A 461373-nucleotide genomic window follows, 5' to 3' on the forward strand; every position below is an offset into this window, starting at 1 on the left:
TAGCTAAGGAAATACTTGAACATCGTTTTGAAATGATAGGATTGAAATATGAAGAAATACGATATGATATGATAGGAATGAATGCATTGTATCATGATGATATATCAACTCAAATGAATCAATATACACCAGTAGAAGTGAGGCTCAGAGTTGCAGCCAGAGTCAAAAACATAGCACAGGCACAAATGATTGGTAATGAAGTAGAAGCGTTATATACAAATGGTCCATCTGGTGGTGGCGGTGCAGTAAAGAATATTAAAGATATTATTAGCATTGCATCTATACTTGTACCAGTTAATCACTTTCATATAACAGTTCATGTTTTGGAGGTATAACAATGAAATTAAAAGAGATTGCACATTCAAGAACAGGGGATAAAGGAAATATTTCTATTATTTCACTTATAGCTTATAAACAAGAAGATTATGCTTTATTAAAAGAAAAGGTCACTCCTGAAAAATTAAAGGATTATTTTCATGATATTGTTCATGGAAAAATCACAAGATATGAAATTGAAAGTATTGGGGCATTGAATTTTGTGATGGAAGATGCTTTAGGTGGAGGCGTGACACGTTCTTTAGCTATTGATATGCATGGAAAGACACTAGGTAGTGCATTGTTGGAAATGGAGATATAATATGGAAATCAAGAAAATTGTCATTGCAGGAGCAGGAACAATGGGATATTCCATGGCAGAAATCTTTGCTCAATTTGAATATCAAGTTACCATTTATGATTTAAAAGAAGAAGCATTAATGTTAGCACAAAAACATATCAAGGATAATATACAGACACTTGTAGATGAACATGAAATCACAGTACAAAAAGCACAAAGCATCATAAACAGTTTATCCTATACAACGCAAAAGGATTGTTTTCAAGATTGTGATCTTGTTGTGGAAAGTATTATTGAAAATGTAGACATTAAAAAATCTTTTTATCAGGACATATCACAAATTGTAAAAGAGGATACTATTCTAGCAACGAACACTTCAGGAATTTCTATTAATGATTTAGCTTCATCAGTTTATAAGCCAGAAAGATTTATTGGTATGCATTGGTTTAATCCTTCCCATCTTATATTATTAATAGAAATTATAAAAGGAGATTATACAAGTGATGAGGTTGCTCAAGCTATTTATCAATTAAGCATAGATATTCGTAAAAAACCAGTTATTGTTCAAAAAGATGTTTTGGGATTTGCCGCAAATCGTATCCAGTTTGCAGTATTAAGAGAAGCCTTATCTTTAGTAGAACAAGGTGTTGTTTCAAAAGAAGGCATTGATGATGTAATGAAATATGGTTTAGGCTTTCGTTATGCTTGCTTAGGACCATTAGAAGTGGCAGATTTTGGTGGTTTAGATACTTTCTATCATATTAGTGAATATTTAATGGAGGATCTGTGTGATAGTCATGATATTCCAACATTGCTAAAAGAGCATTATCAAGCTGGTGAATATGGAGTGAAAACTCAAAAAGGATTTTATGATTATACAGAGGATAAAGATCAAAAAGCGACGCAACAAAGAGATGATAAGTTGTTAAAGATATTTAATGCTTTATATAAGAATCAAGGAGAACTTTAAGGTTCTCTTTTTTTGTATGGAAGTTTAATATTTATGAACTTTATTTTAAAAATATGAAATTTATTGTTGCATTAGGGGTAGAAATATGTATAATAAAGTTGTTTGATTTTTTGAATTTAAAGTTTAGTATAGTGACATGGAGGTTTATATGGACATTGGAAAGAAATTGAAGGATTTGCGTATTAAAAATGATTTGACCTTGGAAGAGTTGGCTTCAAGAAGTGAACTCACAAAAGGGTTCTTGTCACAGGTTGAAAGAAATCTAACCAGTCCAAGTATCTCTACACTTGAAGATTTGTTAGAGGCACTAGGCACCAATCTTTCTGAGTTCTTTCAATCTGATCAGGAAGAAAAGATTGTCTTTCATACACAGGATTTTTTTGTGGATGAAAAAGACGAATATACGATTGAATGGGTTATTCCTAATGCTCAGAAAAATGAAATGGAACCAATTCTTTTAACTATTCATGGACATGAAAGAAGTAAAGAAATGGAATGTCATAATGGAGAAGAATTCGGTTATATTTTAAAAGGAAATGTCACTTTAGTTCGTGGGAATAAAAAATATAGATTAAAAGCAAAAGAAACATTCTATATGGATGGTAAAGAAAGTCATTATTTTATCAATAATGGTTCAAGTGATGCCAAAATATTGTGGGTCACAACACCACCAATGTTTTAAAAGAAGGGAGTATGATTATGGATAAGAAGAAGTTAATACAATTTCGTAATATAGTGAAAGAATTTGATGGACAAATTGTTTTAAAAGGTGTCAACCTTGATATATATGAAAATGAGTTTGTGACTTTACTGGGACCTAGTGGGTGTGGAAAGACAACATTACTAAGAATTTTAGGTGGCTTTCTAGATGCAACTGAGGGAGAAGTTATTTTTGATGGAGAAGACATTAGTCAAGTTCCTCCACATAAAAGAGAGTTAAATACTGTCTTTCAAAAATATGCTCTTTTCCCACATATGAGTGTTTATCAAAATATTGCTTTTGGATTAAAAATTAAGAAAATGAGTAAAGACGTTATTGAACAAAAAGTTATGAAAATGTTAAAGCTCATTGGTTTAGAAGGTTTTGAAAATAAAAACGTTACACTTCTTTCTGGGGGACAACAGCAACGTGTAGCGATTGCCAGAGCACTTGTTAATGAACCTAAGGTTTTGTTATTAGATGAACCGCTTGGAGCATTGGATTTAAAATTAAGAAAAGAAATGCAATATGAATTAAAAAGAATTCAACAGGAAGTTGGAATTACCTTTATCTTTGTTACACATGACCAGGAAGAAGCCTTAACTATGTCAGATAAGATTGTTGTTATGAAGGATGGGGAAATTCAACAAGTTGGAACACCTCAGGAAATCTACAATGAACCAGAAAATAGATATGTAGCAAACTTCATTGGGGAAAGTAATATTATTCCAGCTGTCATGTTAGAAGATTATAAAGTGAAATTTGATGATATTGTTTTTGACTGTGTGGATTTTGGATTTAAAGATAAACAACCTGTTGATGTTGTGATTCGTCCAGAGGATATTGATATTGTCGATGTCAAAGATGGAAAAATGACAGGAGAAGTCTTAAGTGTTCTTTTTAAAGGTGTACATTATGAAGTTATGGTTGAAACTGTTCCAGTAACAAGTGTAACTGTGAACATGCATGTCATCAGAAATCGTGATGTGACATCTGAAAACGGAAAAGAAAAAATCAGTGCCAATGATTTCTATGTCGATATTGAAGATGTCAAATCATTAGATGATGCTGAAATTATTGCGCGTGCTGATGCACAGGCATGGAATCCTGAAACAGATGATTATATTTCTATCAGTAAGATTGATTATGATTTAAAAGAAGAAATTGGTGAATATGCAGTGACATTCTCGACTTCAAGTGGAACATCAGTAGAACGTAAGATCATTGTTGTGAATCAACCTGTTGTGAAGAATGAAAGAGCGAATGAAGGGGTTATGGCATTCAATTTCTTTAAGACAGTTGATGAACTTGATGAATCCGTAGCCTTAGATACAGATTTAAAAACATGGGCAAATGCTCAAGGATGGAAATTGAATGATGAAGATGAATCTGTAGATATTTATGTAGATTATGATTTTGATCCTGAACATATTGAAGAAGGAACATATAAAGTCACTTTCTCAACAGAAGGTAGAGAATTAAAGATTCATACAACAGATTATGTGGAAGAAGGTAAAGAGGTCGGTTTAACATTCTTCCCTGAAGATATTCATGTCATGGAAAAGATGGGGTTCTAGAATGAAACGTTTTTCACAATTAGCATGGCCCTATATGATATGGGTGATCTTAATGATTTTATTACCAATGTTATTAATTCTTTTCTATTCATTAACAACAAGTGGAAATGATATCATTAACTTTACATTTACTTTGGATCATTTTAAAAAGTTTTTTACCGACCCAGACTTTTTACTTGTCTTATGGCGTTCATTGACGATTGCTGTGAAGACAACAATTATCTGTGTTGTCTTAGGTTATCCAGTTGCTTATTTTATTGCAAGAAGCAGTGATCGTGTTCGTAATATTCTTGTTTTAGCTATTACTTTACCAATGTGGATTAATATGTTAGTCAGAACATATGCCTGGATAGGAATTCTTTCTAATGGGGGTATAGCTCAAACAATTTTAGGTTTCTTTGGATTTAAAGATGTAGAGTTGTTATATACAGAAGGTTCTGTATTGCTTGGAATGGTTTATAACTTTATTCCATTTATGATTCTACAAATCAATACATCTTTATGTAAGATGGATAAATCATTATTAGAAGCCAGTGCTGATTTAGGGGCGAACAGAGTCCAGACATTCTTACGTGTCACTTTGCCATTATCTTTATCAGGAGTTGTCAGTGGAATAACACTTGTCTTTTTACCAGCAGTGAGTTCATTCTTTATTCCTAAACTTCTTGGTGGAGGACAGTTCTTCTTAATTGGTAACGTGATTGAAAATCAATTTATTACAGTTGGAGAATGGAACTTTGGTAGTGCAATCTCTATGATTATGGCAGTCATTATGATGATTTGTATGTATGCAATTAGAAAAATTGATGAACGTAATAGTGGAGGAGGGAATCAGGAATCATGAAAAAAGATAAGAGAATTATTGGTAAAATTTTAATGGTTCTGATGATTTTATTCTTCTATTTACCAATTGTATTTATGGTTATCTTCTCTTTTAATGAAAGTAAATCATTAACACATTTTACTGGTTTTAGTTTAAACTGGTATGAAAAACTCTTCCAAAATAGAGATATGATGGAATCATTATATGTCACAATTACAGTTGCTGTGATTGCTACAATTGTATCGACAATAGTAGGAACAATTAGTGCTATTGGTTTATCAAAATCAAGCAAGATTGTTAAAAAAGTCATGATGCAGTTAAATGATTTTCCAATTATGAATCCAGAAATTGTGACAGCTATTGGATTGATGTTACTATTTATTACATTTCATATAGAACGTGGTTTTATGACAATGTTACTTGCTCATATTACATTCTGTATACCTTATGTTATTTTAAGTGTGATGCCTAAGATACGTTCACTAGATCCAAATCTATCTGATGCGGCAATGGATTTAGGAGCAACACCATGGCAAGCTTTAACAAAAGTTTTAGTGCCACAAATTATGCCTGGTATCGTATCAGGAGCCTTAATTGCCTTTACAATGTCATTTGATGATTTTATCATTTCATACTTTGTAACAGGAGGAGGGGTTAAAAACTTAAGTATCATGGTTTATACAATGAGTAAAAGAGTTAACCCAACAATCAATGCAATATCTACGCTTGTCGTAGTATTGATAACGGTAGTCTTAGTGATTATCAATGTAGTACCACTAATTAAAGCAAGAAGGGAGAAAAAAGATGAAAAAGTTATTAACTAGTTTATTAGCGGTTGCAACAATGTTTACTTTAACAGCGTGTGGAGGGGATTCAAATGCAGATAAGCCATATGCTGGACAAGAATTACACCTTTATAACTGGGGAGAATACATGGGTGAAAATTTTATCTCTGGTTTTGAAGATTTAACAGGCGCAACAGTCGTTGTGGATTACTTTGATTCAAATGAAGCTATGTATATTAAAGTCGCAAATGGAGAACCATATGATATTTTAGTTCCAAGTGATTACATGATTGAAAGATTAATTCAAGAAGATCTTATTCAAAAATTAGATAAAGATAAGATTACATGTATGGATGAGCTTGTTGATGCTGTCAAAGGATTACCTTATGATCCAAACAATGAATATTCTATTCCATATTTCTGGGGAACAGTAGGAATTGTTTATGACAAAACAAAAGTCAGTGAAGCTGATTTAGAAAAAGAAGGATACAATATTTTCTTAGATACTAAATACAAAGGAGATATTTATCTATATGATTCTGAACGTGATTCATTCATGATGGCATTAAAAGCTTTAGGATATTCAATGAATACAAAAGATGAAAAAGAATTAGAAGAAGCTTATAACTGGTTAGTGAAATGTGTTGAAACAATGGAACCAGAAATTGTCACTGATGAAATTATTGATAACATGGCTCAAGGTAGAAAAGCTTTAGGATTGATTTATTCTGGAGATGCTGCTTATGTTATGAGTGAAAATGAAAACATGGGATTCTATATGCCTGAAACAGGAACAAACTTATGGAGTGATGCTATGGTGATTCCAAAGAATGCTGAAAATGTAGAATTAGCACATGAATTTATTAACTATGCTTGTAGCTATGAAGCTGCTATGGATAATTCAAGCTTTGTAGGATATACTTCTGCTAATCAGGAAGTTATGGATGAATTAGCAAGTGGAGATTATGAAGGAATTAATGCTTACGTACCTAGAACTGGTAATGATAAAGATGAAGTTTTTGAATATGATGAAGCAACTCGTAAAATCATTTCAGATTACTTCAGTAAAGTAAAAATCGCAGCTTCAAATGCTCAATAAAGATGGGGAAGATTGGCCTATGGCTAATCTTCTTTTTTTGATGGATGAATCATAGACGGGTAACATAGAGCGTGTTATAATTTGAGATGTTGAGGTGAGTTATGCGAAAAGTTATTTTATTTATTGCGATGAGTTTAGATGGATATATTGCAGATCAGTATGGAAAAGTTGATTGGTTAGCTGGTCTAGATAGACAAAAAGATGCTATAGATACTTTTGAAGAATTTGTAAAAAATATAGATACTGTTATTATGGGGTGGAAAACCTATCATCAAATTATAACGGAATTATCACCAGAACATTGGGTTTATCCTAATCTAAAAAGTTATGTTGTCACACATCAACAGGTAACCTCTACTCACAATATAATTTTTACAAGTGAAAAACCACAAGATATTGTTTCTAAGTTAAAACAAAAACAAGGGAAGGATATATGGATTTGTGGTGGTTCACAAATGATTCAACCACTTTTAAAAAGCCAACTGATTGATGAATATTATATAACAGTGATTCCAATTTTGTTAGGGTCAGGGATAAGATTATTTCAAAGTGAATATTATTCTGTACCTTTAAAGTTAATTCATTATAGAGAAAACAATGGAATGATGGAATTGGTTTATGTACATAGAGAGGAATGAATGATATGGAAGATATGATTCAATATGATTTTTGTAAGCCTTATTTGATGTTGGATGAGTATATTTTATGGAAAGGAAAACCAGAAAAAGGGCATTTGATTACAGGTAATGATGTTATTGTGAGTTTATTTGGAATTGTATGGTTGTTTTTTTGTTTAAATTTTATAAGAGCTATATTCATGCAGCCTACATTATTTTTGATTATATGGATGATACCTTTTGTTTGTGTTGGTTTCTATATGGCTTTTGGAAAAATAATTCAAAAGATATATTTAAGAAATAAAACATTTTATGTCATTACCAATAAAAAATTAATGATTAAAAAAGGTCGTAAAATACAAATATATAATGGGAATGATTTGCCTCCGATGGAAATCAAAATTCATAATAATGGACTGGGAACCATTATTTTCAGAGAATTTGTTTATACAGGAAGAAGGCGTTATCATAGATATATTATGTTAGAAAATCTTATAGATGTTGTACAGGTACAAAATGCTATTGAGGTCATGAAAGGAAGTAAATCATGAAAGGAATTATTGTTTATGGGAGTCAGTATGGAACAACAAAACAATATGCCAAAGAATTATCTAAACAAACAGGATTACCAATAGAAAATGAACAAAATTTGGTCACAATAGATCATTATGATTTTGTTGTTTATTTAGGTGGTTTGTATGCGGGTGGATTAAAAGGTTTTAAAAACTTTCAAAAGAAAATTCATTCTAAGATAAAATTAATAGTTGTAACAGTTGGCTTAGCTGATGTAACAGATGAAGAAAACATTAAAAATATTAGACAATCTTTGAAGCGTCAAATACCAAAATCTTTGATGGCTACAACAATAATATATCATTTACGTGGTGGTATTGATTATTCAAAATTAAACTTTAAACATAAGACAATGATGAGTCTTTTGTATACAATGATTAAAAAGAAAGCACGAGAAAAGATGTCAGCTGAAGACTTAGCTATGATGGAAACATATCATAAGCAAGTCAATTTTGTTGATTTTGATATGTTAAAACCTATAATTAAAGATATTAATAATATGATAAAAGAGGATTTATGATGAAAAGAAAATATAAAAAGAAATTTGTAAAACTATTTGTTGCTTTGATTATTGCTGCTGGGGGTTATGTTGGAGTTGAATATCATCAATCAACAGTTTCTTATGCAAGTGATCTTGAAGATATTCCTGAATATGATGGGAAACCTTATGTGATTATTAATGATAATGAACCCTATTTTGATCAGGGTGATTTCACCACAAAATCTTTTGAAGAATATAGTCCATTAGATGATTTGGGGCGTTGTGGTGTTGCTTTTGCGAATATTGGAGAAGATATTATGCCAACCAAAGAAAGAGGAAGTATTGGGATGATTAAACCATCTGGTTGGCAAACAAAGAAATATGATTTTGTAGATGGAAAATATTTATATAACAGATGTCATTTAATTGGTTATCAGTTAAGTGGAGAAAATGCAAATGAAAAGAATTTAATCACTGGCACAAGATATATGAATACGGAAGGCATGTTACCTTTTGAAAATGAAGTGGCTGATTATGTGAAAGATACAGGAAATCATGTTTTATATCGTGTGACACCTGTTTTTGAAGAAGATAATCTGGTGGCTGATGGTGTATTGATGGAAGCTATGTCTGTAGAGGATCGAGGTTTAGATATAGAATTTAATGTTTTTGTGTATAATGTTCAGCCTCATGTGAAAATTGATTATCAGACTGGAAAAAGTTCACTTGAATAGGATGTATGATATAATAAAGAAAAGGAGGGATGTTATAATGTTTACAATTTCTAATTTTACAAATAATAACGATGTGAAAATCATTAATGAAAAAGGACCTTTTCAAATTATTGAATATCAACGTGATTTAAGTGTGATGCCTCATCATGCACAAACTGCTTATTTTTGTAGTGAAATGAATATTCGTAAAAGACAGGTTATTTGTGATATTAGTCAAGCTAATGTTGTGGTACAGGCAGGGGCAATGCAATGGATGGTTGGCAATGTCTATGCAACAACAGGATTAAAGGGTGTAGGTGATTTGTTATCTAAAGCGGTAAGAGGAAAAGTGACTGGTGAATCAGCAATTAAACCAGAATATACAGGAGATGGAGTTCTAGTATTAGAACCTACATATAAACATATTTTATTACTTGATCTTGATGAATGGAATCAATCTGTTGTATTAGATGATGGTTTATTTTTAGCTTGTGATGCAAAATTAAAGCATAAAGCTGTGATGCGTTCTAATTTATCATCAGCGACAATGGGAAATGAAGGATTATTTAATCTTGGAATAGAAGGTTCTGGTATTGTATGCTTAGAATCAGAATGTCCACAAGAAGAACTTATTGAAGTGACTTTAAAAGATGATGTTTTAAAAATTGATGGAAATATGGCTATTGCATGGAGTGGAACTCTTGAGTTCAAAGTAGAACGTTCTGGAAAAACATTAGCAGGATCAGCAGCATCTGGTGAAGGACTTGTGAATGTTTATCGTGGAACAGGAAAAGTTTTGATTGCACCAGTTGAATCAAGAAAATAGATATAAAAAAGGATTGAAAACGAAACTTTCAATCCTTTGTTTTTTATTTTAAGATTTTGAAGTGATGTCCTGGTTTAATGAAATCTAACAACATTAATTCTTCAGGTTTTACAGTAGCTACTAAGTTACGTTCACCATCATTAGGAATTTCAGTTAAAACAATTTCAAGTTCACCACGATAGTGTGCTAAATTATCATTAACAATCAATACATCTCCACGAGTGAAAACTTTTTTACCAGGATCTCTATATGGAATAGATTGTGATTCTACATTCATTTGAGAATCTTTTCCCATATCTCCATCTTGAACACTTTTCTTTTCTTTAAACCATACACGTGGTGATGAAGATCTTAACATAAATGATGAATGATCATAACGATCCCAATGAGGGGCAAAATCATACATGATTTCTTTTTCGTTTTGACTAATACCTTCAGCTTCATCCACTCTAATTTCAATAGCTTGTAAATTGACTTTAGCTAGAGCTTCTAATTCTTCATCAGTTGCTGGATAGTTTCCAATTAAAATATCATCAACATCTCCAGTCGCTAACATATAACGTGCTTGTAAATCAATTGGTAAACCACGCATAATTTCAACAGTTGGTAAACCACAGAAAACTTGCCATGGCCCGATTGTATGTTCATTGTTACTAGAAACAAAGGCAGCAGTGTGCAAATTTAATTCTTTCCAATAACGATTATATTCCATAAATAAGTCAAAATCTAAACCAGTATAACGTTCTGGGAAGAAGTTATGACACATAGTGATTTGATCTTTATTACCACCATTGTTGATTAATAACTCTACACCCATATCCATACTGGCATTAAATTCAATTTTAATATTGTATGGATTACGTGTTAATTGAATATCACCTTGTGTCCCAAAGTTACCATCCATTCTGATAATATCTAATCCTAAATCAGCAAATGGTTTTAAATTACCAGGTGTTGCTCCAATTAAGTCAAAAACTTGTGGATTTGTATCAGCAGCAACTTCAAATCCTAATTCATGAGCTTTTTTCATGAATTCTTTAAATTCAACCAAATAACTTTCTCTTTCTTCATCTGGAATTGATAAAAAACATGTAAAAATTCTACTGTAACCTAATTTTGCAGCTTTTTCCATGTATGCGTATACCTCATTCTTTGGTGTTTTATCAGGGTATACAGAAATACCTAATTTGTGCATATTCATTTTCCTCCTTATAAAATCATTATAACATCTTTAGCAATAGACTTTAAGAAAAAGATAGAAAGACATTTAAAATTCAAGCCTCTTATGAAAAATATATGGAGTAGGACTTCGCAAAATCATGGATTTATGATATAACAAAAGATAGAGAATGTAAGAAAGGAGCGAAAAATCATGAGTTTGGAAATATGTTTATCATTTGTGGTAACTTTCATATTTAGTTTAATTCTTGTTCCTATAGTAGGAAAAGTTTCAAAAAAACTTGGGATTATTGCTCATACGAATAAAAGAACCATTCATAAAGGAATCATTGCCAGAACTGGTGGTTACGCGATTTATGCTAGTTTTTTAATTGGGACAATGATTTTTTTGAAAACAGATATTCAAATTAATGCGATATTGATTGGTGGCTTTATCATTTTTTTAACAGGTTTCTATGATGATATTCATGACTTATCACCTAAATTAAAAATGTTGGGTCAGGTTATTGCGGCATTGGTTGTAATTATTTATGGAGATATTGTTTTAAAAGGTTTTACATTACCTTTTTTGCCAGACTCTATTTCCTATGTCTTGGCTATTTTAGTCACTATTTTATGGATTGTAGGAATCAGTAATGCGATTAATCTGATAGATGGATTAGATGGATTATGTGCAGGTATTTCTATTATTGTTTTAGTGACAATTTCATTAACCTCTTTAACATATGGACGTACGGATATATCATCGCTATCTTTGCTTTTGGCAGGTGCTATTGGAGGTTTTCTTGTTTATAATTTTCATCCTGCTTCTATTTTCTTAGGAGATTGTGGAGCTTTATTTATTGGTTTTATGATTGCAGTTATTTCATTACTTGGATTTGGTTATAAAAGTTCTTCATTCTTTACTTTAGGTGCGCCTATTGTTGTCTTAATGGTACCAATCATGGATACTTTTATTGCGATTATTCGTCGTAAAGTTCATCATAAAAGTTTTAGTGAAGCAGATCGTAACCATCTTCATCATAAATTAATGTTCTCTTTGGAATTAGGTCAAACTAAGAGTGTTTTGATTTTATACACTGTGACAGTTTTGTTTTCGTTATGTTCGTATCTTTATTTATTTGATAAAGTAGGTGCAACTATTTTATTTGTAGCTTTAATGTTATTGTTTGAATTATTTGTAGAAGCAACCAATATGATTGATCGTAAGTATAAACCATTTTTAACAATTTTAAATATTTTTATTAAAAGTGAGTATTTACCATCTATTAAAGATACAAAACCATATCAAAAGATTATTCGAAAAGCTAAAAAAAGATATGCTGTTATATTAATTATTGTGATAGGTATTGTCTTTTCAATGGTTTTTGTTTTAAATCATGAAGAAAAAGCTATTCCACAAAAAACGATAACTATAGAATATGTAGAATCACAAAATGAAACAAGCCTTATGAGTGATATTTATAATCAGCTGGTAACAGCCATTAATCGTGGTGATAAAAAAACAGAAAGACAATTAGTCGCAGCCTATTTTGTAAGTGATTATTATACACTATCTAATAAAGAAGAAGGAAAGATAGGTGGAATTGATTACTTCTATGCTGATAAAAAAGACGATTTTACAGCTTATGCTAAACAGGAATATTATAGAGATAATCAACAATATATCAATCCTCCAGAAGTTATCCGTTATGATATTTTGTCTAATGTCCCTTCTTATAAAGCTTTATCTGGTTTAGAAGATTATAGTTATTATGATGTGAAAGTTCAAATCACTTTTAATGAAGTGAATCCAATACTCAATGCTTTACAATATACGACGACTGTAACTTTGATTGAAAAAGATCAAAAGTTTAGTGTTGTCGCAATAGAGAGTGACAATGGATAAGTTCTTGTGGGTAGGACTAGGTGGAGCCATAGGATCCATCTTTAGATATACTTTAAGTTTATTGCCTATCAAAAGTTCTTTTCCAATTTTAACATTAATCACAAACTTGTTAGGAGCTTTTATTATTGGAGTGGTTGTTGGCTTATTTGAAAAACAATATTTGTCTTCACAAATCCATCTCTTTTTAAAAACAGGGTTATGTGGAGGATTTACAACTTTTTCAACATTTTCATTAGAAACTTTGACATTATTAGAAAATGGCATGATTTTTATGGCAATCGTTTATGTTTTCATCAGTATTGCAGGATGTATTGTTGGAGTATATTTAGGAAAAATGATTGTAGGAATAAGGGCTTTTTAAAAGGCTCTTTTTTCTTTATTATTTGGAAATAATGGTATATAATGTGGATGTAAAAGTTTATGAATTTGTTGGTTGGAAATAGAAGTATTTCATGAAAATGGAAGCAGGTGAAAATCCTGAGCTGTCCCGCAGCCGTGAAAGGGAGTTAAAGCGTAATACCACTGGGAAACTGGGAAGGTGCTAAGACGTTGAACTTGAGCCGGAATACATGCCAACATCTTGGAATACACTTTACGGAGTATAAAGTCGTTCTAGTATCAATTTTAGGGTTAAAGACCTTATTTTTGTCTAGGAGAAATGGAGGACAAAATGAAGAAAATTTTTACAAGTTTATTAATGATGTTGATGTTAATTGTTAGTCAAGTTTTACCAACAGCAGCATTATCATATGACGAAAGTTATACATCAGCAAAAGGTTATTATTCACAAAAAACAAGTTTCAATAGTTTTAGTGAATTATATGCTTATGAAGCCATTGGATTGGATTCTAGTGATTATTCTATTGATCATTTAATTTCTACTGACTATGCGTCTGAAATAGCACAATCTATAATTGCTTTATCATTACATGGAGATAATCCAAAAAATTATAATGGTGTTAATTATGTAGAAATGCTAGAAAATTGTGTTCAATCAAACGGAGCTTTTGATAAAAAGAATAATTCAACATATGCAAATTTTCAAGTTTATGGAGTTTTTGCATTATATGTTGTTGATTCACCTAAATTGTCACTGGCTGCAGATTATCTAACATCTCTCATTGATGATAATGGGGCTTTTGGGTCAAGCTATGGTCCTAGTTTAGATATTACTTCATGGGTTATTGAAAGTTTGTCTTTGGTTGATAAAGACAAATATCAACCCACTATTCAACGTGCTATTGTGTATTTGCAATCTATGCGAGATGGACAAGCAGGATATAAAGATAGTTTTAGTGGTGTTAATGTGAACACACAAGCAAGTGTTATGATAGGTTTATTAACATATGATGCCAAAGGAGTTAAAGCAGGTACATATAATCAAAATGGGTATAATCCATATGACGTATTATTAAAATATCAAAATACTGATGGAAGTTTTTGGTATTCAACACCGGGAGAAGTGAATGATTATGCAACCGTTCAAGGGATTCAAACAATAGGGTATTATTATAATGAATCTGTTTATCAAAAAGCAAAACAGGATTATTTGGCTTTAGATGAAGTTATAGATACAGAAAAACAACCAGAAATAGAAGTTAAACCGGAAGTAGAAGTTGAACAAGAAGTAGAAAAGACAGAAACATCATCTTCTCAATCTCAAAAACAACCTCAAAAAGAAGTTGTAACAGAAACAACAAAACAAAAAGATGTTGTACAAACAGATGATCAGTCATGGTTATTTGAATATGGTCTATTATTTATGGGAAGTGGAATACTTTTATTGAAAGGAAGAAAGTATTTTGAATAAAACAAAGAAATATACACTTATTTTTATTGTATTATGTTTTATATTTATTGGGGGAGCAGGTATTTATCATACCTGCTTTGTCCCAAATCAAGAAGCAAAAGCAGTTGTTGAAAATAAAGAAACAGAAAGTGAAGTTAGTCAGCAAGTAGATGTATCTAAAGAAACATCTCAGCAAGATGAATCATCACAAGAAAAAGAAAAAAAGCAAACTTCTCAAAAGAAGGAAAAGAAAACAGAGCAAAAAACAGAATCTCAAACAACAAAAAAAATAGATGAAGATGCATCAAATCAAAAAACATCAGAACCTAAACAACAACCACAAGAAACTTTGGAAGAAGTTGAAGAAGAATCACAAATTGAAGAAGTGGCATCAATCAATGTGATAATTACAGGTGTTGATGGTGTGATGGCACAAGATTATGTTGAATTTGAAGAAGGAATGAGTGCTTATGATGCGTTAAAAATATTAGCCGATAATTATGAGATGACTGTTAAGATTTCAGGAATAGGACAAGCTGTTTATGTCAAAGGAATTAATGGTCTAATGGAGTTTGATTATGGTGGACAATCAGGCTGGAAGTATAAAGTCAATGGAGCTTATCCAAGTTTAGGTGCAGGTGCTTATATTTTAAAAGATGGTGATCAAGTTGAGTGAATCTATTCAACAAATGGGTAAGATTCAAGAAATCAGTTTAATTGGCATTTTAGCGGCAGTTAATATTGCTTCTCGCATTGCTTTACAGGCTTTACCTAATATTAAACCAGTGACTTCAATTATTATTATTTCAGTTTTACTTTTTGGATTAGCTTTTGGAATTAAACTGACATTGGTGACAACACTTGTATCTAATATGTATTTAGGTATGGGAATTTGGACTTTTTTTCAAATTTTAGCATGGATTGTGATTTGTCTTTTGACACAATGTATGGGTGATTTTTATAGAAGAAAAAATAAAAATCCATCACTTCTGGTAATGGCTGTTTTTTCTTTAGTGATGGGTTATGTTTTTGGTTTGATTGTATCATTGGAGCAATTTGTTATTGGGGGATTGCCATTATTTATTGTTTATTATAGTGCTGGATTATTATTTGATACGTTTCATGCTGTGGGGAATTTCTTTTTTTATTTAATAGGAGCCCCCTTGTTGTGGAAAGTATTTAAAAAATATAGGAAGTGTTAAGATATTTCTTAGAGAAAATTTTAACATTTCCTATTTTTATAATAAGGGTTGAATTAAAAAATATTGGAGTACATTCAAAAGACCGGCTAATACCATGACAAAGATAGGATTCATTTTCCATTTCATTAACAGGAATAGACAAATAACAAAAATAACAACCATTTGGATTTTGAGGGTTTCTACTGCGATACCTAATTCTCCAAAAAAAGCAGTCATAATAATTGTTAAACCAGCACTAGCAATTAATGCAATAACTGCAGGTCTTAAAACATTTAAAATGGATTGTAAAGATTCCATTTGACGAAATTTAAGATAAAGCCATGCGATAATAGTGACAATAAGACAAGAAGGAAGAATACATCCTAAAGTCGCTATAATAGCTCCGGGTAGTCCAGCAATTTTTATTCCTACAAAGGTAGCAGAGTTAATTGCAATAGGACCAGGTGTCATTTGGGAAATAGTGATGAGGTCAGTGAATTCTGGAATAGTGAGCCAATGGTGTAATTCCACCACTTGATTTTGAATGAGTGGCATTGCAGCATAGCCACCACCAAAGCTAAATGCACCAATTTGTAGAAAGCTTAAAAATAATTGTAGGAGTATCATGATTTTACACGTCCTTTCCATAGAAAAGTTTTGATAAGCCCAATCATAATACAAATAAAGATAATATAGATAACGTTGATATTCAAAAAATAAGTGAGAATAAATGAAGAAATCATGATGAATAGAGAAAAAATATTTTTTTCGTGGAAAATTCCTGCTGCCATTTCAAAGACAACTGCCACAATAACGGCACCTACACCAGCTTGCATTCCTTCAAGCATTAAAGCTATGATGATATTTGTACGGAATATTTCATAACAAAAAGATATGAATGAAATGACAACAAATGGAGGAATGATTGTTGCGATCACTGAAACGATGATTCCTGCAATACCAGCTAATTTATAGCCTACAACAATGGCTCCATTCACTGCAATAGCACCCGGTGATGATTGTGCAATAGCAATTAAATCCAACATCTCATCTTCATCAATCCAATGATATTCACTAACAAATTTTTTTCGCATGAGTGTAACAATGACATAACCACCACCAAAAGTAAAAGCACTGAGATATAAAGTTGAAAAAAATAAAGTGATGAGTTTTTTCTTTGACATGAAATCACCTCCGTTATTATCATACAAAAAGTTGAAAAATATGTAAAATAATATTATTTTTATTTCAAAAGTTATACAATATAAGTAGATAGAAAAGTAAAATATTTAAAGAAATATATTTTCTTGTGTTGAAGAAAAAGTGTTGTATTTTTATAGTGAATATGATAGTATTGTTTTGCTAATGTATAAAGAAAAGGAGGTACGACAATGGTTTTAAATATTTTACTAGTTTTAGTTTCAATTGCTCTTATTGTTGTATGCCTATTACAAAGTGGAAAATCTGATGGTGTTGTGAATGCTTTGACTGGTCAAAGTTCTAACCTGTTTGCTCATCAAAAAGAAAGAGGAGCTGATTTGGTTTTAACACGTATTACTGTTGGACTTGCAATTGCATTTTTTGTTCTTGCAATCTTAATTAGAATGGGTTAATCATTAGGGCACTTTGATGTGTCCTCTTTTTATTAATTGGATAAACTAAAAGTGAGGTGATTAAGATGAAGGAAGAAATATTGAATTTATTGGCTGATCGTAGTTATACAAGAAGAAAGATTCAAGAATTAGCAGAATACTTTCATATGACCGATACTCAAGATTATGTTTCGTTTATTAAATTAATAAATGAGATGGAAAATGAAGGACTGATTATCAGAAGTCGTATTAATGATTATTATTTGATTAATCAACTTCAATATTATAAAGGTGTTTTAGAATTAAATAAACGTGGTTTTGGGTTTGTAAAAGTAGATGAAGAACGTGAATTTTATATTCATGATACGAATATGAAAGATGCTTTAAATCATGATGTTGTTTTGATTGAAAAAGTCAAATCACATGGAAATCGTGAAGAAGGGCGTGTTGTTCGTGTTCTTCGACGTGGACAAATAAGATATGTTGGGGAAGTCAAAAGAGGGCGTAAAGAATATATTATCAAAACAGATGATCCTAAATTTGATAAACCAATTATTGTGGATATGGCTCATGCACATGGAGCTATGCCAGGGCATAAGGTTGTTGTAGAGATAAAAGCTTTTAAACCTCAGATTAAAGGGGATATTGTTAAAATTATAGGGCATCGTAATGATCCGGGTGTTGATATTTTATCTATCGTTCATGCTCATGATGTAGATATTGAATTTCCTAAGGAAGTTTACGAACAAATTGAAAATATATCAGATGAAATTGATCCAAGTGATATAGAAAATCGTGTAGATTTAAGAAATGAATTGATTGTGACTATTGATGGTGACGACGCTAAAGATTTGGATGATGCGATTTCGTTAAAAAAATTGGATAATGGTCATTATCAATTAGGTGTCCATATTGCTGATGTGTCTTATTATGTGACAGAGGGTTCGCCTTTAGATAAGGAAGCTATTAAAAGAGGAACATCTATTTATTTAGTTGACCGTGTTATTCCTATGTTACCACATAAACTATCTAATGGTATTTGTTCACTGAATCCAAATACTGACCGTTATACAATCAGTTGTATTATGGAAATAGATAAGCATGGAGAAGTTGTTAATCATGAAATTGTTCCATCTGTTATTCATTCTTCTTATCGTATGACATATAATAATGTGAATAAGATATTAGATGGTAATCAGGATTTACAAAAAGAATATGCACCAGCAATTCCTTTATTCTTTTTAATGCAGGAGCTGGCAACTTTGCTAAGAAAAGTGCGTGATGAACGTGGAGCTATCGATTTTGATGTTGATGAAGCAAAAGTTATAGTGGATAAAACAGGGGAGCCTACTGATGTTGTTTTGAGAAAACGTGGTGCTTCTGATAAGATTATTGAAGAATTTATGCTGAAAGCTAATGAAACAGTAGCACAACATTTTAAATGGATGGATTTACCTTTTATTTATCGTGTGCATGAACAGCCAAAAGTTAAGAAACTGCAACAGTTTGTATCTATTGTCAAACCTTTGGGCTATACTATTAAAGGTTCTCTGGAACATGTTTTTCCTAAAGAATTGAATATGATTATTAATGCTTCTAAGGGAACGGATGAACATGTTATTGTTTCGACATTGTTATTAAGATGTATGCAAAAAGCAAGATATGATGCACAGTGTTTAGGACATTTTGGTTTGGCAGATGAATATTATACACATTTTACTTCACCTATTAGACGTTATCCAGATTTGTTAGGACATCGTTTGATGCGTACTTTCTTGTTTCAACATAATTATCAAAAGACTGCTCATTTTGAAGAAGTGATTCCTGAATTGGCAGAACAGTCTTCTTTTAGAGAAAAAGAAGCTGTTGACATTGAACGTGAAGTGAATGATATGAAAATGGCAGAGTATATGTCTAAGCATATTGGGGAAGAATTTGAGGGAATGATTTCTTCTATTACTTCATTTGGATTCTTTGTTGAATTACCTAACACAATAGATGGTTTAGTACATATTACTGATTTAACAGATGATTATTATCATTATAATGAGGAACAGATGACTTTGATAGGAGAAAGAACGGGTAAAACTTTTAAAATTTCTGATAAGGTCAAAGTTAAAGTTGTTGCCTGTGATAAAAAAGAGCGTACAATTGATTTTGAAGTTGTGGGAATGGAATCAAGAAAGAAAAAAACAAAAATAGTTAAAATTAATGATAGAAAAGTAAAGACAAAACGTACAAAAAAGGGTAAAATAAATAAGTCTAATCATAGAAGAACAAGAAGACGAAGATAAAAGGAGGCGATATGCATGAAGATTGTGACTCAAAATAAAAAAGCTTTTCATGATTACTTTATTTTAGAAACTTATGAAGCGGGAATAGAGTTAAAAGGGACAGAAATTAAATCTGTGCGTAAAGGTCATGTGAATTTAAAAGATGCTTTTATTCGTTTTAAAAATGATGAAGCATTTATTGAAAATATGCATATCGCTCCTTATGAACAAGGGAATATCTTTAACCATGAACCACTTCGTAATAGAAAATTGTTACTTCATAAAAAGCAGATTAAGAAATTACAAAAAGAAGTGAAAGAAAATGGGTTAACAGTTGTTCCGACAAAATTATATTTTAACACCTCTAAGCTTAAGGCAGAAATTGCTTTAGCTCGAGGAAAGAAGTTGTATGATAAACGTCAAGATTTAAAAGCTAAAGATGCAAAAAGAGATATGGAAAGAGCATTGAAAAATGCTTATTAATGGGGGCGTCTTGGATTCGACAGGGGTCAGTTTGAATGAAATTGCAGCCGTGGGCATACGTTAATTGCAAACAAAAAATATCTGGAAACAGACAACAATTATCTTTCGCTTGCTAGTCGACGTTAGACTTTAGCGAATATCAGCCTATAGCATACCTATGGCTATAGAACTGGTAACATATCTTATAGGTTAAGGGTATAAAGCGTCTGGATTTATATCACGAAAATGTACAGAATCGCTAAGTGAAAGACTGCTTGTGGATTGTAGCTTAGTTAAATTCATTCGACAAGATAAGCTGTAGAAGTTTCATATGGGACGGCTTTTGGACGCGGGTTCGATTCCCGCCGCCTCCACCAAATAGTAAATGACACTGATTTTATCAGTGTTTTTTTTATTTTTTTTGTATTGTGCTAACGATTTGCTAACGAGTTATAAAAAAGGAAATAGCAAAAATTTATTTAATAGAGAAATTAGTATTCAAAAATTAGAGAATAATAGTTTAGAGATTATAGGATTATTTTTGAAAAGTAATATGTTAGCTTTCAAGATCAATTTTTTAGATATTTTAAATTTTTATCGCAATAGTTAAAATGTGGAGAATATAATAATAAATTTTTATAGGTCATTTTATTATTGAGTTTTAAGCAAATGAACTTTAGAAAGATGTTTCTATGAATATTTTTGATTTTATAAATATAAGTTAAAAAACTTGACAAAAATACATGGGGGGGGGTATACTCATAATAAGAGAGGGGAGAACTATTATGGATAAGCAAAAAATAGATTTATATCTTACAACTAACGCTAAATATTTTGAGCCAAGTGCAATTCCAATCATTAGACAAAAATTGGAAAAAACTGATGACACAACATTTTTATCGTTACAAGCTACTGATTTAAAAGATCCTACAACTATGCTATTATTCTCATTATTTTTAGGTGCTTTTGGGGTTGATAGATTCATGTTGGGCGATACAGGTATGGGTATTTTAAAATTATTGACTTTAGGATGTTGTGGAATTATGACAATAATCGATTGGTTTACAATTATTAAAAAGACTAGACAACATAATCTTGCAAAAATTTCTATGATTATTTAACTAGATGAAAAAAAATTTTTTTACTGAAATTTTTTCGTTATTGGGCTTAGCTTTATTTTTTCATTTTTTGGAAATAAGGATATGTCCCTTTTTTTCTATTTTTGGGATACCATGTCCTGGTTGTGGGTTAACTAGAGCAACTATTTTATTTTTGCAAGGAAAAATTATGATGTCTTTACATTACAATTTGTTAGCTATACCTATAATTATATCATGTGGAATATATTCAATATTACTTTTTTTTGAAAAAGAGAAATACGTTGAAATGATAATAACAAAATATAAAAATGTTTTAATAATTTTTGCGATATTAATATTTATTATAGTTGAAATAATTAATATTAATAATTATTTATTATATTAGGAGGAAAAATGGAAATATATGTATGTGTAGTTATAATATTATTGATTTATGGGTATATATCATATAAACTTCTTTGTGATATAGTAAATTTGAAGAAAAGTATTATTCAAGTAAAAAAAAGATATCGTTCTTTGAAGTTTTCATATCAAAGATTAAAGAAAAAATAAATGTTTTAAAAGAAAATCCTAGATTATATCCAGTTATTCATAACAATGATATTGTAAGGTCGTTTTATATACGTTCACTAGCTTTTTCGTATATTATAGATGATAATAATAAACTAATAACAATTACTGAAGCTGTATTTATTAAATCATCATTAAAATTGAAAGTAAAATAATATGTTAGGGGTTGTTTTTCAACTCCTTTTATTTTTTCTTTTTTATATTTAAAAATCAGTAAATATAAAAATATATCATTATTAACATCAAGATAATAGTATGTGAATATATCTGTATATATTGATATATGTACGGACAAAAATGCATACTAGAGATAAGATGTGAAGGAGATGTAATATGATGAAAAAAGAAAGAATTGAATTAAGAGTCAGTAAAGAAGAGAAACAGAAAATAATGAGTGATGCATTAGAAAATAATATGAGCATGACTGATTATATATTGAGATGTGTTATTGCTCAAAGATGCTGTATAAAAAATAATGGTATAAAATTAGATAACACAAAAGATATTATCGAATGCATAATGGACCTTGATGATATTGCTAGTGAAAAAAATGATGAACGATCAAGACGATTTTTGAAAAGATTGGGGGATTTAGAATGTCTATTATAATTGTGATGAATAAGCCCTATCGTGATAAAATGGCTGTCAATGATGTTATTAATTACATGATAGAAGGAACACCTAGTAGTGTAAAGGATTATATGCTAAATAAGGATTTTATGTGTAATGGAGTAAATTCTTTATCGTTACAAACGATAGTCAATTCATTTGAAATGGATAAAAGACGATATGGCAAGGTTGAAGGGAAACAGCTACATCATTTTGTTTTATCAATATATAAGAAGAATTATTATCATATTAAAGACAAGACAAAATGGGTGTATTTATTAAGTGAGGAAGTAGGATATTACTTAAGACAAATGGGATTTAGAAATGTATCAAGTATTCATGTGAAAGAGGATGGAAATGTCCATATTCATTTTGCAGTTAATTCAGTTAATGGGTTTACAGGAAAAAAACTATCTAATGAAAAAACATTCTATAATAATCTTTTACACTTTTTAAGAGAGAACTTTAATATACTTAAATGGGAAGGAGTACGATTCTCATGATAAATGAGCAATTATTAACAGTTGATGAAATAGCTTTTATATTAAATGTATCTACACAAACAGTTAGAAAGCTTATAAAGAAGAAACAATTGATTGCTATTAAAGTTGGAAAGAATTATAGAATTTCATGGGATAATTTAAATGATTATATATCAAGAACGATATAAAAAACGCTGTATAATTACAAATGTAATTATAATATTCTTCAATTATATATTATATCTATGAATATAAAATTGAAGGAGGTAATAAGCAATGAGTGAACTTTATATTCAAAACGTTATTCGCAGTCTTAAACAATTAGAGATTGCAAAGGAAAAAATTGATAAAGAAATTAAGGAACATGAAAGTGAAATCAAGAAGTACATGCAGATGTATAATTTAGAAGAACTTCATGGAATGAATGGAGAGAAGGCAATTTATAAGGAGATTCTTGGTCGAAGATTTGATACCAAGAGTTTCAAACAAAACTTTGCAGAATTGTATTATTCTTATATGAAAGATACAAAAAGCATTAGATTTAAGTTCAGTTATTAGGAGGATAATGCAATGGGTAAAATGGTTTTTGCTATACTGACAGCTATTGCTGTCTATATTTTTGAAAGAGATAATGGTTAGGGATTAGCATGAAGCTAATCCCATTAATTTTTATGATGAAAGGAAAATAGAAAAATGAATATAAGAGATTTAGTATTATATTTTGCATTGAAGTATGAAGGTGATTTCAATAGAATATATAATGCACTTTCAAATAAGGAAAAGTTTGATGGAGAAGCATTATGTAAAATGAAGGAACAGTTAGATTGTCAGTATATCAGTATATTTGATGAGGAATATCCTTCAGGATTAAGGAAAATCAATTGTCCACCATTTGTGCTTTTCTATAAGGGAAATATTGATTTTTTAGATGAAAAGACACTGTGTTTAATAACACCAGAAAGCAATCATTCGACTCAGGAACTATTGAATCAATTTGTTGATGATATGATAGAAGATGATGAATTTGTACTGGTTAAGCCACATAGAAGCTCTTTGGATGATTATGCAGTTAAGACTATAAAAATTATGGATAGAGGTATTTCATTCTATGGTGATGTTGATAATATAAATACTCTTGTTTTTAGTGAGTATCCTTATTATGTCGAGCCACCAAAGAAGTATCTTCCTTTTTCGTATAGAATTGTCAGTGGTCTAGCAGATAAAATTGTGATGGCTCAATGCTATGATACAAATGAAGATATCATGGCACTTGCTTATGCAATTGAGCAGAATAAGGATGTCTATATGATTGGAAATGAGTATGAGCTGTATGATATATTGAATCAACAGAAAATCAAGCATATTGAAAACTATGGGGAGCTAGAGTCAGCAGTATGAAACTATTGACAAAAGAAATTGAAGAAGAATTATTGAAGTATGGCATTGATGGTCAAAGAGAACTTGTTTTTCATTCTAAGGTCATTGCTAGGTATTTCAATCCATATGGTGTAGGAACATGGCTCATTACTGGTGGAAAAAGGCTTGTGGATGGGGATTGGTTATTATTTGGGTATGTTAGTCTTATATATAATGAATGGGGCTATATATTATTATCTGAACTAGAATCATTGAAATTAGGTAATGAAATTCCCATCATAGAAAGAGATAGATATCTAAGAGAAAATACAACTGTTCATGATGAGTGTGTAAGATTAGGTATTAGGGAATTTGAATATGAATGAACAAGAGTTGGATCAGATATACTATGAACTTGAAGAAATAGAAGCAATATTAGGTATATTAGCTTCGATAGAACATGACTTGTCCCCACAGTACATAGGTATTGTAGCCAGTCATTATCATTGCAAGATTATCAATATACGTAAGATGATAAAAAAGAAATTAGATAAACTGATACCCTTAGCAGAGTAATGAGCTAAGGGTATTATTCTTCAAGTATTGTTTTTGCAATCTTTATAATGAGATTAAGCTGTTTATTTGTAGCCTTTGAACATATTTCATCAAGTTGCTTGAGATAATAGTTCTTTTCTAGTGTAGAAGTTCCAGTAATAAGAAATGCGAGGTCTAATTCAAGATAGTTAGCAATGATAGATAATGTATCTAATGTAGGACATGATTTACCATTTTCGATTTTTGATATATAGAATGTAGAAAGGTTAAGATCGTTAGACATCTTTTCTTGAGTAATTTTTGATTCTGTTCTTTTATTTTTAATTCTTTTGCCAATCATGGCATAGTCAATAGTCGAATTAAGCATAAATAATCACCTCGTATATTGTTTATCATACAAATTATTCTCAAAATTAAACACAAACCAATAGAACAAGTTGTATTAATAATGCAATATATGATAAAATAAAATTATAATTAATGAATTATAATGAGGAGTGTAAAATTATGGGAGTGAAAATAAACTTAATAGGTGCTTATGTAAAGCATACTGTAGAGGAAAAATTGGGATTAGAAGAAAGAAGAGAAAGAGAAAGGTTAAAAAAAACAACGGCTTATTGTAAAAACAAAGATGAATTTAAACAAGCTATAAAAGAAGAAAGAAATAAAATAATAGTTTTAGATGAATTATATTATGAGTTGATTGATACTGTGAAAAAATCTAATAATTCTACTATTGAAAAAAATATAGGAAAAATTGCAATGATATTAGGATTAATAGCACCAGGATTTGGAATATCAATTGCATCAATTGGAAGTGGTTTTATTGCATTCTGTCATGGAAAAAATAATGAAATAAAAATAAATTATAAAGTAGAAGTAGATAGCTTAAATGAACAAATAATATTTAATAAAAAATAAATTATTTAGGTGTCGGAAAATATAAATTGAAAAGAGGATTCAGAATGAAAATAATATTAAAGTTATTGATAGTATTGATATTAGTTTGTACTTCAGTTGGCTGTTCTACTACTGATAAAGAAGAGATTAATACTGCAAAAAATACTGAAAATGAAGAAAGTGTTGAGGAAGACATAAATATTAATATAAATGATTTATTCAATAATATTGATGCTTATCTTGGTAAGAAAATCACTGTAACAGGATTTGCACCATATGAGGTTATAACAGATGAAAATGGGAGATTTACAAACTGTATATATGATAAAGAATGGATTAATGAATTATATGTTAACAATATTGAGGAGCCTATAAATGGAGGATTTGAAGTTACAATTACTGGTAAAGTATATAAAAAAGATAATAAAGTAATGATTGATTCTGAAAATTATAAAATTAATGAAGAAATGACAAGGGATGGAGCTATAATGGATAATGAAACAAATAATCAGAGTCTATTTGAGCAATTTCAGACAGCGGGGATCAATTATGCAAATATGAATTGGAATCAATTTTTTAACAATCCTACTTCACTATCGGGAACTTTTGTTTATATTCCGGGTAAAGTCGTAGATGTGTCATATTTAAATGGATTTACAAGTGGATTGATTGATACTGTTGGTAACGGAAATTTACATGATATGGTATCATTCAGTATAAATGGAGAAGTTTATGATTTTAACATAGGAGATATAATTGCACCTATGGGAACTATATCACCTATGACAGGATCAGCAACTAATAGTTATACATATGAAACTGTGAATACTCCATTAATAGAGGTATCAGATTCGAGTTTATGGAAAACAGAATATACTATTGATTTAAAAGATGATGCAGTAGCTAAATTCATGTATGGAACTTATGAAGCGATTGATTCAAATGATGTTGATGAAAATTTTGGTACAACAATTGAATTTACAGACTCTACTATAGATGGTTACAAATATCAGTATCAGGAAAAAGTATATGAAAATCCTAGTATTAGAATAACCTCTGGAACTATTATGCGTGGATATGATGATATACGTATTGGAATGGATTTATATGTTACTGAAGTAGATGATGCATATAGTAATTTGGGTGCAGAAACAACATCAGTAAGTATTGAATTAAAAGACAATACAATGCTATGTAATGGTAAGTCATATAGAAAGAATAAATAATCGTTTTTTTAGAGTATACCCTAGTGGTATACTTTTTCTTTGTACCATTAAAGTTGAATAACGTATTTTGGAACGTTCCACTTAAAATTGTGACTTAGTGGAACGCTTTTTGTTTATTAAAGATTATGAAATGTGGTGATAAGTTTGAAAATTGGTTATATTAGAGTATCGACTGTTGAACAGAATATTGCAAGACAGGAAGTCATCATGAAGAAGCTAGATGTTGAAAAAATATTCATTGATAAAATTAGTGGTAAAAATATGGAAAGACCTATGCTTAAGGAAATGATGGGTTTCGTTAGAAGTGGTGATATTGTTGTTGTGGAATCAATCAGTCGTTTTGCACGTAATACACGTGATTTGTTGGAACTGGTCGATCAATTGGTTGCTAAAGGAGTGCAATTTGTCAGCATGAAAGAAAAGATTGACACATCTACACCATCAGGTAAGTTTATGCTTACTGTTTTTGGGGCTGTTGCTCAGCTAGAACGTGATTACATTCTTCAAAGACAAAAAGAGGGAATTGCCATTGCTAGGGCTAATGGCAAATATCAGGGCAGAAAGAAAATTCAAAACGATAGATTTGATGAAATATATGAAAAATGGAAGAATAACGAAATAACTGCTACACAGGCAATGAAGTTATTGAACTACAGCAAGACTACCTTTTATAGAAGAGTGAAGGAGATGAAAGAAAATGAAGAAAAAAGTTGATTTTATATCATTGAAGATATATAGAGAAAAGACAGTTGAGTATGAAAGCAAAGGTATTACAAGTCCAGATAGAGCATTTGAAGCCATCAGCAATATTGTTGATAAGACAGATCGTGAATGTTTTGGAGTTATCATGATGAATAATGCCAATGAAATCAATTCGTTTGAGATATGCTCGATAGGTACAGTCAATATGACATTAGCTCACCCTAGAGAGGTATTTAAGGGAGCTATACTTTCCAATGCTTCAAAAATAATGCTCTTTCATACGCATCCAAGCAATACGATTGAACCATCTCAGACAGACATTGACACAACCAAAGAGCTTATTGAAGCATCCAAGATTTTACAGATTCCAATTATAGACCATATCATTACCTGTGAAAGAGGATATTTCAGTTTTGCTGAACATGGAATCCTATTTGGAGAGTAGTATATGGAAGCATACAAGTTTAGAAGATATAAGGTTCTTTACAAAAAGAAATATTACTATATATACATTCCCTTTGAACATGATCGTCTTTGGATTATTGACTGGGCAGACTGGTGGTATGGTGGTGCATGGATTGATGGAAATATTCAATGTCTAAAATACTTGATTGCTAGTTTCTGTATATTGGCATTCAATCCATATGCAATAATCTATCTGCCTATAAGGAAGAATAAAAGACCAAATACCTTTGCGTTTGATGATAATTGTGAATATGACATTATTTTTAGAACAACAAAAGTATGGATTGATGATAAGGATTTAAAGAAGATTGTCAAGAATCTCAAATATACTAGGTGGTCAACTTATAAATGCAGAATCAATCTTGAAAGAATGAAAAGATATTTTCATGACAACATCAAAAAAATAGAAGATATTCCTGATTACAAGATTCTAGTCAATGCAGATGGTCATATCAACGGAAGCATTATCTATTATTCATTTCCTCAGGTCTGGTATCAAAAAGAATCTATTGATCTGGTGGACTACTTCTTCAATGAAATCTTTACAAAGGATGATTTTTCAGACTGCTATGATGAAAAACATGATTGGTTTTCCAAACCATTTACAAGCTTTGTATGGGGTGGGAAAAGAAAGTCAAAATATACATATAAACGACCTTCACTGACATTCTATATTGAGTTTTATGATATTGAAATCATAAATAGATATGTAAAAGAGAAGATTTATCTTGTAGATAAGAATAAAATATGATATGCTTTAAGCAATAAGAAAGGGTGTGATAGCTATGCTAAGATATACAAACAAATACAATATAATAGATGAAAGAAAAGTAGCTAATCACAAGTGTACGAAAGAACGAGCATAGTGGATTATCTGCTATGCTTTTTATATGCTCTTGTGATGCTTGAACACAGGAGGATTTATGAAAGTCAAAATAATGAAAAATAATAAGCTATGGATGGAGGACAATGCAATAAGAAAGATTGAATCCATAACGGATTTTAAAGGCGTAGAATCCATTATAGGATTGCCTGATCTTCACATGGGAAAACAGCCTGTAGGGTGTACTGTCTGTACAAAGCAATTTATATATCCGTTTCTAATAGGAAATGACATTGGATGTGGAATAACCTTATATGAAACTCAAGAAAAGATAAGAAAGATAAAAGTAGAAAGACTTGTGAAAAAACTTGAGAATACAGGGATCTATGGAAAATATAGCATTGGTGGAGGAAATCATTTTATTGAATTGACTGCCATTGATAAGGTCTATAATCAAGATTTAGCTAATCAACTAGGTATTGATACAAAGAAAGCCTATTTGTTGATTCATTCAGGCTCAAGAGCTATAGGAGAATCAATCTATAGAGAATATGCTTCATTAGAAGGATTGGAAGAAGGTAGTGAAAGATTCAATTCCTATATTGAAGAACATGACAAAGCTGTTGCATATGCAAGAGATAATCGCAATCATCTTGCTGATATATTTACACAAATGGCAAATATCAAATCAGATAATAGAATTGTCATTGATTGCATACATAATTATTTGGAAATAGCTGATGGGAAATACTATCATAGAAAAGGAAGCATATCATCATTGGGTCATACCTATGCGATCATAGCAGGAACAAGAGGAAGTCACTCTTACATAGTTAAAACCATACCTCATGATGATGAATTATTTTCAGTCAGTCATGGATGTGGTCGAAAGATCATGAGAAGTGAATGCAAGGGAAAACTTCAATCAAAATATAAAAAAGATGAACTGAGAAGAACTTCATTAGGAAGCTATGCCATATCAAAGGACAAGGCATTACTGTATGAAGAAGCAACAGAAGCATATAAAAGAATAGATGATGTCATTGATACGCTTTTACAATACAAATGTATAGATATTATAGCAACATTAAAACCAATGGTGACTTATAAATGCTGATACAGATTAGTGCTGGACAAGGCTCACCAAAAGAATGTGAATTAGCATGTTATCTATTCTATAAGGAACTTTTAACAGAGTTTCCTAAGCTTGAAGTTGTTTCAACAAATTTCAGTGATAAGCAATGTCTAAAGAGTGCTGTTTTTTACAGTGAGAAAGACCTATCTTTTTTGGAAGGAAGTGTTCAATGGATATGTCAAAGTCCATTTAGACCAAATCATAAAAGAAAAAACTGGTTTATTGATGTGTCTATACTGCAAGATAAATTCAGATTTGATAAGGATGATGATATTAGATATGAAGCTTTACGTTCGTCAGGTAAGGGAGGACAAAATGTCAATAAGGTATCTACAGCCATTAGGGCTATACATATACCAACTGGAATAAGCGTAGTATCAATGGATCGGCGTAGCCAGATTCAAAATAAGAAGATTGCTTATTTAAGATTAATGAAAAAGATAGATGAGAAAAACTCATCTATCAATAGGGTTATACAATATGAAAATTGGAATAAGCATAATCAGCTTACTAGAGGAAATCCAGTAAGAGTATATAAGGGATTAAAATTTAGAAGAATATAATAAATAAGGTTTACAATATTTGAAGATAGAAAATTTGTATAACAATGTATAAACAGTAGATAAGAAATGTTTTATTTAGAAGCCTTTGAAGAATGATTCTTTTTATTCTTATTATCATTTTTAGATTTGCTGAAATAAAGGAATTAATATCTTATGATATATCAACGCTGATTTTATATTTCTTTATGAGAATGATTATGTGAAAATATGTGTTTGTGTTTAATGAAGTATACTTGATTTTAATTAGAACATATTATATAATGTCTATAGGCAAAAATCGTAAAGATGCCATAGAAACGGAAAAAGGAACGCTGCAACGTTCCTTTTTTTTATGCTCTGCTATTGCTTACCCTTTCTATCGAGCCATTTGCAGATAAGATGGCAAATCACACCTGCTATGATAGAAGTTAAAATCGTAAAGATTGCTCCCATAGAAACTCACCTCCTTTAGCTATTAAAGGGAGGTGCAATAGCAAATGCATTATAGCATAATTATGACTGTTTTTAAATGCTAACTTATTTTTATATTTTAGTAAAAGATTTGATTAAAATTAGTACCCATGAGTATATCCTGTAAAGGATATACTTGTTTTAATTATAGATTAATAAAAATATTTGAAGGTAATAGGGATAACCTCTTACTTTGTTATATAAGTTGCGAGTAATAGAAGATATATGTAATCCTTATCATTGTTTCTTATATTTGCAAATTCTGAATGTATAGAATCTTTTGAAACCATAATATCATTTATTTCATCAACTGTCCCATAAAGTAGTTTTGATAAAATAGGATTATTAACAGTTTCTTGCTCTTTATATTTCATAGATAAGTTATCTATATTTCTACAAGTTTCTTTAATAAAATAGTTTGTTATATCTAAATCTGGGATATTGTTACTTATACCTAGAATGAGTTCAAATAAGTTATCTTGTTCGTCGTCAAAGAAATTGTCCAAACTATCAAGATAGTTCATACATTCAGCAGTTAAATTAATGCATTTTGGGTATTTATTTTTGATAAAATTATTAATAATATCTATTATTTCAAGATAATTTTTTGAGTTTGTAGTATTAGATGTATCATCAATAAGTTTTTGCACATACCTCATATTAATATTAAATTTTGATAAATTGAGAATACTCTCTAAAATATTCATTTTTTTCTCATCATAACAATCACCATTTGTTATATAAAAATTCTTTATTTCTTTGCGAGAAAATGTATTGTCAATTAACTCTTTTACAATATCGGTGTTTAGAGAATAATAAAATTGTAAAGGATATCTATCTTCAAATGCAACTCTATTACAAGTTGTTAACATATCTATTTCTTCTAAATCTGACTCACGATTAGAATTGATCTCTAAATCTTCATAGAAGTCTTTAAAATTATAACGTATAAAACAATATATTTTTTCGTTATGTTCAAAATCAAATAGTATTTCATTTAATGATGGGGTTGTGGGTCTTCTGGTATTTGTAATTAAGTATTTCAAATGCTTTAATACCCCATTAGTATAGTTCCTTTTTTTTCTAAGATTGTCTTTTTTATTAGTGCTATTCATTGTAGGTGTAGAGATTGTATTGAAACAATAATAAGTGTATAAGGGAAAATACCTTGATATAGTATTTTCAAAATATGGATTAATTGAAAGCCATAAATAGTTATCTCTTTCTAAACCATCATTTTTATCATAATAGTTTAATAAGTACATTAATTTATTATTAATAGATATGAAATCATCACGACTGTTATAAAAATCACTAAATTTTTCTAAATAATTATCTGATTTAAAAGACTCTTTGATTTTTCTAACAAGACGAGAGTATTTATCAGCACGTACAGAATAACCATTTAAGCTTAAATTATCCCAATAACCTAGATTTGCATCTACATTGAATGTGGTGGATTCTTTTGTGTCTAATAAGTTTTTCGCATGAAGATACATACAAATGCTTTTGGCCATATTTTCGGATAAATCTGATTTAACATTTTTTTCTTTTTTAGCTCTTTGGTTAAGCTCAGCTATTAGTAGCAATAAAATTTCATGAAAAGTCTTTTCAATTAATTTACTTCTTATATAGTCGTAAAGGTCTGGATTAATCTGATATAATTTGTCGTTTTTATTATTGAATATTGTATTTAATCCAAGCATTATATAGATATGCCATTTTCTATATTTGGTTTGATTTGGAATGACGTTGTTTTTTTTGTTTTCCTCTAATAGAAATGGAATTAAAGTTCCACTATTATACATTTCATTTACAGTTTCATACCTATTTTTTGAATATTCTAATAACTCTTCTAGCTTATTATGTGGTAGAGTCATTTGATATTCAAGTGGTAAATTTAACAATTCATCAGCAGGTAAGAGTTCTATTTCTTTAATTTTATATTTTCCCTTCATATGTATCACCATAATTATTATATCATTAAAAAATAAAAAAATATAATTTGTACAGTTATGGCGGGATAAAAACAAAATGTTTTATTGTAGTATATAGTTGTAATCTCGAGATACAAAAAATAAAAAGAAGGAGAAAGAATATGATGAAAGCAATAATTACTGGAATTGATATAAGTAACAGTAATTTAGAAAAAACTACTATTATACAAAAAGATGATTTAGTTGAGCTTTATGACGATATAGGCTTACTACCAAATTGTCATGAGGATTTAAAAAAACATTTTATTGAGATGATACGTGAAAAGTATAGCGAACTTATCTGTAGAATTGTAGAGCAAAAAGATTTTACACCAACAACAAAAAAAATTTATTTACAACTTTTGCCATATATATTTGATGCAAACTTGATGCCATTGGTAAGTGAAGAATTTGACAATAATATTTTGCCAAATGGTTGGATAAAGGGGCAACTTTATACGATAAGTGGCTCTTCGGGTGGAGGTAAAACAGCATTAGGAATTATGTTTTCCTCAGTGCTTATGTTGGGGGTAAATCCCCAACATAAAGATCATATAGAGCAAAAGCAAGTTCATGTATTATATATTAATCTTGAGCAGGCTCAAGAAGAGGTGGAAAAAAGATTTGTTTCTTGCTTTTCAGCTCTTAATGATTTAGATAGAGCGATTGCGTATTCTGATATTATGAACCCAAGTGAAATAAAAAAATTGGCAGATTATAATTTTGCATCACACTTGTATTCATTTTACAGTTCAAATTTGACTATATTAAATCCAAATGACTTTTGTTCTCTTGATATTATTGACATAGAGGGAAAAGTTAAAGATATATGTCAAAAAGAACATATTGATTTTGTAGTTATCGACCAATATCAAAATATAAGTGGATCTGAAGAAATAAGTGAACATATTGCTACTGAATTACGCAATATGGCAAGAAGTTTAGATTTACCTGTTTTAGTGCTTGGTCAAATGAATAAATTATCACAACAAGATAGCATGAATGAAAATGGTCAAATGGATATAAATAAAATCTCAGCAATATCTTTAAAAGGAGCTAGTGCTCTTGCACAACAAAGTACAAATGTAACCTTTATCATACCTACTGGAAAAACAAAAATAGTCAATGGTCATCAAGGGGAGATTGTTTTAATAGCAAATAAAAAAGGACGTTATGGTTGTGGAGAAGGAGTTAAAATGCTGTTTTTAAAACAATTCAATTTATTATTGGATCTTGAAGCTGATAAAGAAACTAGTAATAAGAAAAATGGAGGATTTGTAGATGACAACATATAGAATGTCAATGTTAGAAAAAATATGGATAGTAAATTTTCGTGGCATGATTGGGTTGCTTACACAAGAATATAAGAAAGATCAAGAAATAAAACAGAGCTTTTCTAATGGAACTACTTTAACAATTAGATGTTCTCAAGATACACAACTTTCAATTTTTGATATTGCAGTATTACATGCGATTCATAGTATTTTCATAGAAAAAGATGGGATTTCACGTTTTGAACCTCTTCACATTTTGAAAATTTTAACTGGAAATAACAAAGCACACTTTTGTAAGAATAAAGTTAAAAATAAGACAATTGATGAAAAGGAAATTGTTAAATCAATAAAAAAACTAAGCATGGTCAATATTCTTGAAATAAATAAACAAAAACTAATATCATGGAAATTAGTGGATCTAGAAGTAATAAATGGGTGTTTTGAGCTTAAAAACGAACCTGTATTGTTGTATATTGTTGAAAATCAGTTATTAGATGGAATAAGTTTAAATGTTTATCCCATAAGTGTAATGCATATAAAAAGTGAAAATGCTAAACATAATATACATCAAACTAAGAATATTATGGAATTTAAATTTTACACCATACACAATATTTTGTGTTCAAAAGAAACAACAATAATAAAAAATAAACAGATAAAAGAATATTTAGGGATAAATACTCAGATTATGACAAATAGACAAAAGTATAAAGATAAATTGATATCATACGATCTCTACAGAAAGACAAATAATTTCATTAATCGTCAATTTAGATTGAATGTGACAGTTTTCTTAAATGTATTGATGTCTTCAGATGTAATCAAAGATTTTGAAGTATCTAGTGATGTCACTAAAATATATCAATAAGAAACATTTTGTGGTCTATTTATGAAATAATGCAAATTTTAAGATAAAAAAACAGTGCTTTAAAAGACTATTCTAAGTGATATCTCTACGAGATATCACTTAGAACAAATAATAAGAACAAAGTTGCAAAGAAAGGAAGTTATTTATAATTATGAAGCAAAATAAACAATTAAATATTAGCCGTTTGGAGCTGATACAAAAAGGTTATGTCAATCAAAAAGAATTAGCAGTTTTTCTAGATGTAGGAAAAAAGAAAGCGAAAGTTGTATATGATAATATTTGCGCTGATATCCATCATAATGGTAAAAGTGTTGATGTTTTAGGAATCCCTACATCTAGAGCGTTGGATTATATAGGGTTAACCGAAGATGACATTAGACGATTTGCTAATGATGAGAAAAAGGAGGTGATCAACTATGACAGTTAGAAAAGATAATGAAAGAGGGACATGGATAGCTGTAGTATATTATAATGGAAAACATTATTGGCGAAGAGGTTTTAGAACCAAACGTGAAGCAATAAAAGCTGAATTAGAGATTAAGGCTGGACTGCAGACTCCAAAAAAACGTATGAAATTAGATGAGTTAGAAAATGAGTTTCTAGCTCATCAAAAATTACGCTATAGTATGACTACTGTGAAAACCAATGAATCACGATATAATACACATATAAAACCCTATTTAGGTAATAAATATATAGATAATATTAGTGTGAAAGATATACAATCGTTAATCAATACTCTTAAAATGTCTAAAAAGGAATATAAAAACTCATATATTAATCATATTATTGAGTGTATATCAAAGCTGTATAATTATGCTATGGACATGGAATATATTGATTACAATCCAACAAAGAAAGTGAGAAAGTTAAAAGAGTCACAGTCAGGAATAAAATATATAACCTTAAGTCAATTTCAAAGGTTATATCAATCTGTTGATGATTTCTACTATAAAACTTTCTTAATGATTTTGTTTTATACAGGAATTAGAGTAGGTGAAGCAAGGGCGATTCGTTGGGAGCAAATAGACTTTAAATCTAACGAGATGAAGATAAATGCACATATAGTAGATAAAGGTGGAACAAGACGTGTTGACGGACGTAAGAATAATAAAGATTATACTATCATTATGCCTTTTAATGTAAAAGAAGCTTTGTTAAATATCTATAATATTGAAAAAAATAAGGATGGCTTTAATGATGATAAATATGTGTTTGGTTACTATAAGTCATGGTCTTATAATAAAATAAGAACACGATTTAAAAAGGCTTTAAAAGATGCGGGTTTAGAAGATATCAAGTTACATACTTTAAGACACTCTTATGCATCGTTACTTGCTAACTCTGGAGCTTCTATACAGGAATTAGCTGGGGCATTGGGTGATACATTAGAAGTAACTATCAACACATACTCTCATATGTATGATGATGTAAATGAAAAAATTAGCAATAGAATAAATGCAATTATTTCGGAGGGAGATTCCTCCTTTTTTATTGATGAAAGAGAAAATAAAAGTAATCAAAAAGAATAAGATATAGTATTATTCTAGAAATTTATGGTATAATTTATTAAAGAGAAAATCAAAACGTAGTATATAATAGATTATTTATTGTGCTAACGAGTGTGCTAACGAAGATAGGATATTAAATTCAATTTTATGGTTTTTAAGCGTTCCAAAATGAGGAAAAGTAACCCTATTGGAACGTTTTGGAAGTGATTGGAGATAATGATTTATATTAATATCTCTCCCCTCGCCTCCACCAAATTTAATGTGCAATGTGGATGTCATTATCATTTTGATTTTCATTTACTTAAAAAGTCTATTTATATTGTATGTTATCCTATTAAAATAGAGATATCTGTTCTATAAATAGACTATTTTTATTTTAAATTATGTAATATAAAGTTTATTTGTATATTCCACATTGATTATATTGATATAATAAAGGAGAATAATGGTCTTGTGATAATATATTTGTTGTTGTACCTGATATAGTGTGATTGTTTATTCCGTTAACACATTGAATAAGATTAATAATTTCATTAGAAAAAATAGGATATGTATTATGTGCTGGATAAATAGTGATGTCTTTGTTCTTAAAAAGATTATCAAGCATTAAAAGGGATTGAAGATATTGATTTAGGTTTCTGTTGTGGCCAAACATATAGATGGGGCCATATGATATCGTATCTCCAGAAAATAGAATATGATTTTCTTGATCATATAAACATATTGAACCGGGAGTATGTCCAGGGGTATGAATAACATGAAATTGTTGATTTCCTAAATTAAAGATATATTGATCATCAATGGGTATTATATCTGAATCGTGATTGGGTAAATAAGTTATTTCATCAGGATAAATATGGATTTCTTTAAATGGTGTTATATTTTTAGTATGATCTCGATCAGCGTGTGTAAGGCATAAGGAAATTGGAAGTGATGTGATTTCTCTGATAGCGGATATAATGTCAAAAGAGAATGCTCCAGTATCAACAAGTAAAGCTTTGTTTTGACCAATGACGAGATAGGATCTGACCATACCCTGATCGAATGTGTATAAAGTGTCATTGATTTGTATTATTTTTGTATTCATAATTGTTCACCTCTACAAAATTATAACATAAATAGTTATGTAAAAATAAAAATAAAAGAAAACATGCAAGAAAAAACATTGATAGAAAGGGAAAAAAAGAGAAAAGATGAAAAAATATGAAAAAAATGCTTGCAAAGGGGAGGAATAGATGATATTATAGATGAGCACTCGAGAGAGAGGGCGACAGGAACATTGAAAACTGAACAGTAAACACGTCAATAAAGATAGAAAAAAAGAAAGAGTCAAGAAGACATGAAATTGTCTGAAGATAGAAAAGGACAATGGAGAGTTTGATCCTGGCTCAGGATGAACGCTGGCGGCGTGCCTAATACATGCAAGTCGGACGCAATGCTTCGGCATTGAGTGGCGAACGGGTGAGTAAGACATAAGCAACCTGCCCCTGTGAGGGGGATAACTGCTGGAAACGGCAGCTAAGACCGCATAGGCATAGAGGACGCATGTCGACTATGTTAAATATCCCACGGGATAGCACAGGGATGGGCTTATGACGCATTAGCCAGCTGGTGAGGTAACGGCTCACCAGGGCGACGATGCGTAGCCGGCCTGAGAGGGTGGACGGCCACACTGGGACTGAGACACGGCCCAGACTCCTACGGGAGGCAGCAGTAGGGAATTTTCGGCAATGGGCGAAAGCCTGACCGAGCAACGCCGCGTGAAGGAAGAAGTCATTCGTGATGTAAACTTCTGTTATGAAGGAAGAACGGCAGATGGAGGGAATGCCATGTGCGTGACGGTACTTCATGAGGAAGCCACGGCTAACTACGTGCCAGCAGCCGCGGTAATACGTAGGTGGCGAGCGTTATCCGGAATCATTGGGCGTAAAGAGGGAGCAGGCGGCAGTGCAGGTCTGCGGTGAAAGACCGGAGCTAAACTTCGGTAAGCCGTGGAAACCGCACAGCTAGAGAGCATCAGAGGATCGCGGAATTCCATGTGTAGCGGTGAAATGCGTAGATATATGGAGGAACACCAGTGGCGAAGGCGGCGGTCTGGGGTGCAGCTGACGCCAGTCCCGAAAGCGTGGGGAGCAAATAGGATTAGATACCCTAGTAGTCCACGCCGTAAACGATGAGTGCTAAGTGTTGGGGGTCAGACCTCAGTGCTGGAGTTAACGCAATAAGCACTCCGCCTGAGTAGTACGTTCGCAAGAATGAAACTCAAAGGAATTGACGGGGGCCCGCACAAGCGGTGGAGCATGTGGTTTAATTCGAAGCAACGCGAAGAACCTTACCAGGTCTTGACATGGAGATAAAGGCCCTGGAGACAGGGAGATAGATATATCTCACACAGGTGGTGCATGGTTGTCGTCAGCTCGTGTCGTGAGATGTTGGGTTAAGTCCCGCAACGAGCGCAACCCCTGTTGCCAGTTGCCAGCATTAGGTTGGGGACTCTGGCGAGACTGCCTCTGCAAGGAGGAGGAAGGCGGGGATGACGTCAAATCATCATGCCCCTTATGACCTGGGCTACACACGTGCTACAATGGACGGATCAGAGGGAGGCGAAGCCGCGAGGTGGAGCGAAACCCAGAAACCCGTTCACAGTTCGGACTGCAGTCTGCAACTCGACTGCACGAAGCTGGAATCGCTAGTAATCGCGAATCAGCATGTCGCGGTGAATACGTTCTCGGGCCTTGTACACACCGCCCGTCACACCATGAGAGTTGGTAACACCCGAAGCCGGTGGCCCAACCGCAAGGAGGGAGCTGTCTAAGGTGGGACTGATGATTGGGGTGAAGTCGTAACAAGGTATCCCTACGGGAACGTGGGGATGGATCACCTCCTTTCTAGGGAGAAGAGAAGATGTGGATACTGTTTGGTTTTGAGTGTATCTGGAAAGATGCATTCAAGGCAGGAACATTGAAAACTGAACAGCAAACTTTCTACAAGAAAGCGAAGAAACGAAAGATGAAAGAGATCAGGAAGAAGGTCGAAATCATCTAGTTGCAAACTAAGAAAGCACGAAAAGAGAACACTTTAGGTTAAGCGAAGAAGAGCGTATGGCGGATGCCTGGCCACCAGGAGGCGAAGAAGGGCGCAGCAAACGGCGAAACGCGACGGCGAGCAGTAAGCATGCAAAGACCCGTCGATGTCCGAATGGGGAACCCGTCATCCATGAGGATGACATCGATGAAGAATCGAGGCGATACGCAGGGAACTGAAACATCTCAGTACCTGCAGGAAAGGAAAGTAAGAACGATTCCGTAAGTAGTGGCGAGCGAAAGCGGAGGAGCCCAAACCATCGTATGATGGGGTTATAGGGGTGCCGATAAAGCCTATTTGACATGACAGGAGAAGCGCAGGGGAAGGCGCAGCGAAGAGGGTGAAACTCCCGTATCCGAAGTCGTGGAGGAAGGCGAGGCAGGCCCTGAGTACGTCGGGACACGAGGAATCCTGACGGAAGGATCGAGGACCATCTCGAAAGGCTAAATACTCCCTGGTGAGCGATAGTGGACCAGTACCGTGAGGGAAAGGTGAAAAGAACCCCGGGAGGGGAGTGAAAGAGAACCTGAAACCATATGCTTACAAGAAGTCAGAGCCCGTTAATGGGTGATGGCGTGCCTTTTGTAGAATGAGCCGGCGAGTTATGATGTGGAGCGAGGTTAAGCAGGGGATGCGGAGCCGAAGCGAAAGCGAGTCTGAAGAGGGCGAAAGTTGCATGTCATAGACCCGAAACCGGGTGATCTAGCCATGATCAGGTTGAAGTCGGGGTAAGACCCGATGGAGGACCGAACCGACCCCCGTTGAAACGTTGGCGGATGAATTGTGGCTAGGGGTGAAATTCCAAACGAACCCGGAGATAGCTGGTTCTCCCCGAAATAGCTTTAGGGCTAGCGTCGTCAGGAAGTCGCATGAAGGTAGAGCACTGAATATGTGATGGCCTCATCTCGAGGTACTGAGCATAATCAAACTCCGAATGTCATGAAGACATGGACGGCAGTCAGACCATGGGTGATAAGGTCCATGGTCAAGAGGGAAACAGCCCAGACCATCAGCTAAGGTCCCCAAATACATGCTAAGTGGAAAAGGATGTGGAGATGTACAGACAACCAGGAGGTTGGCTCAGAAGCAGCCATCCTTGAAAGAGTGCGTAACAGCTCACTGGTCGAATGACTCTGCGCCGAAAATTTACCGGGGCTAAGCATGATACCGAAGCTATGGATTTACGATGTAAATGGTAGGGGAGCGTTCCAGACAGCGAAGAAGCGATACCGTAAGGAGTCGTGGAGCGTGTGGAAGAGAGAATGCCGGTGTGAGTAGCGGCACGTGGGTGAGAATCCCACGCACCGGAGACCCAAGGATTCCAGAGGAAGGTTCGTCCGCTCTGGGTAAGTCGGGACCTAAGGCGAGGCCGAAAGGCGTAGTCGATGGACAACGGGTGGAGAATCCCGTACCGGAGTGCAGGCGAGGGAGTGACGGAGAAGGCTAGGACAACCAGCTGACGGAAAAGCTGGAGCAAGCGAGGTAGGGGTCATCCAGGCAAATCCGGATGGCATAACCCGAAGGCGTGAAGCGGATGGAACATTGCGATAAGTACAGAAGAGTCTGAAGCCAGCTTCCAAGAAAAGCTTCTAGCATAACTGCATTCTGCCCGTACCGAAAATGGACACACATGGGTAAGGAGAGAATCCTAAGGTGAGCGAGAGAACTATAGCTAAGGAACTCTGCAAAATGACTCCGTAACTTAGGGAGAAGGAGTGCTCAGTGGAAGCTGAGCCGCAGTGAAACGGCCCAAGCGACTGTTTACCAAAAACACAGCTCTCTGCGAAGACGCAAGTCGAAGTATAGGGGGTGACGCCTGCCCGGTGCTGGAAGGTTAAGGGGAGTGGTCAGCGCAAGCGAAGCCATGAACCGAAGCCCCAGTAAACGGCGGCCGTAACTATAACGGTCCTAAGGTAGCGAAATTCCTTGTCAGGTAAGTTCTGACCCGCACGAAAGGCGTAACGATTTGGGCGCTGTCTCGGCTGTAGACTCGGTGAAGTCTTAGTACCTGTGAAGATGCAGGTTACCCGCGACTAGACGGGAAGACCCCATGGAGCTTTACTGTAGCCTGATATTGGACTCTGATGCATGATGTACAGGATAGGTAGGAGGCTGAGATACGGATACGCCAGTATTCGAGGAGCCGACGTTGGGATACTACCCTTGATGCATTGGAGTTCTAACCGGGCCTCATGGAACTGAGGACGGGACAGTGTCAGGTGGGCAGTTTGACTGGGGCGGTCGCCTCCCAAAGAGTAACGGAGGCGCCCAAAGATACCCTCAGCATGGATGGAAACCATGCGCAGAGTGCAAAGGCAGAAGGGTGTTTGACTGCGAGACAGACGAGTCGAGCAGGGACGAAAGTCGGGCTTAGTGATCCGGCGGCACCGCATGGAAGGGCCGTCGCTCAACGGATAAAAGCTACCCTGGGGATAACAGGCTGATCTCCCCCAAGAGTTCACATCGACGGGGAGGTTTGGCACCTCGATGTCGGCTCATCGCATCCTGGAGCTGAAGTCGGTTCCAAGGGTTGGGCTGTTCGCCCATTAAAGCGGTACGCGAGCTGGGTTCAGAACGTCGTGAGACAGTTCGGTCCCTATCTGTCGTGGGCGCAGGAAGTTTGAGGAGAGCTGCCCTCAGTACGAGAGGACCGGGGTGGACGGACCGATGGTGCACCAGTTGTCACGCCAGTGGCACAGCTGGGTAGCCAAGTCCGGAAGGGATAAACGCTGAAGGCATCTAAGCGTGAAGCCCCCTCCAAGATGAGACTTCCCATTCTTCGGAAGGAAGGTCCCTCCAAGACGAGGAGGTAGATAGGTCATGGGTGCAAGCATGGCGACATGCTGAGCTGAATGATACTAATAGACCGAGAGCTTAGCCATAAGAAGTGGGAGGAAGGAAGCTGTTCAGTTTTGAGCGTTCGTGCTCAGATGATCTGGTGGCGAAGGCATGATGGACACACCTGTAACCATGCCGAACACAGAAGTTAAGCATCATAGCGGCGAAGATAGTGGGCAACTGCGACAATAGCACGCTGCCAGTTCATGTGAGGGAATAGTCATTCTATTCCCTTTCTTTTTTATTATAGGAATTTGATTTCTTTTGATTGATAAATGCTTAAAGCAAATATTGACAATGAGCAAAATAAAAAGTAATGCACCAGCATTACTCTATTTTTCTGCATGCAAAAACGTAACCAGATATATCATTTCTTGACCTGGTGCATTGTTCCTTTTCCACATTTCATGCAGATGCATGACAGTTCATCATCTCCATCAGCCTCCGCTATTTCACTTAATATGTATCCGTCAAGTTTCATTTCACATCCGCATCCGTCACATTTCATAAGTACCTTATCTGATTCATATGTGTCATCATGGAGAAGCATTTCATCAACTTCTTCTGGCGTTAATGGTTTGACTTCTGAGATATTTTGATGTGTAGATGCATCTTTCTTTGTACGGGATGTCATTCTTCCGTCCTCCTTCAAAGGGATTATATGTTTCAGCATAATTCATGATCATTCCACATCTGCATTTGATGGGATCCCTCTGAAATGATTGTATCATAAAATAACGGAAATGTGTCTTCTGGATTTGAATTTTTGCGATGGTCTGTCTTTCCTTCTTGTACTGTGTTTCTTTTTTCTGCTTATGAGCCAGAAGCTCAGCCATTCTATTGTAATGTCTGGTCGACCTGTTGGAATAGAATCCATAGTATCGAGTCATTGTTGAATACCAAATTAAATAAAAAGTAAAATAAAGAAAATAGTCAAAATAAAAGAAAAAGTCTTATCATAGTGAATGAATAAGAAATAATCACTTTAAATGATAAGACTATTTTGTCGTCCTCATGACGATTATAGAACCAATGAATCATTTTGGTCGTGTCATTATATTCTACAATTCTGCTTTCTGCCATGACAGGTCTGTTGGTATAGCGTGTTATATATGCGACGGTATCATCAACATCATCTTCGCTCTGGTCTTTTTTTGGTTCTTTGGCATAGACATAGAAACCATCGGGATAGTTTTTATAAAGGTAATTTTTAAGTGCATGGAATTGTCTTGTGTTGATTTTCCTGTCAAGAAGGTCAAGGATTTGATACATCCAGGTTTTTCTGAGCTTATTGAAATCCATATAGGCAAGGCTTTTAATGCAGTCCTTCCTGAGATTGAGTATAAATGTCAATATAATTTTGTACAAAAATGATCATTTATGATGTACAATTATGTTCCTGTTCAATATAACTAGGAATACTTCTTAATATTAGGATTCCTCTTCGTTTGGCTTCATATGATCTTTTAACCGATAGGATTTACCCGTTATAGTTACCACATGCGCGTGATGAAGGACTCTATCTAAAATGGCATTTGCCATTACCGCATCACAGAAAACTTCATCCCACTCACTAAAATTGATATTTGTAGTTAATATCGTGCTTCTTTTTTCATAACGTCTATCTATCAGTTGAAAGAATAATTTCGCATCATCTTTATTAATTGGAAGATAGCCAAGTTCATCTATGATCAATACTTTATATTTGGTAAAATGGCGAAGTCGATCTTCCAATCTGTTCTCATTATTTGCTTTCTTCAATTGTTGAATAAGGTCATGACATTTGATGAAATATGTACTATTTCTACGCTTTGCTGCGGCGATGCCTATACTTACAGCCAAGTGTGTTTTACCTACACCACTATTACCTAGAAATACGATATTTTCACAATTCTCAATGAATCTGAGTGTCTCAAAATCCAATATCTGTTGTTTATTAATTGATGATTGAAAATCAAAATCAAAATCCCTTAATTCTTTATGGTGAGGAAAAGCTCCTACTTTAACCATTGATTTGATCGTATTCTTTTCTCTATGATCGATTTCTATTTGGGTCAATTTAATCAATCCTTCAGTAAGGGATAGATTGTTCTTAGTTATGTAATCCAATATCTCATCTAAATTTTCATTCATTTGACTTAGTTTCAAATAATTCAGGTTATTTCTTAATTGCATATATGTACTACTCATTGTATATTTCTCCTATCAAATTTAAATTTTCCTTAGCTAGTTGTTTAATTTCATCCGAACTATCTTTAAAACTTACTTCGTATATTTTTTGATAATGCTCTTCATGATAATTGTATTTTGACTGAGATATTTGATGAATTGTTATGAGTTTTGTGTTAAAATGCACATGTATATAATCATCAAATATTTGTAGTTTCACTGTTTTACCAATATATTCTGGTGGTGCGGAATATTTATTTCCTTTATAGGAAAATAAGCTTTGTGAATCTACTTTTACTGGTTTAATGGTGATTTTATATTGATTTCTTATCTTTTCTTGTGGTAAGGGGGATAAGAAATCTTTTTCTTTTTGAATATGAAGCTTCGGAATTTTTCCTATTTCACTGTGCACCTGGCAATTATGCCTTTCATTAATTTCCGTTACTTTTTCATTCAGTTGTGCATAGTTTAATTTTCCATTATAGGCATATAGTTCATCCCATAATTTCATTGGTGCTTCAACTTTTCCTTTACTCCATGGTTTTCCGGCAATACATGGTTTCACTACAAAGCCATAATCATTTGCAAATTGTTGAAACTTCGCATTGACCTTTCCACTCGAATATTCTGTTCTTGCCTCATCCATAACCGTTTTCATATTATCGGTTTTTAAAATGTCAGGCACACCACCTGCTGCTTCAAATGCCTGATCAAGATAATGGAATAGAGCACCTTGCTTTTTGTAAGCGAAATAAAATTAACTTTATATCTTGAATAGGAATAAACAAGTGCAAAGATATTTAATTCAATAACTTCACCTGTATTTAAGGTATAATGCATATTTTCCTTCCAGTCTAATTGTGCTTCAACTCCCATACCCGTCTCTCTTTTGATTGACTGATGATTTGTAGTACTGTTTCTAACTTTACCATTCACTGTCCTGTTTGTTCTGCCATTAAAGTATTTATCGAATTCCTCATGTTGACTGATCCACTTTCTAAAATGTGAAGCTGAGCATTCTAATCCATGATTATCTTTTAGATACTGCCATAAAACTCTTTTATAAAAGAAAACTTGAGTATTTTGATTGATCAGTAAGTCATATATTATTTGATAAAATTTATCTAACTTACTTTTTCTTTCTCTTTTCTTTGGCTTAGTATAACCATTCATATATTTATCTATCAATCTTCTATCGACACCAAGCTCTCTGGCAATCTGTGATTTATTTATTTTCAATTTTAACTCCTCTACTAATACTTTCAATTTTGGTAAATCAAGCAAGCAATTAATCTCAATACTTGAATTGACTGTTAAATTCATAATCATAATATAACCTCCAATAAAAACTGAATTATTATATTATGTTGAATTGATTTTGTACATTTTTATATGATCATTTTTGTACATATTAATAGTAGCATTTATAATTGAGGGCATCCTGACAGACAAGCATGTGGATATGAGGATTGAATTCAAGGAGTCTGCCAAAAGTATGAAGGGTAGAGATGGCACCAAAAACAACATTATCCTTTGTATCCTTATAGAGATAGGGGGAAGAGGATTTTCGGAGCTTTCTGTGTTTTTCGAGTCTTTTGTTTTTTCTGAATTTAGCATCGTTGGCAAGAGCGCTGATGGTATTTCTGGAAACGATGAATAAAAGGTCGAGGAGAGAACGATCTCTGATGAAATAATCACGGAGCTCTTGGGCAACAGTAAAAACGATATGGCGATGCTTGCAGGAGAAAGTCATGGCAGAGATGGAAATGGAACGTTGTTTAGCAGATTTAGCGGCACACTTAGAGCAGAATCTGGATTTGCAGGTATGAGGGATGGTCGTTTCAAAACCGCAGTCAGGACATTCACACGTATCAAAACCAAGATAGACGGAACCACAGAGGATAGTATCGAGAATATTCTTATAAGTCACATCACGCATTCTATTGTCATTGTAAAGCTTAGTAATATAATCGATATTATCAAAAAAAATATAACCAAAAGATTCTTTAGTATTCTTTCTTATATAAGAAGATAAGACAGCAGAATCGTATAAAAGAGTATCAGGAGTAGAGAGATCAATCATAAGAACACCACCCGAGATAATTATACAGCATTAAAAAAGCGATAATCATCAAAGATGATTAATCGCCATGGACAAAATTTATTTTGTCCTTTTTTTATTTTGTATACTGAAAGAGAACTACCTTGTCTCATCTGGTGGTTCTTTTTTATGATATATTTGATGATAATCATCAAACATTAAAATGATGATCAACTTAAATAATATTTATTTATATTAGTTTAAATGATAAATTGAAATACTCAAATTATACTTATATAAAAAAAATATGTGATTTTTATAACTTTTTATATAAAGCAAAAGTATCTAAAAACTTAATAAATGTTAATATAAAATTTAAATTCCTTTTTAAAATATTTACAAAACACTTGTTATAGTGTTTTTATTTTTACAATTCTTTACAAAATGAAGATATTTAACTGAATTTTATAAATGCTATACTTTACTCGCTAAGGAGGAAGTATGAAAATGAAAAATAAATTTTTTAAATTGGGGATGAGTGCTCTTGTTGCAGCAACATTTTTAACAGGATGCGCTGAAGAAAGCACACAAGCAAAGGTTGATTTAAATTCAATGACAATTGAAGAAATTACAGAAAAAGCAAAAGAAGATGGAGAAGTCAATTCTGTTGGAATGCCTGATACATGGGCTAACTGGGTTGAAACATGGACAGAACTTGAAGATGAATATGGAATTAAACATACGGATACAGATATGTCTAGTGCAGAGGAACTTGCTATTTTTGCAAATGAAGCAAGTGATGCAACAAAAGACATCGGTGATGTTGGACAATCATTTGGGCCAGTTGCAGAAGAACAAGGTGTAACTTTACCTTATAAAACATCATATTGGGATTCAATTCCTGATTGGGCTAAAGATGATAATGGTGATTGGATTATAGGATACTATGGTACAATTACATTTATTACAAATACTGATCTTGTTGATCAAGCACCAAAAAGTTGGCAAGATGTTTTAAATGGAGATTATACATTAACAATTGGAGACGTTTCAGTAGCAACTCAGGCACAAAGTGCATTATTAAGTGCTGCTATCGCTTTTGGTGGTAGTGAAAGCAATATACAGCCAGGTCTAGACTTTTTCAAGACTTTAGCTGAAGAAGATCGATTAGATATGGGAGACACAAGTGTTGCACGTTTAGAAAAAGGTGAAATAGAAGTTGCAGTTTTATGGGATTACAATTCATTAGGATATCGTTCACAAATCTTAGAAAATAATGCCAATGCTCATTTTGAAGTATCAGTACCAACAGATGGAGCAATTCAAAGTGGATATTGTACAATTATTAATGCCTATACAAAACGTCCTTATGCTGCTGCATTAGCAAGGGAATATATTTTATCTGATGAGGGACAGATTAATTTAGCTAAAGGTTATGCGCGTCCAATTCGTGATGATGTAGAATTACCAGAAGATGTAAAGGCAATGCTTTTACCAGATGAACAATATAAAAATGCACGCTTTATTGAAGATCAGGAAGCTTGGGATCAAGCTGTGTCAGATTTATCAACATCTTGGCAGGAGGAAGTTGTTGCTTATGCACAATAATAAAGTTGTATTTGTTTTATTAGATGGATTACAGAGTGAATATGCTAGAGAGCATTTAGGTTATTTAGAACATTTATGTGAACATAAAAAGGCGGCTAAATATGAAGTGCTAGGTGAATTACCTAGCGCTTCACGCCCTATGTACGAAACAATTTTTACTGGATTACCAGTATATGAACATGGAATTACAAATAATAATATATGTCGATTATCTAATCAAATCCATATATTTGAATTACTTAAACAGAATCATAAAAAAAGTCTAGCATTAGCATATTATTGGATTAGTGAGCTCTATTTATCAGCACCATTTAATAACTTTCAAGATGTCTATCATCATGATCCAAAGTCTTATATAGACCAAGGTTTTTTCTATTATGAAGACACTTATCCAGATAATCATTTATATGCATTATCATCAAGTTTAATGTCACATGATCAATATGATTTTGTGTTTATACATCCAATGGGTATCGACGATGCAGGCCATAAATATGGTGCAGGTTCACAAGAATACGCGCAAGCAGTTATTCAAAATGATAAACTCCTTTCAACATATATTCCACAATGGATTAAAGATGGGTATAGTGTTGTGGTAGGTGCAGATCATGGAATGAGTGAAAATGGTTATCATGGTGGTAATAGTCATCAGCAACGCACCACAGCATTATATATTATTGATCAACGCATTGTGAATGGGTATCATTCACAAGTTCTCACAACATTAGAGTTTGCGCCGTTGCTTTGTTATTTATTGGATATTCAAGCAACTGAAAAAATGAAACCTTTGGAGGTGAAACGTATTCATGAAAGCAAAAAAGAACTATAAATTTTATCTGTTCGCTTTATTACCCTTTTTTATCATTGTCTTATTATTTGAAATATTACCATTAATTAATATTGTGATAGAAAGTTTTTCAAAGACAGGTGGTGGAGGTTTTACTCTAGACCATTTTGTTAAAATTTTTAGTACACGTCTATATCAACAGTCTATTTATAACAGTTTATGGATATCTATTTTTTCAGCTGTTGTTGGTATATTTATTGCATTTATTGGTGCAAAAGCAGCACATAATGCCAGTCCTAAAATAAGAAATGCTTTCACTTCAGTATTAAATATTACAAGTAATTTTGCTGGAGTTCCATTAGCTTTTGCTTTTATGATTTTATTAGGAAATGTTGGTATATTAACATTAATTGGAAAAAATTATGGAATAGAATTTTTGGCTAATTATGATTTATATACAATTAATGGTTTGTTATTAACTTACATTTATTTCCAAATTCCATTAGGAACTTTATTGATGCTTCCTATTTTTTCAGGATTAAGAAAAGAATGGAAAGAAGCTGTAGGACTATTAGGTGGAAACAGTTTTCACTATTGGTTTAAAGTTGCAATACCATCATTATTACCAAGTATATTAGGAACATTTTCAGTTTTATTTGCCAACTCATTAGCGGCTTATGGAACAGCATATGCATTGTTGAGTAATAATATTTCTCTATTACCAATTCGTATTTCTCAACAATTTGTTGGTGAAGTTGTTCAAAATCAAGAATTTGGTTGTGCTCTTTCATTGGTCATGATGGCTTTAATGGTTATTTCAGTTTTAATTACAAATAAATTACAAAAGAAATCAGGTGGTGTCCAATGAAATTAAAAACACAATTATGGGATGGATGTATTTTATTTATTATCGCAGCATTTTTAATTATACCATTAGCTTTAACTTTCTTATATTCTGTTTTTACAGCATGGATGGATATTTTACCAACTGGTTTTACTCTTAGCTTCTATTCAGAAATATTAACAGATGGAGCTTTTATTAATTCATTATTAAGATCTTTAGTTATTTCTTTTGTGCCAGTGTGTATTTGTAGTTTGGCTATATTATTAGTTCTTTATGTGACAACATTATATATGCCAAAATTAGAAAAGTATATTGAAATTTTATGTAATATCCCATATGCCATTCAAGGTGTTATTTTAGCAGTAGGTATAATTTCACTATATTCAGGTAAACCCGGCTTTTTATCAAATCGTCTTTTTCTTTTAGTAGGAGCTTACTGTATCATTATATTACCATATACATTTAGAGGTTTAAAAAATACTATTGGCGCATTAAATGTGAAATGTGTTGTAGAAGCTGCACAGGTGTTAGGTTGTTCTCAACTACATGCCTTCTTTGCAATTATTATTCCACAAATGAAAAATGGAATTATTTCAACAATGATGTTAGCTTTTACAATGTTATTTGCAGATTTCGTCGTTGTTAATATGATTGCCGGAAGTGCATTTAGAACAGCAGGTATTTATTTATATCAAACAATGTCAAAATCAGGACAATTATCAAGTGCAATTATCGTTATTCTTTTTATTACAACATTTATCATTTCAACATTAACATTAATGATTCAAAATAAAGCAGTCACAAAGAGGGGGAAAAATTAATGGCATACATTGAATTTAGAGATATATGCAAAAGCTACGATGGTGAAAATCAAGTTTTAAAAAATATTCATTTAGATGTAGAAAAAGGTGAATTAGTTACATTACTTGGACCAAGTGGTTGTGGAAAATCTACATTATTACGATCTTTAGCAGGATTAGAGCAGATTAATTCAGGCAGAATTATATTAGATGGTAAAGATATTACAGATGTACCAGTTCAAAAACGTGGTATAGGGATGGTTTTTCAACAATACTCATTATTTCAAAATATGAATGTAGAAGAAAATATTGCCTTTGGTTTAAAAATCGCAAAAGTAGATAAAAATCAGATAGCTCAAAAAGTACAGCGTGCTATTGAAATGGTAGATTTGGTAGGAAAAGAAAAAAGTTATCCGAGTCAATTATCTGGTGGACAACAACAACGTGTAGCTATCGCAAGGGCAATCGTTATGGAACCAAAAGTTCTATTATTAGATGAACCATTAAGTGCAATTGATGCAAAATTAAGACGTGAGTTACAGGAAAAAATCAAACGTGTACAAAAAGAGTTAAAAATTACAACTATATTTGTAACACATGATCAAGATGAAGCCATGATTATGTCTGATAAAATTCATTTAATGAATGGTGGAATCATTGAACAAAGTGGAAATCCTGTAGAATTATATACACACCCTGTTTCTAAATTTGCGGCTGAATTTATAGGACATTATAATATATTAGATAATCATCAATTAAAAACATTGCTACCAAAACAAGACTTTGATAATCATTATTATGCAATTAGACCAGAAACCATTTCTATTCAAAATGAACCAATTCAAGATCAAAATGTCTATAGTTTTGAAGCAAAAGTTAGTCACTATATTTCAAGAGGAAATGTTTTACGATATACATTAAATTGTCATGATGTTATTTTAAAATCAGAAACATTGTTTAGAAGTTTTACACTGTTTGATGAAGGACAAAAAGTGTATGTTGGAATTGAGCCACATAATATTCTAGCCATTAGAGAATAAATGAAGACTGTTTAAAGACAGTCTTTTTAGACTATTAATGGAAATGAAAAAGAATTATAATAGGAGAGGGATGATAAAATATGATAAAACAAAATTTACACACACATTCACTTTATTGTGATGGCAAAAATACAATCGAGGACATGACTTTAGAAGCTATTCAAAAAGGTTTTACGATTTTAGGTTTTTCAGGACATGGGAATTGTCGAGAAATAGATGATTACTCTATGACTGATGATAACACTAAAAAATATATTCAAGATGTCCTTGAAGTCAAAGAAAAATATAAAGATCAGATACATATTTTTTTAGGTATTGAAGAAGATATTTTAGGACAAAGCTTTGAAAAAAATAATCCATATGATTATATTATTGGAAGTGTTCATTTTGTAAAAGCTGGTGAAGAATATTTAGCTGTTGATCAAAGTCAGGAAGTGACGCATAAGATTGTAGATTATTATGGGGATTTTTTAAGCTATGCTCAAAGTTATTATGAAGAAGTGAAAAAAATAGCTTATAGAAGTGATGTAGATATAGTAGGGCATATTGATTTACTTACAAAGTTTAATGAGAATGAAGAATTTATTGATTTTGATGATCAGGAATATTTAAAATTAGCATATGAATGTATTGATATTCTTGTTGGTCAAAAGAAAATTTTTGAAGTCAATACAGGTGCTATTGCCAGAGGACAAAGAAAAACACCTTATCCACATCATATACTATTAAAATATATTCATGATCATGGTGGGAAAATCTGTCTTAATAGTGACTGTCATCAAAAAGAAATGTTAGATTGTTATTATAAAGAATCTTTAGAATTGATTCAAGATTGTGGTTTTACATCTATGATGGTGTTAACAGATCAAGGATTTATAGAAAAAGATATTCAAGAATTTTTATAAAAATGGAGATAAATAATGGAACAGAATTTTAATTTACATACGCATACAACACGCTGTCATCATGCTGTTGGAAAAGATGAACAATATATTCTGGCAGCGATAGAAGCTGGAATGAAAACAATAGGATTTAGTGAGCATATGGCCTATCCTCATGTAGAAATAGCTGCTGAACGTATGTATAATCGAGATGTTCAAGAATATTTACATACGATGTATCAATTAAAAGATAAGTATAAAGATCAAATTGAAGTATTAGTAGGCTTTGAAATAGAATATTATGATGATCAAAAAGATTATTTACTTAAAATGAAAGAATGTTGTGATTACATGATTATTGGACAGCATTTCCGCTATTTTGATGGATATAATTATGATTATTTTAATAATGATGAAGATGTCTTGATGTATGCAAATCAAATTCAAAGTGCTTTGGAACTAGGATTAACAAGATATATAGCACATCCAGACTTCTTTATGTTAGGAAGAAGACAATGGACACCAGCATGTGACAAGGCATCACAAATCATTGTTGAAGCGGCTAAAAAATATCATGCTGTTTTAGAAATTAACTTAAATGGTTTAAGATATGGGAAACTCTACTATCAAGATGGTTTGGCATATCCTTATCCACATCCAGAATTCTTTAAACATGTTACAAAAGAAAATAAAGTTTGTTTTGGTTATGATGCCCATCATCCTACAACTTTATTAGAACATCAACGTATAGATATATGCTTGGATCTTTTAAAAGATTATGATTTTAACTTTTTAGAAGATATTCATGAAATATTATGATGATGACTCTGTCATTGTATTATGTGTTATGGGAACTATGTTGTATTCAATAATAAGAAATGTATAAAAGTATTTACATTGTTACAATAAAAATCCTATAATAAATATAAGAACAATGTATGGAGGAATTTAATCATGAAAACATATTTAGCTTTAGATGTTGGTGGAAGTTCAATTAAATATGCTTTAATTCAGGAAGATTCAACAATTTTAGAAAAATCTAGTGTCCCAACACCAATGGATACAATGGATCATTTTGTAGAAACAATAGGAGAAATATATGATCAATATAAAGATAATATTGCAGGAATGGCAATATCTATGCCAGGAATTATTGATCCTCAAAAGGGATATGCTTTTACAGGTGGAGCGTTAAAGTATATTTCAAAAATGAATATTGTTGATATTTTAAAAGAGAGATGTCCTATTAATATTACCATTGGAAATGATGCAAAGTGTGCAGCAAATGCAGAAATTGGCTATGGTAATTTGCAAGATATCCAAGATGGGGCTGTTGTTATTTTAGGAACTGGGATTGGTGGTTGTTTGATTAAGGATCATCAAGTGCATACTGGTAAACATTTTAGTGCTGGTGAATTTTCTTTTGTGAAGACAAATTGTTTAGATGGTATTGGCTGGAATTATGCATGGTCAACGAGAAATGGAATTACAGGATTATTAGAACGTGTACAGGAACAATTAGAAACAGATGAAAAATACACAGGGGTTGAAATCTTTGATATGGCTAATCAAGGAAATGAAAAAGTAATTGAAGGGATTAGTCAATTTTGTAAAGAAGTTGCTACTCAAATCTTTAATGTGCATATTATTTTTGATTGTGAAAAAGTCGCAATAGGTGGAGGAATTAGTGCACAACCTCTTTTAATAGAACTTATTAAAAAGCATTTTGATGATATTTTTAATCATTTAGGTTTTGATGTCTATAAACCAGAAATTGTTCCTTGTTATTATCGTAATGATGCTAATCTTATCGGAGCTTTATATCAACATATACAAACATTCCAATAATGAAATAGGCAATGACGAGTTCATTGCTTTTTTTGTAAAACTTCAAACGAAAATGAAATTATAAAAAATATGTAAAAATATGTTAAAAATAACTCAAAATCATGGTATTCGCCCTTATATTTGTTATACTTATACTATAAGGAGGAAGGATATCATGAAAAAGATATTGAAATTAGCTATGTGTTTATTAACAGTAGTAGGTCTTTCTGCCTGTGGAGGAGCATCTACTGAAAAACAGGAAGCTGTCGTAAAAAGTTTTTTTGATTATTTAAAAGCGGGAGATATTGAAAAATTATCCACTGTTTGTACAGAAGATAACGGTGATGTTGATGATTTGGTATCAATGATGGCATCGTTTGAAGAATTTCAAGATGTAGCGACATATGGACAAAAATTTGTGGATGAAGCCAATAAATTTATCGATAGTGCTTTTCAAAATTATGTCACTTCATATGAAATAAACAGTGTTGAGGAAGATGGAGATAACTATCTGGTTATTGTTGATGTCAAAATGAAAGATTATGACAATATTGATTTGAGCAGTGAAACAAATGATATTGTAGAAAAATATCAAACAGAACATTTATCTGAATTACAGGAAATTTATCTTTCACAAGGGGAACAGGCTATGATGGAAAAAATCTTTGGAGATATGGCAACGGAAATTTTTGGTGCTATGACAAAGGAAATGGAAGGTGCAAAAGATATAGATACACAGCTTAGATTTACACTTGTACCTAATGAAGATAATTGGCTTATTTCAAAAATTGAACAAAAATCAGAATAAAATATAAAAATAATGAACTATGGAAGACAAGGTCTTCCTTTTTTTAACTTTCTTTTCTATGCAAGAAAAATGTTTTTCTTTAAAAGGAGAACTGATATAATAGCACAGTGAGGAGGAACTCAATATGATAAAATGTATTGTATGTGATCTAGATGGAACATTAATAAAAAAAGATGACACTATTGAGGAACGAACTTGTCAGATATTAAAAAAATGTATTGAAAATGGGATAGAGTTTATTATAGCAACTGGTAGAGATATTAATATGGTCATTGACTTTTTAGAGCGTTATCAGTTAGATTGTGATTTGATCTTAAATAATGGAACACAATACTGTAATAAACAACAGACATTCAATGAAATTTATCCAATGGATAATCAAGCATTTCAAAAGATATCTACAATTTTATCATCATATGGTTATTTATTAGCTATACATACAAATCAAGGGAAATATTCTTTTGTAGATGCAGATGATTTTTGGGATTATCATTATAAATTATTGTTAGCTTCAAAGGATTATAAGGATTCATTACCAAAAAAGACTTTTACAACAAGAAGTGGTTATTTAAGAGATTTTCATTATGCAAAAGATGCTCAAGAAATGATAGAAAAAGGAATTAAAGTATTAAAAATTGATGCCAGACATTTAGACGCATATTCTATTCAAGGCGTAAAACAACAATTAAATATTGATGGTTTAGATATTTCTTCTTCTTTTGAAGATAATATTGAGATTACAAGTTCAATAACAAATAAAGGAAAATTATTAGAAAAAGTGATAAAAGAAAAAGGATATGCTTATGATGAAGTTGCTGTTTTTGGAGATGGACAAAATGACGTACCAATGCTTCAGTTATTTCCTTATTCTTTTGCACCTAAAAATGCTTCTCAAAGTGCTAAAGATGCTGCTCGTTATGTTCTTTCTACAACTAATGAAGAAGGAGCAGTATTTGCAGGATTGGAGCAGTTATATAAAGCAGGAATTTTAAAAATATAAATAAAATAGAGCAAGAAGATTGACGAAAAATGGAAAATTGATTATCATTAATATGGATATAAAATCCAAAATGAATAGGAGGAAAAAAGAATGGCAAAATTTGTTTGTACAGTATGTGGTTATGTTTATGAAGGAGATGCAGCTCCAGAAAAATGCCCTGTTTGTGGTGTTGGTGCGGATAAATTCGTAGAACAAAGTGGAGAAATGACATGGGCAGCTGAACATGTTGTTGGTGTTGCACAAGGTGTAAGCGAAGATATTATCAAAGATTTACGTGCTAATTTTGAAGGTGAATGTTCAGAAGTTGGTATGTATTTAGCAATGGCACGTGTAGCTCATCGTGAAGGATATCCTGAAGTTGGATTATATTATGAAAAAGCTGCTTGGGAAGAAGCAGAACATGCAGCTAAATTTGCTGAATTATTAGGAGAAGTTGTTACTGATTCTACAAAGAAAAATCTTCAAATGCGTGTAGAAGCTGAAAATGGAGCAACTGCAGGAAAAGTTGATTTAGCAAAACGTGCTAAAGAAGCTAACTTAGATGCAATTCATGATACAGTTCATGAAATGGCTAGAGATGAAGCTAGACATGGTAAAGCATTTGCTGGATTATTAAAAAGATATTTTGGTGAATAATATAAAAAAAGCCCGTTCTAGGGCTTTTTTTGTTTAATCATTTAAATTGATACATTTTTGATACATTTGATCTTTGGGTTTATGTCATAAAAGCACGAAGGAGTCAAGAGTTATATAGATATTCATTGAATCCGATGAAGCAAAGTGTCTAACTATTCAAACAATCAATATATGATGACATATGAAAATGAATACCTTACCTTAGATCTATTCTAATATATTATTTTTTCAAGATTTGTTGTTTAACTTGTACTCTATATTCATTCTCTTATATAATATATTATAGGTCAAAAATAATTAAGGGAGGAAGTTAAGTGAATGGGACAAGAATATTAGATGTTAAGTATGCTTTAACACAGATTCTTTATTTTGCATCTTTTAGTGCATTAATGGGGTATGCTTCAGTCTATTTATTAGGGCAGGGTGTTTCTAATTCATTAATAGGAACAACTTTAGCATTAGTCAGTATTATTGCTGTATTTACTCAACCAATGGCAGCTTCAGCCGTAGATAAAAAAGTCATTAAGCTACAGTCATTGGTTAATATTATTTTAATTGGAACAGTGATTTTATCATTATGTCTGTATTTCTTTGAATTACCTACAATGATGTTATTATGTGTTTTTGTAGGAATTGTCACATTTATGATGACTGTACAACCATTATTTAATTCTATGGCTTTTCTTTTTGAAAAATATGGTATACAAATTAATTATGGTTTAGCAAGAGGACTTGGAAGTGCTGCATATGCTTTAGCTTCAGCTGTATTAGGTTATCTTGTTGAAGATCTTGGAACAGGCGTCATTCCATTATTTTATATTATAGGAAATATCTTATTAATTATTGTTGTCTATACATATGTTGTTCCTAAAAATCAGCAACATCTTGTTCGACATGAACAACAAAATAAAGAAGAAACAGAACAGAAACAACTATCATTCTTTCAATTTTGTGCTCTTTATAAAAAATTTATGATTTTTGTTGTGGGGGTTGTTTTGGTTTTCTTTACACATACAATTATTAACAATTTCTTTATTCAAGTTATCACACCAATTGGTGGAACTGAAAGTCAAATGGGTATAGCTGTATTTATTGCAGCCATTGTAGAGTTACCGGCTATGGCTATGTTTAATATTATGCGTAAAAAAATCAATTGTGCAACATTATTAAAACTATCAGTTGTGATGTTTGCATTGAAACATTTATTAACTTTTTTAGCAACAAACATCTTCATGATTTATGTTGCACAGGTTTTACAAATTGGTGCTTATGCTATCTTTATACCTGCCAGTGTATATTATGTAAATGAAGTGATTTCTAAACAAGATCTTGTCAAAGGACAATCTATGGTTACTGTTGGGATTACAGCAAGTGGTATTATAGCCAACTTTGCAGGAGGAATTTTATTGGATGCTGTTGGTGTTTATCATTTATTGATGATTGGTGTTGTCGTATCAGTTGTCGGTGGTTTGATTGTGTTTGGGTCTATTGAAAAGAAAAAGGCGAATGTTATGGAATAAACAATCATATATCAAGAAGTTAAGCAGTTGAATTCAGTGAACGTGCTGATTGAAACTGCTTTTTATATTGAAGTAAAAAAGAAAGAAATTATTTATTTGATGTTTTTTGTAAAAAATGCTAATAGTTATTGTGAAATGATGTGATTATGGTATAATAGTGAACATCTTTTTATGATTGGAGGGATTTATTGAGGTAGGACTATATATGGTGTATTGAAGATAAAATCGACCCTTTGAAATACGCTGACGGTCAGCAGGTCATCGCCGATTTTATGACTGAATAAGTCTTATTGTGGGTTAGAAGCCCAGTTTTATGAGCGTACACTTGTAGAATCAATAAGAGTATTAAAAGCAATATGCTATATAAAGCTCAATGAATCTGATAAAAATTGAATAGTCAAAATAATCAGTAGTTACAAGTGCTCTCAAAAGGAAGGAGTATTTTAATGAAAAAATTATTTTTAATGTTATTATCTGTAGGAATGCTGGTAGGATGTCGTTCAAATAGTGTGAATATGAGTGATGAAATGAAAATTGATAATCCTATTGATTTATCAAAAGAAGATGGAGCAGACAGTGTCGAAAGACAAGGTGATCACGAAGATTCTATGTATTATGCTCATCCAGATTTTTATAATATGGAATCTACAGAATCATTGACAATTTTAAGTCACTTTCAAACATTACAACAATCTTCTGAATGGAGTTGTGGAGTAGATAGTGCTTTAATGGTATTAAATTATTATGATAAATTAGGTAATCATACAGAGGAATCTTTGGCACAATTGAGAACAAATGGTTTATCACCAGAAGCAACGAGCTTAGAATCAATGATTAAAATCTTTGAAGGTGTTGGTGGTATGGACATTCATTCTACATATGATTATACACAAGAAGAAGCAAGTGAAAAAATCAATCTGGATATGATTCGTCAATATTTAGAAAAAGGTGTGCCTGTCATGGTTGCATGGAACGATTGGGGTGGACATTGGCAGACAATTATTGGTTATGATGATATGAATACAGAAATAACACAGGATGATGTGATTATTGTTGCTGATTCTTATGATACGACTGATTATAATCAAGATGGTTATGGAATTATTCCAGCTGAACGCTTTTATTATAATTGGACAATGTATGATTTCTTTGAAAAGAATTATCAAATTGATGAAAGAGATCATTTGTTTATTGCAGTAGAACCAAAATAAAAATTTTTTGATACACGAAGTAGTCTTATATAGAGGCTACTTTTTATATAAAGTAAAAAAGGAGTGAATTATTAAGGAATGACAATCATACTTTAAAAGCATAATAGATAATAGATTATAAGTATTAGACATGATATATGGATATCAATATAATAGTGATGAGGAGTGGGAGAGATGTTTTCAAATCAAGAATTAAAAAATATGATTGTTCCTTTATTTTTTGAACAACTATTAGTGATGTTGGTTGGGATTGCTGATACATTTGTTGTCAGTTTTGTCGGTGAACAAGCAGTTTCAGGTGTATCATTAGTGAATATGTTTAATACAATTTTTATTTATCTATTTACAGCACTGGCATCAGGGGGTGCTGTTGTTATGAGTCAATATATTGGTAGTCATGATCACAAAAGAACAGTTCGTTCATCAAGCCAATTATTGATGTTTTCAACAGTTTTTTCAATTATTATTGCCATTATTGTTTTGATTTTTAATCGTACATTATTATCACTTTTATTTGGAAAAGTAGAAAATTCTGTCATGGAAGCTTGTGTCACTTATTTAAGAATATCGGCTTATTCTTATCCAGCATTAGCTATTTATAATGCAGGTGCTGCTTTGTATCGCAGTATTGGCAAAACAAGTACAACAATGTATATTTCATTGATTTCCAATATTATTAATGTTGTTGGTAATCTGATTGGTGTTTTTGTGTTCCATGCAGGTGTTGCAGGCGTTGCCTATCCTTCTTTGATAGCCAGAGCTTTTTCAGCTATTGCGATTACAGTTTTATGTTTTTCAAAGAAACAAATAGCTCATTATGAACAAAAAGATATCTTATGCTGTGATTTTCCAATGTTAAAAAGAATTTTAAATATTGCTGTACCTAATGGAATAGAAAATGGTATTTTTCAATTGGTTAAAGTGGCATTAAGTAGTGTTGTTGCATTATTTGGAACTTATCAGATTGCAGCTAATGGTATTGCCCAAAGTATTTGGTCATTAGCGGCATTAATTGGTTCTGCAATGAGTCCTGTTTTTATTACCGTTATTGGACAATGTATGGGTGCTCATAAAATTGATGAAGCTCAATATTATTTTAGAAAACTCATGAAATTAACACTTATTTTATCGATAATATGGAATGTTCTTATCTTTATACTGACACCTGTCTTTATGCAGTTTTATAATGTTTCCACACAAACCAAACAACTTGTTGTTATTCTTGTGTTAATTCATAATATTTTTAATACAGTTGCTTTCCCATTTTCAGGACCATTGTCTAATGGATTAAGAGCAGCTGGTGATGTGAAATATACTATGATTGTATCCATTGCTTCAACAGTATTTGGTCGTTTGATTTTTTCATTGATTTTTGCTTTAGGATTGAATATGGGTGTTATTGGAATAGCACTAGCAATGTGTTTAGATTGGACAATAAGAGGTATTATTTTCTATATTCGTTTTCGTATGCAAAGATGGACAAAATTCAAAGTTATTTAAATCTTCTTGTGATGAGAAGATTTTTTATATACAATAAAAGAAGAAAAGAGGGATATGATGATTAGAAATATTATGAAAGATCAATTCTTTTTAAAACAAAAATCAAAAGATGCAACACCAGAAGATATGAATATTGTTCAAGATTTATTAGATACAATGAATGCATATGAAACCTGTGTAGGTATAGCTGCAAATATGATTGGTGAATTAAAAAATATTATAGTGGTTAAGGATAAAAAAGACGATTTGGTTCTCATCAATCCAAAGATTATAAAAACAAGTTTAAAAACATATAACTGCCAAGAAGGATGTTTGTGTCATGAGGGTTTAAAAGAAACAAAGCGTTATGAAAAAATTAAAGTAGAATATTTTGATCAACATTTTCATCGCAAAATAAAAACATTTGATCAACAGACTGGGCAAATCATTCAACATGAAATCGATCATTGTCATGGTGTATTAATTTGATGAATGATTTTTATTTAATTTTGTAATTTAAAACCTTATAAAAGATTAAGAAGTTTAGATAAAAACATGTTATAAATTTTATAACATGTCAGGCTGTTGACAAAGTAAAAAGTCAACAGCTTTTAGTTTTCAAATAGAAAAATATATGGTATTATATCTATTGTCGTGGATGACTTCGTTCCAAATATGCAAATTTTGAGGCTCCACGACTTTTTATTTTACCACTATATCATGAAAATATGGTATAATGTAAATGCATATTTGGAGGTAAAATATTATGGCAATGACATGTTTAAACAATCGAAAAAATGACAGCTTGATTTTGAGTACTATAGATGAATTAGTACCATTGGATCACAAGGTAAGAGAGCTTGAAGAAGCTATTGACTGGAATTTCATATATCCTCTCGTTAGACCTTTATATAGTTCTTTTGGCAGACCAAGTATTGACCCGGTGGTACTTTTTAAAATGCTTTTTATCAACTTTGCATTTGGTATTCATTCCATGAGAAGAACATGTGAAGAAACAAAGGTGAACCTTGCCTACAGATGGTTTTTAGGGTTGTCCATTGATGATGAGGTTCCAAACTACTCAACATGGTCACAGAACTACATCAGAAGATATGGAGATTCTGAAGTTTTCGATGAGATTTTCAAAAAAATTATTGAAGAAGCCATCGCATATGATTTTGTGGATCTTGATACGGTATTTGGAGATGGAACACATCGAAAGGCCAATGCCAATAATAGAAAACATGAAAATAAGGCTGTAGAAATAGTAAAGAAATACTATGACGATGAACTTCTGGAGGAAATCAACAAGGATAGAAAAGCCCATGAGAAAAAGCCAATAAAGGAAACAAAGGATATAGAACTTGCATATGACGAAGAAACAGGTGAACTCATTGAAGGAAAAGGAACAAAATCAATAAAGGTAAGCAAGACAGATCCGGAAAGCGGATGCTTTCATAAGGGAGAAAAACAGAAATGCTTTGCATATACAAATCTAACATTCTGTGATAGACACGGATTTGTACTGCATAATACAGTGGCACCAGGCAATCAGCACGATAGTGTTGTTTTTCATGATGCATATAGAAAGCTGTTGAACACCTATGGAGATTTAATACATAACATCAGTTTAGATGCAGGATTCATGACACCAGCAATATGTCGAGAAATCATAGAAGATGGAATCAGAGCATATATGCCATATAAAAGACCCATGACAAAAAAAGGATACTTCAAGAAATATGAATATGTCTATGATGAAAAGTTGGATATTTATATATGCCCCAATAACAAGGATTTGAAATATACTACAACAAACAGATCAGGATACAGGGAATACAAATCAAATCCAAAGGACTGTGAAGGATGTCCATTTTTAGAGAAATGTACACAGAGCAAAAATCATCAGAAGGTCATCACAAGACATGTATGGGAGGAATATAGAGAAATAGCAGATGAGAACAGATATACACCAGAATGGAAAGATATCTATCCACTAAGAAAAGAGACGATAGAAAGAGTCTATGCAGATTGCAAAGAAAAGCATGGACTAAGATTCACAAGATTAAAAGGACTAAAGAAAAATCAACAGGAATCGTTGATTATTTTTGGCTGCCATAATTTAGGCAAATTAGCGAGAATGAAGAAAAGGAAAGGACTCATAAATATTCCTTCACCCAATAAAAAAGAAGGAAATATAAGGAAAACAATACAAATTTATCAATTTTCATAAAAAAATAAAAGAAGTGGTAGATTTAATAAAAAATTCTACCACTTTGTCAACAGTCTGACATGTTATAAATTTTATAACATGTTTTTATAATGGATAAATCAATATAATTTCATTGTCGATATTTGTATAATAGGGATGGCTTTAAAATAATAATGTTTCAAAAGCAATAATAGCTTCACCAAAGAAGGTGTTGGGACGATTCAAATCATGGGAGAATGAATCATATTGACCAATTGTAATAGGTAATGAAGATAGTTGAATAATAGGGGAGTGAGCATTACCTATAAAGCTGATGATAGGAACATGATTATGATGAGCCGTTTTAATAATTTCGTTTAAGCGTGGTGTTTTTCCAGAATAAGAAACAACAATAAAAACAGTGTTATCAAAAAAATGTGGACTAAACATTTCCATATGTACAACACACATAGCTTGATAACCTAAAAGGGTTAAACGTTGTTGCATGTATTCTGCAATAGGAGCAGAGAATCCTAGTCCAAAAACAATAATACGTTTGGAATGATCTTGAAGTAATGATTGGAATTGTTCATAGAAAGAACGATATTGTTCGTGAAAGTCGATAGTATGATTATCCTTGGTAGATGTCAGATGATAAATCATATCACTATAACCATCAAAACCAAATTTATTACACAATTTATAAATGGTTGATGTACTTGTATAATTATCTTTTGCCATTTGACGTATACCAATTGACTTTAAGTCGGTTAAATGTTCTTGAATATAACGAACAATCTGTTTTTCTAAATCATTTAATTCAAATTTTTCGGATAAATGCTCTAGATTCATATCAACACCTCCAAAACAATTATGTCATATTTAAAAGAAAGGAGCAAGAATTCATGGCTAAAAAAATGTATGATCCATGGTCAAAAATTACAACAAGAAATGGTTATGCAGGAGATGAAGTGATCTCTGCATTACAAAAATCTATTCGTAGAGGTTTAGAAGAACAGGCATGTATGTTCGCTTATGAATTGTATATTTCTTCACCACAGTTAGAAGAAAAATTATGGCGAAGATTATTAACAATTTCAGTAGAAGATATTGGTATGGGAAATCCAATGGCATCTGTTGTTGTGAATAATTTATATCAGATGAGTAGAGAATTTGATTATGCTGATGGAGATAGACCTATCTATTTTATTCATGCCATTAGATATATGTGCCAATCTGAAAAAGATCGTTCAAGTGATTTATTGAAAAATATTTGTATCAAATCTTTTGCAATGGGGAAATTACCAGAAATTCCTGATTATGCATTAGATAAACATACACAACGTGGACAGGCAATGGGAAGAGATTCATTCCATTTCTTAAATGAAGCGAGCCGTGTTTATCCACAAAAAGAAATTGATAATGATTATAAAGAAAGATATGCCAAAATCTTAGAAGAATATGATCCAGAAAATGTTGTGGATACAGCATTTCAGTTTAATGGATGGCAATTTTAAAAGGGAGAGTAAAAAATGATTAGTCGATTAGAACAGTTATTATCACCGCTTGGAAATAAGTTAGGAAATCAAAGACATTTACAATCTATTTCTAATGGAATGATGATGTCACTTGCATTGATTGTTGTAGGATCAATATTTTTAATTATCGCCAATCCACCAATTAATTTAGATATCGTGGATATGAATACAGGTAATATTTTCCTAAAAGCGATGATTGCCTGGAAACAATGGGCAGTAACAAATTATAATACCATTACTATTCCATATACAATGACAATGGGATTAATTGGTTTAGTCACAGCATTTGGCGTTGCTTATTGTTTAGCTGAAAGCTATCAAATGAAACCAGCAATCAATGGTATTATTTCTATGTGTGTATTCTTGATGATTTCAGCACCTGTAACTGATGGACAGTTATCAATGACATACTTAGGAGCAGATGGATTATTTGTGGCTTTAATTGTAGGACTCATTTCAGTTGAAATATGTCGCTTGGTAGGAACAAAAGTTATCTTTACTTTTCCAGATAGTGTACCAACGGCCGTTACAAACTTTGTCAATTCATTATTGCCATTAGCAGCTAATATTATCATTATTTATGGTTTAAATTTAATTTTAATGGGAGTAAGTGGACAATCACTACCACAATTTATTATGAGTATTTTAACACCTGCTATTTCTGGTGTTGATAACGTATGGGCATATATGGGAATCTTTGCCTTTTCAAATATTTTATGGTTATTTGGAATTAATGGTTCTTCTATTATTTTCCCAATTGTTTTCACTTTAGGCATTACAAATTCAGGATTAAATGCAGAATTGATTAATGCTGGACAAAGTGCAGAACATATCATGAACTTACAGATGTATAGATATGCAGTTCTTGGTGGTGGAGGTAACACATTAGGTCTTGTCTTATTGATGTGCTTTTCTCAAGTGAAACATTTAAAAACGATTGGACGTTTAAGCGTTATTCCAGGAATTTGTGGTATTAATGAACCCGTTATTTTTGGAGCACCAATTGTCTTAAATCCTATTTTAGCAATACCTTTTGTTTTCATGCCATGTATTTCTATTGGACTTGGTTATTTGGCACAAAGTATAGGTTTAGTAAGTATGGGGTATATCGTTGACCCATCATTTACACCATTCTTTGCACAAGGATTCTTATCAGCATTAGATTTAAGAAATGTTATCTTTATGTGTGTATTGATTGTTATAAGTATGGTTGTGTATTATCCATTCTTTAAGGTTTATGAAAAATCAATAGCTCAAAAAGAAGGTATTGAAGAAAAATAATAAGAAAAGAGATTTCATTCATGATGTCATGATTGAAATCTCTTTTTCTATCATAATAGTTTATGACTGTTTTTGTAATTGTTTAATCATTTGAAATAATTCTTGAGGTGTTTCTTTTTTATCTGATAATATCCAATAATAACAGATTTGAAAATAAGGGATTGTATGATAAATCATAAAGTATTCTTTATATTGATGAATGAAAGGATTATTGGATTGTTCTAAACTGTTTAAGATACAATGCGTATTATATTTTGCGATATAGGGAAGTAAGTTCCACTTTTGTAATGCCAGTAAAAGGGCAGTATTTTTATCAAAGAATTGTATAAAATCTAAGATAGCCTCATCACTTGTAAAATAGGAAATATCAATATATTTATTTTGAAATGCTTTTTGATGAGCTTGTCGATAGGCTTCTTTTAAAACATCTTCAACAGATTGGTAATTATTATAAAAAGCATTTCTTGAAACATGAGCTTTTGTGACTAAAGATGTAATTGTGATATCTTCAATAGATGTTTTTTGTAATAAATCAATAAGTGCCTCAGTAATCTGTTGTTTAGAATAATTTGCTTTGTTCATGACAATCACCCATTTCATTATATCAAATAACAACAAAAATGCGAAGAATGTCCTTTTTGACTTATACTTATTGATAAAATATAAAGAAAGATTTATAGTGCATTTAGGAGGATAGAAAAATGAAAGATTATTTTGGATATCAAGGACAAATCGCAGTTGTGACAGGTGCAGCTTCTGGGATGGGAAAAGCAACAACAGAAATGTTAGTGGACTTAGGAGCAAAAGTTTATGCATTAGATTGGCAGAAAGTAGAGGTAGATGGAATTGAAAAATATATACATGTTGATTTAAGTCAAAAAGAGTCTATAGATCAGGCATTTCAAGAGATTCCTGACCATATTCATGCTTTCTTTGGTATAGCAGGAGTTTCAGGAGCAAAAAATGATTTTATAACAACTTGTAAAATTGATTTATTATCTAATCAATATATTTGTGAAGAATATTTAATTCATAGAATGCAAAAAGGTGACGCTATTGCATTTATGACATCTACAGGTGGTAATGGATGGGAAAGAGAAGATAATAAAGATATTTATTTACCAGTTATTCAGGCATCTGGATGGGATGGAAAAGTTGCGGCTATAGAAAAAACAGGTATGAGTCGAATGCCTGGAACAATGGCATACCCATTTAGTAAATTAGCTATGAATTATTTAACAGTCTATTTACAATCTACATTTGCATCTCAAGGTATAAGAGTAAATGCTGTATTACCAGGGTCAACAGATACAGGTATGAAAGATGAATTTACACAAATGGCTGGTGGTGAAGAAGCTTTATTATCTCATTGTGGTTATGCAAAACGTCTGGCTACCAGTGAAGAAATGGCTATGCCTATCGTCTTTTTAAATAGTGTAATGGCTTCATATATTTCTGGTGAACATTTAATTGTTGATTTTAGTCAAACCAGTGAAGAAATTGCAGGAATTAAGCCAGTAGGACAAGTGATTTCTTTAAAAGGAATATTAGAATATATGAAAAATATGTAATCTTCATTTATAAATGTTATAATTGTAATGACAGTTATAGCATTTTATTTTGGTAATCTAAAATAACACGGGGTTGTGGGGTTTTGGATTATAAGAAATTGTGGGAAGGCTGTTCTTCCCACAATTTTAAAACTGTATAGGAGAATCATGATCTGATGATGGGTCATGGTTCTTTTTTTCTGCTTTTTCTATCAGTTTATCTAACTTCAGATTGATTTCCTGAGTCAAGTCATCCAGTTCATCTGCATATTCGTATATCATATTGAGTCTGTATAGTATGTCTTCCAGCAGACGTTGTCTGCTGATAATGCTTACATCATGATTGTCCACAATCAGTGTATAAATCTTTTTTCTTGTCATCATTCTGTAAAATCCCCCTTGTTTTTGATTGGATACAGGTGATATGTTGAGTCTTTATTGAGACTGTACATGATTCTTGTCTTGAAACGATGCCAGTTGAGGTATCCGTTTGAACTGTGTTTCAGCAGCTTGATGGATTTGTTTCTGTTTTCAATCAGGCCGTTTGATATGCGTCTTCCATTTGCCGGCACAAATGAATTCACAATCTCATATTTCCATTTGACCAGTGTATTCCCAAAATCCATCATTTCCTTGATCTGGGAATTCCTGAAGGATATGATCAGCTCTTCTATGTTCTTCAATGCGTTTTTTTCATTGGATCTGCTGTAAAATTCATCCAGCTCATATTTAAGATCATAGGCTAGATCCAGTACAGGGTCATGTCTGACCATGAACTCAAGGATATCATAATAGTTGTAATACCCCTCAAGGGTATGATTGTATATCTTCTTTTCGTTAGGGTCGAATATTCTATTGTCATTGGAGAAGAGCATCCAGTTGAATTTCTTTAATGCATAATAATGCTTGGATGCTTCCTTTAACTCAAGCTTTTCAGTCTTGGTTTTTTCTTTTTTCTTCTCAAGATATTTTTTTCTGGAATAATACTTATTCATGACATCGATTCTCACTCTGTCAATTTTTCTTCCAAATTCCTGCTTCACATGAAAATGGTCGGTTGCACATATTGCATTTGGAAACATGATTTTCGATACGATTCTGTATGTTTCCCACATGTCAAAGGAAACAATTTTGACATTCTTCCTTTCCTCAAGAGGAATGGAGAAGAAATAATCCATGAGTGTCTGCTTTCTTCTTGACGGAAGGACATCGACTATATTTTGTGTTTCGAAGTCGACAAGAACGCATACGTACTTACTGTGAGCAGACTTGAATGCATAGACCTCATCTATCAGCAGATACTCAGGCAGAGGTCTTCTTGATATGGAGACAAATGAGTCAAATACATGTGCAGCTGTTGTCTGGGATATGTGGTATCGTTCGGCCACATCCCTGAATGTCATGTTTGGCTTTCTCAAATCCTCCAGGATATTATATACAGTCGCCAGAGAGATTCTTGAGCCAGCAACGGTAAAGGGATTGGACTCCATAAATGTCTTATGGCATTTTGGACATCTATATCTGCGAGCTCTGTAATTGATGATGCATTTCTTGTTTGTCAGTATGGAATGGTTGATATGCTTGACACTATAGTCCTTGACTCTGTCTGTCATGTTGAGGCAGACAGGACACTGGTGGGGCTTCTTCTTCAGTGTCACATCAATATAGATACCATCCTTTTGATGATGGATATCGAATGTTTCGATATCCTTGTCCTCGATATTGAAGAAAACAAGGAAATCATTCTGGGAAATGATGCAGCTGGACATGGTCGTGGTATTATCACACATCGTCATCACCATCCAAAGCCAATAGAATCTGTAATTTCATAAAACATCCCGTCCTTTCTTTTTCTACATCTTCATGATAGAGGAAATGGAAGCAGAAAGACATAAAGGTCATGTGGTTTGAAAAGAGAAATACAGTTTTCTGGAAAATTTCTTATAGATGAGCAGTTCATCTATTGGGCAGTTGCCAAGCTTAACGATGAAATAGTATATGTGAGACAGTTCGATAATAAGATGATCTGTTGAATCAGAAAGAATGGAAACAATATCATCGAAGGAGACGGCAGATAGGAAAGGAATCATGGGAAAAAGAAGCAGCGCATGAGTTTTGCCGCAATGAGGGCATATGACTCTCTGGATGTTGATGGAGCTGTCCTTGAAGTTTCTTTTATAGTAGCCATGAACAGACAAGCCTCTATGAGAGCATTTTGGACATGACAGAAGAGACAAATCCAGTGAAAAGATAACATTGGAATAATTTTTTTGATTAATGGTATTGATTTTTCTGCTGGTTTTTAATATTATCATATTGTCGTTAGGACAAGATGAGACTCAACTTTGGTCGGGAGGGTTTCATCTTTTTTTCTTTCTATAGATTTCAGAAGATATATCCTGATAATACCATTATAGAATTTCCCGTGATTTTAAACCAGCATAAGAGAAAACAAAAAAAGAGATTTCCCGTAAAACTTATTCGTTTTGGGAAACCCCGTGACTTCTTAGACTATCTTTATTTTTCGTTATATAAGTGAATGGTGATAATGATGATTATAGATAAGGTTAATGATATTATTAATGGACATACAAGTAAAAATTCATTATATGTTTTTTGTGTTTTTATTAAGGAAAATATTGCAAAGATTCCTAGAATGACTATTGAAGATATAGCAAAAGCATGTTATATATCAAAAGGACAAGTTTCAAAGTGTATTCGAAATCTAGATTATCAAAATTATGAGGAATTTATATATGAATGTTATTCATATTTAGATTCCTTAGAAAGAAGGCAGCTTTTCATTGATAAAAAATTATCTTTAAAGGAAAACATAAGCATTTTTTCTGATAATTTTCTTAAAAATATACAGTACACTCAAAAATATTTAGATTATACTCAAATAGAAGAACTTATTAAAAATATAAAAACTTCCCGTAAAATTTACTTATATGCTCAAGGGGATGCACGATCACTTATTTATAATATTCAAAGGGAATTGAATATATATCATATCAATACAATTATTTGTGACGTGGATTTAAAAAAAGAATATTCTTTTACAAATCAAGATTTATTTATTGTTATAAGCATAAATGGAGATACTTTTCACTATGATAAAAGAATTATTCAAAGACTAAGAAAAACAAAAGTTAATAAATGGTTGATTACATGTCAGAATGATATCAATTTCTGTGAAAATCAAATTTTTATACACTGTTTGCATTTTTCTTATCATGTATATATGATGAGATATATTATTGATATTATTCTTCTTGGTTTACAAATGTGAGTTTCCTTTTTGGAAACTTTTTTTGATTGTGCTTATTTTTTTTATATGATGATTACAGGAGGATGTTATATGTATAAAATTTCAAGTGAATTACTCTATGTTTTCGCTATTTTGTTATTGGGGTTTGGTGTTAACTTAATGTCAATAGCTGATTGTGGCATGTCAATGATTGTTTGTCCAGCATATATTATTAGTCAAAAATATAATCATTTAACATATGGACAAGCAGAATATTTAGTTGCGGGATTTCTATTTGTTATTTTTTGTATCGTACTACGAAAGTTTCGTTTAGCTTATTTAAGTTCGTTTATAACAGGTTTTTTATATGCAACTACGGCTGATATTTTAAAATTCATATTACCAATATTTCAGGTAACTATATCTTCTTTGGTAATACGTATGATTTGTTTCTTTTTGGGTATGATGATATCTGCTTTAGCAGTAGCTATGTTTTATGAAACATATTTTTATCCACAAATTTATGATTTCTTTTGTAAAGTATTATCTAAGAAATATAAAATATCATTGAAGTTATTCAAAACATGTTTTGATTGTACATTTTTAATGATTTCACTATTCATGTCTTTGATATTATTTAATGATTTTGTAGGTATAGGGTTAGGAACAATCATTATGGCAATATGCAATGGAGCATTGATACAATTTTTTCGTACAAAAGTTTTAAGTCATTTTATTTATATACCAAGATTTAAAAAATTATCATATTATTTAAACAATGCATAAAGGAGGAAAAGTTATGGGATTTAAAGAAGGATTTTTATGGGGTGGTGCAACAGCTGCCAATCAAGTTGAAGGTGGTATTTTCGAAGGTGGACGTGGTTTAGCTAATGTCGATTTGATGCCGTATGGTCAAGATCGATATGCTATTGGAACAGGAGAAAAATGGATTAATCATATTGACAATCACTATTTTCCAAGTCATCAAGCTGTTGATTTTTATCATCATTATAAAGAAGATATTGCATTAATGGCAGAAATGGGATTTAAAGTTTTTAGAATATCCATTGCATGGACACGCATTTTTCCACATGGTGATGAAGAATCACCTAATGAAGAAGGATTAAAATTTTATGAAGATGTATTTAAAGAGTGTCATAAATATCATATTGAACCATTAGTGACAATAAATCATTTTGATTGTCCTATGTATTTGATCAACAAATATGGAGGATGGAGAGATAGAAGAATGATTGATTGTTATGTTAAATTAGCAAAGGTTCTATTGATAAGATATAAACATTTTGTAAAATATTGGCTAACTTTTAATGAAATCAATATGATACTTCATTTTCCGTTTGTTGCAGCAGGACTAAGATTTAAGGATGATGAAAATAAAATACAGGCTATGATTACCTGTGCGCATCATGAATTAGTTGCTAGTGCACTCGTCACAAAACTGGCTCATGAGATTAATCCACAAAATCAAATTGGATGCATGTTAGCAGCAGGGTCTTATTATCCAGCAACATGTAAACCTGAAGATTATTGGAAAGCTATATGTGATAATCGAGAAAGCTATATGTTTATTGATGTTCAATCAAGAGGCTATTATCCTCCATATGCTTTAAAATGGATAGAAAAGAATCAAGCTATCATTCCATTTATGAATGATGATAAGAATTTATTGATGGAAAATACTGTTGATTTTATAAGTTTTTCATATTATTCATCAAGAGTTTCTAGTTCGACTCCTGATAGTAGCTGTCAAACTGAAAGTAATATATTTGCATCTGTTATAAATCCATATTTGAAATCGAGTGAATGGGGATGGCAAATTGATCCTTTAGGTTTAAGAATTACTATGAATGAACTTTATGATCGTTATCAAAAACCATTATTTATTGTTGAAAATGGTTTGGGAGCTAAAGATATTGTAGAAGAAGATGGAACAATTCAAGATGATTATCGCATTCATTATTTAAGAGAACACATTAAAGCGATGAAAGATGCTGTTGACAAAGATGGTGTTGATTTAATGGGATACACAACATGGGGATGTATAGATTTGATTTCCAATGGGACTGGTGAAATGGAAAAAAGATATGGATTTATATATGTAGATAGAGATAACAGGGGAAAGGGAACGTTCAAAAGGTTAAAGAAAAAATCGTTTGAATGGTATAAAAAAGTCATTGCTACAAATGGGGAATTATTATAAAAAAACATGTCACTAGTACATGTTTTTTAATTATATAAAATACTTTGATAATATTCTTTTGTCTTTTGTTCAAAAGATTGATTCATATCCATTTGTTTTTCAATGATTTGTGATTCCATCTGTTGAATTTGATCTTCTTGAGGAGCATGGTCACTGGCAATGACGCTCACTGTAGATATTGTTGCTTGAGGAAATTGTTCTTGGAGATGACGAATCATTTCATTGATTTGATTTTGAATTGTACTTTTAACATCATTGAGTAAATTATCAATAATCAGTAAAATCATATGTATAAAAGGATAATCCTTATCCACCACAACATAAGCACCTAATGCTTGTTGGTGATTCATAGAATTTAATGGGAATTGTTGTGTCATGTCCATTTTTTCAACAAAGTATAATGGGCTATAAAAAACGTGGTCTTCTTTTCGTGTTAAAAATGGTTGATCTTGATCTGGCTGAAGAAATAACATGTCTTTATATAATGAAAAAATAACATTATCATTATAGATAGGTGTTAACTGTTTAAAATCCTCTATTCCTTTGGATAGAGTTGTATACATATCATTGTTGTATTTCATTTTTTCAACATAATCATGTATATCTTCTTGAGAAATCATATCAAGATATTCATAAAGTCTTTTCATAACCTCACCTCAATCATGGAGTATAGCATAAATATATCATATAGAAAAGAAAAAAGTCTTATGGAAATTGAAAAAAGGGTTGACTTTAAACCTTACTTTAGCGTTATGATATAGTACGAGGAGGTTTTACAATGAAAACAAAAAAATTAACATTTGGAGCTATGTGTTTAGCTATATCTTTATTATTACCGCAAGTCTTTCATATCATTGGTATGCAACAGGCTGGTTCTGTTTTTCTTCCAATGCATTTACCTGTTTTTATTGGTGGAATGTTACTTGGACCTATCTATGGCTTATTTTTAGGAATCTTTGCTCCTTTGACAAGCTTTGTTGTGACAGGAATGCCTTCTGCTGATCGTGTCTTGTTTATGATGAGTGAACTGGCAACTTATGGGACAGTCAGTGGTCTGTTGTTTCATCAGTTCCATTTCTCTAAACAGAAATTTGGTTCTTTGTCTGCCTTAGTTCTTTCCATGATTGCTGGAAGGGTTATCTATGGTATTGTGATTTCTATTGCAACATATCTGTTTGGTATTCCTTTGGGAGGTATTCCAGCAGTGATTGCAGCTACAACAACAGGGATTCCGGGAATCATTATTCAGTTAATCTTTGTACCAGCAATTGTAATGGCAATTGTCAAGGGAGGCTATTTTGATGAAGTTGCAGCAGCTACAAAAAAAGCTTAATGAAGAAGAATTATCTCTTATAGCCAATCGACAAGGAGAGATCTATACATCCAAGTTACATGGAATTGGACCAATTATCAATCCTATGAAGGAACATCTTTATTATTTTGAAGATGCTATAGTTGTGGATAAGGTGATTGGAAAAGCGACAGCCATGCTGTTGATTTTATCAAAGGTTAAATATATTTATGCATATGTATTAAGTGAAAAAGCAAAAGAGATACTTGATCAATATCAAGTGGATTATGATTATGAAAAACTTGTTCCCTATATCATCAATAGAACACATGATGGTATGTGTCCAATGGAACAGACAGTCTATCACTTAACAGATTTAAATGAAGCTTATGAAGCTTTAATACAAAAACAAAAAGAATTGATGAATCAATAAAAACATCCTGAGGGATGTTTTTATTAAAGCTCTTTTTTCATATAAATGACATCATCCATAGGATTATTGTAATAAGCTGAGATTTCATAAAATCCAAACTGATGATAAAGCTGGATAGCACTTTGCAAAGGTTGAATTGTATCTAAAACCATTTCCTTATAGCCATCCTCTACAGCAACATCTAATATTCTTTGAATCAGTCCATGAGCAATATTATTATGACGATACTCCTTTTTGACAAACAATCGTTTCATCTCACATCTTATATCACTATGTTTATGTAATGCGACACATCCAATGACTTGATGATCCTTTACAGCAATCATAAGATGACCATATGGTGGGAGATATTGAGAAGATAAATCATTGAGTTCTTGTTGTAGGTTTTGAAATGTTAAATCACGATGAAGCTCTGTTATATATTCTTGAATTAAATTAACAATTTCAGCTAAATAGCTTTTATCATCTTGTTTATAAATCATGTGTATCCCCTCTTTCAATATCAAAATTATACGACAAAAAATATTCCTATCAACAATGAACTATTATATAATAAATATAAGGAGTTGTGCCATATGGAAAAGAAATATCATTACCCCCGACCACAATTATATAGAGAAAGTTTTCAATCATTAGATGGAACATGGATTTTAAATCAAAAACCTATTCAAGTTCCTTACCCACCTCAAGCTTTATTATCTTGTTATGATGGAGAAATTAAAGATTTTTTACATTATCAAAAAACTTTTGTTTTAGAACCTCAAATGTCAGGAAAGGATAAGAGTGTTCATTTGCATTTTGGTGCAGTTGATCAAAAAGCAAAGGTTTATATTAATCATCAATGTGTAGGAGAACATCAAGGAGGTTATTTACCATTCTGGTTTGATATCACAACTTTTTTACAAGAGGGAGAAAATCTTTTAGAAGTAGAGGTTACAGATCAGTTATCTTATCTTTATCCTTATGGTAAACAAAGAAAAAAACACAAAGGAATGTGGTATACGCCAGTATCGGGAATATGGCAAAGTGTCTGGCTTGAATCTGTACATTCTCATTACATTCAGGATTTAAAAATAACACCTACGTTAGAATCTATTCAATTACATGTTGAAACATTGGCAGATACATATCAGGTCAGTATCATAGGTGAAACCTTGTTTTTTCAAGAAACATTTATACAAAAAGACATAGAAATTGAAATTCCTTTAGCGTATCGCCATCTATGGGATGTAGATGATCCTTATTTATATCAATTGATAATAGATACAGATGATGACCATGTGGAAAGTTATTTTGCTTTAAGAACTGTTGATATTCAAGGTCAACACATTTTATTAAATCATAAGCCTATATTTATACATGGTGTTTTAGATCAGGGTTATTTTCATGATGGACTTTTTTTACCATCCCATATGAAAGAATATGAAAAAGATATTTTAAGAATGAAGGCATTAGGGGTGAATTGTCTAAGAAAGCATATGAAAATAGAACCAGAAGCTTTTTATTATGCTTGTGATTGTTTAGGAATGCTGGTTATTCAAGATCATGTGAATAATGGAAAATATCATTATATGAGAGATACTGTTTTACCTAATATAGGTTTGAAATTTCATTTTGATTATCCAAAAGGGAAACAACTTCAAAAATATATATTTCAAAAACATATGTTAGAAACATTAAAACATTTATATAATCATCCATGTATTATAGGATATACAATTTTCAATGAAGGATGGGGACAAATGTATGCCGATGAAATGTATCAAAAATGTAAGCAGTATGACGCTACACGTTTTTATGATGCAACATCTGGCTGGTTTCATCAAAAATTAAGTGATGTTCAAAGTGAACACATTTATTTTAAAAATAAAGTCATCAAAAAGACAAGTGATAAACCTATTTTATTAAGTGAGTGTGGTGGATATACACGACTGATTAAAAAACATACATATGCTCAAAAACACTATGGTTATGGGACAACACATAGTGAAAAGGAATTGACAGATAAAATCATAAAGATGTATGAAGAAATGATTTTGCCTTCTATTGAATATGGTTTGTGTGGTTATATTTATACTCAGTTATCAGATATAGAAGAAGAAATCAATGGATTTTATACATATGATCGACAAATCTGTAAAGTAGATACGAAACGTTTATTAAAATATCAAAAAAAGATTAATGAAAAAGCCAAAGAATTTTTTTCATTCTGAGGCTTTTTTTGAATATAGTCGTGTGTATCTTGAATAACATTCTCTAAAGTATCCTGTACTTTTTAAAATAAGACGGATATAGGCATTGCTGAGTAAGATGTAGCCACAATGGTTACCATAATAAAAAAATTGTATTTCACAATCTTTATAACTTCTGTTCCATCATAATTTTTAATGGTGTCATTCCACAGCTTTCATAAAATTTCATAGCAGATTCATTTAAACACCAGACATTTAATGTGACGTGGTAGAAATCATGCTTTTTTGCATAAGTAAGAACATATTCATAAAGCTGTTTACCAATATGCTGACCACGACAGTTTTCATCAACACATAAATCATCAATATAGAGTGTTTTTTTATTTTCATAAAGGTGTTGGACAATACAAAAAACATATCCTAAAATATGATGATTTTCATCTTCAAATACAAAAATAGGTCTAGAAGCATCATTTATAATCTTTAATAGTTCTTCATCATTATATTTTTTACTCCCATGTTGAAATAAATCTGGTCTACCATCAGCATGAACATTATTCACTTGATATAATAAATGATTTATTCCCTCTAAATCATTTGCTCTTGCTTCTCTAATCATTTGCAACGCCTCCTTTTATACATTATAGCGAAAAAGCTATTTTTTTGAAAGAGAAATAATGATACAATATACAAAATTTAAACGGAGGACAAATATGGAACATATAGGAACACAAAATATAGAAACATCACGTTTATTATTAAGACAATTTAAAATCGATGATGTTGATGATATGTTGAAAAATTGGGTACAGGATGAAGAAGTGACACGTTTTCTTACGTGGCAACCTCATGAAAATAAAGCCACAACAATCAATATTCTTAATGAATGGATTCATCAATATGAAAAGATAGATTATTATAATTGGGCTATTGTATTGAAGGATTGTCAAGAAGTCATAGGAAATATTGCAGTTGTTTCACACAATGAAAAAGCAAGGTTAGCTCAAATCGGTTACTGTTTATCAAGGAAATACTGGCATCAAGGAATTATGACAGAAGCATTAAATAAGGTTATAGACTTTTTATTTGAGCAGGTTCAATATGAATGTATACAATCTCATCATAATATTCAAAATCCTCATTCGGGAGCAGTTATGAAAAAATGTGGAATGAAATATGAAGGAACATTAAGACATTCAGATTGGGACAATCAAGGTGTTTATGATGCCTGTTATTATTCTATTTTGAGAAGTGATAAATAGAATCATGATATTCTAATTGAATATGTGCCTGTAACGAATGGGTAAGAACTCTTTTTACATTGACTCCATCAGAATTTTGATAGAATTGTTTTGCTTGATGATAAGGAATTCCACCTAACATCTTTCTTTGAATTAAACGTTTTTCAAGTTCAGCTCTTTGAGCTTTGATAAAAATGGTATCATCAAACAAAAAACGAATATCTTTCCATAAAGGTTCATTCAATAAAAGATAATTACCTTCAATCAAGACAATATCATGATTAACAAAAACTTTATTTTCTTCTGGATTATGTAAAACACGATTATATAAAGGAAAATATGTATCTTGTGATTGAACCTCTTTGATTTTTTCAATGAGTTTTTCAACATCAAATGTTTCTGGACAACCTTTCACATCTTTCATACATATTCTTTTTTCATCTCTTACAATATAGTGTGTATCCAGATAATCTTGATAACGATGAAATCCATCCATACCTATAGCTTGTATAGGTGTTAATGTTTTGTCTTGATTTGAAAGATATTCTAAAAATAAAGAAAGTGTTGTTTTACCGGCACCAGGTGGTGCAGCTAATAAGACAAGTAAACGTTTTTGCTTTTCTTTTTGTAAATGTGTCCATCTTTGTAAAAGAGGAATAAATATTTCTTGAATATTATGTTCATCATATTGGGCATGAATGATATGCCCATTAACTAATAGTTGATATGTTTTCATATAGACTCCTTAAGGTATAATGATTTTTCTTCGTTTTTTGGAACATGTTTTTTCATAGATTAAAGCTTCTAAATTCATTTTAATGAGATCTTGACGGTGAAATGAAAATGGAATGATTTGGTTTGATAGAATATCAAAACAATAGATTTTGGTTACAGAATTAATAAAAATATATTGATAAAAATCATGAGGAATGTGTTTTTGAGATAGAAAATTTTGTAAAGATTCTTGTAATAAATTATGACAATGGGAAAAAATATAAAGTCCATTATATAAATAGTGTTCATAATTTTTGGCTTTTTTTAACTTTCTATCAATAGCGTCATCTATTTTTTCATAAACAAAGGCTAAATCTTGATGACTATGATCAAAAGGTGTTAAGTCTAAGGACATATAGAGTGGTTTCTTCATGTCTTCAACAGCTTCTTGAGGTGTTAATGCTTGTGTGACTTCAATACCAAATTGGATAGAGGGTATACGCAAATCAGGGCGATCTGATTGTATAATAGCTTCTTTATCAATATTAAAGAACAAAGTCAAAGTTAAAGCTGCATATTTTTCAAAATAATTTTTACTATAGGTTTCTCTCATAAGATACGCTCACTTTCATGATTTTCTATATTTATTATCTCATAATCAATAAAAGAAGAAAATAAGAAAAAAGATATGTTATAATGAATATCAACAGGAGGAAAACATTCATGTGTGGAAGATATTATATCATGAAACAGATTTATCAAGTATTAAAAGATATGGGAGTGGATGTTCAATGGAATCAAATTCTTTTGGGGGATTGTTTTCCTAAACAAAAGATTCCAGTGATTGTTGAAAATCATGGAAAACTTGAAATCAAAAAGATGCAGTGGGGTTATAGGATTCCTTATACTTCACAACTTATCATTAATGCAAGATGTGAAACATTATTGGAAAAGAAGTTATTTCAAAAAGATGTGAAAGAAAGACGTTGTCTTATCTTTGCGAAAGGATTTTATGAGTGGGATGGACATAAACATCAAGTGTCTTTTGAAAGTATTCATGACCCGATTCTTTTGATGGCAGGTATATATAATGATAAAGAAGAAGTCGTGATTATCACTAAAATTGCTAATGATGTCATGAAACCTGTGCATTCACGTATGCCATTAATCATTGATCAACATGATATAATGCAATGGTTTGATACAACTATCTCTCCTTATCACTTTTATGATAATGATTATCCTATTCAAATAGTATCTGGAGCTTATCAGCCATCATTATTTTAGGAAAAGCATATTGATATGAAAAGAAAAGTAAATTTGTTATAATGGAAAAAAGGAGTGAGAACAAATGTTAGAAACAGGAATCAAGGCACCAGATTTTACATTATTGAATCAAGATGGAGAATCGGTGACTTTAAGTCAATATTTAGGGAAGAAAGTGATTTTATATTTTTATCCTAAAGATAATACACCAGGATGTACAAAACAGGCTTGTGGATTTGCTCAATTATATCCTGATTTTAATGAAAAAGGAGCTGTCATTTTAGGGGTCAGTAAAGATAGTGTGAAATCTCATAAAAAATTCCAAGAAAAATATCAATTACCTTTTACCTTATTGTCTGATCCAGAATTACAAGTTATACAGGCTTATGATGTCTGGAAAGAAAAAAATATGTATGGTAAAAAAGTCATGGGAGTTGTCAGAACAACATACTTGATTAATGAAGAAGGGATTATTGAAAAAGCATATACAAAAGTGAAAGCTGCTCAAAATCCAGAAGATATGCTGGAAGTTTTAAACGCATCTCAATAGATGTGTTTTTCATTTTAAACTAGAAACAGAATTTAGATTTCTTTATAATAAGACATATAGGGAGGAAAGAAAATGATTCGATTAATTGCGACAGATATGGATGGAACATTTTTAGATTCAAATAAGAAGTTTGATAAGTCTTTTATTGAACTCTTTTATAAAATGCAAGAAAAAAATATAAAGTTTGTTATAGCAAGTGGTAATCAATATTATCGTTTATACCAGAAATTCTTACCATTAAGCGATCAGATGTATTTTATTGCTGAAAATGGAAGTTATATAGCCAAAGGAACAACAGAATTACATTGTGATGTCATTTTAAATCAAAAAGTCCAGGAAATGATACATATCTTATCACAGTATCAACGTATTTTTATGATTTTGTGTGGGAAAAAAGGAGCTTATATTTTAAAAGATGAGTTTGCATATAGGAATGAGGTTAAAAAGTATTATTGTGCCTATTCATTTGTGAATTCCTTTGATGATGTTCATGATGAGATTATGAAGATTGCGATATATGATAAACAACACCATATTCAAGATTTGTTAGATGAAATTAGTCAGCAGTTACCGATAGGTGTGAAGATTGTTACATCAGGAAATGAATGGATGGATATTCAAAATCAAAATATGAATAAAGGCGTAGGTATACAATTTTTACAGGATATGTATCAAATTCAATCTGATGAATGTGCTGCCTTTGGTGATCAAATGAATGATTATGAAATGTTGCAGGAAGTCAAGTATGCTTATGCGATGTCTAATGCAGTCCAGCCAATTAAAGACATTGCATATAAAGTGATTGGTTCTAATGATGAACAGGCTGTTTTAAAGAAGATAGAGGATATTTTAAATGATTGATATATTTATACTTTTACAAAATATATGATAAAAATATACTAGAACGCTAAAAAGTGATGTTATATTTTCATAATTAGAAAATGAAAAACAATTGTTTTGATAGAAAACATAAAGTAAAAGGATTATAATATATATAATAGAAAAGGAGGTTGGTTATATGTTTAGTCTTTTTGATATTAATCATCATTTACAGAAGTTGACACTTAAAAGAATTAAACAGATGTGTACTCGTAATAAAACAAATATTGATGATCAAAACTTAAAAGTTATTTTAAGAATTATAAAAGATAATCCACATGCTGTAATTGATGAAGATTATCATCCATTGTTATTGGTAGAGATTAGTAAAGAAACCAACCTAGAGGTTTCCAAACAATTTAAGCCAATATTAGAAAACTATATAATGAGAGAAATTAAATAATAAAAAAACTGTAATCCATAGAATATTGAAATTCTAAAGATTACAGTTTTTTCTTTCTTGCTTTTTTGTTTTATCATTGTAAAATAAAAAGAAAAAGCGAGGTTATTTGTAAATGAAAATGATAGTTATGGATATGGATGGTACGTTATTAACACAAAATCAACAAATCTTACCCTATACAAAAGAAGTCTTAATGAACTTACAAAAACAAGGTATCTCTCTTGTTTTAGCAAGTGGGAGAGATATCAGTAGCTTAGAGTATTATGGGAAGCAGTTAGATATGGATCAATATCCTCAAAGTGGTTATATTGTTTTAAATGGATTAGAGATTTATAATTCAACAAGAGAATGTCTGCATAGAGAACAAAGACTAACAAAAAATGATATAATGCTCTTGAATGAAATAGCACAAACATCTTCCTTTGATATGATTATTTTCTTTGAAACGTGTTTATATATTTTTGATTATGGACATACAGGAATCATGGAAGAACATTTTATTGATAGAGAAAGGCATATAGTTGATGATATTCATGAAATACCAGAACATCTTTTTTCTACAATAAAGAAAGTTGCATTTGTGCAAAGTGAAACAATGATGAGTGAAAAAATACCAATTCTTCAAAAACAGATGTCTTCACGTTTTAGTATATGTAGAGTCGAAAAAGATTGGGTAGAAATTAATCCTGCACATGCCTCAAAAGGACAGGCTCTTTTGAAGTTAGCAGAAATTAAAAATATATCGTTAGAAAATATTATTGCATTTGGTAATGGTGAAAACGATATTGATATGTTATTGGCAGCAGGAGTAGGAGTAGCTATGGATAATGCTTTTGAAACAGTTAAAAGGATAGCTGATGATATATGTGGTGATAATGAACATGATGGAATAGGTCATTATTTACATCAATATATGACTCATAATGAAAAGGATTGAATTGTTTTCAATCCTCTTTTATTGAATGATAATGGTTTCAAGATCATCAGGCACAAAGATATTTCCCTGGAAATATTTCTGTCCTTCTTGTAAATATAAAGAACGACGTTGCTGGATGTTTTTATCTTCAGTGTGATATAAAATAAGATTTTGGATATTTAATGACTGAGCGATTTGACAGGCATCCTTAACAGTTGAATGATGCTTTTCATAAGGATGGAAAATATCTGCCTGACTATGTAGACAAAAGGCTTCATGAAGTAGCCAGTCACTATTTTGGACATACATTTGATTCATAGGATGATAAGGCTCATCCCCACAACACGTTATTTTTTGATGAGGTAATTTCATTGTAAAACCAAATTGTCGATCTTTGGTAGAGTGAATATCAAAGAAAGTGACATCATGTCCTATAATGGAAACAGTTTGACCATCTTCAATATTAATCATATGAATACGTTTATGAATCATAGATAACTGTTTCTTATTTAAAACAAGATGAATAATTTCAAGAATGGTTTCTATTAATTCTTGGTGCGCATAAATACGGACATCACCTTCATATTCTCCTTTATTCATATATTGACCAATCATACGAATCATCCATATCACACCCAATAAATGATCAATGTGTTTATGTGTAACGAAGATATCTTTAATATCCATCCAATGAATATGTGCTTTTTCTAATTGCTGGAGAATTGTATTACCACCTCCACCATCAACTAAAAAGTATTGATTATTCTCACTGATCACAAAACATGTATTATAACATTGTGTCACTAAAGCATTACCTGTTCCTAACATTGTTAATTTCATTTTTCATACCTCCACCTGAGATTGTACATAGAATAAAGGATAGAAGCAATAGAATTTTATGGATTTCAAAAGAGAAGTAATGATATAATACAGTCAAGGAGTGGTAAATATGAAAATTGCTTTCTTTGACATTGATGGGACATTAATCAATGCACAAAATGGAATGATGCAACCAGATGAACAGACAAAACAAGTTTTAAATGCTTTTCAACAACAGGGAAACAAAATCATTATTGCTTCTGCAAGAGGCGTTGTCCCAGAAGGATTAAATGACATAGACTTTGATGGATATGTCTTAAGTGATGGGCATTATATTATTTATAATCATGAAGTTTTGATAGATGAAATTATGAGCGAACAGGAAGTTCAAAAGCAAATAGACATTTATCAAAAGTATCAAGGAAGACCCATGTTTTATGGACATAAAGGGCAATGGTGTGATTGCTTAGATGATGAACTTGTCGTGAAACATCGTTTGATGTTTCAAGGAAATAATCTTAGACCTAAAGATGCTATAGAGGATTATAAAGCAAGTGATGTCAAAGCGATAAGCTGTTGTGTGCTGTTTGAAACAGTAGAACAAATGTGGAAAGCCTATCATGAGTTAGAAAATGATATGACAATTGTTGCTTATGATCATGGGTTAATTCGTATGGATGTTTATCATAAAGGCTTTAAAAAAGGAACAGCCTGTGAATACTTGTATCAAAAAATAGGTGTTGATAAAATAGATACCTATGCTTTTGGGGATGGCATTAATGACTGTGAAATGTTTGAACTGGTTGGACATGGCATTGCGATGGGAAATGCTGTAGATGCTTTAAAGTCTATGGCTGAATATATTACAGATGATGTAGATCATCAAGGAATTGTCAAAGCATTCCAGAAGTATTTTCATATTCAATGATAGGAGGATGATTTATGGCATTAGTGCAAGTTGATTTTATTTCTGAAAAATTAAAACGTACAGTGACAATCAATGCTATTATTCCTGTTGATAAAAATACAGGACAAACAAAAGAAAAGTTAAAAACACTATATCTTTTACATGGTATTTTTGGAAACTATACGGATTGGGTTTGTGGAACACGTATTCAAAGATGGGCACAAGATCATGATTTAGCTGTTATTATGCCTTCTGGAGAGAATAAGTTTTATGTTGATAATGAATTATCACATGAATATTTTTCACAGTTTATTGGGGAAGAACTCGTTCAAATCACAAGAGCCATGTTTCCTTTATCACATCTTAGAGAAGATACGTTTATTGCTGGATTATCTATGGGTGGATATGGAGCGTTAATGAATGGTTTAAAATATCATCAGACATTTGGTTATATTGGTGCTTTATCAGCGGCTTTATTGTTAGATGACTTTATTCAGGCAAAAGATGGTGAAGATGTTCCATATATGATGAAAAGAAGTTATTTAACATCAGTTTTTGGTGATTTAACAAAACTGAAAGGCAGTGATAAGGATTATAAAGCATTAATTGAAAAAATGGATATTCAAGATGTACCTGCCATCTATATGGCTTGTGGAACAGAGGATTCTTTATTGCCACAAAATCGAGATTATCGTGATTTTTTAAAAGCTCATCATATTCCAGTCACTTATGAAGAAGGGCCAGGTGGTCATGAATGGGACTTTTGGGATTGTTATATTAAGCATGTTTTAGAATGGTTACCAATTAATGAAAAGAATGAAGGACTCAGTAGTGGGCATGTTGAAATGGATTAAAGAAAGAGTGATCTTTCTTTTTTTCTTGACCTCAAGTGAGCTTGAAGGTATATAATAAAAGTTGAATAGGAGGAAAGAATATGACGAAGAAATTAGGTTTTGGATTAATGAGATTACCATCACTTGATGAAAACGATCCTTCAAAGATTGATATTGAACAAGTGAAACAAATGGTTGATACATTTATTAAAAATGGGTTTACTTATTTTGATACAGCGTGGATGTATTGTGGCTTTAATAGCGAAAATGCTGCCAGAGAAGCACTGGTAGAACGTTATCCAAGAAATGCTTATACCTTAGCAACAAAGCTACATTCAGGATTTATTCAAACAAAAGATGATCGTGATAAAATCTTTAATGAACAATTAAAGAAAACAGGAGTAGAGTATTTTGATTACTACCTATTACATGATATCAATACTCATAGCATTGAAACATATAATCGTTTAGATTGTTTTGAATGGTTAAAAGATAAAAAAGCCAAAGGCTTAGTAAAAACAATTGGTTTTTCATTCCATGATGGACCAGAGTTATTAGATCAAGTTTTAACAGAACACCCAGAATTTGAATTTGTACAATTACAGATTAATTATTTAGATTGGGACAGTGTTGGTGTACAGTCACGCAAATGTTATGAAGTGGCAACCAAACATCATAAACCAGTGATTGTTATGGAACCTGTCAAAGGTGGAACACTCGCCAAAGTACCTGAAGAAGTAGAAAAGATGTATAAAGCATATCATTCAGATATGTCTGTTCCTTCTTGGGCTATTCGTTTTGCAGCTAGTCTTGATAATGTCATGATGGTATTAAGTGGTATGTCTAATATGGCACAATTAGAAGATAATATTGGCTATATGAAAGATATGACACCTCTCAATGAAAAAGAGTATGAATTGATCAAAAAGGCTGTAGATATCATCAATTCAACAATCGCTATTCCTTGTACTGGTTGTTCTTATTGTACTGAAGGATGTCCAATGCATATTGCGATTCCAAAATATTTCTCATTATATAATGCTGATTTACAAGAAGTGGAAGAAAAAGGATGGACACCTCAAGGGGAATATTATCAAAATCTTACAAAAACTTTTGGTAAAGCCAGTGAATGTATTGGCTGTGGACAATGTGAAAGTGTTTGCCCTCAACATTTACCAATCATTGAAGATTTACAAAAAGTTGCACAACATTTTGAAAAATAAGGTATTCTTTGAATGCCTTTTTATATTATAGAAGTATGGTTTTGTTTAGTTAATAAATGCTTAAGGTAAATATTTATAATAAGCAGATCTAGTGTATTGTTTCTTTTTCACATTTCATGCGAATGTATGATAGTTCATCCTCTTTAGCAGTTCTCACTATTTCATTTAATATGTATCTGTAATACTACATCTCTATTAGAAAGATTATACAGCTGTAATTTGTAGGCTTTTTTTAATGATATTGACGACATTTTGTTTGGAAATATGATTTAAGTTTTTAATTATTTAAAACAGTTGAAAGATGTATTTGATAATTAAGATGAAAAAATAATATTTTATTAGCTATTAAGTAAATGATATAATAATGCTATATCGTTAAAGGATATAAAGCTATGAGGAAGAAGCAAGAGATAATCCATTCAGATGAAATAAAGAAAATACGTCACAAATATTTTTTATCACACATTTGACAAAGAATTGGCTGTTTCTTTTTCAATAATTAATAAATGGGAGAATAGTAAAGTTAGTTCAAAACTATTAGCAATGAAAAAATGGACTACATAACCGAGATATGCATATAAGTGAGTCTTTAAATACTAAAAAAGTGGATATTGAAATCGGAAAAGTGGACATTCAAAATAAAAAGTGGATATTGAAAGTATACTTTTAGAAAAAGGAAAAGATTTATCTGTTAAAATAGCAATTCATGTTCGTAGATTATTTGAAAGATTTGGATATGATGAGGTGTTTGGTAGAAGTGCAGTCATGAACGTCGTTGATTTGAAACAATCTGGTGCTTCTAAACTTCTTTCTAATTTAGTACAGAAAGATATTATAGAGCCTGTATCTGGTTATGGAAAAGGTAAATATAAATTTAAAAAGTAAGCATTGATATGAATATCCTATGATGGGTATAATTGAAATAAAAGATAGAATAAGTCATACTTCATAAGTAGCACAGAAATAGAGCTGGTGGCTTTATGTCATCAGCTCTTTATGAACATATGTTTAAACATGAAAATTTTTGAAATGAGGTCACTGTAATCTTATAAGCTTTAGACGATGAGATTAGGTAACAAAAAAAGGAAGTTTATAGTATCTTTTGATATGATAATACTGAAATTAAAGAACAGACATAACTATCTGTGATAGTATCACATTTTTTGTATGTAAATATTAGATGATATAAAACAGTTTTATTATTCAAAAAGTGCTCAATCACTAGAGAATAATATTTATTTTGTCTTCTTTTCATAAAAGAACAAATTTGTATTTTTTTATTCAATATGTGTCATAATGTAGCATATCATATTTATATTGATTCATTTTTTGGTAATATATTCAATATAAAGTATGCGAAAAGGAGATGAAAGTATTGAAAAAAAGAATTGGAATCACATGTAGTGAAGAACTAAAAGATGGGAAATATATTCATTTTATTAATCAAGATTATATAGATGCGATTAAACGAGGAGGAGGTGTTCCTGTTTTATTACCGATTGTTTCATCTAAGGATATAGATACTCAACTTAGTATGTTGGATGGTTTAGTTGTAATAGGAGGATGTGATGTGAATCCACACATTTATCATCAAAATCCATTACCATTGCTTGGAGAAACAGATTATCCAAGAGATTGTTATGAAATAGCGTTGATTCAAAAGGCAGCTCAAAAGAAAATTCCTATGCTTGGTATTTGTCGAGGCTTACAGGTAATTAATGTTGCCTTTGGAGGAAACTTGTTTCAAGATTTGTCTTACGCTCCACAAAAAGTGTTTTTACATGCTCAAAAAGAAAGAAGGGAGTATGGAAGTCATTCGATTCATATAAAAGATGATAGCTTTTTATATGATATCTTTCAAGATGAAGCCATTGTGAATAGTTTTCATCATCAAGCAATCGATCAGTTAGGTGAAGGATTACAGATTGTAGCTTACAGTGATGATCAAATTATTGAAGCAATTGAACATGAATTTTTACCTGTTTGGGCTGTACAATTTCATCCAGAAAGTATGAGTGCAACCAATCATCAAATGCAAGATATTTTTAATCAGTTTATAAAGAAATGTTAATGCTTAAAAAGCATGATTTACAATGAAAAATAGGTATTAGATATTTTGAAAAGCTGGATATATAATAAAGACAGTAAGGAGAGTGAAAAAATGAAAACATTGTTTCCTATTGGAAAAGAAAATACAGCTTATGAAAAATATTTTATTGGAAAGAGTTATTTACAGCCTTTAGCTCAAAGTTTACCTATTAGTAATGTCACATTTGAACCGAAATGTCGTAATAACTGGCATATTCATCACAAAGGTGGACAGATTTTGCTTGTTACAGATGGTAGAGGATGGTATCAAGAATGGGGGAAACCTGCTAGAGAATTAAAACCGGGTGATGTAGTAGATATTCCAGCAGAAGTCAAACATTGGCATGGAGCTGCTAAAGATAGCTGGTTTGCTCATATTGCGATTGCTGTTCCTGCAAAAGATGCTTCTAATGAATGGCTAGAACCAGTCAGTGATGAAGAATATAATCAATTGAAATAGTATAAAGATCCTAAGGAATTTCTTTAGGATTTTTATTTAAAAATCTTGACTTCAAGTGAACTTTAAATTTTATAATGTGAATAGGAAGGTGAGTAAGGATGAAGAAAATACTGACATTACTTTTAGTAGGTATTTTTGTATTGGGTATACTGACTGGTTGTCAATCAAACAATGAAACAACGCAAACAAATGAACAACCACAAAATACAGAAACTTCCAATCAATCGGAGAAAACACTTGTTGTTTATTATTCAGCAACAGGAAATACAAAAGCGGTTGCTGAAATGATTGCTGAGGAAACAAATGGTGATTTATTTGAAATTGAACCTAAAGATTCTTACAGTGAGGATGATTTAGATTGGACAGATTCAAATAGTCGTGTCGCAAGAGAATATGAAAATGAAGATGAAAGACATGTAGAGCTTGTTTCATCAACAGTTAATCACTGGGAAGATTATGATACTATTTTTGTAGGTTATCCCATCTGGTGGGGAATCGCTGCATGGCCAGTGAATACTTTTATTGAAAATAATGATTTTACAGATAAAACTGTTGTTCCATTTTGTACTTCAGCTTCTTCAGGGTTAGGTCAAAGTGGAGAACTTTTAGCCAAAGAAGCAGGTGATGGTGATTGGCAGGAAGGACAAAGATTTTCATCAAGTACTTCTAATTCAGAAGTTCAGGAATGGTTAAATGAACTAGGAATCATTGAATAGTACAAAAAGATATTTGAACACAGAATATGGATAAAATATTCTGTTGAAAATAAATGATTGAGGAGGAGGCATATGTCATATTCAATTAGTCAAGTTGCTAAAATGATGGGAGTGACACCATCAACTTTAAGATATTATGATCAGGAAGGCTTACTTCCACATATTAAAAGAGTCAATGGAATGAGAGTCTTTGAGGATGAAGATTTCCGATGGTTAAGAGTTTTAAATTGCCTAAAAAATACAAAAATGCCAATTAAAAAAATTAGAAAATATGTTGAACTGGCACAAAAAGGTGATGAAACTTTACAAGAAAGATATCAGCTTATTCAAGAACAAAAAGAATATATTCTTAGTCAAATTCAAGAATATCAATATTATCTACAAGAAATTGAATATAAAGAATGGTATTATCAACAAGCTATTCAAGCTGGTAGTGAAGAATCTGTAAAAAAGCATGGATCAAATCATGCTACATTAGAAGTTGATCGTATCCCAGAAGAACATGATTTTATCCAACAAGATAAAGTGAAAACAAAGAAATGATAAGGAGAAATTATGATGAATAAAAAATTAGTTGCTTATTTTTCAGCCAGTGGAGTTACAAAGCGAGTTGCCAAACAAATCGCTGAAATTGTACATGGAGATGTATTAGAAATTGAACCTGTAGAAAAATATACAGATGATGACTTAAACTGGAATGATCAACAAAGCCGTTCTTCTAAAGAAATGGCAGATCATAGCTATCGTCCTGCTATTGTTTTAAAAGATTTATCATTGGATCAATATGATACAGTTTTGATTGGTTTTCCTGTCTGGTGGTATACAGCACCAACAATTATCAATACATTTATAGAGAGTTATGATTTTTCAAAACAGACGTTGATACCATTTTGTACATCTGGTGGAACAGGAATCAGTGGATGTGAAAGTGACTTAAGACATAGTTATCCACAGTACCAATGGAAACAAGGAAAACGTTTGACAGGACATGAAAATACATTAGAAATTCAACATTGGATTAATGAATAAAATCATAAGGTCATAAGACTTTATGGTTTTATAAGTTATATAATAAAGATTTTAATTTTATTTCATTTTCTTTTAAATACCAGCAATAAAATGTTGCTTGAGCATCTTTATCAACAATAGGAATAATACAACGATTTTGTGGCATGATTTCTGTTTTCATGACATAATCTGATGTAAAAGAAGGCAATGAAGATAATTCTACTAAATCATAAAAGATAGAACGGTCATTTTGAATAATGAATTTGGTATGTGGCATTGTTCTTTGATGCATTTCATTCCAGAATCCAATATTGGACATCAATAGCATTCTTTCTCCATCCATCTCTTTTAAACTCAAAGATTTCCTGTGAGCAAAAGGATGCGATAGAGGTAAAGAAAAATATAACTGTTCTTCCATAAAAGGGATACTTTCGATGAGAGAATCTTCTATATCATAAGGCATAATAATCGTCATATAATCTTTATTTTTTAATCCTTTGATTAAAACATTCATGTCCTTAATTTCAGTCAGTAATGTTTTTTGAGGATAATACTGGGCTATTTTTTGACTCATATATTGGAGTGGAGCAGGAGCACAGGAACCAATCGCAAAAGTATGCAATTTTCTATCAAAATCTATAAGCTGCTTGTGCATATCTTTTGTATCTTCTAAAATACGTTTAGCTAAGGAAAGGGCAAATAGCCCTGTTTCGTTAAGTGTGATTTTGTTTTTTGTTCTTGTAAAGAGAGAAACGTCTAGTTCTTCTTCTAATTTTTGCATGGAACGTGTTAAAACGGGTTGAGAAATATTGAGTTGTTTCGCTGCTTTCGATAATGTTCCACATTCATGAAAAGTTATAAAGTGTTGTAGTTGTTCTAATTCAATCATATTGTAACCTCACTATTCTATTTTATTATAACAGATTTCTATATTCATATTGTACAAAAAGGAAAATAATGTTTAAAATAATAATGAAAGAAGGTGAGAGATATGCTTTTTTATTATACAGCCACAGGAAATTGTTTGTATGTAGCTAGACAATTAGACAAAGAACTCTATAGTATACCACAAGTCTTAAAAAAGAAAGATTTGTATTATCGAAGCAACAGCATTGGCATTGTCGCACCTATCTATGCAGGTCAACTGCCTCAAACAGTCAAAAAATTTTTGAGTGAAGTCCATTTTGATACACCTTATTTCTTTATGATTTTGACATACGGAAGTCGTGATACCGTTGCAGGAGTCTGGTGTGAAAAGTTTTGTCAAGAACAGGGATTACATGTTGATTTTATACAAACAATCAAAATGGTTGATAATTATTTACCTTCGTTTGATATGGATGAACAAATGGCTATTGATAAGCATGTGGATAAACAAATCCAAAAAGTAAAAGAACAATTACAAATAAGAAGTAAAGGGATTCCCCAGCCAACACAAGAAGATCAAGATATTTATAAAATGGTTAAAAAACGTTTTCATAAACATCCAGAATTGAATAATGGAGAAACTATTCAAATCACGAAGCAATGTGTCGGATGTCAAATATGTTTACAAGTTTGTCCTATTGGAAATATTCAAATCATAGAACAACAGGCACAAAGGATATCTCAAACATGTGATTTTTGTTTAGCGTGTGTTCATCATTGTCCATTACATGCGATCAGGTTGAAAATTGAAAAGAATCCCAAAGCAAGATATCGTCATCCTAAAGTATCATTAAAAGATATAGTGAAATCAAATTATCAAGGAGGAATCATCAAATGAAAAAAATACTTTATTTAATGCGTCATGGACAAACATTATTTAATGTCCAACATAAAATCCAAGGGTGGTGTGATGCCCCATTAACAGATTTAGGTATGAAACAGGCTAAAATAGCAGGTGAATATTTTAAAGATCATCATATAACTTTTGATCATGCCTATTCTTCAACATCAGAAAGAGCCTGTGATACATTAGAAATTGTGACTGATTATCAAATGCCTTATACCAGAGTCAAGGGTCTAAAAGAATGGAACTTTGGTGTTTTTGAGGGAAAAGATGAATGTTTAAATCCACCACTTCCTTATGGAGATTTCTTTAAAGGTTTTGGTGGAGAGAGTGAAATGGAATTAAGAGAGAGAATGAATCAGACATTAACAGCAATCATGAATAAAGAAGATCATCATATCGTTTTAGCTGTTTCACATGGAGCAGCTTGTGCTCAATTTTATCGTGCGTGGGAAGAATATGCAAAAGTAAAGAAAACAGAAAGATTTTATAATTGTTGTATTTTAAAATATGAATATGAAAATGGTATTTTTACATTGGTTGATATTATCAACCGTAATGTAACAGAATAGAGAAATATGGAAAATATCAAGAAAAAACATTTCTTTCAATCAGATGTTGATCTGATTCACGGACCTATCTTCCAATCGTTAATGATTTTTGCTTTACCATTACTCGTTTCAAATATTTTTCAACAATTATATAATACTGTCGATACAATGGTGGTTGGTAATTATTTAGGAGATGTTTCACTGGCAGCCATTGGAGCATGTACTTCTATTTATGATTTGTTAGTTGGTTTTGCCTTAGGAATAGGCAATGGACTTGCTATTGTGACTGCGAGAAGTTTTGGCTCACAAGACAAGGAGTTGTTAAAGAAGTCGGTTGCCAGTTCTTTGGTGATAGGCGTTATTGTTTCTATCGTCTTAACTATCATAGGAATGATCTTTCTTTACCCTTTATTAGAAATATTAAATACTCCTTTAGATATTATTCAAGAAGCATATAGTTATATTTCAGTGATTGTTCTCTTTATTTTTGTTATGTTTGCTTATAATTTATGTGCGGGTTTAATGAGAGCTATTGGTAATAGTGTCATGCCTCTTGTTTTTCTTATTGTTTCGTCCTTGTTAAATGTTATTTTAGATATTTTGTTTATTACCCAATTTCATATGGGTATTCAAGGAGCAGCTGTTGCGACAGTGATTTCTCAAGGGGTATCAGTGGTATTATGTATCATTTATATCTTCAAAAAAACACAAATTCTATTACCATCTAAGAAACATTTTCAGATAGATAAAGAGTTGTATAAAGAATTATTAGGGCAAGGATTTTCAATGGGATTTATGAGCAGTATTGTTTCTGCAGGATCTGTCATTTTACAGTATGGTATTAACAATTTAGGATATCTCATTATTGCTGGACATACAGCTGCTAGAAAGCTTTATATGTTTTTCAATATGCCTTTTACAGCAATGGCTTTAGGAATTTCTACATTTGTATCACAAAATAGAGGTGCTAATCAAAGAGAAAGAATTCAAAAGGCTATGAAATATGCGTATATTTATGATGTTATTATGGCAACTATTGTAACAATCATTATCCTTATTTTTGGGTCATCACTTGTAAAACTCATTTCTGGTTCAAGTGAAAGTATTGTATTAGATAATGGAACGTTATATTTAACGATTGTTGGACCGTTTTATGCAATCTTAGGGATATTGATGCAGACACGTTATGCCTTGCAGGGACTAGGGCAAAAGTTATTACCACTTGTATCAAGTGTTATTGAATTTATTGGAAAAATTATCTTTGTTTTTGTTTTTATTCCTCAATTTGAATATATGGCAGTGATCTTTTGTGAACCAGTTATCTGGTGTGTCATGTGTTTACAATTAGTGTATTCATTATATACAAATCCTTATATGAAAGGACAACAAGAATAAAAAATATCGAATTTACATCATGTAGATTCGATATTTTTTATAAAAGTTTAATGATTTCATCTTCAATTTCATAAGGTGTGACCAAAGGTTCAAATCTTTCAACAACATGTCCATTTTGATCAAGCAGAAACTTTGTAAAGTTCCATTCAATGCGTTTGGATAATTCAGGTTTTTGATGTTCTTTTAAATATGTGTATACAGGAGATTCTTGAGGACCATTCACATCAATTTTCGCAAATTGTGGAAAACTCACACCATAAGTATCGGCACAAAAAGACATAATTTCTTCCATTGTGCCCGGAGCCTGTTCACCAAATTGGTTACATGGGAAATCAAGAATAGTAAATCCCTGCTCATGATATTTTTCATATAAATCTTCTAAATGATCATATTGTTCTGTAAACTCACATTCCGTAGCCGTATTGACAATGAGTAAAACATGTCCCTGATATTTTGATAATTTTATTTTTTGATTATGACTATCTAAGACTTCAATATCATATAAATTCATTTTCATCACCATTCATACTATAACAACTCATGAAAGAAAAGTCAAAAAAAGTGATTAGAGAAATCGTATGGAATATATAAAGAAAAAAATATTTCATTTTATATTTTAATGAAATATTAACTTTCATTTTACGTGTTATTGATTTAGCTACATTAAAATTATGCTAAGATGTTCATGTCATTAAGATAAGGGAGGAAAAAGAGTATGAAAAAATCAATGACACAATCACAGAAATTAATGACTTTTGTTTTAAGTATGTCTTTATATGGATTATCAACTTTATTTACAGAGTTAATACCATCTTTTCAAATTGGTATCGTGGAATTATCAGTAGAATATTTTATTTTTATTCCACTCATCTTAGCTATGTTATTTGATCCATTGTCAGCAGCATTAGGTGCAGCGACAGGAGAATTGGTTTTTAGTGAAATCATGTTAGGACAATTTGGTGGTTTAGGAGAACTTGAAAAGTTTTTAACTTTAACAATTGGTATTTATGTTGCTGGACGTCTTGTTAAAAATCCAAAAAGTATCAAGAGCGTTGCCATCGCTTCTATTTTAGCTGTTATTATTCAACAGTCACTAGGATGCATTGTTGATATTTTAAAAGTTCAGTTTGCTGTAGAAGATTTTGAAGCAGTTGCAGGTTTACCAGAATCAGTATTCTTTACAGAAGGTTTTGCTTGTTTAAATGATATTCTATTTTCAGGAATCTTATTTTCTTTATTACCATGTATGTATTTAGTTCCAAAACTTTATGGGAAAATTGAACCATTATTAGGTGTCGCACCTCGTGATGAAAATACTGTTGTGGGTGATGGAGAAAAAATGGGAATCAAAACATTTGTATTATGTGCTATTGCTTTTGTCGTTGCAATTGGTGGAGAATTTATGGCAGAAAACGGACTTGCCATTATTGATTGGGAAGCCGCATGGGCAGGAAATAGCACAGCTATGATTCTCAGTGGAGTGATTGCAGTGCTTGTTATTGTTCTTGCATTTTTGAAAATTAAAAATAGAAAAGAGGCAGCCATGTGATTGAGATCAATGATTTATCATTCACATATCCAGGAGCAAAGCAGCCAACATTAAAAAATATTCATTTAACAATTGAAAAAGGAGATTTTGTCGCAATTATTGGAAACAATGGTTGTGGCAAATCGACTTTATGTAAAACTCTAAATGGTTTGATTCCACGTTTTATTATGGGTGAACTGCAAGGGAAATTGTATTTTGATGGAAAAGATGCTTTAACTTTGGATATTAGTGAAATTGCTAAAAAAGTGGGTTATGTGTATCAAGATTTTGAAAATCAGATCGTATGTCCCACAGTCTATGAAGATGCTTCTTTTGCATGTATGAATTATGGATTGGAAAATTATGAAGACAATGTTATGAATATTCTTAAGGTTTGTGACCTATATTCAAAACGAAATGATTATATCTGGCAATTATCTGGGGGACAATTGCATTTATTAGCTTTAGCAGGTTCTACTGCGTTATCACCAGAAATTCTTATTTTAGATGAACCCATTGCTCAATTAGATCCTAAACATGCAAGAGAAATTTATGAAATATTAAAGGAATTAAATGAAAAATATCATAAAACAATTATTGTTATTGAACATCATACAGAATATATTGCCCAATACTGCCATCATGTGATTTTAATGAAGGATGGTTCTATTATGTGGCAAAAACCAGTCAAAGAAGCTTTGACAAGAGTTGAAGAACTTGAATCTTGTCATATTTTTCCACCACAAATTACACGTGCTGCTAAAATCATGCTGGAAAAGAATTTACTAGATTCAAATACTTTATTGCCCATTACTATAGAAGAAGGACAGAATATTTTTACAAAAAAGAAACATATGACAGATTGTACTCATGAAAGAAAAGTACAAGAAAAGGATGAACGTGTTGTAGAATTTGTAAATGTTGGGTTACAGTTTAGAAGTGTAAAAGGTGAACCTTATCAGCTCATGAAAGACTTTTATCTTAATATTTATAAAGGGGATAAAATTGCTTTAATAGGTTCTAATGGTGCTGGAAAGTCTTCATTGATGAAGATGATGATAGGATTATTAAAACCACAAGTTGGCTATGTGAATGTATGTGGAGAAAAGACAAAACATTATTCAGCTGAAGAATTATCAAAACATATTTCACTTGTATATCAAAATCCTGAAGATATGTTTATTAAAGATTGTATTCGAGGGGATATTGAATTTGCCATGAAAGAACGACATATTAAGGATTATAAAGATAGAGCCAAAAAATTAATTGAATTGTTCGATTTGCAGGATATTCAAGAAAGAGATGGACGATTATTATCAGGGGGACAAATGCGTCGAGCCTCACTTGCAATAGGAGTAGCATTGCAACCATCTATTTTGCTTTTAGATGAACCTACTGCCAATTTGGATATTGCAACTAGAAAAGAGATCATGAGAACATTAGATATCTTAAAAGATGTTGTTGAAACTGTTGTTATAGCAACACATGATATGCAGCTTGTCTGTGATTGGGCAGAGAGAATCATTGTATTATCATCAGGTTATATAGTCAAGGATGGTCAAAGACATGAAGTCTTTAGCGATAAGTATGTAAGAGAAATGGTAGGAATAGAACCACCAGAAATCTTTAAAATGGGGGAAGCACTCAATATTCGCTGTTATGAAATTGATGAATTTGTGAGTGCTTATCAACAGGAGGAATCATAATGCATAAAATCACACAGACTTTGTTAGATAAATTCACAATTGATTATTTACGTAATCAAGTTCTAAAAAATGCTTATGGAAATGATGATACAATCATTGCTGGATTAGATCCAAGAACATTATTATGCTGGTATTTATTTTTTGGTTTGATTCCATGGTTTTTAAATGATTTCATTGTTTTATTAGGGATGTTTGTTTTTGTTGCGATAACAACTAAATTAGCAAAAATTGCACCACTTGTATTATTTTTATTTTGTCTAGGTGTATTTTGTCAAACAGGATATTTGTTTATTGCTGCACTATTCTTTGGTGGAAATTTATCAACATTATATTCATTATTAGTTATGACATTAAAAGTATCTGTCTGTTCTCTTGCTTCCATTACTGTTTTTTCAGGATTAAACCCTGACCGTCTAGCAACAGGATTGCTATATTTTGGTTGTCCTGATCAATTGTCTTTTAGTATTTCATATGCATTTCGTATATTACCTATCCTTATGGAAGAATTCCAAAACATATTGTTATCTTATCGTTTAAGAGGACATTCTCCATCAAAAAAAACATGGCTTGGGAAAGTGAAATATTTTATATACCAGATAAAAATTATTATATTATCTTTCTATCCGTTAATGTTAAATACTGCAAAACGATCAAGAACAACAGTTGAAGCATTGGAATTAAAAGGATATCGCTATGCAAATGAAAATAAGATTGTTAGAAAAAAGAAAATGGCATCACTAATGTTTAAGAAAGATGATTTGATTTTCGTTTTGATTTCTATTGTATGGATGATTTTATGTGTTATCATTTCTATTTTGTTTTAGGAGGTTTTTATGAATATAGATTTTCATACTCATGGTAAATTAGCCAAAAAATTACCATTTTCTACACAATATACTGACCAGATGTTTCACAAAGCATATCTTAGAGGACTTGATGCTATTTGTCTGACTGAACATTTTAATACGTTATCATTTTTAGAAATGTATGATTATATATATACTCACTATACGCATGTAGGTGATTGTTGTCAGAGTAAAGATGGGTTATTGATTTTCTTTGGAATGGAAATAGATATTAAAGAGGGAGGACATACTCTTGTTATTGGAAGATATCATGATATTGTTGAGTTAAATAAAAAGTTGGAAAAACATAAAGCGAAAGAAAGTTTTTTAACTTTTGATGAGCTAGTAACGCTTGTTCGTCAATATGATGTTATTTTTGGGGGAGCACATGTTTATCGTCAGGGAGGACATATTCCAGAATTATCACAGAAGCAGTTGTTATGTTTTGATTTCTTTGATCTAAATGGAAAAGATTTAGCATGTTATGGATTAAAAATGCAGGATATGATTTATCAGTTTGCGCATCGATATCATAAACCAGTTGTTTCTGGCAGTGATACACATCAAGCAACACAGTATGGTTGTGTTCAGACATGTTTTCAAAGTTGTTTTCATAGTATTAAACAATTAAGAGAAGAAATCGACAAAGGACAATATACTATCCAAATATCTGAAAGTTTAAATATTCAGGTTGAAGATGCGGCATTACAAAAAAGACTTCTTAAAGAAGTCTATCGATTGGGTGGCGATTATGTTGCTTTATTATGATACAGAGATATTTTATCTTTGTATTTTTATTTTATAGTTTTCTTTTAACTGATAGATATCTTCTACACTCTGTGTATATGAATGACCACCTTTTTTAGCAATTTCTATTACTAAAGCATCAATACATGCCATAGGAACAGCCATAGAATGATATTCATGATCTTCACCACGATATACATAAATATTATAGTCAGCCATTTTTTTAGCGTCATCAATTAAGCGACTAGACATCAGCATTGTCTGACATTTGATTTGATGGCAATATTCAAGAACTATCTGTGCTTCTACAGGTGTTTTTAAAAATCCAAAGAGAATAACAAAATCGTCTGATTTGATCATTGGAAGACATTCAAAAATTTCTGAACCACTTGAAGGCATGATAACGACTTTCTTTTGAAATCTGCGTAATCGAAATGAGAGTAAATCAGCAAGACAAATCGTTGCCCCTTTAGCAAATACATAAATTGTATTGGCTTCAATGATATGATCAACAATTGTATCAATTTCATCTATATCTAGATGTTCAATTGTTTTTTCAATATATTGATTTTGTAAAATTAAATAATGAGGAAAAGAGTGTTCTTGTGTTACTGTTGAATGCATTTTGTTGGCAGGGGATACCTTTTGTGTCATACTCATTTTCATATCTTTAAAATTGAGATAGCCTAGATGTTTAGGTAAGCGAGAAATAGTAGCTTGAGATATATGTGTTTTTTGAGAAAGTTCTTGGATTGACATAGAAGAAAACTGATGAATATTTTGAAAAATAAAATCTATTAGTTTTTTTTCGTTTTTTGTTAGTTTTTCAGTTGTTTCTGAATTCCATTTCATCGTGATCATCTCCTTAATAATGTATTATATCAGACATTCTATTTAAAATATATCAGTTTTATGTAAAATAAAAATGTTGACATTTCTTGATAATACGTTTATTATATAACTGTTCAAAATAAAACAGTTAAGGAGAGAACTATGAAGATGCAAACAAAGAATGGGGAAAAGAAGTTTTTTTCACTAGCAATGTACCCCTATATCATCAAAAAATATAATTCTTTATTTGAAGATTTATTGAAAGAGTATCAGATGACACAAGTGGAAATAGATGTTCTGGCTTTCTTAGCTAATAATCCTGAATATAATCACGCTCAGGATATTGTCAATGTTCGTGGTATTTCCAAAGGACATGTGTCTTTAGCTATTGAAAAACTGGTGAAACGTGGTTATCTTACTAGAAATCCTGATCCACAAAACAGACGTTGCAATATTTTGTGTGTAGAACATCAGGCAGATTCTCTTATTAAACGTATTCAAGATATTCAACATCAGTTTGATGACATGTCATTTCAAAATATTTCATCAAGTGATTTGATTTTTTATCATCAAATTTTACAAAAGATTTATCAGAATTTAGGAGGGGGACATAATGAATGAAAGATTAGAGAATGAAAAAATATCAAAGTTGTTATTTGCGATGGCATTACCAGCTATTTTGGCTCAATTAGCAACGCTCATTTATAATATGGTTGATAGAATTTATATTGCCCGATTAGCAGATGGTTCATTAGGAATTGCTGGGATTGGACTATGTACTTCTGTCATTACGATTATTACAGCTTTTACGAATTTATTTGGACGTGGTGGAGCACCATTGGCTTCTATTCGTCTAGGTGAAAAAAGACCAGAATTAGCTGAAAAGATATTGGGCAACTGTTTTTCAAGCCTGATTATTTCTTCTATCATTATCACAATTGTTTTACAATTTTTTGGTGCACAGATTTTAACTTTATTTGGTGCCAGTGAAAATACACTCCCTTATGCAATGGACTATATGCGTATTTATAGTTTAGGAACCATTTTTGTTCAACTGAGTGTGGGGTTAAATTATTTCATTAATGCTCAAGGTTATACAAAATATGGGATGCTTACATTGTTGATAGGGGGTATTTTAAATATTATTTTAGACCCTATCTTTATCTTTGTATTTCATATGGATGTTGCTGGTGCAGCGATTGCAACAGTCATTTCTCAATTTGTTTCATGTGTCTGGGTTATGAAATTTTTATGGGGAAAACAGACAACGATTAAAATCAAAAAAGAACATATGAAATTAGATTTAGGTATTATGAAAAAAGTTGTTGGCTTAGGATTTTCACCTTTCTTTATGAATGCGACAGAAGGTATTTTACAAGTTTCTTTTAATCGCCAGTTATTATTCTTTGGTGGAGATTTAGCGGTTAGTGCCATGACAATTATGTTATCAATGAATCAAGTTTTACAATTACCAATGGAAGGTATTGCACAAGGAACACAGCCAATTATCAGTTATAACTATGGGGCTAAAAATTATGATCGTGTAAGAAAAACGATTTCTTTAGCTATTAAAGTTTCTTTGATATATTCAGTTATTGGTGTTTTATTGATGGAATTATTACCGGGTGTCTTTGTTCGCTTATTTGCTAATGAACCTCAATTAATTGAACTTTCAAATCAAATGTTAAGAGTTTATATCTTTGGTTTCATTATCATGGGAGCAAACTCTACATATCAACAGACATATACATCTTTGGGATTTGGAAAGCGTTCTTTCTTCTTTGCTTTCTATCGAAAGATTATTTTATTGATTCCTTTAATTTATATTTTACCAAACTTTATTTCAAACGGTGTATTTGCAGTTATGTTAGCTGAACCACTATCAGATTTAATCACAACAATCACAAATACCTTTGCTTTTAAACAATTTATGCATAAATATTTAAACAAAAAACTATCATGATGGTAGTTTTTTATTTTCTTTAGAAATGTTATGAAATATGTTAAAATAAGAAAAAAGAATGTGAGGGTTAGTATGAAAAAAGCAGTGATATTTGATATGGATGGTTTAATGATTGATAGTGAGAGAGTCACTTATAATGAGTATGTTAAAAAATTGGAACAGTTAGGTCATTATGATTTTACCGAAGAACTCTATAGAAATTGTTTAGGAAAAAACAAACAGGGAATCTGTCAAGTTTTTATCGATCATTATGGTGAAGATTTTCCAATGAAAGAAGTATGGGATGATGTTCATATATGGATAGATGAGAGCTTAAGACAACATGTTCCAAAGAAAAAAGGTTTAGATGAATTATTACAATATTTAAAGAGTCATAATTATAAAACAATTGTTGCGACATCAAGTGGACGTGAACGTGTTGATGAAATATTAAAAAATGCACAGTTGACACAATATTTTGATGATTCTATTTGTGGTGATGAGGTGACACATGGTAAGCCTAATCCAGAGATTTTTTTAACAGCTTGTCATAAATTAGGGGTTCAACCAGAGGAAGCAGTTGTTTTAGAAGATAGTGAGGCTGGAATTCAGGCAGCTTATGATGGACATATTGATGTGATTTGTGTTCCAGATATGAAATATCCAGAAGAAAAATATGTTCAGATGATTACAAAGATTGTAAAATCACTAGATGATGTTATTGATTATTTAGAGGTACAATAAAAGAACTGTTAAAGCAGTTCTTTTATTGCTTGAGCAACACTTTCAACATGTAGTTGTGAAATATCTTTTAAAGGTTGAGGTGAAGTGTTCAATGTGATGGGGATATCCACACATTTTAACATTGGTAAATCATTATAGGAATCGCCTATTCCAGCAAAAGTCTTTATATGAAAGTGCTCTCTTACTCTTTTTATAGCTACTCCCTTTGAACATCCTTTAGAAACTATATCTATAGAATCTAAATTTTGAAAAGCGAACACATCTTTATACATATGATTTATATTTTGAGTTTCTTGATATGCTTGTGTTTCATTATGGAATACTAATGATATACCATAGATGATTTCTTTGATTTGCTCAATGGAATGAAAGAGAATACATGAATCTGCTGAAAATTCTTTTTGAGTTTTATAAATATCTTTTTTGGTATGAATAATAATGAGTGCTTGATTTTGATATTGATAAAAGATGTTTTGTATAGTGTGATAGGTCACATGTTTTTCATAGAGTGGCTGTAGATTTTTATCTAAAATGATAGCTCCACTTGAGATGATATAAAAATCTGGGTGAATAGTATCAAATAGATTGATGACACCACTATAAGGTCTACCACTACATAAACCAAATAAATATCCCGCTTTTTGATAATGAGCAATGGCTTGTTGATCCTCTAAGGAAATAGAAGGATTTTTATTAGGAAAGTATAATGTGTAATCAATATCACTAGCAAGTGCATTTGGCATATGAACAACTCCTTTTTTAAATTTTAATATGAATATGAAATTTTGTCAAAAATCATATTTTTCTAATCAAAAAAATGATATGATACAAATAAGGAGGAAAAAATATGAAGCCTAAAATACATTTTACTGCACCTTATCATTGGATTAATGATCCTAATGGTTTGATTTATTATCAAGGAAATTATCACATCTTTTATCAACATTTTCCATATGAAAATTTTTGGGGAACAATGCATTGGGGTCACGCTACAACAAAAGATTTATTACATTTTCAACATCATCCTATCGCAATATATCCATCATGTTATGATGATCGTAATGGATGCTTTTCAGGATCGGCTATTGAAAAAGATGGAAAGATGTATCTTTATTATACAGCGATTCGTTATGCTAAAGAGAATCCAGATTATGTCCATATTCAATATAGTGATGATGATTTAATAGCGTCACAATTTTTATTGATAAGTGATGATGGTTTTCATTTTCCTAATAAAGATGGAAAGAAAAAAGTTATTGATGTTATCACTGATTCTCGTTTAGGGGATATAAGACATACAAGAGATCCAAAAGTTTGGCAAATGAAAAATGGAAAATATGGATTGATTGTTGGAAGTAAAATCCCAAGTGATACAGGATATTGTGGTGAGGTTTTACTGTATGAAAGTGATGATGCAATTCATTTTTCATATAAAAACTGTTTTAAAGATGATTCTGTAGGTGATATGTGGGAATGTCCAGATTTAATTGAAATCAATGATCAATATTTTATGATTTTTTCACCAGAACATATTCATGAACCACAACCAGATAGTCTTGCAGTCATTATGCCTGTTCATTTTGATGAGGAAACAATGACGATTACAAAACAGGGTGACTACATGTACTTGGATTATGGACTTGATTTTTATGCCCCACAAACTTTTTTGGATGAAAATCATCAACGTACAATGTTAGCATGGATGCGTATGCGTGAACCGGTTTCTAATGAATCATGGACTGGTTTATATATCTTACCTAGACAATTTGAATATAAAAATAAACATGTTTATCAATCTGTTCATAACTCTGTTAAGGAGTATTTTAATCATAGTGTAGATCATGCTGATTTATCAAAACCATTTTATATGCATGTTATAATGAATAAAGAAAGTCAAATTGATTTTGGAGGCATGAAATTATATATTCAAGATGATTGTTTGTATTGTGATCGTAGCCAAGTATCTATTGAACACGAAAAAGTATGTAATCTTAACAAAACACCTGTATTGAATGGGCAATATGATTTGGAAATTTATTATGATTATCATATATTTGAAATCTTTATTAATGGAGGATATTATGTGCTGAGTCAACTAGTATATGACTTAGGTAAATTGATACAATATCATCAAGTACAGATTATAGATATCAAAGAAAATAAAGAATAAAATTTGCTTATAGTTTCTATAAGCATTTTTTTATAAAATTGAAAATAAAAAAAGAAAAATGAAATATTTTTGCGTATATATGCGTATATAAATAATAGAGGGGTTAGAAATATTATATGGTGTTTACTATAAGCAATGATTTGTGTATAATATGTTTAGCCTCTCCTCTATAGGAGGGATTCGTTGATGAAAAAAGATCATGTGTTGAAGGATTTCTTCTCTTATCCTATCCATTTTGCTGACTTCATGAATGCTCTTTTCCTTGATGGTCATGTTATTATCCATCCCTGTGACCTTCACCCTCTTGATTCCAGAGAGATATTTATTGGTGACTTTCTTTCTAAAGAACGCACTCATGATGTCATTATGATGTGGGAAAGAAAGGATTTTCAAGCTATCTTGATTCTTGAAGCTCAAAGCAGTGTTGTGGCAACATTGACAGGGAGAGAAGACATACTGGAAAAAATGAAAGGAGAAGAAGGAACAGTGGAGATGTATTCATTCTGGAAAGATGCAGAGAAATCAGGTATGGAAAAAGGAAAACAACAAGGAAAGTTAAGTGTTGTATTAATTCAATTAAAAAAACTATTAGGCAAACTTACACCAGATTTAGAGATGAAGATAGTTAATAGTAAAGAAGAAACGCTTGATAGTATTATCATCCATATATTTGAAATACATAATGAAGAAGATGTATTGAAGTGGTTATAAGCAAAAGGCATCATACATGAGTGTATGATGCTTTTTGCTTATATTTCATTGTAGAGAATATTTATGAAAAAATAATATTAATGTCTTAGAATTTCTTCTGGAGTAAGACGGCTTATATAAAATTGATGAATACTATAACAAATTATCCATAATAAGATCATAATTCCATAAATAGTAAAAAGCATATACAAAGATATTGATAGCTTAAAGAGGTATAAACATATAATAATCATTATACTAGGAATGAAATAGCCATAAAAAAGAAAATATTTTAGCTCATAATGGATTAAATAATATATATTTTTTTGACTCAATCCATTGATTTTTAATAAAGCAAATTCTTTTTTTCGGATCATAATATAATGATGAAATAAAATACAGAGAGAAAATACGGAAAGAACCATAATGATAATAACAATAGTTAATCTTAAAAAGTTAAGGTCTTTTTGAATTTGATACAATTCATCACCCTTTTGAAATTGATTGTTTATACCATATCCTTGTTTAATGAGTGTTTGTTTAACTTGATTAAGCGTTGTAAGATTTTTACAAAAAACTGTATAACCTACAACAGGTAATTGTTTCTCTTTCGCAAGAGTTTCTAGAGTATGATGAGAAATATAAAGATAATGTGAATCCTTATATAAAAATGGTGGAATAAAGTTTTCTTTAAAAAGTCCATATAGATGAAAAATTTCACTGTTATTACCTAACGATAATTGAAATTGTTGATCATCATAGAAGAAAGGTATGAGATTCTGATAATTTGAGGGTGAAGTTATGATCTCATTATAATGTGTTTGTGATGGATTCATTTGAGAAAGCTCGTTATCAAATTGGTTTTCTTCATAGATGGGTAATAAATAATGATCTATATGATTTAATGTTGCTCTATATTGATAAACAGGATATATGGATTGAATGTTTTGCAAGGATGGTTTTGATGTTATTTCTTTTATATCACTATCTAAATAGATGTTATTAGGATTTTGAGTTATAAATAGTTGGTTATAACTCATACGATCAAGTAGCTGAGCGTTCATAAGAATATTGTTTTCAATGATTTGATAACTTATGCAAAGAGAAGATACAGCAATTATAAAAACAAGTAAAATAAGAACATGCATAAAACGATATGCTTTTTGAAAATGTTTAATATAATTATGATAAAAATGTTGAGAGATGGATTTTCTTCTCGTTATGGAAGCTTGTTTTTCTGTTTTTTCTTGTTTATTAGCAATTAGCTTTTGTTCTTTGATTTGATAAATACTATCTGCATAGTCTGCTGCAATATAGCTATGACTGGCAATAATAATATAAATATTCTGTTGATGAGCAATATCTTGCAAAATTTGAAAAATAAGTCTTTCATTTTTTACGTCTAATGCACTTGTTGGTTCATCTAAAATGAGGATAGTTGGATTTTTTAAAAGTGCACATGCAATAGCTAAACGTTGTTTTTCACCACCTGATAATTCACTTATTCTTTGATGAAGCGATATATGCAATTTGACCGTCTGAAGCAATTTTTGTAATTCTTCTTCTGTTTTAGAGATATCATTTAACATACAGGCATGTTTTAAATTTCCAAGTACATCATAATGATCAAATAAGAGATAATCTTGAAGAACATATCCAATATCATTTTTTCTAATCAAAGCAAGTTGTTCTTCATTTAATTGATGTAAATGTAGGTTTTGATAATTATATTCACAAGATATTTTCTTTGAAATACAACCAATTTGATAAAGTAAAGATGTTTTCCCAGTGCCACTTCTTCCTTGAATAAGTGTAACTTGTGAAGGATAGATAGTCATAGATGCATTATTTAGTAGAATTTTATCATACTCAATATGAATGTGAATTAATTGAATCATGTGCTCCCTCTTTTCTTATTATGAAATAGAAAATAAAGTATGGAATAATAAAGATAGTGAAAAAGGTTATGGTAGGGATAATGAAGAAAATAATTGAATGAAGATGAATTGGATATTGAAACAATGGACCAATGACGTATAAATAAATAAGAGTTAATAACGATGTTAACAATGATGAAAAAAGACTATTATAAAAATATAAATTACGTATTGTTGTTCTGATTTCTAAAAATGAATAACCATAAGATTGAAGAAAATAATAAATTTGTAAGTTTGTTTCTTTTTTTAAATAGAGAGTCATATTATAAATGATAATAAGGATAATAAAAACAAGTGTAGATAGAATAAATAAAGTTTCATTTGTATTTTGAGAGTATTGTTGTATTTGAGAGAGATTAATATTAGCATTAATGGTTGTAAGTCCTAATTGGTGAATATCTTCTAAAATATGGGGAAGATTTTCAATGCTGTCAATTTGAGCTTTATAAATAGTTGGTTGATATGGCTTACATATCATCATCTGTTGAGATGAATCTTCCTTTTCTAAAGATGTCATATATTGATTATAATGATCTGACCAATAATAAGTTATGTTTTTTTGAGTTGTATTCTCTTTTATGAGTTGTTGAATATAAGTTTGGGGAATAAAAATTTTATTATAATTAAATTCAGTGTTAGGACTTATTCCCATATTTACTTTTTTCAAAATACCATTGATGGGTAATGTTACTTTTTGATATTTTCCAAATAGTCTTAAAACAGGATATCCTTCTGATTGATATGAACCATCTTCATTTTGAAAAGGAATATAAGCATCGCCATATCCTTGATATGTAGGGATCATTATATAAAACGTTAAATAATATTGATTGTTGGCTGGTATAATTTGTAATTCATTAGCAAGTGCTTGAGAAATATAGATACCATTAGGATCATATGAAAACTGTGTTTCAATATCTTGACTATAGTCAATAGATTCATTATATGAACAAAGTAATGCTTGAGAAAACGAGCTATGTACAGGAGTTGTGTTTTCTTTAGCGTCAAGAGAAACTGTCATTGTATTTGCTTCTTGGAAAGAATTATCTAATGGGATAGGATCACTGATTTTTTCTAAAGCACCCATATTAAGGCTATAGTCGGGATAAATTGATTGAATATGTGGGATATTTTGGATTCTTGATACTTCATCATTTGTAAGAGGATATTCAATACCTTCTGAGGAATATGAAAGATTTTTAGATTGTGTTATAGGTTTATAAATGAGAATTTCATTTTCATAAATACTTGTTAGTGGAGAGGACTTAGCAACAGAAGATGAAAGAAGTAGAGATAGCCCAGAAGATGTTATAAATAAAGATAGACTAATAAAAATATATGTAAAAAATGTATAAATGCCATGTTTTTTTAAAAGTCTAGTACTTAAAAAGAATGCAGATAGGTAATGTGCTTTATGAGTTGGAATAGGTATATCTTTATTGAAATGTTGTTTTTTACAATGAATTGTTTGATTTTCAATTGTATAAATGTTATCACCGTGGTGTATTAATTCCTGATCGTGTGAAGCTACAATCACAATATGATGACGAGAATAGTCTTTTAATATTTGAATAACTCTTTTTGTCATACTTAAGTCTAATGATGATGTTGGCTCATCTAAAATCAATATTTCAGGTTGTTTTAATAATAAGAGTAATAACCCTAATCTGGTTTTTTCACCACCACTTAGTTGAGATGGATATTTCTTTAGTAAACCAGTTAATTCTAACTTTTGGACATAGTTATCCACATTTTGATAACGATAGACTTTATTCATTAATTGAATATGATCGTTTATTGTTAAAGCATCAATAAAGATAGGGTGTTGGTTAAGAAAACCTATATGTTCTTTTTTGAAATTGTGGATATTTTGAACAGTTTTTTGATTCCAGATATACTTTTGACAAGTTTTTTCACATAAAGCTAAACATCTTAATAAAGAACTTTTACCACTACCACTTTCACCTTCTATAATGTGTAACCCGATTGAAAATTGAAGTTCTTCGATATTCAAAACTGGTTGATAATATTGAATAGATATATTTTTAACTTTTAACATAATGAACAATATTCCCTCCCTGTATGGAAAAGTTTCACTTCGTTATGGAAGTGAAACTTTCAACTTACTAGCTGATTTTACCTGTACTAGGATTATATGTAAATGTAAATGTTGTCATTTGACCTCCAGCTGATTGACCAGAACTATCTCTAGTAATGCTAACGACAACTGAATGTTTAGCAGTATTTCCGTTGTTTGTAAGAACTGGATTTGTTCCTAATTTAGAGGCATATGCATGTGCACTAAATCCAGATGGTACAGATAGTCCAATGCAACCAACAGAAAATGACCACGAACCAGTTGTATTGTTTTTCTTTCCAGTGTCATTAACTTTAACGACACTTACATTAGTTTTTGTGACATTTTTGTTTTGGTAACTGTAGCTACATGGACATTGGCTAAACTAAACATTAAACATAAACGACAGGAAAAAACAGAAACGAGTTTAATATTATCTTTTTCCATAAACTTATTTTATTTATTTTTGAAAAGGTTTATCTAATTTTATTTTATCATGTAGTCATCTATTGTCAATAAAATAATACATATTTTTAAAGGTATATATATTTAATAATATGTCTGATATAATTGAAGCGGTGATATAAGGTGCCTAAAAGAAATATATATTTTAAATTTGAAATGCTGATTTTATCAATATTGCAATATAAAGATTGTTATGGATATGAGTTGACTCAAATTATTAAACGTTTATCTGATGATGTTATTGATATAAAAGAAGGTGTGCTATACCCTAATTTATATAAATTGTTACAAACAGGATATATTTCAAGTTATGATCAACTTGTTAATAGAAAAGTAAGAGTCTATTATCATCTTGAGGAATCTGGTAAAGAATATTTAAAAGTGATATTACGGGAATATTTATTATGGGAAGAAAAGATTGATAAGATTATTCATTGCAAGAAGGAGGATATTGATGAATAAGGAAATGAAAAGATATTTAAAGGATATAAAATTGTTATTGCCTATTTTTGGAAAGGAAGAAAAGAAGTATTATCAACAATTGAAAAAGCATATTATAAAAACATTTAACAATCAAACATCTTATAGTGAGATTGTAGAAGAAGTAGGAGAACCTTATGAGGTTGTTCAAGCTTATTATGAGGAAGTTGGAATTAAACAGTTTATGTTTAGGTTAAGATTGCAAAAATATATACATTATATTTCTATTGTTATAATTGCTACTACAATCGTTTTAGGTTTATTTAGAATTTATTACTTGAGTAGTTTATATGAAGAAGTTAAAAATGCACAACCAATAACAGTTGAAGAAATTATACAAGAGGAATAGATAATTTATATTTTATTGAATACTTTAATACATAAAGGGGAATAAACTAATGAAAAAAGTCATCGCTATTATAATTTGTATTTTAATTTGTTTAATACAAAATGTTGCTGCATATAGTCATATGAAAACGCATATTGATTTTGAAGACGGAATGATTGTGGAAACAATTATTGAAGAATCAAATATTGTAATGTATTCTACGAAAACAAAAACAGGTACTAAAACAAAAAATTATAAAGATTCAAGGGGTAACACATTGTATTCAGTGAAGTTAACTGGAAATTTTAGTTATACTGGAACAACAGCAAAATGTATTTCATCTTCTCTTGAAGCTACCTCATATCATAAAACATGGAAAGTGTTTTCTAAATCATCATCTAAAAATAAAAACACTGCAGCTGGAAAGGTTGTCATGAAACAGTATTATGATGGTCAGGCTATACAAACTAAAAATGTATCAATAACTTTAACATGCAGCAATACAGGAGTTTTATCTTAATAAAATTTATAGAAGTTTGCTTAAAAGGCAAACTTTTTTAATTATATTAAAAAAGTTTGAAATAAAAAAAGAAAAATGAAATATTTTTGCGTATATAAATAATAGAGAGGTTAGAAATATTATATGATGTTTACTATAAGCAAAGATTTGTGTATAATATGTTTAGCCTCTCCTCTATAGGAGGGATTCGTTGATGAAAAAGGATCATGTGTTAAAGGATTTCTTCTCATACCCTATCCGTTTTGCTGACTTCATGAATGCTCTTTTCTTTGATGGTCATGCTATTATTCATCCAAGTGACCTTCACCCTCTTGATTCCAGAGAGATATTTATTGGTGACTTTCTTTCTAAGGAACGCACTCATGATGTCATCATGATGTGGGAAAGAAAGGATTTTCAAGCTATCTTGATTCTTGAAGCTCAAAGCTGTGTTGACTTTACAATGGCATCAAGAACACTGCTTTATGATGCACTGGTCTACAACATGCAGGACAGACGATTCAAGAATCATATGCTGATGCCAGTGATGAGCGTCGTATTGTTTCATGGCGAAGGGAAATGGAATGCCGTGACATCATTGCTGGAAAGAGTCAAAGGACCAGAGGAAATCAAGAGAAAACAGAATGACTGGAAGATGAGGGTTGTAGACATGAAGGAGATGGATGAAAACCTACTGAAAAATGAAGACAATAAAAAGGTCATCAGTGGATTAAAGATAATATGGAGAAAAGATGAAGAAGGATTAAAGAAGATGATCATTACAAAAGCGGTAGCCAGAGTACTGGCAACATTGACAGGGAGAGAAGACATACTGAAAAAAATGAAAGGAGATGGAGGAACAGTGGAAATGTATTCATTCTGGAAAGATGCAGAGAAATCAGGTATGGAAAAAGGAAAACAACAAGGAAAGTTAAGTGTTGTATTGATTCAATTAAAAAAACTATTAGGCAAACTCACACCAGATTTAGAGATGAAGATAGTTAATAGTAAAGAAGAAACGCTTGATAGTATTATTATCCATATATTTGAAATACATAACGAAGAAGATGTATTAAAGTATATTTATAAATAGGAGAAGTATAAAATGAAATAGAGAAAAAAGAACTCTTAATCTATATGATTTTGAGCTCTTTTTTCTCTTTCTTGCATTTCTTCATAACTGAACATACAACCACAGTAGTTTTGGCGATACATTCCATATTCTTTTGTCATTTGTGTAGATTTTAAATAGCCATTATTCTTTTTGAAATCTGCATATAAAAAACGTGGAGAATCACACTGCCATTGATGACCAATTTCATTAATCCATTGACTATTTTTATGTGGAGAAACACTTAAAACTGTTGTCCAATAATCAAAATGATGTATTTTAGCATAGTCAAAGGTTCTACGCATTCTCAAACTATAACAAAGCTTACATCTCACACTTCCTTCAGGATATTCTTTTAAAGGATAGAGATGAGAAATCCATTCTGCATTGTTATAAGGGTCTTCAATGACTTTAATATCTTGTTGATAGTCTTGGTTAAATTTTTCTATAAAAGATAAAAGTTCATGAAAACGTCTTTGATATTCTTCTGGTGGATATATATTAGAATTAGAATAATAGATCGTAATCTGAAAATGTTCACTTAATTCTTTAATAACATTACTTGAACATGGACCACAACAGACATGTAATAATAATGAAGGATGACAATTGCCTAATTTTTGAATTTCTTCCTGTAATTTTAAATCATAGTTTATTTTCATTATTGAATAAACATGCAATCACCAAATGAGAAGAAGCGATACTTTTCTTCCACAGCGTGATGATAAGCTTTCATAATAAACTCCTTATCAGCAAATGCACTGACAAGCATAACTAAAGTAGATTTAGGAAGATGGAAATTCGTAATTAAGGCATCAATCGCTTCAAACTGATATCCAGGATAGATAAAAATATCTGTACTTTCCTGTGTTGCTTTAAACTGTCCATATTTTTTATAATTCGCTTCTAAAGTTCTTGTTGAAGTTGTACCTACACTAATAATACGTTGACCATTTGCTTTAGCTGTATTTAATTTTTGTGCAGTTTCTTCATCAATCATATAAAATTCGCTATGCATGTGATGTTCTAAAACATCATCTACTTTGACAGGTCTAAATGTACCTAGTCCTACATGTAGTGTGACATCTAAGATTTCAACACCCTTTTCTTGAACCTTTTCAAGAATCTCATCAGTAAAATGTAAACCTGCTGTAGGGGCAGCAGCACTACCTTCAATTTTTGCATAAACTGTTTGATAACGACTAGAATCTTCTAATTTTTCTTTAATATATGGCGGTAAAGGCATTGTACCTAAATGATCTAAGATTTCATAAAAGATACCATCATAAATCATCTCAAAATGACGAATCCCTTCTTCACCAATATAAATACATTTTGCTTTTAAAGAACCATCACCAAAAGTAATGATTGTACCCATTTTCACAATTCTGGCATTTCCTACTAAACATTCCCATACATTATTTCCTAAATCTTTCAATAATAGAACTTCAACATGACCATTTGTTTCCTCTTTTGTTCCATAAAGTCTGGCAGGAATGACTTTTGTATTGTTTCTAACCAAAATGTCACCAGCATGTAGATAATCTAAAATATCATAAAAATGTTTATCTTCAATGGTTCTTTCTTTTCTATTTAAAACCATTAAACGAGAAGTATCTCTTTTTTGTAGAGGAGTTTGTGCAATCAATTCTTCTGGTAAGTTATAATCAAATTCACTTAATTTCATTTAAAACGCCCTTTCATATACATCTCTACCATAACTATTTAAAAATTCTTCTTTAAAATCTAATAAACGATCTTCTTGAATGGCTTTTCTGATATCTTCACTTAATTGTAATAAAAATGCTACATTATGAATAGAAAGTAAACTCTTTCCAAATAATTCATCACATTTATGTAAATGTCTTAAATAAGCACGAGTATAATTTTGACATGTATAACAATGACACTTGTCATCAATAGGTGTAAAATCATATTTATATTTTTCATTATTAATATTCATACGTCCATGATGTGTCATTAAAGCACCATGTCTGGCAACTCTTGTAGGTAAAACACAATCAAACATATCAATACCACGAATCGCACCTTCAATTAAATCAATAGGATTACCAACACCCATTAAGTAACGCGGTTTATCATCTGGTAACCATTTTACGGCATCATCGATCATCTTATACATGACATCTTTAGGTTCACCAACACTTGTTCCCCCAATAGAATAACCAGGAAAATCCATTTTTACTAATTCTTTAGCACTTAACTCTCGTAAATCTTCAAATTCTCCACCTTGAACAATACCAAATAAAGCTTGGTCTTTACGCTTATGAGCATCTTTACCACGTTTGGCCCAACGTAGAGTTCTTTCCACACTTTTTTTCATATAATCATGTGTTGAAGGATAAGGGGCACATTCATCAAAACTCATAATAATATCTGCACCTAGATCATTTTGAATTTGTATAGATTTTTCAGGAGATAAAAATAACTTTTTCCCATCAACAATACTTTTAAAAGTGACTCCTTCTTCTTCAATTTTTCTTGTCTTTCCTAATGAAAAAACTTGAAAACCGCCACTATCAGTTAAAATAGGACCATCATAATTCATAAACTTATGTAATCCTCCAGCCATTTTCACCACATCTTCACCAGGTCTTAACCATAAATGATAAGTGTTTGCTAAAATGACTTGAGAATGCATCTCTTTTAATTGTTCTGGAGAAATACCTTTCACTGTCGCAAGTGTACCAACAGGCATAAACATAGGTGTTTCAACATCACCATGAGGTGTATGTAAAATACCATATCTTGCACCTGATTGTTTACACACATGTTTTAATTCATACCAAAAACCTTCCATTTTTTCACCTCTTTTTAGCATAAACATTATACATGAAAGGGAGCATAAGTTCAAATTTTATTGATTGAAATTCTATGCAAAAGAAAAGAGTATGTTAAAATAAAGATAAAGGATGTGGTTACGATGAAATATATTTGGATTGTGTTATTGTTGTTATTGGGAATTGCTATGGTAGGAAGACCTGATTTGTTATGGAAAATAGAACATTTCTGGGATATGAAGAATGGAGAACCTTCAGAGTTGTATATCGCTTTGATGCGTGTTATGGGAACATTTTGTATTATAGGCTCTATCATATTTTTCATTGCTCTTTTTATTTAAAGTCCTTCAATCAGAGTTTATGATTATAGTAGTACTCAATCGTTTATATATCAATATAATATGACTAAATCTAGATTTAGTATAAAGAACTCAAGAGATATTCATATAGAAGATAGTGTTTATCAATACTTTGTAGAACCAAATTCGTAATGTTTTCGTAGGAATGATAATAAGTCTTTTGATATAAATTTTATGGTTAAAGTTATATTAAAAATAATAGTCATGATAAGGTTGATTGTCATGGTCAAAGATATAAATAAAAAAGAGGATTTGGAATCCTCTAATCAAAAGTGACATATTCGTTTTTGAGTGGTGGAATGACTTTTAAGTCATCCACTTTTAATAAACAGAAATTTCCGTTAATATCTGAATCATATTGAACATCAATTGTTCCAGTGACTTCAACCCATTCATTAGGAATCAGTTGTTTAGCAGCAGGATGTTCACAGACCATACCAATTAAAGACGTATCTTCTTCACAACAAACCATAGCTAAACGTCCTAATACAAATCCATCTTCAAGCTGTTTATCTCTGCCAATAAATTTACCTCTTAATGTGACTTTCTTTTGATTGTATTTGTCTGGATGATCTAAAGCATCCATACAAAATATACCAAAATCATGATCTAATACATGGATTTCATCTTGAGATATATCAAATGGTAATTCATCATCTTCTAAAGTATTCACAGTTCCATCTTCTTTTTCATAAATAATCTGGCATGTAGAATTGATGGCTTTAATGTTATTTCTTAAAAAAGATTTTTTCATAGATGCATCAATACGATTGAAGATAAGTAAATCACTGTATTTAACATGTTGATAAAGTAAAGAACGCATATTTTGAATATATAAAGCAAAAGTTTTCGCATTGATGGTTGTTAAAACTTGGACAACTTCCCAATCATCAGGTTTTTCACATTCAACAATATGATCAACATTATACATTCCATTGACTTCCATTAAAACTTGGGTTGGATGATATTTGTTTTCAAGTTCCTGTAAAAATTCTTTATTAAATTCATCTTCTTTATGAATATAAACAATATCACAATTGAACGATTCAATTTCTTCTTGTGAGTATTCTTTTTCACCTTGTTCACTGACAATTAAAACAGTTTTCTCATTTTGACAAAAATCAGTTGTTGTAATGGTATCATTAATAAAAGATGATTTTCCGCTATCTAAAAATCCTGTAAATAAATAGATTCTTGTATTCATTATTCTACTCCAAATAATTCATAAATTTTGTCTTCTAATAAATCTTTACCGATAACACAGATACGGCCAGTGTAATCAGCGCTACCAAAACGAATTTCATATTCTCCAGGCACTAAATCAAAGTGTAGCCATTTCTTATCTGGTGTAGGTAAAATACCTTTTGCACGCAAGATATCTCCATATTCATGAGATGAAGATAAAATCTGAAGAATTTTATCTAACTGTTCCTGTGTATAAGTATGAACAGTTTCTTTTCCTAAACTTGTAAAGACTTCATCTGCGTGATGGTGGTGATGATGACCACATTCACATTCATGGTCATGATGATGTCCATGATGACATTCTTCGTTTTCGTGATGATGGTGACAACATTCATGATGTTCATCATGATGATGACAATGTTCGCCATGTCCATGATGATGTTCGTGATGGTGGCAGTGTTCACCGTGTTCATGATGGTGGCCACATTCTGGACAAATATCTGCTTCTTTCATTAATATATCCTGTAAAGAATTTTGATTTTCCATTGTCTGTAAAATAACTTGTCCATCTAACTCATCCCAAGCTGTAGTGATAATCGAAGCAGTTGTATTCATTGATTTAATAATATCAATAGCTTCTTGAACTTTATCCATAGAAACATCTTGAGTACGACTTAAAATGATTGTAGAAGCATATTCGATTTGATTATTAAAGAATTCTCCAAAATTCAATGAATATGTTTTACATTTTTTAACATCAATAACTGTCACAAAACTATTTAACTGAAGTTCATCACTATGAACATTTTCAACAGCTTTAATCACATCAGAAAGTTTTCCTACACCGGAAGGTTCAATAATAATACGATCAGGATGATACTTAGCTACGACTTGTTTTAAAGCTTCGCTAAAATCACCCACTAATGAACAACAAATGCATCCAGAGTTCATTTCTGTAATCTCAATTCCAGCTTCTTTTAAGAAGCTTCCATCTATACCAATCTCACCAAATTCATTTTCAATTAAAACAACTTTTTCATGACCTAAACAATCCTGAATAAGTTTTTTGATTAATGTTGTCTTTCCAGCTCCGAGAAAGCCAGAAATAATATCTACTTTACTCATTTATTCGACCTTCTTTCTTTTTGTATTATAGCACTCGTATTTTTAACAAGCAAATGAAATAACATACAATTCTCTTGATAAAAAGATGGAATAAGACTATAATTGTTAGTGTACTAATAATTAGCATACTAATGAAAGGAGGAAATCATGAAAACACCTTTTTATATGTTGGTTTTTAAAGCTTTTCATGCCCAAAGGCAAAAGAATCGAATGAATATGAATGCTTTTCGTTTATCACCCGGTCAACCAAAAGTACTACGATATATTCAAAATCATAAAGATTGTAAATTAAAAGATATCGCAAAAGAATGTGATGTTGAAAGTGCTACAGTGAGTAAGATTCTTGATAACCTGGAAGAAAAAGGCATGATTACAAAAGCCATTAATCCTCAAAATAAACGTGCTTATCAACTGAATTTAACAGTTGAAGGACAAAAGGCTTTAGAAAAGTGGGATGAACATTGTTTAGAAATAGAACAGATTTCTTTAAAGGGATTTAGTGAAGAAGAAAAACAGCAGTTTCAAGACTATTTATCTCGTATGTATACGAATTTAACAGGAAAAGAAATTTTATAGGAGGGGAAAATATGATTAAGCGTTTATGGCCATATGCGAAAAAATATCAACGTTATTTTTTACTGGCATGTGCCTGTATTATTGGAGAAACAGTTTTTGAACTTGTGATACCTGTATTGATGGCTAATATTATTGATGTAGGTGTAGCCAATAAAGATACAAATTATATTGTGATACAAGGGATACTGATGGTTGTTTGTGCCTGTATTGCTTATGTTTTAGGAGTCCTATATGCTCGTTTTGCAGCTACGGCAGGACAAGGATTTGGAGCCGAATTGAGAAAAGATGAATTTGAAAAAGTTCAGAATTTTTCTTTTGCGAATACTGATCATTTTTCAACGTCGTCTTTAATTACCCGTTTAACAAGTGATGTTATTATTATTCAAAATGCGATATGTAATGGAATTAGACCATTAGTCAGAGCACCCTTTATGCTTTTGTTGGCATTATTTTTTACTTTTACTATTAATGCAAAATTAGCTCTTATATTTTTGGTTTCTACACCTATATTGGGGATTGGATTATTTGTCATCGTAAGAAAAGTTGGACCACTGTTTAAGTTTATGCAATCAAGTATGGATAATATTAATACAGTTGTCCAGGAAAATTTAAATGCTATTCGTGTTGTTAAATCTTATGTCAGAGAAGGGTATGAATCTGAAAAATTTGAAGGCATGAATGAAAATTTAAGAGAAAATAGTGAAAAAGCCTTTCGTACTTCAGTATGGAATATGCCATTATTCCAATATGTGATGTATTTAACGATTGTTTCTATTTTATTTTTTGGTGGACAGATGATTTTAGCTGGAACGATGAAAGTTGGAGAATTGACTGGTTTTTTAAGCTATGTCATGCAGATATTAAATGCATTGATGATGATTTCTAATGTCTTTTTAATGTTAACAAGATCTATTGCCAGTTGTGAGCGTATTATTGAAGTGCTTGATGAAGTACCAGATATACACGATCCACAAAATACATCAGAAATTGTTGAAAATGGTACGATTGATTTTCACCATGTTTATTTTAAATATAAATCAACAGCTAAAGAATATGTCTTAACAGATATTGATTTACACATACCGGCAGGATCAACGATTGGTATTTTGGGAGGAACGGGTTCAGCGAAAACGAGCTTAGTACAGTTGATACCTAGACTTTATGATGTTAGTGAAGGAGAAGTCTTGGTTGACGGGCGTAATGTGAAAAATTATTCTGTAGAACATTTAAGAGATAGTGTAGGAATGGTTTTACAAAAGAATACTTTATTTAGTGGAACGATTAAAGAAAACTTGCTTTGGGGTAATAAAAATGCAAGTGATGAAGACATTGAATGGGCTTGTCATATTGCTTGTGTGGATGAATTTATAAAAAATTTCCCAGAAGGTTATCAAACTGATATGGGACAAGGTGGAGTCAATGTTTCTGGTGGACAGAAACAAAGATTATGTATTGCCAGAGCATTATTAAAAAAACCAAAAGTTTTGATTTTAGATGATTCTACAAGTGCAGTAGATACGGCCACAGAAGCCAGTATTCGAGAAGGGTTGGCATCTTTAAAAGATACAACAAAAATCATTATTGCTCAACGTGTTTCGAGTGTTCAACATGCTGATCAGATTGTGATTTTAGAAGATGGACATATTCATGCAGTGGGAACGCATGATGAGTTGTTGGCACATGATCACATTTATCAGGATATTTATTATTCTCAATTGGAAGGAGCTGGTTTATAATGGCAAGACAAATTACAAATGCAAAACCTCAAGATATGATGAAAACATTAAGCTCCTTTAAAAAGTATATTGGATATCATAAATATGCTTTAAGTTGTGTAGCTGTTTTAGTTATTATTAGTACAGGAATTAATCTTTGGGGAACATTTCAAATTCGTACGGTCATTAATCAATATTTAATGCCGGGGGATTATCAGGGATTGGTCCGTTTTATTATTTTTATGATTGTTGTATATATGATTGGAGCGACTTCAACAGCCATTTATAAACAATTGATGGTGCATACATCTCAAAAGATTGTTAAAGAAATGCGACAAGACTTATTTGATAAAACACAAAAATTACCTATTCAATATTTTGATAGTCATACACATGGAGAAGTAATGAGTCATTTTACAAATGATTTGGATACAGTTCAAGATGCTTTAAATAACTGTTTTGATAATTTAATTCAAAGTTTTATTATGATTGTAGGAACATTGATTTTAATTTTTGTATTAAGTTGGCAATTATCTTTAATTGTTTTTGCCTGTATGTTGATTATGTATTTTATGATTCAATATTTAACAAAAAGAAGTAAACATTATTTCTCTAAACAACAGGCGGCATTAGGTGATTTGAATGGTTTTATTGAAGAAATGGTTGATGGTGTTAAGGTTGTAAAAGTGTTTAACCATGAACAGGCTAATATTGAAGAATTTAATCGTCGTAATCGTATTTTACAGGAGGCTGCGACTAATGCGTTGACTTATTCAGGAAGAACAATTCCTACAGTTGTTAGTATTTCCTATTTTAATTACGCTATTGTTGCTTGTATTGGTGGATTTTTAACAATCTCTGGTTTTATGGATTTAGGAAGTTTATCTTCTTATCTGGTTTTTGTCAGACAAACAGCACAACCTGTTAATCAGTTTACACAACAGTTGAATTTTATTTTAGCAGCTATGGCAGGGGCTGAAAGAATATTTGATATGATGTCAGAAAAACCAGAAATTGATGATGGAAAAGTCACATTAACAAGAGTGCGTAAACATAAAGATGGCCATTTAAGTGAATGTCAGGAACATACAGGATATTGGGCATGGCGTCATCCTAGACCAGATGGAAGTATTGAGCTTGTCGAATTAAAGGGTGATGTGCGTTTCCATGATGTGGTGTTTGGCTATGAAGAAAATGTTCCAATCTTGAAAAATATTAATTTGTTTGCGAAACCGGGACAAAAAATTGCATTTGTTGGAAGTACAGGTGCAGGAAAAACAACGATTACAAATCTGATTAATCGTTTCTATGATATTTCTAGTGGAAGTATTACTTATGATGGTATTGATGTGAAGCTCATTAAAAAAGATGATTTAAGACATTCTATTTCTATTGTTTTACAAGATACACATTTATTTACTGGAACGATTGCTGATAATATTCGTTATGGAAAACTGGATGCGACAATGGATGAGGTGATTGAAGCAGCTAAATTAGCGAATGCTCATAGCTTTATTAAACGTTTGCCTAATGGCTATGATACAATGTTGAGTGGGGATGGAGCAAATCTATCACAGGGTCAACGTCAGTTATTGGCCATTGCCAGAGCAGCAATTGCTGATCCACCTGTTTTGATATTAGATGAAGCGACAAGTTCGATTGATACTCGTACCGAAAAATTAATTGAAAAAGGTATGGATCGTTTAATGGAAAATCGTACAGTTTTTGTGATTGCTCATAGATTATCAACAGTTAGAAATTCTAACGCTATTATGGTATTAGATCATGGTGAAATTATTGAACGTGGTAGTCATGATGAATTGATTGCACAAAAAGGACGTTATTATCAGTTATATACAGGACAATTTGAATTGGATTAAAAAATAGCACTTGATTGTGCTATTTTTCTTTTCCTAAAAGTGTTGCGATACTTCTGACCATTGCTCCAGTTGCGCCAATATTAGGCTTTTTCGCAGTAGAAGCGATATCCAAATGAATCCATTGTATGTCTTTTTCAACAAATGCTTCTAAAAAGTTAGCCGCAACACTGGCATCACCACCAAGTGTCATTGAACAATTTGTCATATCAGCACTATTTGATTTTAATTTATCAAAATATTCTTGATCTAATGGTAATCGCCATCCTTTTTCATCTGCTACTTTCATAGCTTCTTCAAATTTATGATAATAGTCATCGTCATTACTGAAAACAGCTGTGTAGACATCGCCTAAAGCTGGACCAGTCAATGTTCCTAAATCAATGATGGCTTGAACACCAAGTTGTTTAGCATAAGTCATCGCATCGCAAAGAACTAATCTTCCTTCGGCATCGGTAGTCGTGATTTCTACTGTTTTTCCAGATAATGTTGTGATGACATCCTGTGGTTTATATGCCTTTCCACTAACAAGATTCTCAGTGACTGGTACAATTCCATATACATTTGTCTTCGCTTGACTTCTTGCCAGTATCTGCATGATTCCTAGCACATCTGCTCCTCCACACATGTCATATTTCATTCCATAGCTATTTCCTTTAAGATTGTATCCTCCTGAGTCAAATGTCAGCCCTTTTCCTATCACTGCCTTATATGCATTGTCACCATCTCCATTATGCTTAAGAACAATCATATATGCAGGAATATCACTTCCCTGATTGACTGATAGGATTCCTCCTGCTTTCATATCTTCTAGCTGTGCCTTATCAAGAATGGTACATTCCATACCATAATCTTTAGCCAATTGAATGGATTCCTTGACCATATCATCTGGTGTCATTAGATTAGATGGTGTATCAGCCAGTCTTCTGGCATAGTTGATACCTTCGCCATAGATGGTAGCTTCATTGATTTCATCTTGAACATCTACTGATGCAAGAACATCCATATTCATGATAGGTTTCGCATCATGTCCGATTTTTCTTTCTTCATATTGAGCTAAGATATGTGATTCTAACCAGACTCTTACCATTGTTGACTGATTGTCTAGATGATTTACAACAAGCTGTACAGGTTGCTTGATATCTTTGGATACAGTAGTAGCTATCTTTCTTAGCTTGTCTGTTGTGATTTCATTTTGTTTTCCCAAACCTACAAAAAGAATATAAGAGAAAGGATATTTTCCAAAAGTATGAATCTGAGTGATTTTAGAAAAGTCCTTATCAATATCTTGAGTGATATCATATCCTAGTGTATCAATGATATCTTGGCATACAGATTGTTCTTGATATATAGGATAAATCATAACGTTATTGTTGAATTGTTTAATTTGTTGCATGTTGTAACTCTCTCATAAAAGTATAATCATAGATTGATATGGAGAAAGTTGAATTTGATGATCATAAATATGAATGTCATCATTGGATAAAAGAACCTTTGAGTAGTGTTCTAGAGGGAATGATGTTGTTTTATTTTGTAGATTTTGAATACATAAGATTTGATTTTGTTTATCTTGTCTTATATAAGCAATGACATATTCTTCACTATCTAATGGAGTAAAATCACCATAAACAAAAGTCTGATGATATAAAGGATTTTGTCTTAACGCAATCATCTGTTTATAATAAGATAAGACAGAATCAGAATCATTGATTTCTCCAGCAACATTGATTTCCTTATAATATTCATTATTAGCCAACCAAGGTTTTGTATCACTGAATCCAGCATAACGTTGATTGTTCCAGCTCATAGGTGAACGTGTATTATCACGGCTACGACGATTGACAAAGTCTAAAGCTTCTTCTTCGCTATAACCTTCCTGTAAAGCTCTACGATATTGAGCATGTGAATTAAGATCATCAAAATCATTGATAGAAAGTTTATGATTGTTGATGGTTCCTATTTCTTCGCCTTGATAGATAAAAGGTGTTCCCTTTAAAAACATAAATAATTGACCTAATGCTTTTGCAACTTTAGGAGTACGTTCTTGAGGATTACGAATGAGTCTATTTAAACTTCTTTGCATATCATGATTTTCTAAAAAGACACCACACCATCCTGTTTTAAAGATTTCTTTTTGACTTAAAAATAACTTATCTTTATATTCCTGCATTGTCCAATTTTGAAGTGGGAACCATTCTTCATGTTCAGTAATATCAATATGCGAATAATTAAAATCAAACATCATTGAAAAACAACCTTTTTCACCAATAAAAATATCTAATTGATGATAAGGAACACCAACAGCTTCAGCAACAGTCATACATTGATGAACATCAAATGTTTTTTCTCTTAATTCTTTAAAGAAGACTTCAATTCCGGGTTGATTTCTTGCAAATTCAAAACATGAAGATAAACCATCAGCACCATCTACTGGACCATCTTGCCAACTTTGATCCTTTTTTATAAAGTTAATAGCGTCAACTCTAAAACCAGCAATCCCTTTATCTAACCACCAGTTAATCATACGATAAATATCTTCACGCATTTGAGGATTTTCCCAATTCAAATCAGGTTGTTTTTTAGAAAAAGAATGAAAATAATACATATTGTCTTCATGAGGCACTTTTTCCCAAACAGAGCCACTAAAAACAGAACGCCAGTTTGTTGGGGGTTGATCATTTTTCCCTTCTTTAAAAATATAATAGTTTCGATAAGGACTATCAGGATTTTTCAATGCTTCTTGAAACCATGCATGTTCATCAGAAGTATGATTAATCACTAAATCCATAATAATTTTGATATGTCTTTCTTTCGCTTTTTGGATGAGTTCATCAATATCCTCCATTGTTCCAAAATCTGGATGAATCTGATAATAATCAGAAATATCATAACCATTATCATCCATTGGAGATTGATAAACAGGACAAATCCAAAGCATTGTCACACCTAAATCTTCTAAATAATCTAATTTTTCAATAATTCCTTGAATATCACCTATCCCATCATGATTACTATCTTTAAAACTCTTTGGATAGATTTGATAAACAATTTCTTCTTTCCACCATTCTTGCATTATAATCACCTCTACTCAAATTATAACATGAACATCTCTATCATTTTACATTTTTTCATGTTTTTCATATAATAAGAAAAAGGAGTTGAGAATATGTTATATAGAGATGGACATATGCACTTAGAAAATGGACCACTAACAAAAGAATATGTTTTACAGTTTGTAGAAGCTGCTCATCAAAAAGGATTGGATGAAATCCAGATATTAGATCATACTCATCGCTTTATTGAATTTGAGCCTATTTATGAAGATTTAAAAGTATATGATGTTCAAAAAACATGGTTAGAAAATAAAGCAATGAAATTTAAAGACCAATTAAGTGATTATATTGATTTAATGAAAGATATTCAAAAAATGGATTTACCTGTCAAAGTTAAATATGGATTAGAAGTCTGTTATGTTCCTCAATATGAACAAAAGATTAAAGAAATCATCGATTCATATTCATTTGATTTTCTTGTTGGAGCAATTCATTCTATTGATGGTATTTTATATGATATGAGTTTTTCAAAAGAATTATTATGGAATCGTTATGATGTTGATGATATTTATCATAGATATTATGAGTTAGTCTTTCAGTTAATAGAATCTGATTTATTTACACAATTAGCCCATCCCGATACAATTAAACTGTTTCAGATTTATCCAACATATGATTTAAAACCAACCTATCGAAAAATGGCAACTCTTTTAAAACAACATCATATGAAAGCAGAAAATAATGTTGGTTGTTATTATCGTTATGGACATCCTGATTTAGGGTTGTCTGATGAACTTCTTCGTATTTTGAAAGAATATCAAGTAGAGCTGATTTATGCTTCAGATGCTCATCAACCAGAAGATGTAGGTCATTCTATTAAAGAAGCAATGCTAAGACTGAATGAAGATTAAGGAACTATGATTCTTAATCTTTTTTATTCTTTTTTGAAAATAGGTGAATATATTATAAAGGTGATGAAAGATGGTTGATATTGTATACAATATATTATTGTTTTATTACAAATTATGAAAAATTATAAAATTAATTGATAAATTTGTATAAATCATATATAATATCATCATATTTTGTAAAAGGAGGATGTCGTTATGACAAAAAGAGTTTATAACTTTTCAGCAGGTCCATCAACATTACCTGTATCAGTATTAGAGAATATTGCTTCACAAATGTTAAACTATCACGATAGTGGTATGAGCGTTATGGAAATGAGTCATCGATCATCATCCTATCTTGAAATCTTTAATGAAACAAAAGCTATGTTAAAGAAGGTTATGAATATACCGGATAACTATCAGATATTATTTATTCAAGGTGGGGCAACACAACAGTTTTCAACCATTCCTTTGAATTTGATGAAAAATGGAAAAGCAGATTATATTGTGACAGGTTCTTTTTCAAAGAAAGCGGCTCAAGAAGCACAGAAGTTTGGAGATGTGCATATTGCTTATGATGGTAGTGACCAAGATTTTAAACATATTCCAACACAGGATGAATTAAATATAAGAGAAGATGCATCATATGTTCATTTGTGTTCTAATAATACAATTTATGGAACTGAGTGGAAATATGTTCCCGATACACATGGGATTCCTATTGTGGCTGATATGTCTTCAAATATTTTATCAAAGCCTATCAATGTGAGTGATTATGGTATGATTTATGCTGGAGCACAAAAGAATATGGGAATTGCTGGTTTAGGTGTAGTGATTGTTAGAGAAGATTTGATACAAGAACATCAAGAAAAAATACCAGTATTAATGGAATATGATACATTATCTAAAAATGATTCTATGTATAATACGCCACCAACATTTTCTATTTATGTACTAGGAGAAGTTTTAAAATGGATTGATTCTTTAGGTGGTTTAGAAGTTATGCAAAAGAGAAATGAAGAAAAAGCAAAACTTCTTTATGACTATTTAGACCAAAGTGATTTCTATAAGGCACATAGTTATCCAGAGAACCGTTCTATGATGAATGTCACATTTACTTGTCCAAGTCAAGAATTAGATGCCAAGTTTGTCAAGGAATCTGTTGAAGCGGGAATGACAAATTTAAAAGGTCATCGTTCTGTAGGTGGTATTCGTGCTTCTATATATAATGCTATGGAAAAAGAAGGCGTAGAAACATTGGTTGCTTTTATGAAAAAATTTGAAGAAGAAAATAGGTGAGATGAATGTATAAAATCAAGTTAATGAATAAAATTTCTAAAGTAGGGACAGATTTGTTTGGACAACAATATCAAATAGGAGAAGATATAGAGAACGAAGATGGTATTTTGGTGCGTTCTGCATCTCTACATGATTATCAATTTCCATCAACACTTTTAGCGATTGCCAGAGCAGGGGCAGGTGTGAATAATATTCCTATTGATCAGTGCAGTGAACAGGGGATTGTTGTTTTCAATACACCCGGAGCGAATGCGAATGCTGTTAAGGAGCTTGTTTTATGTGCATTGTTTCTTTCTTCAAGACAAATTGTAGAAGGTATTGATTGGGTTAAAACGTTAAAAGGACAAGAGGGAGTTGGAAAACTTGTTGAAAAAGGGAAAAGTCAATTTGTAGGACCGGAAATTGATGGGAAAAAGTTAGGTATTATAGGTTTAGGGGCTATAGGAGTTCATGTTGCTAATGCGGCAATTAAATTGGGGATGGAAGTTTATGGCTATGATCCATATATTTCTGTAGATGCTGCATGGGGTATGAGCAAATGGGTGAAAAATGCTCAAAATATGGATACGATTTTTAGTGAATGTGACTATATTACACTTCATGCTCCAAGCACTCCTGAAACAAAAGCAATGATTAATCAAGAAAGCATTGCAAAGATGAAAGATGGAGTACGTATTATAAATTTTGCCAGAGCAGATTTGGTAGATTCTCAAGCTGTTTTAGAGGGGATTCAAAAGGGGAAAATCAAAAAGTATATAACAGATTTTGCAACAGAAGATATTATTGATCAAAAGGATGTTATCGTGATGCCGCATTTAGGAGCATCTACACCAGAATCAGAAGATAATTGTGCCATTATGGCGGTTAAAGAAATGCAAGACTATTTAGAGAATGGAAATATCACTCATTCTGTTAATTTACCATCTGTTCATGAACCACGTACGACAAAGTATCGTATTTGTTTGATTCATAAAAATGTTCCTAATATGTTAGCACAGTTTGCAACATTATTTGCTAATAAGCATATTAATATTGAAAATATGGTGAATAAAGCCAAAGGAGAATATGCTTATACAATGATTGATACGCAAGATGTTGTTGATTGTGAAGAATTAAAGAATTTAGATCATGTGATTCAAGTAAGAGTTATTGAATAAAGGCAAAATCAATTTTTGCCTTTTTGTCATATATGAATTCTATTTAAGAGAATGTTTTTTTTCATGAATGTAGAAATCTATGATAAAATAATGTCAAAGGGGATTGATATTTATGAAAAAAATAATAGTTTTTGTCATGGCGATATTATTGTTATGTGGTTGTACATCATCTGAAACAACAAAGACAAATGCAACCACAACAAAACAACCAACAGTAGAAACACTTGATACAGCACAAACATATACAATAGATGATCAACTTGAATTTGAAATCATAAAAACATCACTGACAAAAGAAATTGCACCAACAAATAAAAATAAAACATATCAGTATCTTCAACCGATAGATAAGCAACATATTTTTATTGATATGATATTGAAAACAAAAAACTTATCAGACAAAGAATATGAACTTCATAATATATATCAAGGTACAATGCATTTTACTCAAGAAGAACATGATATAGAATTGGCTATTGAATCATCATATTTTACACAATTAAGTACAACGGATACTTTAAAACCACATGAAGAAAGATATGTTCATCTTTATTGTGAGGTGAAAAATGAAAACGAAAAAGATGTTCAAATGGATTTAAAAGTCATGAATCAAAAAGAATATCAATATACATTTTCTTTAGAAGAAGTTCATAAAGATTCTCAAGTCAAATCAATAGGTGATGTGATTAATTGTACAAGCTCACAAATTGTTTTATTAGATTATCAACAAAGTGAACGCATTGAACCATCCCAAAAAGGATTTTTCTATAGTTATCATCCTACAGAAAATGATAATCAAATCTTTGTTGTATTATCATTAGAGATTCAAAATCAATCATCTTTAGATATTGATCCTTCCCAGTATCTTTATTGTGAATATCAAATAGATGAAGACATTATTCATTCACAAATCATCTTAGAAAGTGAAGATCATGAATCTATTTCAAAAAAAGGAAGTATCCTTGCAGGTCAAAAAAGAACATTATATTTGGCTATGCCTATTTTAAAAACACAAGCGAATAAAGAAGGAACATTAGAGCTATTTGTTGAAGGAAATACTTATGAGATTGATTGGCAAAGTTATCAAAATATGTGAGAAACTTGAAAATTTTATTATTTTCAAGTTTTTTTTGTGAATAGAACAATAGATTTATAAAATATTTGTTTTTTATATTGACATAGAGATAAAGAGGGGTGTATTATAACAGTGTTATATAACGCTGTTATAAGGAGTAGAAGAATGCAGGATACATCAAATTTAACATTGGATAAAATTCAACAAGCAGCTCTTGACGAGTTTCTAGAGAAAGGATTTAGAGGAGCCTCTCTACGTCAAATTGTTAAACATGCTGGAGTAACAACAGGAGCTTTTTATGGGTATTTTTCAAGTAAGGAAGCTTTATTTGCTTCAATTGTTGAACCACATGCTCAAGCAATAATGGCCCATTTTATACAAGCACAGCTTCAATTTGCGGCTCTACCAAAAGATGAACAACCTTCACATATGGGAATTGAATCGAGTGTTTGTGTTGATTGGATGGTTGATTATATTTGTGATCATCGTGAGCCTGTGAAACTTTTGTTATTGAAGGCTGAAGGTACAAGCTATGAAAATTTTGTTCATAACATTGTTGAAGTAGAAGTGGAATATACTTTAAAATATGTAGAAGTTCTTAGAGAACTTGGACATCAAGTGCCAAAGCTTGATAAAACCCTATGCCATATTATTGCAAGTGGTATGTTTGGTGGGATTTTTGAGGTTGTTATCCATGATATTCCAAAAGATCAGGCAATGCGAGATGTAGGACAATTAAGAGCTTTTTATACTGCCGGTTGGTTAGCATTGATGGAAGAAAAATAAAAGGGTATACCAACCTGCAATTTTTTACTCCAACAGTTAGCTTATGCTAACAATGGTGGAAGGAGGAATACAATGGAAAATAAGAAAAAAGGATCCATTATGACTTTATTGGATTATGCAGGAAATTACAAAGTATTAACTTTTATTGGTCTTGTTTTATCAGCAATTTCTATGCTTTGTAGTATTGTGCCATATGTTTGTATTTGGTTAGTTGCAAGAGATTTGATTGGAGCAATGCCAGATTATTTATATGTTCAAAATCTAGAAATGTATGGATGGGTTGCTTTTGGGTTTGCAATCATTGGAATTATATTTTATTTTATTGGATTATTATGTACGCATTTATCTGCATTTAGAACTGCTGAAAACATAAGAAAGATAGGTATGAATCATATTATGAAGGCACCTTTAGGATACTTTGATAATAACGCTTCAGGACTTATTAGAGGAAGGCTTGATAGTGGAGCAAATGATACAGAAACACTCTTAGCACATAATTTAGCTGATATAGTAGGAACGATTGTTCTTTTTATAGGGATGGTTATTTTGATGTTTGTTTTTGATTGGCGTATGGGATTGGCTTGTCTGCTATCTGCAGTGATTTCCATTTTGATGATGTTTTCAATGATGGGTGGTAAAAACGCAAAGATTATGGCTGAATATCAGGCTGCCCAAGATAAAATGACAAAAGCTGGAACGGAATATGTAAGAGGAATACCCGTTGTGAAAATATTTCAACAGACAGTTTATTCGTTTAAGTCATTTCAACAAGCTATTGAGGAATATAGTGATAAAGCCGAGTATTATCAAGGAAAAGTTTGTCGTGTTCCTCAATCCATTAATTTAACATTCACTGAAGGAGCATTTATTTTTTTAATTCCAGTGGTTATTCTTTTGATACCTGAAGCATTAAATGGTGGGCAATTTCATGAACTTGTAACAAATTTTATATTTTATGCGGTTTTTTCAGCTATTATTTCAACAGCCCTTGCAAAAATTATGTTCGCTTCATCAGGAATCATGTTGGCAAATACAGCAATTAGCCGTATCGACATGGTTATGAAAGCACCAATACTTGAAAAGTGCATCAATCCTCAAATGCCAAAGGACAATAGTGTTGCTTTTAAGGATGTAAGTTTTACTTATCAGGGATCAAATATTCCTGCTTTATCACATGTATCTTTCCAAGTTGAGTCAGGTCAGACAATTGCATTGGTTGGACCATCGGGAGGAGGTAAAACCACAGCAGCAAGTTTAATTCCAAGATTTTGGGATGTGGATGAAGGTATTGTAGAAGTAGGTCATGTGAATGTCAAAAATATCGATCAGCATGTTTTAATGAATCAAGTAGCTTTTGTTTTTCAAAATACTCAACTTTTTAAAACATCTATTTTAAATAATGTGAAAATTGCTAATCCTCAGGCATCAGATGAGGATGTGATAAAAGCATTACAAGCTGCAAGATGTCAAGATATTATTGAAAAACTTCCTGATGGTGTACATACACAAATTGGAAAAGAAGGAACATATTTATCTGGCGGTGAGCAACAACGAATTGCCCTAGCAAGAGCTATATTGAAAAATGCACCCATTGTTGTATTGGATGAAGCGACTGCTTTTGCTGATCCTGAAAATGAAGTTTTGATCCAAAAAGCTCTTAGCGTTTTGTGTCAGGATAAGACAGTTATTATGATTGCTCATCGTTTATCAACAGTTGTTAATGCGGATAAAATCATTGTCTTAAAAGATGGAAAAATTATTGAGGAAGGACGTCATAAGGAGCTCTTAAATAAAGAAGGTCTATATCATAAAATGTGGAATAATTATAATCAATCAGTGAAATGGAAAATTACAAGTGGGAAGGAGGGTATATAAATGTTTGGAGAAAATTTTAAACGTAAATATGCTTTAACTCATCAAGGTGTTCAAAATGTTAAAAAGGGAACGTTTTGGACGGTTATAGTTAATATTGTTGTTATGGGTGGTATAAGTATATTATATTTGCTCATGAATCACCTTGTTTCTCTTTTAATAAAAAATCAAGCTGAAATGAATGTTCTTGTTATTATTGGTTTATTGATTGCATTTGTATGTCTATCATTTATAACTCATCTTCAACAGTATACTTCAACATATGGATTGGTTTATGGAGAAGTCAAAGCAACGAGAATTTCATTGGCAGAAAAATTGCGTCAATTACCGCTAGGATATTTTCATAAAAAAGATATTGCAGATTTAACGGAAACACTAATGGGAGATGTAAACCGAATGGAACATGTCTGGTCACATGTTCTTGGTTATTTGTATGGTTCTTATATTTCAACAGGGATTATTGCTGTGTTCTTATTTATCTATGATTGGCGATTGGCGATTTCCTGTCTTTGGGGTGTACCAGTGGCATTTGGCTTACTATTTGGTTCTCGTCAATGGACTTCAAAAGCATCTCAAAAACTTAAACAGGCAGCAATACAAGTCTCTGATGGTATCCAAGAATCATTGGAAAATGTGAGAGAGATACGAGCAACTAATCAAGAAGAAACTTATCTTCAAGGACTTTATCAAAAAATAGATACACATGAAAAAGTGATGATTAAAGGTGAACTGGTAGCTGGATTGTTTGTCAATGGAGCAAGCGTAATTATGCGTTTAGGTGTAGCAACAACAATTTTGGTTGGAGTACATTTGATTGTGCAAGGACAAGTTGATTTTATGATTTTGTTTATGTTTTTATTAGTGATTACAAGAATTTATGCACCTTTTGATCAAAGTCTAGCATTAATTGCAGAAATGTTTATATCTCAAGTATCAGCAAATCGTATAACAGAAATATATGATACACCTGTTGCATCAGGTGAAAAAACATTTAAGCCAAAAGGACATGACATTGAGTTTCATCATGTTTCCTTTGCTTATGATTTACAAGATGTTTTAAAAGATGTTAGCTTTATCGCAAAGGAAGGTGAAGTGACAGCTTTGGTTGGACCATCAGGGTCAGGTAAAAGTACTTGTGCTAAATTAGCGGCACGTCTATTTGATGTTCAAAAGGGAAAAATAACAGTGGGTGGTGTTGATATCAATGAAGTTGATCCAGAAGTTTTATTGAGTGACTATTCAATGGTATTTCAAGATGTTGTTTTATTTGATGACAGCATTAAAGAAAATATTCGTTTGGGGAAAAGAAATGCAACGGATGAAGAAGTATATAAAGCTGCAAAAGCAGCGAATTGTGATGAATTTGTTCAAAAACTTCCTGATGGCTATGATACTCTTATTGGTGAAAATGGTACTAAGCTATCTGGAGGAGAAAGACAAAGAATTTCAATCGCAAGAGCACTTTTAAAAGATGCACCAATCATCTTATTAGATGAAGCAACAGCTAGTCTTGATGTTGAAAATGAAACAAAAATACAAGAAGCTTTGTCAAGACTGTTAGTAAACAAAACTGTGTTGGTCATTGCACATCGAATGCGAACTGTTCAATCAGCTGATAAGATTATTGTTTTAGAAGATGGAAAAGTGAAAGAAGAAGGAAGTCCAGAACAATTATATAAACAAGATGGACTCTATCGACATATGCTCGATTTACAAAATGAGAGTGCTAAGTGGCAAATTGATGCATAAATAAGTCCTCATATAGTTAGTTTGACTATATGAGGACTTTTAACTAGTGCTTGTTTTTCAAATATTTTATTCTATTCAATATTATATCATCTCTCATCAATGCAAAATTTTGTTTGTGATAATCAAATAATATATCACCGCATAAATCCTGATCTGATATATTTGGAAACTGTTTTTTGTATGATAAAATCATATCATCAAAATAATTGATTTGTACTGAAACAATTTCATTATTTATTTTTAATCTTAATGGTGCATTTTCTTGAATCAATTTCTCAGCAAATTTGATATATTGACTTGGGTCTATGATTTCAGCTTTTTTTATCAAGTCTATAAAATCATCAGGGACAGTTAAAAACATAGTTGCATATTTGTTGTTATGAAGTTTGGCAGATTGACATAAATATATCTGTTTATCATAAAATTTGAATTGATATAAGATATAGCATGTAATGTAAAATCCTATTTTTTCATGGGCATAAGATGAAGTCCATATTCTGATTTGATGATGATTTTTTATTTGTGATAACATGTCTTTATAATTTTTAATCATCTTATGAAAATCATAATTGACTTTTAACGTTTGTAATGAAGTTATACGTTCTTCAAGATTTTTAACATTCAAAGAACCTATAGATAAATCATCATATAAATATATAATGTGATGAAAAGAATCAATAACATTTTCAGCTTGAAGAATTTTTAAAATATGATATGTATTGATATCAAAACATAATTCTAACATACAGACCTCCTTATGATTTTATCTATAGTAATCATATCATATGAGTTAGTTTAAAACAACTCGAGACATGCTGACCATTATAAAGTGTAATTTCATATAATGATTCTAATTTATATATTATTCATTTTTGATTTGGAAATGATTTAACATATTATATTTGGTATTATGTTAAATCATATAATGAAATTTTTTAGCAAAATTTCATTATACATGAATATATGAAAATAGCTACTTTTTTGCTTTTATATATTGACAATTATAGGAAATGAGAGTATTCTAATGATGTGGTTAGTAAAGACTAACTTATATTTTTGACAAAGAGTTAGCATGTGCTAATATAAAGAAGGGATGATTATGATGCCATTAACATTAGCCAGTATTGGTGAAGTAAATACAATTCGTAAAGTTGGAGGAAATGAGGAAACAAGACGTTTTTTAGAAAATCTTGGTTTTATAGCTGGTAGTGAAATCACAGTCTTATCTACGATAAGTGGAAACGTTATTGTGAATATTAAAGACTCACGTGTTGCGATTAATAAAGAAATGGCACGTCATATTATGGTGTGATTGAAAGGAGAGGTTAAAAATGAATCTAAGTGAAGCAAAAGTTGGTAGTACAGTCACTGTTACAAAGATTGATGGTGATAGTGCTTATAAACGTCGTATTATGGATATGGGAATCACAAAAGGAACAAGCTTGTATATTAGAAAAGTAGCACCTTTGGGGGATCCAGTTGAAATTACAGTTCGAGGGTATGAGTTATCTGTAAGAAAAATGGATGCACAGTGTGTACAAGTAAAATAGGGGGGTTGAAAATATGAATATTAAAATCGCTTTAGCAGGAAATCCTAACTGTGGGAAAACAACTATGTTTAATGCTCTCACTGGAGCAAACCAATATGTAGGAAACTGGCCAGGTGTAACAGTAGAGAAAAAAGAGGGTAAATTAAAGGGAAAGAGAAAAGATGAAAATATCATCATTACAGATTTACCGGGTATTTATTCGCTTTCTCCTTATACATTGGAAGAAGTTGTCAGTCGTGATTATATTCTTAATGAGAATCCAGATGTGATTATTAATTTGGTTGATGCTACTAATATTGAAAGAAATCTTTATTTGACAACACAATTAATTGAAACGGGTGTGCCTGTTGTCATTGCCTTAAATATGGCTGATTTATTAAAAAAGAGAAACATCAAAATTGATATAAAACGTTTATCAATGTTGTTGAATTGTCCTATTATTGAAACATCTGCTTTAAAACAGACGGGACTGGATGCTTTGATAGATGAAGCTGTAAAAGTAGCACATCAAAAAGAAGTGTCTTTACCAAAAGATATTTTTTCATCTGAATTAGAAAAAGCTATTGTGGAAGTGGAAAATCAATTACCTGCTTCTATTGGTTTGGATAAAAAGAGATGGTATGCAATTAAATTATTAGAAAATGATAGTAAGGTTGTAGAGCATTTACAAGGAAAGATTATAAATCAAGCCATTATTGATCATCAACGTATCACACTAGAAAAGAAGCACGATGATGATATGGAAAGTATTGTGACTGATGAAAGATATCAGTTTATTCAAAAAATAATTTCTACAACAGTTAAAAAAGGTGGAGAAAAATTAACGATTTCAGATAAGATTGATAAAATTGTAACAAATCGTATTTTAGGTATTCCTATCTTTATAGCCGTGATGTTTATTGTCTATTATGTATCTGTCACAACAGTAGGAACTTGGGTAACAGATTGGACTAATGATGTTTTTGTTGTAGCAATTCAAGATGCTGTTGGAAGTTTCCTTACAAGCATTGGAACAGGTGATATTGTTCAAGGGCTTGTTGTAGATGGTATTATTGGTGGTTTAGGAGCAGTACTTGGCTTTGTACCACAGATGGCTATTTTGTTCTTGTTTTTATCTATCTTAGAAGATTGTGGATATATGGTACGTATTGCATTCGTCATGGACCGTGTATTTAGACATTTTGGGTTATCTGGAAAAAGTTTTATTCCACTACTTATTTCTTCAGGGTGTGGAATTCCAGGTATTATGGCTTCTAAAACAATTGAACAGGATAATGATCGTCGTTTAACAATTATGACAGCTACTTTCATCCCTTGTGGAGCAAAGTTACCAGTTATTGCTTTAATGGGTGGTGTCATTGCAGGAGAAGTGGCAGGATATACTGAAAGTTCATTTATTGCCCCAATGATGTATTTTATGGGAATTCTTGCTGTACTTGTTTCAGCAATTATCTTGAAAAAAACAAAACCATTCTCGGGGAAACCAGCACCATTTGTCATGGAATTACCACAATATCATATTCCATCAGTGAAAACAGTTTTATTACATGTTTGGGAAAGATTAAAAGGATTTATTATTAAAGCTGGAACCATTTTATTCTTGGCATGTGTTGTGATGTGGTTCTTAGGTGCTTATGGATTTGTAGATGGACACTTTGGATTGGTTGAAAGTGAAAATAGCTTATTAGCTATGATTGGTGGATTGATTGCTCCAATCTTTGCACCACTTGGATTTGGAAACTGGCAGGCAGTGGCTGCTTCGCTTTCAGGATTTACAGCGAAAGAAGCGATTGTTTCAACAATGGGATTATTGGCGAATGTTGCTGGAGATGTCGAAGATGCAGTCAATGTTGCTCAAGGTGTCCAAGCATGGTTCCCTACAACTTTATCTGCTTTATCATTCTTGATTTTCAACTTATTAGATTCACCATGTCTTGCGGCTATTGCGACTATGGCTCAACAGATGCAATCTCGTAAATGGTTCTGGTTTGCGATTATTTTCCAAAATGTCTTTGCTTATGTTGTATGTTTATGTATTTACCAGATTGGAACATTCTTTGTGACAGGAGTCTTTGGTATTTGGACAGCTATTGCATTTGTCTTGGCAGCTGTGATATTATTCTTGTTGTTTAGACCAGATCCATACAAAAATCAAAAAGTGTATTCAAGAAGATCAGTTCAAGTCAATTCATAGTCAAGTCACTGGATACGAGAGTGTCCAGTTTTGACATATTAAAGGAGTGAAATGTTATGGCAGATATGATTGTTTTAATACTTATTGCCAGTTATTGTCTTTATGTTATCATACAATATTATCGTAAAAAGAAAAATGGAACGCAAAATGGTTGCAATGGTATCTGTACAGGATGTAGTGGCTGTGGAGATTTAAAACATTTGAAAGAAATGTATGATGCTGATCAAAAGAAATCAAAGAGGTAGGTCTATATGGGAAATTCAACCGGATCAATGTTTTATATGTTTTTGATTATTATTGTTGTTTATATTGTTGGGATGTGTATTTATTTAGGATTTCAAAAATTTAAAAAATGGTTAAATAAACGCAATGATTTAAAATTTCAGGAAAGAAGGGATCATCATGGTTGATGCAATTATTATTGGGATAGTTGTTGTTTTGTTGTGGTTTGCATTAAAAGGCAGTATGAAACATTTTAAAGGTGATGGTTCTTGTTGTGGTGGAAGCCACAAAAATCTTGATGTTGAAGAAAAGAAATTAAAATATCCAATCATTGGAAAGAAAGTTTTAAAAATTGAAGGAATGCATTGTGATCATTGTGTAAAACATGTTCAAAATGCGATTAATTCTATAGATGGTGCAAGTGCAAAAGTAGATTTAAAAACACAAACTGCCGAAGTCAGTTATGATCGAGAAATCAATGATGATGATTTATATCGTGTTATAGAAAAAGCTGGATATCATATTCAGTCTATGACTCATGAATTATAATAAATGAAAGAGCTGTTGAAAAGACAGCTTTTTGTGTTAGTTTAAAAATTATTATTGATATGTTAAAATGTGGTTTAAAAAGATAGGAGAGTGATATCAATGATAAAGTACGAAGAAAATATACTAAAGATTGAAGATATTCAAGCAATAAGAAAAGCAGTACATTGGTCTATGTTTACAGATCACCAATTACAACAAGCATTAAATATGACTGTTTATAGTATTGTTGTGAAGGATGATGAAAATGTTATCGCAATGGGGAGATTAATAGGTGATGGAATTTATTATTTGATATGTGATGTAGCTGTTATTCCTGAATATCAAAAACAAGGAATTGGAACGAGAATTATTGAAAAAATCATTGAATATGTTCAAAATCACTTACAAAACAATGAACGTTGTTCTATTCAATTAATTGCTGCAAAGGGAAAAGAAGCATTTTATGAAAGCTTAGGCTTTGCAAGAATACCTAATGATTTATCAGGTCATGGAATGCAGATGTTTATAAAGAAAAAATAATACATCATTAGAAATAGAAATCAATGACTATTTTTTATAAAATAGATATAAGGAGTGCTTGATATGAATATAAAAGAAGTTTTACAAAAAGCTGATGAAGTGATTGAAGATCAAAAATTAAGAGAAATGTTTAAAAAGTGTTTTATGTCTACATTGGAAACAAGTGTAAAAGTAGATGGGGAGAAAACTTATATTATTACTGGTGATATTAATGCCATGTGGTTACGTGATTCCAGTTGTCAAGTGCATCATTATTTATCATTGATGAAAGATGATAGTGATTTACAAAATAAGGTTAAAGGATTGATAAAATCACAAGTTGATTATATATTATTGGATCCTTATGCTAATGCATTTTTAAATACAGAAGATGTTGAAAGAGAATATCACGATACAACAATTATGAAACCTTATGTATGGGAAAGAAAATTTGAATTGGATTCATTGTGCTATCCTGTTCAGTTGGCTTATCTATATTTGAAAGAAACAAATGATGATACGATTTTTGATAAACAATATCTTCATTTTATTCAAACAATTTTGGATGTTTTTGAAACTGAGCAATACCATAGTCAAAAATCAAGTTATACTTTTGAAAGAGATATGGCAAAAGTATGGAATTTAAGAAAAACGGAAACTTTACAAAATCATGGACATGGTTTTGATACAAGATATACAGGGATGATTTGGAGTGCATTTCGTCCAAGTGATGATGCCTGTGCCTTGAATTATAATATTCCCGGTAATATGTTTTGCAGTGTGATTTTATCTTACTTACAAGAAATTGTTAAAGATATTTATCATGATGAATATTTGGAAGAACGTATTCAAGATTTGAAATTTGAGATTGATTATGGAATTGAATTGTTTGGAACATATCTTCATCCAAAATATGGGAAAATCTATGCTTATGAAACAGATGGATATGGAAATCATGTTTTAATGGATGATGCAAATGTCCCAAGCTTATTATCTTTACCATATTTAGGATACTGTAATGAAGATAATGAGATTTATCAAAATACAAGACGTTTTATTTTAAGTCATGATAATCCTTATTATTATGAAGGGACAAAAGCCAAAGGCATTGGTTCACCACATACATGGAAAGAATATGTATGGCCAATCGCTTTAACAATGCAGGCATTGACATCAACTGATGAACAAGGAATTCAAACACTTATTGATATGATTGTGAATAATACAGGTGATACAGGATATTGTCATGAAAGTTTTGATGTCAATGATGATAGCCAATATACAAGACCATGGTTTTGTTGGGCAAACTCTTTATTTGCAGAACTGATTATGAAAGTGTATTTTCGTTAATATCGAAGGACTCATATAGCTATTATATGAGTTTTTTTATCGAAAGAGTAAAATTTTTACTCTTTCTGTAATGGTCAAGAAGTTCTTGACTATTTATAATAAAAAAGTCAATAGGAGGAGGAAAATTATGAACAAATTTATGGATGTGTTAGAAAAATATTTAACACCATTTTCACAAATGGTTGCAAACAACCATTTATTACAATCTATTAAAGATGCATTTATTTTAGGAATTCCATTTACAGTAGTGGGTTCAATTTGTGGATTGATTAAATCACAATTAGAATACTGGTTAACTCAAGCAGGAGTTTCTTTAGATGGATTTTTGGGAAGTTTAATTCATGTTTTAGGAAATGTTGGAACAGTAGCAATGGGTCTTATGGGAATTGTTATTGTATTATCTTCATCATATTTCTATGCTCAAAGATTAAAAGAGAATAACAATAAAGTTGTTCCATTAATGACTTCATTATTAGCATTAGTTTCTTATTTTGCAACAATTCCTTGGGAAGTTGCTGGAGAAAGTGAAACTTTATCAGGGTTTGCATTAAATTACTTTAATTATGAAGGTATGTTTACAGGTTTACTTATTGGTTTATCAACAGCATGGCTTTATTCAAAACTTGTAAAATCTAAATTTACTATTAAATTACCTGATTCAGTACCAACAGGTGTATTAAATTCATTCTTAGCTTTAATTCCAATTTCAATTATTCTTATTCTTTTTTCAATTGTTAAAGAAGTTGTTGTATTATGTGGATTCACATCTTTACAGGCAGTTATTGCACAATTTATTGTGACTCCATTATCTAATGTTGGAACAGGATTACCAGCAATTATTATTGTTATTTTATTAATGCAGTTATTATGGTTCTTTGGATTACATGGTTTTTCAATTATTTGGGGTGTTGTTTCATCTATCTGGTTACCATTATTTATGGAACAAATTGATACTTTTGCAAAAACACAAAGCTTTGATTCTATTACACAGGTTGCACCAAATACAATCAGTAATATCTATGCTATGTTAGGTGGTTCAGGATCAACACTGGCATTAATCGTTGTTTTATTAATTTTAGCACCTAAAAAATCAGCAGAAAAAGAAATTGCAAAGATGTCATTAGTACCAGGTATTTTCAATATTAATGAACCAATTATTTTTGGATTACCAATTGTCTTAAATCCAATGATGTTTATTCCATTTGTATTTATTCCAGTTGTGAATGCAATTATTGCTTATTTTGCAGTGAGTATGCATTTTGTCAATCCAATGGTTGTTTTAAACTCAGGACAAGAACCTATTTTCTTTAATGCTTGGGTATTAGGAGCATTTACTTTAAGTCCGGTTATTTTGATGATGATTTTATTTGTTATCGACATGGTATTATATGCACCATTTGCAAAGATGGTTATTAAGCAGAATCAAAAAGGGTAGGGGATTTGATTGAAAAAAGTACATTTTATTTCTCATACTCATTGGGATAGAGAATGGTTAAGATCATCCGATGCTTCAAGAATCAAATTAACTTATTTATTTGAAGAACTTATTTCTATTATGGAAAATAATCCAGATTATAAGTATTTTACTTTTGATGGACAAACAGCAGCTTTGGAAGATTTTCTAGAGCTGCGTCCTCATAGAAAACCTTTTATTCAAAAATATGTATCACAAGGTCGTTTATTTATTGGACCATGGTATACTCAACCAGATATGTTTTTGGCTGGGGGAGAATCTTTAGTTAGAAATCTTTTAATTGGAAGTCATATTGCTGAAAGTATGGGGCATTGTATGAATGTTGGCTGGATTCCCGATGCTTTTGGTCAAATAGAAAAAACACCTCAATTATTTAAAAAGTTTGGTTTTGATGGTATTTTTGCATGGCGTGGCTTTGATTATGAAAATATTAATGATAGTATTTTTAAATGGAAAGCACCAAATGGAGATACACTTTTAACGGTTCATTTTCCATTAGGATATGGTTATTATCGATATTTACCATTAGATGCCAAAAAGGCATATGAAGATATTTGTGATACTATTGATAAAACAAAAGATAGATTTAAAGATGGTCAGGTTCTTTTTATGGGAGGTAGCGATTATGCAGTTCCTAAGAATCATATACCACAAGCTATTGAATCTATTCATCAAAAACTTCATGATGAAGGATATGATATTGAAATGTCAAATCCAGAGAAATATATGCATGAAGTGAAAAAATCTTTACAAGAAAATCAAAGAGAGGTTCAAATATATCAGGGAGAAGCAAGATCGGCTGCATTAGGACGTATTCATGCAGGTATATCTTCAACAAGAGTAGATATTAAAAATGCAATGAAGTATTATGAAAATATGTTAGCGACGATTGTTGAACCATGGAGTGTTTGTACATCTTATTTGGGTGGTCAAGATTATCAAGAATTAATGACATATTTCTGGAAAATTATTTTTAAAAATCAATTTCATGATTCTGCGTATTCATCATCACCAGATACAATTAATCAGACTGTTGAAAATCGTTTATTGAATTTAAGACATGGATTAAATGAACTGTTATGGATGAATATAAGATATTTAAGAGATCATGTTGATTTTTCTCATTTAAATAAAGATGAGGAAGCATTGATTTTATACAACCCATTGCCATATAAACGAAATGACTGTTTCTTTGTAAGTATGATTTTAAAATCTAAAGATTTTATATTATCTGATGAACAAGGAAATACTATACCATATGTTATTAATAAGACACAAATTGCTATGAATCAAGAAATAGAAACATATAATGGTATAGCTAATTTCCATGATGGTGGTGAAGTTCTAGAAGGAACAAAATATATTGTACAAATAAGATTAGATGCAAATATATTACCATCAATGGGATATAAGGTGTTAAAATTGACTTATCAAAATCCAGAAAAATATATTATTCAAACAGATTTACAAAAACAAGATAGTACTTTTGAAAATGACTATCTTCAAGTTTCATTTAATGAACATGGGCAGATAGATGTTTATGATAAGGTTAATCATCAAGAATATCAAGATGTTCTCTATTTTATAGAAGATGGAGATGATGGTGATGAATATAATTATTCGCCACCATATCAAGATAAACTTGTGGATACAAGACAGTTAAAACCAGTTATAGAGTGTGTTGAAGATAATGAAATGGAGATTGCTTATCAGTTTTCATATATATTAGAAACACCAAAAGAATGTATTAATCATTATCGTAGTCAAGAAACTGTGAAATCATCTTTTGATGTGATTATTTCCCTAAAAAAACAATCTCGTCAAATAGATGTGAAAACTGTTGTTAATAATCATGCAAAAGATCATCGTATCAGAGCAATGATTAAAGATATACATAAGCATCATTATAATCAATCACAAGATCATTTTGGTTACACAATTAGACATAATCAAATATTAAATCAAGTAGGTCTAGAAAATGGAGCAACTGAGGAAGTATTACCTTTGTATACAATGCAGAAATTTGTTAGACTTGTTGATTCTCCGTTAGCTCTTATAACAAAAGGAGCATGTGAATATGAGATTATTGATGATTGTCAGATAGCTTTAACATTACTAAGATGTGTAGGAAAATTTGGTAAAGCTGATTTAAAAATTAGACCGGGAAGATCGTCAGGATATCGATTAGATGCACCAAGTTCACAATTGTTGAAAACAATAACAAATGAATTTGCACTAGCTTTCCAAGTAGAAAATGAAGGCGATTTATATCGAAGAACACAGATATATAATTCATCAATACAGTTTAGACATGTAAATAATCTGGATTCGCATGAAGGTCATTTAAAATGGGAGAATAGTTTTTTTGAGATTGACCAGTATGTTGAGATAATGGCTATGAAGAAAAGCGAAGATGGTCAGTATAACGTGATCAGATTACTTAATGGAGCTTCTCAATCACTTGATGATGTTAAGTTAAGAGTTCCTGATCAAGTTAAAAAATGTTATTTATCTAATGTTAAGGAAGAAAAAATTGAAGAATTAAATATCAATCATCAATTTATAACAATTCCTCACATTACATCACAAGATTTTATAACATTATTATATAAGTAAACAGGGATAATTCTTCCCTGTTTTTCTATTATCTGTTACAATATAACAAAATGTGAGGTGGAATTATGGCTTTATTAGATCAATTTATGAAAAATGTAGATGTTTTAAGTGAAATAGAAAATCAATGTTTTCAAGAAATATTAAAAATGAATTTAGATAAGAAAACAATTACGATTCAATATTTGGCTGATATGTTAAATGTATCTACAACAACGATTTATCGAATGGTCAAAAAATTAGGATATCCTTCTTTTAAAGAATTTAGCTATGATTTGGTTTATCATAAAAGAAAATCATTTCTTCAATATCATCAAGTAGATGATATTGAAGAACAGATGAAAGAACAATTTTTAGAAACTCTTAATTATTTAAAAAATATGGATTTAAACCCACTGTTACAATGTATAGATCAAAGTCATTCACTTTTAATAGCGTCCAGTGGTTTGAATAATAATATTGCTAAAATTTTGGCAACAAAACTTAGTTTAATGGGGAAAAAGGTTAGTTTTCCAGAAGATCCATGGATTGCCTTTTTAGAAGCAAGTCAATTAAGCTCAAATGATCTTCTTATAGCTTTTTCAAGAGATGGTCATACACAACAAGTTTTAAACATTATAAAAAATGCGAAAGTTAGTCATGGTAAAGTCTTACTTATAACACAAGGGCAAAAAAGCCAAATGAAGAATCTGGCAGATTATGTATTGATGTGTGCTTCTGAGGAAGAAGAAGGTTATAATTTGGATACAAGATTGCAAATGCATATCTGTATTAATTATTTAATGAAAAAAATGTTGGATTATAAAAATAATCATAAAGGAGTGCAAGATAATGTATAGTGTTATTATTTTGTGTGCAGGACAAGGGAAAAGAACAGGTTTAAGTTATAATAAAATGTTTTATACTTTTCAAGGTCAAACTGTTTATGAAATGACATTGGAAGTTTTTATTCAAGATGCACGTTGTCAACAAATTATCGTTGTGACTAGACCAGAAGAAAGGGAGGACTTTATAAAGTTATCTCATGATTCACGTATTGAATTTGTGGACGGTGGAAAAGAACGACAGGATAGTGTTTATGCAGGTTTACAACGTGTTCAAAGTAAATATGTTTTCATTCATGATGGTGCCAGACCTTATGTGAAAAAACAACAGATTGATGATTTATTAGAGTGCTTAAAAACACATAAGGCTTGTCTAGTTATGGTGCCTTGTAAAGATACAATTAAAAGAGTTGTTGATGATGTTGTGATAGAAACTTTAAATAGAAAGGAACTTATGCAAGCTCAAACACCACAGGCATTTGATACAAAACTTATTCTAGATGCTTATACCAGAGCTATTCAACAAAACTTTCAGGCAACTGATGATGCACAAATGGTTGAAAACTTTACAGATGAAAAAGTTTATATGGTTTTAGGTGATTATAAAAATAAAAAAATTACAACAAAAGAGGATTTAATATAAAATTCTTGAATATAATCAATGAGGTGATGTTCTTTTGAAAAAGAAAAAACACAGTCTTTTTGTGATTATCATATTATTATGTATATGTGTATTGATTTATATTTTTATTCCCCATCCACCATGTTCTTTATTATCTTTTGATAAAAGAGCTGTCTGGTTTTCTTATGGAGATTTAGAACAGTTTTCTTATAAGTCACAAAAAGACTTTGAAAAAGATTTTTCACAAGCCATTGAAAATATAAAAAAATATCATATGAATACAGTCATTGTTCAAGTGAGAGCTTTTAGTGATGCTTTATATGATTCAAAGCTCTTTCCGGTTTCAAAAGTTATGACACATCAAGAGAGTTTATCATTTGATCCTTTACAATCAATGATAGATATTGCTCATCAAAATGATATGAGCATTGAAGCATGGGTTAATCCTTATCGTATCTCATTGAATCGAGAAAGTTTTGAACAATTTCTTAATGAATCACCCCATCATCAATGGCTGGAAGATGCCAGTCAAACCATTGGATATGCAACATATCAATATATTTTCAATCCTGCCAGTCAATCAGTAAGAGATTATATTGTTGATGGTGTTCGTGAAATTGTTGAAAATTATGATGTTGATGGAATTCATTTTGATGATTATTTTTATGTCGCTGGAACACATGATGGAACAACTCAAAATCAACGTATGGATTATGTCAATATGCTTATACAAGATGTTTATCAAACAATTAAATCTATTGATAATCATGTTGTGTTTGGCATTAGTCCACAAGGAAATTATGAAAACTGTATTAGTGATGGTGCAGATATTGATACATGGCTAAGTGAAGAAGGATATATCGATTATTTGATGCCTCAGATTTATTGGAGTGATCAATATGGAGAAGGTAATGAAGCAATGTTTACTAAACGATGTCAACAATTTGCTGATATACCAAGACATCAAAGTGTCATATTGTATGCCGGTTTAGCATTGTATCGTGCAGGAAATGGAGAAGATGAAGATTATGGCTGGCAAAATCGTACAGATAATATTTCTTCACAAGTTCAAATATTATATGAACATGGATATAAAGGTTTTAGTTTATTTAGATATGGTTCTTTTTTACAAGATTCAGCTATATTGGAATTAGAGAGTTTAATTCATCAACATATGTAAAAATAAGAGGTTTCAGTAGGAAAACCTCATTTTTTATTGATGTAATTTTTGATAAAGTTGTGATGTTATTTTTCTTGCATTTTTGATTGTTTTGATACCATAATCTTTGAGTTGATGGAAAGGAAATTCATCTGGTTTATAAGTATGTCTATGTTTTATTTTCATGAGATGATTGTGATGATTGTCGGATATATCTGTTTCTATGACCTGACATTGGTAAAGAAGATAATTATAAGGCTTATTGATATAGACATAAACCCAATCATCTTTTTGTATATGTGGTAATAGTTGCCATAGGATTGTATCAGTATGATCAAAACAATGGAAAATATCATCACCTTGAGGATTGACAGGTATAATCCATTCATGAATAGATTGAGTCAATTGATAACTTTCATCAATATGTTGAATAATTTCATAATCGGATAATGTATCATCCAAGATAATAGAAATCTATTTTTGTTTATTCATATGGTATGCTCTGTAAAATCCTTTTTGGTGAAGAAGTTGTTGAATATGATCTTCTTTTAATTTTAAATTCACAATTTCTATGTCTTGATTATCAGAATCTAATTTATTTTTATTGATGTTCATAATCAAAGCATACCATTTTTGATTGCTTTGATGCCTAAATACACCATATTGTGGATCACTATCCCAAAGAAATTCAGGATATTCATGATATTTTTCAATAATATATTGAGCAATACGATTAGATTGGGGATATAGAAAATATTGGGGAGAAGTACATTGTTCCTTAATATCATTTAAAATATTGATAAACTCTTGACGTACTTTAGAAACGAATTCGCCATGTGTTTTTATGCGATAGTTTGTATATTCTTCTTGAAAAGCTAAATCAATGATATGTCCTTGTACACTATCATTGTCTTGAATAATAATGATAACTTGAAATGTATGATCAAATATATCTTGTACATAAATGTATTGATGTGATTGTTTATGAAATCCATAAGATATTAATTTGTCATAGTTTATTTTTGTTTTTTGAAAGATATCTTCTTCTAATGTCATTTCAATCACCATCCTTTAGAGTGTATTTAAAAATTCTTTCCATTGATCTTCATGCTCAACAAAATATTTTGGACATATTTTACCAGTCACATCATAATGTCTTATTACATCTTGACTTTGTAAGTGATAAGTTTTCATTAATGCACGGACAAGTTTAACAAGAGAGTTATATGTTTCTTCATTGAATTTTCCACTTTCATCAGGGTGACAGCATTCAATAGAAATCGTATCTCGATTACGATTATTGGAAGCATAGGCAATCTCATTAAGAGGAATACATTGAATGATTTCACCATCTAAGCCAATAATGAAATGACTGGAAACAGATGTTGTTTTTGTATATCTTAGATTTTCAAAGTAGTTTCTATTGTTTTTAGCGGTTGAACCGGGATTTGCAGTATAATGAATAACAATCCCATTGACACGATGTAAAGACTTTCCACTTCTAGAATAAGGATTGATTGTGAGAAATTGATGTTGAATGGGTAGACCTTCAACCTGGTAGGCTTCAACATCATTTTGATGTGTAGAAGCAATATAGAAAGAACCTAGACTTATTAACATCAAAATCACCACCATAACAAGAACAGGTTTTTTATTCATTCTTTTTTCCTTAACCATCAAAATCACCTCGCTTTTACATTATGTCATACACTAATTGAAAATGTTTAAATAAATTCTTAATATTTTATAAATGATAAGATGAAGAAGCATATATTTTCTTTTGATAAACTCTTGAATATTCTTTACGTGCTTCTTCTTCAAAATAGGTATAATAACTACCGGGTGAAATCATGCCATTAATACCAATAATATCTATTCCTGATGTTCCAATGATGGAATCAGCTAAAAGAACACAATTGGTTGTTAAAACAAAATATTTTTGAAAACGTCCTTTTTTAAATTTATAAAATTGAGCATGAGTATATTCTTGAAGTCTTTTGGCATATGTATGCTGATGGTGTGTGAGTTCAAAAGGAAGCAGTAGTTGTTTTAATGATTGAATATTATGTTCAATTAATTGTGTCTGTTGATGATTTAATTGGAGAGTATATGCAAAGATAACACTTTGAGGATCGTCTTTTAAACAGAAATCAATATAAGATGATTCATCAACTTCAAATAATACACCATCACCTATAGCTCCTAATAAGTGATTAGATAAATCATCATAGGCACCATATGCATAAACAATATTTTGATAAGATATATCAACATGCCCAACGGCCCCAAATCCATTTTTACTGACGTGGATAAAAACTGTTAAATCTATATTGTGACCATCTGTATGTATGAAAGAAGGTGTTTCTAGTTTTTCGTTGATATAATCAATCATGATTCTAGGAATAAGAGCATTTAAAATAACAGGAAGTGATACATGGATTCTTCGTTTTATTTGATTTTGTCTGTTTTCACCTATGATTTCTCTGATTCCTTTTAAAATAAAAGAAAGTGCGAGATAAATGAGATAAATGCAAATGATTATATTTGTCTGATAAAGATGAATATAGGGTGAGAGAAGATAAGTAAAACCAAAGTTCATCAAAAATAAACTTGATAATAAAATAATAAAACGATAGGAAATATGGTTTTGTTTATATAAGTAGTAAGTGATAAATTGGGATAAACCCTTGATACATATATAAAATGCAAAAAGAAAGACAAATAGGGTAAAAGGTAAAGCAGGAAAGAGAGAAAGAATGATGCCTACAAAAAGGGATAATATAATTCCAGTTTTGTTATTTCTTTGTTTCCATACCATATATAATCCATTGAATAATATAGTGATTCCAAGAATTCTCATAGAAAAAATCATCATTGAAGGGTGAAAAAGGATAAATAAACTTATCAATAGGAGAATAAAACCGATTATAAACTCTATAAAAAAATAAAACTTATTTTTATACATAACATCATCTCATTTCTTATCCTATTATAACATTTTCAAATGAAAAAACCTCTTTAATTATAGAAATGATTATTATAAGATGATATATAGATATAAAAAGATTTGACTTGAAATATAAACTTATTCATGAGTATGATGTATAGGGGTGATTGTGATGGGATTCATTGATTTGCATATACATTCTTGTTGTTCTGATGGAGTGCTAACACCTTTTGAAATTGTTGATCAAGCGAAGGAAAATCATGTTGATATGATATCTATTACTGATCATGATTGTATTGATGCTTATACACCTTCTTTTTTGGATTATGCCAGAAAAAAAGATATTTCAGTTGTTTATGGAGTGGAAATATCGACACATTATCAAGGAACAGGATTTCATGTGTTAGGGTATCAATTTGATATTCATAATCCAAAACTTAATGAAAAACTTTATACATTAAAAAATGCAAGACATATTTATTTAAAGGAAGTTTCAAAAAAGTTAGAGGAGTTAGGGTATATTGTTTATGTTGATGAATTAAGTCAATTTAAGATAGTGACGAAGGCACATATTGCAAGTCATATTGTACAAAATAAAGAGAATGAAAAATTATTGCTTCATGATTTTGGATATATTCCTCAACGTGGTGAATTTATTGAAACTTTAATGAATGAGGGATGTCCAGCTTATGTGAAAAAGGAATCTATAACGCCTATGGAAGCAAGTCAGTTGATTAAAGAAGCGGGTGGAATAGTTGTATTAGCACATCCTGTCTGTTATGAACATGAAGATCATATCAATGTAGAATCTATAACCCATCTTGTTAAAGAGATGAATGCTGATGGAATAGAGGCTATTTATATGTATATAGATCAAAAAAATAATAAGATTAATGATATCGAAAAATGGAAGAATTTTGCTTTGAAGAATCATTTGTTTTATACAATGGGATCAGATTTTCATATGGATGATGGCATTCATCCTCAAATCGGATTAATAAATGAACAAGTATATATTCAAAATAATTATATACAATGGTTAAAAAAGAAAATGATAGGGGTATAATTTTATTGAAATCTATTGACAAAAGTGTAAAAAAGAGTATACTGAATATAGAGTTAGTTATAGCTAACTGATATATCTAAGCGTGTAAAAGATATATAAAGAATTGAAAGGAATAAGAAGAATCAAAATAGTTTCCCCTCATACTCCTATTCATCAAAAGCCAGATTGAAATCTAGACATACTTAACTATGATGATTTTCTATTCTTTCAAAAGCACTTTATGTGTATAAAGTAATCTTCGGATTACTTTTTTTCTTTTGTGATAAAGTTGCGTTTGAAATTTAGATGTGATAATCTAGGTATAAAGGTGATAGAAATGAAAAAAATGGAAATCAGACAGACAAAAATATTAGAATTATTAACAGAAAGAAAAAAAGTTGATGTGAATGAATTTTCACAGTTATTAAAAGTTTCGCAAGTGACAATTCGTAAAGATTTGGATTTATTAGAAAAAAAAGGGCTTATCATAAGGGCTCATGGATTTGCGACATTGAATGGTCAAGATGATATGAATAACAGATTGGCTTATCATTATGATATTAAACAAAAACTGGCAAAACTAGCCTGTGAACTGATTGAAGATGGAGAAACAATTATGATTGAATCGGGCTCTTGTTGTGCTTTATTGGCACAAGAGATAGCTGCCAGTAAAAAAGATGTAACGATTATATCCAATTCTTCATTTATTGCTGATTATATTCGTCAATATCCACAGGTGCGTATCATTTTGCTTGGTGGAGAATATCAAAAAGAAGCACAGGTTTGTGTTGGACCGATGACACGTAAATGTGTTGAAGCCTTTTTTGTGGATAAGTTCTTTATTGGAGCTGATGGTTTTTCAAAAACATCTGGTTTTACAGGGAATGATTATATGCGTAGTGAAACAGTAAGAGATATGGCAAAACAGGCACAGCATGTGATTGTAATTACAGAATCATCAAAGTTTCAACAGGTTGGATTGGTTAATCTTTTACCAACGGATCAAGTATCATATGTTGTGACAGATCAACAAATTCCATTGGATAGTGAAGACTATCTACAAAGTCAAAATATTATTGTAAAAAAGGTATAAAAAAGGAGCTATGCTCCTAAATAAAACAATCTATGTTATGATTAATAAAAATTTGTTGATAATCTTTTAAGTCCTCAGGATGGAGGGCTTTTTTATTTTGATAAAGATATTCTTGATTCAACATTTCATATTTCTTTTCTCCAAATTGATGAAAAGGTAATAACTGTACACGTTTAATTCCTGTTTTTTGAAATAATTTCACGAAACCTTCAGCATCTTCTAATGTACAATTAAAATTTGGTATGACAGGAATACGTGGTAATACATCAATGCCTTGTTGAATAGCCCATGTTAAATTTTGAATAATGAGTTCATTAGGAACACCTGTTTTGAAAAGGTGCTGGTGACTATCATAATGTTTGACATCAAAGAGTAATAAATCAAATTGTGGAGCTAATTGATGAAAAATGTCTTCTTGGATATAACCAGTTGTTTCAATCGCAACATGTATCTTTTCTGCTTTTAAAGCTTGAAGTAAAGCTTCTACAAACTGTGGCTGTCCCATACCTTCACCACCAGAAATCGTAACGCCACCATTGGATTCTTCATAAAAAGGAAGATCCTGTTTACAGATACGAACAATTTCTTGCACTTCCTGATATTCACCTTCACATGTTAATGAATGTGAAGGGCATTGTTGTGTACATTGTAAACATCCTATACATTTTTGAAAATCAATATGGATATGTTCATTGTTATAGGAAATAGCGTGTTGTGGGCAGACACTGATACAATGCAAACAATGTAGGCATGTCTGATGATTATATAGGATTTGAATATCTGGATTTTGTGATTCAGGGTTAGAACACCACTGACATCTTAAAGGACATCCTTTTAAAAAGACAGTTGTACGAATGCCCGGTCCATCATGAATACTAAATTTTTGAATGTTAAAAATGATACCTTTTGTCATAATTTCTCTCCTTTGAATATATGTTAACATATATATTGATGATAGTAAATGAAAAGTTTCATATGAAAGATGTTGCTGTTTTGTTTAAATAAATATTGACTTTAAATAAATGTATGATAATATATAATTGAAAATGAAATATAAAAACTTTCAAATGAAATAAAAAGGAGAAGAAAGATGAAGAATGTAGAACGTTTTGGTGATTTAACACCACGTATGAGTCATTTTAGAGAAGCAGTGCTTGATAAGAAACCTTATATTGATGCCCAACGTGCATTGCTTGTCACAGAAGCTTATGAAAAGTATAAAAATCAGACACCGGTTATGAAACGTGCCTATATGTTAAAGAATATATTGGAAAAGATGTCTATTTATATTGAGGATGAAACTTTGATTGTTGGTAATCAGGCATCTTCTAATAAAGATGCGCCTATTTTTCCTGAATATACAATGAAATTTGTTATTAAGGAATTGGACACTTTTGAAAAAAGAGACGGTGATGTTTTCTATATTACAGAAGAAACAAAAGAAGCATTAAGAAGGATTGCACCATTTTGGGAAAATAATAATTTAAGAGCAAAAGGAGAAGCTTTACTTCCTGAAGAAGTCAGTGTTTTTATGGAAACGGGATTTTTTGGGATGGAAGGAAAATTAAACTCTGGAGATGCACATTTAGCTGTTGATTATCAAAAAGTTCTGGAAATAGGATTAAAAGGTTATGAAGAAAGAGTTTTAGATATTCTAAGAGATTTGGACTTATGTGTTCCTGAAAATCTTAATAAGTATCAATTCTATAAAGCTGTATTGATTGTAATTGAAGCTGTGAGAACTTTTGCCAATCGTTTTAGTCTTTTAGCGAAAGAAAAAGCTCAAAAAGAAACAGGAAAAAGAAAAGAAGAATTATTAGAAATCAGTCGTATTTGTGCAAAAGTTCCATATCAACCTGCTCAAACATTTCATGAAGCGATTCAATCTGTATGGTTTATTCAATTAATTTTACAGATTGAATCTAATGGACATTCTTTATCTTATGGACGTTTTGACCAATATATGTATCCTTATTTAAAACATGATTTAGATAATCACATGATTAATGAAGATGAAGCTGTTGAATTACTGACAAATTTATGGATCAAAACATTAACGATTAATAAAGTCCGTAGTCAAGCTCATACATTTTCAAGTGCTGGAAGTCCAATGTATCAAAATGTGACTATTGGAGGACAGACCCCAGATCAAAAAGATGCTGTAAATAAACTTTCATTTTTAGTTTTAAAATCAGTAGCTCAAACAAGATTACCACAACCTAATCTGACTGTCAGATATCATGCGCATATCAATCAGGATTTCTTTGATGAAGCGATTGAAGTTATGAAACTAGGAACAGGGATGCCAGCATTTAATAATGATGAAGTCATTATTCCATCATTTATTGAAAAAGGTGTCAAAGAAGAAGATGCTTATAATTATTCTGCGATTGGATGCGTAGAAACAGCAGTGCCAGGAAAATGGGGTTATCGCTGTACAGGAATGAGTTATATGAATTTCCCAAGAATTTTATTGATTGCGATGAATAATGGTGTAGATATGACTTCTGGTAAACGTTTTGTGAAGGAATGTGGATATTTTACTGAAATGGAAACATATGAAGATTTGATGAAAGCATGGGATCAAGTTGTCAGAGAATTAACACGTATGAGTGTTATTGTTGAAAATGCTATTGATTTGGCTTCTGAAAGAGATGTTCCAGATGTTTTATGTTCTACCTTAACAGAAGATTGTATTGGTAGAGGAAAGACAATCAAAGAAGGTGGAGCTGTTTATGATTTTATTTCTGGATTACAGGTAGGCATTGCCAATATGGCAGATAGTTTAGCGGCTATTAAAAAACTTGTTTATGAAGAAAAGAAAATCACAAGACAGGAATTATGGGATGCAATTGTGCATGATTTTGCAGGTGAACAAGGACAAAAAATTCAACATATGTTGATCAATGATGCTCCTAAATATGGTAATGATAATGATGATGTTGATCAACTTGTTGTAGATGCTTATGCTTCTTATATTGATGAAATGAAGAAATATCCTAATACTAGATATGGTAGAGGACCAATTGGTGGTATTCGTTATGCTGGAACATCTTCTATTTCAGCAAATGTTGGACAAGGTTTTGGGACAATGGCAACACCAGATGGAAGACATGCCAAAACACCATTAGCTGAAGGATGTTCACCTGCTCATAGTTGTGATAAGAGTGGTCCAACAGCTGTCTTTAAATCAGTATCAAAACTACCAACACATGAAATTACAGGTGGTGTTCTATTGAATCAGAAAGTGACACCACAAATGTTATCAACTGAAGAAAATAAACAAAAACTAGAAATGATGATGAAAACATTCTTTAATCGTTTAGAAGGTTATCATGTTCAATATAATGTTGTGTCTAGAGATACATTGATTGATGCTCAAAAACATCCTGAAAAACATAAAGACCTCATTGTTCGTGTGGCAGGTTATTCAGCATTCTTTAATGTTTTATCAAAAGCAACACAAGATGATATTATTGAAAGAACAGAACAAACATTGTAGGAGGAAAAGAAAATGGAATTGATTATTGATACAGTTGATTTAAGTGAAATCAAAGAAGCAGTAGAATATATGCCTATTGTTGGTGTAACGAGTAATCCTTCAATAGTAAAAAAGACAAATCCAAAGGATTTCTTTGAACATATGCGAACAATTAGAGAAATTATTGGGAAGGATAGAAGTCTGCATATTCAAGTCATCTCTAAAGATTGTGACAGTATGGTGAAGGAAGCTCATAGAATCCTAGAAGAAATTGATAGACAGGTTTATATCAAGGTACCTGTATCTTATGAAGGTATCAAAGCGATTAAAATGCTGAAGGAAGAAAACATTCATGTCACAGCGACAGCAGTCTATGATTTAATGCAGGGATATATGGCATTGGCAGCAGGAGCAGACTATATTGCACCCTATGTTAATAGAATAGGAAACTTGGGAGCTGATCCAATGGAACTGATTTATGAGTTATCAAATCGTATCATCATGGATAACTATGATACAATGATTGTCGCAGCATCATTTAAAGGTGTTGAACAGATCAAGAATGCATTGAATAATGGAGCACAGGCGATAACAGCACCAGTAGGAATTTTAAAGCAGATATTCAAGAATCCAAACATAGAAAAAGCAGTGGATGATTTCAATGCTGACTGGTATAGTATGTATGGTGAAGGAAAAGGTATTTGCGATTTATAAGACGAGGGAACTCGTCTTTTTGTATAGTATGGTATTCTAAGATTTATCAAAAATACTTTTTATAATATCAGGCATTGCTAAATCAAAAAGATAGAGCATTTCCGGAATAGAGTGTTCATCATCTTTTAAAAACCAATGAATAGAAGTTATCATTGTTCCATTTAAATAGATAGATAAGACATCATACTGTGTTTTTGTTAATTTAGGTAATTTTGTACTCATTAATTGTATATATTTATTGATAAGTAAATGTATTAATGTGTTTTGAGAATCAATAAGAGCATTCTTAAAAAAATTTTTTTCTTTCCGTGAATAAAGTATAGTTTGCTTAGCTAGTGTATAGTAAGAATCTTGTGTCTTGGATGGAAAAAATTGAGGAACAATATCATTATGAAAAAAATAAGTTAAAACATCTTGTTTATTATGAAAGTGACGATAAAATGTTGTTCGACTTATGTGAGAATGATTTATAATTTGGTTTACTGTGATATTATCAAAAGGATATTCTTGTAAAAGTAGATAGAGAGATTTTGATAATTGATCTTTTGTTTTTCTTGTCATAATTTATACCTCTTTTTCTATATTATAACATGATAAGCGTTACACAATTGAAAAAGTGTTCCGTTTTTATTAGTAATATGATTTTATTATGGTAATTTCAATTCTTTTTTTTATAAATTCATTTAAAATAAAAAAAGGAGGATGAAAAAATGGAAGGTAAAATGAAATGTGCAATTTATTATGGAATTAAAAATGTTAAAATGGAAGAAAGAGATATACCAAAAATTGGTTCAAAAGATGTTCTTGTAAAAGTTTTGAGAGCTGGTATTTGTGGTTCTGATACAGGAGCTTATCTTCATGGAGGAGAACCTTATGGTATTTTTAAAGGACAAGAATTTGGACATGAAATGGTTGGAAGAATTGTTGAAAAAGGTGCTGATGTCCCAGATTGTTTTCAATTAGATGATATTGTTTTTATTGATCCAATGAAAGCGAGTCGTTTAGGAAGTTTTAAAGCAGACATGACAGGTGGATTTAGTGAATATGTTCGTGTTGAAGATGCTGCTTTGAATGTTAATTTATATATTCTAGATAAAAACGTTGACTTAGATACTGCTGCATTGATAGAACCGGTTAGTGTTGGGACACAAGGTGCAACTTGGATGAATCCATCTGTTGATCAAAATGTTGTTGTTTTAGGTGCGGGTACAATAGGTTTAGGTGCAACAGCAGGTCTATTATCTAGAGGTATAAAAAATGTTATAGTCGTTGATAAAGTCCAATGGCGTTTAGATAAAGCTAAGGAATTAGGAGCTAAAATCATTAATACAAGTGAGGATAATTTAGAGGAAAAATTATTAGAATATTGTGGTGAAGTTAGTAATGGGGCAGCTTTTCGCCCAGAAGATCTTAATCCAGATTTACTTCAACAAGTTATGGAATTTGCTAAAAAATCACATTTATCATTAGGTAAAAAAATTCCTAATGTTGATTATTATATTGATGCTGCAGGAGCTGTACCTTTATTACAACAAGTTTTTTCATTAGGAAAATTTGGTACAAAATATTCTATTGTTGCTGTATATGGAAAAGAGATTCCATTATCAGGAAATATGTTTATTGCTAATGAAGCAATGATTAGAGGATCAAAAGGATATAATACAAATACAATTCAAGAAGTTATTCAAATGATTGAAAAAAATGATATACCAGTAAAAACAATGATTACAAAAAAATATTCACATAAAGATTTTCCACAAGCAATTGAAGCAGCCAGTGATGTAACAAAAAATATTAAAGTTATTATAGATTATGAAATGTAAGAACTGATTTTCAGTTCTTTTTTATCTTAAGACGAGGGAACTCGTCTTTTTATGTTATAATATGATAAACCAAAGGAGAGAAAGAATTATGATTTATGTTTTGGGTATTGTTGTTGTGAGTCTTATTATTGTGTATCTTATTGTGAAAAAAAATCATTATTTTCAATGTCGGTATTGCTATCATATATGGAAACCAAACTTTTTCCAGATCATAGGGAATGTCAATTGTCAAGTCAATGATTATCATGTGAGATGTCCATACTGTCATCATGAACAAAATATTAAACGTTCTAGAGAAAATAAATTGTGATAAAATAGAGAAAAGAAAAGAGGGAGAGTTATGAAAGAAGTTGTTTTAGGAAGTACAGGTATTCAAGTTGTACAAAATGGGTTTGGAGCTTTACCTATTCAAAGAGTATCAATGGAAGTAGCCGTTAATATTTTAAGAAAGGCATATGAGGGTAGAATGCGTTTTTTTGATACCGCTCGTGCTTATAGTGACAGTGAAGAAAAGCTGGGAGAAGCATTACAGGTTTATTCTAGAGAAAGTTATTTTATCGCAACCAAAACAATGGCAACAACACCGGATGAATTTTGGAAGCAGCTACAACAGTCACTCACATTATTGAAAACAGATTATATTGATATTTATCAATTCCATTGTGCTTCACAAGTTTATAAGCCTCATGATGGAACAGGGATGTATGAATGTATGTTAGAAGCTAAAAAACAAGGAAAGATTAAACATATTGGGATTACTGCTCATCAATTGCAAGTCGCACTGGATGCAGTAGATTCAAAATTATATGAAACCATTCAATTTCCTTTTAGTTATTTATCATCAGATAAAGAATTAGAATTGGTTCAAAAAAGTCAAAAAGCTAATATGGGATTTATTGCGATGAAAGGGTTAGCTGGTGGTTTAATTAATCAATCCAAACCAGCTATGGCGTATATGAGTCAATTTGATAATGTTTTGCCTATTTGGGGTATTCAAAAAGAAAGTGAATTAGATGAATGGCTTTCTTATATGCAAGAAACACCTGTATTCAATGATGAAATGAAAGAATTTATTGAAAAGGAAAAAGAAGAATTATCTGGTGATTTCTGTAGAGGATGTGGTTATTGTATGCCTTGTCCAGTAGGGATCATGATTAATCAATGTGCACGTATGTCATTGATGTTAAGAAGGGCACCATCAAAGAGCTGGTTAACACCTGAAATGCAGGAAGAAATGAAAAAAATTGAAAATTGTTTACATTGTGGTCAATGTTCAAGAAAATGTCCATATGAATTAGATACACCAGCTTTACTACAAAAGAATTACGAAGATTATCAAAAAGTTTTATCAGGTGAAGTGAAAGTTCAATAACAGTATGAAATCATGCTGTTATTTTTTTAAAACATGTTATAATAAAAATAATAAAGATGAAGGAGAGAATTTATGAGCAAGATTATATTTTTAGATGTTGATGGAACATTGATTGACTATGAAGCAAAGTTACCTGCTTCAGCTGCGAAAGCTGTAGATATGGCACGTGCCAATGGACATAAAGTCTATATTTGTACAGGATGTTCAAAAGCTGAAATTGAACAAAGAAATCTTTGTGAATTAGATGGAATGATTGGTGGTAACGGGGCTTATGTAGAAGATCATGGACATGTCGTGATGCATCAAGGATTATCTAAAGAAGATGTCAAACATATTGTTGACTGGTGTAATGAAAGACATCTAGGCTTTTATTTAGAAGCTAACAGTGGTATGTATTGTAATGATTATATGTTAGAGCAGGGACCTGAAACAATGATTAAATATGCTCAGGGAAAGGGAGCAGATTTAAGCAAAGCCAAAGAATCTTCAAAGAAGTTTATGGATGGATTTATTCATTTACAAGGTGAAGATTTATATCGAGATGATGTCAATAAAATTAGCTTTATTTTAAGTAGTTATCAAGATCATTTAGATTCACAAAAGGAATTTCCTCATTTAATAGCAAATACTTGGGGTGGCAAAGGTGAAGTGGCTTTATATGGTGATTTAGGACCAACAGGGATTACCAAAAGACATGCGATTGAAGTGTTATTAGATTATCTAGGAGCAGATCAAAAAGATACGATTTCATTTGGTGATGCGAAAATTGATTTATCTATGTTTGAATGTTGTGATTATAATGTTGCTATGGGAAATGGTGGTAAAGAAATTAAAGAAGCTGCTGATTATATTACAACAGATGTAAATGATGATGGTTTATATAATGCTTTTCGTTATTTAAATTTAATAGATTAAAAGAATTATTTTGACAATTAAAAATGAGTTCATATAAAACTTGTTGATAATTGTCTTTTTTATATCATTGATTTCTTTTGTTTTTTCAATAAAGATGTTATAATAATGAGCGAATTGTAAGGAGAGGATTTTGTGAAAGAACCAAAATATAAATTTATAGATATTCATAAAATTGAAGCCAATGGTCATCAGCCAAGAACTCATTTTGAAAATGAGAAGATTCAAGAATTAGCTGTATCTATCCAACAAAATGGATTATTACAACCTATTGTTGTTAGACCTTATCAAGGAAAGTATCAGATTGTTGTTGGGGAAAGACGTTATCGTGCCTGTCTTTTAGCAGGTATCGAAGAAGTTCCATGTTTAGTTCAAAATTATGATGAACAACAAACAGCAACAGCAGCGATTGTTGAAAATATTCAAAGAGAAAATTTATCGGCTATTGAAGAAGCATTGGCATATCAACAAATCTTGGATACGCAAAATATAACACAGGAAGAATTAGCTCAAAAGGTTGGTAAAAAGCAATCGACGATTGCGAATAAATTAAGATTATTACAACTTCCGATGACTGTACAAGAGGCAGTACGAAGAAAAGATATTACAGAAAGACATGCCAGAGCTTTATTGAAATTAGATACAACTGCTAAACAAAATAATATGTTAAGAGAAATTATGGATAAAGGTTTAAATGTTGAACAGACAGAAGAAAAGATTAAAAAGAAAATTGAACCAAAGAAACCTAAACCTAAAACAAAGAGTATTTCACAAAATTTAAAGATAGCGATGAATACATTAGATCAGGCTGCCATGATGGTACAACAGGCTGGGGTAGACATAAGTGTAGATATATCAGAAACAGAAGATGAAGTGATTTATGTGATTAAGATGAAAAAATAGCTTCATCTTTTTTTGACGTGTTTAAAGAGAAGTGCTATGATAATAAAAAAGGGAGCTTATAAATAGGCTGAGAGGAAGTTGTGAACTTCGACCATACCTGATTTGGATAATGCCAACGTAGGGATATAAAATGAGTATTAAGAGTATATCCCTTGATATATTCTTTTTTTTGTAAGGAGGATGAAAAGATGATAGAACAAGTCAAAAATGCTAAACCATTAATTCATTGTATCACTAATAAAGTGACAATGAATGATTGTGCCAATGCTTTACTCGCAATTGGCGGGAGTCCTATTATGGCTGATGATGAGGCAGAAGTAGAAGACATTACATCTATTTGTCAAGGATTGCTGATTAATGTTGGAACATTGAATCAGGCAACCATTCCATCTATGATGAAAGCTGGAAAAAAAGCCAATGCCTTACAACACCCTGTTTTATTAGATCCCGTTGGAATAGGCGCAAGTCAATTACGTTATCAGACAACTCAACAATTATTAAAAGAAGTTCATTTTGATGTCATTAGAGGAAATATTTCAGAAATGAAAGCTTTAATGAATATCCAGTCACAATCAAGAGGTGTTGATGCGAATGCATCAGACAGTATAACGGATGAAAACTTAGATGAAAATATAATATGGTTACAACAACTCAGTTCAAAGACAGGAGCAATTATAGCGGTTAGTGGAGCTATTGATGTGATTGTGGATAGTCAAAATGCTTATATTGTTAGAAATGGATGTCAAGAAATGTCTATGATTACAGGAACAGGTTGTATGTTAAGTGCAATTATGTCTGCATTTATGGTTGTTCATCGTCAAAGACTGTTAGAAGCATGTACTTATGTCAGTGCATTGATGGGATATTGTGGAGAGTTGGCAAAAAATAAAATGCTTGTTGAGAAATTAGGTGTGGGAAGTTTAAGAGTTTATTTGATGGATTATTTATCACTTATGAATGATGGTATATTGAAAGAAGGAATGAAGATTGAAAAAAGATGTTAAGAAAGCCATGCCATTATATCTGGTTACAGATCGTCGCTGGTTAAAGGAACCACTGATTCAAACAGTTGAAAAGGCAATTCAAGGTGGTGTGACTTGTGTTCAGTTAAGAGAAAAGCATTTGGATCAAAAATATTTTGTTGAATCAGCTAGACAACTTTTATCTCTTTGTCACCAACATCATATTCCTTTGATTATTAATGATGATGTTGATGTGATGATAACAGTTCAAGCGGATGGTGTGCATGTTGGGCAAAATGATATGGATGCAAAAAAGGTAAGAGAGATGATTGGACCGGATAAAATATTGGGTGTATCAGTAAGAACTGTGGAACAGGCTTTAAAAGCACAACAAGATGGAGCCGATTATTTAGGAGTGGGTTCTATTTTTGTGACACACACAAAAGATGATGCCAAAAAAGTGGAAATACAGACGTTAAAAGATATTTGTCAAGCTGTTGATATTCCAGTGATTGCTATTGGAGGTATTGGACAGAATAATCTTTTACAATTAAAGGGGACAGGCATTGATGGAGTAGCTGTAGTTAGTGCTATTATGGCTCAAGATGATGTGTTCAAGGCTGCCCAGAATTTAAAAGGAAAAGTTAAGGAGGATATTTTATGAAAACAGTTTTAACAATTGCAGGAACGGACCCAACAGGAGGGGCTGGGGCACAGGCCGATTTAAAAACATTCATGGCTCATAAAGTCTATGGAATGAGTATTATGACATCATTGGTTGCTCAAAATACATTAGGTGTTAAAGATATTATGGATGTGACTCCTTATTTTTTAGAAGAACAATTTCAATGTGTTTTTGAAGATATTTATCCAGATGCAGTCAAGATCGGAATGGTTTCACAACCAGAATTAATTCATAAAATTGTTGAACAATTGAAAAAATATCATGCTAAAAATATTGTTGTAGACCCTGTGATGGTTTCTACAAGTGGTTCACGTTTATTAGCTGATAGTGCTTTAGAAGCTTTAAAAAGTGAGTTGATTCCATTATCTTGTATCATCACACCGAATATTCCTGAAACAGAAGTTTTAGTGAATCATACGATTCAAAGTAAAGAGGATATGATTCAAGCGGCTAAAGAAATACAACAATGGTATCAAGGAGCTATTTTGATTAAAGGAGGACATTTTGAAAAACGTGCTGATGATTTACTTGTCATAAATAATGAGGTTTATTGGCTAGAATGTGAGCATATTGACAATCCAAATACACATGGAACAGGTTGTACTTTATCTAGTGCCATAGCTTCCAATCTGGCTTTGGGTTATGATTTAAAAACAAGTGTGGAAAAAGCCAAGAAGTATATTACAGGAGCATTAAAAGCTAATCTAAATTTAGGACATGGCAGTGGACCATTGAATCATTGCTGGAATTTATAATAGAATAATGAAATATAAAAAATAATGATTAGATTAGGAATTAAGCATTGAATATGTATCTGATAATAGATATATATTCAATGTTTTTTATATTATTTAGGATATTATCAATGATTTTTCTATTCATAAATGTCTTATGGGATGTGTTTAATATTTTCATACTTCTTATTTTTAGTGTTTAAATAAATCAAAATTCGTCGAAAATTCATACACTTTTTCTTTTGACATACGAATTAAAGTACACTTTATTAAGGGAGGTGTACGAATAATGCAATATTCATTAGTGAAAGGGAAAATATGGAAGCAAATTCTGAAATTCTTTTTTCCTATATTAATAGGAACTTTTTTTCAACAGTTATATAATACCGTTGATACAATTATTGTTGGACAGTATGTAGGGACTCAGGCATTAGCCGCTGTTGGATCAACAGGAAATCTTATTAGTTTGCTGGTGGATTTTTTTGTTGGATTATCTTCAGGAACAACTGTTTTGATTGCTCAGTTTTTTGGAGCAAATCAAGAACATCGTGTTTCTAAAACTGTTCATACATCTTTTGCTTTAGCTATTGTCTGTGGCTTGATAATGACTTTATTTGGCTTGTTTTTTTCTGGAAAGTGTTTAAATATGATGGGAGTTCCATCAGATATATTAGAGGCAGCAACTTTGTATATGCGATTGTATTTTTTAGGTGGTATACCTCTAGTTGTCTATAATATTGGAACAGGAGTATTACGTGCTATTGGAGATAGTCACACGCCTTTAATATATCTTATGATTTGTACTTTTATTAATATTGTTTTAGATTATATTTTTATTGTTTATTTTTACATGGGAATTGCTGGGGCAGGTATTGCGACAGCTATTGCACAGTTTGTTTCTGCACTTCTTGTCTGTTACAAACTAATTAAAGCAAAAGGCTGTTATCAATTATGTTTGAAAAAGATAGAGTTTGATATAGAAATTTTAAAAAATGTTTTAAAAATTGGTATTCCAGCGGGGTTACAAGCAGTTATGTATGCAGTTTCCAATATTATTTTACAAGTTAAAATTAATTCTTTTGGAACATCTATGATTGCCGCATGGACTGTTTATTGTAAAATAGATGCCCTGTTTTTTATGATAGCCGCTGCATACAGTTCAGCATTAACAACTTTTGTAGGTCAAAATTATGGAGCTGGGCTTTATACAAGAGTGCGACAGGGAATGAAAATTTGTATTGGCATGTTAAGTATCTCAGCCATTTTTCTAAGTATTTGTTTGATGACTTTTGGTAGACAGATTGCATCATTGTTTTCAAATGATTCGCAAGTTATTTTAGAAACTGTTCAAATTATCTATTATATTGTTCCATATTATGTTACATATAGCGGAGCTGAAATTATTTCGGCTACAATGCGAGGATGTGGAGATGCATTCAAACCAATGATTATTGTTTGTTGTGGAGTTTGTTTATTAAGAATTCTTTGGGTTATTGGGATTCCTGATATGTTTGCTTCATTTCATATGGTTGTTGTATGTTATCCTATTTCATGGGCAGCAACATCTATATTATTTGTTGGATATTATCAAAATTTTAAGAACCGCTTTTTAAAAAGTGTCTAAAATATATAAAAAGTGACAATTATTTAAACACTGAATTCTTATTAAATAGATTTTTATATGATAAAAAAAGAAAGGGAGATGAGGTGATAATGTTAGATAAAATCAAACGATATATTGGTCCACGAAAGTTTTATCAATATGTTTTTTCTATGGCAATCCCTTTAGGTTTTCAACAATTGATTTCTAGTTGTATGGGGATTGTAGATTCGTTAATGGTATCATGGATTGGTCAAGTGACAGCAGTAGGAACGGCTGTACAGATTGAAACATTATGTACATCGGTTTCTTGGGGAAGTGCTGCAGGAGTTGGAATTTTTTCTGTGCAATTTTTTGGTGCTAAGGATTTTACAAGCTTCAAAAAGTCATTTGGTTTAAGTGTCTTGTTAGCTTTGATTTCAGGTTTATTTTGGTTTTCTGTAGCAAGTTTTTTTGGGAAAGTGATTTTACAATTTTATATAAGTGATGCAAGTGTTATTCAAAACGGACTAGCCTATCTAAATATTGCAAAATTCTCATATTTTCCATTAGCGTTAAGTTTTGTTTTCAATATGACTTATCGCAATATTAATCGTCCAAAAGTACCTTTGATTATAGGAATTATTGCAATGATCATGAATATAGTCGTGAATTATATACTTATTTTTGGATTGTATGGTTTTCCACGAATGGGGATACAAGGTGCAGCTATGGGAACATGTATAGCTCAAATGTCATCATTATGTATTCATGTTTTGTATGCTTATCAAACAAAACAACCTTTTATAGGTAGTTTTCAAGAAATGTTTACATTTGACCGTTATTTTATTCAACCCATTTTACAAAAAACACAATCTATTGTATTTAATGAACTATTATTTGGGTTTGGCTCAACATTATTTATTAAAGCATTTGGAGCTTTAGGAACACGATCTATGGATGCTTATTATGTTGGAGAAAAAATATCAAATGTATTTTATGCTTTTGCAAATGGATTTTCTAATGCAGTAGCTGCAATTGTTGGTTATTCATTAGGTTATGGTGATGGTCATAAAGCAAAAGAAGAAGGTGATTATTTAATGACTTTAGCAACTGCTATGTCAGTTGTCTGTCTGATATTCATTTATTTTGGTTCGCCTCTTTTTGTCCAAATCTTTGACTTGACTCATCCACAAGTCATTCAAGAAGCTATACTTATTGTGAAAGTTTTTGCTTTGCGTATAGCGTTACGATTCTTTATCGTTATTGTTTTTTCTTCACTCAGAGCTGGAGGGGATTCTAAGGTATTAACTTTACTTGATAGTGGATTGATGTGGAGTGTAGGAATTCCATTAGCATTTATAAGTGTTCATATCTTTCAGATTCAAAGTATAGCTATTGTTTTTTTGATTTGCCAATTAGAACAAATTGTGAGAGTGATTTTAGGAATTAAACGTTATCAAACAGGAAAATGGATTGTGAATTTAACAACATATGTTCATGATTCAATAAAATAAGGAGGAAGAAAATGTTACCAAAATTAATTATTTTTGATGTTGATGGTCTTATGCTTGATACAGAAGCAAGATGGCAAGAAGCTTGGGATAGTGTTGGAAAGCGTTATGGTGTACAGGATTTGGGAAATACAACTTTTTTAAAATGTGTAGGGAGAAATGGTAAAGAAGTTGAAGATATTGTGAAGAACGATCTTCGACAATTTGCTCATCCAGAAAAGATTTTACAAGAAGTGAGAGAATATGGTGATGAACTTCTAAAAGAAAGAATTGATATAAAGAAAGGTCTTATGGAATTATTACGTTTTATTCAATCATTATCTATTCCTGTAGCAGTTGCAACAGCGACAGATAAAGACACAACTTATCAAAGATTATCTCGATTACAGTTATGGGATCAATTTGATTATATATTGTGTGGCAATGAAGTTCATTTAAGGAAACCACATCCAGAAATTTATGAAACAGTATTGAATTATTTTGGTGTCGATTCACAAGAGGCATGGGTATTAGAAGATTCATATGTGGGTGTCGAAGCTGCATATCGTGCACATATTCCTTGTATCATGATTCCAGATTTAGCACCAGCACAAGAAAAACAGAAAAGAGAAACTTTTGCTATAGTAGATTCTTTGATAGATGTTATTGATATATTAAAGAAGAATATTCAGGTAACTATGATGACATATATTCAAGAAACACCACAACAGATGAAAGACAATATCATAAATATAGAAGAAATAACAAAGCCTCTGGTACAGCTTTATTTACAAAAAGAATATCAGTCCCTATGGATTATTGCTTGTGGCTCTAGTTTTAATGGGGCACAATGTGCAAAACCATTTTTAATGAAATATTTAAATTGTGATGTTAAAGTCATTTCACCTATGAGTTTTGTATATTTTGAAAATCAAATAACAGAAGATGATTTTGTTTTTGTGGTTTCACAAAGTGGTCATTCTACAAATTGTATTCAAGCACTTCAAAAATTAAAATCACTTCATCGAGAAGCTGTCCTTATAACAGGACAAAAAAATGATGATTTGAAATCATATGCAGATATTGTTGTAGATTATCATATGGGAATAGAAACTGTAGGATATGTCACAAAAGGTATTGTGATGCTGATTGAATATTTGATTTTATTTGCATTGGTATCTGGTTTGAAAAAACATTGTATTCATCAAGAAGTTTATGATGAAATCATTAAGGAACTATTAGAGGTACCTGAACGTCATCAAATAATTCAAGAAGAAACAAAACAATTTTATCAAAAGCATCTATATGAAATGACTTCTTTGAATCCTACATTTTTTATAGGATTCATTCAAAGTTATGGCATTGCTTTAGAAGGGGCATTGAAAATGGCAGAAACAACAAAGCATCCATGTATGGCTTATGAAGCAGAAGAATTTATTCATGGATTTAATCTCCAATTGACACCAGCATATACAGTGTGGTGTATTGATGATTGTTCACAGGGAAGTTCACGTATCATCTCAATTTATCAAGCCATTCAAAGTGTTACACCACGAACTTATGCAATCACGAATAGCCCTTTGGTTGATGATGAACATGCGATAAGAATTCCTTTTCATATTCATGAACCATTATTAATGCCTTTGTACATTTTACCGGTATTTCAAGTTTTATCTTATCAGATCAGTGAAGAATTACAAACATGGAATACGCATCCAAGATTTTCTAAGTTTAATGATTATGTTCAAACCAAAACTAATGAATAGATTTATAAAAAATGGAATGATTTCCATTTTTTATTTTTCAACACTTTTGTAGATTATAAAAAAACAAAGGGATATGACTGTTAGAGTAGTGTTGAAAAATGTCAAAAAATCAGAAAAAGTTATAAAAAACAGAACATTAAGACAAATATGTCAACACTACTTATAACAAAAAATGAGTTTGGTATAGTAGAGGTATCAAAAGAGAACATCAAAAAAGGAGGAAATAGAAAATGTTTGATGTCAAAAAAATAATTGAAGAAATTACTTCAGAAAAACAAATTAAAAATTTAAGTTTTGCAGGTGTTGGAGGATCTTTAGCATGTTTCTATGCAGCATATTACTATGTTCAAAGAGAAGCTAAAAATATAACAACAAGTTATACTTCAGCAAATGAATTTGTTCATGATACACCAGCTTGTATTGGTGAAAACTCAATCGTGGTCATTGCATCTAGAGGTGGAAATACTGCAGAAACAGTAGAAGCAGGACGTGTTGCAAAATCTAAAGGAGCAACAGTTATTGGATTGACACATGAAGCACAAGATACAGGTATTCATGAAGTTTCTGATTATACAATTGTTTTTGAAGATGGAGAAAGTATTCCATTTGAAGTAGGAAAATCTGCTTATATCTTAAAAATTGCTTATGAAACTTTATATCAAGTGGAAGGAACTGGTCAATATGAAGCAATGGTAGAAGCAATGAATAAAATGAATGAATTAGTACCAGCTGCACAAAAAGCTATTGTTCCTGAAGCTATTCAATTTTCTATTCAATATAAAGATAATCCAGTTATTTATACAATGGGAAGTGGTACAGCATGGTCTGCTGCACAACAAGAAACAATTTGTATTTTAATGGAAATGCAATGGATCAATTCAGCAGTTATTCATACAGGAGAATATTTCCATGGTCCATTTGAAATCACTGATCCAGATACAGCATTCTTATTATTAAAATCAACTGGAAAAACGAAAGCATTGGACGAAAGAGCTATTCGATTCTTAGATCAGTACAATCATCATCATACAGTGATTGATTTGGAAAAATATGGTTCACATGAATTAGGTGAAGTTAGTGAATATTATGATTATGATTTCCATACAGCGCTTTTAGATGTATTTAATCATTTATTAGCTGATATGAGAGATCATCCATTAAGTAAAAGAAAATATATGTGGAAATATAAATATTAAAATGAATTGTCATTAGAAAGTGAGTGTTTCTAAAACTCTCACTTTCTATCAAAGGTAGGCAAAAAAGATAGTGTTTAATTTTTCAACACTAAATCATCTAAAAAGTGAGTTAGTGTATATTTAAGTATATGAAATGTAAAAAGTGCATTTTATGAAAGGATGATGAATGTGACAGGGAGTACAAAAAGTATGATTTTAAATTATATGAATGATTTAACACAAAACTTTGATTTTACTCAAGTGAGTCATTTTACAGCATCATCTATTGCAAAAGAAATGCATATTAGTCGCAGTTTAGCAAGTCAATATCTTAATGAACTTGTAAAAGAAAAATTGGTGATGAAGATTAATTCTCGACCTGTATATTTTTTGCATCGTCAGAAAATGGAAGAATTATTTCATTTGGTATTTCAAAATGATGATTTTTATGACTTAGAGGAAGTAAAACAATATATTAATGAACATTCCGTAGGAGATGGTGATTATTCTCAGATTATTGGTTATGATAAATCTTTAGCGGAGCCTATTAAACAATTAAGAGAAGCTTTTGAATATCCACCAAGCGGATTACCAATTATTTTGTATGGGGCAAAAGGTACAGGTAAGAGAACACTTAGTCAAGTCATTTATGAAAATGCAGCAAGGCGTGGAAAGATTAATGAAAATGCAAAAGTGTTTAAGATAGAATTTACACCTACCAATAGTGAACAAGTATCATTAAAAATTTTTGGAGATGGACATAAAAGTGGATTGATTGACCAGTATGATTATATTGTTTTCATTTTAGCTGGTGCACAATATATGTCCGAATCATTTCAAGAAAAATTATGTCATTTGATTGAAATAGGCAAGAGCGCAAATACCAAAAAAATGAAATATCTCCATAAAACAATCAGATATATTCTTTTATCTGATATTCATCCGCATCATTTTATGGTTGATTGCCTGCTTAAAAATATTCCTGTCTTAATTTCTTTGCCTTTATTAAAAGAAAAGAGCAAAGAAGAAATTGAAGAGCTCATTATTCATTTCATGATCAATGAAGGCAAGAAAATGAATAAAATTATTAAAGTCAGTAGTAGTGTTTTAAGAGCATTGGTTAATGGTGATTATTCACAGAACTTAATCGGATTACAATCTGCTATACAGATTATGTGTGCTTCTGCCTTAAAAGAAAATACAGGTAATAAAGAAGTTATTATTCATACATATCATTTACCAGAATATTTATTAAGAACACTTCCGATTGTTACTGATGAAGATATTGTTTATATTGATACAACAGCTTATAAGAAAAGTGATCAGATTGATTATATTTTGGATTATTTTAGTATGATTGTAAAATCATTTTTTAAAGATCAAGATTTTCAGGAATCCCTAAAAGATGCACAACATCATTTTGACTTATTAAGTGATTTTCTTTCATATAAACAAAGGGTTGCTCCTGAACGTATTAAAGGTATAGAAATCTCCCTCTCTAATATTTTTGATACTATATTAAAAAAACGTTATATGAACCTGCCTAGTGGCTTTAGCTATACCTTTGCAAAGTTAATGTATATGAATGAATTGTATCACTCATCTATATATAAATGGCAACAGAAGAATCATTTTGATATAGATAATATATTAACGCAGTTGAAGGAGCATTGTATTAATGAAACATTAATTGTTGAAGAGATGATACGATTAGTCAATTCTAATTTAGAAACAGATATTGATAGTTTTTTTAAATTAATCATGATAGTCAATCTTAATCATTATAATACAGTCAGAAAAACACAAAAAATATTTGGAATTATTATCTGTCATGGGTATTCTACAGCAACATCAATAGCTGAGGCTGTTAATAGTTTGCTGGAAAATTATATATTTGATGCTGTAGATATGCCATTAGATGTAACAATTGATGAAATTAAAGAAATACTAGTTGAGAGAATTAATCGTATGCATAGTAATGCAGATGTTATTGTTATGGTGGATATGGGGTCTTTAGAATTATTAGGAAAAAGCTTAAGTACAGCGATTAATTGTAATGTAGGTGTCATTAATAATGTTTCAACGAGATTAGCATTAAATGTTGGTAATGCTATTTTGAATGAAAATAATATGAAAATGATTTTAGAAAAAGTCAGTGCTCATTCAATGGCAAAATATACAATTGTAAAAAGACAAAAAAAGGATGCTATTATCTTTACAAGCGAAAGTGGAATTCAAACAGCCCAACGAATGAGAGAATTATTTGAAAATAGTTTATCAACAAAGTCTATTCCTGTAGATTTTGTGGTTTGTGATTACAATCAATTAATTTCTAGTGGTCAAGATCATGAAATTTTTAATAACAATAATGTATTGTTTATTACAGGGACGGCTAATCCTCATGTGAATGGACAAAAATTTGTTGCTTTAGAGGACATTATTTCTGGTCATCATATAGATATTATTATGAAAAGATTATCACCATATTTAAATGTTGAAGAATTAGATCATATGATTTCTGATTTACGAAAAAACTTTACTTTACTCAATGTTGTCGGATATTTAACCATTTTAAACCCCCAAGTTTTGTTAGACAATGTGAGTGTAGCTATGGATGTTTTGCAAGATTGTTTGCAAGAAAAGTTTGATGGAAAAACACTTATAGGACTTTATATACATGTTTGTTGCCTTATTGAAAGACTTGTTACAAAAACAGCTATTACAGAATTTGACGATTTAGAGAATTTTGAAAAAACACATATGCATTTTATTAAGTGTGTTCATGAAGCATTTCATATTATATCGAAACGCTATAATATTGTGATTCCAACAAGTGAAATTGCCTATCTTTATGAATTTATTGATGCTGATCATAATGCAAAATAAAATCTATTTTGCATTATGACAGGTATGTTAAATGAGAAGAACTCCTTTCATAAAGAAGGAGAGAAAACATGATGAAACTGGAGAGTTGTCGTCATATGCAATAACAAAGATATTGTGTAACGAACCTTCTTTGGCACAATGCTAAAAATAATCAGCATGTTTTGGCTAGAAAGGAATGAATATAAAGAATGGAAAAAGGAAAAAAGATTATTATTGCAACACATGGATATCTCGCAGATGGTTTTGTAAGCGCTTTGAATATTATTGTCGGCGATATGAAAGATTTAAAAGCAATGTGTTGCTATACATCACCAGATTTTAATTTAGATAATCAAATAACACAAATGATGGAAAATCATGATTTTGAAAAAGAAGATTTGGTGATTTGTACTGATATATTAGGTGGGAGTGTTAATAATGGATTTGTGAAGTTTTTAGGAACTTATCCATTTCATCTGATTACAAATATCAATTTAGCTTTTTTGATTGATTTGTTATTAACGACTCCGACAGTGAGTGACAATACATTAGAGATGAAAACACAGGAAGAACTTTTTGGTGTGAAATATATTAATAAATCAATTGCTTTTATACCTGATGAAGATGATTTGTAGAGAGGTGAGAAATATGATAAAAGCTGTAAGAGTTGATCATAGACTTGTTCATGGACAAGTGGCATTTACATGGACACACTATTTAGCTGTATCGAGAATTATTGTTATTGATGATAAAGCAGCAAATGATGAATTTCAAAAAATGGCATTGAATATGTCAAAACCAGCAGGAGTAAAATTAAATATTTTTACTGTAGAAAAAGCTTTATCTAAAATGCCAAAAGTCGAAGAATTAAAAGATACAATTTTTATAATATTTGGTTGTACAAAAGATGCTGCTAGATTTATTCAACAGTATCCTAAAATTAAAGAAATTAATTATGGAGGAATTGCAAAAAAAGAAGGATCAAAATTGTATTCTGACGTTGTTTATTTAAATGATGAAGAAGTTGAAGATTCAAAAAAGATTATGGATTGTGGAACACATATATTTATGCAACAACTTCCATCATCAAAGAGAGAGGAATTGAAGTTTGAAAAATAAGGAGGGAAAAATAAATGTTATTAAATGCATTTGTTATAGGTCTAATTGCGGTGTTTGGTAGATTAGATTCACGTATGTTAGGACGTTTAAATTTTGAAAGACCATTAATTACCTGTACACTTGTAGGGTTGTTCTTAGGAGATTTAAAAACTGGACTAGCAGTTGGTGCTTCTATGGAAATGGTAAGTTTAGGGTTCATGAGTATTGGTGCCTCTGGTTTTGATATGAATATGGGGTCAATCGTTGGATGTGCTATTGTTATTATGACTGGTTCAGACATTTCAACAGCATTAGCTATTGCGACACCAATGACTTTATTAAGTACATTGATTGAAACGGGAGCAGATATTCTTCGTATTAGTATGACACATATGATTGATAGTAGTGTAGAAGCTGGTAATTTTAAAAGAGCCAAAACAATTAATATTGTTTGGGGTCCAATGTTATATTCTATTTGTTACTTTATCCCAGTGTTTATAGCTGTTTATTTTGGTGCTGATCTTATCAATTTGATTAATGATTTTATTCCAGAATTTGTATTAAATGGTGTTACATTAGGAGCTAATTTAGTTGCATTCTTTGGATTTGCTATGTTACTTTCTGTTATTATCAACAAGAAAAATGCTATTTTCTTCTTCTTTGGATTTGCTTTAGCAGCTTATTCTGGTTTAAGTTTAACAGGAATTGCTATTATTGCGATTATCTTTGCTGTTATTTTATATCAATTGAAATATGATAATAATTCAAAAGTTCAAACAGCTGATGGATCCATTGATGAGTTAGATGAATTAGATGATTAAAGTAAGGAGGATGAAATAATGTCAAAAAAAGGATTGGAAACACAAAGAAATTATCCGTTAAGAAAAAAATGTAAAGAATTTTTCTGGGGTGGTTGGTGTATGCAAACTCTTTGGAACTATGAAAGACAAATGAATACTGCATTTATGTGGGGTATTTCTAAAACTTTAGATCGTTTGTATCCTGACCCAGAGGATTTGGAAAAAAAGAAAGAAAGATATAATGCGGCTTTGGAATTCTTTAATATTACACCACAATGTGGAGCCTTTGTATTAGGATTAACTGCCGCAATGGAAGAAGAATATGCTGAACATCCAGATACATTTAATCCAGAGATGATTACAAATGTCAAAACTGCTTTAATGGGGCCATTATCTGGAATTGGAGATTCATTATTTCAAGGAACTGTAAGAATTATAGCCATGAGTATTGGGATTTCATTAGCTCAAAAAGGTTCAATTTTAGGACCAATTATTGCTATGTTAATTTCATTTGCTGTTAGTTTCCCTATCACATGGTTTGGTGGTAAATTAGGGTATGTTAAAGGTCAGGAAGTTATCCGTCAAATTTCAGAAAGCAATTTGATGGATAAAGTGATGTATGGCTGCTCAATTGCTGGTTTAATTGTTGTTGGTGGAATGTGTGCAACACTAGTTAATATTACAACACCAATTGTTTATAATGAAACATTAGTCTTACAAGACGTTTTGAATGGTATTATGCCATGTCTTATTCCTTTATGTTTAACAGGAATTATGTATTACTTTGTAAAAAAAGGTGTTCATCCAATTGTTATTGTTATATCATGTTTTGTTGTAGGTATTGTATTAAATTATTTTGGAATATTAGCTGTTTAAACAAACTCTAATCTATTGATATACAAAATAAACTGTGCTAAAATATCTGACAGATATATCAATAATGTTTGCCGCCGGGTAGACTTTAAAACATTGGTTTCGTATCGTTAGGCCATAGAAGATACGAAAATCAATGTTTTTATTTTGTACAAAAGGAGAAACAAAAGATGAAAAAAATGCGTCGTAGTAAACAAGCTTTATCAAATGAAAAATGTATAGAAATATTAAACAAAAATACATCAGGTGTTTTAGCACTTTGTGGAAATCAAATGGAACCCTATGCTTTACCTATAAGTTATGTCTATGAAAATCATAAAATCTATTTTCATTGTGCAAAAAGTGGTTATAAATTAGATTTAATTCAAGAAAATAATCAGGTTTCATTTTGTGTGATTGATCAGGATGTTATTGTTCCAGAAAAATATACAACTTATTTTAAAAGTGTGATTGTTTTTGGCAACATCCATATGCTTGAAGATGATGATGAAAAACAACATGCTATTGAAACACTAGCTATCAAATATTCACCAGATGAAAGTATCCAAAATCGACAAGAAGAAATAAAAAAATTTTGGAAAGCCTTATGTCTATTAGAACTGGATATAAAAGATATAACTGGCAAACAAGCAATAGAACTTGTAGATAAGAGAAATGAGGGATAGAATTTTGAAAAAAGGATTGAATGAATTTTTGAAATATACGTCTTTAAATATTTTGGGAATGTTGGGTTTATCATGTTATATTTTAGCAGACACCTTTTTTGTATCTAAAGGATTAGGTACTGATGGATTAACAGCTTTAAATTTAGCTATTCCTATTTATAGTTTTATTCATGGCAGTGGTTTAATGATAGGTATGGGAGCTGGAACAAAGTATTCCATCTTAAAGAGTCAAGAACATCATCTTGAGGCGAATAAAACTTTTACATATGCCTTGTTTTTGGCAGGATGTTTTGCAGTGCTGTTTGTTTTGATTGGTATCTTTTTTTCTGGTTTTATTATTTCTTTATTTATTGAGCAAGGATATGTTTTTGATATGTCTAAGACATATCTACAAGTGGTATTATTGTTTGCTCCAGCATTTTTATTAAATAATGTTTTATTATGCTTTGTACGTAATGATAGAGCACCTCAATTATCAATGGCTGCTATGATTGGTGGGAGTTTATCTAATATTATTTTAGATTATATTTTTATTTTTCCTTGTCAAATGGGTATCTTTGGTGCTGTTTTTGCGACAGGTTTAGCTCCCATTATCAGTATGATGATTCTTTCACCACACTTTATCAGAAAGAAAAATCAGTTTCATATTCAAAAGTGTTATCTACAATTCAAAAGGATTATTGGTATTTTATCGAGTGGAGTGCCTTCACTTGTGACTGAAGTTTCTTCAGGTGTTGTCATGATTGTGTTTAATACAATTATTTTAGGACTGACTGGTAATGTAGGTGTTGCGGCCTATGGCGTTATAGCCAATCTTTCATTAGTTGTTATTGCTATTTATACAGGTATTGCTCAAGGAATCCAGCCATTGATGAGTCGTTACTATGGGTTGAATCAAATAAAATCCATCCATCAAATATTAAAATATGCATTGGTGATGATGCTTGTTATTTCTATATTGATTTATGGTCTTGTGTTCTTTCGGGCAACAAGTATTACTCAAATTTTCAATAGTGAAAATAATCAGACTTTACGCATCATTGCCTCGCAGGGATTAAAATTATACTTCTTGGCTTGTCCATTTGCAGGATTTAATATCATTATTTCTATGTATTTTACATCAGTTGAACATCCACTTCCTGCCCATATGATTTCTTTATTAAGAGGATTTTTTGTTATGATTCCAACAGCGTTCTTATTATCATGGATAGGTGCTATGACTGGTGTCTGGTGTGCATTCCCTATAACAGAATTTATGGTATCTATCATTGGTGTTATATTTTATTTGAAATTGAGAAGAAAGAAAAAAACTGTGTGAATTACACAGTTTTTTTAATTATTCAAATGCAATACATACAGGAGCAGGAATTTCTACTGTAGAATCAGTCAATACAAGTTCTTCTGTATCCTCATTCAATGTCATGATTTGTAAAAGATTGCTGCCTTGACAAGCGACAATTAAGTATTGATCATCAAGAATTTGGAAATCTCTTGGTTCTTTACCAGTGTGAACCATATATAATAGTGAAATTTTCCCACTTTCTTTGTTAACACGATACATCGCAATACTGTCATGTCCTCGATTAGATACAAAAAGATGATTTCCACTTTGTGTTAAACGAATCGCTGCAGCACTTGAAAAGCCTTTAAAATGTCGAGGAATACAATGAATCGCTTGAATCAACTGGAAATGTCCTTGCAGATATTTAAAGACCATAATATTATTGGCAATTTCATTGACTAAATAAGCAAAACGACCATCTTTTGAAAAAATCATATGACGTGGACCAGAACCCGGTACAATGTTAAGTGTATAATCAGGATCTTCTAATAAGACACCTTGAGAGTAGCGATACATGACAACTTTATCAGCTCCTAAGTCAACAGCGTAAACAAATTGCTGATCTGGTGTAATGCCAACATAATGCACATGAGGGCTTGTCTGACGTTTGAGTAAATCAGGACCTAAGCCAGTATGATGAACTGCACATATTTTTTGAGTAATGATACCATTTTCTAATTGATAGGAAGCTGTTGCTCCGACATGATAATTTGCTGCAAACAAGTAGCGATGACTTTGATCAACACAAAGATGTGTATAAGAACGACCACTGGAATGATAATTGTTATTGAGAATTAATTCATCTTTATATATTGAAAAACTTCCTAAACCACCACCGTGACTATGAGAATTAGCATTTTTATAGGCAACATATAATGTATGATCATCACATATCATATAAGAGGGATAATCTTGTGTTTCGATTTGTTGAATACGTTTCATTTCAAGTGTTTCTTTATCAAATTTCATGATATAAATGCCTTTATCATGATGTTTTCCATAACTGGATACATAAAAAACTTTCATAGATCATGCTCCTTTCAGTTTATAAAATTATTTTAACATAATTATTTGTGAAATAAATAAAAATCAACATATAAATATAGAAATAATAAAAAAATCATAAAATTCTTTCATAATACACAAAAGTGTAATACAATAGATACTATATTGAAGGAGGAAGCGAATATGGATGAAAAATTAATGCTAAGTTTGTTACAAAAAAATGCGAGGATGAAGATTACTGATTTAGCGGCCGCCTTAGATGAATCAAAAGATGATGTGATAGAGAAATTAACAGAATTAGAAAAGAAAAAAGTTATTTGTGGTTATCATACAATTGTCAACTGGGATTTAACAAATACAGAGATTGTGACGGCTTTAATACAAGTCAATGCCAGTCCAGAAAGAGAATATGGTTATGACCGTATTGCCAGTCATATTTATAAATTTGATGAAGTGGATACAATGTATTTGTTGAGTGGAAGTTTTGAATTTGTATGTATTGTGAAAGGAAAAACAATGCAGGAAGTGGCTCATTTTGTGGCTAGTAAATTAGCATGTGTAGATGGTGTCACTGGAACATCAACTTATTTTGTTTTGAAACAATATAAAAACAATGGTGTTGTTTTAATTGAAGATGAAGATGGAAAAAATGATAGATTGGTGGTGACTCCATAATGGATTATAATGATATTTTAAGTGATAGGGTCAAAACAATTAAACCTAGTGGTATTAGAAAGTTCTTTGATTTAGCTTCACAGATGGAAGATGTTATATCATTAGGGGTAGGAGAACCTGATTTTACAACACCTTGGGCTATTCGTGAAGCAGCTATTTATTCGATTGAAAAAGGAAGAACTTTTTACACGGCTAATCAAGGTTTACAGGAATTAAGAGAAGAAATCTGTCGCTATTATCAAAGACGTTTTCATGTAGAATATAACCCTAAGGATAACTGCATTGTAACAGTTGGAGGTTCAGAAGGAATTGATATTGCGATTCGTGCAATATTGAATCCGGGTGAAGAAATGATTGTATTAGATCCTGGATATGTGGCTTATACGCCGGGAGTAGAATTGGCAGGAGGAATTCCAGTAACGATTAATCTTCGTCAAGAAGATGAATTTAAATTAACGCCAGAATTATTAAAAGCTGCCATTACACCTCATACCAAAGCATTATTAATCAATTATCCATCTAATCCAACAGGTGGATTTATGACAAAGAGTGATTATGAAAAAATAGTTCCAATTATCAAAGAATCAGGAATTATTGTCATTTCTGATGAAATTTATGCAGAACTCAGTTATGAAGAAGAATTTTGTTCCATTGCTTCATTTGATGAAATTAAAGATCAAGTCATTGTTGTAAGTGGTTTTTCTAAAGCCTTTGCGATGACAGGATGGCGCTTAGGGTATGTTTTGGCTCATCCAGTTTTAACGAAAGCGATGAATAAAATTCATCAATATATTATTATGTCAGCACCTTCATCTGCCCAATATGGTGCTATTGAAGGATTAAGACACTGTTATGATGAAGTTTTAAAAATGCGTGATTCTTATAAAGCCAGACGTAATTTCTTAGTCAAAACATTTAATGATATGGGCTTAGAAACATTTAAGCCACAAGGGGCTTTTTATGTTTTCCCATGTATTCGTTCAACAGGTTTGACTTCTGATGAGTTCTGTGAAAAACTATTGGAAGATCAAAAAGTTGCCTGTGTACCGGGAACAGCTTTTGGTCCAGCTGGAGAAGGATTTATTCGAGTTTCATATGCTTATAGTTTAGAGGAATTGAAGGTTGCTACTGAGAAAATAAAAATATTTGTTGATAAATGTAGAGGCAATCATGATTAAAATTCTATTATGTTGCGGAGGAGGCTTTTCTTCTAGCTATGTTGCTGAAAGAATGAAAAAAGAAATTGTAGAGAAACATTTAGATCAGAAGTTAATGATTGAATTTTCACCATTTTCTATTGCTTATGAAAAGATGAATGATTTTGATATCATTGTTTGTTGTCCTCATTTGAATATGTATATCAAATCATTTATTGAAAATCATCATGTTCAAATTCCTATATATGTATTACCACCAAGAATGTATGGGAATATGGAAATTGAAGAAATTTATCAAGATGTTAAGGATTTGTTAGTGATTTATCAACAAACACATATGAATCCAGTTCATTTTCCCGATGAAGAACATGTATTAAAAATCAAAAGACAAAAGGCATATCATCATGTTTAAGGAGCATTAATAGAGATGTTCCTTTTTTCGTGACATTTTTCTAATGAGCAGGTATAATCAAATTATATAACTTGCCCCTTGCAAAAAATGAGAGAGGGGGTATATAATAAAAAACGAGGAGGGATGTTATGATAGAAATACATCATTTAACGAAACGTTATGGTTCGTTCAAAGCAGTGGATGATATTGAACTGGTTGCTCAAAGTGGTAAGATTACAATCTTATTAGGTCCTAATGGAGCAGGAAAATCAACGACGATTAAAAGTATTGCAAATCTTTTGAAGTTTGAAGGAAATATTCAAATATGTGGATATGATAATGGTTCTATTGAAGCGAAACGTTGTTTTGGTTATGTACCAGAAACGCCTGTTTTATATGATTTGCTTACGGTAGATGAGCATATTGATTTTATAGGACATGCCTATCAAGTCGAAAATTATAAGGAAAAAGCACAAAAGTATCTGGAATTGTTTCACCTTACTGAAAAAAGAAAGAAAATGGCAAAAGAGTTAAGTAAAGGGATGACACAGAAGTTAAGTATGTTGTTAGCTTTTATGATTGAGCCAAAGGCTTTACTTGTGGATGAACCGATGGTTGGTTTAGACCCAGCAAGTATTGAAGAAACTTTAAAAATATTGAGAAATATTGCTGATGAAGGTTGTGCAGTATTGATTAGTACACATATTATTGATATTGTCAGTGATATTTTTGATGAAGCTTATATTATGAAAGAAGGGCATATTATCAAAAGGATTCAAAAAGATGAGCTTCAAGAAGAAAGTTTAAAAGATTACTTCTTTGAATTAACAGAAGGAAAATAGTATGAAAGCATTGTGTTTGTTATGGTTTATGAAAACCAAAGCATCTTTGAGAAATCTTTTTAAAAAGCCTTCTAGTGCTATCTTTACAATTTTTGTTGTTCTTTTATATGGTTTTATTTTCTATGCTTTCTTCTTTTTACCAAAAGATAATACATTGATGTTAGTGAATTTTGAATTACATTCATCTATTCTTATCTTTATAGGTTTTTTAGCTTTAATGTTATTTTCTACAATGCTTTCTTCAAAAAAAGCTTTGTTTTCTGGAGAAGATGCCTATTTTTTATTTAGTGGACCTTTCCATAAAAAACAGATTATGACATTTTTATCTTTTCAAACCTTTTTACAATCCATATTACTCGCTTTCTTTGCTTTGATTTTCTTTATAGGCATGAATATGCAAATCAAAGTTGATTTAGGATTTATTTTGTTAGCTTTAGTAGGTAGTGTTATAACAATCATGACTTTTCTTGTGTTTATTGATTATAGTTATGTTTTATCTATTGGAGATCAAAAATATAAAAAGATGAATTATGTGATTGCAGGAATCTTTGTTTTGATTCTGGCAGTGATATTAATATTAACCTATTTACAGACTGGGCGTATACAAACGATTATGATAGATTTTATTGAATCACCACTCTTTTATTATGTTCCAGTATTTGGATGGTTGAAGTTGACTTTGATTTCTTATGTAGAATCAAAGATGATTTTAACGGTTTTAGGGTTATTATTGTTGTTGAGTTGTTTGATTGTGATTTATTTGTTGTTTATTAGTTATAAGGGTGATTTTTATGAACAGGCATTAGAAGATTCATTAGAATTATCAAAACGTTTAAAGGAATTTAAAGCAGGAAATCAGGATGCTTTAAGAAATGTGAAAGTGAAAAAGATCAATGTTAAAAGATTCTATGATGGTGCTTTTGCTGTATTATCTAAAAATCTTCTTATTATGAAGAAAAAAGGGAGTCTTGTTTCATGGAATGATTTGCTTTCTATTGGGATTTATCTGATTATCACTATTTTTAGTAATATGGGATTTGGATTCTTTATTTATATGATGGTTATCTGGTTATTTATGATGATGCAGACAAGTGATTTAACAGCTGAATTGAAAAATTATCAGATTTATCTTATACCAGATCAACCTTATAAAAAATTAATTGCTGTGATGATTCCTACTTTTATGAAAGTATCAGTTATAGGTGTTTTATCTTTCATTATTGTTGGGGTTTATTACCATGAATCCATTCTTAATATTTTGATGTATTTACTCAACATGTTTGGTTACATCTTTGTATTTATGAGTGCCAGTGTATTGACGATTCGTATATTAAAAAGTCGTTCAACACGTGTTTTTGAAAATATGATGCGTATGTTGATTATGTTAGTCAGTGCATTGCCAAGTGTTCTATTGACAGTGATTCTTGTGATGACAAATAGTTTAACCCCAACGACTCTCACAATAATCTCAATAGCTTCTTTAGCTATGAATTTTATATTATCCTTCATTATATTGTGGGCTTGTCAAGGTATGATGAATGGTAGAGAATTAAAGAGTGATTAAAAGGATGAGATTTAGTTCTCATCCTTTAGTAGTTTATGATGTAGATATTGTATCATGTGTTCAATTTCCTCTTTGTTTAAGGAATAGTAAATACGATTATTTTCTTTTCTAATATGAATAAGATCACCACTGATAAGAGCATCCATATGATAAGATATCGTAGGTGTTTTTAAATGCATAGCTTTAGCAAGTTCATTACCATACATGGACTTTTTCTTTAACAGAGTTAAAATCTCAAACTTAGATTTATCACTGAGAACCTTTAAGAAGTATTCTAGCTTTTGTTGTTCATTACGTGATTCATGATAGGAAGTTAATGATTGACTCTCTAAACCAGCTCCCATAAGTAAAACATAATGATCTTCTTCTATTAGTAACACTAATAAATGATAATTTGCAAAAGAAGGATAAATATAAAGAGGTGTTTCATCAATATTTAAACCAATATGTTTAAAAAATAAACGTAAATCATTTTCTTTGATATTTTGAGTGCTATGGAAAAGATTATGATCTAAATTTAAAGATTGATAAATATCTTCAAATTGTCTAAAAATATCAAATAAACCATGAATCATAGCAGCAGGATGATAGAGCGTTTCAATAATATCCAGTTTGGCTTCGTTATCAATATTTAATTGTCTGATGCCCGCTATAACATCATTTTGAAAATCAATGAATTTTAAAGTATCTTCTCTTAATTCATCAATACGAAAATCAGTAAACTTTTGAATTAAGGTTTCTTCCATATGCTCCTTAGAAAACTCATTGACATGGTAGAAAGCATTTAAGATAAAATCAGCTAAACATAATATTTCATTGTTATCTAATTGATAAGATAAAAAATATTTTTGAAGATTTTTTATCTTTTTTGCTTTTCTTATCAATATGTCATGACTTTTTTTGAAAGTAGAAAAGTTTTCATTTTTTTGTGAGATATTTAAAGATAATGTTTTAGGACCATTCACACATTCAAATCCTAAATCTCGCCATTCTTTATACCATAAAGGTTCATTATATATCGTCATTTTCATCTTGATCAATCACCTCATCTATAGAATTATATAACAATATTTCTCCTACTATCATAACAAATATTCCAGTAAAAATAAAAATATTTTGAATAGAAAATAAAGAACTTAAAAAACTCATCAAAAAGGACACAAGAGGAATAGTAGAAACACCAAAGGAATTCATAATCGCACTAAAACGTGCTAAATAAGTTGGATGTACTTTTTGCAGAACCATTATTTGTCCATACATATTCGCAAACACAACAACTGTTCCAAACATAATTGCCAGTATAAAAAGGCCGAAAGATTTGACAAGTTGTAATGGAAAATAAGAGAATACAATCGAAAAAATATAGAAAATACTAGCACCACCAAATAAAGTCTGAATCATTCTTTTCGCATTCATATAAGAGGCAATATAAGGATAAATAACAGAACCAATAACACTACCTGCACTAAACCCAATAGATAAATAAGAAACCATTTGAGGACCACCATGATAAACTTCAACACTTAAAGCACTAGAAAAAGCATTGATAGGTACCAAAAAAGCATTAATACAACAAGCTAAAATGCAAAGTTGAATCAAAGAGGGTTTGGTTTTGGTATATTTGAATCCTTCTTTTAATAGTAATAATGTTGATTGTTTATGAGAAGAGTTTCTTTGAGTGAAATGTAACCAACTGACTAATAAACCACTGATTATAAATGCGCTGACATCAACAATGAAAGTGAAAACAATACCACTTGTGCTTAATAGAAAACCAGCTAAACCCATCCCGATAATTTCAGCACCTTTAGATAAAGATGTATGCAAAGATTGAGCGATATCATATTTGTCTTTACTGACAAGCGATGCGACTAAAGGTGTTGAAGCAGGAACACGTAATGTTTCTAAAGTTGAAATCATGAATGTTATGAACATGATGATATAAACATTGAGATGTTCAGTCATATATAAAGTCATCATCAAGATGACAAGTGAGGCACGAATAATATCACTTAACGCCATGATTCTTTTTTTATTTCTTTTTTCAATAAAAGCACCCATGATTGGTGTAAGGATAATTGTAGGTAAATAGTTTATTCCAAAGTTCACAGCACTATACATAGCATTACCACTCAATGCATAAACAAGCCATGTTAAAGCGAGAGCATCAATAGAATCACCAAAACGATTAAATGCTGATGCAATAGCTAATTTGAAAAATTCTTTTTCATTTTTTAATTGTGTATATTTCATGATATGACCTCCTTGTTAGATTAATATCTAACTATATATTCAATATATATAAAATTATAATGTTAATTAGATAAAAGTCAATAATAATATTAGATAATTATCTAATATAATGGTAGTTGATTTTTATATAAAGATAGTATTTAATAAAGGTAAAGGGGAGTGAGAAGATGTCAAAAGAGGAAACAACACTATTTGTATTTTTAATTGTTGGAGGTCTTGGTGCTGTTTTTACAGTTATTGGATTTTTGATTATATTTCTACAAAAAAGAAAAATACATCTTTGCCAAGACATGACTGAAGGAAAAGTTGTTGATTATGGTTATAGAGGAAATGGTGTGATTGTGCCAGTTGTTGAATATCGTGTTTTTGGAGAAACTTATCGAAGGAAAAGAAGCTTTCGTGGTTATGTGATGAAAAGTTGGAAATCACAAGAAGAACCTTTTGTAAAAGTAACAAAAAATGACTATTTGTCTATAGCTGGTGGGAGAATGGGTAAACGTGATGCTATGCAAATGTGGCCTTTGGAATCACGTATGCCTGTTTATTATAATCCGTCAAAACCACAGATGTCATTTGTAGAAAAGATACCAGAGAAACTATCTATAGTTGGACTTGTTTTTTTGTTGATAGGTGTTTTTTTGATCATCGTTTCTTTGTGTATTGTTTATTTTATGATGAGATAGGAAAATGGAAGAAATAGTGAGTTTTTGCTTTATCTTCAACGAATTTTCGTTATTTCTCTTTGATAAAAATAAGATATATAAGTTTGTATTTTCATAAAAAAAATTGTTATATTTTGAAAAAATGAAAATTTATATTGACAAAATAAAAATGTCCATGTATGATTAACGCATATTAAAAATCGTTGAGCAGGAAAAGTAATATCTTGAACGCTTCAAGCGAGGTAGCACAGAGTGGAAGGCTACTAAGTGGAAAGATGTGAAACGCACCTGTGAGAGTCCATTGGAAAGAGAAGTATAATGGAACGTAACCTGCGTTAAAGGAAAGAGTGGTTAGATATTATATTATCTGACAACTAGAGTGGTACCGTGTTTATGCACCTCTGGATTTATCCAGAGGTTTTTTGTTTTAGAGAGGGTGATGAAATTGCGGCGAGTTCAATGTATAAATAATCAATTGAATAATATAGAAATAATGGAGGAAAATGAAAGATGGAAAAGAAACAATATAAAAAAATCGTATTAGCGTATTCAGGAGGATTGGATACATCAATTATTATTGCATGGTTAAAAGAAAATTATGGTTGTGAAGTTATTGCCGTAGCTGGGGATGTTGGTCAAGGAGATGAACTTGATGGATTAGAAGAAAAAGCTTTAGCAACCGGAGCTTCTAAATATTATTGTGCTGATTGCAAGGAAGAGTTTGTGAATGATTTTATTTTCCCAGCTATTAAAGCGAATGCTGTTTATGAAGGAAAATATCTTTTAGGAACTTCTCTAGCAAGACCAATTATTGCGAAAAAATTAGTTGAGATTGCTAAAAAAGAAGGGGCAGATGCCATTTGTCATGGTTGTACAGGTAAAGGAAATGATCAGGTCAGATTTGAACTGACAATTAAAGCTTTTGCACCTGAATTAGATATTATTGCACCATGGAGAGTATGGGAATTAAAGAGTAGAGAAGATGAAATTGAGTATGCCCAAGCGAGAAATATTCCTTTAAAAATCAATAAAGAAACAAATTATTCTAAGGATAAAAACTTATGGCATTTATCACATGAAGGATTGGATTTAGAAAATCCTGCAAATGAACCAATGTATGATAAGATTCTTGAATTAGGTGTCACACCAGAAAAAGCACCAGATAAGCCAACATATATTACTTTAACTTTTGAAAAAGGAGTACCTGTTGCTTTAAATGGTGAAAAAATGAATGGTATTGATTTAATTACTGCTTTAAATAAAATTGGTGGGGAAAATGGTATTGGTATCATTGATATGGTTGAAAATAGATTGGTTGGTATGAAGTCAAGAGGTGTCTATGAAACACCGGGAGGAACAATTCTTTATAAAGCTCATGCTGATTTGGAAGAAATCACAATTGATAAAGAAACGCAACATTTTAAATATCAAGTATCTCAAAAACTAGCTGATATTTTATATAATGGTCAATGGTATACACCACTTACAAAAGCATTATTGGCTTTTATTGATGAAACACAAAAGACTGTCAATGGAGAAGTGAAATTAAAATTATATAAAGGAAATATTATTGGAGCAGGAATGACTTCACCAGATACTTTATATAGTGAACAGACAGCTTCATTTGGAGAGGATGAAGATTATAATCAAATGGATTCTCAAGGATTCATTAATTTATATGGTTTACCTATTAAGGTAAAAGCTTTATTAGATCAACAAAGAAAGAAATAGGGGTTGAAAATATGGCATTATGGGCTGGTAGATTTAAAAAAGAGATTAATGCAGATGTGAATGCTTTTAATTCATCTATATCATTTGATGCAAGAATGTATAAACATGATATTATGGGAAGTCAGGCCCATGCAAAAATGCTGGCAAAACAGGGGATTATTTCAAGACAGGATTTAGATGAAATCTTACAGGGATTGAATGATATTCTTCAAGAAATTGAAGAAGGAAAACTATTGTTTGATCCTGAAGCTGAAGATATTCATATGTTTATAGAAGCAGAGCTGACAAAGCGTTATCCAGTCAGTGGGAAAAAGTTGCATACAGCCAGATCACGTAATGATCAGGTAGCTTTAGATTTAAGATTATATACGCGTGATGAGATGAACGACATTAAAAATATGTTGATAGAGCTGATGAAAGTGATGATCGAAAAGGCTAAGGCTCACACCCATACAATTATGTGTGGTTATACGCATTTACAAAGAGCACAACCCATCACTTTTGCACATCACTTGATGGCTTATGTTGAAATGTTTTATCGTGATTATACAAGATTAGAAGATTGTTTGAAACGTATGAATGTATCACCACTAGGAAGTGGGGCATTAGCCACAACAACATATCCTATTGATAGAATGTTTGTCGCTCAAGAATTAGGTATGGACGATATTATGTATAATTCACTCGATGGTGTCAGCGATAGAGATTATGCGATAGAATTAGCTAATGATTTAGCTATGATTATGATGCATCTTTCACGTTTGAGTGAAGAAATCATCCTATGGTGTTCATGGGAATTTAAATATATTGAATTAGATGATGCTTATGCGACGGGGTCAAGCATCATGCCACAAAAGAAAAATCCAGATATTGCTGAACTTGTCAGAGGAAAAAGTGCCAGAGTCATCAATCATGTTTCAACACTTTTAACGATGATGAAAGGATTACCTTTGGCTTATAATAAGGATATGCAGGAAGATAAAGAAACATTATTTGATAGTATTGATCAAGTGAAAATGTGTTTACCTGTATTTACAGATATGATCAAGACAATGAAAGTGAATGTTGAACGTATGAAAGAATGTGCTGCCAAAGGATTTATCAATGCGACAGATTGTGCTGATTATCTTGTGAAAAAGGGTAGAGCTTTTAGAGATGCTTATAAAACAACAGGACAACTCGTTGCTTATTGTATTGATCATGATGAAGTGCTTGAAACACTTCCGTTAAATGTTTATCAGTCTTTTGATGAAGTTTTTGATGAAGATATTTATCAGGCTATATCACTTTTGACTTGTATTGAAAATAGAAAAGTGGAAGGTGGTCCAGCACCAGTAACTTGTCAAAAAGCAATTGAAAGAATGGTCAAGAAATTGGAGGCATTGAAATGATAAAAGTAGGAATTATAGGTGCCAGTGGGTATGCTGGAGCTGAACTGTATCGATTACTATTAGGTCATAAAGATGTAGATATTATTGCGATAAGTTCACAAAGTTATGAAGGAAAGATGATTTCTGATTTATATCCATCTTTTTATGGAAGATTTGATATGATGTTGACAAATGATCAGGAAGTATTGGAAAAGGCAGAGATGATTTTTGCTTCCCTTCCTCATGGGCTAAGTGAAAAATATGCGAAAGTTTGTGATGAAAAAGGAAAAAAATTTATTGATTTAGGTGCAGATTTTCGCTTGGATCATGAAAAAGATTATCAACAATGGTATCTTCATGATTATCAATATCCAGATCTTCATGAAAAACAGGTTTATGGTTTAAGTGAAGTCAATCGAGAACAAATTAAGAAAGCAACAATTATTGGAAATCCGGGATGTTATCCAACTTCTATTACTTTAGGACTTTATCCACTTTTAAAACATCATATGCAAAAAGATGAAAAGATTATTATTGATTCGAAGTCTGGAACAACAGGAGCTGGGAAATCGTTAACGGAAGACACGCATTTTCCAAAATGTAATGAATCTTTTCATCCTTACAAAATCGCAAGTCATCGTCATACTCCTGAAATTGAACAAGAACTTTCAAAGATGGCTCATCAGAATATAGAAGTTGTATTTACACCACATTTATTGCCAGTCAATCGTGGAATTATTTCTACCATATATGTATCTTTAAAGGACTCTGTATCATGGGATGATGTTTATGATATTTATCAAAAAACTTATCAAGATGAATATTTTGTAAGAGTCTTACCAAAAGGAAAAGTGGCTGATTTAAAATTTGTACAATATTCTAATTTCTGTGATATATCTTTACACTATGATGCAAGATATCATCAACTTATTATTGTATCAACTATTGATAATATGGTAAAAGGTGCAGCTGGACAGGCTATTCAAAATATGAATTTGATGTATGATTTAGATGAAAAAGAAGGTTTGATGATGATACCAGCATCATTTTAAGGGGGAAAATATATGTTTAAAGATATTGATGGAGGGGTGTGTGCCCCTCTAGGATTTCAAGCCTCTGGAATCCATTGTGGTATTAGAAAAAATAAAAGTAAAAAAGATTTGTCTTTAATTGTCAGTGATGTTATGTGCCATTGTGCGAGTACATATACTCAAAACAAGGTGAAAGGGGCACCCATCTATGTCACACAACAGCATTTAAAGAATCTTGAAGCCAAAGCTATTATTTGTAATAGTGGTAATGCCAATACATGTAATCCTAATGGTAAGGAGATTGCTGATAAAATTTGTCAATTATGTGGACAGGCATTAGGCATTGATAGCGATGATATTGTGGTTGCTTCCACAGGTGTGATTGGACAACCTTTAAGTATTGAACCATTTGAAAATCATATGGAACAATTGGTTCAATCTCTATCTACACAAGGAAGCAGTGATGCCTGTGAAGGAATCATGACAACAGATACTGTTAAAAAAGAGTATGCGGTTGAGTTGAAAATTGGTGATAAAATTTGTCACATTGGAGCAATCGCTAAGGGAAGTGGGATGATTCATCCCAATATGGCAACAATGTTAGCTTTTGTGACAAGCGATGTTGCGATTAATAAAGAGATGTTAAATGAAGTCATTCATGAAGTTGTTGATGATACATTTAATATGGTCAGTGTGGATGGTGATACATCAACAAATGATATGTTAACATTGATGTGTAATGGATTGGCTCAAAATCAAGAGATTACACAAAAAGATGAAAATTATTATGTTTTTAAAGAAGCATTGATGTATATTTGTACGAAATTATCTAAAGCGATTGCGAAAGATGGCGAAGGAGCAACAAAGCTATTAACATGTACAGTTTTGCATGGACAGACATTAAAAGATGCAAAAGTTGTAGCAAAATCTGTTATTACAAGTTCATTATTCAAGGCGGCTATGTTTGGTCAAGATGCGAATTGGGGTCGTATCTTATGTGCTATTGGTTATAGTCCAGCACAATATGATATTCAGAAAATTGATGTCGATTTAAAAAGTATTAAGGGGAAAATTCGTGTTTGTGAAAATGGTGGTGGCTATCCTTTTAGTGAGGAAAAAGCTGCTCAGATCTTAAGTGAAGATGAAATAGAAGTGATTGTTGATTTGCATGATGGTGAGTTTGAAGCTGTTGCATGGGGATGTGACTTGACTTATGATTATGTCAAAATCAATGGGGATTATCGCACATAAAGGGGAATGATTATGAATCAAAACGCAATTGTCAAAGCAGAAATTTTATCTCAGGCTTTACCATATATTCAAAAATATCATGATAAGATTGTTGTGATTAAATATGGTGGAAATGCTATGATTAATGAAGAATTGAAAATGAATGTTATTCAAGATGTTGTTTTATTGTCTGAAATTGGGATTAAAGTTATTTTAGTACATGGTGGTGGACCAGAGATTAATCAAACTTTAAAGAAAATGAATAAGGAATCTCAGTTTATTCATGGTTTACGATATACTGATGAAGAAACGATGGATGTTGTTCAAATGGTTTTAGCTGGAAAAACAAATAAGGATCTTGTGAAGTTGATTATGCAAAAAGGTGGAAATGCAGTTGGAATCAGTGGCATTGATAACCAGTTAATCGTTGCGAAAAAACATGAATGTGAAGATGATTTAGGTTATGTAGGAGATATTGTAAAAATCAATGCCCATATTATCATGGACTTATTGGATAAAGGGTATATTCCTGTTGTTTCAAGTGTAGGTTTAGATGAAGAAGGTCATACTTATAATATTAATGCTGATACAGCTGCTGCTGAGATTGCTGCTCAAGTTCAAGCTGAAAATATGATTCTAGTAAGTGATATACCGGGATTATTGATGGATAAAGAAGATGAATCAACACTAATTCCTTTAGTTCATGTCTATGAAGTGAAAGGATTAACAGATAAAGGGATTATTAGTGGTGGTATGATTCCTAAAGTAGAATGTTGTGTGAGGGCCATTCGCGAAAACGTTAAAAAAGCAGTGATTATTGATGGTCGTATTCCTCATTCTATTTTGATTGAAATGTTATCAAAAGATGGAATTGGAACAATGTTTACAAGATAGGAGGATTATATGGTTAATTTAAAGAATAGAAGTTTTTTAACTTTGAAAGATTATTCTCAAGAAGAAATTCGTTATTTATTGGATTTAGCACATCAATTAAAAAAAGAAAAAAAAGAGGGGAAAATTGGTGAATCTTTAAAAGGAAAGAACATTGTTTTGCTGTTTGAAAAAACATCTACACGTACACGTTGTGCATTTGAAGTGGCTGCTTTAGATGAAGGAGGCCATGTGACATTCTTGAGTAACTCACAAATGGGGAAAAAAGAATCTTTAGAGGATACAGCGAAAGTTTTAGGAAGAATGTATGATGGTATTGAATTTAGAGGCTTTGCCCAAAAAACTGTTGAAGATTTAGCAAAATATTCAGGGGTTCCAGTATGGAATGGCTTAACAGATGTTGATCATCCAACTCAGACACTTGCTGATTTTATGACAATAGAAGAACATCTTCATATACCTTTAAACAAAGTGAAATTTGTTTTTACAGGGGATATTCGTAATAATGTCTGTTATGGTTTAATGTATGGTGCAGCTAAGATGGGAATGCATTTTGTATGCTTAGGACCAAAAGATTTACAGGTTGATCCAGAGGTTTTTGCTTATTGCCAACAGGAAGCAAAAAAATCAGGTGGAAAAATAGAAATTTTAGATAATATTGATGATGCGGTTAAAGATGCAGATGTGATTTATACAGATATTTGGGTAAGTATGGGTGAAGATGAAGCTTTGTATAAACCAAGAGTTGAAATGTTATCACCTTATAAAGTCACAACCCAAATGATGAAAAAAACTGGAAAAGAAACAACGCTTTTTATGCATTGTTTACCTTCTTTTCATGATTTTGAAACGGAAGTAGCAAAGATAAAATATAAAGAAGGTATTGATATTAGAGAAGTAGAGGATGAAGTTTTCAGATCTTCACAATCTGTTGTTTTTGATGAAGCAGAAAACAGAATGCATACTATAAAGGCTGTTATGGTTGCAACAATAGGGAATAGATAAAGCTGTTTTTTAACGGCTTTTTTTATTTATAGAAGATTTTTGTATAAAATTGAAAAATAAAAAAAGAAAAATGAAATATTTTTGCGTATATAAATAATAGAGAGGTTAGAAATATTATATGATGTTTACTATAAGCAAAGATTTGTGTATAATATGTTTAGCCTCTCCTCTATAGGAGGGATTCGTTGATGAAAAAAGATCATGTGTTAAAGGATTTCTTCTCTTATCCTATCCGTTTTGCTGACTTCATGAATGCTCTTTTCTTTGATGGTTATGCTATCATCCATCCCTGTGACCTTCACCCTCTTGATTCCAGAGAGATATTTATTGGTGACTTTCTTTCTAAGGAACGTACTCATGATGTCATCATGATGTGGGAAAGAAAGGATTTTCAAGCTATCTTGATTCTTGAAGCTCAAAGCTGTGTTGACTTTACAATGGCATCAAGAACACTGCTTTATGATGCACTGGTCTACAATATGCAGGACAAGCGATTCAAGAATCATATGCTGATGCCAGTGATGAGCGTCGTATTGTTTCATGGCGAAGGGAAATGGAATGCCGTGACATCATTGCTGGAAAGAGTCAAAGGACCAGAGGAAATCAAGAGAAAACAGAATGACTGGAAGATGAGAGTTGTGGATATGAAGGAGATGGATGAGAATCTACTGAAAAATGAAGACAATAAAAAGGTCATCAGTGGATTAAAGACAATATGGAGAAAAGATGAAGAAGGATTGAAGAAGATGATCATTACAAAAGCGGTAGCCAGAGTACTGGCAACATTGACAGGGAGAGAAGATATACTGGAAAAAATGAAAGGAGATGGAGGAACAGTGGAAATGTATTCATTCTGGAAAGATGCAGAGAAATCAGGTATGGAAAAAGGAAAACAACAAGGGAAGTTAGGTTTAATCCTGCTACAATTAAAGAAAATCTTAGGGAAGCTTACACCAGAGCTGGAAATCAAGTTAGAAAAAAGTAGTGAAGAAAGTCTTGATACAATAGGAATACATATTTTAGAAATACATAATGAAGAAGATGTATTAAAATGGTTATAAGCAAAATTTGCTTTCTTAAATAGGTCAATTTTAAGCATAATGTTACAGTTTTGTAATATTATGCTTTTTTCTTTTTATAGTGATAAGAAAACGATATAATAGTTTTAAGATGAGAGGTGATTTGATGAATCCAATACATATAATGATTGTTGAAGATGATGATATACTTGCACGTGAAATCAAAGATTTTTTGATAAGATGGGGTTATCAAGCAGTTACAGCAACACATTTTGAGAATATTATGCAAGATTTTATGAATTATAAGCCACACTTAATCTTAATGGATATTAATTTGCCTTATTATGATGGATTTTATTGGTGTACACAAATCAGAAATATATCAGAAGTTCCCATTATTTTTATCAGCAGTCGAAATGATGATCATGATAAAATCAGAGCCATCTTACAAGGTGGAGATGATTATGTTGATAAACCATTTCATTTAGAACTTTTAAAAGCAAAAATAGAAGCCATTCTTAGACGAACGTATCAATATAAAGTGAAAGATCAGATGCGTATTAATGAAAATATATATTTTGATAAAATGAAAGGCAGCTTCTTTTATTATGAAAAAGAAATACCTCTAACAAAATCTGAAAGTCAAATTGTATGTTTGTTATTAGAATCAAAAGGAAATGTTGTTTCAAGACAAGAACTTATGGAAACATTGTGGAATACGGATGAATTTATATCAGATAATTCCCTTACTGTGCTTATATCACGTTTAAGAACAAAACTCAAAGAAACATGCCATCAAGATATTATTTATACAAAAAAAGGAAAGGGCTATTACATTCCATGAAATATATTCAAAAATATTATGTCTATCTACTGATCATTATTTTCATTATATTATCATATAACCTTTATTTTATATACTTAATACCACATGCTAATATACAATACCTTATTTATTTAGATGTAGTCATTATTATTTTACTTACAATGTTTTTACTTATAGATTTTTTCAAAGAAATACATCTTCAAGATAAAAAGAAAGAATATCTTAACTCAAAAGAAATCATTGCTTCACAGTTTGATCGCTATGAAAATATTGATATTGCTTATCATGATATCACAATACTTCAAGAACAACTCAATACACAATATCAGGCAAATTATGATCTTCAAGATTATATTGCAAAATGGTGTCATGAAATGAAGATTCCGCTATCTGCCAGTTTATTAATGAATCAAAAAAATTCTCATTTTCAACAAAAAGAAGATATGCAGGAACAATTAGAAAAAATGAATCAATATCTCAATCAAGTTTTAATCATTACAAGAATTCAAAGTCAATTATATGATATCAATATGAAGCCTGTTTCTTTAAGAGATTGTGTCTACCAATCATTAAAAAACAATCGCTTTTTCTTTATCAAAAAGCATTTTGAGATCAATGTACAAGTGGAAGATGTTCAAGTTTATAGTGATCAAACATGGTTAGTTTATATATTAGATCAGATTATGAGTAATGCTATTAAATATGCCAAAGAAAGTCCTTGTTTAAAAGTATGGATACAACAACAGGAAAAAGATATTGATTTATGGATTGAGGATAATGGTGAAGGTATTCAAACACAGGATTTACCAAGAATTTTTGATAAAGGCTATACAGGTATGAATCATCATAATGGGCAATATAAATCGACAGGAATGGGATTATATATGGTGAAAAAAATGATATCTCAGTTAGGACATCAAATCGAGGTAGAAAGTGAGTATCAAAGATACACAAAAGTAAAAATATCTTTTCAAGATCAAAGAGATTATTTTTATCGCTAACCTTTCAATCAATGTAAGATAAGCTAGGTTATTGTGAGGGAAATGTAAGGATTTCAAAGAGGTTCTATTTTACAATGAAGGTGTTAGGAGGAATAATTTATGGATAGAAAAAAGATTGTAGAAATCAAAGGTCTTGTGAAAAATTATGGGACAAGAGGATTTCAGACAAGAGTATTAAAAGGAATTGATTTAACGATTTATCAAAATGATTTTATTGCAATTATGGGACCTAGTGGAAGTGGAAAAACGACTTTACTGAATATTTTATCAACGATTGATAAACCTACACAGGGAATGGTTTTATTAGATGGTAAAGATATAACAAAAATGAAAAATAAAGAATTATCAAAACTAAGAAGGGATAAGATAGGATTTATTTTTCAAGACTATAATTTATTAGATACAATGACTTTACAAGATAACATTGCTTTACCATTATCCCTCAATGGTGTTTCATCTCAAGTTTGTATAGCGAAAAGTGAAAACTTAGCTTCTATCTTTGGTTTAAAAGAGCATTTAAAAAAATATCCTTATCAACTGTCAGGTGGACAAAAACAAAGAGGAGCAACTTGTCGAGCTTTAATTAGTGAACCAGAAATACTATTTGCAGATGAACCTACGGGAGCTTTAGATTCACGTTCTAGTCGTGATTTATTAGAACGTTTAAAAATGATTAATGATGAAGGAAAAGCAACGATCCTCATGGTTACACATGACCCTTTCAGTGCTTCTTATGCAAAAGATGTGTATATTTTAAGTGATGGCATGATGAAATGTCGTTTAACAAGAGGAGATAGTCGAAAAGAATTGTATGATCGTATTATTGATACACAGATTGCTATGGGAAGTGATTTTGCATGAGTCTTGTCAAATTGTCTTTTATTAATTTTAAAGCAAGTCTTAAAAATTATATTTCTTTAATTGCTTCACTAGCATTCACTGTTTTGATTATATTTAATTTTTTTAATCTTATGGCTTCACCCATTATGGAGTCATTAGGTCAAATGAATAGTCGTAATTTAAAGATTGTTATTCAGTGTGTTCTTATTGTTTTATCTTGTTTTATGTTTTTCTTTGTTTGGTATGCAACAAATGTTTTTTTGACAAAGCGTAAAAAGGAAATAGGAATCTATATTTTTATGGGACTCACTAATCAAAGAATTGGGAAATTATATATGTTAGAAACATTAATGATTGGTTTGGTTTCTTTGGTTATGGGAATAGGATTTGGAATTTTAGTTTCACAATTGTTTACAATGATTTTAATAACAATTTCAGATATAGAAGTCCAATTAACATTTCAGGTATCCTTATCAGCTGTTTTATGGAGTTGTATTCTTTATTTCATTGTTTATTTCATTTTTGTATTCAAAGGATACGTGAATTTAATACGAAGCAGTGTCTTAGATATGGTCAGTGCTAATCGTCAAAATGAATACATTAAACAAAATAAAATCATTCTCTTTTTAAAAGCACTATTAGGAATAATCATTCTTGTTTTAGGATATTATTTTGCTATTAAAAAGGGTGGTATGGAAACCATGTCTAATTCATTATTAGCTGTGGTTCTTGTGATTGTTGGTGTTTATTTGTTGTTTGGGGGCTTTGTTCCTTTAACTTATCAAAGTTTAGCTTCACATAAAACTTTTCTTTATAGATATCAAAGAACATTATGGATGAATCAAATGATTTATCGTATGAAGAAAAATTATCGAACTTATGCTATTGTCACAGTTTTGATGATTTGTTCTGTCACTGCTCTAGCAACTGGAGTCGCTATGTATGATCGTTATCAGACAATTCATGATTTTGAAAATATATACACTTATCAGATATTTAGCCAAAAAGATCATTTGCAAAATGAATTTGCTGGAGAAATAGAAAAACATAATGATATAGAGTATCAATCTCATATTGAAATTGTACAAATAGATCCTTCATTGGTAAATGAAAAATATGAAGATAACAGTTATGTTGTGATTCCTTATTCACAATTAAAACAATTAGCTAAGGATTCTAAACAGGAATTTGATTTACCTCAACTTCAAGATAATCAAGTTATAGATTTACAACATCAATATTTAATGACATTACTAACAGATGGTCGATTAGAAGATGTTGTTTTGAATCATAAAACTTATCAAACTATCGCCAGTACACAAGTTCCTTATTTAGGTTATCTTCAAGAACAAGTATCGTTTTATTGTGTGAGTGATGAGGAATTTGAAGATTTAAAATCTATAGGAACATCATTATATGTCTATAATTATAAAATTGATAATCCTAAAATGGTTAATGCATCTTTACAGGACATACAAAATCAGCCGGATTATGTGGGAATGATTAAGATGGATACTGAGAATGATTCTATTCAATGGATAAAAATGTTATATCCTGTTTGTATCTTTATGTTTATGGTGTTTATTTTTGCAAGTGGCAGTATCATTTTTATGAAGCTTTATAATGATGCATTTGAAGAAAAAGAACGTTATCGTGTTTTAAAGAAGATTGGAATTAGTCAAAAGACGTTAAAGAAAGGTATTCAAAAAGAATTATTATTTATTTATATAGATCCATTTTTGATTATGAGTGTATCATCGTATTTTTCAGTTCATGCTCTTGCTAATATGATGCAGACAGATTTATTAATGACAAATATTTTAAGTGTTGGAGTTATTAGTATCTTTTTCATATTATGTTATGGATTGTCCATTGTCATATATTGTCAAAATGCTGGAATTTATGAAAAACTATAGAAACTTAAAAGCCTACTTAGAAAAAAGTGGGTTTTTTATATAAAATTGAAAATAAAAAAAGAAAAATGAAATATTTTTGTGTATATAAATAATAGAGAGGTTAGAAATATTATATAGTGTTTACTATAAGCAATGATTTGTGTATAATATGTTTAGCCTCTCCTCTATAGGAGGGATTCGTTGATGAAAAAAGATCATGTGTTAAAGGATTTCTTCTCTTATCCTATGCGTTTTGCTGACTTCATGAATGCTCTTTTCTTTGATGGTCATGCTATCATCCATCCCTGTGACCTTCACCCTCTTGATTCCAGAGAGATATTTATTGGTGACTTTCTTTCTAAGGAACGCACCCATGATGTCATCATGATGTGGGAAAGAAAGGATTTTCAAGCTATCTTGATTCTTGAAGCTCAAAGCTGTGTTGACTTTACAATGGCATCAAGAACACTGCTTTATGATGCACTGGTCTACAACATGCAGGACAAGCGATTCAAGAATCATATGCTGATGCCAGTGATGAGTGTCGTATTGTTTCATGGCGAAGGGAAATGGAATGCCGTGACATCATTGCTGGAAAGAGTCAAAGGACCAGAGGAAATCAAGAGAAAACAGAATGACTGGAAGATGAGGGTAGTAGACATGAAGGAGATGGATGAAAACCTGCTGAAAAATGAAGACAATAAAAAGGTCATCAGTGGATTAAAGACAATATGGAGAAAAGATGAAGAAGGATTAAAGAAGATGATCATTACAAAAGCCGTAGCCAGAGTATTGGCAACATTGACAGGGAGAGAAGACATACTGAAAAAAATGAAAGGAGAAGAAGGAACGGTGGAAATGTATTCATTCTGGAAAGATGCAGAGAAAAAAGGAAAATTAAGTGTTGTTTTGAAATTGTTAGAAAAACTATTAGGCAAACTCACACCAGATTTAGAGATGAAGATTGTTAATAGTAAAGAAGAAACGCTTGATAGTATTATTATCCATATATTTGAAATACATAACGAAGAAGATGTATTAAAATGGTTATAAGCAAAAGGCATCATACATAAGCGTATGATGCCTTTTAGAATTTAAAGGTATTTTGAGCACATCTGATAAAAAGAATTATTTAATTTCAATAAGTTCATATTCTCGTGTTCCAAGTCCAATTTTTTCAGCATGTTCAAGGCATGATTTCCAGTTTGTTTCAGGTGAAACATCAGTGAAATGATCATGATGAGTATGTCCATGCTTGTCTAATAAGCTATTTTTAATAGCTGGTTGTTTATTAACAGCATCAGCACATGCCTGATCTAAAGCGACTGGATCAAATGATGCAAACATACCAACATCAGGAACAATCGCAATATCATTTTCAGCATGACAATCACAATATGGAGATACATCAATGACAAGAGAAATGTGGAAACATGGTCTACCATCAACAACAGCTTTTGTATATTCAGCAATCTTATAATTTAAAATATCATTAGCTTCATCCATACTTGCTTTAATCGCATCTTTAGGACATACACCAATACATCTTCCACAACCGACACATTGATTATGATCAATTTTTGCTTTTCCGTCTGTAATCTTAGGAGCATCATGAGCACAAATTTTAATACACTGTCCACATCCAATACATAATTCCTGATGAACAGTTGGTTTACCAGCACTATGCATTTCCATTTTACCAGCACGAGAACCACATCCCATACCAATGTTTTTTAAAGCACCACCAAAACCAGTTAATTCATGACCTTTAAAATGATTTAAAGAAATAATAATATCAGCATCCATAATAGCTTGACCAATTTTTGCTTCTTTTACATATTCTCCATTAACAGGAACTAAAGCTTCATCAGTTCCTTTTAATCCATCAGCAATAATCGTATGCACACCTGTTTGAAAAGGATTATATCCATTAGTATATGCACTATCTAAATGGTCTAAAGCATTTTTTCTACCACCAACATATAAAGTATTACAGTCTGTTAAAAAAGCTTTTCCATCTAATTCTTTCACATAATCACAAACAACTTTAGCCCAGTTAGGTCTTAAATAAGCCAAATTACCGGGTTCACCAAAGTGAATTTTGACTGCAGTATATTTATCCTCAAAATCAATATTTTCAAAACCAGCTTTTTTCATTAAATATTTTAACTTTTCAGGCAAATTCATTCTTCCTGTATGCATATCACAATAATAAACTTTTGATTTTTCCATCTATTTATCCTCCTCAATACTCTTTTTTATTTTACTCTTTTTTCAAAAAAATGGAAGATAGTCATCAAATTATGAAAAACATGTTATAATTCTACTCATAGGAGAGTCAATCTCTCGTTGACTGGTTGTTATTTTGTTAAGAAATAGGATAATGAAAGATGGGAGGAATAAAAATGGATAGTCAAAAAATTGGACAATATATAGCTTATAAACGTAAAGCAAAAGGAATGACACAAAAACAATTGGCTGATGCTTTACTTATTACAAATAAAGCTGTTTCAAAATGGGAAACCGGAACAAGTATGCCTGATATTTCATTATTAAAAGAGTTGGCTAGAATTTTAGATGTGACAGTAGATGAATTATTGAATGGTGAGGATAGTTTGGAAAAAACAAAGATGCCTACATATCACTATCAAACAATGACAATAAAACGATCTATGTATAAAACATATCTTCAACAGATGATTTATAATCAACAACCTTTATTCATTATGACAATTTTAGTTGGATGTTTACTCATTTGTGGAGGTTATGCAATCTATCTTTTAAATCGTTATTTACAACACCATTTTGATATTATAGGACTTGTTATGATGATATTTGGTTTATTGTGTTTAATAAGTCTAAAAGTCAAACTGGTATTACAAACACATTTTTATAAGCCTAAAGATATTCAATATCAACTACATCAACAATCATTTGATTATATTCAAGATGGAAATAAAATATCATATTTCTATCAAGATATTCAAGATATATGGAATTTTAATGATTATATAGTTTTAAAAATTCAAAATAAAAATCTCTTTATTTTACATGAAGATTTGTCCTACATACAACAACAATCTACAACAAGCATACATGCTCCTATCTCTTATCAAGAGAAAATACAATTATGGATAAAAATGATATCTTTGATTATTTTTGTATTACTAACATGTTTAGAAGTAGGATATGTTGTTATTTTAAAAAGAATCGGTTTTGAATATTTTTTTGATGCTTTAGAATGGATTGTTGTTGCAGGAATGATTATATCTCTATATATCTTCATCTTTATTGATAAGAAACAAAGGTCACATCAGACTTACATCATTGGAAGTTTATCAATAGGAATCATCTTTGTTATTCTATGGGGTGTGGGAAGTCGTTTATCGCCCTATCATACTTATTATTCTTTATCACCAGATTTATCAAGTCAACTGATTCTTAAACAAAATAAAACAACAGGACAATTTAAAGATTTACATTATACTTTTTTATGTTTTGGAAAAGCCAATGGCATCTATGATGCTCAAGGAGAAAATATTTCAACGCTATGGTTGAATGGTGATAATAATCTTGTCAGTTATGATGATCATAATCATCAACAACAAGCTTTTATAGCGACCTATGGCGATAGAGGAAATGGTATATCATATTATTATGTTTTATCAACATTATCTGGAAATTGGATAACGCAAGATAATCAAGATCAAAATTATGAAGTCAGTGTTAATAATGGAAAAGTAGAAATTCATAGTCATAATCAAATAATGGCATTTGAATCTTCACAAATTGAACAGTTTGGAACAACAGCTATTGTATGTAAAAATGAGTATGGTATACCATGTTATGTTATTGCACTAAATAAAAATTGTGATTTAAATGATGAGGGACTTATTGCTTCAGGAGGAACGATAACGATTGTTAATGTAGAAGATCAAATACCTGTAGAGTTGTTTTGTACAACATATAAAGAAGATCCTGATGTTCAACAACAAATCAATCATGATATGGAAGAAAAGGCTGTGAAACAAATCAATGAAATGAAAACATTATTAAAACAAGATGCTTCCTTAAAAAAATTTCAAAACACCAATTATTTATTAAAGGTAGAAACCCAGTCACAAGATTTTTTTGAGATTACACGATTAGCTTATCAAGTAGATATTGGGAAAACTTCTGATAGTATTTATCAATTGACAGACCAAATCAATATGATAGTTGTGAAAGCAGGGACAATAGATGACTTTTATGTAGAAGTAGAAGCTGATACATGGATGGAAAATGAATCAACTGGTGAAATCATTGAAGGTGGGTATATTCCTCAATATCGAATTATGAAAGGTGATGGATGTTATCTGGTAAGAAAAATGGAATATCGTGTACCGGGTGATATTCAACTTATCGCATTGTCCTCTCCTTTAAAAAAAGATGTTTCAAAAAATACGCTTTATCGTTTTGAAAGACAGTGAGTTGTTATTGAATAACTTATAGTTTGTGATTTATAATGATAAAAAGTGAGGAGGTCAAGTATGGAAAGAAGACAATTTGAAAAGTTAGGAATAGAATCATCATTACTTGGTTTTGGTTGTATGCGTTTCCCTTTAGATGAAAATGGAAATATTGAAGAAAAAGAAGCAGAAGAAATGCTGGATATGGCTATTTCACATGGAGTCACATATATTGATACAGCTTATCCATATCATAATGGAGATAGTGAACCTTTTGTAGGACGTGTTTTAAAGAAATATGATCGTAACCAATATACTCTGGCTACAAAATTACCTATTTGGAATGTCCATAGTCAAGAAGAAGCCAAAGATATCTTTGAATCACAATTGCAAAGATTAGGTGTAGATTATGTTGATTTTTATTTATTACATGCTTTGGATGCTAAAAAATGGGAAAAGGTGAAGGAATATCATATTATTGAATTATGTGAGCAATTAAGACAAGAAGGAAAAATTAAGTATTTAGGATTTAGTTTTCATGATGAATATCCAGTCTTTGAAACAATCTTAAAAGCACATCACTGGGATTTTTGTCAATTACAATTAAATTATATGGATATGAATATTCAAGCAGGACAAAAAGGCGTTGATTTAGCTAATCAATTAGGTGTTCCTTTGGTTGTTATGGAACCAATCAAAGGTGGGAGTTTAGCAACCCTTCCAGCAGATGTAACAAAGATGTTTCAAGATTATGATTCTAAAAGAACATTAGCTTCTTGGGCTTTACGTTATGTAGGCACATTACCGGGAGTTAAAGTGATTTTGAGTGGTATGTCAACATTAGCACAAGTGAAAGATAATCTGAAAACTTTTGAAAATTATCAAAACTTAAATGATGAAGAAATGGCGATTGTAAAAAAGGTGGCAGATACATTACATGCTCGTACAAAGAATGGATGTACAGGTTGTGGTTATTGTATGCCTTGTCCTTTTGGTGTGAATATCCCTTCTAACTTTAAGTATTGGAATAATTGCTTTATTTATGATGATGAAAAATTATTTAAAGGAAAATATGAAAAGATGAGTGATCAAGAAAAAGCTAGTCACTGTCAACAATGTGGAGCGTGTGAAAGAATGTGTCCACAACAATTGTCAATTAGAGAAGATTTAAAAAGAGTTGTTAAGGATTTTGAAGGTTAATTTTATGATGAGAGTTGTTATATTTATGATAACGACTCTTTTTTTCATGCGATGAAGATGATAGAATAGAGATAATGAAGGGAGAGGGTTGAATGGCAAAAAAGAAATGGATTATTGTTGCTTTAGCTATAATCATTATCGTTGCAGGAGCTATGGGTGGTTATATATGGTATCAAAATGATCAAAGACAGAAAATATTAGATTCTATTCAATTAACGTTTACAGATCAGACAGTGGTGGAATATGGAAGTGATATCAAAGCAGAGGATTTTGTTGATCAACAAAGTGGAAGATTGATGGCTCCAACTTTAGATACTATGTCATTAGGTCAACAAACTTTAGAGTATAAAGTGACAAAAGGAGATTTAAGTAAAACCTTTGAACATGTTATTGAAGTAAAAGATACAAAGTTACCAGAAATTCAATTATCTAAGGATTCAGTCAATATAGAATATGGAGATGCATTTGATGTGAAATCGTATATTCAATCTGTTAAAGATTCTGTTGATGGCCCTTTAACATATGTATCTAAAGATAAAGTGAAAGATAAACAGACAGGTTATTATACATATGAAAATAATGTCAACACGAAAAAAGCAGGAACATATAAGGTTGTTGTGAAAGCTGTAGATAAAAATAATAATCAAAGTGAAAAAACATTGAAAGTCACAGTAAAAGAGGAAGTTAAAAAAGATGCTACAAAATCTCAGAGTTCATCATCTTCTTCATCTTCAACTTCTACACAACAATATGTCCCTTCAGCTAATAATAAAGTGATTGTGATTGATCCGGGACATCAGGGACAGGGGAACAGCTCTTTAGAACCTATTGGACCAGGAGCATCTACAAAAAAGGCAAAAGTTGCTGGTGGAGCTACAGGGACAACAACGAAAATTCCAGAATCTCAAACAACTTTAGAAATTGGATTAAAATTAAGAAGTGAATTGCAGTCACGAGGCTATACAGTCATTATGACAAGGACAAGTCAGAATGTTGATATTTCGAATAAAGAACGTGCGATGATAGGTAACAACAATAATGCTGCAGCAGTTATTCATTTGCATTGTGATGGTGCAGGTTCAAGTGCAAGAGGAGCACATACGATTGCTCCAGCAAGTGATAATCCTTATTGTTCTTCCATTTATAGTGCATCATCTAAACTGGCTCAAAAAGTCATTCAATCTTATTGTGCTGCTACTGGCTTAAAAAGTAGAGGTGTTTCTTATCGTAATGATTTATCGGGGATTAACTGGAGTGAAGTTCCATCTATCTATATAGAAATGGGATTTATCACAAATCCAACTGAAGATCGTTTATTAAATGATGATGCTTTTCAAACAAAATGTGCAAAAGGCATTGCTGATGGAATAGATGCTTATTTTTAAGGAGGGCATATGAAACGTTATCGTTCAAAGATAGGTATAATGTGGATTATAGCTATCGGTATTATTATCTGGTGTAACTATGTCATGCTAAAATTAGTTACATGGCAATTCAATGATTTAGGTATGTGGTTAACATTATTTATTTTAATACCAGTTGATGTTTTATTTGTTATATGCACTTTTTGGACTTATTATGAATTTCATGAGGATTATCTGAAAATCAGAAATGGTTATTTCTTCCATGAAGATATACCTTATTTAGATATTCGCTCTTTTAAAGAAACACATAATCCCGTAGGTTCTTGTGGTTTATCATTGGATCGTATAGATATGATATATAAAGCTCAAAAAGGAAGAAATGGAAATAGTGAGGTATTGATTTCACCTGTTAAAAAACAGGAGTTTATTCAAGAGTTAGAAAGACGTTCAAGAATTTTTATGACAAAGTAGCCTCGAAAAGGCTACTTTGTCTTTGGAGATAACGATAAAAAAGTCGTGAAATAATAAAAAGTTTGTAGACTTTTATGGCGAAATTGATTAGAATAGGTGTGTAAATTGATAAACAAAGGAGATAGGAACAGTATGAGTGGTTTTTTTGGGGTAGCATCACAAAATGATTGTGTTATGGATTTGTTTTTTGGAGTAGATTATCATTCGCATCTAGGAACAAGAAGGGGTGGAATGGCTGTTTATGGAAAGGATGGATTTCAACGTTCTATTCATAATATTGAAAATTCACCTTTTCGTACAAAGTTTGAAAAAGATGTAGAAGAATTTGCTGGAAATATTGGGATTGGTTGTATTTCTGATAGTGAAGCACAGCCTTTACTGGTAAATTCACATTTAGGTTCTTTTGCGATTACAACTGTAGGAAGAATTAATAATTTAGATGAATTAAGAACTTTATGTTTTGAACAAGGAAAAACACATTTCTTAGAAATGAGTGGGGGAGAAATTAATCCTACAGAAATGGTAGCAGCATTGATTAATCAAAAGGAATCTATTGTAGAAGGTATTCAACATGCTCAAAAACTTGTCAAAGGATCTATGAGTATTTTGATTATGACAAGTGAGGGTATTTATTGTGCTAGAGATAAATTAGGAAGAACACCTGTGATTATTGGAAGAAAAGATGATGCTTATTGTGTCACTTTTGAAAGTTCAGCATTTTTAAATTTAGGATATCATCATTATAAGGATTTAGGTTCTGGAGAGATTGGATTTATTTATCCTCATGGGTTTACACAAAAAGTCAAACCTAATGATCAAATGAAAATTTGTTCATTTTTATGGGTTTATTATGGATATCCAACTTCAACATATGAAGGAGTCAATGTTGAAAAGATGCGCTATGATTGTGGAAGTATGTTAGCGAAACGTGATCAAGGAACAGTTGAGCCTGATAGTGTCGCTGGAGTTCCTGATTCAGGATTGGCACATGCGATTGGTTACGCTAATGAATCTGGTATCCCATTTGCAAGACCATTCATTAAATATACACCAACTTGGCCTCGTTCATTTATGCCACAAAGTCAAGGTCAAAGAAACTTAATTGCGAAAATGAAATTAATTCCTGTTAAAGAATTAATTAAAAATAAGAGTTTATTGTTAATTGATGATTCTATTGTCAGAGGGACACAATTAAGAGAAACAACAGAATTCTTATATCAATCTGGTGCTAAAGAAGTCCATGTTAGACCAGCTTGTCCACCGATACTGTTTGGATGTAAATATTTGAATTTTTCACGTTCTAATTCAGAATTAGACCTTATTACAAGACGTGTCATTAAAGATTTAGAACAAGGCGATGTCACTGATGAGGTATTGGCAGAATATGCTAATCCAGATAGTGAAAAATATCAACAAATGTTAGATGAAATTTGTAAGAGATTGAAATTTACATCTTTAAGATATCATCGTTTAGATGATCTTATTGAATCTATAGGTATTGAACCATGTAAGTTATGTACTTACTGTTGGGATGGAAAAGAATAGCAGAGCGTTATGAACGTTCTGTTTTTCTTTAAGAAGTGATTGTATTGTTTTTTTATATGTATTCATGTAAAATAAAACAGCGAGGAGATGGGTATGGATAGAGTTAAACAAATAGAACAAAGTATTATTAAAAAATATCGTAAACCTATATGGAGAAAGTTTGTAAAAGCTATTCAGACATATGATTTAATTCAACCGGGAGATAATATTGCAGTGTGTATTTCTGGAGGAAAAGATTCTATGTTGATGGCTAAATTATTACAGGAAATTAAAAGACATGGTCAATTTGATTTTGGTTTAGTCTTTTTATCAATGGATCCAGGATATAATCAAAAGAATCGTCAGAAGATTGAAGAAAATGCAAAAATTATGGGGATACCTGTACAGTTTTTTGAATCAGATATTTTTCAAGTTGTCACAAATATTGAAAAGTCACCATGTTATTTATGTGCTAGAATGCGTAGAGGTTTTTTGTATGCCAAAGCAAAGGAATTAGGATGTAATAAGATTGCTTTAGGACATCATTTTGATGATGTTATTGAAACAATTTTAATGGGGATGTTCTATGGTTCACAAATACAAACAATGATGCCTAAATTACATAGTACAAATTTTGAAGGAATGGAACTGATTAGACCGATGTATTTGATTGAAGAAAAAGATATTATTCATTGGTGTCGTTATAATGATTTATCATTTATTCAATGTGCCTGTCGTTTTACAGAAGAAATGGAAGAACTAGGGGAAGTGCATCATACTTCAAAAAGAGAAGAAATGAAGAATTTATTAAAGTATTTAGAAACAATGAATCCTAATGTGAAAAAGAATGTTTTTAAGAGTGTAGAAAATGTGAATCTGGCAACCATTATTTCATATAGTGATGAACAGGGAAAACATCATTTTTTAGATACTTATGATAAAGGAGAATAATATGTTTTCTAGATTTGAATTGTTAGTTGGAAAAGATTGTATTTGTCAATTAAATCAAAAACATGTGATTGTTTTTGGTGTCGGTGGTGTCGGTGGTTATGTTGTAGAAGCACTAGTCAGAAGTGGAATCGGGCATATCACAATAGTAGACAATGATACAGTATCGCTTTCTAATTTAAATCGTCAAATCATTGCTACACAAGATACGATTGGTAAAAAGAAAGTAGAAGTCATGAAAGAAAGAATTTTATCTATTCATCCAGATTGTGATGTCCATACTTTAGAAATGTTTTATTTGCCAGAAAATGCAGATGATATTAATTTGACACAATATGATTATGTCGTAGATGCAATTGATACGATTACTTCCAAAATAGAATTAGCAATGCGTTGTGATCAGAAAACTCCTTTAATAAGTTCTATGGGAACAGGGAATAAAATGAATCCAGCCATGCTAGAAGTGAGTGATATTTATAAAACATCCGTATGTCCTCTAGCTAAAGTGATGCGTAGAGAATTAAAGAAAAGAGGCATTCAACATTTAAAAGTTGTTTATTCCAAAGAAGAACCTTTAAAACCACAAGTATCCAATGAACAAACAAATAAAAGAGTTATACCGGGTAGTACATCCTTTGTTCCATCTAGTGCCGGTTTATTAATAGCGAGTGAAGTGATTAAAGATTTGTTGAAATAGACAAATCTTTTTTCACATTTTTTGCTTATAGGCATATGTTAAATTGAGGTGTCAAAGATGCGAGATCAACTTCAATCTTATATTTATACAGAAAAATTTTTGGCTCAACTTTATCGTCGTGCAGCAGCTTTAGCTTCATCACAGGAAGAAAAAGAGGCATTATTAAGATTTGCGAAAAATGCTGAACAAAATGCTATTTATTTGAATTATTTTTATAAGTTAGAATATGGCATTAATTATGATCCAATGATTCCTGATGTGAATTTACAAGGTGGTTATAGAGCTGTTCTTAATGAAATTTTGAGATTAGAAATCAATTCTTTTTTACAGTATCGTACCCATACTTATAATCAAGGTAATAATGAATTTAGAGAAACAATGAGAGCTATTTCAGATACGAAATTAGGTCATATCCTTACTATTTTAGCAATCATTACAAATCTTAATGCTCCACAAAACAATGGCTAACTCTTAGTTAGTCGTTTTTGTTCTCTTAAAAAGCGACAAAGTCTACTATGTTCATATTTCTTTTGTTTTTTAAAAGTGTTATACTAAAATAGCAAAGGAGGAAATAACATGGGTGTTGTTTATACAAATAATAATTCCAAGAAATATTTCATTATTGGAGGTATTGTTGGAATTATAGTGATTGTAAGTGTTGTTTTATTTTTCTTGTTATCGGGGAACAATAATGAAGGCACATTAAAAGATTTTTATACTTTGATTTCAGAAAAGAAGTATGATGAAATGTATGATTGTATTAGTGAAGAATCACAGAAAAAATATGATAAAGAAACATTTGTGACAAGAAATCAAAATATTTATGAAGGAATTGAAGCTAATCAATTAAGTATTGAAGTTTTAGATGAAGAAGATAACCAATTAACTTATCAAGTTAAAATGAATACAGTTGCTGGTGAAGTTTCTTTTGAAAATAAGACAACAATAGAAGATGATAAGATTGTATGGGATGATTCTTTTATTTTTCCAGACTTAACACAAAATGATAAAGTGAGAGTATCGGAAGATGAAGCAAATCGAGGAAAAATCTTAGATCGCAATGGAAAAATGTTAGCAGGGCAGGGAGAGGCTTACTCTGTTGGGCTTGTTAGAGGAAAATTAAATGGGGAAAATGATTATGATCAATTAGCAAAATTACTATCATTAACAAAAGAAAGTATTCAAAAAACAATGAGTGCTGCTTGGATTCAAGATGATTCTTTTGTCCCATTAACAACAATTCCATCTGATGATACACAACTAGAAAATCAGTTATTACAAATACCAGGAGTACAATTAAATACTGTAGAAGTGCGTAGCTATCCTTATGGAGAAATCACTTCTCATTTAACAGGATATATGCAACAAGTAACGGCAGAAGATTTAGAAAAACATCAAGGAGAAGGCTACACAGAAACGTCAATGATTGGTAGAAGTGGTATAGAAGCTGCTTATGAAAAACAATTAAAAGGAACAAATGGAGCAACTATTTCTATTGTTGATGAAAATGGAAGCACAAAGAGTACAGTAGCCACTCAAGAAAAACAAGATGGACAAGATATTACATTAACAATTGATATCGATTTACAAAAAGATTTATATCAATCATTTGAAAATGATCAAAGTGCTTCAGTTGCCATGAATCCAACAAATGGAGAAGTGTTAGCGTTGGTCAGTACACCATCATTTGATAGTAATGATTTTATTTATGGATTTTCAACGGAAGAATGGGATGCTTTAAATAATGATGAAGCACAACCACTGACAAATCGTTTCCGTTCAACTTGGGTGCCTGGCTCAACGATGAAATCTATCACAGCAGCAATTGGTTTAGAAACAGGTTCATTAGATGCTTCTAAAGATTTTGGTGCTGAAATGAAGTGGCAAAAAGATTCAAGCTGGGGAGATTATTATGTCACAACATTACATGCTCCTAATCCTAATAATTTAAAAAATGCTTTAATTTATTCAGATAATGTTTATTTTGCGAAAGCAGCATTAGAGATTGGAAAAGATAATCTTGAAAAAGGATATCAATCATTAAAAATTGGAGAAGATATTCCTTTTGAATTAGCATTAACAAAATCACAATATACAAGTGATTCATTTGATAAGGATATACAGATTGCTGATAGTGGATATGGTCAAGGACAAATTTTAATGAATCCTGTACAAATGGCATCTATTTATAGTTCATTTATGAATGATGGAAAAATGATGACACCTCATGTTGTGAAATCTACTGAAACATCTGTATGGGCTGAACCATTCTCAAAGAAAACAACGGATGAAATTAAATCAGATTTAATTCAAGTTGTAGAAGATAGTCACGGAACAGCTCATAGCTTAAAGAATAGTCAATTCCAATTAGCTGCAAAAACAGGAACAGGAGAAATTAAAGAATCACAAGATGATACAACAGGAACAGAAATAGGTTGGTTATCTGTTGCTTCTACAGATTCATCAAATCCTATTGTTATTACAACAATGGTAGAAGATGTTAAAGGTCGTGGTGGAAGTGGTTATGTTGTTGATCATGTGAAACAACCATTAATGTCATATTTACAAAGATAGAAAACGGAGAAATCCGTTTTTTTCTTTATAAAATGACTTTACATTTAAATGAAAGATGATATACTAAAAGTAGAGTAAATATTATTTTTCATATTTAAATTATTTTAATGATTTATGATGTGGGAAAGGGTGAAGAATATGAAAAAGATTTTCATAACATTTCTAGGTTTGTTTCTTGTATTAGGAATAAGTGGTTGTCAAAAAAGTCATGTAGATGTTGAAGATGTTGCGAAAAAAATTGTATATTTTTCACAGGATCTACTTCAAGCAGAAGGTAATGAAATAGAGGAAATTCTTCAAAATGTCAATGATGAGTTTAAAAATCAAATGAAAGATAATATCATTAAAGATGTACAAATAAAGGTTTTGGGTAATGTGGAAAATGATTTAAAATCATATGATTTACCTATAACGATACAATCAGTAGCTATAGAAGAAGGAGATAGTCAGATTGTGACAGTTAAGTTTGTGGATCAAAAACAAAAAGAAGGACAAACAGTTTTACAAATGCAGGATGATGGAAAACAAGTCACATATGTGGGGTATAGAAAATGAAGAAAATAGATTGGATATTGATAAAAATACAATGGCTTATTATTTTGATTGCTGGAATCTTTTTATTGTTTCATGGACATAATCATGATTTTGTGATTGTGTTATGGGTACTTTCTGTTGTGTGCAATGCATTTTGGTCAAGAGGATATCGTGTTGCGAATGTAGAATATGCATATAGTCAAATTATTCAACGTTATCCCATCGTTTGGATGGTTTTGAGAATGTTGATTATCGTTATTATATCTATTTTTGTTATAGGATATGTTATATAAAAACATCTCGATTAAGAGATGTTTTTATATAGCGATTTCTTTTAATTTTTGAATTAACATATCGGGTAAAGTTTCAATATTTTCAATAAATAAACCATGTGGATATGTTTTGGTAATCAATGGAGCAGTTTGTATACCAATCCCTATAACATCAATATCTTGATCTTTTTTATATAAGCGGGTTAATTCATGAATATGTGCTACACCATGTGTATCGCCATCAGATAAGACAAAGACAAAGCCTTTGCGATGTCTTTTGTAGGTAGCTAATTTCTTCAAAACATATTCTAAAGCAATATCTTCATGTGTTCCACCAGATGTATGCATAGCATAAATACGATTCAGTAAATATCTTTTTTGGCAATCTTGAAAAGAAATAATTTCAGTGAGTTGAACCTGTGTTTTTCCAAGTGCTTTATGTGCAGAAATACAGAATGGTATTTTTAATGTCTGTAAAACTCTTGCAAGTTCAAAGCAACCTTTCATTGTATTGATAATTTTATCGCCACTCATTGATTCACTTGTATCAACAAGAATATACACACATAAATCTTTCTTTTTTCCTTGTTTATGTGTTTTAAATACACGTCCATCTAAAGAAGCACGATAAAGATTTTGTTGATCTAATTGTCTTCCATATTCTAGTTTATGCTTTGTTTGACTTTTTGAAGCATACATTCTTTCACGCTTAAATAATCTCGCCAGTTTGTTACTTCTGATAATACTTTCATTTTGATTTCTTAAAGCAATAGTACCGTATTGAGTAGGTGTTGTTCTTTCTAAAGGTGATAAAACAATAGATTGTTCAATGGAAGAATGATAAGTTTGAGATTGAAAGCTTTTCTCCTGGTGTTTTCTTTGCTTTTCTTCACGTCTATGAATATCTTGTAGAATTTGATGTTTTTGTGTTTTTTCGGCTTCATTTTCAAGTGATTCAATACGTTGAAATTCTTCATCAGAAAGATCAAGCTGATATTTAGTTGGTGTTTGTTGAGGTGAATTTTGTGATTCACCTTTTTGAAATTGAATTGCAATTTCACTAGACATTTGGGAGAAAAGACTTTGAGAAACACCAGATATTTTAGAACCATTTTGAATTGTATCGAATATTTCTTTGACAGTTTCATCCATAATGGGTTGACATAGATTGAGAATTTCTTTAGCTATTTCTAAACGTTCTTTTGTATGATTTGTCTGTAAACGCCCTTGAATTGCTAATTTTCTTATTTGGATAAAATTTTGTGGAAGATAGTAAGGTAAATAGATGATATTGTCATTTAATTGAAATCTATATCCATAGGTACAGATGACCATGATTTCTTTAATGATTTTATCCATTAAAAAAGTTGTATCGGTCTGTTGGTGTTTTTCTTTAAGAAAAGATGAAGTGATAGCTTGTCGGGCATACATGAGAGGATTCCAAGTTTCTGGAAATTCAATGCCTAAAGCATTTTCAATTGCACCTTCTTCAATAGCTTTTAAAACAAGTGGCAGATTGGTTTGAAAGACGTAATTTGTGATAATAGATTTGAGTTTTCGATAAGACATCTGTTTGTTAAGAAAGTCTTTTGCGGCAGAATTAACTTGGGTTAAAGCTTGAGAAGCTTGAATGTAAGTTTGTGATAAGATTTGAAAATCACAATAGCGTAAACTTGCGAGTTCATGGAACAAAAGTCCTTCCATAAACATCTCATAACCTTGAGGGTGAAAGTGTTCAAGATAATGATAAGGAGCTTTTTCACCAAGAGTGATAGATGCTTGATGATTTTTGATTTGTGAATAACATTGATTGCTTTCATCAATAGTGAGATGAATAGGCATCTGGGCATAAAGAACTGTATCTTTTTTGAGTTTTTGTTTGATTTGTGATGATAACATAGAGATTATTCAACAAATTCATGAACAATGAGTGACATGACAGAAGCAGCAGGCCCATTTGTCGCAAGAATTTGACGAGCATCTTCTAAGTTTAAGATTTCATCATCTTCTTCAGCTAATTCTGAAATAATTGTGACCAGACTTGCACGAATCACATCACCATCTAAATCAACAGTTTTATTAGCCCAGTTCAGCAATGTTCTTAAGTCAATTCTTTGTGTTGTTTCATTACCTTCATTAATAATAACATTATGGAAAGCGTCAAGTAATGATGCCATTTTTGTTGCAGTTGTATCATCAATTCCTGTTTCTTTGACAATAATATGTGCCATTTTGTCGATAGGTAATTGACTGATTTTTATTTTATTTTGAATACGTGATTTATGAGAAAGATTCATTTCGTTTGTTCCAGCATAACCAATATTCATACTTTCACCAAATCTAAAGAGTGGGTGGGCATGAATGATTTCTCCATTGTCTAAAATCTTTTGCTTTGTACCATCTAAAACATCATTTAATGATGAAATGATGTCACTATCAACCATATTGATTTCATCGAAAATAAACATACCACCATATTTCATCATTAAACTTAGAGGTCCATATTCAAAAACAGTTTCACCATTTCTTAAGACATATTTACCAAATAAAGTTGATTCATCAATAGAACGACTTCCGACCATTTTTAAACTTGGTAATCCTAATGCGCCAGCAACACAGAGTAATTTTGTTGTTTTACCAGTTCCAGAAGGACCATAATATAAACATGACCATGTTTTTCCTCTTTGAAAAGATTTAATTAAATCAAAGTCATTTTGATCTAAAAAATGACGATTTTGCATATACAAACGTTCATTATCTTTAATTGATTCTTGAAGAAATAATGGTAATTTCATTCTTTCTTGTGTTGAATAGAGAGGGGTTACATCTAATATAGTATAGGATGAAGAAGATAATGACTGATAGATTTGTTGTTTTGATTGTAAATCTAATAATAAGTGTTGAGGGTCTTCTTGAAATAAAAAGATAGGGGTTAAAGATTGGGTATTAAATGTCATATGAAGATGGTTTAATAATTCTTCAACAGAATCATAATGTAAAGATAAAAAACAATCTTGAAGTTGAAGAATATCTTTTAATATTTGAATCAATCTTTTAGCAATGTTTAAAACGTATTTATAGTGATTTGCATCCCATTCATTAGCATGATGATGTTGGCCCATATCAATGTGACGCCAGTTTTCATAAATATCTTGAAATGTTTCTATCTGATATTGATTATATATGTAATTGATTGCAACGAGTAATAAACGATATAAACTATCGCTTTTTTCATAGGCACTTGCTATAATGAAACGTTGATCTTGTAAAGAATATTCTAAATATGCTTCTTTTTGGTTATTGTGAATAATTTGAAATAATAATGAATGTTCATGAGTAAAAAGATAGACCTGATCATTGTTGTATTGACTATGTACAAGACCCATGATGGCTTTAGCAGTTTCGTATTCATAAGTATAGGTAGTTCCATCAATATAGTCCAGTGTCAGTTTTTCTCCATAAAGAATATGCTCACTATGATAACCAGGGGAAATGGAATAAGGTTTATATTGTTTGAGTTCGTCAAGTATCATATTTTATCGGCTCCTTTTCTTGATACATATTATAACATGAATAGACTATATCACAAATCATCTGCTTATATAAATAAAAAAACGATCTGACGATCGCTTTGTTTTCATATGGTGACCTGTACGGGATTCGAACCCGTGAATGCATGCGTGAAAGGCATGTGAGTTAACCGTTTCTCCAACAGGCCATAAAAATGGCGCTTGAAGTAGGACTCGAACCTACGACCGATCGGTTAACAGCCGATTGCTCTACCAACTGAGCTATTCAAGCGTATGGAGCGGGTGATGGGAATCGAACCCACGTAGTCAGCTTGGAAGGCTGAAGTTCTACCATTGAACTACACCCGCAAAAGAATGGTGCCCAGGGCCGGAGTCGAACCGGCACGGATTTTAAGGTCCGCAGGATTTTAAGTCCTGTGCGTCTACCAATTTCGCCACCTGGGCATATATGTTTATGAATGGTGACCCGCAGGCGACTCGAACGCCTGACCCTCTGATTAAAAGTCAGATGCTCTACCTACTGAGCTAGCGGGTCAAAAGAATGGTGGGGAGGGGCGGATTCGAACCACCGAACCGAAAGGAACTGAGTTACAGTCAGCCGCGTTTAGCCACTTCGCTACCTCCCCGTATATGGTGCCGGCTAAAGGACTTGAACCCTCAACCTACTGATTACAAGTCAGTTGCTCTACCAATTGAGCTAAGCCGGCAAATAAATGGTGGAGGTTAACGGGCTCGAACCGCTGACCCTCTGCTTGTAAGGCAGATGCTCTCCCAACTGAGCTAAACCTCCAACATGGCTGGGATAGCTGGATTCGAACCAGCGCAATGACAGAGTCAAAGTCTGTTGCCTTACCGCTTGGCTATATCCCAACAGTGCTTATTTAATATATCAATTTTTTGGAGTATAGTCAATATTTTTTAAGCGAAAATTTAATTTTTTTCATATTTCACTTATAAAAGGAAAAAAGATGAACCATTGGATTCATCTTAGTTTTCTAATAATTTTTCAATACTTACAAGTTTTACACATAAGACAAAGAGTTCTGTTGCCTGTTTTAATTCATCTAAAGGTGGATATGAAGGAGCAATTCTGATAATGGAATCATGGGGATCATGACCATAAGGGAAAGTTGCTCCAGCATTTGTTAAAATCACACCTGCTTCTTTACATTTTTGTACAATATTTTTAGCACAATCTTCTAGAGCTTCAAAAGTGATAAAATAACCACCTAATGGTTTTGTCCATTTTCCTATTTTTAAATCAGCTAACTCTCTATTAAAAATATCAATAACCATTTCAAACTTAGGTCTTAAAACATCTGCCTGTTTTTCCATATGTTGTGTTAAACTTTCAACATTATGAAAATATTGAGCATGTCTTAACTGATTCAATTTATCATGTCCAATTGACTGAATACTCATATGTTTTAAACTATCTTTTTTGTTGTTGAGTGAAGTAGCCATAGCTGCTACACCAGCACCCGGAAAAGTTACTTTAGATGTTGAGCAGAATTCAAAGACCATATCTGGATTTCCCGCATCTTCACAAGCCTTTAAAATATCTTTAACATGACTTTGTTTATCTGCATATAAATGATGAACAACATAAGCATTATCCCAAAAAATACGAAAATCTTTCGCAGCTGGTTTTAAATGAGCGAATCGATCAACGACTTTATCTGAATATGTAATACCAGAAGGATTGGAATATTGAGGAACACACCAGATTCCTTTCACTGTTTCATCTTCTTGAACATATTTTTCTACTAAGTCCATATCTGGTCCATTTTCATCCATTGGAATGGGAATCATTTCAAAACCAAAATGTTCTGTAATCGCAAAATGACGATCATAGCCAGGAACAGGACATAAAAATTTAATCTTGTCTAAACGACACCAAGGGGTATTTCCTAAATAACCATGAGTATAACCACGACTGATCTGATCAAACATAATTGTTAAACTGGAATTTCCATAGACAATAATATGTTCAGATGTCGTCTTTAACATATTTGCAAAAAACTGTTTTGCTTCATTGATACCATCCAAAATACCATAATTACAATAATCTTTTTGATTTGAAAAATCATAATGACTATTAATAGTATCTAACATGGGCATAGAAAGTTGAATTTGTGAAAAGTCAGGTTTTCCACGTGCCATGTTTAATTGTAAATGTAAATCTTTCATGTCTTGGTATTGTTTGCTTAATTGTTGATGTAAAGTTTTTAATTCTTCTTGATTCATGTCTTGATATGCTTTCATTTTCTCTCCCTCACTTTGAAGTCATTGTATCTTTTCATTATATAAAATGCAATCTTTATTTGATGAAAATCTTTTATTCACTCATATGTAAACGATGTAAGATTACAACAAAGGTTGTTTGGTCTTTATGACTTGTCGCAAAGATTTCTCCATTATGAATTTGGATGATGTTTTTAGCAATCGCTAAACCTAGACCTGTTCCACCCGTTGATGAAGAACGTGAGGCATCACTACGATAAAATTTATCAAAAATATATGGTAAATCAGCACTATCAATAGGATTGCCATAATTCATAATCTTAATAGTTACTGTTTCATCATCATTCAAAACTTCAATTTTAATCTTTTTACCATCCTTACCATATTTTACAGCATTAGATAATAAATTATCAAAGACTCTTGCGATTAATTGTCCATCACCTTTAATAAAAAGGTTATTTTGACTTGTCTTGACTTCTGGAATGATATGATATTCTTGAAAAGTAGGATAAAATTCATCAACAATCTGTAAAACCAGCTCACTAATATTGATTGTTGTCATATGAACTTTCACATTCGCTTGATCTAGGCTAGTAAATTCAAATAAATCATCCATCATACTTTGTAATCTTTTGGATTTTTCATAAGCCACACTAGAATATTTTTGAATTTCTTCTTTTGTCAGTTGCTGATTATTTTTAATCAGTTCCAGATAACCGACAATGGTTGTCAGTGGTGTTCTTAAATCATGAGCAACATTTGTAATTAAATCATTTTTTTGTTTTTCAGCATTTCTTTCAGCATCATAAGCCATACGTTCATTTTCTTTAAGAATCTCACTTTCTTTTTCTTTATCACTTAAAGTCTTAGCTAAGGCATTGATATTAGCCGCTAGTAAACCAAGTTCATCATCGTATTTAATTGGTGCTTCAACTTCATAATCACCAGCTGTGACTCTTTGAATTGTTCCACTTAAAACATCAATGTATTTAAGTGTGATATTCATTAAATCTGAAAAGGTCACTAAAAAGATAAGTAATGAAATAAAGAAAGCCAGAATGTATAACCATTCATAAGATAAATGAAATATATTGGTATGTTGTAGGATAATCATTAATGCCAGATCACATAGAAAAGCAATAAAATAAGCAACAATAATATTGATAAATAAACGCCATCGAAAACTACTGATAAGTAATCGTTGAATCTTTTGAATCATAGTTCGAATTTATAACCTACGCCCCAAACTGTTTTAATATGTTGAGGATTTCTTGGTTGCCTTTCTATTTTTTCTCTTAGTTTTCTAATATGGACCATAATTGTATTATTAGAATTATTTGATTTCATATGCCAGATTTTTTCAAAAATATCTTCAATAGAAAAGACTGTTCCCGGTTGACTAGCCAACAAGACAAGAATTTCATATTCAATTCTTGTAAGAGCTAAAGGTTTTCCATCCAGTGTTACTAATTTCTTTTGTGTATCAATAATTAAATCTGTTGCTTCAATCAAATGTGAAGAATGATTGATAGGCTTATTAAAAACTTGATAGCGACGAAGCTGTGATTTGACTCTGGCAACCAGTTCCATAGCATTAAATGGTTTACTGACATAATCATCGGCACCTGTCAATAGTCCTTCAATTTTATCAGTATCAGCAGTTTTGGCTGAAACAATAATAACAGGCACATTATATTTTTCACGAATCATTTTTAAAGCCTGTATTCCGTCAATTTCAGGCATCATAATATCCAAAATAACAAGATCAATATGATACTCTAAAATATCATTCATCAAAGTGAAAGCATTATATCTTTTTTCCACTTGATATCCTTCTTGTGTTAAATAAATTTCAATTAAATCAGTAATTTCTTTTTCATCATCTACAACGAGTATATGAGGTGTATTCATGTCTTATCGCCTCCTAAACATATTATATAGAAATTTATAGAAACAACAATCTTTTTTCTAAAGAAAAAAATGTTTTAATGATACTGAACATTTCATTTTGTTTTTCATAAAATGAAATAAAAAAGTCAGAAAGTTTTAAAGAAATCGTTAAAAAGAAGAAAAGATTGAAAGAAAGTTCCAATGAACTTCCATAATATTGAAAGCGGTATCAAAAATCAATACAATAGGCTCAAAAGGAAGAGGAGGAAAATAATATGACAGACAAATTAATGGAAGCTATTTTAAAAGTAGCGGAAAAATTACAGACAAATCGTTACATGTCAGCGATTAGAAATGCTTTTACAGCATTGTTGCCAATTACGATTTGTGGAGCATTTAGTGTTTTATTTACAAGTGTTATTTGTACACCTAATGAACAAGGGATTAGTTTAGCTAACTTTGAGATATTTAGCTGGTTAGAAAACTTAAATCCAATGTTTGATGCTGCATATTATGCAACATTAAACTTCTTAACAATTGGTTTAGTTGTCTTGATTGCGATTGAACTAGGAAAACAATATGGAATGCAACAAGATATGACTTTACCATTGGTAGCATTATCTTGTTATATTACATTATGTGCCACAACAATGGTTGTGACAAATGATCAAGGAATTTCTTTTGATGTTGCTGATGTATTGGCAGTACAGTATACAAATGCACAAGGATTATTTATGGCAATGATTTCAAGTATCCTTTCTGGAGAAATATATATTAGACTAGTTAAAGGTGGAAAGATGAAGATTTCTTTACCAGAAACGGTACCAAGTAATGTGGCTAATGCATTTAATGTATTGATTCCGGGTGTTGTGACTATCTTTATTATTTCAGGTATTGGATTATTATTTAATGAAGTATTTGGATATTCATTCTATGATGCTATTGCAAAATGGATTCAAGCACCACTCACAGGTGTTTTAACTGGTTTGCCAGGTTATTTGTTATTGTTCTGGGTATCTACATTACTATGGGTTGTTGGTATTCATGGTACACAGACTTTAGGGGCTATCTATTCAGCACCAATGTTATTAGCTTTAACTGAAAATACCGATGCAGTTTTAAAAGGAATTGAACCTACAAATATTTTAAATACTGGATTTATTAGTTGTTTTACAATTATTACAGGTGCCGGGATTACTGGTGGTTTATTGATTGCTATCTTGTTATTCTCTAAACGAGATGATTATCGTACAATTGCAAAATTATCAATTGCTCCAGCAATCTTCAATATCAATGAAACAATGACATTTGGTTTACCAATTGTCTTAGACCCAATTTTAGCTATTCCATTTATGTTTGCTCCAGTGATTTCAGCAACATTTGCTTATTGGATGACAGTGATTGGATTTGCACAAGTGATTTCATTCCAAGTCCCTTGGACAACACCAGTAGGTATTATGGGATTTTTAGCAACCGGTGGACATATTGGTACAGCAATTACACAAATTATTTGTGTGGCTTTATCAGTTGTTATTTATACTCCATTTGTTTTGATTTCTAATAAACAGGCACAAATGGAAGAAAATCAAGCTTAAAAATAAAAATGAAAGGAAAAGGAAAAGACATGAGTAAAGTAGAATTAACAGAAACACAGAAAAATATTATTCAAATTCGTAAAAGAATGAATCGACGTTCTATTGAAGAAGAAAAATTCAATGGTTTTACAAAAAAGAAAATGTGGACATATTTATGGATTTTCCTTTTCACACCTTATGGGCTATATCGATTATTTGATGAAAATAATGAATTTTTATATCAACAAAAAATAGTATGGTTAATAGTTGGTATTGTTTATATTATTTGTATGATTAATCAATTCATTCATATATTTTAAATAGAAAGGGTAAAGAATATGAAATTAATTATTGAAGAAAATGAAGAAAAAATGAGCGAAAGCTGTATGCATATTGTCTTAGGTGCTATGATGCAAGATAAACGTGTCAATATTTCATTGACTTCTGGACGTTCACCAAGAAAAATGTATGAAATGATGATTCCTTATGTTAAAGATCAGGAAAAATTCAAAGATATTCAATATTATATTTTTGATGATGGCCCTTATATAGGACAAGAACATGGTCCCATCTGGGAAGAAATGCATGAATTATTTTATACACCTGCCAATATTCCTGATTCTCAAATTCATTGTGTAACAGAAGATAACTGGGATACATATGATGAAGAAATTAGAAATGGTGGAGGTTTAGATGTGATGGTCATTGGTTTAGGATGGGATGGGCATTTCTGTAGTAATTGTCCTCGCTGTACACCAATGGATAGTTATACCTATAAGATTTTACGTGACGATCAAGTTGCAGTCAATGAAACATATCGACCTCGTGACAATATCCCTTATGTTTATACAATGGGACCAAAGAGTTTAATGCGTGTTAAACATCTTGTGATGATTGTTAATGGTAAAGAAAAGGCCGAAATCTTAAAACAAGTTTTAGATTCACCAATTACTGATGAATTACCATCAACAATTTTAAAATTACATCCAAACTTTACGATTATTGCTGATAAGGATGCTGCATCATTATTAAATCCAGAAGATTATAAAAGATATTAATAAAGGAGAAAAACATGGAAAAGAAACCTGTAAAAATTGTTACAATTGGTGGAGGAAGTAGCTATACACCAGAATTAATGGAGGGATTCATTAAAAGATATGATGAACTTCCTATTAGAGAAATTTGGTTAGTTGATATTGAAGATGGAAAAGAAAAACTTGAAATTGTTGGAGCAATGGCTCAACGTATGTGGGATGCTTCACCTTATGATGTCAAAGTGCATTTAACTTTAAACCGTAGAGAAGCATTAAAAGATGCTGATTTTGTGACAACTCAATTTAGAGTTGGATTATTAAATGCCCGTATTAAAGATGAAAGAATTCCTTTATCATATGGAATGTTAGGACAAGAAACCAATGGGGCTGGTGGTATGTTTAAAGCTTTAAGAACAATTCCAGTGATTTTAGATATTGTAGAAGATATGAAAGAATTATGTCCAGATGCATGGTTAATTAACTTTACAAATCCAAGTGGAATGGTTACTGAAGCTGTCATGAGATATGGAAAATGGGATAAAGTGATTGGTTTATGTAATGTTCCTGTAGGAGCAATGATGAAAGAACCACAAATGATTCATAAAACATTGGATGAATTAACATATAAGTTTGCTGGATTGAATCATTTCCATTGGCATAAAGTCTTTGATAATGCAACAGGAAATGATATTACACAAAAAATTATTGATGCCATCTATGATCCAGATGTTGATGATGGAACACCAAAGAATATCTTTAATGTGAAGTTCTTTAAAGAACAATTAGATCAAATGCAAATGATTCCATGTGGATATCATAGATATTATTATCGTCAAGAAGAAATGTTGAAACATTCTTTAGAAGAATATCATGATGTCAATGTTGGAACAAGAGGTCAACAAGTTAAGAAAACAGAAGCAGAGTTATTTGAATTATATAAAGATCCAAATTTAAATTATAAACCAGAACAATTAACAAAACGTGGTGGAACACATTATAGTGATGCTGCCTGTGAAACAATTGCTTCTATCTATGCGAATAAAAACACACATATTGTTGTATCTACAAGAAATAATGGAGCAGTGCCAGATTTACCAGCTGATTGTACAGTAGAAGTGTCTTCATTTATTGGAGCCACAGGAGCAAGAGCGATTGCCTTTGGACCATTACATCCTGCTCAAAGAGGATGGTTGCAATGTATGAAAAATATGGAACTTTGTGTAGAAGAAGCTGCCGTGACTGGTGATTATAATTTATTGCTTCAAGCTTTCACTTTAAATCCACAAGTGATGTCTGGAACAACAGGGAAACGTATTATGGATGAATTATTGATTGCCCATAAAAAATATTTACCACAATTTGCTGATAAGATTGCCGAGCTTGAAGCAGAAGGTATCACGATTAAAGATGATGTCGCAAGAGAATTAACTGAACAAGGATTATAAGATGACACACCTTATTGGAATCATTCCATAAGGTGTGGGCTCTGTGTCAAGAGTGGAGGGGAAGTAACTGAATCAGTTACTTCCTTTTTTAAATAATGTCATACTTAAAACCAAGATGCAGAAGTATTCTTTTTCTTAGGTTTTGAAAATATCTATAGCCATAGGCATTACGCTTGACTAGTTTCACCTTATTATTCATGCTTTCAATGAATCCATTATTGAAGCATGTTTTTATTTTTTTGTTTTTTCTCGTGTAGTATGTTGTGTATGTCAATGATCTTAGTATTGGCATGAACCAGTTTTTCCTGAAGTTTTTAGCAGTAGTCATATAATAATGATTTTCTGTCTTGAAAATATGATCAAGCCAATCATTTAATGCTTTCTTATAATCATTGTGTGGCTCATTAAGTATTTTCAGGAAATCCTGATAAATGTCATAGTTGATTTTTAGCTCTTCACACGATTCAAGTTCAAGAATTGCTTCAACTAGCTGCTTGTTTGTCATGTGTTTTTTAAAGTATGGATAATACCACGCTTTCTTTTCATTAAGTCTATTTTTATATTGGTCAAAAAGATGAAGATTTCTTTTGATAAGTTTTGATAGAGAATCATCTTTAAGATTTTTACAACAATTGATTCTTGCTTGAACCATGTTTTCTCTTACAATTCTTGTATAATGAAATCTATCAGCAATGATCTGAGCCTGAGGAAAAAGAGAATGCATGATTGAGTGGAAAGCACCTGAGAGATCCATGACGATGATTTTGACTTTCTTTCGTTCATCGTAAGGAAATCTCATGAAATAGTTTTTTAGATAAGAAGCACGTCTATCTGCAATGATATCAATAGTTTTTCCAGTAATGGGATTAGTTATATGAAAAGCAAAAGTGCCTTCATCAACTGTTGCCCTAAATTCATCAATGGAGATCGTAGAAGGAAGATGATAGAATCTTAGAGGAATGTCTATATGATGATAAAATAATCTATAGACAGTGCTTTTGGAAAGACCATGAGATCTAGCAAGTACAGCCATTGCAGTATTTTCTCTAAAGCCAAAAAGACAGGTTTGGGCAGCGATGGTAGTCAGCTTAGAATGAGGGAATCTAAAAGGGATGTTATCCTTGAAATATTTATGGCAATGCTTGCATTTGTACCTTCTATAAGTGACCTCGAGTATGGTCTTTAAATGCCCATTTGAAGTATGGGTAAGAAAAATTTTTCTGATGCCTTTAGAATCATGACGATCAATGCAACCACAATGAGGACAAGGTTTGCTCATTGAAGAAGATACGATATTAACATATTTAATAATGGAACCATTAGGTTTACGTTCGTATCTGAAACAGGAATCAGAATCAGGATAAGGCATAGGAAAAAACATACCATTCATTGAATTTAATTCTAGCGATTTTAAGATATCATTGGTATAATTGGGATTGGACATAGAAAATAACTCCTTTCATTTTGTTTGTGGTGAACTAATTGTAAAACGAGTTATCGACTATGTCTATTATTATATAAAAAAACTGGAAGATGAAGTTTTGAATATTACTTCCCCTCCAGTTTTAGTATAGAGCCAAGGTGTGTTTTTAAGTGTATTGTATAATAATGTGATAACCGTTATAATACTTATATTAGCAAATACAGAAAGGAAGAATGAAAGATATGACAGAATTAGAAAAGATGAAACAGGGATTATGGTATGATGCCAATTATGATGAAGAACTCGTTAAAAAAAGGTATCAGTGCTTTGATTTATGTCATGAATATAATTTAACAAAACCAAGTTGTTTTGAACAAAAGAATAAGATTATGGAACAGATTTTAGGTTATTTACCAAAGAGCTTAGAGATTGTTGCGCCTTTTCAGTGTGATTATGGAAAGCATATACAATTTGGTGAGTATGTTTTTGTTAATTATAATTGTTATTTTATGGATGGAGCTAAGATAACTATAGGCAATCACGTTTTTATTGGACCTTCATGTGGTTTCTATACTGCAAAACATCCACTTGATTATCAAAGACGTAATGATGGCCTTGAACAGGCATTACCGATTGTCGTTGGGGATAACTGCTGGTTTGGTGCGAATGTCAGTGTCATGCCGGGTGTTACGATTGGAAGTGGTTGCGTGATAGGAGCTGGAAGTATCGTTGTTAATGATATACCAGATAATTCAGTTGCTGCTGGAGTTCCAGCGAGAGTAATCAAAACAATAAATCAATGATAGGTTAAGTAAGGAGAAAACTATGGAATTTAATATAAGTCAGTTAAAGTGGACAAGAAAACCTCAAAGCTATGATATAAAAGAGGATAAAATTGAAATGATTACAAAACCATATACAGATTTATGGCAAAGGACTTATTATCATTTTAGAAATGATAATGCTCCTGTTTTACAGATGAAAACAAAAGAAAAATACTTTTCATTTGTAGTTAAAACTGAATTTGAGAGTCATCAGCGTTTTGATCAATGTGACATTGTGATGTATTTGGATAGTGAAAATTGGTTAAAGGCTTCTATTGAATATGAAAATGAAGCATTTCAAAGATTAGGTAGTGTTGTAACAAATAATGGATATTCTGATTGGGCAACGACATCTATTCCAGCTTCTATAAAGTCTATGTGGTATCGTTTGAGTAGACGAGAAGATGATTTTTGTATAGAGTGTTCAAATGACGGTCAAGTTTTTCAACAAATGCGTATTTGTCATATGAATCAAGCTATAGATGAAATTCAATTTGGTATATATGCAGCAAGTCCAGAAAATTCATCATTCAAAGCGACATTTACTCATATGATGATGGGAGAATGTCAATGGCTGGCACATGATGGACAACAACCAGATGAAAAATAAAAAGATCATTTGTGATGATCTTTTTGATGGTTATATTCATATTGACGTCTATTTTGTCGATCTTTGATAACAGAGTTTTCAAAGTGATAAATATAATGAATATTGTTTTCATAATCTTTCATAAAGATGAGCATATAGATATTATCTAATAAAAATGTCATAGATATTTTAGACGCAAAAGCCCCTTGTTTGATAATGTTATTTTCACCATGATTTAAAATCACAGCATACTTACAAAGCTTGATTAAAGGTGAATTTTCATTAGAAGTCACTAAAATAACAGGAATATTCAAATGAATATTTTCAAATACCCAATTTTTAACTCTTGTACTCGTAGCGTTATTACTGATAATAAAAGCAATAGGATTTTTAGATGTTTTAAAACGATGGACATTTTCAAAACCTATTTGAGTATTGCAGTAGATTGGTAGCCTAAGTTTTTGACATTTCATAACAAAATCCTGAGCAATTAATAATGAAGAACCTACACCATATACTGTAATAGCATCAGAATGATACAATAAATGAGCAATATTTTTTAATTGTTGAATATCTAATGAATGATAAACATCATCAATAACTTGATGATACATTTGATAAAATCTTTTAGGAATATCATCTTCTTTGATATTTTGTTCAAAAGGCATATTGATTTCAATGCGTTTTTCATTGAGAATTGAAGAATTGAGTTCTGAAGCGAATTTGATTTTAAAATCAGAATAGCCTTTCACACCCAACTTTTTAGTTAATCTGACAATACACGAAGGAGATGTATAAGTGACTTTAGCTAATTCATCAACACTTAAATTAATAACTTCTTGAGGATTATTGAGTATAAAATCAATGACAGCTTGTTCGTTGTGAGTAAATTTTTGACTTTCCTTTAATTTTTGAAATAATGACATGATAGACCTCTTAAAGAATGTTTATTTTGATTCCTTTTCATCTAGTTTTTTTAATTTCCATTGAATAAGACGTTGAGAAAGTTTTTGAGAACGTTTCTTTTGTTTTAAGTCAAAATCCTTTTTATAAGAAGCAAACAATTCATGAATTTTACCAGTAGGATCTTCAATAATATGAAAACCACTCACAATGCCTTCTTTTTGACCAATATCATTTGCATCAAAGGGAATATAGTAATAATAATCTTGTGTATCATCAATAATTTTTAATAATTGTTGATGAAATCCAATCACATAATAATTCTTTCCATCTGTTAAATCAGCATTTTTATCATGTCCAATAAATTGAACAATACCTATACAATCCACTTTTTCTTTTTCATTTGTTTCTAAATTAAGTCTTTCTACCTGCATCATATGCCTCCTGTTTATATTTATAAGAATATTTTATTCAAAAAGCATAATAAATACAATATAAAATTATAGAAAAGGTAATGTTTTTCTTTTGGAAAAGTTTGAATTTTGATATGATAAAAAAGGTGATAAGAATGTTTACAAAGGAACAGATTCAACAGTTTAATCCATTAGAAATGAAGATTTATGAGTATATCATTACCCATGAATTAGAATTCCCATATATGAGTATTCGTGAGTTAGCAGATGGTGTTTCAACATCTACAGCATCTATTTTACGTTTTTGTAAAAAGCTTGGATATGATGGCTTTAAAGAATTGAAATATGTTTTTAAAAATGAATTAAGAGAAAAAACACTTTTAAAAAAATATGATTTTGCTGAAATCATTCATTGTATCGAAAAGTTGGATAGTCCTTTTTATCGAGAAAAATTTAGTGAAGCCACGACAATGATTGGTAATGCAGATATATTGTTGTTTATTGGTATTGGTGATTCGGGAATTATGGCTGATTATGGAGCAAGATGTTTTACAAACTATGGGAAATTATCTGTTGCGATACATGATCCTTATACGAATATGACATTTTCTGGTGAAAAATGTGTGGTGATTGTTTTGTCAGTATCAGGAGAAACGGTGGAAACAATCAGCATGTTACATGGCTGTAAAGAAAGTGGATGTCATATTATAGGCATTAGTGCTACGGAAAATAATACATTATCAAGACTAAGTCATCTTATGATTCCTTATTATATCAATCGACATCGTATTAATGATAGAGAATTAACATCTCAAATACCGGCAATGTGTATTATTGAAAAGTTGGTAGGAATGACAATGGATGTGTAACATTTTGTTACAAAAATGTTATTTTTTGTTAAAAATGAATGATAATGATGAATGGGGAAAACCCCTTTTTTTGCTTAGAGGGGTTTGTTATAATGCTGACGTAGATAAGAAACCGGTTTCAAATTATCTGTCAAAATTGAGATAAGGGAGGAAAAATTATGGACAAGTTACAGGCAACAATGGAAAAGTTCTTTGTTCCATTTGCTGCTAAAATCAATGGTCAAAGACATGTCGCTGCAGTGCGTGATGCATTTACATTATCATTCCCACTGACAATGGCAGGTTCAATGGTTTTATTGATTAACAATGTTTTATTAGATCCAAATGGATTCATTGCAAGTTTGCTTCATTTAGGAGATTTGATTCCTAATTTAGCTGAATATCAAGCAGTCCTCAATTCAGTTATTAACGGGACAACAAATATCTTAGCTGTTTTAATTGCTTTTTTAACAGCCTATCAATTAGCTGAAGAAATGGAAGGAGATAAAGTTTTATGTGGTGTAACATCTCTTTCTGCATATTTCATTTTGTATCCTGCTTCAAGAGCTTTTGCTGATGAATCTGGTGCAGGTTTAACAACAACTTATTTAGGAGCACAAGGTCTATTCGTTGCTTTATTTGTTGGTTTATTTGTTGCTGAAATTTTGACACGTTTAGGACGTAATTCTAAATTAAGAATTTCTATGCCAGCAATGGTTCCACCAGCTGTTTCTAAATCATTTAACTTATTAATTCCTATTATGATTGTACTTGGATTAACTGGTGTGATTAACTTTATTTTTGGTAAAATTACAGCTGATGGTATTCAAGTGCTTATTTATAATGCAATTCAGGCACCATTAACATCTTTAGGAAGTTCAATGGGAACAATATTAACATTTGTTGTGGTACAACAATTCTTATGGGTATTAGGTATTCATGGACCAAATACATTAAATGCATTGCGTTCTGTTATTTTCACAGAACAAGCCAATGCCAACTTAGCTTATGTTGCAGCTAATGGAACGGCATGGGGTGCCCCTTATCCAGTCAACTGGGGATCAATCAATGATGCATTTGGTAATACAGGTGGTTCAGGAGCAACTCTAGGTTTGATTATTGCGATGTTTATTGCTGGACGTAAAAATAAAGCACAATATCAAATTGCAAAGATGTCTTTAGCACCGGGATTATTTAACATCAATGAGCCAATTATTTTTGGTTTCCCACTTGTTATGAATCCTATGTATATGGTTCCATTTATTTTAGCACCAGTTGTATGTAATATTTTTGGATGGTTCTGTGTTGAAGTGATTCAAATCATACCACCGGTTGCTTATAGTGTAGCTTGGACAACACCGGGATTCTTGATTCCATTTTTAGGTTCGGGAGCAACAAGTATTATGGCACTCGTCATTGGATTTGTCTGTGTAGCTATTAGTACAGTCATTTATTTACCATTTGTTATGGCAAGTACAAGAGCAGCTGTTAAGGCAGAACAAGCTGGTGAAGGTGAATAAAGATGAAAGCTAGTTTTTTATGGGGCGGTGCAGTTGCCGCCCATCAAGTTGAAGGTGGATGGCGTGATGGTGGCAAAGGTATCAATGTATCAGATATTATGACTGTAGGTAGCCATGCCAGTCCAAGAAAGATTACACCTGTCATTGATGAAAATGAATTTTATCCAAATCATGAAGCCATTGATTTTTATCATCGTTATAAAGAAGACATTGCATTGTTTAAAGAAATGGGATTTAAATGTTTTAGAACTTCTATTTCGTGGGCAAGAATTTTTCCTCAAGGTGATGAAGAACAGCCTAATGAAGCAGGATTGAAATTCTATGATGATTTGTTTGATGAATTACTTAAAAATGATATTCAACCTGTAATTACATTATCACATTTTGAAATGCCTTATGGTTTAGTTACAAAATATGGCGGATGGAGAAATCGACAGTTAATCACTTTCTTTGAAAGATTTGCAAGAGTTTGTTTTGAAAGATATAAAGATAAAGTGAAATATTGGATGACATTTAATGAAATTAATAATCAAGCCAATTATCAATCTGATATTTCTGTATTAACAAATTCTGGAATTCTCTTTCAAGAAGGCGAAGATAAAGAAGAAATTGTTTATCAGGCCAGTCTATATGAATTGATTGCCAGTGCGAAGGCAGTGAAAATTGCTCATGATATTAATCCGGATTTTATGGTTGGTTGTATGATGGCAATGACACCTATTTATCCTTATTCTTGTAGTCCGGATGATATGTTAAAGGCTGTTGGAGCGAATCATAAACGTTTCTGGTATCTTGATGTTCATGCACGTGGAAAGATTCCAGCTTATATGCAATCATTCTTTAAACGTAAAGGTTATCATCTTGATATCACAGAAGAAGACATAGCTACTTTAAAAGATGGTTGTGTAGATTATATTGGTTTTAGTTATTACATGTCTTTTACTACAAAAGGTGATGGTAATGAATATTTAGATTATAATGAAGCAACTGATTTATGTGATAATCCATATATTTCAAAGACAAAATGGGGATGGCCAATTGATGCCAAAGGACTACGATATACTTTAAACTGGCTTTATGATCGTTATCAACTTCCTATCTTCATTGTTGAAAATGGTTTTGGAGCTATTGATGTTTTAGAAGATAGTAATCAAGTTCATGATCAATATCGTATTAATTATTTAAAAGAACATATTGAACAAATGAAAAAAGCTATTGAAATAGATGGTGTTGATGTTTTAGGTTATACTGTTTGGGGTTGTATAGATTGTGTAAGCTTTTCTACAGGTGAGATGAAAAAGCGTTATGGTTTTATTTATGTAGATAAAAACAATGATGGTTCTGGAACTTTAAAACGTTATAAAAAAGATTCTTTTGAATGGTATAAACAAGTCATTGCCAGTCAAGGAGATAAGCTATAGTGAAATATCTTGTTTTAGATGTGGGTGGAAGTTCTATTAAATATGCTTTAATGGATGAACAAGCTCAAATATATGAACGAGGATCAACACCTACACCTCAGGACACATTGGAACATTTTATTGAAACGATAGGACAGCTTTATGATGATTATAAAGGTGGTATTGAAGGGATTGCTCTTTCTATGCCGGGAATTATTGATCCTCAAAAGGGCTATTGTTTTACTGGAGGGGCATTATCTTATATTCGAGATATTCCTATGAAAGAAAAATTACAGCAACGTTGTCCATGCCCTATAACTATTGGTAATGATGCTAAATGTGCTGGAGCAGCTGAACTTGGATTTGGGAATCTTCAAGATGTTGAAGATGGTGTTGTCATTGTTTTAGGAACAGCCGTTGGTGGGTGTGTTATTCATCAAGGTGAAGTACAATATGGAAAACACTTCTTTGGTGGTGAGTTTTCAATGATTTTTTCTCATGGTATAGATGGGGAAGATTTCTGGTGGGCAACAAATGGTATTTTAGGATTATTAAAATGTGTGCAAAAGCGTCTAAGTACCCAACAGGAATATACTGGTATTGAAATCTTTGAAATGGCAAATCAAGGTCATCTTGAAGTACAAAAAGCAATCAAGGATTTTGTGACAATCCTTGTCAAAAGAATTTATAGTTTACAATGTGTTTTAGATCCAGAAAAATTTGTCATAGGTGGAGGTATTAGTGCCCAACCACTTCTCTTTGAATATATTCAACAGGTTAATGATGAAATATTTGAGAATAATGATTATTATGTAAAACCGGTTATTGAACCATGTTATTATCGTAATGATGCGAATCTTGTAGGAGCTTTATATCAATTTTTAAATCAAAAATAAAAGGAAAGGAATAGATGTGAGATGAAAAACTATTTTAATGAATTGAAAAATGAATCCAAGAATCAGACAAGTTATATCAAAAGATTTATAGCTTACGCTATTGACTGGTATGTTGGAGGATTGCTGGCATCTATTCCCCTTATTTTACTTTATATGTCATTACATGAGGATGCTTCATATATACCACAAGTGATTACCATCTTTGAACAACCTTATCAACTGATTGCAGGAGGCTTGTCATTTTCTGTAAGCTTGTTATATTATATTGGGATTCCATTATATACAAAGGGGCAAACATTAGGTAAAAAAATATTAGGATTAAAAATAGTTGGCGATCATTATGATGATGTCACAATGAAACAAATTCTGCTTAGACAAGGTGTCATGATTTTACTTGTTGAAGGAAGTATTTATACTGCAAGCAATATGTTGCATCAGATGATTAATGTTATGACAGGATTTAATTTTGCTTCATTATATGCTTATATTGGTGTTGTTATTAGTTTGATTTCAGTGATTTGTGTTTTTGTATTCAAATCTAAGAAATCTTTGCATGATATTGTCGCAAAAACTTTAGTTGTTGATATTAAATCACCTCAATATACTTATGAAGTAAAGAAGAATAAAAAAATTCGTAAAAAGAAATTGAAACTTTCATAAAATTTATTTAAACTGAACTTAAGTGTTCAGTTTTTTTCTTGAGGAGGTGTTTTGATGGTAACAATAGAAAAATTAAATACTTTAAATGATTTAGAAATGTCTATTTATCATTATGTAGAAGCACATCGTGATGAAGTTGTTAAGCTGAAATTAAAAGATATAGCTGAAGTCATTCATGTTTCTCCTTCGATGATTACACGTACTGCTCAAAAGATAGGTTATGATGGTTTTGTGGAATGGAAAACAGCTATTAAAATGGAAAATAAAAATCACTTACATCATAAAGAGAACAAATTAAATTATATTTTGGATTATTTTCAAAAAGTTGATAATGATGAATTTAATCAAAGTATTCATCAAGCAACACAAATAATAGCTCAATCCAAAGAGGTAATGTTTTGGGGTGTAGGTATTTCAGGAGCTATAGCTAAAGCAGGAGCGTATTTGTTTAATCGTAAAGGGAAAAGAAGTGTTGTGTGTGATGATTTTAGTATGCGTGTACATGGGATGTATAATCATCATGACTGTGCAATCGTTTTAAGTGTATCTGGTGAAACGGATGAAATGATCCAAAGAATCATGTTGTTAAAAAGATGTGGAGTACAAGTGATTATTATAACCAACAGTGCTTCGTCTTCAGGAGCAAAAATGGCAGATTTAGCTATCTGTTATTATGTACCAAGTTCAAGAAATGAGGATTTTTATAGTTCAGCAACACAGGTTCCAGTAATTTATATTTTAGAAAGTTTAGCTGATACATTAGAAGAATATGGGATTATTTAAAAAAGGAGTATATGATGGATATTGAATTTGAAAATGCCAAAAGAAAAGATGTACCTGTTATTTTGCAGTTTATTAAAGAGTTGGCGCGTTATGAGAAGTTAGAACATGAAGTGATTGCAAATGAAGCATTATTGGAACAATGGTTATTTGATTATAAGAAAGCTGAAGTGATTTTTGTTGTGAAGGATCATCATAGAATTGGGTTTGCTTTGTTTTTTCATAATTTTTCAACTTTCTTAGGCAGAGCGGGTTTATATTTGGAAGATTTGTATATTAAACCAGAATATAGAGGTCATGGATATGGAAAAGCAACGATTAAGGAACTTGTAAGGATTGCTAAAGAAAGAGGCTGTGGAAGAATGGAATGGTGGTGTCTGGATTGGAATCAATCAAGTATTGATTTCTATCTATCTTTAGGAGCAAAGCCAATGGATGAGTGGACAGTATATCGATTGACTGATGATGATTTTGAAAGATTATTACAATAATAAGAAAAAATAATTGCTTTGATAAATAATTTTTGCTAGAATAAGAAAGGGCACTCGGGCTTTCCGCTGGAGTGCATTTTTATTTGAGAAAGGAGATAGTGAAAATGGCTAAATTTATATTTGTGACAGGTGGAGTTGTTTCGGGATTAGGAAAAGGATTGACAGCTGCATCTTTAGGGAGATTGCTTAAACAAAGAGGATTAAAAGTCTTTATGCAAAAGCTTGATCCTTATATTAATGTGGATCCGGGAACAATGTCGCCATTTCAACACGGTGAAGTTTTTGTGACGACAGATGGTGCCGAAACAGACTTGGATTTAGGACATTATGAACGTTTTATTGATGAAGAATTGAATCGTAGTTCATCTATTACAACAGGAAGAATTTATAGCGATGTCATTTCTAAAGAACGTCGTGGAGATTATTTAGGAGCAACTGTACAGGTTGTACCCCATATTACCAATGAGATTAAGGCTAAAATCTATGCAGCGGCTAAAAGTAGTCAGGCTGATATTGTGATTACTGAAATTGGCGGGACAGTTGGAGATATTGAAAGTTTACCTTTTATTGAAGCCATTAGACAAGTCCGTTTAGATATCGGATATAAAAATACTCTTTATATACATACAACATTGCTTCCATATATTGGTGCTAGTCATGAAGTGAAAACAAAACCAACACAACATAGTGTTAAAGAATTAAGAGGCTATGGAATACAACCAGATATTATTGTTTGTCGTAGTGAAAAACATATTGATCAGGAATTAAAAGAAAAAATTTCTTTATTCTGTAATGTTCCTGTAGAAGCAGTTATTTCTAATTATGATGTAGATGTTTTATATGAATTACCAATGATGTTATTAGAACAGCATATGGATGATTTGGTATTAGATCATTTAAGAATGACAGCTCCAAAAGCTGATATGACAGAATGGCAACAGCTTATTGAACGTGTCAAAGGATTAAACAAGGAATTGACTATTAAGATGGTTGGAAAATATGTACAATTACCTGATGCTTATTTATCGGTTAATGAAGCCTTGCGTCATGCAGGATATTATGAAAATAGTATTGTTCATATTGATTGGATTAATGCTGAAGAAATTAATGATGATAATGTAGCAGATATATTAGCAGGAGCGGATGGCATTTTAGTGCCGGGTGGTTTTGGACAACGTGGCATTGAAGGTATGATTAAGGCTATTCGTTATGCTAGAGAAGAAAAAATTCCGTTTTTAGGTATCTGTTTAGGAATGCAGTTGGCATCTATTGAATTTGCAAGAAATGTATGTCATTTACCAGATGTTAATTCTATCGAATTTGATGATATGTGTGAAACACCGTTAATTCATTTGATGAGTGATCAAACATTAGATGATATGGGTGGTACACAAAGATTAGGAAATTATGATTGTGAATTATTAAAGGGTAGTCGTGCTTATGATTTATATGGGAAAGAATTGATTCAACAAAGACATAGACATCGTTATGAATTTAATAATAAATATAAAGATATTCTTGAACAACATGGATTAGTTGTTTCAGGAAAGAATCCAGAAAGAAATCTTGTAGAAATTATTGAATTAAAAGATCATCCTTATTTTGTAGCATGTCAATTCCATCCGGAATTTTCTTCAAGACCAAATCGTAGTGAACCTTTATTTCAAGGCTTGATTACAGCAGCTTACCATCAAAAATATGATAAAAAGAACATTCAAAAATAGAATGTTCTTTTTATCTACGTTTATGAACTTCATTGTAAATAATGTAGAATATCTTTTTCGCTGTCAATATCAAATATATGTACTGTTAGTGAATCAAGTTGTTCTTGAGTGCATGACTGAATTGTTGCAAGGGTGTCTTTTGAAAGATGTCCTAACTTTGATTTGAGTTGTCTAATTAAAGTTTGAATGATACCCTCACTTCTTCCAATAGCTTTTCCAATAGATTTCCCTTTGTTTAGGTTCTCTTTTCCATAATCTCTGATAGCTTGACACATATCAATTTTCTCCTTGATATTTAAATTAACTTCATTGTAAATAATGTAGAATATCTTCTTCATTATGAATATCAAATATATGTACTGTTAGTGAATCAAGTTGTTCTTGAGTGCATGACTGAATTGTTGCAAGGGTGTCTTTTGAAAGATGTCCTAACTTTGATTTGAGTAGTTTGATTAAAGTTTGGATGATGCCTTCATTTCTCCCAATGTTAATACCTTCAGTTCTTCCAATAGATTTCCCTTTGTTTAGGTTCTCTTTTCCATAATCTCTGATAGCTTGACACATATCAATTTTTTCCTCCTTTACCTTTTCATAAATCTGTGTGTTCTTTGTCAGTGCTGCGATTGTGACTGCAATGTCGTGGCTGATTGTGATATCATGATCTTCATCATATTGATGATTGTATAAATACCTTAATCCTATGATTAGCTCCTTAAGCTCCTGGCTATGAAATCTCTCTGGATCGAGGTATCTCATTTCAATGAGCGGATAGGATGCAGCATTCATATAATCCTTTAAGGCAGGAGGCATGGGGTTCATCATGTCCTCGTATGTTCTGGGAGCTTTCCACTTCTTCTGTCCATAGTAGACAACAAATGTCATGACACCCTTAATCATCTGAAGAGTGGAGCGATAGAGATTGAACTGCTAAAGGTAGTTCATCTCATCATATTCTCTTGTTCTTTGGAACATGCCATGATCAATCTGGGATTGATGCTCTATGCCAATCAGACATTCTGTGCCATCAATGTTGACAAGATAGATGTTGTCACGTTCACGCTCTCTGGTGATGTTTTGATTAGGAAGGTGGGAATCGAGATTGGAATCGGACAGGGAGATGTCGTCATAATGGATCACAGCGTTTTCATAGAAAAGGATACCATTGATAAAATCAGCAGCGACATGACAGTTTTTGAATAGGGATCTGATGCGAATATCAAAAATCTTTCTGAGCATATAATTTTTCTTAGACATAAATAATACCTCCTATTATTCATATATACAGAAAAAACGGATTTTTCTTTTTTTTCAGAGAAATTTTTAAAATATTTTCATCATACAGACATATTATAACACAAAGATTGCTAAAAGCATATATATAAAGATGAATAATGATTTTTTGAATATTGGGGATTTGTTAATGGAAAGTCTTAAAAAATATGATAAAATAGTCATATGTATGGAGGGATGCGTCATGGCTATTCAATTAATCTATTTCAGTGGAACAGGAAGCACGCAAAAGGTTGTTCGTTTTATAGGAAAACAGTGGCAAGAAAAAGTGTATGAATATGATTTATCAAATCCTCATATTGCAAGACATGTTTTTTCTCATCAAGATTTATGCATTGTAGGTGTACCCTCTTATGGCGGGCGAGTTCCTACTATAGCAATTGAGCGTTTAAAACAATTTAAAGCCAATCAGACACCTGTTATTCTTGTTGTGACTTATGGGAATAGACATTATGATGATACATTCATAGAACTCAAAGATACTTTGCAGCCATTAGGGTTTATATGTGTAGGAGCAATGGCAATTATTTGTGAACATTCAATTGTTCATGAGTTTGCACATGGTAGACCGAATACGAAAGATTTTGAATATATACAATCATTGGTTGAAACTTTAAAAAGAGATTTACATCCCATTGAAGTTCCGGGACATAGACCTTATAAAATCTTTCGGGGCGGTTTGAAGCCTTTGGTGACATCGCAGTGTACAAAGTGTGGATTATGTGCTAAACTTTGTCCTGTAGAAGCCATTGATTTACAACATTTGGAAACAACAAATGAAAGTTTATGCATTTCTTGTATGCGTTGTATTTCTATCTGTCCATTCAAAGCAAGAATATGTGATGACAAGCAGGTTGAAGCGACACGTATGAAAATTCAAAAAGTTTGTACAATTGATAAACAAAGTGAATTGATAGGAGGATCATTATGTTAAAGGCAATATTTATTGACCATATGGGAACATTGGTCTATGAACAAAGTGAATGGTTAACAAAATTATTAGATTTGTGTGCTGAAAAGTCAAATGAAAAAGATACTCAAAGAATTGGAAAATTATGGAATCAAAAACATGATGAATTAATTCAACAATATAATGGTGAAAACTATAAAGATGAGTATTCTATTATCTTGGAAGCTTTTGAAAGCATGAAAGAACAGATAGGGTTACAAGGAGATAGTCATCAATACTGTGATTTATTGATTCAACATCTGATTCATACACCCGCATATGATGATACTTATGATTTTTTTGCACAATGTCCTTTACCTATATATATTATTACAAATAATGATTCTCAATATGTAGAAGAAAATATGAAAAATTTGGAACTAAGCCCCAAAGGAATTATTTCAAGTGAAACAACACATTATTATAAACCAGCAAAAGAAATGTTTGAAAAAGCATTAGAAATTACTAAACTAAAACCTTCAGAAGCTGTGTATATTGGTGATAGTTATAATAAAGATATGCAATCAGCGAAAAGTGTTGGAATGAGAGCATTCTTGATTGGACATAAGGACATTCAAGATCCTGAAGTAACATGTATTGATACATTATTAGATGTTTTCGAATATTTATAGTCCTTTTTAAGGGCTTTTTTCTTTATTCTCAGTTTGTGTCGTGTCCATTTTTATGTAAAAATGATACGATATAACAAAGGAGATGAAGCGTATGAATCAAAAAAAGATTGGAAGCTTTATTAAAGAATTGCGTCAAAGTCATTCTTTAACTCAAGAAGAATTAGCTCAAATATTAGGTGTCAATCATAGAACTGTATCACGCTGGGAAACTGGCAAGAATATGCCTGATTATGATGTCATTATTGATATGGCAAAATATTTTCAAGTGAATGTTGATGAAATTTTAAATGGTGAAAGGCAAGTCACTCAACAAAAATCCAGATTTTTGAAAAATAAATATGCAATCATGAATAACATGAATTATCATGTTGTGAATTTTGTTTTTAATATTGTCAGTATTTTGATGATTATCATTGCTTATAATCAGGGGTGGTATGGTCAAGTTACTGAAGATTTCTTGCATATCCTTTTAGAATTTGGAAAATCATTTTTCTTTGATCCTATTATAATAATTTTTGTGATTGTGATGCTCTTATTGCTGCTAAAACATCTTAAGACGCATTTTCAATATATGCAAGAAACAATAGCTATTAATCTTATAATATATAATATGATTTTTATACCTATTATCATTGCTTTATCAGGGTTTATCTATTTTCTTGTTTTCTATGTCTATGAAAGTGCCTGGTTGGTTGCTTTTGTGAATATATTTTTGAATATGTTTTTATTTCATTGGTTATATGTCATGAGGTTTCATAATGAAGTTGATAGAATATGGACTTATCAAAAAAAGTCATGAGAGCATTGAAGGTCAATTCTTTGATAGACTTTTCGCATCAATCAAAATAATTTGATTATTTTTTGACATTTTTTTCATCTTTTGTTCGTTTTGTTGAGAGGGATATGAGAAGAATGATAAAATGAACCCGTAATGAAGGAGGAAGAATTTATGTCAATAAAAGTAATCATAATGGATGTTGATGGGACACTCACAAATAGTCAGAAAATAGTGACACCAAAAACAAAAGAAGCTTTGTTAAAGGTACAAGAAAAGGGAGTCATTTTAATTTTAGCTTCAGGTAGACCAACATCTGGATTAAGAGATTTAGCAAAAGAGTTAGAAATGGATAAACATAATGGTTTATTGGTTTGTTATAATGGATCAAAGGTCGTAGATTGTCAAACAGAAGAAGTTTTATTTAATCAGGCTTTAACTGTTGAAGAAGCAAAGGCCGTTTTAGAACATATGAAAAAATTTGATCGTGTACGTCCAATGATTGATAAAGATGATTATATGTATGTAACAAATGTCTATGATAATTATATTCAGTATAATGGCAAACCTTTCAATGTGATGGAATATGAATCACGTGGTGGAAAGTTTAAATTATGTGAAGTTGATGATTTAGCAGAGTTTGTAGATTTTCCATTAAATAAAATTTTAACAACTTCAGATCCAGAATATTTACAGGCACACTATCAAGAAATGGAAGCACCATTTAAAGATACATTAAGTTGTATGTTTACTGGACCATTTTATTTTGAATTTACAGCACAAGGCATTGATAAAGCCAAAGCATTAGATACTGTTTTAAAACCAATGGGATACAAACAAGAAGAAATGATGGCTTTTGGAGATGGACATAACGATGCTTCTATGATTCAATATGCAGGAATTGGAATAGCTATGGCAAATGCTGTAGATGATTTGAAAGCTATTGCTGATGATGTGACTTTATCTCATGATGAAGATGGTATTGCAGCAGCTATTTATAAATATATGCCAGAAATAAAATAAATTGTGCATTCATAAAATATTGATTATAATGTTCATGAGGTGAAACCTATGAACATTTTTAATAATGAGTGTTCTATAGTGTTGTATGTAAGTGTTTTAAAAGACAGTAGGTGATGTAAAATGATTATTAAAAAACTAATGGATACGCATAATTTGACAGAATCAGAAAAACAAATCAAAAAATTTATTCTTGATCAAAATAATGATATATCAGCAATGACAAGTATTGAATTAGGAAAAAGAAGTTATACTTCACAAGCTTCAGTTATGAGATTTTATAAAAACTTGGGTTTAGGACATATCGTGAATTTATATCTACTTTAAATATTGAAAGAAATGAGCTTTTTAAAATACAAGATATCTCTACACAAAATTTTAGTCAATATTTTACAAGCTTTGAAAATGTACAAACAACACTTTATCAGATTTATGATTTATCTATGACAAAAACAAATGTTTTATTAGATAAAAATGTCATTACAAGAATTTGTAATCGTTTATTAAATGCAACATATATAGATGTATATGCTATTGGAATAGATGATATTATTGGAAAGCAATTGGTTTATAGACTTCAATCTTTAGGATTACTCACAACTTTACATGATACATTTAATCAAAAATATGTTAAAAATACTTCTAAAAATAATGTTTCTATTGTTATTTGTTTAAATGCTTCTCAATTACAGATATATGAAATTACAGAATATTTATTACAAAACCATATTTATACAGTTTCACTTATGGGAAGTCATCATCAACAGTTATTAAATATGAATCAAGATTCTCTATTGTTTTATACACCAGAAAATCAAGATATGGATGGATTAATAGAGGTTTTTTCAGCAGAATATGTTATTAATCTGATTTATGCTATATTAAAAGGAAGAAAAGAAAATAATATGAATAAATAGTTTATTTTATTCAAATGATATTCTAGGGAACATTTTTATGCTCTCTTTTTTATTTGTAGGTCAATAGACTTATGTTATGATAAGACTAAAGGATGGTGAACATATAATGAAACTAGGTATCATTGGAAGTGGGAAGATTGTCGATGAATTACTTTCTTTTATTCATGAGTTGGATGATATACAATGTATCCATATTTCAGGAACGTTAAGAAGTCAAGACAAATTAAAAAGACTAGTTCAAGAACATAAATTTAAACATTATTCTACAAATTATGATGATTTATTAAATGATCATGAAATAGAAGTAATTTATATTGCTGTTCCTAATCATTTACATTATGAATTTGCTAAAAAAGCATTAGAACATCATAAACATGTGATTATTGAAAAACCAATGACATCAAACTATCAAGAAGCTAAAGAATTAAAAGATTTGGCTGTTAAAAATCAATTATTTATTTTTGAGGCGATTACAAATCAGTATTTATCTCAGTATACTTATATTAAAAATCATCTTCATGATTTAGGAGATATAAAATTAGTATCCCTCCAATTTTGTCAATATTCCTCTCGCTATGATGAATTTATGAAAGGGCATATTTTACCTGTTTTTGATTATAAAAAATCTGGTGGAGCTTTGATGGATCTACAGGTTTATCATATCCATTTTATTGTGGGATTATTTGGAGAACCTATAGATATACAATATTATCCTCATATTGAACAACATATTGATACATCAGGTGTTTTCATCTTACATTATCCGCATTTTCAATGTATTTGTATGGCAGCAAAGGATAAACAGACTCCTTCTTTTAATATCATACAAGGGACAAAAGGAAGTCTATGCATTGAAAGTCCTGTGAGTCTTATTCAAGAAGTCAAGCTTATCAAAAATGATGGCACATCTGATATTATCTATGCTGGTCATCAGCATGTGATGTATGAAGAATGGCAAAGTTTTATAAAAATATGTCAAAATCATGATTTAAAACAATGTTATAAAATGTTAGAACAAAGTTTAATAGTAAATCGTATCCTCACTAGCGCAAGACAAAAAGCAGGAATCATCTTTCCTGCTGATCATATATTATAAAAATAGCTACCATCATAAGGTAGTTATTTTTATAATATGATATAATAGAAATGGCTCTAAACTTGAGCTAAAGCTTCTTCAAGTACCTTTTTGGCATTGAATTGAACAAAGTCGTCATCACTGATTAAAATCACAGGTGTTCCAGCTTTCGCAAGGTCTTCAAACTTTGATACAGAACTCTTAAGTTGTGGCGTCACTAAAATCACATCGGCTTGTTCAATAGAATATTCAATCATTGTTTCTGCAGTTGCCCAAATAATGACTTCCATATCTTTTTTAGAAGCTTCATCTTTTAAGGCAGAGGCAAACATATTAGAAGTGACACCAGCTTTACAACATAATAAAATTTTCATAAGATTTCTCCTTTCTATGTTTATTTATATTACTATTTTATCATATTGCGATAAAAAGTGAAAAAACTTCAATCAAATGAAAAAAATTATTGACTGTAGAGTTACTCCATAGTGTTAAATAAAGATAGAAAGAAGGCGAAAGTAATGAAAACAAGCGATTTAGAAAGAGAATTAGGATTAAGCAAGTATACACTTCGTTATTATGAAAAAGAGGGATTGATTACACCTCAAAGAGATGATAATGGTTATCGCCATTATAGTGATGAAGATTTACAGACATTAAAATTAGTAAAGTTTTTAAGAAGTTTAAATATCTCTATAGACGATGTTAAAGCGATTATTCATGGCAAACTGGATTTTCATGAATGTTTAAAAATGAATCAAATACATTTAGATCATCAAATAGAAAGTTTAAAGGAAGTGAAAAAAACAATTGATAATTATCATGATAAAGACTTACCTTTAATTCCAGCTTTACAGGATATTCAAGAAACAACACATCATTGGACACTGGGTATTCAAAAAACAACGAATGCTGTATCATTAGGTAGAAAGCTAACGAAAGCATGGGCGAAAAGACAAATGATTTATAATATGGTTATAGGAGCTTTGATGGCATTTCTTATTTCTATGGTCTTTATCGCAATGATTGATTCAGTAGGATTAAGATTTCTTATTTACATGATGATTTATGTATTAGTAGAACTGATAATCATAGCTTTTTCTTATAAGATGACAAGTAGTGCTATGATTGATTTGACTTTAAATCAATCTGTAGAGTTTATTGAGAGTGGGATACGTTACTATCAGTTTAAAAATCCAATCAAAAACATTCAATATTTCTTTGCTGTACTACGAGGAAAAGATAAACAATATATGAAATATTATCGTTATGAAGATATTCGTAAAGTATCAATGTATGTGAAAAAACGTTACATGAAAATAGCATCACCTATAGCTTATGAAAATGATGTGATTGATTTTGAATTTGAATTTTGTGATGGTCAAAAATTTTATTTCTACTATCCAATGATTTTGGACGATGATGCCAGATATATTGGGGCTATTTTAGAAGCAAAAGTTTCTTGTATAGAAGATAAAGATAACGTTTTATATGCCATGAAAAATGGTTTAAATATAACTGATTATATGATGAGTAAAAATAATAGTGAGGATAAGGGATATGAAAACAAGTGATTTAGAGAAGGAATTAAAACTTTCAAAACATACTATTCGTTATTATGAAAAAGAAGGGTTGGTTACACCTCAAAGAGATAGCAATGGTTATCGTAATTATAGTGATGAAGATATTCAAACATTAAAATTAGTGAAGTTTTTAAGGGGATTAGAAATTTCTATAGATGATGTTAAAGCAATTATAAATGGTGAATTAGATTTTCATGAGTGTTTAAAAATCAATCAAATACATCTAGAACATCAATTAGAAAGTCTAAAAGAAGTGAAAAAGACAATTAATAACTACCATGATAAAGATTTACCACTTATTCCAGCTTTAGAAAATATTGAAGTTGATGTGAAAAACTGGAAACTTGGTTATCAAAAAACAACAAGTGCTGTATCGTTAGGGAGAAAGCTAACCAAAGCATGGGCAAAAAGACAGTTGGTTGTTGCTGCATTTTCTTCTGCTATTTTATCGGTTGTGTTTACATTATGGATGTCTAAGGTTATTCCTTTGATATGGGTACGTATTCTTCTTTTATTAGTTTTGTTTATTGTTTTATTGATTTTAATGATTGCGACAGCATTTCGTCAAAGTTTTGCAGCAATGACAGATAACTGTTTAGATCAGTCTGTAGAGTTTTTGAGTGAGGGTATTCGTTATTATCAATTTAATGGGTTAGTAGCGAATCTTAAATATTTCTTTGCGGTATTAGTAGACAAAGATAAGGATATTATGAAGTTTTATCGTTATGAGGATATAACTAAAGTTTGCATTTATACAAATCTTAAATATATGAATATAGGTGCACCAATCGCTTATGAAGTTTATGAATCAGATTTTGAATTTCATTTTCGTGATGGTAAAAAGTTCTATTTCTTTTGGCCTATGACATTAGATGATGATTCAAGATATATTGCTGCAATCTTAGAAGCAAAAGTTCCTTATATTGAAGATAAAGATAATATTTTATATGCCATGAAAAATGGAATCAACATTACAGATTATATGTTGCACAAAGATTAGCACAATATTTCCCATTTTTACATGATGATTTCTATATAAGTATCATTTATGATAAATTTGGTGATGATAAATGAAGATATTTCAAGATTATAAAAGCTACTATGATTACATGCAGCCTTATCGTAGTGCTGCAAATCTCATTCAAACAAAGTTAGAAGTTATTGACGATGAATTAAAATGCTTTCATGGTTATAGTCCTATTCATCAAATTCAATCAAGAATTAAATCTCTTGAAAGTATTGAAGAAAAAATGAATCGTAAACATTATCCAGTGACTATTGAATCATTAAAATATCTTCATGACATAGCAGGATTAAGAGTGATTTGTCATTATATTAATGATATTCAATATATCTCTCAGTTATTGATTATGCATGAAGATATTCATTTATTAAAGAAAGTGAATTATATTGATTATCCTAAAGAAAGTGGTTATCAATCTTTACATCTTGTTGTAGAGGTGCGTGTTTATTGTCAAAAAGGTTTATTAAAAATACCAGTTGAAATTCAGCTTCGTACTATTGCGATGGATTGTTGGGCAAGTTTAGAACATGATATTCTTTATAAAAATAAAGAACCGGTTTCTAAAGACATTCAAGATGAGTTAAAAGAGTGTGCAAAGCGTATAGCTTTAACAGATTTACAAATGCAAAAAATATATCAGAAGGTTTATCAAAAAAAGCATACTTTCTAAAGTTATGGTATAATGAAACAAATAGGATAGGAGGGATTGTATGAGCCTCTTTGATAAATGGAAGAAAAAAGATACATCATCCAAGATGACAGAGGGATGGGATGCCATTGTAGAAGCATGTGAAAAAGTCTACCCCAATCAAAAAGAACCTTTGCATTATGGCACATTAGTCAGTTGGAAATTAGGTGGCAATGATCCATTGGATGGGATAAGTATTTATGATGGAGGAGATTATTGGCATTTTGTGACTTTTGGATTATCAGAACTTTATGAAAAAGAATCTTCTGATCCAAAGATCAGTGGTTATGGAATGGAATTCACTTTAAAATTAAAGAAAGGTTATGGCGATGATGATGCACAAATAAGTGGTATTTGTGGAATTCTCCAGACACTTGCAAGAATCACTTTTCAAAATGGTGAAGTATTTAGAGAATATGAATATATTTATACTGGGCAAAAAGAAGGTATGGATATTCAACAAACATCATTGTTGACGGGATTTATAACAGCATTGGATTCAGATATTCAAACCATTGTCACACCTTTTGGCAAAGTGGATTTTATTGAACTCATTGGAGCAACTAACCAAGAACTTCAAGCGTTGCAAAATCATCAATGTACAGTCAAAGAACTATATCAAAAAATAGGAGATATCACAGATTATCAAAGACAATCTGTAATCTAAAGTCAAATGGTTTATATTTTAATACATGGTTTAGGACAGGATGAAACAAGCTGGAATCAAGTAGAAAGTTTATTGCTGCAAAAGAAAATGAAAGTCAAAAAAGTGTCTTTATACCAATTATTACAAAATCAAGACTTTACTTATGAAAATCTTTTTGAATCTTTTGTACAATATTGTCTACAATTTCAAGAAAAGGTTTCTCTTTGTGGTTTATCATTAGGTGGTATTTTAGCTATGGATTTTGCGAAAGCATATCCTCAACATATTCAATCACTTATTATCATTGGTACTCCTTACAAGATTCCTCGTTTACTGTTTGGTATACAAAATCTTATGTTTCATTTGATGCCTCAATCAACCTTTGAAAAAATGGGAAGCAAAAAGAAAGATTTTATTTCATTAGTACAATCTATGACGCATATGAATATATCAAAGGATTTGGAACTTATTCAATGCCCGACACTTCTTTTATGTGGTGAAAAAGATACACATAATAAAAAAGGATGTCAATTACTAAATGAACATATTCATGGAAGTTGTTTTGAAATCATTGAACATGCATCACATGAAGTCAATATTGATAATCCCCAGCTTTTAGCACAAAAGATTTCTTCATTTTATACAAAACAAAAAGCATGAACGTACTCATGCTTTTTAAAAACTATTTTTTTGGTAATTTAAATGAACTTTTTAATGATACGATTCTGTTAAAAACAAGATGATCTTCAGCAGAATCTTTTGTATCGACACAGAAATATCCATTTCTTACAAATTGGAATGAATCTCCAGGTTTTGCATCTTCAATAGATGGCTCAATATAACAGTTTTCAACAACTGTTAATGAATTTGGATTTAAATTCATGCTTCCATCTTCATTGTAAACACCTTTTTCTTCATCCACAAGATTTTCATATAATCTGGCAGTAACCTTCTTTGCGAAAGGCACAGGCACCCAATGAATTGTTCCTTTCACTTTACGACCAGTAAATCCTGTTCCATTTTTAGTAATTGGATCATATGTACAATGGACAACTGTTACGTTTCCATTTGCATCTTTTTCATAACTTACACATTTGACAAAATAGGCATTCATTAAACGCACTTCATTTCCCGGGAATAAACGGAAATATTTTTTAGGTGGTTCTTCCATAAAGTCATCTCTATCAATCCAAAGTTCTCTACAGAAAGGTACTTGTTTTGTTCCTAACTCAGGATTTTCCATATTCACTTGAGCATCTAAATATTCAACCTGTCCTTCAGGATAATTATCAATCACAAGTTTAATAGGGTCTAAAACAGCCATGACACGAGGTGCTTTTGGTTTTAAATCATCACGAATACAATATTCAAGCATTGCATAATCAACAGATGAGTTACTTTTTGCTACACCAACTAAATCCATGAAGTTCTTTAATGATTCTGGTGTAAATCCACGTCTTCTTAAAGCAGCAATAGTGACTAAACGTGGGTCATCCCATCCATCGACGATACCTTGATCAACCAAGCGTTTAATATAACGTTTTCCAGTGACGACATTTGTCAGATATAATTTTGCAAATTCAATCTGTTTTGGTGGTTCGGGATATTCTAATTCTTGAACAACCCAATCATATAAAGGTCTATGATCTTCAAATTCCAATGTACAGATAGAATGTGTAATATGTTCAATCGCATCTTCAATAGGGTGAGCAAAGTCATACATTGGATAAATACACCATTGATCACCTGTGTTATGATGTGTCATTCTGGCAATTCTATAAATAATAGGATCACGCATATTGATATTTGGTGAAGCCATATCAATTTTTGCACGAAGAACTTTGCTTCCATCTTCAAATTCACCATTTTTCATTCTTTCAAACAAATCAAGGTTTTCTTCAACACTACGATCACGATAAGGTGAATTTTTTCCTGGCTCTGTTAATGTTCCACGGTATTCTTTGATTTGGTCAGCTGTTAAATCACAAACATAAGCCTTTCCTTTTTTGATTAATTTAATAGCTGCCTCATACATTTGAGGAAAATAATCAGAAGCAAATTTCACTTCTCCATCATAATGAGCACCTAACCATTCTACATCTTTAATAATGGAATCTACAAATTCTGTTTTTTCTTTTGTTGGATTTGTATCATCAAAACGTAGATTAAATGTTCCATTGTATTTTTTCGCAAGTCCATAATTTAATAAGATAGACTTGGCATGACCAATGTGTAAATAACCATTAGGTTCAGGTGGAAAACGTGTTGCTACTTTTGTATATGTTCCTTCCTCTAAATCTTTATCTATAATTCTTTCAATAAAATTTTTACTGATAACTTCTTTATTATCCATGTGTCCAACCAACCTTCCTTCAATATATGCTTTAGTTTACCATATTTTTTGAAAATATAAAACAGTTTCATGAGATATAGTTTTGTATATTGTCCTTATTTGTGCTAGAATAGGGCAGAAAGGGTGATGTTTATGATGAGAATTGGACAATCTATTGATATTCATCAATTAGTTGAAGGCAGACCACTAATTTTAGGTGGAGTAGAAATACCTTATGAAAAAGGTTTAAAAGGACATAGTGATGCAGATGTTTTGTTACATGCGATCATTGAAAGTATTATTGGAGCGATGGGACTTGGAGATATTGGAAAGCATTTTCCTGATACTGACCCACAATATAAAGGGATTTCTTCAATGATTTTATTACAACATACTTATGATATGATGAAACAAAATGGTTATACAATTGGAAATATTGATAGCCTGATTTTATGTGAAGAACCAAAGATGGCACCACATATTCCACTGATGAAAGAAAATGTTGCCAGAGTTTTACATTGTGACATCACACAAGTGAATATTAAAGCGACAAGAGGAGAAAAAATGGGCTTTGTTGGTAGAAAAGAAGGTATAGTTGCCCAAAGCGTTGTATTATTAAATAAGGAAGGATAGAAAAGATGAGTAAAGTAAGAACAAGATTTGCCCCAAGTCCAACAGGATATATGCATATTGGGAATTTAAGAACCGCTTTATATGAATATTTAATCGCCAAACATGATGGTGGGGATTTTATTTTAAGAATTGAAGATACTGACCAGGAAAGAGAAGTCGCTGGAGCAGTTGATATGATTTATGATGTGCTTGATAAAACAGGACTTCACTATGATGAAGGTCCTGATAAACCAGGAGATGTAGGTCCTTATATTCAATCACAAAGATTAGCAATTTATAAGGAATATGCAGATAAGCTGGTTGAATTAGGTGGTGCACATTATTGTTTTTGTGATGAAGAAACAATTGAAGCAGCAAAAAAAGAAAATGCTGATCATGAAGAATTAGGATATATTGATCCATGTAAATCATTAACTTTAGAAGAAGCAAAACAAAGAATTGCCAATGGGGAAAAATATGTTGTTAGACAAACAATTCCAAGTAGTGGAATCACTTCTTTTGAAGATGAAGTCTATGGACATATTGAAGTTGAAAATGCTGGATTATCAGAAGGCGTATTGTTAAAGAGTGATGGTTATCCAACATATAATTTTGCAAATATTGTGGATGATCATTTGATGAATATTACTCATGTTGTCAGAGGAAACGAATATTTATCATCTACACCTAAGTATAATTTAATATATCAGGCTTTTGGATGGGAACCACCAGTTTATATTCATTGCCCACCTGTAATGAAAGATGAAACACATAAATTAAGTAAGCGTAATGGAGATGCTTCTTATCAGGATTTAATTTCTAAGGGATTTTTAAGTGAAGCGATTTTAAATTATATTGCTTTATTAGGGTGGTCACCTAAAGAAGAAAAAGAATTGTTTACATTGGATGAATTGATTCAAGAATTTAGTGTTGATCGTATTTCTAAATCAGGAGCTATTTTTGACATGGATAAATTAAAATGGATGAATGGTCAATATTTAAAAGAAAAATCTTTAGATGAACTTGTTGATTTATGTTTACCGTTCTTACAGAAAGCTTATGATTTATCTGATAAAAGTGAAGAATGGATTCAAAAGTTAATTGATGTTCATCGTGATCATATCAGCTATGGTGAAGAAATTGTTGAACAAGTAGCGCTATTCTTTGAAGATAAAATGCAAGTCAGTGTTGAGGCAAAAGAATTCATGCAAGATGAAAGTATTCCTCATACTTTAGAAGTCTTTAAAAATCATTTGTCAAATTTAAGTGATGAAGAATTTGATGAAGAACATGTTTTTGCTTGTATTAAAGCAACACAAAAAGAAGCCAAAGCAAGAGGTAAGATGTTGTATATGCCTATTCGTATTGCCACAACAGGAATTATGCATGGACCAGATCTTGCGAAATCTATTGTTTTACTTGGAAAGGAAAAAGTCTTATCAAGATTAGAAGGTTAATACCTTCTTTTTCCATGTGAAAAAATAGTCATTAGACACAAGAATTTCATATTTTTGTGATATACTATTTATTAGGGGGTGTATAGAATGCAAAATAAGATTATTGTTTCAATTTTAAGTTTTTTTATTCTTGTTGATGTACTTTTAATCTATTTAGCATTAACAATTTCCCCAATTAAACTAAAAAGAAATGTGTTTACATTTCAATATGGACAGGATATACCTACAGATGTGAGTGAATATGTCAATGCGAATCATTCTGTTTTAGAAAATGTTAAATTAGATTTATCCCATGTTTCTAAAGAAGTAGGAAAATATCAGGCATCTATTACTTATTTTAATGAAACACAATATTTTGAAATTGTTGTAGAAGACACAATTAAACCCAAGTTTCAATTAAAGAAAGTTGAATGGCATATTCAAATAGGAGAAACATTAGAAGCTAAAGATTTAATACAAAATGTAGAAGATCATTCACAAACAGAAGTATATTTTTATAATGAAAAAACACAGGAAAAGAGTAAAACAAAATCTTTTCAAATGGAAGGAACACAGATTGAAAGAATTATTGTAGAAGATAAACATGGAAATCAATCTAGTGCTTTAAGAGTGAAGGTTGTGGTTGAAAAGAATAAACGTCCACCTGTTATTGAAGGTATTGAGGATGTGGAAATACATGTTGGTGAATCTATTGATTTAAAAGAAGGTGTAAAGGCAACTGATGATATTGAAGGAGATATTACATCACGTATCATTATCAATGGCCAAGTTGATAATCAAACACCGGGTGTTTATGAAATTATGTATACTGTTAGTGATAAAGATGGAAATACAACACAGCAAATGAGAACAATTACAGTAATCGAGGTAGAAAATGATAACTAATATTTATGTATTAATATGTGCACTTATATTTATATATATTCAATTTATACAACATGGTGATAAGTGGGGTTGTGCTTTAAGACTTGGGGGATTTTATCCCCCATATATTCAAGAACGTCATCAATATTGGCGTTTTATCACATGTCATTTTATACATGCGGAATTCTTTCATTTCTTGATGAATGCCTATGCCCTGTATCAAATAGGGCATTTCTTAGAAGCTTGTTTAGGAACGGTGCCTTACTTATATTTAATTGTTATTTCTATGATCTTAAGTTCAATGCTGAGTTATAGTGCATCACAAATATCATCACGTTATTATCAAACGTTGACTATTGGTGCCAGTGGTGTTGTTTTTGGCTTTTTTGGAGCTATTATTGTTTTAGGATATGTATTGGGTGGACCTTTTATGTCCGTTTTAGAAAATTTTGCACTTGTGATTGTCATTAATTTGGTATACACATTTATGGATCGACATATTTCTAAAACAGGACATATTGGTGGACTTATTGGTGGTATTGTCGCAATGGTTATGATTTTAGCTTTACATATTGTATGAGAATACTCGTTGATGGGGATGCAACACCCTATAAAGATGAAATCTATTCTTTAACAAAGACATATCATATAGAAATGCATGTTTATGTAGACTATGCTCATATATTAAAAGATGTTCCTTATCAAGTCATTGAATGTGATATTGGTCATGATAGTGTTGATTTGTTGCTTCTATCGCATTTACAAAAGCAGGATATATTGATTACACAAGATTACGGATTAGCTGCTTTAGCACTGGGAAAAGGTGCTTATATCTTACATATATCAGGAATGGAGATAACATCACAGAATATTGATGAATTATTGTTAAGACGTTATATTGGCGCTCATCAAAGAAAAAGTGGAAAACATATCAAAGGGCCTTCAAAACAAACACAAGAAGATAAACAATATTTTTTAGCACAATTAGAGAATTTGTTGAAAAAACTTAACCGATAGGGTTAAGTTTTTTTGTCAAATTAAAAATAATATAAACATGGGTTAACTAGTAATTAGAAGATTCATATGAAGAAATATTGATAAGTAAGTTAGCTATTATTTGAAAAGATAAATGTGGCATTAATTATATGTTGTTTTAATGTTCATTTTTGAGTATGAAATTGAAGTATGCTCTATATTGTTTGTATAAAATGTGTTAACATGATATGAAGATAGTATATAGAAAATTGAAATCAAAATTATTCATTCAAAAAAGATGGAGATTGGTATGAAAGTATATAAAGGTAAAAATAGCTTTTGGCTTATAGTGATATTTGTTATTTATGATATATGTCCCATATTCATTTATTTGTGTGATGCCAGTATTGTTTCTCATATATGGTGGATATTACTGTGGGTTGCGTATTATTCAATGAATTTGGTGTGGATACCAGTTATGGTTAGAAACTATATTGAATTATATGATGATTATTTTGTTTTTTATTATGGATTTTCTAAAGAAAGATTTGAAATAAAAGATATTTTAAAATTAGAAAAGAGTAAAAATCCTATGGCTTCCTCAGCAAATTCATTAGATAGGATTCATATGACAACAAAAGATAAAGATTTTTATATATCATTAAAAGATAATGATGATTTTATCAAAAATATTCTTTTAAAGAAAAATGTATATCAATAAGAGTATTGATGTGTAATTATAACTATCTCAAATGAAAAACATAATGCTTATATAGACAAAACGAAAGAAATGAATTAAGATAATAAAAAAACAGGAGGTCATGATGGAATATAAGTTAATTGCATTAGATTTGGATGGAACTTTAAAAGATTCAAATAATCAGATTACACCTAAAACTAGAGAAGCTTTGATTCAAGTACAAAAACAAGGTGTGAAAATTGTTTTAGCTTCTGGTAGACCAACAGCTGGACTTAGACATGAAGCTAAAGAATTGATGTTAGATCAATTTGGTGGTTATCTACTATCGTTTAATGGGGCAAGAGTTGCCAGTGCAAAAACGAATGAAACAATTTATGAACAGACTTTGACAGTAGAAGACGCTCAAAAGACTTATCAAAGGGCAAAACAATTTGATTTAGCATGTATGACATATAAAAATGATATGATTTATACTGAAGATATAGATGATGAATATGTTTGTTTAGAAGCTAAAATTAATGATATTCATAAAAATAAAGTTTCATCTTTTATAGATATACTCGAAAATCCTATACATAAAGTTTTATTAACTGGAAAACCGGATTATGTTGCTTCTATTGAAGCAGAATTTAAAAAGCCTTTTGGTGATAGTTTGAGTATTTATCGAAGTGCTCCATTCTTTTTAGAAGTCATGTCAAAAGGAATTGATAAAGCGACATCGCTTGATCGTCTAGCAAAGAGCTTAAATATAAAACAAGAAGAAGTGATGGCATTTGGAGATGGCTACAATGATCTAAGTATGATTGAATATGCTGGGCTTGGTGTCGCAATGGAAAATGCAGTTGATGGCGTCAAACAACGTGCCAATATGATCACAAAATCAAATAACGAAGATGGTATAGCCTATGTATTATCTCAGATATATAAAGGAGTTGAATATTAATGTTACCAAAAGATCCTGCCATGCTTTTAAGTTTTATTAATATGAAATTAAGAGATCAATATGATTCATTAGAAAGTTTATGTGATGATTTGGATGTTTCTAAACAGGATATTATAGAAACATTGAAAAAGATTGATTATATTTATGATGAAATGAATAATCAGTTTAAATAAGGAGAACATTTATGGAATATAAAAGATTTGATCAGACTATTTTAGTGAGAATTGATAAAGATGAAGAAATATTGGAACAAGTTCAAAAAGTTGCTTTAAAAGAAAATGTAACACTTGCAAGTATTCAAGCATTAGGTGCTGTTAAAGATATCACAATTGGTGTCTTTCAAACGGATACAAAACACTATTTATCAAATTCATTTCAAGGAAGTTTTGAAATTGTTTCATTAACAGGAACAATTGATACGATGAATGATCAGTTTTATTGTCATTTACATATGAGTGTGGGAAATGAAAAAGGTGAAGTCTTTGGTGGACATTTAAATAAAGCTATTGTGAGTGCAACATGTGAAATGGTTATAACAATCATTGATGGCAAAATAGATCGAGAGTTGAATAAGGATATTGGTTTGAATTTATGGAAGTTTGCTTAGAAGGCAAACTTTTTTTAGTTTTATTAAAAAAAGTTTGAAATAAAAAAAGAAAAATGAAATATTTTTGCGTATATAAATAATAGAGGGGTTAGAAATATTATATGGTGTTTACTATAAGCAATGATTTGTGTATAATATGTTTAGCCTCTCCTCTATAGGAGGGATTCGTTGATGAAAAAAGATCATGTGTTAAAGGATTTCTTCTCTTATCCTATGCGTTTTGCTGACTTCATGAATGCTCTTTTCTTTGATGGTCATGCTATTATTCATCCAAGTGACCTTCACCCTCTTGATTCCAGAGAGATATTTATTGGTGACTTTCTATCTAAGGAACGCACTCATGATGTCATCATGATGTGGGAAAGAAAGGATTTTCAAGCTATCTTGATTCTTGAAGCTCAAAGCAGTGTTGACTTTACAATGGCATCAAGAACATTGCTTTATGATGCACTGGTCTACAACATGCAGGACAAGCGATTCAAGAATCATATGCTGATGCCAGTGATGAGTGTCGTATTGTTTCATGGCGAAGGGAAATGGAATGCCGTGACATCGTTGCTGGAAAGAGTCAAAGGACCAGAGGAAATCAAGAGAAAACAGAATGACTGGAAGATGAGGGTTGTAGACATGAAGGAGATGGATGAAAACCTGCTGAAAAATGAAGACAATAAAAAGGTCATCAGTGGATTAAAGACAATATGGAGAAAAGATGAAGAAGGATTAAAGAAGATGATCATTACAAAAGCTGTAGCCAGAGTATTGGCAACATTGACAGGGAGAGAAGATATACTGGAAAAAATGAAAGGAAAAGAAGGAACGGTGGAAATGTATTCATTCTGGAAAGATGCAGAAAAGTCAGGTATAGAAAAAGGAAAACAACAAGGAAAGTTAAGTGTTGTTTTGAAATTGTTAGAAAAACTATTAGGAAAATTGAAACCAGATTTAGAGATGAAGATCGTTAATAGTAAGGAAGAAACACTTGATAGTATTATCATCCATATATTTGAAATACATAATGAAGAAGATGTATTGAAGTGGTTATAAAAAGAAAAGTCATAAGAATGACATAAAGATATAATTAAAAATGGCAATGATTATTATTTATGATATTCATTGTCATTTTTGATATCAAAATGCTTTACGCTTATATTGTAGTCCCTTTCCAAATGTTGATGATATGAATGGAACATTGATTCAATATTGGAATCAACTTATGAAAAAAGACTTTATTTATATTTTAGAAAATCTCACCATGAAATGATATTTGGATAAAACTAATCAAACGATTTTTTAGTTATGTGGAATAAAATATGATGAATATTTATTTGAGGAAATATGTGATTATAAAGAATTGAAATATCTTTTTGAATGTCATCATTATTTGAAAAGATCTATTCATTGACATGGACATCAACATAATGAAAGAAATTATAATTTTAAAATGATTGAAGAAGGTATTGATAGATATGATGTTGGCGTGGATGTGCATGAATATAGACTGGAGAACTTTGATGAAATGAGTGGCTTTTTCATATGCGAATTTGTATTTAACCAAAACATATCTTTTGTATTTATGAATAGGAAAAAAATGAGTTCAAATAAATAATGGGTTGTGTTATAATGATGAAAATGTAAAAAGAAGGGAGATTCGATATGTTAGATTTAAAGCATTTTCAAGAAGCAAAAAAGAGAGTTGATGAAGTGATTATTCCTACTCCCTTGATATATAGTGAAGCTTTTTCAAAAGAATGTAAGAATCAGGTTTATATTAAGCCAGAAAATTTGCAGAGAACAGGTGCTTTTAAAATTAGAGGGGCATACAATAAGATTGTTAAAATGGATGATGAAGCGAAAGCTAAAGGTTTAATTGCTTCTTCGGCTGGGAATCATGCGCAAGGGGTGGCATACGCAGCTTCTAAATTAGGTGTCAAGGCGACAATTGTAATGCCTAAACATACACCATTAATTAAAGTAGAAGCAACAGAAGCACATGGGGCTGAGGTTGTTTTGGCTGGTGAAGTTTATGATGAAGCCTATCAGAAAGCTTGTGATTTACAAAAGGAACATGGATATACATTTGTGCATCCGTTTAATGATGAAGATGTCATTGAAGGGCAAGGAACAATTGCATTAGAAATTCTTGATGAATTGCCTGAAGCAGATATTATCTTAGTGCCAATTGGTGGTGGGGGATTGATTTCAGGGATTGCCTGTGCAGCCAAACAAATCAAACCAACGATCAAGATTATTGGAGTAGAACCAGAAGGTGCTGCCAGTGCTTTAGCGGCTATTAATGAAGATCAGGTTGTGGCTTTAAAAGAAGCCAATACAATTGCGGATGGGACAGCCGTTAAAGAAATTGGTGATATGACTTTTGATTATATTAAAGAATATGTAGATGGGATTATTACGGTTTCTGATTATGAATTGATGGATGCGTTCTTGTTGCTTGTGGAAAAACATAAACTGGTCGCTGAAAATTCAGGTATTTTATCTCTTGCAGCATTAAAGAAATTAAATGAAAAGAATAAAAAAGTTGTATCATTGATTAGTGGTGGAAATATTGATGTTTTAACAATTTCGTCTATGATTAATAAAGGGTTAATCGCAAGAGGACGTATTTTTACATTTACTGTTCAATTATTAGATAAACCTGGTGAATTGGAATATGTTTCTCATGTATTGTCACAGTGTAATGCAAATGTTATAGGAGTGGAACATAATCAGTTTAAAAACTTTGCTCGTTTCTCTGAAGTAGAATTGCGTGTGACTTGTGAAACGAATGGAGAAAAGCATATACAAAGAATTATAGATACATTTGCCAAAGAGGGATATGAAATTACAAGAATAAATTGATAATATATTATCTTTTTGATTATTATTTATCATTTTCTTGAATGTATAAATACAAAAATATATACTTATTAAGGATAAGGAAAGGAATGAGAAAAATGATGGATTTTGGTTTAAAAACAACGAATCAAATAGCTGTTTCTCCAAAGTCTTGTTTTTCTTATTTTTTATATTTGTTATAGGACATATCATTTGATTTGATATGTCTTTTTTATGGATAAGGAGGAAAAGATATGCCAAAAAGAGAAGATGTAAACACAGTATTAGTTATTGGTTCAGGACCTATTATTATTGGTCAGGCTTGTGAATTTGACTATTCAGGAACACAGGCATGTAAAGCATTGAGAAGTTTAGGATACAAGATTGTCTTAGTCAATTCTAATCCAGCAACAATCATGACAGATCCAGAAACTGCTGATGTGACTTATATTGAACCATTGAATTTAAAAAGATTAACACAAATTATTGAAAAAGAAAGACCAGATGCCTTATTGCCTAACTTAGGTGGACAATCAGCATTAAACTTATGTGCTGAATTACATAATGCTGGAGTCTTAGATAAATACAATGTCAAAGTTCTAGGTGTGCAGGTTGATGCGATTGAACGTGGGGAAGACCGTTTAGAATTCAAAAAAGCCATGAATGAACTTGGTATTGATATGGCAAGAAGTGAAATTGCGAATACAGTTGATGAAGCTCTCGCAATTGCAGACAAATTAGGTTATCCTGTTGTTGTGAGACCTGCTTATACAATGGGTGGTGCCGGAGGAGGACTTGTTTATAATGTTGAAGAATTAAAAACAGTTGTTTCTCGTGGTTTACAGGCAAGTCTTGTTCATGAATGTTTGATTGAAGAATCTATTCTTGGATGGGAAGAATTAGAAGTAGAAGTTGTCAGAGATGCTAAAAACAATATGATTACTGTATGTTTTATTGAAAACATTGATCCATTAGGTGTTCATACTGGAGATTCTTTCTGTAGTGCGCCAATGTTGACAATTTCTCAAGATGTTCAAGATCGTTTAAAAGATCAGGCTTTTAGAATTGTAGAATCAATTGGTGTTATTGGTGGAACAAACGTTCAGTTTGCTCACGATCCTGAAACTGATAGAATTGTTGTTATTGAAATCAATCCAAGAACATCACGTTCTAGTGCATTAGCTTCAAAAGCAACAGGTTTCCCTATTGCCCTTGTTTCAGCTATGTTAGCTGCTGGTTTAACTTTAGATGAAATTCCATGTGGAAAATATGGAACTTTAGATAAATATGTACCAGATGGTGACTATGTTGTTATTAAATTTGCAAGATGGGCTTTTGAAAAATTCAAAGGTGCACAAGATAAACTAGGAACACAGATGAAAGCTGTTGGGGAAGTTATGAGTATTGGTAAGACTTATAAAGAAGCTTTCCAAAAAGCGATTCGTTCTCTTGAAATTGGTCAATATGGTTTAGGATATGCAAAGAATTTCAATGAATTAACAAAAGAACAGTTATTAGAAAAATTAACAGTTCCTACAAGTCAAAGACAATTCATCATGTATGAAGCTTTAAGAAAAGGAGCAACTGTTGAAGAATTATATGAATTAACAAGTATTAAACATTATTTCATTGAACAAATGAAAGAATTGGTTGATGAAGAAGAAATGTTAAAATCATATGCTGGAAAACAGTTGCCAGTAGATGTTTTAAGACAAGCTAAACAAGATGGTTCCTCAGATAAATATTTAAGCCAGATTTTAAATGTTTCTGAAGATAGTATCAGAAATGAAAGAATTGATAATGGCATCACTCAAGCTTGGGAACCAGTTCATGTTAGTGGAACAAAAGATAGTGCATATTACTATTCTACATATAATGCGAAAGATCATAGTGATATTCATCATGATAAGAAAAAAATTATGATTTTAGGTGGAGGACCAAACAGAATTGGTCAAGGTATTGAATTTGACTATTGCTGTGTTCATGCTTCACTTGCTTTAAAGAAATTAGGATTTGAAACAATTATTGTCAACTGTAATCCAGAAACAGTTTCTACGGATTATGATACTTCTGATAAATTATATTTTGAACCATTAACATTAGAAGATGTTTTAAGTATTCATGATAAGGAAAAACCAGTTGGTGTGATAGCTCAATTTGGTGGACAGACACCATTAAACTTAGCTTCTCAATTAAAAGCCAATGGTGTGCATATCTTAGGAACAACACCTGAAACAATTGATATGGCAGAAGATAGAGATTTATTCAATGAAATGATGGAAAAATTAGAAATTCCTATGCCAGAATCAGGAATGGCTGTCAATGTTGAAGAAGCTTTAGAAATCGCTAAAAGAATTGGTTATCCATTAATGGTAAGACCTTCTTATGTCTTAGGTGGACGTGGAATGGAAGTTGTTTATGATGATGACAGCTTAAAACAATATATGGCTGCGGCTGTTGGTGTGACACCAGATCGTCCAATCTTAATTGACAGATTCTTAAATAATGCAATGGAATGTGAAGCAGATGCTATTAGTGATGGAACAAATGTTTTCGTTCCAGCTGTTATGGAACATATCGAATTAGCTGGTATTCACTCTGGAGATTCAGCATGTATCTTACCTTCTAAACATATTCCAATGAGACATTTAGAAACAATCAAAGAATATACAAAGAAAATCGCGAAAGAAATGAATGTTCGTGGACTTATGAACATGCAATATGCGATTGCTGATGATAAAGTTTATGTTCTTGAAGCCAATCCAAGAGCTTCACGTACAGTACCTTTAGTATCTAAAGTATGTAATGTTAATATGGTGAAGATTGCAACTGATATTGTGACAATGGAATTAACTGGTAGAGAATCACCAGTACCAAAATTAACAGAAAAGAAAATCCCACATGTAGGTGTTAAACAAGCTGTATTCCCATTCAATATGTTCCCGGAAGTTGACCCAATCTTAGGACCAGAAATGAGATCAACAGGTGAAGTATTAGGATTAGGAAGTTCATTTGGAGCAGCTATCTATAAAGCTGAAGAAGCGACACAAACAATCTTACCAACTGAAGGAAAAATATTGATCAGTGTTAACGATATGGACAAACCACAAGTTGTATCTCTTGCTAAAGGATACTATGATGCAGGATTTACAATTGTAGCAACTGGAAATACATATGCTTTAATCCATGAAGCAGGAGTGCCTGTTGAAAAGATTAAAAAATTAAATGAAGGTCGTCCAAATATCACAGATGCGCTGACAAATGGTGAACTTGCTATGGTCATCAATACACCTCATGGTAAACAAAGTGCTCATGATGATAGCTATATCAGAAAAACAGCTATTAAGATGAGAATTCCATATATGACAAACATTGCTGCTGCAAAAGCTGCGTTAGAAGGAATTATGGAAATGAAGATTCATGGTAGCCATGCAGTCAAATCATTACAAGAATATCATAGTGAAATTCAATAAAATCAATGAGAGAATGGAGTTATCTATTCTCTTTTTTTTGGTTAAAAATAGTTGAATAGAAGGATATCGTTGTTGTGGATAATAGTTACTGGTATAATAAATATACAAGAAGTAAGAAAATTGGAATTTGGAAGGAGCGTTGAATATGGATTTTCCTTTTTATGATGCACCTAATACAGCCACGATAATCTGTTGCCATATTATAGATGATGGCAAACCTATTTTATATGTATCTCATGATGAAGATGACGGACTGTGGCAATTTTTGTGTGGTTCAACACATGATACAGACGAAGCAAGACTGGTATCTCTAAAAGAAGCGTTCGATTTAGACAATTCTGTTGGTGTTCTTAAAGATATGCCATGTGGTTACTACGCGGAAAGAAAAACGCAAAATGATAATTGGCTTGTGAAGAAACGATAAATCCTAGTTTGATAATTTAGGAGGGAAAGCATGAAAAAAGCATTATGATAATAGGAATCTCAACACTCGTGGTATATAACGCAATTCCAATTATAAATTTGATTTTTCCGGAAAGTATAACATATACATTTTTAACAGATTTATGGATAGTTAATAATTTATGGGCTCTTATTGTTCCGATTTTCTTTTGTATGAAATATGGATTTAAAATATATATTCCTTTCTTTGTAGCAGGATTATTTTTTCTTACAATGTATATGTTTTATAATGACTCAGCCATGATATACATCATTAGTTATTTTATATTATCGTTCTTTGGTAGTCTTATAGGTGGTCATATAAACAAAAGAAAGAATATAAATCCTAGTTTATAATATTGAAATTTGGAGGTATAGGCATGAGAAAGTGTATAAGATGTAATATAGAAATGATTGAAGACTTGGATGTTAAGGTTGAAGGAGGAGCATATGGAGTTAAGGTTACACAACAAGGAATTTTCAAAGAAAACTTAGGTAAACTTAAATGTGCAGTTTGTCCAGAGTGTGGTTATACTGAAACTTATGTCCAAGACACTTCTAAAATAAAAAAATTAGTTTTGAATAATAAATAAAAGTAATTTAAATTAGAATTTGAAAGCGAGTTGATTTTAATGTTAATTCTAATGTTACTAATGGAAGGTATAGTATTATGTTTTATACTTTTAATGTTTTGTGTTATTGGTATAGCAAATGGTCCTGAAAAATTTACTGTATTTTACGAAAAGAATGTTCAAGAAAAAGCGATAAAATTAGGATATACTACTCAAAAAGAAATAAAGAAACAAACCATTATATCAATTATAGTTTTATACTTACCTTGTTTTATTCTAGTGCCATTAATGGTTTGCTATATAAATGATGCAAAAGAGTTTGGAAATATTTTTATTCAAAGTTTATTTATAATGTATATAATGGGGCTATTTGATAGATTTTTTGTTGACTGGTATTGGGTAGAACATACAAAAGCGTGGGATATACCCAATACAGAAGAATTAAAACCTTATATTCCTACAAAAATGAAAATAGTCAAATGGCTGGGAACCATAGTTGGATTTGCAATAATTGCTTTAATTATTGCTTTAATAATGAGTAAGATGGTTTGAAAATTGGAATTTGTTGAAGGGATGGGAAATTATGCATATTAAAAAATATAGTACGATCTCAAAAACAGATATAGAAGTTGTTATAACGAGTTATAATCAAGGTTCTATGATTTTGGAAGCAGTCCAATCTGTATGTAGCCAAACATTATTACCTAAAAGAATTATTATTGTTGATGATGGTTCAACTGATAAATATTCTTTAGAAGTATTAACAAGTATAAAAAATAATAATGAATTATTAGTTCCAGTAACTATACATTTTCAAAAAAATAGTGGAGTATCAGCAGCTAGAAATACCGGCATCAATAAAACACAATCATCAATGGTTTTAATTCTTGATGGGGACGACAATCTTGAAACTGGATATATTGAAGAAGTTAGTAAATTGCTTTACGATGATCCTTCAATGGTTATAGCTTCATCATGGATGCATACTTTTGGAGTTTTAGATGCAGTAGTTTGCCCTACTGGTGGAAATATAGTGTCGTTTTTATCTCATAATTGTTGTCCTGCAACACATATTCTCCGTAAAGAGTTTTATGAACAATGTAAAGGTTATGATGAAGCAATGCGTTCTGGCTTTGAGGATTGGGATTTCTTTTTAAGTATGTTAGAAACTTCGCCAGATGCTTATGTTGGAATTGTTGAAAAACCATTGATTAACTATCGAACTGCCCCTACTTCTGCAAATATAAAAAGTATGAATAAACGATTTGAGCTCATGCGTTATATCATAGAAAAACACAAGAGTAGTTATAGTAATAATCTCACGGATGTAATACTTGATGTTGAAGCTATTTCTGATGCGAGGTTATTTGGATGGGAAAATGAAATTATTCATTCAATTAAAAATAATCAGAAGTTAAGCAAATCAGCAGATAGATTTATTAAGAATCCAACATATGGCGATGGTGGGATGGCCTCAGCAGTTAGGATTGCATCCGTTAAAAAGTAGCTATAAACGAAGCATTAAGTTGCTGACAAATCCTAATTTATGGAGGTGTTTCATTATGGATAAACGTAAAAAAATAAAAGTAATTACAACAATAATTTGCCTGTTATTAAGTATATTTGCTTTATATACTTTTATTTTTATTGCAGAAGTTTCTAAAGGATGGAGAATTGTCTTAATTATAATAGCGATATTTTGGATAATTTCAGGAATATCTAACTTATTAGAATATTTTGGAAAACAAAAATGATAAAAAACCTAATTTAGAAAAGAAAGGGTGATTCTTTATTCATGATATATTTAAGAAGTTTTCAATTGAGTGATTCACAAATATCTAATCATCATATCTATCCTTATAATGTTTTTAGAAATAAAGATATAGAGCCTTTCGTATTTACTCCAATAACAGTTTTTTATGGAAATAATGGTTCTGGTAAATCGACATTACTTAATATCATCGCTAATAAATTGAGGTTAAAAGGTAAAGAAAATGCTACGAGTAATTCATATGGTATAAAAGATTACTACAATGAATTTTGCTTTAAATGTTCTTATTGTCTGGGTGAAGATGAACTTGGTCATAAGATTAAATGTTTGCCAGAGAATAGTTGCTATATCAAAAGTGAAGATATTTTATATGAGGTGAAGAAAATTCAACAAAAACAAGTATTATCAGATGGAATGTTATATGACTATGTAAAAAAGGGGATGACGAAAGAAGAAGCAAGAAAATATTTGGAGTCAAAAGAAGGTGCTAGACAGATGGAATATATCATGTTTGCCCAAGAAAAATATTCTAATGGGGAAACATCTATGCAGTATTTTGATGATTTTTTGCAACCTGATGCGTTATATTTATTAGATGAACCAGAAGTATCTCTTTCTCCTGCTAATCAAGTCGCATTAGCAAAAGAAATTAATAATATGGCAAGATGGTTTCAGTGTCAATTTATTATCGCAACACATTCACCTTTTATGTTAGGAACTCTGGATGCGAAAATATATAATCTTGATTCAAAAGAATATGCCATTATGAAATGGAGTGATTTAGAAAATATGAGATATTTTTACAATTTTTTTAAAGAACATGAAAAAGAATTTGAATAAATCTTTTTCTATACGAAATATTGATTTCTAAGTTGATAAATAGTAATTTAAGGAGAAGTGATATTGTGATTAGAATTGAAAAAATAAATGCGAAAAATATATGGGATATACTAAAGCTACATGTGAGTAAGGAACAAGAATCGTTTGTTGCACCTAATGATTTGAGTATCATAGAAGCATATATATCGATAACAGGAAATGGACACGCTTTTCCATTTGGTATTTTTGAAGATGAAATTCCTGTTGGTTTCTTGATGATAGGTTATGATGTAGATGAATCTTTTGATAACCCACCACAGATAGCTTATGGTAACTATAGTATCTGGCGATTGATGATTGATGAAAAATATCAAGGCAATGGATATGGAAAAGAAGCCATTCGTTTAGCTTTAGAGTTTATTAGGACATTTCCGTGTGGTAAGGCAGAATATTGCTATTTATCTTATGAACCTGAAAATATAAATGCAAAAAGACTTTATTCAAAATTTGACTTTATAGAGAATGGTGAAATGGATGGCGAAGAAATAGTTGCAGTTTTAAAATTATGATAATAAGTAAGACTTGAGAATGAGGTACATGATTGATTTCAATTCTGGTTTTAAATGGTTTATTAGCATTTCAAATCCTAAGTTTTTCATGAAATAGTATTTCGCATTAATATTTTCATAAGATTTGTTTATTTTGAATGTTATTATCAACATTGGTATAATGATAATAGATAAAGAAAGGATGAGTTTTATGAAAAAAGTTCTATTATTTATTGTATGTGTTTTTGTGTTGATTGGGTGTACAAGTTCAAAGAAATCAAACAATAATAATGCTGAAAATGAATCTACAACATCAGGTGTAATCAATTATATTTCTGAAACAGCTTTAACTCAAAGTGTTGTTGGTGATATAGAAGATGATTATCCTGTCTATGAATATGAATTAAGTCAGCCTTTGAAATCTGCAAGTGTTTGTGTATATGAAAAAGAAAATGAATGGGAAAAACAGATAATATCTTACGAAGATGATATATATTCTCATGGACAAATAGCTATTGTTTTAGGTGATGAAACATACGATATTTATTTGATCCATTCAGAAACTGAAAATAATATAATCAAATATAATTTTTCTCAACATTATTTAGAATCATTAAATAGCAATAAAGTCATGTTTGCAAATACATTAGATAATAAAAAAATCGAAGCAAATGAAGAAATTGTCCTTTTTACAGTACTTGGAAAAAAAGATAATCCAATTGATCCACCTAACCCTGAAAATTTTACTAAAGAAAATTGTGATTATGGTATTGAAGTAACTATTACTTTTCATGACACAAAACAAGCACCAAGAAGTGAATAATAATCAATAAAAAGTATATATAATTTTTAAAGGTTATTTCAGATAACACTTTAAGAGAAAAACTTATTGAAGAACTTATAGGAGTTCTTCTTTGTTATAATATAACTACAGATTCTGTTGTTATTATTTCATTTTTATTAGCCTTACCTAATGAAAAGATAAACATAAGCATGAAAATATAAATTTAATCTTTATATAAGTAACATGTATTAATGGTTCTATCTCAATAAAGAGATAGTATTGTTTTGAAAGATATTATTGATGGCGTAGAAAAAAGGATTTAAGGAAAAGAATTATTGAAAGAGTTTAATAATGAATATTGTGGTCATACTTTTTGAATAGTTACTTTTTCGTTTCATATGATTTGAAACGATTTTTTTCTTTCGTTGCAATAAAAATGCAACGATAATATTTTTCGTTGCAAAACGAATGGAACGATAATATATTCAGGGAGGAGACTGTTATGAAAGAATCTAGAAATTTAGAGTTTAAAGAAATGATACAATCCAACACATTTCTCAAGACAGTCAGTGCTTTCGCAAACTATGGAACAGGAAGAATTGTTTTTGGAATTGATGATGATGGTCAAGTCAAAGGAATAAAAAATACAATAGATGATTGTTTAAGTATTGAAAACAAGATGAATGATAATATGAATCCTGTGCCAGTATATGATTTGAATATTAATGATGATTCAACAATTACTCTTACTGTTTATGAAAGTGACTTCAAACCTTATTTATATAAAGGAAAAGCATATAAAAGACACGATACATCAACTATTGAAGTAGATAGACTAGAATTGAACAGACTGATATTAGAAGGAAATCATCAATCATATGATGAACTTGTTTCTCAAAAACAGGATTTAACATTTAATTGTTTAGAAAAAGCTTTGAAAGATAAATTGGCTATACAAAAAGTCAATGATGATATTTTGAAAACATTAGATTTATATACAAAAAATCATCAATATAATAATGCTGCAGCATTACTTGCTGATCAAAATGATTATAAAGGTGTCGATATGATAAGGTTTGGTCAAGATATTGATGAAATTATGGATAGAGTCACTTTAGAAAATAAGTCTATCTTGTTGTTATTGGAAGAAAGCGTTGAAATGTATAAAAAATATTATCAATATGAAAAAATTGACGGAACTTCTAGAAAGATTGTCACACGTATTCCAGAAAATGCCTTTCGTGAAGCTATAGCCAACGCTATTATTCATCGCTTCTGGGATATTGATGCATTTATAATGGTTAGTATGTTTGATGATAGAATTGAGATAAGATCTCCAGGAGGACTCCCTTCAGGAAGAAGGGAATCAGAATATCTTGATGGACAGATTTCAATGCTTAGAAATCCAATTATAGGTAATGTTTTCTATAGACTGAGATATATAGAAATGTTTGGTACAGGAATCAAAAGAATCAATAAATCCTATAACAATTCTTTAACGAAACCACAATTCAAAGTCTATGAGAACTCTATAACAATCATATTACCAACTGTATTAGATGTTACTAATTTAACAAGTGAAGAACAACAGATTATACAGATTTTTCATGGGAATTTAAAACTATCAAGAGCAGAAATAGAAAAACAAAGTCATTATAATAAGGCAAAGCTTATTAGAATACTGAATTCATTATCTGATAAAAATATTATTTATAAGTCGGGGAAAGGGAGAGCTGTTAAATATCATTTACGTTAGAACAATGGATACACAGGAATTTCATAACTTTATGTTACATTTACAATAAGAAAGATGTGTTTATCTTTCTTATTGATAGGAGGAATAACGATGTTTGTTTTGACATCAACAGATACATGGTTTTTAACAGTGTGTTCATTTCTTATGCTTAAAAGAGTTTTTTCACAAAGTTATCAAAGATATAGTCATTGGCATATGTTAAAATATTCTAAATGCTTATACATTATGCTAACTCTATTCATTCCAGCAGTTTTATTTTATTCATATTATTCATTTTCAAAATCAGAAATTAATGATTGGAAATTAATTCTTATATATCTATTGTTTGTAGGAATAGATGTCTATGAATTCTATCATCAGCAATTCATAACGGAACGTTTTTCATGGTTATCAATCAAACAAGAAAATGTTAAATTAAAAATCTTAGGTGTTTTACTTGTAATAAGTATTTTGGCGTTTTTTATAGCGATACAAATTGTCTTATAAAATAGATTATTATATAAGGGGATGATAATAATGACAAAAATAGTGAAAATGATAGGTATTTTGCTGATTATAGGTTTAGGTATCTATGTTATTGTTTATTTGATCATTCAATCACTCTTTATTGATGTCAACAAGATACATAATTTCCAAAATATAAAAGATTTTGAGAAATATTCTCATTTGTCATTTTATGACCTTTATGATTTTGATGCTTTTATCAATACAGGTGAATATAAGCTTTTAAGTGTACATGAAAATTATTTTATTCATTTTGAAGATTATGAACCTTATGAGTATATTTTTACATTAGATTCCAAAACTACAGAATATACTATTCATCAACAAACGAGTTATCCACAGTCTATTATTGGAAAAGAAGAAATGATTGTTGTTGATGATGATCAAGTGATTATAAATATGAATACTGATACAAATGAATGTTATTTTACAGTTTATTTGGATGATTGTTATTATCGTATAAGATATACAATGCTCAATCATATCTCACAGGATGAAATCATATCGAAAATAAAAGATTATGTTCATTTTAATAATGAATTGCATAAAGAGAAGCTTGGTGAAGCTTCTCTTTTCAAACATTATAAAATAATATGACTTTAAATAGTTATTAAAAAGATGTCTTAATCATCTTGAAAATCATTATCATAAAGAGGTGTGACATATTTTCTATTGAAACATGCCATACATAAATCACAGATATGTTCTTTTTTAAAATGAATAGATTTTTTCAGTCCTTCTTCACTGATAAATGCTAGTGAATCTGCACCGATGTATTCGCAAAGCTCCTGAGTTGTCATCTTATGAGAAATCAATTCATCAAGAGTAGACGTGTCTACACCATAGAAGCAAGGATATTTGATTGCAGGAGAAGCAATTCTAACATGAACTTCAGTTGCTCCTGCCTCTTTAAGTAATTTGATAATACGTTTAGAAGTTGTACCTCGTACAATAGAGTCGTCAATCATGATGACTCTTTTTTGATTGACAATAGAAGAAACAGCAGAAAGTTTCATACGTACACCCTGATCTCTTAATTCTTGTGTAGGTTGAATAAAAGTTCTTCCTACATATTTATTTTTAATCAGTCCCATTTCATAAGGGATGTGCGAAGCTTCTGCATATCCAATGGCAGCGGAAATAGAAGAATCAGGCACCCCAATCACGATATCAGCATCTACTGGACTTTCTAAATAAAGTTGTTTTCCAGCATTTTTTCTTGTTGTATGAACATTGATGCCATCAATTGTACTATCAGGACGAGAAAAATATACATATTCCATAGCACAGATCTTATCATGTATAGGCTGTTTTGTATAAAGACGAGATAACAATTGATTGCCTTTGACTCTGACTATTTCTCCAGGCTCGACATCTCTTAGAAATTTAGCGCCCACAATATCTAATGCACATGTTTCTGAAGCAAAGACATATGCTCCATTAGGGAGCTGTCCAATCGCAAGAGGTCTTAATCCATAGCGATCTCTCGCTGCATAAAGACGATCTTCTAGAAGAATGAGAAAAGCAAAAGCTCCATCCAACTGTTCTAATGCCATACAAATACGGTCAATCATATGACCTTTGGCACGTTTAATAAGATGTCCTAAGATTTCTGTATCTGATGAAGATGAGAAAATACTTCCTTGTTCTTCCAGCTTTTCTTTGAGTACATTCGCATTGACAATATTACCATTATGACAGATTCCCATATCACCATGCATAGTTCTAAATAAAAGAGGCTGCACATTCATAATGCCACCACCACCGGCAGTAGAATAACGCACATGCCCAATAGCGTGAATACCTTTCATTTGATTGAGTTTAGTGTTATGAAAAACTTCGGTTACAAGTCCTTCACCCTTATGAATAGAAAGCTGATGGTTATTCGCTACTAATATACCAGCACCTTCCTGTCCACGATGTTGCAGAGCATGTAAACCATAATAACAAAGTTTGGCAGCACTTGGGTGTTGAAAAACACCAAATACACCACATTCTTCATGTAATTCTTTTAAATCATCCATTTATATTCTCCTTATTTATAAAAGAATAGGAGATATATATTGAGATTTGTTGTATAAGATGTTACACAAAAACATGTACTTTGGGATTCAATATCTCCTATTCGTGAATATTATAGCGAAAGAATTGTGTTTTTTCAATAGAATATAATAATAATTTATTAAAATGATAAAAAATCATTGACAAAAATGATTCACTGTATCATAATGCAAGATAAGTAAACGAGAAATAAGCGTTTATAAGAAGGAGTGATAGATATGGAGAAAAAGATAACTGATATTTTTGGAATATTAGTATTTGATGAAGATGTTATGGAAGAAAGACTTGCGAAAGATACTTTCAGAGAGCTTCAAAAAACAATCAAAGAGGGGAAATCTTTAAATATCAAGATTGCAAATGCTGTGGCGAATGCGATGAAAGATTGGGCTGTGGAACATGGAGCTACACATTATACGCACTGGTTTCAGCCAATGACAGGTGTAACAGCTGAAAAGCATGATGGTTTCATTGGAACAAATAAAAATGGGAAAGTCATTTTAGAGTTTTCTGGTAAGGAATTAATTAAAGGAGAACCAGATGCATCATCTTTTCCTAATGGAGGATTACGTGCTACATTTGAAGCACGTGGTTATACAGCTTGGGATCCAACATCTTATGCATTTATCAAAAATGGTGTATTGTGTATTCCAACAGCTTTTTGTTCTTATTCTGGACATGCTTTAGACAAAAAGACACCATTATTAAGAAGTATGCAGGCTATTAATAAACAGGCATTACGTATCTTAAAGTTATTTGGTAACGAAAATGTTAAGAATGTTAAAACAACAGTGGGACCTGAACAGGAATATTTCTTAGTCGATAAAAAATATTATGAACAAAGAAAAGACTTGATTTATACAGGACGTACTTTATTTGGTGCACCATCTCCAAAAGGACAGGAAATGGAAGATCATTATTTTGGAACGATCAAGAGTAGAGTTCAAGAATTTATGAATGATTTAAATGAAGAATTATGGAAATTAGGTGTCTTAGTGAAAACCGAACACAATGAAGTTGCACCAGCTCAACATGAGTTAGCACCTATTTTCTCTACTACCAATATTGCGACTGATCATAACCAATTGACAATGGAATTGATTCAAAGAATTGCGAAAAAACATGGTTTGGTAGCTTTATTACATGAAAAGCCATTTGATGGTATTAATGGAAGTGGGAAGCATAATAACTGGTCATTATCAACAGATACAGGTGTGAATTTATTAGAACCTGGAGATACACCACATGAAAATGCTCAATTCTTATTATTCTTATGCGCTGTGATTAAAGCGGCTGATGAACATCAGGATTTGTTGAGATTATCTGTTGCGACTGCAGGTAACGATCATCGTTTGGGAGCTAACGAAGCACCGCCAGCTATTATTTCTGTTTTCTTAGGTGATGAATTAGCTGAAATCTTAAAAGCTATTGAAGAAGATCGACCATATGATTCTAAGGAAAAAGAAGTCATGAAGATTGGGGCTCATGTCTTACCTAAATTTCCTAAAGATACAACAGATCGTAACCGTACTTCACCATTTGCTTTTACAGGTAATAAATTTGAATTCCGTATGCCAGGATCAAGTTCATCTATTGCAGGATGTAATATTGTTTTAAATACAGTGATTGCAGATGAATTAAAAGAATTTGCGGATATTCTAGAAAAAGCACCGGATTTTTCTTCAGCATTACATGCATTGATTCAAGGAACAATCAAAGAACATAAACGTATTATTTTCAATGGTAATGGTTATGATGATTCATGGGTCGAAGAAGCCAAGAAACGTGGACTATTAAACTTACGTACAACGCCTGATGCTTTACCATATTTTATTAAGGAAGACAATATTGAATTGTTTAAAAGACATAAAGTTTTTGATGAAGAAGAGGTTCATTCTCGTTATGAAATTATGATGGAAGAATATGTCAAGATTTTGCATATTGAAGCTTTAACAATGGTCAATATGTCTCAAAAAGAAATCTTACCAGCTGTTAGTCAATATTCATATGAGTTAGCACAAACTTGTGCAATGAAAACAGAAGTTGCCAAGTTAGAAAATGTTTATGAAAAAGAAACTTTAAAAGATGTTTCAGCATTATTAGATAAAGCTTTCAAAGCAACAAAACATTTAGACAAAGTCTTAAAAGAAGCTGAAGCGATTGAAGACTTTGAAAAGGCAGCTTTCTATTATCGAGATGAAGTCATTCCAGCTATGAGTGCTTTACGTACACCATGTGATGAATTGGAAACATTAACTGCTGAAAATGTATGGCCATTCCCAACATATGGCAAACTGTTATTTGGTATTTTATAAAATTATATAAGAGAGGGGTTATGACAATGTGTTCGATTATGGGATATTGTGCACAACATGCATCAAAAGAAGTATTTTTAAAAGGATTTGAAAGAACACATACAAGAGGGCCTGATGCTATGCGTATTATTGATACAGGTCAGGGATTATTAGGATTTCAACGTTTATCTATCATGGGATTAAATGAATATGGTATGCAGCCATTTCAAAGAGGGAATCATTATGTTGTGTGTAACGGTGAAATTTATGGTTTTAGACCAGTGAAAGAAGAATTGATGAAGCAGGGCTTTGACTTTCAAGGGGAGAGTGATTGTGAAATCCTGCTTCCTCTTTATCAAAAAAAGGGTATCAATATGTTTAAAGAATTAGATGGTGAATTTGCTTTGATTCTTTATGATGGAGATACAAAAGAATTTATCGCAGCCAGAGATCCTATTGGCATTCGTCCATTATTTTATGGTTATGACCAAAATCAGCACATTGTCTTTGCTTCTGAAGCTAAAAATTTAGTTGGCATCTGTGATGAGATTATCCCTTTTCCACCTGGACACTATTATCAAAATGGGGAGTTTGTTTGTTATAGAGATATGAGTCTGGTGGAAAACTATCATCATGATCATCTTGAAACAATTTATACAAAAATTCATGATTTATTAGTCAAAGGTATTGAAAAAAGACTGGATGCTGATGCTCCATTAGGTTTCCTGCTAAGTGGAGGTTTAGATTCTTCACTTGTATGTGCTGTATCATCACGCTTATTAAAGAAGCCGATTCGTACTTTTGCGATTGGCATGGAAAGTGATGCGATTGATTTAAAATACGCTAAAGAAGTGGCTGATTTTATTGGCAGTGAACATACTGAAGTGATTATCACCAAAGATGATGTGCTTCATGCGATAGAACCCGTTATTGCAGCATTAGGAACGTATGATATTACAACGATTCGTGCATCGATTGGAATGTATCTTGTCTGTCAGTATATTCATCAACATACAGATATTAGAGTTTTATTAACAGGTGAGATTTCAGATGAATTATTTGGTTACAAATATACTGATTTTGCACCGAATGCTAAAGAATTTCAAAAGGAAGCTGAAAAACGTATTCGAGAAATTTATATGTATGATGTCTTACGTGCTGATCGCTGTATCAGTGTCCATTCATTAGAGGCACGTGTGCCTTTTGGTGATTTGGCTTTTGTGGATTATGTCATGCATATTGATCCAAAATTAAAAATGAATACATATGGAAAAGGAAAGTATTTATTGCGTAAAGCATTTGATAAAGGATATTTGCCTCAAGATATTTTGATGCGTGAAAAAGCTGCTTTTTCAGATGCTGTAGGACATTCATTAAGTGATGAAATCAAAGCCTATGCTAATGATTATTATAGTGATCAGGAATTTGAAGAAAAAAGAAAGCATTATGATTTTGCGACACCTTTTACAAAAGAATCATTATTATATCGTGAAATCTTTGAAAAATATTATCCACATCAGGCACATATGATTAAAGGATTCTGGATGCCTAATCCTCATTGGGAAGGCTGTCAGGTTGATGATCCATCGGCCAGATTCTTAAAAAATTATGGGGATAGTGGAAAGTAGAGAGGATGATTGGATGAAAGAATATAATCAGGGATTACATAATGTCAAAGAACATGATGCCTGTGGTATTGGAGCTGTTGTGCATATTGATGGAAGACAGGATTACCAGGTTGTCGATCAGGCATTAACTATTGTAGAAAAACTGGAACATCGTGCTGGAAAAGATGCCAGTGGAAAGGTAGGAGATGGTGTGGGAATCTTATTACAGATTTCACATCGTTTCTTTAGTAAAATTGCCAGACAGCTTCACATAGCTTTACCTCAACCTTATGATTATGCGGTGGGAATGTTTTTTTTACCCCAAGATACACTGACAAGACAAAAAGCTATGAAAACGTTAGAGCGTATTGTCTTGAAACATCAGGCGACATTTTTGGGATGGCGTCAAGTTCCATGTCATGAAGATATTTTAGGACAAAAAGCCAAAGATTGTATGCCTTATATCATGCAATGCTTTATTGAAAAGCCTAAAACTTGTCAACAAAGAATGGACTTTGAAAGAGTTTTATATGTGATACGACGTGAATTTGAAAAATCTTCACCACAGACATATGTTGTTTCTTTATCTTCATCAACCATTGTTTACAAAGGTATGTTTCTTGTTCATCAGTTAAGACAGTTCTATGATGACTTGCAGGATCATGATTATCATAGTGCTATTGCTTTAGTACATTCACGTTTCTCTACGAATACCAATCCAAGTTGGCAAAGGGCTCATCCTAATCGTATGATTGCCCATAATGGAGAAATTAATACGATTCGTGGCAATGCGAATCGTATGTTGGCTAGAGAAGAAACGCTCCATTCTCCTTATTTTCAAAAAGATATGGCCAAAATCTATCCGATTGTAGATGTTCGAGGTTCAGATTCAGCGATGTTAGATAATACTTTAGAATTCTTATATATGAATGGTATGCCATTGGCTAAAGCTATGATGTTGTTGATTCCAGAACCATGGAAACATACAGCTATGTCACAAGAGAAAAAGGATTTTTATCATTATTATGCGACAATGATGGAGCCATGGGATGGACCAGCAGCGATTTTATTTTCTGATGGTATTTTCATGGGTGCAACCTTAGATAGAAATGGGTTAAGGCCATCACGTTATTATATTTTAGATGATCAGACATTGATTTTATCATCAGAAGTTGGTGTTTTGGATATTGATGAAAGTCATATTGTCAAAAAATCACGTCTTCAGCCAGGAAAGATGTTATTGGTTGATACACAAAAACAACAATTAATTGAAGATGATATCTGTAAAATGAGTTATGCGAAAGAACATCCTTATGGAGAATGGCTGGATTATTATTTATTACATTTAAAAGACTTACCAGCACCAGATAAGAAATCACATATTCATAGTCAAAGTGATCGCGATATCTTATATAAGATTTTTAGTTATACATATGAAGATGTCAAAGATATGATTTTACCTATGGCTAAAAATGGAATTGAACCAACTGCATCAATGGGAACTGATATTCCTCTTGCAATGTTGAGTCAAAAACATCCCACATTATTCCATTATTTTAAACAACAGTTTGCTCAAGTGACCAATCCACCGATTGATTCTTTAAGAGAAGAAGTGGTTGTAGATACAACAGTCTATTTAGGTTCAGATGGAAATTTATTGCAGGACCAGTCTGATAACTGTCAGGTACTGGAAATCAATAATCCAATCTTAGATAGTCGTGATATGGATAAACTGAAACAGTTAAATCGTAATGGTTTCCATAGTCAGGTTATTTCTTTATTGTATTATAAAGGTATTTCCTTAATAGAGGCTTTGAATCAATTATTCCTTGATTGTGATAAGGCTTATCGTCAAGGAGTCAATATCTTAATTCTTTCTGATAAAGGTGTAGATGATAACCATCTGGTTATTCCTTCATTGTTAGCTGTATCAGCTGTCGAAAGTCATCTGGTTAAAACAAAAAAGAAAACAGCCATGTCCATTGTTTTAGAAAGTGGGGAACCACGAGATGTTCATCAGTTTGCCTGTCTGTTAGGTTTTGGAGCGACAGCTATTTATCCTTATTTAGCTCATGAATGCATTATCGAAATGATACAGCTGAATATGTTAGATAAGGAAGAAAATAAAGCCATTGAAGATTATAATCATGCGGTTTTAAAAGGAATTGTGAAGATTGCTGCGAAAATGGGTATTTCTACATTGCAATCTTATCAGTCTGCACAAATCTTTGAAGTCGTTGGTTTAAAAGAAGATGTTATGGACAATTATTTCCCAAACACTGTTTATCGTGTGGGTGAAAAAGGTTTAACTGATATTGAAGATGATATCCATTATTATCATGATCATGCTTTTGATCCATTAGGATTAAAGACAGATACATCATTAAAAAGCTTAGGTTTTCATAAATTCAGACGTGGACCACAAAGTGAAGTGCATATGTACAGTCCTGAAACCATTGTTTTACTTCAAAGAGCCACACAAACAAATGATTATCAGTTGTTTAAAGAATATTCTCGTCAGTTAGAAAGTCAGCCATTTGCTGTACGTCATTTATTAGAATTTGATATGACACAACGACAAGCTATACCTCTTGAAGAAGTTGAAAGTGTTGATAATATTGTCAAACGTTTTAAAACGGGAGCGATGTCTTATGGTTCTATTTCTAAGGAAGCACATGAATGCTTAGCGATTGCGATGAATCGTTTAGGAGGAAAATCAAATTCTGGAGAAGGTGGAGAAAATCCAGAAAGATTATACACAGAAGCCAATAGTGCCATTAAACAGGTAGCGAGTGGTCGTTTTGGTGTCACAAGTGAATATCTGGTGAGTGCTAAAGAAATTCAAATTAAAATGGCTCAAGGTGCCAAGCCAGGTGAAGGAGGACATTTACCAGGACAGAAAGTTTATCCTTGGATTGCTAAAACACGTTATTCAACACCAGGAGTCACTTTGATTTCACCACCACCACATCATGATATTTACTCTATTGAAGATTTAGCACAATTAATTTATGACTTAAAAAATGCGAATCGTGATGCCCGTATTTCTGTGAAACTTGTTTCAGAATCAGGTGTTGGAACGATTGCTTCAGGTGTTGCGAAAGCGGGAGCGCAAGTTATTCTGATTTCAGGTTATGATGGAGGAACAGGGGCAGCTCCACAAAGTTCCATTCATTATGCCGGATTACCTTGGGAATTAGGACTCGCAGAAGCTCATCAGAGTTTAATTGAAAATGATTTAAGAACTCGTGTTGTTTTAGAAACAGATGGAAAATTAATGACAGGTAGAGATGTCGCTGTGGCTGCATTATTAGGTGCAGAGGAATTTGGCTTTGCGACAGCACCATTAGTGACAATGGGCTGTGTGATGATGCGTGTCTGCAATCTTGATACTTGTCCAGCAGGTATTGCAACCCAAAATAAGGAGCTAAGAAAACGTTTTGCAGGAAAACCAGAATATGTTATGAATTTTATGAAATTTATTGCTCAAGAATTGCGTGAAATTATGGCACAGCTAGGCTTCCATAGTGTTGATGAAATGGTAGGACATATGGAAGTATTGAAAGTGAAACCAGAATATCAGAAATTAAAATCATTCTTTGACAAAAAGAATCTTCATGTTCATTTTCAAAAAGAAGATACTTTCGATTTCCATTTGGAAGACAGTCAGGATTTGAAAGTCTTGTTGCCAAAATTTTTATCTGATCTAGATAGTCATCAACCTCATCAGGAAACAATACATATATCTAGTTTAGATCGTAGTTTAGGAACATTGCTGGGAAGTGAAATCACCAAACGTTTTCAAAATCATCTGCAAGATGATACTTATCAAATCCATTGTCTTGGTGGGGCAGGACAATCCTTTGGTGCTTTTATCCCCAAAGGTTTAACAATGCGTGTTGAAGGTGATGCCAATGATTATTTTGGAAAAGGTTTATCAGGTGGAAAACTGATTATTCATCCTTCTTCAAATGCTCAGTTTGTGGCTCAAGATAATGTGATTATCGGTAATGTAGCTCTCTATGGCGCAACATCAGGAGAAGCTTATATTGCTGGACGTGCAGGTGAACGTTTCGCTGTGCGTAATTCAGGAGCAATTGCTGTAGTTGAAGGCTGTGGGGATCATGGACTAGAATATATGACAGGTGGAAAAGTTGTTGTCTTAGGCAAAACAGGAAAGAACTTTGCGGCAGGAATGAGCGGAGGGATCGCTTATGTCTTAGATAAAGATCATGATTTATATTTACGCTTAAATAAAGAATTAGTGACAATGCAGGAAGTGAAACAACATAAAGATATTGAAGAATTAAAAACATTACTACAAAAACATGTGGATTATACAGGTTCACTACTGGCTAAAGATATATTAGAAAACTATGAAGCATGGCTACCTCATTTTAAAAAGATTGTGCCTGTCAATTATGCACATATGTTAGAAAATATAGAAAAATTTGAAAAACAAGGCTATGCACATGATGAAGCTACACTCATGGCTTTTAAGGAAGTTCATCAATAGGAGGGTTATATATGGGAAAAGCAACAGGATTTTTAGAGTTTGATAGAGAAGATAATTTCACTCAATCACCAGAAACAAGAATTGCTGGTTTTCAGGAATTTCATATTCCTCTTGTGAATGAAAAACGTCGTCAGCAGGGAGCGCGTTGTATGAATTGTGGTGTCCCATTTTGTCAATCTGCGATTGAAATCAATCATATGGTCACAGGTTGTCCTTTACATAATCTGATTCCAGAATGGAACGATGAAATCTATCATCATAATGATGAACGTGCCCTTTCACGTCTGTTAAAAACCAATCCTTTTCCAGAATTTACCGGACGTGTCTGTCCTGCATTATGTGAAAAAGCTTGTGTATGTGGTATTCATGATGATCCAGTCACAATCAAAGATAATGAATTGTTTATTATTGAAAAAGCTTATCAGAATCAATCGATGAAAGCTGAAAAATCATCTGTATGTTCATTTAAAAAAGTTGCTATTGTAGGAAGTGGTCCAGCAGGATTGACAGTGGCTTATAAGTTGAATCAACGTGGACATCAAGTGAGTGTTTTTGAAAAAGATGATCGTTTAGGAGGATTACTGATGTATGGGATTCCTCAAATGAAATTGGAAAAACAAATTATTGAACGTCGTATTCAATTGATGAAAGAAGAAGGTATTCAGTTCTATACAAATGTTCATGTTGGAAAAGATTTGACAAAAGAAGAATTGCTGCAGGATTATGATGCGATTGTATTATGTTGTGGAGCTAAAAAAGCTCGTGATTTAAATGTATCAGGTAGAGAAGCCAAAGGTATATATTTTGCAGTGGATTTTTTAAAAAGCACAACACAGGATATATTGAATCAAACTTCTTTTCGTATTGATGCCAAAGAAAAGCATGTCGTTGTTGTAGGAGGTGGAGATACGGGTAATGACTGTGTTGGAACATGTATTAGACAAGGATGTGCATCAGTTACACAGCTGGAAATGATGCCCTCTCCGCCTCATCAAAATACACGTCCATGGCCAATGTGGCCAGATGGATTGAAGACAGACTATGGACAGGAGGAAAGTCAGGTTGTTTTTAAGAAAGATCCACGTGTTTATGCAACAACAATTAAAGAATGTATTGAAGAAGATGGACAACTCAAAGCTGTCAAAACGATTCAGGGGAGAATGGTTGATGGTCAATGGGTTGAAAAAGAAGATAGCGAAAAAATGCTGAAGGCAGATTTGTTGCTGATTGCAGCAGGATTTGTAGGTATTGAAGATGATATTAAAGAGCAGTTTGATTTATCTGTGAATCAACGTCAGCTTGTCATGACAATGCCAAAGAGCTATGCGACAAAGGAAGAGAAGATTTTCGTTGCAGGGGATATGCATCGCGGTCAATCTCTTGTTGTCTGGGCTATTGCGGAAGGAAATGAATGCGCCAAAGAAGTGGATCGATATTTAATGGGATATAGTTATATGAATGAATAATGAATAGAGTTAGGGGGTCTATGATATGAATTCAGGGGATATTGGTTTTATGTTGATATGCAGTGCTCTGGTGTTGCTGATGACACCAGGACTTGCTTTCTTTTATGGGGGACTTGTTCGCCGTAAAAATGTTGTTAATACAATGATGACATCTGTTTTTGTCATTGGTATTGCAGCTATTATGTGGGCATTATTTGGATACTCACTGGCTTTTGGAAATGATCATTTTGGAATTATTGGAGATTTCAGCTGGTTAGGTTTACAGGGCATTGAAGGAAGTACAACAGATTATGTTTCTACAATTCCTCATTTAGAATTTTCAATTTTTCAAATGATGTTTGCAATCATTACACCTGCTTTAATAACGGGGGCAGTTGCTGGTCGTATGAAATTTAAAGCTTTGTTTTTGTTTATTATTCTTTGGTCAGTCATTGTTTATTATCCAATGGCTCATATGGTCTGGGGACTTGGTGGCTTTCTGGCTAAAATTGGTTCGGTAGACTTTGCTGGTGGAAATGTTGTCCATATCAGTTCTGGTGTCAGTGCATTAGTTTTATGTATTGTCCTAGGAAAACGCAAAGACTATTTACGCGTACAATATCATGTTCATAACATTCCATTTGTTGTCTTGGGAGCCAGTTTACTGTTGTTTGGATGGTTTGGTTTTAATGCTGGCAGTGCCTTACAGGCCAATGAATTAGCTGTACATGCCTTTATAACAACAGGTTTATCTGCAGCAGCTGGGATGCTATCATGGATGGGTATGGATGTATGGATGAGTGGAAAACCAACACTGGTAGGAAGTGTAACAGGTATGGTTGTGGGTCTTGTTGCCATTACCCCGGGAGCAGGATATGTTCCTATTTGGGCATCAATCATTATTGGGCTTGTTGGAAGTCCTATTTGTTATCTGATGATTTCTAAAGTGAAACAGAAATTGGGCTATGATGATGCTTTGGATGCTTTTGGATGTCATGGTATTGGCGGTATCTGGGGTGGTATTGCGACTGGTTTGTTTGCACAAACGTCTATTAATGATGTTGCCAGATGGAATGGTTTGTTCTTTGGAGATACACAATTATTCATAGCACAAATCATCAGTATCGTTGTTACGATTGCTGTGGCTATTATTGGAACGCTTATTTGTATAGCCATTGTTAGATGCTTCACAACACTTCGTGTTTCTAAACAGGAAGAACAAAAAGGATTAGATATTTCTGAACATCAGGAAAATGCATATCCATCTTTTAATGGATTGGATTAGGAGGATAATGAATATGATCAAAATTGAAGCGATTGTGAGAGAAGAAAAATATGAAGAAGTGAAAGAAGCACTTGCTCGTATTCATGTGAATGGTATGACAGTTTCTCAGGTAATGGGATGTGGCACACAGCATGGCTATACAGAGTATATTCGTGGGCAGGAAGTTGAAGTCAATATGTTGCCAAAGATTAAATTTGAAATTGTTGTCAGCAGTGAAGAATGGGCTGAAAAAACAATTGAAGCCATTTGCCAGGCGGCTTATACTGGAGAAGTTGGAGATGGTAAGATTTTTACTTATAAGCTTGATAATGCTATGAAAATTCGTACACGTGAAACGGGCGAAAAAGCAATTAATGAGTAATGATTAATAATTTAAAATTATGATAATAAAAAATTATGAAAAAATATCTTGATAATTATGTTAAATTTGACTATACTATACAAGAATAAATAGAAAGGAATGAGAATTATGGTGGGAAAACAAGTTATGGATACAACGATTGTTAGAACATCTTTTTCTCATTTTTTATATTTCTAAAAACATATCTTTTATGGATATGTTTTTTTATGATATAAGGAGGTAACAATGAAAGCATATTTGATATTAGAAGATGGACATGTCTTTGAAGGTGAACATTTTGGTGGTCATAAGGAAGTCATTAGTGAGTTTGTCTTTAATACATCTATGACAGGATATCTGGAAGTCTTGACAGATCCTTCATATGCTGGACAAAGTGTTGTAATGACATATCCATTGATTGGAAATTACGGTGTTTGTTTGGAAGATCAGGAATCAAGACAACCATACGTAGAAGGTTTTGTTGTGAATGAACTGGCAAGATTAGGCAGTCATTTTAGAAAGAATATGGATTTAGAAGAATATTTAAAACAGCATGATATTGTAGGTATTCAAGGTGTTGATACACGTTATATTACAAAGTTAATCAGAAATAAAGGTTGTATGAATGGTTTGATTACAACACATCACTATGATGATTTAAGTGATGTTTTAAAACGAATTCATGAGTATAAAGTTTCTGGTGTTGTGAAACAAACAACATGCTGTGAACCTTATGTTTTAGGAAAGGGTGCATATAAAGTCGCTTTATATGATTTTGGGGCAAAGCAAAATATTGCCAGAGAACTAGTCAAAAGAAATTGTGAAGTGACAGTTTTCCCAGCTGATACACCAGCAAAGACGATTTTAGAAGGACACTTTGATGGAATTATGCTTTCAAATGGTCCTGGAGATCCTGAAGAATGCGTAGATATTATTGAAAATATGAAGATTTTAAGTCAAAGTGGTTTGCCTATTTTTGCTATCTGCTTAGGACATCAGTTAATGGCTTTAGCACATGGTTTTCAAACAGAAAAGATGGTTTACGGTCATCATGGTGCCAACCACCCTGTTAAGGATTTGAAAACAAATCGTGTTTATATTTCAACACAAAATCATAATTATGTTGTCAAAGAAGAATCATTGGATAGCCAAGTGGCAAAAATATGGTTCCAGAACGTCAATGATGGAACATTGGAAGGCATTGAATATTTACAGGAACCTATTAAAACAGTGCAGTTCCATCCAGAAGCATGTGCTGGACCATTAGATACATCATATTTATTTGACGAATTTATCAAAATGATGGGAGGAAATCAAAATGCCTAGAAATCATGATATTCAAAAAGTATTAGTGATTGGGTCTGGACCAATTATCATTGGGCAGGCAGCAGAGTTTGACTATGCTGGAACACAGGCTTGTAGAGCCTTGAAAGAAGAAGGAATAGAAGTTGTCCTTATTAATTCTAACCCAGCCACAATCATGACAGATAAAGATATTGCTGATAAGGTTTATATAGAACCATTAACTGTACCAGTTGTGAAACATTTAATTGAAGTTGAAAAACCAGATAGCATTTTACCGACACTTGGGGGACAAAATGCTTTAAATATTGCGATGGCTTTAGCTGATGAAGGATTTTTAGACAAACATCATGTGCGTACTATTGGAACTTCAACAGATACAATCAAACTGGCTGAAGATCGCTTAGAGTTTAAAACATTAATGGAAAAGATTGGAGAACCATGTGCAGCATCAATTGTTGTAAATCATGTAGATGAAGCCATTGAGTTTGCAAATAAAATTGGTTATCCAGTTGTTGTTAGACCAGCATATACATTAGGAGGAACAGGTGGTGGAATTGCCAATAATGAAGAAGAACTTCATCATATCTGTTCTAATGGATTACGTTTATCACGTGTGAGTCAGTGCCTCATTGAAAAAAGTATTGCTGGATGGAAAGAAATTGAATATGAAGTGATGCGTGATGGACATGGTAACTGTATTACAGTATGTAATATGGAAAACCTTGATCCAGTTGGTGTACATACGGGAGATAGTATTGTTGTGGCACCAAGTCAAACTTTATCTGATAAAGAATATCAGATGTTAAGAAGTTCGGCTTTAAATATTATTACAGCCTTAAATATTCAAGGTGGATGTAATGTGCAGTATGCTTTAAATCCAGATAGTTTTGAATATTGTGTCATTGAAGTTAATCCACGTGTTTCGCGTTCTTCAGCTTTAGCTTCAAAAGCAACAGGTTATCCAATCGCCAAACTGGCAGCGAAAATTGCTTTAGGTTATACATTGGATGAAATTAAAAATGCAGTTACTGGAAAAACATATGCATCTTATGAGCCGACGTTAGATTATATTGTTTGTAAGATTCCAAAATGGCCATTCGATAAATTTGTTGGGGCATCTAGAAAACTAGGAACACAGATGAAAGCCACAGGAGAAGTCATGAGTATTGCTCATAATTTTGAAGGGGCTTTTATGAAAGCTTTACGTTCTTTGGAACAAAATGTTTATGATTTACATATTCCTGAAGTTGATGGGTTATCATTAGATGAATTAAGAGTGAAATTAAAAGATGTTGATGATCATCGTATCTTTGTAGTGGCAGAAGCTTTAAGACAAGGAATGAGTGAACAGGAAATTCATGATATAACACGTATTGATTGCTGGTTTATTGATAAAATCAAACATTTAACAGAAGTCGAACAACAATTAAAAACAGAACCACTGACTGTTGAATTATTAAAACTTGCGAAAAGATTAGAATTTCCAGATCAAATTATTGCTAAGTATACAAATCATACAACCCAAGACATTCATCAAATGAGATTAGATCATCATATTGAAGCTGTTTATAAAACAGTAGATACATGTGCAGCTGAATTTGATGCAACAACACCTTATTATTATTCTGTATATGGAGAACATAATGAAGTTGATCCTCGTGATGATAAAAAGAAAATCATGGTTTTAGGTTCAGGACCAATCCGTATTGGACAAGGGATAGAGTTTGATTACTGTTCTGTTCATTGTGTCTGGGCTTTAAAAGAAGCAGGATATGATACAATCATCGTCAACAACAACCCAGAAACAGTGTCTACAGACTTTGATATTGCTGATCGTTTATACTTTGAACCATTAACACCTGAAGATGTCGAAAGTATTGTACGTTTAGAAAAACCAGACGGAGCCATTGTACAATTTGGTGGACAAACAGCCATCAAGCTTACAAAAGCCTTAATGGAAATGGGAGTTCCTATTTTAGGAACATCTGCTGATAACGTCGATGCAGCAGAAGACCGTGAAAGATTTGATGAAATCTTACAACGTTGTGATATAGATCGTCCAAGAGGTTCAACAGTTTTTACAACAGAAGAAGCTTTAGAGGTTGCTAATCGTTTAGGATATCCAGTGCTTGTCAGACCTTCTTATGTATTAGGAGGAGCAGGTATGGAAATCGCCTTAAATGATGGTGACATCAAGAAATTTATGGAAATCATCAATCGTCAATATCAGGAACATCCTATCCTGATTGATAAATATTTATCTGGTAAAGAAGTTGAAGTCGATGCTATCTGTGATGAACATGGTGTATTGATTCCAGGTATTATGGAACACGTCGAACGTGCAGGAGTACATAGTGGAGATAGTATCTCAGTATATCCACCACAAAAGATTAAACAAGAAATTAAAGATGTGATTGTGGATTATACACAAAGACTAGCAAAAGCGCTACATGTCATTGGTTTAATTAATATTCAATTTATTGTTTATGAAGATCAGGTATATGTCATTGAAGTGAATCCACGTTCTTCACGTACTATTCCTTATATTTCAAAAGTGACTGATATTCCAGTAGTAGATGTGGCTACACATGTCATTATGGGAAAAACAATCAAGGAACAAGGTTATGAATATGGATTGGCTAAGGAAAAAGAAACAGTGGCAATTAAGATGCCAGTCTTCTCGTTTGAAAAGATTACTGGTGCTGAAATTAGCTTAGGACCAGAAATGAAATCTACAGGTGAAGTTTTAGGTGTGTCTAAAGACTTTGATGAAGCGATATATAAAGCATTCATTGCGACAGGTATTGATTTACCTAAGAAAAAGAATATTATCTGTACTATTAAAGATAGTGCTAAAGATGAATTCTTACCAATTGCAAAACAATATCATAAGTTTGGTTATGATATCTATGCAACAATTGGAACATTCACATATTTAATCGAACATGGTGTTCCAGCACATTTGGTGAATTACATTGCAGATAAGAAAAATACAATCTTTGATTTAATGTTGACAGATACAGTTGATTTAATTATTGATATACCAACAAGAAACAATAATTTAAAAGATGGATTTATGATTCGTCGTTTTGCAGTAGAAGCTGGTATTCCTATTTATACATCATTAGATACAGCACAGGCATTAATCAATTGTCTTGAAAAAAGACATCAAGGAAATACATCACTTATTGATATTACAAAAATTTAATAAAAGAAAAGAAGGATGTCATGGTTATGGCATCCTGTTTAATTATCTTGATAATATGAAATAAAAAATATACTATATAAGTAGGAAAAGTTTAAAATTGGAGTGATATGTTAAGGAGGAATTTTAAATGAAATCACGTTTTTTAAAAGTCCTTATTTCATTATTGGTTATAATTGTATGTGTTATGGTGATTGAGCATCAATCTTATAATCGTACTCATCAAGAGGTGTCTTCTCAAACAGGAAAATTAGTATTTATTTCTTATCAAAAATTAGATTTTGATGATATTTATTCTGTTAATCAAAAATATAAAAATTTTGAAATAAAGATACTAAATCCCTCTGATTTAAATTCATATCATTTTGATAATCAAGATATCGTTGCTGTTGATAACAAGTTGATTTCCAATATGGAAGTTAAAAAGTTCATTCAAGATTATATTAAGGAACATTTTATTCTTTTTGTTGGACCAAGTTCTATAGAAAAAATTTCTAATGAATTAGATGTATCTTTTCAAAATGACATGCCTATATACGCAATGGATGATGGAAGTATAATATCAAAGAACCTTGTTGACATGCATGGTGAATTTTCTGTCTTGAAATATACAGAAAATAAGAGTTTAAAAGAAAATATTCAAATAGTTCATATTCAAGGGAAGGCATTACCAATAGAAAACTATCTTATCCCATGTTTAGATTTCATAAGTGAAACAGCACCAATACAGACAAATTATGTATATCGGCCTCGTTTGTATAAATATTATTTTCTTGATTCATCAAATCATTTAACAGGTACATATATTTATACGGGTTATGGATTATATAAAGATACAAATGAAACAGACTTATATAAAGATTATTATACTTTGAAGACAAGCGTATGTTTTTCTAATGATGGACATTATTTGACATTACAACATGATGGATTTTCTCAATATCAAGCAACAGTCTTAGATAAAGAAACATTGAATGATGGAGAATCGTTATCTCAATCTAAAGCAGAAATTTCCTTGAAAAGTATAAATGATTTATCAAGTGTATGGACTGTACGAAAGAAAATAGATTTAAATCATAATTATTTTCATATGGATGATGTATTTGAATTTGCATCGGAATATTCTGTCGAGGAAGGGAGTAACCCAGAGTTTGCATATAGTTTATATGCTTTAGATAAATATGCAAATCGTATAAATAGGGCAACAGTTCATATTGATACAAAGTCATAATTATAAACATTTGATTTATTGAGGATTATATCCTCTTTTTAATATGAGTTGGTTTATTTTAATGATCATTGTATAAAAAAATATAAAAGTCAAGATAATTTGACCAATTTGTTGCAATTAAGTGTTCTCAGTTTTTTTAGGATTTAATTTATCTTTGATTCGATAAGATGGACCTGTGATATTAAATAAATATGAATAATGAAGAATCCTGTCTAATATGGCTTTAGTTATCATTTCATCATTTCCTAATATCTGTGACCATTTATCAAATGAAATATTGCTTGTAAAAATAGTAGATCGTTTAGTATATCTTAAATCAATCAATTGAAAAAATAATTTAGCTTCCAGTGGTGTTATTTCATTAAATCCAACTTCATCAATGACTAGCAGCTTATACTTATAAAAGAGTCTTAGTTTTCTTTCTAATGTCCCCTCATTATATGCCTGTCTTAGTATATTGATTAATTTATTAAATTTAATAAAATATACACTATTTCTTCTTATAGCTACTGTATATGCAATTGCTATTGCCAAATGTGTTTTTCAGTACCAGGGTTACCTACAAATACGATATTTGTAGCATTTTCATAAAAATCCGATTCAATAATAGATCTTATTTTTTCTTCTTTTATACCTGGCTGAAAATTAAAATCATAATCATCAACTTTTCTTAGAAAAGGAAATGCTGCTACTTTTACATTATAAAGTCTGTTATTCTCCTCTTTAGCTATCACTTCCTTATTCAGTATCTTATGCATTACATGCAGTTCTTCTTCAGCTATTTCATTATTCATTACTAATGAATTTAAATATGAATATGCTGATTTCAGTTTTAAATAATTCAATTGTTCCAGTACATCATTAGTCATTGTCATAAATTATATTCTCCAGTTCTTTTAATATTATTTGATTGCTTTCTTTAACTGCCTGCTTATCTGTTTTCTTATAATAAAGTTCATGTTCTTCTTTTATATTAAATTTATTATTAGTAATAGGATGTTTTTCAATAATTTTTCCGTTATAATATATAAGAAGTTCTTTGTTTTGGACCACTAGTCCGACACGTTTTCCAATATATTCTTGTGGTAGGGAATATTTATTGTATTTATACTGGAATAGTGATTCATTTGTAACATAGACTTCATTTAATTTAAGGTGATACCTGCTTCTGATTTCTTTGCTGGGTAACGGAAGCAGATCACCTTTTTCTTTCTAAAAGAAAATTTCTAGGAAGCCTTGTTGCCTGTGAGGAACGTTCATTATCCTCGTTATTGATTATTTCCAGTTTGTCATGTATATCAGATAATCCGCTATAATAACCGTTATAATTTTTAAGCTGATCCACTATTTTATTTTGTGTCTCAGTTTTTCCTTTGGTTTGAGGTCTATATGGCATACATGGCATAGGTGTTATTCCATAATCTTTACAGAATTCTTCAAATTTACTGTTTAATAAAGCTTTATCATCAGCTGATTTACGAGGCTTTTCTACAAATGCTTTAAGATTGTCAATGACCAGTTCTTTAGGAACACCACCGATTTCTTCAAATGCCTGGGCTAAAAATATTAACAGGTTATCAGTTGTAGGTTTTAATATTACCTGCCTGTAATTATATCTTGACCATGATAAAGTCAGAGTAGGAATATATACTACTGTCTGCGTGCCATTTTTATCTGTAAGTTTAACTTTTTCTTTCATATCGAACTGAGCCTGTTGACCAGGATTGGTTTCAAAACGTTCGATAAAAGAATCGGTTCTGTTATTTTTAAATTTACTATTGAGCTCTTCGTTATCCTTAATGTATCTGAAAAATGTCGAACGTGTACAGGTGATACCATGTTCACGTTTCATAAAATAATAAATATGATCGATATAATCAAAATTTCTCTGTTCATCACACAAATATTTGTATATAAGATCTTTATAATCATCTAAATATCTTTTTCTGTTTCTTGTTTTTTTAGGTGCGATACCGTTTAGCCTTCTGCTTAGTGTTTTTCGGCTACAGTTTAATTCTCTTGCAAGTTTAGAAACATTCAATTTAATTTCTCCTTCCTTATAGGCTCTGCTTAACATTAAAGCCTGATCCAAATTATTTATTTTAATGACTGCTGTATTCAATATAATTCACTCCTTTACAGGAAAGAATTATATCAAAAAAGATTACCCTGATTAATGCAAAGTGTAACCACTTATCTGCAACAATTTGGGTAATCTTATTTTAACTTTTATAAAAAAATATATAATCCACTAATGGCTAAAAAGCATCCCATTAATTTTTATTGCTAAAAGAAGTTGAAAAAAAGACAGTCCAAAATGAAACCTAAGATATTTTGTGAAATGAAAATGAATAAAGTAATCTTTGTTAGAGAAAGGTATTTACTAACAGTATTTGTAAGATATATATTGAAAATGTCAATGGTACTTCCAAGTAATAAGCAAAGCATTTGCTATTATAAAAAATGATAAATGAAAATATGATAGATGTGGCTGAAATGATAGGAAGTAGTTATTGTCAATTACAAAGAGTATTAAGATATTTTATAAAACAGGAATATATGAAAAAAATAGATAAGGGAAAATATATGATTTTAGATTTTAAATCTTTGCAAGAATTAGGGAAAGATTTATATCATATATAAAAAAGACTCCTATAAAGAGTCTAAAAATTAAAGATGAAGTTTTTCTGTTTTTTTGAAGAATACAAAACCAATGAAAAACATAATCGCTAATGAACCAACACCAATATTCATCATACCTGTGACTTGAGAAATAAAGGAAACGAGAGTTGTTCCCATAAAAGATGCACCTTTACCACAAATATCATACAAGCCAAAATATTCACCAGAACGATTGGCAGGAATAATTTTTGCATAGTAAGAACGTGATAATGATTGGATGGCTCCTTGAAAAATTCCTACACCAACAGCTAAAATCCAGAACTGATATTGTTGTTGGAGAGTGATTCCATATAATGCGATAAGGAAATAAGCAAAGATACATATTTTGATAAGTTTTGTATTTTCAATAGAAGAACTTAATTTCCCAAAGATTAAAGCAGCTGGAAAAGCAACAATTTGTGTTAACAACAAAGCAAGTAATAAGCCTGTTGTGTCTAAACCTAAAGCTGTTCCATAAGCTGTTGCCATATCAATGATTGTATAAACACCATCTATGTAGAAAAAGAAAGCAATCAAAAAGAACAAGACTTTTGGGTTCTTTTTTAAATCTACAAAGATATTTTTTAAACGTAGAAAACTAGCTTTAACATAATGGTTTTCTTTTTCTAAATAATATGTTTGATGATATCCAAGAATTAAAGGAACTGACAATAATAACCACCATAAGGCAATCAAAAGAAAACAAAGACTCATAGCTGTTTCCATTGTGAGATGGAATTGTTCATAAAATAACACAAGAATTAAACTGCCTACAAAAGGAATACAACTTCCAATATATCCCCACGCATATCCTTTGGCAGATATATTATCCATGCGTTCAGGTGTTGTAATATCAGTCAACATAGAATCATAAAAAACAAGACTCAATGAATAAGCTGATTTTGCAATAACAAATAAACATAAAAACCATAACCATGAAGATGTAAAACCAAGTAAAATACAACCTAAAGCCCCAATCAATAAGGCTATCATAAAGAGTTTCTTTTTCCATCCTTTAAAATCAGAAGCTGTTCCTAAAATAGGACCGAGAATCGCTGTAATAATTGTAGCCAGTGATGTCGCATAACCCCAGAAAGCTAAATAATTTGTTTCAGAGATATGAGCATTGTCAGCTAAAAAATTAAAATAAATCGGCATAATTGTAGACACGAGTAATGTAAAAGCAGAGTTTCCAATATCATACATAATCCATTTCTTTTCTAATGATGTTGTTTTAGATGTCATAATCTTGCTCCTTTTCATATGGTAAAATGAGAATATCCTGCCATCCTTCATGTGCACTATAATTGTGCAGGAAGTCACGATGTAAAGCTTCGTTCTTTGTTAAAAAAGCATAATAGTTTTCACTGAGCATAGCACAATGAGGAATAGCTTTTTTCATGAGTTTTTCTAAACGTAAGTTACTATCATGACAAACAGGATGATCTTTTTGATCCATTAATAATCCACGATAACCTTTATATTTTCCAGAAATAAATAGGAAAGTTTTAACCAAAGCTCTTATCAATGGCTGATGACTTGCTAGAAAACGATTATATGTTTTCATAGACTGAAGTGTAGATAAGATTTGTTGATTTGTAAATTGTGGAAAAAATGATTGAATGACTTTAGCATTTTCCATTGTAGGATTTAAATGTTTTGTTAAATCTGTGTAGAGTGGTTTTTGATGGTTCTTGATTAATAAGTATTTATCCATTTCACATTCAATGAGTGAATGTGAAACATGAGATACGTCTATCTTTTTTTCGATATAACTATGACATGCATCATCTAAAGCAAAATGAGCAATAAATCCTAGCATATAAGCTATTTTTGCTTCCTTATGACTTTTTTCTAAAATCACATGACGTGAACTTTCAAAGAAATCGTAAGCTTTCATTTGATGCATGGTACTTCCCCAACGGTTCATCTCGTTATGATGATAAATCTGATAATAGAAAAAAATATCCGGACCATGCAAACCTATTTCATAAAGATCAAGATGTTCTTGAATAATTTTTTGTAGATGGGGAGGATAGACTTTTTTCATTTCTTCCCCAAAACAGTAATGTGTATATATGGCTGGCATATATTTCCCCCTCCTAACGTGTATATCTTACCACAAAAATAGCAAAAGAATGTAAAAAATACATAAAATATTTGTTATGAAAAACATCATAGAGGACTATGATGTTTTATGAAATCATATCTAATTGTTGAATGAGTGATTGTAAATCTTGTTCATTGGGGTGTGATAAAGCTTTATCAAAATTGTCAATCATAGGTAAAAATCTGTCTGGTTGTTTTTGAGCCATTTGCTCATAACGTTGTCTGACACCCATAGGCATTTTTCCTTGACACATAAATTGCCCAACAATTTGATTATCATCAGCAATGTTTGTTTGTACACGTTTCAAAATACTATCAAAATATTCTTGACTACCACCAAAACCAGCAGTTCCAAATAAAAAGATTTTTTGATGATGAAGTTGTTTCAAATAATCTTGAATCGATTCATCACATGTTCCTTTATCCGTCCAGAATCCAACAAAGATATAATCTGCAGTTAAAGGAGCTTGAGCAGCTTTCCCATAATAACAACATTCACCATCTAAATGATTTTGAATAGCTTGAGCTAACATTTCTGTATTTCCCGTAGGACTTGAAAAAACAATACTATATTGCATAAGTTCATCTCCTCGTCTTTATCATAAAGATATTATAGGAATTTGTGTAAATAATGTCAAATTGAATTATTTTATAAAATATTAAGGACATTTTTGTAAGATTGGTTTATAATGATAGCCAAATGAGGGTATAGTGACATTATGAGAGATATTTCATGGAGGTTGTTATGAGAAAAATAATTGGATTTATCACTGTTTTTTTGATTTTGACTGGTTGTCAAGAAAAAGATCAGGAAGCACCAGTATTATTACTTAATAAATCTAGAGTACAGATTGCTTTGAATACATCTTTTGATTATTTGCAGTATGTTGAAAAGGCTTATGATCGTCAAGATGGGGATGTGACAGACCACATCAGTTATAACGAAATTGATACATCTAGCGTTGGAAAGAAGACTGTTCATTATAAAGTCACTGATCAGGCTGGAAATCAAAGTCAGAAAGATTTGATTGTCGATGTTGTAGAATATGTGGGAGATTTGATTAATCCTATTACTGCTCAGGCAGATATCGTAGAAAATCCAGATGATGTAACTGTTCTTGTCAACAAATTACATGAAATACCAAAAGGCTGGAAACCAGATGACTTAGAAGATGTCATTGATTGTCATCAACAGCTACGTCATGAAGCTAACGAGGCTTATACCAAATTTTATCAGGCAGCCAAAGCCAAAGGGATAGCCATTTATACGATTTCTGGTTATCGTGAACCTGAAACACAACAGCTTTACTGGGATAACTCAGTGGAAGTTTTTGGCCAAGAGCATGCGATTCAGTATAATGCCTATCCACGTCGCAGCGAACATGAATTAGGACTTAGTGTAGATATATCTTATACAACCAAAGGTGATCGTTTAAGTGAAAAGGTTGCTGATAGTGCATTAGGAAAGTTTATCGAAAGCGATGCCTATAAATATGGTTTTATATTACGTTATCCTCAAGATAAAGTGCGTATCACGGGTTATAGTTATGAACCGTGGCATATTCGTTATGTCGGCGTTGATTTAGCAACCAAATTACATAACGAAAATATAACACTAGAAGAATATTATGAAGGTTAAGGAGAGTACATATGACAACAGCAAAATTTTATAAAGTATCTTATCAACAATTTGAGGAAGCTTATTTGGATTATGATCCAAATGCTTCTAGGGAACAGATTCAAAACATCTATGAATCTATTCAGCTACCAAAACGTGCGACAAAAGGCTCAGCTGGATATGATTTTTATACACCAGTAGATATTTGTTTGAAACCTCAAGAAACAATCAAGATTCCTACGGGAATTCGTTGTGAAATGAATGAAAGATGGGTTTTAATGATTTATCCAAGAAGTGGACTAGGATTTAAGTATCGTTTACAATTAAATAATACAGTGGGTGTCATTGATAGTGATTATTTTTATTCTGATAATGAAGGACATATCTTTATTAAGATGACAAATGATACAAATGAAAACAAAACAGTGGAAGTTTTAGCTGGACAGGGTGTTGCTCAAGGAATCTTTGTGCAGTATGGGATTGTGGAAGATGATGATGCCAGTGAAATACGTAATGGTGGATTTGGGAGTACGACAAAATAAATGAAAAAGATTCTTGTTTTTGTTGTAATGGCTATGATTATATATGGCTGTCAAAAGTCTGTACCAGAAAAGAAAACGAAAACTGAAGTGAAAGATGATATTGTTTCATTTGTTGCAGTTGGTGATAATTTAATGCATCAAAGATTGTTGGATGAAGCGAAAACAGAAGATGGATATGATTTTTCACCTTACTATACAAATATCAAACCCTATATTGAACAGGCTGATTTGGCTTTTGTCAATCAGGAAACAATCTTAGGTGGTGGAACACCTTCGGGTTATCCTTATTTTAATACACCTGATGAAATGGCAAAGAATTTACATGATGTGGGTTTTGATGTTGTGAATGGTTCTACAAATCATGCTTTAGATATGGGATATAAAGGAGTTCAACATTCTATTCAAGTTTTTCAGCAATATCAGGACATGACTTATATTGGTTTATATCAATCAAAAGATGAACGTATTCAAGTTGTGAAAAAGAATGGATTGCGTATTGCTTTTTTAACTTATAATCAGATGTTAAATACAACAGAAGATTATCCAGATTATTGTATTCATGATTTTAATGAAGAACAAATGAAAAAAGATGTAGAAAACGCCAGAGAAATCAGTGACATCATTATTGTTTCTTGTCATTGGGGTATAGAAAATGATACAGAACCTCAACCTTTTCAAAAGAAAAATGCAAAATTATTAGCTGATTTAGGTGTGGATATTGTGTTAGGAACACATACACATACTTTAGAACCGGTAGAGTGGATTGAAGGAAAAGATGGACATCAAACACTTGTTGCTTACAGTTTAGGTAATTTTATTAGTGGTATGTTAGAAGAAGAAACACAATTAGGTGGCATGTTATCTTGTGATTTTCGTAAAGATGGAAGTGCATGGAAGATTGAAAATGTCTGTTTGACACCTTTAATGAATCATTATGAAGCTTCTGATCCTCAAAATGTGGAAGATACCAGAGAAAGATTTACTGTTTATAGATTAAAAGATTACACAAATGATTTAGCTAAAAAACATGCTTTACAAGGATATAATGGTATAACAATTTCAAAAGAACGTATGCAAGAAAAGGTAAAAGAAAGAGTAGGAAGTCATATTCAAATTGATATGTAGGGAACAGAAATGTTCCCTTTTTTGATATGGTACTCATGTTTCAATTCCATTGAATAGCTGATCTTCTGTTGATATAATATGAGATATAGGAGTAAAAATATGGCTAGAAAGAAAATACCTTCAATTGATGAATTAAGAGATTATCAAGAAAAGCAAAAGGCTTATCTTCAAGATTGTATTAAAAATCATAAAACATTTGTTATAACTGGTCCAAAGTTTCAAGGAGAAAATATTTGGGTAGCTAAAAGTACTTTGCCTTTAATGGAAGCAGCCAAAGAAGTTGGAGCATCTCCAGAAGAAGTATGGCAGTTATGTCGTAAATTAGCAACCCTGACACATGCTCCCATAACAAAAAAAGAATATGAAAGAATGATTCCTTTTTCTAAAAAACCACATACAGTCGATACAGTTTTGCAATTTATAGAAACAAATATTCCTCAATATAACCAGAAAAGACACTGTTTAGATTTTGATATTGTCGCCTATTTTTATTGTTATGCATTGATTTCACTTTCAGATTATAGACAAGAAGATTGTCAAAAACAATTATGGTGTGCTGTGAATGACTTTATTGAAAAAGATCGAAATATGGCTATGGTTTTATTAAGAAACATGAAAGTTTTAGAACATACACGTCCTTTTTTGACACCAATGAAAGAAAAGTTAGAAAAAGCAATAGAATGAAAAGAGATCAATTATGAAAAATAAAGATGAATTAAAAACATATATGTTAGAGGGAATGTCAATAGGAATGTGTATTGATGTATCGTGAGGAGCAAATATAGGGATATTTATCAACAATATTCCGTTTTGGAATAAGTATAGGATCAGGGCTTGGCTTACTTATAGGAGTTTTAATCAAAAAAGATAAATCTTAGTTGTGATGGATTAATAAAAATGATTTAGAATTTATTTGAGAGCAGTTATCTAAGTGAAATGAGATTATATATCAAACTAGGAGTTACTGCTCAAAAAAGAAATAAACAATGTCTAAGATATTGAAGTGAAAAGCAATGAATAACCTGCAAGTTTGTTTTATATACTTGTATCTTTGTTTTGGATAATGGATTAGGTAGAAAATTGCCTTCATTATTATTGGTCTAGGTTGGCTTGTATCTGGATTCATAGAAAATTTTAAAAAGTAGAATAATGTTCATTTGAGGAGATAGAGTAGATTATGATATTAGAAACAGAGCGTCTATATTTAAGAGAGATGAATCAAAGTGATTTTGAAGATTTAGCTGAAATTTTACAAAACCCTAGAGTGATGTATGCTTATGAGCATGATTTTTCAGATAATGATGTACAGGAATGGCTTGATAGACAAATAACAAGATATAAAAAATATGGTTTTGGATTATGGGCAGTTATATTAAAGAATACAGATGAAATGATAGGACAGGCTGGTTTAACTATGCAGTCTTATAAAGGTACTGAAGTGTTAGAAATCGGTTATTTATTAAAAGAAAGATTTTGGCATCATGGATATGCAAGTGAAGCAGCCAATGTGTGCAAAAAGTATGCTTTTGAACAATTAAACAGGGATAAAGTTTATTCTATTATAAAATCAGATAATTATGCTTCTATGAAAGTCGCCAAAAGTATGGGAATGAAAAAAGAAGATGAATTTGTCACACAATACTATAATGGGGATATGCTTCATTTTCTATATTCTATTTACAAATAAATTAGAATGAAATAGGAATATTGATTACGTAAATAATCAAGAAAAGGTGGAATGAGTGATGTCAGTACAAATAGATTTTGAAAAAGGATTTGAAACAGAAGAATATGAAATGCTTATTTTAGTTCAATCATCATGCAAAGGAGCAGCAAATATAGAAGATATGCTGAAACCATCTGTTGATTTTTTTGCATCCATAGATTTGCGTACAGGTCAGTTCTTTCATGAGAAAGGTCGTCTTGAATGGCTTATCAAAAATGATAATAAACGTATAGGATGGGGATATGAATTTGAACAATTGGGCATTTATCGTGTTACTGTTAGAAAATGTATACCGCAAGATCAGACACCATATATGAACAATAGATATATGCTTATCAATGTGCTTGAAGAAAATGCTTCAAATGAAAAATTAGAAGCTTTGAAAGCATATTATGCAAAACCAATTACTATAGAAAATGAATTAGGTTCTTTTGCCTTAGATAGAGAATTTTCATGGTTTGAAGGAAGTATCAATTGGAATGGAGTAGATGCCAATGTTTATTTAGAAACTGATGAGGAAGATGGAGATACAGCTAAACAAGCAATGAAGGTATTAAAAAGAGTAGTAGATAATAATGATATAAAGTACCGTGAATTTGCTGCAGAAGAACTCACAGAACTTGCCAATGGATGGATGGATGCATCAGATGAAATTGATTCAGAAGAAATCACAAAAGAAATATTTATGAAGCGTATGGAAATGAGTGAAATAATGGTGAATTCAGATGGAAGTTTGTCTTTGCTTTACAATGATGATGATATGTTCTGGGGACATGTTATTGAAATAGATGTTGATTCAAGTGGAAAGATTATAAGTGCTTATATAGCTGGGTAAGAGTAAAAAAGAATTTAAGGAGAGGAGAATCATATGACTGGATATATGAAAGAAATGCGAAAATTTGTTGGACATAGGACAATCATTCAATGTGCAGCCAGTATAATATGTGTAGATGATAATGGAAAAATATTACTTGGAAGAAGAAATGACAATCATATGCTTGGTTATTCCGGCGGTTCGGTTGAAATTGATGAATATGTTGAGGATTGTGCAAAAAGAGAACTATTTGAAGAAATGGGTATCATAGCCAAAGAATTGGAATTTTTTTGTGTAAACTCTGGACCTGAAGCTCATTATATTTATCCTAATGGTGACGAAGTATCTAATTTTGAAATAGTATATCTGTGTAGAAAGTGGACGGGAAATCCAAATTCAAATGATGGAGAGATGGATGAATTACGTTTTTATGATCCAAAAGAAATTGATATCAATCAAATATCTCCACCAATTAAAAAAGTTGTAGCAGATTATATCAATAAGTTTGGTAAATAATTTAAGGAGAAGAAAGAATGGAAGATAAAAAGATATTACTTGATAATATTGATAAAATTCATATAACTGAAATGGGAGTTTATAGAATCAAAAGAAATCTAAAGATAGATACAGATGATGTTGTTGAGTATTGTAAAGATAAGGTGTTGGATAAAAAGTGTAACATATACAAACAAGGTAAAAATTGGTATTGTGAAGTTGGAAATATCAAAATCACTATCAATTCATATAGTTATACAATTATTACAGCACATATTGTTAAGTAAATTTGAATTTATTGAGGAGAGCTAAAAAATGAACTTGAAAGATTTGAAAAAAGATTGTGCCCAAAAGCAAAAGAAAGGTATTCATTTTATCATTGCATCAGTAGTAATATGGATTATGGTTTTAATCGTACAATTAACAGATTTACCTATATTAACAAAAAATCTATTGACATTTTGTTGCACTGCACCATTATTACCTATAGCTTTTTTAATTTCTAAAATATTAAAAATACAATTTCAAGATAAAAGTAATCCATTAAACTACTTAGGAATACTATTTTCTGCAAATCAAATGATATACCTTTTAATAGCAATGTGGATTTATCCTACATTGCCGGATAAAATGCTAATGGTTATTGCTATGATATTCGGAGCACATTTATTGCCATACAGTTGGTTATATAATTCAAAAACATATATGGTATTGTCAATAATTATTCCAATATTATCTTTGATAGTTGGTTTAAATTTTGCTAATTATACTCTTGCAATAATGATGATACTGATAGAAATAATATTTAGTATCCTGTTATCATTTGAAAATAAGAGAATAGTAAATGATTATGTCCAATAAATTAGAATTTGGAGTGAAACAGAATGATTATAATAATCGAAACCGTAATTTTATGTATCGCGTTTTTTCTAATATGTTTTTGGGGAACAGGTACAGATAACAAAAATTTAAAAAGCTATTCATCTTATCCAGATGAAGTGCAAAATCGAATAAAGAGTATTGCAGAATATCAAGGAAAATTTAAGGAAAGCAATAAAGTGGTTACATTTATATCCAATTTTCTGTTATTTCTGTTCGTACTATTTATATTAGGGTTGTTTATCAAAGAAAATGGCTTCACACATAATTTTCTTTGTTTATGTATTATAGGACAGGGATTGAATATCTTTGACTTATTTATTGTAGACCTTTTATGGTGGCGGAATACAAAGCGTGTTCGTTTAAGAAAAATACCAGAAAAGGAATTGTATCAAAATCCGAAAAAGCATATAGAAGCGTTTATCAGAGCCTTTATTATGTATCTGCTAATTGCTCTGATAGACGGATATATATTGACACTTTTATAGGAATAAATATAAGTAAATCCTAATTTGAAAGTGAGATAATCTATGAATAAATTTTTAAAAATTAGTATAATTATAATTGAAGTTATTATTTTCCTTATAGTATTGTTGATGATAATAAGTTTCGTTAATCATAAAATAAAATTAAAAAAAGAAGATAAATTTTTTAAAACAACTGGTAAAATTGTTGAAGTTAATAATCATAATATAAATGTTTATGTAAGTGGAAATTCCAATAGTGATACAACATTAGTATTTATGTCTGGAGGAGGAACTTGTTCACCTACACTTGATTTTAAAACACTATATTCATTATTTGAAAATGATTATCAAATAGCAGTAGTAGAAAAAGCAGGTTATGGTTTTAGTGATATAAGTGATATTGATAGAGATATAGATACAATTTTATTTGAAACAAGAGAATCATTGAATAAAGCAGGTATAAAAAACAATAGATATATTTTATTTCCTCATTCTATGTCTGGAATTGAAGCATTATATTGGGCAAATAAATATCCAGATGAAATAAAAGGAATAGTGGGATTAGATCCATCAGTTCCTAAAGCATACGAGAATATGAAAATAAATAATATGCTCCTTTCTTTAGCTAAATTTGGAGCAGATATAGGACTTACTAGATTTATACCATCTATTGTTAATTCTTCTTCTGCAATTAAAGATGGAAATTTAACAGATGAAGAAAAAAAGTTGTATAGAATTGTTTTTTATAGAAGAACAGCAACAACTTCGATGCTAAATGAAACAAAACAGATAAAAGAAAATGCTAAAAAATTAGAAAGTATTGATATTACTAATGTACCTATGTTATTTTTTATATCTAATGGAGATGGGACAGGATATGCAAAAGAACAATGGAGAAACTTTATTATTGATTATATAAATAGTAAGCAAAATGGAGAATATAAAATTTTGGAATGTTCTCATTATGTTCATAATATTGAATATCAAAAAATATATGATGAAAGTACAAAATTTATAAACAATTTACAATAACAAATTGAAAGTTGTCGAATTGGAAGTTGGAAGGAGTGTTGCATATGGATTTCCCTTTTTATGATGCACCTAATACAGCCACGATAATCTGTTGCCGTATTATAGATGATGGCAAACCTATTTTATATGTATCTCATGATGAAGATGATGGAATGTGGCAATTTTTGTGTGGTTCAACACATGATACAGATGAAGCAAGACTGGTATCTCTAAAAGAAGCGTTCGATTTAGACAATTCTGTTGGTGTTCTTAAAGATATGCCATGTGGTTACTATGCGGAAAGAAAAACGCAAGATGATAATTGGCTTGTGAAGAAACGATAAATCCTAATTTGGTGGGATGATTAAAATGTGTTTAATTTGTGACAGAATTAAAATGATAAAGGATGATACAAATCCATATTTTGTAAAAGAACTTGAAACTGGTTATGTGGTTATTGGAGATCATCAGCATTTTAAGGGATATACTTTATTTCTATATAAAGATCATAAAACAGAATTATTTCATTTGGAACCAACGCAAAAAATGAAGTTTTTAGAAGAAATGTCTATTGTAGCTGAAGCAGTTTCTAAAGCTTTTAATGCAGAAAAAATGAACTATGAATTATTAGGAAATGGAGATACACATCTTCACTGGCATTTATTTCCAAGAGTCAATGGTGATTTAGGAAAATATGGTAATAATGGTAAGGGACCTGTCTGGTGGTATCCAATGCAAAAAATGTATGATGATTCTAACTGTCCTACAAATGAAGAATTAAGGATAATGAAATCAAGATTATTAATGGAATTAGATAAACTCTTGTAAATACAGATTTTTAATAAATTCATATGATTATATGTTGACATAATGTGTGAAAAAATGTTTTTAGCACTCAATGCTTGACTCTGCTAAAATAGAGGGCTATAATATAAATAGAAATAAGGAAAGAGAATAAAAAAGGCAATCCTTACTTCTCATATCAAACATTGTTCATTCTCTAACAATGCTTAGAATTGTTATTCAAGAGGTGATATTTATGTTAATGCCTAGTATTTTTGGAGAAAGTTTATTTGATGACTGGTTTGATGATTTAGATAAGGAATTCTTTGGAAAGAAGAATCCATTATATGGAAAACATTCAAGAAATATGATGAAAACAGATGTAAGAGAAACAGAAGGAACATATGAATTGGATGTAGATCTTCCGGGCTTTAAGAAAGAGGATGTGGAATTGACATTTGAACAAGGATATTTGACAATCTCAGCTAAGAAGAACTTGAATAAAGATGAAAAGAATAAAGATGGACAATATATCCGACAGGAAAGATATGCAGGAAGCATGAGTCGAAGCTTCTATGTAGGAGAAAGTGTTCCACAGAGTGATATTAAAGCAAAATTTGAAGATGGTGTTTTAAGAATTTCAATTCCAAAACAGGATATGAAAGCTATTGAAAACAACAACACAATCATGATTGATTAATGTCATAAGAGTTCGAAAAATCGGACTCTTTTTTTGTAGACAATTCACGAAATTTCTTCTATTATAGAAAAGTCCTATAAAAACATGGAGAAGTATGCTATAATACAACCGTTAAAATAAAAAGTGTGGGAGAAAGATATGATTGGTTTTTATAATTATACTGTCATATTAACTTATTTAAGTTTAATCAGTGCTTTATTTGGAACGCATTTAGCATTTAAAGGAAATTTTGATGGAGCACTTATTTGCTTATTATTAAGTGGTGCATTTGATTCCTTTGATGGAATGGTGGCACGTACAAAGAAAGACAGAACAGAAGAAGAAAGAAAATTTGGAATACAAATTGATTCATTAGCTGATATGTTTAGTTTTGGTATATTTCCAGCTATTATTGGTTATACCATGATGGATTCTATTGTGTGTGGTGTAACTTGGCTATGGTTTTTTATCTTTGCGTTTTATGCACTTTGTGCAATTAGCAGATTAGGGTATTTTAATGTGGTTGAAGAAATGCGACAAAAAGAAACCACAGAAAAAAGAAAATACTATCAAGGTTTACCTGTCACAAGTGCAGCATTAATCTTTCCAGCTGTCTATTTATTAAGACATTTTTTGACAGTGGAAATGACATATAGTATATATGCATGGGTTATGTTTATCACAGCATGGGCATTTGTTATTAATTTTAAAGTGAGAAAACCTGGTTTAAAAGGAATTTTGGTCATGTTAGTTGTTGGTATATTGATTTGTGCAGGATTGATAATGCTATGAGAGTTGTCAATCGTCAAGGACAGGAATTAAAAGTCAATCAAAGTCAAAATCGTTTATTAAAATTATTATATAGTCATTTTTTAGGAAGATGTGCACTGAAAGTGTTAACCCTTCCTTTTATTACCCATATAGGTGGGATGTATATGAATAGTCGTTTATCAAAACGTCAAATTCAATCATTTATTCAAAATCATCATATTGATATGAATCAATATGAAAAACAGGATTATCGCTGTTATAATGATTTTTTTACAAGACAAATCAAAAAAGAAGCAAGACCTATATGTCAAGATCATCATGTTTTGATTGCTCCAGCTGATTCTAAATTAACGTATTATCGCATTGGAGAAGATACAAAATTGTGGATTAAAGATACGATGTATTATTTATCAGATTTATTAGGGAACCATGAACTGGCTCAACAATATGATGGGGGAACATGTCTGGTGTTTCGTTTATCGGTTGATGATTATCATCGTTATTGTTTTATTGATGATGGTTCTAAAGAAGAAGATGTTTATATAAAAGGTGTTTTTCATACAGTGAATCCTATCGCTAATGATTATTATCCTATTTATAAACAAAATTCTCGTAGTTATTCTTTATTACATACATTGCATTTTGATGATGTAATTTATATGGAAGTTGGGGCTATGATGGTTGGTAAGATTGTTAATCATTCTCTTGATTCTTTTTGTCGTGGTGATGAAAAAGGTTATTTTGAGTTTGGCGGTTCAACGATTGTTGTTTTATTGAAAAAAGATATAGTTGAAATAGATGAAGATATTGTGAGTCACTCATTACATCATGATGAAACACGTGTGTTGATGGGTGAAAAGATTGGAATGAAAAAATAAGGAGGAAAGAAAATGTCAAAGGTTATAGCTGTTACAAATCAAAAGGGTGGTGTTGGAAAAACAACAACAAGTGTCAATTTAAGTGCAGCTCTTGCTTATATGGGGAAGAAAGTCTTGTTGATTGATATTGACCCTCAAGCTAATGCAACACAAGGGTTGGGTGTTGACCGCTCATCTTTGGAATATACAATTTATGACGCTATTACACAACAAATGCCAATTAAAGAGATTCGTATTGCTTCTGGTGTTGATAACCTTGACATTGTTCCAGCAAATATTGATTTGGCTGGTGTGGAAATTGAATTGTCACAAGTCAAATCAGGTAGAGAACAAAGACTAAAATCAGCATTGGGTGATTATAAAAATCAGTATGATTATGTGATTATTGATTGCCCTCCAGCATTAGGTTTATTAAACACCAATGCTTTAACTGCAGCTGATTCTGTGTTGATTCCTGTTCAATGTGAATATTATGCTTTGGAAGGTTTAACACAATTATTAAATACAATTTTATTAACGCAAAAAGTATTTAATGAAAACTTGACAATTGAAGGTGTTTTATTAACGATGTTAGATGCCCGTACGAATTTAGGGGTAGAAGTTTCACAGGAAGTTCGTAAGTATTTTAGAGAAAAAGTATATGATGTCGTGATTCCTAGAAATATTAAATTATCGGAAGCACCATCAGAAGGATTGAATATTTTTGATTATGATGCTCATTCAGAAGGAGCTAAGGCTTATGCAAAACTGGCAAAGGAAGTGGTGAAACGTAATGGCCGCAAGTAAAAAGAAAAAAAGTGGTTTGGGAAAAGGATTAAATGAATTATTTCAAGGAGAAGATATTCAAACAATGATTGATGCGATTGAGAAGAAGCCTTCTCAATTTGCTCAAATACAAGTGCCTATCGATCAGATTCGACCTAATCCTTATCAACCTAGAAAGCATTTTGATGAAGAAAAATTAAATGAATTGGCACAATCTATTAAGGAACATGGCATTTTTCAACCTATTATTTTAAAACAGGCAATACAGGGTTATGAGATTGTTGCAGGGGAAAGACGTTATCGTGCAGCTTCAATTGTTGGATTGGCAGAAGTTCCTGCGATTATTGTAGAATTTACAGATCAGCAGATGATGGAAATTGCCTTATTGGAAAATATTCAAAGAGAAGATTTGAATGCGATCGAAGAAGCACAGGCATACCAGACAATGATGAAAAAACTGGATTTGACACAGGAAGAATTGGCGAAACGTATTGGAAAGTCAAGAGCCCATGTCGCTAATACTGTCAGACTTTTAAAGATGCCACAAAAATTACAGGATTATGTTCTAGATGGGACATTAACAATGGGACATATTAAGCCTTTAATTACCATTGATGAAAAGAAAGCTTTAGAAGTTGCAAAAAAAGCCATTGATCAACAATTATCTGTAAGAGAAGTCGAAGATATTGTCAAAGGGATTAAACTTCAAGAGGCAAGAAAAGCCAAACCAAAAGAAGTGAAACCTAAAGAATATGTTTATGTAGAAGGATTGTTACGTAAAAAATATCGTACGAAGATAAAAGTGGATGAACATACCATTACATTAAAATATACTGATACTCAAGATTTAAATCGTCTTTTAGAATTAATGGGTGTCATTGAAGAAGAATAGAAGATATGTTGTTAAGCATATCTTTTTAATTGAAAAGCATCACTTTGAAGTGATGCTTTTGACTATATTGTTTTACGATTTATAAGAAATAAGATCTTTATGTGTTCTTTGATAATATTTTTGACGACTGTAATCATCGGGATATTTTTGATAAGTTTCTTCGATATGACGAGGATCATCTATAGGAATGTGAAGTTGATGGAAATAATGGATAAAGTAGATAAAATCATCTCTGTTTTTCAGTTTCAATTGATAGACACCTTTTGAACTGACACAATCTAAAAGGATATGAAATACATATTGACTAAGAAGTCCAAAATTAACAAAGTGAGCAGAAAGGTCCATACGTATTTTCTGAATATCTTGTAAATCAAATTGAATCAAATCATTTCTTTTGTTTTTATATGATATTTGTGTACTATCAATGAATAAAGGTGTACTGTTTTTAAGAATGTTTTCATCGCTTTTAATACCTTCCATGACCATATAGACGGTTTGTCTAGAAACAAAAGCAATGTCCTGATCTTGAACTTCTATTTGGTGAGAAGATGATTGTAATTGAGGTTGTGTCTGATCAAATTCAAACAAAAGAGTATCACGATGAATAATCTCATTAATCTGTTCTAAAAATTGTTTTTGAGTTGCTTGATTTCTATGAATCACTGTTTTGATTCCACCATCATAAAGATACATCATTGTTTTTCCATAACTGGCAATCATGGAATCATGTGTGACTAAGACAATCGTTGTTTCTTGTTGATTGAGTTGAGATAAAAAGGTCATGAGTTTATGAGAATTTTTAGAATCTAAATTACCTGTAGGTTCATCACAAAACAAGATTTCTGGTTGATTGACAAGGGCACGAGCAATGGCTGTTCTTTGACATTCACCACCAGAACATTCATGAGGAAACTTATCTAGTATTTTTTCAATTTCTAACATTTTTGCGAGTTCATGAATTCTTTTTTCAATTTCTTGATTTTGTTGATGTCCTAAAATAAGAGGAGCCGCAATATTATCAAATATAGATAAATAAGGAATTAAGTTATGATTTTGAAAAACAAATCCCAATTTTTGAAATCTAAATTCACATAGATCATTTTGATGAAGTTTTGATAAATGCTTTCCAAAGATTTGAATATGTCCAGATGTAGGTTGATCTAAGGTAGATAAGCAATTTAATAACGTACTTTTTCCTGAACCAGAAGGTCCCATAATACTTATAAAATCACCTTTTTGTAATTCAAAATTGACATTATTTAATGCATATATATTTTTCCCTCTTTTTAAAAGAATATCAGGATCATAAACCTTAGAAATGTTATTCGCTTCGATTAAGATATTTGACATAACTTGTTGCCTCCTTCATGAATTGTTTTTCTTTATAAATCATAGAAACCATAAAAATTAAATAAGAAATGAAATAAAATATTTCTAAACCATACATCATTTGACTCTCTAAAATCTGATTTTGAATAATATATTGTCCTAAATAATGAATATAGAGATAAGGAATCAAAACAATGAAAAGGAAAAAGAATAAGTTTTTAAAAAGTGATATTTGAAAAAGTTGACGTATACTATATCCTAAAGCTCCTTGTGTTGCGTATATTTTTTTAAGAGATTGTAGATAGAACATATATTTCATCACAATACACATCAACAATAATATCAATAACATTATAAAACATGGCACAACCAGTAGTGTGATATGATTATTTGGATCGCATAACATCAATAACATAAAAAGTGAAGGTAAAACGATGGAATGGATGTTTGTGATGGATAAGAGCTGATGGGTAAGATACATATAACTTGTAAGAGAGTGAAAGAGGAGAGAATGATGAGTGATTTGTTTATGGAATAAATCAAATATAAGGGGAATAAACTGATTAGAAAGATATATGATGGATGAAAAACATAAGAGAAAATAGATGAGTTTATTTTGGAGTATTGTATTATGAACAAGGGCATCAATGGAATAGAAAAGAATGATGATTTCAATAATGGATATGAAAATACGAGAAAATGGAATTTTACGTTTATAGTAATGACGACTCATGAAGATTTGATAAGGAGCGATTTCTTGTGTGGTTTTTTGATGAAGTGTTTCCATCATATGACAGTCAATATAAGTTAATTGTTTGGCACTTAATGCAAAAACAATAATAAGAGTAAAGATCAGAACAAATACATCAATAAAAATGGTATAAGGTATACTATAGAAAAAAGTGAAATGATTGGCTAAGAATATATTGATCATTTCAATAAGTAAAATACCTAAACCTATTCCTATGATAAATGCTGTAAGTAGTATCGTACCAAATTGAATCAACAGATAAATGAAAAGGTCTTTAGGTTTTCTTCCAAACATCAATAACATAGAAAATTCATGTTGTTTACTTTGAATAAAGTATTGAGATAAAAAAGCACTTAAAACAACAGAAATAAATAATGACATAAAGGGGATAAAACTGATAGCCATGAAGATTATGGGATCAAGTAAGAGTTGATTTAAATAATCAAACATAGCAATAAAACAAAATTCAAATGCAAACAACAACGTCATCATAACAAAATAGAGTAGATAACTTTTCTTTTGTGATTTGATAGTTTTGATTGTAAATACGAACATATCTATTCCTTCTTTCTACTTATATAATACTACTGTAATAAAATAATTTAAATAATTTTCGATATTTTTAATAAAATTATCAATAGATTTACTTCTCTATTAAATATGGTTTTAAAAACTACATTTATATTGACATTCAAATGTATATTTGTTAATTTATAAATAGAGATAATACATATGAGGAGAATGAGTATGAGAATTATTACGGATACTGGGGCATTATATTCACCTGAAGAAGGGAAGAAATTAGGTTTTGATGTTTTACCATTAAATGTTATTGCTGATAAAAAGAGTTATAAAGAATATGTGGATATATCAAGTCAGGAGTTTTTAGAAATTGTTAAGGAAGGACATATTCCAAGTTCATCACAACCTTCCATTGGGGAAACTATGGAAATGTTTGAAAAATATCCAGATGAAGATATTCTTGTGATTAATATGGCAGATGGTCTATCTGGAACATATCAAAGTACAGTGAGTGCGAAAGAAAGTGTAGATCATAGTGAAAATATTCATGTGATTAATTCTATGACTTTATGTGGACCACAAAGATATTTAGTGGAAAAAGCTGTTACTTTAAAAGAAAAGGGCATGGATATTCATCATATGATGAAAGAACTGCATAAAAGTATTGCTTGTGAAAAATCGTTTTTAATTCCACAGGATTTTGGATTTTTAAAACGTGGTGGGCGTTTAACACCACTAGCAGCAACACTGGGAGGCATGTTGAAGATTACACCTATTATGACAACAACAAAAGATGCGAAAAGATTAGAAAAATATGCGATGAAAAAAACTTTAAAAAGTGCTATTAAAGAAATTATCAAGGCTTTTCAAGAATTGGGTGTTAATGAAGACTTTAAGATTTATGTGACGCATGCAGGAGTTTTACAACAGGCACAGGATGTTGTCAAACAGTTACAAAAAACATTTGAAAATACAGTGATTGAGATTTATGAACTTTCACCTGTTTTTATTGCTCAAGGTGGACCAGGATGTATTGCTGTACAAACGATTAGAAAATAAAATGAATAGACTGTTAATGATGTCATTAATGGTCTTTTATTATATAATAAAAAAGAAGGTGATCAAAATGAATTGTCAAGATATTTTGGAGTTTCAGGGAGTCTGGAGAGATTATCAACAAAGAATATTAGATCAATTAGATATTTTGAAGAAGGATCAGAAAATACATATTGTTGCAGCTCCAGGTTCTGGGAAAACAACATTGGGAATAGAAATCATAAGATTAGTCAATCAGCCTACATTAATTCTGGTACCTACGATTACAATACGTCAACAATGGGTATCAAGAATAAATGAAGCTTTTTTAAAAAAGGGGTTAAAAAGTGAAGATTATATATCACAAGATTTAAAACATCTAAAATTAATCAATGTAGCGACATATCAATCTATTCATAGTGCCATGAAAAAAGTGAGTCAACAAGATGATGAAGAAAATATGGATTATCAAGATTATTCATTGATTGATGCAGTTCGTGAAGCAGGGATTCAAACTTTATGCTTAGATGAATGCCATCATTTAAAAACAGAATGGTGGAAGGCTTTAGAAGATTTTAAAAAAGAAATATCGTCTTCGCTTTTTACTATTTCTCTAACAGCGACACCACCTTATGATTCAACACCGGCAATGTGGACAAGGTATCTGGATATGTGTGGAGATATTGATGTAGAAATTACTGTACCAGAACTTGTAAAAGAGGGGAGTTTATGTCCTCATCAAGATTATGTTTACTTTAATTATCCAACAGCTAAAGAAGAAGCCAAGATGAAAAAGTTTCAAGATGATGCACAAACAGTTTTTCATTATTTTATGTCAAATTCTTTATTTCAACAGGCAGTATTATCACATCCCTACGTACAATCTGTTCAAGATTTAGATCGTGCTTTAGAAAATCCAGCTTATTTATCATCTTTATTCATTTACTTAGAAAGTCAACACTTGTCTTATCCCAAAGAATATTTGAAAATATTAGGAACAAAGACATTGGAACCTATGTCTATACAATGGATGGAAATATTATTACAAGGTTTTTTCTTTGATGATTGCGATTCCTATACTATTTTAGAAGAAGACTTTCAAGAATTATATCAATATATCAAATCTTATGGAATGATTGATAAAAAGAAAGTCGTTATGCAAGTCGATATAGCTTTTGAAAAGATGATGATTTCTTCAGTGGGGAAATGTGAAAGTATCAAAGTGATTGTCAATCATGAATATCAAAATATGCAAAAGAATTTAAAACTTCTGATTTTAACAGATTATATTAAAGCAGAGTATGAAAAAGACATTGGTGATGAAAGTATGAATGTTCATGCTTTAGGCGTCTTGCCATTCTTTGAAATGTTAAGAAGGGAAAGTATTCAGCAGGTTCAACCTTTTCATTTGGCAGTATTATGTGGTTCAATGATTATCATCCCTGCATGTTTTCAAGAACAATTAAAACAACTTGTAGAACAAAAGGATCGTATAGTTTTTCAACCATTAAAGAAGATCGATGATTATGTGAAAGTGGAAATGAAAGGAAATCATCAAGATATCATTAAAGCAGTGAGTACATTGTTTGAACAGGAAGATATTCAAATACTCATTGGAACCAAATCATTACTTGGTGAAGGATGGGATTCTCCTTGTGTCAACACTTTAATTCTTGCGAGTTTTGTAGGTTCTTTTATGTTAAGCAATCAAATGCGTGGGAGAGCTATTCGTACATATGCTAAAGATCCAGATAAAGTCAGTCATATCTGGCATCTGGTTTGTATTCCACCTCATAAGGGAATTATTAATCGTCGTCAATTTATTGAAGACAATGAAAGTGATTTTGAAAATTTAAAAAGAAGAATGGAACATTTTTTAGGTTTGCATTATGAAAAAGATTTTATTGAAAATGGAATTGAGAGATTAACAGCTATTCAATATCCATTAACACGTGCACATATCAAAACAACAAATCAAAAAAAGTTAGCATTATCATCTAAACGAAATCAATTAAAAGAAAGATGGCAACGTTCTTTAGCTATCTATGATAAGATTGAAGTTGTTGATGAGATTGAAACAGAAGACCAGAATATAACAAGCGTTTTATTGTATGATGCTTTAAGACACATGATGATTATAATTGTCAGTTTTATTTTAGCATTTATTGTAGTTATTGCATTGATGGTATTTTTTGAAATAACGAGTACGTATATCATGTATTTGTTAGTGACTTATGTGATGGTTGGGTTAATGACTGTATTTTTGAAATTGAAGAAAGTTTTGACTTGGAGAAATCCTTTAAATCGTTTACAGGCTTTTGGTGATGGCATTTATCAGGCTATGCTCAATATGCATATGTTTGAGTTGTTGAACTGTCGTGTACAAACAGAATCCCAAGCAGTTTTCTATTCTATTTATTTGAGTGGTGGAACAGCTCATGATAAGGTGTTGTTTGCGAAATGTGTGAATGAGTTTTTTGATGAAATGGATAATCAACGTTATATTCTCTACAATAAGCATCAAAGACCAAAAACAAATCGTTATTTTGTTGTGCCGGATGTTTTTTCTAAACGTAAAGAAGATGCGATGATTTTTGCAAAGTGTATGCAACCTTATATTGGAAGATATGAGCTGATTTATACACGAAATGAACAGGGAAGAAAGATTTTACTGCAAGGAAGAAGGGATGCTTTGGCTAATCGGCAAAACAGACTTCTTACAAGAAAGAAAGTTAAAGGAGCTTTGGAATAATATATTTCTTTCATTGTTTGAAAATATAGCGAAATAAAATGAGTTTTTGATTATAATAAGTACAAAAAGGAGGAGTAAAAAATATGAGTTTCCCTAAAGGATTTTATTGGGGTGGAGCAACTGCTGCCAATCAATTAGAAGGAGGATGGCAAGAAGGAGGAAAAGGTGTTTCTTGTCCAGATATTTGTACTGGTGGAACAGCAACCGTTAGTAAAAGAATTACACCTGTTTTAGAAGAAGGAACATTTTATCCAAGTCATGATGCAATTGATCATTATCATAGATATAAAGAAGATATTGCATTGTTTGCCCAGATGGGATTTAAAATGTATCGTTTTTCTATCGCATGGACAAGAATCTTTCCAAATGGTGATGAAGAACAACCTAATGAAGAAGGATTAAAATTCTATGAAAGTTTAATTGATGAATGTTTAAAATATGGTATTGAACCGATGGTTACTATTTCTCATTATGAAGTACCATTCCATTTAACAAAGAAATGGAATGGTTGGGCTGATCGCAGAATGATTGACTGTTATTTAAATTTCTGTAAAGCTATCTTTAGACGTTATAAAGGAAAAGTCAAATACTGGTTAACATTCAATGAAATCAATAGTGCGACAACACCAATGGGTGGATTTTTATCTCAAGGGATTTTAAACGAAATCAAAACAATGGATTTTATGGATCAGGTTGATAATCCAAATAATCGTTTTCAAGGATTACATCATCAATTTGTCGCCAGTGCTTTAGCTGTAAAAATGGCTCATGAAATTGATCCAAATTATCAAGTAGGATGTATGCAAATTATGGCAACAAGTTATGCTTTAACTTGTAATCCAGAAGATGAAATTGTTAATCAACAAAAAGGACACTTAATGAACTGGTTCTGTAGTGATGTTCAATGTCGTGGAAAATATCCAAACTATATCAAGAGATATTTTAAAGATAACAACATTACAGTACATATGGAACCGGGTGATGATGATATTTTAGCGGCAGGACCTGTTGATTTCTATACATGTTCATATTATATGTCAAATTGTCAAACGGCTGACAAATCTAAAGAATCTGGTAAAGGAAATATCTTAGGTGGGGTTCCAAACCCATACTTAAAAGCAAGTGACTGGGGATGGCAAATTGATCCTATTGGACTTCGCTATTCATTAAATGAAATCTGGGATCGTTATCAAAAACCAATCTTTGTCGTAGAAAATGGATTAGGCGCTTATGATAAGATAGATGAAGATGGTAAAGTTCGCGATGATTATCGTATAGATTATTTAAGAAGTCATATCCAACAAATGCATGAAGCTGTTTTAGATGGTGTTGATTTAAGAGGTTATACACCTTGGGGATGCATTGATTTGGTTTCTGCTTCAACAGGAGAAATGGCTAAACGTTATGGATTTATCTTTGTTGAAAGATATGATGATGGAACAGGAGATTTCTCTCGTCGTAAGAAAGAATCTTTCTATTGGTATAAAAAAGTTATTGAAACAAATGGTGAAGATTTAGATTAAAAAATAACCGCACTTTGAGTGCGGTTATCATTTTATAAAGCTATTTATTGAAGTTGATGATTTGATAGCTTTTCAGGTATAAGTTTTTGATAAGTTTCTTCAATCCATTTTTTTGTCAAACCATTTTGATAATGATAATGTGTTGTTTCATATTGAGATGTATATTGATCATAAGGAATAAGTTTAAAGTTTTGTAAATGTTCATCATAGTAATTGATAACAGGGATATAGTCAATGTTTTGAATAGAAATTTGATTATTTTCTTCTACAATGTCAAGTGAAACCATCATTGAAACATTATATGCATTTTTAAATTCCTGGTGAGTACGATCGACAATAGGGTCTGCACTTACAAAATTTCCTAGAGAATACATACATAAAGTGCGATTATTATTGATCCATTCCATAGGCTGTGAACAATGAGAATGATTACCAATAATAATATCAACACCTAAATCACTAAGCAATTGAGATACTTCTTCTTGTTGAGTTGAAATATCATATGTAAATTCATTTCCCCAATGCATCATTGCAATCAAGACATCACAGTTTTCTCTAGTTTGAGTCACTTCTTTCGTTAATAAATCTTTATATGCCTGTGTCATTTTTCGGTCACTAGGACGATTAAATAAAGCAACTTTGGCTTGATTTTCATCACTGACAATTTGATTTGTTGCATATGTATAAGATACAAAACCAAACTTTATTCCATGAATAGTCATATATTTTCCTTGATCTCTATCATCTTGATTATAGTAAGTGCCCACAGCTAAAATATCTTTTTCTTTTAAGAAATCAAGGGTATTATCAATGCCCTGATTTCCTCAATCATTAGCGTGGTTATTAGCAGTTGAAACGACTTCTAAATCAAGCGATGCTACCTGTTTACCAATTTCACGAGAAGCATTAAAAGAATAGCCTGTCCCAGAAATGTTCAGTTCTTTACCACCAATAGGTGTTTCCAGATTAGCAATGGATAAATCATCATTTTGTAGATAAGGTCTTACCAAATCATAATAGCCTTTATCTTGGCTATCATCTTCGATCCAGTCATAATAAGGCTTCTCATATAATAAATCACCAATAAAATGACAGCTTACTGTGTTTTTTGTTTCTTCTTTTTGAGGTTGTGTTTGTGGTTGCGGTTGACATCCAACAAGCAAAAGGACCAAACAAACAAATAATTTTATTTTTTTCATGAAATCACCATAATGATTGTATAATATTGTCGAAAGCTGTTCAATACCTATGATATAATAAAATATAGAGAAAAGAGGGTTTATATGATTGAAAAAGCAAGATTAGAAGATTGTGATGAGATTTATGACTTAATGTGTATATTAGAAAATCAGAAATTGGATTATGATCATTTTAAACAAACTTATCACCAGGGAATCAATAGTAATGATGTGATATATCTGGTTTATCGACAAGATAAAATATTAGGGTTTTTAAGCTTTCAGATTCATCATTATTTACATCATAATCAAGATACAGGAGAAATTGTGGAACTGGTTGTTTTACCAGAATGTAGAGGCAAACGTATTGGACAACAGTTATTACAGGCTATAGAGAAAAAAGCGATTGATCTTCATTTAGAACAAATTGAATTATCAACATCTACATATAGAAAACAGGCTCATCATTTTTATGAACAAAATGGTTATGAAATGTCGCATTATAATTATACAAAGAATTTATAGGACTATGAAAATAGTTCTTTTTTAATATAACAGCATATAACAGTTGACAACAGTTTCATACTGTTATATACTGTTTATGAACAGGAGGGAGAAAATGAAAATTATTATTAATCATTCTTTAATGACACCTATATATGAACAAGTTGTTGATCAAATCAAAACAATGATAAGAAAAGGAAAACTTAAAGAAAATGATCAGTTACCATCTGTTCGTACTCTCTCAAAAGAGTTGAAAATAAGTGCCCTGACTGTCAAGAAAGCGTACGATAACTTGGAAGAAGAAGGGTTTGTAGTGACAGTTCATGGAAAAGGAACATATGTGAGTGCGAATAATCGTGAATTGTTATTAGAAGAACAAAAAAAGGAAATCGAAGCCGATTTGGAAATGGCCATTCAAAAAGGTAGAAGATGTGGAATCAGTGATGAAGAATTAAAGAGTTTATTTGAGATGATTCTGGAGGGTTAATTATGTTAAAGGTAAAACATTTAAAAAAGAATTATGCTTCATTTTCATTAGACTGTTCTTTAGAAGTCAAACCAGGTTATGTCACTGGCTTGATAGGACAAAATGGAGCTGGAAAGAGTACAACATTTAAAGCTATCTTAGGGTTAATTCAATGTGATGGAGGATCAATTGAAATATTTGGTCAATCTGCTTTGAATGAAGAGGATAAACAGTTATTAGGTGTTGTTTTATCGGATTCAGGTTTTAGTGGATATTTAACAATATCAGATATTATTCCTATATTAGAGAATTTATATAAACGATTTGATAAATCATTCTTCTTACGTATGGTGAATCAGTTTGAATTGCCTAAAAATAAGAAAATCAAAGAATTTTCTACAGGGATGAAAGCAAAATTGAAAATTATCGTTGCGATGAGTCATCAGGCTCAACTGTTGATTTTGGATGAACCAACAGCGGGGCTAGATGTGATTGCGAGAGATGAATTGCTTGATATGATGAGGGATTATATGGCAGAAGATGATCAAAGAGCTATTTTAATCAGTTCTCATATTTCCAGTGATTTAGAAACACTTTGTGATGATGTCTATATGATTCATAATGGTCAAGTGATTATGCATGAAGAGACGGATGTTTTATTAAGTGAATATGCTTTATTAAAAGTAGATGATCAGCAATTTGAACAGTTGGATAAGGCGTATATCTTAAAATACAAAAAAGAAAGTTATGGTTATAGCTGTTTGACTCATCAAAAACAATATTATAGAGAAAATTATCCTAATATTGTATTAGAAAATAGTCATATTGATGATGTGATGACAATGATGATTAGAGGTGAAAAATCATGAAAGGTTTATTGATTAAAGATTTTAAATTGATGTTAATGCAAAAGAATTTCTTTATCATTATTATTGTTGTGGCATGTTTGATATCAATCAGTTCGCAAGATCCAACTTTTATGATTGGTTTTATAACATTGATTTTATCATTATTTACCGTCAGTACGATTTCTTATGATGAATTTGATAATGGTTATCCATTCTTATTAACACTTCCTTTTTCTAGAAAAACTTATGTTTTAGAAAAGTATGTTTATGGATTGATTTTAGGAACAGGAGCCTGGATAGTATCAGTGATGATATGTAGCTTGATGCTTATTGTTCAGGGGAAGCCTGTGACTTCAGATATGTTGATTGGAGCTTTCGTGATTTTACCGATGTTTCTTGTCATAGAATCATTGATGATACCTGTTCATCTTCGTTTTGGTGGAGAAAAAGGAAGATATGCTCTCATTGCTTGTGTAGGTGTCCTTGTTGTGATTGGATTTGTGGTTATGAAAATAGTGGAAATCTTTCATATTAATGTTCTTCCATTGATTTTAGCTATTGATGCTTTAGGTCCAGTAATGTTTATGGTGATTCTTTTGATGATTGGATTTTTAATTATGTTGGTCTCTTTAAAAGTCAGTCTATCTATTATGAATAAAAAAGAATTTTAGGAGAATCATCAATGGATTTCACAATACTTATGGTTGTGTTGCTTTTAGGGGTTGGGATACCGACGAGAAATAAGGCTATTCGAGCTTATCGTCAAAGAAAGAATCGAAAGAATAGAAAAAATGATCAATGAAAAAAGATTATCAGTTTTTGAGGCTGATAATCTTTTATGTTTATAAATTGTCAATATAATCAATAACTTGATGAAGTGAATCAAGAATACAAGTTGTTTTGTTAGCATAATCTTCATCAGGGTATTTCATATCTGGAATACAAATCACAGATATATGAGCGTTATGGGCTGCTTGTATACCTGCTTCACTATCTTCTAAGACAAGGGCTTCACTTGGCTGAACATTTAACTTTTGACAAGCGTTCAAGAAAACATCGGGAGCAGGTTTTCCATGTTCGACCTCATCACCACAGATCACATCATCAAAATAATTGAGAATGCCATTATCAGTTAATAAAGCATTGACTCTTTCACGACGACTTGAAGTAGCAATCATTGTTTTATAATGATGTTCCTTTAAATAAGTCAACAATTCAACAAGACCATCTTTTAATGGAACACCATCTCTTGCAAATTGTTCATCCATTAACTGATGTACCTTTTTCGCAACTTCTTCAATAGGAAAATCTTCGCCATATTGATCAAACATTGCGCGTCTTGTTGCTTCCATAGTACGCCCTAATAAAGTTGTATAAAACTCTTTTGTCATTTCTAAGTTCATTGTTTTTAAAACATCTTTATAACATTGATAAGTGACATTTTCTGTATCAATCATTAATCCATCCATATCAAAAATAACCGCTTTTAACATTTTTTATTCCTCCACTTTATATTGAGTATAAAAAAATGATCTATCTGTGTCAATGAAAAAACAAAGATTATGACAAGATTATTTTGCTTATTTTGAATGTTTATATTATAATGGTAACGGTTTGGAGGTTAGAGTATGAATAATATGATGGAAAGATTGGAAACAATCGCAAGAAGATATGAAGAATTAAATGAAATATTAATGGATCCAAGCATTGCAAATGATGTTCAAAAGATGACAGAAGCCTCTAAGGAACAGGCAAGTCTGGAAAATGCTTATCAGTTATATCAAGAATATAAAAAGGTTTTAGATGGAATTGAAGAAGCCAAAGAATTACTTAAAGAAAGTGATCCAGAAATTAAGGAAATGGCTGAACTGGAATTAAGTGAATTAGAAGAAAAGAAACCTCAATTAGAAGAAAAACTTCATTTAGAATTAATTCCTAAAGATCCAAATGATAATAAAAATGTTATTGTTGAAATTCGTGGTGCTGCTGGTGGAGATGAAGGAAATATCTTTGCTGGTGACTTGTATAGAATGTATGTGAAATATGCGGAATCACAGGGATGGAAAATTGAAGTTTTAGAAGCACAGGATAGTGAAGCAGGAGGATATTCTTTAATTTCCTTTATGATTAAAGGTGAAGGCGTTTATTCTAAGTTGAAGTTTGAATCAGGTTCACATCGTGTTCAGCGTGTACCAAAGACAGAAACACAGGGACGTGTGCATACTTCTACAGCGACTGTTCTTGTGATGCCTGAAGCTGAAGAAGTGGATTTTGAATTAAATCCTAATGATTTGCGTATTGATACTTATCGTGCTTCTGGTGCTGGAGGACAGCATATTAATAAAACAGATTCAGCAGTACGTATTACACATATTCCTACAGGTGTGGTAACGACTTCACAGGATGGGCGTAGTCAACATGACAATAGGGATAAAGCCATGAGAGCGATGCGTACAAAGTTATATGAAATGAAACTTCGTGAACAGGAAGAAGCCATTGGCAGCGAACGTCGTAGTAAGATTGGAACTGGAGATCGTAGCGAAAAAATCAGAACCTATAACTATCCACAAAATCGTGTGACTGATCATCGTATCGGTTTAACAATTCAACAGTTAGATCGTATCATGGAAGGAAAACTGGATGATATTATTGAAGCATTGATTAATGAGGATCAAAGATTAAAATTATTAGGAGAACAACAATGATTTTAAGAGATTTGATTCGTCAAAGTGAAGCGATGTTAGATGAAAAAGATAAGGATTGTAATGTCGCAAAAGTGTTGTTTTACCATTTAGCAAACATGGAACCCCATCAATTGTATTTAATGATGGATGAAGAAGTTGATGAAGAATTATTAAAACAGTTTCAGGATGGTATGCAAAGATATATGAATGGGGAACCTATTCAATATATTAATGGAAAAGAAAACTTTTTCTCTAGAGATTTTATTGTTAATGAAAATGTATTGATACCACGTTATGAAACAGAAGAACTGGTAGAAAATATTCTTTATAAAATTGATGATTATTTTGATGATTATTCTTCTATTGATTTATGTGATGTTGGAACAGGTTCAGGGGCTATTGCGATTACTTTAGCGTTAGAAGAACCAAAGCTTAAGGTTGTCGCAACGGATATTAGTGAAAAGGCACTAGAAGTAGCGAAAGAAAATGCGAAAGAATTAAATGCTGATGTGACTTTTTATCAGGGCGATATGTTACAGCCATTGATTGAACACCAACAAAAGTTTGATATATTTGTATCCAATCCACCCTATATTCCACAAGATCAGGATATTGAAAGTGTGGTCAAGGATAATGAACCACATGTGGCATTATTTGGAGGAAATGATGGTTTATATTTTTATCGAAAAATCTTTCAAGATGTTAAACAAGTTTTAAAAGATCGTGCTTTATTAGCTTTTGAAATGGGTTTTGATCAAAGAGAAATCATGTGTGAAGCAGTAGAACACTATTTTCCAGACATTCCTTATGAAATTATAAAAGATATCAATGGAAAAGATCGTATGTTGTTTATTTATTATCATTTGGGTTAAGTTTATGGAAAAGATATTAGAAACTCCTAGATTATATTTAAGATGTCTGCAATTGACGGATGCTATGCGTATGAGTGAATATCGTTCAAAAAAAGAAGTTGCTCATTATCAGTCATGGAAAAAGTATTCTATAAAAGATGCAACAAAACGTATTCAACAATGTTTAAAGTTCACTTCTTTTTATCTACCGAAAACAAATTATCATTTGGCTGTTATTTTAAAAGACAATGATATCATGATTGGTGATTTGTTTGTAGATGTTGTTAATGAAAAGGTTTTTGTTTTAGGTTATACATTGGATAGTGTTTATTGGTCTAAGGGTTATGGAAGTGAGATTGTAGAAGCTTTTTGTCAATATATGAAAGAAGCATATCATTTTCAAAAAGTCATTTGTTATGTTTATAAGGATAATCAACGATCTATTCACTTATTAAAGAAATTACAATTTCATCAGTTTGAAGAATCTTATTTCTATCATGATGTAGGTTATATGAAATATTTATAAAGCTTTCATAAAAAAATGAAGGCTTTTTCATATTTTTTCCATATGATTATTGTATAATGATTATAAGTGGGGTGAATAGACATGAAAGTATTATTGATAGAAGATGAAAAACTGATTCGTCAGTTTATTGTGGAATATTTTCAAAAACAGGGTGAAGAAGTTATAGAAGCCAGTGATGGATATGAAGGTTTATCATTATTGGATGAAAGTTTTGATTTGATTTTATTAGATATTATGATGCCTGGTATTGATGGTTATGAAGTTTGTAAACAAGTCAGACAAAAAAATGATATACCGATTTTATTTATTAGTGCATTGAGTGATGATGATAATAAATTAAAAGGATATGATTTAGGAGCCGATGATTTTATTTCTAAACCTTTTACACCTTCATTATTATATGCCAAATGTAATGCGTTATTAAAACGTTTTAAAAAAGATGAGCAACATGAAACCATGATTGAAGAAGGCATTTTGCGTATTAATGATGATACGCATGAAGTATTTGTAGATGGACAACAAACAGCTCTGTCACATAAAGAATATCAGATGCTTATTTATTTTATAGATAATAAACGTAAGATTTTATCACGAGATCAGCTGTTAGATCACATCTGGGGTTATGATTATTATGGTGATCAGAGAATTGTGGATACATATGTCAAAAAGTTAAGAAAGAAATTAAAAGAGGCAGCCCCTTATATTCAAACAGTGGTCAAGATTGGCTACATGTTTGATGTGAAGGAGTCAGTATGAAAAAATTAAACTTTAGTTTAATTATTAAAATTGCCTGTATTATTTTATTGGCTTTTATGGCTGTATTAGGAAATGAAATTCGTTTAGGAATAGAACGTTATATTAAAAATACAGTAGAAACAGATGCTGAGATTACGATTCGTAATTTAGATAAATTTGCGAAAAATTATCTGGAAAAAATAGCTGTTAATAAGGTGGATTTGTCATCTGAACAGTTTTCAAGATTATATCGTCATGCTCTTTCAGGAGATTTAACAAAAATTAAATGTCTGGTTGATAAAAATGGGCAAATACTAGATATGTCAAGAGATGGGGTTGATGGTCCAACATTATCTTTGATTACAAATGAAAATGGAACCAATTATGCAACAAGTGTTGATTTTTCATCATTGAGTCAAAATGATTTGGATAAAGTAGAAAAACTGATTTTACAAAATCAAAATACAGAACTTGAAATATCTATTGATGTACATGTTGGACGCTATAATCAGTATAATGATGAGATGCGCGATTTAGATTTTAAGACAATCACAATCAACGATCAAATGATTGTTGAACGACAGGTGAGTGGGGAAATCACTCATTTAGAAGGTGTTGCCAGTTCTTATATGAGTGCCAAGATGGAACTTGTGTTTCCTTATTCTGCTGATACATTATCTATGTCATCACAATTAAATCAAAAAGCATTATTAACAGATTATCACGATGCCTTTAAAGGACTTCAACAAAAAATCAAAAGAGAATTTCAGAAGTTTAAAGATTCTGGAAAAGAGTTTAATACATCCGTCTATGATTATACACAATATTATTTAATGAGTCCGTATGAATATAATGGGAAATATTATTCAACGATTATGATGCGTTTAGAAGATTGGAACACTGCATCAGAAATGGAAGATGAAGAAATAACTGTTGATGATGCGACAATTGGTTATATTTTTGTAACACAGGAATATAATAATTTACCTATGGATTCTTTTAAACAGTTTATGTATGATAATTCTTCTACATATATATTGGCTTTTATTTTAATCATTGTGATGTGTTTTGTAGTTGCGTATATGATTGTTAGACCGATTAAGCAATTAGAACTGGCAGCATGGCGTATTTCACGTAAACAATTTGATTATCCTATTGATATATCTCGTCATGATGAATTAGGGGATCTGGCAAGAGGTGTTGATAGAATGAGTAAAGAACTTGAAAAAACAATTAATGATTTACATCAAGAGATTGATAGAGTTCAACAATTAGAAGTTGTCAGAAAAGAGTTCGTTTCTAACTTTACACATGAGATTAAAACACCTTTAGGTATTATTAATGGTTTTAGTGAGATGGTAGAATTAGAAAAAGATGAGAAAAAACGTAATGAGTATATTGAAATTATTCAAAATGAAACCAAACGTATCAATGAACTCGTTTTAGCGATGCTGGATTTATCAAAGCTAGAATCACAAAATATGACATTAGATATGGAAGAAGTGGATTTATTAGATATTGTTGATGAAACATTAGAATCAATGGCTTGTTTATTTGAAAATCGTCATGTTCAGTTAATTACAGATTTGGATTCTAGTATTGTTGAAGCAGATCCATTTAAGATTGGAATGGTCATCACAAACTTTATTGGAAATGCTTTGCATCATAGTGAATCAGGAGAAAAAGTCATTATTCATTTAGATGAACATTGTTTTTCTGTAGAAAATACAGGCGCTTATATTCCAGAAGAAGATATAGAAAAAATATGGTTATCTTTCCACAAAGTAGATAAAGCAAGAAATGAAGGTGGAACAGGTCTGGGACTGGCAATATGTAAAGCTATTTTAGAGTTGCATCATTTTGAATATGGAGTGCAAAATACAAAACAGGGTGTTTTATTTTATTTTCGTTTTTAATGAAAACCAATGGTTGAAAAACTGTTGGTTTTTTTATGTCAAGACCTTGAAAATATGACAAATAATTTAAATGAAAACCTCTATAATGAGTCTAGAGGTGGAAAAAATGGAACTGATTATCAATCCAAGTCGTATTAAAAAAATCAAATATCAATTCGTCTTTTATATAACACTCATATCTTTTTTAATGTCTATTGTTGATGTTTATTCAACATCATTATTATTTACACTCCCTTTTTTTTATGTGTGTTTTATGTGTGGGTATACTGCTTTATTGAGTTATTTTATAGGGATATTGATAGGTGTCATTGTTTTACAGGTTCCTTATGAATTGCTTTTCATTAGTGGTATAGCGTTTCTTATTTTAGAATTCTGTTTATTATTTCAATCTATGAAATCACGCTATGTGCCTTATCTTTTAACACTTATTGGGGGTATTTATTATGCTTATGTTCAAATAGATTTGCTTTCTACTTTATTGTTGACAATCCTTACTTATATCAATACCCTTATTTTTACATCATTGACTCCTTTATTAATGCATGGTGAATCAGATTTGTTGACACATGAACGAATGAAATCCTTAACTGTCATTATTTTGATATGTACAATGGGGTTATTACCTTATTCACATATATCAACAATGATTTTGATTCGTATCTTTATATTAATTATGATCTATCATGAATGTTTAGATGATTTATTACCGGGATTATTTTATGGCTCTATGTTGATGTTGTTGATGGATTTAAGTTACAAAGATGATATCTTATCTTTTTTATTACCACTGTTCTTTTTCTATATGATTCCCTGTCATAAAAAAGCAACCATTGTTTCTTTATATTTTGTATCACATCTTATCTTACCTTTCTTTCTTGAATTTCAATATACTTATCATGGTTTCATTGTTGTGGTGAGTGGACTTATATTTTTGATTTTACCTATTCGCCATGATCAGACAGTGCTTTCTTCAAGCTATCAGGAAATGACTTTTAAACAACAGCTATCTAAACAGGTTGATTCTTTTTGTCGTTTATTTGAACAAATGACTGCTTTATTTACAAGAGCACCAGCACCTAATCGTTCTTTAGAATATATTGGTTATATCTATGAGGATATGTGCCAGAATTGTTCTAGTCAGACAACTTGTTTTCATAAAAAATATGGGCCACATCGTTTGGTTAAACTCATGAACAAAGGTTTAAAAGAACATTATAATGAAACAGATGAAGATTTTATCCATCAGTATTGTTTGAATCCAGAAAAATATTTGGATTTAGTGAATCAATATCGTAAAGACTATCGTAAGATACAAAGAGTTCAAGAGGAATATAAAACCATGAAAAGTGATTTGTATCATCAGTTTTCTTTATTAAATCATGTTTTCCATCAATTCTCTCATCAGTTGGAAATAGGGCATATTGAAGAAAAACATATTTATGAACATATGGAGGGTTATCATTTTCAGTTAGCTCATTTAAAAAAATATTATGAATCACAATCTGTTTATTATTTGGAAATAGGGATTTATGATATTACAAAAGAAGAAATTGAAAATGAATTTATTCCTATTTTAGAATCATATTTAAATGAAACATTGGATGTAGAAATTATGAAAACCCCGATGCATCAGTTAGGTTATACATATTTAGTATTAAAACATCATACACGTTATTTTGTACAATATGGAGTCTGTCAATGTGCCAAAGAAAGTATTGCCTGTGGGGATAGTTATATGATATTTTCAATGAATGAAAATGATTATTTTGCCTTGAGTGATGGTATGGGTCAAGGACAAAAAGCCAGTGATGATTCAAAGTTGACATTAGATGTCATGAAACAGTTGATTAAAAATGGTATATCATTAGATGATACAATTCAATCGGTTAATGCTTTATTGAAAATAAAGAATCGTAATGATATGTTTACAACCATGGATATGATGGAAATTAATCTGGTGAGTGGAATGACAACTTTTATTAAATATGGGGCTTGTCCAACGTATATTTTAAGAGATCATGAGATTATAGAAGTTGAATCAAAGACCTTACCAATGGGAATTGTTTCTCCTTTAGAAACAGTGATTCAAAAACAGACTTTAAAAGAGAATGATATAATTTTTATGGTGAGTGATGGTTTTTCTGGACATTTTTATGAGTTCTTGAAAGAAAATGAATATTTGATTGGTGATGATCATCCTAAGGATATTGCTCATTTATTGATGTCTTTAGCGAATGATGAACAACGAAATGATGACATGACAATTATGGTTTTAAAATTATGTAAGCAATAATCCCAAAATATTGGGATTTTTGTTTTGGAATTGGAATTTCTTTGATATAATGTCTTCATGGAGTGATAACATGAATTTAGAATTATTGGATCGTTCAAAATATTATATTATTGGTGTATCTGGAGGTTGTGATTCGATGTATCTTTTAGATACATTAAGAAAACTGGGCTATCATTTATTAGTGGCACATGTGAATTATAATTTCCGTCATGACAGTTATCTCGATTATGAACTGGTCAGTGATTATTGTGCCACTTATGGCATTCCTTTTTACTATAAAGAATATCATTCACAGGATTATCATCAGGGCAATTTTCAAAATCAGGCAAGAACATTAAGATATAATTTCTATAAAGAAATTTATGATTTGTATCAAGTGGATGGTGTGATTTTAGGACATCATTTAGATGATCATATAGAAACGATTTATATGCAGTTATCGCATCATAATACAGTTCACTACTTAGGGATTAAACAGGAAACACATGTTCAAAATATGCGTATTATCAGGCCTTTAATGTGTTTATATAAACAAGATATTTTAAAAAGATGTCAAGAAAGAAATATCCCTTATCATGATGATTATACCAATTTTGAAACTGATTTTGAAAGAGATCGTGTGCGTAATACTATCTTAAATCAGTATACTTTAAAACAAAAAGAAGAACTGATTCAAAAAGCCAAACAACATAATCAAAGAATCAAAGAATTAGAGTTTAAAGTTGAACCTTATTACCAACAATATAAAACAGATGGTATCATATATTATTATTATATTCCTAAAGCGTTAAGAGAAATCTTTCTTTATTTAATTCTACGTGATGTGATGCCAACACAATTGATTTCTTATGCTTTGATTCAAGAAATCAGACATCAGATAGATAGTGTCAAACCAAATATTCAAATGAATCTACCAGTTAATTATCTGTTCATAAAAGAATACGATAATATCTACATCATTGATAAAGATAAAACAAAAGGTTATAGTTATGAATTTCGAGAATATATGCCTTTTGGCTGCGAATATTTCCATTTATTAGATAGTGGACATATCAATGAAGGGGTTTTTCTATCTCCAGAAGATTACCCTATTACCATTCGTACGATGAAAGAAGGCGACAGCATTATGACTTCTTCAGGGACTAAAAAAGTTTCACGTCTATTTATCAATGCGAAAATTCCTGCTTTAAAAAGAAAAACATGGCCGATTGTGGTCAATCGGGAAGGAACGATTGTATTGGTTCCACATATTGCAAAAAACATTGATTATTTGACTACAAAACCAAATGTATTTGTGATAAAATAGAGAGGCTTATTATAAGGAGTGGAGAAGTATGCATAAAGATGTTAAAGAAATTTTATATACACAACAACAAATTGCTGAAAAATGTCAGGAATTAGCGACAATGATTAATCATGATTATCATGATAAAGAAGTGATTTTAGTGGGTTTATTAAAAGGATCAGTTCCTTTTTTGGCAGAGTTATCTAAATATATAGAAATAGATGTAACTTTTGATTATATGGATATCAGCAGTTATGAAGGTGTTGAATCTCGTACGATTACAATCAAAAAAGATTTGGATCAGGATGTCAAAGGAAAAGATATTTTACTTGTTGAAGATATTTTAGATACAGGAAAAACTTTAACGACTGTCAAAGCGATGCTTGAAGAACGTGGAGCAACATCAGTAGAAATTGTAACAATGCTTGATAAAAAAGAAGGTCGTACTTATCCAATTGAGGCTAAATATGTTGGATTTGAAATTCCAAATGCTTTTGTGATTGGATATGGATTGGATTTTAATGAAAAATATCGTCAATTGCCTTATGTAGGTATTTTAAAAGAAGAATGTTATCAGTAGTGAAAAGGAGATTGTATGAATAATAAGAATAAAAGTTTAATGAAGGCTATATTGCCTTGGATTCTTGTCATTATTTTATTAAGTTCACTTGTTCCTTTGCTTAATATGGGAAGAACAAATGAAGTCAATTATACACAATTTACACAGATTCTTGAAGAAGAAAAAGTGACTGAAATGTCAGTGATGCCGGGAATCTATGTGACAAGTGTTGAAGGACAATATACAAAAACAGAAGAAGGTAAAGAGGTTAATTACACATTTAAAACAAATGTTCCTCAAACAGATCAGGAGTTAGATTCTTTAATTCAATTAATGGAAGATAAAGGAATCACAGTGCAAATTAGAGATGCCAAGAGTGAAAATATGCTGGTAGATACATTGCTTAGCTTACTACCATATATTTTATTGATTGGTGTGATGTTCTTTGTCATGAGAAGTATTGGAGGTGGCGGTGGAGCCAATGCTAAAGCCTTCGATTTTGGAAATTCTCGTGCAAAATTAGAAAAAGACAGCAAGACAAGATTTACAGATGTTGCTGGAGCAGATGAAGAAAAAGAAGAATTAAAAGAATTAGTAGATTTCTTAAAGAATCCTAAGAAATTTGCAAATATGGGTGCAAAAATTCCTCGAGGTGTCTTACTTGTAGGGCCACCGGGTACAGGAAAAACATTACTGGCAAGAGCAGTGGCTGGCGAAGCCAACGTGCCTTTCTACTCTATTTCTGGTTCAGAATTCGTAGAAATGTTTGTTGGTGTTGGTGCTGGACGTGTGCGTGATATGTTCAAGAAAGCAAAACAGAATGCACCATGTATTATCTTTATTGATGAAATTGATGCAGTTGGACGTCAAAGAGGAACAGGTGTCGGTGGTGGACACGATGAACGTGAACAGACATTGAACCAGTTGCTTGTTGAAATGGATGGATTTAGTGGTAATGAAGGAATTATCATTTTAGCGGCTACAAACCGTGCTGATGTCTTAGACCCTGCATTGCTTCGTCCGGGACGTTTCGATAGACAAATTCAAGTGGCTAATCCAGATAAAAAAGCCAGAGCTGAAATCTTACGTGTTCATGCACGTAATAAGAAATTTACAGATGATGTGAATTTTGAAAACATTGCACAACGTACACCGGGATTCTCTGGTGCTGAACTTGCGAATGTTTTAAATGAAGCAGCATTGTTAGCTGTTCGTTTAGGACATAAACGTATTACTTTAGATGATGTGGATGAAGCGATTGACCGTGTCATCGGTGGACCAGCTAAGAAATCACGTAAATATACTGAAAAAGAAAGAAAATTGGTAGCTTATCATGAAGCTGGTCATGCGATTATTGGATTGACTTTGGAAGATGCCAATAAAGTTCAAAAAGTCACAATTATTCCAAGAGGTCAAGCTGGTGGTTATAATTTAATGACACCTAAAGAAGAAACATACTTCCAGACAAAATCACAGTTAATGGCAAGTATTACTGGATTTATGGGTGGGCGTGTTGCTGAAGAAATTTTCTTTGGTGATGTTTCTTCAGGAGCTCATAACGATATTGAACAGGCTACACGTATCGCAAGAATGATGGTTACTGAATTAGGAATGTCTGAACTGGGACCTATTAAATATGATTCTGGACATGATGCTGTGTTCTTAGGTAGAGATTATTCTTCTACAAGCAATACACATTCTGGACAGATTGCCTATGAAATTGATCAGCAGGTACGTAAGATTATTGATGAATGTTATAACCAATGTCGTCAAATTATCAATGAACAAAAAGATAAATTGATTACGATTGCTGATGCATTATTAGAACATGAAACATTAAATAATGAACAAATTGAATCATTATATAATACAGGACATATGTTAGTTTTAGATAACGGTGAAGATAATCATGATGATCATCAACAGATGCCTCCAGTTGAGGAGAAGAAAGATCCTGTTAATTTAGATGATGATTTATTAGATGAAATGAAATAAGCACTTATGTGCTTATTTTTGTAAGAGGAGAAAGTCATGAAAAGAAGTACAATGAGTAAATTACTGGTTATCATTATTATTGCTTGTATGGTGATACCTTTAATCAGTTATTTTGCATTTGGAGGTTAAAATGAAAGATTATTTAGTCAGAGGAATAGTAGAATCAAAGAACTGTCGTGTCTTTGCATGTACAACAAAACAATTATTGGAAGTGGCAAGACAAAAACATGATTTGTGGCCAACGGCTTCAGCTACGTTAGGACGTTTTATGTCAGCAACTTTTATGTTAGCAGCCATGAATAAAAATCATGAAAAAATGACTGTGACAATGAATGGTGGAGGAAGTATTGGAACAATTATGGCTTGTACTAACAGTGATGGGAAAATCAAGGCATTTGTTGGTAATCCACATGTTCATTATACTTATGAAGATACTGGAAAATTAGGTGTGGGACTTGCAGTAGGAAATCAAGGAACTTTGCAGGTTATTAAAGATATGGGATTAAAAGAGCCATTTGTTGGAACTGTTCCTATTCAAACAGGTGAAATTGGTGAAGATTTTTCTTATTATTTTATGGTTTCTGAACAGATTCCTTCAGTTGTATCATTAGGTGTTCTTGTGGATACGACAAATGAGATTTTATCTAGTGGTGGTTTTATTATTCAGCTTTTACCAGAAGCTAGTGATGAAGATATTTCTTATATTGAAGAAAAAATGAGAAATTTCCCTGCAGTATCTGCATTATTAAATGAAGGACATACACCAGAAGAAATACTACAGATGATTTTTGAAGATGTGAAGATTTTAGATAGTCAAGATTTATTTTTTGAATGTGACTGTTCTAAGGAAAAAATGAAAAATGCACTGATGACAGTTGGAAAAGATGAAATTCAAGCTATGATTGATGAAGATCATGGTTGTGAAATGACATGTCAGTTCTGTAATTCAAAATATAGTTTTAGTGAAGATGAACTTAAAGAGTTGTTAGATGAATTTAATTAATAAGAAACAAAAAGAAGGTACAAGGGGAAGTACCTTCTTTTTTTGGGGTTTACCAATATTAGGAATATAACTTCGATAACTTACATCTATTTTATATGGGGAGGAAAAATAGAGGGGAAAGTGTAAGTTATCTGTATATATGTTTGACTCATTTTTGAGTATTATTCATTTTTTTATAATTTTTTTTATTCTGTTCACACATATAAAAGAAAGAGCAATTTTGATAAGATCAGGAATTATAAATGGAATGACACACCATACTAAAACAACTGATAATGCAACTGGTCCTGTTGTTTGTGTATAAACCATCATAAACCAGAATGTCCCAAAGCTATAACAAATCAATAAACCAATAAGCATTGAAATGATAAAAATGAAATGACGGTTTCCAAATACACTTTCGATAAACCACATAAATAATGCAGAGAATAGAAAACCAATAATATAGCCACCACTTGTCCCCAAAATAGCACCTAGTCCACTAGAAAAACCAGCAAAGACAGGGATGCCTATGATTCCTAATAAAATATAAACGAATATAGCTATTGTACCTCTTTTACCCCCAAGTAAACCAACAGTTATAAAAATACCCATTGTCTGTAAAGTAAAGGGAACTGTTGCAGGAATAGCTATCCATGAACAAATAGCAATAAAAGCTGCAAACAGACCTATATAGACAATATCTTGCACTTTATGAATTTGTGAAACTGATTTTATATTTTCCATTATACACCATCCTTTAACAAGGCATAAGGATAACAGAGTTTATGTTTATTATCAACTTAAAATTCAATTTTACTTTACAATAAAACAAAAATGAAGATTCCTATAAGAATCTTCATTAAAAATGGGAGAGGGAAAAATATTATTTTATAAATGAGAATGCTGTTTTTATATCGCCTCCTTGTTTTATAATATATCAAGCTTTTATCTTTGTATTTTCAAAAAAGTATGTTATATTGTGTTATGGTGAAAATTATGAAAATTGGAAATGTAGATATTAAAAATAGAATTATTATGGCTCCAATGGCAGGAATTACTAATGTGGCTTTTAGAAAAATTATTAAGGAGTTTGGAGCAGGGCTTGTTGTAAGTGAAATGGTGAGCGATAAAGCTTTATGTTATGGTAATCAAAAAACAATTGAGATGTTGACAATTGATGAAGATGAACATCCTGTCAGTATACAGATCTTTGGTGGAGATGTTGATTCAATGGTACAAGCTGCCAAGTTTGTAGATGAACATTCTAACTGTGATATTATTGATATTAATATGGGATGTCCAGTTCAGAAAGTGTTAAAAGCACATGCAGGAAGTTATCTATTGCAGTATCCAGATTTAGTTTATGATATTGTAAAAAATGTTGTAAAAGCAGTCAGTAAACCTGTGACAGTAAAAATTCGTATTGGATATGATTTTGATTCTATCAATTGTGTTGAAATTGCTAAGTTGATTGAAAAAGCTGGAGCAAGTGCGATTGCGGTTCATGGGAGAACCCGTTCACAAATGTATGAAGGACGTGCTAACTGGGATTATATAAGACAGGTCAAAGAAGCAGTATCTATCCCAGTTATTGGTAATGGAGATGTCAAAACAGCACAAGATGCAAAACGTATGTTAGATGAAACTGGGTGTGACGCTGTAATGGTTGGTAGAGCAGCACTTGGGAATCCTTGGGTTATCCAGCAGATGGTTCAATATGTTGAACATGGTATATTATTAGATGAACCAACTATTGATGAAAAACTTGATCAATGTCTTGCACATGCGAAAAGGTTACTCAAAGTTGAAGGAGAAAAGAATGCTATCAGACAAATGCGTGGTCATGCACCTTGGTATATGAAAGGATTGAAATCTGCAAGTGCTATTAAAAATCATTTATCCAAAATTAATACTTATCAAGAACTAGAGGATATTATTGAAAATTATCGTTATTATTTACATACAGGGGATAAAACTATTTTTGATAAGGTAGTATAGGTATAATTTTATTTTCTTAATAAAAATGAAAGAAAATTGTTAATCAAACATTTCTCTTTCATTTTTTAATTGTGCTTTATACTTGTTACCAATTGGCAAACATGTATGAGAGTTCATATAAACATGTGTAGAAGTGATTTTGTAAATAGCGGATGAATTTATAATGTATGATTTATGAATTTGTATAAAGCCTAGTGGCTTTAGTGTTTTTAATATATTTGATATTCTTTCTCTGATTTTAAATGTAGCTCCTTCACTATGAATGAATACATAATGTCCATATGATTCCACATATTCAATTCTTTGACAATGAATTCTTATATTTTGATGACCAGATTTAAAGTTTAATATATTTCCTAACCCCTTTTCTTTATATTGTAAAATCTCTATGAAATGATATATATCTTTTTCAATATGCGTCACTCTTATAAATGTTAGGGGATTATATTCTAGGAGTTCAAACATGTATTCTCCATTTTCAATTAAAAAGACAAAGTCTAACTGATAAGAAGATAGTGTTTTCAAATGTTCAAGGTCTTTGATAGAGCAGATTTGCTTTATATAGATTGTTTGTTTTGGAAAGTTATGTTCTTGTATATAATTGATTTTTGAAAAATGTAAATTGAGGTATCTTTTAAGTATTTGATGATATTGGTTATCACATTGTAAAACAATATTCATGGCTTTGTTTTCTCCTTTTCAAGAGATTCAATATAACTTTGAAATACGTAGCTATTTGTATTTAATACAGGTCTTAAATTGTGTTTATCAATAATTTCAATATTTTGATTTTCCAATAATTGCAATGCTTTTTCATAATCTCCTTTTTCCATCTGGTTAATGCTTGTAGGAAAAATGGTAAAAGTTGAACCATCTTTCATTAAGAAAGTCATTTTCAAAATATAACCTTTTTGTGCCCAACCGGCTAATTGACAAATATAAGAAAGATTGACTTTTAAAATATAATCTGTTTTTATACTAGTATTAGGAATAGTAGGCAATGGAGTCAACTTAGTAAGTTGGCTCTTTTTTATTTTTTTGGAAATAAAAGAGTGTCTTTTTTTACTTGTAGTTAAGTATAATTATCTATTTATTATCTTATTTCCTTTACTTTTGTTGTATAATGTAGTTAAGAAAGAAGGTGCTTCTATGTTCGTTAGAGTTATCAAAAATAATAAGGGTAAGAAAAATACCTGTTTTTGCGCACTCGTTGAATCCTATCGTGATTCTTCTGGCGTTCCTAAACATCGTGTCCTTATCAACTTTGGGCAGGTTGATGAGGAATCCGTTCCTTTTCTGAAGGCTGCTTTCGCCAAGAAAAAGCCTCGTCTTGTCTATGATGATGAATAATGTAGTTAAGTCTTCTCAGCTGGCTGCTATCTTCAGTGAGTTTAATGCTATCATTCATTCTGATATCACAAACAGACTCTGTCGCAAGAGAACACAGGACTTTACCAGAAATAGAAATATGAATTTCTATTCGCTCATCTATTACTTCATCTTCAGAAACAGAACCACAACCAATGCTGAACTCTCTCATTTTTATTCTTCCATAGATCGATTTGAGAAGAGAATAAGCAAGCAGGCTCTCAACAAGGCCATTAGAAAGCTGAATCCAAATGTTTTTCATATCTCATCAATCGATTTTCAGCCATCTATTATACATCGTCGCTCCCTAAAAAATATAGAGGATATTTCCTGATTGCAGAAGATGGGACCTATATGGAAATCCCATACAATGTCTATAATATCTATGATTTTCATTTTGTGGAGAATCAACATATCATTGACATGTTCGATGTCAAAAAAGTCCAGTCCAAGGCCGGAGGACTCTATGATGTCCTTAATGGTCTGTTTATAGATTTTTCCCTTAGGCCTGCACCATATTCAGAATTGCCTCTTGCGTTTTCTCATCTCTATCGAAGTCAAAGTATATTCAAGGGAAAGGATGTCATTTATCTTGCTGACAGATATTATGGATCAGCCGAAATCATATCCCACCTTGAGTGTATTGATTATCATTATATCATCAGAGGAAAAAGCAATTTCTATAAGAAGCAGGTTGCGCTCATGAAATCTGATGATGAATGGATTGAGGTGGAAATTGATGAAAAATGGAGAAGGAGATTCCGATTTTCACCTGAAGCCATGGAATTGAGAGAAAATAATCCAGTCATGAAAATCAGGGTCATTAAAAGAAGAATTGAATATATCAACAATCATGGAGAGGCGTGTCAGAAAGAGCTTATTTTCTTTACCAACCTAGGAGAGGAATTCTCTGCTCAGGAAATCATTGAGCTATATACATATAGATGGGATATCGAAGTTTCATACAAGACACTCAAAACAGGCCAGGAGATAGAAAGGCATATAAGCAGTGATGGTGATGTTGCACGAAATGATATATATGCAAAGGTACTGTTTCATAATATTGCAGGAATCATGAGAAAAGAGTTGAACCGTTCACTTGAAATGAAAGAGTCAAATAGACAGTATGTTGTCAACATAGCACAGCTACATGAAATCATACATGATGTCAACATTCTGCTTTCAATGATCAATGGTAAAAAAAGACAGCTAAAAAAGAAGATAGAACAGATAGAGAAGATGCTAGACAAAATAAAAGTGCCTGTTCGCCCAAACAGGCACTATCAACGATGGGGACGAGTCATGATTTCACCACCAAGCTATCGCTTCAGACTTGATGGAAGAAACAATCCAAAAGTCAGACGATACAAATCAGTGCTTATGACAATATCCCCGTAGTTAAGAATACAATTATATTGTATCATAAATTTAATGGGATAAAATTTTAAAAAACGAAAAAAAATCAACAGGGGCTTTATGCGCTTTTTTTGCATAATAATAAAGAGTGCATATAGTCATACCACAAGAATTACAGAAATAAAAAAAGAGTCACCTAGTCTAATATACTAAGTTGACTCCATTGACTAGTATTAGGAATAGTAGGTTTATTTTTAAGAATACGTATAACTTCAAAAAATTGCTGAAAAGCTCCTTTGACATGATAGTAATTCACACTTTTCTCTGTAAATTCTAAAATCTCACTAGAACCAAGAATAGGAGTTAAAAATAACATCGTCAACATATATATAAGAAAAGAAAGAATAAAACAGTTTGTTAATGATAAATCTGAATATAAATGAAAAATATTAAAAAAACCAGCACCTGCGAACAACCCCAAAAAGGATAAACCAATCGAATAATTAAAAATCTTCTTTTTTGTCATTGTTTCTCCAATGATAATTTTATTCATAAACATCTCCTCCTCATGCTTCTATTATATTTTCTTGCCTTGATTTATAAAGTGTGGAGGCATGAAAAGCGTACATCATGGCATAAAATGATTTATAATCAAAAGAAAAGATAAGATTCACTTACCTTTTTTTAAACAGTATATACATTTTTATTGACTGAATATGATTTTTCCTTCATCATCTTCCTTTTCATTGTTTGTTTGAATATATTGTTCAATAATAGAATCAGAGTAACTTAACAGATGACCAAAAGCATAAGCAATTTCTATTCTTGATTGATGATATTGATGATTCAAAATAGATTGTTTTTTACGTTCTTTTAAAGCAATATATTCTTCTATATATTTCTTTTCTTTATAAAAGATAATATTATAAGTATTACGATTAAGTGAATAAGGAAATAAATCAGTAATTAAAGGATCATCATCTAAGTAATAATGTGTCTGATATTTATTTGTTATAGCATTGACAAAAGGAATATAACTATCTCTATTCTCTTTTGTTGTACAGGGATGAGCTAAAGCTATATGTTTCATACCAGCTTTTACCATTTCGTTAAAACAATCAATCACTCCACATTGATAGGAATATGTATCTATTTGTTTCATTTCAACCATACCTTTTTTGTTTACATCATGTCTTGCTTGTTTAAATCAAAATCTTTATAGTATTTAGAAAATAAATTCTTTTCTTTGAGTTCATAAACTTGGTTGTCCATATAATAATAAGATTCACCATTTTGAAAATAAATATCCAATACAGTCTGTGAATTTCTAATATTATCTCTCATAATAAAAGATTGATTTGTTTGTGTTGTTCCAAAGAGGATCATCGGAATACGTGTGTATAAATGAAACATTTCAACAGGTCTTCTTACACTTGTATGAAAAGTAGGGTTCATAATTTTTGAGTCACCTGTATGTGATTCAAGAATATGAATGACATCTTCAAAGTTATTTTGTAATGGAAATGATAAGCAACTTCCTTTTGGTTGAAGGTCCTCTTTAGATATTTTCAGTTTCTTATGATACTGATAATTAGTCATTTCTATCACTTTTTGTTTGGCTAATGTTTTAAAAACTAGATAACCTTCTACTTGATTATCTAAATAAAGATCATATAAAGTCATTGTCATTCCTCGCTTTCACTATTTATTTTACTATATATAAGATGATGAATCTACAATTATTTCTTAAAGCAAAAAAACACTAGACTTAGGATCTAGTGCTTATATTCTTCAGCAAAGAATACTTGATGCCATAATGAGAAACAATAAACAGTCCATATTTTTTTATAATAGTCATGTTTATGATTTTTATGATCTTCTAACATAGAAAGTAATTTTTGATCATCAAAAAGCTGTTTAATAATAGGTGTCTGTAAACCATCATAGACTTTTTGATAAAGATCATCTTCACGCATCCATTCACGTAATGGAACAGGGAAACCTAATTTCTTTTTCTTATAGGCTTCATTAGGGATGGCTTTTTTAGCGGCTTGTCTTAATAAGACTTTTGTATTTTCCTTTGTGACTTTTTGATTATCTTTTAATTGACTGGCAACTTGGAAGACTTCTTTATCAGTGAAAGGAACACGACTTTCGATAGAGTGTGCCATTGTCATTTTGTCACCTTTTTGTAAAATATCTTTAATAAACCATGTCTGTAAATCAAAAGCTTGTCTTTTTTGAATATTTGTGGCTTTTTTAACATTTTCAAAAACATTTCCAACAATATCCTGATGACTATGTAAATGACTTATATCTCTTAATAAATGTTTACAATCATTATCAGAGAAAACAGGATTGACACCGACATAATAATCTTCAATACGTTCACCATTTCTAATTAAAAATGGAACTCCCTTAAAAGTAGGCAAATGCTTACAAAGAGATGCGATTGCATGTCTGATAAAGAATGGCAATTTACCATAGATACCACTATCAATATCGCCTCTATAAGTATTGTAACCACCAAAGAATTCATCAGCCCCTTCACCAGATAATACAACTTTGACATCTTGACTGGCAAGTTGGCTGACAAAGTATAAAGCAACAGCTGCAGGATCGGCTGTAGGTTCATCTAAATGATACATAATCTTTGGTAAGACTTCTAAATATTCTTCTTTTGTAATAATCTTACTTTTGTTTTCAATACCTAACTGTTGTGTTAAATCTTTCGCATAATTGATTTCATTATATCTTTCATCGTTATATCCGACTGTATAAGTATGTTGAGGTCTAGCTAATGAAACAAGATATGATGAATCAATTCCACTACTTAAAAAAGAACCAACTTCAACATCAGCGATTAAATGATGTTTGATAGAATCTTTCATAATCTGATCAATAGCTTGAATCATTTCCTGATCTGTTTTATATTGATCTTTAAAAGCTATAGAATAATAGCGTTTGATTTCAATTGATTGATTTTTATAGATAAGATAATGACCAGGTAATAATTGTTTTACATTTTTAAAGAAAGTTTGTTCGCCAGCCACATAATTCATTTTTAAATAAATATCTAAAACATCTGTATTTAATTCTTTATGAAAATCTGGATGATCTAAAAATCCCTTAATTTCACTGGCAAATAAGAAATGTTGAGGATCATCATAATAATAGAAAGGCTTGATTCCAAAATGATCTCTGGCACAAAATAATTCATGTGTATCTGTATCATACAATGCAAAAGCAAACATTCCTCTTAAATAATTCACAACATCATATCGATATTCTTGAAATCCATGTAAAATAACTTCCGTATCACTATGTGTTAAAAAGACATGTCCTTTATTTTCTAAATCTTTTTTTAATTCTAAATAATTATATATTTCCCCATTAAAAACAATTACTAAGTTATTTGATTTCATGGGTTGCTGTCCACCAGCTAAATCAATAATAGATAAACGACGATGACCTAAAGCAACATAATCATCAATAAACTGTCCTTCACCATCAGGACCTCTATGAGCAATACGATTCATCATCTTTTTTAATATTTGACTGGCATTTTCATTGGTTGGCGCAAATCCAACAATTCCACACATTCTCATCACATCCTTCGTGAAAGCATTATATCACGCTTTTTTGTATAAACAAATAAAAAAGTAAAGAAAAAGAGGAGTTAATCCTCTTTCACATCAACATATAATTCAACATACCCACATTTTTTACATAAAGCAGCCTTAAGAGAATATTCTTTTTTCTTAAGATTTTCATTTTTTTCAATCAATGTAAAATCACTGATTGGTTGAGCCGTATCTTTAATATAACAGTTTTCTTTCATTTCATCATGACATCTTGGACATTTTCTCATGTATACCACCTCTTTAATATTATTATACAAAAAATGAAAAAGAAAACAAAGAAAAACAAAAAAACGAATAATAATGATTTTACAAGAAAACCATTATTTCCCATTTTATTCATCAAAATATATGTTATAATATGTCGAGGAGTGTGATAGAATGATTAAACTTGAAAATGTAACAAAAGTTTATAAAACCGGCGTAAGAGCTGTTAATAATATGAATGTCGATATTGGTGAAGGAGAATTTGTTTATGTTATAGGGCCTACGGGAGCTGGAAAATCAACATTTATTAAGTTGTTATATCGTGAAGAAAAAGCCAGTTCAGGAAAGGTCATTGTTGCAGGGCAGGATGTTTCTAAGATTAAGGATAGAAAAGTTCCTTATTTTAGAAGAAATATTGGTGTTGTTTTTCAAAACTTTAGATTATTACCTAAGAAAACTGTTTTTGAAAACGTTGCTTTTACATTGGAAGTCACAGATACACCTAAAATCCAAATTAGAAAAAAAGTACGTAGAACATTAGAATTAGTTGGTTTGGAAGATAAAGCCAATGCTTTTCCTCATGAATTATCTGGTGGTCAACAACAACGTGTCGCTATTGCTAGAGCGATAGTCAATAGTCCTAAAGTTTTGATTGCTGATGAACCAACAGGAAACCTTGATCCTGATACTTCAAATGAAATTATTGAATTATTAGAGAGAATTAATGAAGTGAATCATACAACTATTTTAGTTGTGACACATGATAAAGAAATTGTTCAAAAGCATAAAAAGAGAACCATTTTGATTGAAGATGGATGTATTAAAACAGATACAAGTGCAGGAGGTTATGTTGATGGAGTTCATTAGTTGTATAAAAAACTTTCCAAAACATTGTAAAACAGCATTTCAGAATATTTGGCGTAATGGTGTGATGTCTGCATCTTCTATTTTTGCTGTAACGATTACTTTATTGTTGATTGCAGTCATTGGTGTGATTGCGATTAATGTACAAGATATGACTTATAGCATTGAAGATAGTTTAACGATTTATGTCAAGATGGATCGTGAAATTAGTGATAAAGAAGCCCAAGAGATTTTACCAGAGATTGAAAAGATTGATGGTGTCAAGAAAGCAACTTTTTCTTCTAAGGAAAATGAATTGGATAAAATGATAGAAATGCAGGATGAAGATGGAAAGAAATTATTTGAAACTTATCGTGAAAATAATCCATTAGGAGCAGCTTATGTTGTAGAAGTCAAAGATGCTAAGGAAATTGATACTGTGGCTGATAAGATTAGTGCCTTAGACCATGTCAATGATGCGACTTCTGGAGGGGCATCTACAAATTCTTTAGTGAATAGTCTGGAAACTATTCGTAATGGGGGAGCTGTATTTGTTGTTGGTTTAACAGTAGTCGCTTTATTTATGATTGCCAATACAATTAAAATTACAATTACATCAAGACAGACAGAAATCAGTATTATGCGTATGGTAGGAGCTAGTAACTGGTACATTCGTTTGCCATATATGCTAGAAGGTGTCTTTATTGGTTTATTAGGTGCCATTATTCCTATTCTGGTTGTTTATTTTGGGTATAATTGGATTTATAGTGGAGCAGCTGATTTTTTACCAGCAATGGTATCTATGCGTGAACCATTTCCATTTATTTGGCAATGTGCTGGTATCATGATTGCATTAGGTTGTGGTGTTGGTTTAATTGGAAGTTTTGTTTCGGTAAGAAAGTTCTTGAAATTCTAGGCTTTAGGTGAAATCCTAAGGCCTTTTTTGGAGGTTATGATGAAAAAATTAATCATGATTGGTGGAACAATGGGTGTTGGAAAAACAACAGTGAGTCATTTATTGAAAAAAGAATTGCACCATAGTGTGATGTTAGATGGGGACTGGTGCTGGGATATGCATCCATTCATTGTTAATGATGAAACAAAAAAGATGGTTATGGATAATATTGTTTATCAATTACAGTCTTTTATTCATTGTTCAGTTATTGAAAATATTATTTTTTGTTGGGTATTACATGATCAAAGTATTATTGATGAGATTTGTCAAAGGCTGGATACTTCTCAGTGTCAGGTTTATTCTATCTCACTTCTTTGTAATGAAGACACATTAAGACAACATCTTCAAAAAGATATTGATTTAAAAATAAGAGATGAGAGTGTTATTGAAAGAAGTTTAGAACGTATGGGACATTATCATGATCTTTTGACATATAAGATTGATATTTCTTTTTTAAGTCCAAAAGAGATTGTTGAATATATTCTTGATTATATTCAATAACAACATACGTTTGACTTCATTATCTATTTTCCTTATAATAGGGAATATATAAAGGCAGGGACATATGATGTTTACAAAGAAAGAAATTTTTAGTATTCCAAATATATTATGTTATTTTCGTATATTACTCGTACCCGTATTTTTATGGGCATATTTTGATTTACAATCGGATGAGGGGCATTTTGTAGCGGCAATTATCTTGGTACTATCAAGTTTAAGTGATTTTTTTGATGGATTCATTGCCAGAAAATGTCATATGATTACAGAACTCGGTAAGCTGATTGACCCTGTGGCTGATAAATTGACACAGTTTGTAGTGGCATGTACATTGATGTATACTTATCCAGCCTATGCATGGCTGGTTGCGATTATTGTCTTGAAAGATGGTATGTTGTTGTTTGTGGGATATTATATTTATCGTAAAAAAGATAAACATCTTTCTCAAGCTCAAATGCCGGGTAAGGTTGCAACAGCTGTATTCTTTATTGTGTCTATTATTCTGGTTGCTTTTTATATTCCTGGAACCATGATTTCATCAATTTTGATTTATTCAACGCTTATTTTAATGATTATTGCGATGATTTATTATGGACATGGTTTATATCGTTTATATCGTGAAAATTAAAGGCTTTTATAGCCTTTTTTCTATGTTTTCTTTTATGAATTCGGTATAATAAAAACAGGTGATATATTATGGGAAATAAAAGAGAATTAAAACGTTTATGTTATATGGAAGCTTTGGAAGATAATGTAGTTGGAGTAGAGATGATTTTAAATAGGTTTAATCAGATTGATAATAAAAAAGGGATTTTTGATTCTTATATTTTGACACATGATCGTACCAAAGCTATTTTGGATTTAGAATTGTCACTGGCTACACTTTGTATTTTACTTAGGAAAATGTCTGAAAACTTGATGGTTGCTATACCATCAGAATTACGACGTGATATTAATAGTATTATTCACTCTAATCGTTTTGAATACAATCGTTTAGAAGTTATTGTTTATTCACAAAAAGGGAGAGAACCAGTAGATTTAAGAGGGTTGCTTCGCTTTTGTCATTCAGTGCTTGATAGTGACAAAGTTCGTAAATAAGGGATGTTAAAATATCATTGGTGATGACAATGAATTTAAGAAAGAATATAGGTATCATTATGATGATGTTAGGTGTGATTTTAACGATTAATCATGAACAACAAAATGAGTTTATTCAACAGCTGGAAACAAGTATCAAGGCTTATTGGCCTCTTGTTATTAGTTTTATAGGTATCTATATGATTTCTACACCTAGAAAAAGAAAATAAAATGTATATATAACTTTATTTTTTAAGTCAAATTTTGTATAATGAACGCGTATGGAGGTATAGAGAATATGAAAAAAAGACCTGTAGTTTTATGTATTTTAGATGGGTATGGATTAACTGATCGTGTCGATGGAAATGCGGTAAAATTAGCAAATACACCTAATTTAGATGATTTAATGGCTATGTATCCAACAACAACTTTAAAAGCTTGTGGAAATGCGGTTGGATTACCTGAAGGACAAATGGGGAATAGTGAAGTTGGACATTTAAATATTGGGGCTGGAAGAATTGTTTATCAATCATTAACACTTATTAATAAAGCTGTAGAAGATGGAACATTCTTTACAAATGAAGCTTTCTTAAAAGCAATTCAACACGCTAAAGATAATAACTCAAAATTACATATTTGGGGATTATTATCAAATGGTGGTGTTCATTCTTCAAATGAACATATCTATGCTTTATTAAAACTTGCAAAAGATCAAGGATTAGAAAAAGTTTATGTTCATGCATTCTTAGATGGTAGAGATGTAGCTCCAGATAGTGGTGCTGATTTCGTACAAGAATTACAAGATAAGATGAATGAAATTGGTGTTGGTCAAATTGCTTCTATTTCTGGTAGATATTATGCTATGGACAGAGATAAAAGAATGGATCGTATTGAATTAGCTTATAATGCATTAATTGGAAAATCTGGTGAAACTTATAGTGATCCAGTTCAATATGTCAAAGATTCATATGCGAAAGAAGTTTATGATGAATTCGTTATTCCTGGATATAATCCAGATACAAATGGTGCTATTGAAGATAATGATGCAATTATCTTTGCAAACTTTAGACCAGATAGAGCTATTCAAATGTCTAATGTGTTCACTGCTGATGTTTATGATAACTTTAAACCAGCTGATAAACCAAAAAATATTCACTTTGTATGTATGATGAGATATGCTGATACTGTTAATGGAGATATTGCTTTCCATTCATTAGATTTATCTAATACTTTAGGTGATTATTTATCAGCTCAAGGATTAAAACAATTAAGAATTGCTGAAACTGAAAAATATGCTCACGTGACATTCTTTATGGATGGTGGCGTTGATAAAGAAATTGAAGGAGCAACTCGTGTTTTAATTAATTCACCAAAAGTGGCGACTTATGATTTACAACCAGAAATGAGTGCATATGAAGTCAAAGATGCATTAATTGCTGAATTAGATAAAGATATCTATGATGTTGTGATTGTCAACTTTGCTAACTGTGATATGGTTGGACATACTGGAATTATTCCAGCAGCTATTAAAGCAGTCAGTGTAGTTGATGAATGTGTTGGAGAAGTTTATGAAAAAGTGCTTGAACTTGGTGGAACAATGTTAATTACTGCTGATCATGGTAATAGTGAAAGATTATTAGATGAAGAAGGAAATCCATTTACAGCACATACAACAAATCCAGTACCTTTAATTCTTACAAATACACACTTAGAATTAAAAGAAGGTGGAAAGTTAGGAGATTTGGCTCCAACAATCTTACAGTTATTAGGATTACCAATTCCTAAAGAAATGACTGGAGAAAGCTTATTAAAATAATAGAAATGAAGGCTAAGACGAATCAAAACGTCTGGCCTTTTTTTTGTAGACAACATGAAAATAAGTCTATCTATGTCAAAATATGATATAATAAGTAAAAGGGAGGGGTTTATTATGAAACCAAAATTAAAATATGCTCCATTTGCTATTGCTTCTGCAATAGTGAGCATAATCGCTTTGATTGGAACATATATAGTGTATTCATCACTTAATCAATTAATGAATGGAGAGGGGGATTATTTTTCAACGTTATCAGAATTCTCAATGAGTTCTTTATCCAATGGTGCAAAACTCTTTGGGTTTGGATGTCTTGCTGTTGCCGTTGTTTCGCTTATACTTATTGTTTACTTTATTTTTGAAGAAAGAAAGTTATCAATTATAGTAACAGGTATTGTTGGAATCATTGAATTTATATTGTTTGTTCATTTCTTTGATACAATTGGTTCAGCATTATCCAATATTGGTTCTTATTTATTTGGATCTGATTTTTCTTATAATGATATTATAGGTTCAATGCATAGCAGTCTTTTATTAGTTTTGCTGGCATCTTTGATTGGTACAGTGATCAATATTATCATTCTTTTACAAATGTATCATGTGATTCATATTTCTTTTTTACAACCTTATATGCCTTCTTTACAAAAACAGATTCAAACAGTTGTTGAAGAGGCAAAGCAGGATGAAGGAGGCGAATCACAATGAAAAAAACATATACTTTTAAACCATTATGTTTATTGGTTATTATTTTTGATGCAATTCTATCCATCAGTTTATGGAGAATGTTGTCAATTGTAGGAAATTTTTTAACTGCACTCACATCTTTATCAAGTATTCTAAGAGTCTTGCTCTTTTATTTGTTAGGTGTTTTAGGTGTGATTGTTATGACTGTGTTTCTCTATCTTTATTATGTAAAGATAGAAAAAGCAAAGGGTATTCTTTTTGATGCGATTGCCCATACATTACTTGCTGTTTATTTTGGATTACAGCTTTTGGGTTTTGGAAATGGTCAGACATTATCAGCAAATGATAGTTTGTTTAACATTATTGCTTTATTTGTTCTTGTTTTGGTTGTAATACATGTTTTTGTGATGTTAAGACTTGATGATATGATTCATGTCACACTTTTAGATGCTTATTTACCAGCAGGAAAAAATCAGATGATGCAATCTCAAACAGTTGAAGAACCAATACAGGATATATCATCTGTGCAAGAAGATTTGCAGGAACAAAAGGAACCACTTATGACCAAAGAAAAAGCAGTTGCATTTTTCAAAACGAAAAATGGTAAAATAGTCATTGGTGTGATTGGAGCGATTGTGATTGCTTTTGGTGGATATAAAATTTGGGATACTTTCTTTCATAAGACAGTTATTGATGCATTTATGAATGTGACGGTATCTTTTGATGGTTATAATACTGAGGGAGAGGCACATGTTGAAAATGCAGGTATTGATTATGATATGACTAATGAAGATTTGGCACAATTTGTAGGAGATATTTCATTTGAAGTTGAAAATAATGGAACACTTTCTAATGGTGATCAAGTCACTGTAAAAGCTGTTTATTCCAAGGAAACAGCCAAACAGTTGAAAGTCGTTTTAAAAGAAGAAACAAAACAATTTGATGTCAGTGGTTTGACTGTGAAATATCAAAGTGTTTCAGAAATTGATCAGAAACTTTATCAACAAGCCTACAATAAAGCGATTGAAGAATCAAAGGATGTATCAGCATTCAATGAAGATACACAGGAAACATTTTATAAAGCCTATTATGTCAAATCACAAGAAGAACAATTAGATTATCAAAGAAACTATTTGATTTTTGTATTTAATGAAACATATCAAAGTTATGATTATACAAAAAATCAAGATGTTGAAAAAAAGAGATATGCTTGTTATTATACGGAATTTGATTCAAGTTATAATCCAGATGAAGTCTATATGACACATTCTTATTTATATAATGATTTATATACGTATGTAGAAAACGAAAGTGATATTATTCCAGCTTTACAAAGAAAATCTATTACTGATTATGGTTTGTCACAAATTGAAGAAGTTAATATCTCTATTTAAAAAGAATAAATCATGAAAAGTTAATACAAAGTTTAAATATTCATGTTAGATTGAAAAAGAAATGATTTGACATGAATATTTTTTGTGTTATATTAAACAAAAGTGGTGATGAAATTGAAAAAGTGGATTTGCTTGTTTATAACGTGTTTTTTGTTGATGGGTTGTCAAACAGTGAAGACGGAAAAAATAAGTGTTGAAGGAATCCAGACTATTCCTTATGAAGAATTAAATGAATTACTTAATGATGATGTCACTTTTTTGTTATATATTGGTAGACCGGATTGTGGTGATTGTCAGGAGTTTTATCCTGTTTTGGAAGAATATGTTAAACAACATGATGGAACAGGTTTGTATTATTTAAATATTAAAGAATATCGTGATCGTGCCCGTGATAAAGATGCTTCGCAGGAAGAAAAGGATTTTTATGAAAATCTTTATGAGAGGCTTGATTTTGACTGGACACCAACCATTCAAAAAATAACGAATGGAAAGATTGTGGAAAGTTATCAATATTTGGATGAAGATTATTTTGATATCAAAGATCGTCAAAAACAATTAGAGGAAAAACAGGCGTTTTTAGATGAATTTGAGATATTTATGAATACATATTTTGAGGAGGAATAAGGTATGAAGAAATGCCCGAGATGTGGACATGACTTAAAGGATGATGAGAATTTTTGTTCTCATTGTGGTTTGGATTTAAGAAATCATTATCACCATCGTAAATCCAATAATAAAGCTATGACTTATTTGTTGTATGTGATTATTTTCTTTTCGTTTATTACAATACCTTTGTTGTATAGTCGTATTTTAAGTGGAATGACAGGTTATGAAACAATTCAACAAAATGAGAAAATAGCTTTACCAGCTATAGAGGGAGAAGCAACGGCTTTGATTGCCAGTTATGATACATTGGCTGATTTTCAAAATCAGTTTACGAATGTTGATGGTATTGTAGAAAAGATTCAACAATATGAAGATTCATTAGCTCAAAAACAAGAAGGTTCATGGACAAAATCTTATGTCATTCAGATTACTAATAATTATAACATTTATTATGATTTGACTTATCAGGTTGCAGTGGATGAGCATACAACACTTCAAATAGAACGTTCTTTTGATCGAGCTCATAGTTACAATGATGAAAAAATCACAATGATAAAAAACGATATAACAACATTTGAATCTTTATTCTTATCAGATTCACAACAACAACTTTTTCAAAAGTTTTCTGGTTCACAGGATACAACAACACAATTAATGAATGATTTTCAAAAACGTCAAGATGAATTTGAAAAGAAAAAAGAAACACTAGGACATTATGGTATGGGTAATTATGATGGACAATCTTCTTTTGTTGTGTATCCACAACAAAAAAGTTTTCAGTCAAAATTAACTTATGTACATACGCCTCAAGAATATATTGATGAATAAAGAGGGCTCAGCCTCTTTTTTCTTTGCAAAGATAAAGATATTGGATATAATAGGAAACAATAGGTGATGTATGATGAAAATGTTAATAAGTGATATTGATGGAACATTAATCAAAGAAGATCAAAATATCAGTCAATCTAATGTAGATTATATGCATGAATTACAAAGACAGGGACATAAAATAGCTTTATGTACAGGGAGAAATCGTTTTGAAATGCAGTGGGTTTTAGACACTGTTACTTTTCCTTATGATTATCTTATATTAAATAATGGAGCACTCATTTTAGATAGGAATCATCAGATAATCTATGAAAAGATGATTGATGGAGATGTTGGCAAAGCTGTTTTGGACTATATATCCAATTTTAAAGAGCTGGATTATTTTTATAGTGATGGAAATAGCAGTTATGGATATGAAAATGGTTATTATATAGAACGGATGATAAAACAGTTTCAACATATTGATGATATATTTTATCAAGATTCATCGTGTTTTGAAATTATTTCTTTTTGTCAAAGAAATCATCAGATGGATATCAGTCAACAATGTTTTGAATATATTCAAAATCATTGGCATCAACAGTTAAGCATTTATTATAATTTACATTGTGTAGATATTGTCGCAAAAGGTTGTTCTAAAGGAAATGCAGTGATATGGTTATGTCAGCATTTAAAAATAGATCACCAGCATATCTATGCGATAGGTGATTCCTATAATGATTTATCAATGTTAGAAAAAGTAGAGAATAGTTATACATTTCATTATGCTCATGATGATATCAAAACAGTGATACCACGACATGTTCATTATGTTTATGAAGTCATTCAAAAAATGTTAGAGGAGGAAAAAATATGAGTTGGCAAGATAAATTAAGAAAAGTTGATCCCTATATTGCAGGAGAGCAACCACGTATTCAAAATCTCATTAAATTAAATACAAATGAAAATCCCTATGATCCAGGTGAAAAAGTAAAAGATGCTATCAAACAGTTTGATTCATCACAATTATCTTTATATCCTAGACCGGATGCTGATGAATTAAGAAAGGCTTTGGCTCAATATCATCATTTAAATGAAAATCAAGTTTTTATTGGTAATGGTTCTGATGAAGTTTTAGCACTCATCTTTTTAACGTGCTTTAATGGAAAAGAACCCGTGTTATTCCCTGACATTAGCTATTCTTTTTATCCAGTATACTGCAAGTTATATCAGATTCCTTATCATCAGATACCATTAAATAATCACTTTGAGATTGTCTGCAGTGATTATTATCAACCAAATTCTGGTATTATTTTTCCAAATCCTAATGCTCCAACAGGTATGTGTGTATCATTAGAGATGATTGAAGATATTTTAAAACATAATTTAGAGAGCATTGTGGTTATTGATGAAGCTTATATTGATTTTGGGGGACAAACTGCTGTTCCATTGATTCAAAAATATCCGAATTTATTAATCACACAAACATTTTCTAAATATCGTTCATTAGCAGGAATTCGATTGGGTGTTGCTTTAGGAAGTCAAGAAGTCATCGCAAGATTATATGATGTGAAAAATTCATTTAATTCTTATCCTATTGATCGTTTAGCACAAGTGATTGGGTTAGCTAGTATGGAAGATAGTGGCTATATTCAAGAAAATGCACAAAAGATTATGCAAACAAGAATGTATACACAAAAAGCATTGAAAGACTTAGGATTTGAAATGACTGATTCAAAAGCTAATTTTATTTTTGTGAAACATCCTCATTATGATGCTCAAAAGCTTTTTCAGCAGTTAAGAGAAAGGGGGATATTGGTTCGTTATTTTCCACAACCAAGAATTGATCAATATTTAAGAATTACGATTGGAACACAAACACAGATGGAAACACTCGTACAACAAATCAAAGATATTTTACAAGCATAACAGTAGGGTGATGAGAAGAATTGTGTTATAATGCAAACAAAGGAGAAAGTATGAAAAAAGATTTTGCGGTTATTTTTGATTTGGATGGGACGTTGTTAAATACAGATTTATTGATTCAAAAATCTTTTGAACATGTTTTTAAGCGTTATAAACCTGATTATCAGATTAGTGATGAAGAACATTTATCATTTTTAGGACCAACATTAAAAGAAACTTTTTCAAGATATTTTCCTGATGATATGATTGATGAGTTGATTGAATATTATCGTGAATATAATCATAAGCACCATCAAGACTATGTGACGATTTATCCACATATTAGAGAAACCTTGAAAACTTTAAAACAAAAAGGGTATCCTTTAGCTGTTGTGACAACGAAATATCGTCAAGCTGCTTATATTGGTTTAGATTTATTTGATTTGACTAATTATTTTGATATGGTTTTAGGAATGAATGATGTCCAACATGTTAAACCTCATCCAGAAGGTATTGTGAAAGTTATGCAGACTTTAGCGTGCAATCGAGGGTTATATATTGGCGATAATATCACAGATATTATGGCAGGAAAGAATGCAGGAATTTATACTGCAGGTGTCAAGTGGACACCGAAAGGATATGAAATATTAGAAAAGTTAGAGCCTGATTTGATGATTGATGATATGCAGGACATTATAACATTTGTAGAAAGGGTGAGTGAAGAATGATTGATTTAATTGTTGTAGGAGCTGGACCAGCCGGTTTAACAGCGGCTTTATATGCATCTCGTGCTGGAGCGAGTGTGCTTGTTTTAGATGGTGGGGCACCTGGTGGAAAGATGAATTTAACAGCTGAAATAGAAAACTATCCGGGTTTAATTACAAAAGGACCACAACTAGCTTATGCAATGTATGAACAATGTCTTTCTTTTGGTGCAAAGTATGAATATGGTGAAGTGACACAGATTGAACACTATGAAGATCATCAAGTTGTTTATGTCGGAGAAAAAACATATGAAGCACGTTATGTTTTCATTGCGACAGGAACGAAAGAACGCCATATGGGAATCCCTCATGAAGAAGAAATGAGTGGGAGAGGTGTTTCATATTGTGCTGTCTGTGATGGACCATTCTTTAAGAATAAGGATGTATGTGTTGTGGGTGGAGGTAATAGTGCTATTGAAGAAGCTATTTATCTCAGTGATATTGTCAGTCGTGTTCATATTATTGTTCGTCGTGATGTTTTACGTGCTGATCAATACTTGGTTAATAAATTACAAACAAAAGAAAATATTGAAATGCATTATTTAAAGAAACCTCATGAGATTGTTGTGGACAATCAAAAGGTCGCTGGATTGGTTGTTGAAGATTCACATACAGGAGAATTGTCTACGATTGAAGCACAAGGTATTTTCCCATTTATTGGTTTGGATCCTATTACAGAATTTGTGAAGGATTTAGGTATTGTCAATGAAAAAGGTTATATTGAAGTTGATGAAAATCAAGAAACAAAAGTTACTGGTATTTTTGCGGGTGGCGATGTGACTGACAAATCATTGCGTCAAGTTGTCACTGCTGCAAATGATGGAGCTGTTGCCGGACAATACATTGCTTCATTATTAAAATAATTGTCAAAGGGAAAGGAGATTTCTTTTCTCTTTTTTTATGAAAAGAGTACACTTATAATGTGATTTTTGATATATTATAAAAGGAGAGGGTGAGTGAGTATGAATAAAATTGAAGTTGTTGTGGTTACAGGAATGTCAGGTGCTGGAAAGACACAGGCGATGGCTATTTTTGAGAATATGGAATATCGTTGTATTGATAATTATCCGATTCCTTTATTAAAGGAGTTTGGAGATTTGATGCGTACTTCAACGAAATATTCTAAAGTGGCTATGGCAGTATCTTTAGGTGATGCAATTTTAGCTGTGCGTATTTTGTCTAATATGGATTGGGTGGATTTAACGGTTATTTTTCTGGATTGTGATGATAAAGTCTTGCTTTCACGTTATAAACAAACAAGACGTTCTCACCCATTAATGATTAGTAATGTGGCTTCTTCGTTAGTTGAAGCGATTGAATTTGAAAGAGAAATGGCTGATCCTATTAGTCAATTAGCAAATATTGTGATTGATACAACATTATTGAAACCAACAAAATTACAAGATAAACTGGAAAGTTATTTTCATAAAGGAAATCGAGATGTTTTTAGAGTTTCTTTTATTTCCTTTGGTTATAAACATGGTATTCCAAGAGATGCAGATTTATTGTTAGATGTTCGTTTTTTGCCAAATCCTTTCTATATTGAAAGTTTAAGAAAATTAACAGGTAATGATAAAGAAGTTTATGATTATGTGATGTCACAAAGTGAAACACAGGAATTTGTTCGTAGAACGATTGAATACTATGATTATTTACTTGAAAAATATGAAGAAGAAGGTAAAATGCAGATGATTATTGGGATTGGATGTACTGGGGGACAACATCGTTCAGTGACGCTTACAAATTATTTTGCTGAACATTATTCTCAATATTATCAAGTTTATAAATGGCATCGTGATGCTGATCATTAAGGAGGTTTTAAGATGATTTCTTTTTCAAGAATCGTCAAAGAGGAGATTGTTTTCAATGATTTTGATCAAGAATGTGAAAAAGCTATTTTATGTGCGATGATTAAAATCATTGGCACATTGTCTTTAAATCAGTCGGGATTATCATTAACTTTAAGAACAGAGAATGCGAAAATTGCTTCTAAATTACATAAGTTCTTAAAAGATTTATATCAGCCCCATATTGAATTTAGAGTTTCCAGAAAGATGAAATTAAAGAAAAATAATATCTATATACTCAAAGTATCCAAAGCCAGAGAGATATTAGAAGATCTACATCTTATGGAAGGAATTGGGATTCAAAGTTTTCCAGATATTCGTTTTTTAGAAACAGATACGAAAAAAAGAGCCTATCTGGCAGGGGTTTTCTTATCTTGTGGAAGTGTTAATAATCCTGATACATCAAATTATCATCTGGAAATGAGTGTCAATGAACCTGAATATGCTTCATTTATTATGGAATTAATGAATCATTATGATTTGAATGCAAAAATGATTAAAAGACGTAATAAATATGTTGTGTATTTAAAATCTGCTGAAAAGATTGGTGATTTTTTAAGAGCAATTGGGGCTTCTCAATCGGTTATGAATTTTGAAATGACACGTATTGATCGTTCGATGGCTAATACAGTGAATCGATGGAATAATTGTGATATAGCTAATGAAGTGAAAGCAATGAGTGCGTCAACTTCGCAGATTGAAGATATTGCCTATATTATTGATAAGGTAGGAATAGAAATTTTAGATGATAAGACACGTACAGTGGCATTGTTGCGTTTAGATAATCCAGAATTAACATTAAATGAACTGGCAGACGCCTATGTTCAAAAAACCGGACAGACCATTAGTAAATCTGGTTTGCATCATCGTTTTAAAAAGATCAAAGAAGAAGCACAAAAAATACGTCAAATGGAGAACGGATAGTTATGGAAAATATTAATGTACGATTTGGCAGAAGAATTAAAGAATTACGTTTGATGCAAAACGTTTCGCAGGAAGAATTAGGGTTTCGTTGTCAATTATCTAAAAACTATGTATCCGATGTCGAAAGAGGACGTCGTAATGTGTCGTTGAAGGTTGTTGAAAAGTTTGCCTTAGGATTAAAAGTGCCAGTTTATTATTTATTTGTCTGGCACGAAGATGAAGAAACAGTTCATTTATAGTTTATATTTATCATATAGACTATATCGCAAAAGGAGAAATGTTATGGGATATAATTTTATCTATTTGTTATGTGTTTTGGTATTATTGATGTTAGCATTAAGATTATTTTTACCAATACTCATGGCTGTTATTGGTGTGATTGTTGTCATCTGGTTGATTAGAAAATTGTTTTCTTCACATCGTCGTCATCAGACATATGAAGATGATGATCGCAGTTATTATGAATCGATTTATGAGGAAGATTCTAAACAAAATGAAGATGTTATTGATGTGGATTATAAAGTTGTTGATGAACAGGAAAATCCACATCAATAGGATGAGGGAGATGAAGATATGTTTTGTCCAAGATGTCAAAATGAAGTCAATGAAGATATGAACTATTGTCCACATTGTGGATATCCAATGAAGCACTGTCCTTATTGTCATCATCTGATTCAAGATGATGATCTTTATTGTCCAACATGTGGAAAAATGCTTCATAAAGCATCTCAAGATGATATTGGAGGTTATTATGAACCTTTATTTCATGATGGAAATGATAATCATCATGAACATCAAAAGACATTTAAAGATATACCGGTCAATCAAAAGGTGAATAAAGTTGTTGTTTTGGTAAGTGTCATTGTCCTTGTAATTTTATCAGTATTGTCTTATGAATATATTGAACATGGACCTTCTTTAACACCAGAAACATCAAAAACAACATTACCACGTCAAGAAATGACGCTTTCTGGTCAAACAGATCCATCTAGTTTGACAGGGAATCAAAATCAAAATGGTCAGGCCTACTTTGATGGAAAAAATCTTTATTTATGTGATTTACAGGGAAATCTTATATTAATGGATCAAAATTTGAATCAACAAAAAACATTGTTGTCTAAAAAATGTGAGAATCTGATTGTGCATAATGATACCATTTATTATACAGATACAAATAATCATTTTTGTGAAATGTCAACAGATGGTCAAAATCAAAAAACTATTCTTTCTAAAGCTGTTTATTATCCTTATTTGGATAATCAGCAATTATATTATCAGTTAGATGAAGATCAGGAATCTCTTTATGTTTATAATTTAGAAAGCAAAAAAGAAACAAAACTAAATGATCGACCAACCTATTGTATTAATGTTGTAGATGATATGATTTATTATTTATCTAAAGATGGTATATATCGTATACGTAAAGATGGAAAGAATGATGAAAAATTATTAAGTGGAACATTTGATAATGTCATTTATTCACAAGGAAAACTTTATTATCTATCGACTGAAGGTATCTGTGCTTTTGATATCGAGAGTCAAAAAGTATCAGTGATTAAAGAACTTGTTGCATCTTTTATTAATATGAATGATCAATATCTATTCTATCAGTCAATGGATGGTAGTGTGGAAAGATATGACTTGAAAACGCAAGAAGAAAAAACAATTTATAATGGGCTGGTAGAAATAGGATATATTGTTGGAGATAAGCTGATTGTTGAAACGAGTGTGTCCTTATATACACAGGATAGCTATGCTGTTGTGATGGATTTTGATGGAACACAGCAACAAAGATTATTTTTTGATGGACAAGGAGATTATATTTAATGATTGTCGTTCTTGTTTCAGCAAGATATCAGCGCATTTTAGAATGGCTATCTCATGAACCGATTGAAGCCATTAAGACGATTGAAGTTGTCAAAAGGGTTGGACCTAAAATCTTCTTGTATGTGGATACATCGCTTTCTTATGAAAAGATTATACAGTCTTTTCGACAACGTATTATAAGTTGTGGAGGTATTATGTATGTTTATCAGTTTTATCGTATTTTTAATGGGATGATTGATTATAATGAATATTTATCTGATGAAACAAAAATGTCCATGCCTTATTATCAATCTCATCATAAAGATATTTTAGAATCAGAGTATTTAAAAAAATAGTTACAAGCGTAGCTATTTTTTTATTTAAAGACACTCAAATCATAGCATTCCTTGTAAACAGGTGCTATAATAGTGCATATATTAAAAATGAGGTAAAATTATGTTGATAAAAGAGATTGTTGAAGCAACAGGTGGAACATTATTATGTGGAAATATGAATGATGATGTGAGAGGATTTACACAAGATACAAGACAGATTCATCAAGGAGATATGTATATACCACTTGTTGGTGAAAAAAATGATGGACATCAGTTTATTAAACAGGCTTTTGAAGCAGGGGCGAGTGCTGTGATGACAGCTCATCCTATTGAGGACGATACACATAATGTGATTCTGGTTAAAGATACTTTACAGGCTTTAACAGATATGGCAGCTTATTTAAGAGAACATCGAGATGTGAAAGTTGTAGGAATTACAGGAAGTGTAGGAAAAACAAGTACAAAAGATATGATCTATGCAGTTGTATCTACACAATATAAAACATTAAAAACTTTAGGAAACTATAACAATCATATTGGGTTACCATTAACGATTTTAAGACATCAAAATGAAGATGTGATGGTACTAGAAATGGGAATGAATCACTTAGGTGAGATTCATCATTTAACGCATATTGCCAAACCTGATATTGCTTGTATTACCAATGTGGGAACAGCTCATATTGGAGAGTTAGGTTCACGTGAAAATATTTTAAAAGCAAAGATGGAAATTGTTGATGGGTTATCAAAAGATGGGACTTTGATTATTAATGATAACAATGATTTATTGCATACTGTAGCATGTGATTCTTGTGATGTTGTTCGTGTGGGATACAATGATGATTGTCAGCTTAAAGCTCATCATCTTCAATTATTGCTGGAGGAATCTTATTTTGATTTAGATTATCAAGGTAAAACTTATCATGTGCATGTGCCTGTTTCAGGGGAACATTTTGTTGTGAATGCACTTATAGCTATCGCTGTGGGATTATCTTTAGATATTCCTATTGAAAGGTGTATCGCAGGTATTGATCGTTTTGAATTGACAAAGAACCGTATGGATATTATTGAACTCAATCAAGGAATGAAAGTCATTGATGGAACGTATAATGCCAATCTTGATTCTATGAAATCAAGTCTTGATGTATTGGCTCAATATCCTGAAAGAAAAATAGCTGTTCTGGCAGATATGCTGGAATTAGGAGAATATGAACAGGCATTTCATGAAGAAGTAGGAGATTATGTTGCACAAAAACATATTGATGTCTTATTGACGGTAGGTCAGGCAAGTAGGCATATTATGTTAAAGGCAAAGGAAAAAGGCATGGAAGCCTATCATTTTGAAAATAATCAACAATTAAAGCAAAAGCTTGAACAGATGATTCAAAAAAATGATGTGATTTTAGTGAAAGGATCTCATGGAATGCATCTTCATGAAATTGTGGAATATTTAAAGGAGATATATAAAAAATGAAAAAATTAATGATTATTTGTGGGGGACAATCTACGGAACATTCCATTTCTAGAATGTCTTGTACCTCAGTTTTAAAAAATCTTCATAGAGAACGCTATGTATTAACATTAGTAGGTATTGATCGTGATGGACAATGGTATTTACTAGATGATACACAAGAAGATTTGTCTTTAGATTCATGGTTAGATAACGCTCAAGAAATAACAGATATATATAACTTATTAAAGAAGCAGGATGTGATTTTCCCTGTGCTTCATGGTCAATATGGTGAAGATGGAACAATTCAAGGATTATTTGAACTCGTTAATGTTCCTTATGTGGGATGTAGAACTTTCGCTTCTAGTGTAGCGATGGATAAAATTTATACAAAGAAAATTTTGGAAACAGTGGGTATTCCACAAGTGAAATCTTTATATATTAAAAAAAGATATGATGGACAATATGTCGTTGTGGATCATCAATTTCAAGAACATAAAGATATTTTAAATTGGGTTGAAGATAAATTAGGATTCCCTTGTTTTGTGAAAGCAAGTCGTTCTGGTTCCAGTGTAGGATGTTATCGTGTGGACCAAAAAGAACAATTCTTAGATATCTTACATCAGGCAGGACAGTATGATAGCCATATTGTTGTTGAAGAATGTATTGATTGTATTGAATTGGAAACAGCAGTATTAGGTAATGATGATCCTATTGTTTCTCGTGTTGGTCAAATTATGCCTCATGGAGAGTTTTATACTTTTGAATCAAAGTATGAAGATGAAGAAAGCAAAACATGTATTCCTGCATTAGTTGATGCCAACATTCAAGAAAAAATTCGAGAATATGCATTAAAAGTTTTCAAAGCTGTTGATGGACATGGGCTTTCTCGTGTGGATTTTTTCTTGGATAAGAAAACAAATCAGATTTATCTTAATGAAATTAATACGATGCCCGGATTCACAAAGATTTCGATGTATCCTCAGTTAATAGCTGATTTAGGCATCCCTTATAGTGATTTAATTGATCGTCTTATTGATTTAGCTTTTGATCGATAGAATAACCTTTGGGGTTATTCTTTTTGTATTCAATTAAAATCCACAAACTATCGCGTAGTAACGAGATTTAAAAATGAGATGTGATTCCTAAAGCTAAAAAGTAAGATAATCAAAAAGTGTATAAAACAATATAAAAGTGGTATTGATGATTGTTGTACAGTAAAAGGATAAGAAAAGCATACAAGAATATTTCAAAAATTCATTGAAAGAAGATAAAGAGGCAGAACAATTAATGAAATGATCCATTCAACAAGAAATAATGCAAGATGCTAGGATAGGTCGCATAAAATGAAGGAGATTCAGCCTTTGTTCTAGAAACAGGCTTGTTCTCATAAAAAACACGAGATGAGTTGATAGGTATTTATTAAAAGTAAAAATATAAATTCAATTTGTTTATATTTGTGAAAAGATAGATGAATTGTTAAATAACTGATTTTTCATTTTCAACATATATTTTTTATAAAGGATTGTTAAAATTTATTGAAGTGAATATTAAGTTTAAATGAATGGTATTTATATTTTTCTTGATTTATGATTAAATAATGTTGTAGTGCACTATATATAAATATTTGAATAAGAAGGGAAAATTGTAGATTAAAAATCTTCAATATAGTAGAAAATGAATATAAACTTGAAAAAAATATCAGTATCATTATTAGCGTCTGCTTTTCTGTTCTCGGTGATAGAAATGCAGAATGTTTCACCTTTTCTAATGATGAAAAAGAAATTGTATTAGATAGTAATGGAGATGAAACAAACACAACAATTGATGAAATCAATGCAATTATTGATTTGCAAAATGAAGCATTTGTTGAGGAAAATTTCAGTTCTGTAAAAGAATATGAAAATCAATTGAATAGTTTAGGTGTCCAAACTGTTACGAGATCTGAATTGGCAAAAATCATTGGTGAAGATCAAGTTGGAGGTATTGCTAAAGTTAAAGGTGCAACAATGAAAACAGTATATAGTAAATATACTACTGGAGGAAAAACATATGATGTAATGAGAGTGCTTGCAACTCCCACGACAAGTAGTAATTTATACAAAACTGGTGTTACTGCTTTGAAATCTAATACCTCAGCTCAAGCAAAAACGTTTAGTGTTTTAAAAACAATTGGAAAAACAGTAGCTGGTGAAAGTAAAGCTGGAAAAGCTATTTCAGCATATGATTTTATTAAATCAGTTGCATCTGATATATCAAGTACAACAACTGTTACAAGTATAAGTAGTTCATATACTTGGAATACTGCTGAAACATGCTCTTTTGTCTATTTTAAATCACCAAGTGGATTATGGGTTCATTCGGCTTCTTATACAAAAGCATCATGCACGGTGACAGTTGTTGTTCCTACACTTAAATATGGAGCTAATGGTGCAAAAACAGCTCATAGAACTGCTACTTATACTAGCACGTTTACTCCAGCATATTATGACAGTACATCTAAGGCTTATGCAGGATATAAAGGTTCAACATATATATCACAGAGAATTAAATCAGTAAATATTACTGGAGTATCAGGAAAAACAGTAAAAAATGTTGTCTTGACATGTCCATATAATATGACTATGGTAAATTGAGTTAATGAAACGAAGATATAAAAAATTTGTCATTTATATGCTAGTATATGACTTTTTGGCGATTCTTGTGGTATCAGCTACCACAGTAGTTCCCGTTAATATTAATCTGGATATATTCTATTATGTATTATGTTTCATTGGTTTTATTGGAACGGTAGCTATTTATGTCTTATATCCTTTTATATGGAGATGTCATTTTTGTGGTAGTTTACTGGATATGAGTAGCATATTTTCTGGTAAGAAGTGTTCACACTGTGGCACAGATATATTTGATGACTAGAATTATGAAAAATGATAAAATTGGATGCCATGATAAGGCTTCAAATAAAGCTATATATCTATTTTGATATGAACCGCCCCTGTCAAGTAGACAGGTGAAATAATTAAAAATGTTTTTGATGAAGTTGCCGAGGAGACAACTTCATTTTTCTTTATGCAGCTAATGTTGTATTACTTGTATAATGTTCTTGTTTATATTTTATGATTCTTTTATTTTCTAATATTGGATATTGATTTGGTGTTTGTAATGATAGTGCTTCTCTTCTCACTTCATATGGTGTCTTTACTCCAAATCTTCTTTGATATCTTTCATACATGTAATAATGAATCCAATCATTAATAGCCTTAATAAGTTCGTCCTTTGTGTTGTAATGTTTTCCATAATAATACATCTCACATTTCATGATTCCCCAAAAGCCTTCCATTGGTCCATTATCTATGCAGCAGTGAACTCTTGACATGCTTTGTGTCATTCCCTGCTCTTTAAGGATATTTACAAAGGCTGGACTTGTGTATTGATATCCTCCATCCGAATGACATAAAGGATGTGCATCTTTATTAGCTTGAATTGCTTTATCAAATGTATTAAAAACAAGAATATTATTATTGTGATTACCAACTTCATAACTGACGACTGTTCTATCATAGAGATCAAGAAATGCACTCAAATAAAGCTTATATTCATTATGTGGGCCATATTTGAATTCTGTGACATCAGTTACCCATTTTTCATTTGGTCTTGATGCATTGAAATCTCTATTAAGATTATTCTTAGCTGTGTTGTTATTTTTTCTAACTGTACAACTTCTTCGTTTAGGTCGAATGATGCTTTGAATACCTAATGTCCTCATGATCTTATAGATACGTTTGTCACTATAATGTCTATGATGATCTCTATTTATTCTATCAGCCATCATTCTATAACCTAATAATCCGTTATATTTTTATGATATTCTTTGATCAGCTCAGCTATCTCTTCATTTTCCTTGTCTACAATACTCTTTTCATGATGAAGCCATTTATAATAGTTTGCACGTTTGACATCAAGTATTCTACACATAAGTGATATATTTGGTGTGTTTCCTTTATCTACTTCTTCTTCGCTAATTTCTTTGATTGCTTCATATTCTTCTTCATATTTGCTTTCTCTGTATATCGCCTTCTTTCTATCTCGTCCAATTTTTTTAACATTCTTACCTCCAATAGTGCCATTTCAAGTTCATATTCCTTTTGTTTGAGCTGTCGTTTTAATAAAGTCATTTCATCAACTTCTTCATCAGCTTTATGATGTCCACGTCTATCACCTAAACCATCTTCGCCTTTTTCCTTATACTTCTTGACCCAATTAAAGACATTAGCGTAAGTTGTTTCAAATACCTTAGCTGTTGTCTTATAGTCCAAATCATGTTCAAGACAATACTTTACAATTTCAATACGTTCTTCTTTATTTACTTTTCTGCTTTTCGTCATATAGATATCTTCTCCTCCAGGAATGTAATCCTTCAATTCCATATGACTATTATAATCTTTTATCCACTTTATGATAGTGCTATTAGAAGAAATATTATATTTTATTGCCAGATCATCTAATGAACCTTCGCCGTTTAAATAAGCATCTACAACCATCTGTTTAAATGTTTTAGTATATGCATTATTTGATTTTAAATCATCAAAAGCTGATTCACCAAAAGCATTGTATTTTTTAACCCATCTATAAACAACCATATTATTTGTGCCAATTTCATCAGCTAATGAATAAGTAGATCCTTCACCATTCAAATAACGTTTACATATTTCTATTTTTAGTTCTTTAGAATATTTGCTTTTTCTTCCCAATATAAAAACCTCCCGTATCAGTGTTTAATTATTTACACTGTCTACTAGGAGGTTATCATATCATTTTGATATATAGTTTTTTATCTTTTATATAGGAATTGATTGCTTATGATGGGGTAAAAGATATTTTTTTGTTGTGTTTTATTTTTTGAAAAAGGCGAAAAATAGAATATAATATTTCATAAAACCAAAAAAAGAAATGCTTAAAAATATAAAATATGGTTGACTATATTTATAAAAAGGTATATGATATATCCAACAACTCTATAATAAATACAGAGATAGGAAATAGTAAATAATAAGGGAAGCATAGAGAAGTTCTGGATGGTGGAAAGAACTGTGATGTTATTATTGAACTCGTCCTTGAGTGGAGCACTGAAAGAAAAGTAAGCTGCTACGGAATGCGACCGTTATCACGCTAGAGTATGAACTTATGAATAAGCGTACTTGATAAGGTTATTGTTGTGAGGCAATAATGAATATGAGGTGGAACCACGAAGTCATGTACTCTCGTCCTCTATTATGATTTTTTCATAATGAGAACGAGTTTTTTTATTATAGGAAAGGAGAGGAATAGGATGAACTACAAAAAGTATAAGAAGTTTGAAACAGTAAAATTAAAAGACCGTACTTGGCCAGATCATGAAATTGAAAAAGCACCAATCTGGTGTTCAGTTGATTTACGTGATGGTAATCAAGCTTTAATTACACCAATGGATATTGACGAAAAGGTTGAGATGTTTCAATTGCTTGTTCAGTTAGGTTTTAAAGAAATTGAAGTTGGTTTTCCATCATCATCACAGATTGAGTATGATTTTTTAAGATTATTAATAGAAAAGAATTTGATTCCTGATGATGTGACAGTTCAAGTTTTAACACAGGCAAGAGAACATTTGATTAAAAGAACTTTTGAATCATTAAAGGGATTAAAAAAAGCGATTGTGCATATTTATAATTCAACATCTATTTTACAAAGAGATGTTGTATTCCATAAGAGTAAAGAAGAAATCAAAAAGATTGCTGTAGATGGAACACAATTGGTTAAAGAGTTATCAAAAGATTTTGATGGAGAAGTGATTTTAGAGTATTCACCTGAAAGTTTTACAGGAACAGAAGTAGATTATGCAATGGAAGTGTGCGAAGCTGTTTTGGATACATGGGAAGCTTCACCAGAAAGAAAGGTTATTATTAATCTGCCTTCCACTGTAGAAATGGATACACCAAATGTTTATGCTGATCAGATTGAATGGATGTGTCGTCACTTTAAAGATAGAAACAGAGTTATTGTGAGTGTTCATCCACATAATGATAGAGGTTGTGGTGTTGCTGCAACAGAGCTGGCATTGTTAGCTGGGGCTGATCGTGTTGAAGGAACATTGTTTGGTAATGGGGAAAGAACAGGAAACGTAGATATTGTGACATTGGCTTTAAATATGTTTACACATGGCATTGATCCAAAATTGGAATTAGGTCAAATGAATCAAATTAAAGATGTTTACGAAAAATGTACAAAGATGGATGTACCACCAAGACAACCTTATGCTGGGGAACTTGTTTTTACAGCTTTTTCTGGTAGTCATCAAGATGCGATTAATAAAGGTATGTATGCTTATCATCAACGTGGTGAAGGTATCTGGGAAGTGCCTTATTTACCAATTGATCCAGCTGATTTGAATCGTCAATATGAACCAATTGTGCGTATTAATTCACAATCAGGTAAAGGTGGCGTTGCTTATGTGATGGATACTGTCTTTGGTTATCATCTCCCAAAAGCATTACAAGGTGATTTTGCGAAAGCTATTCAAAATATTAGTGAAATTGAAGGGGAAGTTTCACCAGAACGTATCTATGATACGTTTAAGAAAGAATATATTGATTTAGAATATCCATATAAATTTATTAAACAGCGATTAATTGATATTAGTGATGAAAGTGATGAATATGAAAGACGTGCTGAAGTGACTATTGAAGATCATGGTGAAGTTAAGACTTTGATTGGTTATGGAAATGGACCAATTGACGCTGTAAAGAATGCCTTTAATTCAACTGATGATTTTCTTTATACTGATTTAATGGATTATAGTGAACATGCTTTAACGGCTGGTTCTAATTCAAAGGCAGCTGCCTATGTTCAACTTCGACCTCAAGGTGAAGAACTTTGTGAGTATGGGGTTGGGGTTCATTTGAATATTACAACAGCGACGATTAAAGCCATGATTTCAGCGATGAATCGTATTTATAAAAATATAAAAAAGGAAGGATAATTTATGGAAGAACTCATTTTATCGATTCTTGTGCATAATAGTGCAGGAGTTTTGACGCGTGTGAGTGGTTTGTTTTCAAGACGAGGTTACAACATTGATAGTTTAACAGTGGGTCCTACAAATACAGAAGGGATTTCAAGAATGACAGTTGTTGCTCATGGAAATCAACAGATTTTGGAACAGATTGAAAAACAACTCAGAAAATTGGAAGATGTCTTAGAAATTTTTGCTTTATCGGCTGAAACATCTGTTTATCGTGAACTGGTGATGATTAAAGTAGAAGCAAATCAAGACACACGTGCAGATATTGTTTCAATTGTAGATATTTTTAGAGCAAAAATTGTGGATGTGTCACCTGATTCAATGGTCATTGAAGTGACAGGAACACATAGTAAGATTAATGGCTTATTGGCTATGTTAGATGGGTTCAATATTGTTGAGATTGTTCGTACTGGGGTTGCTGGTATTGCAAGAGGTCTTAATGATTTTGAAATAAATAAAAAAGAAAACAGGGGGTAAAAAAATGTCAAAAATTTATTATGAATCAGATTGTAATTTAGCTTTATTAGATGGAAAGACAGTCGCTATTATTGGTTATGGGTCACAAGGTCATGCACATGCATTGAACTTAAAAGAGTCTGGAGTTCATGTCATTGTTGGTTTATATGAAGGGTCTAAATCATGGGCTAAGGCTGAAGCTCAGGGATTTGAAGTTTATACTTCAGCTGAAGCTGCTAAAAAAGCAGATATTATCATGATTTTAATTAATGATGAATTACAGGCAAAATTATATAAAGAATCTATTGAACCAAACTTGGAAGAAGGAAACATGTTGATGTTTGCACATGGATTTAATATCCATTTTGGACAAATCGTACCACCAAAAAATGTGGATGTCACAATGATTGCACCAAAAGCACCGGGACATACAGTGCGTAGTGAATATCAGGCTGGTAAAGGAACACCATGTTTGGTAGCTGTAGAACAAGATGCGACAGGTCGTGCTTTGGATATCGCTTTAGCTTATGGTTTAGCTATCGGTGGAGCAAGAGCAGGTATTTTGGAAACAACATTTAGAACAGAAACAGAAACAGATTTATTTGGTGAACAAGCTGTTTTATGTGGTGGTGTCTGTGCCTTAATGCAGGCAGGTTTCGATACTTTAGTAGAAGCAGGATATGATCCAAAGAATGCATATTTTGAATGTGTTCATGAAATGAAATTAATTGTAGATTTGATTTATCAATCTGGATTTGAAGGAATGAGATATTCTATTTCAAATACTGCTGAATATGGTGATTATATCACTGGACCAAAGATTGTTACTGATGAAACAAGAAAGGCTATGAAAAACATCTTAAAAGATATTCAAGATGGTACATTTGCGAAAGATTTCTTATTAGATATGTCAGCAGCTGGAGGACAGGCTCACTTTAAAGCAATGCGTAAATTAGCAAAAGAACATCAAAGTGAAAAAGTAGGTAAAGAAATTAGAAGTTTATATAGCTGGTCTGATGAAGATAAATTAATTAATAACTAAAATCACACACACTTTGTGTGTGTTCAGTAAAGAGTCTATTGACTCTTTAGTGAGGACATACAAAGGAAAAGGGGGAATAAGAGATGTCAATGACAATGACACAGAAAATATTGGCTGATCATGCGGGGTTAAAAGAAGTGAGTGCTGGTCAATTGATTGAAGCAAAATTAGATGTGGTCATGGCAAATGATATTACAGGACCAATGGCTTTGCCTATTTTTAAACAAATGGCAGAACATGTCTTTGATAAAGATAAGGTTGTTTTGGTACCTGATCATTTTACACCAAATAAAGATATGAAATCGGCAGAAAATTCTAAGGCTATCAGAGAATTTTCTAGAGAACAATGTTTAACACACTATATGGAACAAGGAAAATGTGGTGTTGAACATGCCATTTTACCAGAACAGGGAATTGTTGTGGCGGGTGAATGTATTATCGGTGCTGATTCTCATACATGTACTTATGGGGCTTTAGGTGCTTTTTCAACAGGAGTAGGAACAACAGATATAGCAACAGGTATGGCAACAGGTGAACTTTGGTTTAAAGTACCAAGTGCCATCAAGTTTGTATTAAAAGGTGAATTACAGCCTTATGTCAGTGGTAAAGATGTTATCTTACATATTATTGGACGGATTGGTGTTGATGGTGCTTTATACAAATCTATGGAATTTACTGGGGATGGTGTAGCTTCACTGACAATGGATGATCGTTTTACAATTTGTAATATGGCTATTGAAGCAGGGGCTAAAAACGGAATCTTCCCAGTTGATGAAATAACACGTGAATATATGCAAAAACATTCTAAGAAAGTCTATAAAGAATATCAGGCTGATGAAGATGCCGAGTATGATGAAGTCATTGAAATTGACTTATCAAAGATTACACCAACAGTGGCTTTCCCTCATTTACCGGGTAATGCACATACAATGGAAGAAATCAATGAAAGTGAAAAAATATATATTGATCAAGTTGTGATTGGTTCATGTACGAATGGACGTTTAAGTGACTTGCGTAAAGCTGCACAAATTTTAAAAGGGAAAAAGGTGGCAGATACTGTAAGAGTCATGGTGATTCCAGCCACACAAAAGATTTTTGTGGAATGTATTAGAGAAGGTTTAGCAGAAATTTTTGTTGAAGCGGGATGTGCATTCAATACACCAAGCTGTGGTCCATGTATGGGTGGACATATGGGCGTCATGGCTAAAGGTGAAAAATGTGTTTCCACAACAAATCGTAATTTCGTTGGAAGAATGGGTGATACAGAAGCTTTAATTTATTTGGCTTCACCGGAAGTAGCAGCGGCAAGTGCCATTGCAGGTTATATTGCTGATCCAAGAAAGGCAGGGAATTAGTATGAAGGCAAAAGGAACAGTATTGAAATATGGAGATAATGTGGATACAGATGTGATTATTCCAGCACGTTATTTAAATTCATTTGATGCGAAGGAATTAGCCAGTCATGCGATGGTAGATATTGATCCAACATTTACAAAACGTTTAAAACCGGGTGATATTATGGTAGCTGGAAAAAACTTTGGTTGTGGATCATCTCGTGAACATGCCCCACTTGCTTTAAAGACAGCAGGGGTCAGCTGTGTGATTGCTCAGTCTTTTGCACGTATTTTTTATCGTAATTCTTTGAATATTGGATTTGCAATTCTGGAATGCCCAGAAGCAGCCAAAGATATTGATGAAGGAGATCAAGTGGAAGTTGATTTTGATGCTGGAGTTATTAAGAATCTTACCAAAGATAAAAAATATCAGGCACAGCCATTTCCAGAATTTTTACAGAAAATGATTCAAGCCAATGGTTTGGTTAATTATGTCAATCAAAAAAGAGAGGGGAAACTATGAAAAAAACAATAGCAGTCATTCATGGAGATGGTATTGGTCCAGAAATCGTTAATGAAGCATTGAAAGTGTTGGATGCGGTTGCTTTGAAATATCATCATACATTTGATTATCAATATATTGATATGGGTGGAATTTCTATTGATAAACACGGAGTTCCATTAACTGATGAAGCTATTGAAATAGCTAAAAACAGTGATGCTGTTTTATTGGGATCTATTGGTGGAGATACCAATACTTCTCCATGGTATCAGTTAGAACCATCTTTAAGACCAGAGGCAGGATTATTGAAAATGCGTAAAGCATTAGGATTATTTGCCAATTTAAGACCTGCTTATTTATATAAAGAGTTAAAAGGTGCTTGTCCTTTAAAAGAAGAATTAAGTCAAGATGGTTTTGATATGATCATCGTTCGTGAATTAACAGGAGGACTTTATTTTGGTGAAAGAGAAACCAAAGAAATTGATGGACAGATGGTCGCTCATGATAATTTAATTTACAGTGAATCAGAAATACGTCGCATTGCCAAACGTGCTTTTGAAATTGCGATGAAACGTCGTCGTCATGTTATTAGTGTGGATAAAGCCAATGTTTTAGATACATCACGTTTATGGCGAAAAGTCGTCAATGAGGTAGCTGAAGATTATCCAGATGTGAAGCTGGAACATATGCTGGTTGACAACTGTGCCATGCAGCTCGTCAAAAATCCACAACAGTTTGATGTGATTTTGACAGAAAATATGTTTGGTGATATTTTAAGTGATGAAGCAAGTATGCTGACAGGATCGATTGGTATGTTATCAAGTGCATCATTAAGAGAAGATCAATTAGGTATGTATGAACCAAGTCATGGAAGTGCACCTGATATTGCTGGAAAAGATATTGCCAATCCTATCGCAACAATTCTTTCAGCAGCGATGATGTTACGTTATTCTTTTGATATGGATGAAGAAGCCAATGCGATTGAAAAGGCTGTGGAGAAAGTGATAGAAAAAGGATATCGAACAGTGGATATTATGTCAGAAGGAAAACAACAAGTGACATGTTCTAGAATGGGACAGTTGATAGTAGAAAATTTATAGTGAGGTAATGATATGAAAAGTGATCAAGTCAAAAAAGGAGTAGAAAGAGCACCACATCGTTCTTTATTTAATGCTTTAGGTATGACGGAAGAAGAATTGGATAGACCACTTATTGGGGTTGTGAATTCTTATAATGAGATTGTACCAGGACATATGAATTTAGATAAAATTGCTGAGGCAGTTAAAAAAGGAATTTATTTGGCAGGAGGAACACCTGTTGAAATTCCTGCCATTGCTGTATGTGATGGAATAGCAATGAATCATACAGGAATGAAATATTCATTAGTCACAAGAGAATTGATTTGTGATAGTACTGAATGTTTAGCCAATGCACATCAATTTGATGGTCTGGTTATGATTCCTAACTGTGATAAAAATGTTCCCGGTTTATTAATGGCAGCTGCCAGAATTAATATTCCAACAATTTTTGTCAGTGGTGGACCAATGTTGGCTGGAAGAAGATTGGATGGCAAACAGACATGTCTATCATCTTTATTTGAAGCTGTAGGACAATTTAATGCTGGTAAAATAACAGCAGAAAAATTAAAAGAATTTGAAGAAAAAGCTTGTCCAACTTGTGGTTCTTGTTCAGGTATGTATACTGCCAATTCCATGAACTGTTTAACAGAAGTTTTAGGAATGGGATTAAAAGGCAATGGAACAATTCCAGCTGTCTATAGTGAAAGAATTAGACTGGCTAAACATGCGGGTATGCAAATTATGGAATTAGTCAAAAAAGATATCAAACCAAGAGATATCATGACAAAGGATGCGTTTTTAAATGCATTAACAGTTGATATGGCCTTAGGTTGTTCAACAAACTCTATGTTACATTTACCTGCTATCGCTTATGAAGCGGGTGTTGAATTAAACTTAGAGATTGCTAATGAAATTAGTAAGCATACACCAAACTTATGTCATTTAGCTCCTGCGGGAGATACATTTATGGAAGATTTAAATGAAGCTGGTGGTGTCTATGCTGTAATGAATGAATTAGATCAGTTAGGCATTTTACATACTGATGTATTAACTTGTACGACAAAAACATTAAAAGAAAATATTGCTGGATGTGTGAATTTAAATCCAGAAATTATTCGTCCGGTAGATAATCCATATATGAAAACAGGTGGAATTGCTGTGTTGAAAGGAAATTTAGCTCCTGACAGCTGTGTTGTTAAACAAAGTGCAGTGGCTAAAGAAATGTTACAACATACAGGTCCTGCCAGAGTTTTTGATAGCGAAGAAGAAGCTATTCAAGCTATTCGTGCTGGAAAAATTGTTGCTGGTGATGTTGTTGTGATTCGTTATGAAGGACCTAAGGGTGGTCCGGGAATGCGTGAAATGTTATCACCAACTTCAGAAATTGCAGGTATGGGATTAGATAAAGATGTTGCTTTGATTACAGATGGACGTTTCTCTGGCGCAACACGTGGAGCATCTATTGGACATGTGTCACCAGAAGCAGCAGTTGGAGGACCAATTGGACTTGTTGAAGAAGGTGATATGATTGAAATAGATATTATCAATCATCGTATTGAATTGTTAGTGAGTGATGATGTCTTAGAAGAAAGAAGAAAGGCTTTTAAACCAAAATTACCAGTTGTGAATGGATATTTGAAAAAATATGCGTCAATGGTGACTTCTGCAAACACTGGTGCTGTTTTAAAAGTCAAGGAATAGGGGGAAGTATATGTTATTAACTGGAGCCGATATAGTCATAGAATGTTTATTGGAACAAGGCGTTGATACTGTTTTTGGGTATCCCGGAGGAACAATCCTGAATGTTTATGACAGTTTATATAACTATCGTGATAAAATTAATCATGTTTTAACTTCTCATGAACAAGGAGCTGCCCATGCGGCAGATGGTTATGCCAGAGCAACTGGAAAAGTAGGCGTTTGCATGGCAACAAGCGGACCGGGTGCGACAAATCTTGTGACAGGCATAGCAACAGCTTATATGGATTCTGTCCCTTTAGTAGCGATTACTGCTAACGTAGGTGTGCCATTGTTAGGAAAAGATAGTTTTCAGGAAGTCGATATTACGGGTGTGACAATGCCTATTACAAAACACAATTATATTGTTAAAGATGTGGAAAGTTTAGCACCTATTATTCGTAAAGCTTTCCAGATTGCAAAAGAAGGAAGACCAGGTCCAGTTCTTGTGGATATTACAAAAGATGTCACAGCTGCCAAATGTGAATATCAATCACAAAAACCAGAAAAAATTGAAAGACGCAGTTATACTTATCCAACATCTACTTTAAAACAAGCGATTGAAATGATTGAAAAAAGTCATAAACCATTTGTGTTTGTTGGTGGAGGAGTTGTACGTTCTCATGCTTCTGAAGAATTGCGTGAATTTGTTGAAAAGATTGATGCGCCTGTAACTGATTCATTAATGGGGAAAGGGGCATTTGATGGAACAAATCCACGTTATACAGGAATGCTTGGAATGCATGGAACAAAAACAAGTAATCTAGGTGTTTCTCAATGTGACCTTTTAATTGCGATTGGTGCCAGATTTAGTGATCGTGTCATTGGAAATGCACAAAGATTTGCTAAACGTGCAAAGATTATTCACATTGATGTCGATGAGGCAGAAATCAATAAAAATGTAAATGTGGATTTAGGAATTGTAGGCGATGCAAAAAGTGTTTTGAATGCATTGAATTTATTATTAAAACAACAGAATCATTCACAATGGTTAAAAGAAATTCGTGCTTTAAAAGAACAATATCCTTTAACTTATGATACAGATAAATTAACTGGACCTTATGTGATTGAACAAATTGAAGCACTCACAGATAATAATGCAATTATCTGCACAGAAGTTGGTCAAAATCAGATGTGGGCTGCTCAATATTATCATTTTAAAAGACCATGTCAGTTGATTACAAGTGGTGGACTTGGAACAATGGGTTATGGTTTAGGAGCATCTATTGGTGTCAAATATGGAAAACCAGATCAATATGTCTTTAATATTGCTGGAGATGGCTGCTTTAGAATGAATATGAATGAATTGGCAACAGCTTCACGTTACAATGTACCTATTATTGAAGTGATTTTAAATAATCATGTCTTGGGAATGGTACGTCAATGGCAGACATTATTCTATGGAAAGCGTTATTCTGCAACAGTTTTAGATGATAAAGTTGATTTTTGTAAAACAGCAGAAGGTTTAGGTTGTAAAGCCATTAAAGTCACAAAGAAAGAAGAAGTGGCTCCAGCAATACTGGAAGCAATGGATAGTCAAGGACCGGTTGTAATTGAATGTATGATAGAAGAAGATGATAAAGTCTTTCCTATGGTTGCACCGGGTGCTCCAATTGATGATGTCTTTGATCAAAATGATATTCAGGAATAGTCAAAAGCTATTCCTTTTTGTATACAATAAATATCCACCAGAAGTTGGTGGATATTTAAGATCATATTATTTTTAATGAAGACGTTGTTAATAATGTTATGCTTCATCTATGCTGATTCATATATTCTTTTAATATAGCTAAAGTTATATTTTTTGCAATTATAGAAGATTTGATACTGTTTTTTTCAAAATTTTCAACACCTTTGTGCTCAGCAGTATCAGTAATACAGCGAATTGAAAGAAATGGTATTTTGTTTACATAGCATACATGAGCAATACTGGCTGTTTCCATATCAACTGCTAAAGGGGCGAATTCATCATTGATCTTTTTACGTCCCATATCTGTTATAAAAGCTTCTCCTGTCACAATTCGTCCCCAAAAGACATTATTTTTTGATTCTATGTTTTTTACAGCACTTTTTGATATTTTTATCAATTCTTGATCTGCTTTAAAAAATACAGTTTTTAGCCATGGATGAAATTCTGTTAAAGTATCTTGTGCAACATCGTGATAACAAACTTCAGTAGATATAACAGTGTCAAATATTTTCAATTTTGGATTCATTCCACCAGCGGTTCCTGAATTTATAACCATATTGACATTGAAGTGGTCAATCAATATTTGTGTTGCGATGGCAGCATTGACTTTACATACCCCAGAAAATAGAGTAACAACTTGCATACCATCAATTTCCCCTTCGTAAAATTTAAGCATTGCTTTTTTGATGATATTACAATTATCTATCATAGATAGAAAAGGAGCAAGTTCATCATCAGTGGCACATATAATTCCAATTTTCAAATTTATCCCTTCTTTCGTTTATATAAATAAAATTTTCTATTAAATAGACAATATCAATTTTTTACATAAGATTTTGTAAAGAGAATATTTTTGTTTATTGACCATAAATATTGAACAAAAATCAGTTTTTTCATGTAAAAAAAAGGTTATTTACCTTTAATTGCATTATATCATGTGATTATAGGTCTTTCCATTTCTTTTTTTACTTTTGAAAAGATACTTCATAACTTGCTTTTGACAAAAGAATTTCTATAACTTTTTAATGATTGTTATATATGACTCTTGTGTTCGTTATTATTTTTTATTTCATTTTTAAACACTCTTATTAATAATATTTTATTTATTCTTGTATATCATCCTATTAAAATATAAAGTGAAGAATGACTATATATTCTAATTACCTCATATAATCAAGGAGATTTATTTAGAAAAACTTAAGAAAAAATTCATGGCTTTTCCATATAAATATGATAAGATTAAAAACAGTGATATACAGAATGGGTGATGAAATGGATAAAGTCAAGGGATTAACAAATCAAGAAGTACAAGAACAAATGCAATTAGGTCATGTTAATATTTCACCAAAGCCATTGGTTAAAACACATAGACAGATTTTTTGTGAACATATTTTTACACTCTTTAATGCATATAATTTTGTAATTGCTTGTGCTTTAATTTATGTCCAAGCATGGTCAAGCTTATTTTTTGTATTGATAGTGACTATGAATACAATCATTCATATTTATCAAGATATACGTTCACGACAGATGGTAGCACGTTTGAATTTAATTATTTCACCTAAAACAAAAGTTTTACGTGAAGGACAAATATATGAAATAGATAATGAAGACATTGTTCTTCATGACGTCGTGCTTTTTGAAACGGGACAACAAATATCAGCAGATAGTGTCGTGTTAGATACACCCATTGAAGTTGATGAATCATTGTTGACTGGAGAAGCCGATCCTGTTTTTAAAGATGTGGGAGATCATTTGTTGTCAGGAAGTTTTGTCGTATCTGGAGCATGTCATGCACGTGTTGAGCATGTAGGAATAGATAATTATGCAACCAAAATAGCAAATGAAGCAAGAAAGCGTAAACCTGTGATTTCTGATTTAGTTGTGACTTTTAAAAAAGTCACACGTTTAACAAGTATGCTTGTTTTGCCTATTAGTATTTGTTTGATATATCAGGCTTTGGGAATTCGTAATGAAACATTAACATCAACTATTGTGAATACTTCAACAGCCTTACTTGGAATGCTTCCAATTGGTTTAGTTTTACTTACAAGTGTTTCATTAGCGACAAGTGTTGTCAGATTAGGAAAACGCAAAGTGCTTGTACAAGAGATGTTTAGTATTGAAACATTATCACATGTCGATGTGTTATGTCTGGATAAAACAGGAACATTGACACAGGGGAAAATGAAAGTACAAGATGTTTATACTTTTGAAAATCAATGGCATGATCAATTTATGAATATCATGAATTCATTTGTGAAAGGAAGTCTTGATAATAATGCGACCTTTTTAACGATGAAAGATTATTTTCAAGGAGAAGCACCTTATTCACCTTTGCGTAGAATATCTTTTTCTTCGGCTAGAAAATGGAGCGCTTTGGAACTGGAAAAAGTGGGTACTATTATTGTTGGAGCACCAGAAATTATTTTACCAGACTTGATATTACCGCTATCTATTGAATCAGCGAAACAACAAGGTGCAAGAATTTTGCTTGTAGCCAGACACTTTGATTTCGATAGTTTTCAAGACAATATGGAGCAAAGTACAGCTTTAGGCTTAATAGTTATATCTGATCCGTTAAGAGAAGATGCGAAAGAAACAATACAGTTTTTTAAAGAAAATGATGTTGATGTGAAAATTATTTCAGGCGATCACCCTGTCACTGTCAGTGCTTTAGCTAAACAGGCAGGAATTGAAAATGCTCATAAATATATTGATGCTTCTACACTTACAACACCAAAAGAATTAGAAGATGCGATTATGAATTATCATGTGATTGGACGTGCCTCACCTTCACAAAAACATAAGATGATTCTATGTTTACAAAAACATAAACAAAAAGTCGCTATGACAGGCGATGGTGTTAATGATGTTTTGGCTTTAAAAGATGCTGATGTATCGATTGCGATGGGCTCTGGTTCAGATGCAGCTAAACAGATTTCACAGTTTGTCGTGATTAATGGGGAATTATCAACAATGGTAGATGTTGTCAAAGAAGGTAGACTAGACATTAATAATGTTACACGTTCAGCATCTATGTACTATTTAAAAACAATCTATACAATACTTATTTCTATGACTTGTATTGTTTTAAACATGCCTTATCCATTTATACCTTTTCAAATGACATTATTAGATAACTTTGTTGAAGGATTTCCTTCATTTATGATTTTATTTGAAAAAAATATATCTAAACAAAAAGAATCTATTGGTAGATATACATTACGTTATTCATTTCCTAATGCTATTGCGATTGTGTTATGTGTCATTGCATTAAAGTTATTAGCCCCAGTTCTTTCGTTATCATTGAATCAAGTTTTTACTATTCTGTATTACACAACAGCTATATTATCTATTCATATGATTTATCGTATATATAGCCCTATTAATCTTTATCGAACAGTTGTCTTAATTATAGATATTATAGCATTTGTTCTTGTTTCATATATCACATATGATTTATTACAACTTGCACCTGTGAGTATGCAATTATTCCAGTATATTTTGATTGTGCTGATATTTGGCTTAATGATATCAACATGCATATCTCAAATTGTCATTCGTTATTTGAATGCGCATCCTCAAGACTAGGCTTAGCCTAGTTTTTTGATTATAACTTATGTTAAAATAGGAATATAAGGATAGGTGATATTGATATGAAGGCAATGATTATTGATGATGATGCAGAATTTATAAATCAATTAAAAACATATTTAAATCAGACATTTAAGAATGTACAGATAGATACTTATATATCTTTTTGTAATGAGATTTATAATCAAGAATATGATTGTGTATTTTTAGATGTGATGTTAAAGGAGGGAGAAAGTTTTGAATATGGTATGAATATTTCAAAGCTCTATCCTCGTACTATTATTATTTATATTTCAAGTATAGATCATTTTGTTTATGACAGTTATCAACAAAATACATTTTTCTTTATTAGGAAATCACATTTTGATGAAGATTATTACAACTTTGTCAAGAAGTATCAAAAAATGCATTTGCAAGTTCAAGCAACGTTTTCTATTATTGTTCAAGGTATTCATATCAATATTAAGCAACAAGACATTATTTATGTAGAGTCATTGCGTAATCAAATTATCATTCATACATCTATGCAAACATATACTTCATATCAGACACTTAAACAAACATATCAAGAATTAAATCATCATTATTTTTATAAATTAAATAACCATATCATTATCAATTTAGATTATGTTATAAGTATACAAAAACAGCATATTGAACTGGTCAAGCAAATTTGCATTCCTTTTACTCGAGGGAGTAAAAAACCATTTATACAAAGATATTTGCAATATAGGAGTCAACATATATGGAATGGATAGGTTTAAATGTAATAGGTTCTTTATTACAAACATGGTTTGTAACAGAACTGTTAGATATAAAGAAAAATATGAGCTGGTTTTATAGAATAGTGATGGTTATTATAAATGTGAGTATTGTAACAATTTATGGATTAACAGATATTTCTGATATCCCACTAGTATTTATTCTTTTTATTTTAAATTTTATTTTAGCATATATATTTACTTATAATAAAGTTAGTGAAATATTGTTTGTTGTGATGTTGGAAAATATGTATAGTTTGACAATGAATATAATATTATTATTTATTAATGAATTATGTTTATTAGAATTGGATATTTATTATACTAAGATTTTTTATTTTGTATTAGGGTTTTTCTTTTTGAAAAGATTAAAAGTTATGCGTGTTACTTTGCACCAAACGAATGACTATATTTTGATTGTTATTTTATTTGGCTTATATTGTGTATCTTCATTTTTTACACAAGAATATCTTGTTTTAAAATCTAATACGCCTGAATTAATAAAAATGTTTGGAATCTTATTGTTATGTTTATTAAGTGTTTTTATACTCTTACTCTATCTGTTTGATTTAAACAATAAAAAAGAAAAATATGAAAAATTAAAACAAGAATTTAAAAATGAACAAGCATTACTTCATATCTATGATCAATTAAAGATGACAAAACATGATTTAAAACATGATTATCAATTAATCGATCATTATTTAAATCAAAAAGCTTATGCAAAGATTAAAGAGTTAATAAATAATCGAAAATACATTATTACATCAATACCTATATTTGTGAAAACGAAAAATGAACTTATAAATGCAATCATCAATAATAAAATTATGAATGCAGACATGAAAGATATTAAAGTAGAATGTTTGATAAATGTCCCCCAAAGTTTGCCTATCCAAGATTATGTTTTAAATGATTTGTTGTCCAATGTTTTAGATAATGCGATAGAAAACTGTCCTAAAAAGGGTTTGATAAGACTAAATATTATTTATGAGCAACCTATTTTACATATACAAGTGATTAATGATATAGATTTTTCTTTTGATCAGACACTGAAAACAAAGAAAGATAAGCAAAATCATGGATATGGATTAAAAAGTATACGTAGAATTGTTCATCAATATCATGGTGAAATGAGCATTCAATATGATGATAAATTATTTATTATACAACTTTCTTTATTACTACAATAATACGATTTATCCTTAAAAATAACGGTTTATCATTGTTTTATTTCAATTTAAAATGATTTTCAATATAGTAAATATGAGAAGAAAGGTATATTGGATAAAAGGAAAGATCGGTGGTATTATGCTAGAGATGAAACATATATGTATAAAATATAATAATCATGTTGTTTATAATCATGCTTATTTTTGTGCTAAAGATAATGAATTGACTGTTGTTGTTGGAAAAAGTGGAAGTGGGAAATCTACTCTGCATGAGTTATTGACTTTTCAAAGAACTGGAACTTATGAATATTATTATAATGATGAAAATATTGCTTATCTGAATGAGAATCAACAACAGAAATTTGTTCAAACGCATATGGGGATTGTGAATCAGATACCTGCATTTATTAATGATTTAAAAATGAAAGATCATATTGCATTATGTCAGTCATTATTTCATGGATATGATGTTGATGAACTAGCAGAGCAGTTGGAAATCAAGCATACATATTCTCTTTATCCTCAACAACTATCTGGGGGAGAAAAAATAAGAATGAGTATTTTATTGGCTTTGATTCATCAACCAGAAATACTTGTTTTTGATGAACCGACTGCATCTTTAGATAAACATCATACGCAATTGATTGTAAAACTGCTTAAAGATTATGCTCATCAAGGACATACAGTTATTATTTTTACTCATGATGCATTATTGAAAAAAGAAGCTGATGTTGTTTATCAGATAGAAAATTGCCAATTAACACAAAGTATAGTCAGTGGTCCTCAAACGATTGAGATGAAACCGCCTATTTTAACAAATTCTAAACATTATACACAATATTTATATAAAATGTTTGAACATCGCAAGTTATTAAAAATAACTATGATTATTTTTGTTTCTTTGTCGATTGGATTATGTAGTTTTTCTATTTTATATGGTCAATCAGTTATTCAAAAGTATGCAGATCAGTTGGATCCTTTGAATAAAGGGGGTATATTTTATCATGAGTATTCTCTAATGGATACTGATCCACCTTCTATTGGTGAGGAACTGGACGCAGTCAAAGAACTGTCACATATAAAGATATGGCCATTTGTTATTGATCAAAATTGGGAAAGTAACTTAAATGAAAATGATGAATACATGATCCTAAGAATATATCAAAACGGGCATTTAGAAAACCAATCAAAAATAGAAACAAGTATCGGTGCTTTTTCTGTTGCATCATATAATGAGAATTATGATTATAAAATAAATGATGTGAAAGAAATTAATAATGATGAAGGTGTTTATATCTCGTCTGATTTTTTATATTTTTTAAAGACAGGTCAATTTATAGAAGATTTTGTTGCTCATAAAGATGAATTAGAAAGAATGTGTCAAGAAGTTAATGAAAAGACAGAAGTAGAAATTCCTATCAACGTCCCTGTTTACCGTATGATAGATAATGATATGGATGATATTTATTATAAGACAGTAAATGTTAAGATGAAAATCAAAGGGATTATAGAAACACCTTATTCATTTTCTATGTCTTCTATTAATGGTATTTTAGATGTTGATGTTTTTTATCCTTTTAGTGTTATAGAACAATATCAAAAAGAATTATCAAAGACAATACCAGAAGATGCCGTACCATTTTATTATAATTATTATCAGTTTGTAGTAGAAGATGGTTATGATTTTCATGAGGCTAAGGAAGATATAGAGGCTTTAGGTTTTAAAGTTTCATCTACATATGACGAAATTTATACGAAAGTTCAAATTGTTAAACAATTAAATGAAAGTATTTTTATGATTTCAGGGTTAATTATGCTCGTTGTTTTAATGTTATTCTTTGGAGTCAAATATAATCAAAAACAAGATTATGTTGATTTTATTCACTTCTTTACAAGACGTGGATTAACAGTTTCACGTTCAAGAAAAATGTTGGGAATTTATTTTTTGTATGAGAGTTTGATTTGTATGATTTTATCTATTGTTTTTATGTTTATAATTGCATATGTATTTTTTGCTTTATTGTATAATGAAGTCTTTATTGTTCGTCCATCATTCTTTGCATTCTGTATTATTTTAAGTTTATGTATAGAAATAGGGATACCTATGCTTATATTAAGGGGGATTAGAAAATGATTAAATTAACACATCTATCTTCTCGTTATAAATCAAAGAAAGTGAAAGAACAAAGTATATGGATTCCTGAACATCATTTAACGTTTATTCAAGGATTGAGTGGGAGTGGAAAATCAACTTTATTATATAAATTAGGTTTGATTTCAAAGGATCAAAAGTATCATTATATGTATCATGAACAAGATTTAACAGCTCTTAATCAACGTCAACAAGCAGGTATGAGAAGATATTCTATTGGATATGTTTTTCAAGATTATGGATTACTTGAAAATATGAGTGTTGGGGAATGTTTAAAATATTACAGTTATTTAAGTTCTGTAAAATTTGATGAAATGAAGATGCAAGAATTATTACATAAGGTCCATCTTTATTGTCATTGGAAACAAAAGATTATGACTTTATCAGGTGGTGAAAAGCAAAGATTGGCTATTGCTTGTGCTTTGTTGAAAAAACCAGAAATTCTCATTTTAGATGAACCGACAAGTGCTTTAGATGAAAAGAATGAAAGAGAAATATTTCAATTATTAAAAGATTTATTGCATACAGAAGAATGTACAATTATTGTTGCTAGTCATAGTTATGTGGCTGAAGAATATGCTGATTGTATTTATGAGATGAATCAACAAGGCATTGTTTTAAAGAAAGAGTGCCTAGATAATCCCATTCAACTGATACACAAGTCAAAACATCATAGATGGCCATTTCTTTTATATTATTTAAAAATTCATTTTCAAAATGAAAAACTTATGAATATGATGATGGTGGTTGTTTTGATATTTGGTAGTTTAGGAACATTAGTGATTCAAAAATCAATGAATCAGGCACAAGCTGGTGTTGACCAAAAGATGCAACGTATAGCTGATTTTCAAATCATGATTGAAACGAGTGATGTTTCACAAAAATTAGGTGCATATGATGAGGCTTCTCCATTATCTGTAGATTTGCTGGAGAATATTCAAAATTATGATGGAGTTAAAAAAGTTTATCCATTTTATAATTTATCAGTTCAAGTTGATGGTCAACAAATTCCTGTTTATCCTTTATATCCCGAAAATCAGCTTACAGGGAAAGTATTTCAGACAATTCAAGAAGATAGACATCTTTATCCTTCTTATCATAGTGTTTATACAATGATTCATGATCAAAATGAGTATCATTTTTCAGATTTTACTTTTAATAATAAAATAAAGGTTGATAAAGAAATACCTGTGAGTGGTATTATGGCAATAGGTTTGAATGTAGCTTATGATAGTTCATTGGATTATATGTTGATGAATTATGAAGATATGGAATCATTAGCTTTACAGGCAGGGGTTCAACCAGTAAAAAGTGCTTCTGTTATATTTTGTGAAAATATTAATTCTTTGTATCAAGTAGAGGATTATATCGTAAATCATAGTGAAAATGTGAATATCAATGATCAATTTCAAGATACTGTATTATTAATCAATACAAAAAATGAAACATTGAGTATGTATACAATGGAAAAATATATTACAATTGTTTTGTTTACTTTGATTTTTATGTATATGTGTTACTGGTCACTGAAAAGACGTGAAAAAGAATTAACTATATTAAAGGCTAATGGTGTGATGTTTGATGAGTTTATTGTTCTTTTGAATCTGGATCAAATTTTTAAAATGTTTATATCATTGGTGGGTGTATTGATATTATCTTGGATTATTCAAATTCATTATTTAGAGATGATAGTTATTTTGGGTATTATTTATGGTTTGTCACTTTTGTGTTCTGTCATATTGTCTTGTGTTATGGTGAAAAATGTAAATCCTGAAAAAATCTTTAGAAATTAATCTATTGAAAGCGTTATAATAAAGCGATATAATGTTGCTTAGGAGGATACGGGAAATGAAAAGATTATTAAATTGTACAACAAGTGAAATGTTATCAATGAACAAAGATGAATTGAAACAATCTATTTTAGCAAGTGAAGGAAGAACAATTATGACAGAAACAGTTGTGGCTTGTCCACCTTTACTTGGTGATTTAACAAATGCTGAATTAGCTGTTTCTTTTGGTAGTGATATGGTATTATTAAATGTTTTTGATTGTGATCATCCTCATATCAATGGATTACCTGAAACAGATGAACCAGTGAAATTATTGAAGAAATTAGTAGGTAGACCAGTGGGATGTAATTTGGAACCTATTGATGAAAATGCAAAGATGATGGAAAACAGATTAGAGATTTCTCATGGTCGTCATGCGACAAAAGAAACATTTATGAAAGCAAAAGAATTGGGATTTGATTTTATCTGCTTAACAGGAAATCCTGGAACAGGTGTAAGTAATGCTTCTATTGAAAATGCGATTAAACTTGCAAAAGAATATTTTGGTGGAATGATTATTGCTGGTAAAATGCATTCTTCAGGAATTGATGAAGCCTTAGTTGATTTAGATAGCATTGAAAGATTTATTGATGCGGGTGCTGATATTATCTTAATGCCTGCTGTTTATACAGTGCCTGGTTTATCAGAAGAAGAAGTCAGAGATGCTTGTAAATTAATTAAATCTAAAGGGGCTTTATCATTAAGTTCTATTGGAACTTCACAAGAAGGTAGTGATGAAGGAACAATTAGAGAAATCGCATTAGTGAATAAACGTTGTGGTATTGATATTCAACATATTGGTGATGCTGGATGGTGTGGTATTGCTTTACCTGAAAATATTATGGCATTATCTATCGCCATTAGAGGTAAACGCTGGACATATCATAAAATTGCATCTTCAGTGAATAGATAAGGATTCTCAGGAATCCTTTTTTTCTTAGATGAACGACTTTTCTTGAGATGAAGGGTTCTTTTTTATAAAATAAAAGAAAGAAGACTTTTTTAAAGGAGAGTGTGAAATATGGATCATTATAATATTCAAAAATATGGAATTCATACAACGGGAAGTGTTTATCGAAATATTCCTGCGGGTTCATTAATTGAAAAAGCATTAATAAAAAAAGAAGGGCGTTTAAGTCGTGCTGGATGTTTATGTGTACATACAGGTGAAAGAACAGGACGTTCCCCTAAAGACAAATATGTTGTGGATACACCTGCAGTCCATGATAGAATTGCTTGGGGAAAAGTGAATCAGCCTGTTTCTAGAGAGCAGTTTGATCAAGTTTATCAAGCCATTGTTCAACATTTTAAGGATAAAGATTTGTATATCTTTGATGGTTATGCAGGAGCTAATCCCAAATATTCTTATGGTTTTAGGATTATTAATGAAAAAGCAAGTCAAAATCTTTTTATTTCAAATTTATTGATTAAACCAACACCACGTGAATTGCAACATTTTCAAGAAGATTATCTGGTATTAGTTGCTCCTGACTGTCATATTGATGCATCGGTTGGTTTAAATAGTGATGTGGCTGTTATCATTGATTATGAAAAACAAATTGTATTAATTGCTGGAACGGGTTATTCTGGAGAAATTAAAAAGAGTATTTTCTGCGTTATGAATTATATGTTACCTCAGCGTAATGTTTTTACAATGCATTGTTCAGCAAATATTGGCGAAGATGGAAATACAGCATTGTTTTTTGGTTTATCTGGTACAGGAAAGACAACTTTATCAACAGATCCTCATCGTAAACTTATTGGTGATGATGAACATGGTTGGTCACGTACATCGGTTTTTAACTTTGAAGGGGGATGTTATGCAAAATGTATTAATCTTTCAAAGAAAAATGAACCAGATATATGGGAAGCTGTGAGATTTGGTGCTCTAGCAGAAAATGTAAGTTTATTTGAAGATACGAGAATCATTGATTTTGATGATGATTCGATTACTGAAAATACACGTGTGGGATATCCTTTGAATTTTATTAAAAATATTGAGCCTAGTGGTATGGGACCTATCCCTAAGACAATATTCTTTTTGGCTGCTGATGCTTTTGGGGTTTTACCGCCTATTTCTAAGTTGGATATGAATTCTGCGGTCTATCACTTTGTATCTGGATATACAAGTAAACTGGCAGGAACAGAAAATGGTGTTAGTGAACCACAGGCAACTTTTTCAACGTGTTTTGGTGAACCATTTTTGCCAATGGACCCATTGCTTTATGCAAAACAATTCCAGAAACGTATGACAAAAGCGGGTTCTAATGTTTTCTTAGTCAATACTGGATGGGTTGGTGGATCATATGGGGTAGGACGACGTATCCCATTAAAATATACAAGAGCTATGATTGAAGCAGCTATTAACGGTGAGTTGGATTATGTCAGTTACGAAGTTGATCCATTCTTTAATTTGAATATACCTTTATTCTGTCCAGGAGTACCAACGGAATTATTAAATCCACGTACAACATGGGTAAGTAAAGATGCTTATGATTTAACTGCTCAAAAGCTGGTTGAAATGTTCCAAGAAAATTTTAAACAATATCATCATTTCCCAGAAGCAATTATTCATGCAGGACCAGGTGGAAAAGTGAATAATACATTTTAGTGGCAACTTCGTTTGCCACTTTTTAGTATAGAAAATAAAAGAAAAAGGCATACTATGTATGAAAATAATTATGTATAAAAGTTGCTTTATGGTAAGAAACATGATATTTTATATATAGTTAGACAAAGCTAACTATATATAAAATATCAATTTGATAAAACAGGAGGATATGAAAATGAGTAAAATTATAAGTGTTTATGCTAGAGAAGTTTTAGATTCACGTGGAAATCCAACAGTTGAAGTAGAAGTACAAAGTGAAAATGGTTCTTTAGGTAGAGCTATTGTTCCTAGTGGGGCATCAACAGGTGTTCATGAAGCTGTTGAATTAAGAGATAAGGATGCAAACAGATATTTAGGATTAGGTGTATTAAATGCTGTTCAAAATGTCAATGATGAAATTGCGAAAGCAGTTGTCGGTGAAGAAGTGACAGCACAAAGAAAAATTGATCAGATGATGATTGATTTAGATGGAACGCCAAATAAAGGACGCTTAGGTGCCAATGCGATTTTAGGAGTCTCTTTAGCAGTCGCAAAATGTGCTGCTGATGAATTACATGTCCCATTATATCGTTATATTGGTGGAGCGAATGCGCATGTATTACCTACTCCAATGATGAATATTATTAATGGTGGAGCACATGCTGATAATAATGTGGATTTCCAGGAATTTATGATTATGCCAGTGAATGCACCATCATTTAAAGAAGCTATTCGTATGGGAGCAGAAGTTTTCCATGCTTTAAAGAAAGTTTTAAAAGGAAAAGGTTTAAATACTGCTGTTGGTGATGAAGGTGGTTTTGCGCCTAACTTAGCATCTAATGAAGAAGCAATTCAAACAATCTTAGAAGCTATTGAAACAGCTGGATATAAACCTGGTGTTGATGTGAAATTAGCTATGGATGTCGCAAGTAGTGAATTCTATAAAGATGGAAAATATACATTACCAGGAGAAAACAATAAATCATTTACTTCTCAAGAACTTGTTGATTTCTATGTTGAACTTTGTGATAAATATCCAATCATTTCTATTGAAGATGGATTAGATCAGGATGATTGGGAAGGATGGGATTACTTAACTGAAAAATTAGGTGATCGTGTTCAATTAGTTGGTGATGACTTCTTTGTTACAAATACAAAACGTTTACAACAAGGTATTGAAAGAGGTGTTGCTAACTCTATCCTTATTAAAGTCAACCAAATTGGAACTTTAACAGAAACATTAGAAGCTATTGAAATGGCTCAAAAAGCAAACTATACAGCTGTTGTTTCACATCGTTCTGGAGAAACAGAAGATACAACAATTGCTGATATTGCAGTAGCGACAAATGCAGGTCAAATTAAAACAGGTTCTGCTTCTCGTACTGATCGTATTGCTAAATACAATCAATTAATGAGAATTGAAGATGAATTAAAGAATCAATCTTGCTATGCATCTACAGAAGCATTTTATCAATTAAATCATAAATAATAACAAAAGAAGTGGAAAGGCTGATATATAAGTCTTTCCTTTTTTTTGAAAGTTTTATAGACATTTCTTTGTATATTCTTTACAATATCAAAAGAGATTAGTGAAGAAAGGATGGGAAAATATGAAAAAAGGCATTTTTAGTCTATTGCAAAGAATTGGTCGTTGTTTGATGTTGCCTATTGCCGTATTGCCCATTGCAGGTCTGTTTTTAGGGGTAGGAAGTTCACTGACAAATCCTACGACAATTGCTTCGTTGCATTTGGAATGGGTCATGGGTGAAGGAACTTTTCTTCATGCTTTCTTATTATTGTTAAAGGGTGTAGGGAATGTTTTATTTGAAAATATTCCATTACTGTTTGCAGCATCCGTTGCTTTGGGAATGGCGAAAAAGGCCAAAGAAGTTGCAGCCTTATCTTCTATTATCGCTTTCTTTGTGATGCATGCCAGTATTAATGGGATGTTAACTTTAACGGGTGTTATTGAAAATAATCAGATTGTACAAAATGTTCTAACTGGAAGTATTGCTAATGTTTGTGGAATTCTTTCTTTACAGATGGGAGTCTTTGGGGGCATTATTGTTGGATTGGGTGTTAGTTATTTACATAATCGTTTTTATGATATTCAATTACCTGATATCTTCTCATTTTTTGAAGGTGAAAGATTTGTACCTATCATAGCAGCTATTGTCTATTTGTTTGTTGGTGTTATGATGTTTTATATCTGGCCTGTTATTCAGTCAGGTATATTTGGTTTAGGAAAATTCATTGCAGATTCAGGTTATTTTGGTACTTTTATTTATGGTATTTTAAAAAGAGCATTAGTACCATTTGGATTACATCATGTCTTTTACATGCCATTTTATCAGACGGCGATTGGCGGTTCCATGATGATTAATGGTACTTTGGTTGAAGGTGCACAAAATATCTTTTTTGCGCAGTTATCTGATCCAACATTAACGCATTTTAGTAGTGAAGCGACAAGGTATTTTTCCGGTGAGTTTATTTTGATGATGTTTGGTCTACCTGGAGCGGCTTTAGCTATGTATCATTGTGCTAAGCCTGAGTCTAAAAAGGTAGTAGGTAGTCTTTTGCTTTCAGGAGCATTAACAAGTTTTTTGACAGGAATTACAGAACCGATTGAATTCACATTTGTCTTTGCGGCACCACTCTTATTTGGATTACATGTTTTTTTAGCAGCCACAACCTTTGTTGTTGCGCATGTTTTTAAGATTGCAATTGGATTTACTTTTTCTGCCAGCAGCATTGATTTTCTTGTTTTTGGTGTTTTACAGGGCAATGATAAAACGCATTGGATATTGGTTATTATCTTTGGTTTGATTTATTTTCTATTGTATTATTTGAGTTTTCGTTTTTGTATTTTGAAGTTTGATTTAAAAACTCCAGGACGTGAAGAAAATCAAAAACTGACTATCTTTAAAAAACCTCAATATGATTATTCTTTTGATAAATCATACCTTGATCCACAATGCCAGCGCATCATCAAAGGATTAGGTGGTAGACATAATTTTGAGGATTTGGATTGTTGTATTACCCGTTTAAGAGCAACTATTTATGATCGTGATAAGGTCAATGAGGCTTTGTTGAAACAGGCGGGAGCGGCAGCTGTGATGTTACAGGGAGATAGTATTCAGATTATTTATGGACCTAAGGCTTCTTCCATCAAGACCAAACTTGATGAATATCTGGCACATGTCCCTGAAAAATATGATTATGAAGAAAAGAGTATTTCTTATTCTCAAAATAAGATAGAATTGAAGAATGTTGTTGATGGCGAAGTCTTGCCAATAGAAGAGGCGGCTGATGATATTTTTTCACATAAACTTTTAGGTGATGGCATTATGATTCAACCAGATAATGGGACAATTGTGGCACCTTGTGATGGTGAAATATCAATGATTTATCCAACAAAGCATGCTATCGGTATAAAAAGAGATGATGATATTGAAATTTTATTGCATTTTGGTACGAATACCGTTAACTTAAAAGGTGAAGGATATCAAGTGATGGTCGAACTGCATCAAAAAATCAAAACAGGAGATGTTTTGTGGCAGGCAGATTTAGCATATATTCAAGCTCATGCGACTGATGCCAATATTATGCTGGTTGTGACTCAATCACCTGAAGAAACGACTTTGAAAAAGTCTTATGGATATATGCAACAAGGAACAAAAGTTCTAGAGATTTACGATTAGGGGAAGAGAAGGATGTATACAATTATAAAAGTGCTGAATAATAATACTGTTTTAGCCAAACATGATCATGAAGAAATCATTGTCATGTTTAAGGGGATTGGTTTTGGCAAAAAGGCTGGTGAATGTCTAGAAATACCGCCACAGGCTAAAAAATATCTGATGCAAAAAACTTATCAGTCAAAAGATCGTTTTCAAAATATTATTGAATATATTGATCCGATATATTTAGAAATAGCAGATGAAATTTTAAAGAGAGCTGAAGCCAGATTTGCAAAAATAGATTACAATATTTTATTACCACTAGCAGACCATATCTTTTTTACAATGAAACGTATGAAAGAGAATATTTTACCATCCAATCCATTTCATTACGATATTCAGTTGTTATTCCCTGATGAATATGAAGTTGCTCAAGAAGCAAGAGACATTATTTTTCAATATACATCTCAAATGATTAATGATGATGAAGTAGGATTTATTACATTACATGTGCATTCTGCGGTATCAACAAATAAAGTTGTTGAATCCATGGAAGCAACACGTATTATTCACGAACAAATCTTACAATTACAAAAAGATTTAAATATTGTCATAGATGTTCATTCTATTTCTTATGCCAGATTGATGAATCATATCAAGTTCTTGATTGTGCGTATTAATTCAGGTGAGAAACTACAAATGGATATTAGTGAATTTACGAAAGACAAGTTTCCTTTTGCCTATCAGCAGGCACAACATATGTGTCATTCATTATCAAAAATACTCAAAAAAGAGATGCCAGAAACAGAAGTTGGATATTTAGCATTGCATTTAGAAAGAATTTTATCAAGTACAGTTCAGTAGTGTTTTGATAAAAATATTCAAATTCTTGACAAGGGTTTGAGAATATGGTAGCCTATAACTAGAAAAAAGAATATTTAATAGTGTGTTACTGTTAGGCAGGCATGAACTATTTTGATTGAGAATATAACAGGATGATTGTATTCTCAATGAAGATAGACATGTCTGCCTTTTTTGCATCTATTAAGTAGAAAGAAAGGGAGGAAAAACAAAAATGGTAGGAATTATTCTTGCTAGCCATGGTGAATTCGCTAATGGTATTTTGCAATCAGGATCTATGATTTTTGGTGAACAGCCAGATGTGAAAGCTGTGACATTACAACCTAGCGAAGGTCCTGATGACTTAAAGGCTAAAATTCAAGAAGCTATTGCTACATTTGAAAATCCTGATGAAGTATTATTCATGGTTGATTTATGGGGCGGAACACCATTCAATCAATCTAATGGACTTCTTGATGGTCATGAAGACAAATGGGCAATTGTGACTGGCTTGAATTTGCCAATGCTGATTGAAGCTTATGCTTCACGTATGTCTATGCAAACTGCACATGAAATTGCTAAACACATTGTAGAGGTTGCAAGAGAAGGGGTTAAGGTTCGTCCAGAAACATTAGAACCAGAAAAGAAAGAAGCAACTGTTCAGCAGCCAACACAACCTCAAGGAGCTATTCCTGAAGGAACAGTGTTAGGAGATGGACACATTAAATATGTTTTAGCACGTGTGGATACACGTTTATTACATGGTCAAGTCGCTACAACTTGGACAAAAACAACACAACCAAATCGTATTATTGTTGTTTCTGATTCAGTAGCTCATGATGATTTACGTAAGAAAATGATTGAACAGGCTGCACCACCAGGTGTCAAAGCCAATGTCGTTCCAATTGATAAAATGATTCAGGTTGCAAAAGATCCACGTTTTGGAGCAACAAAAGCTATGTTATTATTTGAAACACCTCAAGATGCCCTTCGTGCAATTGAAGGTGGAGTCGATATTAAAGAATTAAATATTGGATCTATGGCACATTCACTTGGAAAAGTTGTTGTCAATAAGGCAATTGCTATGGGAGAAGATGATGTCAAAACAATTGAAAAATTAAAATCAATGGGAATTACTTTTGATGTTCGTAAAGTTCCATCTGATTCTAATGAAAATATAGATAATCTTCTTAAAAAAGCAAAAGCAGAATTAGCAAAATCTTAAAATAGGGAGGAAAACATAATGTCTTTTATTACAATAGTATTGATTATTATCGTTGCCCTACTTGCTGGTATGGAAGGGATTCTTGATGAATTTCAGTTCCATCAACCATTAGTAGCGTGTACGTTAATTGGATTAGTCAGTGGACACCTTACAGAAGGAATTGTTTTAGGTGGTTCATTACAGATGATTGCTCTTGGATGGGCAAATGTTGGGGCGGCTGTTGCACCAGATGCAGCTTTGGCTTCAGTTGCTTCAGCGATTATTATGGTTTTAGGTTTAGAAGGTGGAACAACTGATGTTCAAACAGCTATTTCAACTTCAATTGCTGTAGCTGTACCACTTTCAGTAGCTGGTTTATTCTTAACAATGATTTGTCGTACAATTGCTATTCCTATGGTTCACTTTATGGATGGTGCTGCTGAAAAAGGAAATATTCGTGCAATTGAAACATGGCATATTTTAGCTATTCTTTTACAAGGTGTGAGAATTGCGATTCCTGCTGCAGCATTATGCTTCGTACCTGCACAAGTGGTAACAGATGCCTTAAATCAAATGCCTACATGGTTATCAGGTGGTATGACTGTTGGTGGAGGAATGGTTGCTGCTGTTGGTTATGCAATGGTTATCAACATGATGTCAACAAAAGAAACTTGGCCATTCTTTGCTTTAGGATTCGTTCTTGCAGCTATTGGTGAATTAACATTAATTGCTTTAGGAGCTATTGGTGTTGCATTAGCATTAATTTACTTAGGATTAAAAGAAAATGGAGGTTCTTCTAATGGAGGAACTGGAGGTTCTGGAGATCCATTAGGTGATATATTAAATGATTATTAATCTTGAAGGAGGACAAGAAAATGGCAGAAAAAATTAAATTAACTAAAAAAGATAGAATTTCCGTTGCTATGCGTCATCAGTTCCTTCAAGGATCATGGAACTATGAACGTATGCAAAATGGTGGTTGGTGTTTCTCGATTATTCCAGCTATTAAAAGATTATATCCTCAAAAGGAAGATCGTATTGCAGCATTAAAAAGACATATGGAGTTCTATAACACACATCCATATGTTTCAGCACCAGTTATGGGGGTTACATTAGCTTTAGAAGAAGAGCGTGCTAATGGAGCAGATATCAATGATCAGGCTATTCAAGGGGTTAAAGTTGGTATGATGGGACCTCTTGCTGGGGTTGGAGATCCAGTGTTCTGGTTTACTTTAAGACCAATCTTAGGAGCATTAGGTGCCTCTTTAGCGTTAAGTGGTAACATTGTTGGACCTTTATTATTCTTCTTTGCATGGAATATTATTCGTATTGCTTTTATTTGGTATACTCAAGAATTTGGTTATAAAGTCGGAACTTCAATTGCACAAGACTTATCTGGTGGATTGATTGGAAAAATCACTCAAGGTGCTTCTATTTTAGGTATGTTTATTATTGGAGCATTAGTTCAACGTTGGGTGACAATTTCATTTACACCTGTTGTCTCTAAAGTTACACAATCAGCAGGAGCTTATATTGACTGGTCAAAAATTACAGGAAGTGCTGAAGGTATTAAATCAGCATTAGAACAATATTCAACTTTAGGAGCAGCTGGATTAAATGTTGAAAAAGTAACAACTTTACAACAGAACTTAGACCAATTAATTCCAGGTTTAGCAGCTTTATTATTAACATTATTATGCTGCTGGTTATTGAAAAAGAAAGTTTCACCTATCGTTATTATCATCGCATTATTTGCTGTTGGTATTCTTGCACGTTTAGCTAGAATTATGTAAAATAATGAAGAATGATGAAAAGCTCAGCTTTCATGCTGAGCTTTTCATAAATAGTAGGAGGGAAACAATGGTACAGTCTTTAAATGCCAAAGTTGATTTAACAATTAAGGCAACATCTTATTTAGGAATGGCTAATTATGGTCAGGTGATGATTGGAGATCATGCTTTTGAATTTTATAATGAAAGAAATGTAAGAGATTATATCCAGATTCCATGGGAAGAAGTTGATTATGTGATGGCTTCTGTCATATTGAAAGGGAAATGGATTCCACGTTTTGCCATCTATACAAAACAAAACGGTTATTTTACTTTTTCAACACGTGATAATAAAGCGACTTTAAGAGCCATTAATCAATATATACCAGGGGAAAGAATGGTGCGTTCTTTAAGCTTTTTTCAGGTTCTTAAGCGTGGATTAAGCAATCTTTTTCATAGAAAGTCAAAATAGATGATTTGGAAAGGTCAATCATCTTTTTTTATTTTTTAAAAGAATTGTTGTTTTTCTAAAATCAGTAAGGATTGAAAGCTATGTGGAAAATATTGACATTGAAAACCTAATTGTTGGCATTGTTTGGCTATTTGTTTAGCAGTTTTTCCAGTATCACAGATAAAATATAGAAGTTTATCATGAGGTAAATAAGGAATTTGACTTTTTAAATCATCCCCAGGAATATTGATAGCATTTTTTAAATGAAGTTGACGAAAAGAAAATTCATCACGTAAATCAATAATGAGAGTTTGTGGATTATAGATATGTTGAAGGATATCATCATACATAAAATCACCACTATTAATATATGTCAATATAATGTGTTGGTGAAACTGTTTTTATAGAATGAGTCAATAAATGACGATTATATGAAGATTATTTTGAGTTCACGTAAAATATAAAAACAGCTTTTTCTATTTTTACAAAAAATGACAATTCTTATTGCTTTAACAATTATAAAAGCAATTGAAAATCAGTTATAAGAATGTTATAATTTGCACATGGAGGGTTGAGAAAAATGGACAAAAAAACAATTAAAGATATTGAAGTCACTGGAAAAACTGTCTTAGTTCGTGTTGACTTCAACGTACCTAGAAACAAAGAAACAGGAGAAATTACAAATGACAACAGAATTGTTGCCGCATTACCTACTTTAAAATATTTGTTAGAACAAAAACCAAAAGCTATCGTATTGTTCTCACATTTAGGTAAAGTAAAAACTGAAGAAGATAAAGCTAAAAATGATTTATCTGTTGTAGCTCCTAGATTATCTGAATTATTAGGAGTAGATGTGAAATTTGTAAACTGTACAAGAGGACCTGAACTTGAAAATGCTGTTAAAGAAGCTAATAATGCTCAAGTCATTTTAGTACAAAATACACGTTATGAAAAAGGTGAAAGCAAAAATGATCCTGAATTAGGTAAATATTGGGCATCACTTGGAGATGTATTCGTTGAAGATGCATTCGGTTCAGTACATAGAGCACATGCTTCTACTGCTGGAATTCCTGCTCATTTACCATCTGCTGCTGGATTCTTAGTTGAAAAAGAAATTGCTTATATTGGAAAAGCTGTAAGTGATCCAGAAAGACCAATGGTTGCTATTTTAGGTGGAGCTAAAGTTTCTGATAAGATTTTAGTTATTGAAAACTTATTAAAGATTGCTGATAAAGTTATCGTTGGTGGAGGTATGACTTATACTTTCATGAAAGCTATGGGACATGAAATTGGTAATTCTTTAGTTGAAGATGATCGTATTGATGTTGCTAAAGAAATTATTGAAAAAGGTGGAGATAAATTAATCTTACCTGTTGATTCAGTAATCAATAATGCATTTGCTGCTGAAGGTGATATTAAAGTATGTGGTGAAGATATTCCAGAAGGATACATGGGATTAGATATTGGACCTAAATCAGTTGAAAATATCAAAGCTGCTTTAGAAGGAGCTAAAACTGTTGTATGGAATGGTCCAATGGGTGTATTTGAAATGGAACCATTCGCTAAAGGAACTATCGCAGTATGCGAAGCTTTAGCAAACTTACCAGATGCTAATACAATTATCGGTGGTGGAGATAGTGCTGCTGCTGTTATGCAACTTGGATATGCTGATAAAGTTTCTCATATCTCAACTGGTGGAGGAGCTTCATTAGAATATATGGAAGGTAAAGTATTACCTGGTATTGCTGCAATTGATGATAAATAATAAGGGGATTATAAAAATGAGAAAACCAATTATCGTAGGAAACTGGAAAATGAATAAAACAATTGCTCAAACAAAAGAATTTGTTGAAGCAGTTGATGGAGCATGTACTGATAAAGCTGATTGGGGAATTGCAACACCATATTTAGCTTTACAGACTGCTAAAGGTGCAGCTCAAAACTTAATTGTTGCTGCTCAAAACTGCCACTTTAAAGATAGTGGTGCATATACTGGTGAAGTCAGTGTTGAAATGTTGAAAGAAATCGGAGTGGAATGGGTTATTTTAGGACATTCTGAAAGAAGACAATATTTTGGTGAAACTGATGAAACAGTCAATGCAAAAATGCGTCAAGTTTTATCAAACGATATGACTCCAATTGTATGTGTTGGTGAAACTTTAGAACAATATGAATCAGGAACAACAAAAGACGTTGTGAAAACACAAACTGTAGCTGCATTTAAGGATGTATGTCCAAATTGTGCGAGTCGTGTTGTTATTGCATATGAACCAGTATGGGCTATTGGTACTGGAAAAACTGCAACTAATGAAATTGCTCAAGATGTTTGTGCATATATTAGAAGCGTTGTTGCTGAATTATATGGACAAGAAGTTGCTGATAAGGTAAGAATCCAATATGGTGGATCAGTTAAACCAGAAGGATTAAAAGCTTTATTAGAACAACCAGATATTGATGGAGCATTAGTTGGTGGAGCTTCTTTACAAGAAGATTCTTATAAAGCAATGATTGCTGCATTAGATTAATGAAAGAAGTGAGTCAACCTGTGGGTTGACTCTTTGTGTATAAAATGTTTTTGATTTAACTTTTCATTGCAAGAATTGAAAAGGTTTACATAAAATGTAAGAGGTTTATTTTTAAAAAATATCTTCTCTTGCTTGTTTTTTCACAAGGAATATAGTATATTTATCGTATAAATATTAATGATGTCGGAGGAAATGTTATGGCAGAAAAAAAAGCTGTAAAAAAAGAAGCCCCAAAGGCTGAATGGACTAATGAACAAGTTGATGCTCATATTGATGAGTTAGTTCAAAAAGCATTAGTTGCATTAGACAAATTTGAATCTTATAGTCAAGATGCAGTTGATTACATTGTTGCTAAATGTTCTGTTGCTGGATTAGATCAACATGGTGTTTTAGCAGAAGCAGCTGTCAACGAAACTGGTAGAGGTGTTTTTGAAGATAAAGCTGTTAAAAACTTATTCGCCTGCGAATATGTAACAAGTAATCTTCGTCACTTGAAAACAGTTGGAATTATTAATGAAGATCCTTTAACTGGAATCACTGAAATTGCTGAACCAGTTGGAGTTATTTGTGGTATTGTACCAACAACAAATCCAACTTCAACAGTTATTTTTAAATCTTTAATTTCATTAAAGACAAGAAACCCAATTATTTTCTCATTCCATCCATCTGCATATGAATGTTCAGTTCAAGCTGCAAAAGTTATCAGAGATGCTGCAATTGCTGCTGGAGCTCCTGAAGATTGTATTCAATGGATTGGTGTACGTGGATCTATGTATGCAACAAATGCATTAATGAATCATCCTAATGTTGCTACAATTTTAGCAACTGGTGGTAATGCAATGGTTAAAGCTGCTTACTCTTGTGGTAAACCTGCTTTAGGTGTTGGTGCTGGTAACGTACCTGCATACGTTGAAAAAACATGTGTATTAAAGAGAGCTGTTAATGATATCGTGTTATCAAAATCATTTGATAATGGTATGATTTGTGCTTCTGAACAAGCTGCAATTGTTGACCAAGAAATTTATAATGAGTTTAAAGAAGAAATTTCTCGTTTTAAAGTATACTGGGTAAACGGTGAAGAAAAAGCAAAACTTGAAAAATATATGTTTGGTGCTGAAGCATATAGTGATAAAGTCAATGAAGTTGGTACAGTTAATGCTGCTGTTGTTGGTAAACCTGCAACATGGATTGCTGAACAAGCAGGATTTAAAGTGCCAGAAGATACACAAATCTTACTTGCTGAATGTAAAGAAGTTGGTCCAAATGAACCATTAACAAGAGAAAAATTATCTCCAGTATTAGCTGTATTAAAAGCAACTTCAACTGAAGATGGTATCAATAAATCTGCTGCAATGGTAGCATTCAATGGTTTAGGACACTCTGCTGCTATTCATACACAAAATCATGATATTGCAGTAGAATTTGGTTTAAGATGTAAAGCTATTCGTGTTATTGAAAATGCCCCATCTACATTTGGTGGAATTGGTTCAGTTTATAATGCGTTCATTCCATCATTGACATTAGGATGTGGTTCTTATGGTCATAACTCAGTTTCTAACAACGTTAGTGCTGTAAACTTATTAAATATTAAGAGAATAGGGAGACGTAACAACAATATGCAATGGGTTAAACTTCCTCCAAAAATCTACTTTGAAAGAAATTCAATTAGATATTTAAGAGATATGAAATACATGGAAAAAGCCATGATTATTACTGATAGAGGTATGTACAATCTTGGATATGTTGAAAAGATTGAAGACGTTATCAGAAGAAGACGTAATAAAGTTGACTTAGAATTATACTTTGATGTAGAACCAGATCCAAGTATTGATACAGTTAACGAAGGTGTTGAATTAATGAGAAAATTCCAACCTGATGTTATTATCGCATTAGGTGGAGGATCTTCAATGGATGCTGCAAAAGTTATGTGGTTAATGTATGAACATCCAGAAGTAAACTTTGATGATATCAAACAAAAATTCATGGATATTAGAAAACGTGCTTTCAAATTCCCTGAATTAGGTAAAAAAGCAAGATTAATCTGTATCCCAACAACTTCTGGTACAGGTTCAGAAGTTACACCATTTGCCGTTATTACTGATAAGAAAGCAAATAAGAAATATCCATTAACTGACTACGCTTTAACTCCAACTGTAGCTATCGTAGACCCAGAATTCGTTATGAGCTTACCACCAGCAATTGCTGCTGATACAGGTATTGACGTATTAACACATGCTGTTGAAGCATATGTATCTATCTTAGCTTCTGACTTTACTGATGGATGGGCTAAACAAGCTGTTAAGATGGTATTTGATTACTTAGATGAATCAGTAAATAAAGGAACTCCAATCGCTAGAGAAAAAATGCACAATGCTGCAACAATTGCAGGTATGGCATTTGCAAATGCATTCTTAGGAATGAACCACTCATTAGCTCATAAGATTGGTGGAGAATGGCACATTCCTCATGGACGTACAAATGGTATCTTATTACCACATGTTATTAGATACAATGGTACTGTTCCAACTAAATTAAATATCTGGCCAAAAATTGAAAACTATAAAGCAGATGTTAAATACATGGAATTAGCTCAATTGATTGGATTAAATCCTAAGACTCCTGAAGAAGGTGTCAGAATGTTTGCTGATGCTTGTGAAGAATTATGCGTTAAAGTTGGTGTAGCAACTAACGTTAAATCACAAGGTATCGACAAAGCTGCTTGGGAAGAATCAATTCATAGAATTGCTATGAATGCTTATGAAGATCAATGTACTCCAGCTAACCCAAGAATGCCAATCGTTAAAGATATGGAAGAAATCTTACGTACAATTTATGATTATGAATCTAAATTTGCAACTAAAGATGCAAAATAAAAAATAAAAGCATGACCCATGATGGTTATGCTTTTTTTCTTACAAATATGAAAAAATATTGTATAATAGATGTATATGAAATGGAGGTAATAAAAATGGGTTTTCCAAAAGATTTTTTATGGGGTGGCGCAGTAGCTGCCAATCAGTGTGAAGGTGCATATCTGGAAGATGGAAAGGGTCTTTGTGTACCAGATATGTTATTGGGTGGAGATGTGAATACACCAAGAACATTTTTACCTAAAACAGATCCAACAGCATTTTATCCAAGTCATGAAGCTATAGACTTCTATCATCACTATAAAGAGGATATCGCTATGTTTGCTGAAATGGGATGGAATGTCTTTAGACTTTCTATTAACTGGGGAAGAATTTTTCCAAATGGGGATGATGAAGAACCTAATGAAGCAGGTTTAGCATTCTATGATAAAGTATTTGATGAATGTCATAAACATGGCATGGAACCTTTAGTGACTTTATGTCATTATGAAATTCCTTGGAATATTGTGACAAAATATAATGGCTTTAGTGACCGTCGTGTCATTGACTTGTTTGTAAAGTATGCCACAACATGTTTTGAACGTTATAAAGATAAGGTAAAATATTGGCTGACATTTAATGAAATTAATATTGCTTGTATGGGTGAAGGTGGTATTGGTAACTTATATGGATTAGGTATGATGGAACCAGAAGATGTTCAAGCTGATCATCGTATTCCACTTACAGAATTAAAATCTAATAATCAAAAAATGTTTGAGGCTTTACATAATGAATTTGTTGCTAGTGCTTTAACTGTCAAAGCAGGGCATAAGATTAATCCTAATTTTATGATTGGAAATATGATTGCTCATACAACTGTTTATCCATTAACACCAAATCCAAAAGATGTTTTAGCTGCTTTTGATGAAGATAATTTTAAGAATAATTTCTGTGGTGATGTTCAAGTGCGTGGTGAATATCCATCATACATGTGGCGTTATTTTAAGGAACATGGCATTGATACATCATTTATTAGCGATGAAGATAAAAAAATCTTAAAAGAGGGGACTGTAGATTTCTATACTTTCTCTTATTATCAATCAAATTGTATAACAGTTGATAAAGACGCACAAATGACTCAAGGTAATATGACTGTAGGGGCTAAAAATCCATATCTTGAAGCCAGTGACTGGGGATGGCAGATTGATCCTGATGGATTACGTTATACATTGAAATTATTAAATGGACGTTATCCACATACACCATTAATGATTGTAGAAAATGGTTTAGGGGCATTTGATAAAGTAGAAGAAGATGGATCTATCCATGATGATTATCGCATTGCTTATTTAAGACCACATATAGCTGCAATGAAAGAAGCTATTGAAGATGGTGTTCCATTAATTGGTTATACAACTTGGGGTCCTATTGATCTTGTTTCTGCAGGAACAGGGCAATATGCAAAACGTTATGGTTTTATTTATGTAAATAGACATGATGATGGAACTGGAGATTTTTCAAGAAGTCGTAAAGATTCATTTTATTGGTATAAAAAAGTTATTGAATCAAATGGTGAAGATTTAGATTAAGTAAAAAAAGGACATATCAGCAGTATATGTCCTTTTCATATTCATATGTTAGCGTATCTTTATTTTTTCCAATCTTCCAGCATTTTAAGAGCTTGGTCTAAAACTTTAGCACCATCCATCATACCATAAGTACGCATATCAATAACATCAACAGGGATAGCGTTTTTCACTTGTTCTTTGATAGATTTTAAACGGAAACGAACTTGAGGACCAAGTAATAAAACATCACAAGGATCAGCAGCATATTCTGTTGTTAGAGCTGTTTCACTGATTGCCCAAATTTTCGCATCCAAACCTCTTTCCTCAGCAGCTTTTTGCATTCTTGTTACAAGTAAGCTAGTTGACATACCAGCACTACATGCTAACATAATTTTAACCATTTTCATATTCCTCCTTATTTATTTCATTCTATAATATTATTATACACCCATTCACCATTTTATGAAATATTAAAGATGGAATTTCATAAAATTGTTGACTTATGAATAAGACTTGATTACCATAATAAAGAAAATAAAAGTAAAGGAACAGAAGTATGAAAAAGAAAGATATTATTTTTATTATAGGTTTATGCATTGTCATTGGCATTATGTATCTTGTTTATGAACTTACACAAAAGGAGAAAAATGGTGAAATAGAAGTTTATTATCATAATGAAGTGATTGAAACAATTGATATATCTAAAAATCAAACCTATACTTTTGAAGGTGATTATGGTGTTTTTCATTTGGAAGTGAAAGATCATCAATATCGTGCAATAAATGTTGAATGCCCTAATCATGATTGTGAAAAAGTGGGATGGGTCAAAGAAGGGAGTTCACGCTCTATTATTTGTGCACCTAATGATATTTATGTGATTCAACCGGATCTGGAATCTTCATATTAACTTATTTTCATGAGGGATTAATCAAATGTTCACATAAAATTCATACCATCACGTTATGATAAAATTGTCTTAAGACAAGACATATAATATCAAATATAGACGACTCTCTCCCTATAAATTATCGTCTATAAATAAAGAAGAACGTTTTCCCCACGTTCTTTTTTGTTTGTAAATATAAAAGTTCACACAAAGTTCTCATAAAATTCACAGTAAATTCATATGACTAAGTTAATATATAAATGTCTTAAGACAAGACATATAATATCAGATATAGACGACCCCTCTCCCTATATTATAAATTTCGTCTATATATAAAAAAGAACGTTTCCCCACGTTCTTTTTTTATATAATTTGAAAGTGTTTTAAAGCGTTAAATATACCATGATTATCAGTATCTGTTGTTATATAAGAAACTTCATGAAATAAAAGGGGATTGCTGTTACCCATAGCTACAGAATCATGAGTATATTTTAACATTGGAAGATCATTTGTTGAATCGCCAATACTGATAGTATCTTTTATTGTATATCCAAGATGATCAATGATATATTGGATGCCTGAAGCTTTAGAATAAGGGAAAGGGACGATTTCTAAAAAATCGATATCTCTTTGAATAATATGGAAGTCATCCTGTAATTCTTGTTTAAAAGATTCAATATCAGTATGAGGTTGATACCAGATTGTTAATTTATCAAAGGAAACATCATCATGAGAAGTAAAACTTCCTGTGTGAAAACCGATGTCTTGATAATGTTTTTGGATAGATTGAATAAAAGGGTGCTTCAAATTTTTAGAAAAATAAACACCATCATAGCCTTCCAGCATAGCATCAACTTGATATTGATAAATGCTTTGAATCACTTTATGTTTCAGATTAGTACTTAATTGAGCATGAAATAGGGGTTGTTGATGGTATTGAATGTAAGTGCCACAACCACAAATATAGCCATCAAATGGAATGTCTGTAATCATTGAATCAATGGTAGAAAATGGACGGCCAGTGTTAATGAAACAAAGATGTCCATTGGCTTGAGCCTGTAAAATGGCTTGGATTGTTGATGGAGGAATTGTTCCTGTTTTTTCATCAATTAATGTTCCGTCTATATCAAAAAAGATAAGTTTTGTCTGCATAAATATTTCTCCTTTTTTCATATCATAAGCTTTCTAAAGAATATGGTCAAGAGATAATGATGATGTTGTATTGCGAAAAAATTATCTATATGATATACTTTTTTAAACTATGAGAGGGGTAGATAGAGATGTATAAGATTTTACACAAAGAAAAATTAAATGATGTTGTAGAGTTGATGGTAGTTCATGCACCCCATGTATCTAGAAAATGTGAACCGGGACAGTTCATTATTTTAAGGGTTGGAGAAGATGGTGAAAGAATTCCATTGACAATTGCTGATTATGATAGAGAAAAAGAAACAATTACAATTATTTATCAAATTGTTGGGTATTCTACAAAAGCATTGGCATTGTTAAATGAAGGTGATGAAATTACAGATTTTGTAGGTCCATTAGGAGAACCAACAAAATTACATGCTTCTAAACACGTTGTCGGTGTTGCAGGGGGTGTTGGAAGTGCCCCACTTTATCCACAATTAAGAGCGTTAGCACAAATGGGTGTTGATGTTGATGTTATTATTGGTGGTAGAGAAGCTCAATATGTTTTATGGGCTGATGAATTTAGAAAATTCTGTAAGAATGTTTATATCACAACAGATGATGGGTCATTAGGTCAAAAAGGATTTGTCACACAAGTTTTAGCTGATTTAATTGATCAAGGAGAATCTATTGATGAAGTCATTGCGATAGGTCCTGTACCAATGATGAAAGCGGTTGTTGGCGTTACAAAGCCTCATAATATCAAAACTTCTGTTTCATTAAATCCGATTATGATTGATGGAACAGGTATGTGTGGATGCTGTCGTGTAACTGTAGATGGAAAAATTAAATTTGCTTGTGTTGATGGACCAGATTTTGATGGATTACAAGTTGATTTTGATGAATTGATGGCACGTCAAAGAATGTTTAAAGAAGAAGAACATCAAATGGATGAACAAGCCAATCGTATGTGTAATTTAATGGGAGGTGTCAAATAATGCCAAATATGTCATTGGAAAAGGTGAAAATGCCTGAGCAGGAACCTCAAGTGAGAAACCAGAATTTTCAGGAAGTTGCCTTAGGATATACAGAAGAACAGGCAATGGAAGAAGCAACAAGATGTTTAAATTGTAGACATAGTCCATGTAAAAATGGGTGTCCTGTAGGTGTTCCTATTCCTGAATTTATCAGTGAAGTTGCAAAAGGTCATTTTGAAGAAGCCTATGAAATTATAACTCAAGAAAATGCTTTACCTGCCATTTGTGGGCGTGTTTGTCCTCAAGAAAATCAATGTGAAGGAAAATGTGTCAGAGGAATTAAAGGTGAGTCTGTTGGAATTGGACGTTTAGAAAGATTTGTTGCAGATTATCACCGTGATCATGGAAAGAAGAAAGAAAATCATATTGAAAAAAATGGTATCAAAGTAGCTGTAGTTGGAAGTGGACCAGCTGGAATGACTTGTGCTGGAGAACTTGCGAAAAAGGGATATGATGTTACTGTTTTTGAGGCTTTGCATAAAACAGGAGGCGTTTTATCATATGGTATTCCAGAATTTCGTTTGCCTAAAGATTTGGTACAAAAAGAAATTGATGGGGTAGCTGATTTAGGTGTTAAGTTTGAAACAAACGTTGTTGTTGGACGTTCCATAACAATTGATGAATTACAGGAAGAAGGCTATGCAGCTATCTTTGTAGGAAGTGGAGCAGGGCTTCCTCGTTTTCAAGGGATTCCGGGTGAAAATTTAAATGGTGTTTATGCCGCTAATGAATTTTTAACACGTGTCAATTTGATGAAAGGTTACGAATTTCCAAAGCATCCAACACCAGTGAAAATAAGTGATACTGTGTGTGTGATTGGAGCAGGAAATGTTGCGATGGATGCAGCCAGAACAGCAAAACGTTTAGGAGCTAAAAATGTTTATATCGTCTATCGTCGTGGAGAACAGGAAATTCCTGCCAGAGCTGAAGAAGTGCATCACGCTAAAGAAGAAGGTATCATCTTTAAGTTGTTAACAAATCCGGTTAAAATTGAGGGAAAAGATGGATGGGTTCATGCTATGGAATGTGTAGAAATGGAACTGGGAGAACCAGATGAAAGTGGTAGAAGAAGACCAGTTGTCAAGGAAGGTTCAAACTTTGTGATTGAAACAGGAACTGTTATTGTTTCCATTGGACAAAGTCCAAATCCATTGATTAGACAGACAACACCGGGCTTAGATACACAAAAATGGGGTGGAATTATTGTTGATGAAGAAACAATGAAAACATCTAAGGAAGGTGTCTATGCTGGTGGCGATGTCGTGACTGGAGCAGCGACTGTTATTTTAGCAATGGGTGCTGGAAAAAAAGCTGCCCAAGCTATTGATGAAGCTTTAAAACAGAAATAAATAAAAAGCGATTAGAGTCTTTCTAATCGTTTTTTTGCACAGCTTTACATGATTCTCTTTCCACCAGATAACAAGGAAGTTGAATACGCATAGGTAATAGTTTGGTATGATCTTTAATTGCCTGATGGAGAAGTTTTGCTCCAAATTGCCCCATATCAAAGGCTGGAGCGTAAAAAGTTGTAAGTGGTGGATATGTATAGTTACTGGCATCAATATTATCAAATCCAATAATAGAGATATCTTCTGGAATATGGAATCCATAATCATTTAAAGCTTTCATAGCCCCCATCGCAATAGGATCACTCGCCGCAAAGAGAGCTGTTGGTAAATGATGGGATTGAATCATACTTACCATCATCGCATAACCAGATTCACTTGTAAACTCTCCTTCTAAAAGATAATCTTCATATTCTAATTGATACTCTGTCGCATATTTGATAAATGCCTGTTTTCTGATATCTTCATAAGCTAAACCATCATCTAGATATTCAATAGCACCTAAATAACCGATTTTATGATGACCTAAGTTCTTTAGATATGTTAAAGCTTGTTTTAAAGCTAAATCAAAATCTAATACAATCGAACATTCTTTTAAATTTTCGTAATCCATATCTAACAAAATAATAGAATCATTATATTTTTTTAATGTTTCAATATGTTTTTTACTAAATTTTCCTAAACAGATAATCCCATCAATACCTTTTAAAGATTTTTCAATATGAACATCATCTTTAAAAATTCTCCTTAATATAATACCATTTTTTGCACAATAGTCTTCTACACCATGACGCAAAGTTAAATAATAAGGATCATGGATTTCCTGTTGTAAAGAATACCATTGAATTAAACAGATATGAATGTTTGGATCATTTTTTTTCTTTTTATGATATTGAAGTTTTTTGGCAGCTTCAAGTACATTTTCTCTTGTCTGGGGAGGGACACTTAGAGTAGGATCGTCATTAAGAATACGTGAAACTGTCGCAATTGAAACATCTGCCAGTTGGGCAATATCTTTTAAAGTGGCCATAGTTACCTCCTTATTTTCTTTATTATATAGGAAAATACTTGAAAATGCTATGAAATTTCAAAGAATATCTCAATAAGTAAAAATTTACTTAAATAATAAGTAAAAAATATTTGAAGTTTTCTAAGAAGCGTGGTATGGTATAGGTAGATAATGAGGAGGACAAAATATGAACCATGCAATTAATCAGTTAATACAATATGGATTAGATCGTCAGTTAATACAAGAAGCTGATAGAGATTATGCAACAAATTTATTACTGGATTTGTTAAATATGAATGAATTTGAAAGAGAAGATATTCATGAAGTGATTGGTGATTGTACACCCATTTTAGAGAAAATGTTAAATTATGCAGTTGAACAAGGCATCATTGAAGACAGCATTGTAGAAAAAGATTTATTTGATACACGTCTAATGAATTGTTTAATGCCTAGACCAAGTGAAGTTGTGCAGACATTTTATCGCCGCTATGCACATTCACCAAAAAAAGCAACACAATATTTTTATAATCTTTCCATTGATTCCCATTATATTCGTAAAGATCGTACTGATCAGAATATTCGTTTTCAAAAATATTATAAATATGGTTTAATAGATATCACGATTAATTTATCAAAACCAGAAAAAGATCCTAAAGATATTGCGAAAGCAAAACTTGTCAAAACAAGTGGTTATCCAAAGTGTTTATTATGTAAAGAAAATGTAGGATTTAGTGGAGATTTTAATCGTCCTGCCAGACAAAACCACCGTATTATTCCATTGAAATTGAATGGGCAAGACTATTATTTTCAATATTCACCTTACGTTTATTATAATGAACACTGTATCGTTTTCAATAAAGAACATATTCCTATGGTGATTAATCAAGATACGTTTCAACATCTTTTATCCTTTGTTGAACAGTTTCCTCATTATATGTTAGGTTCTAATGCGGATTTACCGATTGTTGGAGGATCAATTTTAACACATGATCATTTTCAAGGTGGATGTTATGAATTTGCAATGAATAATGCTGATGTGATTCAAACATTAACATTTGAAGATTTTCCTCAATCAAAGATTGAGATATTGAAATGGCCACTTTCAACGATAAGAATAACTTCTTCCAATCCACAGGAAATCATTGATTTTGCTTCAAGAACGTTGAAAGCATGGAAACATTATTCTAACCCTGCTTTAGATATTCTCTCACATACAGATGATATACCACATAATACTATCACTCCTATCGCAAGAATGAAGAATCAACAATATCAAATGGACCTTGTTTTAAGAAATAATCGTACATCTCAAGAATATCCAGATGGTATTTTCCATCCTCATGCATCTTTACATCATATTAAAAAAGAAAATATAGGATTGATAGAGGTGATGGGATTAGCTGTTTTACCAGCCAGATTAAAAAATGAACTGGAATTATTAAAAGATTGTTTATTACAGAAAAAACAAATTAGAGATTATCCTGAATTACAAAAACATGAATTATGGTATAATGAAATCAAAGAACAATATCAAATTCAAGAAGATAATGTAGATGATGTTTTAAAAACAGCCTTGACAATAAAATTTGTAGAAGTTTTAGAAGATGCTGGTGTTTTTAAGATGAATGATGAAGGTATTGATGCTTTTTGTGACTTTGTTGAATCATTACGTAAGGAGGAAGATAATCATGATTGAAGTTATTCAACATATTGATGATCGCATTGATATGATTGCGATGAAAAATGAACAATTAGAAGTTGTTGTATCTAATTATGGATGTACAATTATCAAAGTGATTATGGCTGATAAAAATGGTCATAAAGATGATGTTGTTTTAGGATATGATGATTTTACACAATATCAGACTTTAGATGCCTATTTAGGAGCATTGGTTGGAAGGGTTGCAAATAGAATTAAAAAAGGTGAATTTACACTTCATGGACAAACTTACCATTTGGCTGTGAATAATGGACCTAATCATTTGCATGGTGGCATCAAAGGATTTAGTTATCAAGTTTTTGATTATACGATTCAAGATGACCATACACTTGTTTTCCATTATTTATCACCAGATGGACAAGAAGGGTATCCTGGTGATTTGGATTTGACGGTGACTTATACATTAATCGGTGATACTTTAAAGGTGCACTATCAAGCAACATCTACAGCTGATACATTGATTAATATTACAAATCACTCTTATTTTAATTTGTCAGGACATAAAGAAAACATTTATCAGCATACTTTACAGATTCATGCACCCCAATTTGCCTGTGTTGACTCCGATGGTTTAACAACTGGTGAATTGAAAGATGTTGCAGAAACACCATTTGATTTTAGACAAGCTGCCTTTATTGGCGAAAGAGTAGAACAAGAAGATAAACAATTAAAAATTGGAAATGGTTTTGATCACCCGTTTTTATTTGATGTCAATGAAAATCAGGTTATTTTGACACATCCATCAACGGGAAGACAGTTAATTGTATCAACAACGTTACCACAGGCTCAAATATATACAGCAAACTTTTTAGATGGGCGATTAGGAAAATATGGAGAACGTTATTATGCAAGAGATGCTATTTGTATTGAAACACAAAATATGCCTGATGCGATTCATTTAGAAAAACAACCAACAACAATCTTAAGAAAAGGAGAAACTTATGATGAAACAACATCATATCAGTTTAAAGTGATACAATCATGAAAAAAGCAAGTTTAGTTATTCAAGATATTCAAAATAATGTATATAATGATATGTTATTAGATGTTTATATGGATTTACAACAACTAGAATATCAAAAAGCAAGATATATTCAAGCTATTGAAAAATTTATAGAGCTTTATGGAGATCAGGAGATTACGATTTATAGTACACCTGGAAGAAGCGAGGTTTGTGGAAATCATACTGATCATCAACATGGTGAAGTATTGGCTGCAGCTATTAATTTAGATATTATTGCAGTCGTTGCAAAAGATGATACAAAGATTAAAATTTTATCTGATGATTATGATATTGCAGCCATAGATATCAATGATATAACTTTAAGAGAAAATGAAAAAGAATCATCAGAAGGATTGATTCGTGGTATTCTGGCAAGATTTCAGCAGCTCAATTACCAGACTGGTGGTTTTGTGGGCTATATGACAAGTGATGTTTTGCAGGGATCTGGATTATCTTCTTCGGCTGCATTTGAAGTCATGATTGGAACGGTTCTTTCTGGTATGTATAATGATATGAAAGTAGACCCTGTCACAATTGCAAAAATTGGTCAATATAGTGAAAATGTTTATTTTGGTAAACCATGTGGTTTGATGGATCAATGTGCATGTTCAGTGGGAAGTTTGATTCACATTGATTTCAAGGATGATGATAATCCTGTTGTAGAAAAAATAAATGTTGATTTTCCACGTTTCCATCATAGTTTGTGTATTGTTGATGTTCATGCTTCACATGCTGATTTAACAGCAGATTATGCTTCTATTCCAGAAGAATTAAAAGAAGTTGATCATTTCTTCCATCAGGAATATTTAAGAGATGTGAGTGAAGAAGATTTCTATAATCATCTCACTGAAGTCAGAGAAGCTACAAATGATCGTGCTGTTTTAAGAGCTATTCATGTATTTAATGAAAATAAACGTGTTCAAAAAGCTGTTCAATCATTAAAAGATGAAGACTTTGATGCCTTTAAACAAGTTGTCAAAGCTTCAGGAGAAAGTTCATTTAAATATCTTCAAAATATCTATTCTAATCATTATGTTGGTCAACAGGCTGTTTCTTTAGCTCTTGCATTATCAGAAGATATTTTAGATACACATGGAGTTTGTCGTGTTCATGGTGGTGGTTTTGCTGGAACAATACAAGCTTTTGTAGAAGATGATTATGTTGAAACATATAAACAAAGTATTGAAAAATATTTTGGTGAAGGAAGCTGTCATATTTTAAAGGTTAGAAAATATGGTGGTATGAAAGTTATTGATTAAGCTGGGTTCAATCCGGCTTTTTTTCTTATCATGATAAAAAAGCTATCTCTTTTAAAAAAATTAGTGTATAATTGCAATGGAGGCGAAATTCATGTATAAATTATTAGAACCCTATGCAAAATTGGTTGATTTTCTAGGAGAAGCTTTAGGTGATAATGTTGAAGTAGCACTTCATGATCTCACTTCCAAAGAGCAGGAAATTGTTGCAATTGCAAATGGTTATATTTCTGGTAGAGAAATAGGCGCTAAGCTATCGAATTTATCTATTCATTATTTGAAAACGAAGCAGTATAAGGATCATGATTATGTCATGAATTATAAAACAACAGGTAATGATGGAAAGTTACTTCGTTCAGCTACTTATTTTATTAAAGAAGAAGGGCATGAAATGCCTGTGGGTATGCTTTGTATAAATGTCAATATTTCAGACTATGAGTATATCGAAACAACGTTAAAGAGAATTTTAGGTATTAAAGAACGTAAAGATGTGGAATTTAAGTTGGATAATCCAATTGAGATTTTATCTTCACCTTTAGATGAGATGATTGATAAATATATTAAAGAGTGTTTAGAACAGATGGGATTTCCAAGTTATTTTCTTGTAGAAAGATTAAATGTGGAAGAAAAGATTAAAGTGGTTAAATATTTACAGGAAAAAGGAACGTTTAAGGTCAAAGGAGCTATTGTGCTTGTGGCTGAAAAACTGGCTGTAAGTGAACCGACTATCTATCGTTATTTAAAGAAGATGTAAGGAAAGGGGATAGACATGAAAGATATTGTTTTTGTAAGTGGGCATAAAAATCCTGATAGCGATTCTATCTGTAGTGCGATTGCTTATGCTGATTATTTATTTAGAATAGGGCGTTATAATGCGGTGCCTGTGAGATTAGGTGAAATCAATAAGGAAACAGAATATATTTTGAAAAGATTTCATACTGAAATTCCTGTTTTATTAAAAACAGTAAAACAGACAGTAGAAGATTTAGAATATGATAAGGTAACTGTTTTTTCTAAGGAATTGACTTTAAAAACAGCTTGGTCTTTAATGAAACAACAGAATTTAAAGAGTGCACCTGTTTTAGATGATCATAGTCAGTTATTGGGATTGTTATCAACTTCTAATATTATTGAAGGATATATGGATCAATGGGATAGTTTGATTTTAAAAGAAGCGAATACACCGATTGAAAATGTGATTGATACATTGGATGCAAGTATTCTTTATTTAGATAAACAATTAAAAACAATTAAAGGTGAAATTCATATTGCCGCTATGACTGGTGAAGAAGCGAGTAAACGTGTGCATGAAAATGATGTAGTGATTGTTGGTGGAGATCGTGATGAAGCGATTGAACGGTTAATGAATAAGAAAATATCATTAGTGATTTTAACAGGTTCATTAACCATTTCTAAGGAATTATTACAACAATGTATGGATGCACATATAAGTGTGATTTCTACACCATTTAATACATTTATGGCATCACAACAAATCATTCAGGCTGTACCAGTAGAATATGTGATGCAAAAAGGTGGTTTAACAACTTTTTCAACGGATGATACAGTCGATTATGTTAAAGAGGTCATGAGTGAAACACGTTATCGTAGTTACCCAGTGATTGATTTTATGGGTAGAGTTGTTGGATCTATTTCACGTTATCAAGTGTTAAATGGGATGAAAAAGAAAGTTATTCAAGTCGATCATAATGAAAGAAGTCAGGCGATTGATGGTATTGAAGAAGCAGAAATCTTAGAGATTATTGATCATCATAGAGTGGCTGATATTCAAACAATAGGACCAGTTTTATTTAGAGCGGAACCGGTCGGATGTACAGCAACTATTGTCGCAAAATGTTATAAGGAAGCAGGAATTGATATTCCTCAAGACATGGCAGGGTTAATGCTAGGGGCAATCATCAGTGATACATTGTTGTTTAAATCTCCTACATGTACACCAACTGATACAAAGATGGCTAAAGAATTGGCTAAAATTGCTGGTGTTGATATCCAAGAGTTTGGTATGAGTATGTTTAAAGCAGGGACATCACTTGTTGGAAAAACAGTAGAAGAAATCTTTAATCAGGATTATAAGAAATTTACATTTGGTGATTTATCTGCTGGTGTAGCTCAGGTCAATACAATGGATATTGAAGGCTTTGCTCCATATAAAAAAGATATGCTTGATTATATGGATCAAGTGGCTAAAGATAATCATATGGAATTTACAATGCTATTATTGACTGATGTCATCAATGCGACAAGTGAAGTATTGGTTGCAGGGCCACGCAAAGATTATGTAGAAACAGCATTCCATGTTGAACTTGTTGATCAGCAGGCAAGTTTACCAGGAGTTATTTCAAGAAAAAAACAAGTTGTACCTGTTATTACTGAAGTTTTAACACAATAAAAAGAAAGCATCACTCATCAATGAGATGATGCTTTTTAAGTGCTTTATAAATTCCATCATGATCAATATTATCAGTCACTTCATCAGCAGCTTCTTTGACTTCATCATTGGCATTTCCCATCGCAATACCAATATTCACTAATTTTAACATGTCTATATCATTATGCCCATCACCAAATGCCATTGTTTCATCAATAGAGATATGGTAGTTTTTTAAAACTTCTAAAATACCATTTTGTTTCCCACCATTTTGAGGAATGATATCAATGGCTAAATCATGCCAACGAGTATATTGACAATGGGGCATCTGTTGGAGAATTTCTTGTTCTTGTTCAATGGTTATATCATAAGGAATGACTTGGTAAATGGGATGAGTCAAACCACGTTTTAAATTGCCTAATTCGGGTAAAGGGGTAGAAATGGCTTTTTGAACTGTTTCAACAGCCTGGTTGTGATAATTGATATACATTTTCTCATCTTCAACAAAAATACAAGGAAATGGTTTTTGATCAATGAAAGAAAGAATTTGTTGAATATCTTGTGGATCAATGGGTAAGTCGTAAATAACCCCCTCTTTGTTATAACAATATTGACCATTGAGGGTAATATATCCTTCAAATTCTAAATCGTCTAAAGGTAAATCCTTGATTTCAGAAATATGTCTTCCTGTTGCAATGAAAGTATAAATGCCTTTTTCTTTAAGTATTTTCAAAGCTTTTTTTGTTGATGCAGGAACGCTTTGACTTTGATGGGATAATAATGTGCCATCAATATCAAAAAAGATTGCTTTTATCATTTGTAACACCTCACATTTATAGTATAATATTATACCATAGTGAAGGTGATAAAGATATGAAATTATTAGCACATCGTGGATATAGTGCATGTTATCCAGAAAATACAATGGAAGCTTTTGTACAGGCTTATCAAAAAGGTTTTGATGGTGTGGAAACAGATGTTCATATGACAAAAGATGGGCAACTGGTCTTGATTCATGATGAAACGATTGATCGTACGAGTAATGGTCATGGTTTTATTCAAGATTATACTTATGCCAAGTTACAGGAATATTCTTTTTCATGTGGCAAAGAGGGCTTTTATCCATTGCCTTTGTTGGAGGATTTATTGACATTTATTCAAGATAAAGAATTTGTTGTGAATATTGAATTGAAGACAGATGTGATTGCTTATCAAGGTATTGAAGAAAAAGTTCATGCTCTTGTCAAAGCATTGAGAGTTGAAAAGCAGATTTATTATTCTTCGTTTTCTTTATCTTCAGTATTGAAGATGAAAGAAATTGCCCCAAAAGCTTATGTTGGTTATTTGATGGAAAATGATTATGAACAAAAGTATCATGAATTATTGAAATATCATATTCAGGCTTTTCATCCACGTTATGATTTTTTGGATTTAGAGAGAATGAAACAATTAAAAAAACATCATATTTTCACTGCATCGTGGACAATTCCTGATTTTAAAGAATATCAAAGATTAAAAGAATTAGGAGTGGATATACTAATATCAAATGAATATTTGAGGTGAAAAGATGAAAACAACAGGTATGGTCAGAAGAATTGATGATTTAGGGAGAATTGTGATTCCTAAGGAAATTAGAAAACAGTTAATGTTGAAGGAAGGTGAGAGTGTTTCTTTTGCGGTTGAACACAATCATATCATTTTAACGAAGTTTTCGATGTTATACAAACTGAGTCCTACGATTCAAATTTTATTAGAACGTCTTTATAGTAAATATCATAATACATTTTTATTGTGTGATAAAAGATGTATCGTCGTCTGTTCTTCTGATGGTCTGGCAAAATATCAAAGACGTGAATTATCTAAAGATTTTTTATTGCAATTACAAAAAAGAGAACAACAAATAGAAATCACGATGGAGTTTTATGGGAAAGAGGAAAAAGTAACCATTTTTCCTTTGCTTTATGAACAGGTTGTACAAGGAGCTTTGCTGATGTTAAGTCATCAGACGCCTTATTATTTAATAGATCAGGCATTACTGGAATTTGTAAGAGATATTATTGAGGAGGAATTAGAGTCATGCGTTTAGATAAATTTTTAAAAGTTTCGAGAATTATTAAAAGAAGAACGTTATCAAAGGAGATGAGTGAAGCATCACGTGTCAAGGTGAATGGCAAAGTGGCTAAACCATCTACAAAATTAAAAATTGGAGATATCATTGAGATTGAATTCGGTCGTAGTATATTGGTTGTGAAGGTTAATGAATTAAGGGATCATGTTTTAAAGGATGATAGCCATATGTTATATGATATTATTGAAGAAAAGAAGAAAGAGGAGGTTACGATTTTGTAAACCTCTTTTTGCATAAAAAGAGGAAATGAACATATGTTGGTATAGGAGGGTTGAATATGGATAATAGTTTACATTTTGAACAGACACCATATCATCATGTGTGTTTAAAGGATCGTAAGAGTTTGGAGTTAACTGGTGTCAAAAAGATAGAGAGTTTTGATGCTTATGAGTTTTTGATTGAAACATCTTTAGGATATTTAAATATCACAGGGAGTGAATTGACTCTGGTACGTTTGGATCAAGATCAAAATGAAGTAAGTATTCGAGGAAATATTGATAGTATCAGTTATGTGTCAGATAAGAAGAAACAACATCCTAAAGAAAAGATGTTTAATAAACTCTTGAAATAATGTCTTTAATTATACAATTTCAATGTCTTTTTTATTCCTTTTTATTTGGTTTTATCATGACTGGTGTTTATCATGTTGTGAATCGTTTTTTATATGGGATTCCTTTGTGGATACGTTATATTATACAATGTTGTCTTGGTATGATTTATGGCGTTCTTTATTTTTATGGACTTGTTTTCTTTAATGAGGGAATTGTCAGAGGCTATTTTTTAGTTTTCTTACTTGGTGGCTATTTGGTGTATAGTCGTTATTATGCTTATTATCTTTTGTATGGGTTAGAGAAAATAGTTCACTTTTTCAAAAGAATATTCTCACCTTTTATCTTCTTTTTTCGTTATATTAATGGTATAATACAAAAAAGAATAGGAAGGATGAAGAAAAAATGGCAAAAAAGAAAACACCAAGATATAAAAAGCTCTTAGGATTTGTCTATATTGGGATTTCTGCTTTGCTGATCTATACATTAGGAGTCAATGCTTATCGTGTCATAGGACAAAAGCAGCAGCTTGTACAATTAGAAGAAAGAAAGGCAGAACTACAAAAGGAAAAACAGGAATTATCTAAGGAAGTGGAACTTTTAACAGATGATGATTATGTTGCCCGATATGCAAGAGAGCAGTATATTTTTCCAGATGATGATGAAGAAGTTATTAAATTACCGGAATCAAAAAAATAAGCTCGGGCTTATTTTTTTGTCTTGTTAAAGGAGGTTTTAAAATGTTTGTTTCGTTTTGTTTTCCAATGAAAACATTGCAGCGTGAACGTAAAATTACAGTTTATTTACCAGATGATTATTATCGAACACAAAAGAAATATCCAGTTCTTTATATTCAAGATGGACAGAATGCTTTTTTTGATTATTTATCATATAGTGGAATAAGCTGGGGCTTTTTAGAGTATGTCAAAGAAACGGGAATGGATATCATTATGGTTGCGATTCCTTGCAATGAAGAAGGCTTTAAACGTATGGATGAATATGGGCCTTGGCCGATTAATGATGTTCTTTCTTATCAGGAAACACAACAGGATGGACTGATTATTGGTGGCGAAGGACAGGCTTATATTGAATGGCTAAAAGATGAATTAAAACCATATATTGATTGTCGATTTCGTACGCAAAAAGAGAATACAGGCATTGTTGGGAGTTCTATGGGAGCTGTCATTAGTGCTTATGCAGCTTTTCAATATCCTGAAGTTTTTCAAAAATGTGCAGCTTTATCGACAGCGTTCTGGTTTTATGTAGATGAATTTATAGATATTATTGAACATCAAGATTATAATCAATCAAATCGTTTCTATTTGGATTTAGGAGAATTTGAAAGTGGAGATGATAAAATCATTAATCAATGGTACATAGAAAGTAATCAACAAATTTATGAACATTTAGAACCAAAGGTAGAAAATTTACAAGTTCATTATTTTCCGGGTGCTCATCATAATGAGAGTGAATGGAGAGAAAGAGTACCTTTATTTATGTCTTTTTTATATGAGGAGGATGTTTAAATGTATAAGATGATTTTATCGGATTTAGATGAAACATTATTAGTGAATCATCATGTGCCAAAAATGAATCAGGATGCTATTCATCAGATGAAAGATGTTTTGTTTGTACCAGCCACAGGACGTTCTTTTCCTATGATTGAAGATATTTTAAAAGAAATTGGAACATACCAGCAGTCACATCAATATTCCATTTGTTTTAATGGTGGATTGATTGTTGAAAATAAAGAGGCTCAGATTCTTTCTTTTCAAGGACTTTCATTTGAAGAAGCCAAGTTACTTTTTGATTGGGGTGAGAAGTATCATGTTTGTGTAATGATTTTTACTTTGGATCATTGTTATTTATTTAGAGCAGAACCAAGTGAAATAGAAAGAAAAACAGCCCAAAAAGCAGCTTTTTCAGTTGTTGATGAATATAATATGGATTTTTTGAAAGATGCTAAGATTGCGAAGTTTTTGTATGTCAAACCAGATATGGAGTATTTAAAATCGATTGAAAAAGATTTGCCTGAAACAATCAAACAGCAATTTTCTATTAGTTATTCTTCTTATCGCTATCTTGAATTTAATCCTCTTGGTGTAAGCAAAGGAGCTGCTTTAAAGTGGTTGGCTAATTATTTACATATAGATACCAAAGATGTGATTGCGATTGGTGATAATTATAATGATGTGTCAATGATTGGAATGGCAGGATTAGGTGTATGTGTGGCAGGTGCCAGTCAAGATATTCAAGATATCAGTGATTATGTGACAACTGTAGATTATGATCAGGGAGCAGTTAAAGAAGTGATTGAAAAGTTTATAGGGGAGGAAATGGAAAATGAAGTATAAAGTCATTGCAAGTGATATGGATGAAACATTGTTGAATGATCAGCATGTCATTTGTCAAAGAAATATTGATTTAATTCGTTTGGCCAAAGAAAAAGGAGTTAAGTTTGTTCCGGCAACGGGACGTGGTTTTATGTCTATTCAACGTGATTTAAAATTACTGGGATTATATGATATTCCTCAAGAATATGTTATTTCATTTAATGGTGGCGCTTTAACAGAGAATAAAAACAATCAATTGCTTTATTTTGAAGGGTTATCTTTTGAAAAAACAAAGGAAATCTTTGAGTTTGGTTTACAACAGGATGTTTGTCAACATATTTATACAAAAGATAAAGTGTATGTTTTTAATTTATCTGAATCAGAAGCAAAACGTATTCAAGAACAACAGGTAGAATGTGAAATTATGACAGAGAATTCTATGGATTTTTTAAAGGATGAGCCTATATCAAAGATTTTATTTCAAAATACAGATGTTCCTTATTTGATGAGTTTAGAACCTCAAATGAAATCAATAACAGAAGGAATGTGTGCTGTCAGTTATTCATCTAATCGTTATATGGAGTTTAATAAGATTGGTGTGGATAAAGGAGAAGGATTAAAACATCTGGCTCAAATCATTGGCGTGGATTTGTCTGAATGTATTGCTGTGGGGGATAATTATAATGATTTACCAATGTTAGAAGTGGCAGGATTGTCTGTGGCTGCCGGAAATGCGGTGGATGATGTCAAAAAAGTTTGTGATGTTGTGACAAAGGCTGATAATAATGAAGGTGTTATTGCTGAAATTATTGAAAGGTTTATTCTGTAATGGATTTTAAAACAATCATAAATCGTGAACGTCAAATGCCTTATTATCAGCAGTTAGAAGCGTTTGTCAATCATGAATATCAAACTCATACTGTTTATCCACCATGTCAACGTATTTTTCATTGTTTCAATTTTAAAGATTATGAAGATATAAAAGTTGTGATTATTGGCCAAGATCCTTATCATGAAGAACATCAGGCCAATGGTTTGGCATTTAGTGTGGCTAAAGGTGTGCCTATTCCACCGAGTCTTGTTAATATTTATAAAGAGGCCCATGATGATGTTGGGATAGAGATTCCTCGTCATGGAGATTTATCTGCTTGGGCAAATCAAGGAGTTTTATTATTGAATACAGTTTTAACAGTTCAGGCACATCGTGCCAATTCACATAAGGAAAAGGGCTGGGAAGTTTTTACAAATCATATCATTGAAGCGATGAATCAAAGAGAAAAGCCTTTAGTCTTTATTCTTTGGGGTAGACAGGCTATTGATAAAGCTAAAATGATTGATCAGACAAAGCATTGTGTGATTACAAGCCCTCACCCTTCACCTTTATCTGCTTATCGTGGTTTTTTTGGTTCTAAACCTTTTTCTAAAACAAATCAGTTTTTAATAAGTCAAGGAATAGAACCTATAGATTGGAGGATTCGATAATGTTTACAGATGTTCATGAAGCCATAGCATACATAGAATCAAAACGAAGTAAAAGATCAATTGATGCTTTTAGAGATACTTTAAATAAATGTCATATTTTAATGAAACAGAAAAATATGATTCATATTGCAGGGACAAATGGAAAAGGTTCAACAGTGAATTACTTACGCAGTATACTTAATGCTCATGGGTATAAAGTAGGGACTTTTACTTCACCGTATTTGATTTGTCATAATGATCGTATACGTGTTGATGATATACCTATTAGTGATGAAGACTTGTTAAAATATGTCAATCAATATTATGCCATTATTGAAGAAGATGGACTGTCTATGTTTGAAATTGATGTGTTAATTATGTTGGCATATTTTCAATCCTTAGATTTAGATTATCGTATTATTGAAACTGGAATTGGAGGAATGAACGATAAAACGAATGTCATTGATCCTATTGTGAGTGCTATTACCAATATTGGTTTAGATCATCAAAAGCAATTGGGTGATATTTATGATATTATCAATGAAAAAATGGGCATTATTAAACCTCATCAAATGTTTATTACAAGTGAAACCAAAGGGACGATTCTAGCGCGTTTTCAAGAACAATGTGACGCTATGGGTGCAGTGATGTATGTTGTTCCTGAATATCAGGTTTCTCGTTATCCTTTTCATTTTCGATATCGTGATATGGCATTTACTTTGGAAAATCAAGGGATTTATCAAGTGACAAATGCACGTCTGGCATTAACAATTGCTTCTAAACTGATTAAACTTGATCCTATTGTTACACAACCGGCAATTGAACATGCTTCATGGAAAGGACGCTATGAAACATTGGATTATCAAGGTGTGAAAGTGGACATTGATGGTGCTCATAATATGCCGGGTATTAAGGCTTTATTACAAACCCTGAGAGTCAAAAAAGAGAAAGATGTAGCGATTGTCTTTTCATGTTTAAATGATCGTGATGTTGATGAAATGTTGGAAGCTATGTTAAAGGCGGGTTATCATGTTTATATCACGACTTTCCAAGATGAAAGAGCTATTGATTTATCGTCAATAGCACCACGTCCTCATTTGACAATTGTCAATAGTTTTATTGAGGCTATGCAAACAGCTTATATTAAAAAACAACATATTGTTGTAACGGGATCTTTACATTTTATTTCTCGTGTCAGAAAATATTTGATTGATCTTCAAACACAAGATACAAAAAACCAATAAAGGAGATGAACTCTTTCATTGGTTTTTATTTTTATCGTGTATTGAAATTGATGGGTTCATCAAATTCTGCCCAATCAAAATAAACAAACTGAAAAATATAGTATTTTTGGTTTTTAGGATCTCGTACAACAAAATGATCTCTACCAACTTGTTCAATGATTCCTTTGTAAATACGATCACGCCAATCTTCACTTCCGGTATATGTGAAATAGAAAGTGCCAAGTTTTCCAATATTTAAACGCAAAATATTTTCTAGATAAGTCTGTTCAGAAATAGGGGTTGGTAATGAAGATGTTTGTGAACTGGGTATGATTGATTGATTATTTGTATCCATAGATTCTCCTTTATAAATCACATTTTAATTTTGCACCGGGTGCATAAAAGCAGTGGTTTTTATAGCGACCACTTAATTCACCATAGAATTGTTGGGGACAGGTGACATTACGACCAGGATTTTTAAACCAGAGGGCATTGGTGGCAGGTTCAATACGATAGCCATCGATATTACGTAAAGCTAATTCTTTTTCTTTAGCATTGACTGGCTGATTGAAAAGGGGTTGACCAACACCGGAAAAGGCATTTTTTTGATAGATCACTTCAGAAATGGTACGGGTGTTTTTAAAAACATCACAGTTGGCTACAACACGATTGACAACAACGTTACCAACCATTAACATGCCTTCTTCACCTTCACCTAATGCCTCTGCTTTCATGATACGGGCTAATAATTCAACATCAGAATCATTGTATATGATTCGTGGGGACATTGTGATCACCTCTCTTTAATATATGAAAAAATAAGAAAAAGTTGACTCAAATGAAAAAATATTGATGAGTCCAAGATTATTTGGAAAAGAGGAAAATAGGTGAAAAAAATTTCATTAAAAATGACATGAAATAGTATTTTTTTAAAAAAGAATGTGATAAAATAAATACATAGGTAAGCACTTTCATAATCACAATTGAGGAGGAAAAATTATGGGAAAAGAAATTGTTGCGATGATTTTAGCTGGAGGACGTGGTACACGTCTTGAAGCCTTAACTGCAAAAGTAGCGAAACCTGCTGTGCATTTTGGAGGAAAGTATAGAATTATTGACTTTCCTTTAAGTAATTGTGCTAACTCTGGTATTGATGTGGTTGGAGTTTTGACACAATATGAATCAGTTCTATTAGGAACATATGTAGGTGCTGGAACAAAATGGGGTCTTGATGGAAACAATTCATTAGCTGCCATCTTACCAGCACGTGAAAGAGGTGGCGTTGGAGCTACTTGGTACGCTGGAACAGCAGATGCCATTTATCAAAATATTAGTTTCTTGGATCAATATGATCCGGAATATGTTTTGATCTTATCAGGAGATCATATTTATAAAATGGATTATGCTGAAATGTTAGCAGCACACAAAGAAAAAGGTGCTGATTTAACAGTGGCTGTTTTGAATGTTTCATTAAAAGAAGCAAGTCGTTTTGGTATTATGAATACAAATAAAGATGGTTCAATTTATGAATTTGAAGAAAAACCTGAAAAACCTAAATCAACACTTGCATCTATGGGTATTTATATCTTTACTTATAAAGAATTAAGAAAATATTTAATTGCGGATGCAAAAGATGAAAATAGTAAACATGACTTTGGTATGAATATTATTCCAATGATGTTGGAAGATAATAAGAAGTTATATGCTTATGAATTCTCTGGTTATTGGAAAGATGTTGGAACAGTTGAAAGCTTATGGCAGGCAAATATGGACTTGCTGGATGATAAAGAGTTAGATCTTTATAACATTAAAAAAGATTGGAAAATCTATACTGAAGATACATTGAGTAAACCTCAAATTATTGGTGAAGAAGCATCAATTAAACATTCACTTGTCACTCAAGGTTGTATCGTTAATGGTGAAGTAGAAGGTTCTGTTTTATTCAACAATGTATATATTGGTGAAGGTGCTAAGGTTGTTGATTCTGTCTTAATGCCAGGTGTTCTGGTAGAAGAAGGCGCAGAAATTTATAAAGCAATTATTGATGAAGGTGTTGTAGTGAAATCAAGTGATGTAATCAATAAAGAAGCTAAAGAAGTGGAACTTGTCAGTGACAATGCATAATACGAGGGGGTTAACAAGATGGCAAAAGTAGTTGGATATATAAATTTACACTCTGATATTTCATATAAAGGTTTAACAGAAAAAAGACCAGTAGCTTCAGTCAGCTTTTTAGGTCGTTATGGAATTATTGACTTTGTTTTATCAAATATGTCAAATTCTAATGTGGATACTGTTGGTATTTTAATTAAAGAAAAACCAAGATCATTATTTAAACATTTAGGAAATGGAAACTCTTGGAATTTTAACTCTAAATCTGGTGGAGTTTCACTTTTATACAATGAAAAGTATGCAAATAGTCCAATGTATAATCATGATATTAATAATATTGTGGAAAATATTGCATTCCTTGAAAAATCAAAAGCAGATTATGTTGTGATTGCTCCTGCACATATTATTACAACAATGAATTATGCAGAAGTTGTAGATGTTCATGCAAAATCTGGTGCTGAAATTACAATGGTTTATCAAAAAATTGATAATGCCGATGAAGCTTTTGTGGGTTCTGATTTCTTACGTTTAAAAGGTAAACAAGTGATGGAAATTAAGAACAATAAAGGAAATAGAAAAGAAAGAAATATGTCTTTGGAAACATATATTATTAATAAAAAGACTTTATTAAAATTAATTCAATATGCTCAAAAGATTAGTTCATTCTTTAATTTAAGAGATACTCTTGCTTATTTATGTGATGAAAGAAAAATTATGGCTTATGAATATAAAGGATTTGCAAGATGTATTGATTCTTATGAAGCTTATTATAAAGTGAGTATGGAATTCCTTGATATGGATATTTCTACACAGGTATTCAAGAGTACATGGCCAATCTTTACAAATACAAATGATACACCACCAACAAAATATTTGAAAAATGCAAGTGTGAAAAAATCATTTGTAGCTAATGGAGCTATTATTGATGGTGAAGTTGATGGATGTATTTTATCTCGTAATGTATCTATTGGTAAGAATGCAGTTGTGAAAAATTGTATTATTTTAAATGGTTCTAAAGTCTGTGCTGGGGCACATCTTGAAAATGTGATTATTGATAAAGATGCTCATATTGAAAAGAAAACAGAACTTATTGGTGAAGGTGAACCGCTTTATGTTAGAGAAGGGGATGTTGTTTAATGAGAATTGTTTTTGCGACAAGTGAAGCGAATCCTTATATTAAATCTGGTGGTTTGGCGGATGTTTTAGGTTCACTTCCTAAGGCTCTTGTTCAAAAAGGACATGAATGCATTGTTGTATTGCCTAAGTATCAGGATATGAAATTAGCTGATACACTTGAATATGTAACAAATTATGATATTTGGGTAGGTTGGAGAAAGTGCTATTGTGGTGTTTTCAAAGCTGAATATGATGGTGTCACATATTATTTCATTGATAATGAACAATATTTTAGAAGACCTGGTTTATATGGTTATGATGATGATAATGAAAGATTTGCTTATTTTGATTTTGCAGTATTAGAGTTGTTATCACATATTGATATTAAGCCTGATATTCTACACTTACATGACTGGCAGACAGCAATGATAGCAACACTATATAAAGAAAGATATGCTTATTATGAATATTATCAGGGAATTAAGATTGTCTTTACAATTCATAATATTGCTTATCAGGGAAAATGTGATCCTGCTTTGTTAAGTGATCATTTTGGATTGGATAATTATCTCTATTATAATGGAAACTGTCGTAATGATGGATGCTTCAATATGATGAAAGCGGCTATCTATTATAGTGATATTATCACAACAGTATCGCCAACTTATGCACAGGAAATCTTGACGGATAGTTTTGGTGAAGGGTTACAGAATATTTTACAGATGCGTAGACATGATTTGTATGGTATTTTAAATGGTATTGATTATGAAACAATTAATCCTGCGACTGATCCAGAGATTGTTGAACATTTTGATATCACAAATGTTGATGAAAAGAAAGTCATCAATAAATTGGCTTTACAAAAAGAATGTGGATTACCTGAAAATAAAGATGTACCTTTAATTGGTATTGTGACAAGATTAACTTGGCAAAAAGGATTGGATTTAATTATTAATCGTATGGAAGAATTAATGAAACGTGATGTGCAGGTTGTTATTTTAGGAGCTGGGGATCAAAAATATGAAGAACCTCTAAAAGGAATAGCAGCATATCATAATCAAAAATTATCATTGAATCTAAAATATGATTTTGGATTATCTTGTCGTATTTATGCCGGATGTGATATGTTCTTAATGCCATCATTATTTGAACCATGTGGTTTATCTCAAATGATGTCACTTCGCTATGGTACAATTCCAATTGTTAGAGAAACAGGAGGACTTAAAGATAGTGTTGAACCATATGATGAGTATAAAAATACTGGTGATGGATTTAGCTTTAAGAACTATAATGCTCATGAAATGATGGATATTATTGATTATGCCTTAAAGGTTTATCAGGATAAAGAAAAATGGCAAGGATTAGTACATCGTGCAATGGAAGCGAAACTTGATTGGGATAAAAGTGCTGATGCCTATTTGAAAGTTTTTAATTCATTGTTAGATTAATAAAGGGGATAGGGAAACCTATCTCTTTTGTTTGAGCATGAAATTTTATTTGATTTTCAAGTGTGAGTTTAGTACAATGTTTTCGTGAGAGGAGGGAGGAAGATGAAGGTATTAAGAAGACTTTTTGTGATTTTGGTGTTAATAATAGGTCTTTTTGCTTGTGAAAAGGATAATGTAGAAATATCTTTAGAAAGAGATGGAAATTTGTATGAGGTGACTGATCTGGTTTCTTTCTATTATCCTAAAGATTTTGAATTAAATGCTAATAATGAAAATCAAAAAGATGTTCGTTTTGTTAAAGATGAAGAAACGTATATATATACTACAATCATTGATGATACTGACAATGTTTTAGATGAACTTCCACAACTCTATGAAGGACAGTTAGAAGAAGATGGAGCTATTGATGTTTATTACTCATTAAAAACAATTCCTAGTGGCATAGAATGTTATGAGTTTACAGGTCTTTATCAGGCTTCTGGAATGAAGTTTATACAAATGGTTTATTTTACAGAAGAAGCAAGTTATGTTTATGGTTATCAGGCTCCAGAAAATGTTTATGAAGAATCGAGTGATACGGCTAGACAATATTTGGAATCTTTGACAGTACATCATTAATCTTGATTAACAAAGGTGAATTTGTTATAGTATTGATAAAGAGTTTATAAAGCATTTGATAAAGTAAATAAAGAGGACGTCTTTATCATCTGCTTTTTTATTTAAGGAGCTAACTATATAAAATTCAAGTCATTTGATGAAAAAAGTTTGAAAATGTTAAATGATTTGATTATGGTAGCTCATCAATATGTAAGATCTTTGAAATGTGAATACGATTTGTGTTTTTGGGCATGACGAAAACAGCCTATGGAATAGACTTTTTTGAATACGGTTTCATTTTCTTTCTATCTCAGTAACGATGCATCAAACTGCTGATTTGTCGTTACCAGATGATAGATGACTCTCAACAGCTTCCTGATGCAATGTCCCTGCGCACAGCGATGACTTTTTCCCTGTGAGCGTTTAAGGTCGTAGTAATCCTTGAAGACCTTGTTGAACCTGATGACTGGCACAATGACCTGATATAACGTCTTTCTTAAATAGCTCGATCCCTGCTTGGTTATGGCACTATGCTTGGCTTCGTACTGACTTGATTCGTAGTGAAATGGGGCGACACCCGCTGCCTTTATTATCTTTGAAGGCTTAGAATAGTTGAAAATATCTCCATATTCTGCTAGAATTGATGTACCAGAGAAATGCGAAATTCCTGGTACGGAGATGATAGGAGAGTTTAAGTCAGTGGAAAACTCTTCTATTTTTTTATCTATTTCTTTGAGCTGATCGTTAAGCAGTTCGATATGAGCTATCAAATGCTTGATCTGCATTTCATCTGCCAACGAAGAAATGCCAACAGATGTTTTTGCACTTTCCTTTAGCTTTTCAGCAGTCAGAGAAATGCGATTGCCTCTGCCGGTAATATCAAAGCATTTGCGTAAAGTTCTGATGTCAGCCTGTGCAATGGCCTTTGCACTGCCAAACTGTTTAAGAATAGACATATAGACTTTTCCATACTTGGATTTAAAAAGTGCGTTATATTCAGGGAAAACAAGATCTATGCATTTCTGCAGACGATTGGAAAGAACATTAATCTGTTCCTTGAGGGAATGATGCAACCTAGTCAGCTGCTTCTGTTCATAAAGGTCAAATTTCTTAGATGACGTCAAACGATAAGGTTTCTTGAGTTTGTTTGAGCTTAATATATCGCATATATTAAGAGTATCAAGTTTATCGTTTTTAGTGATGCCACCATCCATTCTACGATTGAGATCGGTAGTTTTAGGATTGATCAAAGCGACGCTGTAGTTCTTCTGTAAAAGAAAGCGCAATAAAGCGAAATGATAATGACCAGTATCTTCCATACCGATAAGAACGCTATCAACAGGATAGAGAGCGATCTGAGAGATAAGGAATTCAAAACCCTGAGCATTATTAGAGAAAGCGACAGGCTGAAGAATAATTTCACCAGTCAACTTGTCAACGATACTGACGAAATGCTTGTGCTTTCCAATATCAATACCAACTAATTTCATAAAAACCATCCTTTCAAATAAATTTCATGTGAAGTGGTACCCACAACACTTAGACCATAAAACCTGGTTCAAAATGCGAATTCAAAGACTCATCTAACTCATCGTTATTGAGGAATAAGTGAGTGGTCCAAACCTCCTTGAAGTAGTCAAAGCCACACGGAAAAATACAAATCCACAAACACATATTTCAATTTTACATATAAACCTAAACGTCATCAACTACGTATTAATAAAGTTGATAGAAAGGAAAAGGTATATTTTAATGACTGATAAATGAGTCAATTATAATATACCAGGAATAGAGATGAAACTATTTAACTCATTAACGAATAAGAAAGAAGAATTTGTTCCTATTAAAGAGGGAGAAGTGAGTATTTATGTTTGTGGTCCAACGGTCTATAATTATGTTCATATAGGAAATACGCGTCCTATGATTGTTTTTGATATTTTAAGAAGAACATTTGAATATTTGGGTTATAAGGTGACTTTTGTATCTAATTTTACAGATGTCGATGATAAAATCATTAAAGCCGCTAAAGAAGAAGGAATTTCAGAAAAAGAATTAACGGATAAATATATTAAAGCTTATGAAGATGTTCGTAGAGGTTTAAATCTTTTATTCCCAACTTATGCACCTCGTGTTACAGAAACAATGCAGCCAATCATTCAATTTATAGAGCAGCTTGTTAAAGATGGATATGCTTATGAAGTTGATGGCGATGTTTATTTTAGAGTGACAAAGATTAAGGAATATGGTATGTTGTCTGGTATCAAAATTGAAGATTTGATTGCTGGAGCGAGTGAACGTGTTGAAGACAATGATAAAAAAGAAAGTTCTACTGATTTTGCATTGTGGAAAAAAACTGATGAAGGAATTCAATTTGATAGCCCATGGTCTAAAGGAAGACCGGGGTGGCATACGGAATGCGTTGTGATGATCAATGATATTTTTGAAAATGGATATATTGATATTCATGGAGGAGGACAGGATTTAAAATTTCCTCATCATGAAAATGAAATTGCTCAGTCTATAGCTTGCCATCATCATCCTATTGCACATATCTGGATGCATAATCAAATGATTAATATTAATAATCAAAAGATGTCAAAATCTTTGGGAAATGTTTTATGGGCAAAAGATTTATTGGAACAATTAGGATGTAATGTTTATAAGTGGCTGATGTTATCAACACATTATCGTAATCCATTGAATTTTACTGATGATGTTTTAAATAATGTGAAAAAAGAAGTGGAAAAAGTAGAAAATATTTTAAAACAGTCTTCATTGTATCTACAGGTTCATCATTGTCTGGAAAATGAGTATTGTCAGGAAACAGTAGATGAAATGGTAAAAGCACTTAGCGATGATTTGAATACATCTTTAGCTTTGACACAGATTTTAGGACAAGTGAAAGTGTTAAATCAATTAATGCGTGTTAAGGATAAAGATAATATTATGATTTCTAAGGGATATCAGACACTTGTGAAAATGTTGGATACGATGGGATTTTTACATGAAACAAAAGTGCTAAGTGAAGCAGATATTGCTTTATATCAAAACTGGCAAAAGGAAAAAAGTGAAAAGAATTTTGAACAGGCAGACCTTTTAAGAAAAGAATTACAGGATAAAGGAATTATATAAATGAGGCCAGAATTAATGAATGTATTAGCCTTAGCATATTTGGGAGATAGTATTTTTGAGGTTTATGTCAGAGAGTATTTATTAGTTGAAAAAGGAATAATGAAACCAGATTTATTACAGAAAGAAGCTAAATTTTTTGTGAGTGCTAAAGCACAGGCGGCCTTTATACAAGAAGCATTAAAACAGCAATGGTTAACAGAAGAAGAAATAGGTATTTATAAAAGAGGTAGAAATGCAAAGAGTCGACATGTTCCTAAAAATACATCTGTCATGACTTATAATCAGTCGACTGGTTTTGAAACATTAGTTGGGCATTTATATTTATTAAAAAAACAAGAGAGAATTACAGAGATTTTTGATTTATTTAAAGAATTTGTAGATGGAAAATGAGAAAAAAATGAGACAAATTTGAGACGCATGGAGAGAAAAATATGACACAATATATTTATGGGAAAAACACAGTAATTGAATCTTTAAAGGGAAATAAACCAGTTTATGAGGTTTATTTGATGAAAAATGCAAAAGATGATAAAGTTCTTTCTTTAGCAAAAGCAAAGAATGTTAAAGTTCATATCGTGCGTCATAAAGATGAGTTAACGAAACTTGTTGGTTCAGTCGTGCATCAGGGACTTGTGGCAGCTATAGAAAGTTATCGCTATTATTCACTGGATGAAATGATACAGGCTATTCCAAAAGGAAAGCAGCCATTGTTGGTAATGCTGGATGGTTTAGAGGATCCTCATAATCTAGGAGCGATTTTAAGAACCTGTGATGCTATTGAGGTTGATGGCGTTATTATTGGCAAAAAGCGTAGTGTGAGTTTATCTCCAACAGTCGCAAAAGTATCTACAGGTGCTATTGATCATGTCAAAGTTGCTCAAGTCACGAATCTATCTCGTACTTTAGATGAATTAAAGAAACAAGGTTTCTGGGTTGTTGGCTGTGATTTAAATCAATCACAGGATTATCGTGCGATTGATTATAATATGCCACTGGTTGTTGTGATTGGTTCCGAAGGTTTTGGCATTTCACGTCTTGTTAAAGAACATTGCGATATGAATGTTGTTTTGCCAATGACGGGACATGTGACATCACTTAATGCCTCTGTTGCTTGTGCAGTTATACTTTATCAGATTTACAATTCACGTCACCCTTTAAAGTAGAAGGGAGGTAGCATGAGAGGCTACAGTAATGATGATGAATTGGTTTATTTAATGCATTGCGGTAGTGAAAGAGCAAGGGAAATACTTTATCGACGCTATTATCATTTGGTGTCGAAATGGATGCTGACGTTTTCATATTATTTTGTCAGTGGGTATGAACATGAAGATTTTATTCAAATGGCAATGATGGGGTTTCACGATATTATTGATAGTTATCGTGATGATCAAAAAGCGACACTGGCCACATTTATGAAAATTGCACTGACAAAACGTATTTTAAGTTTATTGCGTGTAAATAAAGATATTTGTTATCGTGCCGGAACAACAATATTATCTCTCGATAATTATGTAGATGACGATAAAGAAATACGTTATGTAGATATGGTTATTGATGATCATGATCATTATCATCCTGAGACGAGTTTGATGGTGAAAGAGGCAAAAACTTACTATTCAACACAAATTGAAGCACGAACGTCACCTCGAGAAAATCAGGTTATGAAGTATAAAAAAGAAGGATATGATGAAGTAGAAATTGCTAAAAAACTTCATATTTCAGTGAAAAGTGTCTATAATGCTGTTTATCGCTATTCAAAGAAAGTTGTTGGCATTGACGAGCTAAAATAAATGTGTTAAATTATAAAAACGTAAAGGAGTGATGAACATGAAACAAAAAGTGATTCTCGTATGTACGGAGTGTTTATCACGTAATTATTCAGTCACTAAAAATAAAAGATTAAATGTAGAAAGACTTGAGTTAAGAAAATATTGTAAAAAATGTGGAAAACATACAATTCACAAAGAAACGAAATAGGAGGTCAACATGAAAATCAAGGAATGGTGTACATTAAAAGGCATTCGTGCTGAAATCAAAAATATTCATTGGTTAACAAAAAAGGAATTAGCTTATAATTCTGTTGTGGTTTTGGTTTTTTGTTTTTTATTTGGCGTTTATTTTTATGGTAGTGATGCAGTGATTGCATTAATTTTGAAAGCATTGGGGATGAATTAAGATGTCTGGAATGAATGATGAAGGAAGACGCTGGTATGTTGTCAATACATATTCAGGTCATGAAAACAAAGTAAAAGAAAACTTAGAAAAACGTGTTGAATCTATGGGACTTCAGGACTGTTTATTTAATATTGTTATTCCTGAACATGTAGAAACAGAAATTAAAGATGGAAAAAAGATTAATAAAACAAAAAATATGTTTCCAGGATATGTTTTAGTGGAAATGATTATGACAGATGAAGCCTGGTATATTGTGCGTAATACATCTGGAGTTACTGGTTTCATTGGGTCATCTGGTGGGGGTGCTAAACCTTTCCCGTTACCTAAGGAAGAAATTGATCCTATTTTAAAGAGCATGGGAATCAAGACTTCTCAACTTGAAGTTGATTTTGGTGTAGGTGATGAAGTGAAAGTCATTTCTGGTCCTTTTGCTGGAAAACAGGGAAAAGTAGAGTCTATTGATCATGAAAAAGAAGTGGCTTCTGTTTTTATTGATTTTTTAGGAAATGAAAACTTAATGGAAATTGGACTTGTTCAATTAGAGAAAGTAGAATTATAAGAAAAGGTCATTTTTGATGATCTTTTTTTGTAAAAAAGTTGATATATTCAATAAAAAACTATTGCAATCTGTGATAGTTTATGTATAATAAGTAAACGACGCAATATGTGTTATTATGCGTGGGAGGATTGACTGTCCTTTACCACAGCACGGACAAATTTTTATAGGAGGTGTGTCGCGTGAGTAAGAAAGTCACAAGAGTTATGAAAATTCAATTCCCTGCTGGGGGAGCTAAACCAGGACCAGCTTTAGCAGGTGCTGGAATTCAAATGCCAAAATTCTGTACTGCTTTCAATGATCAGACAAAAGATCGTATGGGAGAAACGGTACCAGTTGTTTTGACAATTTATGAAGATAAAAGTTTTGATTTCGTATTAAAAACTGCTCCAACTGCAGAAATGATTAAAAAGGCATGTGGAATTAAAAAAGCTGCATCTGATTCTAAACAAACAGTAGCAACTTTATCAGCTGATAAGTTAAAAGAAATCGCTGAATACAAAATGCCTGATTTAAATGCTAACGATTTAGAAGCAGCAATGAAAATCGTAGCTGGTACTGCTCGTAATATGGGTGTAAAAGTTGAAGGCTTAGATGCTTAATTTTAAAAAGAGGAGAAAAGAAAATGGCTAAAAGAAGTAAGAAATATCAAGAAGCCGCTGCTCTTATTGAAAAAGGTAAAGCTTACCCAATTGATGAAGCAGTTGCTTTAGTAAAGAAAACAAGTAAAGTCAATTTTGATGCAAGTGTGGATGTTGTATTTAAATTAGGATTAGATACAAGACATGCTGATCAACAGTTGCGTGGAGCTGTCGTTTTACCACACGGAACTGGAAAAACAAAGAAAGTATTAGTTGTCACTCAAGGAGCTAAAGTTGAAGAAGCTAAAGCTGCTGGAGCTGATGTTGTAGGTGGAAAAGAAATCCTTGAAGATATTCAAAAAGGATGGCTTGATTTTGAAGTAATGATTGCAACACCAGATATGATGGCTGAATTAGGGAAATTAGGACGTATCTTAGGTCCTAAAGGTTTAATGCCTAACCCTAAAACTGGAACAGTAACTATGGATGTAGCTAAAGCTGTTCAAGAAACAAAAGCTGGTAAAGTCACTTACCGTACTGATAAAGATGGTAATGTTCATATGCCAATCGGAAGAATTTCTTTCGATGATGAAAAAATTGCAGAAAACTTTAAAACAGTTTATGACTTATTATTAAGAATTAAACCATCTTCTGCAAAAGGAACATATATGAAGAATATTGCAATTTCTTCAACTATGGGTCCTTCAGTAAAAGTCGCTTCTATGTAATAGAGAAGCTATACTAACGACGCAATCAATATACCGTAGACAGCAACGGGGAAACCTTAATTAAGTTGCCGAGGTGATATTGTCAAAGAATTGACAACTCCCTCGTAAATACGAGGGAGTTTTTCACGGATATATTGTTGCATATATAAAATTAATAGGAGGTGTAACAATGTCAAAAGAAATCTTGGAAGCTAAACAACAAGTTGTTGCAGAAATCAGTGAACAATTAAAAAATTCACAATCTACAGTTGTTGTTGAATATCGTGGATTAACAGTGGCTGAAGTTACTGAATTACGTAGAGCTTTAAGAGCTGAAAATGTGGGATTTAAAGTTTATAAAAACACATTAGTTCAAAGAGCTGTTGAACAAGAAGGTATGAACGAATTAGAAGAATACCTTGTTGGACCAAACGCATTGGCATTTGGTAAAGATGATGCAGTGGCTCCTGCAAGAATTTTAGCAAATTTTGCAAAAGATCACGAAGCATTACAAATTAAAGCTGCTTATATCGAAGGTAAATTCTTACCTAAAGAAGAAGTAATAGCAGTATCACAATTACCTAATCGTGAAGGTATGTACTCAATGTTACTTGCATGTATGAAAGAACCTGTTGCTAAAGTGGCAAGAGTTATTCAAGCTGTTGCTGACGCAAAAGGTGGAGATGCGGCTGAAGAAGCTGCTGCTGAATAGTTAAAAATGAACGGAGGAAAATAAAATGGCAAAATTAACACATGAAGATATCTTAGCTTATTTAGAAGAAGCTACAATTTTAGAATTAAATGATTTAGTAAAAGCAATCGAAGAAAAATTTGATGTAACTGCTGCTGCTCCTGTAGCTGTTGTTGCTGGTGGAGAAGCTGCTGCAGATGCTGCTCCAGCTAACGTAACTGTAACATTAACTGATGTTGGTGCTACAAAAGTTGCTGTTATCAAAGCAGTAAGAGAAATTACTGGTTTAGGATTAGTTGATGCTAAAGGTTTAGTTGACAAAGTTCCTGCTGAAATTAAGAAAGATATTCCAGCTGAAGAAGGAGCTAAGATTAAAGAACAATTAGAAGCTGCTGGTGCAACTGTAGAAGTTAAATAATTTCTAAAATTAAAAAGCCCTTATTGAAGGGCTTTTTTTTAACAAGGAGTGAGATGATGGCTCATTATTATACAAATAATACTGATTTAAAATCACAGAAAAAATATATTACATTTCAATATCGTAATCAAGATTTGACTTTTGTCAGTGATATAGGGGTTTTTTCTAAAGAGTATATTGATTATGGATCACGTGTTCTTCTTGAAAGTATACATCTTTTACCATCACAAAAATCATTACTGGATGTTGGGTGTGGTTATGGTACATTGGGGTTATCATTAAAAAAAGTGTATTCATGGATTAAGGTGGAAATGGTTGATGTAAATGAACGTGCTTTGAATTTAGCTAAGGAATCAGCTTGTTATAATCAGTTGGAAGATGTTACAATATATAAAAGTTCGGTTTATGAAAATGTGAAAGGAACTTTTGATGTTATTGTATCTAATCCACCGATTCGTGCTGGAAAGACAATTGTTTTTGAAATTTTAGAAAAAGCATATCATCATTTAAATGATTCGGGAACTTTGTTTGTTGTTATTCAAAAAAAACAAGGGGCTCCTTCTGCTAAGAAAAAGATGGAAGATGTTTTTGGGAATTGTGAAATTATAAAAAGAGATAAAGGATATTTTGTTTTAAAATCGGTAAAATAACACTGTTTTTTGTGTTTCAAAAGAAATTTTGAAATTTATGATTTGGTATTGACTTCAACTGGCCTCTATGCTAGTATAATAAAATGCCTACTCATATATAAAAAGCAGTGTTTTTTGCTTGCTTTAATTAGGAGATAGAGATCATGAATAAGGAGTGAAACAGGCTTGGAAAGAAATGGAACTCAGGCAAAAAGTCGTATTAATCGTCGCAATTATTCAAGAATTAGTGGGTCTTTGGAATTGCCAAATTTAGTAGAAATCCAGACAAATTCTTTTGAATGGTTTAAAAACGAAGGAATTAAAGAAGTTTATAACGATGTTTATCCTATTAGCAATTACAACGAAACTTTAACTTTAGAGTTTGTGGATTGTCGCTTTGATGCACCGAAATATTCAGTGGAAGAAGCAAAAGATAGAGATACAAATTATTGTGCACCTATTCGTGCAACTTTACGTTTAGTGAATAATGGCACTGGTGAAATTAAGGAAAATGAAGTCTTTATGGGTGATTTTCCATTAATGACAGATTCTGGTACTTTTATTATTAATGGGGCTGAACGTGTTATTGTTTCACAGTTAGTACGTTCGCCAGGAGCATATTTTGCTGATGCAATGGATAAAAGTGGTAAAACTGTTTTCACTGGAAGTATGATTCCTTCACGAGGAACATGGCTTGAATTTGAAAACGATGCAAAAGATATTTTAAATGTACGTATTGATAGAACTCGTAAAATACCGGGAACGATTTTATTACGTGCTTTAGGATTAAGTAGTGATGAAGATATTATTGAAGTATTAGGAGATCATGAGTTTATCAGAAATACATTAGCTAAAGATACAACTCATAATACTGATGAAGCTTTAATTGAAATTTACAATAAATTAAGACCAGGGGAACCTGCAACTTTAGAAGGTGCTAACAATTTATTATATACAAGATTCTTTGATGCAAAAAGATATGACCTTGCACGTGCAGGACGTTTTAAACTTGGTAAAAAATTGAGTTTATTAGATAGAATTACAAACCGTGTTTTAGCTCAAGATGTTATAGATATAGATGGAAATGTTGTGATGAAAGAAGGAACTTTATTAACAAAAGATAAAGTAGACCTTTTAGCTCCTGTTTTCCAAGCTGGAGCTCATATGAGAGATATTCACACAAATGATTTTTTAAGATCACATGGACGTATTCAAGTATTAGAAGTTTATGTTGATGAAACAAAATCAAAGAAAATGAAAGTTGTAGGGACAGATTTATCATTAGATTGTAAATATATTACAATTTCAGATATGATCGCTGCCTATTCATATATGTTAAATCTTGTGGATATCTATGATTCATTAGATTTAGCAAGTGATGATAGAGTCAATTTGATGAGTCGTATTGGTTTATTAGATGATATTGATCATTTAGGAAATAGACGTGTCCGTTCTGTTGGAGAATTGATTCAAAATCAATTTAGAATTGGTTTGTCAAGAATGGAAAGAGTTGTTAAAGAAAGAATGTCATTGTCTGAAGTTGATAGTGTCACTCCACAATCATTAACAAACATTCGTCCATTAACAGCCGCTATTAAAGAATTTTTCTCATCATCTCAGTTATCTCAATTTATGGATCAGATTAATCCATTAGCTGAGTTAACGAATAAACGTCGTTTATCAGCGTTAGGGCCAGGTGGGTTATCAAGAGATCGTGCTGGTTATGAAGTTCGTGACGTTCATGCTTCTCACTACGGTCGTATTTGCCCAATTGAAACACCTGAAGGTCCAAATATCGGGTTGATTTCAACGTTGGCTTCTTATGCAAAAATCAATAAATATGGATTTATTGAAACACCTTATCGTAAAGTCAATCATAGTGTTATTGATGAAGATGATGTGCGTTATTTAACAGCTGATGAAGAAAAGAATTATGTGATTGCACAAGCTAAGGTTCAACATGATGAAAATGGTAAAATCCTTGATGAACAGGTTATTGCCCGTCATTTAGGGGAAAATATCATGGCAAAACCAGAAGAAATTGATTTTATTGATATTTCTCCAAAACAGATTGTTTCTGTTGCCACTTCATGTATTCCTTTCCTTGAAAATGACGATGCCACTCGTGCCTTAATGGGTGCCAACATGCAACGTCAGGCTGTCCCATTATTAAATCCACATACACCTCTTGTAGGAACTGGTATGGAATATCAGGCAGCAAGAGATTCTGGAGCAGCCGTTGTTGCGAAAAAAGATGGTATTGTCACTTATGTTGATGCGAAAAAGATTATTGTTGAAGAAGATACAGGACCTCATAAATATCGTTTGACAAAATTTGCGATTTCCAATGCAGGAACTTGTATTAACCATAGACCAATTGTAAAAGTCGGTGATCAAGTTGTGAAAGGTGAAATTCTTGCTGATGGTCCATCAATGGAACAGGGAGAATTAGCTTTAGGACAAAACGTATTAGTTGGTTTCATGACATGGAATGGTTACAACTATGAAGATGCTGTTATCATGTCTGAAAGATTAGTTAAAGAAGATGTTTATACATCTATTCATATTGAAGAATATAGTATTGAATGTCGTGATACAAAATTAGGACCTGAAGAAATTACAAGAGATATTCCTAATGTTGGTGAAGATGCACGTAAAAACTTAAACAGTGAAGGTATCATTATGATTGGTGCTGAAGTTAAGGAAGGTGACATCTTAGTTGGTAAGGTAACACCAAAAGGACAAGCGGAATTATCTGCAGAAGAAAAATTATTATTAGCAATCTTTGGTGAAAAATCTAGAGAAGTCAAAGATAATTCTTTAAGAGTTCCTCATGGAGGGGCAGGAATTGTTCATGATATTAAAATTTTCTCTAGAAAAAATGGTGATGAATTACAACCGGGTGTTAATAAAGAAGTTAAAGTTTATATCGTTCAAAAACGTAAAATTTCTGAAGGTGACAAGATGGCAGGTCGTCATGGTAATAAAGGGGTTATTTCTAAAATATTACCAATTGAAGATATGCCACACTTAGAAGATGGAACAATTCTTGACATCATGTTGAATCCATTAGGGGTTCCTTCACGTATGAATATTGGGCAGGTATTGGAATTACATTTAGGTTATGCTGCCAGAGAGTTAGGTATGTATTTTGCAACACCAGCTTTTGATGGTATTAATTCAAAAGATCTTGAAGATATCATGAAAGAAGCAGGAATGTCTGTTGATGGAAAACAACCAGTGATTTCTGGAATGACTGGTGAATATTTTGATTCAAACGTTTCTGTTGGTGTCATGTATATGATTAAGTTAGCTCACATGGTTGATGATAAACTTCATGCCAGATCAGTTGGTCCATACTCTTTAGTAACACAACAGCCTCTTGGTGGTAAAGCACAAAATGGTGGACAAAGATTTGGAGAAATGGAAGTTTGGGCACTTGAAGCTTATGGTGCAGCTTATACACTGAGAGAAATTTTAACTGTCAAATCTGATGATGTTGTAGGGCGTGTCAAAACTTATGAGGCTATTGTCAAAGGACAAAAATTACCTGAACCAGGACTTCCTGAATCATTTAGAGTTTTAACAAAAGAATTACAGGCTTTAGCTTTAGATATTCGTATGTTAGATGAAAATGGTGAAGAAATAGATGCAAGAAAGATTGAAGATGAAGAACGTCGCTTCCCTACTTCAATTGATACAACTCCTGAACAACCAGAGGTTACTGATGAAGAAGTGGCTGAGGTTGAAGGTGATTTCTCAGAAGATGAAGAATCATTTGATGATTTAGATTCAGCAATTGATGAACTCTTTAGTGATGATGAAGAAGAAAGTAACGAAGAATAGGAGGAAATATGAATGGCAGATGTCAATAACTTTTCAGCAATCCAAATTGGATTAGCTTCTCCAGAAAAAATTCGTGAATGGTCTTATGGTGAAGTTAAAAAACCTGAAACTATTAATTATCGTTCTCAAAAGCCTGAAAAAGATGGTCTATTTTGTGAAAAAATCTTTGGACCATCTAAGGATTGGGAATGTAGCTGTGGAAAATATAAGAAAGTGAGATATAAAGGTGTTATCTGCGATCGTTGTGGTGTTGAAGTGACAAAATCATCTGTACGTCGTGAACGTATGGGGCATATTGAACTGGCTACACCGGTTGCACATATCTGGTATTTAAAGGGTATTCCATCAAGAATGGGATTAATCCTTGATATGACACCAAAACAACTTGAAGAAATTATTTATTTCGTTTCTTATGTTGTTACTGATAAGGGAAGTACACCTTTAGAATATAAACAAGTCTTATCTGAAAGAGATTATCGTAACTGTTATGAAAAATTTGGTCATCAATTTGAGGCTAAAACTGGGGCAGAAGCGATTAAAATTTTGCTTCAAAAAGTCGATTTAGATGAAGAATTTGAATTGGTAACAAAAGACTTAAAAGAAGCACAAGGACAAAGACGTTCAAAATTATTGAAAAGACTTGAAGCAATTGAGGCATTTAGAACTTCACACAATCAACCAGAATGGATGATCTTAGATGTTCTTCCTGTTATTCCACCTGATTTAAGACCAATGTTACAATTGGATGGTGGACGTTTTGCGACAAGTGATTTAAATGATTTATATCGTCGTGTCATTACACGTAATAATCGTTTGAAAAAGTTGTTAGAGCTAGGAACACCTTCTATTATTGTGCAAAATGAAAAGCGTATGTTACAAGAAGCAGTGGATGCCTTAATTGATAATGGACGTCGTTCAAAACCAATTACTGGGGCTGGAGGAAGACCATTAAAATCATTAAGTCATACGTTAAAAGGAAAGCAAGGGCGTTTCCGTCAAAACTTACTTGGAAAACGTGTTGACTATTCAGGACGTTCAGTTATCGCTGTTGGACCTGATTTAAAGATGTATCAATGTGGTATTCCACGTGAAATGGCATTGAATTTATTTAAACCATTTGTCATTAGTGGATTAGTAAGAGAACAAATAGCAACAAATATTAAAGCGGCTGAAAGATTAATTGATAAGATGGATGATGTGATTTGGCCAATCGTTGAAGAAGTCATCAAAGAACATCCAGTCTTATTAAACCGTGCGCCTACATTGCATAGATTAGGTATTCAGGCATTCGAACCTAAGTTGGTTGAAGGACGCGCTATTCGTTTGCATCCATTAGTATGTCCAGCGTTCAACGCTGACTTTGATGGTGACCAGATGGCAGTTCACGTTCCATTAGGGGAAGAAGCTATTCAAGAAGCTAGACAGTTAATGTTAGGTTCTCACAATATCCTTGGACCAAAAGATGGAAAACCTATCGTTACACCTTCTCAGGACATGGTGTTAGGTAACTATTACTTAACATTAGAAGATGAAGGAGCTGTTGGTGAAGGAACTGTTTTTGCAGATGTGAATGAAGTTTTAATGGCATATGATGCAAAAACTGTACATTTACACACAAGAATTGCGATTAGAGGAAAATCTTTAAAGAATAAGACATTTACTGAAAAACAAAATAATAGCTATTTAATTACAAGTGTTGGTAAAATTATCTTTAATCAGATTTTTGATGGGGCATTCCCATTTATCAATGATTCTAGTAAAGAAAATTTAGTAGCAACACCAGATAAATATTTCGTACCAATGGGTACTGATATTAAAGCACATATTAAAGCACAGCCTTTAATTAAACCATTGGGTAAAAAAGCTTTAGGAAACATTATCAATGAAATGTTTGATCCTACAAAAATTAGTGATACAACAGCGATGTTGGATAAATTAAAGGATCAAGGATTCTATTATTCTACAATTGCTGGTATTACAGTTTCTGTTTATGATATTCAGGTTCCACAAAGTAAATACGTTTTATTTGATGAAGCTGATGAAAAACTTGAAGTAATCAAGAAATTATATCGTAAAGGGAAAATCACTGATGAAGAAAGACATAATATTGTTATTAAGTTATGGGAATCTGTTAAAGACCAAGTTCAAGCTGTTGTTAAGGAAGAATTTGAGGCAGATGATCGTAATCCAATCTTCATTATGTCTGATTCAGGAGCACGTGGTAATATCTCAAACTTTACACAGTTAGTAGGTATGCGTGGATTGATGTCTAATCCAAAAGGTGAAACGATTGAGTTGCCTATCAAATCTTCATTTAGAGAAGGTTTAACAGCATCTGAATTCTTCATCTCTACACATGGTGCCCGTAAAGGATCTACTGATACAGCCTTAAAGACAGCCGATTCAGGATACTTGACAAGACGTTTGGTTGATGTTGCTCAAGAAGTCATTGTTACTGAAGATGATTGTGGTACAGATCAGGGATTTGTTGTTACAGAATTGTACAATACTTCAGATAATTCGGTTATTGTGCCATTATATGACCGTCTAGTGGGACGTTATTCTCAAAAGGATATTGTTCATCCTGAAACAGGTGAAACGCTTGTTAAAGCTGGCGAAATGATTGATGAAGCGATTGCTAAAAATATTACAGATGCTGGAATCAAAGAAGTTGAAATTCGTTCAATCTTTGGATGTAAAGCTAAAAATGGAATTTGTAGAAAATGTTATGGTCGTAACTTAGCAACTGGGGAACAAGTTGAATTAGGAGAAGCTATTGGTATTATGGCTGCTCAATCTATTGGTGAACCTGGTACTCAGTTAACAATGCGTACATTCCACATGGGTGGAGTTGCCGGTGGTGCTGATATCACTCAAGGTTTACCTCGTATTCAAGAGCTATTTGAAGCGAGAAATCCAAAAGCAAAATCTATTATTTCTGAAATTGATGGTGAAGTTTCTAATATCATTGATAATAATGGTAGAGCAGAAGTTGTCGTTTCTAATTTGTTAGAAACAAGAAGTTATTTAACACCATATGGAGCAAAATTAAGAGTATCTGTTGGTGACGAAGTGGGAATTGGATCTAAAATTACAGAAGGTTCAATTGATCCAAAGGAATTACTGGCAGTGGCTGATGTGAAAGCTGTAGAAAATTATATTTTAAAAGAAGTTCAAAAAGTTTATCGTTTACAAGGTATTGAAATTTCTGATAAACATATTGAAGTTATTATTCATCAAATGTTGAAAAAGATGCGTATTGTTGAAGGTGGAGATACAGGAGCATTGCCTGGAACACATATTAATGTTCAAAGATTTACAGAATTGAATAAGGAAGTCTTAAAGGCTGGAAAACATCCTGCTGTTGCTAGACCAATCTTATTAGGTATTACAAAAGCATCGTTGGAAACAGAATCATTCTTATCTGCTGCATCATTCCAGGAAACAACAAAAATCTTAACGGATGCTGCAATTAAAGGAAAAATTGATGAATTAAAAGGTCTAAAAGAAAATGTTATTATTGGTAAATTATTACCTGCTGGAACAGGTTTAAGAGGACCTTTGAAATCACCTGAAACAATTGCTAGAGAATTAGAAGAAGCACGTAAAGAAAAAGAATTGGAAGAAGCAGAACACTTGGAAGCTGAGACTTTATCTGAAAGTTTATTAAGTAGTAGTGAAATTGATGAAGAATTTACATCAGCAGAATAAATCAATTAAACAAGATCTGAATACAGGTCTTGTTTTCTTTTAAAAAACAAAAAAAGTGTTGACTTTATAAATTTTGTCGTATATAATTGCTTTCGGTACTCGACTAAGAGTGCATTTTATCTCATCAAAAAATGAAACACCCGGAATTGTGTGTTAAGAAGAAAGGAAAGGAGAAAAACATGCCTACAATTAATCAATTAGTCAGAAAAGGACGTAGTGAAAAAACATCTAAATCAAAATCACCTGCGTTAAATAGAGGTTACAACTCATTATTAAAGAAACCAACTAATATTAGTTCACCTCAAAAACGTGGTGTTTGTACTCGTGTTGCCACTATGACACCAAAGAAACCTAACTCGGCTTTACGTAAATATGCCCGTGTTCGTTTATCAAACGGAATGGAAGTAACTGCATATATTCCAGGAATTGGGCACAACTTACAGGAACACAGTGTTGTGTTAATTCGTGGAGGACGTGTTAAGGACTTACCAGGGGTTCGTTATCATATTATTCGTGGTACTATGGACTGTGCTGGTGTAAAAGATCGTATGCAAGGACGCTCTCGTTATGGAGCTAAAAAACCTAAAAAATAAGAGATAGGAGGAAAAACTGATGTCAAGAAGAGGACGCGTAGCAAAAAGAGATGTACTACCTGATCCAATTTATAATTCTAAGGTAGTTACAAAATTAATTAACAATATCATGCTTGATGGTAAAAAAGGTGTTGCTCAAAACATCTTATATGAAGCATTTAAAAAAGTTGAAGAAAAAACTGGAAATCCTGCAATGGAAGTATTTGATCAAGCAATCAACAATATCATGCCTGTACTTGAATTAAAAGTAAGACGTATTGGAGGAGCTAACTATCAAGTACCTGTTGAAGTATCTCCAGAAAGAAGAATGACATTAGGATTAAGATGGTTAGTTAACTATTCTCGTTTAAGAAACGAAAAAAGCATGATTGATCGTCTTGCTAATGAAATTATTGATGCCTCTAATGGAACTGGTGCTTCTGTGAAAAAGAAAGAAGATACTCATAAGATGGCTGAAGCTAATAAAGCATTTGCACATTTCCGTTGGTAATATATGATTTAGAGGAAATATTTGAAAGGAGAAAAATATGGCTCGTGAATTTTCGTTAGAAAAAACTCGTAATATTGGAATCATGGCTCACATTGATGCTGGTAAAACAACAACAACTGAACGTGTTCTTTATTACACTGGAAAAATTCATAAAATTGGTGAAACACATGACGGTGCTTCACAAATGGACTGGATGGAACAAGAGCAAGAACGTGGTATTACAATCACTTCAGCAGCAACAACTGCACAATGGAATGGATACCGTGTTAACATCATTGATACTCCAGGCCATGTCGATTTTACTGTTGAAGTAGAACGTTCTTTACGTGTACTTGACGGTGCTGTTACTGTATTAGACTCAAAAGCTGGTGTTGAACCACAAACAGAAACTGTTTGGCGTCAAGCAACAACTTATGGAGTTCCTCGAATTGTCTTCTGTAACAAAATGGATGCAACTGGGGCAGATTTCTTAATGTCTGTTGAATCTATTGGAAAAAGATTAGATGCTAACGCTGTAGCTATTCAATTACCAATTGGTGCCGAAGATACATTTGAAGGTGTTATTGACTTAATTAAAATGAAAGCTGTTCATTTTGAAGGAGCTAAGGGTGAAAACGTTGTTTATTCTGAAATTCCTGAAAATATGAAAGCTCAAGCAGAAGAATATCGTCAAAAAATGATTGATTCAGCTGCATCTTTTGATGATGATTTAATGATGAAAGTCTTAGAAGAAGAACCAGTTACTGAAGAAGAAATTAAAGCAGCAATCCGTAAAGGTGTATTAGCTGTTGAATTATTCCCAGTATTATGTGGATCTGCTTATAAAGACAAAGGTGTACAGTTAATGTTAGATGCTGTTATCGACTTCTTACCTGCACCAACTGATGTTCCATCAATTAAAGGTGAAGATGAAGATGGTAATGAAATCGAAAGACATGCAAGTGATGATGAGCCATTCTCTGCATTAGCATTTAAGATTATGGCTGACCCATTTGTTGGTAAATTAACATTCTTCCGTGTATATTCAGGACATATTGAATCTGGATCATATGTTTTAAACTCTTCTAAAGATAAAAAAGAACGTTTAGGACGTATCTTACAGATGCATGCTAATACACGTAAAGAAATTAGCGAAGTTTACGCTGGAGATATTGCTGCAGCTGTTGGATTTAAAAATACAACAACTGGGGATACTATCTGTGATGAAAAGAATTTCATTATCTTAGAAAAAATGGAATTCCCTGAACCAGTTATTGAATTAGCAATTGAACCAAAAACAAAACAAGATCAAGATAAATTAAGTAACGGTTTAGCTAGATTAGCTGAAGAAGACCCTACATTCAGAGTCACTACAAATCCTGAAACTGGTGATACAATTATTGCTGGAGTTGGGGAATTGCACTTAGACGTTATCGTAGATCGTTTAAAGAGAGAATATAAAGTTGAAGCTAATGTTGGAGCACCACAAGTTGCTTATCGTGAAACAATTAGAAAAGCTGCTGATTGTGAAGGTAAATTCGTACGTCAGTCTGGTGGACGTGGACAATACGGACATGTATGGATTAAATTTGAACCAAATGAAGGTAAAGGATTTGAATTCGTTGATGCCGTTGTTGGAGGAACTGTCCCTAGAGAATACATTGGTTCAGTAAAAGCTGGGCTTGAAGAAGCATTAGAAAATGGTATGATTGCAGGGTATCCAGTATTGGATATTAAAGCAACTTTATTTGATGGTTCTTACCATGATGTCGACTCATCAGAAATGGCATACAAGGTTGCTGCAAGTTTAGCATTAAAAGAAGCTGGTAAAAAATGTGATCCAGTTATCTTGGAACCAATTATGGCTGTAGAAGTCACTGCACCTTCTGAATATTTAGGAAGCGTTATGGGAGATATTTCTTCTAGACGTGGTATGATTGAAGGACAAGAAGAAAGAGGAAATGCTGTTTTAGTACAAGCAAGTGTACCTTTATCTGAAATGTTTGGATATGTTACTGATTTAAGATCATTCACACAAGGTCGTGGAAACTATACTATGCAATTTGATCGTTATGAACCTGTTCCTAAATCAATTGCTGAAAGTATTATTAAGAAAAATGGTGGAAATAATTAATCACTAAAAGTATTGCATTTTTCAACCAAATCATTTAGAATGTATATGTAAAAATTTAAAGAAATTTATATAGGAGGAAGCTTAAATGGCTAAAGAAAAATTTGACCGCTCTAAAGCGCATGTTAATATTGGAACAATTGGTCACGTTGACCATGGAAAAACAACTTTAACTGCAGCTATCACTACTGTTTTAGCTCAAGAAGGAAATGCTAAAGCAATGGACTACGCTGCAATTGATGCTGCACCTGAAGAAAAAGAACGTGGTATCACAATCAACACTGCACACGTTGAATATCAAACAGCAACTCGTCACTATGCACACGTTGACTGTCCAGGTCATGCTGACTACATCAAAAACATGATTACTGGTGCTGCTCAAATGGATGGAGCTATCTTAGTAGTAGCTGCTACTGATGGACCTATGCCACAAACAAGAGAACACATCTTATTATCTCGTCAAGTAGGTGTACCTTACATCATCGTATTCTTAAATAAATGCGATATGGTTGATGACGAAGAATTAATTGAATTAGTTGAAATGGAAGTTCGTGAATTATTAAATGAATACGGATTCCCAGGAGATGATACTCCTATTATTCGTGGATCAGCTTTAAAAGCATTAGAAGGAGATCCAAAATGGGTACCAGCTATTCATGAATTAATGGAAGCTGTAGATACTTATATCCCAACTCCAACTCGTGATACTGACAAACCATTCTTAATGCCAGTTGAAGACGTATTTACAATCACTGGACGTGGAACAGTTGCTACAGGACGTGTTGAAAGAGGACAATTAAAATTAAATGACCCAATCGAAATCGTTGGTATTCATGAAACTCAAAATACAGTTGCTACTGGTATCGAAATGTTCCGTAAATTATTAGATTACGCTGAAGCAGGAGATAACGTAGGGGTATTATTAAGAGGTATCAACAGAGATCAAATTCAACGTGGACAAGTATTAGCTAAACCAGGATCAGTACATCCACACAAAAAATTCGTATGCCAAGTTTACGTTTTATCAAAAGATGAAGGTGGACGTCATACACCATTCTTCTCTAACTATAGACCACAATTCTATTTCAGAACTACTGACATCACTGGTGTTATCGAATTACCAGAAGGTGTAGAAATGGTTATGCCAGGAGATAACGTAGAATTAACAGTTGAATTAATCCATGCTATCGCACTTGAAAATGGTACTAAATTCTCAATTCGTGAAGGTGGAAGAACTGTTGCTTCTGGAACAGTTACTGAAGTTATTGAATAATTTTCATGAAAAGGTATCTTATCGATACCTTTTTTGTTTACACTTTTTTATAAAAAGGTTATGATGTTAAAGTATGGAGGTGTGATATGAGCAAACTATTTTTCTTTGATATAGATGGAACGCTTATTGAATGTAGTAAAGGTATTTACAGCATTCCCCAAAAAGTTCGAGAAGCTATGGATAGTCTAAAAAGACAAGGACACGCTGTTTTTTTGGCTACTGGGAGATGTAAGTGTTTTATTGTAGATGGTGTCATGGATTATCCGTTTAGTGGATATGTGACTTGTAATGGTGCTTATGTAGAATATGAAAATAAAGAAATATATAAAAGTATCGTATCAAAAGAAGCAATTATAAAGACTCATGAGTTTTGTTTAGAAAGAAATTTAGCTTATTATTTTGAGGGTAATGATTATATTTATGTTTTGAATAAAGATAACCGTAAACATATAGAGTTTAAAAATAATTGGGGAATGAAAGATAAGGTTATTATTGATTCTTTTGATGTTAATGAAATAGAAACTTATATTGGTATGATTGTTTTGAATTCTGATCAAGATATAGAACCAATGAAAAACGTATTATCGCCTTATTTTCATATCCAGCAGCACCAAAGTGGCTTATCGTTTGATTTAACCTTGAAAGGTGAATCTAAAGCCAAAGGGATTGAGAAATTGATTAATGGTTTAGGTAAAACAATGAAAGATACAATTGCATTTGGTGATGGACGTAATGATATAGAAATGTTAAGGTGTGTAAATTTGGGTATTGCAATGGGAAATGCAGCTATGGAAACAAAAAAAGTTGCTGATTTTATCACTGATAATGTTGAGAATGATGGAATTGTGAAAGCACTTAAACATTTTTCTTTTCTTTAATCTTTATAGTTGAAATTATAAAGGTGATTTGATAAAATAAATATACAGAGTAATTCTGAATTTGTTTGTTAAAGGAGAAATTGAAAATGGATGAACAAGAACAAGTAGTTATCAACCTTATTGTAAACAGTGGTAGTGCTCGTAGCTCAGCAATTGAAGCTATTCAATACGCTAAAGCTGGTGATTTAGATAAGGCTGATGAATCATTACAAAACGCAAAAGAAACTGTAAATGAAGCGCATCATGCACAAACTGAATTAATTCAGGCTGAAATTAGAGGAGAAAAAGCTCCATTAAACTTATTAATGGTACATGCTCAAGATCACTTAATGACTGCATTAGTTGTTATTGATTTAGCACAAGAATTTATTGATCTTTATAAAAAAATCAAATAATTAAAAGGTTAGTGATTCAAGCAAAACCCCAATGACGGAGGATTAACTCAGTTAATGGGGTTTTATTTTTGAATTTCTGAGTAAATATTTACAAAATAACAAATAAAAAAACATTGATAAAATCAATAAAAAATAGAATCTTTAAAAAAAGAGGGATAAAAAAACGAAAAAAAATGAAAAAAAGACTTGCAAAGGTAAGGGATAGATGGTATTATAGATGAGCACTCGAGAGAGAGGGCGACAGGGACATTGAAAACTGAACAGTAAACACGTCAATAAAGATAGGAAAAAAGAAAGAGTCAAGAAGACATGAAATTGTCTGAAGATAGAAAAGGACAATGGAGAGTTTGATCCTGGCTCAGGATGAACGCTGGCGGCGTGCCTAATACATGCAAGTCGGACGCAATGCTTCGGCATTGAGTGGCGAACGGGTGAGTAAGACATAAGCAACCTGCCCCTGTGAGGGGGATAACTGCTGGAAACGGCAGCTAAGACCGCATAGGCATAGAGGACGCATGTCGACTATGTTAAATATCCCACGGGATAGCACAGGGATGGGCTTATGACGCATTAGCCAGCTGGTGAGGTAACGGCTCACCAGGGCGACGATGCGTAGCCGGCCTGAGAGGGTGGACGGCCACACTGGGACTGAGACACGGCCCAGACTCCTACGGGAGGCAGCAGTAGGGAATTTTCGGCAATGGGCGAAAGCCTGACCGAGCAACGCCGCGTGAAGGAAGAAGTCATTCGTGATGTAAACTTCTGTTATGAAGGAAGAACGGCAGATGGAGGGAATGCCATGTGCGTGACGGTACTTCATGAGGAAGCCACGGCTAACTACGTGCCAGCAGCCGCGGTAATACGTAGGTGGCGAGCGTTATCCGGAATCATTGGGCGTAAAGAGGAGCAGGCGGCAGTGCAGGTCTGCGGTGAAAGACCGGAGCTAAACTTCGGTAAGCCGTGGAAACCGCACAGCTAGAGAGCATCAGAGGATCGCGGAATTCCATGTGTAGCGGTGAAATGCGTAGATATATGGAGGAACACCAGTGGCGAAGGCGGCGGTCTGGGGTGCAGCTGACGCTCAGTCCCGAAAGCGTGGGGAGCAAATAGGATTAGATACCCTAGTAGTCCACGCCGTAAACGATGAGTGCTAAGTGTTGGGGGTCAGACCTCAGTGCTGGAGTTAACGCAATAAGCACTCCGCCTGAGTAGTACGTTCGCAAGAATGAAACTCAAAGGAATTGACGGGGGCCCGCACAAGCGGTGGAGCATGTGGTTTAATTCGAAGCAACGCGAAGAACCTTACCAGGTCTTGACATGGAGATAAAGGCCCTGGAGACAGGGAGATAGATATATCTCACACAGGTGGTGCATGGTTGTCGTCAGCTCGTGTCGTGAGATGTTGGGTTAAGTCCCGCAACGAGCGCAACCCCTGTTGCCAGTTGCCAGCATTAGGTTGGGGACTCTGGCGAGACTGCCTCTGCAAGGAGGAGGAAGGCGGGGATGACGTCAAATCATCATGCCCCTTATGACCTGGGCTACACACGTGCTACAATGGACGGATCAGAGGGAGGCGAAGCCGCGAGGTGGAGCGAAACCCAGAAACCCGTTCACAGTTCGGACTGCAGTCTGCAACTCGACTGCACGAAGCTGGAATCGCTAGTAATCGCGAATCAGCATGTCGCGGTGAATACGTTCTCGGGCCTTGTACACACCGCCCGTCACACCATGAGAGTTGGTAACACCCGAAGCCGGTGGCCCAACCGCAAGGAGGGAGCTGTCTAAGGTGGGACTGATGATTGGGGTGAAGTCGTAACAAGGTATCCCTACGGGAACGTGGGGATGGATCACCTCCTTTCTAGGGAGAAGAGAAGATGTGGATACTGTTTGGTTTTGAGTGTATCTGGAAAGATGCATTCAAGGCAGGAACATTGAAAACTGAACAGCAAACTTTCTACAAGAAAGCGAAGAAACGAAAGATGAAAGAGATCAGGAAGAAGGTCGAAATCATCTAGTTGCAAACTAAGAAAGCACGAAAAGAGAACACTTTAGGTTAAGCGAAGAAGAGCGTATGGCGGATGCCTGGCCACCAGGAGGCGAAGAAGGACGCAGCAAACGGCGAAACGCGACGGCGAGCAGTAAGCATGCAAGGACCCGTCGATGTCCGAATGGGGGAACCCGTCATCCAAGAGGATGACATCGATGAAGAATCGAGGCGATACGCAGGGAACTGAAACATCTCAGTACCTGCAGGAAAGGAAAGTAAGAACGATTCCGTAAGTAGTGGCGAGCGAAAGCGGAGGAGCCCAAACCATCTCAGGATGGGGTTATAGGGGTGCCGATAAAGCCTATCTGACATGACAGGAGAAGCGCAGGGGAAGGCGCAGCGAAGAGGGTGAAACTCCCGTATCCGAAGTCGTGGAGGAAGGCGAGGCAGGCCCTGAGTACGTCGGGACACGAGGAATCCTGACGGAAGGATCGAGGACCATCTCGAAAGGCTAAATACTCCCTGGTGAGCGATAGTGGACCAGTACCGTGAGGGAAAGGTGAAAAGAACCCCGGGAGGGGAGTGAAAGAGAACCTGAAACCATATGCTTACAAGAAGTCAGAGCCCGTTAATGGGTGATGGCGTGCCTTTTGTAGAATGAGCCGGCGAGTTATGATGTGGAGCGAGGTTAAGCAGGGGATGCGGAGCCGAAGCGAAAGCGAGTCTGAAGAGGGCGAAAGTTGCATGTCATAGACCCGAAACCGGGTGATTTAGCCATGATCAGGTTGAAGTCGGGGTAAGACCCGATGGAGGACCGAACCGACCCCGTTGAAACGTTGGCGGATGAATTGTGGCTAGGGGTGAAATTCCAAACGAACCCGGAGATAGCTGGTTCTCCCCGAAATAGCTTTAGGGCTAGCGTCGTCAGGAAGTCGCATGAAGGTAGAGCACTGAATATGTGATGGCCTCATCTCGAGGTACTGAGCATAATCAAACTCCGAATGTCATGAAGACATGGACGGCAGTCAGACCATGGGTGATAAGGTCCATGGTCAAGAGGGAAACAGCCCAGACCATCAGCTAAGGTCCCCAAATACATGCTAAGTGGAAAAGGATGTGGAGATGTACAGACAACCAGGAGGTTGGCTCAGAAGCAGCCATCCTTGAAAGAGTGCGTAACAGCTCACTGGTCGAATGACTCTGCGCCGAAAATTTACCGGGGCTAAGCATGATACCGAAGCTATGGATTTACGATGTAAATGGTAGGGGAGCGTTCCAGACAGCGAAGAAGCGATACCGTAAGGAGTCGTGGAGCGTGTGGAAGAGAGAATGCCGGTGTGAGTAGCGGCACGTGGGTGAGAATCCCACGCACCGGAGACCCAAGGATTCCAGAGGAAGGTTCGTCCGCTCTGGGTAAGTCGGGACCTAAGGCGAGGCCGAAAGGCGTAGTCGATGGACAACGGGTGGAGAATCCCGTACCGGAGTGCAGGCGAGGGAGTGACGGAGAAGGCTAGGACAACCAGCTGACGGAATAGCTGGAGCAAGCGAGGTAGGGGTCATCCAGGCAAATCCGGATGGCGCAACCCGAAGGCGTGACGCGGATGGAACATTGCGATAAGTACAGAAGAGTCTGAAGCCAGCTTCCAAGAAAAGCTTCTAGCATAACTGCATTCTGCCCGTACCGAAAATGGACACACATGGGTAAGGAGAGAATCCTAAGGTGAGCGAGAGAACTATAGCTAAGGAACTCTGCAAAATGACTCCGTAACTTAGGGAGAAGGAGTGCTCAGTGGAAGCTGAGCCGCAGTGAAACGGCCCAAGCGACTGTTTACCAAAAACACAGCTCTCTGCGAAGACGCAAGTCGAAGTATAGGGGGTGACGCCTGCCCGGTGCTGGAAGGTTAAGGGGAGTGGTCAGCGCAAGCGAAGCCATGAACCGAAGCCCCAGTAAACGGCGGCCGTAACTATAACGGTCCTAAGGTAGCGAAATTCCTTGTCAGGTAAGTTCTGACCCGCACGAAAGGCGTAACGATTTGGGCGCTGTCTCGGCTGTAGACTCGGTGAAGTCTTAGTACCTGTGAAGATGCAGGTTACCCGCGACTAGACGGGAAGACCCCATGGAGCTTTACTGTAGCCTGATATTGGACTCTGATGCATGATGTACAGGATAGGTAGGAGGCTGAGATACGGATACGCCAGTATTCGAGGAGCCGACGTTGGGATACTACCCTTGATGCATTGGAGTTCTAACCGGGCCTCATGGAACTGAGGACGGGACAGTGTCAGGTGGGCAGTTTGACTGGGGCGGTCGCCTCCCAAAGAGTAACGGAGGCGCCCAAAGATACCCTCAGCATGGATGGAAACCATGCGCAGAGTGCAAAGGCAGAAGGGTGTTTGACTGCGAGACAGACGAGTCGAGCAGGGACGAAAGTCGGGCTTAGTGATCCGGCGGCACCGCATGGAAGGGCCGTCGCTCAACGGATAAAAGCTACCCTGGGGATAACAGGCTGATCTCCCCCAAGAGTTCACATCGACGGGGAGGTTTGGCACCTCGATGTCGGCTCATCGCATCCTGGAGCTGAAGTCGGTTCCAAGGGTTGGGCTGTTCGCCCATTAAAGCGGTACGCGAGCTGGGTTCAGAACGTCGTGAGACAGTTCGGTCCCTATCTGTCGTGGGCGCAGGAAGTTTGAGGAGAGCTGCCCTCAGTACGAGAGGACCGGGGTGGACGGACCGATGGTGCACCAGTTGTCACGCCAGTGGCACAGCTGGGTAGCCAAGTCCGGAAGGGATAAACGCTGAAGGCATCTAAGCGTGAAGCCCCTCCAAGATGAGACTTCCCATTCTTCGGAAGGAAGGTCCCTCCAAGACGAGGAGGTAGATAGGTCATGGGTGCAAGCATGGCGACATGCTGAGCTGAATGATACTAATAGACCGAGAGCTTAGCCATAAGAAGTGGGAGGAAGGAAGCTGTTCAGTTTTGAGCGTTCGTGCTCAGATGATCTGGTGGCGAAGGCATGATGGACACACCTGTAACCATGCCGAACACAGAAGTTAAGCATCATAGCGGCGAAGATAGTGGGCAACTGCGACAATAGCACGCTGCCAGTTCACATGACGGTCCAGTCTTCTTCTGGTTCCGTCCTTTTTTTATTCTTTCATCATGATTTCCTTAAGATGGAGTTATTTAAAATCATTTCATTTTTCCTGGCATATTAGATATGCTTTTTTGATTCCCTGTGAATTTCTTTATTTCATAGGGAGTTTTTTGCAATTTAATGTAAATTTATATTAAACCGCTTCCTACATTCATTTTAATAAAACCCATTTATTAAAAACTGTGGTGATTTAGAAATGACTTCATTATTTTCTAATATTTTGAACATCTTATTACGTTGATCAATAGTGGTATGTTTATTTTCTAGAGATATTTTCATTCATATCATTAACCTATAAAATGACGAACAGATATTCAATAGTATATAACAATAAAATTCCTAATATTAAATCCCACTTTATTTTTTTAAGCAGAATTTACTTTTACAATTAACCCCACTAAAAAAAGATTTCAAAAGATATAAAAAATGCTTGATTTAAAAGGAAAAATAGTGTAAAATGCATTTGTTGTGAATGCGAAGAAGTGCGAGGTTGCTGAAACGCTGAAAGCCGTTGTCATGAGCGGAGGACGTATTCAGGGAATTCGCATCGAGCAGCCAATAAATTGGCAAGAAGGAGGAATAATTCATGGCAAACAACAAAATTAGAATTCGTTTGAAATCATTTGATCACAAAATCTTGGATACTTCTGCTGAAAAAATTGTTTCAGCTGCTAAGAAGTCAGGGGCTCAAGTTGTAGGTCCTGTACCTCTACCAACTGAAAAAGAAGTTTATACAATTTTAAGAGCAGTTCACAAGTATAAAGATTCTCGTGAACAATTTGAAATCAGAACTCACAAACGTCTAATTGACATTGTGAATCCAACACCAGAAACAGTTGATGTATTAACTCGTTTAGAATTACCAAGTGGTGTGGATATTGAAATTAAATTATAAGGAAAGGTAAAGGTGTAACTCATGAAAGGAATCTTAGGTCGTAAGATTGGAATGACTCAAGTGTTCACTACTGATGGAAAATTAATCCCAGTAACAGTTGTAGAAGCAACACCAAATGTTGTTTTACAAAAGAAAACAGTTGCTACTGATGGATATGATGCTATCCAAGTTGGTTTTGAAGACAAGAGAGAAAAATTAGCAACTAAACCACACATGGGACATGTTGCAAAAGCTAAAACAGCTCCTAAGCGCTTCATTAAAGAATTTCGTTTTGACGAAATGATGAGTTATGAAGTTGGTCAAGAAATAAAGGTTGATAGCTTTGTAGCTGGTGAAGTGGTTGATGTAACTGGAACTAGCAAAGGTAAAGGTTATCAAGGTGTTATAAAAAGACATGGACAACAAAGAGGTCCAATGGGGCATGGTTCAGGTGCTCATAGAATCGTAGGTTCAATGGGACCAATCGCTCCAAATAGAATCGCTCCAGGTAAGAAATTACCAGGACATATGGGTAACGTAACAAGAACAGTTCAAAACTTGGAAATTGTTGCTGTTGATGTAGAAAACAATGTATTGTTAATTAGCGGATCAATTCCAGGTCCTAAAAAAGGTTTGGTTGTTGTAAAATCAGCAATCAAAGGAAATGGAAAAGTGAATCCTGCTAAAGATTTAGTTGTATATGAAACTGAAAGCCCAGTAGTAGAAGAAACTACTGATGCAGTGGAAACTGCTGAATAATGAAGCGAAAGGAGGAAAACTAATGTTAAAAGTTGCAGTATATAATCAAGAAGGACAAAAAGTAAAAGATACAGAATTAAATGAATCTGTATTTGGTATTGAACCAAACAACCAAGCAATCTTTGATATGGTCTTACTACAAAGAGCTTCATGGAGACAAGGGACTCATAAAGTGAAAAACCGTACTGAAGTTAAAGGTGGAGGAAAGAAACCTTGGCGTCAAAAAGGTACAGGTAGAGCAAGACAAGGATCTATCCGTGCTCCACAATGGAGAGGTGGAGGAGTTGTATTTGGGCCTACACCAGATAGAAACTATAAATTAAAAATGAATAAAAAAGTAAGACGTTTAGCACTTAAATCAGCTTTAAGTCAAAAAGTGATTGATAGTGAATTAACAGTATTAGATAACATCGCTATGGAAGCACCAAAGACAAAAGCAATGGTTAAAGTGTTAGAAAACTTAGAAGCAAATAGAAAAACATTAATCGTTATGGATGAAGTTGATGAAAACGTAGCTTTATCAGCAAGAAATATTCCTGGTGTTAAAGTTATTAATTCAAAAGGTCTTAACGTTTATGATATTGTAGATAGCACTAAGCTAGTTATGACTGAAGGAGCTATCAAAGCTGTTGAGGAGGTATTGGCATAATGGCACATATAACTGATGTATTAAAGAAACCAGTACTTACTGAAAAATCTTTATTGTTACAACAAAACGAAAACAAATATACATTTGATGTTGATGTAAACACAAATAAAACTGAAGTAAAAGTTGCAGTTGAAAAAATGTTTGACGTTAAAGTTGAAAAAGTAAACATTATGAATGTGAAACCTAAAACAAAAAGAATGGGTAGATACGTTGGTAAAACAAAAAGAAGAAAGAAAGCTATTGTAAAATTAAAAGAAGGATATTCAATCGATTTATTCGGTGAAGAATAATCCGATATACTATTGGAATGTACTCCATTCCAGATAAGAAAAATAAGGAGGAAAACAGATGCCTATTAAAGTATATAAGCCTACAACAAATGGTCGTCGTAATATGACTTCTTTAACTTATGAAGAAATTACTACTAATAAGCCTGAGAAATCATTGACTGTTCGTTTATCAAAAACTGGTGGGCGTAATAATCAAGGTGTAATCACTACTCGCCATCACGGTGGTGGACATAAACGTTTATATCGTATTATTGATTTTAAACGTAATAAAGATGATATTGTTGGTAAAGTTGCAACAATTGAATATGATCCAAATAGATCTGCAAATATTGCATTAATTCACTATGTAGATGGTGAAAAAAGATATATTTTAGCTCCTAAAGGATTAGAAGTTGGAATGAAAATTGTTTCTGGAGAAAATGCTGATATTATTGTTGGTAATAGTTTACCAATGGGAAATATGCCTGAAGGTACAGTTATCCACAATATTGAAATGCATCCAGGAAAAGGTGGACAAATCGCTAGATCTGCAGGTGTTTCTGCTCAAATCTTAGGTAAAGAAGGAAAATATGTAACTGTAAGATTAGCTTCTGGTGAAGTAAGAAAATTCTTAGCAGTTTGTAGAGCAACAGTTGGTGTTGTTGGAAATGAAGATCATGGATTAGTTAACATTGGTAAAGCAGGACGTAACAGATGGAAAGGTATTAGACCTACAGTTCGTGGTTCTGTTATGAACCCTAATGATCACCCTCATGGTGGTGGTGAAGGTAGAACTTCAATCGGTCGTAAAGCACCAATGACTCCATGGGGTAAAAAAGCACTTGGTGTTAAAACAAGAAATACAAAGAAAGCTTCAAATAAATTAATCGTACGTCGTCGTAACGGTAAATAAGAAGGAGGGTTATAGAATATGGCAAGAAGTTTGAAAAAAGGTCCATTCGTGGATGAACACTTAATGAAAAAAGTTGAAGCATTAAATGCTGCAAACAAAAAAGAAGTCATTAAAACATGGTCAAGACGTTCTACAATCTTCCCACAATTTATTGAACATACGTTCGCAGTTTATAACGGAAGAGAACACATCCCAGTATATGTTACTGAAGATATGGTTGGACATAAATTAGGAGAATTTGCTCCTACAAGAACTTATCATGGTCATGATGCTGATGATAAAAAATCTGGTAAATAGAAAGAGAGGAGAAAATAAACATGGAAGCAAGAGCTCAAGCTAAAATGATTCGTGTTTCACCTCAAAAAGCAAGATTAGTTGTTGACTTGGTAAGAGGGAAGCAAGTAAAAGAAGCACTTGGAATTTTAGAATTCGTTAATAAAAGTGCAACTCCTGCAATCATTAAAGTCGTTAAATCTGCTGCACAAAACGCTGTATTCAATGAAGGTGCAGAAGAAGATAAATTATACATCAAAGAAATTTATGTAGACGAAGGTCCTACATTAAAAAGATTCCGTGCAAGAGCAAAAGGAAGCGGAACTCAAATTTTAAAAAGAACAAGCCACATCACTTGTGTGGTTGCTGAAAGATAGGAGGGCAAAGTATGGGTCAAAAAGTAAGTCCAGTAGGATTACGTGTTGGCGTTAACCGTAATTGGAATTCAAGATGGTACGCTAATGATAAAGACTTTGCTTCATTATTACACGAAGATATCAAAATTCGTGAATTCTTATATGCAAAGTTAAAAGGCGCTTATGTCGCTAATATTGAAATTGAAAGATCTAAAAATCGTGTAAGCATCTATGTTCATACATCTCGTCCAGGTGTTGTTATTGGAAAAGATGGTGAAGCTGTTGATGCATTAAGAAAAGAAGTTGCAAAAATGGTTAACGGTAAACAAGTGTTTATCAATATCGTTGAAATTAAAAATCCAGATGTTGTTGCTCAACTTGTAGCAAACAAGATTGCTGAACAATTAGAAAACCGTGCTTCATTTAGAACAGTTCAAAAAAGAGCTATTCAAGCTGCTATGAGAGCTGGTGCTAAAGGAATCAAAACAGCTGTTTCAGGACGTTTAGGTGGTGCTGATATGGCAAGAACTGAAGGTTATTCTGAAGGTGTTGTACCTCTTCATACATTAAGAGCTGACATTGATTATGCGACTGCTGAAGCTGACACAACTTATGGAAAATTAGGAGTAAAAGTTTGGATTTGTAAGGGAGAAATTCTTCCTGCAAAGAAGAAAGGGGATAAATAATCATGTTGATGCCTAAGAGAACTAAATATAGAAGACCTCATAGAATCAAATATGAAGGTAAAGCTAAAGGTGGAACTCAAGTTTCTTTTGGTGAATATGGATTACAAGCTCAAGAAGGTGCTTGGATTACTTCAAGACAAATCGAAGCAGCTCGTATTGCTATGAACCGTTATATGAAACGTGGTGGGCAAGTTTGGATTAGAATCTTCCCTCATTTAGCTAAAACAAAGAAACCTCTTGAAGTCCGTATGGGTTCAGGTAAAGGTGCTCCAGAAGAATGGGTAGCAGTTGTAAAAACAGGTCGCGTTATGTTCGAAGTTGCTGGTGTAGAAGAAGAAGTTGCAAGAGAAGCATTAAGACTTGCATCTCACAAATTACCAGTGAAATGTAAGATTATTGGAAGAGGTGAGTAATTGTGACAGTTCAAGATATTAGAAATACAGAAACTCAAGAATTACTTAACAAAGTAGAAGAGTACAAAAAAGAATTATTTGGATTAAGATTCCAACAGGCAACAGGACAATTAGAAAATACTGCTCGTATTAGAACAGTTAGAAAAAATATCGCAAGAATTAAAACAATTATTAGAGAAAGAGAATTAAACAAATAGAAGGAGTAGACTATGGAAAGAAATAATCGTAAGGTTTACACTGGAACAGTTGTTTCTACAAAAATGGATAAAACAATTACTGTTTTAGTTGAAACTCATGTTAAACACAAAAAATACGGAAAACGTGTTAAATCTTCTAAAAAGTTTAAGGCTCATGATGAAGAAAACATTGCTAGAGATGGAGACGTTGTAAAAATCATGGCAACTCGTCCATTATCAGCAACTAAACGTTTCCGTTTAGTAGAAGTTGTAAAAAAAGCAGAAATTATTTAATGAATAGAATCTGAAAGGAGGTCACTTGAATGATCCAAAATGAAAGCAGATTAAAAGTTGCTGACAATACAGGAGCAAAAGAAGTACTAGTAATTAGAAACCTTGGTGGTTCAAATAGAAAATTTAGTAACATCGGTGATATAGTCGTAGCGACAGTGAAACAAGCGACTCCAGGTGGTACAGTTAAAAAAGGTGAAGTTGTAAAAGCTGTTATCGTAAGAACAAAATATGGTGTTAACCGTGAAAATGGTTCATATATTAAATTTGATGATAATGCTTGTGTTATTATCAAAGATGATAATTCACCTAGAGGAACTCGTATCTTTGGACCGGTAGCAAGAGAGTTAAGAGATGCTGATTTTATGAAAATCGTATCATTAGCTCCTGAGGTATTATAGGAGGAAACGAGAAGATGAAATTACGTGTAGGTGATACAGTTCAAGTTATCGCTGGTAGCGATAAAGGGAAAACTGGAGAAATTATTCAAATTCTAAGAAAAGAAGATAGAGTGATTGTTGAAGCTGTGAACATGGTAACAAAACACATTAAACCTTCACAAGCAGATCCAGAAGGTGGTATTGTAACAAGAGAAGCACCTATTCATGTTTCTAATGTTGCATATTATGATTCAAAAGCAAAACAAGCTGTTAAAATTGGTTATGCTTTTGATGAAGATGGTAAAAAATACCGTATTAATAAAAAAACAGGTAAAGCCTTAGATAAAACTACAAAGAAGAAAAAGTAATCGGAAGGAGGTTAAATAATGAACCGACTAAAGGAACGTTATGAAAATGAAATCGTTAAGTCATTAATGACTAAATTTAACTATAGTTCTGTAATGCAAGTTCCAGCTATGGAAAAAATCGTTATCAACATTGGTGTTGGTGATGCAGTTAGCAACTCTAAATTATTAGATGAAGCTGTTGAAGAATTAACTTTAATTTCAGGACAAAAACCAGTGATTACTAGAGCTAAAAAATCAATTGCTGGATTTAAATTACGTGAAGGAATGCCAATTGGTTGTAAAGTTACTTTACGTGGAGAAAGAATGTATGAATTCTTAGATAAATTAATTAGTATTTCTTTACCTCGTGTAAGAGATTTTAGAGGTGTACCAAAGAATTCTTTTGATGGGAGAGGAAATTATACTTTAGGTGTTAAAGAACAATTAATTTTCCCAGAAATCAATTTTGATAAAGTAAACAAAATCAGAGGAATGGATATTGTATTCGTAACAACTGCTAAAACTGATGAAGAAGGTCATGAATTATTAGCACAATTAGGAATGCCATTCCATAAATAAGGAGGACTTAATTAATGGCTAAAACATCAATGAAAGTTAAACAACAACGTCCTCAAAAATACAAAGTTCGTGAATATACAAGATGCGAACGTTGTGGACGTCCACATGCAGTAATTAGAAAATTTAAATTATGCCGTATTTGCTTCAGAGAATTAGCTTACAAAGGTGAAATTCCTGGTGTTAAAAAAGCAAGTTGGTAATCAAATCATCCAAATGGAAGGAGGACATTTCAAATGACAGATCCAATTGCAGATATGTTAACAAGAATTCGTAATGCGAATCAACAACGTCATGAAGAAGTTATGATTCCTGCATCAAAATTAAAAGTGCAATTAGCTGAAATTTTGAAAAACGAAGGATTTATTAAAGGATATAAAGTTGAGGGTGAAGGTGTCATTAAAAACATTGTCATCACTTTAAAATATAAAGGAAATGATAGAGTCATCACTGGATTAAAGAGAGTATCTAAACCAGGACTTCGTCAGTACGCTAAAGTAAATGAAATTCCTAAAGTATTAAATGGTTTAGGAATCGTTGTATTATCTACTTCTCAAGGATTAATGACTGATAAAGAAGCAAGAGCTAAACAAATCGGTGGAGAAGTATTAGCATATATCTGGTAATAAAATAAGAAAACAGGAGGTGTAACTGATGTCTCGTGTAGGTAATAAGATTATCAATGTACCTGAAGGTGTAAAAGTTGAAATCGCTGATGATAATACTGTTACAGTTACAGGTGCAAAAGGGACTTTAGTCAGACAATTTTCTCCATTAATTAATATTAATATGGATGAAAATGTTATTACAGTAAGCAGAACAAGTGAACAAAAACATGTAAAACAATTACACGGAACAACAAGAGCATTACTTGCTAATATGATCGAAGGTGTACACAACGGTTATAAAAAAGAGCTTGAAGTTGTTGGTATTGGATACCGTGCTCAAATGCAAGGTAATAAATTAGTATTAAATGTTGGATTTTCTCATCCAGTAGAAGTTGAAGGTGAAGAAGGAGTTAAAATTGAAACTCCATCTCAGACATCAATTATTGTATCAGGAATCTCTAAAGAAAGAGTTGGAGAAATTGCAGCAAGAATTAGAGCTGTGAAAAAACCTGAACCTTACAAAGGAAAAGGTATTAAATACGTTGATGAAAGAATTATTAGAAAAGAAGGTAAAACTGCTGGTAAGAAGTAGTTGATGAAATAAGGAAGGAGCTAAAATCATGGCTAAATCTATGTCAAGAAACGATTTACGTAAAAAACGTCATGCGAGAGTTCGTAGAAAAATCAGTGGAACTCCTGAATGTCCTCGTTTAAATGTATTCCGTTCAAGCTCTCATATCCACGCACAAATTATTGATGATGTTAATGGTGTAACATTAGTTGCAGCATCATCAGTAGATATGAAATTAGCAAACGGTGGAAATATTGAAGCTGCAACTCAAGTTGGTACTGAAATTGCAAAGAGAGCTATTGCCAAAAATATTGAAAATGTAGTATTTGATCGTGGTGGATATATTTATCATGGTCGTGTGAAAGCACTAGCTGAAGCTGCTAGAGAAGCTGGATTAAAATTCTAATAGGAGGTTAAAGAATGGAACAACGTAAACCAAGAGAAAATGGACCAAGAAGAAATGGACCAAGAAGAAATGGACCAAGAAGAAATGGACCAAGAGTTGAAAAAGAATTCGAAGAACGTGTTGTCACAATTAACCGTGTAACTAAAGTTGTTAAAGGGGGACGTAAATTCCGCTTTGCTGCATTAGTTGTT

Annotated in this window: 470 protein-coding genes, 9 tRNA genes, 6 rRNA genes, 1 other RNA gene, 5 pseudogenes, 2 riboswitches and 3 other annotated features (2 of these 496 running past the window's edge); of the genes and pseudogenes, 391 read left to right on the top strand and 100 right to left on the bottom strand. The window is 31.9% G+C overall.

The genetic code is table 11. From position 1 onward, the window contains the following. From KEC48_RS12025 to KEC48_RS12085, 13 genes and pseudogenes are all read left to right on the top strand, one after another. Window positions 1-335, top strand: partial view of an acyclic terpene utilization AtuA family protein gene (locus tag KEC48_RS12025; protein WP_211962518.1) — the 3' portion only. 1015 nt of this gene lie to the left of the window's left edge; 335 of the gene's 1350 nt are visible here — the last part of the coding sequence; its start codon lies off the left edge, out of view; the stop codon is at window positions 333-335. A gap of 2 nt (window positions 336-337) precedes the next feature. Then, window positions 338-637, top strand: a complete 300-nt coding sequence (locus KEC48_RS12030) for a hypothetical protein (RefSeq protein ID WP_087356894.1) — start codon at window positions 338-340, stop codon at window positions 635-637. 1 nt (window position 638) lies between these two features. Further along, window positions 639-1586 carry a 3-hydroxyacyl-CoA dehydrogenase family protein gene (locus KEC48_RS12035; RefSeq protein WP_211962520.1) on the top strand — a complete coding sequence of 316 codons (948 nt, stop codon included), beginning with the start codon at window positions 639-641 and terminating at the stop codon, window positions 1584-1586. Between the two features lie 148 nt (window positions 1587-1734). Then, complete coding sequence (locus KEC48_RS12040) at window positions 1735-2268, top strand: XRE family transcriptional regulator (RefSeq protein WP_087244984.1); 534 nt, start codon at window positions 1735-1737, stop codon at window positions 2266-2268. A 17-nt stretch (window positions 2269-2285) separates the two neighbouring features. After that, window positions 2286-3290 (top strand): annotated as a pseudogene (locus KEC48_RS16250) (ABC transporter ATP-binding protein); the annotation flags it as partial. 574 nt (window positions 3291-3864) lie between these two features. Then, a complete protein-coding gene (locus KEC48_RS12050) occupies window positions 3865-4707 on the top strand; it encodes an ABC transporter permease (RefSeq protein WP_168082604.1) in 843 nt (280 codons plus the stop codon). Next, window positions 4704-5510: an ABC transporter permease gene (locus KEC48_RS12055; protein WP_087244987.1), complete on the top strand. Its 807-nt coding sequence runs from the start codon at window positions 4704-4706 to the stop codon at window positions 5508-5510. Before KEC48_RS12050 ends, KEC48_RS12055 begins: the two co-directional genes overlap by 4 nt. Continuing rightward, complete coding sequence (locus KEC48_RS12060) at window positions 5491-6570, top strand: ABC transporter substrate-binding protein (protein WP_087297241.1); 1080 nt, start codon at window positions 5491-5493, stop codon at window positions 6568-6570. Before KEC48_RS12055 ends, KEC48_RS12060 begins: the two co-directional genes overlap by 20 nt. A 101-nt stretch (window positions 6571-6671) precedes the next feature. Then, window positions 6672-7208 carry a dihydrofolate reductase family protein gene (locus KEC48_RS12065; protein ID WP_211962523.1) on the top strand — a complete coding sequence of 179 codons (537 nt, stop codon included), beginning with the start codon at window positions 6672-6674 and terminating at the stop codon, window positions 7206-7208. A 5-nt stretch (window positions 7209-7213) separates the two neighbouring features. Continuing rightward, entirely contained in the window at window positions 7214-7738 is a 525-nt protein-coding gene (locus tag KEC48_RS12070; protein ID WP_205089771.1) for a hypothetical protein, read from the top strand. Beyond that, window positions 7735-8280: a flavodoxin domain-containing protein gene (locus KEC48_RS12075; protein WP_087356900.1), complete on the top strand. Its 546-nt coding sequence runs from the start codon at window positions 7735-7737 to the stop codon at window positions 8278-8280. The genes KEC48_RS12070 and KEC48_RS12075 overlap by 4 nt, the downstream gene beginning before the upstream one ends. Continuing rightward, window positions 8280-8975: a DNA/RNA non-specific endonuclease gene (locus KEC48_RS12080; protein WP_211962525.1), complete on the top strand. Its 696-nt coding sequence runs from the start codon at window positions 8280-8282 to the stop codon at window positions 8973-8975. The genes KEC48_RS12075 and KEC48_RS12080 overlap by 1 nt, the downstream gene beginning before the upstream one ends. 37 nt (window positions 8976-9012) lie before the next feature. Continuing rightward, window positions 9013-9780 (top strand): AIM24 family protein, encoded by a 768-nt coding sequence (locus KEC48_RS12085; RefSeq protein WP_087356902.1) that lies wholly within the window; start codon window positions 9013-9015, stop codon window positions 9778-9780. 43 nt (window positions 9781-9823) lie between these two features. On the opposite strand, the gene KEC48_RS12090 is transcribed toward KEC48_RS12085, so the two are convergent. Continuing rightward, window positions 9824-10975 carry a MupG family TIM beta-alpha barrel fold protein gene (locus tag KEC48_RS12090; protein WP_211962527.1) on the bottom strand — a complete coding sequence of 384 codons (1152 nt, stop codon included), beginning with the start codon at window positions 10973-10975 and terminating at the stop codon, window positions 9824-9826. 177 nt (window positions 10976-11152) lie between these two features. Here KEC48_RS12090 and KEC48_RS12095 point away from each other — a divergent pair, with 177 nt between their 5' ends. From KEC48_RS12095 to KEC48_RS12115, 5 genes are all read left to right on the top strand, one after another. Beyond that, window positions 11153-12847: an MraY family glycosyltransferase gene (locus KEC48_RS12095; protein WP_211962529.1), complete on the top strand. Its 1695-nt coding sequence runs from the start codon at window positions 11153-11155 to the stop codon at window positions 12845-12847. Beyond that, a complete protein-coding gene (gene crcB / locus KEC48_RS12100) occupies window positions 12840-13208 on the top strand; it encodes a fluoride efflux transporter CrcB (RefSeq protein WP_211962532.1) in 369 nt (122 codons plus the stop codon). The genes KEC48_RS12095 and crcB overlap by 8 nt, the downstream gene beginning before the upstream one ends. A gap of 52 nt (window positions 13209-13260) precedes the next feature. Beyond that, window positions 13261-13439, top strand: a riboswitch (cobalamin riboswitch). 78 nt (window positions 13440-13517) lie between these two features. Then, a complete protein-coding gene (locus KEC48_RS12105) occupies window positions 13518-14657 on the top strand; it encodes a hypothetical protein (protein WP_211962534.1) in 1140 nt (379 codons plus the stop codon). Further along, window positions 14650-15312, top strand: coding sequence for a DUF4430 domain-containing protein (locus tag KEC48_RS12110; RefSeq protein WP_211962536.1), 663 nt, complete (start codon window positions 14650-14652; stop codon window positions 15310-15312). Before KEC48_RS12105 ends, KEC48_RS12110 begins: the two co-directional genes overlap by 8 nt. Then, window positions 15305-15838, top strand: a complete 534-nt coding sequence (locus KEC48_RS12115; RefSeq protein ID WP_211962538.1) for a hypothetical protein — start codon at window positions 15305-15307, stop codon at window positions 15836-15838. The genes KEC48_RS12110 and KEC48_RS12115 overlap by 8 nt, the downstream gene beginning before the upstream one ends. A gap of 36 nt (window positions 15839-15874) precedes the next feature. On the opposite strand, the gene KEC48_RS12120 is transcribed toward KEC48_RS12115, so the two are convergent. Beyond that, window positions 15875-16444, bottom strand: coding sequence for a chromate transporter (locus KEC48_RS12120; protein ID WP_087356908.1), 570 nt, complete (start codon window positions 16442-16444; stop codon window positions 15875-15877). Continuing rightward, window positions 16441-17001 (bottom strand): chromate transporter, encoded by a 561-nt coding sequence (locus tag KEC48_RS12125; protein ID WP_205089778.1) that lies wholly within the window; start codon window positions 16999-17001, stop codon window positions 16441-16443. Before KEC48_RS12125 ends, KEC48_RS12120 begins: the two co-directional genes overlap by 4 nt. A gap of 207 nt (window positions 17002-17208) precedes the next feature. On the opposite strand from KEC48_RS12125, the gene secG reads away from it, so the two are divergent. The 12 genes from secG to KEC48_RS12190 all read left to right on the top strand — a co-directional run bounded on the left by secG (window position 17209) and on the right by KEC48_RS12190 (window position 24837). Next, the gene (secG, locus tag KEC48_RS12130) at window positions 17209-17430 is read left to right on the top strand and encodes a preprotein translocase subunit SecG (protein WP_087356910.1); all 222 of its coding nucleotides are present in this window, start codon (window positions 17209-17211) and stop codon (window positions 17428-17430) included. A gap of 65 nt (window positions 17431-17495) precedes the next feature. After that, window positions 17496-19703 (top strand): ribonuclease R, encoded by a 2208-nt coding sequence (rnr, locus tag KEC48_RS12135; protein WP_211962540.1) that lies wholly within the window; start codon window positions 17496-17498, stop codon window positions 19701-19703. 15 nt (window positions 19704-19718) lie between these two features. Continuing rightward, window positions 19719-20165: an SsrA-binding protein SmpB gene (gene smpB / locus KEC48_RS12140; RefSeq protein ID WP_211962542.1), complete on the top strand. Its 447-nt coding sequence runs from the start codon at window positions 19719-19721 to the stop codon at window positions 20163-20165. 1 nt (window position 20166) lies between these two features. Continuing rightward, window positions 20167-20521: a transfer-messenger RNA gene (gene ssrA / locus KEC48_RS12145) on the top strand. 408 nt (window positions 20522-20929) lie between these two features. Beyond that, the gene (locus KEC48_RS16255) at window positions 20930-21265 is read left to right on the top strand and encodes a TM2 domain-containing protein (RefSeq protein WP_191341481.1); all 336 of its coding nucleotides are present in this window, start codon (window positions 20930-20932) and stop codon (window positions 21263-21265) included. 882 nt (window positions 21266-22147) lie between these two features. After that, complete coding sequence (locus KEC48_RS12160) at window positions 22148-22423, top strand: hypothetical protein (RefSeq protein WP_211962548.1); 276 nt, start codon at window positions 22148-22150, stop codon at window positions 22421-22423. Continuing rightward, on the top strand, window positions 22411-22926 hold the full coding sequence (locus tag KEC48_RS12165; RefSeq protein WP_191341478.1) for a relaxase/mobilization nuclease domain-containing protein: 516 nt from the start codon (window positions 22411-22413) through the stop codon (window positions 22924-22926). The genes KEC48_RS12160 and KEC48_RS12165 overlap by 13 nt, the downstream gene beginning before the upstream one ends. After that, window positions 22923-23093, top strand: coding sequence for a helix-turn-helix domain-containing protein (locus KEC48_RS12170; protein WP_249191360.1), 171 nt, complete (start codon window positions 22923-22925; stop codon window positions 23091-23093). Before KEC48_RS12165 ends, KEC48_RS12170 begins: the two co-directional genes overlap by 4 nt. 88 nt (window positions 23094-23181) lie before the next feature. Next, the gene (locus KEC48_RS12175) at window positions 23182-23463 is read left to right on the top strand and encodes a hypothetical protein (RefSeq protein ID WP_211962552.1); all 282 of its coding nucleotides are present in this window, start codon (window positions 23182-23184) and stop codon (window positions 23461-23463) included. A 135-nt stretch (window positions 23464-23598) separates the two neighbouring features. After that, window positions 23599-24303 (top strand): DNA-processing protein DprA, encoded by a 705-nt coding sequence (locus tag KEC48_RS12180; protein ID WP_191341475.1) that lies wholly within the window; start codon window positions 23599-23601, stop codon window positions 24301-24303. After that, window positions 24300-24647 carry a DUF2958 domain-containing protein gene (locus tag KEC48_RS12185; RefSeq protein ID WP_087358821.1) on the top strand — a complete coding sequence of 116 codons (348 nt, stop codon included), beginning with the start codon at window positions 24300-24302 and terminating at the stop codon, window positions 24645-24647. Before KEC48_RS12180 ends, KEC48_RS12185 begins: the two co-directional genes overlap by 4 nt. Further along, window positions 24640-24837, top strand: a complete 198-nt coding sequence (locus tag KEC48_RS12190) for a hypothetical protein (protein ID WP_191341474.1) — start codon at window positions 24640-24642, stop codon at window positions 24835-24837. Before KEC48_RS12185 ends, KEC48_RS12190 begins: the two co-directional genes overlap by 8 nt. Window positions 24838-24850: 13 nt before the next feature. Here the strand turns inward: KEC48_RS12190 and KEC48_RS12195 are convergent, their stop codons facing one another. After that, window positions 24851-25183 carry a helix-turn-helix transcriptional regulator gene (locus KEC48_RS12195; protein ID WP_087358825.1) on the bottom strand — a complete coding sequence of 111 codons (333 nt, stop codon included), beginning with the start codon at window positions 25181-25183 and terminating at the stop codon, window positions 24851-24853. Window positions 25184-25323: 140 nt separating this feature from the next. On the opposite strand from KEC48_RS12195, the gene KEC48_RS12200 reads away from it, so the two are divergent. From KEC48_RS12200 to prfH, 7 genes are all read left to right on the top strand, one after another. Continuing rightward, entirely contained in the window at window positions 25324-25737 is a 414-nt protein-coding gene (locus KEC48_RS12200; protein ID WP_211962554.1) for a hypothetical protein, read from the top strand. A gap of 44 nt (window positions 25738-25781) precedes the next feature. Further along, window positions 25782-26942 (top strand): hypothetical protein, encoded by a 1161-nt coding sequence (locus KEC48_RS12205; protein WP_191341472.1) that lies wholly within the window; start codon window positions 25782-25784, stop codon window positions 26940-26942. A 144-nt stretch (window positions 26943-27086) separates the two neighbouring features. Next, window positions 27087-27656, top strand: coding sequence for a recombinase family protein (locus KEC48_RS12210; protein ID WP_211962556.1), 570 nt, complete (start codon window positions 27087-27089; stop codon window positions 27654-27656). Further along, window positions 27640-28089, top strand: a complete 450-nt coding sequence (locus KEC48_RS12215; protein WP_211962557.1) for a JAB domain-containing protein — start codon at window positions 27640-27642, stop codon at window positions 28087-28089. The genes KEC48_RS12210 and KEC48_RS12215 overlap by 17 nt, the downstream gene beginning before the upstream one ends. A 3-nt stretch (window positions 28090-28092) precedes the next feature. Beyond that, on the top strand, window positions 28093-28860 hold the full coding sequence (locus KEC48_RS12220; protein WP_211962559.1) for a hypothetical protein: 768 nt from the start codon (window positions 28093-28095) through the stop codon (window positions 28858-28860). Between the two features lie 172 nt (window positions 28861-29032). Then, window positions 29033-30049: an RtcB family protein gene (locus KEC48_RS12225; protein ID WP_211962569.1), complete on the top strand. Its 1017-nt coding sequence runs from the start codon at window positions 29033-29035 to the stop codon at window positions 30047-30049. After that, window positions 30043-30630 (top strand): peptide chain release factor H, encoded by a 588-nt coding sequence (gene prfH / locus KEC48_RS12230; RefSeq protein WP_211962571.1) that lies wholly within the window; start codon window positions 30043-30045, stop codon window positions 30628-30630. Before KEC48_RS12225 ends, prfH begins: the two co-directional genes overlap by 7 nt. A 638-nt stretch (window positions 30631-31268) precedes the next feature. Here the strand turns inward: prfH and KEC48_RS12235 are convergent. Further along, window positions 31269-33038 (bottom strand): hypothetical protein, encoded by a 1770-nt coding sequence (locus tag KEC48_RS12235; RefSeq protein WP_211962573.1) that lies wholly within the window; start codon window positions 33036-33038, stop codon window positions 31269-31271. 140 nt (window positions 33039-33178) lie between these two features. Between KEC48_RS12235 and KEC48_RS12240 the strand changes: the two genes are divergently transcribed. From KEC48_RS12240 to KEC48_RS12255, 4 genes are all read left to right on the top strand, one after another. Continuing rightward, window positions 33179-34351: a DnaB-like helicase C-terminal domain-containing protein gene (locus KEC48_RS12240; protein WP_211962575.1), complete on the top strand. Its 1173-nt coding sequence runs from the start codon at window positions 33179-33181 to the stop codon at window positions 34349-34351. Then, the gene (locus KEC48_RS12245) at window positions 34338-35198 is read left to right on the top strand and encodes a hypothetical protein (protein WP_211962577.1); all 861 of its coding nucleotides are present in this window, start codon (window positions 34338-34340) and stop codon (window positions 35196-35198) included. The genes KEC48_RS12240 and KEC48_RS12245 overlap by 14 nt, the downstream gene beginning before the upstream one ends. Window positions 35199-35349: 151 nt before the next feature. Further along, on the top strand, window positions 35350-35625 hold the full coding sequence (locus KEC48_RS12250; RefSeq protein ID WP_211962579.1) for a hypothetical protein: 276 nt from the start codon (window positions 35350-35352) through the stop codon (window positions 35623-35625). Next, window positions 35615-36730, top strand: coding sequence for a site-specific integrase (locus tag KEC48_RS12255; protein ID WP_211962581.1), 1116 nt, complete (start codon window positions 35615-35617; stop codon window positions 36728-36730). Before KEC48_RS12250 ends, KEC48_RS12255 begins: the two co-directional genes overlap by 11 nt. Before the next feature lie 376 nt (window positions 36731-37106). Here the strand turns inward: KEC48_RS12255 and KEC48_RS12260 are convergent, their stop codons facing one another. Next, window positions 37107-37796, bottom strand: a complete 690-nt coding sequence (locus KEC48_RS12260) for an MBL fold metallo-hydrolase (protein ID WP_211962582.1) — start codon at window positions 37794-37796, stop codon at window positions 37107-37109. Window positions 37797-38074: 278 nt separating this feature from the next. Between KEC48_RS12260 and KEC48_RS12265 the strand changes: the two genes are divergently transcribed. From KEC48_RS12265 to rrf (KEC48_RS12280), 4 genes are all read left to right on the top strand, one after another. Beyond that, a 16S ribosomal RNA gene (locus tag KEC48_RS12265) occupies window positions 38075-39597 on the top strand. A 16-nt stretch (window positions 39598-39613) separates the two neighbouring features. Further along, complete coding sequence (locus KEC48_RS12270; protein WP_211962230.1) at window positions 39614-39754, top strand: hypothetical protein; 141 nt, start codon at window positions 39614-39616, stop codon at window positions 39752-39754. A 36-nt stretch (window positions 39755-39790) separates the two neighbouring features. Beyond that, window positions 39791-42675 (top strand): 23S ribosomal RNA (locus KEC48_RS12275). Window positions 42676-42727: 52 nt separating this feature from the next. Then, window positions 42728-42836: ribosomal RNA gene (rrf, locus tag KEC48_RS12280) — 5S ribosomal RNA — on the top strand. The 16S, 23S and 5S rRNA genes sit together here, the layout of an rRNA operon. Before the next feature lie 162 nt (window positions 42837-42998). On the opposite strand, the gene KEC48_RS12285 is transcribed toward rrf (KEC48_RS12280), so the two are convergent. The 5 genes and pseudogenes from KEC48_RS12285 to KEC48_RS12305 all read right to left on the bottom strand — a co-directional run bounded on the left by KEC48_RS12285 (window position 42999) and on the right by KEC48_RS12305 (window position 46883). Beyond that, on the bottom strand, window positions 42999-43265 hold the full coding sequence (locus KEC48_RS12285) for a hypothetical protein (protein ID WP_211962584.1): 267 nt from the start codon (window positions 43263-43265) through the stop codon (window positions 42999-43001). Between the two features lie 299 nt (window positions 43266-43564). Then, window positions 43565-43933, bottom strand: coding sequence for a transposase (locus KEC48_RS12290; protein ID WP_211962586.1), 369 nt, complete (start codon window positions 43931-43933; stop codon window positions 43565-43567). A gap of 129 nt (window positions 43934-44062) precedes the next feature. Continuing rightward, window positions 44063-44821, bottom strand: a complete 759-nt coding sequence (gene istB, locus KEC48_RS12295) for an IS21-like element helper ATPase IstB (RefSeq protein ID WP_211962065.1) — start codon at window positions 44819-44821, stop codon at window positions 44063-44065. After that, window positions 44818-46129: pseudogene (gene istA, locus KEC48_RS12300) on the bottom strand (IS21 family transposase). Before istA (KEC48_RS12300) ends, istB begins: the two are co-directional and overlap by 4 nt. Window positions 46130-46211: 82 nt before the next feature. Further along, window positions 46212-46883, bottom strand: coding sequence for a transposase zinc-binding domain-containing protein (locus KEC48_RS12305; RefSeq protein WP_211962588.1), 672 nt, complete (start codon window positions 46881-46883; stop codon window positions 46212-46214). A gap of 465 nt (window positions 46884-47348) precedes the next feature. Here KEC48_RS12305 and KEC48_RS12310 point away from each other — a divergent pair, with 465 nt between their 5' ends. The 16 genes and pseudogenes from KEC48_RS12310 to KEC48_RS12385 all read left to right on the top strand — a co-directional run. After that, a complete protein-coding gene (locus KEC48_RS12310; RefSeq protein WP_087298240.1) occupies window positions 47349-48449 on the top strand; it encodes an extracellular solute-binding protein in 1101 nt (366 codons plus the stop codon). Beyond that, entirely contained in the window at window positions 48439-49278 is an 840-nt protein-coding gene (locus tag KEC48_RS12315) for an alkaline phosphatase family protein (protein WP_211962592.1), read from the top strand. Before KEC48_RS12310 ends, KEC48_RS12315 begins: the two co-directional genes overlap by 11 nt. After that, window positions 49256-50104, top strand: coding sequence for an ABC transporter permease subunit (locus KEC48_RS12320; protein WP_087245807.1), 849 nt, complete (start codon window positions 49256-49258; stop codon window positions 50102-50104). The genes KEC48_RS12315 and KEC48_RS12320 overlap by 23 nt, the downstream gene beginning before the upstream one ends. Continuing rightward, entirely contained in the window at window positions 50101-50901 is an 801-nt protein-coding gene (locus KEC48_RS12325; protein ID WP_087245805.1) for an ABC transporter permease subunit, read from the top strand. The genes KEC48_RS12320 and KEC48_RS12325 overlap by 4 nt, the downstream gene beginning before the upstream one ends. Beyond that, a complete protein-coding gene (locus KEC48_RS12330) occupies window positions 50901-51920 on the top strand; it encodes an ABC transporter ATP-binding protein (RefSeq protein WP_087245803.1) in 1020 nt (339 codons plus the stop codon). Before KEC48_RS12325 ends, KEC48_RS12330 begins: the two co-directional genes overlap by 1 nt. Before the next feature lie 80 nt (window positions 51921-52000). Further along, window positions 52001-52825 carry a histidinol-phosphatase HisJ family protein gene (locus KEC48_RS12335; protein ID WP_211962594.1) on the top strand — a complete coding sequence of 275 codons (825 nt, stop codon included), beginning with the start codon at window positions 52001-52003 and terminating at the stop codon, window positions 52823-52825. A 15-nt stretch (window positions 52826-52840) separates the two neighbouring features. Beyond that, complete coding sequence (locus tag KEC48_RS12340) at window positions 52841-53620, top strand: PHP domain-containing protein (RefSeq protein ID WP_087245799.1); 780 nt, start codon at window positions 52841-52843, stop codon at window positions 53618-53620. A gap of 135 nt (window positions 53621-53755) precedes the next feature. Continuing rightward, complete coding sequence (locus tag KEC48_RS12345) at window positions 53756-54649, top strand: ROK family protein (protein ID WP_211962596.1); 894 nt, start codon at window positions 53756-53758, stop codon at window positions 54647-54649. A gap of 154 nt (window positions 54650-54803) precedes the next feature. Further along, the gene (locus KEC48_RS12350) at window positions 54804-55436 is read left to right on the top strand and encodes a hypothetical protein (RefSeq protein WP_211962598.1); all 633 of its coding nucleotides are present in this window, start codon (window positions 54804-54806) and stop codon (window positions 55434-55436) included. A 124-nt stretch (window positions 55437-55560) separates the two neighbouring features. After that, window positions 55561-56436 carry a Cof-type HAD-IIB family hydrolase gene (locus KEC48_RS12355; RefSeq protein WP_211962600.1) on the top strand — a complete coding sequence of 292 codons (876 nt, stop codon included), beginning with the start codon at window positions 55561-55563 and terminating at the stop codon, window positions 56434-56436. Between the two features lie 90 nt (window positions 56437-56526). Further along, complete coding sequence (locus KEC48_RS12360; RefSeq protein WP_087245789.1) at window positions 56527-57072, top strand: rubredoxin-like domain-containing protein; 546 nt, start codon at window positions 56527-56529, stop codon at window positions 57070-57072. A 314-nt stretch (window positions 57073-57386) separates the two neighbouring features. After that, window positions 57387-58592, top strand: coding sequence for an MFS transporter (locus tag KEC48_RS12365; protein WP_211962602.1), 1206 nt, complete (start codon window positions 57387-57389; stop codon window positions 58590-58592). Window positions 58593-59038: 446 nt separating this feature from the next. Then, window positions 59039-59803, top strand: coding sequence for a C39 family peptidase (locus KEC48_RS12370; RefSeq protein WP_211962610.1), 765 nt, complete (start codon window positions 59039-59041; stop codon window positions 59801-59803). A gap of 174 nt (window positions 59804-59977) precedes the next feature. Continuing rightward, window positions 59978-61303: an MATE family efflux transporter gene (locus KEC48_RS12375; RefSeq protein ID WP_211962612.1), complete on the top strand. Its 1326-nt coding sequence runs from the start codon at window positions 59978-59980 to the stop codon at window positions 61301-61303. A 57-nt stretch (window positions 61304-61360) separates the two neighbouring features. Then, window positions 61361-61771 carry a peptide deformylase gene (locus KEC48_RS12380; protein ID WP_205089408.1) on the top strand — a complete coding sequence of 137 codons (411 nt, stop codon included), beginning with the start codon at window positions 61361-61363 and terminating at the stop codon, window positions 61769-61771. A 283-nt stretch (window positions 61772-62054) separates the two neighbouring features. After that, a pseudogene (locus KEC48_RS12385) lies at window positions 62055-63419 on the top strand (IS1182 family transposase); the annotation flags it as partial. Between the two features lie 237 nt (window positions 63420-63656). On the opposite strand, the gene KEC48_RS12390 reads toward KEC48_RS12385, so the two are convergent. Then, the gene (locus KEC48_RS12390) at window positions 63657-64325 is read right to left on the bottom strand and encodes a MurR/RpiR family transcriptional regulator (RefSeq protein ID WP_087358747.1); all 669 of its coding nucleotides are present in this window, start codon (window positions 64323-64325) and stop codon (window positions 63657-63659) included. Window positions 64326-64378: 53 nt separating this feature from the next. On the opposite strand from KEC48_RS12390, the gene KEC48_RS12395 reads away from it, so the two are divergent. Together KEC48_RS12395 and KEC48_RS12400 are read left to right on the top strand one after the other, a co-directional pair. Continuing rightward, window positions 64379-64990 carry a hypothetical protein gene (locus tag KEC48_RS12395; protein WP_211962613.1) on the top strand — a complete coding sequence of 204 codons (612 nt, stop codon included), beginning with the start codon at window positions 64379-64381 and terminating at the stop codon, window positions 64988-64990. 15 nt (window positions 64991-65005) lie between these two features. After that, window positions 65006-66292, top strand: coding sequence for a PTS transporter subunit EIIC (locus KEC48_RS12400; protein WP_211962615.1), 1287 nt, complete (start codon window positions 65006-65008; stop codon window positions 66290-66292). 60 nt (window positions 66293-66352) lie between these two features. Here the strand turns inward: KEC48_RS12400 and KEC48_RS12405 are convergent, their stop codons facing one another. Further along, on the bottom strand, window positions 66353-66874 hold the full coding sequence (locus KEC48_RS12405) for a TetR/AcrR family transcriptional regulator (protein WP_087243608.1): 522 nt from the start codon (window positions 66872-66874) through the stop codon (window positions 66353-66355). Between the two features lie 119 nt (window positions 66875-66993). Between KEC48_RS12405 and KEC48_RS12410 the strand changes: the two genes are divergently transcribed. Continuing rightward, window positions 66994-67863: an SDR family oxidoreductase gene (locus KEC48_RS12410; RefSeq protein ID WP_087243609.1), complete on the top strand. Its 870-nt coding sequence runs from the start codon at window positions 66994-66996 to the stop codon at window positions 67861-67863. Window positions 67864-67989: 126 nt separating this feature from the next. Here the strand turns inward: KEC48_RS12410 and KEC48_RS12415 are convergent, their stop codons facing one another. After that, window positions 67990-68226 (bottom strand): hypothetical protein, encoded by a 237-nt coding sequence (locus KEC48_RS12415; protein WP_087358087.1) that lies wholly within the window; start codon window positions 68224-68226, stop codon window positions 67990-67992. Further along, a complete protein-coding gene (locus KEC48_RS12420) occupies window positions 68223-69455 on the bottom strand; it encodes an ISL3 family transposase (protein WP_249191439.1) in 1233 nt (410 codons plus the stop codon). The genes KEC48_RS12415 and KEC48_RS12420 overlap by 4 nt, the downstream gene beginning before the upstream one ends. Here KEC48_RS12420 and KEC48_RS16260 point away from each other — a divergent pair. The 4 genes from KEC48_RS16260 to KEC48_RS12435 all read left to right on the top strand — a co-directional run bounded on the left by KEC48_RS16260 (window position 69342) and on the right by KEC48_RS12435 (window position 73313). Beyond that, window positions 69342-69674 (top strand): hypothetical protein, encoded by a 333-nt coding sequence (locus KEC48_RS16260; protein ID WP_249191397.1) that lies wholly within the window; start codon window positions 69342-69344, stop codon window positions 69672-69674. The genes KEC48_RS12420 and KEC48_RS16260 overlap by 114 nt on opposite strands. A 719-nt stretch (window positions 69675-70393) precedes the next feature. Next, on the top strand, window positions 70394-71134 hold the full coding sequence (locus tag KEC48_RS12425) for a MurR/RpiR family transcriptional regulator (RefSeq protein WP_211962619.1): 741 nt from the start codon (window positions 70394-70396) through the stop codon (window positions 71132-71134). Between the two features lie 69 nt (window positions 71135-71203). Then, window positions 71204-71878 carry a DUF6198 family protein gene (locus tag KEC48_RS12430; protein WP_087243611.1) on the top strand — a complete coding sequence of 225 codons (675 nt, stop codon included), beginning with the start codon at window positions 71204-71206 and terminating at the stop codon, window positions 71876-71878. Window positions 71879-71891: 13 nt separating this feature from the next. Next, on the top strand, window positions 71892-73313 hold the full coding sequence (locus tag KEC48_RS12435) for a 6-phospho-beta-glucosidase (RefSeq protein ID WP_211962621.1): 1422 nt from the start codon (window positions 71892-71894) through the stop codon (window positions 73311-73313). 26 nt (window positions 73314-73339) lie between these two features. On the opposite strand, the gene KEC48_RS12440 is transcribed toward KEC48_RS12435, so the two are convergent. After that, window positions 73340-73960 carry a hypothetical protein gene (locus tag KEC48_RS12440; RefSeq protein ID WP_211962623.1) on the bottom strand — a complete coding sequence of 207 codons (621 nt, stop codon included), beginning with the start codon at window positions 73958-73960 and terminating at the stop codon, window positions 73340-73342. A 131-nt stretch (window positions 73961-74091) separates the two neighbouring features. On the opposite strand from KEC48_RS12440, the gene KEC48_RS12445 reads away from it, so the two are divergent. Both KEC48_RS12445 and KEC48_RS12450 read left to right on the top strand, forming a co-directional pair. Continuing rightward, window positions 74092-74646, top strand: a complete 555-nt coding sequence (locus tag KEC48_RS12445) for an ECF transporter S component (protein ID WP_211962625.1) — start codon at window positions 74092-74094, stop codon at window positions 74644-74646. Next, complete coding sequence (locus KEC48_RS12450) at window positions 74615-75037, top strand: DUF1893 domain-containing protein (RefSeq protein WP_211962627.1); 423 nt, start codon at window positions 74615-74617, stop codon at window positions 75035-75037. The genes KEC48_RS12445 and KEC48_RS12450 overlap by 32 nt, the downstream gene beginning before the upstream one ends. A 23-nt stretch (window positions 75038-75060) precedes the next feature. On the opposite strand, the gene KEC48_RS12455 is transcribed toward KEC48_RS12450, so the two are convergent. After that, window positions 75061-75519 carry a GNAT family N-acetyltransferase gene (locus tag KEC48_RS12455; protein ID WP_249191361.1) on the bottom strand — a complete coding sequence of 153 codons (459 nt, stop codon included), beginning with the start codon at window positions 75517-75519 and terminating at the stop codon, window positions 75061-75063. Between the two features lie 93 nt (window positions 75520-75612). Here KEC48_RS12455 and KEC48_RS12460 point away from each other — a divergent pair, with 93 nt between their 5' ends. After that, complete coding sequence (locus KEC48_RS12460) at window positions 75613-77250, top strand: sugar-binding domain-containing protein (protein WP_211962629.1); 1638 nt, start codon at window positions 75613-75615, stop codon at window positions 77248-77250. A gap of 145 nt (window positions 77251-77395) precedes the next feature. On the opposite strand, the gene KEC48_RS12465 is transcribed toward KEC48_RS12460, so the two are convergent. Next, window positions 77396-77848, bottom strand: coding sequence for a GNAT family N-acetyltransferase (locus KEC48_RS12465; protein ID WP_205089418.1), 453 nt, complete (start codon window positions 77846-77848; stop codon window positions 77396-77398). A gap of 94 nt (window positions 77849-77942) precedes the next feature. On the opposite strand from KEC48_RS12465, the gene KEC48_RS12470 reads away from it, so the two are divergent. Then, window positions 77943-78491, top strand: a complete 549-nt coding sequence (locus tag KEC48_RS12470) for a GNAT family N-acetyltransferase (RefSeq protein WP_211962631.1) — start codon at window positions 77943-77945, stop codon at window positions 78489-78491. On the opposite strand, the gene KEC48_RS12475 is transcribed toward KEC48_RS12470, so the two are convergent. Further along, window positions 78469-79206 (bottom strand): nucleoside/nucleotide kinase family protein, encoded by a 738-nt coding sequence (locus KEC48_RS12475; RefSeq protein WP_211962633.1) that lies wholly within the window; start codon window positions 79204-79206, stop codon window positions 78469-78471. The genes KEC48_RS12470 and KEC48_RS12475 overlap by 23 nt on opposite strands. Before the next feature lie 9 nt (window positions 79207-79215). Then, window positions 79216-79797, bottom strand: coding sequence for a hypothetical protein (locus KEC48_RS12480; RefSeq protein ID WP_211962635.1), 582 nt, complete (start codon window positions 79795-79797; stop codon window positions 79216-79218). A gap of 110 nt (window positions 79798-79907) precedes the next feature. Between KEC48_RS12480 and KEC48_RS12485 the strand changes: the two genes are divergently transcribed. From KEC48_RS12485 to KEC48_RS12505, 5 genes are all read left to right on the top strand, one after another. Beyond that, the gene (locus KEC48_RS12485) at window positions 79908-80471 is read left to right on the top strand and encodes an SOS response-associated peptidase family protein (protein WP_211962637.1); all 564 of its coding nucleotides are present in this window, start codon (window positions 79908-79910) and stop codon (window positions 80469-80471) included. Window positions 80472-80535: 64 nt separating this feature from the next. Continuing rightward, the gene (bcp, locus tag KEC48_RS12490; RefSeq protein WP_205089423.1) at window positions 80536-81000 is read left to right on the top strand and encodes a thioredoxin-dependent thiol peroxidase; all 465 of its coding nucleotides are present in this window, start codon (window positions 80536-80538) and stop codon (window positions 80998-81000) included. Between the two features lie 72 nt (window positions 81001-81072). Continuing rightward, on the top strand, window positions 81073-81861 hold the full coding sequence (locus KEC48_RS12495) for an HAD family hydrolase (protein ID WP_211962639.1): 789 nt from the start codon (window positions 81073-81075) through the stop codon (window positions 81859-81861). 157 nt (window positions 81862-82018) lie between these two features. After that, window positions 82019-82282 (top strand): DUF2624 domain-containing protein, encoded by a 264-nt coding sequence (locus KEC48_RS12500; protein ID WP_168081120.1) that lies wholly within the window; start codon window positions 82019-82021, stop codon window positions 82280-82282. A 112-nt stretch (window positions 82283-82394) separates the two neighbouring features. Next, entirely contained in the window at window positions 82395-83219 is an 825-nt protein-coding gene (locus KEC48_RS12505) for a Cof-type HAD-IIB family hydrolase (protein WP_211962641.1), read from the top strand. 18 nt (window positions 83220-83237) lie between these two features. On the opposite strand, the gene KEC48_RS12510 is transcribed toward KEC48_RS12505, so the two are convergent. Continuing rightward, a complete protein-coding gene (locus KEC48_RS12510) occupies window positions 83238-84038 on the bottom strand; it encodes an MBL fold metallo-hydrolase (RefSeq protein WP_211962643.1) in 801 nt (266 codons plus the stop codon). Between the two features lie 109 nt (window positions 84039-84147). On the opposite strand from KEC48_RS12510, the gene KEC48_RS12515 reads away from it, so the two are divergent. From KEC48_RS12515 to KEC48_RS12555, 9 genes are all read left to right on the top strand, one after another. Further along, window positions 84148-84945 (top strand): HAD family hydrolase, encoded by a 798-nt coding sequence (locus KEC48_RS12515; RefSeq protein ID WP_211962645.1) that lies wholly within the window; start codon window positions 84148-84150, stop codon window positions 84943-84945. 14 nt (window positions 84946-84959) lie between these two features. Beyond that, window positions 84960-85778, top strand: coding sequence for an alpha/beta hydrolase family protein (locus KEC48_RS12520; RefSeq protein WP_211962647.1), 819 nt, complete (start codon window positions 84960-84962; stop codon window positions 85776-85778). 80 nt (window positions 85779-85858) lie between these two features. After that, window positions 85859-86980 carry an aldo/keto reductase gene (locus KEC48_RS12525; RefSeq protein WP_211962649.1) on the top strand — a complete coding sequence of 374 codons (1122 nt, stop codon included), beginning with the start codon at window positions 85859-85861 and terminating at the stop codon, window positions 86978-86980. A gap of 645 nt (window positions 86981-87625) precedes the next feature. Further along, window positions 87626-87865: a hypothetical protein gene (locus tag KEC48_RS12530; protein ID WP_249191362.1), complete on the top strand. Its 240-nt coding sequence runs from the start codon at window positions 87626-87628 to the stop codon at window positions 87863-87865. 490 nt (window positions 87866-88355) lie between these two features. After that, the gene (locus KEC48_RS12535) at window positions 88356-89051 is read left to right on the top strand and encodes a gamma-glutamyl-gamma-aminobutyrate hydrolase family protein (protein ID WP_211962651.1); all 696 of its coding nucleotides are present in this window, start codon (window positions 88356-88358) and stop codon (window positions 89049-89051) included. A 90-nt stretch (window positions 89052-89141) separates the two neighbouring features. After that, on the top strand, window positions 89142-89528 hold the full coding sequence (locus KEC48_RS12540) for a cupin domain-containing protein (RefSeq protein ID WP_211962653.1): 387 nt from the start codon (window positions 89142-89144) through the stop codon (window positions 89526-89528). A gap of 98 nt (window positions 89529-89626) precedes the next feature. Next, window positions 89627-90244 (top strand): flavodoxin, encoded by a 618-nt coding sequence (locus KEC48_RS12545; protein WP_211962655.1) that lies wholly within the window; start codon window positions 89627-89629, stop codon window positions 90242-90244. A 72-nt stretch (window positions 90245-90316) separates the two neighbouring features. Next, complete coding sequence (locus KEC48_RS12550; RefSeq protein WP_205089434.1) at window positions 90317-90787, top strand: MerR family transcriptional regulator; 471 nt, start codon at window positions 90317-90319, stop codon at window positions 90785-90787. A 15-nt stretch (window positions 90788-90802) separates the two neighbouring features. Further along, window positions 90803-91273 carry a flavodoxin gene (locus tag KEC48_RS12555; RefSeq protein WP_211962663.1) on the top strand — a complete coding sequence of 157 codons (471 nt, stop codon included), beginning with the start codon at window positions 90803-90805 and terminating at the stop codon, window positions 91271-91273. 28 nt (window positions 91274-91301) lie between these two features. Here KEC48_RS12555 and KEC48_RS12560 read toward each other — a convergent pair whose 3' ends face one another. Further along, window positions 91302-92141, bottom strand: a complete 840-nt coding sequence (locus tag KEC48_RS12560) for a LysR family transcriptional regulator (RefSeq protein ID WP_211962665.1) — start codon at window positions 92139-92141, stop codon at window positions 91302-91304. Between the two features lie 102 nt (window positions 92142-92243). Between KEC48_RS12560 and KEC48_RS12565 the strand changes: the two genes are divergently transcribed. From KEC48_RS12565 to KEC48_RS12575, 3 genes are read left to right on the top strand one after another with little or no spacing between them, the layout of a single operon-like run. After that, window positions 92244-93017: an EFR1 family ferrodoxin gene (locus KEC48_RS12565; protein ID WP_211962667.1), complete on the top strand. Its 774-nt coding sequence runs from the start codon at window positions 92244-92246 to the stop codon at window positions 93015-93017. Then, window positions 93014-93595, top strand: coding sequence for a histidine phosphatase family protein (locus KEC48_RS12570; RefSeq protein ID WP_211962669.1), 582 nt, complete (start codon window positions 93014-93016; stop codon window positions 93593-93595). Before KEC48_RS12565 ends, KEC48_RS12570 begins: the two co-directional genes overlap by 4 nt. A 6-nt stretch (window positions 93596-93601) precedes the next feature. Beyond that, the gene (locus tag KEC48_RS12575) at window positions 93602-94969 is read left to right on the top strand and encodes an MATE family efflux transporter (protein ID WP_211962671.1); all 1368 of its coding nucleotides are present in this window, start codon (window positions 93602-93604) and stop codon (window positions 94967-94969) included. A gap of 37 nt (window positions 94970-95006) precedes the next feature. On the opposite strand, the gene KEC48_RS12580 is transcribed toward KEC48_RS12575, so the two are convergent. After that, window positions 95007-95480 carry a glutathione peroxidase gene (locus KEC48_RS12580; protein WP_087243653.1) on the bottom strand — a complete coding sequence of 158 codons (474 nt, stop codon included), beginning with the start codon at window positions 95478-95480 and terminating at the stop codon, window positions 95007-95009. Between the two features lie 204 nt (window positions 95481-95684). On the opposite strand from KEC48_RS12580, the gene KEC48_RS12585 reads away from it, so the two are divergent. The 4 genes from KEC48_RS12585 to KEC48_RS12600 are packed head-to-tail and all read left to right on the top strand — an operon-like array spanning window position 95685 to window position 99816. Further along, entirely contained in the window at window positions 95685-96518 is an 834-nt protein-coding gene (locus KEC48_RS12585) for a cell division protein FtsQ (RefSeq protein ID WP_211962675.1), read from the top strand. Continuing rightward, entirely contained in the window at window positions 96515-98203 is a 1689-nt protein-coding gene (locus KEC48_RS12590; RefSeq protein ID WP_205089441.1) for an ABC transporter ATP-binding protein, read from the top strand. The genes KEC48_RS12585 and KEC48_RS12590 overlap by 4 nt, the downstream gene beginning before the upstream one ends. After that, entirely contained in the window at window positions 98203-99027 is an 825-nt protein-coding gene (locus KEC48_RS12595; RefSeq protein ID WP_205089442.1) for an energy-coupling factor transporter transmembrane component T, read from the top strand. The genes KEC48_RS12590 and KEC48_RS12595 overlap by 1 nt, the downstream gene beginning before the upstream one ends. Window positions 99028-99036: 9 nt before the next feature. Beyond that, window positions 99037-99816, top strand: a complete 780-nt coding sequence (locus tag KEC48_RS12600; RefSeq protein WP_211962683.1) for a PHP-associated domain-containing protein — start codon at window positions 99037-99039, stop codon at window positions 99814-99816. Between the two features lie 12 nt (window positions 99817-99828). Here KEC48_RS12600 and KEC48_RS12605 read toward each other — a convergent pair whose 3' ends face one another. Then, window positions 99829-100647, bottom strand: coding sequence for a MurR/RpiR family transcriptional regulator (locus KEC48_RS12605; protein WP_158093967.1), 819 nt, complete (start codon window positions 100645-100647; stop codon window positions 99829-99831). Window positions 100648-100788: 141 nt separating this feature from the next. Between KEC48_RS12605 and KEC48_RS12610 the strand changes: the two genes are divergently transcribed. The 3 genes from KEC48_RS12610 to KEC48_RS12620 all read left to right on the top strand — a co-directional run bounded on the left by KEC48_RS12610 (window position 100789) and on the right by KEC48_RS12620 (window position 103312). Next, window positions 100789-101247, top strand: coding sequence for a MarR family winged helix-turn-helix transcriptional regulator (locus tag KEC48_RS12610; RefSeq protein WP_211962691.1), 459 nt, complete (start codon window positions 100789-100791; stop codon window positions 101245-101247). Beyond that, window positions 101240-102589: an MATE family efflux transporter gene (locus KEC48_RS12615; protein ID WP_211962693.1), complete on the top strand. Its 1350-nt coding sequence runs from the start codon at window positions 101240-101242 to the stop codon at window positions 102587-102589. Before KEC48_RS12610 ends, KEC48_RS12615 begins: the two co-directional genes overlap by 8 nt. 72 nt (window positions 102590-102661) lie before the next feature. Then, the gene (locus KEC48_RS12620; protein WP_249191363.1) at window positions 102662-103312 is read left to right on the top strand and encodes an HAD family phosphatase; all 651 of its coding nucleotides are present in this window, start codon (window positions 102662-102664) and stop codon (window positions 103310-103312) included. 8 nt (window positions 103313-103320) lie between these two features. Here the strand turns inward: KEC48_RS12620 and KEC48_RS12625 are convergent, their stop codons facing one another. After that, a complete protein-coding gene (locus KEC48_RS12625) occupies window positions 103321-104055 on the bottom strand; it encodes an HAD family hydrolase (RefSeq protein WP_211962697.1) in 735 nt (244 codons plus the stop codon). 104 nt (window positions 104056-104159) lie between these two features. Between KEC48_RS12625 and KEC48_RS12630 the strand changes: the two genes are divergently transcribed. Then, entirely contained in the window at window positions 104160-105482 is a 1323-nt protein-coding gene (locus KEC48_RS12630; RefSeq protein ID WP_211962699.1) for a glycoside hydrolase family 32 protein, read from the top strand. Between the two features lie 186 nt (window positions 105483-105668). Continuing rightward, a complete protein-coding gene (locus KEC48_RS12635; protein WP_205089448.1) occupies window positions 105669-106193 on the top strand; it encodes a DUF4351 domain-containing protein in 525 nt (174 codons plus the stop codon). Between the two features lie 77 nt (window positions 106194-106270). On the opposite strand, the gene KEC48_RS12640 is transcribed toward KEC48_RS12635, so the two are convergent. Next, window positions 106271-108070 (bottom strand): ABC transporter ATP-binding protein, encoded by a 1800-nt coding sequence (locus KEC48_RS12640; RefSeq protein ID WP_205089449.1) that lies wholly within the window; start codon window positions 108068-108070, stop codon window positions 106271-106273. Next, window positions 108042-110168: an ATP-binding cassette domain-containing protein gene (locus KEC48_RS12645; protein WP_205089450.1), complete on the bottom strand. Its 2127-nt coding sequence runs from the start codon at window positions 110166-110168 to the stop codon at window positions 108042-108044. The genes KEC48_RS12640 and KEC48_RS12645 overlap by 29 nt, the downstream gene beginning before the upstream one ends. 155 nt (window positions 110169-110323) lie before the next feature. Between KEC48_RS12645 and KEC48_RS12650 the strand changes: the two genes are divergently transcribed. From KEC48_RS12650 to KEC48_RS12670, 5 genes are all read left to right on the top strand, one after another. Continuing rightward, on the top strand, window positions 110324-110545 hold the full coding sequence (locus KEC48_RS12650; RefSeq protein WP_211962701.1) for a hypothetical protein: 222 nt from the start codon (window positions 110324-110326) through the stop codon (window positions 110543-110545). Window positions 110546-110807: 262 nt separating this feature from the next. Further along, entirely contained in the window at window positions 110808-111113 is a 306-nt protein-coding gene (locus tag KEC48_RS12655) for a helix-turn-helix transcriptional regulator (protein WP_239480087.1), read from the top strand. Continuing rightward, window positions 111106-111480: a DUF6120 family protein gene (locus tag KEC48_RS12660; RefSeq protein ID WP_087360462.1), complete on the top strand. Its 375-nt coding sequence runs from the start codon at window positions 111106-111108 to the stop codon at window positions 111478-111480. The genes KEC48_RS12655 and KEC48_RS12660 overlap by 8 nt, the downstream gene beginning before the upstream one ends. 49 nt (window positions 111481-111529) lie before the next feature. Next, the gene (locus KEC48_RS12665; RefSeq protein WP_087360459.1) at window positions 111530-111979 is read left to right on the top strand and encodes a hypothetical protein; all 450 of its coding nucleotides are present in this window, start codon (window positions 111530-111532) and stop codon (window positions 111977-111979) included. A 193-nt stretch (window positions 111980-112172) separates the two neighbouring features. Next, window positions 112173-113051 carry an Rpn family recombination-promoting nuclease/putative transposase gene (locus tag KEC48_RS12670; protein WP_211962703.1) on the top strand — a complete coding sequence of 293 codons (879 nt, stop codon included), beginning with the start codon at window positions 112173-112175 and terminating at the stop codon, window positions 113049-113051. A gap of 35 nt (window positions 113052-113086) precedes the next feature. Here the strand turns inward: KEC48_RS12670 and KEC48_RS12675 are convergent, their stop codons facing one another. From KEC48_RS12675 to tgt, 3 genes are read right to left on the bottom strand one after another with little or no spacing between them, the layout of a single operon-like run. Further along, the gene (locus KEC48_RS12675; protein WP_087357003.1) at window positions 113087-113731 is read right to left on the bottom strand and encodes an epoxyqueuosine reductase QueH; all 645 of its coding nucleotides are present in this window, start codon (window positions 113729-113731) and stop codon (window positions 113087-113089) included. Continuing rightward, entirely contained in the window at window positions 113731-114756 is a 1026-nt protein-coding gene (gene queA, locus KEC48_RS12680; RefSeq protein ID WP_205090865.1) for a tRNA preQ1(34) S-adenosylmethionine ribosyltransferase-isomerase QueA, read from the bottom strand. The genes KEC48_RS12675 and queA overlap by 1 nt, the downstream gene beginning before the upstream one ends. Then, complete coding sequence (gene tgt, locus KEC48_RS12685) at window positions 114757-115890, bottom strand: tRNA guanosine(34) transglycosylase Tgt (protein WP_249191364.1); 1134 nt, start codon at window positions 115888-115890, stop codon at window positions 114757-114759. It abuts the gene before it with no gap. A gap of 123 nt (window positions 115891-116013) precedes the next feature. Here tgt and KEC48_RS12690 point away from each other — a divergent pair, with 123 nt between their 5' ends. Continuing rightward, window positions 116014-116211 carry a DUF6199 family natural product biosynthesis protein gene (locus KEC48_RS12690; protein WP_211962707.1) on the top strand — a complete coding sequence of 66 codons (198 nt, stop codon included), beginning with the start codon at window positions 116014-116016 and terminating at the stop codon, window positions 116209-116211. Between the two features lie 280 nt (window positions 116212-116491). Here the strand turns inward: KEC48_RS12690 and KEC48_RS12695 are convergent, their stop codons facing one another. Continuing rightward, window positions 116492-117433: a GTP-binding protein gene (locus KEC48_RS12695; RefSeq protein ID WP_211962709.1), complete on the bottom strand. Its 942-nt coding sequence runs from the start codon at window positions 117431-117433 to the stop codon at window positions 116492-116494. Then, window positions 117433-118539, bottom strand: coding sequence for a CobW family GTP-binding protein (locus KEC48_RS12700; protein WP_211962711.1), 1107 nt, complete (start codon window positions 118537-118539; stop codon window positions 117433-117435). The genes KEC48_RS12695 and KEC48_RS12700 overlap by 1 nt, the downstream gene beginning before the upstream one ends. A 147-nt stretch (window positions 118540-118686) precedes the next feature. Here KEC48_RS12700 and KEC48_RS12705 point away from each other — a divergent pair, with 147 nt between their 5' ends. Genes KEC48_RS12705 through KEC48_RS12715 form a run of 3 tightly spaced genes read left to right on the top strand, consistent with a single transcriptional unit; the run spans window position 118687 to window position 122710 of the window. After that, window positions 118687-119115 carry a MarR family transcriptional regulator gene (locus KEC48_RS12705; protein WP_205090859.1) on the top strand — a complete coding sequence of 143 codons (429 nt, stop codon included), beginning with the start codon at window positions 118687-118689 and terminating at the stop codon, window positions 119113-119115. A gap of 11 nt (window positions 119116-119126) precedes the next feature. Further along, window positions 119127-120851 (top strand): ABC transporter ATP-binding protein, encoded by a 1725-nt coding sequence (locus KEC48_RS12710; protein WP_211962713.1) that lies wholly within the window; start codon window positions 119127-119129, stop codon window positions 120849-120851. Continuing rightward, on the top strand, window positions 120851-122710 hold the full coding sequence (locus tag KEC48_RS12715; protein ID WP_211962719.1) for an ABC transporter ATP-binding protein: 1860 nt from the start codon (window positions 120851-120853) through the stop codon (window positions 122708-122710). Before KEC48_RS12710 ends, KEC48_RS12715 begins: the two co-directional genes overlap by 1 nt. A gap of 19 nt (window positions 122711-122729) precedes the next feature. On the opposite strand, the gene KEC48_RS12720 is transcribed toward KEC48_RS12715, so the two are convergent. Both KEC48_RS12720 and KEC48_RS12725 read right to left on the bottom strand, forming a co-directional pair. Further along, a complete protein-coding gene (locus KEC48_RS12720) occupies window positions 122730-124103 on the bottom strand; it encodes a leucyl aminopeptidase family protein (RefSeq protein WP_211962721.1) in 1374 nt (457 codons plus the stop codon). 12 nt (window positions 124104-124115) lie between these two features. Continuing rightward, entirely contained in the window at window positions 124116-125780 is a 1665-nt protein-coding gene (locus KEC48_RS12725) for an alpha-glucosidase (RefSeq protein ID WP_211962723.1), read from the bottom strand. Window positions 125781-125873: 93 nt separating this feature from the next. Between KEC48_RS12725 and KEC48_RS12730 the strand changes: the two genes are divergently transcribed. The 7 genes from KEC48_RS12730 (at window position 125874) to KEC48_RS12760 (ending at window position 134588) form a co-directional block, all read left to right on the top strand. Next, entirely contained in the window at window positions 125874-126671 is a 798-nt protein-coding gene (locus KEC48_RS12730; protein ID WP_211962724.1) for a PHP domain-containing protein, read from the top strand. Between the two features lie 195 nt (window positions 126672-126866). Beyond that, window positions 126867-127949 (top strand): 3-phosphoserine/phosphohydroxythreonine transaminase, encoded by a 1083-nt coding sequence (gene serC, locus KEC48_RS12735; protein ID WP_205091069.1) that lies wholly within the window; start codon window positions 126867-126869, stop codon window positions 127947-127949. A gap of 5 nt (window positions 127950-127954) precedes the next feature. Then, the gene (locus KEC48_RS12740; protein ID WP_087357018.1) at window positions 127955-129106 is read left to right on the top strand and encodes a phosphoglycerate dehydrogenase; all 1152 of its coding nucleotides are present in this window, start codon (window positions 127955-127957) and stop codon (window positions 129104-129106) included. A gap of 112 nt (window positions 129107-129218) precedes the next feature. Continuing rightward, window positions 129219-130202, top strand: coding sequence for a hypothetical protein (locus KEC48_RS12745; RefSeq protein ID WP_211962726.1), 984 nt, complete (start codon window positions 129219-129221; stop codon window positions 130200-130202). A gap of 144 nt (window positions 130203-130346) precedes the next feature. Next, window positions 130347-130967, top strand: coding sequence for a TetR/AcrR family transcriptional regulator (locus KEC48_RS12750; protein WP_087357020.1), 621 nt, complete (start codon window positions 130347-130349; stop codon window positions 130965-130967). Window positions 130968-131039: 72 nt separating this feature from the next. Continuing rightward, window positions 131040-132842 (top strand): ABC transporter ATP-binding protein, encoded by a 1803-nt coding sequence (locus KEC48_RS12755; RefSeq protein WP_211962728.1) that lies wholly within the window; start codon window positions 131040-131042, stop codon window positions 132840-132842. After that, complete coding sequence (locus tag KEC48_RS12760; RefSeq protein WP_211962730.1) at window positions 132843-134588, top strand: ABC transporter ATP-binding protein; 1746 nt, start codon at window positions 132843-132845, stop codon at window positions 134586-134588. A gap of 43 nt (window positions 134589-134631) precedes the next feature. Here the strand turns inward: KEC48_RS12760 and KEC48_RS12765 are convergent, their stop codons facing one another. Next, a complete protein-coding gene (locus tag KEC48_RS12765) occupies window positions 134632-135333 on the bottom strand; it encodes a DUF1835 domain-containing protein (protein ID WP_211962733.1) in 702 nt (233 codons plus the stop codon). 354 nt (window positions 135334-135687) lie between these two features. Between KEC48_RS12765 and KEC48_RS12770 the strand changes: the two genes are divergently transcribed. The 13 genes from KEC48_RS12770 to KEC48_RS12830 all read left to right on the top strand — a co-directional run bounded on the left by KEC48_RS12770 (window position 135688) and on the right by KEC48_RS12830 (window position 147664). Then, window positions 135688-135900: a FeoA family protein gene (locus tag KEC48_RS12770; RefSeq protein WP_205090083.1), complete on the top strand. Its 213-nt coding sequence runs from the start codon at window positions 135688-135690 to the stop codon at window positions 135898-135900. A gap of 19 nt (window positions 135901-135919) precedes the next feature. Further along, complete coding sequence (locus KEC48_RS12775) at window positions 135920-136138, top strand: ferrous iron transport protein A (protein ID WP_087357024.1); 219 nt, start codon at window positions 135920-135922, stop codon at window positions 136136-136138. Between the two features lie 13 nt (window positions 136139-136151). Then, a complete protein-coding gene (gene feoB, locus KEC48_RS12780; RefSeq protein ID WP_211962735.1) occupies window positions 136152-138332 on the top strand; it encodes a ferrous iron transport protein B in 2181 nt (726 codons plus the stop codon). Window positions 138333-138388: 56 nt separating this feature from the next. Then, window positions 138389-138577 (top strand): FeoB-associated Cys-rich membrane protein, encoded by a 189-nt coding sequence (locus KEC48_RS12785; RefSeq protein WP_205090081.1) that lies wholly within the window; start codon window positions 138389-138391, stop codon window positions 138575-138577. A 6-nt stretch (window positions 138578-138583) separates the two neighbouring features. Beyond that, the gene (locus KEC48_RS12790; protein ID WP_211962737.1) at window positions 138584-138742 is read left to right on the top strand and encodes a hypothetical protein; all 159 of its coding nucleotides are present in this window, start codon (window positions 138584-138586) and stop codon (window positions 138740-138742) included. Then, entirely contained in the window at window positions 138735-139103 is a 369-nt protein-coding gene (locus KEC48_RS12795; RefSeq protein WP_205090077.1) for a heavy metal-associated domain-containing protein, read from the top strand. Before KEC48_RS12790 ends, KEC48_RS12795 begins: the two co-directional genes overlap by 8 nt. Window positions 139104-139202: 99 nt before the next feature. Next, on the top strand, window positions 139203-139622 hold the full coding sequence (locus KEC48_RS12800) for a GNAT family N-acetyltransferase (RefSeq protein WP_211962739.1): 420 nt from the start codon (window positions 139203-139205) through the stop codon (window positions 139620-139622). A 63-nt stretch (window positions 139623-139685) separates the two neighbouring features. Continuing rightward, on the top strand, window positions 139686-140951 hold the full coding sequence (locus KEC48_RS12805) for a glycoside hydrolase family 125 protein (protein ID WP_211962741.1): 1266 nt from the start codon (window positions 139686-139688) through the stop codon (window positions 140949-140951). A 127-nt stretch (window positions 140952-141078) separates the two neighbouring features. Then, window positions 141079-142386 (top strand): PTS transporter subunit EIIC, encoded by a 1308-nt coding sequence (locus tag KEC48_RS12810; RefSeq protein WP_211962743.1) that lies wholly within the window; start codon window positions 141079-141081, stop codon window positions 142384-142386. Window positions 142387-142395: 9 nt separating this feature from the next. Beyond that, window positions 142396-145041, top strand: coding sequence for a glycoside hydrolase family 38 C-terminal domain-containing protein (locus KEC48_RS12815; RefSeq protein ID WP_211962745.1), 2646 nt, complete (start codon window positions 142396-142398; stop codon window positions 145039-145041). 65 nt (window positions 145042-145106) lie between these two features. Further along, a complete protein-coding gene (locus KEC48_RS12820; RefSeq protein ID WP_211962753.1) occupies window positions 145107-145877 on the top strand; it encodes a MurR/RpiR family transcriptional regulator in 771 nt (256 codons plus the stop codon). After that, window positions 145870-146505 (top strand): 2-C-methyl-D-erythritol 4-phosphate cytidylyltransferase, encoded by a 636-nt coding sequence (ispD, locus tag KEC48_RS12825; RefSeq protein WP_211962755.1) that lies wholly within the window; start codon window positions 145870-145872, stop codon window positions 146503-146505. The genes KEC48_RS12820 and ispD overlap by 8 nt, the downstream gene beginning before the upstream one ends. Before the next feature lie 34 nt (window positions 146506-146539). Next, window positions 146540-147664 (top strand): family 10 glycosylhydrolase, encoded by a 1125-nt coding sequence (locus tag KEC48_RS12830; protein WP_211962757.1) that lies wholly within the window; start codon window positions 146540-146542, stop codon window positions 147662-147664. Window positions 147665-147697: 33 nt separating this feature from the next. On the opposite strand, the gene KEC48_RS12835 is transcribed toward KEC48_RS12830, so the two are convergent. The 4 genes from KEC48_RS12835 to KEC48_RS12850 form a co-directional block, all read right to left on the bottom strand. Next, a complete protein-coding gene (locus tag KEC48_RS12835) occupies window positions 147698-148105 on the bottom strand; it encodes a hypothetical protein (RefSeq protein ID WP_211962759.1) in 408 nt (135 codons plus the stop codon). Window positions 148106-148117: 12 nt separating this feature from the next. Further along, window positions 148118-148699: an MmcQ/YjbR family DNA-binding protein gene (locus KEC48_RS12840; RefSeq protein ID WP_211962761.1), complete on the bottom strand. Its 582-nt coding sequence runs from the start codon at window positions 148697-148699 to the stop codon at window positions 148118-148120. A 15-nt stretch (window positions 148700-148714) separates the two neighbouring features. Further along, window positions 148715-149320 carry a peptidoglycan recognition family protein gene (locus KEC48_RS12845; protein ID WP_211962763.1) on the bottom strand — a complete coding sequence of 202 codons (606 nt, stop codon included), beginning with the start codon at window positions 149318-149320 and terminating at the stop codon, window positions 148715-148717. A 67-nt stretch (window positions 149321-149387) separates the two neighbouring features. Continuing rightward, on the bottom strand, window positions 149388-150503 hold the full coding sequence (locus tag KEC48_RS12850) for a DUF308 domain-containing protein (RefSeq protein ID WP_211962765.1): 1116 nt from the start codon (window positions 150501-150503) through the stop codon (window positions 149388-149390). Between the two features lie 259 nt (window positions 150504-150762). On the opposite strand from KEC48_RS12850, the gene KEC48_RS12855 reads away from it, so the two are divergent. Both KEC48_RS12855 and KEC48_RS12860 read left to right on the top strand, forming a co-directional pair. Further along, a complete protein-coding gene (locus KEC48_RS12855; RefSeq protein ID WP_211962767.1) occupies window positions 150763-151656 on the top strand; it encodes a PHP domain-containing protein in 894 nt (297 codons plus the stop codon). A 316-nt stretch (window positions 151657-151972) separates the two neighbouring features. After that, on the top strand, window positions 151973-152728 hold the full coding sequence (locus KEC48_RS12860; RefSeq protein WP_349291034.1) for a DeoR/GlpR family DNA-binding transcription regulator: 756 nt from the start codon (window positions 151973-151975) through the stop codon (window positions 152726-152728). A 16-nt stretch (window positions 152729-152744) separates the two neighbouring features. Here KEC48_RS12860 and KEC48_RS12865 read toward each other — a convergent pair whose 3' ends face one another. After that, window positions 152745-153641, bottom strand: coding sequence for a glycyl-radical enzyme activating protein (locus KEC48_RS12865; RefSeq protein WP_211962777.1), 897 nt, complete (start codon window positions 153639-153641; stop codon window positions 152745-152747). Window positions 153642-153818: 177 nt separating this feature from the next. On the opposite strand from KEC48_RS12865, the gene KEC48_RS12870 reads away from it, so the two are divergent. After that, window positions 153819-156230, top strand: a complete 2412-nt coding sequence (locus KEC48_RS12870; RefSeq protein WP_211962786.1) for a glycyl radical protein — start codon at window positions 153819-153821, stop codon at window positions 156228-156230. Between the two features lie 12 nt (window positions 156231-156242). Beyond that, on the top strand, window positions 156243-156923 hold the full coding sequence (locus tag KEC48_RS12875) for a fructose-6-phosphate aldolase (RefSeq protein ID WP_211962788.1): 681 nt from the start codon (window positions 156243-156245) through the stop codon (window positions 156921-156923). Between the two features lie 36 nt (window positions 156924-156959). Here KEC48_RS12875 and KEC48_RS12880 read toward each other — a convergent pair whose 3' ends face one another. Then, the gene (locus KEC48_RS12880; protein WP_087357042.1) at window positions 156960-157484 is read right to left on the bottom strand and encodes a TetR/AcrR family transcriptional regulator; all 525 of its coding nucleotides are present in this window, start codon (window positions 157482-157484) and stop codon (window positions 156960-156962) included. A 149-nt stretch (window positions 157485-157633) separates the two neighbouring features. Between KEC48_RS12880 and KEC48_RS12885 the strand changes: the two genes are divergently transcribed. From KEC48_RS12885 to KEC48_RS12975, 19 genes are all read left to right on the top strand, one after another. Beyond that, a complete protein-coding gene (locus KEC48_RS12885) occupies window positions 157634-158746 on the top strand; it encodes a zinc-binding dehydrogenase (protein WP_087357043.1) in 1113 nt (370 codons plus the stop codon). A gap of 88 nt (window positions 158747-158834) precedes the next feature. After that, window positions 158835-159056 (top strand): hypothetical protein, encoded by a 222-nt coding sequence (locus KEC48_RS12890; RefSeq protein ID WP_087357044.1) that lies wholly within the window; start codon window positions 158835-158837, stop codon window positions 159054-159056. 30 nt (window positions 159057-159086) lie between these two features. Beyond that, entirely contained in the window at window positions 159087-160118 is a 1032-nt protein-coding gene (locus tag KEC48_RS12895) for an aldo/keto reductase (RefSeq protein WP_211962790.1), read from the top strand. A gap of 72 nt (window positions 160119-160190) precedes the next feature. Then, the gene (locus KEC48_RS12900) at window positions 160191-161033 is read left to right on the top strand and encodes an HAD family hydrolase (protein ID WP_205089696.1); all 843 of its coding nucleotides are present in this window, start codon (window positions 160191-160193) and stop codon (window positions 161031-161033) included. A gap of 132 nt (window positions 161034-161165) precedes the next feature. Continuing rightward, the gene (gene noc, locus KEC48_RS12905) at window positions 161166-161933 is read left to right on the top strand and encodes a nucleoid occlusion protein (protein ID WP_087357046.1); all 768 of its coding nucleotides are present in this window, start codon (window positions 161166-161168) and stop codon (window positions 161931-161933) included. A gap of 38 nt (window positions 161934-161971) precedes the next feature. Beyond that, a riboswitch (TPP riboswitch) is annotated at window positions 161972-162074 on the top strand. A gap of 47 nt (window positions 162075-162121) precedes the next feature. Beyond that, window positions 162122-162937 carry a hydroxyethylthiazole kinase gene (thiM, locus tag KEC48_RS12910; protein WP_211962792.1) on the top strand — a complete coding sequence of 272 codons (816 nt, stop codon included), beginning with the start codon at window positions 162122-162124 and terminating at the stop codon, window positions 162935-162937. Beyond that, complete coding sequence (thiE, locus tag KEC48_RS12915; protein ID WP_211962794.1) at window positions 162921-163559, top strand: thiamine phosphate synthase; 639 nt, start codon at window positions 162921-162923, stop codon at window positions 163557-163559. Before thiM ends, thiE begins: the two co-directional genes overlap by 17 nt. Then, complete coding sequence (gene thiD, locus KEC48_RS12920; protein ID WP_211962796.1) at window positions 163556-164335, top strand: bifunctional hydroxymethylpyrimidine kinase/phosphomethylpyrimidine kinase; 780 nt, start codon at window positions 163556-163558, stop codon at window positions 164333-164335. The genes thiE and thiD overlap by 4 nt, the downstream gene beginning before the upstream one ends. A gap of 268 nt (window positions 164336-164603) precedes the next feature. Continuing rightward, a complete protein-coding gene (locus KEC48_RS12925) occupies window positions 164604-165938 on the top strand; it encodes an MATE family efflux transporter (RefSeq protein ID WP_211962798.1) in 1335 nt (444 codons plus the stop codon). 89 nt (window positions 165939-166027) lie between these two features. Then, the gene (locus tag KEC48_RS12930; protein WP_211962804.1) at window positions 166028-167410 is read left to right on the top strand and encodes an MATE family efflux transporter; all 1383 of its coding nucleotides are present in this window, start codon (window positions 166028-166030) and stop codon (window positions 167408-167410) included. A gap of 11 nt (window positions 167411-167421) precedes the next feature. Further along, complete coding sequence (locus KEC48_RS12935; RefSeq protein WP_211962805.1) at window positions 167422-169152, top strand: HAD-IA family hydrolase; 1731 nt, start codon at window positions 167422-167424, stop codon at window positions 169150-169152. 230 nt (window positions 169153-169382) lie between these two features. Further along, entirely contained in the window at window positions 169383-170348 is a 966-nt protein-coding gene (locus tag KEC48_RS12940; protein ID WP_211962806.1) for an SIS domain-containing protein, read from the top strand. Between the two features lie 189 nt (window positions 170349-170537). After that, window positions 170538-173213, top strand: a complete 2676-nt coding sequence (locus tag KEC48_RS12945) for a PRD domain-containing protein (protein WP_211962807.1) — start codon at window positions 170538-170540, stop codon at window positions 173211-173213. Between the two features lie 188 nt (window positions 173214-173401). Continuing rightward, on the top strand, window positions 173402-173827 hold the full coding sequence (locus KEC48_RS12950) for a hypothetical protein (RefSeq protein WP_211962808.1): 426 nt from the start codon (window positions 173402-173404) through the stop codon (window positions 173825-173827). Between the two features lie 13 nt (window positions 173828-173840). After that, window positions 173841-174311 carry a PTS sugar transporter subunit IIB gene (locus KEC48_RS12955; protein ID WP_211962809.1) on the top strand — a complete coding sequence of 157 codons (471 nt, stop codon included), beginning with the start codon at window positions 173841-173843 and terminating at the stop codon, window positions 174309-174311. 14 nt (window positions 174312-174325) lie between these two features. After that, window positions 174326-175111: a PTS sugar transporter subunit IIC gene (locus KEC48_RS12960; protein ID WP_087357056.1), complete on the top strand. Its 786-nt coding sequence runs from the start codon at window positions 174326-174328 to the stop codon at window positions 175109-175111. An 18-nt stretch (window positions 175112-175129) separates the two neighbouring features. Beyond that, window positions 175130-175966: a PTS system mannose/fructose/sorbose family transporter subunit IID gene (locus tag KEC48_RS12965; protein ID WP_211962810.1), complete on the top strand. Its 837-nt coding sequence runs from the start codon at window positions 175130-175132 to the stop codon at window positions 175964-175966. Window positions 175967-176133: 167 nt separating this feature from the next. Beyond that, on the top strand, window positions 176134-176628 hold the full coding sequence (locus tag KEC48_RS12970) for a pyridoxamine 5'-phosphate oxidase family protein (protein WP_211962811.1): 495 nt from the start codon (window positions 176134-176136) through the stop codon (window positions 176626-176628). After that, the gene (locus tag KEC48_RS12975) at window positions 176618-177946 is read left to right on the top strand and encodes an MATE family efflux transporter (RefSeq protein ID WP_211962812.1); all 1329 of its coding nucleotides are present in this window, start codon (window positions 176618-176620) and stop codon (window positions 177944-177946) included. Before KEC48_RS12970 ends, KEC48_RS12975 begins: the two co-directional genes overlap by 11 nt. A gap of 18 nt (window positions 177947-177964) precedes the next feature. Here KEC48_RS12975 and KEC48_RS12980 read toward each other — a convergent pair whose 3' ends face one another. Beyond that, the gene (locus KEC48_RS12980; protein WP_087357060.1) at window positions 177965-178996 is read right to left on the bottom strand and encodes a lactonase family protein; all 1032 of its coding nucleotides are present in this window, start codon (window positions 178994-178996) and stop codon (window positions 177965-177967) included. 162 nt (window positions 178997-179158) lie between these two features. On the opposite strand from KEC48_RS12980, the gene KEC48_RS12985 reads away from it, so the two are divergent. The 5 genes from KEC48_RS12985 (at window position 179159) to KEC48_RS13005 (ending at window position 183604) form a co-directional block, all read left to right on the top strand. Beyond that, window positions 179159-179650 (top strand): Lrp/AsnC family transcriptional regulator, encoded by a 492-nt coding sequence (locus KEC48_RS12985; RefSeq protein WP_087357061.1) that lies wholly within the window; start codon window positions 179159-179161, stop codon window positions 179648-179650. Further along, a complete protein-coding gene (locus KEC48_RS12990) occupies window positions 179650-180828 on the top strand; it encodes an aminotransferase class I/II-fold pyridoxal phosphate-dependent enzyme (RefSeq protein ID WP_211962813.1) in 1179 nt (392 codons plus the stop codon). Before KEC48_RS12985 ends, KEC48_RS12990 begins: the two co-directional genes overlap by 1 nt. Beyond that, a complete protein-coding gene (locus KEC48_RS12995; protein ID WP_211962815.1) occupies window positions 180821-181219 on the top strand; it encodes a PTS sugar transporter subunit IIB in 399 nt (132 codons plus the stop codon). Before KEC48_RS12990 ends, KEC48_RS12995 begins: the two co-directional genes overlap by 8 nt. A gap of 128 nt (window positions 181220-181347) precedes the next feature. Next, entirely contained in the window at window positions 181348-182040 is a 693-nt protein-coding gene (locus tag KEC48_RS13000; protein WP_211962817.1) for an ABC transporter ATP-binding protein, read from the top strand. Window position 182041: 1 nt separating this feature from the next. Next, on the top strand, window positions 182042-183604 hold the full coding sequence (locus KEC48_RS13005) for a putative ABC exporter domain-containing protein (RefSeq protein WP_211962819.1): 1563 nt from the start codon (window positions 182042-182044) through the stop codon (window positions 183602-183604). Window positions 183605-183615: 11 nt separating this feature from the next. On the opposite strand, the gene KEC48_RS13010 is transcribed toward KEC48_RS13005, so the two are convergent. Together KEC48_RS13010 and KEC48_RS13015 are read right to left on the bottom strand one after the other, a co-directional pair. Then, window positions 183616-184635, bottom strand: a complete 1020-nt coding sequence (locus KEC48_RS13010; RefSeq protein WP_211962825.1) for an ArsR family transcriptional regulator — start codon at window positions 184633-184635, stop codon at window positions 183616-183618. After that, window positions 184616-185857: an MFS transporter gene (locus KEC48_RS13015; RefSeq protein ID WP_211962826.1), complete on the bottom strand. Its 1242-nt coding sequence runs from the start codon at window positions 185855-185857 to the stop codon at window positions 184616-184618. The genes KEC48_RS13010 and KEC48_RS13015 overlap by 20 nt, the downstream gene beginning before the upstream one ends. Before the next feature lie 167 nt (window positions 185858-186024). On the opposite strand from KEC48_RS13015, the gene KEC48_RS13020 reads away from it, so the two are divergent. The 13 genes from KEC48_RS13020 (at window position 186025) to KEC48_RS13080 (ending at window position 200411) form a co-directional block, all read left to right on the top strand. After that, on the top strand, window positions 186025-186540 hold the full coding sequence (locus tag KEC48_RS13020; RefSeq protein WP_205089702.1) for a DUF3592 domain-containing protein: 516 nt from the start codon (window positions 186025-186027) through the stop codon (window positions 186538-186540). Between the two features lie 173 nt (window positions 186541-186713). Continuing rightward, window positions 186714-186925 (top strand) — a binding site (T-box leader). Between the two features lie 104 nt (window positions 186926-187029). After that, complete coding sequence (locus KEC48_RS13025; RefSeq protein WP_205089703.1) at window positions 187030-188250, top strand: argininosuccinate synthase; 1221 nt, start codon at window positions 187030-187032, stop codon at window positions 188248-188250. Window positions 188251-188261: 11 nt separating this feature from the next. Then, window positions 188262-189641, top strand: a complete 1380-nt coding sequence (gene argH / locus KEC48_RS13030) for an argininosuccinate lyase (protein ID WP_211962827.1) — start codon at window positions 188262-188264, stop codon at window positions 189639-189641. Then, window positions 189638-190672: an N-acetyl-gamma-glutamyl-phosphate reductase gene (gene argC / locus KEC48_RS13035; protein WP_211962828.1), complete on the top strand. Its 1035-nt coding sequence runs from the start codon at window positions 189638-189640 to the stop codon at window positions 190670-190672. The genes argH and argC overlap by 4 nt, the downstream gene beginning before the upstream one ends. Before the next feature lie 12 nt (window positions 190673-190684). Then, complete coding sequence (gene argJ, locus KEC48_RS13040) at window positions 190685-191902, top strand: bifunctional glutamate N-acetyltransferase/amino-acid acetyltransferase ArgJ (RefSeq protein ID WP_211962830.1); 1218 nt, start codon at window positions 190685-190687, stop codon at window positions 191900-191902. Between the two features lie 12 nt (window positions 191903-191914). Then, window positions 191915-192775: an acetylglutamate kinase gene (gene argB / locus KEC48_RS13045; protein WP_211962832.1), complete on the top strand. Its 861-nt coding sequence runs from the start codon at window positions 191915-191917 to the stop codon at window positions 192773-192775. Between the two features lie 9 nt (window positions 192776-192784). Further along, window positions 192785-193777: an ornithine carbamoyltransferase gene (gene argF, locus KEC48_RS13050; protein ID WP_211962834.1), complete on the top strand. Its 993-nt coding sequence runs from the start codon at window positions 192785-192787 to the stop codon at window positions 193775-193777. Between the two features lie 188 nt (window positions 193778-193965). Beyond that, window positions 193966-194838 (top strand): Rpn family recombination-promoting nuclease/putative transposase, encoded by an 873-nt coding sequence (locus KEC48_RS13055; RefSeq protein ID WP_211962836.1) that lies wholly within the window; start codon window positions 193966-193968, stop codon window positions 194836-194838. Between the two features lie 124 nt (window positions 194839-194962). After that, entirely contained in the window at window positions 194963-195640 is a 678-nt protein-coding gene (locus KEC48_RS13060; protein ID WP_211962838.1) for a response regulator transcription factor, read from the top strand. A 143-nt stretch (window positions 195641-195783) separates the two neighbouring features. Then, window positions 195784-196623, top strand: a complete 840-nt coding sequence (locus tag KEC48_RS13065) for a sensor histidine kinase (protein ID WP_211962840.1) — start codon at window positions 195784-195786, stop codon at window positions 196621-196623. Window positions 196624-196722: 99 nt separating this feature from the next. Continuing rightward, a complete protein-coding gene (locus KEC48_RS13070) occupies window positions 196723-197484 on the top strand; it encodes an ABC transporter ATP-binding protein (protein WP_087357087.1) in 762 nt (253 codons plus the stop codon). Next, entirely contained in the window at window positions 197481-199379 is a 1899-nt protein-coding gene (locus KEC48_RS13075; protein ID WP_211962842.1) for an ABC transporter permease, read from the top strand. The genes KEC48_RS13070 and KEC48_RS13075 overlap by 4 nt, the downstream gene beginning before the upstream one ends. A gap of 183 nt (window positions 199380-199562) precedes the next feature. After that, window positions 199563-200411 (top strand): Rpn family recombination-promoting nuclease/putative transposase, encoded by an 849-nt coding sequence (locus KEC48_RS13080; protein ID WP_087360474.1) that lies wholly within the window; start codon window positions 199563-199565, stop codon window positions 200409-200411. A gap of 75 nt (window positions 200412-200486) precedes the next feature. Here the strand turns inward: KEC48_RS13080 and KEC48_RS13085 are convergent, their stop codons facing one another. Continuing rightward, window positions 200487-201590, bottom strand: coding sequence for a DUF362 domain-containing protein (locus KEC48_RS13085; RefSeq protein WP_211962844.1), 1104 nt, complete (start codon window positions 201588-201590; stop codon window positions 200487-200489). A gap of 173 nt (window positions 201591-201763) precedes the next feature. On the opposite strand from KEC48_RS13085, the gene KEC48_RS13090 reads away from it, so the two are divergent. The 11 genes from KEC48_RS13090 (at window position 201764) to KEC48_RS13140 (ending at window position 213411) form a co-directional block, all read left to right on the top strand. Continuing rightward, complete coding sequence (locus KEC48_RS13090; protein WP_211962846.1) at window positions 201764-203827, top strand: helix-turn-helix transcriptional regulator; 2064 nt, start codon at window positions 201764-201766, stop codon at window positions 203825-203827. A gap of 60 nt (window positions 203828-203887) precedes the next feature. Beyond that, window positions 203888-205006, top strand: coding sequence for an aldo/keto reductase (locus KEC48_RS13095; RefSeq protein ID WP_211962848.1), 1119 nt, complete (start codon window positions 203888-203890; stop codon window positions 205004-205006). 92 nt (window positions 205007-205098) lie between these two features. After that, window positions 205099-206391 carry an N-acetylmuramoyl-L-alanine amidase gene (locus KEC48_RS13100; RefSeq protein WP_211962849.1) on the top strand — a complete coding sequence of 431 codons (1293 nt, stop codon included), beginning with the start codon at window positions 205099-205101 and terminating at the stop codon, window positions 206389-206391. A gap of 9 nt (window positions 206392-206400) precedes the next feature. Continuing rightward, complete coding sequence (locus KEC48_RS13105; RefSeq protein ID WP_211962851.1) at window positions 206401-206841, top strand: PH domain-containing protein; 441 nt, start codon at window positions 206401-206403, stop codon at window positions 206839-206841. A gap of 132 nt (window positions 206842-206973) precedes the next feature. Continuing rightward, window positions 206974-208386 carry an amidophosphoribosyltransferase gene (locus KEC48_RS13110; RefSeq protein ID WP_087359351.1) on the top strand — a complete coding sequence of 471 codons (1413 nt, stop codon included), beginning with the start codon at window positions 206974-206976 and terminating at the stop codon, window positions 208384-208386. Window positions 208387-208479: 93 nt separating this feature from the next. Next, window positions 208480-209316: an ATP-binding protein gene (locus KEC48_RS13115; RefSeq protein ID WP_205090565.1), complete on the top strand. Its 837-nt coding sequence runs from the start codon at window positions 208480-208482 to the stop codon at window positions 209314-209316. 1 nt (window position 209317) lies between these two features. Continuing rightward, entirely contained in the window at window positions 209318-210010 is a 693-nt protein-coding gene (locus tag KEC48_RS13120; protein WP_249191366.1) for a tRNA threonylcarbamoyladenosine dehydratase, read from the top strand. 57 nt (window positions 210011-210067) lie between these two features. Beyond that, window positions 210068-210478 carry a hypothetical protein gene (locus KEC48_RS13125; RefSeq protein WP_087359357.1) on the top strand — a complete coding sequence of 137 codons (411 nt, stop codon included), beginning with the start codon at window positions 210068-210070 and terminating at the stop codon, window positions 210476-210478. Between the two features lie 108 nt (window positions 210479-210586). Then, window positions 210587-212584, top strand: coding sequence for a penicillin-binding transpeptidase domain-containing protein (locus KEC48_RS13130; RefSeq protein ID WP_211962860.1), 1998 nt, complete (start codon window positions 210587-210589; stop codon window positions 212582-212584). Between the two features lie 138 nt (window positions 212585-212722). Further along, the gene (locus tag KEC48_RS13135) at window positions 212723-213139 is read left to right on the top strand and encodes a hypothetical protein (RefSeq protein ID WP_211962862.1); all 417 of its coding nucleotides are present in this window, start codon (window positions 212723-212725) and stop codon (window positions 213137-213139) included. Beyond that, window positions 213136-213411, top strand: coding sequence for a hypothetical protein (locus tag KEC48_RS13140; protein WP_211962864.1), 276 nt, complete (start codon window positions 213136-213138; stop codon window positions 213409-213411). The genes KEC48_RS13135 and KEC48_RS13140 overlap by 4 nt, the downstream gene beginning before the upstream one ends. Window positions 213412-213435: 24 nt before the next feature. On the opposite strand, the gene KEC48_RS13145 is transcribed toward KEC48_RS13140, so the two are convergent. From KEC48_RS13145 to KEC48_RS13210, 14 genes are all read right to left on the bottom strand, one after another. Continuing rightward, complete coding sequence (locus KEC48_RS13145) at window positions 213436-215289, bottom strand: vWA domain-containing protein (protein WP_211962866.1); 1854 nt, start codon at window positions 215287-215289, stop codon at window positions 213436-213438. Between the two features lie 5 nt (window positions 215290-215294). After that, window positions 215295-216923, bottom strand: coding sequence for an AAA family ATPase (locus KEC48_RS13150; protein WP_211962868.1), 1629 nt, complete (start codon window positions 216921-216923; stop codon window positions 215295-215297). A 109-nt stretch (window positions 216924-217032) separates the two neighbouring features. Further along, a tRNA-Glu gene (locus KEC48_RS13155) sits at window positions 217033-217108 on the bottom strand. A 7-nt stretch (window positions 217109-217115) separates the two neighbouring features. Beyond that, a tRNA-Asn gene (locus KEC48_RS13160) sits at window positions 217116-217191 on the bottom strand. A 3-nt stretch (window positions 217192-217194) separates the two neighbouring features. Beyond that, window positions 217195-217268: transfer RNA gene (locus tag KEC48_RS13165), tRNA-Gly, on the bottom strand. Between the two features lie 7 nt (window positions 217269-217275). Next, a tRNA-Leu gene (locus KEC48_RS13170) sits at window positions 217276-217364 on the bottom strand. A 15-nt stretch (window positions 217365-217379) separates the two neighbouring features. Continuing rightward, a tRNA-Lys gene (locus tag KEC48_RS13175) sits at window positions 217380-217455 on the bottom strand. A gap of 7 nt (window positions 217456-217462) precedes the next feature. Continuing rightward, window positions 217463-217546 (bottom strand) — tRNA-Tyr (locus tag KEC48_RS13180). Between the two features lie 5 nt (window positions 217547-217551). Next, a tRNA-Thr gene (locus KEC48_RS13185) sits at window positions 217552-217627 on the bottom strand. 7 nt (window positions 217628-217634) lie between these two features. Then, window positions 217635-217710, bottom strand: a tRNA-Val gene (locus KEC48_RS13190). 4 nt (window positions 217711-217714) lie between these two features. Continuing rightward, window positions 217715-217790: transfer RNA gene (locus tag KEC48_RS13195), tRNA-Gln, on the bottom strand. A gap of 117 nt (window positions 217791-217907) precedes the next feature. Further along, window positions 217908-219185 carry a PLP-dependent aminotransferase family protein gene (locus KEC48_RS13200; protein ID WP_211962870.1) on the bottom strand — a complete coding sequence of 426 codons (1278 nt, stop codon included), beginning with the start codon at window positions 219183-219185 and terminating at the stop codon, window positions 217908-217910. A 73-nt stretch (window positions 219186-219258) separates the two neighbouring features. Beyond that, a complete protein-coding gene (locus KEC48_RS13205) occupies window positions 219259-220383 on the bottom strand; it encodes a HAMP domain-containing sensor histidine kinase (protein WP_205091061.1) in 1125 nt (374 codons plus the stop codon). Beyond that, window positions 220380-221075: a response regulator transcription factor gene (locus KEC48_RS13210; RefSeq protein WP_211962872.1), complete on the bottom strand. Its 696-nt coding sequence runs from the start codon at window positions 221073-221075 to the stop codon at window positions 220380-220382. The genes KEC48_RS13205 and KEC48_RS13210 overlap by 4 nt, the downstream gene beginning before the upstream one ends. Window positions 221076-221329: 254 nt before the next feature. Between KEC48_RS13210 and KEC48_RS13215 the strand changes: the two genes are divergently transcribed. From KEC48_RS13215 to KEC48_RS13230, 4 genes are read left to right on the top strand one after another with little or no spacing between them, the layout of a single operon-like run. Next, the gene (locus KEC48_RS13215; protein ID WP_211962874.1) at window positions 221330-222649 is read left to right on the top strand and encodes a PTS transporter subunit EIIC; all 1320 of its coding nucleotides are present in this window, start codon (window positions 221330-221332) and stop codon (window positions 222647-222649) included. Window positions 222650-222657: 8 nt separating this feature from the next. After that, a complete protein-coding gene (locus KEC48_RS13220; protein ID WP_087359383.1) occupies window positions 222658-222948 on the top strand; it encodes a hypothetical protein in 291 nt (96 codons plus the stop codon). Between the two features lie 18 nt (window positions 222949-222966). Next, on the top strand, window positions 222967-223686 hold the full coding sequence (locus KEC48_RS13225; RefSeq protein WP_087359385.1) for a glucosamine-6-phosphate deaminase: 720 nt from the start codon (window positions 222967-222969) through the stop codon (window positions 223684-223686). A gap of 14 nt (window positions 223687-223700) precedes the next feature. Next, the gene (locus KEC48_RS13230; RefSeq protein ID WP_211962876.1) at window positions 223701-225107 is read left to right on the top strand and encodes a 6-phospho-beta-glucosidase; all 1407 of its coding nucleotides are present in this window, start codon (window positions 223701-223703) and stop codon (window positions 225105-225107) included. Window positions 225108-225195: 88 nt separating this feature from the next. Here KEC48_RS13230 and KEC48_RS13235 read toward each other — a convergent pair whose 3' ends face one another. Beyond that, window positions 225196-226551, bottom strand: coding sequence for an ISL3 family transposase (locus tag KEC48_RS13235; RefSeq protein ID WP_143746932.1), 1356 nt, complete (start codon window positions 226549-226551; stop codon window positions 225196-225198). Window positions 226552-226772: 221 nt separating this feature from the next. Between KEC48_RS13235 and KEC48_RS16385 the strand changes: the two genes are divergently transcribed. Then, entirely contained in the window at window positions 226773-227333 is a 561-nt protein-coding gene (locus KEC48_RS16385; RefSeq protein ID WP_129736541.1) for a sugar O-acetyltransferase, read from the top strand. Between the two features lie 22 nt (window positions 227334-227355). After that, window positions 227356-227964, top strand: coding sequence for a DUF1349 domain-containing protein (locus tag KEC48_RS13245; protein WP_211962883.1), 609 nt, complete (start codon window positions 227356-227358; stop codon window positions 227962-227964). A gap of 5 nt (window positions 227965-227969) precedes the next feature. Here KEC48_RS13245 and KEC48_RS13250 read toward each other — a convergent pair whose 3' ends face one another. Both KEC48_RS13250 and KEC48_RS13255 read right to left on the bottom strand, forming a co-directional pair. Beyond that, window positions 227970-228869 carry a MurR/RpiR family transcriptional regulator gene (locus tag KEC48_RS13250; RefSeq protein ID WP_211962885.1) on the bottom strand — a complete coding sequence of 300 codons (900 nt, stop codon included), beginning with the start codon at window positions 228867-228869 and terminating at the stop codon, window positions 227970-227972. A gap of 21 nt (window positions 228870-228890) precedes the next feature. Further along, window positions 228891-229280 carry a hypothetical protein gene (locus KEC48_RS13255; protein WP_211962887.1) on the bottom strand — a complete coding sequence of 130 codons (390 nt, stop codon included), beginning with the start codon at window positions 229278-229280 and terminating at the stop codon, window positions 228891-228893. Window positions 229281-229414: 134 nt separating this feature from the next. On the opposite strand from KEC48_RS13255, the gene KEC48_RS13260 reads away from it, so the two are divergent. The 8 genes from KEC48_RS13260 to KEC48_RS13295 all read left to right on the top strand — a co-directional run bounded on the left by KEC48_RS13260 (window position 229415) and on the right by KEC48_RS13295 (window position 237578). After that, on the top strand, window positions 229415-230128 hold the full coding sequence (locus KEC48_RS13260) for a MurR/RpiR family transcriptional regulator (RefSeq protein ID WP_211962889.1): 714 nt from the start codon (window positions 229415-229417) through the stop codon (window positions 230126-230128). 158 nt (window positions 230129-230286) lie between these two features. Then, complete coding sequence (locus KEC48_RS13265; protein ID WP_087360492.1) at window positions 230287-231627, top strand: PTS transporter subunit EIIC; 1341 nt, start codon at window positions 230287-230289, stop codon at window positions 231625-231627. Window positions 231628-231629: 2 nt separating this feature from the next. Continuing rightward, a complete protein-coding gene (locus tag KEC48_RS13270; RefSeq protein WP_211962890.1) occupies window positions 231630-233048 on the top strand; it encodes a 6-phospho-beta-glucosidase in 1419 nt (472 codons plus the stop codon). Next, window positions 233048-233923 (top strand): ROK family protein, encoded by an 876-nt coding sequence (locus KEC48_RS13275; RefSeq protein ID WP_087360397.1) that lies wholly within the window; start codon window positions 233048-233050, stop codon window positions 233921-233923. The genes KEC48_RS13270 and KEC48_RS13275 overlap by 1 nt, the downstream gene beginning before the upstream one ends. A gap of 21 nt (window positions 233924-233944) precedes the next feature. After that, the gene (locus KEC48_RS13280; protein ID WP_211962891.1) at window positions 233945-234583 is read left to right on the top strand and encodes an RDD family protein; all 639 of its coding nucleotides are present in this window, start codon (window positions 233945-233947) and stop codon (window positions 234581-234583) included. A 54-nt stretch (window positions 234584-234637) separates the two neighbouring features. After that, entirely contained in the window at window positions 234638-235366 is a 729-nt protein-coding gene (locus tag KEC48_RS13285) for a MurR/RpiR family transcriptional regulator (protein WP_129736517.1), read from the top strand. Window positions 235367-235380: 14 nt separating this feature from the next. Continuing rightward, window positions 235381-235854: a GNAT family N-acetyltransferase gene (locus KEC48_RS13290; RefSeq protein ID WP_087936918.1), complete on the top strand. Its 474-nt coding sequence runs from the start codon at window positions 235381-235383 to the stop codon at window positions 235852-235854. A gap of 104 nt (window positions 235855-235958) precedes the next feature. Then, a complete protein-coding gene (locus tag KEC48_RS13295) occupies window positions 235959-237578 on the top strand; it encodes a CTP synthase (protein ID WP_205090869.1) in 1620 nt (539 codons plus the stop codon). A 29-nt stretch (window positions 237579-237607) separates the two neighbouring features. Here the strand turns inward: KEC48_RS13295 and KEC48_RS13300 are convergent, their stop codons facing one another. The 3 genes from KEC48_RS13300 to KEC48_RS13310 are packed head-to-tail and all read right to left on the bottom strand — an operon-like array spanning window position 237608 to window position 238832. After that, complete coding sequence (locus KEC48_RS13300) at window positions 237608-237853, bottom strand: DUF4351 domain-containing protein (RefSeq protein WP_211962893.1); 246 nt, start codon at window positions 237851-237853, stop codon at window positions 237608-237610. Window positions 237854-237884: 31 nt separating this feature from the next. Beyond that, window positions 237885-238475 (bottom strand): DUF4351 domain-containing protein, encoded by a 591-nt coding sequence (locus KEC48_RS13305; protein WP_211962894.1) that lies wholly within the window; start codon window positions 238473-238475, stop codon window positions 237885-237887. Between the two features lie 30 nt (window positions 238476-238505). Then, entirely contained in the window at window positions 238506-238832 is a 327-nt protein-coding gene (locus KEC48_RS13310) for a hypothetical protein (RefSeq protein WP_211962896.1), read from the bottom strand. Window positions 238833-239052: 220 nt separating this feature from the next. Here KEC48_RS13310 and KEC48_RS13315 point away from each other — a divergent pair, with 220 nt between their 5' ends. From KEC48_RS13315 to KEC48_RS13345, 7 genes are all read left to right on the top strand, one after another. Further along, window positions 239053-239802 carry a 4Fe-4S binding protein gene (locus tag KEC48_RS13315; protein ID WP_211962898.1) on the top strand — a complete coding sequence of 250 codons (750 nt, stop codon included), beginning with the start codon at window positions 239053-239055 and terminating at the stop codon, window positions 239800-239802. Beyond that, window positions 239796-240449, top strand: coding sequence for an HAD family hydrolase (locus tag KEC48_RS13320; RefSeq protein WP_211962900.1), 654 nt, complete (start codon window positions 239796-239798; stop codon window positions 240447-240449). Before KEC48_RS13315 ends, KEC48_RS13320 begins: the two co-directional genes overlap by 7 nt. A gap of 91 nt (window positions 240450-240540) precedes the next feature. After that, on the top strand, window positions 240541-241248 hold the full coding sequence (locus tag KEC48_RS13325; RefSeq protein ID WP_205091113.1) for a helix-turn-helix transcriptional regulator: 708 nt from the start codon (window positions 240541-240543) through the stop codon (window positions 241246-241248). Between the two features lie 150 nt (window positions 241249-241398). After that, a complete protein-coding gene (locus KEC48_RS13330) occupies window positions 241399-242247 on the top strand; it encodes a Cof-type HAD-IIB family hydrolase (RefSeq protein WP_211962902.1) in 849 nt (282 codons plus the stop codon). A gap of 120 nt (window positions 242248-242367) precedes the next feature. Then, window positions 242368-242571: a hypothetical protein gene (locus KEC48_RS13335; RefSeq protein WP_211962904.1), complete on the top strand. Its 204-nt coding sequence runs from the start codon at window positions 242368-242370 to the stop codon at window positions 242569-242571. 116 nt (window positions 242572-242687) lie between these two features. After that, window positions 242688-243161, top strand: a complete 474-nt coding sequence (locus KEC48_RS13340) for a hypothetical protein (protein WP_205090709.1) — start codon at window positions 242688-242690, stop codon at window positions 243159-243161. Between the two features lie 106 nt (window positions 243162-243267). After that, window positions 243268-244257 (top strand): Gfo/Idh/MocA family oxidoreductase, encoded by a 990-nt coding sequence (locus KEC48_RS13345; RefSeq protein WP_211962906.1) that lies wholly within the window; start codon window positions 243268-243270, stop codon window positions 244255-244257. 56 nt (window positions 244258-244313) lie between these two features. Here KEC48_RS13345 and KEC48_RS13350 read toward each other — a convergent pair whose 3' ends face one another. Continuing rightward, a complete protein-coding gene (locus KEC48_RS13350) occupies window positions 244314-244610 on the bottom strand; it encodes a hypothetical protein (protein WP_205090712.1) in 297 nt (98 codons plus the stop codon). A 144-nt stretch (window positions 244611-244754) separates the two neighbouring features. Here KEC48_RS13350 and KEC48_RS13355 point away from each other — a divergent pair, with 144 nt between their 5' ends. The 5 genes from KEC48_RS13355 to KEC48_RS13375 all read left to right on the top strand — a co-directional run bounded on the left by KEC48_RS13355 (window position 244755) and on the right by KEC48_RS13375 (window position 248834). After that, complete coding sequence (locus KEC48_RS13355) at window positions 244755-245807, top strand: MerR family transcriptional regulator (RefSeq protein WP_211962908.1); 1053 nt, start codon at window positions 244755-244757, stop codon at window positions 245805-245807. Beyond that, complete coding sequence (locus tag KEC48_RS13360; RefSeq protein WP_211962910.1) at window positions 245794-246816, top strand: MerR family transcriptional regulator; 1023 nt, start codon at window positions 245794-245796, stop codon at window positions 246814-246816. Before KEC48_RS13355 ends, KEC48_RS13360 begins: the two co-directional genes overlap by 14 nt. 70 nt (window positions 246817-246886) lie before the next feature. Beyond that, window positions 246887-247510, top strand: a complete 624-nt coding sequence (locus tag KEC48_RS13365) for a GTP pyrophosphokinase (RefSeq protein ID WP_087360194.1) — start codon at window positions 246887-246889, stop codon at window positions 247508-247510. Between the two features lie 40 nt (window positions 247511-247550). Next, window positions 247551-248195, top strand: a complete 645-nt coding sequence (locus KEC48_RS13370; protein WP_211962912.1) for a suppressor of fused domain protein — start codon at window positions 247551-247553, stop codon at window positions 248193-248195. 6 nt (window positions 248196-248201) lie between these two features. After that, on the top strand, window positions 248202-248834 hold the full coding sequence (locus KEC48_RS13375) for an alpha/beta hydrolase (protein ID WP_211962914.1): 633 nt from the start codon (window positions 248202-248204) through the stop codon (window positions 248832-248834). Between the two features lie 22 nt (window positions 248835-248856). Here the strand turns inward: KEC48_RS13375 and KEC48_RS13380 are convergent, their stop codons facing one another. Beyond that, window positions 248857-250527, bottom strand: a complete 1671-nt coding sequence (locus KEC48_RS13380; RefSeq protein WP_087360184.1) for a glutamine--tRNA ligase/YqeY domain fusion protein — start codon at window positions 250525-250527, stop codon at window positions 248857-248859. A 135-nt stretch (window positions 250528-250662) separates the two neighbouring features. Between KEC48_RS13380 and ispF the strand changes: the two genes are divergently transcribed. The 24 genes from ispF to KEC48_RS13500 all read left to right on the top strand — a co-directional run bounded on the left by ispF (window position 250663) and on the right by KEC48_RS13500 (window position 270761). Continuing rightward, the gene (gene ispF, locus KEC48_RS13385) at window positions 250663-251139 is read left to right on the top strand and encodes a 2-C-methyl-D-erythritol 2,4-cyclodiphosphate synthase (RefSeq protein WP_283092244.1); all 477 of its coding nucleotides are present in this window, start codon (window positions 250663-250665) and stop codon (window positions 251137-251139) included. 5 nt (window positions 251140-251144) lie between these two features. Continuing rightward, on the top strand, window positions 251145-252575 hold the full coding sequence (gltX, locus tag KEC48_RS13390; protein ID WP_211962918.1) for a glutamate--tRNA ligase: 1431 nt from the start codon (window positions 251145-251147) through the stop codon (window positions 252573-252575). A gap of 87 nt (window positions 252576-252662) precedes the next feature. After that, the gene (locus tag KEC48_RS13395; protein WP_087360174.1) at window positions 252663-253460 is read left to right on the top strand and encodes a DUF5011 domain-containing protein; all 798 of its coding nucleotides are present in this window, start codon (window positions 252663-252665) and stop codon (window positions 253458-253460) included. Then, complete coding sequence (locus KEC48_RS13400) at window positions 253450-254019, top strand: rhomboid family intramembrane serine protease (protein WP_087360171.1); 570 nt, start codon at window positions 253450-253452, stop codon at window positions 254017-254019. The genes KEC48_RS13395 and KEC48_RS13400 overlap by 11 nt, the downstream gene beginning before the upstream one ends. Beyond that, window positions 254016-254456, top strand: coding sequence for a DUF188 domain-containing protein (locus KEC48_RS13405; RefSeq protein ID WP_211962920.1), 441 nt, complete (start codon window positions 254016-254018; stop codon window positions 254454-254456). Before KEC48_RS13400 ends, KEC48_RS13405 begins: the two co-directional genes overlap by 4 nt. A gap of 268 nt (window positions 254457-254724) precedes the next feature. After that, window positions 254725-255135 (top strand): PH domain-containing protein, encoded by a 411-nt coding sequence (locus tag KEC48_RS13410; RefSeq protein WP_211962923.1) that lies wholly within the window; start codon window positions 254725-254727, stop codon window positions 255133-255135. 103 nt (window positions 255136-255238) lie between these two features. Next, the gene (locus tag KEC48_RS13415; RefSeq protein WP_087360568.1) at window positions 255239-256057 is read left to right on the top strand and encodes a Cof-type HAD-IIB family hydrolase; all 819 of its coding nucleotides are present in this window, start codon (window positions 255239-255241) and stop codon (window positions 256055-256057) included. Continuing rightward, window positions 256057-256230, top strand: coding sequence for a DUF4250 domain-containing protein (locus tag KEC48_RS13420; protein WP_087360571.1), 174 nt, complete (start codon window positions 256057-256059; stop codon window positions 256228-256230). Before KEC48_RS13415 ends, KEC48_RS13420 begins: the two co-directional genes overlap by 1 nt. 11 nt (window positions 256231-256241) lie before the next feature. After that, window positions 256242-256664, top strand: coding sequence for a PPC domain-containing DNA-binding protein (locus tag KEC48_RS13425; protein WP_087360574.1), 423 nt, complete (start codon window positions 256242-256244; stop codon window positions 256662-256664). 171 nt (window positions 256665-256835) lie between these two features. Continuing rightward, complete coding sequence (locus KEC48_RS13430; RefSeq protein ID WP_211962925.1) at window positions 256836-257708, top strand: Rpn family recombination-promoting nuclease/putative transposase; 873 nt, start codon at window positions 256836-256838, stop codon at window positions 257706-257708. A gap of 397 nt (window positions 257709-258105) precedes the next feature. Then, on the top strand, window positions 258106-258270 hold the full coding sequence (locus KEC48_RS13435; protein ID WP_211962927.1) for a hypothetical protein: 165 nt from the start codon (window positions 258106-258108) through the stop codon (window positions 258268-258270). Window positions 258271-258317: 47 nt separating this feature from the next. Further along, window positions 258318-259520, top strand: a complete 1203-nt coding sequence (gene ilvA / locus KEC48_RS13440; protein ID WP_211962929.1) for a threonine ammonia-lyase — start codon at window positions 258318-258320, stop codon at window positions 259518-259520. Window positions 259521-259750: 230 nt separating this feature from the next. Next, complete coding sequence (gene carB / locus KEC48_RS13445) at window positions 259751-262969, top strand: carbamoyl-phosphate synthase large subunit (protein WP_211962936.1); 3219 nt, start codon at window positions 259751-259753, stop codon at window positions 262967-262969. A gap of 127 nt (window positions 262970-263096) precedes the next feature. Continuing rightward, complete coding sequence (locus KEC48_RS13450) at window positions 263097-263393, top strand: hypothetical protein (protein WP_249191367.1); 297 nt, start codon at window positions 263097-263099, stop codon at window positions 263391-263393. A 397-nt stretch (window positions 263394-263790) separates the two neighbouring features. Continuing rightward, window positions 263791-264003 carry a nucleic acid-binding protein gene (locus KEC48_RS13455; protein WP_211962938.1) on the top strand — a complete coding sequence of 71 codons (213 nt, stop codon included), beginning with the start codon at window positions 263791-263793 and terminating at the stop codon, window positions 264001-264003. 60 nt (window positions 264004-264063) lie between these two features. Then, window positions 264064-264534 carry a hypothetical protein gene (locus KEC48_RS13460; RefSeq protein WP_158095600.1) on the top strand — a complete coding sequence of 157 codons (471 nt, stop codon included), beginning with the start codon at window positions 264064-264066 and terminating at the stop codon, window positions 264532-264534. 10 nt (window positions 264535-264544) lie between these two features. Continuing rightward, window positions 264545-265489: a glycosyltransferase family A protein gene (locus KEC48_RS13465; protein WP_249191368.1), complete on the top strand. Its 945-nt coding sequence runs from the start codon at window positions 264545-264547 to the stop codon at window positions 265487-265489. 55 nt (window positions 265490-265544) lie between these two features. Continuing rightward, on the top strand, window positions 265545-265736 hold the full coding sequence (locus tag KEC48_RS13470; protein ID WP_087297377.1) for a hypothetical protein: 192 nt from the start codon (window positions 265545-265547) through the stop codon (window positions 265734-265736). A gap of 41 nt (window positions 265737-265777) precedes the next feature. Continuing rightward, window positions 265778-266593 (top strand): AAA family ATPase, encoded by an 816-nt coding sequence (locus KEC48_RS13475; protein WP_211962940.1) that lies wholly within the window; start codon window positions 265778-265780, stop codon window positions 266591-266593. Window positions 266594-266658: 65 nt separating this feature from the next. Beyond that, window positions 266659-267141: a GNAT family N-acetyltransferase gene (locus KEC48_RS13480; protein WP_087297378.1), complete on the top strand. Its 483-nt coding sequence runs from the start codon at window positions 266659-266661 to the stop codon at window positions 267139-267141. A gap of 190 nt (window positions 267142-267331) precedes the next feature. After that, entirely contained in the window at window positions 267332-267943 is a 612-nt protein-coding gene (locus KEC48_RS13485; RefSeq protein WP_211962942.1) for a hypothetical protein, read from the top strand. 463 nt (window positions 267944-268406) lie between these two features. After that, window positions 268407-269660 (top strand): ATP-binding protein, encoded by a 1254-nt coding sequence (locus tag KEC48_RS13490; protein WP_211962944.1) that lies wholly within the window; start codon window positions 268407-268409, stop codon window positions 269658-269660. Window positions 269661-269750: 90 nt separating this feature from the next. Continuing rightward, the gene (locus tag KEC48_RS13495; RefSeq protein ID WP_211962946.1) at window positions 269751-270146 is read left to right on the top strand and encodes a hypothetical protein; all 396 of its coding nucleotides are present in this window, start codon (window positions 269751-269753) and stop codon (window positions 270144-270146) included. Window positions 270147-270176: 30 nt separating this feature from the next. Continuing rightward, entirely contained in the window at window positions 270177-270761 is a 585-nt protein-coding gene (locus KEC48_RS13500) for a hypothetical protein (protein WP_211962948.1), read from the top strand. Window positions 270762-270787: 26 nt separating this feature from the next. Here the strand turns inward: KEC48_RS13500 and purF are convergent, their stop codons facing one another. Then, on the bottom strand, window positions 270788-272188 hold the full coding sequence (gene purF / locus KEC48_RS13505) for an amidophosphoribosyltransferase (RefSeq protein ID WP_211962950.1): 1401 nt from the start codon (window positions 272186-272188) through the stop codon (window positions 270788-270790). Between the two features lie 255 nt (window positions 272189-272443). Between purF and KEC48_RS13510 the strand changes: the two genes are divergently transcribed. From KEC48_RS13510 to KEC48_RS13550, 9 genes are all read left to right on the top strand, one after another. After that, window positions 272444-274537: a glutamine synthetase III gene (locus KEC48_RS13510; RefSeq protein WP_211962952.1), complete on the top strand. Its 2094-nt coding sequence runs from the start codon at window positions 272444-272446 to the stop codon at window positions 274535-274537. A gap of 26 nt (window positions 274538-274563) precedes the next feature. Beyond that, on the top strand, window positions 274564-276144 hold the full coding sequence (gene asnB / locus KEC48_RS13515; protein ID WP_211962954.1) for an asparagine synthase B: 1581 nt from the start codon (window positions 274564-274566) through the stop codon (window positions 276142-276144). A 13-nt stretch (window positions 276145-276157) separates the two neighbouring features. Next, window positions 276158-280639 (top strand): glutamate synthase large subunit, encoded by a 4482-nt coding sequence (gene gltB, locus KEC48_RS13520; protein WP_211962956.1) that lies wholly within the window; start codon window positions 276158-276160, stop codon window positions 280637-280639. A gap of 11 nt (window positions 280640-280650) precedes the next feature. Beyond that, the gene (locus KEC48_RS13525; RefSeq protein WP_211962958.1) at window positions 280651-282105 is read left to right on the top strand and encodes a glutamate synthase subunit beta; all 1455 of its coding nucleotides are present in this window, start codon (window positions 280651-280653) and stop codon (window positions 282103-282105) included. Window positions 282106-282130: 25 nt separating this feature from the next. Further along, window positions 282131-283369 carry an ammonium transporter gene (locus KEC48_RS13530; RefSeq protein WP_211962960.1) on the top strand — a complete coding sequence of 413 codons (1239 nt, stop codon included), beginning with the start codon at window positions 282131-282133 and terminating at the stop codon, window positions 283367-283369. Between the two features lie 13 nt (window positions 283370-283382). Beyond that, entirely contained in the window at window positions 283383-283730 is a 348-nt protein-coding gene (locus KEC48_RS13535) for a P-II family nitrogen regulator (protein ID WP_249191369.1), read from the top strand. Between the two features lie 225 nt (window positions 283731-283955). After that, window positions 283956-285035, top strand: a complete 1080-nt coding sequence (locus tag KEC48_RS13540) for a carbamoyl phosphate synthase small subunit (RefSeq protein ID WP_087358627.1) — start codon at window positions 283956-283958, stop codon at window positions 285033-285035. After that, on the top strand, window positions 285028-288222 hold the full coding sequence (gene carB / locus KEC48_RS13545; RefSeq protein ID WP_087358629.1) for a carbamoyl-phosphate synthase large subunit: 3195 nt from the start codon (window positions 285028-285030) through the stop codon (window positions 288220-288222). Before KEC48_RS13540 ends, carB (KEC48_RS13545) begins: the two co-directional genes overlap by 8 nt. 127 nt (window positions 288223-288349) lie before the next feature. After that, a complete protein-coding gene (locus KEC48_RS13550) occupies window positions 288350-289450 on the top strand; it encodes a hypothetical protein (RefSeq protein ID WP_211962965.1) in 1101 nt (366 codons plus the stop codon). Window positions 289451-289567: 117 nt separating this feature from the next. Here the strand turns inward: KEC48_RS13550 and KEC48_RS16440 are convergent, their stop codons facing one another. The 4 genes from KEC48_RS16440 to istA (KEC48_RS13570) all read right to left on the bottom strand — a co-directional run bounded on the left by KEC48_RS16440 (window position 289568) and on the right by istA (KEC48_RS13570) (window position 291572). Beyond that, window positions 289568-289984, bottom strand: coding sequence for an ATP-binding protein (locus KEC48_RS16440; protein WP_211962967.1), 417 nt, complete (start codon window positions 289982-289984; stop codon window positions 289568-289570). Continuing rightward, the gene (locus KEC48_RS16445) at window positions 289975-290325 is read right to left on the bottom strand and encodes an ATP-binding protein (RefSeq protein WP_211962969.1); all 351 of its coding nucleotides are present in this window, start codon (window positions 290323-290325) and stop codon (window positions 289975-289977) included. The genes KEC48_RS16440 and KEC48_RS16445 overlap by 10 nt, the downstream gene beginning before the upstream one ends. Next, on the bottom strand, window positions 290312-290503 hold the full coding sequence (locus KEC48_RS13565; protein WP_211962971.1) for a hypothetical protein: 192 nt from the start codon (window positions 290501-290503) through the stop codon (window positions 290312-290314). Before KEC48_RS13565 ends, KEC48_RS16445 begins: the two co-directional genes overlap by 14 nt. A 145-nt stretch (window positions 290504-290648) precedes the next feature. Continuing rightward, window positions 290649-291572, bottom strand: coding sequence for an IS21 family transposase (gene istA / locus KEC48_RS13570; RefSeq protein ID WP_211962973.1), 924 nt, complete (start codon window positions 291570-291572; stop codon window positions 290649-290651). A gap of 341 nt (window positions 291573-291913) precedes the next feature. Between istA (KEC48_RS13570) and KEC48_RS13575 the strand changes: the two genes are divergently transcribed. Next, complete coding sequence (locus tag KEC48_RS13575; protein WP_211962975.1) at window positions 291914-292093, top strand: hypothetical protein; 180 nt, start codon at window positions 291914-291916, stop codon at window positions 292091-292093. A 27-nt stretch (window positions 292094-292120) separates the two neighbouring features. On the opposite strand, the gene KEC48_RS13580 is transcribed toward KEC48_RS13575, so the two are convergent. The 3 genes from KEC48_RS13580 to bilS form a co-directional block, all read right to left on the bottom strand. After that, window positions 292121-293356 (bottom strand): MFS transporter, encoded by a 1236-nt coding sequence (locus KEC48_RS13580; RefSeq protein WP_211962977.1) that lies wholly within the window; start codon window positions 293354-293356, stop codon window positions 292121-292123. Beyond that, window positions 293346-294200, bottom strand: a complete 855-nt coding sequence (locus KEC48_RS13585; RefSeq protein WP_087358637.1) for a hypothetical protein — start codon at window positions 294198-294200, stop codon at window positions 293346-293348. The genes KEC48_RS13580 and KEC48_RS13585 overlap by 11 nt, the downstream gene beginning before the upstream one ends. A gap of 106 nt (window positions 294201-294306) precedes the next feature. After that, on the bottom strand, window positions 294307-294798 hold the full coding sequence (gene bilS / locus KEC48_RS13590; RefSeq protein WP_211962979.1) for a flavodoxin family protein BilS: 492 nt from the start codon (window positions 294796-294798) through the stop codon (window positions 294307-294309). A 167-nt stretch (window positions 294799-294965) separates the two neighbouring features. On the opposite strand from bilS, the gene KEC48_RS13595 reads away from it, so the two are divergent. The 18 genes from KEC48_RS13595 (at window position 294966) to KEC48_RS13680 (ending at window position 307665) form a co-directional block, all read left to right on the top strand. After that, window positions 294966-295859, top strand: coding sequence for a D-alanyl-D-alanine carboxypeptidase family protein (locus KEC48_RS13595; protein ID WP_211962981.1), 894 nt, complete (start codon window positions 294966-294968; stop codon window positions 295857-295859). A gap of 11 nt (window positions 295860-295870) precedes the next feature. Then, complete coding sequence (locus tag KEC48_RS13600) at window positions 295871-296380, top strand: dUTP diphosphatase (RefSeq protein WP_211962983.1); 510 nt, start codon at window positions 295871-295873, stop codon at window positions 296378-296380. Continuing rightward, the gene (locus KEC48_RS13605) at window positions 296381-297505 is read left to right on the top strand and encodes a CapA family protein (protein ID WP_211962985.1); all 1125 of its coding nucleotides are present in this window, start codon (window positions 296381-296383) and stop codon (window positions 297503-297505) included. Window positions 297506-297604: 99 nt separating this feature from the next. Next, window positions 297605-298189 (top strand): hypothetical protein, encoded by a 585-nt coding sequence (locus tag KEC48_RS13610; RefSeq protein WP_211962987.1) that lies wholly within the window; start codon window positions 297605-297607, stop codon window positions 298187-298189. Between the two features lie 493 nt (window positions 298190-298682). Then, complete coding sequence (locus KEC48_RS13615) at window positions 298683-299192, top strand: GNAT family N-acetyltransferase (protein WP_211962990.1); 510 nt, start codon at window positions 298683-298685, stop codon at window positions 299190-299192. Window positions 299193-299250: 58 nt separating this feature from the next. Continuing rightward, entirely contained in the window at window positions 299251-300066 is an 816-nt protein-coding gene (locus KEC48_RS13620; protein ID WP_211962993.1) for a DUF2262 domain-containing protein, read from the top strand. A 45-nt stretch (window positions 300067-300111) separates the two neighbouring features. Beyond that, complete coding sequence (locus KEC48_RS13625) at window positions 300112-300561, top strand: NUDIX domain-containing protein (protein ID WP_249191370.1); 450 nt, start codon at window positions 300112-300114, stop codon at window positions 300559-300561. 17 nt (window positions 300562-300578) lie between these two features. Beyond that, window positions 300579-300827 carry a DUF3781 domain-containing protein gene (locus KEC48_RS13630; RefSeq protein ID WP_211962996.1) on the top strand — a complete coding sequence of 83 codons (249 nt, stop codon included), beginning with the start codon at window positions 300579-300581 and terminating at the stop codon, window positions 300825-300827. 28 nt (window positions 300828-300855) lie between these two features. After that, the gene (locus KEC48_RS13635) at window positions 300856-301401 is read left to right on the top strand and encodes a hypothetical protein (protein WP_211962999.1); all 546 of its coding nucleotides are present in this window, start codon (window positions 300856-300858) and stop codon (window positions 301399-301401) included. Window positions 301402-301424: 23 nt separating this feature from the next. Next, complete coding sequence (locus tag KEC48_RS13640) at window positions 301425-301907, top strand: ABC transporter permease (RefSeq protein WP_087297376.1); 483 nt, start codon at window positions 301425-301427, stop codon at window positions 301905-301907. A 42-nt stretch (window positions 301908-301949) separates the two neighbouring features. Next, entirely contained in the window at window positions 301950-302918 is a 969-nt protein-coding gene (locus KEC48_RS13645; protein ID WP_211963001.1) for an alpha/beta hydrolase, read from the top strand. A 44-nt stretch (window positions 302919-302962) separates the two neighbouring features. Beyond that, window positions 302963-303241 (top strand): hypothetical protein, encoded by a 279-nt coding sequence (locus KEC48_RS13650; protein WP_211963003.1) that lies wholly within the window; start codon window positions 302963-302965, stop codon window positions 303239-303241. Between the two features lie 52 nt (window positions 303242-303293). Further along, the gene (locus tag KEC48_RS13655) at window positions 303294-303725 is read left to right on the top strand and encodes an HIT family protein (protein WP_349291036.1); all 432 of its coding nucleotides are present in this window, start codon (window positions 303294-303296) and stop codon (window positions 303723-303725) included. A 211-nt stretch (window positions 303726-303936) separates the two neighbouring features. Next, the gene (locus tag KEC48_RS13660; RefSeq protein ID WP_087360429.1) at window positions 303937-304380 is read left to right on the top strand and encodes an Hsp20/alpha crystallin family protein; all 444 of its coding nucleotides are present in this window, start codon (window positions 303937-303939) and stop codon (window positions 304378-304380) included. Window positions 304381-304518: 138 nt separating this feature from the next. After that, window positions 304519-305151 (top strand): CDP-alcohol phosphatidyltransferase family protein, encoded by a 633-nt coding sequence (locus KEC48_RS13665; RefSeq protein WP_211963007.1) that lies wholly within the window; start codon window positions 304519-304521, stop codon window positions 305149-305151. Beyond that, window positions 305148-306008 carry a phosphatidylserine decarboxylase gene (locus KEC48_RS13670; protein ID WP_211963009.1) on the top strand — a complete coding sequence of 287 codons (861 nt, stop codon included), beginning with the start codon at window positions 305148-305150 and terminating at the stop codon, window positions 306006-306008. Before KEC48_RS13665 ends, KEC48_RS13670 begins: the two co-directional genes overlap by 4 nt. Before the next feature lie 12 nt (window positions 306009-306020). Then, window positions 306021-306794: an AAA family ATPase gene (locus KEC48_RS13675; RefSeq protein ID WP_087360438.1), complete on the top strand. Its 774-nt coding sequence runs from the start codon at window positions 306021-306023 to the stop codon at window positions 306792-306794. Beyond that, window positions 306781-307665, top strand: a complete 885-nt coding sequence (locus KEC48_RS13680; RefSeq protein WP_211963011.1) for a ParB/RepB/Spo0J family partition protein — start codon at window positions 306781-306783, stop codon at window positions 307663-307665. The genes KEC48_RS13675 and KEC48_RS13680 overlap by 14 nt, the downstream gene beginning before the upstream one ends. A gap of 72 nt (window positions 307666-307737) precedes the next feature. On the opposite strand, the gene KEC48_RS13685 is transcribed toward KEC48_RS13680, so the two are convergent. Further along, on the bottom strand, window positions 307738-309015 hold the full coding sequence (locus KEC48_RS13685) for an ABC transporter ATP-binding protein (RefSeq protein ID WP_211963013.1): 1278 nt from the start codon (window positions 309013-309015) through the stop codon (window positions 307738-307740). Further along, on the bottom strand, window positions 308987-310300 hold the full coding sequence (locus tag KEC48_RS13690) for an FtsX-like permease family protein (RefSeq protein ID WP_211963015.1): 1314 nt from the start codon (window positions 310298-310300) through the stop codon (window positions 308987-308989). The genes KEC48_RS13685 and KEC48_RS13690 overlap by 29 nt, the downstream gene beginning before the upstream one ends. 192 nt (window positions 310301-310492) lie before the next feature. On the opposite strand from KEC48_RS13690, the gene KEC48_RS13695 reads away from it, so the two are divergent. The 3 genes from KEC48_RS13695 (at window position 310493) to KEC48_RS13705 (ending at window position 315577) form a co-directional block, all read left to right on the top strand. Next, window positions 310493-311326, top strand: coding sequence for a DegV family protein (locus KEC48_RS13695; protein ID WP_087360450.1), 834 nt, complete (start codon window positions 310493-310495; stop codon window positions 311324-311326). A 67-nt stretch (window positions 311327-311393) separates the two neighbouring features. Continuing rightward, on the top strand, window positions 311394-314054 hold the full coding sequence (locus tag KEC48_RS13700) for a DEAD/DEAH box helicase family protein (RefSeq protein WP_211963016.1): 2661 nt from the start codon (window positions 311394-311396) through the stop codon (window positions 314052-314054). An 83-nt stretch (window positions 314055-314137) separates the two neighbouring features. Next, entirely contained in the window at window positions 314138-315577 is a 1440-nt protein-coding gene (locus KEC48_RS13705; RefSeq protein WP_211963017.1) for a family 1 glycosylhydrolase, read from the top strand. Between the two features lie 44 nt (window positions 315578-315621). Here the strand turns inward: KEC48_RS13705 and KEC48_RS13710 are convergent. Continuing rightward, a pseudogene (locus tag KEC48_RS13710) lies at window positions 315622-316776 on the bottom strand (CapA family protein). Window positions 316777-316860: 84 nt separating this feature from the next. Here KEC48_RS13710 and KEC48_RS13720 point away from each other — a divergent pair. The 4 genes from KEC48_RS13720 to KEC48_RS13735 all read left to right on the top strand — a co-directional run bounded on the left by KEC48_RS13720 (window position 316861) and on the right by KEC48_RS13735 (window position 319244). Further along, window positions 316861-317280, top strand: coding sequence for a GNAT family N-acetyltransferase (locus KEC48_RS13720; protein ID WP_087358279.1), 420 nt, complete (start codon window positions 316861-316863; stop codon window positions 317278-317280). Window positions 317281-317374: 94 nt separating this feature from the next. Further along, the gene (locus KEC48_RS13725; protein ID WP_087358280.1) at window positions 317375-317746 is read left to right on the top strand and encodes a GntR family transcriptional regulator; all 372 of its coding nucleotides are present in this window, start codon (window positions 317375-317377) and stop codon (window positions 317744-317746) included. A gap of 2 nt (window positions 317747-317748) precedes the next feature. Then, window positions 317749-318594 carry an ABC transporter ATP-binding protein gene (locus KEC48_RS13730; RefSeq protein WP_211963019.1) on the top strand — a complete coding sequence of 282 codons (846 nt, stop codon included), beginning with the start codon at window positions 317749-317751 and terminating at the stop codon, window positions 318592-318594. Continuing rightward, window positions 318591-319244 (top strand): ABC-2 transporter permease, encoded by a 654-nt coding sequence (locus KEC48_RS13735; protein ID WP_211963020.1) that lies wholly within the window; start codon window positions 318591-318593, stop codon window positions 319242-319244. Before KEC48_RS13730 ends, KEC48_RS13735 begins: the two co-directional genes overlap by 4 nt. A 171-nt stretch (window positions 319245-319415) precedes the next feature. Here the strand turns inward: KEC48_RS13735 and KEC48_RS13740 are convergent, their stop codons facing one another. Next, window positions 319416-320066: an HAD family phosphatase gene (locus KEC48_RS13740; protein ID WP_211963021.1), complete on the bottom strand. Its 651-nt coding sequence runs from the start codon at window positions 320064-320066 to the stop codon at window positions 319416-319418. A gap of 144 nt (window positions 320067-320210) precedes the next feature. On the opposite strand from KEC48_RS13740, the gene prfA reads away from it, so the two are divergent. From prfA to hslO, 10 genes are all read left to right on the top strand, one after another. Next, window positions 320211-321278: a peptide chain release factor 1 gene (gene prfA, locus KEC48_RS13745; protein ID WP_211965506.1), complete on the top strand. Its 1068-nt coding sequence runs from the start codon at window positions 320211-320213 to the stop codon at window positions 321276-321278. Further along, window positions 321275-322129 carry a peptide chain release factor N(5)-glutamine methyltransferase gene (prmC, locus tag KEC48_RS13750; RefSeq protein ID WP_211963023.1) on the top strand — a complete coding sequence of 285 codons (855 nt, stop codon included), beginning with the start codon at window positions 321275-321277 and terminating at the stop codon, window positions 322127-322129. Before prfA ends, prmC begins: the two co-directional genes overlap by 4 nt. Window positions 322130-322133: 4 nt before the next feature. Then, a complete protein-coding gene (locus KEC48_RS13755) occupies window positions 322134-322634 on the top strand; it encodes a GNAT family N-acetyltransferase (protein ID WP_211963031.1) in 501 nt (166 codons plus the stop codon). A gap of 81 nt (window positions 322635-322715) precedes the next feature. Further along, window positions 322716-323390, top strand: a complete 675-nt coding sequence (locus KEC48_RS13760; RefSeq protein ID WP_087358294.1) for a response regulator transcription factor — start codon at window positions 322716-322718, stop codon at window positions 323388-323390. Further along, window positions 323387-325285 carry a HAMP domain-containing sensor histidine kinase gene (locus KEC48_RS13765; RefSeq protein ID WP_211963039.1) on the top strand — a complete coding sequence of 633 codons (1899 nt, stop codon included), beginning with the start codon at window positions 323387-323389 and terminating at the stop codon, window positions 325283-325285. The genes KEC48_RS13760 and KEC48_RS13765 overlap by 4 nt, the downstream gene beginning before the upstream one ends. A gap of 106 nt (window positions 325286-325391) precedes the next feature. Beyond that, window positions 325392-327578 (top strand): PP2C family protein-serine/threonine phosphatase, encoded by a 2187-nt coding sequence (locus KEC48_RS13770; RefSeq protein WP_211963041.1) that lies wholly within the window; start codon window positions 325392-325394, stop codon window positions 327576-327578. 70 nt (window positions 327579-327648) lie between these two features. Then, the gene (gene tilS / locus KEC48_RS13775; protein WP_211963043.1) at window positions 327649-328884 is read left to right on the top strand and encodes a tRNA lysidine(34) synthetase TilS; all 1236 of its coding nucleotides are present in this window, start codon (window positions 327649-327651) and stop codon (window positions 328882-328884) included. Window positions 328885-328912: 28 nt separating this feature from the next. Continuing rightward, window positions 328913-329443, top strand: coding sequence for a hypoxanthine phosphoribosyltransferase (hpt, locus tag KEC48_RS13780; protein WP_211963045.1), 531 nt, complete (start codon window positions 328913-328915; stop codon window positions 329441-329443). Window positions 329444-329458: 15 nt separating this feature from the next. After that, complete coding sequence (gene ftsH / locus KEC48_RS13785; protein ID WP_087358303.1) at window positions 329459-331417, top strand: ATP-dependent zinc metalloprotease FtsH; 1959 nt, start codon at window positions 329459-329461, stop codon at window positions 331415-331417. A gap of 130 nt (window positions 331418-331547) precedes the next feature. Then, window positions 331548-332420, top strand: coding sequence for an Hsp33 family molecular chaperone HslO (hslO, locus tag KEC48_RS13790; RefSeq protein ID WP_211963047.1), 873 nt, complete (start codon window positions 331548-331550; stop codon window positions 332418-332420). Between the two features lie 165 nt (window positions 332421-332585). Here the strand turns inward: hslO and KEC48_RS13795 are convergent, their stop codons facing one another. Further along, window positions 332586-333146 (bottom strand): biotin transporter BioY, encoded by a 561-nt coding sequence (locus KEC48_RS13795; protein WP_211963049.1) that lies wholly within the window; start codon window positions 333144-333146, stop codon window positions 332586-332588. A 252-nt stretch (window positions 333147-333398) separates the two neighbouring features. Between KEC48_RS13795 and dusB the strand changes: the two genes are divergently transcribed. Beyond that, window positions 333399-334400 carry a tRNA dihydrouridine synthase DusB gene (gene dusB, locus KEC48_RS13800; RefSeq protein ID WP_211963051.1) on the top strand — a complete coding sequence of 334 codons (1002 nt, stop codon included), beginning with the start codon at window positions 333399-333401 and terminating at the stop codon, window positions 334398-334400. Between the two features lie 39 nt (window positions 334401-334439). Here dusB and KEC48_RS13805 read toward each other — a convergent pair whose 3' ends face one another. The 3 genes from KEC48_RS13805 to KEC48_RS13815 all read right to left on the bottom strand — a co-directional run bounded on the left by KEC48_RS13805 (window position 334440) and on the right by KEC48_RS13815 (window position 335940). Further along, complete coding sequence (locus tag KEC48_RS13805; RefSeq protein ID WP_211963053.1) at window positions 334440-335081, bottom strand: LytTR family DNA-binding domain-containing protein; 642 nt, start codon at window positions 335079-335081, stop codon at window positions 334440-334442. Then, a complete protein-coding gene (locus tag KEC48_RS13810; protein ID WP_211963055.1) occupies window positions 335078-335401 on the bottom strand; it encodes a hypothetical protein in 324 nt (107 codons plus the stop codon). Before KEC48_RS13810 ends, KEC48_RS13805 begins: the two co-directional genes overlap by 4 nt. 257 nt (window positions 335402-335658) lie before the next feature. Beyond that, on the bottom strand, window positions 335659-335940 hold the full coding sequence (locus tag KEC48_RS13815) for a hypothetical protein (RefSeq protein ID WP_087298203.1): 282 nt from the start codon (window positions 335938-335940) through the stop codon (window positions 335659-335661). A gap of 182 nt (window positions 335941-336122) precedes the next feature. Between KEC48_RS13815 and KEC48_RS13820 the strand changes: the two genes are divergently transcribed. Further along, the gene (locus KEC48_RS13820) at window positions 336123-337166 is read left to right on the top strand and encodes a transposase (protein WP_211963057.1); all 1044 of its coding nucleotides are present in this window, start codon (window positions 336123-336125) and stop codon (window positions 337164-337166) included. Between the two features lie 154 nt (window positions 337167-337320). On the opposite strand, the gene KEC48_RS13825 is transcribed toward KEC48_RS13820, so the two are convergent. From KEC48_RS13825 to KEC48_RS13845, 5 genes are all read right to left on the bottom strand, one after another. Continuing rightward, window positions 337321-337677, bottom strand: coding sequence for a hypothetical protein (locus KEC48_RS13825; protein ID WP_211963059.1), 357 nt, complete (start codon window positions 337675-337677; stop codon window positions 337321-337323). Window positions 337678-337827: 150 nt separating this feature from the next. Beyond that, complete coding sequence (locus KEC48_RS13830) at window positions 337828-338286, bottom strand: hypothetical protein (protein WP_211963061.1); 459 nt, start codon at window positions 338284-338286, stop codon at window positions 337828-337830. Between the two features lie 20 nt (window positions 338287-338306). Beyond that, the gene (locus KEC48_RS13835; RefSeq protein ID WP_211963063.1) at window positions 338307-338813 is read right to left on the bottom strand and encodes a hypothetical protein; all 507 of its coding nucleotides are present in this window, start codon (window positions 338811-338813) and stop codon (window positions 338307-338309) included. A gap of 86 nt (window positions 338814-338899) precedes the next feature. Then, window positions 338900-340726 (bottom strand): asparagine synthase (glutamine-hydrolyzing), encoded by a 1827-nt coding sequence (gene asnB, locus KEC48_RS13840; RefSeq protein WP_211963065.1) that lies wholly within the window; start codon window positions 340724-340726, stop codon window positions 338900-338902. A 77-nt stretch (window positions 340727-340803) separates the two neighbouring features. Further along, entirely contained in the window at window positions 340804-340995 is a 192-nt protein-coding gene (locus KEC48_RS13845; RefSeq protein WP_087358325.1) for a hypothetical protein, read from the bottom strand. A 151-nt stretch (window positions 340996-341146) separates the two neighbouring features. Here KEC48_RS13845 and ftsE point away from each other — a divergent pair, with 151 nt between their 5' ends. The 24 genes from ftsE (at window position 341147) to KEC48_RS13965 (ending at window position 361316) form a co-directional block, all read left to right on the top strand. Further along, on the top strand, window positions 341147-341839 hold the full coding sequence (gene ftsE, locus KEC48_RS13850; RefSeq protein WP_087358327.1) for a cell division ATP-binding protein FtsE: 693 nt from the start codon (window positions 341147-341149) through the stop codon (window positions 341837-341839). After that, entirely contained in the window at window positions 341826-342731 is a 906-nt protein-coding gene (ftsX, locus tag KEC48_RS13855; RefSeq protein ID WP_211963066.1) for a permease-like cell division protein FtsX, read from the top strand. Before ftsE ends, ftsX begins: the two co-directional genes overlap by 14 nt. Window positions 342732-342770: 39 nt before the next feature. Further along, window positions 342771-343271, top strand: coding sequence for an AAA family ATPase (locus KEC48_RS13860; protein ID WP_211963067.1), 501 nt, complete (start codon window positions 342771-342773; stop codon window positions 343269-343271). Window positions 343272-343338: 67 nt separating this feature from the next. Beyond that, window positions 343339-343896 carry a CDP-alcohol phosphatidyltransferase family protein gene (locus KEC48_RS13865; protein ID WP_205090244.1) on the top strand — a complete coding sequence of 186 codons (558 nt, stop codon included), beginning with the start codon at window positions 343339-343341 and terminating at the stop codon, window positions 343894-343896. Window positions 343897-343964: 68 nt separating this feature from the next. Then, window positions 343965-344366: a hypothetical protein gene (locus KEC48_RS13870; protein WP_211963069.1), complete on the top strand. Its 402-nt coding sequence runs from the start codon at window positions 343965-343967 to the stop codon at window positions 344364-344366. A gap of 29 nt (window positions 344367-344395) precedes the next feature. Then, window positions 344396-344575, top strand: a complete 180-nt coding sequence (locus KEC48_RS13875) for a hypothetical protein (RefSeq protein ID WP_087298199.1) — start codon at window positions 344396-344398, stop codon at window positions 344573-344575. A gap of 68 nt (window positions 344576-344643) precedes the next feature. Then, window positions 344644-346161, top strand: a complete 1518-nt coding sequence (gene gpmI / locus KEC48_RS13880; RefSeq protein ID WP_211963072.1) for a 2,3-bisphosphoglycerate-independent phosphoglycerate mutase — start codon at window positions 344644-344646, stop codon at window positions 346159-346161. A gap of 114 nt (window positions 346162-346275) precedes the next feature. Further along, window positions 346276-346863, top strand: a complete 588-nt coding sequence (locus tag KEC48_RS13885) for a hypothetical protein (RefSeq protein WP_211963073.1) — start codon at window positions 346276-346278, stop codon at window positions 346861-346863. Beyond that, window positions 346860-348236: a hypothetical protein gene (locus KEC48_RS13890; RefSeq protein WP_211963075.1), complete on the top strand. Its 1377-nt coding sequence runs from the start codon at window positions 346860-346862 to the stop codon at window positions 348234-348236. The genes KEC48_RS13885 and KEC48_RS13890 overlap by 4 nt, the downstream gene beginning before the upstream one ends. A gap of 171 nt (window positions 348237-348407) precedes the next feature. Continuing rightward, the gene (locus KEC48_RS13895) at window positions 348408-348860 is read left to right on the top strand and encodes a hypothetical protein (protein WP_211963077.1); all 453 of its coding nucleotides are present in this window, start codon (window positions 348408-348410) and stop codon (window positions 348858-348860) included. A gap of 3 nt (window positions 348861-348863) precedes the next feature. Beyond that, complete coding sequence (locus tag KEC48_RS13900; RefSeq protein ID WP_211963079.1) at window positions 348864-349670, top strand: zinc ribbon domain-containing protein; 807 nt, start codon at window positions 348864-348866, stop codon at window positions 349668-349670. A 73-nt stretch (window positions 349671-349743) separates the two neighbouring features. Continuing rightward, window positions 349744-350526 (top strand): Cof-type HAD-IIB family hydrolase, encoded by a 783-nt coding sequence (locus KEC48_RS13905; protein ID WP_211963081.1) that lies wholly within the window; start codon window positions 349744-349746, stop codon window positions 350524-350526. After that, a complete protein-coding gene (gene hisC, locus KEC48_RS13910; RefSeq protein ID WP_211963083.1) occupies window positions 350523-351578 on the top strand; it encodes a histidinol-phosphate transaminase in 1056 nt (351 codons plus the stop codon). Before KEC48_RS13905 ends, hisC begins: the two co-directional genes overlap by 4 nt. A 50-nt stretch (window positions 351579-351628) precedes the next feature. Further along, window positions 351629-352282 (top strand): pyrophosphatase PpaX, encoded by a 654-nt coding sequence (ppaX, locus tag KEC48_RS13915; RefSeq protein WP_211963085.1) that lies wholly within the window; start codon window positions 351629-351631, stop codon window positions 352280-352282. Further along, a complete protein-coding gene (trxB, locus tag KEC48_RS13920) occupies window positions 352279-353181 on the top strand; it encodes a thioredoxin-disulfide reductase (protein ID WP_211963087.1) in 903 nt (300 codons plus the stop codon). Before ppaX ends, trxB begins: the two co-directional genes overlap by 4 nt. A 99-nt stretch (window positions 353182-353280) precedes the next feature. Next, window positions 353281-354129, top strand: coding sequence for an RNase adapter RapZ (gene rapZ, locus KEC48_RS13925; RefSeq protein WP_087358368.1), 849 nt, complete (start codon window positions 353281-353283; stop codon window positions 354127-354129). A gap of 12 nt (window positions 354130-354141) precedes the next feature. Continuing rightward, window positions 354142-355089, top strand: a complete 948-nt coding sequence (whiA, locus tag KEC48_RS13930) for a DNA-binding protein WhiA (RefSeq protein ID WP_087358352.1) — start codon at window positions 354142-354144, stop codon at window positions 355087-355089. 2 nt (window positions 355090-355091) lie between these two features. Beyond that, the gene (locus KEC48_RS13935; protein WP_087358353.1) at window positions 355092-355328 is read left to right on the top strand and encodes a helix-turn-helix transcriptional regulator; all 237 of its coding nucleotides are present in this window, start codon (window positions 355092-355094) and stop codon (window positions 355326-355328) included. Window positions 355329-355371: 43 nt separating this feature from the next. Next, window positions 355372-355644, top strand: a complete 273-nt coding sequence (locus KEC48_RS13940) for a hypothetical protein (RefSeq protein WP_211963089.1) — start codon at window positions 355372-355374, stop codon at window positions 355642-355644. Window positions 355645-355662: 18 nt separating this feature from the next. Continuing rightward, complete coding sequence (locus KEC48_RS13945) at window positions 355663-356916, top strand: DUF5050 domain-containing protein (RefSeq protein WP_211963091.1); 1254 nt, start codon at window positions 355663-355665, stop codon at window positions 356914-356916. Continuing rightward, the gene (locus KEC48_RS13950; protein ID WP_205090661.1) at window positions 356916-357251 is read left to right on the top strand and encodes a hypothetical protein; all 336 of its coding nucleotides are present in this window, start codon (window positions 356916-356918) and stop codon (window positions 357249-357251) included. Before KEC48_RS13945 ends, KEC48_RS13950 begins: the two co-directional genes overlap by 1 nt. 100 nt (window positions 357252-357351) lie before the next feature. Then, window positions 357352-358704, top strand: a complete 1353-nt coding sequence (gene murF / locus KEC48_RS13955; RefSeq protein ID WP_211963093.1) for a UDP-N-acetylmuramoyl-tripeptide--D-alanyl-D-alanine ligase — start codon at window positions 357352-357354, stop codon at window positions 358702-358704. After that, complete coding sequence (locus KEC48_RS13960) at window positions 358701-359738, top strand: D-alanine--D-alanine ligase family protein (RefSeq protein WP_249191371.1); 1038 nt, start codon at window positions 358701-358703, stop codon at window positions 359736-359738. Before murF ends, KEC48_RS13960 begins: the two co-directional genes overlap by 4 nt. 792 nt (window positions 359739-360530) lie before the next feature. Then, a complete protein-coding gene (locus tag KEC48_RS13965) occupies window positions 360531-361316 on the top strand; it encodes a hypothetical protein (RefSeq protein ID WP_211963095.1) in 786 nt (261 codons plus the stop codon). Window positions 361317-361747: 431 nt separating this feature from the next. On the opposite strand, the gene KEC48_RS13970 is transcribed toward KEC48_RS13965, so the two are convergent. Genes KEC48_RS13970 through KEC48_RS13975 form a run of 3 tightly spaced genes read right to left on the bottom strand, consistent with a single transcriptional unit; the run spans window position 361748 to window position 363431 of the window. Continuing rightward, complete coding sequence (locus KEC48_RS13970; protein WP_211963103.1) at window positions 361748-362509, bottom strand: IS3 family transposase; 762 nt, start codon at window positions 362507-362509, stop codon at window positions 361748-361750. A gap of 11 nt (window positions 362510-362520) precedes the next feature. Further along, a complete protein-coding gene (locus tag KEC48_RS16390) occupies window positions 362521-362655 on the bottom strand; it encodes a hypothetical protein (RefSeq protein ID WP_283092188.1) in 135 nt (44 codons plus the stop codon). A gap of 29 nt (window positions 362656-362684) precedes the next feature. Beyond that, the gene (locus KEC48_RS13975; protein ID WP_211963105.1) at window positions 362685-363431 is read right to left on the bottom strand and encodes a helix-turn-helix domain-containing protein; all 747 of its coding nucleotides are present in this window, start codon (window positions 363429-363431) and stop codon (window positions 362685-362687) included. 269 nt (window positions 363432-363700) lie between these two features. Then, window positions 363701-363952 (top strand) — a binding site (T-box leader). A 57-nt stretch (window positions 363953-364009) separates the two neighbouring features. Between KEC48_RS13975 and leuA the strand changes: the two genes are divergently transcribed. The 8 genes from leuA (at window position 364010) to ilvB (ending at window position 373538) form a co-directional block, all read left to right on the top strand. After that, window positions 364010-365695 carry a 2-isopropylmalate synthase gene (leuA, locus tag KEC48_RS13980; RefSeq protein ID WP_087357658.1) on the top strand — a complete coding sequence of 562 codons (1686 nt, stop codon included), beginning with the start codon at window positions 364010-364012 and terminating at the stop codon, window positions 365693-365695. Window positions 365696-365698: 3 nt separating this feature from the next. Then, a complete protein-coding gene (gene ilvN / locus KEC48_RS13985; RefSeq protein ID WP_087357657.1) occupies window positions 365699-366214 on the top strand; it encodes an acetolactate synthase small subunit in 516 nt (171 codons plus the stop codon). Between the two features lie 4 nt (window positions 366215-366218). Next, window positions 366219-367235 (top strand): ketol-acid reductoisomerase, encoded by a 1017-nt coding sequence (gene ilvC, locus KEC48_RS13990; protein ID WP_087357656.1) that lies wholly within the window; start codon window positions 366219-366221, stop codon window positions 367233-367235. Between the two features lie 83 nt (window positions 367236-367318). Continuing rightward, window positions 367319-368590 (top strand): 3-isopropylmalate dehydratase large subunit, encoded by a 1272-nt coding sequence (gene leuC, locus KEC48_RS13995; protein WP_211963107.1) that lies wholly within the window; start codon window positions 367319-367321, stop codon window positions 368588-368590. A gap of 1 nt (window position 368591) precedes the next feature. Then, window positions 368592-369092, top strand: a complete 501-nt coding sequence (gene leuD / locus KEC48_RS14000; protein ID WP_211963112.1) for a 3-isopropylmalate dehydratase small subunit — start codon at window positions 368592-368594, stop codon at window positions 369090-369092. After that, complete coding sequence (gene leuB, locus KEC48_RS14005) at window positions 369089-370171, top strand: 3-isopropylmalate dehydrogenase (protein ID WP_211963113.1); 1083 nt, start codon at window positions 369089-369091, stop codon at window positions 370169-370171. The genes leuD and leuB overlap by 4 nt, the downstream gene beginning before the upstream one ends. A gap of 12 nt (window positions 370172-370183) precedes the next feature. Continuing rightward, entirely contained in the window at window positions 370184-371851 is a 1668-nt protein-coding gene (gene ilvD, locus KEC48_RS14010; protein ID WP_087357652.1) for a dihydroxy-acid dehydratase, read from the top strand. Between the two features lie 10 nt (window positions 371852-371861). Continuing rightward, complete coding sequence (gene ilvB / locus KEC48_RS14015) at window positions 371862-373538, top strand: biosynthetic-type acetolactate synthase large subunit (protein ID WP_211963114.1); 1677 nt, start codon at window positions 371862-371864, stop codon at window positions 373536-373538. Window positions 373539-373641: 103 nt separating this feature from the next. On the opposite strand, the gene KEC48_RS14020 is transcribed toward ilvB, so the two are convergent. Continuing rightward, a complete protein-coding gene (locus KEC48_RS14020) occupies window positions 373642-374340 on the bottom strand; it encodes a 5'-methylthioadenosine/adenosylhomocysteine nucleosidase (protein WP_211963115.1) in 699 nt (232 codons plus the stop codon). Window positions 374341-374807: 467 nt separating this feature from the next. Here KEC48_RS14020 and KEC48_RS14025 point away from each other — a divergent pair, with 467 nt between their 5' ends. The 14 genes from KEC48_RS14025 (at window position 374808) to KEC48_RS14090 (ending at window position 393643) form a co-directional block, all read left to right on the top strand. Then, window positions 374808-377171, top strand: coding sequence for an HAD-IC family P-type ATPase (locus KEC48_RS14025; RefSeq protein WP_211963117.1), 2364 nt, complete (start codon window positions 374808-374810; stop codon window positions 377169-377171). 65 nt (window positions 377172-377236) lie between these two features. Further along, window positions 377237-377932: a LytTR family DNA-binding domain-containing protein gene (locus KEC48_RS14030; protein WP_211963124.1), complete on the top strand. Its 696-nt coding sequence runs from the start codon at window positions 377237-377239 to the stop codon at window positions 377930-377932. Further along, window positions 377920-379128: an ATP-binding protein gene (locus KEC48_RS14035; protein ID WP_211963126.1), complete on the top strand. Its 1209-nt coding sequence runs from the start codon at window positions 377920-377922 to the stop codon at window positions 379126-379128. The genes KEC48_RS14030 and KEC48_RS14035 overlap by 13 nt, the downstream gene beginning before the upstream one ends. 118 nt (window positions 379129-379246) lie before the next feature. After that, on the top strand, window positions 379247-381241 hold the full coding sequence (locus tag KEC48_RS14040; RefSeq protein WP_211963128.1) for an ATP-binding cassette domain-containing protein: 1995 nt from the start codon (window positions 379247-379249) through the stop codon (window positions 381239-381241). After that, window positions 381238-383052: an ABC transporter ATP-binding protein gene (locus KEC48_RS14045; protein WP_211963130.1), complete on the top strand. Its 1815-nt coding sequence runs from the start codon at window positions 381238-381240 to the stop codon at window positions 383050-383052. The genes KEC48_RS14040 and KEC48_RS14045 overlap by 4 nt, the downstream gene beginning before the upstream one ends. 55 nt (window positions 383053-383107) lie before the next feature. After that, window positions 383108-384001, top strand: coding sequence for a PEP phosphonomutase (locus tag KEC48_RS14050; protein ID WP_087357645.1), 894 nt, complete (start codon window positions 383108-383110; stop codon window positions 383999-384001). A 108-nt stretch (window positions 384002-384109) separates the two neighbouring features. Beyond that, a complete protein-coding gene (pckA, locus tag KEC48_RS14055) occupies window positions 384110-385699 on the top strand; it encodes a phosphoenolpyruvate carboxykinase (ATP) (protein WP_211963132.1) in 1590 nt (529 codons plus the stop codon). A 175-nt stretch (window positions 385700-385874) separates the two neighbouring features. Next, complete coding sequence (gene eno, locus KEC48_RS14060; protein WP_211963134.1) at window positions 385875-387167, top strand: phosphopyruvate hydratase; 1293 nt, start codon at window positions 385875-385877, stop codon at window positions 387165-387167. Between the two features lie 121 nt (window positions 387168-387288). Then, window positions 387289-389379 (top strand): PTS transporter subunit IIABC, encoded by a 2091-nt coding sequence (locus KEC48_RS14065; RefSeq protein WP_211963135.1) that lies wholly within the window; start codon window positions 387289-387291, stop codon window positions 389377-389379. A gap of 12 nt (window positions 389380-389391) precedes the next feature. Continuing rightward, complete coding sequence (locus KEC48_RS14070) at window positions 389392-390222, top strand: PRD domain-containing protein (RefSeq protein WP_211963136.1); 831 nt, start codon at window positions 389392-389394, stop codon at window positions 390220-390222. 211 nt (window positions 390223-390433) lie between these two features. Further along, window positions 390434-391423, top strand: coding sequence for a PTS sugar transporter subunit IIB (locus KEC48_RS14075; protein WP_129736073.1), 990 nt, complete (start codon window positions 390434-390436; stop codon window positions 391421-391423). An 18-nt stretch (window positions 391424-391441) separates the two neighbouring features. After that, window positions 391442-392257 carry a PTS mannose/fructose/sorbose transporter subunit IIC gene (locus KEC48_RS14080; RefSeq protein WP_211963137.1) on the top strand — a complete coding sequence of 272 codons (816 nt, stop codon included), beginning with the start codon at window positions 391442-391444 and terminating at the stop codon, window positions 392255-392257. A 20-nt stretch (window positions 392258-392277) separates the two neighbouring features. Continuing rightward, window positions 392278-393195 (top strand): PTS system mannose/fructose/sorbose family transporter subunit IID, encoded by a 918-nt coding sequence (locus tag KEC48_RS14085; protein WP_129736067.1) that lies wholly within the window; start codon window positions 392278-392280, stop codon window positions 393193-393195. A gap of 67 nt (window positions 393196-393262) precedes the next feature. Next, a complete protein-coding gene (locus KEC48_RS14090) occupies window positions 393263-393643 on the top strand; it encodes a DUF956 family protein (protein ID WP_191340890.1) in 381 nt (126 codons plus the stop codon). 35 nt (window positions 393644-393678) lie between these two features. On the opposite strand, the gene KEC48_RS14095 is transcribed toward KEC48_RS14090, so the two are convergent. After that, the gene (locus KEC48_RS14095; protein ID WP_211963138.1) at window positions 393679-393972 is read right to left on the bottom strand and encodes a rhodanese-like domain-containing protein; all 294 of its coding nucleotides are present in this window, start codon (window positions 393970-393972) and stop codon (window positions 393679-393681) included. 230 nt (window positions 393973-394202) lie between these two features. Here KEC48_RS14095 and KEC48_RS14100 point away from each other — a divergent pair, with 230 nt between their 5' ends. The 4 genes from KEC48_RS14100 to KEC48_RS14115 all read left to right on the top strand — a co-directional run bounded on the left by KEC48_RS14100 (window position 394203) and on the right by KEC48_RS14115 (window position 400585). Beyond that, on the top strand, window positions 394203-395387 hold the full coding sequence (locus tag KEC48_RS14100; protein ID WP_211963139.1) for a phosphoglycerate kinase: 1185 nt from the start codon (window positions 394203-394205) through the stop codon (window positions 395385-395387). Between the two features lie 16 nt (window positions 395388-395403). Next, window positions 395404-396147 (top strand): triose-phosphate isomerase, encoded by a 744-nt coding sequence (tpiA, locus tag KEC48_RS14105; protein ID WP_211963140.1) that lies wholly within the window; start codon window positions 395404-395406, stop codon window positions 396145-396147. Window positions 396148-396344: 197 nt separating this feature from the next. Beyond that, window positions 396345-399020 carry a bifunctional acetaldehyde-CoA/alcohol dehydrogenase gene (gene adhE, locus KEC48_RS14110; RefSeq protein ID WP_211963142.1) on the top strand — a complete coding sequence of 892 codons (2676 nt, stop codon included), beginning with the start codon at window positions 396345-396347 and terminating at the stop codon, window positions 399018-399020. A 95-nt stretch (window positions 399021-399115) separates the two neighbouring features. Then, on the top strand, window positions 399116-400585 hold the full coding sequence (locus KEC48_RS14115) for a glycoside hydrolase family 1 protein (protein ID WP_349291038.1): 1470 nt from the start codon (window positions 399116-399118) through the stop codon (window positions 400583-400585). Window positions 400586-400644: 59 nt separating this feature from the next. Here KEC48_RS14115 and KEC48_RS14120 read toward each other — a convergent pair whose 3' ends face one another. After that, entirely contained in the window at window positions 400645-400965 is a 321-nt protein-coding gene (locus KEC48_RS14120; RefSeq protein ID WP_087357636.1) for a PTS sugar transporter subunit IIB, read from the bottom strand. A gap of 155 nt (window positions 400966-401120) precedes the next feature. On the opposite strand from KEC48_RS14120, the gene KEC48_RS14125 reads away from it, so the two are divergent. Beyond that, entirely contained in the window at window positions 401121-401471 is a 351-nt protein-coding gene (locus tag KEC48_RS14125; RefSeq protein WP_211963151.1) for a NusG domain II-containing protein, read from the top strand. A gap of 342 nt (window positions 401472-401813) precedes the next feature. On the opposite strand, the gene KEC48_RS14130 is transcribed toward KEC48_RS14125, so the two are convergent. Next, a complete protein-coding gene (locus KEC48_RS14130) occupies window positions 401814-402602 on the bottom strand; it encodes a Cof-type HAD-IIB family hydrolase (RefSeq protein ID WP_211963153.1) in 789 nt (262 codons plus the stop codon). A 128-nt stretch (window positions 402603-402730) separates the two neighbouring features. Here KEC48_RS14130 and KEC48_RS14135 point away from each other — a divergent pair, with 128 nt between their 5' ends. Together KEC48_RS14135 and gltA are read left to right on the top strand one after the other, a co-directional pair. Further along, entirely contained in the window at window positions 402731-403579 is an 849-nt protein-coding gene (locus KEC48_RS14135; protein ID WP_205089728.1) for a sulfide/dihydroorotate dehydrogenase-like FAD/NAD-binding protein, read from the top strand. Then, window positions 403579-404967 (top strand): NADPH-dependent glutamate synthase, encoded by a 1389-nt coding sequence (gene gltA / locus KEC48_RS14140; protein ID WP_211963155.1) that lies wholly within the window; start codon window positions 403579-403581, stop codon window positions 404965-404967. The genes KEC48_RS14135 and gltA overlap by 1 nt, the downstream gene beginning before the upstream one ends. A gap of 22 nt (window positions 404968-404989) precedes the next feature. Here gltA and KEC48_RS14145 read toward each other — a convergent pair whose 3' ends face one another. Then, window positions 404990-405994, bottom strand: coding sequence for a LacI family DNA-binding transcriptional regulator (locus KEC48_RS14145; protein WP_087357631.1), 1005 nt, complete (start codon window positions 405992-405994; stop codon window positions 404990-404992). A 166-nt stretch (window positions 405995-406160) separates the two neighbouring features. Between KEC48_RS14145 and KEC48_RS14150 the strand changes: the two genes are divergently transcribed. From KEC48_RS14150 to KEC48_RS14170, 5 genes are all read left to right on the top strand, one after another. Further along, a complete protein-coding gene (locus KEC48_RS14150) occupies window positions 406161-407669 on the top strand; it encodes a UDP-glucose--hexose-1-phosphate uridylyltransferase (RefSeq protein WP_211963158.1) in 1509 nt (502 codons plus the stop codon). Beyond that, entirely contained in the window at window positions 407662-408678 is a 1017-nt protein-coding gene (locus KEC48_RS14155; RefSeq protein ID WP_211963160.1) for an aldose epimerase family protein, read from the top strand. Before KEC48_RS14150 ends, KEC48_RS14155 begins: the two co-directional genes overlap by 8 nt. Further along, complete coding sequence (locus tag KEC48_RS14160; RefSeq protein WP_211963162.1) at window positions 408675-409955, top strand: galactokinase family protein; 1281 nt, start codon at window positions 408675-408677, stop codon at window positions 409953-409955. Before KEC48_RS14155 ends, KEC48_RS14160 begins: the two co-directional genes overlap by 4 nt. A gap of 91 nt (window positions 409956-410046) precedes the next feature. After that, window positions 410047-410706 carry a PAS domain-containing protein gene (locus tag KEC48_RS14165; RefSeq protein ID WP_205089723.1) on the top strand — a complete coding sequence of 220 codons (660 nt, stop codon included), beginning with the start codon at window positions 410047-410049 and terminating at the stop codon, window positions 410704-410706. Window positions 410707-410721: 15 nt separating this feature from the next. After that, window positions 410722-412362 (top strand): putative manganese-dependent inorganic diphosphatase, encoded by a 1641-nt coding sequence (locus KEC48_RS14170; protein ID WP_087357626.1) that lies wholly within the window; start codon window positions 410722-410724, stop codon window positions 412360-412362. Window positions 412363-412372: 10 nt separating this feature from the next. On the opposite strand, the gene KEC48_RS14175 is transcribed toward KEC48_RS14170, so the two are convergent. Beyond that, window positions 412373-413158, bottom strand: a complete 786-nt coding sequence (locus KEC48_RS14175; RefSeq protein WP_087357625.1) for a Cof-type HAD-IIB family hydrolase — start codon at window positions 413156-413158, stop codon at window positions 412373-412375. Window positions 413159-413214: 56 nt separating this feature from the next. Here KEC48_RS14175 and KEC48_RS14180 point away from each other — a divergent pair, with 56 nt between their 5' ends. The 10 genes from KEC48_RS14180 (at window position 413215) to KEC48_RS14225 (ending at window position 420055) form a co-directional block, all read left to right on the top strand. Then, window positions 413215-413904 (top strand): glycerophosphodiester phosphodiesterase family protein, encoded by a 690-nt coding sequence (locus KEC48_RS14180; protein ID WP_211963165.1) that lies wholly within the window; start codon window positions 413215-413217, stop codon window positions 413902-413904. Window positions 413905-413908: 4 nt separating this feature from the next. Then, window positions 413909-414427, top strand: a complete 519-nt coding sequence (locus KEC48_RS14185; RefSeq protein ID WP_087357623.1) for an AbrB/MazE/SpoVT family DNA-binding domain-containing protein — start codon at window positions 413909-413911, stop codon at window positions 414425-414427. Continuing rightward, window positions 414418-414690: an RNA-binding S4 domain-containing protein gene (locus KEC48_RS14190; RefSeq protein WP_087357622.1), complete on the top strand. Its 273-nt coding sequence runs from the start codon at window positions 414418-414420 to the stop codon at window positions 414688-414690. The genes KEC48_RS14185 and KEC48_RS14190 overlap by 10 nt, the downstream gene beginning before the upstream one ends. A 56-nt stretch (window positions 414691-414746) precedes the next feature. Further along, window positions 414747-415040 carry a sporulation protein YabP gene (gene yabP, locus KEC48_RS14195; protein WP_087244315.1) on the top strand — a complete coding sequence of 98 codons (294 nt, stop codon included), beginning with the start codon at window positions 414747-414749 and terminating at the stop codon, window positions 415038-415040. Window positions 415041-415422: 382 nt separating this feature from the next. Next, window positions 415423-415716 (top strand): septum formation initiator family protein, encoded by a 294-nt coding sequence (locus tag KEC48_RS14200; protein WP_087357619.1) that lies wholly within the window; start codon window positions 415423-415425, stop codon window positions 415714-415716. 41 nt (window positions 415717-415757) lie between these two features. Further along, the gene (locus tag KEC48_RS14205) at window positions 415758-416543 is read left to right on the top strand and encodes an alpha/beta hydrolase-fold protein (RefSeq protein ID WP_211963167.1); all 786 of its coding nucleotides are present in this window, start codon (window positions 415758-415760) and stop codon (window positions 416541-416543) included. Beyond that, window positions 416544-417371, top strand: a complete 828-nt coding sequence (locus KEC48_RS14210; RefSeq protein ID WP_211963169.1) for a Cof-type HAD-IIB family hydrolase — start codon at window positions 416544-416546, stop codon at window positions 417369-417371. Beyond that, complete coding sequence (locus tag KEC48_RS14215; protein WP_087357616.1) at window positions 417361-418179, top strand: Cof-type HAD-IIB family hydrolase; 819 nt, start codon at window positions 417361-417363, stop codon at window positions 418177-418179. Before KEC48_RS14210 ends, KEC48_RS14215 begins: the two co-directional genes overlap by 11 nt. Then, complete coding sequence (locus tag KEC48_RS14220; protein ID WP_211963170.1) at window positions 418179-418832, top strand: uracil-DNA glycosylase; 654 nt, start codon at window positions 418179-418181, stop codon at window positions 418830-418832. The genes KEC48_RS14215 and KEC48_RS14220 overlap by 1 nt, the downstream gene beginning before the upstream one ends. Beyond that, window positions 418832-420055 (top strand): cyanophycin synthetase, encoded by a 1224-nt coding sequence (locus tag KEC48_RS14225; RefSeq protein ID WP_205089718.1) that lies wholly within the window; start codon window positions 418832-418834, stop codon window positions 420053-420055. The genes KEC48_RS14220 and KEC48_RS14225 overlap by 1 nt, the downstream gene beginning before the upstream one ends. Before the next feature lie 31 nt (window positions 420056-420086). On the opposite strand, the gene gerQ is transcribed toward KEC48_RS14225, so the two are convergent. Together gerQ and KEC48_RS14235 are read right to left on the bottom strand one after the other, a co-directional pair. Beyond that, window positions 420087-420389, bottom strand: coding sequence for a spore coat protein GerQ (gene gerQ / locus KEC48_RS14230; RefSeq protein WP_087357613.1), 303 nt, complete (start codon window positions 420387-420389; stop codon window positions 420087-420089). A 10-nt stretch (window positions 420390-420399) separates the two neighbouring features. After that, entirely contained in the window at window positions 420400-420822 is a 423-nt protein-coding gene (locus KEC48_RS14235; RefSeq protein ID WP_211963171.1) for a cell wall hydrolase, read from the bottom strand. 211 nt (window positions 420823-421033) lie between these two features. Here KEC48_RS14235 and KEC48_RS14240 point away from each other — a divergent pair, with 211 nt between their 5' ends. The 4 genes from KEC48_RS14240 (at window position 421034) to KEC48_RS14255 (ending at window position 425328) form a co-directional block, all read left to right on the top strand. After that, the gene (locus KEC48_RS14240) at window positions 421034-422158 is read left to right on the top strand and encodes a glucose-1-phosphate adenylyltransferase (protein ID WP_211963172.1); all 1125 of its coding nucleotides are present in this window, start codon (window positions 421034-421036) and stop codon (window positions 422156-422158) included. An 18-nt stretch (window positions 422159-422176) separates the two neighbouring features. Next, entirely contained in the window at window positions 422177-423283 is a 1107-nt protein-coding gene (glgD, locus tag KEC48_RS14245; protein WP_087357610.1) for a glucose-1-phosphate adenylyltransferase subunit GlgD, read from the top strand. Further along, window positions 423283-424710, top strand: coding sequence for a glycogen synthase GlgA (gene glgA / locus KEC48_RS14250; protein WP_087357609.1), 1428 nt, complete (start codon window positions 423283-423285; stop codon window positions 424708-424710). The genes glgD and glgA overlap by 1 nt, the downstream gene beginning before the upstream one ends. Before the next feature lie 102 nt (window positions 424711-424812). Next, entirely contained in the window at window positions 424813-425328 is a 516-nt protein-coding gene (locus KEC48_RS14255) for a hypothetical protein (protein WP_211963173.1), read from the top strand. 284 nt (window positions 425329-425612) lie between these two features. Here KEC48_RS14255 and KEC48_RS14260 read toward each other — a convergent pair whose 3' ends face one another. After that, window positions 425613-426797 (bottom strand): IS110 family transposase, encoded by a 1185-nt coding sequence (locus KEC48_RS14260; protein ID WP_211963174.1) that lies wholly within the window; start codon window positions 426795-426797, stop codon window positions 425613-425615. 304 nt (window positions 426798-427101) lie between these two features. Between KEC48_RS14260 and cysS the strand changes: the two genes are divergently transcribed. The 43 genes and pseudogenes from cysS to rpsE form a co-directional block, all read left to right on the top strand. Further along, window positions 427102-428439, top strand: coding sequence for a cysteine--tRNA ligase (cysS, locus tag KEC48_RS14265; protein ID WP_211963175.1), 1338 nt, complete (start codon window positions 427102-427104; stop codon window positions 428437-428439). Next, window positions 428440-428829, top strand: a complete 390-nt coding sequence (locus KEC48_RS14270; RefSeq protein WP_087357606.1) for a ribonuclease III domain-containing protein — start codon at window positions 428440-428442, stop codon at window positions 428827-428829. It begins immediately after the preceding gene. Between the two features lie 41 nt (window positions 428830-428870). Then, the gene (gene rlmB / locus KEC48_RS14275; RefSeq protein ID WP_211963177.1) at window positions 428871-429602 is read left to right on the top strand and encodes a 23S rRNA (guanosine(2251)-2'-O)-methyltransferase RlmB; all 732 of its coding nucleotides are present in this window, start codon (window positions 428871-428873) and stop codon (window positions 429600-429602) included. Between the two features lie 12 nt (window positions 429603-429614). Continuing rightward, entirely contained in the window at window positions 429615-430229 is a 615-nt protein-coding gene (locus KEC48_RS14280) for a sigma-70 family RNA polymerase sigma factor (protein ID WP_211963179.1), read from the top strand. A gap of 37 nt (window positions 430230-430266) precedes the next feature. Then, window positions 430267-430416, top strand: coding sequence for a 50S ribosomal protein L33 (gene rpmG / locus KEC48_RS14285; protein WP_087357603.1), 150 nt, complete (start codon window positions 430267-430269; stop codon window positions 430414-430416). 9 nt (window positions 430417-430425) lie between these two features. Next, a complete protein-coding gene (gene secE, locus KEC48_RS14290; RefSeq protein WP_087357602.1) occupies window positions 430426-430614 on the top strand; it encodes a preprotein translocase subunit SecE in 189 nt (62 codons plus the stop codon). 1 nt (window position 430615) lies between these two features. After that, the gene (gene nusG / locus KEC48_RS14295; protein ID WP_087357601.1) at window positions 430616-431173 is read left to right on the top strand and encodes a transcription termination/antitermination protein NusG; all 558 of its coding nucleotides are present in this window, start codon (window positions 430616-430618) and stop codon (window positions 431171-431173) included. A gap of 179 nt (window positions 431174-431352) precedes the next feature. Further along, window positions 431353-431772, top strand: coding sequence for a 50S ribosomal protein L11 (gene rplK / locus KEC48_RS14300; RefSeq protein WP_087357600.1), 420 nt, complete (start codon window positions 431353-431355; stop codon window positions 431770-431772). A 23-nt stretch (window positions 431773-431795) separates the two neighbouring features. Then, a complete protein-coding gene (gene rplA, locus KEC48_RS14305) occupies window positions 431796-432479 on the top strand; it encodes a 50S ribosomal protein L1 (RefSeq protein WP_087357599.1) in 684 nt (227 codons plus the stop codon). Between the two features lie 15 nt (window positions 432480-432494). After that, window positions 432495-432613, top strand: a sequence feature (ribosomal protein L10 leader region). Between the two features lie 35 nt (window positions 432614-432648). After that, the gene (rplJ, locus tag KEC48_RS14310; RefSeq protein WP_211963181.1) at window positions 432649-433170 is read left to right on the top strand and encodes a 50S ribosomal protein L10; all 522 of its coding nucleotides are present in this window, start codon (window positions 432649-432651) and stop codon (window positions 433168-433170) included. Between the two features lie 25 nt (window positions 433171-433195). Further along, window positions 433196-433567 (top strand): 50S ribosomal protein L7/L12, encoded by a 372-nt coding sequence (rplL, locus tag KEC48_RS14315; RefSeq protein ID WP_087244292.1) that lies wholly within the window; start codon window positions 433196-433198, stop codon window positions 433565-433567. Between the two features lie 56 nt (window positions 433568-433623). Continuing rightward, window positions 433624-434217, top strand: coding sequence for a class I SAM-dependent methyltransferase (locus KEC48_RS14320; RefSeq protein ID WP_211963183.1), 594 nt, complete (start codon window positions 433624-433626; stop codon window positions 434215-434217). Between the two features lie 165 nt (window positions 434218-434382). Beyond that, window positions 434383-438042 carry a DNA-directed RNA polymerase subunit beta gene (locus KEC48_RS14325; protein ID WP_087357596.1) on the top strand — a complete coding sequence of 1220 codons (3660 nt, stop codon included), beginning with the start codon at window positions 434383-434385 and terminating at the stop codon, window positions 438040-438042. A gap of 12 nt (window positions 438043-438054) precedes the next feature. Beyond that, entirely contained in the window at window positions 438055-441753 is a 3699-nt protein-coding gene (gene rpoC / locus KEC48_RS14330) for a DNA-directed RNA polymerase subunit beta' (protein WP_211963185.1), read from the top strand. 179 nt (window positions 441754-441932) lie between these two features. Beyond that, entirely contained in the window at window positions 441933-442346 is a 414-nt protein-coding gene (rpsL, locus tag KEC48_RS14335) for a 30S ribosomal protein S12 (protein ID WP_087244288.1), read from the top strand. A 19-nt stretch (window positions 442347-442365) separates the two neighbouring features. Next, window positions 442366-442836, top strand: a complete 471-nt coding sequence (gene rpsG, locus KEC48_RS14340; RefSeq protein WP_087244287.1) for a 30S ribosomal protein S7 — start codon at window positions 442366-442368, stop codon at window positions 442834-442836. 37 nt (window positions 442837-442873) lie between these two features. Then, entirely contained in the window at window positions 442874-444949 is a 2076-nt protein-coding gene (fusA, locus tag KEC48_RS14345) for an elongation factor G (protein ID WP_205091065.1), read from the top strand. Window positions 444950-445034: 85 nt separating this feature from the next. Beyond that, window positions 445035-446219, top strand: coding sequence for an elongation factor Tu (gene tuf / locus KEC48_RS14350; protein WP_087357336.1), 1185 nt, complete (start codon window positions 445035-445037; stop codon window positions 446217-446219). 86 nt (window positions 446220-446305) lie between these two features. Continuing rightward, entirely contained in the window at window positions 446306-447097 is a 792-nt protein-coding gene (locus KEC48_RS14355) for a Cof-type HAD-IIB family hydrolase (RefSeq protein WP_211963187.1), read from the top strand. Between the two features lie 86 nt (window positions 447098-447183). Beyond that, window positions 447184-447492, top strand: coding sequence for a PTS lactose/cellobiose transporter subunit IIA (locus KEC48_RS14360; protein WP_087244283.1), 309 nt, complete (start codon window positions 447184-447186; stop codon window positions 447490-447492). A 335-nt stretch (window positions 447493-447827) separates the two neighbouring features. Beyond that, window positions 447828-449350 (top strand): 16S ribosomal RNA (locus tag KEC48_RS14365). A 16-nt stretch (window positions 449351-449366) separates the two neighbouring features. Further along, the gene (locus KEC48_RS14370; protein WP_211962230.1) at window positions 449367-449507 is read left to right on the top strand and encodes a hypothetical protein; all 141 of its coding nucleotides are present in this window, start codon (window positions 449367-449369) and stop codon (window positions 449505-449507) included. Window positions 449508-449543: 36 nt separating this feature from the next. After that, a 23S ribosomal RNA gene (locus tag KEC48_RS14375) occupies window positions 449544-452427 on the top strand. Window positions 452428-452479: 52 nt separating this feature from the next. Next, a 5S ribosomal RNA gene (gene rrf / locus KEC48_RS14380) occupies window positions 452480-452588 on the top strand. Window positions 452589-453221: 633 nt separating this feature from the next. Continuing rightward, complete coding sequence (gene rpsJ, locus KEC48_RS14385; RefSeq protein WP_087245344.1) at window positions 453222-453530, top strand: 30S ribosomal protein S10; 309 nt, start codon at window positions 453222-453224, stop codon at window positions 453528-453530. Between the two features lie 21 nt (window positions 453531-453551). Next, window positions 453552-454169 (top strand): annotated as a pseudogene (gene rplC, locus KEC48_RS14390) (50S ribosomal protein L3); the annotation flags it as partial. A 121-nt stretch (window positions 454170-454290) separates the two neighbouring features. Further along, window positions 454291-454917, top strand: a complete 627-nt coding sequence (gene rplD / locus KEC48_RS14395; RefSeq protein ID WP_087357956.1) for a 50S ribosomal protein L4 — start codon at window positions 454291-454293, stop codon at window positions 454915-454917. Further along, the gene (gene rplW, locus KEC48_RS14400) at window positions 454917-455207 is read left to right on the top strand and encodes a 50S ribosomal protein L23 (RefSeq protein ID WP_087357957.1); all 291 of its coding nucleotides are present in this window, start codon (window positions 454917-454919) and stop codon (window positions 455205-455207) included. Before rplD ends, rplW begins: the two co-directional genes overlap by 1 nt. A 58-nt stretch (window positions 455208-455265) precedes the next feature. Further along, a complete protein-coding gene (gene rplB, locus KEC48_RS14405; RefSeq protein ID WP_087357958.1) occupies window positions 455266-456099 on the top strand; it encodes a 50S ribosomal protein L2 in 834 nt (277 codons plus the stop codon). An 18-nt stretch (window positions 456100-456117) separates the two neighbouring features. Then, a complete protein-coding gene (rpsS, locus tag KEC48_RS14410) occupies window positions 456118-456396 on the top strand; it encodes a 30S ribosomal protein S19 (RefSeq protein WP_087245354.1) in 279 nt (92 codons plus the stop codon). A gap of 20 nt (window positions 456397-456416) precedes the next feature. Then, complete coding sequence (gene rplV / locus KEC48_RS14415) at window positions 456417-456749, top strand: 50S ribosomal protein L22 (RefSeq protein WP_087245356.1); 333 nt, start codon at window positions 456417-456419, stop codon at window positions 456747-456749. Between the two features lie 11 nt (window positions 456750-456760). Further along, on the top strand, window positions 456761-457414 hold the full coding sequence (gene rpsC / locus KEC48_RS14420; protein ID WP_087245358.1) for a 30S ribosomal protein S3: 654 nt from the start codon (window positions 456761-456763) through the stop codon (window positions 457412-457414). Window positions 457415-457416: 2 nt separating this feature from the next. Continuing rightward, on the top strand, window positions 457417-457827 hold the full coding sequence (gene rplP / locus KEC48_RS14425) for a 50S ribosomal protein L16 (RefSeq protein ID WP_087245360.1): 411 nt from the start codon (window positions 457417-457419) through the stop codon (window positions 457825-457827). A 2-nt stretch (window positions 457828-457829) separates the two neighbouring features. Beyond that, entirely contained in the window at window positions 457830-458024 is a 195-nt protein-coding gene (gene rpmC / locus KEC48_RS14430) for a 50S ribosomal protein L29 (protein ID WP_087245362.1), read from the top strand. 12 nt (window positions 458025-458036) lie between these two features. Further along, window positions 458037-458297, top strand: coding sequence for a 30S ribosomal protein S17 (rpsQ, locus tag KEC48_RS14435; RefSeq protein ID WP_087357959.1), 261 nt, complete (start codon window positions 458037-458039; stop codon window positions 458295-458297). Window positions 458298-458326: 29 nt separating this feature from the next. Further along, window positions 458327-458695, top strand: a complete 369-nt coding sequence (gene rplN, locus KEC48_RS14440) for a 50S ribosomal protein L14 (protein WP_087357960.1) — start codon at window positions 458327-458329, stop codon at window positions 458693-458695. 14 nt (window positions 458696-458709) lie between these two features. Continuing rightward, a complete protein-coding gene (rplX, locus tag KEC48_RS14445; protein ID WP_211963192.1) occupies window positions 458710-459042 on the top strand; it encodes a 50S ribosomal protein L24 in 333 nt (110 codons plus the stop codon). Between the two features lie 15 nt (window positions 459043-459057). Further along, window positions 459058-459600, top strand: coding sequence for a 50S ribosomal protein L5 (gene rplE, locus KEC48_RS14450; RefSeq protein ID WP_239386244.1), 543 nt, complete (start codon window positions 459058-459060; stop codon window positions 459598-459600). 14 nt (window positions 459601-459614) lie between these two features. Next, entirely contained in the window at window positions 459615-459800 is a 186-nt protein-coding gene (locus tag KEC48_RS14455) for a type Z 30S ribosomal protein S14 (protein ID WP_066447586.1), read from the top strand. Between the two features lie 33 nt (window positions 459801-459833). Beyond that, window positions 459834-460223 carry a 30S ribosomal protein S8 gene (gene rpsH, locus KEC48_RS14460; protein ID WP_087357962.1) on the top strand — a complete coding sequence of 130 codons (390 nt, stop codon included), beginning with the start codon at window positions 459834-459836 and terminating at the stop codon, window positions 460221-460223. A 28-nt stretch (window positions 460224-460251) separates the two neighbouring features. After that, on the top strand, window positions 460252-460797 hold the full coding sequence (rplF, locus tag KEC48_RS14465; RefSeq protein ID WP_087357963.1) for a 50S ribosomal protein L6: 546 nt from the start codon (window positions 460252-460254) through the stop codon (window positions 460795-460797). 28 nt (window positions 460798-460825) lie between these two features. Beyond that, window positions 460826-461182, top strand: coding sequence for a 50S ribosomal protein L18 (gene rplR, locus KEC48_RS14470; RefSeq protein WP_087357964.1), 357 nt, complete (start codon window positions 460826-460828; stop codon window positions 461180-461182). Window positions 461183-461196: 14 nt separating this feature from the next. Next, on the top strand, window positions 461197-461373 hold the beginning of the coding sequence (gene rpsE, locus KEC48_RS14475; RefSeq protein WP_087357965.1) for a 30S ribosomal protein S5. Its footprint extends 387 nt past the window's final position; 177 of the gene's 564 nt are visible here — the first part of the coding sequence; its start codon is at window positions 461197-461199; its stop codon lies beyond the right edge, outside the window.

Source organism: Clostridium sp. C1 (assembly GCF_018223625.1).
Taxonomy (GTDB): Bacteria; Bacillota_I; Bacilli_A; order Erysipelotrichales; family Coprobacillaceae; genus Allocoprobacillus.

Excerpts from the sequence above, each read along its gene's own strand:
- KEC48_RS12030 (WP_087356894.1), top strand. The coding sequence starts at position 338 with ATGAAATTAAAAGAGATTGCACATTCAAGAACAGGGGATAAAGGAAAT.
- KEC48_RS12035 (WP_211962520.1), top strand. The coding sequence starts at position 639 with ATGGAAATCAAGAAAATTGTCATTGCAGGAGCAGGAACAATGGGATAT.
- KEC48_RS12040 (WP_087244984.1), top strand. The coding sequence starts at position 1,735 with ATGGACATTGGAAAGAAATTGAAGGATTTGCGTATTAAAAATGATTTG.
- KEC48_RS12050 (WP_168082604.1), top strand. The coding sequence starts at position 3,865 with ATGAAACGTTTTTCACAATTAGCATGGCCCTATATGATATGGGTGATC.
- KEC48_RS12055 (WP_087244987.1), top strand. The coding sequence starts at position 4,704 with ATGAAAAAAGATAAGAGAATTATTGGTAAAATTTTAATGGTTCTGATG.
- KEC48_RS12060 (WP_087297241.1), top strand. The coding sequence starts at position 5,491 with ATGAAAAAGTTATTAACTAGTTTATTAGCGGTTGCAACAATGTTTACT.
- KEC48_RS12065 (WP_211962523.1), top strand. The coding sequence starts at position 6,672 with ATGCGAAAAGTTATTTTATTTATTGCGATGAGTTTAGATGGATATATT.
- KEC48_RS12070 (WP_205089771.1), top strand. The coding sequence starts at position 7,214 with ATGGAAGATATGATTCAATATGATTTTTGTAAGCCTTATTTGATGTTG.
- KEC48_RS12075 (WP_087356900.1), top strand. The coding sequence starts at position 7,735 with ATGAAAGGAATTATTGTTTATGGGAGTCAGTATGGAACAACAAAACAA.
- KEC48_RS12080 (WP_211962525.1), top strand. The coding sequence starts at position 8,280 with ATGAAAAGAAAATATAAAAAGAAATTTGTAAAACTATTTGTTGCTTTG.
- KEC48_RS12085 (WP_087356902.1), top strand. The coding sequence starts at position 9,013 with ATGTTTACAATTTCTAATTTTACAAATAATAACGATGTGAAAATCATT.
- KEC48_RS12090 (WP_211962527.1), bottom strand. The coding sequence starts at position 10,975 with ATGCACAAATTAGGTATTTCTGTATACCCTGATAAAACACCAAAGAAT.
- KEC48_RS12095 (WP_211962529.1), top strand. The coding sequence starts at position 11,153 with ATGAGTTTGGAAATATGTTTATCATTTGTGGTAACTTTCATATTTAGT.
- crcB (WP_211962532.1), top strand. The coding sequence starts at position 12,840 with ATGGATAAGTTCTTGTGGGTAGGACTAGGTGGAGCCATAGGATCCATC.
- KEC48_RS12105 (WP_211962534.1), top strand. The coding sequence starts at position 13,518 with ATGAAGAAAATTTTTACAAGTTTATTAATGATGTTGATGTTAATTGTT.
- KEC48_RS12120 (WP_087356908.1), bottom strand. The coding sequence starts at position 16,444 with ATGATACTCCTACAATTATTTTTAAGCTTTCTACAAATTGGTGCATTT.
- KEC48_RS12125 (WP_205089778.1), bottom strand. The coding sequence starts at position 17,001 with ATGTCAAAGAAAAAACTCATCACTTTATTTTTTTCAACTTTATATCTC.
- secG (WP_087356910.1), top strand. The coding sequence starts at position 17,209 with ATGGTTTTAAATATTTTACTAGTTTTAGTTTCAATTGCTCTTATTGTT.
- rnr (WP_211962540.1), top strand. The coding sequence starts at position 17,496 with ATGAAGGAAGAAATATTGAATTTATTGGCTGATCGTAGTTATACAAGA.
- smpB (WP_211962542.1), top strand. The coding sequence starts at position 19,719 with ATGAAGATTGTGACTCAAAATAAAAAAGCTTTTCATGATTACTTTATT.
- KEC48_RS16255 (WP_191341481.1), top strand. The coding sequence starts at position 20,930 with ATGGATAAGCAAAAAATAGATTTATATCTTACAACTAACGCTAAATAT.
- KEC48_RS12160 (WP_211962548.1), top strand. The coding sequence starts at position 22,148 with ATGATGAAAAAAGAAAGAATTGAATTAAGAGTCAGTAAAGAAGAGAAA.
- KEC48_RS12165 (WP_191341478.1), top strand. The coding sequence starts at position 22,411 with ATGTCTATTATAATTGTGATGAATAAGCCCTATCGTGATAAAATGGCT.
- KEC48_RS12170 (WP_249191360.1), top strand. The coding sequence starts at position 22,923 with ATGATAAATGAGCAATTATTAACAGTTGATGAAATAGCTTTTATATTA.
- KEC48_RS12175 (WP_211962552.1), top strand. The coding sequence starts at position 23,182 with ATGAGTGAACTTTATATTCAAAACGTTATTCGCAGTCTTAAACAATTA.
- KEC48_RS12180 (WP_191341475.1), top strand. The coding sequence starts at position 23,599 with ATGAATATAAGAGATTTAGTATTATATTTTGCATTGAAGTATGAAGGT.
- KEC48_RS12185 (WP_087358821.1), top strand. The coding sequence starts at position 24,300 with ATGAAACTATTGACAAAAGAAATTGAAGAAGAATTATTGAAGTATGGC.
- KEC48_RS12190 (WP_191341474.1), top strand. The coding sequence starts at position 24,640 with ATGAATGAACAAGAGTTGGATCAGATATACTATGAACTTGAAGAAATA.
- KEC48_RS12195 (WP_087358825.1), bottom strand. The coding sequence starts at position 25,183 with ATGCTTAATTCGACTATTGACTATGCCATGATTGGCAAAAGAATTAAA.
- KEC48_RS12200 (WP_211962554.1), top strand. The coding sequence starts at position 25,324 with ATGGGAGTGAAAATAAACTTAATAGGTGCTTATGTAAAGCATACTGTA.
- KEC48_RS12205 (WP_191341472.1), top strand. The coding sequence starts at position 25,782 with ATGAAAATAATATTAAAGTTATTGATAGTATTGATATTAGTTTGTACT.
- KEC48_RS12215 (WP_211962557.1), top strand. The coding sequence starts at position 27,640 with ATGAAGAAAAAAGTTGATTTTATATCATTGAAGATATATAGAGAAAAG.
- KEC48_RS12220 (WP_211962559.1), top strand. The coding sequence starts at position 28,093 with ATGGAAGCATACAAGTTTAGAAGATATAAGGTTCTTTACAAAAAGAAA.
- KEC48_RS12225 (WP_211962569.1), top strand. The coding sequence starts at position 29,033 with ATGAAAGTCAAAATAATGAAAAATAATAAGCTATGGATGGAGGACAAT.
- prfH (WP_211962571.1), top strand. The coding sequence starts at position 30,043 with ATGCTGATACAGATTAGTGCTGGACAAGGCTCACCAAAAGAATGTGAA.
- KEC48_RS12235 (WP_211962573.1), bottom strand. The coding sequence starts at position 33,038 with ATGAAGGGAAAATATAAAATTAAAGAAATAGAACTCTTACCTGCTGAT.
- KEC48_RS12240 (WP_211962575.1), top strand. The coding sequence starts at position 33,179 with ATGATGAAAGCAATAATTACTGGAATTGATATAAGTAACAGTAATTTA.
- KEC48_RS12245 (WP_211962577.1), top strand. The coding sequence starts at position 34,338 with ATGACAACATATAGAATGTCAATGTTAGAAAAAATATGGATAGTAAAT.
- KEC48_RS12250 (WP_211962579.1), top strand. The coding sequence starts at position 35,350 with ATGAAGCAAAATAAACAATTAAATATTAGCCGTTTGGAGCTGATACAA.
- KEC48_RS12255 (WP_211962581.1), top strand. The coding sequence starts at position 35,615 with ATGACAGTTAGAAAAGATAATGAAAGAGGGACATGGATAGCTGTAGTA.
- KEC48_RS12260 (WP_211962582.1), bottom strand. The coding sequence starts at position 37,796 with ATGAATACAAAAATAATACAAATCAATGACACTTTATACACATTCGAT.
- KEC48_RS12270 (WP_211962230.1), top strand. The coding sequence starts at position 39,614 with ATGTGGATACTGTTTGGTTTTGAGTGTATCTGGAAAGATGCATTCAAG.
- KEC48_RS12285 (WP_211962584.1), bottom strand. The coding sequence starts at position 43,265 with ATGACATCCCGTACAAAGAAAGATGCATCTACACATCAAAATATCTCA.
- KEC48_RS12290 (WP_211962586.1), bottom strand. The coding sequence starts at position 43,933 with ATGGATTTCAATAAGCTCAGAAAAACCTGGATGTATCAAATCCTTGAC.
- istB (WP_211962065.1), bottom strand. The coding sequence starts at position 44,821 with ATGAGTAGTACATATATGCAATTAAGAAATAACCTGAATTATTTGAAA.
- KEC48_RS12305 (WP_211962588.1), bottom strand. The coding sequence starts at position 46,883 with ATGATTGATCTCTCTACTCCTGATACTCTTTTATACGATTCTGCTGTC.
- KEC48_RS12310 (WP_087298240.1), top strand. The coding sequence starts at position 47,349 with ATGAAAAATAAATTTTTTAAATTGGGGATGAGTGCTCTTGTTGCAGCA.
- KEC48_RS12315 (WP_211962592.1), top strand. The coding sequence starts at position 48,439 with ATGCACAATAATAAAGTTGTATTTGTTTTATTAGATGGATTACAGAGT.
- KEC48_RS12320 (WP_087245807.1), top strand. The coding sequence starts at position 49,256 with ATGAAAGCAAAAAAGAACTATAAATTTTATCTGTTCGCTTTATTACCC.
- KEC48_RS12325 (WP_087245805.1), top strand. The coding sequence starts at position 50,101 with ATGAAATTAAAAACACAATTATGGGATGGATGTATTTTATTTATTATC.
- KEC48_RS12330 (WP_087245803.1), top strand. The coding sequence starts at position 50,901 with ATGGCATACATTGAATTTAGAGATATATGCAAAAGCTACGATGGTGAA.
- KEC48_RS12335 (WP_211962594.1), top strand. The coding sequence starts at position 52,001 with ATGATAAAACAAAATTTACACACACATTCACTTTATTGTGATGGCAAA.
- KEC48_RS12340 (WP_087245799.1), top strand. The coding sequence starts at position 52,841 with ATGGAACAGAATTTTAATTTACATACGCATACAACACGCTGTCATCAT.
- KEC48_RS12345 (WP_211962596.1), top strand. The coding sequence starts at position 53,756 with ATGAAAACATATTTAGCTTTAGATGTTGGTGGAAGTTCAATTAAATAT.
- KEC48_RS12350 (WP_211962598.1), top strand. The coding sequence starts at position 54,804 with ATGAAAAAGATATTGAAATTAGCTATGTGTTTATTAACAGTAGTAGGT.
- KEC48_RS12355 (WP_211962600.1), top strand. The coding sequence starts at position 55,561 with ATGATAAAATGTATTGTATGTGATCTAGATGGAACATTAATAAAAAAA.
- KEC48_RS12360 (WP_087245789.1), top strand. The coding sequence starts at position 56,527 with ATGGCAAAATTTGTTTGTACAGTATGTGGTTATGTTTATGAAGGAGAT.
- KEC48_RS12370 (WP_211962610.1), top strand. The coding sequence starts at position 59,039 with ATGAAAAAATTATTTTTAATGTTATTATCTGTAGGAATGCTGGTAGGA.
- KEC48_RS12375 (WP_211962612.1), top strand. The coding sequence starts at position 59,978 with ATGTTTTCAAATCAAGAATTAAAAAATATGATTGTTCCTTTATTTTTT.
- KEC48_RS12380 (WP_205089408.1), top strand. The coding sequence starts at position 61,361 with ATGATTAGAAATATTATGAAAGATCAATTCTTTTTAAAACAAAAATCA.
- KEC48_RS12390 (WP_087358747.1), bottom strand. The coding sequence starts at position 64,325 with ATGAATCTAGAGCATTTATCCGAAAAATTTGAATTAAATGATTTAGAA.
- KEC48_RS12395 (WP_211962613.1), top strand. The coding sequence starts at position 64,379 with ATGGCTAAAAAAATGTATGATCCATGGTCAAAAATTACAACAAGAAAT.
- KEC48_RS12400 (WP_211962615.1), top strand. The coding sequence starts at position 65,006 with ATGATTAGTCGATTAGAACAGTTATTATCACCGCTTGGAAATAAGTTA.
- KEC48_RS12405 (WP_087243608.1), bottom strand. The coding sequence starts at position 66,874 with ATGAACAAAGCAAATTATTCTAAACAACAGATTACTGAGGCACTTATT.
- KEC48_RS12410 (WP_087243609.1), top strand. The coding sequence starts at position 66,994 with ATGAAAGATTATTTTGGATATCAAGGACAAATCGCAGTTGTGACAGGT.
- KEC48_RS12415 (WP_087358087.1), bottom strand. The coding sequence starts at position 68,226 with ATGATGACAAGAAAAAAGATTTATACACTGATTGTGGACAATCATGAT.
- KEC48_RS16260 (WP_249191397.1), top strand. The coding sequence starts at position 69,342 with ATGGCATTTTGGACATCTATATCTGCGAGCTCTGTAATTGATGATGCA.
- KEC48_RS12420 (WP_249191439.1), bottom strand. The coding sequence starts at position 69,455 with ATGACAGACAGAGTCAAGGACTATAGTGTCAAGCATATCAACCATTCC.
- KEC48_RS12425 (WP_211962619.1), top strand. The coding sequence starts at position 70,394 with ATGATTATAGATAAGGTTAATGATATTATTAATGGACATACAAGTAAA.
- KEC48_RS12430 (WP_087243611.1), top strand. The coding sequence starts at position 71,204 with ATGTATAAAATTTCAAGTGAATTACTCTATGTTTTCGCTATTTTGTTA.
- KEC48_RS12435 (WP_211962621.1), top strand. The coding sequence starts at position 71,892 with ATGGGATTTAAAGAAGGATTTTTATGGGGTGGTGCAACAGCTGCCAAT.
- KEC48_RS12440 (WP_211962623.1), bottom strand. The coding sequence starts at position 73,960 with ATGAAAAGACTTTATGAATATCTTGATATGATTTCTCAAGAAGATATA.
- KEC48_RS12445 (WP_211962625.1), top strand. The coding sequence starts at position 74,092 with ATGAAAACAAAAAAATTAACATTTGGAGCTATGTGTTTAGCTATATCT.
- KEC48_RS12450 (WP_211962627.1), top strand. The coding sequence starts at position 74,615 with ATGAAGTTGCAGCAGCTACAAAAAAAGCTTAATGAAGAAGAATTATCT.
- KEC48_RS12455 (WP_249191361.1), bottom strand. The coding sequence starts at position 75,519 with ATGATTTATAAACAAGATGATAAAAGCTATTTAGCTGAAATTGTTAAT.
- KEC48_RS12460 (WP_211962629.1), top strand. The coding sequence starts at position 75,613 with ATGGAAAAGAAATATCATTACCCCCGACCACAATTATATAGAGAAAGT.
- KEC48_RS12465 (WP_205089418.1), bottom strand. The coding sequence starts at position 77,848 with ATGATTAGAGAAGCAAGAGCAAATGATTTAGAGGGAATAAATCATTTA.
- KEC48_RS12470 (WP_211962631.1), top strand. The coding sequence starts at position 77,943 with ATGGAACATATAGGAACACAAAATATAGAAACATCACGTTTATTATTA.
- KEC48_RS12475 (WP_211962633.1), bottom strand. The coding sequence starts at position 79,206 with ATGAAAACATATCAACTATTAGTTAATGGGCATATCATTCATGCCCAA.
- KEC48_RS12480 (WP_211962635.1), bottom strand. The coding sequence starts at position 79,797 with ATGAGAGAAACCTATAGTAAAAATTATTTTGAAAAATATGCAGCTTTA.
- KEC48_RS12485 (WP_211962637.1), top strand. The coding sequence starts at position 79,908 with ATGTGTGGAAGATATTATATCATGAAACAGATTTATCAAGTATTAAAA.
- bcp (WP_205089423.1), top strand. The coding sequence starts at position 80,536 with ATGTTAGAAACAGGAATCAAGGCACCAGATTTTACATTATTGAATCAA.
- KEC48_RS12495 (WP_211962639.1), top strand. The coding sequence starts at position 81,073 with ATGATTCGATTAATTGCGACAGATATGGATGGAACATTTTTAGATTCA.
- KEC48_RS12500 (WP_168081120.1), top strand. The coding sequence starts at position 82,019 with ATGTTTAGTCTTTTTGATATTAATCATCATTTACAGAAGTTGACACTT.
- KEC48_RS12505 (WP_211962641.1), top strand. The coding sequence starts at position 82,395 with ATGAAAATGATAGTTATGGATATGGATGGTACGTTATTAACACAAAAT.
- KEC48_RS12510 (WP_211962643.1), bottom strand. The coding sequence starts at position 84,038 with ATGAAATTAACAATGTTAGGAACAGGTAATGCTTTAGTGACACAATGT.
- KEC48_RS12515 (WP_211962645.1), top strand. The coding sequence starts at position 84,148 with ATGAAAATTGCTTTCTTTGACATTGATGGGACATTAATCAATGCACAA.
- KEC48_RS12520 (WP_211962647.1), top strand. The coding sequence starts at position 84,960 with ATGGCATTAGTGCAAGTTGATTTTATTTCTGAAAAATTAAAACGTACA.
- KEC48_RS12525 (WP_211962649.1), top strand. The coding sequence starts at position 85,859 with ATGACGAAGAAATTAGGTTTTGGATTAATGAGATTACCATCACTTGAT.
- KEC48_RS12540 (WP_211962653.1), top strand. The coding sequence starts at position 89,142 with ATGAAAACATTGTTTCCTATTGGAAAAGAAAATACAGCTTATGAAAAA.
- KEC48_RS12545 (WP_211962655.1), top strand. The coding sequence starts at position 89,627 with ATGAAGAAAATACTGACATTACTTTTAGTAGGTATTTTTGTATTGGGT.
- KEC48_RS12550 (WP_205089434.1), top strand. The coding sequence starts at position 90,317 with ATGTCATATTCAATTAGTCAAGTTGCTAAAATGATGGGAGTGACACCA.
- KEC48_RS12555 (WP_211962663.1), top strand. The coding sequence starts at position 90,803 with ATGAATAAAAAATTAGTTGCTTATTTTTCAGCCAGTGGAGTTACAAAG.
- KEC48_RS12560 (WP_211962665.1), bottom strand. The coding sequence starts at position 92,141 with ATGATTGAATTAGAACAACTACAACACTTTATAACTTTTCATGAATGT.
- KEC48_RS12565 (WP_211962667.1), top strand. The coding sequence starts at position 92,244 with ATGCTTTTTTATTATACAGCCACAGGAAATTGTTTGTATGTAGCTAGA.
- KEC48_RS12570 (WP_211962669.1), top strand. The coding sequence starts at position 93,014 with ATGAAAAAAATACTTTATTTAATGCGTCATGGACAAACATTATTTAAT.
- KEC48_RS12575 (WP_211962671.1), top strand. The coding sequence starts at position 93,602 with ATGGAAAATATCAAGAAAAAACATTTCTTTCAATCAGATGTTGATCTG.
- KEC48_RS12580 (WP_087243653.1), bottom strand. The coding sequence starts at position 95,480 with ATGAATTTATATGATATTGAAGTCTTAGATAGTCATAATCAAAAAATA.
- KEC48_RS12585 (WP_211962675.1), top strand. The coding sequence starts at position 95,685 with ATGAAAAAATCAATGACACAATCACAGAAATTAATGACTTTTGTTTTA.
- KEC48_RS12595 (WP_205089442.1), top strand. The coding sequence starts at position 98,203 with ATGCATAAAATCACACAGACTTTGTTAGATAAATTCACAATTGATTAT.
- KEC48_RS12600 (WP_211962683.1), top strand. The coding sequence starts at position 99,037 with ATGAATATAGATTTTCATACTCATGGTAAATTAGCCAAAAAATTACCA.
- KEC48_RS12605 (WP_158093967.1), bottom strand. The coding sequence starts at position 100,647 with ATGAAATGGAATTCAGAAACAACTGAAAAACTAACAAAAAACGAAAAA.
- KEC48_RS12610 (WP_211962691.1), top strand. The coding sequence starts at position 100,789 with ATGAAGATGCAAACAAAGAATGGGGAAAAGAAGTTTTTTTCACTAGCA.
- KEC48_RS12615 (WP_211962693.1), top strand. The coding sequence starts at position 101,240 with ATGAATGAAAGATTAGAGAATGAAAAAATATCAAAGTTGTTATTTGCG.
- KEC48_RS12620 (WP_249191363.1), top strand. The coding sequence starts at position 102,662 with ATGAAAAAAGCAGTGATATTTGATATGGATGGTTTAATGATTGATAGT.
- KEC48_RS12625 (WP_211962697.1), bottom strand. The coding sequence starts at position 104,055 with ATGCCAAATGCACTTGCTAGTGATATTGATTACACATTATACTTTCCT.
- KEC48_RS12630 (WP_211962699.1), top strand. The coding sequence starts at position 104,160 with ATGAAGCCTAAAATACATTTTACTGCACCTTATCATTGGATTAATGAT.
- KEC48_RS12635 (WP_205089448.1), top strand. The coding sequence starts at position 105,669 with ATGAAAAAAGATCATGTGTTGAAGGATTTCTTCTCTTATCCTATCCAT.
- KEC48_RS12640 (WP_205089449.1), bottom strand. The coding sequence starts at position 108,070 with ATGATTCAATTAATTCACATTCATATTGAGTATGATAAAATTCTACTA.
- KEC48_RS12645 (WP_205089450.1), bottom strand. The coding sequence starts at position 110,168 with ATGTTAAAAGTTAAAAATATATCTATTCAATATTATCAACCAGTTTTG.
- KEC48_RS12650 (WP_211962701.1), top strand. The coding sequence starts at position 110,324 with ATGCTAACGACAACTGAATGTTTAGCAGTATTTCCGTTGTTTGTAAGA.
- KEC48_RS12655 (WP_239480087.1), top strand. The coding sequence starts at position 110,808 with ATGCTGATTTTATCAATATTGCAATATAAAGATTGTTATGGATATGAG.
- KEC48_RS12660 (WP_087360462.1), top strand. The coding sequence starts at position 111,106 with ATGAATAAGGAAATGAAAAGATATTTAAAGGATATAAAATTGTTATTG.
- KEC48_RS12665 (WP_087360459.1), top strand. The coding sequence starts at position 111,530 with ATGAAAAAAGTCATCGCTATTATAATTTGTATTTTAATTTGTTTAATA.
- KEC48_RS12670 (WP_211962703.1), top strand. The coding sequence starts at position 112,173 with ATGAAAAAGGATCATGTGTTAAAGGATTTCTTCTCATACCCTATCCGT.
- KEC48_RS12675 (WP_087357003.1), bottom strand. The coding sequence starts at position 113,731 with ATGAAAATAAACTATGATTTAAAATTACAGGAAGAAATTCAAAAATTA.
- queA (WP_205090865.1), bottom strand. The coding sequence starts at position 114,756 with ATGAAATTAAGTGAATTTGATTATAACTTACCAGAAGAATTGATTGCA.
- tgt (WP_249191364.1), bottom strand. The coding sequence starts at position 115,890 with ATGGAAGGTTTTTGGTATGAATTAAAACATGTGTGTAAACAATCAGGT.
- KEC48_RS12690 (WP_211962707.1), top strand. The coding sequence starts at position 116,014 with ATGAAATATATTTGGATTGTGTTATTGTTGTTATTGGGAATTGCTATG.
- KEC48_RS12695 (WP_211962709.1), bottom strand. The coding sequence starts at position 117,433 with ATGAATACAAGAATCTATTTATTTACAGGATTTTTAGATAGCGGAAAA.
- KEC48_RS12700 (WP_211962711.1), bottom strand. The coding sequence starts at position 118,539 with ATGAGTAAAGTAGATATTATTTCTGGCTTTCTCGGAGCTGGAAAGACA.
- KEC48_RS12705 (WP_205090859.1), top strand. The coding sequence starts at position 118,687 with ATGAAAACACCTTTTTATATGTTGGTTTTTAAAGCTTTTCATGCCCAA.
- KEC48_RS12710 (WP_211962713.1), top strand. The coding sequence starts at position 119,127 with ATGATTAAGCGTTTATGGCCATATGCGAAAAAATATCAACGTTATTTT.
- KEC48_RS12715 (WP_211962719.1), top strand. The coding sequence starts at position 120,851 with ATGGCAAGACAAATTACAAATGCAAAACCTCAAGATATGATGAAAACA.
- KEC48_RS12720 (WP_211962721.1), bottom strand. The coding sequence starts at position 124,103 with ATGCAACAAATTAAACAATTCAACAATAACGTTATGATTTATCCTATA.
- KEC48_RS12725 (WP_211962723.1), bottom strand. The coding sequence starts at position 125,780 with ATGCAAGAATGGTGGAAAGAAGAAATTGTTTATCAAATCTATCCAAAG.
- KEC48_RS12730 (WP_211962724.1), top strand. The coding sequence starts at position 125,874 with ATGTTATATAGAGATGGACATATGCACTTAGAAAATGGACCACTAACA.
- serC (WP_205091069.1), top strand. The coding sequence starts at position 126,867 with ATGACAAAAAGAGTTTATAACTTTTCAGCAGGTCCATCAACATTACCT.
- KEC48_RS12740 (WP_087357018.1), top strand. The coding sequence starts at position 127,955 with ATGTATAAAATCAAGTTAATGAATAAAATTTCTAAAGTAGGGACAGAT.
- KEC48_RS12745 (WP_211962726.1), top strand. The coding sequence starts at position 129,219 with ATGAAAAAAATAATAGTTTTTGTCATGGCGATATTATTGTTATGTGGT.
- KEC48_RS12750 (WP_087357020.1), top strand. The coding sequence starts at position 130,347 with ATGCAGGATACATCAAATTTAACATTGGATAAAATTCAACAAGCAGCT.
- KEC48_RS12755 (WP_211962728.1), top strand. The coding sequence starts at position 131,040 with ATGGAAAATAAGAAAAAAGGATCCATTATGACTTTATTGGATTATGCA.
- KEC48_RS12760 (WP_211962730.1), top strand. The coding sequence starts at position 132,843 with ATGTTTGGAGAAAATTTTAAACGTAAATATGCTTTAACTCATCAAGGT.
- KEC48_RS12765 (WP_211962733.1), bottom strand. The coding sequence starts at position 135,333 with ATGTTAGAATTATGTTTTGATATCAATACATATCATATTTTAAAAATT.
- KEC48_RS12770 (WP_205090083.1), top strand. The coding sequence starts at position 135,688 with ATGATGCCATTAACATTAGCCAGTATTGGTGAAGTAAATACAATTCGT.
- KEC48_RS12775 (WP_087357024.1), top strand. The coding sequence starts at position 135,920 with ATGAATCTAAGTGAAGCAAAAGTTGGTAGTACAGTCACTGTTACAAAG.
- feoB (WP_211962735.1), top strand. The coding sequence starts at position 136,152 with ATGAATATTAAAATCGCTTTAGCAGGAAATCCTAACTGTGGGAAAACA.
- KEC48_RS12785 (WP_205090081.1), top strand. The coding sequence starts at position 138,389 with ATGGCAGATATGATTGTTTTAATACTTATTGCCAGTTATTGTCTTTAT.
- KEC48_RS12790 (WP_211962737.1), top strand. The coding sequence starts at position 138,584 with ATGGGAAATTCAACCGGATCAATGTTTTATATGTTTTTGATTATTATT.
- KEC48_RS12795 (WP_205090077.1), top strand. The coding sequence starts at position 138,735 with ATGGTTGATGCAATTATTATTGGGATAGTTGTTGTTTTGTTGTGGTTT.
- KEC48_RS12800 (WP_211962739.1), top strand. The coding sequence starts at position 139,203 with ATGATAAAGTACGAAGAAAATATACTAAAGATTGAAGATATTCAAGCA.
- KEC48_RS12805 (WP_211962741.1), top strand. The coding sequence starts at position 139,686 with ATGAATATAAAAGAAGTTTTACAAAAAGCTGATGAAGTGATTGAAGAT.
- KEC48_RS12810 (WP_211962743.1), top strand. The coding sequence starts at position 141,079 with ATGAACAAATTTATGGATGTGTTAGAAAAATATTTAACACCATTTTCA.
- KEC48_RS12820 (WP_211962753.1), top strand. The coding sequence starts at position 145,107 with ATGGCTTTATTAGATCAATTTATGAAAAATGTAGATGTTTTAAGTGAA.
- ispD (WP_211962755.1), top strand. The coding sequence starts at position 145,870 with ATGTATAGTGTTATTATTTTGTGTGCAGGACAAGGGAAAAGAACAGGT.
- KEC48_RS12840 (WP_211962761.1), bottom strand. The coding sequence starts at position 148,699 with ATGACATTAGAAGAAGATATCTTTCAAAAAACAAAAATAAACTATGAC.
- KEC48_RS12845 (WP_211962763.1), bottom strand. The coding sequence starts at position 149,320 with ATGGTTAAGGAAAAAAGAATGAATAAAAAACCTGTTCTTGTTATGGTG.
- KEC48_RS12850 (WP_211962765.1), bottom strand. The coding sequence starts at position 150,503 with ATGAGAATTCTTGGAATCACTATATTATTCAATGGATTATATATGGTA.
- KEC48_RS12855 (WP_211962767.1), top strand. The coding sequence starts at position 150,763 with ATGGGATTCATTGATTTGCATATACATTCTTGTTGTTCTGATGGAGTG.
- KEC48_RS12860 (WP_349291034.1), top strand. The coding sequence starts at position 151,973 with ATGAAAAAAATGGAAATCAGACAGACAAAAATATTAGAATTATTAACA.
- KEC48_RS12865 (WP_211962777.1), bottom strand. The coding sequence starts at position 153,641 with ATGACAAAAGGTATCATTTTTAACATTCAAAAATTTAGTATTCATGAT.
- KEC48_RS12870 (WP_211962786.1), top strand. The coding sequence starts at position 153,819 with ATGAAGAATGTAGAACGTTTTGGTGATTTAACACCACGTATGAGTCAT.
- KEC48_RS12875 (WP_211962788.1), top strand. The coding sequence starts at position 156,243 with ATGGAATTGATTATTGATACAGTTGATTTAAGTGAAATCAAAGAAGCA.
- KEC48_RS12880 (WP_087357042.1), bottom strand. The coding sequence starts at position 157,484 with ATGACAAGAAAAACAAAAGATCAATTATCAAAATCTCTCTATCTACTT.
- KEC48_RS12885 (WP_087357043.1), top strand. The coding sequence starts at position 157,634 with ATGGAAGGTAAAATGAAATGTGCAATTTATTATGGAATTAAAAATGTT.
- KEC48_RS12890 (WP_087357044.1), top strand. The coding sequence starts at position 158,835 with ATGATTTATGTTTTGGGTATTGTTGTTGTGAGTCTTATTATTGTGTAT.
- KEC48_RS12895 (WP_211962790.1), top strand. The coding sequence starts at position 159,087 with ATGAAAGAAGTTGTTTTAGGAAGTACAGGTATTCAAGTTGTACAAAAT.
- KEC48_RS12900 (WP_205089696.1), top strand. The coding sequence starts at position 160,191 with ATGAGCAAGATTATATTTTTAGATGTTGATGGAACATTGATTGACTAT.
- thiM (WP_211962792.1), top strand. The coding sequence starts at position 162,122 with ATGATAGAACAAGTCAAAAATGCTAAACCATTAATTCATTGTATCACT.
- thiD (WP_211962796.1), top strand. The coding sequence starts at position 163,556 with ATGAAAACAGTTTTAACAATTGCAGGAACGGACCCAACAGGAGGGGCT.
- KEC48_RS12925 (WP_211962798.1), top strand. The coding sequence starts at position 164,604 with ATGCAATATTCATTAGTGAAAGGGAAAATATGGAAGCAAATTCTGAAA.
- KEC48_RS12930 (WP_211962804.1), top strand. The coding sequence starts at position 166,028 with ATGTTAGATAAAATCAAACGATATATTGGTCCACGAAAGTTTTATCAA.
- KEC48_RS12935 (WP_211962805.1), top strand. The coding sequence starts at position 167,422 with ATGTTACCAAAATTAATTATTTTTGATGTTGATGGTCTTATGCTTGAT.
- KEC48_RS12940 (WP_211962806.1), top strand. The coding sequence starts at position 169,383 with ATGTTTGATGTCAAAAAAATAATTGAAGAAATTACTTCAGAAAAACAA.
- KEC48_RS12945 (WP_211962807.1), top strand. The coding sequence starts at position 170,538 with ATGATTTTAAATTATATGAATGATTTAACACAAAACTTTGATTTTACT.
- KEC48_RS12950 (WP_211962808.1), top strand. The coding sequence starts at position 173,402 with ATGGAAAAAGGAAAAAAGATTATTATTGCAACACATGGATATCTCGCA.
- KEC48_RS12955 (WP_211962809.1), top strand. The coding sequence starts at position 173,841 with ATGATAAAAGCTGTAAGAGTTGATCATAGACTTGTTCATGGACAAGTG.
- KEC48_RS12960 (WP_087357056.1), top strand. The coding sequence starts at position 174,326 with ATGTTATTAAATGCATTTGTTATAGGTCTAATTGCGGTGTTTGGTAGA.
- KEC48_RS12965 (WP_211962810.1), top strand. The coding sequence starts at position 175,130 with ATGTCAAAAAAAGGATTGGAAACACAAAGAAATTATCCGTTAAGAAAA.
- KEC48_RS12970 (WP_211962811.1), top strand. The coding sequence starts at position 176,134 with ATGAAAAAAATGCGTCGTAGTAAACAAGCTTTATCAAATGAAAAATGT.
- KEC48_RS12975 (WP_211962812.1), top strand. The coding sequence starts at position 176,618 with ATGAGGGATAGAATTTTGAAAAAAGGATTGAATGAATTTTTGAAATAT.
- KEC48_RS12980 (WP_087357060.1), bottom strand. The coding sequence starts at position 178,996 with ATGAAAGTTTTTTATGTATCCAGTTATGGAAAACATCATGATAAAGGC.
- KEC48_RS12985 (WP_087357061.1), top strand. The coding sequence starts at position 179,159 with ATGGATGAAAAATTAATGCTAAGTTTGTTACAAAAAAATGCGAGGATG.
- KEC48_RS12990 (WP_211962813.1), top strand. The coding sequence starts at position 179,650 with ATGGATTATAATGATATTTTAAGTGATAGGGTCAAAACAATTAAACCT.
- KEC48_RS12995 (WP_211962815.1), top strand. The coding sequence starts at position 180,821 with ATGATTAAAATTCTATTATGTTGCGGAGGAGGCTTTTCTTCTAGCTAT.
- KEC48_RS13000 (WP_211962817.1), top strand. The coding sequence starts at position 181,348 with ATGATAGAAATACATCATTTAACGAAACGTTATGGTTCGTTCAAAGCA.
- KEC48_RS13005 (WP_211962819.1), top strand. The coding sequence starts at position 182,042 with ATGAAAGCATTGTGTTTGTTATGGTTTATGAAAACCAAAGCATCTTTG.
- KEC48_RS13010 (WP_211962825.1), bottom strand. The coding sequence starts at position 184,635 with ATGAAAATGACGATATATAATGAACCTTTATGGTATAAAGAATGGCGA.
- KEC48_RS13015 (WP_211962826.1), bottom strand. The coding sequence starts at position 185,857 with ATGAAATATACACAATTAAAAAATGAAAAAGAATTTTTCAAATTAGCT.
- KEC48_RS13020 (WP_205089702.1), top strand. The coding sequence starts at position 186,025 with ATGTCAAAAGAGGAAACAACACTATTTGTATTTTTAATTGTTGGAGGT.
- KEC48_RS13025 (WP_205089703.1), top strand. The coding sequence starts at position 187,030 with ATGGAAAAGAAACAATATAAAAAAATCGTATTAGCGTATTCAGGAGGA.
- argH (WP_211962827.1), top strand. The coding sequence starts at position 188,262 with ATGGCATTATGGGCTGGTAGATTTAAAAAAGAGATTAATGCAGATGTG.
- argC (WP_211962828.1), top strand. The coding sequence starts at position 189,638 with ATGATAAAAGTAGGAATTATAGGTGCCAGTGGGTATGCTGGAGCTGAA.
- argJ (WP_211962830.1), top strand. The coding sequence starts at position 190,685 with ATGTTTAAAGATATTGATGGAGGGGTGTGTGCCCCTCTAGGATTTCAA.
- argB (WP_211962832.1), top strand. The coding sequence starts at position 191,915 with ATGAATCAAAACGCAATTGTCAAAGCAGAAATTTTATCTCAGGCTTTA.
- argF (WP_211962834.1), top strand. The coding sequence starts at position 192,785 with ATGGTTAATTTAAAGAATAGAAGTTTTTTAACTTTGAAAGATTATTCT.
- KEC48_RS13055 (WP_211962836.1), top strand. The coding sequence starts at position 193,966 with ATGAAAAAAGATCATGTGTTAAAGGATTTCTTCTCTTATCCTATCCGT.
- KEC48_RS13060 (WP_211962838.1), top strand. The coding sequence starts at position 194,963 with ATGAATCCAATACATATAATGATTGTTGAAGATGATGATATACTTGCA.
- KEC48_RS13065 (WP_211962840.1), top strand. The coding sequence starts at position 195,784 with ATGTTTTTACTTATAGATTTTTTCAAAGAAATACATCTTCAAGATAAA.
- KEC48_RS13070 (WP_087357087.1), top strand. The coding sequence starts at position 196,723 with ATGGATAGAAAAAAGATTGTAGAAATCAAAGGTCTTGTGAAAAATTAT.
- KEC48_RS13075 (WP_211962842.1), top strand. The coding sequence starts at position 197,481 with ATGAGTCTTGTCAAATTGTCTTTTATTAATTTTAAAGCAAGTCTTAAA.
- KEC48_RS13080 (WP_087360474.1), top strand. The coding sequence starts at position 199,563 with ATGAAAAAAGATCATGTGTTAAAGGATTTCTTCTCTTATCCTATGCGT.
- KEC48_RS13085 (WP_211962844.1), bottom strand. The coding sequence starts at position 201,590 with ATGGAAAAATCAAAAGTTTATTATTGTGATATGCATACAGGAAGAATG.
- KEC48_RS13090 (WP_211962846.1), top strand. The coding sequence starts at position 201,764 with ATGGATAGTCAAAAAATTGGACAATATATAGCTTATAAACGTAAAGCA.
- KEC48_RS13095 (WP_211962848.1), top strand. The coding sequence starts at position 203,888 with ATGGAAAGAAGACAATTTGAAAAGTTAGGAATAGAATCATCATTACTT.
- KEC48_RS13100 (WP_211962849.1), top strand. The coding sequence starts at position 205,099 with ATGGCAAAAAAGAAATGGATTATTGTTGCTTTAGCTATAATCATTATC.
- KEC48_RS13105 (WP_211962851.1), top strand. The coding sequence starts at position 206,401 with ATGAAACGTTATCGTTCAAAGATAGGTATAATGTGGATTATAGCTATC.
- KEC48_RS13110 (WP_087359351.1), top strand. The coding sequence starts at position 206,974 with ATGAGTGGTTTTTTTGGGGTAGCATCACAAAATGATTGTGTTATGGAT.
- KEC48_RS13115 (WP_205090565.1), top strand. The coding sequence starts at position 208,480 with ATGGATAGAGTTAAACAAATAGAACAAAGTATTATTAAAAAATATCGT.
- KEC48_RS13120 (WP_249191366.1), top strand. The coding sequence starts at position 209,318 with ATGTTTTCTAGATTTGAATTGTTAGTTGGAAAAGATTGTATTTGTCAA.
- KEC48_RS13125 (WP_087359357.1), top strand. The coding sequence starts at position 210,068 with ATGCGAGATCAACTTCAATCTTATATTTATACAGAAAAATTTTTGGCT.
- KEC48_RS13130 (WP_211962860.1), top strand. The coding sequence starts at position 210,587 with ATGGGTGTTGTTTATACAAATAATAATTCCAAGAAATATTTCATTATT.
- KEC48_RS13135 (WP_211962862.1), top strand. The coding sequence starts at position 212,723 with ATGAAAAAGATTTTCATAACATTTCTAGGTTTGTTTCTTGTATTAGGA.
- KEC48_RS13140 (WP_211962864.1), top strand. The coding sequence starts at position 213,136 with ATGAAGAAAATAGATTGGATATTGATAAAAATACAATGGCTTATTATT.
- KEC48_RS13145 (WP_211962866.1), bottom strand. The coding sequence starts at position 215,289 with ATGTTATCATCACAAATCAAACAAAAACTCAAAAAAGATACAGTTCTT.
- KEC48_RS13150 (WP_211962868.1), bottom strand. The coding sequence starts at position 216,923 with ATGATACTTGACGAACTCAAACAATATAAACCTTATTCCATTTCCCCT.
- KEC48_RS13200 (WP_211962870.1), bottom strand. The coding sequence starts at position 219,185 with ATGAAAGCATATCAAGACATGAATCAAGAAGAATTAAAAACTTTACAT.
- KEC48_RS13205 (WP_205091061.1), bottom strand. The coding sequence starts at position 220,383 with ATGATTCAAAAGATTCAACGATTACTTATCAGTAGTTTTCGATGGCGT.
- KEC48_RS13210 (WP_211962872.1), bottom strand. The coding sequence starts at position 221,075 with ATGAATACACCTCATATACTCGTTGTAGATGATGAAAAAGAAATTACT.
- KEC48_RS13215 (WP_211962874.1), top strand. The coding sequence starts at position 221,330 with ATGACAGACAAATTAATGGAAGCTATTTTAAAAGTAGCGGAAAAATTA.
- KEC48_RS13220 (WP_087359383.1), top strand. The coding sequence starts at position 222,658 with ATGAAAGGAAAAGGAAAAGACATGAGTAAAGTAGAATTAACAGAAACA.
- KEC48_RS13225 (WP_087359385.1), top strand. The coding sequence starts at position 222,967 with ATGAAATTAATTATTGAAGAAAATGAAGAAAAAATGAGCGAAAGCTGT.
- KEC48_RS13230 (WP_211962876.1), top strand. The coding sequence starts at position 223,701 with ATGGAAAAGAAACCTGTAAAAATTGTTACAATTGGTGGAGGAAGTAGC.
- KEC48_RS13235 (WP_143746932.1), bottom strand. The coding sequence starts at position 226,551 with ATGTCCAATCCCAATTATACCAATGATATCTTAAAATCGCTAGAATTA.
- KEC48_RS16385 (WP_129736541.1), top strand. The coding sequence starts at position 226,773 with ATGACAGAATTAGAAAAGATGAAACAGGGATTATGGTATGATGCCAAT.
- KEC48_RS13245 (WP_211962883.1), top strand. The coding sequence starts at position 227,356 with ATGGAATTTAATATAAGTCAGTTAAAGTGGACAAGAAAACCTCAAAGC.
- KEC48_RS13250 (WP_211962885.1), bottom strand. The coding sequence starts at position 228,869 with ATGTCATTATTTCAAAAATTAAAGGAAAGTCAAAAATTTACTCACAAC.
- KEC48_RS13255 (WP_211962887.1), bottom strand. The coding sequence starts at position 229,280 with ATGCAGGTAGAAAGACTTAATTTAGAAACAAATGAAAAAGAAAAAGTG.
- KEC48_RS13260 (WP_211962889.1), top strand. The coding sequence starts at position 229,415 with ATGTTTACAAAGGAACAGATTCAACAGTTTAATCCATTAGAAATGAAG.
- KEC48_RS13265 (WP_087360492.1), top strand. The coding sequence starts at position 230,287 with ATGGACAAGTTACAGGCAACAATGGAAAAGTTCTTTGTTCCATTTGCT.
- KEC48_RS13270 (WP_211962890.1), top strand. The coding sequence starts at position 231,630 with ATGAAAGCTAGTTTTTTATGGGGCGGTGCAGTTGCCGCCCATCAAGTT.
- KEC48_RS13280 (WP_211962891.1), top strand. The coding sequence starts at position 233,945 with ATGAAAAACTATTTTAATGAATTGAAAAATGAATCCAAGAATCAGACA.
- KEC48_RS13285 (WP_129736517.1), top strand. The coding sequence starts at position 234,638 with ATGGTAACAATAGAAAAATTAAATACTTTAAATGATTTAGAAATGTCT.
- KEC48_RS13290 (WP_087936918.1), top strand. The coding sequence starts at position 235,381 with ATGGATATTGAATTTGAAAATGCCAAAAGAAAAGATGTACCTGTTATT.
- KEC48_RS13295 (WP_205090869.1), top strand. The coding sequence starts at position 235,959 with ATGGCTAAATTTATATTTGTGACAGGTGGAGTTGTTTCGGGATTAGGA.
- KEC48_RS13300 (WP_211962893.1), bottom strand. The coding sequence starts at position 237,853 with ATGTGTCAAGCTATCAGAGATTATGGAAAAGAGAACCTAAACAAAGGG.
- KEC48_RS13305 (WP_211962894.1), bottom strand. The coding sequence starts at position 238,475 with ATGATTAAGGGTGTCATGACATTTGTTGTCTACTATGGACAGAAGAAG.
- KEC48_RS13310 (WP_211962896.1), bottom strand. The coding sequence starts at position 238,832 with ATGTCTAAGAAAAATTATATGCTCAGAAAGATTTTTGATATTCGCATC.
- KEC48_RS13315 (WP_211962898.1), top strand. The coding sequence starts at position 239,053 with ATGGCTATTCAATTAATCTATTTCAGTGGAACAGGAAGCACGCAAAAG.
- KEC48_RS13320 (WP_211962900.1), top strand. The coding sequence starts at position 239,796 with ATGTTAAAGGCAATATTTATTGACCATATGGGAACATTGGTCTATGAA.
- KEC48_RS13325 (WP_205091113.1), top strand. The coding sequence starts at position 240,541 with ATGAATCAAAAAAAGATTGGAAGCTTTATTAAAGAATTGCGTCAAAGT.
- KEC48_RS13330 (WP_211962902.1), top strand. The coding sequence starts at position 241,399 with ATGTCAATAAAAGTAATCATAATGGATGTTGATGGGACACTCACAAAT.
- KEC48_RS13335 (WP_211962904.1), top strand. The coding sequence starts at position 242,368 with ATGATTATTAAAAAACTAATGGATACGCATAATTTGACAGAATCAGAA.
- KEC48_RS13340 (WP_205090709.1), top strand. The coding sequence starts at position 242,688 with ATGACAAAAACAAATGTTTTATTAGATAAAAATGTCATTACAAGAATT.
- KEC48_RS13345 (WP_211962906.1), top strand. The coding sequence starts at position 243,268 with ATGAAACTAGGTATCATTGGAAGTGGGAAGATTGTCGATGAATTACTT.
- KEC48_RS13350 (WP_205090712.1), bottom strand. The coding sequence starts at position 244,610 with ATGAAAATTTTATTATGTTGTAAAGCTGGTGTCACTTCTAATATGTTT.
- KEC48_RS13355 (WP_211962908.1), top strand. The coding sequence starts at position 244,755 with ATGAAAACAAGCGATTTAGAAAGAGAATTAGGATTAAGCAAGTATACA.
- KEC48_RS13360 (WP_211962910.1), top strand. The coding sequence starts at position 245,794 with ATGAAAACAAGTGATTTAGAGAAGGAATTAAAACTTTCAAAACATACT.
- KEC48_RS13365 (WP_087360194.1), top strand. The coding sequence starts at position 246,887 with ATGAAGATATTTCAAGATTATAAAAGCTACTATGATTACATGCAGCCT.
- KEC48_RS13370 (WP_211962912.1), top strand. The coding sequence starts at position 247,551 with ATGAGCCTCTTTGATAAATGGAAGAAAAAAGATACATCATCCAAGATG.
- KEC48_RS13375 (WP_211962914.1), top strand. The coding sequence starts at position 248,202 with ATGGTTTATATTTTAATACATGGTTTAGGACAGGATGAAACAAGCTGG.
- KEC48_RS13380 (WP_087360184.1), bottom strand. The coding sequence starts at position 250,527 with ATGGATAATAAAGAAGTTATCAGTAAAAATTTTATTGAAAGAATTATA.
- ispF (WP_283092244.1), top strand. The coding sequence starts at position 250,663 with ATGAGAATTGGACAATCTATTGATATTCATCAATTAGTTGAAGGCAGA.
- gltX (WP_211962918.1), top strand. The coding sequence starts at position 251,145 with ATGAGTAAAGTAAGAACAAGATTTGCCCCAAGTCCAACAGGATATATG.
- KEC48_RS13395 (WP_087360174.1), top strand. The coding sequence starts at position 252,663 with ATGCAAAATAAGATTATTGTTTCAATTTTAAGTTTTTTTATTCTTGTT.
- KEC48_RS13400 (WP_087360171.1), top strand. The coding sequence starts at position 253,450 with ATGATAACTAATATTTATGTATTAATATGTGCACTTATATTTATATAT.
- KEC48_RS13405 (WP_211962920.1), top strand. The coding sequence starts at position 254,016 with ATGAGAATACTCGTTGATGGGGATGCAACACCCTATAAAGATGAAATC.
- KEC48_RS13410 (WP_211962923.1), top strand. The coding sequence starts at position 254,725 with ATGAAAGTATATAAAGGTAAAAATAGCTTTTGGCTTATAGTGATATTT.
- KEC48_RS13415 (WP_087360568.1), top strand. The coding sequence starts at position 255,239 with ATGGAATATAAGTTAATTGCATTAGATTTGGATGGAACTTTAAAAGAT.
- KEC48_RS13420 (WP_087360571.1), top strand. The coding sequence starts at position 256,057 with ATGTTACCAAAAGATCCTGCCATGCTTTTAAGTTTTATTAATATGAAA.
- KEC48_RS13425 (WP_087360574.1), top strand. The coding sequence starts at position 256,242 with ATGGAATATAAAAGATTTGATCAGACTATTTTAGTGAGAATTGATAAA.
- KEC48_RS13430 (WP_211962925.1), top strand. The coding sequence starts at position 256,836 with ATGAAAAAAGATCATGTGTTAAAGGATTTCTTCTCTTATCCTATGCGT.
- KEC48_RS13435 (WP_211962927.1), top strand. The coding sequence starts at position 258,106 with ATGATTGAAGAAGGTATTGATAGATATGATGTTGGCGTGGATGTGCAT.
- ilvA (WP_211962929.1), top strand. The coding sequence starts at position 258,318 with ATGTTAGATTTAAAGCATTTTCAAGAAGCAAAAAAGAGAGTTGATGAA.
- carB (WP_211962936.1), top strand. The coding sequence starts at position 259,751 with ATGCCAAAAAGAGAAGATGTAAACACAGTATTAGTTATTGGTTCAGGA.
- KEC48_RS13455 (WP_211962938.1), top strand. The coding sequence starts at position 263,791 with ATGAGAAAGTGTATAAGATGTAATATAGAAATGATTGAAGACTTGGAT.
- KEC48_RS13460 (WP_158095600.1), top strand. The coding sequence starts at position 264,064 with ATGGAAGGTATAGTATTATGTTTTATACTTTTAATGTTTTGTGTTATT.
- KEC48_RS13470 (WP_087297377.1), top strand. The coding sequence starts at position 265,545 with ATGGATAAACGTAAAAAAATAAAAGTAATTACAACAATAATTTGCCTG.
- KEC48_RS13475 (WP_211962940.1), top strand. The coding sequence starts at position 265,778 with ATGATATATTTAAGAAGTTTTCAATTGAGTGATTCACAAATATCTAAT.
- KEC48_RS13485 (WP_211962942.1), top strand. The coding sequence starts at position 267,332 with ATGAAAAAAGTTCTATTATTTATTGTATGTGTTTTTGTGTTGATTGGG.
- KEC48_RS13490 (WP_211962944.1), top strand. The coding sequence starts at position 268,407 with ATGAAAGAATCTAGAAATTTAGAGTTTAAAGAAATGATACAATCCAAC.
- KEC48_RS13495 (WP_211962946.1), top strand. The coding sequence starts at position 269,751 with ATGTTTGTTTTGACATCAACAGATACATGGTTTTTAACAGTGTGTTCA.
- KEC48_RS13500 (WP_211962948.1), top strand. The coding sequence starts at position 270,177 with ATGACAAAAATAGTGAAAATGATAGGTATTTTGCTGATTATAGGTTTA.
- purF (WP_211962950.1), bottom strand. The coding sequence starts at position 272,188 with ATGGATGATTTAAAAGAATTACATGAAGAATGTGGTGTATTTGGTGTT.
- KEC48_RS13510 (WP_211962952.1), top strand. The coding sequence starts at position 272,444 with ATGGAGAAAAAGATAACTGATATTTTTGGAATATTAGTATTTGATGAA.
- asnB (WP_211962954.1), top strand. The coding sequence starts at position 274,564 with ATGTGTTCGATTATGGGATATTGTGCACAACATGCATCAAAAGAAGTA.
- gltB (WP_211962956.1), top strand. The coding sequence starts at position 276,158 with ATGAAAGAATATAATCAGGGATTACATAATGTCAAAGAACATGATGCC.
- KEC48_RS13525 (WP_211962958.1), top strand. The coding sequence starts at position 280,651 with ATGGGAAAAGCAACAGGATTTTTAGAGTTTGATAGAGAAGATAATTTC.
- KEC48_RS13530 (WP_211962960.1), top strand. The coding sequence starts at position 282,131 with ATGAATTCAGGGGATATTGGTTTTATGTTGATATGCAGTGCTCTGGTG.
- KEC48_RS13535 (WP_249191369.1), top strand. The coding sequence starts at position 283,383 with ATGATCAAAATTGAAGCGATTGTGAGAGAAGAAAAATATGAAGAAGTG.
- KEC48_RS13540 (WP_087358627.1), top strand. The coding sequence starts at position 283,956 with ATGAAAGCATATTTGATATTAGAAGATGGACATGTCTTTGAAGGTGAA.
- carB (WP_087358629.1), top strand. The coding sequence starts at position 285,028 with ATGCCTAGAAATCATGATATTCAAAAAGTATTAGTGATTGGGTCTGGA.
- KEC48_RS13550 (WP_211962965.1), top strand. The coding sequence starts at position 288,350 with ATGAAATCACGTTTTTTAAAAGTCCTTATTTCATTATTGGTTATAATT.
- KEC48_RS16445 (WP_211962969.1), bottom strand. The coding sequence starts at position 290,325 with ATGACAATGACTAATGATGTACTGGAACAATTGAATTATTTAAAACTG.
- KEC48_RS13575 (WP_211962975.1), top strand. The coding sequence starts at position 291,914 with ATGATAAATGAAAATATGATAGATGTGGCTGAAATGATAGGAAGTAGT.
- KEC48_RS13580 (WP_211962977.1), bottom strand. The coding sequence starts at position 293,356 with ATGACATCTAAAACAACATCATTAGAAAAGAAATGGATTATGTATGAT.
- KEC48_RS13585 (WP_087358637.1), bottom strand. The coding sequence starts at position 294,200 with ATGCCAGCCATATATACACATTACTGTTTTGGGGAAGAAATGAAAAAA.
- bilS (WP_211962979.1), bottom strand. The coding sequence starts at position 294,798 with ATGCAATATAGTATTGTTTTTTCAAGTCCTACGGGAAATACAGAAATG.
- KEC48_RS13595 (WP_211962981.1), top strand. The coding sequence starts at position 294,966 with ATGAGAAAAATAATTGGATTTATCACTGTTTTTTTGATTTTGACTGGT.
- KEC48_RS13600 (WP_211962983.1), top strand. The coding sequence starts at position 295,871 with ATGACAACAGCAAAATTTTATAAAGTATCTTATCAACAATTTGAGGAA.
- KEC48_RS13605 (WP_211962985.1), top strand. The coding sequence starts at position 296,381 with ATGAAAAAGATTCTTGTTTTTGTTGTAATGGCTATGATTATATATGGC.
- KEC48_RS13610 (WP_211962987.1), top strand. The coding sequence starts at position 297,605 with ATGGCTAGAAAGAAAATACCTTCAATTGATGAATTAAGAGATTATCAA.
- KEC48_RS13615 (WP_211962990.1), top strand. The coding sequence starts at position 298,683 with ATGATATTAGAAACAGAGCGTCTATATTTAAGAGAGATGAATCAAAGT.
- KEC48_RS13620 (WP_211962993.1), top strand. The coding sequence starts at position 299,251 with ATGTCAGTACAAATAGATTTTGAAAAAGGATTTGAAACAGAAGAATAT.
- KEC48_RS13625 (WP_249191370.1), top strand. The coding sequence starts at position 300,112 with ATGAAAGAAATGCGAAAATTTGTTGGACATAGGACAATCATTCAATGT.
- KEC48_RS13630 (WP_211962996.1), top strand. The coding sequence starts at position 300,579 with ATGGAAGATAAAAAGATATTACTTGATAATATTGATAAAATTCATATA.
- KEC48_RS13635 (WP_211962999.1), top strand. The coding sequence starts at position 300,856 with ATGAACTTGAAAGATTTGAAAAAAGATTGTGCCCAAAAGCAAAAGAAA.
- KEC48_RS13640 (WP_087297376.1), top strand. The coding sequence starts at position 301,425 with ATGATTATAATAATCGAAACCGTAATTTTATGTATCGCGTTTTTTCTA.
- KEC48_RS13645 (WP_211963001.1), top strand. The coding sequence starts at position 301,950 with ATGAATAAATTTTTAAAAATTAGTATAATTATAATTGAAGTTATTATT.
- KEC48_RS13650 (WP_211963003.1), top strand. The coding sequence starts at position 302,963 with ATGGATTTCCCTTTTTATGATGCACCTAATACAGCCACGATAATCTGT.
- KEC48_RS13655 (WP_349291036.1), top strand. The coding sequence starts at position 303,294 with ATGATAAAGGATGATACAAATCCATATTTTGTAAAAGAACTTGAAACT.
- KEC48_RS13660 (WP_087360429.1), top strand. The coding sequence starts at position 303,937 with ATGTTAATGCCTAGTATTTTTGGAGAAAGTTTATTTGATGACTGGTTT.
- KEC48_RS13665 (WP_211963007.1), top strand. The coding sequence starts at position 304,519 with ATGATTGGTTTTTATAATTATACTGTCATATTAACTTATTTAAGTTTA.
- KEC48_RS13670 (WP_211963009.1), top strand. The coding sequence starts at position 305,148 with ATGAGAGTTGTCAATCGTCAAGGACAGGAATTAAAAGTCAATCAAAGT.
- KEC48_RS13675 (WP_087360438.1), top strand. The coding sequence starts at position 306,021 with ATGTCAAAGGTTATAGCTGTTACAAATCAAAAGGGTGGTGTTGGAAAA.
- KEC48_RS13680 (WP_211963011.1), top strand. The coding sequence starts at position 306,781 with ATGGCCGCAAGTAAAAAGAAAAAAAGTGGTTTGGGAAAAGGATTAAAT.
- KEC48_RS13685 (WP_211963013.1), bottom strand. The coding sequence starts at position 309,015 with ATGTCAAATATCTTAATCGAAGCGAATAACATTTCTAAGGTTTATGAT.
- KEC48_RS13690 (WP_211963015.1), bottom strand. The coding sequence starts at position 310,300 with ATGTTCGTATTTACAATCAAAACTATCAAATCACAAAAGAAAAGTTAT.
- KEC48_RS13695 (WP_087360450.1), top strand. The coding sequence starts at position 310,493 with ATGAGAATTATTACGGATACTGGGGCATTATATTCACCTGAAGAAGGG.
- KEC48_RS13700 (WP_211963016.1), top strand. The coding sequence starts at position 311,394 with ATGAATTGTCAAGATATTTTGGAGTTTCAGGGAGTCTGGAGAGATTAT.
- KEC48_RS13705 (WP_211963017.1), top strand. The coding sequence starts at position 314,138 with ATGAGTTTCCCTAAAGGATTTTATTGGGGTGGAGCAACTGCTGCCAAT.
- KEC48_RS13720 (WP_087358279.1), top strand. The coding sequence starts at position 316,861 with ATGATTGAAAAAGCAAGATTAGAAGATTGTGATGAGATTTATGACTTA.
- KEC48_RS13725 (WP_087358280.1), top strand. The coding sequence starts at position 317,375 with ATGAAAATTATTATTAATCATTCTTTAATGACACCTATATATGAACAA.
- KEC48_RS13730 (WP_211963019.1), top strand. The coding sequence starts at position 317,749 with ATGTTAAAGGTAAAACATTTAAAAAAGAATTATGCTTCATTTTCATTA.
- KEC48_RS13735 (WP_211963020.1), top strand. The coding sequence starts at position 318,591 with ATGAAAGGTTTATTGATTAAAGATTTTAAATTGATGTTAATGCAAAAG.
- KEC48_RS13740 (WP_211963021.1), bottom strand. The coding sequence starts at position 320,066 with ATGTTAAAAGCGGTTATTTTTGATATGGATGGATTAATGATTGATACA.
- prfA (WP_211965506.1), top strand. The coding sequence starts at position 320,211 with ATGATGGAAAGATTGGAAACAATCGCAAGAAGATATGAAGAATTAAAT.
- prmC (WP_211963023.1), top strand. The coding sequence starts at position 321,275 with ATGATTTTAAGAGATTTGATTCGTCAAAGTGAAGCGATGTTAGATGAA.
- KEC48_RS13755 (WP_211963031.1), top strand. The coding sequence starts at position 322,134 with ATGGAAAAGATATTAGAAACTCCTAGATTATATTTAAGATGTCTGCAA.
- KEC48_RS13760 (WP_087358294.1), top strand. The coding sequence starts at position 322,716 with ATGAAAGTATTATTGATAGAAGATGAAAAACTGATTCGTCAGTTTATT.
- KEC48_RS13765 (WP_211963039.1), top strand. The coding sequence starts at position 323,387 with ATGAAAAAATTAAACTTTAGTTTAATTATTAAAATTGCCTGTATTATT.
- KEC48_RS13770 (WP_211963041.1), top strand. The coding sequence starts at position 325,392 with ATGGAACTGATTATCAATCCAAGTCGTATTAAAAAAATCAAATATCAA.
- tilS (WP_211963043.1), top strand. The coding sequence starts at position 327,649 with ATGAATTTAGAATTATTGGATCGTTCAAAATATTATATTATTGGTGTA.
- hpt (WP_211963045.1), top strand. The coding sequence starts at position 328,913 with ATGCATAAAGATGTTAAAGAAATTTTATATACACAACAACAAATTGCT.
- ftsH (WP_087358303.1), top strand. The coding sequence starts at position 329,459 with ATGAATAATAAGAATAAAAGTTTAATGAAGGCTATATTGCCTTGGATT.
- hslO (WP_211963047.1), top strand. The coding sequence starts at position 331,548 with ATGAAAGATTATTTAGTCAGAGGAATAGTAGAATCAAAGAACTGTCGT.
- KEC48_RS13795 (WP_211963049.1), bottom strand. The coding sequence starts at position 333,146 with ATGGAAAATATAAAATCAGTTTCACAAATTCATAAAGTGCAAGATATT.
- dusB (WP_211963051.1), top strand. The coding sequence starts at position 333,399 with ATGAAAATTGGAAATGTAGATATTAAAAATAGAATTATTATGGCTCCA.
- KEC48_RS13805 (WP_211963053.1), bottom strand. The coding sequence starts at position 335,081 with ATGAATATTGTTTTACAATGTGATAACCAATATCATCAAATACTTAAA.
- KEC48_RS13815 (WP_087298203.1), bottom strand. The coding sequence starts at position 335,940 with ATGAGAGAGTTCAGCATTGGTTGTGGTTCTGTTTCTGAAGATGAAGTA.
- KEC48_RS13820 (WP_211963057.1), top strand. The coding sequence starts at position 336,123 with ATGGAAATCCCATACAATGTCTATAATATCTATGATTTTCATTTTGTG.
- KEC48_RS13825 (WP_211963059.1), bottom strand. The coding sequence starts at position 337,677 with ATGAATAAAATTATCATTGGAGAAACAATGACAAAAAAGAAGATTTTT.
- KEC48_RS13830 (WP_211963061.1), bottom strand. The coding sequence starts at position 338,286 with ATGAAACAAATAGATACATATTCCTATCAATGTGGAGTGATTGATTGT.
- KEC48_RS13835 (WP_211963063.1), bottom strand. The coding sequence starts at position 338,813 with ATGACAATGACTTTATATGATCTTTATTTAGATAATCAAGTAGAAGGT.
- asnB (WP_211963065.1), bottom strand. The coding sequence starts at position 340,726 with ATGTGTGGAATTGTTGGATTTGCGCCAACCAATGAAAATGCCAGTCAA.
- KEC48_RS13845 (WP_087358325.1), bottom strand. The coding sequence starts at position 340,995 with ATGAGAAAATGTCCAAGATGTCATGATGAAATGAAAGAAAACTGTTAT.
- ftsE (WP_087358327.1), top strand. The coding sequence starts at position 341,147 with ATGATTAAACTTGAAAATGTAACAAAAGTTTATAAAACCGGCGTAAGA.
- ftsX (WP_211963066.1), top strand. The coding sequence starts at position 341,826 with ATGGAGTTCATTAGTTGTATAAAAAACTTTCCAAAACATTGTAAAACA.
- KEC48_RS13860 (WP_211963067.1), top strand. The coding sequence starts at position 342,771 with ATGAAAAAATTAATCATGATTGGTGGAACAATGGGTGTTGGAAAAACA.
- KEC48_RS13865 (WP_205090244.1), top strand. The coding sequence starts at position 343,339 with ATGTTTACAAAGAAAGAAATTTTTAGTATTCCAAATATATTATGTTAT.
- KEC48_RS13870 (WP_211963069.1), top strand. The coding sequence starts at position 343,965 with ATGGGAAATAAAAGAGAATTAAAACGTTTATGTTATATGGAAGCTTTG.
- KEC48_RS13875 (WP_087298199.1), top strand. The coding sequence starts at position 344,396 with ATGAATTTAAGAAAGAATATAGGTATCATTATGATGATGTTAGGTGTG.
- gpmI (WP_211963072.1), top strand. The coding sequence starts at position 344,644 with ATGAAAAAAAGACCTGTAGTTTTATGTATTTTAGATGGGTATGGATTA.
- KEC48_RS13885 (WP_211963073.1), top strand. The coding sequence starts at position 346,276 with ATGAAACCAAAATTAAAATATGCTCCATTTGCTATTGCTTCTGCAATA.
- KEC48_RS13890 (WP_211963075.1), top strand. The coding sequence starts at position 346,860 with ATGAAAAAAACATATACTTTTAAACCATTATGTTTATTGGTTATTATT.
- KEC48_RS13900 (WP_211963079.1), top strand. The coding sequence starts at position 348,864 with ATGAAGAAATGCCCGAGATGTGGACATGACTTAAAGGATGATGAGAAT.
- KEC48_RS13905 (WP_211963081.1), top strand. The coding sequence starts at position 349,744 with ATGAAAATGTTAATAAGTGATATTGATGGAACATTAATCAAAGAAGAT.
- hisC (WP_211963083.1), top strand. The coding sequence starts at position 350,523 with ATGAGTTGGCAAGATAAATTAAGAAAAGTTGATCCCTATATTGCAGGA.
- ppaX (WP_211963085.1), top strand. The coding sequence starts at position 351,629 with ATGAAAAAAGATTTTGCGGTTATTTTTGATTTGGATGGGACGTTGTTA.
- trxB (WP_211963087.1), top strand. The coding sequence starts at position 352,279 with ATGATTGATTTAATTGTTGTAGGAGCTGGACCAGCCGGTTTAACAGCG.
- rapZ (WP_087358368.1), top strand. The coding sequence starts at position 353,281 with ATGAATAAAATTGAAGTTGTTGTGGTTACAGGAATGTCAGGTGCTGGA.
- whiA (WP_087358352.1), top strand. The coding sequence starts at position 354,142 with ATGATTTCTTTTTCAAGAATCGTCAAAGAGGAGATTGTTTTCAATGAT.
- KEC48_RS13935 (WP_087358353.1), top strand. The coding sequence starts at position 355,092 with ATGGAAAATATTAATGTACGATTTGGCAGAAGAATTAAAGAATTACGT.
- KEC48_RS13940 (WP_211963089.1), top strand. The coding sequence starts at position 355,372 with ATGGGATATAATTTTATCTATTTGTTATGTGTTTTGGTATTATTGATG.
- KEC48_RS13945 (WP_211963091.1), top strand. The coding sequence starts at position 355,663 with ATGTTTTGTCCAAGATGTCAAAATGAAGTCAATGAAGATATGAACTAT.
- KEC48_RS13950 (WP_205090661.1), top strand. The coding sequence starts at position 356,916 with ATGATTGTCGTTCTTGTTTCAGCAAGATATCAGCGCATTTTAGAATGG.
- murF (WP_211963093.1), top strand. The coding sequence starts at position 357,352 with ATGTTGATAAAAGAGATTGTTGAAGCAACAGGTGGAACATTATTATGT.
- KEC48_RS13960 (WP_249191371.1), top strand. The coding sequence starts at position 358,701 with ATGAAAAAATTAATGATTATTTGTGGGGGACAATCTACGGAACATTCC.
- KEC48_RS13970 (WP_211963103.1), bottom strand. The coding sequence starts at position 362,509 with ATGGCTGATAGAATAAATAGAGATCATCATAGACATTATAGTGACAAA.
- KEC48_RS16390 (WP_283092188.1), bottom strand. The coding sequence starts at position 362,655 with ATGTGTAGAATACTTGATGTCAAACGTGCAAACTATTATAAATGGCTT.
- leuA (WP_087357658.1), top strand. The coding sequence starts at position 364,010 with ATGAACTACAAAAAGTATAAGAAGTTTGAAACAGTAAAATTAAAAGAC.
- ilvN (WP_087357657.1), top strand. The coding sequence starts at position 365,699 with ATGGAAGAACTCATTTTATCGATTCTTGTGCATAATAGTGCAGGAGTT.
- ilvC (WP_087357656.1), top strand. The coding sequence starts at position 366,219 with ATGTCAAAAATTTATTATGAATCAGATTGTAATTTAGCTTTATTAGAT.
- leuC (WP_211963107.1), top strand. The coding sequence starts at position 367,319 with ATGTCAATGACAATGACACAGAAAATATTGGCTGATCATGCGGGGTTA.
- leuD (WP_211963112.1), top strand. The coding sequence starts at position 368,592 with ATGAAGGCAAAAGGAACAGTATTGAAATATGGAGATAATGTGGATACA.
- leuB (WP_211963113.1), top strand. The coding sequence starts at position 369,089 with ATGAAAAAAACAATAGCAGTCATTCATGGAGATGGTATTGGTCCAGAA.
- ilvD (WP_087357652.1), top strand. The coding sequence starts at position 370,184 with ATGAAAAGTGATCAAGTCAAAAAAGGAGTAGAAAGAGCACCACATCGT.
- ilvB (WP_211963114.1), top strand. The coding sequence starts at position 371,862 with ATGTTATTAACTGGAGCCGATATAGTCATAGAATGTTTATTGGAACAA.
- KEC48_RS14025 (WP_211963117.1), top strand. The coding sequence starts at position 374,808 with ATGATAAGATTAAAAACAGTGATATACAGAATGGGTGATGAAATGGAT.
- KEC48_RS14030 (WP_211963124.1), top strand. The coding sequence starts at position 377,237 with ATGAAGGCAATGATTATTGATGATGATGCAGAATTTATAAATCAATTA.
- KEC48_RS14035 (WP_211963126.1), top strand. The coding sequence starts at position 377,920 with ATGGAATGGATAGGTTTAAATGTAATAGGTTCTTTATTACAAACATGG.
- KEC48_RS14040 (WP_211963128.1), top strand. The coding sequence starts at position 379,247 with ATGCTAGAGATGAAACATATATGTATAAAATATAATAATCATGTTGTT.
- KEC48_RS14045 (WP_211963130.1), top strand. The coding sequence starts at position 381,238 with ATGATTAAATTAACACATCTATCTTCTCGTTATAAATCAAAGAAAGTG.
- KEC48_RS14050 (WP_087357645.1), top strand. The coding sequence starts at position 383,108 with ATGAAAAGATTATTAAATTGTACAACAAGTGAAATGTTATCAATGAAC.
- pckA (WP_211963132.1), top strand. The coding sequence starts at position 384,110 with ATGGATCATTATAATATTCAAAAATATGGAATTCATACAACGGGAAGT.
- eno (WP_211963134.1), top strand. The coding sequence starts at position 385,875 with ATGAGTAAAATTATAAGTGTTTATGCTAGAGAAGTTTTAGATTCACGT.
- KEC48_RS14065 (WP_211963135.1), top strand. The coding sequence starts at position 387,289 with ATGAAAAAAGGCATTTTTAGTCTATTGCAAAGAATTGGTCGTTGTTTG.
- KEC48_RS14070 (WP_211963136.1), top strand. The coding sequence starts at position 389,392 with ATGTATACAATTATAAAAGTGCTGAATAATAATACTGTTTTAGCCAAA.
- KEC48_RS14075 (WP_129736073.1), top strand. The coding sequence starts at position 390,434 with ATGGTAGGAATTATTCTTGCTAGCCATGGTGAATTCGCTAATGGTATT.
- KEC48_RS14080 (WP_211963137.1), top strand. The coding sequence starts at position 391,442 with ATGTCTTTTATTACAATAGTATTGATTATTATCGTTGCCCTACTTGCT.
- KEC48_RS14085 (WP_129736067.1), top strand. The coding sequence starts at position 392,278 with ATGGCAGAAAAAATTAAATTAACTAAAAAAGATAGAATTTCCGTTGCT.
- KEC48_RS14090 (WP_191340890.1), top strand. The coding sequence starts at position 393,263 with ATGGTACAGTCTTTAAATGCCAAAGTTGATTTAACAATTAAGGCAACA.
- KEC48_RS14095 (WP_211963138.1), bottom strand. The coding sequence starts at position 393,972 with ATGTATGATGATATCCTTCAACATATCTATAATCCACAAACTCTCATT.
- KEC48_RS14100 (WP_211963139.1), top strand. The coding sequence starts at position 394,203 with ATGGACAAAAAAACAATTAAAGATATTGAAGTCACTGGAAAAACTGTC.
- tpiA (WP_211963140.1), top strand. The coding sequence starts at position 395,404 with ATGAGAAAACCAATTATCGTAGGAAACTGGAAAATGAATAAAACAATT.
- adhE (WP_211963142.1), top strand. The coding sequence starts at position 396,345 with ATGGCAGAAAAAAAAGCTGTAAAAAAAGAAGCCCCAAAGGCTGAATGG.
- KEC48_RS14115 (WP_349291038.1), top strand. The coding sequence starts at position 399,116 with ATGGGTTTTCCAAAAGATTTTTTATGGGGTGGCGCAGTAGCTGCCAAT.
- KEC48_RS14120 (WP_087357636.1), bottom strand. The coding sequence starts at position 400,965 with ATGGTTAAAATTATGTTAGCATGTAGTGCTGGTATGTCAACTAGCTTA.
- KEC48_RS14125 (WP_211963151.1), top strand. The coding sequence starts at position 401,121 with ATGAAAAAGAAAGATATTATTTTTATTATAGGTTTATGCATTGTCATT.
- KEC48_RS14130 (WP_211963153.1), bottom strand. The coding sequence starts at position 402,602 with ATGCAGACAAAACTTATCTTTTTTGATATAGACGGAACATTAATTGAT.
- KEC48_RS14135 (WP_205089728.1), top strand. The coding sequence starts at position 402,731 with ATGTATAAGATTTTACACAAAGAAAAATTAAATGATGTTGTAGAGTTG.
- gltA (WP_211963155.1), top strand. The coding sequence starts at position 403,579 with ATGCCAAATATGTCATTGGAAAAGGTGAAAATGCCTGAGCAGGAACCT.
- KEC48_RS14145 (WP_087357631.1), bottom strand. The coding sequence starts at position 405,994 with ATGGCCACTTTAAAAGATATTGCCCAACTGGCAGATGTTTCAATTGCG.
- KEC48_RS14150 (WP_211963158.1), top strand. The coding sequence starts at position 406,161 with ATGAACCATGCAATTAATCAGTTAATACAATATGGATTAGATCGTCAG.
- KEC48_RS14155 (WP_211963160.1), top strand. The coding sequence starts at position 407,662 with ATGATTGAAGTTATTCAACATATTGATGATCGCATTGATATGATTGCG.
- KEC48_RS14160 (WP_211963162.1), top strand. The coding sequence starts at position 408,675 with ATGAAAAAAGCAAGTTTAGTTATTCAAGATATTCAAAATAATGTATAT.
- KEC48_RS14165 (WP_205089723.1), top strand. The coding sequence starts at position 410,047 with ATGTATAAATTATTAGAACCCTATGCAAAATTGGTTGATTTTCTAGGA.
- KEC48_RS14170 (WP_087357626.1), top strand. The coding sequence starts at position 410,722 with ATGAAAGATATTGTTTTTGTAAGTGGGCATAAAAATCCTGATAGCGAT.
- KEC48_RS14175 (WP_087357625.1), bottom strand. The coding sequence starts at position 413,158 with ATGATAAAAGCAATCTTTTTTGATATTGATGGCACATTATTATCCCAT.
- KEC48_RS14180 (WP_211963165.1), top strand. The coding sequence starts at position 413,215 with ATGAAATTATTAGCACATCGTGGATATAGTGCATGTTATCCAGAAAAT.
- KEC48_RS14185 (WP_087357623.1), top strand. The coding sequence starts at position 413,909 with ATGAAAACAACAGGTATGGTCAGAAGAATTGATGATTTAGGGAGAATT.
- KEC48_RS14190 (WP_087357622.1), top strand. The coding sequence starts at position 414,418 with ATGCGTTTAGATAAATTTTTAAAAGTTTCGAGAATTATTAAAAGAAGA.
- yabP (WP_087244315.1), top strand. The coding sequence starts at position 414,747 with ATGGATAATAGTTTACATTTTGAACAGACACCATATCATCATGTGTGT.
- KEC48_RS14200 (WP_087357619.1), top strand. The coding sequence starts at position 415,423 with ATGGCAAAAAAGAAAACACCAAGATATAAAAAGCTCTTAGGATTTGTC.
- KEC48_RS14205 (WP_211963167.1), top strand. The coding sequence starts at position 415,758 with ATGTTTGTTTCGTTTTGTTTTCCAATGAAAACATTGCAGCGTGAACGT.
- KEC48_RS14210 (WP_211963169.1), top strand. The coding sequence starts at position 416,544 with ATGTATAAGATGATTTTATCGGATTTAGATGAAACATTATTAGTGAAT.
- KEC48_RS14215 (WP_087357616.1), top strand. The coding sequence starts at position 417,361 with ATGAAGTATAAAGTCATTGCAAGTGATATGGATGAAACATTGTTGAAT.
- KEC48_RS14220 (WP_211963170.1), top strand. The coding sequence starts at position 418,179 with ATGGATTTTAAAACAATCATAAATCGTGAACGTCAAATGCCTTATTAT.
- KEC48_RS14225 (WP_205089718.1), top strand. The coding sequence starts at position 418,832 with ATGTTTACAGATGTTCATGAAGCCATAGCATACATAGAATCAAAACGA.
- gerQ (WP_087357613.1), bottom strand. The coding sequence starts at position 420,389 with ATGGATACAAATAATCAATCAATCATACCCAGTTCACAAACATCTTCA.
- KEC48_RS14235 (WP_211963171.1), bottom strand. The coding sequence starts at position 420,822 with ATGTCCCCACGAATCATATACAATGATTCTGATGTTGAATTATTAGCC.
- KEC48_RS14240 (WP_211963172.1), top strand. The coding sequence starts at position 421,034 with ATGGGAAAAGAAATTGTTGCGATGATTTTAGCTGGAGGACGTGGTACA.
- glgD (WP_087357610.1), top strand. The coding sequence starts at position 422,177 with ATGGCAAAAGTAGTTGGATATATAAATTTACACTCTGATATTTCATAT.
- glgA (WP_087357609.1), top strand. The coding sequence starts at position 423,283 with ATGAGAATTGTTTTTGCGACAAGTGAAGCGAATCCTTATATTAAATCT.
- KEC48_RS14255 (WP_211963173.1), top strand. The coding sequence starts at position 424,813 with ATGAAGGTATTAAGAAGACTTTTTGTGATTTTGGTGTTAATAATAGGT.
- KEC48_RS14260 (WP_211963174.1), bottom strand. The coding sequence starts at position 426,797 with ATGAAATTAGTTGGTATTGATATTGGAAAGCACAAGCATTTCGTCAGT.
- cysS (WP_211963175.1), top strand. The coding sequence starts at position 427,102 with ATGAAACTATTTAACTCATTAACGAATAAGAAAGAAGAATTTGTTCCT.
- KEC48_RS14270 (WP_087357606.1), top strand. The coding sequence starts at position 428,440 with ATGAGGCCAGAATTAATGAATGTATTAGCCTTAGCATATTTGGGAGAT.
- rlmB (WP_211963177.1), top strand. The coding sequence starts at position 428,871 with ATGACACAATATATTTATGGGAAAAACACAGTAATTGAATCTTTAAAG.
- KEC48_RS14280 (WP_211963179.1), top strand. The coding sequence starts at position 429,615 with ATGAGAGGCTACAGTAATGATGATGAATTGGTTTATTTAATGCATTGC.
- rpmG (WP_087357603.1), top strand. The coding sequence starts at position 430,267 with ATGAAACAAAAAGTGATTCTCGTATGTACGGAGTGTTTATCACGTAAT.
- secE (WP_087357602.1), top strand. The coding sequence starts at position 430,426 with ATGAAAATCAAGGAATGGTGTACATTAAAAGGCATTCGTGCTGAAATC.
- nusG (WP_087357601.1), top strand. The coding sequence starts at position 430,616 with ATGTCTGGAATGAATGATGAAGGAAGACGCTGGTATGTTGTCAATACA.
- rplA (WP_087357599.1), top strand. The coding sequence starts at position 431,796 with ATGGCTAAAAGAAGTAAGAAATATCAAGAAGCCGCTGCTCTTATTGAA.
- rplJ (WP_211963181.1), top strand. The coding sequence starts at position 432,649 with ATGTCAAAAGAAATCTTGGAAGCTAAACAACAAGTTGTTGCAGAAATC.
- rplL (WP_087244292.1), top strand. The coding sequence starts at position 433,196 with ATGGCAAAATTAACACATGAAGATATCTTAGCTTATTTAGAAGAAGCT.
- KEC48_RS14320 (WP_211963183.1), top strand. The coding sequence starts at position 433,624 with ATGGCTCATTATTATACAAATAATACTGATTTAAAATCACAGAAAAAA.
- rpoC (WP_211963185.1), top strand. The coding sequence starts at position 438,055 with ATGGCAGATGTCAATAACTTTTCAGCAATCCAAATTGGATTAGCTTCT.
- rpsL (WP_087244288.1), top strand. The coding sequence starts at position 441,933 with ATGCCTACAATTAATCAATTAGTCAGAAAAGGACGTAGTGAAAAAACA.
- rpsG (WP_087244287.1), top strand. The coding sequence starts at position 442,366 with ATGTCAAGAAGAGGACGCGTAGCAAAAAGAGATGTACTACCTGATCCA.
- fusA (WP_205091065.1), top strand. The coding sequence starts at position 442,874 with ATGGCTCGTGAATTTTCGTTAGAAAAAACTCGTAATATTGGAATCATG.
- tuf (WP_087357336.1), top strand. The coding sequence starts at position 445,035 with ATGGCTAAAGAAAAATTTGACCGCTCTAAAGCGCATGTTAATATTGGA.
- KEC48_RS14355 (WP_211963187.1), top strand. The coding sequence starts at position 446,306 with ATGAGCAAACTATTTTTCTTTGATATAGATGGAACGCTTATTGAATGT.
- KEC48_RS14360 (WP_087244283.1), top strand. The coding sequence starts at position 447,184 with ATGGATGAACAAGAACAAGTAGTTATCAACCTTATTGTAAACAGTGGT.
- KEC48_RS14370 (WP_211962230.1), top strand. The coding sequence starts at position 449,367 with ATGTGGATACTGTTTGGTTTTGAGTGTATCTGGAAAGATGCATTCAAG.
- rpsJ (WP_087245344.1), top strand. The coding sequence starts at position 453,222 with ATGGCAAACAACAAAATTAGAATTCGTTTGAAATCATTTGATCACAAA.
- rplD (WP_087357956.1), top strand. The coding sequence starts at position 454,291 with ATGTTAAAAGTTGCAGTATATAATCAAGAAGGACAAAAAGTAAAAGAT.
- rplW (WP_087357957.1), top strand. The coding sequence starts at position 454,917 with ATGGCACATATAACTGATGTATTAAAGAAACCAGTACTTACTGAAAAA.
- rplB (WP_087357958.1), top strand. The coding sequence starts at position 455,266 with ATGCCTATTAAAGTATATAAGCCTACAACAAATGGTCGTCGTAATATG.
- rpsS (WP_087245354.1), top strand. The coding sequence starts at position 456,118 with ATGGCAAGAAGTTTGAAAAAAGGTCCATTCGTGGATGAACACTTAATG.
- rplV (WP_087245356.1), top strand. The coding sequence starts at position 456,417 with ATGGAAGCAAGAGCTCAAGCTAAAATGATTCGTGTTTCACCTCAAAAA.
- rpsC (WP_087245358.1), top strand. The coding sequence starts at position 456,761 with ATGGGTCAAAAAGTAAGTCCAGTAGGATTACGTGTTGGCGTTAACCGT.
- rplP (WP_087245360.1), top strand. The coding sequence starts at position 457,417 with ATGTTGATGCCTAAGAGAACTAAATATAGAAGACCTCATAGAATCAAA.
- rpsQ (WP_087357959.1), top strand. The coding sequence starts at position 458,037 with ATGGAAAGAAATAATCGTAAGGTTTACACTGGAACAGTTGTTTCTACA.
- rplN (WP_087357960.1), top strand. The coding sequence starts at position 458,327 with ATGATCCAAAATGAAAGCAGATTAAAAGTTGCTGACAATACAGGAGCA.
- rplX (WP_211963192.1), top strand. The coding sequence starts at position 458,710 with ATGAAATTACGTGTAGGTGATACAGTTCAAGTTATCGCTGGTAGCGAT.
- KEC48_RS14455 (WP_066447586.1), top strand. The coding sequence starts at position 459,615 with ATGGCTAAAACATCAATGAAAGTTAAACAACAACGTCCTCAAAAATAC.
- rpsH (WP_087357962.1), top strand. The coding sequence starts at position 459,834 with ATGACAGATCCAATTGCAGATATGTTAACAAGAATTCGTAATGCGAAT.
- rplF (WP_087357963.1), top strand. The coding sequence starts at position 460,252 with ATGTCTCGTGTAGGTAATAAGATTATCAATGTACCTGAAGGTGTAAAA.
- rplR (WP_087357964.1), top strand. The coding sequence starts at position 460,826 with ATGGCTAAATCTATGTCAAGAAACGATTTACGTAAAAAACGTCATGCG.